Annotated in this window: 425 protein-coding genes, 9 tRNA genes, 1 other RNA gene, 2 pseudogenes and 1 riboswitch (1 of these 438 only partly in view); of the genes and pseudogenes, 269 read left to right on the forward strand and 168 right to left on the reverse strand. The window is 71.2% G+C overall.

Annotation, left to right across the window (positions count from 1 at the left end; all coding sequences use genetic code 11):
- Together LL946_RS12530 and glpX are read right to left on the reverse strand one after the other, a co-directional pair.
- Positions 1 to 557 carry the 5' portion of a carbohydrate kinase gene (locus tag LL946_RS12530; RefSeq protein ID WP_404381110.1) on the reverse strand. 382 nt of this gene lie to the left of the window's left edge, so only the first 557 of its 939 coding nucleotides appear in the window; it begins with the start codon at positions 555 to 557; the stop codon falls past the left edge of the window.
- Between the two features lies 1 nt (position 558).
- The gene (gene glpX / locus LL946_RS12535; RefSeq protein WP_404381112.1) at positions 559 to 1557 is read right to left on the reverse strand and encodes a class II fructose-bisphosphatase; all 999 of its coding nucleotides are present in this window, start codon (positions 1555 to 1557) and stop codon (positions 559 to 561) included.
- 106 nt (positions 1558 to 1663) lie between these two features.
- Here glpX and LL946_RS12540 point away from each other — a divergent pair, with 106 nt between their 5' ends.
- Positions 1664 to 2215 carry a DUF4245 domain-containing protein gene (locus LL946_RS12540; RefSeq protein ID WP_404381114.1) on the forward strand — a complete coding sequence of 184 codons (552 nt, stop codon included), beginning with the start codon at positions 1664 to 1666 and terminating at the stop codon, positions 2213 to 2215.
- Between the two features lie 10 nt (positions 2216 to 2225).
- Here the strand turns inward: LL946_RS12540 and LL946_RS12545 are convergent, their stop codons facing one another.
- Positions 2226 to 2474, reverse strand: a complete 249-nt coding sequence (locus LL946_RS12545; protein ID WP_404381116.1) for an exodeoxyribonuclease VII small subunit — start codon at positions 2472 to 2474, stop codon at positions 2226 to 2228.
- Positions 2475 to 2484: 10 nt separating this feature from the next.
- Positions 2485 to 3708, reverse strand: coding sequence for an exodeoxyribonuclease VII large subunit (gene xseA, locus LL946_RS12550; protein ID WP_404381118.1), 1224 nt, complete (start codon positions 3706 to 3708; stop codon positions 2485 to 2487).
- Between the two features lie 255 nt (positions 3709 to 3963).
- On the opposite strand from xseA, the gene LL946_RS12555 reads away from it, so the two are divergent.
- On the forward strand, positions 3964 to 4989 hold the full coding sequence (locus LL946_RS12555) for a 4-hydroxy-3-methylbut-2-enyl diphosphate reductase (protein WP_404381120.1): 1026 nt from the start codon (positions 3964 to 3966) through the stop codon (positions 4987 to 4989).
- Positions 4990 to 5030: 41 nt separating this feature from the next.
- Here the strand turns inward: LL946_RS12555 and LL946_RS12560 are convergent, their stop codons facing one another.
- The gene (locus LL946_RS12560; protein WP_404381122.1) at positions 5031 to 6227 is read right to left on the reverse strand and encodes a DNA recombination protein RmuC; all 1197 of its coding nucleotides are present in this window, start codon (positions 6225 to 6227) and stop codon (positions 5031 to 5033) included.
- Between the two features lie 54 nt (positions 6228 to 6281).
- Here LL946_RS12560 and LL946_RS12565 point away from each other — a divergent pair, with 54 nt between their 5' ends.
- The 4 genes from LL946_RS12565 (at position 6282) to LL946_RS12580 (ending at position 8683) form a co-directional block, all read left to right on the forward strand.
- The gene (locus LL946_RS12565; protein ID WP_404381124.1) at positions 6282 to 6815 is read left to right on the forward strand and encodes an NUDIX domain-containing protein; all 534 of its coding nucleotides are present in this window, start codon (positions 6282 to 6284) and stop codon (positions 6813 to 6815) included.
- A complete protein-coding gene (locus LL946_RS12570) occupies positions 6812 to 7036 on the forward strand; it encodes a hypothetical protein (RefSeq protein ID WP_404381126.1) in 225 nt (74 codons plus the stop codon). The genes LL946_RS12565 and LL946_RS12570 overlap by 4 nt, the downstream gene beginning before the upstream one ends.
- 12 nt (positions 7037 to 7048) lie before the next feature.
- Positions 7049 to 8134: a redox-regulated ATPase YchF gene (gene ychF, locus LL946_RS12575; protein ID WP_404381128.1), complete on the forward strand. Its 1086-nt coding sequence runs from the start codon at positions 7049 to 7051 to the stop codon at positions 8132 to 8134.
- A gap of 102 nt (positions 8135 to 8236) precedes the next feature.
- Positions 8237 to 8683: a hypothetical protein gene (locus tag LL946_RS12580; protein WP_404381130.1), complete on the forward strand. Its 447-nt coding sequence runs from the start codon at positions 8237 to 8239 to the stop codon at positions 8681 to 8683.
- Between the two features lie 104 nt (positions 8684 to 8787).
- Here the strand turns inward: LL946_RS12580 and LL946_RS12585 are convergent, their stop codons facing one another.
- Positions 8788 to 9006, reverse strand: a complete 219-nt coding sequence (locus LL946_RS12585) for a hypothetical protein (protein WP_404381132.1) — start codon at positions 9004 to 9006, stop codon at positions 8788 to 8790.
- Between the two features lie 172 nt (positions 9007 to 9178).
- Here LL946_RS12585 and LL946_RS12590 point away from each other — a divergent pair, with 172 nt between their 5' ends.
- From LL946_RS12590 to malQ, 3 genes are all read left to right on the forward strand, one after another.
- Positions 9179 to 9562 carry a DUF3311 domain-containing protein gene (locus LL946_RS12590; RefSeq protein ID WP_404381134.1) on the forward strand — a complete coding sequence of 128 codons (384 nt, stop codon included), beginning with the start codon at positions 9179 to 9181 and terminating at the stop codon, positions 9560 to 9562.
- Positions 9559 to 11205 (forward strand): monocarboxylate uptake permease MctP, encoded by a 1647-nt coding sequence (gene mctP / locus LL946_RS12595; protein WP_404381136.1) that lies wholly within the window; start codon positions 9559 to 9561, stop codon positions 11203 to 11205. Before LL946_RS12590 ends, mctP begins: the two co-directional genes overlap by 4 nt.
- Positions 11206 to 11297: 92 nt before the next feature.
- The gene (malQ, locus tag LL946_RS12600) at positions 11298 to 13436 is read left to right on the forward strand and encodes a 4-alpha-glucanotransferase (protein WP_404381138.1); all 2139 of its coding nucleotides are present in this window, start codon (positions 11298 to 11300) and stop codon (positions 13434 to 13436) included.
- A gap of 160 nt (positions 13437 to 13596) precedes the next feature.
- On the opposite strand, the gene LL946_RS12605 is transcribed toward malQ, so the two are convergent.
- From LL946_RS12605 to LL946_RS12635, 7 genes are all read right to left on the reverse strand, one after another.
- Positions 13597 to 14319, reverse strand: coding sequence for a VIT family protein (locus LL946_RS12605; protein WP_404381140.1), 723 nt, complete (start codon positions 14317 to 14319; stop codon positions 13597 to 13599).
- Positions 14312 to 14620: a 4a-hydroxytetrahydrobiopterin dehydratase gene (locus LL946_RS12610; RefSeq protein ID WP_404381142.1), complete on the reverse strand. Its 309-nt coding sequence runs from the start codon at positions 14618 to 14620 to the stop codon at positions 14312 to 14314. Before LL946_RS12610 ends, LL946_RS12605 begins: the two co-directional genes overlap by 8 nt.
- Positions 14621 to 14762: 142 nt before the next feature.
- Positions 14763 to 15959: an ABC transporter ATP-binding protein gene (locus LL946_RS12615; RefSeq protein ID WP_404381144.1), complete on the reverse strand. Its 1197-nt coding sequence runs from the start codon at positions 15957 to 15959 to the stop codon at positions 14763 to 14765.
- Positions 15956 to 17020 carry an ABC transporter ATP-binding protein gene (locus LL946_RS12620; RefSeq protein ID WP_404381146.1) on the reverse strand — a complete coding sequence of 355 codons (1065 nt, stop codon included), beginning with the start codon at positions 17018 to 17020 and terminating at the stop codon, positions 15956 to 15958. Before LL946_RS12620 ends, LL946_RS12615 begins: the two co-directional genes overlap by 4 nt.
- A gap of 7 nt (positions 17021 to 17027) precedes the next feature.
- Positions 17028 to 18047 (reverse strand): ABC transporter permease, encoded by a 1020-nt coding sequence (locus tag LL946_RS12625; RefSeq protein ID WP_404381147.1) that lies wholly within the window; start codon positions 18045 to 18047, stop codon positions 17028 to 17030.
- A gap of 5 nt (positions 18048 to 18052) precedes the next feature.
- Complete coding sequence (locus LL946_RS12630; protein ID WP_404381149.1) at positions 18053 to 19063, reverse strand: ABC transporter permease; 1011 nt, start codon at positions 19061 to 19063, stop codon at positions 18053 to 18055.
- Positions 19064 to 19150: 87 nt separating this feature from the next.
- Positions 19151 to 20821, reverse strand: a complete 1671-nt coding sequence (locus tag LL946_RS12635) for an ABC transporter substrate-binding protein (protein WP_404381151.1) — start codon at positions 20819 to 20821, stop codon at positions 19151 to 19153.
- 193 nt (positions 20822 to 21014) lie between these two features.
- Between LL946_RS12635 and LL946_RS12640 the strand changes: the two genes are divergently transcribed.
- Genes LL946_RS12640 through LL946_RS12665 form a run of 6 tightly spaced genes read left to right on the forward strand, consistent with a single transcriptional unit; the run spans position 21015 to position 28387 of the window.
- Positions 21015 to 21470 carry a (deoxy)nucleoside triphosphate pyrophosphohydrolase gene (locus tag LL946_RS12640; RefSeq protein WP_404381153.1) on the forward strand — a complete coding sequence of 152 codons (456 nt, stop codon included), beginning with the start codon at positions 21015 to 21017 and terminating at the stop codon, positions 21468 to 21470.
- A gap of 25 nt (positions 21471 to 21495) precedes the next feature.
- Positions 21496 to 23397, forward strand: a complete 1902-nt coding sequence (gene typA / locus LL946_RS12645; protein WP_404381155.1) for a translational GTPase TypA — start codon at positions 21496 to 21498, stop codon at positions 23395 to 23397.
- A gap of 43 nt (positions 23398 to 23440) precedes the next feature.
- A complete protein-coding gene (locus tag LL946_RS12650) occupies positions 23441 to 25255 on the forward strand; it encodes an ABC transporter substrate-binding protein (protein WP_404381157.1) in 1815 nt (604 codons plus the stop codon).
- The gene (mshB, locus tag LL946_RS12655) at positions 25252 to 26127 is read left to right on the forward strand and encodes an N-acetyl-1-D-myo-inositol-2-amino-2-deoxy-alpha-D-glucopyranoside deacetylase (RefSeq protein WP_404381159.1); all 876 of its coding nucleotides are present in this window, start codon (positions 25252 to 25254) and stop codon (positions 26125 to 26127) included. Before LL946_RS12650 ends, mshB begins: the two co-directional genes overlap by 4 nt.
- The gene (locus tag LL946_RS12660) at positions 26124 to 26633 is read left to right on the forward strand and encodes a flavin reductase family protein (protein ID WP_404381161.1); all 510 of its coding nucleotides are present in this window, start codon (positions 26124 to 26126) and stop codon (positions 26631 to 26633) included. Before mshB ends, LL946_RS12660 begins: the two co-directional genes overlap by 4 nt.
- Positions 26634 to 26671: 38 nt before the next feature.
- On the forward strand, positions 26672 to 28387 hold the full coding sequence (locus tag LL946_RS12665) for a VanW family protein (RefSeq protein WP_404381163.1): 1716 nt from the start codon (positions 26672 to 26674) through the stop codon (positions 28385 to 28387).
- A gap of 6 nt (positions 28388 to 28393) precedes the next feature.
- On the opposite strand, the gene LL946_RS12670 is transcribed toward LL946_RS12665, so the two are convergent.
- Positions 28394 to 29449 carry a GNAT family N-acetyltransferase gene (locus LL946_RS12670; RefSeq protein WP_404381165.1) on the reverse strand — a complete coding sequence of 352 codons (1056 nt, stop codon included), beginning with the start codon at positions 29447 to 29449 and terminating at the stop codon, positions 28394 to 28396.
- Positions 29450 to 29469: 20 nt separating this feature from the next.
- On the opposite strand from LL946_RS12670, the gene fdxA reads away from it, so the two are divergent.
- From fdxA to LL946_RS12685, 3 genes are all read left to right on the forward strand, one after another.
- Positions 29470 to 29796: a ferredoxin gene (fdxA, locus tag LL946_RS12675; RefSeq protein WP_035947089.1), complete on the forward strand. Its 327-nt coding sequence runs from the start codon at positions 29470 to 29472 to the stop codon at positions 29794 to 29796.
- Positions 29793 to 30941 (forward strand): succinyldiaminopimelate transaminase, encoded by a 1149-nt coding sequence (dapC, locus tag LL946_RS12680; RefSeq protein ID WP_404381167.1) that lies wholly within the window; start codon positions 29793 to 29795, stop codon positions 30939 to 30941. The genes fdxA and dapC overlap by 4 nt, the downstream gene beginning before the upstream one ends.
- A 96-nt stretch (positions 30942 to 31037) precedes the next feature.
- Positions 31038 to 32336 carry a citrate synthase gene (locus LL946_RS12685; RefSeq protein WP_404381169.1) on the forward strand — a complete coding sequence of 433 codons (1299 nt, stop codon included), beginning with the start codon at positions 31038 to 31040 and terminating at the stop codon, positions 32334 to 32336.
- 268 nt (positions 32337 to 32604) lie between these two features.
- Here the strand turns inward: LL946_RS12685 and LL946_RS12690 are convergent, their stop codons facing one another.
- Both LL946_RS12690 and dapD read right to left on the reverse strand, forming a co-directional pair.
- Entirely contained in the window at positions 32605 to 33489 is an 885-nt protein-coding gene (locus LL946_RS12690) for a hypothetical protein (protein WP_404381171.1), read from the reverse strand.
- A complete protein-coding gene (gene dapD / locus LL946_RS12695; protein WP_404381173.1) occupies positions 33489 to 34412 on the reverse strand; it encodes a 2,3,4,5-tetrahydropyridine-2,6-dicarboxylate N-succinyltransferase in 924 nt (307 codons plus the stop codon). Before dapD ends, LL946_RS12690 begins: the two co-directional genes overlap by 1 nt.
- Before the next feature lie 130 nt (positions 34413 to 34542).
- On the opposite strand from dapD, the gene dapE reads away from it, so the two are divergent.
- The 9 genes from dapE to LL946_RS12740 all read left to right on the forward strand — a co-directional run bounded on the left by dapE (position 34543) and on the right by LL946_RS12740 (position 42917).
- Positions 34543 to 35625, forward strand: coding sequence for a succinyl-diaminopimelate desuccinylase (gene dapE / locus LL946_RS12700; protein ID WP_404381175.1), 1083 nt, complete (start codon positions 34543 to 34545; stop codon positions 35623 to 35625).
- A gap of 129 nt (positions 35626 to 35754) precedes the next feature.
- Positions 35755 to 36489: a TIGR00730 family Rossman fold protein gene (locus tag LL946_RS12705; RefSeq protein WP_404386889.1), complete on the forward strand. Its 735-nt coding sequence runs from the start codon at positions 35755 to 35757 to the stop codon at positions 36487 to 36489.
- Between the two features lie 21 nt (positions 36490 to 36510).
- Positions 36511 to 36825, forward strand: a complete 315-nt coding sequence (locus tag LL946_RS12710; protein ID WP_404381177.1) for a hypothetical protein — start codon at positions 36511 to 36513, stop codon at positions 36823 to 36825.
- The gene (locus LL946_RS12715; protein WP_404381179.1) at positions 36806 to 37228 is read left to right on the forward strand and encodes an SRPBCC family protein; all 423 of its coding nucleotides are present in this window, start codon (positions 36806 to 36808) and stop codon (positions 37226 to 37228) included. Before LL946_RS12710 ends, LL946_RS12715 begins: the two co-directional genes overlap by 20 nt.
- Positions 37225 to 39357, forward strand: coding sequence for a hypothetical protein (locus tag LL946_RS12720; protein WP_404381181.1), 2133 nt, complete (start codon positions 37225 to 37227; stop codon positions 39355 to 39357). The genes LL946_RS12715 and LL946_RS12720 overlap by 4 nt, the downstream gene beginning before the upstream one ends.
- Entirely contained in the window at positions 39354 to 40658 is a 1305-nt protein-coding gene (locus LL946_RS12725) for a hypothetical protein (RefSeq protein WP_404381183.1), read from the forward strand. Before LL946_RS12720 ends, LL946_RS12725 begins: the two co-directional genes overlap by 4 nt.
- Before the next feature lie 129 nt (positions 40659 to 40787).
- Entirely contained in the window at positions 40788 to 40964 is a 177-nt protein-coding gene (locus LL946_RS12730; RefSeq protein ID WP_082569572.1) for a DUF3117 domain-containing protein, read from the forward strand.
- A 76-nt stretch (positions 40965 to 41040) separates the two neighbouring features.
- Positions 41041 to 42555, forward strand: a complete 1515-nt coding sequence (locus LL946_RS12735) for a leucyl aminopeptidase family protein (protein WP_404381186.1) — start codon at positions 41041 to 41043, stop codon at positions 42553 to 42555.
- The gene (locus LL946_RS12740) at positions 42552 to 42917 is read left to right on the forward strand and encodes a hypothetical protein (protein WP_404381187.1); all 366 of its coding nucleotides are present in this window, start codon (positions 42552 to 42554) and stop codon (positions 42915 to 42917) included. Before LL946_RS12735 ends, LL946_RS12740 begins: the two co-directional genes overlap by 4 nt.
- 84 nt (positions 42918 to 43001) lie before the next feature.
- Here LL946_RS12740 and LL946_RS12745 read toward each other — a convergent pair whose 3' ends face one another.
- Positions 43002 to 43637 carry an O-methyltransferase gene (locus tag LL946_RS12745; RefSeq protein ID WP_404381189.1) on the reverse strand — a complete coding sequence of 212 codons (636 nt, stop codon included), beginning with the start codon at positions 43635 to 43637 and terminating at the stop codon, positions 43002 to 43004.
- Between the two features lie 137 nt (positions 43638 to 43774).
- Between LL946_RS12745 and sigE the strand changes: the two genes are divergently transcribed.
- The 4 genes from sigE to LL946_RS12765 are packed head-to-tail and all read left to right on the forward strand — an operon-like array spanning position 43775 to position 46844.
- Positions 43775 to 44389 carry an RNA polymerase sigma factor SigE gene (gene sigE, locus LL946_RS12750; RefSeq protein WP_404386891.1) on the forward strand — a complete coding sequence of 205 codons (615 nt, stop codon included), beginning with the start codon at positions 43775 to 43777 and terminating at the stop codon, positions 44387 to 44389.
- Positions 44386 to 44955 (forward strand): anti-sigma factor family protein, encoded by a 570-nt coding sequence (locus tag LL946_RS12755; RefSeq protein WP_404381191.1) that lies wholly within the window; start codon positions 44386 to 44388, stop codon positions 44953 to 44955. The genes sigE and LL946_RS12755 overlap by 4 nt, the downstream gene beginning before the upstream one ends.
- Complete coding sequence (locus LL946_RS12760; RefSeq protein ID WP_404381193.1) at positions 44952 to 46415, forward strand: S1C family serine protease; 1464 nt, start codon at positions 44952 to 44954, stop codon at positions 46413 to 46415. Before LL946_RS12755 ends, LL946_RS12760 begins: the two co-directional genes overlap by 4 nt.
- A 27-nt stretch (positions 46416 to 46442) precedes the next feature.
- Positions 46443 to 46844: a Sec-independent protein translocase subunit TatB gene (locus LL946_RS12765; protein ID WP_404381194.1), complete on the forward strand. Its 402-nt coding sequence runs from the start codon at positions 46443 to 46445 to the stop codon at positions 46842 to 46844.
- A 116-nt stretch (positions 46845 to 46960) separates the two neighbouring features.
- On the opposite strand, the gene LL946_RS12770 is transcribed toward LL946_RS12765, so the two are convergent.
- The 4 genes from LL946_RS12770 to LL946_RS12785 form a co-directional block, all read right to left on the reverse strand.
- The gene (locus tag LL946_RS12770) at positions 46961 to 48106 is read right to left on the reverse strand and encodes an Mrp/NBP35 family ATP-binding protein (protein ID WP_404381196.1); all 1146 of its coding nucleotides are present in this window, start codon (positions 48104 to 48106) and stop codon (positions 46961 to 46963) included.
- A gap of 9 nt (positions 48107 to 48115) precedes the next feature.
- Positions 48116 to 48697: a DUF1003 domain-containing protein gene (locus LL946_RS12775; RefSeq protein WP_404381198.1), complete on the reverse strand. Its 582-nt coding sequence runs from the start codon at positions 48695 to 48697 to the stop codon at positions 48116 to 48118.
- Positions 48690 to 49991 (reverse strand): magnesium transporter MgtE N-terminal domain-containing protein, encoded by a 1302-nt coding sequence (locus LL946_RS12780; RefSeq protein WP_404381200.1) that lies wholly within the window; start codon positions 49989 to 49991, stop codon positions 48690 to 48692. Before LL946_RS12780 ends, LL946_RS12775 begins: the two co-directional genes overlap by 8 nt.
- Positions 49992 to 50066: 75 nt before the next feature.
- On the reverse strand, positions 50067 to 50603 hold the full coding sequence (locus LL946_RS12785) for a hypothetical protein (RefSeq protein WP_404381202.1): 537 nt from the start codon (positions 50601 to 50603) through the stop codon (positions 50067 to 50069).
- Positions 50604 to 50657: 54 nt separating this feature from the next.
- Between LL946_RS12785 and LL946_RS12790 the strand changes: the two genes are divergently transcribed.
- The 3 genes from LL946_RS12790 to LL946_RS12800 all read left to right on the forward strand — a co-directional run bounded on the left by LL946_RS12790 (position 50658) and on the right by LL946_RS12800 (position 53433).
- Positions 50658 to 51758, forward strand: coding sequence for an HpcH/HpaI aldolase/citrate lyase family protein (locus tag LL946_RS12790; protein ID WP_404381204.1), 1101 nt, complete (start codon positions 50658 to 50660; stop codon positions 51756 to 51758).
- Positions 51758 to 52630: an HpcH/HpaI aldolase/citrate lyase family protein gene (locus LL946_RS12795; RefSeq protein ID WP_404381206.1), complete on the forward strand. Its 873-nt coding sequence runs from the start codon at positions 51758 to 51760 to the stop codon at positions 52628 to 52630. The genes LL946_RS12790 and LL946_RS12795 overlap by 1 nt, the downstream gene beginning before the upstream one ends.
- An 86-nt stretch (positions 52631 to 52716) precedes the next feature.
- On the forward strand, positions 52717 to 53433 hold the full coding sequence (locus tag LL946_RS12800) for a peptidoglycan-binding protein (RefSeq protein WP_404381208.1): 717 nt from the start codon (positions 52717 to 52719) through the stop codon (positions 53431 to 53433).
- Positions 53434 to 53533: 100 nt separating this feature from the next.
- Here LL946_RS12800 and LL946_RS12805 read toward each other — a convergent pair whose 3' ends face one another.
- On the reverse strand, positions 53534 to 54385 hold the full coding sequence (locus LL946_RS12805) for a serine protein kinase RIO (RefSeq protein ID WP_404381209.1): 852 nt from the start codon (positions 54383 to 54385) through the stop codon (positions 53534 to 53536).
- Positions 54386 to 54610: 225 nt separating this feature from the next.
- Between LL946_RS12805 and LL946_RS12810 the strand changes: the two genes are divergently transcribed.
- From LL946_RS12810 to LL946_RS12825, 4 genes are all read left to right on the forward strand, one after another.
- Positions 54611 to 55525 carry a hypothetical protein gene (locus tag LL946_RS12810; RefSeq protein WP_404381211.1) on the forward strand — a complete coding sequence of 305 codons (915 nt, stop codon included), beginning with the start codon at positions 54611 to 54613 and terminating at the stop codon, positions 55523 to 55525.
- 164 nt (positions 55526 to 55689) lie between these two features.
- Positions 55690 to 56904 carry an acyl-CoA dehydrogenase family protein gene (locus LL946_RS12815; RefSeq protein WP_404381213.1) on the forward strand — a complete coding sequence of 405 codons (1215 nt, stop codon included), beginning with the start codon at positions 55690 to 55692 and terminating at the stop codon, positions 56902 to 56904.
- Between the two features lie 194 nt (positions 56905 to 57098).
- A complete protein-coding gene (locus tag LL946_RS12820; RefSeq protein WP_404381215.1) occupies positions 57099 to 57680 on the forward strand; it encodes a general stress protein in 582 nt (193 codons plus the stop codon).
- Between the two features lie 36 nt (positions 57681 to 57716).
- Entirely contained in the window at positions 57717 to 58463 is a 747-nt protein-coding gene (locus LL946_RS12825; protein ID WP_404381217.1) for a PIG-L deacetylase family protein, read from the forward strand.
- A 30-nt stretch (positions 58464 to 58493) separates the two neighbouring features.
- Here the strand turns inward: LL946_RS12825 and LL946_RS12830 are convergent, their stop codons facing one another.
- Positions 58494 to 59987 carry an aminopeptidase P family protein gene (locus LL946_RS12830; RefSeq protein WP_404381219.1) on the reverse strand — a complete coding sequence of 498 codons (1494 nt, stop codon included), beginning with the start codon at positions 59985 to 59987 and terminating at the stop codon, positions 58494 to 58496.
- Positions 59988 to 60005: 18 nt separating this feature from the next.
- On the opposite strand from LL946_RS12830, the gene LL946_RS12835 reads away from it, so the two are divergent.
- Entirely contained in the window at positions 60006 to 61040 is a 1035-nt protein-coding gene (locus tag LL946_RS12835; RefSeq protein ID WP_404381221.1) for a DUF2332 domain-containing protein, read from the forward strand.
- A gap of 6 nt (positions 61041 to 61046) precedes the next feature.
- Here LL946_RS12835 and LL946_RS12840 read toward each other — a convergent pair whose 3' ends face one another.
- Entirely contained in the window at positions 61047 to 62765 is a 1719-nt protein-coding gene (locus LL946_RS12840) for a glycerol-3-phosphate dehydrogenase/oxidase (RefSeq protein ID WP_404381223.1), read from the reverse strand.
- 29 nt (positions 62766 to 62794) lie between these two features.
- On the opposite strand from LL946_RS12840, the gene LL946_RS12845 reads away from it, so the two are divergent.
- Positions 62795 to 63712 (forward strand): serine hydrolase, encoded by a 918-nt coding sequence (locus tag LL946_RS12845; RefSeq protein ID WP_404381225.1) that lies wholly within the window; start codon positions 62795 to 62797, stop codon positions 63710 to 63712.
- A gap of 9 nt (positions 63713 to 63721) precedes the next feature.
- Here LL946_RS12845 and glpK read toward each other — a convergent pair whose 3' ends face one another.
- From glpK to LL946_RS12865, 4 genes are all read right to left on the reverse strand, one after another.
- Positions 63722 to 65236: a glycerol kinase GlpK gene (glpK, locus tag LL946_RS12850; RefSeq protein ID WP_404381227.1), complete on the reverse strand. Its 1515-nt coding sequence runs from the start codon at positions 65234 to 65236 to the stop codon at positions 63722 to 63724.
- 150 nt (positions 65237 to 65386) lie between these two features.
- Positions 65387 to 65713 (reverse strand): hypothetical protein, encoded by a 327-nt coding sequence (locus tag LL946_RS12855; protein ID WP_404381229.1) that lies wholly within the window; start codon positions 65711 to 65713, stop codon positions 65387 to 65389.
- Positions 65706 to 66008 (reverse strand): hypothetical protein, encoded by a 303-nt coding sequence (locus LL946_RS12860; RefSeq protein WP_404381231.1) that lies wholly within the window; start codon positions 66006 to 66008, stop codon positions 65706 to 65708. Before LL946_RS12860 ends, LL946_RS12855 begins: the two co-directional genes overlap by 8 nt.
- A complete protein-coding gene (locus LL946_RS12865) occupies positions 65987 to 66352 on the reverse strand; it encodes a type IV toxin-antitoxin system AbiEi family antitoxin domain-containing protein (RefSeq protein WP_404381233.1) in 366 nt (121 codons plus the stop codon). The genes LL946_RS12860 and LL946_RS12865 overlap by 22 nt, the downstream gene beginning before the upstream one ends.
- 215 nt (positions 66353 to 66567) lie before the next feature.
- Between LL946_RS12865 and LL946_RS12870 the strand changes: the two genes are divergently transcribed.
- Complete coding sequence (locus tag LL946_RS12870) at positions 66568 to 67119, forward strand: MaoC family dehydratase (RefSeq protein ID WP_404381235.1); 552 nt, start codon at positions 66568 to 66570, stop codon at positions 67117 to 67119.
- 24 nt (positions 67120 to 67143) lie between these two features.
- Positions 67144 to 67563, forward strand: a complete 420-nt coding sequence (locus tag LL946_RS12875) for a VOC family protein (RefSeq protein ID WP_404381237.1) — start codon at positions 67144 to 67146, stop codon at positions 67561 to 67563.
- A gap of 17 nt (positions 67564 to 67580) precedes the next feature.
- Here the strand turns inward: LL946_RS12875 and LL946_RS12880 are convergent, their stop codons facing one another.
- Both LL946_RS12880 and LL946_RS12885 read right to left on the reverse strand, forming a co-directional pair.
- Positions 67581 to 68606 (reverse strand): hypothetical protein, encoded by a 1026-nt coding sequence (locus tag LL946_RS12880; RefSeq protein WP_404381239.1) that lies wholly within the window; start codon positions 68604 to 68606, stop codon positions 67581 to 67583.
- Complete coding sequence (locus LL946_RS12885; protein WP_404381240.1) at positions 68599 to 69096, reverse strand: SigE family RNA polymerase sigma factor; 498 nt, start codon at positions 69094 to 69096, stop codon at positions 68599 to 68601. Before LL946_RS12885 ends, LL946_RS12880 begins: the two co-directional genes overlap by 8 nt.
- A 142-nt stretch (positions 69097 to 69238) precedes the next feature.
- On the opposite strand from LL946_RS12885, the gene LL946_RS12890 reads away from it, so the two are divergent.
- The 7 genes from LL946_RS12890 to LL946_RS12920 all read left to right on the forward strand — a co-directional run bounded on the left by LL946_RS12890 (position 69239) and on the right by LL946_RS12920 (position 79007).
- The gene (locus tag LL946_RS12890; RefSeq protein WP_404381242.1) at positions 69239 to 70084 is read left to right on the forward strand and encodes a PHP domain-containing protein; all 846 of its coding nucleotides are present in this window, start codon (positions 69239 to 69241) and stop codon (positions 70082 to 70084) included.
- A complete protein-coding gene (purU, locus tag LL946_RS12895) occupies positions 70081 to 70992 on the forward strand; it encodes a formyltetrahydrofolate deformylase (protein WP_404381244.1) in 912 nt (303 codons plus the stop codon). Before LL946_RS12890 ends, purU begins: the two co-directional genes overlap by 4 nt.
- A gap of 51 nt (positions 70993 to 71043) precedes the next feature.
- Positions 71044 to 71925, forward strand: a complete 882-nt coding sequence (locus LL946_RS12900; protein ID WP_404381246.1) for a RecB family exonuclease — start codon at positions 71044 to 71046, stop codon at positions 71923 to 71925.
- 87 nt (positions 71926 to 72012) lie between these two features.
- Positions 72013 to 75423 carry a formate dehydrogenase gene (gene fdh, locus LL946_RS12905; RefSeq protein ID WP_404386893.1) on the forward strand — a complete coding sequence of 1137 codons (3411 nt, stop codon included), beginning with the start codon at positions 72013 to 72015 and terminating at the stop codon, positions 75421 to 75423.
- Complete coding sequence (locus tag LL946_RS12910; protein WP_404381248.1) at positions 75423 to 76532, forward strand: 4Fe-4S dicluster domain-containing protein; 1110 nt, start codon at positions 75423 to 75425, stop codon at positions 76530 to 76532. Before fdh ends, LL946_RS12910 begins: the two co-directional genes overlap by 1 nt.
- Entirely contained in the window at positions 76529 to 77671 is a 1143-nt protein-coding gene (gene nrfD, locus LL946_RS12915; protein WP_404381250.1) for an NrfD/PsrC family molybdoenzyme membrane anchor subunit, read from the forward strand. The genes LL946_RS12910 and nrfD overlap by 4 nt, the downstream gene beginning before the upstream one ends.
- Positions 77672 to 77699: 28 nt before the next feature.
- Positions 77700 to 79007, forward strand: coding sequence for an OFA family MFS transporter (locus tag LL946_RS12920; RefSeq protein ID WP_404381252.1), 1308 nt, complete (start codon positions 77700 to 77702; stop codon positions 79005 to 79007).
- A gap of 10 nt (positions 79008 to 79017) precedes the next feature.
- Here the strand turns inward: LL946_RS12920 and LL946_RS12925 are convergent, their stop codons facing one another.
- Together LL946_RS12925 and selD are read right to left on the reverse strand one after the other, a co-directional pair.
- Positions 79018 to 79431, reverse strand: coding sequence for a rhodanese-like domain-containing protein (locus tag LL946_RS12925; protein WP_404381254.1), 414 nt, complete (start codon positions 79429 to 79431; stop codon positions 79018 to 79020).
- Complete coding sequence (gene selD / locus LL946_RS12930; protein WP_404381256.1) at positions 79428 to 80444, reverse strand: selenide, water dikinase SelD; 1017 nt, start codon at positions 80442 to 80444, stop codon at positions 79428 to 79430. Before selD ends, LL946_RS12925 begins: the two co-directional genes overlap by 4 nt.
- Before the next feature lie 37 nt (positions 80445 to 80481).
- On the opposite strand from selD, the gene LL946_RS12935 reads away from it, so the two are divergent.
- The 6 genes from LL946_RS12935 (at position 80482) to LL946_RS12960 (ending at position 86369) form a co-directional block, all read left to right on the forward strand.
- Positions 80482 to 80577 (forward strand) — tRNA-Sec (locus tag LL946_RS12935).
- Between the two features lie 45 nt (positions 80578 to 80622).
- Positions 80623 to 81957, forward strand: coding sequence for an L-seryl-tRNA(Sec) selenium transferase (selA, locus tag LL946_RS12940; RefSeq protein ID WP_404381258.1), 1335 nt, complete (start codon positions 80623 to 80625; stop codon positions 81955 to 81957).
- Positions 81954 to 83816 carry a SelB C-terminal domain-containing protein gene (locus LL946_RS12945; RefSeq protein WP_404381260.1) on the forward strand — a complete coding sequence of 621 codons (1863 nt, stop codon included), beginning with the start codon at positions 81954 to 81956 and terminating at the stop codon, positions 83814 to 83816. The genes selA and LL946_RS12945 overlap by 4 nt, the downstream gene beginning before the upstream one ends.
- A 115-nt stretch (positions 83817 to 83931) precedes the next feature.
- Positions 83932 to 84366, forward strand: coding sequence for a VOC family protein (locus tag LL946_RS12950; RefSeq protein ID WP_404381262.1), 435 nt, complete (start codon positions 83932 to 83934; stop codon positions 84364 to 84366).
- Positions 84367 to 84463: 97 nt separating this feature from the next.
- Positions 84464 to 85246 (forward strand): ParA family protein, encoded by a 783-nt coding sequence (locus LL946_RS12955; RefSeq protein ID WP_404381264.1) that lies wholly within the window; start codon positions 84464 to 84466, stop codon positions 85244 to 85246.
- Positions 85247 to 85310: 64 nt separating this feature from the next.
- Positions 85311 to 86369, forward strand: a complete 1059-nt coding sequence (locus LL946_RS12960; RefSeq protein WP_404381266.1) for an NAD(P)-dependent alcohol dehydrogenase — start codon at positions 85311 to 85313, stop codon at positions 86367 to 86369.
- Between the two features lie 128 nt (positions 86370 to 86497).
- Here the strand turns inward: LL946_RS12960 and LL946_RS12965 are convergent, their stop codons facing one another.
- A complete protein-coding gene (locus tag LL946_RS12965; protein WP_404381268.1) occupies positions 86498 to 88192 on the reverse strand; it encodes a DEAD/DEAH box helicase in 1695 nt (564 codons plus the stop codon).
- A gap of 208 nt (positions 88193 to 88400) precedes the next feature.
- On the opposite strand from LL946_RS12965, the gene LL946_RS12970 reads away from it, so the two are divergent.
- On the forward strand, positions 88401 to 89078 hold the full coding sequence (locus LL946_RS12970; protein WP_404381270.1) for a ferritin-like fold-containing protein: 678 nt from the start codon (positions 88401 to 88403) through the stop codon (positions 89076 to 89078).
- An 82-nt stretch (positions 89079 to 89160) separates the two neighbouring features.
- Here LL946_RS12970 and LL946_RS12975 read toward each other — a convergent pair whose 3' ends face one another.
- The 3 genes from LL946_RS12975 to LL946_RS12985 form a co-directional block, all read right to left on the reverse strand.
- Positions 89161 to 89430: a GlsB/YeaQ/YmgE family stress response membrane protein gene (locus LL946_RS12975; protein WP_404381272.1), complete on the reverse strand. Its 270-nt coding sequence runs from the start codon at positions 89428 to 89430 to the stop codon at positions 89161 to 89163.
- Between the two features lie 172 nt (positions 89431 to 89602).
- Positions 89603 to 89845, reverse strand: a complete 243-nt coding sequence (locus tag LL946_RS12980) for a DUF3107 domain-containing protein (RefSeq protein ID WP_404381274.1) — start codon at positions 89843 to 89845, stop codon at positions 89603 to 89605.
- 63 nt (positions 89846 to 89908) lie between these two features.
- On the reverse strand, positions 89909 to 90520 hold the full coding sequence (locus LL946_RS12985) for a TetR/AcrR family transcriptional regulator (RefSeq protein WP_404381276.1): 612 nt from the start codon (positions 90518 to 90520) through the stop codon (positions 89909 to 89911).
- Positions 90521 to 90634: 114 nt separating this feature from the next.
- On the opposite strand from LL946_RS12985, the gene LL946_RS12990 reads away from it, so the two are divergent.
- Genes LL946_RS12990 through LL946_RS13000 form a run of 3 tightly spaced genes read left to right on the forward strand, consistent with a single transcriptional unit; the run spans position 90635 to position 98506 of the window.
- Entirely contained in the window at positions 90635 to 91867 is a 1233-nt protein-coding gene (locus LL946_RS12990; protein WP_404381278.1) for a ThiF family adenylyltransferase, read from the forward strand.
- A 49-nt stretch (positions 91868 to 91916) separates the two neighbouring features.
- On the forward strand, positions 91917 to 95063 hold the full coding sequence (locus LL946_RS12995) for an ATP-dependent helicase (RefSeq protein ID WP_404381280.1): 3147 nt from the start codon (positions 91917 to 91919) through the stop codon (positions 95061 to 95063).
- Positions 95060 to 98506 carry an ATP-dependent helicase gene (locus LL946_RS13000; RefSeq protein ID WP_404381282.1) on the forward strand — a complete coding sequence of 1149 codons (3447 nt, stop codon included), beginning with the start codon at positions 95060 to 95062 and terminating at the stop codon, positions 98504 to 98506. Before LL946_RS12995 ends, LL946_RS13000 begins: the two co-directional genes overlap by 4 nt.
- On the opposite strand, the gene LL946_RS13005 is transcribed toward LL946_RS13000, so the two are convergent.
- Positions 98472 to 100010 (reverse strand): phosphotransferase, encoded by a 1539-nt coding sequence (locus LL946_RS13005; protein WP_404381284.1) that lies wholly within the window; start codon positions 100008 to 100010, stop codon positions 98472 to 98474. The genes LL946_RS13000 and LL946_RS13005 overlap by 35 nt on opposite strands.
- 41 nt (positions 100011 to 100051) lie before the next feature.
- On the opposite strand from LL946_RS13005, the gene nudC reads away from it, so the two are divergent.
- Positions 100052 to 101005 (forward strand): NAD(+) diphosphatase, encoded by a 954-nt coding sequence (nudC, locus tag LL946_RS13010; protein ID WP_404381286.1) that lies wholly within the window; start codon positions 100052 to 100054, stop codon positions 101003 to 101005.
- Between the two features lie 27 nt (positions 101006 to 101032).
- On the opposite strand, the gene LL946_RS13015 is transcribed toward nudC, so the two are convergent.
- Positions 101033 to 101293, reverse strand: a complete 261-nt coding sequence (locus LL946_RS13015) for a mycoredoxin (RefSeq protein ID WP_404381288.1) — start codon at positions 101291 to 101293, stop codon at positions 101033 to 101035.
- A 57-nt stretch (positions 101294 to 101350) separates the two neighbouring features.
- On the opposite strand from LL946_RS13015, the gene LL946_RS13020 reads away from it, so the two are divergent.
- From LL946_RS13020 to LL946_RS13050, 7 genes are all read left to right on the forward strand, one after another.
- A complete protein-coding gene (locus LL946_RS13020) occupies positions 101351 to 103525 on the forward strand; it encodes an ATP-dependent DNA helicase UvrD2 (RefSeq protein WP_404381290.1) in 2175 nt (724 codons plus the stop codon).
- 141 nt (positions 103526 to 103666) lie between these two features.
- A complete protein-coding gene (locus tag LL946_RS13025) occupies positions 103667 to 103891 on the forward strand; it encodes a hypothetical protein (RefSeq protein WP_404381292.1) in 225 nt (74 codons plus the stop codon).
- Positions 103892 to 104034: 143 nt separating this feature from the next.
- The gene (locus LL946_RS13030; protein ID WP_404381294.1) at positions 104035 to 104322 is read left to right on the forward strand and encodes a WhiB family transcriptional regulator; all 288 of its coding nucleotides are present in this window, start codon (positions 104035 to 104037) and stop codon (positions 104320 to 104322) included.
- A gap of 520 nt (positions 104323 to 104842) precedes the next feature.
- Positions 104843 to 105340, forward strand: a complete 498-nt coding sequence (locus LL946_RS13035) for a cysteine dioxygenase (RefSeq protein WP_404381296.1) — start codon at positions 104843 to 104845, stop codon at positions 105338 to 105340.
- Positions 105337 to 105750 carry a rhodanese-like domain-containing protein gene (locus tag LL946_RS13040; protein ID WP_404381298.1) on the forward strand — a complete coding sequence of 138 codons (414 nt, stop codon included), beginning with the start codon at positions 105337 to 105339 and terminating at the stop codon, positions 105748 to 105750. The genes LL946_RS13035 and LL946_RS13040 overlap by 4 nt, the downstream gene beginning before the upstream one ends.
- 32 nt (positions 105751 to 105782) lie before the next feature.
- Positions 105783 to 106364: an HhH-GPD-type base excision DNA repair protein gene (locus tag LL946_RS13045; protein WP_404381300.1), complete on the forward strand. Its 582-nt coding sequence runs from the start codon at positions 105783 to 105785 to the stop codon at positions 106362 to 106364.
- Positions 106365 to 106405: 41 nt separating this feature from the next.
- On the forward strand, positions 106406 to 106828 hold the full coding sequence (locus LL946_RS13050) for an NUDIX domain-containing protein (protein WP_404381302.1): 423 nt from the start codon (positions 106406 to 106408) through the stop codon (positions 106826 to 106828).
- Between the two features lie 41 nt (positions 106829 to 106869).
- Here the strand turns inward: LL946_RS13050 and LL946_RS13055 are convergent, their stop codons facing one another.
- The 3 genes from LL946_RS13055 to LL946_RS13065 all read right to left on the reverse strand — a co-directional run bounded on the left by LL946_RS13055 (position 106870) and on the right by LL946_RS13065 (position 109109).
- A complete protein-coding gene (locus tag LL946_RS13055) occupies positions 106870 to 108204 on the reverse strand; it encodes an ABC1 kinase family protein (RefSeq protein ID WP_404381304.1) in 1335 nt (444 codons plus the stop codon).
- Positions 108201 to 108812: a hypothetical protein gene (locus tag LL946_RS13060; protein ID WP_404381306.1), complete on the reverse strand. Its 612-nt coding sequence runs from the start codon at positions 108810 to 108812 to the stop codon at positions 108201 to 108203. Before LL946_RS13060 ends, LL946_RS13055 begins: the two co-directional genes overlap by 4 nt.
- A 135-nt stretch (positions 108813 to 108947) precedes the next feature.
- Positions 108948 to 109109 (reverse strand): DUF5679 domain-containing protein, encoded by a 162-nt coding sequence (locus LL946_RS13065; protein WP_009775774.1) that lies wholly within the window; start codon positions 109107 to 109109, stop codon positions 108948 to 108950.
- 290 nt (positions 109110 to 109399) lie between these two features.
- Between LL946_RS13065 and LL946_RS13070 the strand changes: the two genes are divergently transcribed.
- Positions 109400 to 109942, forward strand: a complete 543-nt coding sequence (locus tag LL946_RS13070; protein ID WP_404381308.1) for a M48 family metallopeptidase — start codon at positions 109400 to 109402, stop codon at positions 109940 to 109942.
- Positions 109943 to 109949: 7 nt separating this feature from the next.
- Here the strand turns inward: LL946_RS13070 and LL946_RS13075 are convergent, their stop codons facing one another.
- Together LL946_RS13075 and LL946_RS13080 are read right to left on the reverse strand one after the other, a co-directional pair.
- A complete protein-coding gene (locus LL946_RS13075) occupies positions 109950 to 110564 on the reverse strand; it encodes an NUDIX hydrolase (protein ID WP_404381310.1) in 615 nt (204 codons plus the stop codon).
- Entirely contained in the window at positions 110561 to 112000 is a 1440-nt protein-coding gene (locus LL946_RS13080) for a zinc-dependent metalloprotease (RefSeq protein WP_404381312.1), read from the reverse strand. Before LL946_RS13080 ends, LL946_RS13075 begins: the two co-directional genes overlap by 4 nt.
- A gap of 88 nt (positions 112001 to 112088) precedes the next feature.
- Here LL946_RS13080 and LL946_RS13085 point away from each other — a divergent pair, with 88 nt between their 5' ends.
- Both LL946_RS13085 and LL946_RS13090 read left to right on the forward strand, forming a co-directional pair.
- Entirely contained in the window at positions 112089 to 112544 is a 456-nt protein-coding gene (locus tag LL946_RS13085) for a molybdenum cofactor biosynthesis protein MoaE (RefSeq protein ID WP_404381314.1), read from the forward strand.
- Entirely contained in the window at positions 112541 to 113704 is a 1164-nt protein-coding gene (locus LL946_RS13090; protein WP_404381316.1) for a PDZ domain-containing protein, read from the forward strand. The genes LL946_RS13085 and LL946_RS13090 overlap by 4 nt, the downstream gene beginning before the upstream one ends.
- A 62-nt stretch (positions 113705 to 113766) precedes the next feature.
- Here LL946_RS13090 and LL946_RS13095 read toward each other — a convergent pair whose 3' ends face one another.
- The gene (locus tag LL946_RS13095) at positions 113767 to 114303 is read right to left on the reverse strand and encodes a PPA1309 family protein (protein ID WP_404381318.1); all 537 of its coding nucleotides are present in this window, start codon (positions 114301 to 114303) and stop codon (positions 113767 to 113769) included.
- Positions 114304 to 114395: 92 nt separating this feature from the next.
- Between LL946_RS13095 and LL946_RS13100 the strand changes: the two genes are divergently transcribed.
- On the forward strand, positions 114396 to 117527 hold the full coding sequence (locus tag LL946_RS13100) for a UPF0182 family protein (RefSeq protein ID WP_404381320.1): 3132 nt from the start codon (positions 114396 to 114398) through the stop codon (positions 117525 to 117527).
- Between the two features lie 34 nt (positions 117528 to 117561).
- On the opposite strand, the gene LL946_RS13105 is transcribed toward LL946_RS13100, so the two are convergent.
- On the reverse strand, positions 117562 to 118611 hold the full coding sequence (locus LL946_RS13105) for an FUSC family protein (RefSeq protein ID WP_404381322.1): 1050 nt from the start codon (positions 118609 to 118611) through the stop codon (positions 117562 to 117564).
- A gap of 150 nt (positions 118612 to 118761) precedes the next feature.
- Here LL946_RS13105 and LL946_RS13110 point away from each other — a divergent pair.
- From LL946_RS13110 to LL946_RS13125, 4 genes are all read left to right on the forward strand, one after another.
- Positions 118762 to 118838 (forward strand) — tRNA-Met (locus LL946_RS13110).
- Positions 118839 to 118928: 90 nt separating this feature from the next.
- Positions 118929 to 120329 carry an NAD(P)/FAD-dependent oxidoreductase gene (locus LL946_RS13115; RefSeq protein ID WP_404381324.1) on the forward strand — a complete coding sequence of 467 codons (1401 nt, stop codon included), beginning with the start codon at positions 118929 to 118931 and terminating at the stop codon, positions 120327 to 120329.
- A gap of 58 nt (positions 120330 to 120387) precedes the next feature.
- Positions 120388 to 121674 carry a M16 family metallopeptidase gene (locus tag LL946_RS13120; RefSeq protein ID WP_404381326.1) on the forward strand — a complete coding sequence of 429 codons (1287 nt, stop codon included), beginning with the start codon at positions 120388 to 120390 and terminating at the stop codon, positions 121672 to 121674.
- Positions 121671 to 123029: a M16 family metallopeptidase gene (locus LL946_RS13125; RefSeq protein WP_404381327.1), complete on the forward strand. Its 1359-nt coding sequence runs from the start codon at positions 121671 to 121673 to the stop codon at positions 123027 to 123029. Before LL946_RS13120 ends, LL946_RS13125 begins: the two co-directional genes overlap by 4 nt.
- Before the next feature lie 10 nt (positions 123030 to 123039).
- Here LL946_RS13125 and hisN read toward each other — a convergent pair whose 3' ends face one another.
- The gene (gene hisN, locus LL946_RS13130) at positions 123040 to 123822 is read right to left on the reverse strand and encodes a histidinol-phosphatase (RefSeq protein ID WP_404381329.1); all 783 of its coding nucleotides are present in this window, start codon (positions 123820 to 123822) and stop codon (positions 123040 to 123042) included.
- A gap of 193 nt (positions 123823 to 124015) precedes the next feature.
- Here hisN and LL946_RS13135 point away from each other — a divergent pair, with 193 nt between their 5' ends.
- The 5 genes from LL946_RS13135 to LL946_RS13155 all read left to right on the forward strand — a co-directional run bounded on the left by LL946_RS13135 (position 124016) and on the right by LL946_RS13155 (position 130067).
- On the forward strand, positions 124016 to 125674 hold the full coding sequence (locus tag LL946_RS13135; protein ID WP_404381331.1) for an ABC transporter substrate-binding protein: 1659 nt from the start codon (positions 124016 to 124018) through the stop codon (positions 125672 to 125674).
- 277 nt (positions 125675 to 125951) lie between these two features.
- Positions 125952 to 126881, forward strand: a complete 930-nt coding sequence (locus LL946_RS13140; RefSeq protein ID WP_404381333.1) for an ABC transporter permease — start codon at positions 125952 to 125954, stop codon at positions 126879 to 126881.
- Positions 126874 to 127794 (forward strand): ABC transporter permease, encoded by a 921-nt coding sequence (locus tag LL946_RS13145; protein ID WP_404381335.1) that lies wholly within the window; start codon positions 126874 to 126876, stop codon positions 127792 to 127794. Before LL946_RS13140 ends, LL946_RS13145 begins: the two co-directional genes overlap by 8 nt.
- A 16-nt stretch (positions 127795 to 127810) precedes the next feature.
- The gene (locus LL946_RS13150) at positions 127811 to 128845 is read left to right on the forward strand and encodes an ABC transporter ATP-binding protein (RefSeq protein ID WP_404381337.1); all 1035 of its coding nucleotides are present in this window, start codon (positions 127811 to 127813) and stop codon (positions 128843 to 128845) included.
- Complete coding sequence (locus LL946_RS13155) at positions 128838 to 130067, forward strand: ABC transporter ATP-binding protein (protein ID WP_404381339.1); 1230 nt, start codon at positions 128838 to 128840, stop codon at positions 130065 to 130067. The genes LL946_RS13150 and LL946_RS13155 overlap by 8 nt, the downstream gene beginning before the upstream one ends.
- Before the next feature lie 99 nt (positions 130068 to 130166).
- Here the strand turns inward: LL946_RS13155 and rsgA are convergent, their stop codons facing one another.
- The 3 genes from rsgA to LL946_RS13170 are packed head-to-tail and all read right to left on the reverse strand — an operon-like array spanning position 130167 to position 133022.
- Positions 130167 to 131198, reverse strand: a complete 1032-nt coding sequence (gene rsgA, locus LL946_RS13160; RefSeq protein WP_404381341.1) for a ribosome small subunit-dependent GTPase A — start codon at positions 131196 to 131198, stop codon at positions 130167 to 130169.
- Positions 131198 to 132496, reverse strand: coding sequence for a 3-phosphoshikimate 1-carboxyvinyltransferase (gene aroA / locus LL946_RS13165; RefSeq protein WP_404381343.1), 1299 nt, complete (start codon positions 132494 to 132496; stop codon positions 131198 to 131200). Before aroA ends, rsgA begins: the two co-directional genes overlap by 1 nt.
- Complete coding sequence (locus LL946_RS13170) at positions 132483 to 133022, reverse strand: DoxX family protein (protein ID WP_404381345.1); 540 nt, start codon at positions 133020 to 133022, stop codon at positions 132483 to 132485. The genes aroA and LL946_RS13170 overlap by 14 nt, the downstream gene beginning before the upstream one ends.
- A 106-nt stretch (positions 133023 to 133128) precedes the next feature.
- On the opposite strand from LL946_RS13170, the gene LL946_RS13175 reads away from it, so the two are divergent.
- Both LL946_RS13175 and LL946_RS13180 read left to right on the forward strand, forming a co-directional pair.
- The gene (locus LL946_RS13175; protein WP_404381347.1) at positions 133129 to 133971 is read left to right on the forward strand and encodes an SOS response-associated peptidase; all 843 of its coding nucleotides are present in this window, start codon (positions 133129 to 133131) and stop codon (positions 133969 to 133971) included.
- Positions 133968 to 134603 (forward strand): alpha/beta family hydrolase, encoded by a 636-nt coding sequence (locus tag LL946_RS13180; RefSeq protein ID WP_404381349.1) that lies wholly within the window; start codon positions 133968 to 133970, stop codon positions 134601 to 134603. Before LL946_RS13175 ends, LL946_RS13180 begins: the two co-directional genes overlap by 4 nt.
- A 7-nt stretch (positions 134604 to 134610) precedes the next feature.
- On the opposite strand, the gene LL946_RS13185 is transcribed toward LL946_RS13180, so the two are convergent.
- On the reverse strand, positions 134611 to 135150 hold the full coding sequence (locus tag LL946_RS13185; protein ID WP_404381351.1) for a ferritin: 540 nt from the start codon (positions 135148 to 135150) through the stop codon (positions 134611 to 134613).
- 156 nt (positions 135151 to 135306) lie between these two features.
- On the opposite strand from LL946_RS13185, the gene LL946_RS13190 reads away from it, so the two are divergent.
- Both LL946_RS13190 and rsrA read left to right on the forward strand, forming a co-directional pair.
- A complete protein-coding gene (locus LL946_RS13190; protein WP_404381353.1) occupies positions 135307 to 135933 on the forward strand; it encodes a sigma-70 family RNA polymerase sigma factor in 627 nt (208 codons plus the stop codon).
- Positions 135930 to 136232 (forward strand): mycothiol system anti-sigma-R factor, encoded by a 303-nt coding sequence (gene rsrA, locus LL946_RS13195; protein WP_404381355.1) that lies wholly within the window; start codon positions 135930 to 135932, stop codon positions 136230 to 136232. Before LL946_RS13190 ends, rsrA begins: the two co-directional genes overlap by 4 nt.
- A gap of 94 nt (positions 136233 to 136326) precedes the next feature.
- Here the strand turns inward: rsrA and LL946_RS13200 are convergent, their stop codons facing one another.
- On the reverse strand, positions 136327 to 136401 hold the full coding sequence (locus LL946_RS13200; protein ID WP_009775747.1) for a 50S ribosomal protein bL37: 75 nt from the start codon (positions 136399 to 136401) through the stop codon (positions 136327 to 136329).
- A gap of 166 nt (positions 136402 to 136567) precedes the next feature.
- Here LL946_RS13200 and LL946_RS13205 point away from each other — a divergent pair, with 166 nt between their 5' ends.
- From LL946_RS13205 to LL946_RS13215, 3 genes are read left to right on the forward strand one after another with little or no spacing between them, the layout of a single operon-like run.
- Entirely contained in the window at positions 136568 to 136717 is a 150-nt protein-coding gene (locus tag LL946_RS13205; RefSeq protein WP_404381357.1) for a hypothetical protein, read from the forward strand.
- Positions 136718 to 136763: 46 nt separating this feature from the next.
- A complete protein-coding gene (locus LL946_RS13210; protein WP_404381359.1) occupies positions 136764 to 137984 on the forward strand; it encodes an HD-GYP domain-containing protein in 1221 nt (406 codons plus the stop codon).
- Positions 137981 to 139273, forward strand: a complete 1293-nt coding sequence (locus tag LL946_RS13215) for an HD-GYP domain-containing protein (protein ID WP_404381361.1) — start codon at positions 137981 to 137983, stop codon at positions 139271 to 139273. The genes LL946_RS13210 and LL946_RS13215 overlap by 4 nt, the downstream gene beginning before the upstream one ends.
- A gap of 66 nt (positions 139274 to 139339) precedes the next feature.
- Here the strand turns inward: LL946_RS13215 and sodN are convergent, their stop codons facing one another.
- Together sodN and LL946_RS13225 are read right to left on the reverse strand one after the other, a co-directional pair.
- Positions 139340 to 139741, reverse strand: coding sequence for a superoxide dismutase, Ni (gene sodN / locus LL946_RS13220; RefSeq protein WP_404381363.1), 402 nt, complete (start codon positions 139739 to 139741; stop codon positions 139340 to 139342).
- A gap of 56 nt (positions 139742 to 139797) precedes the next feature.
- Positions 139798 to 140166, reverse strand: coding sequence for a S24/S26 family peptidase (locus tag LL946_RS13225; RefSeq protein WP_404381365.1), 369 nt, complete (start codon positions 140164 to 140166; stop codon positions 139798 to 139800).
- Positions 140167 to 140339: 173 nt separating this feature from the next.
- On the opposite strand from LL946_RS13225, the gene LL946_RS13230 reads away from it, so the two are divergent.
- Positions 140340 to 141497, forward strand: coding sequence for an NADP-dependent malic enzyme (locus LL946_RS13230; RefSeq protein WP_404381367.1), 1158 nt, complete (start codon positions 140340 to 140342; stop codon positions 141495 to 141497).
- Positions 141498 to 141513: 16 nt separating this feature from the next.
- Here LL946_RS13230 and mmuM read toward each other — a convergent pair whose 3' ends face one another.
- Complete coding sequence (mmuM, locus tag LL946_RS13235; protein WP_404381369.1) at positions 141514 to 142398, reverse strand: homocysteine S-methyltransferase; 885 nt, start codon at positions 142396 to 142398, stop codon at positions 141514 to 141516.
- A gap of 49 nt (positions 142399 to 142447) precedes the next feature.
- On the opposite strand from mmuM, the gene LL946_RS13240 reads away from it, so the two are divergent.
- Complete coding sequence (locus LL946_RS13240) at positions 142448 to 143416, forward strand: zinc-binding dehydrogenase (protein WP_404381371.1); 969 nt, start codon at positions 142448 to 142450, stop codon at positions 143414 to 143416.
- A gap of 19 nt (positions 143417 to 143435) precedes the next feature.
- On the opposite strand, the gene LL946_RS13245 is transcribed toward LL946_RS13240, so the two are convergent.
- From LL946_RS13245 to LL946_RS13265, 5 genes are all read right to left on the reverse strand, one after another.
- Positions 143436 to 144131 (reverse strand): GDSL-type esterase/lipase family protein, encoded by a 696-nt coding sequence (locus LL946_RS13245; protein ID WP_404381373.1) that lies wholly within the window; start codon positions 144129 to 144131, stop codon positions 143436 to 143438.
- Positions 144132 to 144134: 3 nt separating this feature from the next.
- On the reverse strand, positions 144135 to 144311 hold the full coding sequence (locus tag LL946_RS13250) for a DUF6104 family protein (protein ID WP_353953047.1): 177 nt from the start codon (positions 144309 to 144311) through the stop codon (positions 144135 to 144137).
- 71 nt (positions 144312 to 144382) lie between these two features.
- Positions 144383 to 148249: a multifunctional oxoglutarate decarboxylase/oxoglutarate dehydrogenase thiamine pyrophosphate-binding subunit/dihydrolipoyllysine-residue succinyltransferase subunit gene (locus LL946_RS13255; protein ID WP_404381375.1), complete on the reverse strand. Its 3867-nt coding sequence runs from the start codon at positions 148247 to 148249 to the stop codon at positions 144383 to 144385.
- 260 nt (positions 148250 to 148509) lie between these two features.
- Entirely contained in the window at positions 148510 to 149316 is an 807-nt protein-coding gene (locus LL946_RS13260) for an ABC transporter permease subunit (protein ID WP_404381377.1), read from the reverse strand.
- Positions 149316 to 150293 (reverse strand): ABC transporter ATP-binding protein, encoded by a 978-nt coding sequence (locus LL946_RS13265; RefSeq protein WP_404381379.1) that lies wholly within the window; start codon positions 150291 to 150293, stop codon positions 149316 to 149318. Before LL946_RS13265 ends, LL946_RS13260 begins: the two co-directional genes overlap by 1 nt.
- 169 nt (positions 150294 to 150462) lie before the next feature.
- Here LL946_RS13265 and LL946_RS13270 point away from each other — a divergent pair, with 169 nt between their 5' ends.
- Together LL946_RS13270 and LL946_RS13275 are read left to right on the forward strand one after the other, a co-directional pair.
- Positions 150463 to 151812 (forward strand): hemolysin family protein, encoded by a 1350-nt coding sequence (locus tag LL946_RS13270; RefSeq protein ID WP_404381381.1) that lies wholly within the window; start codon positions 150463 to 150465, stop codon positions 151810 to 151812.
- Positions 151809 to 152846: a hemolysin family protein gene (locus LL946_RS13275; protein WP_404381383.1), complete on the forward strand. Its 1038-nt coding sequence runs from the start codon at positions 151809 to 151811 to the stop codon at positions 152844 to 152846. The genes LL946_RS13270 and LL946_RS13275 overlap by 4 nt, the downstream gene beginning before the upstream one ends.
- A gap of 100 nt (positions 152847 to 152946) precedes the next feature.
- Here the strand turns inward: LL946_RS13275 and LL946_RS13280 are convergent.
- Positions 152947 to 153018 (reverse strand) — tRNA-Arg (locus LL946_RS13280).
- Between the two features lie 74 nt (positions 153019 to 153092).
- Here LL946_RS13280 and LL946_RS13285 point away from each other — a divergent pair.
- The 7 genes from LL946_RS13285 to rho all read left to right on the forward strand — a co-directional run bounded on the left by LL946_RS13285 (position 153093) and on the right by rho (position 162353).
- On the forward strand, positions 153093 to 153527 hold the full coding sequence (locus LL946_RS13285; protein ID WP_404381385.1) for a response regulator: 435 nt from the start codon (positions 153093 to 153095) through the stop codon (positions 153525 to 153527).
- 9 nt (positions 153528 to 153536) lie between these two features.
- Positions 153537 to 155183, forward strand: coding sequence for an arginine--tRNA ligase (gene argS / locus LL946_RS13290; RefSeq protein WP_404381387.1), 1647 nt, complete (start codon positions 153537 to 153539; stop codon positions 155181 to 155183).
- A gap of 11 nt (positions 155184 to 155194) precedes the next feature.
- Complete coding sequence (gene lysA, locus LL946_RS13295) at positions 155195 to 156646, forward strand: diaminopimelate decarboxylase (protein ID WP_404381389.1); 1452 nt, start codon at positions 155195 to 155197, stop codon at positions 156644 to 156646.
- Between the two features lie 53 nt (positions 156647 to 156699).
- Positions 156700 to 158028 carry a homoserine dehydrogenase gene (locus LL946_RS13300; RefSeq protein WP_404386895.1) on the forward strand — a complete coding sequence of 443 codons (1329 nt, stop codon included), beginning with the start codon at positions 156700 to 156702 and terminating at the stop codon, positions 158026 to 158028.
- Position 158029: 1 nt separating this feature from the next.
- Positions 158030 to 159118, forward strand: a complete 1089-nt coding sequence (gene thrC / locus LL946_RS13305; protein ID WP_404381391.1) for a threonine synthase — start codon at positions 158030 to 158032, stop codon at positions 159116 to 159118.
- A gap of 2 nt (positions 159119 to 159120) precedes the next feature.
- Positions 159121 to 160053 carry a homoserine kinase gene (gene thrB, locus LL946_RS13310; RefSeq protein WP_404381393.1) on the forward strand — a complete coding sequence of 311 codons (933 nt, stop codon included), beginning with the start codon at positions 159121 to 159123 and terminating at the stop codon, positions 160051 to 160053.
- A gap of 326 nt (positions 160054 to 160379) precedes the next feature.
- The gene (rho, locus tag LL946_RS13315) at positions 160380 to 162353 is read left to right on the forward strand and encodes a transcription termination factor Rho (RefSeq protein ID WP_404381395.1); all 1974 of its coding nucleotides are present in this window, start codon (positions 160380 to 160382) and stop codon (positions 162351 to 162353) included.
- 136 nt (positions 162354 to 162489) lie between these two features.
- Here the strand turns inward: rho and LL946_RS13320 are convergent, their stop codons facing one another.
- Positions 162490 to 162993 (reverse strand): Lrp/AsnC family transcriptional regulator, encoded by a 504-nt coding sequence (locus tag LL946_RS13320; protein ID WP_404381397.1) that lies wholly within the window; start codon positions 162991 to 162993, stop codon positions 162490 to 162492.
- Between the two features lie 112 nt (positions 162994 to 163105).
- Between LL946_RS13320 and LL946_RS13325 the strand changes: the two genes are divergently transcribed.
- Complete coding sequence (locus LL946_RS13325) at positions 163106 to 164302, forward strand: trans-sulfuration enzyme family protein (RefSeq protein ID WP_404381399.1); 1197 nt, start codon at positions 163106 to 163108, stop codon at positions 164300 to 164302.
- A 70-nt stretch (positions 164303 to 164372) separates the two neighbouring features.
- Here LL946_RS13325 and LL946_RS13330 read toward each other — a convergent pair whose 3' ends face one another.
- Entirely contained in the window at positions 164373 to 164813 is a 441-nt protein-coding gene (locus LL946_RS13330) for a hypothetical protein (RefSeq protein ID WP_404381401.1), read from the reverse strand.
- 830 nt (positions 164814 to 165643) lie between these two features.
- Here LL946_RS13330 and rpmE point away from each other — a divergent pair.
- The 5 genes from rpmE (at position 165644) to glyA (ending at position 170290) form a co-directional block, all read left to right on the forward strand.
- Positions 165644 to 165859, forward strand: coding sequence for a 50S ribosomal protein L31 (rpmE, locus tag LL946_RS13335; RefSeq protein ID WP_404381403.1), 216 nt, complete (start codon positions 165644 to 165646; stop codon positions 165857 to 165859).
- Between the two features lie 110 nt (positions 165860 to 165969).
- Positions 165970 to 167052 carry a peptide chain release factor 1 gene (gene prfA / locus LL946_RS13340; protein WP_404381405.1) on the forward strand — a complete coding sequence of 361 codons (1083 nt, stop codon included), beginning with the start codon at positions 165970 to 165972 and terminating at the stop codon, positions 167050 to 167052.
- A complete protein-coding gene (gene prmC, locus LL946_RS13345) occupies positions 167049 to 167906 on the forward strand; it encodes a peptide chain release factor N(5)-glutamine methyltransferase (RefSeq protein WP_404381407.1) in 858 nt (285 codons plus the stop codon). The genes prfA and prmC overlap by 4 nt, the downstream gene beginning before the upstream one ends.
- 334 nt (positions 167907 to 168240) lie before the next feature.
- Positions 168241 to 169023 (forward strand): L-threonylcarbamoyladenylate synthase, encoded by a 783-nt coding sequence (locus LL946_RS13350; RefSeq protein ID WP_404381409.1) that lies wholly within the window; start codon positions 168241 to 168243, stop codon positions 169021 to 169023.
- A complete protein-coding gene (gene glyA, locus LL946_RS13355; protein WP_404381411.1) occupies positions 169016 to 170290 on the forward strand; it encodes a serine hydroxymethyltransferase in 1275 nt (424 codons plus the stop codon). The genes LL946_RS13350 and glyA overlap by 8 nt, the downstream gene beginning before the upstream one ends.
- Positions 170291 to 170402: 112 nt before the next feature.
- Here the strand turns inward: glyA and LL946_RS13360 are convergent, their stop codons facing one another.
- On the reverse strand, positions 170403 to 171797 hold the full coding sequence (locus LL946_RS13360) for a sugar transferase (RefSeq protein ID WP_404381413.1): 1395 nt from the start codon (positions 171795 to 171797) through the stop codon (positions 170403 to 170405).
- 125 nt (positions 171798 to 171922) lie between these two features.
- Between LL946_RS13360 and LL946_RS13365 the strand changes: the two genes are divergently transcribed.
- From LL946_RS13365 to LL946_RS13420, 12 genes are all read left to right on the forward strand, one after another.
- Positions 171923 to 172357: a hypothetical protein gene (locus LL946_RS13365; RefSeq protein WP_404381415.1), complete on the forward strand. Its 435-nt coding sequence runs from the start codon at positions 171923 to 171925 to the stop codon at positions 172355 to 172357.
- Positions 172354 to 172626, forward strand: a complete 273-nt coding sequence (locus LL946_RS13370) for a hypothetical protein (protein WP_404381417.1) — start codon at positions 172354 to 172356, stop codon at positions 172624 to 172626. The genes LL946_RS13365 and LL946_RS13370 overlap by 4 nt, the downstream gene beginning before the upstream one ends.
- Before the next feature lie 85 nt (positions 172627 to 172711).
- Positions 172712 to 173527 (forward strand): F0F1 ATP synthase subunit A, encoded by an 816-nt coding sequence (gene atpB, locus LL946_RS13375; protein ID WP_404381419.1) that lies wholly within the window; start codon positions 172712 to 172714, stop codon positions 173525 to 173527.
- Between the two features lie 125 nt (positions 173528 to 173652).
- On the forward strand, positions 173653 to 173862 hold the full coding sequence (locus tag LL946_RS13380; RefSeq protein WP_035950488.1) for an ATP synthase F0 subunit C: 210 nt from the start codon (positions 173653 to 173655) through the stop codon (positions 173860 to 173862).
- Between the two features lie 117 nt (positions 173863 to 173979).
- Positions 173980 to 174591 carry a F0F1 ATP synthase subunit B gene (locus LL946_RS13385; protein ID WP_404386897.1) on the forward strand — a complete coding sequence of 204 codons (612 nt, stop codon included), beginning with the start codon at positions 173980 to 173982 and terminating at the stop codon, positions 174589 to 174591.
- On the forward strand, positions 174591 to 175400 hold the full coding sequence (locus LL946_RS13390) for a F0F1 ATP synthase subunit delta (protein WP_404381420.1): 810 nt from the start codon (positions 174591 to 174593) through the stop codon (positions 175398 to 175400). The genes LL946_RS13385 and LL946_RS13390 overlap by 1 nt, the downstream gene beginning before the upstream one ends.
- Before the next feature lie 112 nt (positions 175401 to 175512).
- Entirely contained in the window at positions 175513 to 177150 is a 1638-nt protein-coding gene (gene atpA / locus LL946_RS13395) for a F0F1 ATP synthase subunit alpha (protein ID WP_404381421.1), read from the forward strand.
- A gap of 130 nt (positions 177151 to 177280) precedes the next feature.
- Positions 177281 to 178183: a F0F1 ATP synthase subunit gamma gene (locus LL946_RS13400; RefSeq protein ID WP_404381423.1), complete on the forward strand. Its 903-nt coding sequence runs from the start codon at positions 177281 to 177283 to the stop codon at positions 178181 to 178183.
- Between the two features lie 11 nt (positions 178184 to 178194).
- Positions 178195 to 179658 (forward strand): F0F1 ATP synthase subunit beta, encoded by a 1464-nt coding sequence (atpD, locus tag LL946_RS13405; RefSeq protein WP_404381425.1) that lies wholly within the window; start codon positions 178195 to 178197, stop codon positions 179656 to 179658.
- 17 nt (positions 179659 to 179675) lie between these two features.
- Positions 179676 to 181406 (forward strand): hypothetical protein, encoded by a 1731-nt coding sequence (locus LL946_RS13410; RefSeq protein ID WP_404381426.1) that lies wholly within the window; start codon positions 179676 to 179678, stop codon positions 181404 to 181406.
- Positions 181407 to 181509: 103 nt separating this feature from the next.
- Positions 181510 to 181779: a F0F1 ATP synthase subunit epsilon gene (locus LL946_RS13415; protein ID WP_404381428.1), complete on the forward strand. Its 270-nt coding sequence runs from the start codon at positions 181510 to 181512 to the stop codon at positions 181777 to 181779.
- A 19-nt stretch (positions 181780 to 181798) separates the two neighbouring features.
- Positions 181799 to 182230, forward strand: coding sequence for a DUF2550 domain-containing protein (locus LL946_RS13420; RefSeq protein ID WP_404381430.1), 432 nt, complete (start codon positions 181799 to 181801; stop codon positions 182228 to 182230).
- 47 nt (positions 182231 to 182277) lie between these two features.
- Here LL946_RS13420 and LL946_RS13425 read toward each other — a convergent pair whose 3' ends face one another.
- Positions 182278 to 182943 (reverse strand): cob(I)yrinic acid a,c-diamide adenosyltransferase, encoded by a 666-nt coding sequence (locus tag LL946_RS13425; RefSeq protein WP_404381434.1) that lies wholly within the window; start codon positions 182941 to 182943, stop codon positions 182278 to 182280.
- 113 nt (positions 182944 to 183056) lie between these two features.
- Between LL946_RS13425 and LL946_RS13430 the strand changes: the two genes are divergently transcribed.
- The 3 genes from LL946_RS13430 (at position 183057) to LL946_RS13440 (ending at position 186628) form a co-directional block, all read left to right on the forward strand.
- Entirely contained in the window at positions 183057 to 183416 is a 360-nt protein-coding gene (locus LL946_RS13430; protein WP_404381436.1) for an STAS domain-containing protein, read from the forward strand.
- Between the two features lie 20 nt (positions 183417 to 183436).
- Positions 183437 to 184474, forward strand: coding sequence for an acyltransferase family protein (locus LL946_RS13435; protein WP_404381438.1), 1038 nt, complete (start codon positions 183437 to 183439; stop codon positions 184472 to 184474).
- Positions 184475 to 184609: 135 nt separating this feature from the next.
- Entirely contained in the window at positions 184610 to 186628 is a 2019-nt protein-coding gene (locus LL946_RS13440; RefSeq protein ID WP_404386899.1) for a protein meaA, read from the forward strand.
- 19 nt (positions 186629 to 186647) lie between these two features.
- Here LL946_RS13440 and LL946_RS13445 read toward each other — a convergent pair whose 3' ends face one another.
- Positions 186648 to 187970, reverse strand: a complete 1323-nt coding sequence (locus tag LL946_RS13445) for a GNAT family N-acetyltransferase (protein ID WP_404381440.1) — start codon at positions 187968 to 187970, stop codon at positions 186648 to 186650.
- Between the two features lie 38 nt (positions 187971 to 188008).
- Between LL946_RS13445 and LL946_RS13450 the strand changes: the two genes are divergently transcribed.
- The gene (locus LL946_RS13450; protein ID WP_404381442.1) at positions 188009 to 188632 is read left to right on the forward strand and encodes a histidine phosphatase family protein; all 624 of its coding nucleotides are present in this window, start codon (positions 188009 to 188011) and stop codon (positions 188630 to 188632) included.
- Here the strand turns inward: LL946_RS13450 and nucS are convergent.
- The gene (gene nucS / locus LL946_RS13455; protein WP_404381444.1) at positions 188629 to 189324 is read right to left on the reverse strand and encodes an endonuclease NucS; all 696 of its coding nucleotides are present in this window, start codon (positions 189322 to 189324) and stop codon (positions 188629 to 188631) included. The two genes, LL946_RS13450 and nucS, sit on opposite strands and share 4 nt — an antisense overlap.
- Positions 189325 to 189395: 71 nt before the next feature.
- Between nucS and LL946_RS13460 the strand changes: the two genes are divergently transcribed.
- From LL946_RS13460 to LL946_RS13490, 7 genes are all read left to right on the forward strand, one after another.
- Positions 189396 to 189812, forward strand: coding sequence for a hypothetical protein (locus tag LL946_RS13460; RefSeq protein WP_404381446.1), 417 nt, complete (start codon positions 189396 to 189398; stop codon positions 189810 to 189812).
- A gap of 58 nt (positions 189813 to 189870) precedes the next feature.
- Complete coding sequence (locus LL946_RS13465; RefSeq protein ID WP_404381448.1) at positions 189871 to 191649, forward strand: 3-hydroxyacyl-CoA dehydrogenase family protein; 1779 nt, start codon at positions 189871 to 189873, stop codon at positions 191647 to 191649.
- A gap of 118 nt (positions 191650 to 191767) precedes the next feature.
- Complete coding sequence (locus LL946_RS13470; protein ID WP_404381450.1) at positions 191768 to 192772, forward strand: hypothetical protein; 1005 nt, start codon at positions 191768 to 191770, stop codon at positions 192770 to 192772.
- A gap of 179 nt (positions 192773 to 192951) precedes the next feature.
- Entirely contained in the window at positions 192952 to 195411 is a 2460-nt protein-coding gene (locus LL946_RS13475) for an FAD-dependent oxidoreductase (RefSeq protein ID WP_404381452.1), read from the forward strand.
- Positions 195412 to 195597: 186 nt separating this feature from the next.
- A complete protein-coding gene (locus tag LL946_RS13480) occupies positions 195598 to 196179 on the forward strand; it encodes a hypothetical protein (RefSeq protein ID WP_404381454.1) in 582 nt (193 codons plus the stop codon).
- Positions 196180 to 196285: 106 nt separating this feature from the next.
- The gene (locus LL946_RS13485; RefSeq protein WP_404381456.1) at positions 196286 to 196585 is read left to right on the forward strand and encodes a hypothetical protein; all 300 of its coding nucleotides are present in this window, start codon (positions 196286 to 196288) and stop codon (positions 196583 to 196585) included.
- Between the two features lie 42 nt (positions 196586 to 196627).
- Positions 196628 to 197938: an AI-2E family transporter gene (locus LL946_RS13490; RefSeq protein WP_404381458.1), complete on the forward strand. Its 1311-nt coding sequence runs from the start codon at positions 196628 to 196630 to the stop codon at positions 197936 to 197938.
- A 202-nt stretch (positions 197939 to 198140) separates the two neighbouring features.
- Here the strand turns inward: LL946_RS13490 and ccrA are convergent, their stop codons facing one another.
- Together ccrA and mce are read right to left on the reverse strand one after the other, a co-directional pair.
- The gene (ccrA, locus tag LL946_RS13495; RefSeq protein WP_404381460.1) at positions 198141 to 199481 is read right to left on the reverse strand and encodes a crotonyl-CoA carboxylase/reductase; all 1341 of its coding nucleotides are present in this window, start codon (positions 199479 to 199481) and stop codon (positions 198141 to 198143) included.
- A gap of 73 nt (positions 199482 to 199554) precedes the next feature.
- Positions 199555 to 200007: a methylmalonyl-CoA epimerase gene (mce, locus tag LL946_RS13500; protein ID WP_404381462.1), complete on the reverse strand. Its 453-nt coding sequence runs from the start codon at positions 200005 to 200007 to the stop codon at positions 199555 to 199557.
- A 232-nt stretch (positions 200008 to 200239) separates the two neighbouring features.
- Here mce and LL946_RS13505 point away from each other — a divergent pair, with 232 nt between their 5' ends.
- The 7 genes from LL946_RS13505 to LL946_RS13535 all read left to right on the forward strand — a co-directional run bounded on the left by LL946_RS13505 (position 200240) and on the right by LL946_RS13535 (position 209315).
- Entirely contained in the window at positions 200240 to 201394 is a 1155-nt protein-coding gene (locus tag LL946_RS13505) for an acetyl-CoA C-acetyltransferase (RefSeq protein WP_404386901.1), read from the forward strand.
- Between the two features lie 104 nt (positions 201395 to 201498).
- A complete protein-coding gene (gene meaB, locus LL946_RS13510) occupies positions 201499 to 202413 on the forward strand; it encodes a methylmalonyl Co-A mutase-associated GTPase MeaB (RefSeq protein WP_404381464.1) in 915 nt (304 codons plus the stop codon).
- Positions 202414 to 202423: 10 nt separating this feature from the next.
- A complete protein-coding gene (locus LL946_RS13515; protein ID WP_404381466.1) occupies positions 202424 to 204112 on the forward strand; it encodes an FAD-dependent oxidoreductase in 1689 nt (562 codons plus the stop codon).
- Positions 204113 to 204185: 73 nt separating this feature from the next.
- Positions 204186 to 204497 (forward strand): MTH1187 family thiamine-binding protein, encoded by a 312-nt coding sequence (locus tag LL946_RS13520; protein WP_404381468.1) that lies wholly within the window; start codon positions 204186 to 204188, stop codon positions 204495 to 204497.
- Between the two features lie 129 nt (positions 204498 to 204626).
- Positions 204627 to 207779, forward strand: a complete 3153-nt coding sequence (locus tag LL946_RS13525; RefSeq protein WP_404381470.1) for an FtsX-like permease family protein — start codon at positions 204627 to 204629, stop codon at positions 207777 to 207779.
- Positions 207776 to 208630, forward strand: coding sequence for an ABC transporter ATP-binding protein (locus LL946_RS13530; protein WP_404381472.1), 855 nt, complete (start codon positions 207776 to 207778; stop codon positions 208628 to 208630). The genes LL946_RS13525 and LL946_RS13530 overlap by 4 nt, the downstream gene beginning before the upstream one ends.
- On the forward strand, positions 208614 to 209315 hold the full coding sequence (locus LL946_RS13535) for an ABC transporter ATP-binding protein (protein ID WP_404381474.1): 702 nt from the start codon (positions 208614 to 208616) through the stop codon (positions 209313 to 209315). Before LL946_RS13530 ends, LL946_RS13535 begins: the two co-directional genes overlap by 17 nt.
- An 18-nt stretch (positions 209316 to 209333) precedes the next feature.
- On the opposite strand, the gene LL946_RS13540 is transcribed toward LL946_RS13535, so the two are convergent.
- A complete protein-coding gene (locus LL946_RS13540; protein WP_404381476.1) occupies positions 209334 to 210677 on the reverse strand; it encodes a 6-phospho-beta-glucosidase in 1344 nt (447 codons plus the stop codon).
- Positions 210674 to 211432 carry a DeoR/GlpR family DNA-binding transcription regulator gene (locus tag LL946_RS13545; RefSeq protein WP_404386903.1) on the reverse strand — a complete coding sequence of 253 codons (759 nt, stop codon included), beginning with the start codon at positions 211430 to 211432 and terminating at the stop codon, positions 210674 to 210676. Before LL946_RS13545 ends, LL946_RS13540 begins: the two co-directional genes overlap by 4 nt.
- 143 nt (positions 211433 to 211575) lie before the next feature.
- Between LL946_RS13545 and LL946_RS13550 the strand changes: the two genes are divergently transcribed.
- The 14 genes from LL946_RS13550 (at position 211576) to LL946_RS13615 (ending at position 225829) form a co-directional block, all read left to right on the forward strand.
- Positions 211576 to 212763 (forward strand): PfkB family carbohydrate kinase, encoded by a 1188-nt coding sequence (locus LL946_RS13550; RefSeq protein ID WP_404381478.1) that lies wholly within the window; start codon positions 211576 to 211578, stop codon positions 212761 to 212763.
- Positions 212760 to 214121, forward strand: a complete 1362-nt coding sequence (locus LL946_RS13555) for an extracellular solute-binding protein (RefSeq protein ID WP_404381480.1) — start codon at positions 212760 to 212762, stop codon at positions 214119 to 214121. The genes LL946_RS13550 and LL946_RS13555 overlap by 4 nt, the downstream gene beginning before the upstream one ends.
- Positions 214121 to 215017: a carbohydrate ABC transporter permease gene (locus tag LL946_RS13560; protein ID WP_404381482.1), complete on the forward strand. Its 897-nt coding sequence runs from the start codon at positions 214121 to 214123 to the stop codon at positions 215015 to 215017. Before LL946_RS13555 ends, LL946_RS13560 begins: the two co-directional genes overlap by 1 nt.
- Entirely contained in the window at positions 215017 to 215820 is an 804-nt protein-coding gene (locus LL946_RS13565) for a carbohydrate ABC transporter permease (RefSeq protein WP_404381484.1), read from the forward strand. Before LL946_RS13560 ends, LL946_RS13565 begins: the two co-directional genes overlap by 1 nt.
- Positions 215821 to 215901: 81 nt before the next feature.
- The gene (locus tag LL946_RS13570) at positions 215902 to 218658 is read left to right on the forward strand and encodes a sugar-binding protein (protein ID WP_404381486.1); all 2757 of its coding nucleotides are present in this window, start codon (positions 215902 to 215904) and stop codon (positions 218656 to 218658) included.
- A 25-nt stretch (positions 218659 to 218683) separates the two neighbouring features.
- Positions 218684 to 219220, forward strand: a complete 537-nt coding sequence (locus LL946_RS13575; RefSeq protein WP_404381488.1) for a MarR family winged helix-turn-helix transcriptional regulator — start codon at positions 218684 to 218686, stop codon at positions 219218 to 219220.
- Between the two features lie 151 nt (positions 219221 to 219371).
- On the forward strand, positions 219372 to 220091 hold the full coding sequence (locus LL946_RS13580; protein WP_404381490.1) for a hypothetical protein: 720 nt from the start codon (positions 219372 to 219374) through the stop codon (positions 220089 to 220091).
- A complete protein-coding gene (locus LL946_RS13585) occupies positions 220088 to 221080 on the forward strand; it encodes a hypothetical protein (RefSeq protein ID WP_404381492.1) in 993 nt (330 codons plus the stop codon). Before LL946_RS13580 ends, LL946_RS13585 begins: the two co-directional genes overlap by 4 nt.
- 50 nt (positions 221081 to 221130) lie before the next feature.
- Positions 221131 to 222168 (forward strand): tetratricopeptide repeat protein, encoded by a 1038-nt coding sequence (locus tag LL946_RS13590; protein ID WP_404381494.1) that lies wholly within the window; start codon positions 221131 to 221133, stop codon positions 222166 to 222168.
- A gap of 1 nt (position 222169) precedes the next feature.
- Positions 222170 to 223222, forward strand: a complete 1053-nt coding sequence (locus LL946_RS13595) for an alpha/beta hydrolase (RefSeq protein ID WP_404381496.1) — start codon at positions 222170 to 222172, stop codon at positions 223220 to 223222.
- Between the two features lie 5 nt (positions 223223 to 223227).
- A complete protein-coding gene (locus LL946_RS13600) occupies positions 223228 to 223974 on the forward strand; it encodes an esterase family protein (RefSeq protein WP_404381498.1) in 747 nt (248 codons plus the stop codon).
- Between the two features lie 48 nt (positions 223975 to 224022).
- Entirely contained in the window at positions 224023 to 225279 is a 1257-nt protein-coding gene (locus tag LL946_RS13605) for a RimK family alpha-L-glutamate ligase (protein ID WP_404381500.1), read from the forward strand.
- Positions 225276 to 225521 carry a hypothetical protein gene (locus LL946_RS13610; protein WP_404381502.1) on the forward strand — a complete coding sequence of 82 codons (246 nt, stop codon included), beginning with the start codon at positions 225276 to 225278 and terminating at the stop codon, positions 225519 to 225521. The genes LL946_RS13605 and LL946_RS13610 overlap by 4 nt, the downstream gene beginning before the upstream one ends.
- Positions 225521 to 225829: a hypothetical protein gene (locus LL946_RS13615; protein WP_404381504.1), complete on the forward strand. Its 309-nt coding sequence runs from the start codon at positions 225521 to 225523 to the stop codon at positions 225827 to 225829. The genes LL946_RS13610 and LL946_RS13615 overlap by 1 nt, the downstream gene beginning before the upstream one ends.
- Before the next feature lie 21 nt (positions 225830 to 225850).
- Here the strand turns inward: LL946_RS13615 and pgm are convergent, their stop codons facing one another.
- From pgm to LL946_RS13640, 5 genes are read right to left on the reverse strand one after another with little or no spacing between them, the layout of a single operon-like run.
- On the reverse strand, positions 225851 to 227515 hold the full coding sequence (pgm, locus tag LL946_RS13620; protein ID WP_404381506.1) for a phosphoglucomutase (alpha-D-glucose-1,6-bisphosphate-dependent): 1665 nt from the start codon (positions 227513 to 227515) through the stop codon (positions 225851 to 225853).
- Positions 227512 to 229920 (reverse strand): 1,4-alpha-glucan branching protein GlgB, encoded by a 2409-nt coding sequence (gene glgB / locus LL946_RS13625; protein ID WP_404381508.1) that lies wholly within the window; start codon positions 229918 to 229920, stop codon positions 227512 to 227514. Before glgB ends, pgm begins: the two co-directional genes overlap by 4 nt.
- Positions 229917 to 231404, reverse strand: coding sequence for a phosphotransferase (locus LL946_RS13630; RefSeq protein WP_404381510.1), 1488 nt, complete (start codon positions 231402 to 231404; stop codon positions 229917 to 229919). Before LL946_RS13630 ends, glgB begins: the two co-directional genes overlap by 4 nt.
- Positions 231397 to 233109, reverse strand: coding sequence for a maltose alpha-D-glucosyltransferase (treS, locus tag LL946_RS13635; protein ID WP_404381512.1), 1713 nt, complete (start codon positions 233107 to 233109; stop codon positions 231397 to 231399). Before treS ends, LL946_RS13630 begins: the two co-directional genes overlap by 8 nt.
- A gap of 3 nt (positions 233110 to 233112) precedes the next feature.
- Positions 233113 to 235158 (reverse strand): alpha-1,4-glucan--maltose-1-phosphate maltosyltransferase, encoded by a 2046-nt coding sequence (locus tag LL946_RS13640; RefSeq protein ID WP_404381514.1) that lies wholly within the window; start codon positions 235156 to 235158, stop codon positions 233113 to 233115.
- Positions 235159 to 235269: 111 nt separating this feature from the next.
- On the opposite strand from LL946_RS13640, the gene glgP reads away from it, so the two are divergent.
- A complete protein-coding gene (glgP, locus tag LL946_RS13645) occupies positions 235270 to 237870 on the forward strand; it encodes an alpha-glucan family phosphorylase (RefSeq protein ID WP_404381516.1) in 2601 nt (866 codons plus the stop codon).
- 142 nt (positions 237871 to 238012) lie between these two features.
- Here glgP and LL946_RS13650 read toward each other — a convergent pair whose 3' ends face one another.
- The 3 genes from LL946_RS13650 to LL946_RS13660 are packed head-to-tail and all read right to left on the reverse strand — an operon-like array spanning position 238013 to position 241891.
- Complete coding sequence (locus tag LL946_RS13650) at positions 238013 to 238606, reverse strand: hypothetical protein (RefSeq protein ID WP_404381518.1); 594 nt, start codon at positions 238604 to 238606, stop codon at positions 238013 to 238015.
- 10 nt (positions 238607 to 238616) lie between these two features.
- On the reverse strand, positions 238617 to 239630 hold the full coding sequence (locus tag LL946_RS13655; protein ID WP_404381520.1) for a TAXI family TRAP transporter solute-binding subunit: 1014 nt from the start codon (positions 239628 to 239630) through the stop codon (positions 238617 to 238619).
- Positions 239627 to 241891: a TRAP transporter permease gene (locus LL946_RS13660; protein ID WP_404381522.1), complete on the reverse strand. Its 2265-nt coding sequence runs from the start codon at positions 241889 to 241891 to the stop codon at positions 239627 to 239629. The genes LL946_RS13655 and LL946_RS13660 overlap by 4 nt, the downstream gene beginning before the upstream one ends.
- Before the next feature lie 258 nt (positions 241892 to 242149).
- Between LL946_RS13660 and LL946_RS13665 the strand changes: the two genes are divergently transcribed.
- From LL946_RS13665 to LL946_RS13750, 18 genes are all read left to right on the forward strand, one after another.
- Positions 242150 to 243379 (forward strand): CpaF family protein, encoded by a 1230-nt coding sequence (locus LL946_RS13665; RefSeq protein ID WP_404381524.1) that lies wholly within the window; start codon positions 242150 to 242152, stop codon positions 243377 to 243379.
- The gene (locus LL946_RS13670) at positions 243376 to 244245 is read left to right on the forward strand and encodes a type II secretion system F family protein (RefSeq protein WP_404381526.1); all 870 of its coding nucleotides are present in this window, start codon (positions 243376 to 243378) and stop codon (positions 244243 to 244245) included. Before LL946_RS13665 ends, LL946_RS13670 begins: the two co-directional genes overlap by 4 nt.
- Positions 244242 to 245174: a type II secretion system F family protein gene (locus LL946_RS13675; RefSeq protein ID WP_404381528.1), complete on the forward strand. Its 933-nt coding sequence runs from the start codon at positions 244242 to 244244 to the stop codon at positions 245172 to 245174. Before LL946_RS13670 ends, LL946_RS13675 begins: the two co-directional genes overlap by 4 nt.
- A 21-nt stretch (positions 245175 to 245195) precedes the next feature.
- Entirely contained in the window at positions 245196 to 245405 is a 210-nt protein-coding gene (locus tag LL946_RS13680; RefSeq protein ID WP_404381530.1) for a hypothetical protein, read from the forward strand.
- A gap of 1 nt (position 245406) precedes the next feature.
- Entirely contained in the window at positions 245407 to 245796 is a 390-nt protein-coding gene (locus LL946_RS13685; protein ID WP_404381532.1) for a TadE family protein, read from the forward strand.
- Between the two features lie 23 nt (positions 245797 to 245819).
- A complete protein-coding gene (locus LL946_RS13690; RefSeq protein ID WP_404381534.1) occupies positions 245820 to 246245 on the forward strand; it encodes a TadE family protein in 426 nt (141 codons plus the stop codon).
- A 71-nt stretch (positions 246246 to 246316) separates the two neighbouring features.
- Positions 246317 to 246721: a pilus assembly protein TadG-related protein gene (locus LL946_RS13695; protein WP_404381536.1), complete on the forward strand. Its 405-nt coding sequence runs from the start codon at positions 246317 to 246319 to the stop codon at positions 246719 to 246721.
- 67 nt (positions 246722 to 246788) lie between these two features.
- Positions 246789 to 247436 (forward strand): Pr6Pr family membrane protein, encoded by a 648-nt coding sequence (locus LL946_RS13700; RefSeq protein ID WP_404381538.1) that lies wholly within the window; start codon positions 246789 to 246791, stop codon positions 247434 to 247436.
- Positions 247437 to 247598: 162 nt separating this feature from the next.
- Entirely contained in the window at positions 247599 to 248012 is a 414-nt protein-coding gene (locus tag LL946_RS13705; RefSeq protein ID WP_404381540.1) for a hypothetical protein, read from the forward strand.
- Between the two features lie 132 nt (positions 248013 to 248144).
- Positions 248145 to 249257, forward strand: a complete 1113-nt coding sequence (prfB, locus tag LL946_RS13710; RefSeq protein ID WP_404381542.1) for a peptide chain release factor 2 — start codon at positions 248145 to 248147, stop codon at positions 249255 to 249257.
- Positions 249258 to 249295: 38 nt separating this feature from the next.
- A complete protein-coding gene (locus LL946_RS13715) occupies positions 249296 to 249772 on the forward strand; it encodes a TY-Chap domain-containing protein (RefSeq protein WP_404381544.1) in 477 nt (158 codons plus the stop codon).
- Positions 249773 to 249856: 84 nt separating this feature from the next.
- Entirely contained in the window at positions 249857 to 251260 is a 1404-nt protein-coding gene (locus tag LL946_RS13720) for a 3-hydroxybutyrate oligomer hydrolase family protein (RefSeq protein WP_404381546.1), read from the forward strand.
- Between the two features lie 534 nt (positions 251261 to 251794).
- Entirely contained in the window at positions 251795 to 252592 is a 798-nt protein-coding gene (gene ftsE / locus LL946_RS13725; RefSeq protein ID WP_404381548.1) for a cell division ATP-binding protein FtsE, read from the forward strand.
- Positions 252589 to 253494 (forward strand): permease-like cell division protein FtsX, encoded by a 906-nt coding sequence (gene ftsX, locus LL946_RS13730; RefSeq protein ID WP_404381550.1) that lies wholly within the window; start codon positions 252589 to 252591, stop codon positions 253492 to 253494. The genes ftsE and ftsX overlap by 4 nt, the downstream gene beginning before the upstream one ends.
- Positions 253495 to 253661: 167 nt before the next feature.
- On the forward strand, positions 253662 to 255038 hold the full coding sequence (locus LL946_RS13735) for a peptidoglycan DD-metalloendopeptidase family protein (RefSeq protein ID WP_404381552.1): 1377 nt from the start codon (positions 253662 to 253664) through the stop codon (positions 255036 to 255038).
- Positions 255039 to 255115: 77 nt separating this feature from the next.
- Positions 255116 to 255610 (forward strand): SsrA-binding protein SmpB, encoded by a 495-nt coding sequence (gene smpB / locus LL946_RS13740; RefSeq protein ID WP_404381554.1) that lies wholly within the window; start codon positions 255116 to 255118, stop codon positions 255608 to 255610.
- A 132-nt stretch (positions 255611 to 255742) separates the two neighbouring features.
- A complete protein-coding gene (locus LL946_RS13745; protein ID WP_404381556.1) occupies positions 255743 to 257581 on the forward strand; it encodes a DUF2207 domain-containing protein in 1839 nt (612 codons plus the stop codon).
- A gap of 306 nt (positions 257582 to 257887) precedes the next feature.
- Positions 257888 to 258415, forward strand: coding sequence for a type 1 glutamine amidotransferase domain-containing protein (locus LL946_RS13750; protein ID WP_404381558.1), 528 nt, complete (start codon positions 257888 to 257890; stop codon positions 258413 to 258415).
- A gap of 80 nt (positions 258416 to 258495) precedes the next feature.
- Here the strand turns inward: LL946_RS13750 and LL946_RS13755 are convergent, their stop codons facing one another.
- Entirely contained in the window at positions 258496 to 258669 is a 174-nt protein-coding gene (locus LL946_RS13755; protein WP_404381560.1) for a CsbD family protein, read from the reverse strand.
- Positions 258670 to 258748: 79 nt separating this feature from the next.
- Entirely contained in the window at positions 258749 to 262138 is a 3390-nt protein-coding gene (locus tag LL946_RS13760; RefSeq protein WP_404381562.1) for a pyruvate carboxylase, read from the reverse strand.
- A 139-nt stretch (positions 262139 to 262277) separates the two neighbouring features.
- On the opposite strand from LL946_RS13760, the gene LL946_RS13765 reads away from it, so the two are divergent.
- Positions 262278 to 263204 (forward strand): phosphatidylinositol-specific phospholipase C/glycerophosphodiester phosphodiesterase family protein, encoded by a 927-nt coding sequence (locus tag LL946_RS13765; protein WP_404381564.1) that lies wholly within the window; start codon positions 262278 to 262280, stop codon positions 263202 to 263204.
- 16 nt (positions 263205 to 263220) lie between these two features.
- On the opposite strand, the gene LL946_RS13770 is transcribed toward LL946_RS13765, so the two are convergent.
- From LL946_RS13770 to LL946_RS13780, 3 genes and pseudogenes are all read right to left on the reverse strand, one after another.
- Positions 263221 to 263535, reverse strand: a complete 315-nt coding sequence (locus LL946_RS13770) for a response regulator transcription factor (RefSeq protein ID WP_404381566.1) — start codon at positions 263533 to 263535, stop codon at positions 263221 to 263223.
- Between the two features lie 131 nt (positions 263536 to 263666).
- Positions 263667 to 263831 (reverse strand): annotated as a pseudogene (locus LL946_RS13775) (response regulator transcription factor); the annotation flags it as partial.
- A 204-nt stretch (positions 263832 to 264035) separates the two neighbouring features.
- Entirely contained in the window at positions 264036 to 264965 is a 930-nt protein-coding gene (locus LL946_RS13780; protein WP_404381568.1) for a histidine kinase, read from the reverse strand.
- A gap of 153 nt (positions 264966 to 265118) precedes the next feature.
- Between LL946_RS13780 and LL946_RS13785 the strand changes: the two genes are divergently transcribed.
- Positions 265119 to 265544, forward strand: coding sequence for a hypothetical protein (locus LL946_RS13785; protein WP_404381570.1), 426 nt, complete (start codon positions 265119 to 265121; stop codon positions 265542 to 265544).
- 93 nt (positions 265545 to 265637) lie between these two features.
- On the opposite strand, the gene LL946_RS13790 is transcribed toward LL946_RS13785, so the two are convergent.
- The gene (locus tag LL946_RS13790) at positions 265638 to 266015 is read right to left on the reverse strand and encodes a winged helix-turn-helix transcriptional regulator (RefSeq protein WP_404381572.1); all 378 of its coding nucleotides are present in this window, start codon (positions 266013 to 266015) and stop codon (positions 265638 to 265640) included.
- Between the two features lie 108 nt (positions 266016 to 266123).
- Here LL946_RS13790 and LL946_RS13795 point away from each other — a divergent pair, with 108 nt between their 5' ends.
- Positions 266124 to 266984 (forward strand): SDR family oxidoreductase, encoded by an 861-nt coding sequence (locus tag LL946_RS13795; RefSeq protein WP_404381574.1) that lies wholly within the window; start codon positions 266124 to 266126, stop codon positions 266982 to 266984.
- 75 nt (positions 266985 to 267059) lie between these two features.
- On the opposite strand, the gene LL946_RS13800 is transcribed toward LL946_RS13795, so the two are convergent.
- Complete coding sequence (locus LL946_RS13800; protein ID WP_404381576.1) at positions 267060 to 268154, reverse strand: M14 family zinc carboxypeptidase; 1095 nt, start codon at positions 268152 to 268154, stop codon at positions 267060 to 267062.
- A 338-nt stretch (positions 268155 to 268492) separates the two neighbouring features.
- Here LL946_RS13800 and ssrA point away from each other — a divergent pair.
- Positions 268493 to 268859: a transfer-messenger RNA gene (ssrA, locus tag LL946_RS13805) on the forward strand.
- 87 nt (positions 268860 to 268946) lie between these two features.
- Positions 268947 to 269783: a phosphatase PAP2 family protein gene (locus tag LL946_RS13810; RefSeq protein ID WP_404381578.1), complete on the forward strand. Its 837-nt coding sequence runs from the start codon at positions 268947 to 268949 to the stop codon at positions 269781 to 269783.
- Here LL946_RS13810 and LL946_RS13815 read toward each other — a convergent pair.
- Together LL946_RS13815 and LL946_RS13820 are read right to left on the reverse strand one after the other, a co-directional pair.
- On the reverse strand, positions 269761 to 270402 hold the full coding sequence (locus LL946_RS13815; protein ID WP_404381580.1) for a hypothetical protein: 642 nt from the start codon (positions 270400 to 270402) through the stop codon (positions 269761 to 269763). The two genes, LL946_RS13810 and LL946_RS13815, sit on opposite strands and share 23 nt — an antisense overlap.
- Positions 270399 to 271119: pseudogene (locus LL946_RS13820) on the reverse strand (SIMPL domain-containing protein). The gene LL946_RS13815 and the pseudogene LL946_RS13820 overlap by 4 nt, the downstream one beginning before the upstream one ends.
- On the opposite strand from LL946_RS13820, the gene LL946_RS13825 reads away from it, so the two are divergent.
- From LL946_RS13825 to LL946_RS13845, 5 genes are all read left to right on the forward strand, one after another.
- Positions 271118 to 272524 (forward strand): NAD-dependent malic enzyme, encoded by a 1407-nt coding sequence (locus LL946_RS13825; protein ID WP_404381582.1) that lies wholly within the window; start codon positions 271118 to 271120, stop codon positions 272522 to 272524. The pseudogene LL946_RS13820 and the gene LL946_RS13825 overlap by 2 nt on opposite strands.
- Positions 272521 to 272886 (forward strand): VanZ family protein, encoded by a 366-nt coding sequence (locus LL946_RS13830; protein ID WP_404381584.1) that lies wholly within the window; start codon positions 272521 to 272523, stop codon positions 272884 to 272886. Before LL946_RS13825 ends, LL946_RS13830 begins: the two co-directional genes overlap by 4 nt.
- A gap of 206 nt (positions 272887 to 273092) precedes the next feature.
- Positions 273093 to 275390: a DEAD/DEAH box helicase gene (locus LL946_RS13835; protein ID WP_404381586.1), complete on the forward strand. Its 2298-nt coding sequence runs from the start codon at positions 273093 to 273095 to the stop codon at positions 275388 to 275390.
- A complete protein-coding gene (locus LL946_RS13840) occupies positions 275380 to 275940 on the forward strand; it encodes a YqgE/AlgH family protein (protein ID WP_404381588.1) in 561 nt (186 codons plus the stop codon). Before LL946_RS13835 ends, LL946_RS13840 begins: the two co-directional genes overlap by 11 nt.
- 34 nt (positions 275941 to 275974) lie before the next feature.
- Positions 275975 to 276271 (forward strand): DUF3039 domain-containing protein, encoded by a 297-nt coding sequence (locus LL946_RS13845; RefSeq protein WP_404386905.1) that lies wholly within the window; start codon positions 275975 to 275977, stop codon positions 276269 to 276271.
- A 48-nt stretch (positions 276272 to 276319) separates the two neighbouring features.
- Here LL946_RS13845 and LL946_RS13850 read toward each other — a convergent pair whose 3' ends face one another.
- Positions 276320 to 277489 carry a hypothetical protein gene (locus LL946_RS13850; RefSeq protein WP_404381590.1) on the reverse strand — a complete coding sequence of 390 codons (1170 nt, stop codon included), beginning with the start codon at positions 277487 to 277489 and terminating at the stop codon, positions 276320 to 276322.
- A 168-nt stretch (positions 277490 to 277657) separates the two neighbouring features.
- Here LL946_RS13850 and LL946_RS13855 point away from each other — a divergent pair, with 168 nt between their 5' ends.
- A complete protein-coding gene (locus LL946_RS13855; protein ID WP_404381592.1) occupies positions 277658 to 278626 on the forward strand; it encodes a zinc metalloprotease in 969 nt (322 codons plus the stop codon).
- A gap of 197 nt (positions 278627 to 278823) precedes the next feature.
- Positions 278824 to 280584: a DEAD/DEAH box helicase gene (locus LL946_RS13860; RefSeq protein ID WP_404381594.1), complete on the forward strand. Its 1761-nt coding sequence runs from the start codon at positions 278824 to 278826 to the stop codon at positions 280582 to 280584.
- 114 nt (positions 280585 to 280698) lie between these two features.
- On the opposite strand, the gene LL946_RS13865 is transcribed toward LL946_RS13860, so the two are convergent.
- Positions 280699 to 281193 (reverse strand): Lrp/AsnC family transcriptional regulator, encoded by a 495-nt coding sequence (locus tag LL946_RS13865; protein WP_404381596.1) that lies wholly within the window; start codon positions 281191 to 281193, stop codon positions 280699 to 280701.
- Positions 281194 to 281300: 107 nt separating this feature from the next.
- On the opposite strand from LL946_RS13865, the gene hppD reads away from it, so the two are divergent.
- The 8 genes from hppD (at position 281301) to LL946_RS13905 (ending at position 287441) form a co-directional block, all read left to right on the forward strand.
- The gene (gene hppD / locus LL946_RS13870; RefSeq protein ID WP_404381598.1) at positions 281301 to 282545 is read left to right on the forward strand and encodes a 4-hydroxyphenylpyruvate dioxygenase; all 1245 of its coding nucleotides are present in this window, start codon (positions 281301 to 281303) and stop codon (positions 282543 to 282545) included.
- Positions 282546 to 282774: 229 nt separating this feature from the next.
- The gene (locus tag LL946_RS13875) at positions 282775 to 283302 is read left to right on the forward strand and encodes a histidine kinase (protein ID WP_404381600.1); all 528 of its coding nucleotides are present in this window, start codon (positions 282775 to 282777) and stop codon (positions 283300 to 283302) included.
- A gap of 38 nt (positions 283303 to 283340) precedes the next feature.
- Complete coding sequence (locus LL946_RS13880; protein WP_404381602.1) at positions 283341 to 284141, forward strand: DUF4097 family beta strand repeat-containing protein; 801 nt, start codon at positions 283341 to 283343, stop codon at positions 284139 to 284141.
- Positions 284138 to 284905 (forward strand): ABC transporter ATP-binding protein, encoded by a 768-nt coding sequence (locus LL946_RS13885; RefSeq protein WP_404381604.1) that lies wholly within the window; start codon positions 284138 to 284140, stop codon positions 284903 to 284905. The genes LL946_RS13880 and LL946_RS13885 overlap by 4 nt, the downstream gene beginning before the upstream one ends.
- Entirely contained in the window at positions 284905 to 285672 is a 768-nt protein-coding gene (locus tag LL946_RS13890) for an ABC transporter permease (protein WP_404381605.1), read from the forward strand. The genes LL946_RS13885 and LL946_RS13890 overlap by 1 nt, the downstream gene beginning before the upstream one ends.
- 59 nt (positions 285673 to 285731) lie before the next feature.
- Positions 285732 to 285935, forward strand: coding sequence for a DUF4177 domain-containing protein (locus LL946_RS13895; protein ID WP_404381607.1), 204 nt, complete (start codon positions 285732 to 285734; stop codon positions 285933 to 285935).
- Between the two features lie 11 nt (positions 285936 to 285946).
- Positions 285947 to 286642, forward strand: coding sequence for a hypothetical protein (locus tag LL946_RS13900; RefSeq protein WP_404381608.1), 696 nt, complete (start codon positions 285947 to 285949; stop codon positions 286640 to 286642).
- A gap of 13 nt (positions 286643 to 286655) precedes the next feature.
- A complete protein-coding gene (locus LL946_RS13905; protein ID WP_404381610.1) occupies positions 286656 to 287441 on the forward strand; it encodes an RDD family protein in 786 nt (261 codons plus the stop codon).
- Positions 287442 to 287456: 15 nt separating this feature from the next.
- Here the strand turns inward: LL946_RS13905 and fahA are convergent, their stop codons facing one another.
- The gene (fahA, locus tag LL946_RS13910) at positions 287457 to 288686 is read right to left on the reverse strand and encodes a fumarylacetoacetase (RefSeq protein ID WP_404381612.1); all 1230 of its coding nucleotides are present in this window, start codon (positions 288684 to 288686) and stop codon (positions 287457 to 287459) included.
- Positions 288686 to 289558 carry a hypothetical protein gene (locus LL946_RS13915; RefSeq protein ID WP_404381614.1) on the reverse strand — a complete coding sequence of 291 codons (873 nt, stop codon included), beginning with the start codon at positions 289556 to 289558 and terminating at the stop codon, positions 288686 to 288688. Before LL946_RS13915 ends, fahA begins: the two co-directional genes overlap by 1 nt.
- A gap of 93 nt (positions 289559 to 289651) precedes the next feature.
- Here LL946_RS13915 and LL946_RS13920 point away from each other — a divergent pair, with 93 nt between their 5' ends.
- Entirely contained in the window at positions 289652 to 290902 is a 1251-nt protein-coding gene (locus tag LL946_RS13920; RefSeq protein ID WP_404381616.1) for a homogentisate 1,2-dioxygenase, read from the forward strand.
- On the opposite strand, the gene LL946_RS13925 is transcribed toward LL946_RS13920, so the two are convergent.
- The 9 genes from LL946_RS13925 to LL946_RS13965 form a co-directional block, all read right to left on the reverse strand.
- Entirely contained in the window at positions 290877 to 291272 is a 396-nt protein-coding gene (locus tag LL946_RS13925; RefSeq protein WP_404381618.1) for a bifunctional precorrin-2 dehydrogenase/sirohydrochlorin ferrochelatase, read from the reverse strand. The two genes, LL946_RS13920 and LL946_RS13925, sit on opposite strands and share 26 nt — an antisense overlap.
- A 171-nt stretch (positions 291273 to 291443) precedes the next feature.
- Positions 291444 to 292532 (reverse strand): uroporphyrinogen-III synthase, encoded by a 1089-nt coding sequence (locus LL946_RS13930; protein WP_404386907.1) that lies wholly within the window; start codon positions 292530 to 292532, stop codon positions 291444 to 291446.
- Positions 292533 to 292567: 35 nt separating this feature from the next.
- A complete protein-coding gene (cobA, locus tag LL946_RS13935) occupies positions 292568 to 293791 on the reverse strand; it encodes a uroporphyrinogen-III C-methyltransferase (protein WP_404381620.1) in 1224 nt (407 codons plus the stop codon).
- On the reverse strand, positions 293788 to 294186 hold the full coding sequence (gene nirD / locus LL946_RS13940) for a nitrite reductase small subunit NirD (protein ID WP_404381622.1): 399 nt from the start codon (positions 294184 to 294186) through the stop codon (positions 293788 to 293790). Before nirD ends, cobA begins: the two co-directional genes overlap by 4 nt.
- Complete coding sequence (nirB, locus tag LL946_RS13945) at positions 294183 to 296759, reverse strand: nitrite reductase large subunit NirB (RefSeq protein WP_404381624.1); 2577 nt, start codon at positions 296757 to 296759, stop codon at positions 294183 to 294185. The genes nirD and nirB overlap by 4 nt, the downstream gene beginning before the upstream one ends.
- A gap of 82 nt (positions 296760 to 296841) precedes the next feature.
- Entirely contained in the window at positions 296842 to 298311 is a 1470-nt protein-coding gene (locus LL946_RS13950) for an FAD-dependent oxidoreductase (RefSeq protein ID WP_404381626.1), read from the reverse strand.
- The gene (locus LL946_RS13955) at positions 298308 to 300509 is read right to left on the reverse strand and encodes a molybdopterin oxidoreductase family protein (protein ID WP_404381628.1); all 2202 of its coding nucleotides are present in this window, start codon (positions 300507 to 300509) and stop codon (positions 298308 to 298310) included. The genes LL946_RS13950 and LL946_RS13955 overlap by 4 nt, the downstream gene beginning before the upstream one ends.
- Positions 300510 to 300517: 8 nt before the next feature.
- A complete protein-coding gene (locus tag LL946_RS13960; RefSeq protein ID WP_404381630.1) occupies positions 300518 to 301891 on the reverse strand; it encodes an MFS transporter in 1374 nt (457 codons plus the stop codon).
- 104 nt (positions 301892 to 301995) lie between these two features.
- The gene (locus LL946_RS13965; protein WP_404386909.1) at positions 301996 to 303246 is read right to left on the reverse strand and encodes a nicotinate phosphoribosyltransferase; all 1251 of its coding nucleotides are present in this window, start codon (positions 303244 to 303246) and stop codon (positions 301996 to 301998) included.
- Between the two features lie 108 nt (positions 303247 to 303354).
- On the opposite strand from LL946_RS13965, the gene clpS reads away from it, so the two are divergent.
- The 9 genes from clpS to LL946_RS14010 all read left to right on the forward strand — a co-directional run bounded on the left by clpS (position 303355) and on the right by LL946_RS14010 (position 308482).
- Positions 303355 to 303645, forward strand: a complete 291-nt coding sequence (clpS, locus tag LL946_RS13970; protein ID WP_404381631.1) for an ATP-dependent Clp protease adapter ClpS — start codon at positions 303355 to 303357, stop codon at positions 303643 to 303645.
- 58 nt (positions 303646 to 303703) lie between these two features.
- Positions 303704 to 304375, forward strand: coding sequence for a DUF2017 family protein (locus tag LL946_RS13975; protein WP_404381633.1), 672 nt, complete (start codon positions 303704 to 303706; stop codon positions 304373 to 304375).
- Between the two features lie 9 nt (positions 304376 to 304384).
- Complete coding sequence (murI, locus tag LL946_RS13980; protein WP_404381635.1) at positions 304385 to 305242, forward strand: glutamate racemase; 858 nt, start codon at positions 304385 to 304387, stop codon at positions 305240 to 305242.
- Positions 305239 to 306030 carry an MBL fold metallo-hydrolase gene (locus LL946_RS13985; RefSeq protein ID WP_404381637.1) on the forward strand — a complete coding sequence of 264 codons (792 nt, stop codon included), beginning with the start codon at positions 305239 to 305241 and terminating at the stop codon, positions 306028 to 306030. The genes murI and LL946_RS13985 overlap by 4 nt, the downstream gene beginning before the upstream one ends.
- 10 nt (positions 306031 to 306040) lie before the next feature.
- Positions 306041 to 306805 carry a ribonuclease PH gene (gene rph, locus LL946_RS13990; RefSeq protein WP_404381639.1) on the forward strand — a complete coding sequence of 255 codons (765 nt, stop codon included), beginning with the start codon at positions 306041 to 306043 and terminating at the stop codon, positions 306803 to 306805.
- Positions 306802 to 307434: an RdgB/HAM1 family non-canonical purine NTP pyrophosphatase gene (gene rdgB, locus LL946_RS13995; RefSeq protein ID WP_404381641.1), complete on the forward strand. Its 633-nt coding sequence runs from the start codon at positions 306802 to 306804 to the stop codon at positions 307432 to 307434. Before rph ends, rdgB begins: the two co-directional genes overlap by 4 nt.
- A 176-nt stretch (positions 307435 to 307610) precedes the next feature.
- Positions 307611 to 307692: transfer RNA gene (locus LL946_RS14000), tRNA-Leu, on the forward strand.
- A gap of 57 nt (positions 307693 to 307749) precedes the next feature.
- Entirely contained in the window at positions 307750 to 308226 is a 477-nt protein-coding gene (bcp, locus tag LL946_RS14005) for a thioredoxin-dependent thiol peroxidase (RefSeq protein WP_404381643.1), read from the forward strand.
- A gap of 4 nt (positions 308227 to 308230) precedes the next feature.
- A complete protein-coding gene (locus LL946_RS14010; protein WP_404381645.1) occupies positions 308231 to 308482 on the forward strand; it encodes a DUF3618 domain-containing protein in 252 nt (83 codons plus the stop codon).
- Between the two features lie 12 nt (positions 308483 to 308494).
- Here the strand turns inward: LL946_RS14010 and LL946_RS14015 are convergent, their stop codons facing one another.
- The 5 genes from LL946_RS14015 to orn form a co-directional block, all read right to left on the reverse strand.
- Positions 308495 to 309097, reverse strand: a complete 603-nt coding sequence (locus LL946_RS14015; protein ID WP_404381647.1) for a DUF305 domain-containing protein — start codon at positions 309095 to 309097, stop codon at positions 308495 to 308497.
- 118 nt (positions 309098 to 309215) lie between these two features.
- Positions 309216 to 309291: transfer RNA gene (locus LL946_RS14020), tRNA-Lys, on the reverse strand.
- 72 nt (positions 309292 to 309363) lie between these two features.
- Positions 309364 to 309966 carry a copper resistance protein CopC gene (locus LL946_RS14025; RefSeq protein WP_404381649.1) on the reverse strand — a complete coding sequence of 201 codons (603 nt, stop codon included), beginning with the start codon at positions 309964 to 309966 and terminating at the stop codon, positions 309364 to 309366.
- Between the two features lie 64 nt (positions 309967 to 310030).
- Positions 310031 to 310106: transfer RNA gene (locus tag LL946_RS14030), tRNA-His, on the reverse strand.
- Between the two features lie 49 nt (positions 310107 to 310155).
- A complete protein-coding gene (gene orn, locus LL946_RS14035) occupies positions 310156 to 310842 on the reverse strand; it encodes an oligoribonuclease (RefSeq protein ID WP_404381651.1) in 687 nt (228 codons plus the stop codon).
- A 38-nt stretch (positions 310843 to 310880) separates the two neighbouring features.
- Here orn and LL946_RS14040 point away from each other — a divergent pair, with 38 nt between their 5' ends.
- A complete protein-coding gene (locus tag LL946_RS14040) occupies positions 310881 to 312065 on the forward strand; it encodes a PrsW family intramembrane metalloprotease (protein ID WP_404381653.1) in 1185 nt (394 codons plus the stop codon).
- Positions 312065 to 313312, forward strand: coding sequence for a M20 family metallopeptidase (locus LL946_RS14045; RefSeq protein ID WP_404381655.1), 1248 nt, complete (start codon positions 312065 to 312067; stop codon positions 313310 to 313312). The genes LL946_RS14040 and LL946_RS14045 overlap by 1 nt, the downstream gene beginning before the upstream one ends.
- 11 nt (positions 313313 to 313323) lie before the next feature.
- On the opposite strand, the gene LL946_RS14050 is transcribed toward LL946_RS14045, so the two are convergent.
- Entirely contained in the window at positions 313324 to 314001 is a 678-nt protein-coding gene (locus tag LL946_RS14050) for a 4'-phosphopantetheinyl transferase family protein (protein ID WP_404381657.1), read from the reverse strand.
- A 319-nt stretch (positions 314002 to 314320) separates the two neighbouring features.
- Between LL946_RS14050 and LL946_RS14055 the strand changes: the two genes are divergently transcribed.
- Positions 314321 to 315070, forward strand: coding sequence for an alpha/beta fold hydrolase (locus tag LL946_RS14055; RefSeq protein ID WP_404386911.1), 750 nt, complete (start codon positions 314321 to 314323; stop codon positions 315068 to 315070).
- Here LL946_RS14055 and LL946_RS14060 read toward each other — a convergent pair.
- Positions 315032 to 315104 (reverse strand) — tRNA-Arg (locus tag LL946_RS14060). The two genes, LL946_RS14055 and LL946_RS14060, sit on opposite strands and share 39 nt — an antisense overlap.
- A 60-nt stretch (positions 315105 to 315164) precedes the next feature.
- On the opposite strand from LL946_RS14060, the gene LL946_RS14065 reads away from it, so the two are divergent.
- From LL946_RS14065 to ettA, 5 genes are all read left to right on the forward strand, one after another.
- Complete coding sequence (locus tag LL946_RS14065) at positions 315165 to 315584, forward strand: group I intron-associated PD-(D/E)XK endonuclease (protein ID WP_404381659.1); 420 nt, start codon at positions 315165 to 315167, stop codon at positions 315582 to 315584.
- A gap of 87 nt (positions 315585 to 315671) precedes the next feature.
- Positions 315672 to 317387, forward strand: coding sequence for a dynamin family protein (locus LL946_RS14070; protein ID WP_404381661.1), 1716 nt, complete (start codon positions 315672 to 315674; stop codon positions 317385 to 317387).
- Positions 317388 to 317422: 35 nt separating this feature from the next.
- On the forward strand, positions 317423 to 319051 hold the full coding sequence (locus LL946_RS14075; RefSeq protein WP_404381663.1) for a YfjP family GTPase: 1629 nt from the start codon (positions 317423 to 317425) through the stop codon (positions 319049 to 319051).
- Positions 319052 to 319213: 162 nt separating this feature from the next.
- Positions 319214 to 319771: a single-stranded DNA-binding protein gene (locus LL946_RS14080; RefSeq protein ID WP_404381665.1), complete on the forward strand. Its 558-nt coding sequence runs from the start codon at positions 319214 to 319216 to the stop codon at positions 319769 to 319771.
- Positions 319772 to 319818: 47 nt separating this feature from the next.
- Positions 319819 to 321501 carry an energy-dependent translational throttle protein EttA gene (ettA, locus tag LL946_RS14085; protein ID WP_404381667.1) on the forward strand — a complete coding sequence of 561 codons (1683 nt, stop codon included), beginning with the start codon at positions 319819 to 319821 and terminating at the stop codon, positions 321499 to 321501.
- Here the strand turns inward: ettA and thpR are convergent.
- The 3 genes from thpR to LL946_RS14100 all read right to left on the reverse strand — a co-directional run bounded on the left by thpR (position 321488) and on the right by LL946_RS14100 (position 323553).
- Complete coding sequence (gene thpR / locus LL946_RS14090) at positions 321488 to 322072, reverse strand: RNA 2',3'-cyclic phosphodiesterase (RefSeq protein WP_404381669.1); 585 nt, start codon at positions 322070 to 322072, stop codon at positions 321488 to 321490. The two genes, ettA and thpR, sit on opposite strands and share 14 nt — an antisense overlap.
- 90 nt (positions 322073 to 322162) lie before the next feature.
- Positions 322163 to 322900, reverse strand: a complete 738-nt coding sequence (locus LL946_RS14095) for a class I SAM-dependent methyltransferase (RefSeq protein WP_404381671.1) — start codon at positions 322898 to 322900, stop codon at positions 322163 to 322165.
- 11 nt (positions 322901 to 322911) lie between these two features.
- Entirely contained in the window at positions 322912 to 323553 is a 642-nt protein-coding gene (locus LL946_RS14100) for a TetR/AcrR family transcriptional regulator (protein WP_404381673.1), read from the reverse strand.
- Positions 323554 to 323624: 71 nt separating this feature from the next.
- Here LL946_RS14100 and LL946_RS14105 point away from each other — a divergent pair, with 71 nt between their 5' ends.
- Positions 323625 to 324779 (forward strand): acyl-CoA dehydrogenase family protein, encoded by a 1155-nt coding sequence (locus LL946_RS14105; RefSeq protein WP_404381675.1) that lies wholly within the window; start codon positions 323625 to 323627, stop codon positions 324777 to 324779.
- A 184-nt stretch (positions 324780 to 324963) separates the two neighbouring features.
- Here the strand turns inward: LL946_RS14105 and LL946_RS14110 are convergent, their stop codons facing one another.
- The 5 genes from LL946_RS14110 to fabG all read right to left on the reverse strand — a co-directional run bounded on the left by LL946_RS14110 (position 324964) and on the right by fabG (position 328891).
- Positions 324964 to 325164 (reverse strand): hypothetical protein, encoded by a 201-nt coding sequence (locus LL946_RS14110; RefSeq protein WP_404381677.1) that lies wholly within the window; start codon positions 325162 to 325164, stop codon positions 324964 to 324966.
- 905 nt (positions 325165 to 326069) lie between these two features.
- Complete coding sequence (locus tag LL946_RS14115) at positions 326070 to 326591, reverse strand: SRPBCC family protein (RefSeq protein WP_404381679.1); 522 nt, start codon at positions 326589 to 326591, stop codon at positions 326070 to 326072.
- The gene (locus LL946_RS14120; RefSeq protein ID WP_404381681.1) at positions 326588 to 326944 is read right to left on the reverse strand and encodes an ArsR/SmtB family transcription factor; all 357 of its coding nucleotides are present in this window, start codon (positions 326942 to 326944) and stop codon (positions 326588 to 326590) included. The genes LL946_RS14115 and LL946_RS14120 overlap by 4 nt, the downstream gene beginning before the upstream one ends.
- A 32-nt stretch (positions 326945 to 326976) precedes the next feature.
- The gene (locus LL946_RS14125; RefSeq protein WP_404381683.1) at positions 326977 to 328134 is read right to left on the reverse strand and encodes an acyltransferase family protein; all 1158 of its coding nucleotides are present in this window, start codon (positions 328132 to 328134) and stop codon (positions 326977 to 326979) included.
- Between the two features lies 1 nt (position 328135).
- Complete coding sequence (gene fabG / locus LL946_RS14130) at positions 328136 to 328891, reverse strand: 3-oxoacyl-ACP reductase FabG (RefSeq protein ID WP_404381685.1); 756 nt, start codon at positions 328889 to 328891, stop codon at positions 328136 to 328138.
- A 157-nt stretch (positions 328892 to 329048) separates the two neighbouring features.
- On the opposite strand from fabG, the gene glgX reads away from it, so the two are divergent.
- From glgX to LL946_RS14150, 4 genes are all read left to right on the forward strand, one after another.
- A complete protein-coding gene (gene glgX, locus LL946_RS14135; RefSeq protein ID WP_404381687.1) occupies positions 329049 to 331199 on the forward strand; it encodes a glycogen debranching protein GlgX in 2151 nt (716 codons plus the stop codon).
- 5 nt (positions 331200 to 331204) lie between these two features.
- A complete protein-coding gene (treY, locus tag LL946_RS14140) occupies positions 331205 to 333673 on the forward strand; it encodes a malto-oligosyltrehalose synthase (protein WP_404381689.1) in 2469 nt (822 codons plus the stop codon).
- Positions 333670 to 335388, forward strand: coding sequence for a malto-oligosyltrehalose trehalohydrolase (gene treZ, locus LL946_RS14145; protein ID WP_404381691.1), 1719 nt, complete (start codon positions 333670 to 333672; stop codon positions 335386 to 335388). The genes treY and treZ overlap by 4 nt, the downstream gene beginning before the upstream one ends.
- A gap of 379 nt (positions 335389 to 335767) precedes the next feature.
- Positions 335768 to 336616: a hypothetical protein gene (locus tag LL946_RS14150; RefSeq protein WP_404381693.1), complete on the forward strand. Its 849-nt coding sequence runs from the start codon at positions 335768 to 335770 to the stop codon at positions 336614 to 336616.
- 93 nt (positions 336617 to 336709) lie between these two features.
- On the opposite strand, the gene LL946_RS14155 is transcribed toward LL946_RS14150, so the two are convergent.
- Positions 336710 to 337696 carry an acyl-CoA thioesterase gene (locus LL946_RS14155; protein ID WP_404381695.1) on the reverse strand — a complete coding sequence of 329 codons (987 nt, stop codon included), beginning with the start codon at positions 337694 to 337696 and terminating at the stop codon, positions 336710 to 336712.
- Between the two features lie 78 nt (positions 337697 to 337774).
- The gene (locus LL946_RS14160) at positions 337775 to 339232 is read right to left on the reverse strand and encodes a PLP-dependent aminotransferase family protein (RefSeq protein ID WP_404381697.1); all 1458 of its coding nucleotides are present in this window, start codon (positions 339230 to 339232) and stop codon (positions 337775 to 337777) included.
- Positions 339233 to 339294: 62 nt separating this feature from the next.
- Here LL946_RS14160 and LL946_RS14165 point away from each other — a divergent pair, with 62 nt between their 5' ends.
- Entirely contained in the window at positions 339295 to 340098 is an 804-nt protein-coding gene (locus LL946_RS14165; protein ID WP_404381699.1) for a YitT family protein, read from the forward strand.
- Here the strand turns inward: LL946_RS14165 and LL946_RS14170 are convergent.
- The 3 genes from LL946_RS14170 to LL946_RS14180 all read right to left on the reverse strand — a co-directional run bounded on the left by LL946_RS14170 (position 340009) and on the right by LL946_RS14180 (position 345371).
- On the reverse strand, positions 340009 to 342126 hold the full coding sequence (locus tag LL946_RS14170) for a RecQ family ATP-dependent DNA helicase (protein WP_404381701.1): 2118 nt from the start codon (positions 342124 to 342126) through the stop codon (positions 340009 to 340011). The two genes, LL946_RS14165 and LL946_RS14170, sit on opposite strands and share 90 nt — an antisense overlap.
- A gap of 117 nt (positions 342127 to 342243) precedes the next feature.
- Positions 342244 to 343914, reverse strand: coding sequence for a long-chain-fatty-acid--CoA ligase (locus LL946_RS14175; RefSeq protein ID WP_404381703.1), 1671 nt, complete (start codon positions 343912 to 343914; stop codon positions 342244 to 342246).
- Between the two features lie 71 nt (positions 343915 to 343985).
- Positions 343986 to 345371, reverse strand: a complete 1386-nt coding sequence (locus LL946_RS14180; RefSeq protein ID WP_404381705.1) for a serine hydrolase domain-containing protein — start codon at positions 345369 to 345371, stop codon at positions 343986 to 343988.
- 58 nt (positions 345372 to 345429) lie between these two features.
- Here LL946_RS14180 and LL946_RS14185 point away from each other — a divergent pair, with 58 nt between their 5' ends.
- Positions 345430 to 345906 (forward strand): acyl-CoA thioesterase, encoded by a 477-nt coding sequence (locus LL946_RS14185; protein WP_404381707.1) that lies wholly within the window; start codon positions 345430 to 345432, stop codon positions 345904 to 345906.
- The gene (locus tag LL946_RS14190; protein ID WP_404381709.1) at positions 345903 to 346616 is read left to right on the forward strand and encodes a hypothetical protein; all 714 of its coding nucleotides are present in this window, start codon (positions 345903 to 345905) and stop codon (positions 346614 to 346616) included. The genes LL946_RS14185 and LL946_RS14190 overlap by 4 nt, the downstream gene beginning before the upstream one ends.
- Before the next feature lie 35 nt (positions 346617 to 346651).
- On the opposite strand, the gene LL946_RS14195 is transcribed toward LL946_RS14190, so the two are convergent.
- The 6 genes from LL946_RS14195 to pepN form a co-directional block, all read right to left on the reverse strand.
- Positions 346652 to 348061 (reverse strand): MFS transporter, encoded by a 1410-nt coding sequence (locus LL946_RS14195; protein WP_404381711.1) that lies wholly within the window; start codon positions 348059 to 348061, stop codon positions 346652 to 346654.
- Between the two features lie 30 nt (positions 348062 to 348091).
- On the reverse strand, positions 348092 to 348907 hold the full coding sequence (locus LL946_RS14200) for a glycerophosphodiester phosphodiesterase family protein (protein ID WP_404381713.1): 816 nt from the start codon (positions 348905 to 348907) through the stop codon (positions 348092 to 348094).
- A gap of 3 nt (positions 348908 to 348910) precedes the next feature.
- Complete coding sequence (locus LL946_RS14205; RefSeq protein ID WP_404386913.1) at positions 348911 to 350686, reverse strand: glycoside hydrolase family 13 protein; 1776 nt, start codon at positions 350684 to 350686, stop codon at positions 348911 to 348913.
- 115 nt (positions 350687 to 350801) lie between these two features.
- Positions 350802 to 351209, reverse strand: coding sequence for a globin (locus LL946_RS14210; protein ID WP_404381715.1), 408 nt, complete (start codon positions 351207 to 351209; stop codon positions 350802 to 350804).
- Entirely contained in the window at positions 351206 to 352156 is a 951-nt protein-coding gene (locus LL946_RS14215; protein WP_404381717.1) for a mechanosensitive ion channel family protein, read from the reverse strand. Before LL946_RS14215 ends, LL946_RS14210 begins: the two co-directional genes overlap by 4 nt.
- Positions 352153 to 354711 (reverse strand): aminopeptidase N, encoded by a 2559-nt coding sequence (pepN, locus tag LL946_RS14220; protein WP_404381719.1) that lies wholly within the window; start codon positions 354709 to 354711, stop codon positions 352153 to 352155. The genes LL946_RS14215 and pepN overlap by 4 nt, the downstream gene beginning before the upstream one ends.
- Positions 354712 to 354820: 109 nt before the next feature.
- On the opposite strand from pepN, the gene LL946_RS14225 reads away from it, so the two are divergent.
- The 3 genes from LL946_RS14225 (at position 354821) to LL946_RS14235 (ending at position 357175) form a co-directional block, all read left to right on the forward strand.
- Positions 354821 to 355435, forward strand: a complete 615-nt coding sequence (locus tag LL946_RS14225; RefSeq protein WP_404381721.1) for a DsbA family protein — start codon at positions 354821 to 354823, stop codon at positions 355433 to 355435.
- Positions 355436 to 355507: 72 nt separating this feature from the next.
- A complete protein-coding gene (locus LL946_RS14230) occupies positions 355508 to 355975 on the forward strand; it encodes a ribose-5-phosphate isomerase (RefSeq protein ID WP_404381723.1) in 468 nt (155 codons plus the stop codon).
- Between the two features lie 93 nt (positions 355976 to 356068).
- On the forward strand, positions 356069 to 357175 hold the full coding sequence (locus LL946_RS14235) for a PP2C family protein-serine/threonine phosphatase (protein ID WP_404381725.1): 1107 nt from the start codon (positions 356069 to 356071) through the stop codon (positions 357173 to 357175).
- Between the two features lie 29 nt (positions 357176 to 357204).
- Here LL946_RS14235 and LL946_RS14240 read toward each other — a convergent pair whose 3' ends face one another.
- Genes LL946_RS14240 through LL946_RS14255 form a run of 4 tightly spaced genes read right to left on the reverse strand, consistent with a single transcriptional unit; the run spans position 357205 to position 361499 of the window.
- Positions 357205 to 357804: a GTP-binding protein gene (locus LL946_RS14240; RefSeq protein WP_404381727.1), complete on the reverse strand. Its 600-nt coding sequence runs from the start codon at positions 357802 to 357804 to the stop codon at positions 357205 to 357207.
- Positions 357785 to 358165: a DUF742 domain-containing protein gene (locus tag LL946_RS14245; protein ID WP_404381729.1), complete on the reverse strand. Its 381-nt coding sequence runs from the start codon at positions 358163 to 358165 to the stop codon at positions 357785 to 357787. The genes LL946_RS14240 and LL946_RS14245 overlap by 20 nt, the downstream gene beginning before the upstream one ends.
- 14 nt (positions 358166 to 358179) lie before the next feature.
- Positions 358180 to 358590, reverse strand: coding sequence for a roadblock/LC7 domain-containing protein (locus tag LL946_RS14250; protein WP_404381730.1), 411 nt, complete (start codon positions 358588 to 358590; stop codon positions 358180 to 358182).
- A 2-nt stretch (positions 358591 to 358592) separates the two neighbouring features.
- Positions 358593 to 361499 carry a sensor histidine kinase gene (locus LL946_RS14255; protein ID WP_404381732.1) on the reverse strand — a complete coding sequence of 969 codons (2907 nt, stop codon included), beginning with the start codon at positions 361497 to 361499 and terminating at the stop codon, positions 358593 to 358595.
- A gap of 217 nt (positions 361500 to 361716) precedes the next feature.
- On the opposite strand from LL946_RS14255, the gene trmB reads away from it, so the two are divergent.
- Positions 361717 to 362400 (forward strand): tRNA (guanosine(46)-N7)-methyltransferase TrmB, encoded by a 684-nt coding sequence (gene trmB, locus LL946_RS14260; protein ID WP_404381734.1) that lies wholly within the window; start codon positions 361717 to 361719, stop codon positions 362398 to 362400.
- Between the two features lie 135 nt (positions 362401 to 362535).
- On the opposite strand, the gene LL946_RS14265 is transcribed toward trmB, so the two are convergent.
- Positions 362536 to 362609, reverse strand: a tRNA-Pro gene (locus LL946_RS14265).
- Between the two features lie 124 nt (positions 362610 to 362733).
- On the opposite strand from LL946_RS14265, the gene LL946_RS14270 reads away from it, so the two are divergent.
- From LL946_RS14270 to LL946_RS14285, 4 genes are all read left to right on the forward strand, one after another.
- Positions 362734 to 362804: transfer RNA gene (locus LL946_RS14270), tRNA-Gly, on the forward strand.
- A 174-nt stretch (positions 362805 to 362978) separates the two neighbouring features.
- Positions 362979 to 364844 (forward strand): PA domain-containing protein, encoded by a 1866-nt coding sequence (locus LL946_RS14275; RefSeq protein WP_404381736.1) that lies wholly within the window; start codon positions 362979 to 362981, stop codon positions 364842 to 364844.
- A gap of 323 nt (positions 364845 to 365167) precedes the next feature.
- Positions 365168 to 366532, forward strand: coding sequence for a trigger factor (gene tig, locus LL946_RS14280; RefSeq protein WP_404381738.1), 1365 nt, complete (start codon positions 365168 to 365170; stop codon positions 366530 to 366532).
- A 230-nt stretch (positions 366533 to 366762) separates the two neighbouring features.
- Positions 366763 to 367230: an SRPBCC family protein gene (locus LL946_RS14285; RefSeq protein ID WP_404381740.1), complete on the forward strand. Its 468-nt coding sequence runs from the start codon at positions 366763 to 366765 to the stop codon at positions 367228 to 367230.
- Positions 367231 to 367311: 81 nt separating this feature from the next.
- On the opposite strand, the gene LL946_RS14290 is transcribed toward LL946_RS14285, so the two are convergent.
- Positions 367312 to 368385, reverse strand: coding sequence for a LacI family DNA-binding transcriptional regulator (locus LL946_RS14290; protein WP_404381742.1), 1074 nt, complete (start codon positions 368383 to 368385; stop codon positions 367312 to 367314).
- Between the two features lie 94 nt (positions 368386 to 368479).
- Between LL946_RS14290 and LL946_RS14295 the strand changes: the two genes are divergently transcribed.
- From LL946_RS14295 to LL946_RS14305, 3 genes are all read left to right on the forward strand, one after another.
- Positions 368480 to 369730 (forward strand): MFS transporter, encoded by a 1251-nt coding sequence (locus LL946_RS14295; RefSeq protein ID WP_404381744.1) that lies wholly within the window; start codon positions 368480 to 368482, stop codon positions 369728 to 369730.
- A 110-nt stretch (positions 369731 to 369840) separates the two neighbouring features.
- Positions 369841 to 370485, forward strand: coding sequence for an ATP-dependent Clp protease proteolytic subunit (locus LL946_RS14300; protein WP_404381746.1), 645 nt, complete (start codon positions 369841 to 369843; stop codon positions 370483 to 370485).
- A gap of 26 nt (positions 370486 to 370511) precedes the next feature.
- The gene (locus tag LL946_RS14305) at positions 370512 to 371171 is read left to right on the forward strand and encodes an ATP-dependent Clp protease proteolytic subunit (RefSeq protein ID WP_404381748.1); all 660 of its coding nucleotides are present in this window, start codon (positions 370512 to 370514) and stop codon (positions 371169 to 371171) included.
- Positions 371172 to 371343: 172 nt separating this feature from the next.
- Here the strand turns inward: LL946_RS14305 and LL946_RS14310 are convergent, their stop codons facing one another.
- A complete protein-coding gene (locus LL946_RS14310; protein WP_404381750.1) occupies positions 371344 to 372288 on the reverse strand; it encodes a hypothetical protein in 945 nt (314 codons plus the stop codon).
- A 317-nt stretch (positions 372289 to 372605) separates the two neighbouring features.
- On the opposite strand from LL946_RS14310, the gene clpX reads away from it, so the two are divergent.
- Positions 372606 to 373883, forward strand: a complete 1278-nt coding sequence (gene clpX, locus LL946_RS14315; RefSeq protein WP_404381752.1) for an ATP-dependent Clp protease ATP-binding subunit ClpX — start codon at positions 372606 to 372608, stop codon at positions 373881 to 373883.
- A gap of 202 nt (positions 373884 to 374085) precedes the next feature.
- Here the strand turns inward: clpX and LL946_RS14320 are convergent, their stop codons facing one another.
- The 5 genes from LL946_RS14320 to LL946_RS14340 are packed head-to-tail and all read right to left on the reverse strand — an operon-like array spanning position 374086 to position 378285.
- Entirely contained in the window at positions 374086 to 374619 is a 534-nt protein-coding gene (locus LL946_RS14320) for a hypothetical protein (protein WP_404381754.1), read from the reverse strand.
- Positions 374616 to 376094: a DUF58 domain-containing protein gene (locus LL946_RS14325; protein ID WP_404381756.1), complete on the reverse strand. Its 1479-nt coding sequence runs from the start codon at positions 376092 to 376094 to the stop codon at positions 374616 to 374618. The genes LL946_RS14320 and LL946_RS14325 overlap by 4 nt, the downstream gene beginning before the upstream one ends.
- Positions 376091 to 377086: an AAA family ATPase gene (locus tag LL946_RS14330; RefSeq protein WP_404381758.1), complete on the reverse strand. Its 996-nt coding sequence runs from the start codon at positions 377084 to 377086 to the stop codon at positions 376091 to 376093. The genes LL946_RS14325 and LL946_RS14330 overlap by 4 nt, the downstream gene beginning before the upstream one ends.
- Positions 377087 to 377584 (reverse strand): hypothetical protein, encoded by a 498-nt coding sequence (locus LL946_RS14335; protein ID WP_404381760.1) that lies wholly within the window; start codon positions 377582 to 377584, stop codon positions 377087 to 377089.
- Positions 377581 to 378285, reverse strand: a complete 705-nt coding sequence (locus tag LL946_RS14340; protein WP_404381762.1) for a DUF4129 domain-containing protein — start codon at positions 378283 to 378285, stop codon at positions 377581 to 377583. Before LL946_RS14340 ends, LL946_RS14335 begins: the two co-directional genes overlap by 4 nt.
- Before the next feature lie 110 nt (positions 378286 to 378395).
- Between LL946_RS14340 and LL946_RS14345 the strand changes: the two genes are divergently transcribed.
- The gene (locus LL946_RS14345; RefSeq protein ID WP_404381764.1) at positions 378396 to 379085 is read left to right on the forward strand and encodes a hypothetical protein; all 690 of its coding nucleotides are present in this window, start codon (positions 378396 to 378398) and stop codon (positions 379083 to 379085) included.
- Between the two features lie 144 nt (positions 379086 to 379229).
- On the opposite strand, the gene valS is transcribed toward LL946_RS14345, so the two are convergent.
- From valS to eccD, 4 genes are all read right to left on the reverse strand, one after another.
- Positions 379230 to 381887, reverse strand: a complete 2658-nt coding sequence (gene valS / locus LL946_RS14350) for a valine--tRNA ligase (RefSeq protein WP_404381766.1) — start codon at positions 381885 to 381887, stop codon at positions 379230 to 379232.
- A gap of 134 nt (positions 381888 to 382021) precedes the next feature.
- Entirely contained in the window at positions 382022 to 383230 is a 1209-nt protein-coding gene (locus LL946_RS14355; RefSeq protein ID WP_404386915.1) for a S8 family serine peptidase, read from the reverse strand.
- Complete coding sequence (gene eccB, locus LL946_RS14360) at positions 383230 to 384570, reverse strand: type VII secretion protein EccB (RefSeq protein ID WP_404381768.1); 1341 nt, start codon at positions 384568 to 384570, stop codon at positions 383230 to 383232. The genes LL946_RS14355 and eccB overlap by 1 nt, the downstream gene beginning before the upstream one ends.
- Positions 384571 to 384579: 9 nt before the next feature.
- Positions 384580 to 385911 (reverse strand): type VII secretion integral membrane protein EccD, encoded by a 1332-nt coding sequence (gene eccD, locus LL946_RS14365; protein ID WP_404381770.1) that lies wholly within the window; start codon positions 385909 to 385911, stop codon positions 384580 to 384582.
- Between the two features lie 222 nt (positions 385912 to 386133).
- Here eccD and LL946_RS14370 point away from each other — a divergent pair, with 222 nt between their 5' ends.
- The 5 genes from LL946_RS14370 (at position 386134) to LL946_RS14390 (ending at position 390576) form a co-directional block, all read left to right on the forward strand.
- Positions 386134 to 386454, forward strand: a complete 321-nt coding sequence (locus tag LL946_RS14370; protein ID WP_404381772.1) for a WXG100 family type VII secretion target — start codon at positions 386134 to 386136, stop codon at positions 386452 to 386454.
- Positions 386454 to 386747: a WXG100 family type VII secretion target gene (locus LL946_RS14375; protein WP_404381774.1), complete on the forward strand. Its 294-nt coding sequence runs from the start codon at positions 386454 to 386456 to the stop codon at positions 386745 to 386747. The genes LL946_RS14370 and LL946_RS14375 overlap by 1 nt, the downstream gene beginning before the upstream one ends.
- Before the next feature lie 175 nt (positions 386748 to 386922).
- A complete protein-coding gene (locus LL946_RS14380) occupies positions 386923 to 387528 on the forward strand; it encodes a hypothetical protein (protein WP_404381776.1) in 606 nt (201 codons plus the stop codon).
- Between the two features lie 2 nt (positions 387529 to 387530).
- Complete coding sequence (locus LL946_RS14385; protein WP_404381778.1) at positions 387531 to 389066, forward strand: S8 family peptidase; 1536 nt, start codon at positions 387531 to 387533, stop codon at positions 389064 to 389066.
- Positions 389053 to 390576 carry a hypothetical protein gene (locus LL946_RS14390; RefSeq protein ID WP_404381780.1) on the forward strand — a complete coding sequence of 508 codons (1524 nt, stop codon included), beginning with the start codon at positions 389053 to 389055 and terminating at the stop codon, positions 390574 to 390576. The genes LL946_RS14385 and LL946_RS14390 overlap by 14 nt, the downstream gene beginning before the upstream one ends.
- 81 nt (positions 390577 to 390657) lie before the next feature.
- Here LL946_RS14390 and LL946_RS14395 read toward each other — a convergent pair whose 3' ends face one another.
- Positions 390658 to 392259: a hypothetical protein gene (locus tag LL946_RS14395; protein WP_404381782.1), complete on the reverse strand. Its 1602-nt coding sequence runs from the start codon at positions 392257 to 392259 to the stop codon at positions 390658 to 390660.
- Between the two features lie 139 nt (positions 392260 to 392398).
- On the opposite strand from LL946_RS14395, the gene eccCa reads away from it, so the two are divergent.
- From eccCa to LL946_RS14415, 4 genes are all read left to right on the forward strand, one after another.
- Entirely contained in the window at positions 392399 to 396367 is a 3969-nt protein-coding gene (gene eccCa, locus LL946_RS14400; protein WP_404381784.1) for a type VII secretion protein EccCa, read from the forward strand.
- 99 nt (positions 396368 to 396466) lie between these two features.
- Entirely contained in the window at positions 396467 to 397546 is a 1080-nt protein-coding gene (locus tag LL946_RS14405) for a hypothetical protein (protein ID WP_404381786.1), read from the forward strand.
- Positions 397543 to 398307, forward strand: a complete 765-nt coding sequence (locus LL946_RS14410) for a hypothetical protein (protein ID WP_404381788.1) — start codon at positions 397543 to 397545, stop codon at positions 398305 to 398307. The genes LL946_RS14405 and LL946_RS14410 overlap by 4 nt, the downstream gene beginning before the upstream one ends.
- Positions 398304 to 398765, forward strand: a complete 462-nt coding sequence (locus LL946_RS14415; protein WP_404381790.1) for a hypothetical protein — start codon at positions 398304 to 398306, stop codon at positions 398763 to 398765. The genes LL946_RS14410 and LL946_RS14415 overlap by 4 nt, the downstream gene beginning before the upstream one ends.
- Here LL946_RS14415 and LL946_RS14420 read toward each other — a convergent pair.
- Positions 398734 to 399276, reverse strand: a complete 543-nt coding sequence (locus LL946_RS14420; protein WP_404381792.1) for a hypothetical protein — start codon at positions 399274 to 399276, stop codon at positions 398734 to 398736. The genes LL946_RS14415 and LL946_RS14420 overlap by 32 nt on opposite strands.
- Positions 399277 to 399354: 78 nt before the next feature.
- A complete protein-coding gene (locus tag LL946_RS14425) occupies positions 399355 to 399480 on the reverse strand; it encodes a hypothetical protein (protein WP_404381794.1) in 126 nt (41 codons plus the stop codon).
- Between the two features lie 71 nt (positions 399481 to 399551).
- Between LL946_RS14425 and LL946_RS14430 the strand changes: the two genes are divergently transcribed.
- On the forward strand, positions 399552 to 400322 hold the full coding sequence (locus LL946_RS14430) for a lysophospholipid acyltransferase family protein (RefSeq protein ID WP_404381796.1): 771 nt from the start codon (positions 399552 to 399554) through the stop codon (positions 400320 to 400322).
- A 182-nt stretch (positions 400323 to 400504) separates the two neighbouring features.
- Here LL946_RS14430 and LL946_RS14435 read toward each other — a convergent pair whose 3' ends face one another.
- From LL946_RS14435 to LL946_RS14460, 6 genes are read right to left on the reverse strand one after another with little or no spacing between them, the layout of a single operon-like run.
- Positions 400505 to 401044 (reverse strand): NUDIX hydrolase family protein, encoded by a 540-nt coding sequence (locus LL946_RS14435; RefSeq protein ID WP_404381798.1) that lies wholly within the window; start codon positions 401042 to 401044, stop codon positions 400505 to 400507.
- Positions 401045 to 401073: 29 nt separating this feature from the next.
- On the reverse strand, positions 401074 to 401913 hold the full coding sequence (locus tag LL946_RS14440) for an ECF transporter S component (RefSeq protein WP_404381800.1): 840 nt from the start codon (positions 401911 to 401913) through the stop codon (positions 401074 to 401076).
- Positions 401910 to 403541: an ABC transporter ATP-binding protein gene (locus LL946_RS14445; protein WP_404381802.1), complete on the reverse strand. Its 1632-nt coding sequence runs from the start codon at positions 403539 to 403541 to the stop codon at positions 401910 to 401912. The genes LL946_RS14440 and LL946_RS14445 overlap by 4 nt, the downstream gene beginning before the upstream one ends.
- The gene (locus tag LL946_RS14450) at positions 403538 to 404668 is read right to left on the reverse strand and encodes an energy-coupling factor transporter transmembrane component T (protein ID WP_404381804.1); all 1131 of its coding nucleotides are present in this window, start codon (positions 404666 to 404668) and stop codon (positions 403538 to 403540) included. Before LL946_RS14450 ends, LL946_RS14445 begins: the two co-directional genes overlap by 4 nt.
- 22 nt (positions 404669 to 404690) lie before the next feature.
- Positions 404691 to 405569 (reverse strand): hypothetical protein, encoded by an 879-nt coding sequence (locus tag LL946_RS14455; RefSeq protein WP_404381806.1) that lies wholly within the window; start codon positions 405567 to 405569, stop codon positions 404691 to 404693.
- On the reverse strand, positions 405566 to 407155 hold the full coding sequence (locus tag LL946_RS14460) for a prenyltransferase/squalene oxidase repeat-containing protein (RefSeq protein WP_404381808.1): 1590 nt from the start codon (positions 407153 to 407155) through the stop codon (positions 405566 to 405568). The genes LL946_RS14455 and LL946_RS14460 overlap by 4 nt, the downstream gene beginning before the upstream one ends.
- A 114-nt stretch (positions 407156 to 407269) precedes the next feature.
- Positions 407270 to 407342: riboswitch (cobalamin riboswitch) on the reverse strand.
- A gap of 345 nt (positions 407343 to 407687) precedes the next feature.
- On the opposite strand from LL946_RS14460, the gene ileS reads away from it, so the two are divergent.
- The 5 genes from ileS to LL946_RS14485 all read left to right on the forward strand — a co-directional run bounded on the left by ileS (position 407688) and on the right by LL946_RS14485 (position 414532).
- Positions 407688 to 411029, forward strand: coding sequence for an isoleucine--tRNA ligase (gene ileS, locus LL946_RS14465; RefSeq protein WP_404386917.1), 3342 nt, complete (start codon positions 407688 to 407690; stop codon positions 411027 to 411029).
- Positions 411030 to 411178: 149 nt separating this feature from the next.
- The gene (locus LL946_RS14470) at positions 411179 to 412081 is read left to right on the forward strand and encodes a sterol desaturase family protein (protein ID WP_404381810.1); all 903 of its coding nucleotides are present in this window, start codon (positions 411179 to 411181) and stop codon (positions 412079 to 412081) included.
- Between the two features lie 15 nt (positions 412082 to 412096).
- On the forward strand, positions 412097 to 412528 hold the full coding sequence (locus tag LL946_RS14475) for a helix-turn-helix domain-containing protein (RefSeq protein WP_404381812.1): 432 nt from the start codon (positions 412097 to 412099) through the stop codon (positions 412526 to 412528).
- Positions 412529 to 412658: 130 nt separating this feature from the next.
- On the forward strand, positions 412659 to 413102 hold the full coding sequence (locus LL946_RS14480) for a VOC family protein (RefSeq protein ID WP_404381814.1): 444 nt from the start codon (positions 412659 to 412661) through the stop codon (positions 413100 to 413102).
- A 38-nt stretch (positions 413103 to 413140) separates the two neighbouring features.
- Positions 413141 to 414532 (forward strand): bifunctional folylpolyglutamate synthase/dihydrofolate synthase, encoded by a 1392-nt coding sequence (locus LL946_RS14485; RefSeq protein WP_404381816.1) that lies wholly within the window; start codon positions 413141 to 413143, stop codon positions 414530 to 414532.
- Positions 414533 to 414539: 7 nt separating this feature from the next.
- Here the strand turns inward: LL946_RS14485 and LL946_RS14490 are convergent, their stop codons facing one another.
- Positions 414540 to 415229, reverse strand: a complete 690-nt coding sequence (locus LL946_RS14490; RefSeq protein WP_404381818.1) for a cation transporter — start codon at positions 415227 to 415229, stop codon at positions 414540 to 414542.
- 39 nt (positions 415230 to 415268) lie between these two features.
- On the opposite strand from LL946_RS14490, the gene LL946_RS14495 reads away from it, so the two are divergent.
- The 9 genes from LL946_RS14495 to lpdA all read left to right on the forward strand — a co-directional run bounded on the left by LL946_RS14495 (position 415269) and on the right by lpdA (position 424623).
- Positions 415269 to 415535, forward strand: a complete 267-nt coding sequence (locus LL946_RS14495) for a hypothetical protein (RefSeq protein ID WP_404381820.1) — start codon at positions 415269 to 415271, stop codon at positions 415533 to 415535.
- The gene (locus LL946_RS14500) at positions 415532 to 415936 is read left to right on the forward strand and encodes a DUF4233 domain-containing protein (protein ID WP_404381822.1); all 405 of its coding nucleotides are present in this window, start codon (positions 415532 to 415534) and stop codon (positions 415934 to 415936) included. Before LL946_RS14495 ends, LL946_RS14500 begins: the two co-directional genes overlap by 4 nt.
- A 9-nt stretch (positions 415937 to 415945) precedes the next feature.
- Positions 415946 to 416368 (forward strand): nucleoside-diphosphate kinase, encoded by a 423-nt coding sequence (ndk, locus tag LL946_RS14505; protein ID WP_404381824.1) that lies wholly within the window; start codon positions 415946 to 415948, stop codon positions 416366 to 416368.
- 182 nt (positions 416369 to 416550) lie between these two features.
- Positions 416551 to 418650, forward strand: coding sequence for a M14 family zinc carboxypeptidase (locus LL946_RS14510; protein WP_404381826.1), 2100 nt, complete (start codon positions 416551 to 416553; stop codon positions 418648 to 418650).
- 184 nt (positions 418651 to 418834) lie between these two features.
- On the forward strand, positions 418835 to 419866 hold the full coding sequence (locus tag LL946_RS14515) for a rod shape-determining protein (protein ID WP_404381828.1): 1032 nt from the start codon (positions 418835 to 418837) through the stop codon (positions 419864 to 419866).
- Positions 419863 to 420702, forward strand: a complete 840-nt coding sequence (gene mreC / locus LL946_RS14520; RefSeq protein WP_404381830.1) for a rod shape-determining protein MreC — start codon at positions 419863 to 419865, stop codon at positions 420700 to 420702. The genes LL946_RS14515 and mreC overlap by 4 nt, the downstream gene beginning before the upstream one ends.
- Positions 420699 to 421187: a rod shape-determining protein MreD gene (gene mreD / locus LL946_RS14525; protein ID WP_404381832.1), complete on the forward strand. Its 489-nt coding sequence runs from the start codon at positions 420699 to 420701 to the stop codon at positions 421185 to 421187. Before mreC ends, mreD begins: the two co-directional genes overlap by 4 nt.
- A complete protein-coding gene (gene mrdA, locus LL946_RS14530; protein WP_404381834.1) occupies positions 421184 to 423199 on the forward strand; it encodes a penicillin-binding protein 2 in 2016 nt (671 codons plus the stop codon). The genes mreD and mrdA overlap by 4 nt, the downstream gene beginning before the upstream one ends.
- A gap of 26 nt (positions 423200 to 423225) precedes the next feature.
- Positions 423226 to 424623: a dihydrolipoyl dehydrogenase gene (gene lpdA / locus LL946_RS14535; RefSeq protein WP_404381836.1), complete on the forward strand. Its 1398-nt coding sequence runs from the start codon at positions 423226 to 423228 to the stop codon at positions 424621 to 424623.
- Positions 424624 to 424694: 71 nt separating this feature from the next.
- On the opposite strand, the gene LL946_RS14540 is transcribed toward lpdA, so the two are convergent.
- From LL946_RS14540 to LL946_RS14560, 5 genes are all read right to left on the reverse strand, one after another.
- On the reverse strand, positions 424695 to 425090 hold the full coding sequence (locus LL946_RS14540; RefSeq protein WP_404381838.1) for a VOC family protein: 396 nt from the start codon (positions 425088 to 425090) through the stop codon (positions 424695 to 424697).
- Positions 425091 to 425231: 141 nt separating this feature from the next.
- Positions 425232 to 425693, reverse strand: a complete 462-nt coding sequence (locus tag LL946_RS14545; RefSeq protein WP_404381840.1) for an SRPBCC family protein — start codon at positions 425691 to 425693, stop codon at positions 425232 to 425234.
- Positions 425690 to 426028: an ArsR/SmtB family transcription factor gene (locus LL946_RS14550; protein ID WP_404381842.1), complete on the reverse strand. Its 339-nt coding sequence runs from the start codon at positions 426026 to 426028 to the stop codon at positions 425690 to 425692. The genes LL946_RS14545 and LL946_RS14550 overlap by 4 nt, the downstream gene beginning before the upstream one ends.
- 31 nt (positions 426029 to 426059) lie before the next feature.
- Positions 426060 to 427484 carry a pyridoxal phosphate-dependent decarboxylase family protein gene (locus tag LL946_RS14555; RefSeq protein ID WP_404381844.1) on the reverse strand — a complete coding sequence of 475 codons (1425 nt, stop codon included), beginning with the start codon at positions 427482 to 427484 and terminating at the stop codon, positions 426060 to 426062.
- A 140-nt stretch (positions 427485 to 427624) separates the two neighbouring features.
- Positions 427625 to 428212: a CGNR zinc finger domain-containing protein gene (locus LL946_RS14560; RefSeq protein WP_404381846.1), complete on the reverse strand. Its 588-nt coding sequence runs from the start codon at positions 428210 to 428212 to the stop codon at positions 427625 to 427627.
- Between the two features lie 73 nt (positions 428213 to 428285).
- Between LL946_RS14560 and LL946_RS14565 the strand changes: the two genes are divergently transcribed.
- On the forward strand, positions 428286 to 429542 hold the full coding sequence (locus LL946_RS14565; protein ID WP_404381848.1) for an MFS transporter: 1257 nt from the start codon (positions 428286 to 428288) through the stop codon (positions 429540 to 429542).
- Between the two features lie 54 nt (positions 429543 to 429596).
- Here LL946_RS14565 and LL946_RS14570 read toward each other — a convergent pair whose 3' ends face one another.
- A complete protein-coding gene (locus LL946_RS14570) occupies positions 429597 to 430475 on the reverse strand; it encodes an alpha/beta fold hydrolase (protein WP_404381850.1) in 879 nt (292 codons plus the stop codon).
- Between the two features lie 111 nt (positions 430476 to 430586).
- Between LL946_RS14570 and LL946_RS14575 the strand changes: the two genes are divergently transcribed.
- From LL946_RS14575 to LL946_RS14595, 5 genes are all read left to right on the forward strand, one after another.
- A complete protein-coding gene (locus LL946_RS14575) occupies positions 430587 to 432101 on the forward strand; it encodes an amidohydrolase (RefSeq protein WP_404381852.1) in 1515 nt (504 codons plus the stop codon).
- Positions 432102 to 432256: 155 nt separating this feature from the next.
- Positions 432257 to 434080, forward strand: coding sequence for a polysaccharide biosynthesis protein (locus tag LL946_RS14580; RefSeq protein WP_404381853.1), 1824 nt, complete (start codon positions 432257 to 432259; stop codon positions 434078 to 434080).
- Complete coding sequence (tviB, locus tag LL946_RS14585; RefSeq protein WP_404381855.1) at positions 434077 to 435393, forward strand: Vi polysaccharide biosynthesis UDP-N-acetylglucosamine C-6 dehydrogenase TviB; 1317 nt, start codon at positions 434077 to 434079, stop codon at positions 435391 to 435393. Before LL946_RS14580 ends, tviB begins: the two co-directional genes overlap by 4 nt.
- A 181-nt stretch (positions 435394 to 435574) precedes the next feature.
- Positions 435575 to 436597, forward strand: a complete 1023-nt coding sequence (locus tag LL946_RS14590; protein ID WP_404381857.1) for a hypothetical protein — start codon at positions 435575 to 435577, stop codon at positions 436595 to 436597.
- Positions 436594 to 437607, forward strand: coding sequence for a glycosyltransferase (locus LL946_RS14595; RefSeq protein ID WP_404381859.1), 1014 nt, complete (start codon positions 436594 to 436596; stop codon positions 437605 to 437607). Before LL946_RS14590 ends, LL946_RS14595 begins: the two co-directional genes overlap by 4 nt.
- On the opposite strand, the gene LL946_RS14600 is transcribed toward LL946_RS14595, so the two are convergent.
- Complete coding sequence (locus LL946_RS14600) at positions 437567 to 438607, reverse strand: glycosyltransferase family 2 protein (protein ID WP_404381861.1); 1041 nt, start codon at positions 438605 to 438607, stop codon at positions 437567 to 437569. The two genes, LL946_RS14595 and LL946_RS14600, sit on opposite strands and share 41 nt — an antisense overlap.
- A gap of 53 nt (positions 438608 to 438660) precedes the next feature.
- Here LL946_RS14600 and LL946_RS14605 point away from each other — a divergent pair, with 53 nt between their 5' ends.
- Together LL946_RS14605 and LL946_RS14610 are read left to right on the forward strand one after the other, a co-directional pair.
- Positions 438661 to 439758 carry a glycosyltransferase family 4 protein gene (locus LL946_RS14605; RefSeq protein WP_404381863.1) on the forward strand — a complete coding sequence of 366 codons (1098 nt, stop codon included), beginning with the start codon at positions 438661 to 438663 and terminating at the stop codon, positions 439756 to 439758.
- 36 nt (positions 439759 to 439794) lie between these two features.
- The gene (locus tag LL946_RS14610) at positions 439795 to 440676 is read left to right on the forward strand and encodes a class I SAM-dependent methyltransferase (RefSeq protein WP_404381865.1); all 882 of its coding nucleotides are present in this window, start codon (positions 439795 to 439797) and stop codon (positions 440674 to 440676) included.
- Here LL946_RS14610 and LL946_RS14615 read toward each other — a convergent pair.
- Both LL946_RS14615 and LL946_RS14620 read right to left on the reverse strand, forming a co-directional pair.
- Complete coding sequence (locus LL946_RS14615; RefSeq protein ID WP_404381867.1) at positions 440643 to 442451, reverse strand: ABC transporter ATP-binding protein; 1809 nt, start codon at positions 442449 to 442451, stop codon at positions 440643 to 440645. The two genes, LL946_RS14610 and LL946_RS14615, sit on opposite strands and share 34 nt — an antisense overlap.
- Positions 442448 to 443668 carry a glycosyltransferase family 4 protein gene (locus tag LL946_RS14620; protein ID WP_404381869.1) on the reverse strand — a complete coding sequence of 407 codons (1221 nt, stop codon included), beginning with the start codon at positions 443666 to 443668 and terminating at the stop codon, positions 442448 to 442450. Before LL946_RS14620 ends, LL946_RS14615 begins: the two co-directional genes overlap by 4 nt.
- Before the next feature lie 203 nt (positions 443669 to 443871).
- Between LL946_RS14620 and LL946_RS14625 the strand changes: the two genes are divergently transcribed.
- Genes LL946_RS14625 through LL946_RS14635 form a run of 3 tightly spaced genes read left to right on the forward strand, consistent with a single transcriptional unit; the run spans position 443872 to position 447692 of the window.
- Entirely contained in the window at positions 443872 to 445539 is a 1668-nt protein-coding gene (locus LL946_RS14625; RefSeq protein WP_404381871.1) for an AAA family ATPase, read from the forward strand.
- Positions 445540 to 445546: 7 nt separating this feature from the next.
- Positions 445547 to 446893: a hypothetical protein gene (locus LL946_RS14630; RefSeq protein WP_404381873.1), complete on the forward strand. Its 1347-nt coding sequence runs from the start codon at positions 445547 to 445549 to the stop codon at positions 446891 to 446893.
- The gene (locus LL946_RS14635; protein ID WP_404381875.1) at positions 446880 to 447692 is read left to right on the forward strand and encodes a polysaccharide deacetylase family protein; all 813 of its coding nucleotides are present in this window, start codon (positions 446880 to 446882) and stop codon (positions 447690 to 447692) included. Before LL946_RS14630 ends, LL946_RS14635 begins: the two co-directional genes overlap by 14 nt.
- On the opposite strand, the gene LL946_RS14640 is transcribed toward LL946_RS14635, so the two are convergent.
- A complete protein-coding gene (locus tag LL946_RS14640; protein WP_404381877.1) occupies positions 447689 to 448834 on the reverse strand; it encodes a glycosyltransferase in 1146 nt (381 codons plus the stop codon). The two genes, LL946_RS14635 and LL946_RS14640, sit on opposite strands and share 4 nt — an antisense overlap.
- A gap of 95 nt (positions 448835 to 448929) precedes the next feature.
- Between LL946_RS14640 and LL946_RS14645 the strand changes: the two genes are divergently transcribed.
- Positions 448930 to 449910, forward strand: a complete 981-nt coding sequence (locus LL946_RS14645; RefSeq protein ID WP_404381879.1) for a GNAT family N-acetyltransferase — start codon at positions 448930 to 448932, stop codon at positions 449908 to 449910.
- Here LL946_RS14645 and LL946_RS14650 read toward each other — a convergent pair.
- A complete protein-coding gene (locus tag LL946_RS14650) occupies positions 449863 to 450894 on the reverse strand; it encodes an O-antigen ligase family protein (RefSeq protein WP_404381881.1) in 1032 nt (343 codons plus the stop codon). The two genes, LL946_RS14645 and LL946_RS14650, sit on opposite strands and share 48 nt — an antisense overlap.
- 12 nt (positions 450895 to 450906) lie before the next feature.
- The gene (locus tag LL946_RS14655) at positions 450907 to 451851 is read right to left on the reverse strand and encodes an NAD-dependent epimerase/dehydratase family protein (RefSeq protein WP_404381883.1); all 945 of its coding nucleotides are present in this window, start codon (positions 451849 to 451851) and stop codon (positions 450907 to 450909) included.
- A gap of 104 nt (positions 451852 to 451955) precedes the next feature.
- Here LL946_RS14655 and LL946_RS14660 point away from each other — a divergent pair, with 104 nt between their 5' ends.
- From LL946_RS14660 to LL946_RS14670, 3 genes are all read left to right on the forward strand, one after another.
- Positions 451956 to 452831 (forward strand): nucleotidyltransferase family protein, encoded by an 876-nt coding sequence (locus tag LL946_RS14660; RefSeq protein WP_404381885.1) that lies wholly within the window; start codon positions 451956 to 451958, stop codon positions 452829 to 452831.
- Positions 452828 to 453103, forward strand: coding sequence for a PqqD family protein (locus LL946_RS14665; RefSeq protein ID WP_404381887.1), 276 nt, complete (start codon positions 452828 to 452830; stop codon positions 453101 to 453103). The genes LL946_RS14660 and LL946_RS14665 overlap by 4 nt, the downstream gene beginning before the upstream one ends.
- A gap of 131 nt (positions 453104 to 453234) precedes the next feature.
- The gene (locus LL946_RS14670; RefSeq protein ID WP_404381889.1) at positions 453235 to 453828 is read left to right on the forward strand and encodes a hypothetical protein; all 594 of its coding nucleotides are present in this window, start codon (positions 453235 to 453237) and stop codon (positions 453826 to 453828) included.
- Between the two features lie 3 nt (positions 453829 to 453831).
- On the opposite strand, the gene LL946_RS14675 is transcribed toward LL946_RS14670, so the two are convergent.
- Positions 453832 to 454098 (reverse strand): hypothetical protein, encoded by a 267-nt coding sequence (locus tag LL946_RS14675; protein ID WP_404381891.1) that lies wholly within the window; start codon positions 454096 to 454098, stop codon positions 453832 to 453834.
- Positions 454095 to 454859, reverse strand: coding sequence for a hypothetical protein (locus LL946_RS14680; protein WP_404381893.1), 765 nt, complete (start codon positions 454857 to 454859; stop codon positions 454095 to 454097). The genes LL946_RS14675 and LL946_RS14680 overlap by 4 nt, the downstream gene beginning before the upstream one ends.
- Positions 454860 to 454966: 107 nt before the next feature.
- Between LL946_RS14680 and LL946_RS14685 the strand changes: the two genes are divergently transcribed.
- The 4 genes from LL946_RS14685 to LL946_RS14700 all read left to right on the forward strand — a co-directional run bounded on the left by LL946_RS14685 (position 454967) and on the right by LL946_RS14700 (position 459510).
- The gene (locus tag LL946_RS14685) at positions 454967 to 455545 is read left to right on the forward strand and encodes a low molecular weight phosphatase family protein (RefSeq protein ID WP_404381895.1); all 579 of its coding nucleotides are present in this window, start codon (positions 454967 to 454969) and stop codon (positions 455543 to 455545) included.
- Between the two features lie 119 nt (positions 455546 to 455664).
- Entirely contained in the window at positions 455665 to 455934 is a 270-nt protein-coding gene (gene rpsO / locus LL946_RS14690; protein ID WP_404381897.1) for a 30S ribosomal protein S15, read from the forward strand.
- A 149-nt stretch (positions 455935 to 456083) separates the two neighbouring features.
- Entirely contained in the window at positions 456084 to 458528 is a 2445-nt protein-coding gene (locus tag LL946_RS14695) for a polyribonucleotide nucleotidyltransferase (RefSeq protein ID WP_404381899.1), read from the forward strand.
- 109 nt (positions 458529 to 458637) lie between these two features.
- Entirely contained in the window at positions 458638 to 459510 is an 873-nt protein-coding gene (locus LL946_RS14700; RefSeq protein WP_404381901.1) for a glycosyltransferase family 2 protein, read from the forward strand.
- 7 nt (positions 459511 to 459517) lie between these two features.
- Here the strand turns inward: LL946_RS14700 and LL946_RS14705 are convergent, their stop codons facing one another.
- Together LL946_RS14705 and LL946_RS14710 are read right to left on the reverse strand one after the other, a co-directional pair.
- Positions 459518 to 460783 (reverse strand): MFS transporter, encoded by a 1266-nt coding sequence (locus LL946_RS14705; RefSeq protein ID WP_404381903.1) that lies wholly within the window; start codon positions 460781 to 460783, stop codon positions 459518 to 459520.
- 262 nt (positions 460784 to 461045) lie between these two features.
- Positions 461046 to 461186, reverse strand: coding sequence for a hypothetical protein (locus LL946_RS14710; protein ID WP_404381905.1), 141 nt, complete (start codon positions 461184 to 461186; stop codon positions 461046 to 461048).
- Between the last annotated feature and the right edge of the window lie 187 nt (positions 461187 to 461373).

A 461373-nucleotide genomic window follows, 5' to 3' on the forward strand; every position in this document is an offset into this window, starting at 1 on the left:
CTGGCCTTGACGACGTCGCTCAGGGTGATGAGCTCCTCGACCCGGACCCTGACCTCGTCGACCGTGCCCATGATCGAGGGGCGCACGTTGGGGTCGTAGGAGATCGTCGCATGCTCGCGCGCCTCGGTGAGGGTCTGCGTGATGCCCTCGGCGCCGGGCAGGAGCGTCGCCGCGATCGAGCCCGTGTGCACGTGGCCGAAGCGGTCGAGTCGCTCGATCGGGCGCAGCTCCCAGTGCAGGTCGAAGACGTACTCGGCCGCACCGGACTCGTCGAGGGTCGCGACCGCGGTCGAGGTGCCGTGGGCGCCGGCGTCGAGGTTCTCGATGCTCACGCCGTGGTCGCTGATCTGCTCGCGGCAGCGCCGGCCGTGGTCGTCGTCGCCGAGCGTCGTCGCGAGCACGGTGGTGTGACCGAGCCGGGCGATGCCCATCGCCACGTTGGCCGGGGACCCGCCGACGTGCTCCGCGACGGACCCATCCGGCGTGTGCACGATGTCGACGAGGGTCTCGCCGACGACGAGGACCTCCGTCGCGGGGGTCGTGGCTGCGCTGCTCATCTCAGGCTCCGCTCTGCGGGAGTCCCGCCGTCCGGTCGAGCACGTGGTGGCTCTCGATGACCCGCACCGTCCCCGACTTGCTGCGCATGACGATCGAGTTCGTCGTCGCGCGCCCCCGGGAGTAGCGCACACCCCGGAGCAGCTCACCGTCGGTGATGCCGGTGCCGACGAAGAAGCAGTTGTCCGAGGTCACGAGGTCGTCGGTGGTGAGGACCTTGTCGAGGTCGTGACCGGCGTCGATGGCCTTCTGGCGCTCGTCGTCGTCCTGCGGCCACAGCCGGCCCTGGATGACGCCGCCGAGACACTTGATGGCGCAGGCCGTGATGATGCCCTCGGGAGTGCCGCCGACGCCGAGGAGCAGGTCGATGCCCGTGGTCTCGCGGGCCGCCGAGATGGCGCCGGCGACGTCGCCGTCCGAGATGAGCTTGATCCGCGCTCCGCTGTCACGGACCTCCTGGGCGAGCGCCTCGTGGCGCGGCCGGTCGAGCATGACGACGGTGACGTCCTCGGGCTGCTGCTTCTTGGCCCTGGCGATGCGCCGGACGTTCTCGGCGGCGGGGAGGCGGATGTCGACGACGTCGGCGACCTCGGGTCCGGCGACGAGCTTGTCCATGTAGAAGACCGCGCTCGGGTCGTACATCGAGCCGCGGTCGCTCACCGCCATGACCGCGATCGCGTTGGGCATGCCCTTGGCCGTGAGGGTCGTGCCGTCGATCGGGTCGACGGCGACGTCCACCTCGGGGCCCGTGCCGTCGCCGACCTTCTCGCCGTTGAAGAGCATCGGGGCGTTGTCCTTCTCGCCCTCGCCGATGACGACGGTGCCACGCATCTCGACGGTGGAGATGAGGGCGCGCATGGCCTCGACGGCGGCGCCGTCGGCCCGGTTCTTGTCGCCCCTGCCGACCCAGCGGCCCCCGGCCATGGCGGCGGCCTCGGTGACCCGGACGAGCTCGAGCGCGAGGTTGCGGTCGGGGACGTTCGCGGACGGGGCATCGGGCATGAGGAACCCTTCTTCCATGACGTGGCGCGGCAGCCGGTGAGCGGTCGCCCGACTCTATCGCCGACCCGATATGGGGAAACCGACGGTCATCAGCGACCATGGAGGGGTGAGCCAGACGCCGACGAAGAGCCGCTACTCCATGGGTTCGACCCCCAACATGGTGCGTTCCCTCGCCGTCATCGGCGCCCTCATGGCGCTCATCTGGTTCATGACACCCCGGGTCAACACCCTCGGCGGCCCGGTGGTCGACGTCCACGGGACCGCGCTCGGCGTGGTCGAGCAGAGCGGGTGGCCCATCTCGGAGGCCGTCGACCTGCCGCAGGACTGGAAGACGACCAGCGCTCGCTACGTCAAGGGCACCGACGGGCTCATGACCTGGCACGCCGGCTACCAGGCGCCCTCGGGCAACTACGTCGCCGTGGAGCAGACGCGCGACGCCACCCGCGGATGGGTCGAGGCCCAGACCAACCGGGCTCGCCGGATCGGTGAGTTGCAGGCGGCCGGGACCACGTGGGTCAAGTACGAACGCGGCGCCAAGGTCCAGAACAGCCTCGTCGACCGGCGCACCGGCGCCGGGGAGCTCACCACGCTGCTCACCGGGACGGGGACGTTCGAGGAGCTGGTGTTCGTCGCCGAGCACCTCGGGCCGGTCAAGTAGCTGGCGTACGTCAGTCGCTGAGCTTGGCCTCGGCCTCGTCCAGCCACTGCGCACAGTGCGCGGCCAGCGCCTCACCGCGCTGCCACAGTCCCATGCTGTCCTCGAGGCCGACCTGACCGTTCTCGAGGCGCGCCACGATGTCGACGAGCTCGTCGCGGGCGGCCTCGTAGCTCATCTGGGCCACGTCGGCGTTGGCGTCGTCGGCGGGTGCGGCGCTCTCGGCGTCGGCCGGCTCGGGCTGCGGGATGTCCTTGGCCATGGCGAGCACCCTAACCCTCGGTGCGGACGCCGAAGTCCCCGCGAGCGACCGTGACGTGGAGCAGCTCCGCGACGTCGAGCACGCCGGGGTCGTGGACCACGCTCCCGTCGACCCGCTGGACGATGGCGTAGCCGCGGTCCAGCGTCGACTGCGGAGACAGCGTGCGGACCTGAGCGCGCAGGTGGCCGATCCCGTCCTGATGACGGTGGACCTGGGCCTCGAAGCGGTGGCGGGCTCGCGACCGCAGCGCCGTGACCACCTCGCGCTGGACGCGCAGGAACGCTCCCGGGTCGGCGAGCACGGGGCGTGACCGGAGCTCGACGAGTCGACGTCGCTCGTGGTGCAGCCGCGCCTCGACGGCCCGTCGTGACCGTGCCCGTGCCGTGTCCACGGCTCGGTGCTCCATCTCGGCGTCGGGCACGATCGCCTTGGCTGCGTCGGTGGGGGTCGACGCGCGGTGGTCGGCGACGAGGTCGAGCAGCGGCGTGTCGACGTCGTGGCCGATGGCGCTGACGACCGGGGTTCGAGCGGCGGCCACCGCGCGCAGCATCGCCTCGTTGCTGAAGGGGAGCAGGTCCTCGACGTTGCCGCCGCCGCGCGCGATGACGATGACGTCGACGTCAGGTATGCCGTCCAGCTCGGTCAGTGCCTCGGTCACCTCGGTGACGGCCGTGGCTCCTTGCACGGCGACCTGGCGGATCTCGAAGCGCGCCGTCGGCCAGCGGCGGCGCGTGTTCTCGACGACGTCCTTCTCGGCGGCGCTGGCCCGGCCGCAGATGAGGCCGATCGTCCGGGGGAGGAACGGCAGGGCCTGTTTGCGGTCGGCGTCGAACAGTCCTTCGCTCGCGAGGTTGCGCTTGAGGTACTCGATCCGCGCGAGCAGCTCGCCCACGCCGACGGGGCGGATCTGGCGGCCGTCCATGGTCAACGTGCCGCGCTGGGTCCAGAAGGACGGCTTGGCCTGGACGACGACGCGTGCACCCTCGGTGACTGGCGCCGCCATGGCGTCGAGGGCGTTGACGTGGATCGAGACCGAGAGGGACATGTCGACGTCGGCGTCGCGCAGGGTGAGGTAGGCCGTGCGGGCACCGGGTCGGCGGTTGAGCTGGACGACCTGTCCCTCGACCCAGACCACGGACATCTTCTCGACGTAGTCGGCGATCTTCATCGAGAGCAGCCGCACCGGCCACGGCGACTCGGCCGTCGTGTCGGCGGCGCGCTCCGGGAGGGACATGCGGGCCAGTCAACACTGCCGAGGCGACACGCTTGTCGAGAACGCGCCACCCTTGCGTCCGGCAGGGTGACGTCCTGACCCCCAGAGTTGCGGACGCAAGGGGTGCGGACGGCATGCGGACGTGGTGGCGTCCGGCAGGGTGACGCCCTGACCCCCAGAGTTGCGGACGCAAGGGGTGCGGACGGCAGACAGCGCGGGAGGTGGGCGAGGGACGGCATACAGGGGGTGTTCAGGTGCGCCCGTACGATGGGAGGCATGACCGCCACCACTGACCAGGCCACCAAGCGCGTCCTCCTGGCCGCGCCCCGCGGCTACTGCGCCGGCGTCGACCGGGCCGTCGTCACGGTGGAGAAGGCGCTCGACCTCTACGGCGCGCCGGTCTACGTCCGCAAGGAGATCGTCCACAACAAGCACGTCGTGACGACGCTCGAGAAGCGTGGTGCGATCTTCGTCGAGGAGACCGACGAGGTGCCCGAGGGTGCGACGGTGATCTTCTCGGCACACGGCGTCGCTCCCGTGGTCCACGAGGAGGCCAAGGCGCTCGGGCTCAAGACGATCGACGCGACGTGCCCGCTCGTCACCAAGGTGCACCGCGAGGCCGTCCGCTTCGCCAGCGACGACTACGACATCCTGCTCATCGGCCACGAGGGCCACGAGGAGGTCGTCGGCACCGCCGGTGAGGCGCCCGAGCACATCACCCTCGTCGACGGGCCCGACGACGTCGACAACGTCGAGGTCCGTGACCCCGACAAGGTCGTGTGGCTCTCGCAGACCACACTCTCCGTCGACGAGACGATGGAGACGGTTCGCCGGCTGCGCGAGAAGTTCCCCCAGCTGCAGGACCCGCCCAGCGACGACATCTGCTACGCCACCCAGAACCGCCAGCTCGCGGTCAAGCACATGGCGCCCGACTGCGACCTCATGATCGTCGTCGGCTCCCGCAACTCCTCGAACTCGGTGCGCCTCGTCGAGGTCGCCATCGAGCACGGGTCGCGTGCCGGTCACCTCGTCGACTACGCCGAGGAGATCGACGAGACCTGGCTCGACGGGGTCGGCACGGTCGGCGTCACCTCGGGCGCCTCGGTCCCCGAGATCCTCGTGCGCGGCGTCCTGGACTACCTCGCCGAGCGCGGCTACGAGGACGTGCGCCCCGTCGTGGCCGCCGAGGAGTCGCTCATGTTCTCGCTGCCCAACGAGATCCGGCGCGACCTCAAGGCCGCGGGCATGTCCGACAAGATGCGCCACGACGGCTCGTTCGCCGAGGCCGGCTCGCTGCACTGAGCCGGTGGGTCGGTCGGCCATCCGGCAGCGGGTCGGTGGGGTCAGCCGACCTGGTCGCGGCCTCGGTCCCGATCTCGCTCGACGGTGAGGTCGAGGAGCAGCTCGGCGCGCTCGTCCTCGGCGCCGACGACCTCGAGCAGCTCGACGGCGGTGAGGACCCGCGGGCCGGTCTCGACCGGACCGAGGTCGGGCAGGTCGTCCGAGACCAGCTCGAGCTCCTGCATGCGGCGGGCGGTGACGAACACGCGCGACTCGAGCGCACCGACGAACTGGTTGTAGCTCTCGACGGTGGCGTGCAGCGAGCGCCCCATCTTGGCCGCGTGCGTCCCGAGGGTGGCGAGCCGCCGGTAGAGCTCCTGGCCCAGAGCCAGCAGCTCACGCGCGCTGCTCGACAGCGAGTCCTGCTGCCACCCGAAGGCGACCGTGCGCAGCAACGCCAGCAGAGCACCCGGGCCGACGAGGACCACCCGCTCGGCCATCGCCCGCTCGTGCAGGCCGGGATCGGCGGCGAGCGCGGCGGCGAGCATCGCATCGCTGGGGACGAAGCAGACCACCATCTCGGGGGTCGCGTCGAACGCCGACCAGTAGTCCTTGGCCGCGAGCCCGTGCACGTGCTGGCGCAGGGCGCGGGCGTGGTCGCGGAGGAGCTCGGTGCGCTCGTCGTCGGGCAGGTCCTCGGTCTGGGCGTCGAGGAACGCCGCCATCGGTGCCTTGGCGTCGATGACGAGCGAACGCTCACCGGGCAGCCGCACGACGACGTCGGGCCGCACCTCGCGGTCGTGCCGGCTCCGCGCCCGCACCTGCTCCTCGAAGTCGCAGCGGGCGAGCATGCCCGACGCCTCGAGGACGCGGCGCAGCTGCACCTCGCCCCAGGAGCCGCGCACGGAGGACGAGCGCAACGACCCGGCCAGCGACTGCGTCTGGCGGCCGAGGTGCTGGGCCTCGGACTCGACGCGCCCCATGACCGCCCGGATGGCCCCGAACTGTTCGACCCGGTCGCGCTCGAGCACGCCGACCTGCCGCTCGACCCGGCCCAGCGCGTCACGCAGGGGAGCGAGCAGCGAGGCGGTCTCGAGGTCCTCGGCCAGCGAGGCCTCGAGGTCGACGACCCGCTCGCGCAGCAGGTCGCGCTCGGTGGACACGGACGCCGCGCGGACGGCATACGCCTGCCTGAGAAGCAGGTATGCCGTCAACGCACCGATGACGATGCCGCCCACCAACGCGATCCACGGGTTCATGGGCCACACCGTGCCACGAGGTGCCGACAGGGTGTCGCAGGTTAGCCTCGGGACATGGCTGACAGCGGGCGACCCGACACCTCGACCGACGCGGGCCGCCGCACCGCCATCAACATCCTCAACGCCCGCCTCCCGCGCAAGCGCAACATCGCCCAGGGCCTGCTGCGCAACGAGGACGGCGAGGTGCTGCTCTGCGAGCTCGCCTACAAGGCCGAGTGGGACCTGCCCGGAGGGGTCGTCGACCCCAAGGAGTCGCCGGCGGCCTGCGTCGTCCGTGAGATCAGCGAGGAGCTCGGGGTCGCCGTCGGCGTCGACGGGCTCGCCGCGGTCAACTGGCTGCCGCCGTGGCGCGGGTGGGACGACGCCGTCCTCCTCCTCTTCGACCTGGGCCGGGTGGAGCGCAGCTTCTCCGAAGGGCTGACCCTGCTGCGCCGCGAGATCAAGGCCGTGCACTGGGTGGCGCCGGAGGACCTGGCCGACCACGTCGCGCCCCACACCGCGCGCATGCTGGAGCAGGTCCTCGACGGCGACGGCACGGCATACCCGAGGTACCTCGAGAACAGCGAGATCCCCGGCGGGCTGACGTGAGCGCCACGAAGTTCTTCGGCGTGCTCCTCGCGATGCTCGCCGGCGCGGTGCTGCTCGTGTGGGTCTGCGTGACCGCGGCTGCGCTCGTCTTCGCGCTCGCGGAGGGGGACTGGCCGGCGGCCGGGACCTACGCCCTGCTCCTCGTGGTCGGGGTCGCGGCGTGCGTCCTCGTCGGCTGGGTGTCCCGTCGCATGGCAAGGGCACGGGTCCAGCGCCACTAGACTCTTGTCCCCGTGGCACTCACCATCGGAATCGTCGGGCTCCCCAACGTCGGCAAGTCGACGATGTTCAACGCCCTGACCAAGAACAACGTCCTCGCCGCGAACTACCCGTTCGCGACCATCGAGCCCAACGTCGGCGTGGTCCCGCTGCCCGACTCGCGGCTCGAGCGGCTCGCCGAGATCCACGGCTCCGAGAAGATCCTGCCGGCGACGGTCTCGTTCGTCGACATCGCCGGCATCGTGCGCGGCGCCTCGGAGGGTGAGGGCCTGGGCAACAAGTTCCTCGCCAACATCCGTGAGGCCGACGCGATCTGCCAGGTGGTGCGGGCCTTCGAGGACGGCGACGTCGTCCACGTCGACGGCAAGGTCTCGCCCGAGTCCGACATCGAGACGATCCACACCGAACTCATCCTCGCCGACCTCCAGACCCTCGAGAAGGCCGTCGTGCGCCTCGAGAAGGAGGCCCGGATCAAGAAGGAGTCCAAGCCGCTGCTCGACAACGCGCTGGCGGCCCAGAAGGTGCTCGAGGAGGGCAAGACCCTGTATGCCGCGGGCGCGGCTGCCGGTGTGGACCTCGCCGAGGCGCGGTCGCTGGGGCTGCTCACGACCAAGCCGTTCATCTACGTGTTCAACCTCGACGAGGACCAGCTCACCGACGCCGCGCTGCAGTCGTCGCTGCGCGAGCTCGTGGCCCCCGCCGACGCGGTGTTCCTCAACGCCAAGCTCGAGATGGACCTCATGGACATGTCGCCGGAGGACGCCCAGGAGATGCTCGAGGGGTTCGGCGCGACCGAGTCCGGACTCGACCAGCTGGCGCGGACGGGGTTCCACACGCTGGGGCTCCAGACCTACCTCACCGCCGGTCCCAAGGAGTCGCGGGCGTGGACGATCGGCCAGGGCTGGACCGCGCCTCAGGCTGCCGGTGTCATCCACACCGACTTCCAGCGCGGGTTCATCAAGGCCGAGATCGTGTCGTTCGCCGACCTGGACTCCGCCGGGACGATGGCCACTGCCAAGGCTGCCGGCAAGGTCCGCATGGAGGGCAAGGACTACGTCATGCAGGACGGCGACGTCGTGGAGTTCCGCTTCAACGTCTGAGGTTTTCGGCGTCCGGCCACAAGGTCCCACGAAGCGCGGCATAGAGGTCGCGTTCTGTGGGACCTTGTCGTCAGCGACGGCCCCCACCTCGAAGGAACCGCCATGACCGACTCACCAGACGGCTCGTTCGACGCGGACACCTTGCGCCTCGCCTACCAGCTGTCGATGCATCGGCTGGTGGAGGCTGACTCGAAGCTGTGGCAGGTCCCGGGGCTCTCCCTCACCGCGCAGGCCTTCCTCCTGACCATCGCGCTGGGTAGCCGGTCCTACTCCGCGAACGAGCGCTTGGTGGCAGCCGCCCTGGGCCTCGTCGTCGCTCTGGCGTCCGTGCAGCTCATGCGGAGACACCGGTACCACGCCTCCTGCGACGTCGCATTCCTCCAGCACGTGGAGGTGGCGGGTGCGATGCCACGCCTCGTCGACCGCGCAGCACTTCCCGGGGCTCCCACACCACGCGGCCTGGCGAGGCTGACCAGTGCGGCGGTGTGGGAAGGGGCGATGTGGTTGTTCGCACTGGCGAACGTCGTCGTCGGGGTGCGCGCGCTCTGATCGACGTCGCGAACGGCGCTTCCGCGGTGCCTGCGTCCTCACGAACGGGGCCCATCTGCCCCGTTCGTGAGGACCGGGGACCCGACGGGCCCCACCGACGAACCTCAGCGGTTGCGGGGGTGGTGACGCGCCGTCCGCTCGTTGCCGTGCTTGTAGTTGCCCGTGACGCGGGCCATGAGCTCCTGGTCGTCGCCGGACTCCGCGTCCTCGACGAAGTCCTGGGCCCGCCGCCCGCGCAGCACCGTCGCCACCGCACCGTGGTGCGTGATGACGACACTGCCGTCGGAGCGCTGCGTGAAGTCGAAGCCGGAGGGGGTGCCCACGGGCGCAAGGCTGGCAGGACGGCATACGGGTCCGCAACGACATATCGACGCCTCTCGCCGCAGTCGGGAGAAATCGGCGGCGCGTCACCGTGGTCTGGGGCACGTCGACGCCCTAGGGTGTCGCGGTGGTGCGCTCAACGGTGCCCGCATCCCAGACGAAAGAGGTGTTCTCGTGGACGAACACGAGGTCGTGGACCATGACACGGTCCCACCCGCGAACAAGGGGCTGTTGGCTGCGGCCGGAGTCCTGCTGCTCATCCCGATCGTGGCGCTGATGTGGGTGAGCTCCTACAGCAAGGTCGAGCCCAAGCTCTGGGGCTTCCCGTTCTTCATCTGGTACCAGTTCCTCTGGGTGTTCCTGTGCTCGGCGATGACGTGGACGGCCTACAAGCTCGTGCTCCGGGCACGCCCGCACCGCCCGATGGGGGAGGCCCAGCGCCGTCCGCACCGCAAGTTCGGGCGCCACGGCCGGCACGGGCGAGGGACGATCGGTGACGGCACCGACGCCGACCTGCACGACGGCCAGCCCTTCGACACAGATGGAGGCCAGCGATGAGCGGCGTCAACTGGACCGCCCTGATCATCCTCGTCGTCCTCTTCGGCGCGGTGACGATCATGGGCTTCATGGCCACGCGCTGGCGCCGCCCCACGAGCATGGAGTCCCTCGACGAGTGGGGTCTCGGTGGTCGCTCGTTCGGCACGTGGATCACCTGGTTCCTCCTCGGCGGTGACCTCTACACGGCATACACGTTCGTCGCGGTCCCGGCCGCGATGTTCGCGACGGGCGCCGTGGCGGGCTTCTTCGCCGTGCCCTACACGATCGTGCTCTACCCGATCATCTTCGTCTTCATGGCGCGGCTGTGGTCGGTGAGCCACCGGCACGGCTACGTCACCCCGGCCGACTTCGTCAAGGGGCGTTACGGCAGCCGCCACCTCTCCCTGGCGGTCGCCGTCACCGGGTTCCTCGCGACGATGCCCTACATCGCCCTCCAGCTCGTCGGCATCCAGGCCGTCCTCGAGGTCGTCGGGCTCGGCGGAGGCGACAACATCATCGCCAAGGACGCGCCGCTGTTCATCGCCTTCGCGCTGCTCGCGGCCTACACCTACAGCAGTGGCCTGCGGGCTCCGGCGGTCATCGCGTTCGTCAAGGACACCCTGATCTACCTCGTCATCATCGTCGCGATCGTCTACCTGCCCACCAAGGTCGGCGGCTGGGACGCGATCTTCGGTGCGGCCGAGGAGAAGATGGCGACGACCAACCCCGCGACGCAGAAGCCGACCGGCGCCTTCATCCCCGGCAGCACGCAGATGTGGGCCTACGCCACGCTCGGCCTCGGGTCGGCGCTCGCGCTGTTCATGTACCCGCACTCGATCACGGCGACCCTCTCGTCGAGCAGCCGCAACACGATCCGCCGCAACGCGGCGATCCTGCCGGCGTACTCGTTCGTGCTCGGCCTCCTCGCCCTGCTCGGATGGGTGGCCATCGCGGCCGGGACCAAGCCGATCGGCCTCGACGGCAAGCCCAACCCCCAGCTCGTCATCCCTCAGCTGTTCGAGGACATGTTCCCGGGCTGGTTCGCCGGCATCGCCTTCGCCGCCATCGCCATCGGTGCCCTCGTGCCCGCGGCGATCATGTCGATCGCGGCGGCCAACACGTTCACCCGCAACATCTACAAGGAGTTCGTCAAGCCGAACGCCACGCCGCAGCAGGAGGCCAAGGTCTCGAAGCTGGCGTCGCTCGTCGTCAAGGCTTTCGCGCTCGTCTTCGTGCTCCTGCTCGACAAGCAGAACGCGATCAACTTCCAGCTCCTCGGTGGCATCTGGATCCTCCAGACGTTCCCGGCGATCGTGTTCGGCCTCTACACCCGCTGGTTCCACCGCTGGGCGCTGCTCGCCGGCTGGGCCGTCGGCATGGTCTACGGCACCTACGCGGCCTACAACGTCGTCAACCCGGTCACCGGCGCCCACTTCGGCGGCTCGCTCGCCAACATCCCGGGCATCGCGCAGATGGGCTACATCGCCCTGACGGCGTTCGTCATCAACCTCGTCGTCGCCGGGCTCCTCAGCCTGGCGCTCAACGCGGCGAAGGTGTCGAACGGCCTCGACGAGACCATCAAGGGCGACTACTTCGCAGACGCCGGGGACCCGCGCGTCGAGAAGCTCGACGTGGGGATCCACGAGAGCACGCCCAGCCCGTGACCTGACGGAGCCGGTCCGACTCGAAGGGCGTCACCGCACTCGCGGTGGCGCCCTTCGCAGGTCCGGACGCGTGGGACGTGCAGGATGGGGACGTGACCCCTCTCGCACCGTCCGCCGCCCTCGTCGAGCTCGCCCACGCCCACGGCGTCGCGACCGACTTCCACGACTGGCTGGGTGCCCACACGGTCATCTCCGACACGACGCTGCGCACGATCCTCGGCGCGCTCGGGGTCGACGCCGGCTCGGAGGAGTCCGTCGCGGCTTCCCTCGCGGACGCCGAGAACCGTCCGTGGCGGCGCACCCTGCCCGCAACCGTCGTATGCCGTGAGGGCTGGACCCCGTGGGTCCACGCGCACGTGCCTCACGGGGGAGCGGTCCGCCTCACCGTGGAGCTCGAGGACGGCGGCACCCGGGAGGTCTCGCCGGTCGAGCGCTGGGTCCACCCGAGGGTCGTCGACGGGCGAGAGATCGGCGAGGCGACGTTCGAGCTGCCCGGCGACCTCCCCACCGGCTGGCACCGGATCGTGGCGCACCTCGATCAGGCCCCCGTCGCCGAGGGCACCGAGACCGCCACCCTCGTCGTCACGCCCCAGCGGCTCGAGCTGCCCGAGGCCGTGCGCCACGGCGGAGTGACCGGCCTGATGACGCAGATCTACCAGGTGCGGTCCGCCGACTCCTGGGGGGTCGGCGACCTCGGCGACCTTGGTGAGCTGGCCTCGTGGGCGGCGACCGACCTCGGCGCCGAGTTCGTCCTCATCAACCCTCTCCACGCAGCCGAGCCGGTCGCGCCGATGGAGGCGTCGCCCTACCTGCCGACGACCCGCCGCTTCGTCAACCCGCTCTACCTGCGCATCGCCGACATCCCCGAGGCCATGCGCCTCGACGCGGACGGCCGGGCACGGGTCGAGGAGCTCGCCGCGTCGACCCGCGCTCTCAACACCGCGGACACGATCGACCGCGACGCGGCATGGAGCGCCAAGCGCGAAGCCCTCGGGCTCATCCACGACCTCGGCCTCGAGGGTCGCCGGGCCCGGGACTTCGAGCGGTTCCGCGAGCGTGAGGGCGAGGGGCTGACGACGTTCGCCACGTGGTGCGCGCTCGCGGAGCGGCACGGGCTCCCGTGGCGGCAGTGGCCTGCCGAGCTGCATGACCCCAGCTCGCTCGCGGTCGCCGAGTTCGCGCAGGCGCAGGAGGACCTCGTCCGGTTCCACATGTGGTTGCAGTGGCTCCTCGACCGCCAGCTCGGAGAGGTCCAGCGCGAGGCCAAGGACGCCGGCATGTCGCTCGGCGTCGTCCACGACCTCGCAGTGGGCGTCCACCCGCACGGCGCCGACTCGTGGGGGCTCGCGGGCGCCCTGGCGACCGGCGTCACCGTCGGTGCGCCGCCGGACCAGTTCAACCAGCTCGGGCAGAACTGGTCGCAGCCGCCGTGGCACCCCGAGAGGCTCGCCGAGCTCGGCTACGCACCGTTCCGCGACATGGTCCGCACCGTGCTGCGCGACTCCGGTGGGATCCGGGTCGACCACGTCATCGGGCTGTTCCGCCTCTGGTGGATCCCGCAGGGTGACGGGCTCACCCCCGCCGACGGCACCTACGTCGCCTACGACCACGAGGCGCTCATCGGCATCCTCTGCCTCGAGGCCCAGCGTGCCGGCGCCCTCGTCATCGGCGAGGACCTCGGGGTCGTGCCGGCCAACGCCCGCGACTACCTCGACGAGCGTGGGGTGCTCGGCACGAGCATCATGTGGTTCGAGAACACCGACGGCGCACCCACCCCGCCCGAGAGCTATCGCGAGCTCTGCCTTTCATCGGTGACCACGCACGACCTCCCGCCCACCGCGGGCTTCCTCGGCCTCGAGCACGTCGCGATCCGTGAGCGGCTCGGCCTGCTCACGCGACCGGTCGAGGAGGAGCGGGCCCACGAGGAGCAGTCGATCGCCACGGTGCGTGACGCCCTGGTCGCACGCGGCTGGCTCGAGCCCGGTGCAGGCATCCCGTCCGTCATCGAGGCGATGCACCGGTGGGTCGGCCACACGCCGAGCGTCCTGCGCGCCGTGTCGCTCTCCGACGTCGTCGGCGACCGCCGGGCGATCAACCAGCCGGGGACCGAGGACGAGTACCCCAACTGGCGGCTCCCGCTCGCCGGCCCCGACGGACGGCCCCTCTCCCTCGAGCAGGCGACGGAGTCATCTCTGGCCGTGCCGCTGTTCCGCGCGACCGCCGGCGACTGAGCCGGCGGAGGCGATCTCCACCGCCCCAGCGTCATGTGGTTGCTGCAGGTCGATAGCTCATAGGTGCGTATGAACACCTATAGGTCATCGAGCCCGAACGCATACCTCGAGCGGGTCGTCGCGACGAGGGCGCGCAAGCGAGGTCAGTGGCCCGTGGCGCTCAGACCTGGGTCCCGACGAGGTAGCCGATGAGGTAGGTGACGCACATGGCGAGCAGCCCGCCGGCGACGTTGCGCCACATCGCCCGACCGACTGCGGCGGAGCTGAGCCGCGCGCTCGACCAGCCGGTGATGAGCAGTGCGACGACGACGGCCACGACGGTGACCGGCACCCGTGCGCTGGGCGCCACGACGAGGATGGCCACGAGGGGGATGAGGGCCCCGATCGTGAACGCGATGAAGGACGCCCAGGCCGCGTGCCACGGCTTCGTCAGGGCCTCGGGGTCGATGCCGAGCTCGGTCTCGGCATGTGCCCCCAGCGCGTCGTGAGCGGTGAGCTGGACGGCGACGTCGTGCGCGAGCTCAGCGCTCAGTCCCTTGGCCTGATAGAGCTCGGCGAGCTCCTGGAGCTCGGCCTCCGGCTCTTCGCGCAGCTCGCGGCGCTCCTTGGCGAGCAGGGCCATCTCGGCGTCGCGCTGGGTGCTCACCGAGACGTACTCGCCGACCGCCATGCTCATCGCGCCGGCGACCAGCCCTGCCAGACCGGCGGTGAAGATCGTCTCGCGGTCGGTCGTCGCGGCGGCGACACCGATGACGAGGCCGGCCGTCGAGACGATGCCGTCGCCGGCTCCCAGCACACCGGCTCGCAGCCAGTTGAGGCGCGCCCCGAAGCTCTGGTCGTGCGGTTCGTCGTGCTCCTCGAGCACGCTCGCGTTCTCAGCCACCGACGACGACCCCGTGACGCCGGGCGATCTCGGTGATCCGGTGCGCCTGTTCGATGTCGAGCTGGGTGAGCCCACCGGCGTCATGCGTCGTGAGCAGCCACCTGGTGGTGCGCCACCGGATGTCGATGTCCGGGTGGTGGTTCATCTCCTCGGCGACCTCGGCGGCGTCGGCGACGATGCGGATCGCGGCCGGGAAGTCCGGTGCCTCGATCGTCGCGACGATGGCGTCGCCCTCACGGGTCCACAGGGGCAGGTCGGCGAGCTGGCGCCCGACCTCCTCGTCAGTCAGCTGGCGGCTCATGAGCCCAAGCCTGTCCCTCGTCGCGCCAGCCGTCCAGCAAGGCGCGCCTATCCGCGAAGCGAGCGAGACGGCATACGGGCCTGTATGCCGTGAGGCCGGCTCCGCTGAGCGGAACCGGCCTCGGCGTCGCGCGGCGACCGCCTCAGAGGGCTTCGGAGATCGATGCCGGACCCATGAGGGACTCGTCGCCCTCGAAGAGGTCGCTGAGGTCGGTCACCTGCGGCGCCACCTCGTGTGGCTTGAGCTCGCCGGACTCGATCTGCTCTGTCCAGTGGCAGGCGACCCGGTGGCCCGAGCCGACGCCCGGGATCTCCGGGACGCGCAGCACCGGGCGCTCGGTGTCGCACTTGGTCTCCTGGCGCCACGGGCAGCGCGTGTGGAAGCGGCACCCCGTCGGCGGACGCGAGGGTGAGGGCAGGTCGCCGGTGAGCAGGATCTGCTCGCGACGGTCCTCGATGACGGGGTCCGGCACCGGCACCGCTGACATGAGGGCCCGGGTGTAGGGGTGCAGGGGAGTGGCGTAGAGGTCGTCGGCGTCCGCCTCCTCGGCGAGCGCGCCGAGGTACATGACCCCGATCCGGTCGCTGATGTGGCGGACGACCGCGAGGTCGTGGGCGACGACGAGGTAGGTCAGGCCAAACTCCTCCTGCAGGTCCTCGAGGAGGTTGATGACCTGGGCCTGGACCGACACGTCGAGGGCCGACACCGGCTCGTCCGCGACGATGAGCTTGGGGTTGACCGACAGGGCGCGGGCGATGCCGATGCGCTGGCGCTGGCCACCCGAGAACTCGTGCGGGTACTTCGCCAGGGCCGCCTCGGGCAGGCCGACCGCGTTGAGCAGCTCGACGAGCCGCGGCCGCGCCTCCTTGGCGTTCTTGGCGATGCCGTGGGCCTTCATGCCCTCGAAGAGGAGGGACTCGACCGACTGGCGGGGGTCGAGGCTGGACAGCGGGTCCTGGAACACCATCTGGATGTCCTGGCGCTTCCTGCGCAGCTCCTCGCCCTTGAGCGAGGCGATGTCGACCCCGTCGAAGGTCACCGACCCCTCGGTCGGCGGCTCGAGGTTGAGGATCGCGCGCCCGAGCGTGGACTTGCCGCACCCGGACTCGCCGACGAGGCCGTAGGTCTCGCCGTGGCGGATCTGGAGGTCGACGCCGTCGACGGCGTAGACGTGGCCGATCGTCTTGTCGAAGATCACGCCCCGCTTGATCGGGAAGTGCACCTTGATGCCCTTGGCGTCCACGAGGACGTCACCGCCGGCGTAGGCCCTCCGCCCACCATCGGCGGGGTGCGTCACGGGCTCGTCGGGCTGGGTCGGGTCGGTGGTCGGGTCGGTCATCGGGACACCTCCACGGGGTTGTGGCAGCGCAGGGCACGCTGGTGCTGCTCCACGAGCTCGGGCATGACCTGCGTGCAGACCTCGATCGGCTGCGAGCACCGGGGCGCGAACGCGCATGCGCTCGTCCACGGCAGGTTGTCGGACACCGAGCCGGGGATCGGCTGGAGACGCTGACCGCGAGGGGCATCCATGCGGGGGATCGAGGCGAGCAGGCCGTGCGTGTAGGGGTGGCGCGGCTGGGCGAAGAGCTCGTGCCGCTCGCCGCGCTCGACGATGCGCCCGCCGTAGAGGACGTTGACCTCGTCGCACAGCCCTGCGACGACGCCGAGGTCGTGCGTGATCATCACCAGCGCTGTGCCGGACTCCTCGACGAGCTCCTTGAGGAGGGCGAGGATCTGGGCCTGGATCGTCACGTCGAGGGCGGTGGTGGGCTCGTCGGCGATGAGCAGCCTCGGCTGGCAGGCGAGCGCGATCGCGATGAGGGCCCGCTGTCGCATGCCGCCCGAGAGCTGGTGCGGGTAGTCCTTGAGCCGCCGGTCCGGGTCGGGGATGCCGACCCGGTCGAGGAGCTCGCGGGCGACGGGTGTCGCCGCCTTGCGGGACATGCCGCGGTGCCGCTCGAGCACCTCGGTGACCTGGAGGCCGATGGGGATGACCGGGTTGAGCGAGGACAGCGGGTCCTGGAAGACCATCGCGATGTCCTTGCCCCGCTTGTCCCGCATCTGCTGGTCCGACAGGTCGAGGAGGTTGGTGCCCTCGTAGTCGACGCTGCCGCTGACCTTGTTGCCACGTTCGGGCAGCAGGCCCATGATCGCGAGCGAGGTCACCGACTTGCCGCAACCGGACTCGCCGACGAGGCCGACGGTCTGGCCAGGGTGGACGTCGAAGGAGACGCCCTGGACGGCTTCGAAGGGCTCCTGGTCCTGCCGCTGGAACGTGACGCGCAGGTCACGCACCCTGAGCAGCGGCTCGCTGCCGCCTTCGCGCCAGCGGCGGGTCTTGTCGCGGTCGGCGGCGTTGGTCTGGTCGGTGGGGGTCGTGGCCGCGGTGGTGGGGCTCATGCGCGGGTCACCTCCGGCTCTTGGGGTCGAGGGCCTCGCGCAGCGACTCACCCATGAGGGTGAAGCCGAGCGCGACGATGATGATGCACGTCGCGGGGTAGAACGCGAGGTGCGGGTAGTCCTGGATGAGCCGCTGGGCCTCGCCGAGCATCTGGCCCCACTCGGGCTGGCGGTCGTCGGAGTTGCCGAGACCCAGGAAGGAGAGGCCGGCTGCGTCGATGATCGACGTGGCGAGGACGAGGGTCGACTGCACGATGACCGGGCCCAGCGAGTTCGGCAGCATGTGTCGGAAGACGATCGAGCCCCGCTTGACGCCGAGGGCTCGCGCGGCGAGCACGTGGTCGCTGCTGCGCTGGGCGAGCATCGACCCCCGCAGGAGGCGGGCGAAGATCGGCACCTGCACGGTCGCGATGGCGATGATGAGGGTCCACTGCGACGGCCTCGGGGCCAGGGCAGCGATCGAGACGGCGAGCAGCAGCGAGGGGATCGACAGCATGACGTCGACGACGCGCATGACGACGGAGTCGACCCAGCCGCCGAAGGCGCCCGCGAGGGTGCCGAGGGCGATGCCGCCCGCGAGCCCGAAGAGGGTGGCGAAGACACCGACGATGAGGGTCTGCCGCGCACCGACGAGCAGGCGCGACAGGAGGTCGCGCCCGAACTCGTCGGACCCGAGGGGGAAGCCGGGCATGGGCCCGGGGATGTTGCCGGGGCTGAGGTTCTCCTTGAGCTCGGGCAACCGCTCGGACGCGTCGTGGGGTGCGATCCACGGGGAGATGAGCGCGAGCACGACGAAGAGGACCGTGATGGCGGCTCCGAGGAGGAAGACCGGGTTGCGCCGGAGGCGCGACCACGCGCTCGCGATGAGCGAGACGCCTCCGGTGTCCCGGACCGCGCCGGCCGCGCTCACGTGGACTTCTGCGACGTTCGTCGCACTGCCTCCGGTCGTCCTGCCGGCGGTGGCGGCGAGCGAGTCGATCCGGTCCTTCTTCGCGCTGGGGCGCGGGTCCATGGGGGAGGGGGTCATGGCGGTCACCTCGTCCGGACTCGGGGGTCGATGACGGCGTACATGATGTCGACCATCAGGTTGACCATGACGTAGACGGCGGCGGCGGCGAGGATGATGACCTGCAGCACGGGATAGTCACGCCGGCTGAAGGACAGCGCCAGGGCCTCGCCGATGCCACCCCAGGAGAAGACGGCCTCGGTGAGGACGGCGCCGCCGAGGAGGGCGCCGATCTGGAGCCCGATCGTCGTCGTCACGGGCAGCATGGCGTTGCGCAGGATGTGGCGGCTCCGGATGACCCGGTTGGTCAGTCCCTTGGACTCGGCCGTGCGGATGTAGTCCTCGTCGAGCACCTCGAGCACCGCGGCGCGGGTGATCCGGAAGATCACCGCGAAGGGGATGCTCGACAGTGCCACCGCCGGCAGCACGAGGTGCTTGAGCGCGTCCCACGAGGCGTCGAACTCGCGGGTGAGCAGACCGTCGAGGACGAAGAACCCGGTGACCCGGGTGGCCTCGAGGCTGCCGTCCTGACGGCCCGACACGGGCAGCCAGCCGAGCTTGATCGCGAAGACGTACTTGAGCAGGAAGGCGAGGAAGAAGACGGGGATCGCGACGCCGACGAGGGAGAAGATCACCGACGTGTTGTCGAAGAACGTCGCACGGCGCCGGGCGGCGAAGTAGCCGAGCGGGATTCCGAGCGCGATGGCGAGGAGCATCGCGAAGAAGCTCAGCTCGATCGTCGCGGGGAAGCGCTGGAGGAAGATGTCCAGCGCGTCGGTGCCGGGGAGCACGCTCGTCGACGGGCCGAAGTTGCCCTGGACGACGCGGCCGACGAACTTGAAGTACTGCACCCAGATCGGCTGGTCGAGGCCGAACTGGGCCTCCATGGCGGCGCGGGTCTGCGGGGTGGCGCGCTCACCGAGGATCGCCGAGACGGTCCCTCCGGGGAGAGAACGCAGCCACAGGAACAACAACAACGACAACACGACGAGCACGCCGACCATCTGGATCAGGCGCCTGACGATGAACCTCAGCACAGGTATCTCCTTGTGTCATGGCGGTGGCCGCCCCGGCGATCCTTCGCCGGGACGGCCACCTCCGTCAACGGTTGCGAGCGGTGAGGCTCACTTGCCGCCGACGGTCACACCACTGAACTCCTCCGCGGTGAGCGGCGAGGCGACGACGCCCTCGACGCCCTCGCCGACGACGAGCGCCGGCGGGGAGTGGCTGATCGCGAGAGCCGGGAGGTACTCCTCCTGGATCTGCTGGTTCAGCTTCTCGTAGGCCGCGGTGCGCTCGGCCTCGTCGACCATCGTGTCGGCCTTGGCGAGGTCGGCGGCCAGGGTCGCGCCGAACGACTGCTTCGCCAGACCGAAGTTGTTGGCGTCGAGGCTGCCGAAGAAGGTGCCGATGAAGTTGTGCGCCGCGTCGTAGTCGCCCGTCCATCCGAGGAGGAACGCGTCGAACGCGTTGGCGTCGACACCGTCGAGGTAGCCACCGTTCCACGGCTTCGTGACCGTGTTGACCTTGATGCCGGCGGCCTCGAGGTCACCCGCCATCGCCTGGTAGAGCTTCTGCGGGTTCGGCATGTACGGACGCGACACCTCGGACGGGTACGCGAACGTGAGCGTCAGGCCGCCTGCTGCCGAGATGGCCGCCTTGGCCGCTGCGGGGTCGTAGGCGACCGGCTGGAGCGACTTGTTGTAGCCGCTCACGGTGTCGGGCATCATCTGCGTCGCGACCTTGGCGCCCTCGGGGAGCTGGGTCTTGACGAGCTCCTCGCGGTTGATGGCCTGGTAGATGGCCTTGCGGACCTTGAGGTCGGTGAGCTTCGGGTTCTTCGTGGGGTTGAGGCCCAGGTAGAAGACGTTGAACGCCGGGCGGATCTCGACCTTGTTGCCGGCGGACTCGAGGCCCTTCCAGTCAGCGGGGTTCGGGAGGTCGTAGCCGTTGATGCTCTTGGCCTCGAGCTCCTGTCGACGGGTGCTCTCGTCGGGGATGATCTTGAAGACGACCTTGGCGTTCTTGGCCTTCTCGCCCCAGTAGTCGTCGTTGCGCACGAGCGTGACCGTCTTGTTGGCCTCGTCGTACTTCTCGAGCTTGTAGGGGCCCGTGCCGACGCCGGCCTTGGAGTAGGCGGGGTAGATGAAGCCCTCACCCTGGGCGACGACCTCGTTGGCCTTGCCCGCGTCCATCGCCTTGGGCGACTGCATGGAGAGCGAGTCCAGCGACAGGAAGGTCGGGAAGCCGGAGGTCGGACGGGTCACGGAGAGGATGACGGTCTTCTCGTCCTTGGCCTCGCAGCCCTTGTAGAGCGACTCCGCGGCCTTGGCCTTGAAGGCGCCGAACGTGCCGGACCAGTACTCGGCGGCGACCTGGCCAGCGGGGTTCTGGTCGAACATGCGCTCGAAGTTGGCGCAGACGGCCTCGGCGTTGAAGGGCTCGCCGTCGTGGAACTTCACACCCGTGCGGAGGGTGAACGTCCAGTTGGTGCCGGACGCGTCCGGCTCCCACTTCTCGGCGAGCTCGGGCTCGATCTCGGCGCTGCCGGCCTTGATGCCGACGAGACCCTCGAACATCTGGCGGGTCACGCGGAAGGTCTCGCCGTCGGTGGCGTAGAAGGGGTCCATCACCTTGGGGGCGCCGGCCGCGCCGAAGGTGAACGTGGACGTGCCGGCACTCGAGCCGGTGTCCGACCCAGTGTCCTCGTTGCGGTCGGACTGGGCGCAGGCCGTCAGGGCCAACGCTGCAACCGTCAGCACGGCGAACGGCGTCGCCTTGCGCTTGAACGTCATCGATACCTCGCTTGGATGTGCGAACCTTCGGGGCCACGTTGGCCTCGGAGGGGTGATGCGACCATGCAGTCGGGCACGTGGTGTCGTGCGTCGCTGCAGCGGACGGGTTGACCCTAGCGACATTCATCCGTGCCACAACCGCACAATGAATTTGTTTATCGGAGTGAGACCCGGAGCCGGGAAGGAGTGTCGCGTGCGCGTCGAGGAGCCCGAGAACGCCGTCGAGGTGGTCGCCGCGGCCATCGTCGACGACCTCGCCGCACCGAGCCGGCTCCTCGCCGCGCGGCGCACCGAACCGCCCGCCCTGGCCGGGGGCTGGGAGTTCCCCGGCGGCAAGGTCGATCCGGGGGAGGAGGCCGTCGCAGCGCTGCACCGCGAGCTGCGCGAGGAGCTCGGCGTCGAGGTCCTCCTCGGAGACCGTCTCGACGGCCCCCTGGCGCGCGGTCGCTGGCCGCTGGGGACGGCATACGCCATGACGGTGCACCTCGCAGAGGTGACGGAGGGGGTCCCGGAGCCGATCGAGGACCACGACGAGCTGCGCTGGCTCACCGGCGAGGACCTGTATGCCGTGCCCTGGCTTCCGGGGGACCTCCCGATCGTCCGGGTGATCGGCGCGCTGCTCGGCGAGTCCGGCCGTTTTCGTCCCTGAGCGAAACCCTGAGAGAATGGGCATCATGCCCATCACTACACGCGACGACATCCGTAACGTCGCCATCGTCGCGCACGTCGACCACGGAAAGACCACTCTGGTCGACAAGATGCTCTGGGAGTCCGGTGCCTTCGAGGCCCGGGCCACCGTCGAGTCCACTGGCGAGCGCGTCATGGACTCCGGTGACCTCGAGCGCGAGAAGGGGATCACGATCCTCGCCAAGAACACCGCGGTCCACTACGCCGGCAAGGCCGCCCTCGACGCGGGGCTGCCCGACGGCCTGACGATCAACATCATCGACACCCCGGGGCACGCCGACTTCGGTGGCGAGGTCGAGCGCGGCCTCTCCATGGTCGACGGCGTCGTCCTCCTCGTCGACGCGTCCGAGGGCCCGCTGCCGCAGACGCGCTTCGTCCTGCGCAAGGCGCTCGCGGCCAAGATGCCGGTCATCCTCTGCATCAACAAGGTCGACCGTCCCGACTCCCGCATCCAGGAGGTCGTCGACGAGGTCTACGAGCTCTTCATCGACCTCGACGCCTCCGAGGACCAGATCGAGTTCCCCATCGTCTACGCCTCGGCCAAGAACGGCCGCGCGGCGCTCGAGCGTCCCGAGAACGGCGGCCTGCCCGAGGGCGAAGACCTCACCGCGCTCTTCGAGACGATCATCTCGACGATCCCGGCGCCGACCTACGACACCGAGGCGCCCCTCCAGGCCCACGTCACCAACCTCGACGCCTCCAACTTCCTCGGTCGCCTCGCGCTTCTGCGCGTCTTCAACGGCGAGATCAAGAAGGGCCAGCAGGTCTCGTGGTGCAAGCACGACGGCACCATCGAGCGGGTCAAGATCACCGAGCTGCTCATGACCGAGGCCCTCGAGCGCAAGCCGCTCGAGGAGGGCAAGTCCGCCCGCCCCGGCGACATCATCGCCATCGCGGGCATCCCCGACATCATGATCGGCGACACCATCGCCGACGCCGAGAACCCCGTCGCTCTCCCGATCATCACGGTCGACGAGCCCGCGATCTCCATGACGATCGGGACCAACACCAGCCCGATGGTCGGCCGGGTCCGTGGCTCCAAGGTCACGGCGCGCATGGTCAAGGACCGTCTCGACAAGGAGCTGGTCGGCAACGTCTCGCTCCGCGTCCTGCCCACCGAGCGTCCGGACGCCTGGGAGGTCCAGGGCCGTGGCGAGCTCGCCCTGGCCATCCTCGTCGAGCAGATGAAGCGCGAGGGCTTCGAGCTCACCGTCGGCAAGCCGCAGGTGGTCACGCAGCAGATCGACGGCAAGCTCCACGAGCCGGTCGAGCGCCTCACCATCGACACCCCCGACGAGTACCTCGGCGCCATCACCCAGCTCCTGGCCGCCCGCAAGGGCCGCATGGAGCAGATGACCAACCACGGCACCGGCTGGGTCCGCATGGAGTTCCTCGTGCCGTCCCGTGGCCTCATCGGCTTCCGCACCGAGTTCCTCACCGAGACCCGCGGCGCCGGCATCGCGCACCACGTGTTCGAGGACTACGAGCCCTGGTTCGGCACGATCACGACCCGGACCTCCGGCTCGCTCGTCGCGGACCGCACCGGCCCGGTGACCGCCTACGCGATGGTCAACCTGCAGGAGCGCGGCACGCTCTTCGTCGAGCCCGCCACCGAGGTCTACGAGGGCATGATCGTCGGCGAGAACTCGCGCGCCGACGACATGGACGTCAACATCACCAAGGAGAAGAAGCTCACCAACGTGCGCGCCTCGTCGGCCGACAACTTCGAGAAGGTCGTCCCCCCGCGCCGGCTCACCCTCGAGCAGGCCCTCGAGTTCTGCCGCGAGGATGAGTGCGTCGAGGTGACCCCCGAGGCAGTCCGCATCCGCAAGGTCGAGCTCGACCAGACCGTGCGTGGCCGGTCGGCCTCGCGGGCCCGCAAGAACTGAGGCGCGCCCAGCGTCGCCCCGATCACCAGGACGTACCCCGCACGTGACCTCCCGCAGCAGCCGGCACCGCCCACGACGACAGCGCAGCAACCGCGTCTGGGCGATGCTGGCTGCTGTCGTGGTCGTGCTGGTGTCCGGCATGGCCGGCTGCAGCCTCATCGGGGGTGACGGGGGCGCCGAGTCCGACACGCCCCAGGTCGCCGCGCCGGCCGACCGCATCGACGAGCGCGGCGGCACGCTCAAGGCGCTCTCGCTCGGTCCGGTGCTCAGCTGGGACCCCCAGCGGATCAGCGCCCGGGACGACGCGGCCTTCGCCGGGCGGGTCTTCCTGAGGACACTGACGGCCTACCAGCCGAGCACGGAGCCACGCAACCAGTCCCGCCTCGTCGGTGACCTCGCCACCGACACGGGCACGCCCAACAAGACCCTCACGTCCTGGACGTTCACCCTGCGCGAGGGGGTCGCCTGGCAGGACGGCTCGCCGGTGACGTGCGAGGACGTCAAGTACGGCATCGCTCGCACGTTCGCGACCACGGTCATCACCGGCGGCGCCACCGACGCTCTCGCCGTACTCGCCGTCCCCAAGAGGCCGAACGGCCTCTCGATCTACGCCGGCCCCTACGCCAGGACCGCACCGGGCAACCCGGGCGCCGCGGCATTCGACAAGGCCGTGGCCTGCCGCGGCTCCAAGATCACGTTCACGCTGAGCGCTCCCGTGAGCGACTTCAACGAGATGCTCACCCAGCCGGCCTTCGCGCCGGTCAAGAAGTCCGCCGACAAGGGCAAGGACGGCACCTACGAGGTGTTCTCCAACGGTCCCTACAAGCTCGCGTCGCCGTGGCGCGCGGCGACCGGCGGCTCGTGGGAGCGCAACGCGCACTGGCAGGCCTCGACCGACGAGGTGCGCCGGGCCTACCCGGACCGCATCGAGTACCAGGAGGGCATCGAGACCCAGACGGTCGCCCAGCAGCTCATGGCCGACGGTGAGAACTCGCGCGCCGCCGTCTCACTCGGCTCCGCGCCCCCGGCGATCCAGCAGCACATCGTCACCGTCGACGCCCTCAAGGAGCGGTCGGTGACGGCCGGCACCGGTCTCGTCGACTACCTCGTCCCCAACGTGCGCAGCCCGATCTTTGCCAAGGCGGAGGCGCGGCAGGCGCTTGCGGTGGCGACCAACCGCGAGGCCTACGTCACCGCCCTCGGCGGCGCGACGACCGGGCGCCCTGCGACGACGATCATCCCCGAGTCGCTCCCGGCCCACCACGACGAGGATCCGCTCGCGGCGGGCAACCGCGGCGACGCCGACCGGGCCAAGATGCTGCTGGGCAAGGCGGGGCTCACCCTGCCCGTCCCGCTGCGGGTCGTCTACCGCTCGAGCTCCGTGGCAGACAAGGCCATGGCCGCCCTCGTCGCCGGGTGGACCGAGGCGGGGTTCGAGCCGAAGCTCACCCCGCTGAAGGACGACTACTTCGCGACCATCGGACAGCCCGCGTCCGCCAAGAGCTACGACCTCTTCTGGTCGAACTGGGCGCCCGCGTGGGCGTCGGCCAGCACGATCCTTCCGGCCCTGTTCGACAGCTCGATCAACGTCTCGGCTGCCGGCCCCGGCCGCGACTACGGCTACTTCGCCGACCCCGCCACGAACTCCACGATCCAGGTGATCGGCGCGATGGCCGACCGCACCAAGCGGGAGGAGGCGTGGGCCGCCCTCGACGTCAAGCTGCAGACCCAGGGTGCCTACGTCGCCCTGGCCGAGCGGCGCGCGCTCTACATCGCCGGCAGCGACGTGCGCAACCTCTCCGCCAACGAGGTCATCGGCGGCGTCGTCGAGCTCGCCGACATCGCGGTCAACCAGTGACCCGGCTCCTCTTCGTGCACGCCCACCCCGACGACGAGACGTTGGCGACCGGTGTCGCCATCCTCCACCACGTCGAGCGTGGTGACGACGTCCACGTGCTGACGTGCACCCTCGGTGAGGAGGGTGAGGTCATCCCGGCCGAGCACGCCCACCTCGAGGGTGCCGAGGGTGACCCACTGGCGGAGCACCGTCACGGCGAGCTGGCCGGCGCCGTGGCGACGCTCGGGGTGACCTCCCACCTCCTCGGCGTACCGGAGGCCGGGGAGCGGCCGGCATACCGGGACTCGGGCATGGTCGGCTCCGCCGCGTTCTCGCACCCGCGCTCGTTCGCCGGCTCGGACTTCGCGGAGGTGGTGGCGATGATGCGGTCGACGATCGAGCGGATCGACCCCGACGTCGTCGTGACCTACGACCCGGAGGGCGGCTACGGCCACCCCGACCACATCCGCGTCCACGACGCCGTGCGGGCAGCGCTCGCCGAGATGCCTTCTGCGCCAACGCTCTTCGTGACGCTCACACCCCGCTCGTGGGTGGTCGAGGACCGCGAGTGGCTCGCCTCCCACGTGCCGCAGGAGACCGGGTATGCCGCCCCGTCACCCACCGAGGCCTTCGCGCCGTCGGTGGTCGACGACGACCTGGTGACGCACGCGGTCATCGATCCGGGGGTGGTCGCGCGCCAGCAGGAGGCCCTGCGCTCGCACGCCACCCAGGTCGTCGTCGGCGACGGCTGGTTCGCGCTGTCCAACGACGTCGCCTCCCGGCTGGCCGGCCGTGAGGGCTACGCCCTGATGGACCCGTCCACGGGGGAGGTCGTCGCCACGGACGACCAGGCGGGCACCGAGCGCCCCGGCCTCGTGGAGGGAGCCCGATGACGACGGGGGACTGGGGGGCCGGGGAGGTCGACACCGACACCTACCGGCACGTCGTGGGCCGGCTCGCCAAGGGGGTCGCCGTCGTGACGACGACCGCGTCCGGGCACCACCACGCGCTCACCGCCGACTCCGTCACGAGCGTGTCGCTCGAGCCGGTGCTCCTGCTCGTCTGCGTCGAGACCGATGCCCGCTTCCACGACGCGGTCCTCGAGAGCGGCCGCTTCGGGGTCAGCGTCCTCGCGGCCGACCAGCGGGCCACGGCCGTGTGGTTCTCGACGCCCGGTCGACCGTTGCCCGGCCAGATGGACCTGGCGCCGCACACCCTCGGTGAGTCCGGCGTGCCACTGCTCGACGGAGCCCTCTCGACGCTCGAGTGCGCGGTGCGCGACGTGCACCCCGCGGGCGACCACAGCATCATCGTCGGCGAGGTCCGGGCGGCTCGCCTGTCCGGTGATCCCAAGGCCGCACTCGTACACTTCCGCGGACAGTACTCCGCGCTCCCGTGACCGACGGACCAGCACATCCACATCCACCGAGGACCTTCATGACCACCGATTTCGACCCGGACACGGGCCAGGCGCGACGCAAGAGAGTCGCCGTCGCCTCACTCATCGGTGCCCTGACGCTGCTCATCGTGGGCTACGTCGGAGCAGCAGCCTGGGCCAGCGGTCGCGTCCCGAGTGACACCACCGTGGGCGGGGTGCAGGTCGGTGGTCTCAAGCCCGCCGCCGCGCGGGCCGCGCTCGCGAAGGGGATCGCCGAGCGCTCGGCCGCTCCGGTCACCCTCACGGCGGGCGGCAAGACCGCGACGATCGACCCGGCGCAGGCCGGACTCGAGGTCGACCTCGACGAGTCGATCGCCGACCTCACCGGCTTCAGCCTCAACCCGATCAACGTCCTCGGCCACCTCACCGGCGGGGTGAGCCGCAGCCTCGAGACGAGGGTCGACGAGGACAAGCTCAGGGCAGCGGTGACCAAGGCCGCCACCTCCTTGGCCATCGCGCCCAAGGAGGGGTCGATCGCGGTCACCGGTGGCAAGGTCACGGTCGTCCAGCCGGTCAAGGGCCAGGACCTCGAGGTGGATCCCACCGTCGAGCTCGTCGCGTCGGCGTGGCCGCGCAACGCCCCCTTCGTCGCCCCGGTCACGGAGTCGACGCCCAAGGTGTCGGGCGAGGAGCTCCAGCGGGTCAAGACCGAGTTCGCCGACAAGGCGATGTCGGGCCCGATCGGGATCAAGGCCGGTGACAAGACCTTCGAGCTGCCGGCCGCGGCTCTCGCCCCCGCGATCACCTTCCCCGCGGACAGCGAGGGCAGGATCACGCCGACGTTCGACGACAAGCGCATCGTCGCCACGGTCACGGCGGCTGCCGAGAAGGCCGGCGCCACGGTCGAGGCCAAGGACGCCACCGTCTCCTTCGCCGGGGCCAGGCCGTCGGTCATCCCCTCCCGGACCGGTGTCGCGCTCGACCCGACCAAGATCGTCGGCCCCGTGACGGAGGCCCTCACCTCGGACGACCGTGCGGCGAACCTCGCGGTGACCGTGTCGCAGCCCGAGTTCACGACCGAGCGCGCCAAGGCCACCCTGCCCAAGGGGCTGATCTCGACCTTCACGACGTACTTCAACGCCAACGGGGGTGGCCGCGTCAGCAACATCCGGCTGGCCGCACGCACCCTCAACGGCACCTACGTCCCGCCGGGCGGCACCTTCAGCCTCAACGAGGTCCTGGGACGTCGTACACCGGAGAAGGGCTACGTCAAGGGAGGCGTGATCTCCGAGGGTCGGCTCAGCGAGAACTACGGCGGCGGCATCTCCCAGGTCTCGACGACGCTCTTCAACGCCGCCTTCTTCGCCGGAGTGGAGTTCAAGCAGTACATGGCGCACGGGTTCTACATCTCGCGCTACCCGGAGGGCCGGGAGGCGACGATCTCCTACCCGTACCCGGACAACAGGTGGGTCAACACGACCGACGGCGGCATCCACATCCGGGCGAACTCCACCGGCGGGCAGGTCACCGTGGCGTTCTACGGTACCAAGAAGTGGGACGTCACCTCGACCAAGAGCCCTCGGCGCAACATCGTCCAGCCCAAGAAGATCACCGACCCGTCACCGGAGTGCATCACCCAGGCGCCGACGCCCGGCTTCGACGTCACGGTGACGCGCATCTTCAAGCAGCGCGGCGCCGTGGTGAGGACCCAGGCGTTCAACACGCACTACAACCCGGAGGACGACGTCACCTGCACGCATCCCGACGCGAAGTGAGCCGGGTCAGCTCGTCGGGGCGGTGAGGTAGACGTAGGCCGAGTGCCGCTCGAAGCCCAGCCGCTCGTAGAGCCGGATGGCGGGCTCGTTGTCGCTCTCCACCTGCAGGTGGAGCAGGTGTGTGCCGTCCGCCCTCGCGGCGGACGCGAGCGTCCTCGTGACCCGGGTCGCCAGGCCACGCCCGCGAAACGCGGGGTCGGTCCACACGGCGGCGACACCGGCCCATCCGTGTGCGAGCGCGAGGCGGCCGATCGCCACGGTGCGCGGCGCGCGTGAGCCGGGCGTGCTCAGCCCGAGGCCCTGCGCCAGCCCGCCACCAAGGGCGATGGAGGCGAACAGCTGGTCGGGGCTGCCGGTGAGCACCTGGGCGGCGACGTCCCGGTCCAGCGGGCGGCTCTGCGCGTAGGCGTCGAGCCAGGGTTCGTCGAGGTGCCGGCTCAGGTGGACGTCCGGACTCCCGGCGTCGGTGAGGGCTTCGCCGGCGATGGCCGCGGTCGAGGCGGTGAGGTTGAGGGTGCGGTCACCGGCGGTCCACCCCCGCGCCACCAGCTCGGCGCCCAGTGGGTCGTCACCGGGCTCGAAGCCGACCGGACCGGCGAGGGAGACCCGGGCTGGTAGGCCGCGGACGGCATACCACTGCTCGATCCGGTCGACGGCCTCAGCGAGCGTCATCCCCGGCTCGCCGACCGGGAGGACGGAGTTGCCCCGCTGGGTGAAGCCTCGGGAGGCGCGCAGCTCCCAGTCGCCGAGCCGCTCGCGCTCGATCGCACCCCAGGCGGCGCCCATGACCCGCTGCAGGTCGGCCACGGACAGGGCCAGGTGCGGCGCGCCCCGGCGGCTGGGACGCGGCGGGATCTCCTTGGCCGCGACGATCCGGTCGCGTCGGATCGTCACCTCGCCGCGACGCGTGGCGACGACCACCTCCGCGTCGGTGCGTGAGACGAGGACCCCGACGGCGTCGGTCATCGACGGGCCCCCGGAAGGGGCGCCGGGGTGGGGTTCGAGGAGCGATCGGACCACGACGCGCGCGCCGAGGTGGACGGCGTCGAGAGGGGCGGCCACGACCGGCATACTATGGCCGCATGACGTACGTGATCGCGCAGCCTTGTGTCGACCTCAAGGACAAGGCCTGCATCGAGGAATGCCCCGTCGACTGCATCTACGAGGGTGAGCGGTCGCTCTACATCCACCCCGACGAGTGCGTCGACTGCGGTGCCTGCGAGCCGGTGTGCCCCGTGGAGGCGATCTACTACGAGGACGACACCCCCGAGCAGTGGGCCGATTACTACAAGGCCAACGTCGAGTTCTTCGACGACCTCGGCAGCCCCGGCGGCGCGGCCAAGATGGGGCTCATCCCCAAGGACCACCCGCTCATCGCGGCACTGCCGCCGCAGGAACATGACGAGTGAGCTTCACGCTCCCTGACTTTCCCTGGGACTCGCTCGCTCCGGTCAAGGAGCGGGCGAGTTCTGTTGCCACGCCGGACGGTCTCGGGCTCGTCGACCTCTCGGTCGGCACGCCGGTCGACCCGACCCCCGAGGTCGTCCAGGCAGCCCTGCGCTCGGCGTCCGACGCGCACGGCTACCCGCAGACGTGGGGGACCCCCGCCCTGCGCGAGGCCGTGGCGCAGTGGTTCGCGACGCGGCGCGGGGTGCCCGACCTCGACCCGGACGGCGTCCTGCCGACGATCGGGAGCAAGGAGCTCGTGGCGTGGCTGCCGACCCTGCTGGGCCTGGGCGCCGGTGACATCGTCGGCTTCCCCTCCGCGGCCTACCCGACCTACGACGTCGGCGCCCGGCTCGCCGGGGCGACGCCCAAGGTCGTCGACGGCCTCGCCGCGCTGGGTCCGCTGACGCCGTCCACGACGCCAAAGCTGCTGTGGCTCAACAGTCCTGGCAACCCGACGGGTCAGGTGCTCGGCATCGAGCACCTCGCCAAGGTCGTGGCGTGGGCACGCCGCAACGGCGTCGTCGTCGCGAGCGACGAGTGCTACGCCGAGCTCGACTGGCGCACCGACCGCGGCTCCGAGACCGCCCCGACGACGCCCTCGATCCTCGACCCGCGGGTGACGGGTGGCTCCCACGAGGGCCTGCTCTGCGTCTACTCGCTGTCCAAGCAGTCCAACCTCGCCGGCTACCGCGCGGCCTTCGTCGCCGGCGACCCGGCGCTCGTCGGCAAGCTGCTCGAGGTGCGCAAGCACGCCGGGATGATCGTCCCGTGGCCGGTGCAGGTCGCGCTCACGGCAGCCCTGGGCGACACCGCCCACGTCGAGGCGCAGAAGGCCGTCTACGCCGCCCGCCGGGCGACCCTGCTCGAGGGCGTGCGTGCCTTCGGCCTCGACGTCACCCACAGCGACGCCGGGCTCTACCTGTGGGCCACCGCCGGTGAGGACGCCTGGGTGACCCTCGACCGCTTGGCCGCGCTCGGCATCCTCGCCGCCCCCGGCACGTTCTACGGCCCCGGCGGTCGCGAGCACGTCCGCATCGCCCTCACGGCCTCGGACGAGCGCGTCGCCGCCGCTTCCGAGCGGCTGCGGTCCGCGACCTCATCCTGAACGCGCTTTTCGTCGTCGTCGACCTCTGGGGTAGCGTCACTGAGCGCGAGCGGCGCCCACTGCGAGCTCGCCCGAGACGTGAGGATTGAACAGACGATGAGCACCGACGCAGCCGCGCCCGCGACCTTCCAGGTCCGCGACAAGGAACTGAGCTTCCCCCTCATCAAGGCCACCGAGGGCAACAACGGGTACGACATCTCGGCCCTGCTCAAGGAGACCGGCGACACCACCCTCGACATCGGGTTCGTCAACACCGCGTCGTGCAACAGCGCCATCACCTACATCGACGGTGACGCGGGCATCCTGCGCTACCGCGGCTACCCGATCGAGCAGCTCGCCGAGAAGTCGAGCTTCCTCGAGGTCTCCTACCTCCTCGTCTACGGAGAGCTGCCCACGCAGTCCGAGCTGGACGACTTCACCGAGCGGGTGCGCCAGCACACGATGCTCCACGAGGACCTCAAGGCGTTCTTCAACGGCTTCCCGCGCGATGCGCACCCGATGCCGGTCCTCTCGTCGGCGGTGTCCGCTCTGGGCACCTTCTACCAGGACAGCCTCGACCCCTTCGACAAGGAGCACGTCGAGATCTCGACGATCCGCCTCCTCGCCAAGCTGCCGACGATCGCGGCCTACGCCTACAAGAAGAGCATCGGCCAGCCGTTCCTCTACCCCGACAACGAGCTGTCGCTCCAGGAGAACTTCCTCCGGATGACGTTCGGTGTCCCGGCGACGGACTACGACATCGACCCGGACATGGTCAAGGCCCTCGACCAGCTCCTCATCCTGCACGCCGACCACGAGCAGAACTGCTCGACGTCGACGGTGCGGCTCGTCGGCTCGGCCCACGCCAACCTCTTCAACTCGGTCTCCGCCGGCATCCACGCCCTCTCCGGTCCCCTGCACGGTGGCGCGAACTCGGCAGTCCTCGAGATGCTCGACGCCATCCTCAAGGACGGCGGCGACGTCGACACCTTCGTCAAGAAGGTCAAGAACAAGGAGGACGGGGTCAAGCTCATGGGCTTCGGCCACCGCGTCTACAAGAACTACGACCCGCGTGCCGCGATCATCAAGAAGACGACCGACACGATCCTGCACAAGGACGGTGTCCGCGACCCGCTGCTCGACATCGCCCTGCAGCTCGAGCAGCGAGCCCTCGAGGACGACTACTTCATCGAGCGCAAGCTCTACCCGAACGTCGACTTCTACACCGGCCTCATCTACAAGGCGATGGGCTTCCCGACCAAGATGTTCACCGTCCTCTTCGCCTTGGGCCGCCTCCCCGGCTGGATCGCCCAGTGGCGCGAGATGATCGAGGACCCGGCGACCAAGATCGGCCGCCCGCGCCAGATCTACACCGGTGCCACCGAGCGCGAGTACCACGCGATCTCCGGCCGCTGAGCCAGAGCCTGCGCTGAGCCGCACCCGGCCGCCCGCTCGGGCGGACGGCATACGAGAGCCCCGACCTGCATCGCGCAGGCCGGGGCTCTCGTGCGTTCGCCGTCGGGTCAGCTCCCGCGGTGACCGGCGCCCACGAGCTCGCGCTCGTCGGCGTCGGGGTCCTCGCCGTGGGGAAGGTCTCCCGCGCGGGGGACTGCCCCGGGCCGCCGAGCTTCTCACCCTCGACGTCGACGTCGGGGAGGATGTGTCGTCCGTCTCCCGCGGGCCCTCAGGTCAGGTGGAGCACGACCTCGCGTGCGCCCGACGGCGTCTGCGCCTGCCGCCACTCCCAGGCGGAGGACTCGCGGCTCCTTGTCCAGGAGCGGTCGCCGATCGTCACGCCGGTGATGCCGGTGTCGACGGCCTTGGCAACCGACCAGGCCGCGATGGACCAGGCCACCTGGTCGCTCGGTGCCGCCACCGTGAGCACCCCGTCACCACCGCTGGCCGCGAGGCCGTACTCGGCCTCGAGCAGGCGGCCGACGAGGGCGACGTCGGCCTCACCCTCGGGGTCGTCGAGCCGGCAGCCGACCCCGCGAGGCGAGTGCCCGGCGAGGCTGGAGGCGAGAATCCGCCCCTCCTGCTCGTGGTCGGCGTACGCCTCGGGATAGGCGCTGCGCTGCACCTTCTGAGCGACGACGGTGATGGTCCCGTTCTCCCAGTCGTCCACCTTGACGAGTGCGTCGTAGAACTTGTTCGTCGAGTACTCCGGGTCGAGGATCTGCTCGACCGTGCCCCATCCCTGGGACGGACGCTGCTGGAAGAGCCCGACCGAGTCGCGGTCGCCGTAGCGGATGTTGCGCAGCTTCGACTCCTGGATCGCCGTCGCGAGGGCGATGGTCGCGGCCCTCGCCGGCAGGCCGCGGCGCAGGGCGATGGCCGTGATCGTCGCGGCGTTGCTCATCTGATCGGGGTCGAAGTCGACCGAGCTCCCCGCTGCGGTGGCCTGGCAGCGCGCCCCGAGAACGCTCTGGAACAGGGTGCGGCCGCCGAACCAGGCGCCCAGCGCGACGAACGCGACGAGGGCGAGGACGAGCCCACGGGCCACCCACCGTGCAGGACCGCGACGCGGACGCTCCTCGGCGAGTGTGAAGGCGCGGCGGTTCGATGCCATCAGTCGTTGGCGTGCAGCACGGAGTTGAGGACGATCCCATGGCCGTCGCGCGGACGCGTCTCGACCGTGCCCGTGACCGAGTTGCGCAGGAACAGCAGGTTGGACTGGCCCGAGAGCTCGCTCGCCTTGGTGACGGTGCCGTCGGGCAGCGTCACCTTGGTGCCGGCCGTGACGTAGAGCCCGGCCTCGACGACGCAGTCGTCCCCGAGCGCGATGCCCAGGCCCGACTCCGCGCCGAGGAGGCAGCGCTCACCGATCGACACCCGCTCGGTGCCACCGCCGGACAGGGTGCCCATCGTCGAGGCGCCGCCTCCGATGTCGGAGCCGTCGCCGACGACGACACCCTGCGAGATCCGGCCCTCGACCATCGAGCTGCCCAGGGTCCCGGCGTTGAAGTTGACGAAGCCCTCGTGCATGACCGTGGTGCCGCTGGCGAGGTGCGCACCCAGACGCACCCGGTCGGCGTCGGCGATGCGCACCCCGGAGGGCACGACGTAGTCGGTCATGCGGGGGAACTTGTCGATCCCGTGGACCTGCACCGGACCGCGGGCGAGCAGGGCGAGACGGGTGGTCTCGAACCCCTCGACGGCACAGGGTCCGTGGTTGGTCCACACGACGTTGGTGAGAGTGCCGAAGAGGCCCTCGAGCGAGATCGAGTTCGGGGCGACGAGGCGGTGCGACAGCAGGTGCAACCGCAGCCAGGCGTCGGCGGCGTCGGCCGGTGCCGCGTCGAGGTCGACCTCGACGAGCCGCACCTCGCGCGTGACGCCGCGGGGCTCGTCGGGCACGGCCAAGGCCGACAGGCCCTGCGGCTCCGACGCGGATCCGGCGTCGCCGAGGGCCGGTGCCGGGAACCAGGCGTCGAGGACGGCCTCGCCGTGGAGGGTGATCAGTCCGTAGCCGTGGGCCGCGCGCGAAGTCATGGCCGCAAGCCTAGATGCCGCGGCCGGGCGCCGATCACGTCCTCACCGCCGCGCGGGTGAGGGGAGCACTCGGACCGCCTGACGAGGGAGGCCCAGGAGCGTCGACCGGCCCGTCGGTAGGGTCTGGCGTATGCCGCTCGACCTCACGACAGACGTCGTCACCCTCACCGCTGCCCTCTGCGACATCGATTCGGTGAGCCGGGACGAATCCGCGATCGCCGACGCCATCGAGGAGGCGCTCACGCCGCTCGGGCACCTCACCGTGACGCGGATCGGCAACACCGTGGTCGCCCGCACCGAGCAGGGTCACGCGGAGCGGGTCGTCCTCGCCGGGCACATCGACACCGTTCCCCTCACCGACCCGCCGAACCTCCCGACCCGCCGGCTGCCCGGCGGCGACGGTGAGGGCGAGGTGCTCTGGGGCCGCGGCACCGTCGACATGAAGGGCGGGGTCGCGGTCCAGCTGCGCCTCGCTGCCAGCGTGCCCGCCCCCAGCCGCGACGTCACCTACGTCTTCTACGAGGGCGAGGAGATCGAGAGCGAGTTCAACGGACTGCTGCACGTGCAGGAGCAGGCGCCCGAGCTCATCGAGGACGCCGACTTCGCCGTGCTTCTCGAGCCCACCGGCGCCATCGTCGAGGGCGGGTGCAAGGGCACGATGCGCATCGACATCACGACCAAGGGGTCGGCCGCCCACTCCGCCCGGCCCTGGAACGGTCACAACGCCATCCACGACGCAGCCGAGATCCTCAGCCGGCTCACGGCATACGAGACAAGGACGGTCGTGGTCGACGGCCTCGAGTACCGCGAAGCCCTCAACGCCGTGAGCATCACCGGTGGCATCGCCGGCAACGTCATCCCGGACCGCTGCACGGTGAGCGTCAACTACCGCTACGCGCCCGACCGCGACGAGGAGCAGGCCGTCGCGCACATGCACGAGGTCTTCGACGGGATGGCCTTCGAGGTCACCGACAACGCCGGGGGCGCACGTCCCGGGCTCGACCTGCCGGCCGCCCAGGCGTTCGTCGACGCGCTCGGGGTCGAGGTCGTCGCCAAGCAGGGCTGGACCGACGTCGCCCGCTTCCAGGCGATGGGTGTCCCGGCCGTGAACTTCGGCCCCGGTGACCCCAACCTCGCCCACCACGACGAGGAGCGCTGCCCGGTCGACCAGCTCGTGTCCGCCGAGGCCGCGATGCTCCGGTGGCTCGCCTAGGTTGGTGCCGTGACCGACTCACGACGTGACCCACAGGCCGACCCGCAGGCCCCACCGCAGCCCGATCCGGAGGCCATCGCCCAGGAGCCCTGGGACGCCACGCACGACTACGTCCAGGGGCCGGTCGTCATGCGGCGTTCGCGGGTGCCGCACGAGACGACCGACCAACGACTGCTCGACAGCCGCGGGCCGGCCGACTGGCTCCACGCCGACCCGTGGCGGGTCATGCGCATCACGTCCGAGTTCGTCGAGGGCTTCGGGGCCCTCGCCGAGCTCGGCCCGGCCGTCAGCGTCTTCGGCTCCGCGCGCACGCCGGCGGACGACCCGACCTACGCCCTCGGGGAGGCTGTGGGAGCCGGGCTCGTGCGCGCCGGATACGCGGTGATCACCGGCGGCGGTCCTGGGGCGATGGAGGCCGCGAACAAGGGGGCCTGCCAGGCGGGTGGCACGTCGGTCGGCCTCGGCATCGAGCTCCCCTTCGAGACCGGGCTCAACGAGTACGTCGACCTCGGGGTGAACTTCCGCTACTTCTTCGCGCGCAAGACGATGTTCGTCAAGTACGCCCAGGGCTTCATCGTCCTGCCCGGTGGTTTCGGCACCCTCGACGAGGTGTTCGAGGCGATCACTCTGGTGCAGACCCAGAAGGTCACGTCGTTCCCGATCGTCCTCGTGGGCACGAGCTACTGGCAGGGGCTCCTCGACTGGCTGCACCAGTCCGCACTCGCCTCGGGCACGATCAGCCACAAGGACCTCGACCTCGTCACCCTCACTGACGACGTCGACGAGGCCATCGCCATCATCGTGCGCTCGGACCGGGCACGGGCGGGCGACCAGCCCGAGGGGACCGGCACCCACGCCGAGTGAGGCCCGCCTAGGATCGGCGACGTGGAATGGCTCGCCCTCGCCCTGCTCACCGTCGCCGTCATCGCGGTCACGACGCTCGTCGCCACGGGCCGGCTCGTGCCGGAGCCGCTCAGCGAGCCGACGAGCACGGTTCCCCCGCTCGAGCTCCCCGGCGAGCCGACGAGCGTCGACGTCGACCGGCTTCGTCTGGGCACCTCGGTCTACGGCTACGCGGTGGGTGACGTCGACGCCGCACTCGACGCGAGGCGCGATCGCCTTGCCGACCAGGAGCGGGCGATCGCCGACCGGTCGCCGTCGCCCGAGGATCGGAATGGTCATGTTCACCCTCACGCGTGAGAGCCCGCTGACGCCGGAGGAGCTCTGGGCCCGTGTCGCGGCCTTGGCCGACCACGCCGAGACGGTGCCGCTGACGACGACCCTGGCCGACCCGGGGGAGCCCGGGGTGGGGTGGCGCTTCACCGTCCGCACCGCGCTCGGCCCTCTCCGCTTCGACGACTCGATGGTCGTCGAGGAGTGGGACGCCCCCCGACGGTGGCGGATCCGCAAGACCGGTCGCCTCCGCGGGTGGGCCGAGGTCTCCGTCTCCCCGTATGCCGGTGGGTCCCGGCTGTCGTGGACCGAGGAGCTGTGGTTCGAGGGTCTCCCCGGGCTGCGCCGGGTGACGCGTCCGGTGGCCGACGTCCTCGGACGGGTCGTCTTCGGCCGCGTCGTGGACCGCCTCGTCGCGGGCGCACCGTGATCTGGGCGTTTCTCCTCAGCCTGCCCGTCATCGCCTGCGCCGTCGCGATCGCGGCGGTGGTCTCGCGGCGGGAGGAGCGAGGGCGCTCCGGTGTGCCCGACACCTTCCGGATGCAGCTCGTCGGCTACCCGCCGCACCGGGTGCACGAGGTGCTGGCCCGGCTCGACGCCCAGATCGCCGCCAACGACGTCCTGCTGACGGGTGAGGTGCCTCCACCAGTGGAGGGCTCGGCGCCCGTCGCGGGGTCGTCGCCTGCGCGGCTGGCCGCGCCCACGACGCATGACTCGGACGCACGCCAGCGCGCTGAGGCAACGTCCGCGCGATTGGCTGCTCCCTCCGCCACGGACGCAGACGCGGACGCCGGCTCGACGGTGACCTCGGCCCACGGCGGCTGGGGGATGGTCGACCTCGTCGTCGTCGCGGTCTACCTCGGCACCGCCCTGCACGTCCTGTCCAACCTCGTCGGCAGGGTCTCGTCCGGCCACCTCTCACAGGGAGTGCAGGACCACCAGGCCTTCGAGTGGTACTTCGGGGCGTCGGCGCACAACGTCGCCACCCTCTCCAACCCGCTCTTCAGCGACCGCCAGAACTTCCCCGACGGCGTCAACCTCATGGCCAACGCGGCCGTGACCGGACTGGGTGTCCCTCTTGCGCCGCTGACGCTCCTGCTGGGTGCCCACGTGACGTTCTTCGTCGTCGAGCTGCTCGGGCTCGCCGGGACGGCTGCCGTCTGGTACTGGTTCCTCCGGCGCCGAGGACTCGTCCGGCCCGCGGCGGAGGTCGGCGGCTGGCTCACCGGCTTCGCCCCGGCGATGGTCTCGCACGCCAACGGCCACCCCAACTTCGTCGCGCTCTTCCTCATCCCCGTGATCCTCGACCGCCTCCTCCGGCTCGCCGAGGGCGACCGCCGGGTGGGTGACGGCGTCGTGCTCGGGCTGCTCGTCACGTGGCAGATCTTCATCGGCGAGGAGCCGCTGCTGCTCGCAGCCCTCGGGATGCTCGTCGTCGGGCTCGTGCTCCTCGTGCACCGCCGGCTGGACGTCGCCCGGATGCTGCCCGGCGTCGCCATCGGCGCGGGCCTGTCGCTGCTCCTCGTCGCCGTGCCGCTGTGGTGGCAGTTCGCCGGACGTCAGAGCTACACCTCGATCTACCACCCTCCCGGCGGCAACGACCTCGCCGCGCTGTGGAGCCGGGCCACCCGGACGTTCGGCACGGACCCGTGGGCATCAGCGGCGCTGTCGATGAACCGCACGGAGGAGAACGCCTTCTTCGGGCTCCCGCTCTGGATCCTCGTCGGCGTCATCGCTCTGGTGCTCTTCCGGCGCCCGGTCGTGCAGGCGCTCGCCGTCCTCGCCGTGGTCGCCTGCTGGCTCTCGCTGGGTGAGGAGGTGCTCCTGCGGGGCCAGCCGACCGGCATACCCGCTCTGTGGTCCCTCTTCGACGAGCTGCCGGTGCTCGAGAACGTCCTGCCGACCCGCTTCGCGATGATCGCGATCCCCGCGCTGGCAGGGCTGGTCGCGATCGGCATCGACGCGGCCTTCCGCTCCTCGCCCCTCGCGGCCGACGACGCCGAGGAGGCCGAGCTCCCGGAGTGGCACCACCGCGTCGGCGGGTGGGTGGTCACCGCCGCAGCCGCCCTCGCGCTGCTCCCGGTACTGCCGACCCCGCTCCAGGTCGACCCTCGACCGCCGGTGCCGGCCTTCTTCACCGGTGACGCGTGGCGCGACTGGAGCCACGGTGGCTCGATCCTCGCGGTCCCACCGACCGACATCGTCGACGCGAGGGCCTTCGACTGGCAGCTGGCCGCGGACACCCTGGCCTTCCCGATCGTCGAGGGTTACTTCGTCGGTCCCAACGGCCAGCCCGACCGCGGTGGTCAGTACGGCGCCACCCGGCGGCCGTTGTCGCTCTGGCTCTACGACGTCAACGCCGCCAACGTCGTGACGCCCGCGACCGAGGGGCAGCGGCAGCAGTTCATCGAGGACCTGGGCGCCTGGCGCACCGACTCGGTCGTCCTGCCGATGCGGGAGCAGACGAACGCGCTGCGGGACTCCCTCGTCACGGTCCTCGGCGAGCCCGAGCAGGTCGAGGACGTCTACGTCTGGGACGTCCGAGGGCTGCGCTCGTGACCGCCACGGCGGAGCAGGCCGAGCCCGGGGCGACGCGGCCCTCGAGGTCGCCCCTCACCGTCGCCGGCCGCCGCCACCTCGGTGGGGTCGCGCTGGCCCACCCGGTGCTGGCGATCGTGCTCGTCTACGCGGTGTCGCGGGTCGTCGCCGTGGCGGCGATGTGGGTCGCCGCCACCTGGTTCCAGAACCCGGCCGGCGTGGGCCACCTCGACCCCAACGTCGGCGACCTCATCTCCCTCTGGGACGCCGAGTGGTACGAAACCATTGCGAGAGAGGGCTATCCGGTCCCGCTCCCCGCCGACCCGGAGTCGGGCAAGCTCACCTACAGCGCCTGGGCGTTCTATCCACTCTTCCCGTTCCTCGTGAAGGGGCTCATGGTCCTCGGGCTGCCGTTCACGGTCGCCGCCGTCGGCCTCAACGTCGTCCTCGGCGGGCTCGGGGCAGTCCTCATCTGGGCGATCTTCCGGCACGGCCTCCACGCGCAGCCGCAGCCGGGACGCGACCGGCTCGCCCTGGTGGCCGCCTGCCTCTGGTGCTTCTACCCGGCGACGGGCGTCATGCTCAAGCCCTACACCGAGCCCCTCGCGGTCGTCCTCGTGGCAGCCTCGCTGCTCTTCCTCATGAGACGCCGGTATGCCGTCGTCGCAGCTCTCGCGGTCCCGCTCGGCTTCACCCGCGGTGTGGCCGCCGCCATCGGGTGTGCCGCCCTGGTCCACCTCGTCGTCCGGATCCGGGAGGAGCGGGAGGCCGGTGTCGCGCCGCTGCGGGGTGCTCGTGTCGGCGCGGCCCTGATGCTCGTGGTGACAGGGCTGTCCGGCATCGCCTGGCCGGTCGTCGCCGGCGTCGTGAGTGGTATCCCCACGGCGTTCTTCGACGTCCAGGAGGCCTGGGGCCAGAAGCCCGCCTCGGGCCCGTTCGTCCTCTGGTTCCAGTGGGCGTGGGACTCGCGCGGGCTCGCCGGTGTCGTCGTCCTCGTGGCGCTCTCCGGCACCTACATCGCGCTCATCCTCGGGCGGCACGGACGGTGGCTCCCCGTCGAGGTGCGCGCGTGGGCGGTGGCCTACCCGCTCTACCTCTTCGCCGTGGTCCGGCCCATCACGAGCATGTGGCGCTTCCTGCTCCTCGACTTCCCGATCGCCGCGCTCCTCGCCAGTGTCGCGATGCGGACGTCGACGGGTGAACGGATCGTCACGCACTGGCGGCGCCGGGTGGCCGTGCTCCTGGTCCCCGTGGTCCTCGGCCTGGTGTGGTGGACCTGTGCCCTGCTCACCTACACGCCATGGGGGTCGCGGCCTCCGTGATGGCATGCAGGGGGCCCGATTTCGTCACGCCTGCACCACAAGGGATAATGGCTGGGAGACCGGTGCGCCAACGCCGGGACGTGAACACGTGACGCATGACCGTGCGCTACGCCAACGAAGGGAACACCCATGGCGGCAATGAAGCCCAGGACGGGCGACGGCCCTCTCGAGGTCACCAAGGAGGGTCGCGGCATCGTGCTCCGCATGCCCCTGGAGGGTGGTGGCCGCCTCGTCGTCGAGATGACTCCGGACGAGGTGCGAGCGCTGGGTCAGGCGATCGATGACTGTGAAGCGCTGAAGAAGTGACCGTCCGCCGTTGACGTGACGAGAGGGCCCCCACCGACGTGGTGGGGGCCCTCTCGCCGTCGGTAGGGTCGGGGCCGTGCCTGCCGAAGACCTCCTCGCCCCGTCCGTCGCCACCTGGTCCGCGAGCGACGGACCCCTCGTCGACGTCCTCGCCGACCGGGACCCGGCCGACCTCGCGCTGGTCGTCGGGCTGCTCGAGGGGGAGGAGCCGTGGGAGGCCCGGACGCGCGAAGCCCTCGAGAGTGCCGGCTTCGACCCCGTCGAGCTCCTCGAGACCCACGAGCCCGCCACGTCCGCCGGGGCGACAACGCTCGTCCGTATGCCGCGTGGCGAGCAGGCCGCCCGCGTCCTCGTCCTCGTCGGGCTCGGCTCGGGCTCGCCCGCGGACCTGCGTGCCGCCGGTGCAGCTGCAGGCCGCGTTGTCCGGGGCCGCGCCCAGGTCGTCGTCCTCGCCCCGTCGTCGGACGAGACCGGACACGCCGCCCTCGTCGAGGGCGCGGTTCTCGGCGGCTGGGCGCCGTCGCGCTGGACGGACGGCGCGTGGGCGGCCGGGGCCGAGGTCGCCGGCGAGGTCGTGCTCGTGGGCGCCGAGGCCGACGTCGTCGAGCGCGCCGTGCGCCGTGCGGTGGCGACGCTCGTGGCCCGCAACCTCGCCAACACCCCCTCGAACATCAAGAACCCTTCATGGATGGCCCGGCAGGCCCGCACCGTCGCCACCCGCTCCGACCTCGACGTCCGGGTCTGGGACGACGGGGCCCTGCGCAAGGGCGGCTTCGGCGGGCTGCTCGCCGTCGGCGGCGGGTCGGCCACGCCTCCGCGGCTGGTCCAGCTCGGCTACACGCCAGCGGGCGCCGACGACAGCACGCCGCACGTCGTCCTCGTGGGCAAGGGCATCACCTTCGACTCCGGTGGCCTTCAGGTCAAGCCACCGGAGGGCATGCTCGCCATGAAGACGGACATGTCGGGTTCGGCGATCGTCCTCGCGGTCCTCGCCGCCTGCCGTGACCTCGAGGTGCCGGTGCGGGTGACCGGGCTCCTGGCCCTCGCCGAGAACATGGTCGACGGAGCGGCATACCGTCCCGGTGACGTCGTCACGCACTTCGGCGGACGGACGGCCGAGATCGGCAACACCGACGCCGAGGGCCGCATCGTCCTCGCGGACGCGCTCGCCTACGCCGACGCCGAGCTCGATCCCGACGTCGTCGTCGACATCGCGACCCTCACGGGTGCCGCGCGGGTGGCCCTGGCGCGCACCATGGCCCCGGTCTATGCCACGGACGACGATCTGGCGTCCCAGCTCGGCGCGGCCGGCGAGACAGCAGGTGAGACGCTGTGGCCCTTCCCGCTCGTGGCGGCCTACCGTCGGGCACTGGAGAGCGACGTGGCCGACATCAGCCACATCGGCCCCTCCGTCGGAGGTGGGTCCATCACTGCGGCACTGTTCCTGCGCGAGTTCGTCGGGGAGCGTCGCTGGGCACACCTCGACATCGCCGGCCCCGGCCGCTCCGATGTCGACTCCGGAGTCCACGGCAAGGGTGGGACGGGGTTCGGCGCCCGCCTGCTGCTGCGATGGTTGGAAGGTCTGCGATGAACGCCGGATACGGACTGGCTGTGCGCTGGTCCCTCGAGAACGCCCCCGAGGATGCCCCCGACCGTCTGCGCGAGTACGTCGTGGGCACGTCGATCGCAAAGTTCATGTTCCTCGACGGCCTCGCCTTCAAGGTGTGGCGGATGCGCGAGGGCGAGTGGTTCGAGGGCACCTACGTCTTCGACAGCGAGCAGGAGCGCAAGGTCTTCCGCGAGGAGTTCGAGGCCACGGCCGCCGATTCCAAGGGCTCGGAGCTCATCGGGTCGCCGCCGCTGAGCATCGAGGAGTTCGAGGTCGTCGCGATCGCCGAGGGCCCGGCGGGCTTCCGCCGCGGCGCCGGCCCGCGCGTCGACGCCCACGCCTGACACCGACTGATTGCCAGTTTCAGCACCGGTCCACGGTGGCAGGCCGCCGCTGGGAGGCGCTGGAACTGGCAATCAGTCGCGGTCTCAGCGCTTGACGGCGACGAAGAGGCCGTCGCTGACGGGCAGCAGGCTCGGGACGAGGTCCTCGTTGTCCCGCAGGGCCTTGCCCAGGTCGCGCAGCGTCGTCGTGTCGGCGTCCCGCGCGGCGGGGTCGGCCACCTTGTCGTGCCAGAGCATGTTGTCGAGGGCGAGGACGCCGCCGCTGCGCAGGAGCCGGATCCCGTGCTCGACGTATGCCGGGTAGCTCGCCTTGTCGGCGTCGATGACCACCATGTCGTAGGCTCCGTCGGTCATCCGCGGCAGCACGTCGGTCGCCCGGCCGGTGATGACCCGGGTGCGCTGCGTCGGGTAGCCGGCCGCGGCATACGCCTCTCGGGCGGCGCGCTGGTGCTCCGGCGAGATGTCGATCGTCGTGAGCACGCCGTCCTCGGGCATCCCCGCCAGCACCCACAGGCCCGACGTGCCCGCACCGGTGCCGACCTCGATGACGTGCTTGGCGCGGATGGCCGCGGCGAGCACGCGCAGGGTCGCCCCGGCGCCGGTCCCGACGGGCGTGGCCGCGTCGAAGGCCAGACCGCGGGCTCGGGCCTGCTCCATGGCCTCGGGCTCGGGGACGAAGTCCTCGGCATAGGTCCAGCTCGCCGGCTTGAGGGTGCTCATGGACGGGAACCCTACTCGGGGAGGAGTCCGATGACGGACTCACAGCCGCCGTACAGGATCCTCAGGAACATTTCCCGGCTCCGACACGTAGACATCGGTGTATGGACAGCCACGCGGCCACCGACCAGGGGACAACGATGACGAGCGAAGCAGGTGCGGCCACGGTGGAGTGGACGCCGCCGACGTGGGAGCAGATCGTCGAGGAGCACTCCGCCCGCGTCTACCGCCTGGCCTACCGCCTGACCGGCAACGTCCATGACGCCGAGGACCTGACACAGGACGTCTTCATCCGCGTCTTCCGGTCGCTGCACACCTTCCGCCCCGGCACCTTCGAGGGCTGGCTGCACCGCATCACGACCAACGTCTTCCTCGACAAGATGCGCCGCAAGCAGCGGATCCGCTTCGACGCCCTCTCCGACGAGTCGGCCGCCCGTCTCCCCAGCCGTGAGCTCGGACCGGAGCAGAGCTACGCCGACACACACTTCGACGACGACGTTCAGCGTGCCCTCGACTCCCTCGCCCCCGACTTCCGCGCGGCCGTCGTGCTGTGCGACATCGAGGGACTCTCCTACGAGGAGATTGCCGCGACCCTCGACATCAAGCTGGGCACGGTTCGCTCGCGCATCCACCGCGGGCGCGCGCAGCTGCGCGAGGCACTGGCGCACCGCGCCCCCGAGGTGCGCCACGCTCCGGCCGCCAGCTCGTCCTCCCTGCGCCCCGGCCTCCTCACCCCTGCCCGAGGTGCTGTGTGATCACCCTGTCGCGTCCCGTGCGCTGTCGTCTCGACGAGATCCCCGACTACGTGTCGGGGCAGCTCTCGGCGCAGCGCACCGACGCGTGGGACCGTCACCTCATCTCGTGCGTGGGCTGCCAGCACGCCGTCGCGGGCGAGCGGCGGCTGCAGTCGCTCCTCGCGTCAGGGTGCCCCTCGATGCCCGGCAGCCTTCACGCCCAGCTCGTCGCGCTCGCCTCGTCGATGACCGGACCGGCCATGGCCCAGACGAGCGAGCGCGCACCACTTGAGATGGTGCCGCCGTCGGCACCGCCTGCGCACCGCAGCCCCTTGCGCTCTGCTGCCCTGGCCACGGCGGCCGCGGGCGCCACGGCTGCCGTCGCCTGGTCGCTGACCGTCACCGGTTCCGGTGCGCTCACGACGACGGTGACCTCGGTCGGCGGGTCCACACCATCGGTCCGCCCTGCCGTGGGGACTCCGAGCACTCCGACGGGGACCACCGGCGTGCGCACCGTGTCGACCGGCTGGACGAGCAGCACCTCCGTTCGGAACCTCGAGCTCTGCGAGGCAGAATCTCGGACATGACCGAGGACAGCCCGCACCGCCCCGACGGCGAGACGCCAGGCGTCGACCCGCAGCACACGACCGAGGTCGACCTCAACCGGACCCAGGCGTTCGGTCCTCCGCCCGGACAGCCTCCTCTGCTCCCGCCGCAGGACGAGCCCGAGCCCGCCACATGGTGGTCCGACTCCGGTGCGGAGCCGTCGCGGACCTCGCGCGGTGGGCACACGGCATACGACCCCTATGCCTCGACCTCCACGGATCACTCGCGGGCCTCGCAGGGTGGGCACACGGCCTACGACCCGTATGCCGCGACGTCCCTTCCGCGCCCGTATGCCGCGACGTCGCCTCCCGCTCCGTCGACCCCGCGTGGCGGTCCGGGGTGGCTGGGGGTCTTCCTCATCGCCGGCCTCGCTGCGCTGCTCGCCGGACTCGGCGGCGGCCTCCTCGGCGGATGGATCGGTGCCACCGACCGCTTCGACGGGCTCGACCTGGGCGGCGACTCGGCGAACGGGTCGGCTCCGCAGCCCGGCGCCGGCGCGACGACGCGACCCGAGGGCAGCGTCGCCAACATCGCGGCGGGAGCGACCCCCAGCGTCGTGACCATCAGGGTCGAGGCGACCGGTGGCGACGGCACCGGCTCCGGCTGGGTCCTCGACGACAAGGGTCACGTCGTCACCAACAACCACGTCGTCTCGTCGGCCGCCGAGGGTGGCGAGATCACGGTCGTGCTCTCCAACGGCAAGCAGTCGCCGGCCACGATCGTCGGGCGAGACGTGTCCTACGACCTCGCGGTCCTCAGGGTCGAGCGCACCGACCTCAAGCCGCTCCCGCTCGGCGACTCCAACAAGGTCGTCGTCGGCGACCCCGTCATCGCCGTCGGCGCCCCGCTCGGCCTCGAGTCGACCGTGACGACGGGCATCGTCTCCGCGCTCAACCGTCCGGTGACGCCCGGCGAGGCCGACGACCAGTCGTTCATCAACGCCATCCAGACCGACGCCGCCATCAACCCCGGCAACTCCGGTGGTCCGCTGCTCGACATGGAAGGCCGTGTCATCGGCATCAACACGGCCATCGCGCGAGTCGCAGGCTCGAGCATCGGCGGCCAGAGCGGCAACATCGGAGTCGGCTTCGCGATCCCGAGCGCCCAGGTCAAGATCACCGTGGACCAGCTCATCCGCACCGGCAAGGCGGAGCACCCGGTCATCGGCGTCATCCTCGACCGCACCTACCAGGGCGAGGGCGTCAGGATCAGCGAGGACACCGAGCAGGCCCCGGCGGTGACGCCCAACGGCCCCGCCGACAAGGCCGGCCTCGAGGCGGGTGACGTCATCACCACCTTCGAGGGACGGCCCGTGACCGACCCCGACACCCTGGTGGTCGCCATCCGGTCCAAGCCCGTCGGGTCGACCGTCTCCCTGACCGTGGTGCGGGACGGCAAGCCGAGGGATGTCAAGATGGTCCTCCAGGGCAGGAGCGACTGACGCGCCGCGGCGCGCACAGGAGGACGCGTGTTCGGCATCAACGGCTGGGAGATCGTGCTCCTCGCCCTCATCGCTGTCTTCGTCCTCGGGCCGGAGCGGCTGCCCGAGTACGCCCAGAAGCTCGCCCAGATGATCAAGAAGGCGCGGGTCATGGCCGAGGGCGCCAAGGGGCAGCTCAAGGACCAGCTCGGGCCCGACTACCAGGACATCAACTGGCGCCAGTACGACCCGCGCCAGTACGACCCGCGCCGGATCGTGCGCGAGGCGCTCATCGAGCCGCTCGAGGATGCTGCGTCCACCCTCAAGACGGGGGGCACGAACCCCGACGTGACCGAGGCGTCGCCCGACGGCGGCGAGCCCTGGATCCAGACCGAGCCGCGCGGGTGGGACCCGCTGCGACCGACGCCCTACGACGTCGACGCCACCTGACCGCTCACCTCAGCCGGACTTCTTGCCCCGGGACCACCGGAAGCAGCCGATGTCGCGGCTGAGGTGGTGGGTGTGGGGCAAGACGTCGCGACCGGGTGAGGCGCGACGAGGCTGGGTCAGCGGCCGGCGGGGGAGAGGCCGAGCGAGCGGCCGGCGAGACCGCGCGAACGCGTGCCGAGCTCACGGGCGATGCCGCGCAGCGCGACAGCAGCCGGTGAGGTCGGGTCGGTGAGGACGACCGGGCTGCCCTGGTCGGCGCCGATGCGCAGGGCGGTGTCGAGAGGGATCTGACCCAGCAGTGGCACCGGGGCACCGATGCTGCGGGTGAGCGAGTCGGCGACGACCTGCCCGCCCCCGGTGCCGAAGATGTCCTGACGGGTGCCGTCGGGCAGCTCGAGCCACGACATGTTCTCGATGACACCGGCGACGCGCTGGTGCGTCTGGATGGCGATGGCTCCCGCGCGCTCGGCCACCTCGGCGGCCGCCTGCTGCGGCGTGGTGACGACGAGGATCTCGGCGCCGGGGATGAGCTGGGCGACCGAGATGGCGATGTCGCCCGTGCCCGGGGGCAGGTCGAGCAGGAGGATGTCGAGGTCGCCCCAGAACACGTCGGCGAGGAACTGCTGGAGGGCTCGGTGGAGCATCGGGCCACGCCACACGACCGGCTGGTTGCCGGGCACGAACATGCCGATGGAGATGACCTTCACGTCGTAGGCGATCGGCGGCAGGATCATGTCGTCGACCTGCGTCGGGCGCTGCTCGACCCCGAGCATGCGGGGGATCGAGAAGCCGTAGATGTCGGCGTCGACGACGCCGACCTTGAGGCCCTGCTCGGCGAGCGCGGCCGCGAGGTTGGCGGTGACGGAGGACTTGCCCACGCCGCCCTTGCCGGAGGCGACGGCATAGACCCGGGTGAGGCTGCCCGCCTTGGCGAAGGGGATCTCCTTCTCGGCTGCCCCGCCGCGCAGGTTGGTGCGCAGCTCGGCGCGCTGCTCCTCGGACATCACCCCGAGGGTGACCTCGACCGAGGTGACGCCGGGGACCTTCATGAGGGCTGCGGTCGTCTCCCTGGTCAACGTCTCCTTGAGCGGGCAGCCGGCGATGGTCAGCAGCACGGTGACGGCGACCCGGCCCGCGTCGTCGCACTCGACGGACTCCACCATGCCGAGCTCGGTGATCGGCTTGCGGATCTCGGGGTCGTTGACGGTGGCGAGAGCGGCGCGCAGGGCCTCGTCGCTCACGGGTGCAGCAGTGTCAGGCATTGCTCCATGCTAGGTCGCGCCGGGCGATCCACCCTCATCGGTCCGGGCCTTGGGGCTGTCTGACGCGTCACGCTCCTCGGTAGCGAGGCGGCCGATGACCAGGCCCCGCTCCTCCATCTCCTCGAGCAGGTCGCGCAGCTCGCCCCGGACGAAGTCACGGGTGGCGTTGTCACGCATCGCGATCCGCAGTGCCGCGACCTCACGGGTGAGGAACTCGGTGTCGGCGAGGTTGCGCTCGTCGCGAGTGCGGTCCTGCTCGAGCATGACCCGGTCGCGGTCGGCCTGGCGGTTCTGCGCGAGAAGGATGAGCGGGGCGGCATACGAGGCCTGGAGGCTGAGCATGAGCGTGAGGAAGATGAAGGGGTACTCGTCGAAGCGCCAGTCGACGGGCGCCACGAGGTTCCACACGACCCAGGCGAGCACGAAGAACGTCATGCCGATGAGGAAGTAGGCCGTCCCCATGTAGCGCGCGAACTTCTCCGAGAGGACGCCGAAAGCCTCCTCGGTCAGCGCCTCCGGACGGGTGATGAACTGGCGCCTCGCCTCACGCGGCTGGTCGAGGCGGGGCGCGCGGTCGCGGCGCTCAGCCATGCGGGATCACCTCGTGCGATGAGGTCGTGACCTCGTGACGGTCCTCGCGCCAGTCGTCGGGCAGGAGGTGGTCGAGGACGTCGTCGACGGTGACCGCTCCGACGAGCAGGCCGTTCTCGTCGACGACGGGGAGGGCGACGAGGTCGTAGGTGGCGAGCAGCCGCGTTACCTGGCCGGTCGTGGCGTCGGTCGTGACCGGCTCGACGTCCTTGTCGAGGATGGTGCCGATCGACGCGTGCGGGGGCTCGCGCAGCAGCCGCTGGATGTGGACCATGCCGAGGAACTTGCCGGTCGGGGTCTCGAGCGGCGGTCTGCAGACGAAGACGGTGCACGCCATGGTCGTCGACAGCTCCTGGCGACGCACCACGGCGAGCGCCTCGGCGATCGAGGCGTCGGGGCCCAGGATGACCGGCTCGGTCGTCATGAGGCCGCCGGCGGTGTTCTCGTCGTAGGTGAGCAGCCGCCGCAGGTCAGCGGCCTCGTCGGGCTCCATGAGCTCGAGGAGCTCCTCCTGGCGCGCCGTCGGCAGCTCGGCGAGGAGGTCGGCCGCGTCGTCGGGCTCCATCGCCTGGAGGACGTCGGCGATGCGGTCGTTGCCGAGACCGGCGATGATCGCGACCTGCTCGTCCTCGGGGAGCTCCTCGAGGACGTCGGCGAGCTGGTCGTCGGCGAGGGCCGCGGCGACCTCGGCACGGCGCTTGGCAGGGAGGTCGTGGATCGCCTCGGCGAGGTCGGCCGGCTTGAGGTCCTCGTAGTGCTCCAGGAGCCGGGCCGCACTCTGCACGTCGGCGGAGTCCCGCAGGCCGGTCACGTCCTCGACCGGCACGACGAAGGTCTCGCCCCGGCGGCGACCGAGCCGGGTGAGCGAGCTGCGCGCGGAGGCGCGACGGACGAAGACGCGGGTGACCGACCAGCTGCGGGCGTGGTTCTGCTCGAGGCCGATGTCCTCGACGGTGGCCTCGACGACCTCGCCGCTCTCGTCGCGCGCGGTGACCCGGCGCTCGATGAGCTCGGCGAGGACGAGGGTCTCGTTGGGGCGCTGCTCGAAGCGGCGCATGTTGACCAGGCCGGTCGTGATGACCTGCCCGCCGTCGACCGACGTCACGCGGGTCATGGGCACGAAGACCCGTCGGCGGCCGGGCACCTCGACGACGAGACCGATGACGCGCGGCCGGGTCCGTTGGGCGCTGAAGGTGATGACGACGTCGCGGACCCGGCCGACCGGGTCGCCCAAGGGGTCGAAGACGGCGAGCTCGGCCAGTCTGCCGACGAAGACGCGGGTGCTCGTGCTCACACGGACAGGCTAGTCGGGTCGGCTCGCGAGCCCGCCGCCCCCGCCGCGTGTCACGCTCCCACGTGCCCGGCCCGGCTACTTCCGGCCGCGTCCGCGCCAGTGCCACGGGCGCCAGCGCGCGGTCGTGCCGCGCGACGGGGTGACCGTGACCCGGCCCGCGTCGCCGGCATACGAGCCGGGTGACTCGTCGGGGCGGCCGCGCGGGGTGATGACGTGGATCGTGGCGCCCTCGCGCCAGCGGGCGAGCACGTCGCCGGTGGCGTTGAGCCGTTCGGCGCGCAGCAGCTCGGCGGCTCGCTCCCACTCCGGCGTCGTCGGGTCGAGCTCTCGCGCGGTCGCGCTGAGGGTGAGCAGCCGGGCGCCGGTGTCCTTGCTTCGGAAGACGACACCGACGTCGGCCGGCAGGTGCGGCAGGGTCTGCTCCCCGATGCCGGAGACGACGTATGCCGCCGGGCCGGCACCCCGCGGATCCTCGTCGTCGTGCCACACGAACCAGACGGCGTGGGTGCTCCTGCCGGGCACCTCGACCCACATCACGCCGGACTTGCTCGCCGCCTCGGCGAGGAGGCGCGTGACGTTGACGGGGGAGGGTGTCTCCGGGGAGCCGCTCACGGCGTGAACTGTCTCATAACGCCGCCGGTGCGCGCACTGCTAGCGTCCGGCACCATGCGCTCACCCAAGGACTTCTTCGGCCCCCTCGCGGTCGGTGCCCCGGCGCCGGTGCGCGAGGTGCCGGCCCGCCCCAGCCGGATGATCCACTTCTTCGACCCGAGCAACGAGAAGATGGCCGCCAAGGTCCCCGGCATGGTGGGCACCGTCGACGTCCTCCTCGGCAACCTCGAGGACGCCGTCAAGGCCGACCGCAAGGAAGCCGCCCGCGAGGGGCTCGTCGACATCGCGAAGGCGACCGACTTCGGTGACAGCACCCAGCTCTGGACGAGGGTCAACAGCCTCGACAGCCCGTGGGTCCTCGACGACCTCGTCACTCTCGTCACCGAGATCGGGGACAAGCTCGACGTCATCATGGTGCCCAAGGTCCAGGGGCCCGAGGACATCCACTACGTCGACCGCCTCCTCGCCCAGCTCGAGGCACGCGCCGGGCTCACCCGACCGATCCTCGTGCACGCGATCCTCGAGACGGCGCGCGGGATGGCCAACGTCGAGGCGATCGCCGGCGCGTCGCCGCGCATGCAGGGCATCAGCCTCGGGCCGGCCGACCTCGCCGCCGACCGCCGGATGAAGACCACGCGGGTGGGTGGCGGCCACCCGGGCTACCTCGTGCGCCAGGACCCGGCGACCGACCTCGGTGAGGGCGTCGACCCGATCACTGCGGAGCGCACGACCTACCAGCAGGATCTCTGGCACTACACGATCGCGCGGATGGTCGACGCCTGCGCGATGCACGGGATCTTCCCGTACTACGGGCCGTTCGGGGACATCAAGGACGTCGTCGCCTGCGAGGACCAGTTCCGCAACGCCTTTCTCCTCGGCTGCGTCGGCACGTGGTCGCTGCACCCGGTGCAGATCGACATCGCCAAGCGCGTCTTCAGCCCGTCCGCCGCCGACGTCGCCCACGCCCGTAGGGTCAAGGAGGCCATGGGCGACGGGACCGGCGCCGTCATGCTCGACGGCAAGATGGAGGACGACGCCTCGCTCAAGCAGTGCCTCGTCATCCTCGAGCTCGCCGAGCGACTCAGCGCGAGCGACCCGGAGCTCGCGGCCCTGTATGCCGTGGACGCACCTTCCACGGAAGGTGAGGCGTCCTGATGGGGGAGCACACGGCATACACGCCTCGTCGTTCGGTGCTCTACATGCCGAGCTCGAACGAGCGTGCCCTCGAGAAGGCCAAGGCCCTCGCCGTCGACGCGCTCATCCTCGACCTCGAGGACGCGGTGGCGCCCGACGCCAAGGAGTCGGCTCGCGAGAACGCCTGTGCCGCAGCGGCATCGGGTGACTACGGCAAACGCGAGGTGACGATCCGGGTCAACGGCATCGGCACCCAGTGGCACGACGCCGACCTCGCCGCGGCCGCCGCCGCGGGACCGGACGGCATCGTCGTCCCCAAGGTCGGCTCCGCGGACGAGGTCCGCTCGCTCGTCGCGGCGCTGGAGTCCTCCGGGGCGCCCGAGCGCACGAAGCTCTGGGCGATGATCGAGACGCCTGAGGCGATCTTCAACGTCCGCGAGATCGCCGCCGCCTCGCCCCGGCTGGCCGTCCTCGTCATGGGCACCAACGACCTCGTCAAGGAGCTGCGGGCCGACCACGTCCCCGGGCGCGGTCCGCTCGTCACGGCCCTCCAGCTCTCCCTGCTCGCAGCGCGCGAGTCGGGCATCGCGATCCTCGACGGGGTCTACAACGACGTCAAGGACGCCGAGGGCTTCGCGGCCGAGTGCGTCCAGGGCCGTGACTTCGGCTTCGACGGCAAGACCCTCATCCACCCCGGCCAGGTCGAGGTGTGCAACGCGACCTTCGCGCCGAGCGACGAGGCGGTGGCCGAGGCGCGGGGCATCCTCGAGGCCTGGGAGGCGGGTGCCGGCAGCGGCGTCGTCACCCACAACGGGCGGATGATCGAGAACCTCCACGTCGAGATCGCCGAGCGGGTGCTCGCGACCCACGACGTCATCGTCGCCCGGCGGTAGGATCCCCCCATCTCCCCGCGAAGCAACCCTCGGGTCCCCTCGCGCGTCTGTGGAGGTACGCGAGCATCGTGAAGGGCAGGGGAACCATGAAGTCGACGCGTCGAGAGGTCACGCGCCGGTCCGCGGTCACGGCGGGTCTGGGTGCCGGGGTGCTGGGCGCCAGTGCGCTCGCCATGACCGAGGCCATGGCGATGCCGGTGCCGGAGCGCACGGTCCAGTACGGCTCGACGGGTCCTGCGGTTGAGAACCTGCAGCACCGCCTCAACTATCTCGGCTACTGGTGCGGCAAGCCCGACGGTCGCTACGGCCACGTCACCCAGCAGGCCGTGTGGGCCGTGCAGAAGACGGCGGGCCTGCGGCGCGACAGCGTCGTCGACCCGGCCACCTGGAACGCGCTGCGCGCCGGCATCAAGCCCCGCCCGAAGACCACCTCGGGCACGGCCATCGAGGTCAACATCGGCAAGCAGATCCTCATGGTGGTCAGCAACGGCGCGCTCCTCTACACCCTCAACACGAGCACCGGCAGCGGCGGGCGCTACTACTCCGGCGGCGCCTGGAAGACGGCCCGCACACCCACCGGCAGCTACTCGATCTACTACCGTTGGTCCAACGGGTGGCAGACCGGCTCGCTCGGGTCGATGTGGCGGCCGACCTACTGGCGCGGCGACTTCGCCATCCACGGCTCGCAGTCCATCCCGCCGTACCCCGCGTCGCACGGCTGCTGCCGGGTGAGCACCGCCGCCCAGGACATGCTCTGGGCCGGTGGCTGGGTCAACATGGGCCGCAAGGTCTGGCTCTACTGAGCTGCCGCTGACCCGCGCCGAGCTGCCGCGCCACGAGGGCGCCGACCACCTGGTCGGCGCCCTCTCTGCGCGTCCGGGCCTGCCAGCCGGGCGGCCGTCGTCACCAGGTCGAGCCGGCCGCCGTCGCCGCGACGTCCCCGAACACCAGGTCCGCGTCGACGTCGAGCCCGCGACGGGCGAACCAGTCGCACATGACCCGCACGTCGCGCTCGAGGAACTCGAACCCGTGCGGGTTGCCGACGACGTCGACGATCTGCGGCCAGTCGATGACGACGAGCCGGTCCTCGTGGACGAGGGCGTTGTAGGGCGACAGGTCGCCGTGCGCCCAGCCCTCCTGCGCGAGGGTCAGCACGACGTGCCGGAACTGCTCGAACAGCTCGGCGAGGAGGTCCGGCTCCGGTCGGGTCTGGACGAGCCGGGGTGCGGCTGCCCGCCCGTCGCCGAAGAACTCCATGAGCATCTCGGCCTCGTCGAGCTGGACCGGGTAGGGGACGGGCAGGCCCATCTCCCACAGCGTCCCGAGCGCCTCGAACTCGGCGAAGGCCCACTGGCCGGCGATGAGCGCCCGCCCGTACTCCGTGCGCCGCTGCATGGCCCTCATGTCGCGGGTCTTGCGCACCCTGCGACCGTCGAGGTAGCCGCTGTCGCGGTGGAAGAGGCGGTTCTCGGCGCCGCGGTAGCGCTTGGCCGCGAGGAGTGACTCGACGGCCGGCGAGTCGGTCCCGTCCGGCAGCCACCGTCGCAGCAGGTGGACGTCGGCCTCCTTGCCCGTCTTGAGGACGCCGAGGTCCTCCTCGACGGCGCCGAGGGCGGTGATGACCCAGTCGGGGCGGGGTTTGGGCCCGTGAATGGCGCCGTCCCAGGAGGACCAGCGCTCGCCTTCGGGCGGGGTGTCAGGGCAGGTGTTGCTGGCGAAGAGAGGCGACTCCGTCGCGGTCTCGTGAAAAGTCATGCGAAAGCTCCGAGGTGTGAAGGGGGTGGGCACGTGCTCGGCCCAGGACAGTCGTGGACATGTCACGCCTCCCTTTCTCTCGGTCTCTCGTGGCGCGCAGACGGGGTATGCCGTGCGGCTCGGTCCCAGCGTGGCACCCCGAAGGGGGTGACGCCAGCGAATTTTCGTGTCTAACCTCAACCCTGACGACACCACGTCGCCGTCCCCCTGTGGAAGGAACTGCCCATGCGTCGCACCCTCGTCGCCGCGCTCGCCGCCGGCGTGCTCGCCCTCCTCACCGCCGCGCCCTCGTCGGCGATCAACACCTACAACTCGGCCCCCGCTCCTGAGCGGACCGAGGTCGGCGCCTTCGTCGGTCTCTACGACCGCGACGGAGACGGCTACCTGGACCGATTCCGGTGGTACTGCAGCGGGACGATGATCGACGACGACACCTATCTGACGGCAGCGCACTGCACGACCGGCGGGCTTCCCGACGACCGCTACTTCGTCAGCCTGGAGCAGGACGTCCAGGGACTGCTTGACGACTACGACGCCGTCAACGGCCCGGCACCGACCGAGCCGGCGGCCCTCCAGGCCTACCTGGAGACCAAGACCCAGTACTTCCTCGACCAGGGATGGATCGTCGAGGGCACGCCGTACCAGGACTCGGCCTACCCGGGGACCAGCGCCGACAGCCACGACATCGGTGTCGTCGACTTCGCGGACTGGGAGACGAACCCGCAGGACGTGTGGGACTTCACGCCGGCCTCGCTGCCCACGGCGGGCCAGCTCGACGAGCTGGGTTCTCGCGCGCTGGACGCCGCCGAGTGGTGGACGGTCGGCTACGGCACCAGCGAGGCCCTGCGTGGGCCGGGCGGCCACACCCACCCCGGTGGTGGTGAGCGGCTCAAGGCGCTCGTCGACTTCAACGCGATCAACCCGACGTGGGTCCGGCTGGCGATGAACGCCTCGCGCGGTCTCGGCGGCGCCTGCTACGGAGACTCGGGCGGCCCGAACTTCGTCGAGCTCGACGGCGAGCTCGTCCTGGCCGCGACGACGATCACGGGTGACGCGCCCTGCTACGCGACCAACGTCGCCTACCGGCTCGACACCGAGAGCGCCCGGGAGTTCCTCGAGCCCTTCGTCGACCTGCCCTGAGTCGAGCCCGGCGCGGAGCCGGCAGGTCGGGTGCACCCCACCCGACCTGCCGGCTCCTTTCGTCTCGGGTGGGGGGACTCACATCCCGGATCGGTGGGCGCGGTGGTGGGCGGACGGCATACTTCGAAAGGTCTTCCCGTCCCCATCACAGAGGTGGCTCACACATGTCCCGGCTCCAGCGCACCGACGGTCTCACCGACGAGCAGAGCGAGCTCATCAAGCTCGTGCGGCAGTTCGTCGAGGAGCAGATCATCCCGGTGGCGCAGGACCTCGAGCACGCGGACGAGTACCCGACGGAGATCGTCGAGGGCATGAAGGAGATGGGGATCTTCGGGCTGATGATCCCCGAGGAGTACGGCGGTCTGGGGGAGTCGCTGCTGACCTATGCGCTGTGCGTCGAGGAGATCGCGCGCGGCTGGATGTCGGTGAGCGGCATCATCAACACGCACTTCATCGTCGCGTACATGCTGCTGCAGCACGGCACCGAGGAGCAGAAGCAGCGCTACCTGCCGCGGATGGCGACCGGTGAGGTCCGGGGTGCGTTCTCGATGTCGGAGCCGGGGCTGGGCTCGGACGTCGCCGCGATCAAGTCCAAGGCCGTGGCCGGTGAGGGCGAGGGCGAGGACCAGAAGTGGACCGTCAACGCGCAGAAGATGTGGCTGACCAACGGTGGGAGCGCCAACCTCGTCGCGGTCCTCGTCAAGACCGACCTCGGTGAGTCGGACTCGCCCTACAAGAACATGACCACCTTCCTCGTCGAGAAGGAGCCCGGCTTCGGTCAGACCGCGCAGGGCGTCACCGTGCCCGGCAAGATCGAGAAGATGGGCTACAAGGGCGTCGACACGACCGAGCTCGTGCTCGAGGGCCACGAGACGACCTCCGCCCAGATCCTCGGCGGCGTGCCCGGCAAGGGCTTCTACCAGATGATGGACGGTGTCGAGGTCGGCCGCGTCAACGTCGCCGCGCGGGCCTGTGGGCTGTCGCGTCGGGCGTTCGAGCTGGGCATCACCTACGCCCAGCAGCGTGAGACGTTCGGCAAGCAGATCGCCCAGCACCAGGCGATCATGTTCCGCCTCGCCGACATGGCGACCAAGGTCGAGGCCGCGCACCAGATGATGGTCAAGGCCGCGCGGATCAAGGACTCGGGCCAGCGCAACGACCTCGAGGCCGGGATGGCGAAGTACCTCGCGGCCGAGTACTGCGCCGACGTCGTCGAGCAGTCGTTCCGGATCCACGGTGGCTACGGCTACTCCAAGGAGTACGAGATCGAGCGCCTCTACCGCGAGGCGCCGATGCTGCTCATCGGTGAGGGCACCGCCGAGATCCAGAAGATGATCATCGGGCGCCGCCTCCTCGAGGAGTACGCGCTCAAGCGCTGAGCCACCGCTCTCGTATGCCGGCCAGCGGGCTCGACGTGCGTACCTCGTCGCACCTGCGGCCCGTGACGCGGAAGTCGTCACGTGACGCGGAGATATCCACGTCGTGCGCCGATTTCCGCGTCATCGGCGTCGCCTTGGTATGCCGGTCAGCGGGCTGTCAACCCGCGTCCAGTCCGGGGTGCGAAACTGGGGGCATGAGCACCCAACCGACTCGCGGCCTCGGGGCTGCTGCGGCGAGCATGATGTCCCTCGACTACCCGATGTCCCTCGGGGTCCACGACAGCTACGCCTCGGCCCAGAAGGTCGTCGACTACCTGTCCGACCATGAGTTCCCCGTCGAGAGCGTCCTCATCGTCGGCACCGACCTCAAGCAGCTCGAGCGGGTCACCGGTCGACTGACGCGTGGCCGCATCCTCCTCGGCGGCCTGCTCTCCGGCGCGTGGCTTGGTCTGCTCATCGGGCTGATCTTCGCGCTGTTCGACACCAGCGGCTTCTCGTGGACGTCGGTGCTCGCGACCGTCGTCTTCGGTTCGGTGTTCGGCGCGATCTGGGCGTTCGTCGGCTATTCCTTCACCGGCGGCCAGCGCGACTTCACCTCGGTCACCCAGGTCGTCGCGACCAAGTACGAGGTGCTCACCGAGCACAAGAACGCCGCTCGCGGCCGGGAGCTCATCGCCAAGATGGACCCGATGGCGGCGATGCAGGCCGAGGCCCAGCGCCTCCAGGACGCGGCCCGTCGGACCGCCTCCACCGAGGGGCCGGCTTCGCCGAACTGAGTCCTGCGGCGTGGAGCCGGGTCTAGCGTGAGCGACATGGACGCACCTTTCGGCCCCCCGCTCGAAGCGCTCCCGGAGGACTTCTCCTCCGTGCTCTGCGTCGTCGCGCACCCCGACGACATCGAGTACGGCACGGCCGCCGCAGTGGCCCGCTGGACCGACGCCGGCAAGACCGTGACCTACTTCCTCCTCACCCGTGGGGAGGCCGGCATCGACACGATGTCGCCCGGCGAGGCCGGACCGGTTCGCGAGGCCGAGGAGCGGGCCAGCGCTGCGGTCGTCGGCGTGACGGAGGTCGACTTCGGCACGCACCGCGACGGCATCGTCGAGTACGGCCTGGACCTGCGACGCGACATCGCGCGCGAGATCCGTCGACGTCGCCCCGACCTCGTCGTCACCGGCGACTACGGCGACCGGTTCGTCGCCGGCATGCTCAACCAGGCTGACCACCGGGCCGTGGGCCTCGCCACGGTCGACGCTGTCGCCGACGCCGGCAACCGGTGGATCTTCCCCGAGCTCGTCGACGAGGGCTTCGACCCGTGGAGCGTCAAGGTCCTCGCGTTCGCGGGCAGCTCACGCCCGACGCACTACGTCGACGTCTCCGACCGGGTCGCGGTGGCGGTCGAGTCGCTCGAGGCGCACACGGCATACAACTCGGCACTGCCGGACGACTTCCCCAAGCCGGACCAGCTCGTGCCGATGATCCTCGAGATGGGTGCCAAGGCGGCCCAGGCGGAGGGCGTGACACACGCCCTCGCGCTGGACGTCGTCAACCGGCGCTGACCCATCGGGCCAGCGCCGGCGACCAGTCGCTCAGGCGTTCTCCTCGCGGATGTCCGCGATCCAGGCCTCGACGTCGGCGCTGCTGCGCGGCATCGCGGCCGAGAGGTTCTCGTTGCCGTCGGCGGTGATGACGATGTCGTCCTCGATGCGCACGCCGATGCCGCGGAAGCGCTCGGGCACCTTGAGGTCGTCGGCCTTGAAGTAGAGGCCGGGCTCGACCGTGAGGACCATGCCCGGCTGGAGCTCGGCGTCCATGTACTCGGCGCGGGTCGCGAGGGCGCAGTCGTGGACGTCGAGACCGAGGTGGTGCGAGGTGCCGTGGACCATCCAACGCCGGTGGTACTGGCCGTGCTCGGTGTCGAGGGTGTCCTCGACGCTCACGCCCTCGGGCAGGAGACCCCAGGCGTGCAGGTGCTCGGCGATGACCCGGATGGCGGCGGCGTGGATGTCGGAGAACTTGGCACCCGGCTTCGCGGCGGCGATGCCCGCCTCCTGCGCGGCATACACGGCGTCGTAGATCTCGCGCTGCGCGTCCGTGAACGTCCCGCCCACGGGCAGGGTCCGCGTGATGTCGGCGGTGAAGAGCGAGTCGACCTCGACTCCGGCGTCGAGCAGGACGAGGTCACCGTCCGCGACGTCACCGGTGTTCTTGATCCAGTGCAGCGTGTTGGCGTGGTCGCCGGACGCGGCGATGGAGTCGTAGCCGACGCCGTTGCCCTGGTGGCGGGCGTGCAGCCCGAAGACCCCCTCGATCCAGCGCTCACCACGCCCGACCTCGACAGCGGTCTCGAGCTCGGCGATGACGGCCTCGAAGCCGACGTGGGTGGCGGCGACCGCCTCGCGCATCTGCTCGATCTCGTAGTCGTCCTTGATGAGGCGCAGGGTGGACAGGGCGTGGGCGAGGGCGTCATCCTGCTCGGTGAGCGACTCGCGCTCGGCGCCGTTCTCGACGCGGGCAGCGTCGAGGGCGGCCGAGAGCTCGCGGTCGGCGTCGCGCACGAGGCGCACCGTGACCTCACCGGCGTCCTTGGCGACAGCCGCCTCGAACTCGTCGATGTGACGTGCTGTGAGGCCGAGCTCGAGCTCGATGTCTGCCAGGCTGGGCCGGGCACCGACCCAGAACTCGCCGTAGCGGGCGTCGGCGAAGAACTCGTCGCTGTCGCGCTCGCCGAGGGGGCGGAAGTAGAGGACCGTGTCGTGGCCGTCGGCGGTCGGCTCGAGGACGAGGACGGCGTCGGGCTCACGGTCTGCGCCGAGACCGGTGAGGTGGGCGAACGCGCTGTGCGGGCGGAAGACGTAGTCGGTGTCGTTGCTGCGGACCTTGAGCCCACCGGCCGGAACGACGAGCCGGTCACCCGGGAAGGCGGCGCTGACCGCCTCGCGGCGCGCCGCGGCATACGGGGCCGCAGGAGACTGTGCGTCGGCCTGCGGGCGGCGCTCCGCCCAGTCCTCACGGACGAAGCCGCGGAACTCCTCGGTGGTCGGACGGGCCCGGTTCTCTGCCTGCTTCTGCTCTTCGCTCACCGCTCTATCGTGTCACGCGTGAGTGCCTACGACGGAGCCACCGTGGTCGAGCGGATGCGCAGCCACTTCGACGGGAGCACCGACCACCTCTACGGCGTGCTCGTGCGCGCGCTGGCCGACGACTGGGACTCCGGTGGCGTCGTCCGCGACATCCTCGCGGGGCGCGAGGACGCGCCGGCCGGCGACATGGTGCAGCTGCGGCTGCTCGCCGGCATCCACCGGATCGTGCTGCGTGGCGACGCGCCGGAGCTGGCGCGCTTCTATCCGTCCGTCGGTGGGACGGCGGATCCGTATGCCGTGTGGCCGGCTCTCGAGCCCGTCCTGCGTGCGCACGTGGCGGAGCTGCGGACCTCCCTCGACGTCGCCCCACAGACCAACGAGGTGGGACGCTCGCTGGCGCTGCTCGCCGGCCTGTCGGAAGCGGTGCGGCGCAGCGGTCTTCGCCGAGTGCGGTTGCTGGAGCCGGGCGCATCTGCGGGCCTCAACCTTCTCGTGGACCGGTTCCGGTTCGTCGGGGACGGGTGGAGTGCTGGACCTGCCGACGCGCACTTGGTCCTCGACGGTTGTGGCGCACCGGAATTCGCTCCGGTCGAGTTCGAGGTGGTCGAGCGGCGCGGGTGCGACCTCGACCCGTTCGATGCGACGGGCGCGGAGGGCGAGGCGTACCTGCGGTCGTTCGTCTGGCCGCACATGCCCGAGCGCGACGGTCGTCTCGTCGCGGCGCTCGCGACGCTTCGGGAGACCCAGGTCGCCGTCGACCGTGGTGGTGCGGCCGAGTGGGTCCGGGCGCAGCTCGCGGAGCCCGTGGGCGACGACGTGCTCACTGTGGTGTGGCACTCGATCACCCGGATGTACTGGCCGCCGCAGGAGTACACCGCGATGCTGGCCACCGTCGAGGAGGCGCGACCGCGGATGCCGCTCGTGCGGGTCGCGCTCGAGGACCCGGACCCGCTGCCGACGACCGGTTCGTGGCGGCCGCAGGTGGAGGTCGACGACGACGTCATCGGCTGGTGCACCCACCACGGCCCGCCGCTGGAGCTCGCGGGTCGCTGACCTCGGTCAGAGGGCGGCGTCGGGGGCGAGCCGGCGTGCCTGGTCGGCGCTCTCGTCGTCGGGCATCATCTGGCTCGACATCTCGGCCTCGACCCGGCGGTGGTAGATGTCGATCTCCTGCGCGACCCGGGCGTCGTCCCAGCCGAGGATCGGCGCGGCGAGGGCGGCCGCGTAGGGCGCCGCGGTGAGGCCACGGTCGCGTGCCTCGATCGAGATGCGGGTGCGCCGGGTGAGGATGTCGGTGAGGTGCATCGCGCCCTCGCAGGCGGCGGCGTAGACGATCTCGGCGCGCAGGTGGGTCTCGCCACCGGGGAGGAGCTCGCCGAGGTCGGGCTGGGCGTTGATGAGCGCGATGATCTCCTTGGTCAGCGTGCCGTAGCGCTCGAGGAGGGTCTCGACGTGCTCCTGCTCGACCCCGGCCGAACGGGCGAGGATCTGCGGGCGCTCGCTGAGCCACTCCCAGCCGACGGCGCCTGCCAGCGGCACCTTGTCCGTGGACGAGGGCGCCACCTCGACGCCGAGGTCCTTGACGGCCTCGTCGACCGCGTCCTTGGCCATGATCCGGTAGGTCGTGTACTTGCCGCCGGCGATGAGGGTGAGGCCCGGGACCGGTGTAGCCACGACGTGCTCACGCGAGAGCTTGGTCGTCTCGTCCGACTCGTCGCCGGAGATCAGGGGGCGCAGGCCGGCATACACGCCGTCGATGTCGTCGCGCGAGAGCGGGGTGACGAGGACCGAGTTGACCGTCTCGAGGAGGTAGTCGATGTCGGCGGAGGTGGCGGCGGGATGCGCCTTGTCGAGGGTCCAGTCGGTGTCGGTCGTGCCGATGATCCAGTGCTCGTCCCACGGGATGATGAAGAGGACGGACTTGTCGGTGCGCAGGATCACGCCCGTCTCGGAGGTGATGCGGTCACGCGGGACGACGAGGTGGATGCCCTTGCTCGAGCGCACCTTGAGCGGTCCGTCCGCGCCGACCATCGCCTGGATCTCGTCGGTCCAGACGCCGGCGGCGGCGATGACCCGGCGGGCCCGGATGTCGAACTCCTCGCCGGTGTGGTTGTCGCGGGCGCGGACGCCGACGACGTCCTCACCGTCGTCCGCTCGGAGCAGGCCGATGGCGGCCACCCGGTTGACGACGTGCGCGCCGTGCATCGCGGCGGTCCGCGCCAGCTCGAGGACGAAGCGGGCGTCGTCGACCTGTGCGTCGTGGTACTGGATCGCGCCGGTGAGGGCATCGGGCCGCAGGCTCGGCATGAGCCGCAGGGCGGCCTTCTTGCCGAGGTGTCGGTGGCGGGGCAGGCCGGCCGTCTGTCGCACCCCGAACGCGAGCCCGTCGTAGAGCGCGATGCCCGACCCGACGTAGAAGCGTTCCCACGCGGGCTTGCTCAGCGGGTACATGAACGGCACGGGGCGCACGAGGTGTGGGGCGATGGTGGTCAGCAGCAGGCGTCGCTCCTGAAGGGCCTCGTGGACCAGCCCGAAGTCGAGCATCTCGAGGTAGCGCAGGCCGCCGTGGATGAGCTTGCTCGAGCGCGAGCTCGTGCCGCTGGCGTAGTCGCGCGCCTCGATGAGTCCGGTCGAGAGGCCGCGGGTGACAGCGTCCAGGGCGGCGCCGCAGCCGACGACACCGCCGCCCACGACGAGGACGTCGAGCTCCTCGCCGGAGCGGAGCCGCTCGAGGGTGGATGCACGTGCCGCGGGGGAGAGGGTCACGGAAATGAGCATAGGTGGCGGCCTCCGCCTACTCTCTGTTCATGCCCGCCTCCCGCGCGATGACCCGTCGGCTCCTCGTCGAGTCGGCCCTCGCCGGTGCCGCGGTGGGGGTGCCGGCGTGGTTCGCGTCAGGACTGTCCGGCCGCGGCTTGGCGACGCTCGGGGCTCCGGGTGTGTCCCCCGCGCCTGTCCTCGCCGCCCAGGCCCTCCCCACGCTCGACCGCGCAGCGCTCGCGGCCAGGCTGGACGCGCACCGTGCGGACCGGGGCGGGACGATGGGGCTCGTCGTCCACGACCTGCGCACCGGTGGGCGCTTTGCCTGGCGCGAGTTCGAGAACGAGTCGCTGAGCACGATCAAGGTCCTCATCCTCGTGGCCTGCCTCAAGCACAGCCAGGACACCGGTGAGCCGTTCACCGAGACCCAGCACTCCCAGGCCCGCCGGATGATCCAGTCGAGCGACAATGCGGCCACCGACGCCCTGCTCTCGTGGGTCGACACCGCCAACGTCCAGCGAGCCGCCGAGCTCCTCGGGCTCAAGGCCACGACGGTCCGTGGCGGGGGCCCGGCCGGCTCCGACACGTGGTGGGGCTACAGCACGACGACACCCTCCGACCTCGTGACCGTCGTCGACGCCGTCGTCACCGGCACGCCGGTCATCCACGCGGGCCACCGGGCCTACATCCGCCACCTCATGTCGGGTGTCGTCCCCGGCCAGAGGTGGGGTGTCGCCGACCCGCCGCTGCCGTCGAGCGCCTACACCGAGACCAAGAACGGGTGGGGGCCACTGCCCGACGGCTACCGGCTCAACTCGATCGGGCGGGTCCTCGGCAACGGCCGCAGTCACACGATGGCCATCCTCACCCGCAGCCCCGAGGGCTTCCGCTACGGCAAGGAGACGATCAACGGCCTGTCGCGGATCGTCTACGACGCCCTGGCCCAGCCCCTCGCACCGGAGTAGCCGGCCGGCTCAGTCGACGTCGACCCAGTCGAGGGTGCGCTCGACCGCTTTGCGCCACCCGGCATACCCGTCGCGTCGCTGCTCGTCGGACCACTGCGGCTCCCACCGCTCGGCCTCGGCCCATTTGCTCCGGAGCTCCTCGGTACCGGACCAGAAGCCGGTCGCCAGCCCCGCGGCATACGCCGCTCCGAGTGCCGTCGTCTCGGCGACCACCGGCTTGCTCACGGGCACGCCGAGGATGTCGGCCTGGAGCTGCATGCAGAGGCGGTTGGCGGTGACCCCGCCGTCGACCTTGAGCGTGGTCAGGGTGACGCCCGAGTCGGCGGCCATGGCGTCGACGACGTCGCGCGACTGGTAGCAGATGGCTTCGAGGGTCGCCCGCGCCAGGTGGGCGTTGGTGTTGAACCGGGACAGCCCGACGATCGCGCCGCGGGCGTCGCTGCGCCAGTACGGCGCGAAGAGCCCGCTGAACGCCGGCACGAAGTAGACCCCGCCGGTGTCGTCGACCTGCGCCGCCAGCCCTTCGATCTCGGACGCGCCCGAGATGATGCCGAGCTGGTCACGCAGCCACTGGACCGCACTGCCGGTCACGGCGATGGAGCCCTCGAGTGCGTACACCGGTGCGGCAGAACCGAACTGGTAGGCGACCGTGGTGAGCAGGCCGTTCTCGCTGCGGACGAGCTCGGTGCCGGTGTTGAGCAGGAGGAAGTTGCCGGTGCCGTAGGTGTTCTTGGCCTCGCCGGGCTCGAAGCAGACCTGCCCGACGGTCGCGGCCTGCTGGTCGCCCAGGACGCCGGTGATCGGCACCTTCGAGCTGCCCCGCTCCCCGGACGTCGTCCCGTATGCCGTGTCGTCACTGCTCGCGTGGATCTCCGGCAGCATCGCGCGCGGGATCCCGAAGAAGCCGAGGAGCTCGTCGTCCCAGTCGAGGGTCGTGAGGTCCATGAGCATCGTGCGGCTGGCATTGGTGACGTCGGTGGCGTGGATGCCGCCGCGCGGTCCGCCGGTGAGGTTCCAGACGAGCCACGTGTCGAGGGTGCCGAAGAGCGCGTCTCCGCGCTCGGCGGCCTCACGCACGCCGTCGACGTTCTCGAGGATCCACTGGACCTTGCCCGCCGAGAAGTAGGTCGCCGGAGGCAGGCCGGCCTTGTGCCGGATCGTCCGCCCGCGCTCGTCGGCGTCGAGGGCCTTGGCGATCGAGTCGGTTCGGGTGTCCTGCCAGACGATGGCGTTGTGAAACGGGCGGCCGGTGCGGCGGTCCCAGACGATGGCCGTCTCGCGCTGGTTCGTGATGCCGATGGCGGCGAGGTCGCTGCTCGCGAGTCCGGCGGCGGTGAGGGCGCTGCCGATGACCGTCTGGGTGCGGTCCCAGATCTCCAGCGGGTTGTGCTCGACCCAGCCCGCGCGGGGGAGGATCTGCTGGTGCTCGAGCTGGTGGCGCGCCACCTCGGCGCCGTCGTGGTCGAAGACCATGAACCTCGTGCTCGTCGTGCCCTGGTCGACTGCTCCGATGAAGTCCGCCATGGCGGCCACCCTATGACGCGGGAAATCTGGGGATCGCCCGCCGCATGACGCGGACGTTGGCTGCCCGCGCACCGTCCGCCGCATGACGCGGAAGTCGTGAGGTGATGCCGATATTGCCGCGTCACCTCACGGGTTCCGCGCCACCGTGTGTCAGCCGACGTTGGCCCGTGCCTGCGCCATGGCTCGCTGCATCATGCGGGCCACGTGATCCGGCCGGTCGAGGTCGGCCCACGTCAGCCGGACGAGCACGTAGCCCAGCGCCCGCAGCCGGTCCTCGCGACGCTTCTCGCGAACGAGGGCGGCCCTCCCGTCAGCTCCGTCGTGCTTCAGCAGCCCGTCGAACTCGACCACCACCCGCCGGCCGACGAGGAAGTCCACCTTGGCGACGAAGGTGTCGTGCTCGTCATGAATGGAGATCTGGCTGAGGGCGGAGTAGCCGAGGTCGTGAAGGAGCAGACGCGTGCGGGTCTCACCCACGGAGTCGCACCTCGGGTCCGCGAGCTCGAGCAAGCCTCTTTGCCGACGAAGAGTTCTCACCGACGATGTCGCGAAGGGCGGACCCCACCTGCTCGAGCGTGCAACGCTTCCTGCGCAGGGCCGCGTCCAGGGGGACGAGGGCAGCCACCAGCCCGCAGCGCTGCAGCACCTGGGCGATGGCGACGGGAATCGTCACGGAGCTGACACCTCGCACGGTGACCCGCGGGTGAGCACCGGGCTGGGTGCGCAGCCCGGACGACAGACGGACCCGGCTCACGGAGGACAGGACGTCCACGATGTCGAGACGAACCCCGTGGAGAGGGAGGTCGTCAGCGCCAGGGCGGCTTGGTGAGACGCGGCGTCGGGAGTCGCGGCGTCGGGAGCCGGGACGTGGTCCTTCGCGGTCAGCGCTGCCGGGCGTGTGCGCAGCACGGCGATGGTCCGCAGGGCCAGACGGCCCTCGGGCGTTGCGGACGCCCACACGTCGGCGAGCACATAGGCGCCTCGCCGCACGTGGACGACTTCACCACGTCGCGTGAGGTGGCGCAGTGCCGACTCACCCACGTCCACGCGGGCGGCGTCCGACGAGGTGAAGGCGCCGCCCTGATGCTCGGCGACGGCGCGGAGTCGTGGATCCATCGCGCCATGCTGGCCGAGATCGGCCTCGGAGCCGTGAGGTCATCCACAGGCCCGAGCCAAGTCGCGGAAGTCGTGGGGTGACGCGGATATTGCCGCGTCCTTCGACGGCTTCCGCGTCATCGGTGGTCGAGATCGACGAGCGACCCGGGGGCTGTGAGGGAACGCACGCGGCATACGGGAGGTGTCGTGGCGCGCGGCAGGCAAGGATGGGCGGCATGCAGTTCGGACGCAGCTACGAAGAGTTCGAGGTCGGAGCGACCTACAAGCACTGGCCCGGGAAGACGGTCACCGAGTTCGACGACCACATGTTCTGCCTGTTGACCATGAACCACCACCCGCTCCACCTCGACACCAACTACGCCGAGGAGACGACGCAGTTCGGCAAGAACGTCGTCGTGGGCAACTACGTCTACTCGATCCTGCTCGGGATGAGCGTCCCCGACGTCAGCGGCAAGGCGATCGCCAACCTCGAGATCGAGAGCCTGCGCCACGTCGCGCCGACGTTCCACGGCGACACCCTCTACGGCGAGACCCGCGTCCTCGACAAGTGGGAGTCCAGCTCCAAGGACGACCGTGGCGTCGTGCACGTCGAGACCATCGGCTACAACCAGGACGGCAAGGTCGTCTGCATCTTCCGCCGCAAGGTCATGGTGCCGAAGGACAGCTACCTGCAGGCGCGCGGCGGCGAGCAGCCGGGGCGCCCCACGCCGCAGCCGGACAAGAACTGGCCCGGCGCCGACGCACCGCAATCCGCTGGCACCGACTGAGCCACGCCTGACAGGGTGGCGTCCATGACGTCACGCATCTCGCACACCTCCGTCGACTCCCGCAACGCGCACGACCAGTCCCACTGGTGGTCCGAGGTGCTCGGCTGGTCGCAGGACCCGAAGGACCCGAACCTCCCCGGTCACGACGAGTGCATGATCTTCAGCCCGGACGGTCGCCAGCGGGTGCTCTTCATCGAGGTCCCGGAGGGCAAGTCGGTCAAGAACCGCCTGCACTTCGACCTCACGCCGACCGACCGCACCCGCGACGAGGAGGTCGAGCGGCTCCTCGCCCACGGCGCGACGCTGCACCAGGACCTGCGCGACCTCCCGGGTCGCCCGGCCGGGTCGGGCTGGGTGACGCTGCTCGACCCCGAGGGCAACGAGTTCTGCATCCTGCGCAGCGAGTCCGAGCGTCCCGACCCCTACGCGCACCTCGTCGTTTGAGTCCCGTCAGGCAGACCTCACTTCACGGCGTCCGTATGCCGGGTGCCCGCCTCGTCGGTCCAGCTCACCTTCGTCACGCGTGGTCCTGGCCCGTTGCCGGGGGACGACATGTCGGACCACGTCACCACCTCACCGGTTGCCTTGAGAGTCAGGGTGGTGCCAGCAACCACTGTCATCGCGTCCGAAGTGAAGCTGACGTCCGTCGCCCCCCTGGGGAGCAGGGTGATCGATCTCCACGTCCAGTCGCCCCCGTCGGGCTTCTCGCCGTAACCCATCGTCGTGGTGGCCTCCTTGCTCAGCGGACGTGTCGAGCCGCCGCTGCCGTCGGCCATGAAGACGCCCATGACGTTCGCGTCGCGGGCGACGAAGAACCGGTCCCCGGTGGCGCTGATCGGGACACTCGGCAGGAGCGATCCCGTGGCGGTGCGGACCTCGCCGTCGGCGTTGGTCCACACCGTGTCGACGTAGGAGTCGACGTCCTTCGGGTCGTCGAACCGCAGGGCCACGGCCTGGTAGCCGGTGCCGGGCAGCGGCTGGTCGTCCCACTGTTGCCCGCCCGAACCGCTGCCATCCCGCACGATGGTGAGGAAGGCGGTGGCGTCGGCGGGCGCGGTGCCGAGCATGACGCCGTCGGCGCCCGAACCCGTACCCATCGAGACGACGTCCGGGCTGGCGTCCGAGCCGGCGAGCTGCTGACGCTCACCGTTCGTCACCGAGTGGAAGATGACGTTCGGCTGACCGGACGGTGCGTCCGGGACGACCTCGACGGCATACCGGCCCCCGAGGAGCTCTGCGGACGCTCGGAAACCGGTTGACGCGGTGATGGGTGAAGGGCCGGCCGGGAGGGCTTCGCCCCCCACTCCCGACCCCAGCGTGCTGAAGGCGATGGCCGCGGCACCGACGACCCCCACGAGACCGATACCGGTGCGGCGCAACGTCCGTCGTCGCAGACGGCGCCGACCGCCGGCGTGCACCGCGTCCTCGTCGACGGACATGGACGGGTTCGGCGGAGCGGCGAGGAGCTCGAGGATCGGGTCAGACATGACGGTCTCCTTCGGGGACGAGCAGCGTGCGCAGGCGGGCGAGGCCGCGGGACGTCGAGGACTTCACGGTCCCGGTGCTGACGTTGAGGGTGTCGGCGACCTCGCGCTCGGAGAGGTCGACGTGGTGGCGCAGGACGACGCACTGTCGTTCCCGCACGGGCAGCTGGGCGAGCGCGGCGGTGAGCTGGTCGGCGAGCACCACCTGCTCGGAGCGGTCGGCGCGCCCGCACTCCGGGACCTCGGAGGTGAGGTCCTCGCGCCAGCGGCGACGGTGCGAGTCCGTGTGGAGGTTGACGAGGACGCGACGCGCGTAGTTGTGGGTGCCCCCGGACTCGATCCGCGGCCAGGCCAGGTAGACGCGCTCCAAGGTCTCCTGGACGAGGTCCTCGGCGCTCGAGGCGCCGCCCGTGAGCAGCCACGCCAGCCGCAGCAGCCGCGGGGAGCTCGACCGCATGAACTCGTCGAACGACCCGTCGTCACGCCTGCCCACGACACCACCTCGTCTCTCCACCATCGAACCGGACGCCCTTGGTACGGGCGTCCGGTCCGAAAGGTTGTCACGTTGCCGGGACACGCTCGGCCCAAGCTCGAGGCGGCCCGATCCGTGGAGCGTCGCGCTTAGGGTACGGAGCGTGAGGATCGACCTGCACACGCACTCGACCGCGAGCGACGGCACCCAGTCTCCGGCCGACGTCATCGCGGCGTCCAAGAAGGCGAAGCTGGGGATGGTCGCCCTGACCGACCACGACACGACCGCCGGCTGGGAAGAGGCTGTCGGTGCCGCCGTCCGTGAGGGGATCCGGCTCGTGCGCGGCATCGAGATCTCGTGCAGCCGGGCCCACCGGAGCATCCACCTGCTGGGCTACCTGCCGAACCCGGACGACCCCCGACTCGTCATCGAGCTCGCCCGGGCCCGGGACAGCCGGGTGTCGCGCATGGACCGGATGGTCGAGCGGATGGCTGCGGACGGCATACCGGTGTCCGTCGAGGGGGTCCGAGCGCAGCTGGCCCCGGGAGCGACCCTCGGCCGACCCCACCTCGCGGATGCCCTCGCGGCGGCCGGTGTCGTCGCGGACCGGGACGAGGCGTTCCGGGACCTGCTGCACGACGGGAGCAAGTACTACGTCGGGCACTACGCGCCCGACCCCGTCGCGGCGATCAGGCTGGTGCGCGGGGCGGGTGGAGTGCCCGTCCTCGCCCACCCGTTCGCGACGCGGGGCGCGACCGTCACCGACGAGCTCGTCGAGGAGCTGGCGGCGGCGGGTCTGGCCGGGCTCGAGGTGCACCACCGCGACCACACCAAGGCCGACGTGGAGCGGGCGCTGCGCCTGGCGCGCCGCCACGGTCTCGTGGTCACAGGCAGCAGCGACTACCACGGGACCGGCAAGCTCAACCGTCTCGGCGAGCGCACGACCGAGCCGCGCCAGTGGTCACGTATCGTCGAGCAGTCCTCAGGCGTGAAGGTGGTGGAGCCATGACCGACGGCAGCCAGGGCCGCGAGCACTCGCAGTCCCCGGAGCCCGCGAAGGACGAGGTCGGCGACCTCGTCCTCACCCTGTCGTGCCCCGACCGGCCGGGGATCGTGGCCGCGGTGTCGCAGCGGCTCTTCGAGCACCGCGCCAACATCGAGGAGAGCCAGCAGTTCTCCGACCACCGCACCGGGCGCTACTTCATGCGGGTGCGGTTCGCCACCCCCGCCGACGGACTCGACCTCGAGGGGTGGCAGGCCGAGGTCGGTTCTGTCGCAGCCGACTTCGACATGACGTGGGAGCTGCGCCCGGCGACCTCGGCCTACCGGACCCTCGTCATGGTGAGCCGCTTCGGCCACGTCCTCAACGACCTCCTCTTCCGCTGGAAGTCCGGCCAGGTCAACGCCGACATCGTCGGCATCGTGAGCAACCACACCGACCTCGAGCCGATGGCCCGCTCGTACGGCATCCCCTTCCACCACATCCCGGTGACCAAGGAGACCAAGGCCGAGGCGGAGGCGCAGCTGCGCGAGCTCGTCGCTGAGCACGACGTCGAGCTCATCACCCTCGCCCGCTACATGCAGGTCCTCAGCGACGACCTGTGCCGCGACCTCGGCGGGCGCGTCATCAACATCCACCACTCGTTCCTGCCGAGCTTCAAGGGCGCCAAGCCCTACCACCAGGCGTTCGCGCGGGGCGTCAAGGTCATCGGGGCGACGGCGCACTACGTCACGGCCGACCTCGACGAGGGCCCGATCATCGAGCAGGACATCCACCGCGTCGACCACCGCATGGACGCCGACGACCTCGTCGCGGCCGGCGAGGAGGTCGAGTCGCGCGTCTTCGCGCGGGCCGTGCGCTGGCACTGCGAGAGCCGGGTCATCCTCAACGGGGACCGCACGGTCGTCTTCAGCTGACCCTGTGGACGACGTGACCGAGGTGTCGGTGCTCGTGGCTAGGTTGGTCGCGTGACCCAGGTGGGTGCCGGTCGACCGGTCCAGGACGAGTTCGCGGGCATGCCTCCGAAGCTGTATGCCGCGAGCCCCTCCCGTCTGCTCGCCCTCGTCGACTGCCCCCGCCGCTACCGGATGCAGTACCTCGACCGACCCCGGCCCGAGCAGCGCGCCCAGCGGGCCCACACCTCGTTCGGACTCGCGGTGCACAACGCCCTGCGCGACTGGTGGGACCTGCCACGGGAGCGCCGCACCGCGTCCGCGGGGCGTGAGCTCGTGCGCGAGTCGTGGATCGACGTCGGCTTCCGCGACCCGGACCAGTCGATGCGGTGGCGCCGACGTGCCCAGGAGCACGTGGTCGACTACCTCTCCCGCGTCGACCCGGACGACCACCCGACCGGCATCGAGCGGACCGTGTCGTTCGTCAGCGGCGCCCTGCGCGTCACCGGACGGATCGACCGTCTCGACGACCGTGACGGCGAGCTTGTCGTCGTCGACTACAAGACGAGCCAGAAGCCACTCACCGAGGCCGATGCGCGCACCTCCCTGCCGATGGCCCTGTATGCCGCCGCCGTGTGGAAGATGTTCCGCCGCCCCTGCCTGCGGGTCGAGCTCCACCACGTCCCGTCCGGGGAGGTCATCGAGCACACCCACACGCCAGAGTCGCTGACCCGCAAGGTCGACGAGGCCAAGTCCATCGCCCGCGACGCGCAGCGAGCCGACGCCGACTTCACCGAGCGGGGCATCGAGTCGACCCTCTTCCCGCCCGTCGTCGGGCCGCTCTGCACGTGGTGCGACTTCCGCGCGCACTGCCCCGAGGGCCAGGCTGCCGGACCCGAGAAGTCCGGATGGGCGGCGCTCGAGGATGCCCTTGCGCCGGGACCGACCAAGGTCTGACAGCGCCCGCCGCCTTGTCCCCCGTGACGGTCCTCGAGCCGCTACGGTGGCCTGACCAGCGCAGACGTCGAGTCGAGAGGCATGGCGATGGTCCCGAAGGACACGACCTTCCTTGGCTGGCCCGTGCTGCGCCAGCTGGCCAGCGGTGACTTCTTGGGGCGGGGGGCGTCGGTGACGTCGCGCCGCACCCGCGAGATCCAGCCGCGGACGAGCACCGCCGACCGGGTCGTCCAGAGCGTCTGTCCCTACTGCGCCGTCGGGTGCGGTCAGCGCGTCTTCGTCAAGGACGAGAAGGTCGTGCAGATCGAGGGTGATCCGGACTCGCCGGTCAGCCGGGGGCGACTGTGCCCCAAGGGCGCGGCGAGCGAGCAGCTCGTCAACTCACCATCGCGCCAGACGCACGTTCTCTACCGCGCACCGCGCGCCACCGACTTCACGCGCATCGAGCTCGACGAGGCCATCGACATGGTCGCGGATCGGTTCCTCGAGGCGCGCCGCAACGGCTGGCAGGAGCTCGACGACAAGGGCCGCCGCCTGCGCCGCACCATGGGCATCGCCTCGCTCGGAGGAGCCACCCTCGACAACGAGGAGAACTACCTCATCAAGAAGCTCTTCACCGCCGCGGGTGCGATACAGATCGAGAACCAGGCGCGTATTTGACACTCCTCAACGGTTCCCAGTCTGGGGGCCTCGTTCGGCCGCGGTGGCGCCACGCAGTCCTTGCAGGACATGGCGAACGCGGACTGCATCATCATCCAGGGCTCCAACATGGCCGAGTGCCACCCGGTGGGGTTCCAGTGGGTCTCCGAGGCGAAGGCACGCGGCGCCCGGGTCATCCACATCGACCCGCGGTTCACGCGGACGTCGGCGATCGCCGACACCCATGTGCCGATCCGCGCAGGTTCGGACGTCGTGCTGCTCGGCGCCCTCATCAACCACGTGCTGTCGAACGACCTCTACTTCCGCGACTACGTCGTCGCCTACACCAACGCGGCGACCCTGGTCAGTGAGAACTTCGTCGACACCGAGGACCTCGACGGGGTGTTCTCGGGGTTCGACCCTGCGACCGGCAAGTACGACATGACGTCGTGGGGGTACGCCGAGCGGGAGGACGCCGCAGACGGGCCGGGGGCCACGGGCCGGGACGGGGACGGGGGCCAGATCGACGACCCCGGTGGCGACGACGGCGCCAAGGACTCGGCTCGGGCGGCCCCGCATGCCCTGGGTGCCGCCGGAGCGGCGATGGAGCACGCCAGGGTCGTTCGTGACGAGACGCTCGAGCACCCGCGCACGGTGTTCCAGGTGCTCAAGCGGCACTACTCGCGCTACACCCCCGAGTTGGTGCGGGAGATGTGCGGGATCCCTGTCGACCAGTTCCACGAGGTCGCCCGGGCACTGACCGACAACTCGGGGCGCGAGCGCACCACCTGCTTCGCCTACGCGCTCGGGTGGACCCAGCACAGCCTCGGCGCCCAGTTCATCCGCACCGCGGCCATCCTCCAGCTGCTCATGGGCAACATGGGCCGGCCCGGCGGCGGGATCATGGCCCTGCGCGGCCATGCGAGCATCCAGGGGTCGACCGACATCCCGACCCTGTTCAACCTGCTGCCGGGCTACCTGCCGATGCCGATGGTGGGGCTGCACGACAGCCTCGAGGAGTACCTCGGGTCGATCTCGTCACCGAAGCAGAAGGGGTTCTGGACCGAGGCGGACGCCTACACGGCCAGCCTGCTCAAGGCCTGGTGGGGCGACGCCGCGACGCCGGAGAACGACTTCTGCTTCGACTACCTGCCGCGCCTGACCGGGGCCCACGGGACCTACCAGACGGCGATGGCGATGATCGACGACGAAGTCGACGGCTACTTCGTCCTCGGCCAGAACCCGGCGGTGGGGTCGGCGCACGGGAAGATGCAGCGCGAGGCGCTCTCGCACCTCAAGTGGATGGTGGTGCGGGACTTCCAGCTCATCGAGACCGCGACGTTCTGGAGGGACGGAGCGGAGGTCGCCTCCGGGGAGACCACCCCCGAGGACATCGAGACGGAGGTCTTCTTCTTCCCGGCCGCCAACCACGTCGAGAAGTCCGGGACCTTCACCCAGACGCAGCGGATGCTCCAGTGGCACCACCAGGCCGTGCGGCCGGCGCACGACATCCAGAGCGAGCTGGACTTTTTCCACGAGCTCGGGGTGCGGATCCGCGAGCGCCTGCGCGGGTCCACCGACGAGCGGGACCGGCCCCTGCTCGACCTGACCTGGGACTACCCCCGCGACGAGCACGGTGAGGTCGACGCCGAGGCGGTACTCCGCGAGATCAACGGCCACCACGTCACCGGTGACCGCGCCGGCCAGCTGCTCGACAAGTTCGCCGACATGCGGGCGGACGGGTCCACGGCGGGCGGCTGCTGGATCTACACCGGTGTCTTCGCCGGCGGGGTCAACCGGTCCGCGAACCGGGTGCCCGGCCGGCAGCAGGACGAGGTGGCGCCGGAGTGGGGATGGGCATGGCCGATGAACCGCCGCATCCTCTACAACCGTGCCTCTGCCGACCCGCAGGGCCGACCCTGGAGCGAGCGCAAGAAGTACGTCTGGTGGGATGAGACCGAAAGGAAGTGGGTGGGCAAGGACGTCCCCGACTTCCCGGTCGACCGCGACCCGTCGTTCCGCCCCGACCCGGACGTGGGCGGGCCCGCGGCCATCGCCGGTGACGATCCCTTCATCATGCAGGCCGACGGCAAGGGCTGGCTCTTCGCGCCGAAGGGCATGGTCGACGGGCCGCTGCCCACGCACTACGAGGCGCAGGAGTCACCGGTCACCAACGTCCTGTACGCCCAGCAGAGCAACCCGAGCCGGCTGGTCTTCCCGCGCAAGGACAACCTGTGGAGCCCGTCGGGCGAGGGTCCTGGCACGGACGTCTACCCCTACGTCTTCACGACGTACCGGCTGACCGAGCACCACACGGCGGGTGGGATGAGCCGCTGGCTGCCCTACCTGTCCGAGCTCCAGCCGGAGATGTTCTGCGAGGTCTCCCCGGAGCTCGCGGGTGAACGCGGCCTCGCCAACGGCGAGTGGGCGACGCTGGTCTCGGCCCGCAGCGCCATCGAGGCGCGGGTGCTCGTCACCGACCGGATGAAGCCCTTGACGATCAACGGCCACACCGTCCACCAGATCGGGCTGCCCTACCACTGGGGCGTCGGCAAGGACGCCGTCGTCGAGGGCGACGGGGCCAACGACCTACTCGGAGTCGTCCTCGACCCCAACGTGCAGATCCAGGAGTCCAAGGTCGGCTCCTGTGACATCCGACCCGGACGACGGCCTCACGGGCAGGAGCTGCTGCGCCTGGTCGCCGAGTACCAGTCGAGGGCGGGCACCACGGTCGAGACCGGCTCGGAGCACGCCGACCCGGTGCCCGCCGAGACGGCGCGGCGTCGTGCGGCCACCCGGGAGGCCGGGGGCGGCGACGACACCGACGATCCCGCGGACGACAGCCGAGGAGGGCACTGATGCGGTACCTCGAACGACAGCTCAGCGGGCCGACGGACCCGGCCCCGGACGCCGGGTGGAGCGACGCACCCAGCCGCAAGGGGTTCTTCACCGACACCTCGATCTGCATCGGCTGCAAGGCCTGCGAGGTGGCGTGCAAGGAGTGGAACGCCGTGCCGCTCGACGGGCTGGCGCTTTCGGCCAACTCATACGACAACACCGGCGGCCTCGGAGCGAGTACCTGGCGGCACGTCGCGTTCGTCGAGCAGACCGCCGACCGGATCAGCGCGGCCCGGGAGTCGGGCCGGCGCCTGGTCGAGCTGGGGATGCCGGGAGTCGGCGCGCCTGCCGAGCCGGCGCCCCCGACGGCGGCGGCCCCGGCGGGGTACGGGACGCTGCCCGCACCCGTCGACGGGCACGGGCCCGACCTGCGCGACATGCTCAGCGAGACCGTGGCGGTCGAGGACGGGGCCTCACCGCACGGAACGACCGTCGACGGCACCCCGATGGTCGGCGCCCTTCCGGAGTTCCGGTGGCTCATGGCCTCGGACGTGTGCAAGCACTGCACGCACGCCGGGTGTCTCGACGTGTGTCCCACGGGTGCGCTGTTCCGCAGCGAGCACGGCACGGTGGTGGTGCAGCCGGACGTCTGCAACGGGTGCGGCTACTGCGTCGGCGCCTGCCCGTTCGGCGTCATCGAGCGGCGCTCCGACAGCAGCACCACCGTCCGGGGCGACGGCCACGTGCCCAACATGGGCGTCGCCCAGAAGTGCACCCTGTGCTACGACCGGCTCGAGCACGACCAGATGCCCGCGTGCGCGCAGACCTGCCCCACGACCTCGATCAAGTTCGGCGACCACGACGACATGGTCACCGCGGCGAGGGAACGGGTGGCCCAGCTCCACGAACAGGGGTTCCCCGAGGCACGGCTCTACGGCGCCAACGAGCACGACGGCGTCGGGGGCACCGGATCGGTCTTCCTGCTGCTCGACGAGCCCGAGGTCTACGGACTCCCGCCCGACCCCGTGTGTGCCACCTCGCGCCTGCCCGAGATGTTCCGCGCGGCAGGGTATGCCGGCCTCGGCATGCTGGGAGCAGCCGCGGTCGCCTTCGTCGGGAGGCGCGGATGACGACGTCGGCCTTCGACAGCTACCGCCCCCCGGACGAGGGCGGCCGGCGCCGCCGGCGGACGACGCTGCGCGACTCCGTGACCGGCGCGGCCCGCAGCGTCGCCCGTGGCGGGAGCGGCTGGCTCACCGGCGACGGGGGCGGTCGCCGCGAGGCGCCGGCCGTGCCGGACGTCGAGTTCTCGAGCTACTACGGCCGCTCGGTGGTCAAGCCGATGCCGTGGAAGCACGAGATCCCCGCCTACCTCTTCCTCGGCGGGGTGGCAGCGGGCTCGGGCCTCCTCGGGTCCGGCGGGGCGTTCACGGGACGCGACGTCCTGCGTCGCCGGAGTCGGCTGACGGCGATGACCGCTGTGGGGCTCAGCGGGGTCGCGCTCGTCGCCGACCTCGGCCGGCCCGAGCGCTTCCTCAACATGTTGCGCACCGTGAAGCTCACCTCACCGATGTCGGTCGGCACCTGGATCTTCTCCGGGTATGCCGCGTTCGCCAGCGTGACGACGGCCGCGGAGGTCGGCCGGATGCTTCCGGGCCCGGCCGGGGGAGCAGCGGGCGTGCTGCTCCGGCTCCTCCATGCCGTCGAGGCACCGGCAAGCGTCGGGCAGGCGCTGTTCGCACCGCCGCTCGCCGCCTACACGGCCGTTCTGCTGTCCGACTCCTCGACCCCGGTGTGGCACGAGAGCCGCCGGCAGCTGCCCTTCGTCTTCGTCGGGTCGGCCGCAATGGCGTCGGCCGGCATACAGATGATCCTGTCTCCGGTGCACGAAGCCGGACCTGCACGACGCCTTGCGCTGATCGGTGCGGCCAGCGACCTCGTCGCCATGCGCCGCCTCGAGCAGCACCTCGAGACGCTCGGCATCGACGAGCCCCTCGTCTCGGGAGAGGGTGGCCCCCGGCTCCGCCTCGCGCAGGTCCTCACCGTCGCCGGGGCGCTCGGCACCCTCCTCGCCGGCCGGAACCGCCTGGTGGCGGTCGCCGCCGGCGCGGCCTTGGCGAGCGCCTCGGCCCTGACCCGGTTCGGGGTCGTCGACGCCGGCATGGAGTCGGCCCGGGACCCGAAGTACACCGTCGACCTGCAGAAGGCGCGACTCGAGGAGCGCCGGGCGCAGGGCACCGTCCACGACAGCATCGTCACCGCGCGGTGAGCACCCACCCACCAGGCAAGGAGGCCGCATGAGCACCACACGCACGCGCGAGCACGAGGGGGAGGGGCTGGCCACCGGCACCGGGAACCGCTGGCTCGTCCTCGCCGGAGGCGTCCTCGTCCAGCTCGCCATCGGCGCGGTCTACGCGTGGAGCACCTTCAGCAAGGCGATCCAGGCCGAACCGTCGGCCCTCGAGCTGAGCAAGGTGCAGTCCACCATCCCGTTCACGGTCGCCATCGGCATGATCTTCATCGGAGCCTTCCTGGGTGGCCGCATCCAGGACCGGCGTGGTCCACGCGTCGTGGCCCTCGTGGGCGTGACGATCTACTCGATCGGGATCATGCTCGCCAGCCTCGCCCGCGACGCCGGCGACCTGTGGCTGCTCACCCTCGGCTACGGCATCCTCGGAGGGTTCGGGCTGGGCCTCGCCTACATCGTGCCGATCGCGATGCTGCAGAAGTGGTTTCCTGACAAGCGCGGGCTGATCACCGGCATCGCCGTGGGCGGCTTCGGGTTCGGCGCGGTCATCACCTCACCGGTGGCACAGGGGATGATCGCGGGCAGCGCCGACTACCAGCGCTACCCCACGAAGGTGTTCCTCTGGCTCGGGATGGCCTACCTCGTCGCCGGGCTCCTCGGTGCCTCGGTGTTCCGGAACCCGCCGGAGGGGTACACCGTGGCCGCGAAGGCAGGCCTCGACGCGGCCGCGTCCACGAAAAAGGCCAACGCCGCGGGCCGCGACTTCACCCCGCAGGAGGCGTTGCGCACGCCGCAGTGGTACATCCTCATGTTCATCCTCACCATCTCGGTCACCGCGGGGATCTCCCTCATCTCGGTCGCGGCGGGGACGGCGACCGATGTCGCGGGCTTCAGTGCCGCCGGCGCGGCCACGCTCGTGGGGATCATGGGCCTGTTCAACGGTGGCGGTCGCATCCTGTGGGCGGCCGTCTCCGACAGGATCGGTCGCCGGCCCGCCTTCGTCGGAATTCTCGCGCTCCAGGGCCTCGCCCTGCTGGCCATCCCGCACGCAGGCAGCGCCGTGGCGTTCTACGTCCTGTGCGCCCTCGTCTACACCTGCTACGGCGGGGGCTTCGGAACCATGCCGTCCACCGCGGGCGACTTCTTCGGGGTGAAGCACGCGGGCGCGATCTACGGCCTCATGCTCGTGGGCTGGTCCATCGGTGGCATCGTCGGCCCTCTCCTCATCTCGGGCCTCATCGGCGAGGACGAGGCGTACACCCGCGGCTTCACGGTCGTGGGCCTCATTGCCCTCATCGGCGCCGCGCTCCCACTCATCGCGCGACCGCCCAAGAAGGAGGAAGCCGCTCGCGCCTGAGTGGGACACCTCACTCGCGCACGTCGGCCGGGCCGTCACCGACCGGCAGCCCGGCCGACAGCCACGCCTCGACCCCGCCCACGACGTCGCTCGCCTCCACCCCGAGACGGCGGAGGGACTCGGCGGCGAACGACGAGCTGTAGCCCTGACGGCATACGAGAATCACGGGTGTCCCGGGACCCGCCTCCGGGATGCGGTGCGGCGATGTCGGGTCGAGGCGCCACTCGAGGACGGTGCGGTCGATGACGACCGCACCGGGCAGCTCCCCTTGGCATCGGCGCTGTACGGCCGTGCGGGTGTCGACGAGCAGCGCTCCTCGCCGCTGCGCCTCGACCGCCTCGGCCGGGCTGAGCCGGCCGAGGTCCCGCCGGGCCTGCTCGAGGGCGGCGGACACCCGGGACGTCGGTGCAGTCGGGTCGCTCATGCCACCGCGACCACGACACCCTCGCCGAGCGAGCCCGACGGCACGGTCTCGCCGACGACCGGGAACCCGGGAACCTCACCCACGACGAGCAGCCCACCCGACGTCTGCGCGTCCGCCAGCAGGACCAGCTCGTCCTCGTCCACCTCGCGAGCGGCGGTCAGGTGCGGCCGCACCCAGTCGAGGTTGCGGCGTGAGCCGCCGGGGACGTGGCCGTCCGCCAACGCCGAGCGGGCCCCCTCGACGTAGGGCACCGAGCGGGCGTCGATGCGAGCGGCGACCCCGGACGCACGACCCATCTTGAACAGGTGCCCGAGCAGCCCGAAGCCCGTGACGTCGGTCGCGGCCCGGGCGCCGGCCTCGAGGGCGGCTCGCGAGGCGTCGCGGTTGAGCGTCGTCATCACGGCGACGGCCTCCTCGCTTCGCTGCCCGGTGGCCTTGTGACGGTTGTTGAGCACCCCCAGCCCGAGCGGCTTGGTGAGGGTGATCGGGAGCCCGGCCTCGGCGGCGTCGTTGCGCATCAGCCGCTCCGGGTCGGCCGTCCCTGTCACCGCCATGCCGTAGACGGGCTCCGGGCCGTCGATGCTGTGACCCCCGATCACCGGGCAGCCGGCCGCGCTCGCCACCTCCAGCCCGCCCCGGAGCACCTCGCGCAGCAGCTCCATCGGCATCAGCTCGCGCGGCCACGCCACCAGGTTGATCGCCATGACCGGCGACCCGCCCATGGCATAGACGTCGGAGAGGGCGTTCGCCGCCGCGATCCGGCCCCAGTCGTACGCGTCGTCGACCACCGGGGTGAAGAAGTCCGCGGTAGAGAGGATCGCCAGCCCGTCCCGAACCTGAACCACGGCGGCGTCGTCGCCGTCGTCCAGCCCGACCAGCACCTCAGCAGCGACCCGGGACGGCGCGCTCCGCCCGAGGTGCAGGCCGGCGACCAGCTGCTCGAGCTCGCCGGCCGGGATCTTGCACGCGCAGCCGCCACCGCGCGCGAACTGGGTCAGGCGTCGGGGCTCCATACGCACCGAGCCTAGCCACGTGTCTAGGCTGTGGGGCGGAGGCGTCTGGGTTCCTGGTGGGCCCCCCGGTCTTCAACACCGGTGAGACCGAGTACCTCGGTCTGGCGGGTTCGATTCCCGTCCGTCTCCGCCACACGTGGGGGGATCCGTCCCCCTTGCCGGACGAAGGGAGGCTGCGGTGAGCGATGTCGATCCGCGCCGCGCCATCCCCCGCACCGACGTCCTCCTCGCCGACCCACGGCTGGTGGCTGCCGGTGAGCGCCTCGGCAGCGGCGCCGTGCGAGGGGCGGTCAGCTCGGCCCTGGCCCGTGCTCGACGCGGAGAGATCATGCCCAGCGAGGTGCTCAGCGAGGCGGTTGCCGCGCTGCCCGGGCGTGCGTCCTCGCTCACCCCGGTGCTCAACGGGACCGGGGTGGTCGTGCACACGAACATCGGCAGGGCCCCCCTGTCCGCCGCGGCGCTCGAGGCCGTCGTCGACGCAGCCGGCTACGTCGACGTTGAGCTGGACCTGCGGACGGGTGAGCGCGGTCGCCGGGGAGCGGGGGCGGTGGCTGCCCTCCGCGAGGCGGTCCCCGAGGCGGAGGCCGCCCTGGTCGTCAACAACGGCGCCGCCGCCCTCGTCCTTGCCACCACCGCTCTGGCGTCCGGGCGCGAGGTGGTCGTCTCCCGGGGCGAGATGGTCGAGATCGGCGACGGCTTCCGCCTGCCCGACCTCATCGCCTCCACCGGAGCCCGGCTGCGCGAGGTGGGGACCACGAACCGCACCCACCTCGAGGACTACCTCGACGCGGTCGGCCCCGACACCGGCTGCATCCTCAAGGTGCACCCCAGCAACTTCCGGGTCGATGGCTTCGTCGCCTCCGTCGGCCTGGAGGAGCTGCGTGACGCTCGACGGCCCGACGGGTCGGTCGTGCCCCTGGTCGCCGACATCGGCTCGGGTCTGCTCACCCACGACCCCGTGCTGCCCCATGAGCCGGACGCCACGACGTCGCTACGGGCCGGCGCGACTCTCGTCACCGCCAGCGGCGACAAGCTGCTGGGTGGACCGCAGGCGGGTCTCCTCCTCGGCCGAGCGGAGGCGGTCGAGCGGCTCCGGCGGCACCCGCTCGCCAGGGCCCTCCGGGTCGACAAGCTGACGCTCGCCGCACTGGAGGCGACGCTGCGCGGGCCCGTGACGCCGGTGACCTCCGCGCTCCATCTGACCGCGGACGACCTCCGTCCCCGCACGGACCGTCTCGCGGCGGCGCTCGGCCGTGAGGTCGTGGCAGTGGTGGGGCGCGTCGGAGGCGGGGGAGCCCCCGGGGTCCCCCTGCCCGGGTGGGCGGTGGAGGTGCCTGTCGCCGTGGTCGCACGGTTGCGGACGCCGATGGAGGACGTGCCCGTCGTGCTGGCCCGGGTCGAGGACGGTCGCGGTCTGGTCGACCTGCGCTGCGTCCCGCCGGACCGTGACGTCGACGTCGAACGGGCCGTGCGGGCGGCGCTCGCCGCGACGAGCGGGTCCTCGTCACCATGAGGTGGGTGCTCGCCACCGCCGGCCACGTCGACCACGGCAAGTCCACCCTCGTGCGCGCCCTGACCGGGCGCGACCCGGACCGGCTGGGCGAGGAGAAGGCGCGGGGGCTGACGATCGAGCTGGGCTTCGCCTGGACCACCCTCCCCGGGGGCAGCGAGGTGGCGTTCGTGGACGTGCCCGGCCACCAGCGTTTCGTCGGCACGATGCTCGCAGGGCTCGGTCCTTCCCCGGCCGTCGTCTTCGTCGTCGCCGCCGACCAGGGCTGGCAGGCCCAGAGCACCGAGCACCTCGCCGCCGTGCGTGCCTTGGGGATCCGCGACGGACTCCTCGTGCTCACGCGGTGCGACCTCGCCGATGAGTGCCGTCAGCAGGAGGTGGCAGCGGTGGCCTCGCGACGGCTGGCCGATGCCGGACTGGCCGCGGACACCGTGCGGGTGTCGGCCGTGACGGGGTGGGGCCTGGACGTCCTCGTCGGGGCCCTGGGCGAGCTCACCCAGCGCCTGCCGGCACCCGACGACGAGGGTCCGGTGCGGCTGTGGACCGATCGGTCGTTCTCGATCGCCGGTGCGGGGACAGTCGTCACCGGGACCCTCGGCTCCGGCAGCCTGCGGGTCGGCGACCGGCTCACCCTGCTCGACCGCGGTCAGGTCCGCGATGTCGTCGTTCGCGGGCTGCACAGCCAGGACCAGCCGCACGAGACCGTCCGGCCGGTCTCACGGGTCGCGGTCAACCTGCGCCGGGTCGAGGTGGCCGCGGCGACCCGGTCCGCAGTCCTGCTCACGCCCGGGTCCTTCGCTCTCGGTGCCGTGGTGGATGTCGAGCTGGTCGAGGTCGGCCCCTACGTGGACGCCCCGTGGCCGGCCGGCCGGCCGGCCACGGGGCCCCCGCGCGCGGCGGTCCTCCACGTGGGTTCGTCCGACGCCGCCGTGACCGTGCGTCCCCTCGGCGCCCTCCACGCGCGCCTCACGGCCGAGCACGCGCTGCCGTGGCGGGTCGGCGACAGGGCGATCCTGCGCGACCCCGGCAGCCGACGGCTGTGGGCGGCCCGGGTCGCCGACGTCGAGCCGCTGCCGCTGCGCCGTCGCGGAGCCGCCGTGCAGCGGGGCCGCGAGCTCCAGACCGACCGGCCGTGTGCGGACGTGCGGCTGGTCGCACGCAGCGGCGACCACCCGGTGCTGCTGCGCGGCCTGGGCCTCCCGGATCCCGAGGAGGGGGCGCGGGTGGGGGACTGGTGGTTCGACCGGTCGGCGCTGGCGCAGTGGGCCGGTCGCCTGCGGGCGGGCGTGGAGGCGCATGTCGCCGCCCACCCGCTGACAGGCGGACTCACGTCGGCCGAGGCGCTGCACCTGCTCCGGCTGCCAGACCACCTGCGAGCACTCGAGCACGGGGGCACGTTGGCGGCCGGGCTCCCCGAGCCCGGGGCAGAGCTCGTCCGGCAGGTGGCCTCCCTCGCGGGTCTGGACGTGAGGGAAGGGCGGGTCCACCACCCGAACGCCCCCGACCTCGGCCTCGGCCCCGCGGAGCACGCCGTCGTGGAGGTCGAGAGGGCGTTGCGGGAGTTCCCCTTCGGCTCGCCGGACCGTGACCGCCTCTCCGAGCTCGGACTCGGCCCGCGCGAGCTGGCCGCGGCGCAGCGCACCGGCCGGCTGCTCCGGCTGGACGACGACGTCGTCCTGCTGCCGGACGGGCCAGCGAGGGCGATGCGCGTCCTCTCTGCGCTCGGGCAGCCGTTCACCCTGAGTGCCGCGCGGCAGGCCTTGGGGACGACCCGTCGGGTGGCCGTCCCGCTGCTGGAGCACCTCGACGCCCGGGGGTGGACCCGACGACTCGACGGGCAGCTGCGCACCGTCGTCCGCTGAACCGCCGGCGTCGTCGTGGAAGGCGGCCGGCCAGCCGTCCCTGTCGGGCATCGGTGCCACGATGAGGTCATGACCACCGACGATGCCGCCACACCTCGAGCGGACTGAGCCCGCGATGGAGCAGCGCATCTCCTTCGTCACCCTCGGCGTGCGCGACCTCGTCGCCAGCCGGCGCTTCTACGTAGACGGCCTGCGGTGGGTGCCGGAGCTCGAGGTCGAGGGCGAGGTCCTGATGTTCCGCGCCGGCCCGCTGCTGGTTCTCTCCCTCTGGGACCGCGGTCACTTCGAGCGCGAGGTCGGCACGCTGGCCGACACCACGGGCATCCTGCCGATCACCCTCGCCCACAACGTCTCCACACCCGAGCTCGTCGACGCCGTCCTTGCCGAGGCCCGCGCCGCCGGAGCCAGCGAGGTGGCTGAGGGGGTGCAGCGCGAGTGGGGCGGTTACACCGGCTACTTCGCCGACCCCGACGGGTTCCGCTGGGAGGTCGCGTGGAACCCGGGCCCGGTCGGACAGCTGGTGTTCCCTCCCGTGGCCGACACCACCTGAGTGGTGGCGGCAGGCGGGCAGATGGGCTGAGAGACTGGGGCGCGGGTCCCACGCTCTGCGTGGGCCGGCATACCGACTCTTCCCGCAAGGACCCCACGTGCCCCCTCGCAAGCGCGCCCCCGGTGCCACGATCCTCGCCGTCGCCAACCAGAAGGGTGGCGTCGCGAAAACCACGTCGGTCGCCTCGCTCGGCGCCGCGTTAGCCGAGCTCGGCAAGCGCGTCCTGCTCATCGACCTCGACGCCCAGGCCTGCCTGACGTTCAGCCTCGGTGTCGACCCCGACGAGGTCGAGGAGTCGATCCACCATGTGCTGCTCGGCCAGGCCGAGATCGGGGATGTCATCGTCGAGTGCGAGGACGGCGTCCACCTCGTCCCCAGCTCGATCGACCTCGCCGGCACCGAGGCCGTACTCCTCGGCCGACCCGCGCGCGAGTACGTCCTGCAGACCGCGCTCGAGCCGGTCCTGCGCGACTACGACGTCATCCTGATCGACTGCTCGCCGAGCCTGGGCGTCCTCACCCTCAACGCGCTCACCGCGGCCGGCGGCCTCATCATCCCGATGCCCTGCGAGATGCTCAGCCACCGTGGGGTCGGCCAGCTGCTCGACACCGTCGCCGACGTCACGAAGTTCCTCAACAAGAAGCTCAAGGTCGTCGGCATCCTGCCGACGCTCTTCGACGGCCGCAGCAACCACGCGCAGGAGGTGCTCGCTGACGTCGGCGAGCGCTACGGGCTGCCGGTGCTGTCCCCGCCGATCCCGCGGACCGTGAGGTTCGCCGAGGCCCCCGCCGTCGGGCGCTCGATCCTCGCGACGTCGCGCTCGTCCAAGGGTGCCCGCGCCTACCGTGAGGTCGCCAAGGCCCTGCTGCCGCAGCTGTAGCCGACCCGCGACCCCGCCCCGGCCGAATGTCGGGCGGCGTCGCGAGCGGGGTTACGGTGGAGGCATGCCCACCACCACACGAGCACTGTCCGTCCCGTCTGCCGGCGCTCCCTTCGAGGCCGTGGACCTCGAGCGCCGCGACCTGCGCGACGACGACGTCCGGATCGACGTCGCCTTCGCCGGCATCTGCCACAGCGACATCCACACCGTCCGCGACGAGTGGGGCGCTGCGCACTACCCGATCGTCACCGGCCACGAGATCGCCGGCACCGTGAGCGCCGTCGGCGACGCGGTCACCAAGTACAAGGTCGGCGACCGGGTCGGCGTCGGCTGCCTCGTCGACTCCTGCACCGAGTGCGAGAACTGCAAGAACGGGCAGGAGATGTTCTGCTCCAACGGCTCGGTCGGCACCTACAACAGCCAGAACTACGACGGCGAGTGGGCGGCCGGCGGCTACAGCCAACAGATCGTCGTCACCGAGCGCATGGTCCTGCGCATCCCCGAGGGCATCGAGCTCGACGAGGCCGCGCCGCTGCTCTGCGCCGGCATCACGACCTACTCGCCACTCAAGCGCTGGGGAGCCGGACCGGGCAAGAAGGTCGCGGTCGTCGGCGTGGGCGGGCTCGGCCACATGGCGGTCAAGCTCGCCGCCGCGATGGGCGCCGAGGTCTCGACCCTCTCGCGCTCCTCGGCCAAGGCCGACGACGCCAAGGCCCTCGGCTCGAGCAACCACATCGCCACGAGCGACGACGACGCCATGAAGGCCGCCCGCGGGAGCTTCGACCTCATCATCAACACGGTGAGCGCCGACCTCGACATGGAGACCTACGTCCGGCTGCTCCGCCCCAACGGCGCGCTGGTCAACGTCGGCCTCCCGCCGAGCAAGCTGTCGGTCAACCCGGGCAGCCTGATCGGGGGCAACAAGGTCCTCACCGGCAGCAACATCGGTGGCATGGCCGAGACCCAGGAGATGCTCGACTTCTGTGCCGAGCACGGCCTGGGCGCGACGATCGAGAAGCTCGACGCGAGTGACACGACGAACGTCGACACGGCATACGACGAGGTCGTCGCCGGCACGGTGCGCTACCGCTACGTAATCGACACCTCGACGATCCCCGCCTGACCTGACACACCGTTCCCGCCCGTGGCGGGAAGAGGCCCGGGCCACGAGAACAGCTCTCGTGGCCCGGGCCTCTTGCGTCGTCCACGACCGGTCGTATGCCGGCCGCGCACGTCAGTCGGTGGCCTGCCTCAGTCGGTCGCGCCGGCGGGCTTGCCGCCGCGGGTGCGGCGACGGCTGCGGTTGCGACGGGGGGCCTCGCCCGCCTCGCCCTCCCCGCGCTCGCCGCCGGTGCTGCGGGCCTCGGTGCTCCGGTTCTCGGTGCTGCGGGCCTCGGTGCTCCGGGTCTCGGTGCTGCGGCCCTCGCCGCCACGTCCGCGGTCGCCGTCGCGCCCGCGGTCGCCGTCACGCCCGCCGCGGCCACGGCCGCCATCGCGGGAGCCGCCGTCACGCGAGCCACCGCCGTGCGAGCCGCCACGACCACCGGACGGGCGACGACCGCCGGACTTGCCGGTCTCGCCGAGGTCCTCGAGCGTCTCGGCGTCGAGGCCGGCTCGGGTCTGCGCCGACTTGGGCAGGCGTCCCTTGGCCTCGCGCGGGATGTCCATCTGCTCGTAGAAGTGGTCCGACGACGAGTAGGTCTCCTCGGGCTCGGGGATCCCGAGGTCGAGGGCCTTGTTGATCATCGTCCAGCGGTGCAGGTCGTCCCAGTCGACGAAGGTCACCGCGATGCCGGTCTGGCCCGCGCGGCCGGTGCGACCGATGCGGTGGATGTAGGTCTTCTCGTCCTCGGGGCACTGGTAGTTGATGACGTGGGTGACGTTCTCGACGTCGATGCCGCGGGCGGCGACGTCCGTGGCGACGAGGACGTCGACCTTCCCGGATCGGAACGCCCGCAACGCCTGTTCACGCGCGCCCTGACCGAGGTCGCCGTGGATGGACGCGGCGGCGAAGCCACGCTCGACGAGGTCGTCGGCCACCTTGGCGGCGGTGCGCTTGGTACGGCTGAAGACGATCGTCAGGCCGCGGCCGTTGGCCTGGAGCATGCGGGCGAGCATCTCGACCTTGTCCATGGCGTGGGCCCGGAAGACGTGCTGCGTGACGGCCTTGACGGTCTGCGAGGTGTCGCCCTCGCCCTCCTGCATCGCGCGGATGTGGGTCGGCTGGGTCATGTAGCGCCGGGCCAGCGCGACGACGGCACCCGGCATGGTCGCCGAGAAGAGCATCGTCTGGCGGGCGGGGGACGTCATCGCGAGGAGCTTCTCGACGTCGGGCAGGAAGCCGAGGTCGAGCATCTCGTCGGCCTCGTCGAGGACGACGGTCTTGCAGCGCGAGAGGTCGAGGTGGCCCTGCTTGGCGAGGTCGATGAGGCGACCCGGCGTGCCGACGACGACCTCGACGCCCTTCTGGAGGGCCTCGATCTGCGGCTCGTAGGCGCGCCCGCCGTAGACGGTGAGGACGCGGATGCCGCGGGTCTTGCCCGCGCGCTCGAGGTCGGCGGCGACCTGCACAGCGAGCTCGCGTGTCGGGGCGACGGCCAGGGCCTGCGGCTTGCCTTGGTGGGGGAAGCCCTCCCAGGCGTCGTCGCCACGGGCGATGGCCTTGTTGAGCAGCGGGATGCCGAAGCCGAGGGTCTTGCCCGTGCCGGTCTTGGCCTGGCCGATGATGTCGTGGCCCGAGAGCGCGACCGGGAGGGTCATGGCCTGGATCGGGAACGGCGTCGTGATGCCGTGGGCGGCAAGGGCCGAGACGATGTCGGGGTGGACCGGGAAGTCGGCGAAGGTCTGCTCGACGGCGGTGGCCTGCTTGGTCGCCTCGATGGCGGCCTCGTCGGGGATGGCCTCTGCGGAGGCAGGGTCGGCAGGGATGGCCTGGCTGTCAGTCATGAGGACTCTCTGATCGGCGGCGTCACGCGCGTGAGGCTCGTCGCCGCTGTGGCGGGCCGATCGGAGGTCTTCGGGTGGGCTCCTAGTGAACGGGCCCTGACAGACAGTGTCGTCGTGCTCATCGTGCCGACCGGGCACCGTGGACCCGACCAGCCTACCGTGCGTATGCCGTCCGTCCCGCCACGCGTGGCTCGCTAGGCTGCCCGGCATGGAGACGAACGCGCCCGAGGGACTGGACGACCCGGCATACCGCGCTGCGGTCGTGGACCTGCTCGGGGTCCTCGCCTACGGCGAGCTCACGGCCTGCATCCGGATGGCGACCGACTCCGACCTCGCTCCCTCACTGCGGATCAAGGCGCAGATGGCCGGTTTCGCGGCGACCGAGTACCGCCAGTACGAGCTGCTCGTCGACCGTCTGACCGAGATCGGCGTCGACGCGGAGACGGCGATGCAGCCCTTCGTGGTGCCGTTCTCGGCCTTCCACGACCGCACGAAGCCCAAGAGCTGGGTCGAGGGGCTCGTCAAGGCCTACGTCGGCGACGGTATCGCCAAGGACTTCTACCGTGAGATGGGCTCGTTCGTCGACGAGCGGACCCGCGACGTCATGGACCACGCGCTCGACGACGCCGGGACGGGGGAGTTCGTCGTCGGGGTCGTGCGCGACACCCTCAAGACCGAGCCGACCGCCAAGGGGCGGCTCAGCCTGTGGGGCCGCCGCCTGCTCGGCGAGGCGCTGAGCCAGGGGCAGTCGGTCGCCGTCGAGCGCGACGCCCTCACGGGCCTGCTCGTCGGGGGCGGCGCCGACCTCACCGAGATCGGGCAGATGTTCACTCGCCTCACCGACCGGCACAGCGAGCGGATGGCGCGCCTCGGCCTCACGGCCTGACCCCCCTGACGCAGGGCGAAGGCCCCGCTCCTCGGCTGAGGTGCGGGGCCTTCGTCGTGTGCCGCGGGTGTGCGCCGGAGCGTCAGACCTGCTTCCTGCCGGTCGCCATGCCGTAACCCACGATGAGGAGGGCAGCGACGACCACACCGGCGAGGAACGGGATGAACTGGAACCCGCCGTTCTCGTTGCTGTAGCCCAGCTGGTAGACGAGCCAGGACGCGATGAGCGAGCCGAGGATTCCGAGGATCACGGTCACCACGGTCGAGATGCTCTGACGTCCCGGGAGGACGAGGCGAGCCAACGCTCCGATGATGGCACCGACGATGATGGCGCCAATGATGGTTCCGATCACGGGAACCGCTCCTTTCTGGCCCTGTCGGGCACGAGGTTGGTCATCCGAATGATGACCTTTGACGTCTCGACCATATGCCACAAAAGGTCGTGAGAACGCACAGCGCGCAGCGTCATTTTCGGGCTGGCCGACGCCATATCACGGCAGGTCAGAGCGGGTTTCGCCGCCTCTGTCAGTCGTTGTGGTCGGGACGGATCTGGCCGAAGCCGACCCGGCTCTTCTCGGACTCGCCGACCTGCACCCAGCCCAGGGCACGGCCCGGGACGAGGATCTGGCGACCCTTGGAGTCGGTGAGGCGGAGCACGCCGCCGTCGACGAGCGCGGCGTCGATGGCCTGCGCGACCTCGTCGGCGGACGCGTCGGTCTCGAGTGCGATCTCGCGTGCCACGTTCTGCACGCCGATGTTGACCTCCACGGTCTGGTCACCTTTCGTTCGTGGGGGTCACGCGGCAAGGGCCGCGGACCTGTTCACGAGAGGCTAACCGTGCGCGGCCTCCGAACGTTCCCCACCCGTCCGCGGCAGCGACCCGATGCCGCGCCAGGCCAGGGCGCTGACCAGCGCGCTCGCGGCGTCGCGCTCGAGGTCGGACTCCGCCGCGAGCCAGTGGCGCGCGGTGATCTGGGCCATGCCGGCGAGCCCGACGCCGAGAAGCATCGCCTGGTCGTCCGGGATGCCGGAGTCCTCGGCGATGACGTCGGCGATCGCCTCGGCGCACGACAGCTCGACACCGTCGAGGCGGGCCCGGACCTGCGGGACGCTGGTGAGGTCGGACTCGAAGACCATCCGGAAGGCCGCCCCCTCGCGGGAGACGAAGTCGTAGTAGGCGCTGATGGTGGCCGCGACCCGGTCCTTGTTGTCCTCGGTCGGCCGCGCCAGGGCCTCCCGGACGAGGCGCTCGAGGGTGTCGCAGTGCTGGTCGAGGAGGGCGAGGTAGAGCTCGAGCTTGCCCGGGAAGTGCTGGTAGAGGACCGGCTTGGAGACCCCGGCATGCTCGGCGATGTCGTCCATCGCCGCCGCGTGGTAGCCACGCTCGACGAAGACCGCCTGAGCCGCGTCGAGCAGCTGGGCGCGGCGCTCTGATCTGGGCATTCGCTGGCCGCGGGGAGTGCTCGGGTCCATGACATTCCTGTCTGCGGTGTCGTTCTCCTGTGGTCCGCGTCATAGTACGGAACGCAGCGGCTCCCGAGTGCTCATCGACGTATCGTGACCTTCGTGGACGCCCTTGGCGGGCCAAGTGCCCGTATGCCGCTCGCTCCCGTCGGCGAGGAGCTCTCACCTGCCGACCGGACGCGGTTCGCGCGCCACGTCATCCTCCCCGGGGTGGGGGAGCAGGGCCAGCGCCGGCTGCGGTCCGCCCGGGTCCTCGTGGTGGGGGCGGGTGGGCTCGGGTCACCCGTGCTCCTCTACCTCGCCGCGGCCGGGGTCGGCCACCTCACGGTCGTGGACGACGACGTCGTCGACAGCACCAACCTCCAGCGCCAGGTGGTTCACGGCGTCGCCGACGTCGGTCGCCCCAAGGTCGAGTCGGCCGTCGAGGCACTCCGGTTGCTGGCACCCCACGTCGAGGTGCGGCCGTTCTCGCAACGACTCGTGGCCGACAACGTCCTCGACCTCGTCGCCGAGGCCGACGTCGTCGTGGACGGGGCCGACAACTTCCCCACGCGCTACCTCGTCGGTGACGCGTGCGCGCGGCTCGCGGTGCCGCACGTGTGGGGCTCGGTCTACCAGCACGACGCTCAGGTGAGTGTGTGGTGGGCGGGCGTCGGGCCGTGCTACCGCTGCGTCTTCCCGACGCCGCCCCCGCCGGGAGCCGTGCCGTCGTGCTCCACCGGTGGCGTCCTCGGGGCGAGCGTCGGTGCCGTCGGCTCGGTCATGGCCGAGGAGGTCGTCAAGCTGCTCGTCGGCGGTGGCGAGCCGCTCGTCGGTCGGCTCCTGCTCCACGACGCCTGGCGACAGGAGTGGAGCACCCTTCCCGTGGCGGCGGACCCGGACTGCGTGGTGTGCGGCGCCGACGCCGACCCGAGCCGCCCCCTGGGTCTCGGCAACGACGAGTCCGCCGGTGACGTGGGCGGTGGCTCGCGGCCGCGCGGCGGCGCTCCGCCGTCGATCACGGCCGAGGAGCTCTCCGCCCGGCTGCAGGCACGCGAGTCGGGTACCGACTCCTTCGTCCTCGTCGACGTCCGCGAGCCGGCGGAGCGCGACGTCGTCGTCATCCCCGGCGCCGTCGCGGTGCCCCTCGCCGAGGTGAGGGCCCGCGGTGGCGAGGCTCTCGCGGACGTCGCGGACGGCGTACCGGTGCTCGTCCACTGCAAGACCGGCGCACGCTCCGCGGAGGCCGTGGAGCGGTTGCGGGCGGACGGGTTCGACGCGGTCGATGTCACCGGTGGGGTCCTCGCCTGGGTGCGCGACGTCGACCCCAGCCAACCGACCTACTGAGAGCGGTCGAGGGCGGGGCTGGGATGTCGGTCGGGCGTGATGTGATCTCGTGGTGCTGACCCTGCGACGTGCCACGAGGACCCAGACCACCGTCCCGGTCCTCGATCCGGTGCAGCAGTCGGTCGCCGACTGGCGGGGGACCGGCGTGCTGCGCGTGCTCGGCGCCCCCGGCACCGGCAAGTCGACCGTGGCGGTCGAGCTCGTGGCAGCCCACGTGGCCGACGGGCTGAGGCCCGAGCAGTGCCTCGTGCTCGCCGCCTCGAGGCGGGGGGCGGCGCGGCTGCGTGACCGGGTGACCGCACGGGTCGGGGGCACCTCCACCGAGCCGCTCGCCCGGACCTTCCCGTCGTTCGGGTTCGGGGTGCTGCGCGCTGCCGCTGCGCTCGCGGGCGACCCCGCTCCCCGCCTGCTCAGCGGCCCGGAGCAGGACGTGGTCCTGCGCGAGCTCCTCGCGGGGCACGCCTCGGGGGAGACCCCGGGGCCCTCCTGGCCCGAACGGGTCCGCCTGGCTCTTCCCACGCGGGCGTTCCGCGCCGAGCTGCGTGACCTGCTCATGCGCACGGTGGAGCTGGGCCTCGACGCCGACGACCTCGAGCGGTTGGGCCGCGAGCACGGCCGCGACGAGTGGGTCGCCGGGGCCGGTCTGCTGCGCGAGTACGACGAGGTGACGGCGCTGCTGACCCCCGGTGCGTTCGACCCCGCCCTCATCCTCGGAGCGGCGGCCGGAGCGCTGCTCGGCGACGACGGTCTCGCCGATGCCGTGACCTCCTCCCTGCGGCTCGTCGTCGTCGACGACGCGCAGGAGATGACACCGGCGGCACTGCGGCTCCTCGAGGTCCTGCGCGAGGTGGCACCGGCGGCCGGCATCGTCCTGCTCGGCGACCCCGACAGTGCGACCCAGACCTTCCGGGGTGGTGACCCTGCGCTCCTCGCCCGCGAGTGGGCGGTGCTCGGCGACGGCCCGACGGTCGTCCTGCCCAGCAGCCACAGGCTCCCCGACCGGCTGCTCGAGGTGGCCGGCGCCGTCGCCGGCCACATCGGGGTCCTCGCAGATGCCTCGCACCGACGGGTCGACCCCGCGGGTGCCGGGGGAGTGGCCGAGGTCCACCTCCTCCGCTCCGCGAGCCAGGAGGCCGGCTTCGTGGCCTCGCGGTTGCGGGCAGCCCACCTCCTCGACGGGGTGTCGTGGGCGGACATGGCGGTCGTCGTGCGCGGGCAGGCGCGCAGCGCCGCGCTGAGGCGGGCGCTGCAGTCGGCTGGTGTCCCGGTGAGCGCGGCCGAGGCCGAGCTCCCGGTCCGGGACGAGCCTGCGGTCCGTCCGCTCCTGGCCCTCCTGCGCGTCGTCATCGACCTCGGGCTGCGCCGCACCGACGAGGCGCCGGTCGACGTGGCCCTCGACGTCCTCGTCTCGCCGCTGGGGGCCGCCGACCCGGTCGAGCTGCGCCGGCTGCGGCGGGCACTGCGGCGCGACGAGCTCGACGCCGGTGGGTCGCGCACGAGCGACGAGCTGCTCGCCGAGGTGCTGCTGCGTCCCGCCGTCCACGACCGGCTCGGGGTCGAGGGACGTGCCATCCAGCGAGTGGGCCGGATGATCCTCGCGGGCGTCGAGGCGTGCGCCGCGCCGGACGGGACCTGGGCATCCGGCACGAGCGCCGAGTCCATCCTCTGGGCCATGTGGGACGCGTCGCGCCTCGCCGGCTCCTGGCGTGAGTCCGCGCTGGCCGGTGGAGCCGCCGGCGCGCGCGCCGACCGAGACCTGGACGCCGTCCTCGCGGTCCTGCGTGCGGCGGCGACCTTCGGCGAGCGGCTGCCCGGCTCGTCGCCAGAGGCCTTCCTCGAGCACGTCCTGGGCCAGGACGTCCCGGGTGACACGCTCGCGGCCCGCGCTCCCGCCGGTGACACCGTCTCGCTCCTCACGCCACAGGCGGCGGCCGGTCGCGAGTGGCCCTTCGTCGTCGTCGCCGGCGTCCAGGAGGGGAGCTGGCCGGACCTCCGGCTGCGCGGCTCGCTGCTGGGCTCGCAGGACCTCGTCGACGTCGTGGGTGGTCGAGCCGGTGGTCACCGCGCGGCGCTCGCGGCGGTGCGCCACGACGAGACCCGCCTGTTCCACGTGGCGGTGTCCCGCGCGACGCGTCACCTGCTCGTCACGGCCGTCCGCAGCGAGGACGAGCAGCCCTCGCCCTACCTCGACGTCGTCTCACCTCTCCCCGAGGACACCGAGCGTCGCGACCTCAGCGACTGGTCGCGCCCGATGACCCTGCCGTCGCTGGTCGGGGCCCTGCGTCGCGACGTCGTCTCCGCCGACCCTCGTCGTCGGGGTGGGGCGATCACCGGGCTCGCCCGGCTCGCGCGCGCAGAGGTCCCGGGCGCCGACCCCGGCTCGTGGTGGGTTCTGCACGGTCTGTCGGATGACCGACCCCGCCGAGGACCGGACGACCCCGTGAGGGTGGGCCCCTCCGCCATCGACGGGTTCGCGTCCTGCCAGCTCAAGTGGGCACTCACCAAGGTCGGTGGGGACGGTCCGATGATCGGTCAACGCGACATCGGCACCCTCGTCCACGAGATCGCTGCGGAGGGCGACGCCGACGCCGCCACGATGCGTGCTGCCCTGGACGAGCGGTGGGGTCGGCTCGGGCTGCCGGCCGGCTGGTCCACGGACCTCAAGCACCGAGAGGCCGGCCGGATGCTGGACCGGCTCGCCCGCTTCTTCGACGAGACCACCGCCTCGGGGTGGCGTCGTCTCGCCGCCGAGGAGGCCATGCGGGTGGAGCTGGGCCGGGTCGTCCTCGGTGGGACGGTCGACCGGCTCGACGTGTCACCGGGCGGGGCCGTGCGCGTCATCGACTACAAGACGGGGTCGAGCAAACCGTCGAAGGTCGACCTCGTGCGCCACGGGCAGCTGGGTGCCTACCAGCTCGCCGTCGAGAGGGGGGCGTTCGGGCACCTCGGCGTCGCTCCGGAGTCCGCCGGTGCTGCGCTCCTGCAGCTGGGCAAGGCCGCCACGACCAAGACCACCCTCCAGGACCAGCAGCCCCTGTCCGACGACGATGACCCGCAGTGGGCCGAGGACCTGGTGCTCGCGACCGGTGAGGGCATGGCGGGGGCGTCGTTCGTGGCCACACCGAGCGACGACGTCTGCCGCACCTGCCCGGTCCGCAGCTCGTGCCCGGCGCAGCCCGAGGGCAGGGCCCTGTGAGCGCCGACGTCGCGACTCAGGTGCGCTGGTCGGCGGCCGCCGTGGCCGAGGCGATCGGGCTGCCGCACCTGCCGACCGCCGAGCAGACCAAGGTCATCGAGGCCCCGCTCGAGCCGCTGCTCGTCATCGCCGGCGCGGGCTCGGGCAAGACCGAGACGATGGCGGCTCGCGTCGTGTGGCTCGCGGCCAACGGTCTCGTGCGCCCGGACGAGGTCCTCGGCCTCACCTTCACCCGCAAGGCGGCGACCGAGCTCGCCGACCGGATCGGCAGCCGACTCGCCCAGCTGCGCCGGGTCGGTCTCTGGACCCCTGCCGAGCAGGACGGCGCGCTCTCGCTCGGCGAGGCGGTGAGCGTCTCGACCTACCACTCGTATGCCGGACGGCTCGTCCGCGAGCACGGCCTGCGGTTGGGCTTCGAGACCGACACCAGGCTCCTCTCCGAGGCCGCAGCGTGGCAGACCGCGCACGAGGCGGTCGTCCGCTATGACGGGCCGATGGACGAGGTCGAGAAGGCCGAGTCCACGGTGACCGCAGCGGTGGTCGACCTCGCCGGTGAGATGGCCGAGCACCTGCAGACCCCCGACTCCGTTGCGGCACACCTCGATCGCGTCATCGAGCACCTCGACACCTTCGAGCGCGGGGAGACCAGGAGGAGGAACAACCCGGCCAAGGACGAGATCGCCAACCTCCGCCTTCGGCGAGCAGTCCTGCCGATCGTCGAGAAGTACGCCCAGCTCAAGCGGAGCCGCGACGCCATGGACTTCGCCGACCAGATGGCGCTCGCCGCGCGACTCGCGATGACGTTCGACGACATCGGGGCGATCGAGCGCGCGCGCCACCGGGTCGTCCTGCTCGACGAGTTCCAGGACACCTCCGAGGCGCAGCTCGCCCTTCTCAAGGCGCTCTATGTCGCACCGGGGGAGACGTCCGCGGTGACGGCCGTGGGTGACCCGCACCAGTCCATCTACGGCTGGCGTGGCGCGAGTGCGACGACGCTGACGAGGTTCGCCGAGGAGTTCGCCGACCCCGAGCCGGCCGAGAAGCTCGACCTGTCGACGAGCTGGCGCAACGACTCGGTCATCCTCGACGTGGCCAACCACCTCGCCCATCCGCTGCGGTCCACCTCAAGGGTGCCGGTCGAGCCCCTGGCCGCGCGGCCCGGCGCTGGCCACGGCTCGGTGGAGGTCGCCCGACTGCTCACCGCGGCCGACGAGGCCGACCACATCGCCCGGTGGCTCGCGGGCCATCGCGCGAGGGGCCCGGTGAGCGCTGCCGTCCTGTGCCGCAAGCGTGCCGAGTTCGCCACCGTGACGGCGGCGCTCGAGGAGCACGACATCCCGCACGAGGTCGTCGGGCTCGGAGGGCTGCTCCTGACGCCCGAGGTCGAGGACGTCGTCGCCCTATTGCACGTCGTGCAGGACCCCTCCCGAGGGGACCACCTCCTGCGCCTGCTGTCCGGGCCGATGATGCGTCTGGGCATCGCCGACCTCGATGCCCTCGCGGCGTGGTCACGCGTCCAGCAGCGCCAGCGTGGCGGCACGCAGGCGCGGCACGCGCGGGACCTGGCTCCCGATGCGGCCGACACCCCCAGCATCGTCGAGGCCCTCGACTCGCTCCCGCCGCAAGGGTGGGTCGGCGACGAGGGCGAGCACCTCTCGGACGTGGCGCGCGGTCGACTGGTCGGGCTGGCTGCGACCGTCCAGCGGATGCGCGGCCTGACCTTCCTCCCCCTCGCCGACCTCGTCCTCGAGGCCGAGAAGGCCCTGGGTCTCGACATCGAGGTGCTGAGCCGTCCCGAGTACACGCCGGCCGCAGCGCGTGCCCACCTCGACGCGTTCGGCGACGTCGCTGCGCAGTTCTCGATGAGCGCCGACCGCCCGACGCTCGGCGGGTTCCTCGACTGGGTCAGGGCGGCGATCGACGAGGAGCGCGGACTCGACCGCGGCTACGCCGAGGCCACACCGGACGCCGTGCAGGTCATGACGGTGCACGCCGCCAAGGGCCTCGAGTGGGACGTCGTGGCGGTGCCTGCCCTCGTCGAGAGCACCTTCCCGGCCCACAACCTCCACAGCCCGAGCTTCAAGGACGGCGAGTGGCGCATCCCGGAGCCCAAGGACAAGGGATGGCTCGCCGGGCTCAAGGACGGTGGTCTGCCCTACGAGCTGCGCGGTGACCGCGACGGGCTGCCCGAGCTCGGGTGGCACAGCGCCGCCGGGTGGGACGACCTCGCCGGGCGGATCGAGAACTTCTTCGTGGCAGGCGGCACGCACGGCGTCGCCGAGGAGCGTCGCCTCGCCTACGTCGCGGCGACACGCGCTCGGCACGCCCTGCTGCTCACCGCCAGCGTGTGGAGCCGCCCCCGGACACCGCGCGTGACCTCACGCTTCCTCGACGAGGTGCTCGCGCTCGTTCCCGCCGAGGGCGACCAGCCCACGGGTGTCCGTCTGGGTCCTTGGGAGCCCCTCCCGGTGCCACCGGAGGACGGCCCTCCACTGGTCAAGCCCGGCACCGAGGACGGGGTGGAGTTCTCCTGGCCGGTGGACCACCTGGCGCACCGGCGGGTTCGGGCCCAGGCGGCTGCTCGCGCCGTCGCGGATCGGGCCGGTTCCACCTCGCCTGGAACTGTTGGGTCCGATCCCGGCTCCGGTGACGGCGCGGGTGCCACTCCGGGTCCTGCCCTCGACGGGGGCGACGCTGGTGCCCTCGCCGGGGGCGACGCTGGTGCCCTCGGTGCCGGCGCTGGCGAATTGGACGGCGGTGACGCTGGCGACCCCTGGGCCCACGAGCTCCGGGTCCTGCTGGCCGAGCGGGAGGCGCGTGCCTCCCGCCACTCCGAGGTCGTCGAGCTGCCCTCGCACCTGTCGACGTCGTCGCTCGTGGCGTTCGCCGCCGACCCCGAACGTTTTGCCGCAGAGCTGCGTCGGCCCATGCCGAGCGCCCCTGCGGGAGCGGCGCGACGTGGCACGGCGTTCCACGCGTGGGTCGAGGAGCACTACGCCCGCGCGGCGATCGTCGACATCTTCGAGCTGCCGGGAAGCGCCGACGAGGACCCGTTGTCCGACGACGAGCTGCCGGACATGCGCGAGCGCTTCCTCGCGAGCCCCTGGGCCGACCGGGAGCCGGCGGAGATCGAGACCTCCCTCGAGACGGTCATCGACGGGGTGGCCATCCGCGGCCGCGTGGACGCGGTGTTCCGCGACGTCGAGGGCGCCGACTGGGTCATCGTGGACTGGAAGACGGGGAGCCGTCCCACCGGCGAGGTGGCGCGGGTGCGCGCGCTGCAGCTCGCGGCATACCGGATCGCCTGGGCGCGCCTGCGCGGGGTCGACGCCGAACGGGTGCGCGGAGCCTTCTACTACGCGGGCACGGGCGAGACGGTGTGGCCCGAGCTCGCCGACGAGGCCGAGCTCAGCGCACTGCTGGCGGAGGTTCCTGGGCACTGACGACGGTGACCGGGTCGTCGGTGTCGGCGTCGGCGTCGGTGCTGCTCTGGGTCCCGGACTCGTCCGAGGGTGACGGCGACCGGAGTGAGCGTGGCTCCCAGGCCACCTCGTCGTCGTCCTCCTCGTGCCACCGTGCCACCACCCGCGGTGCGTGGTCATCGGCCTCCGCTGCCGGTGCCTCGCCCTCCGAGGGGGTGTCAGGCGTGTCGGGGTGGGGGTCGGCGGAACCGGTCGACGGCGCCTCCTCGGGAGCCTCCCCGGGCGCGGGGTCCCCAGCGACATCGACCTCACGCACATCGTCGGCCGGAGCGTCCCCGTCGGCAGGAGCGTCCTCGTCGTCACCGGTGAGCTGCTCGTCCTCGGTGTCGTGCTGCCCCGCGGAGCGGTGCGCGTCAAGGTCGACCACGTCGGTGTCGGTCGATCGACGCTCGTGGTGCCCGTCGGTGGGGGCCGTGGGCGAGAACGTGACGTCGTCCTCGCCCTCGTCGTCCTCCTCGGCCACCACCGGCGGCGGCGTGGCGCGCGCCCGCAGGGCCACCGGCGTCAGGGAGCCGCGCCGGTAGTCGTCCGAGGGATCCTCGGCGTGGACCTCGTCGTCGAGCCGGCGCAGCCTGCTCGAGAAGCCCTCGACGGCGGCCTGGTCACCGCGGGCGTCGGCGCGCATGAGGTCGGCCAGGATGCCGAGCTCGGCCGCGAGCCGGGCACGGACGATGAGGTTGGGGTCGGGACGCTCGACGCGGGCGTGCGCGTAGGCCTCGAGGACGGTCTCGACGGTTGCGGGGTCGGCCTCGTCGACGAGCGAGGCGAAGTCGTCGGCCGGGTCGGCGACCTTGGCGTCCTCCCACCCCGTGAGTCCGCGGATCCGCCCGGTCGAGGCGTCGGCGTCGTCCTCGAACACGGCGAGCACCTGGTCGCCGGTGAGGTCGCCGTGGATGCAGGTCGGGGCGAAGCGCCACAGTGCGACGTCCTCGAGGGCGTGCTCCCACCGGGCGAGCAGTGCGGTGGGCACGCGGCCCGACTCGGCCGCCCGGTCGAGCTCGGTGAGGCGGCGGCGGCGGTAGGAGTCGGTGTCGTAGGTCGGCATGCCGGCCTCGTCGAACAGCCGTACGTCGGTGTTGTGCAGTGCGGCGATCGCGCGACCGAGCTCAGCGGCCGGGCCCGGTCCAGCCGGCATCTCGTCGAACGCGAGGTTGTGGCCCGGCAGGAACGGGTAGATCATCGCCCGACCGCCGCCCTTGAGCTCGACGAAGCCCCTCGGTGACGGGATGGTGAAGGGGAGCCGTCGCGCCAACATCTGCAGGAGCGTGACGGTGAGGTCCATCCGGGCGCCCGCGGCCTCGCTGCGCGGCGCCCGCACGACCCAGCGGCGGTGCTCGCTGTCCTGCACGAACGCGACGTCGTAGTCCTGCGCGGGGACGCTCGGCAGGGCCTCGACGCTCACCGGGTCCAGGCCCGGGACGCCGGCGCTGGCGAGGGCTGCAAGGAAGGTCGGTGTGCGTTCCACCTGTTCACCGTATGCCGTGAGCGCACCCTAGGGTGGTCAACGTGGCCCGAGCAGCAGCGAGTCTTCCGTCCCTGGCGCTTTCCAGAGGAGGTCTCGACCGGCACAGCGAGCTCCGTGCCGAGCCCGGCCTCCTCGACGACCTCCTCGACGACCCGACCACGCGGGTGCTCGAGCTCGTCGACGGTCGCGCCGTGGTCGACGAGGGCTCCGACGATCTCGTGACCCTGGCCTACCGCGCACCCGAGCCCGAGGACCGTGACCGGTTCGTCGCCTACCTGGGCCACGACGCACCGGTGGGCGGGACGGCATACGTGCTCTCGGTCGCCGACAGGGACGACGGGACCGACGCGAGTGGCGAGGACCCCGGGCGGCAGGGCCTGCGCAGCATCGGTGCCCTGCTCAGCGACCTCGACGCGGGTGTCCTCACCACGGCCACGGGTCTGGCCAACTGGCACTCGCGCCACGGCTTCTGCCCCCTGTGCGGCACGCCCACCGCGCCGGCGCAGTCGGGATGGATCCGGGTCTGCCCGGCGGACCAGAGCGAGCACTACCCCCGGACGGACCCGGCCGTGATCATGTCCGTCATCGACGACCAGGACCGGCTGCTCCTCGCCCGCGGGGCCGGGTTCGCGCCCTCGGGGATGTCGGTGCTCGCGGGGTTCGTCGAGCCCGGCGAGAGCCTGTCGGCCGCGGTCGCACGCGAGGTCCACGAGGAGGTCGGCCTCCGCGTCACGGATGTCACCTACCTCGGCGACCAGCCGTGGCCGTTCCCCTCGTCGCTGATGATCGGCTTCACCGCCCGGGCGGTGTCGACGGACCTCACACTTCAGGAGAGCGAGATCGAGGAGGCGCGCTGGTTCACCCGTGAGGAGCTCGGGCGTGCCGTGGTCGACGGGTCGGTGCGCATCTCGCGCCGCATCTCGATCGCGCGGCGGCTCATCGAGCACTGGTACGGCGAGGAGATCGACGCCCCGGAGGTCACGCTCCGAGGTTGAGCCGTGCGTGCGCGCCCAGGCGCGCGCTCAGGCGCTCAGACGCTGGCGCACCTCGGCGATGGACGGGTTCGTCGCCGCAGAGCCGTCCGGGAAGACGACGGTCGGGACGGTCTGGTTGCCCCCGTTGACCTGCATGACGTAGACGGCGGCGTCCTCGTCCCGCTCGATGTCGACGACGTCGTAGGCGATTCCCTCGCGGTCCATCTGCGACGAGAGGCGGCGGCAGTAGCCGCACCACGTCGTCGAGTACATCGTGACGGATCCGGCAGCGGGGGTCGGGGTGCTCATGGCGCTCCTGTGGAAGGCGAGGTCGGACGGTGTTTCCCGACACCTAGGATCGCATCGATGTCCCCACTGCCTGCACACCCGTCCGCCGACGCCGTCCTCGACGGCCTCGACCCCGAGCAGCGCGAGGTCGCGGCCAACCCCTCCGGCCCGATGGTCGTGCTCGCCGGCGCCGGCACGGGCAAGACCCGGGCGATCACCCACCGCATCGCGTATGCCGTCCTCTCGGGTGCGCAGCAGCCGCAGCGCACGCTCGCGGTCACCTTCACCGCGAGGGCCGCGGGGGAGATGCGGACGAGGCTGCGCGACCTCGGGGTCGGCGGGGTGCAGGCGCGCACCTTCCACGCCGCGGCGCTGCGCCAGCTCCACTACTTCTGGCCGCAGGCGATCGGGGGCGCCGCACCGGAGGTCATGCCCCACAAGGCCGGCGCCGTCGCCGAGGCCGCCGGCCGGCTCCGGATGCGCTTCGACCGCACCGGCATCCGCGACCTTGCGGCCGAGGTCGAGTGGGCCAAGGTCGGCATGCTCACGTCCGAGACCTACGCCGCAGCGGCCCGTGCGGCCGACCGTGAGGCGCCGGGCCTCGACCTCACCGCGATGGCGCGTGTCCTCGCCGCCTACGAGGAGGTCAAGGCCGAGCGGGGAGTCATCGACTTCGAGGACGTCCTGCTCGTCCTCGTCGGCATCCTCGAGGAGAACGACACCGTCGCCCGGGCGGTGCGCGAGCAGTACCGCAGCTTCGTCGTCGACGAGTACCAGGACGTCAACGCCCTGCAGCAGCGGCTGCTCGACCTGTGGCTGGCCGACCGCAAGGACATCTGCGTCGTCGGGGACCCGGCGCAGACGATCTACTCGTTCACGGGCGCCTCACCCACGCACCTCCTCGGTTTCCGCACCCGCCATCCGCAGGCGCGCCAGGTCGAGCTCGTCCGCAACTACCGCTCGACGCCCGAGATCGTCGGCCTCGCCAACCTCGTGCTGCGCTCTCCGAGTGGCGGTCGCCGCAGCGGCTCGGTCGTCCTCGAGGCCCAGCGCGCCTCCGGACCGTCCCCGACGCTCGTCAACCACGACGACGACCCTGCCGAGGCGGCCGCGGTCGCGGCGCAGATCGCCGGCCTCGTGGAGGCCGGCACCGCTCCTGCCGACATCGCCGTGCTCTTCCGCACGAACGGGCAGTCCGAGGTCGTGGAGTCGGCGCTCGCCGACCGGGGGATCCCCTACCTCGTCCGTGGTGGCGAGCGGTTCTTCCAGCGCAAGGAGGTCCGCGACGCCGTCGTCCTCATGCGCGGCGCCGCGCGCTCCGACGACGGCTCCGTCCCCCTGCCCGAGCTCGTGCGCGACGTGCTGCTCGGGGCCGGGTGGTCCCGCGAGGCACCGACGGTCGGTGGCGCCTCCCGCGAGCGCTGGGAGTCGCTGGCCGCGCTGGCCGCCCTCGCCGACGACCTCTTCGCGGCCGATGGCGAGGCGCGCATGCCGGCGTTCGTGCGCGAGCTGGACGAGCGCATGGCCGCCCAGCACGCGCCCTCGGTGCAGGGAGTGACGCTCGCATCGCTGCACGCCGCCAAGGGTCTGGAGTGGGGGACGGTCTTCCTCATCGGCTGCTCCGACGGCTACCTCCCGATCACCATGGCCGACACCCCGGAGGCGATCGAGGAGGAGCGGCGGCTGCTCTACGTCGGCGTCACCCGCGCCCGCGACCGGCTGGTGATCTCGTGGTCCGGAGCCCGGACCCCGGGTGCGCGCGCGACGCGGCGCCCCTCACGCTTCCTCGACGGGACGGCGAGCATCCTCGGCGAGGGCGCCCGCTCCCAGCCCAAGCGCTCGTCGCGTGTCGGCGGCTCCGGTGGCAAGACGCCCAAGGTCCCTCGCCGGACCACCTGCCGCACCTGCGGCAAGGACCTCGGCACCGCGGGGGAGCGCACGGTCGGCCGCTGTTCGACGTGCCCGGCCACCTACGACGAGGCCGTGTTCGAGAGCCTGCGCGAGTGGCGCCTGGCGACCGCGCGGGCGGCGAGCGTGCCGGCATACGTCGTCTTCACCGATGCGACGCTCACGGCCATCGCGGAGCAGGCGCCGGCGGACCTCGCGGCACTGTCGGCGATCAGCGGCGTGGGACAGCGCAAGCTCGACCTCTACGCGACCCAGGTGCTCGCCATCCTCTCCGGAGAGACGCCGTCCTCAACAGGCGATTCGGAGACAATTTTTCCGGACGAATCCGGTTCTGCCGCAACGTAGTTCGGCCTCGGGCCCCTTCTCGCGAGAAATCAACTCATTAATTCCGTTGCACGCCCTCGCGGCGGTCCCCTAGCCTGATTCCACACAGCACGGCAACTGCCGTGCCACGGAGCACCATTTCAGTGAAGGAGGGTTGGCCGCATGGAGACCACGAAGAGCATCGCGACGGACTACACCGTCCCGTTCCGCACGCGTGAGCGCCAGGGCGCACTGCCGACCCTCGCACCCGTCGACGTGACGGCCCAGGGGACAAGTGTGCCCGCTGCCGGCATGGGCGCCCCGTTCGGCGCCGGTGTCCGCGCCGATGGCGCCTTCGATCTCACCACGGGTGATCTTTCCGCCTCCTGTCAGGCGTCGCCGCTGTAGTCCACAGCAGCGATCGGCCTCCAGGCCGCGGAACCCACCCGGGATCCGCGGCCTTTTTCGTTGTCCGTCGATCCGCAGACCACCACACAACCGACGCAACACAACCCCCGCCCCGACCGGGCGGGAGAAGGAGGTGACACCCCGTGCAGCTGACCGACCTCATCGACGCACAGGAGTGCACTGCAGACTTCGGTGACTCCGTGCCCTGTCGCGAGAACGACGCGGAGATCTGGTTCGCCGACACCCCCGCCGGAGTCGAGTTCGCCAAGACCCTCTGCGGCACCTGCCCGATCAGGACCGCCTGCCTCGCGGGTGCCCTCGACCGGCAGGAGCCCTGGGGCGTCTGGGGCGGCGAGCTCTTCGAGCAGGGAGTCGTCATCCCCCGCAAGCGGCCCCGCGGCCGCCCGCGCAAGGAGACCGTCGCCGCATGACCGGCATCCACGACGCGATCAGCTCGACCGATCGCCACCCGACCTCATGACCACCCACCTGGATCCTTGGAGGAACCATGTACCGCAGGCGAATGCAGCAGGTTCGTCGCACCCTGCACGAGCGGAACGTGCACGAAGCACACCGCCGCGCGCAGGCGCACCTCGAGCGAGAGCGCATGCTCGCCGAGGTCCGCATGATCGTGCGATGACCGACCAGGATCGGCGCCGCTCCCACGCCGGGGGCGGCGTCGTTCCATGTCCGGGGGCGCCGTGGTCCGGGTGCGCGACGCCGGTATGCCGGCCGCTGACCAGGTCCTGAGACGGGCACCGAGCGCGGTGGACCGGTCGGGGCCACCGTGGTTCGCTCTTCCCATGCCGTCGACCGCAGCCGCCCGGATCCTCCCGGTCATGCCCGCTGCCGTCATCTGCTGTCGCTGTTGCCGCTGACCCCGAGTCGCCCGCACGCACAGCCCCGGTCGCCCTCTGCGCGACCCCATCGACGACACCTTCGGAGAGAACCATGACCCTCGTACGGCCTGTATCGACCATCCCCGGCGTCAACACCTTCACGCCCGTCCAGCTGCTGCGGGTGGCGCGGCTGTTCGCCGCCGACCCCGAGCTGCCCGACCTCCTTCCGACCCGCGTGGAGGACCCGGGCGGCCGCCGCTGGCACCAGCTCGCCGAGACCCACCACCTCCAGCTCTGGGTCATCGAGTGGCCTCCCGGCGCCGGCACCGGCTTCCACGACCACAGTGGTTCGCGCGGTGCCTTCACCGTCGTCCGCGGCGCACTCACCGAGCGTCAGGTGGTCCACCAGGACCTCCACTCGCGAGTGCTCGGCGAGGGGGAGGGGCGGGCCTTCGGCGCCAACCACCTGCACGACGTCGTCAACGAGGGCGATGCCAGTGCCCTGAGCGTCCACGCGTACTCCCCGCGCCCGGACCAGATGACCCACTACGACCTCGTGGACGGCGCGCTGGTCGCGTCGGGCGTCGAGCAGAGGGGCGTGGGCTGGTGAGCGGCCTCGGCATCGAGGAGCAGCTGGCGCGTGCGCGCTCTCGTCTGGACCGCCTCACGGCGCGTGAGGCCTGGCGGGAGGTCCGCTCCGGCGTGGCGTGGCTCGTCGACATCCGGCCGGTCGCCCAACGAGACGAGGAGGGCGAGGTCGCGCCCGGCCTCGCGCCGCTCGCCGTCGAGCGCAACGTGCTCGAGTGGCGCTTCGACCCGCGTCAGGAGGCCGCCCTGACCGGTGTCGACTTCGACACGCGCGTCATCGTCCTCTGCCAGGAGGGCTACACCTCGAGCCTGGCTGCCGACGCACTGCGCTCGCTCGGGCTGTCGCGGGCGACGGACGTCGTCGGCGGCTTCGCTGCCTGGCGCGGTCAGGGCCTGCCGGTCGCGCGGTCGTCGGCGCTGCTCCGGGCCTGACCCGGCCATGGCGTGGTCCTAGTCTTGGCCTCATGCCCACGCTGACGATCGCCCAGGACCCGGCCGCCGACAAGGTGCTCAGTGAGGACCCGTTCGCGCTGCTCACCGGCATGCTGCTCGACCAGCAGTTCCCGATGGAGCGCGCGTTCGCCGGGCCGGCCAAGGTGCTCGAGCGCTTCGGCACCCTCGACGTGTCCGAGATCGCCGCGGCGGAGCCGGAGGCGTTCGCCGACCTCTGCGCGACTCCTCCGGCGGTGCACCGCTACGGCCGGTCGATGGCCGCACGCATCCAGGCGGTCGCGACCGTGGTCCGTGACGAGTACGCCGGCGACGCGAGCCGGATCTGGTCGGACGCCGCGACGGGCGCCGAGCTGCTCGCGCGCGTCAAGAAGCTCCCGGGCTTCGGCGAGCAGAAGGCCAAGATCTTCGTCGCCCTCCTCGCCAAGCAGCTCGGGGTGCGTCCCGACGGCTGGGAGCAGGCGGCCGGCGCCTACTCCGAGACCGGGAGCTTCCGCTCGGTCGCCGACGTCGTCGACGCCGAGTCGCTCCAGAAGGTGCGCGACTTCAAGAAGTCGGCCAAGGCTGCGGCCAAGGCCACCGCAGTCAAGGGCTGAGTCCCGTCGCCGCCGACCGTCGGGTCATCCGGGTCACGGCGATGGTCGTCCTGCCCGACCTGGGTCGCGGCGTCCATGCCGTCTCGCGCATGGAGCCGACCCTCGAGAACCCCGAGGGCTTCCACCGGCTCATCGGCGGTGGGGTCGAGCACGGCGAGACCGCCCTCGACGCGGTGCTGCGCGAGGTCTGCGAGGAGCTCGGGGCGACCTTGCTCGAGCCGGAGCTGCTCGGGGTCCTGGAGAACATCTTCGAGCTCGACGGTGAGCCCGGACACGAGGTGGTCTTCGTCCACACGGGACGGCTCGACCCGGCGGACACGGTGCCTGCCGAGGGTGGGATGTTCGAGGACGGCGGCCGCCCGATGCCGGTCGAGTGGAGGCCCGTCGACGACGCCATCCTCTCGCTCCCGCTGCACCCGACAGGCGCCGCTGCGCTCGTCCGGCGAGCCGCGCAGCACGACTGAGCGGGACGGCATACGGGCTTGGTTGTCGTATGCCGTGAGCCTCACCTTGGCGGGGGTAGCGCGTCCTCGTCGATCCCGGGCACGTGGGCGATGATGAGGTCGCGGATGGGCACGGTGCCGCCCACCTGGCAGAGCACGCCGATGCAGCCCAGCCACACCCGGTGGATGAGGAGGTACTCGGGCGGGAGGTTGAACCGGAGGCCGACGAGGAACTCCTCGCGGCGCGGGTCCTGGATCGTCGCCGACACCGAGCGGAGCCAGCTGCGGCTGAAGGTGAACGTCTCGTGCTCGAGCGGCTCGACGAACGTCTGCAGGTAGTGCATGAGCGCGGCGTCGGACACGTCGACCTTGGGTCGGATGAAGCCCGCCCGCCTGAGGACCTCGCCCAGGCCCGGCTCATCGCCGGCGAGGGTGCGGGTGATGATCTCGCCCATGGTCGGCGGCATGCCGTCGGGGAGGCGGTTGACCGCACCGAAGTCGAGGACACCCAGGCGACCGTCGGGCGTGATGCGGAAGTTGCCGGGGTGCGGGTCGGCGTGCAGCAGGCGGGCGCGGTTGGGCCCACGCAGGAGGAACTCGAGGTAGAGGCTCGACGCCTCGTCGCGCTCGGCCGGGCTGCCGTTCGAGATGACCTGGGAGAGCGGGCGACCCTCCACCCACTCCGAGACGATCACCTGGTGCGAGTGCGCCAGGACGTCGGGCACGAACACCTCGTCGTCACCGCGGAACGCCCTCGCGAACGCCTTCTGGTGGGTGGCCTCCAGGTCGTAGTCGAGCTCCTCGCTCATCCGCGCCTTGACCTCGTCGAGGATGGGGCCCATCGCGATCCCCGGGATCCACGCGCCGGCGAGGCGGGCGACGCGGGAGAGCTGGTTGATGTCGGAGAGCAGCGCCTCGCCGGCGCCGGGGTACTGGACCTTGACGGCGACGGTGCGCCCGTCGCGCCAGACCGCGCGGTGCACCTGCCCGATGGAGGCGGCCGCGACCGGGCGGTCCTCGAAGGACTGGAACTTCGCCGTGCGCCACCGCGGTCCGAGCTGCTCGGCGAGGATGGCGTGGACGCGCTCGACGGGCATGGGGGGAGCGGCGTCCTGGAGCTTGGTGAGCGTGGCGCGGTAGGGACCGGCGAGCTCCTCGGGCATCGCGGCCTCCATGACCGAGAGCGCCTGCCCGAACTTCATCGCACCGCCCTTGAGCTCGCCGAGCACGGCGAAGAGCTGCTCGGCCGTGCGCGCCTGGAGCTCGGCGGCAATCGCCTCCGCGGGTGCACCGCCGACGCGGCGGCCGAGGCCCACGGCGGCCCGCCCGGCATGGCCCAGCGGCAGGCCCACGAGCTTGGCCGTGCGCGACAGCGATCGTCGGGGGATGTCACTCACCCGGCCATTGTGTCCTGACCTCCTGTGGCCGGTGCCGGCACCACAAAAGGTGGGCACCCCGTGCAGAGCGGGTGGCGCTCCCAGTGCCGATGGGTGACCGTCGGCCCGTCGACCTCGATCTCGGTCGAGACGCCTGCGAGCCGGCTGGCGCCGGCGACCCCGGCGAGGACCACGGTGGCCGTGACGGCGGCCGTGAGCACGCCGAGCCCACCGGCCGGGAGGGCGACGGGGTCGAGGGTGAGCCGGCTGCTCGGCAGGGCTCCGACGGCGTCGAGGTCGTGGGCGGTGAGGGCATGGCACCGCCAGCAGGCGCCGCGGCCGGGTGCCACGAGGGGACCGATCGTGCTGGCCCGCCCGTCGCAGGTCACCGGGAGGTGCAGCACCCCGGCTCGCTGCCAGGGTGCGGTCGCCTCGACCGTCACCGTGTATCCGGCGACGAGGACGACCGCGTCCGGACGCTCACCGTCATCGACCGTGAGCAGCGCCTCGGCGGCGTCGGCGGCGAACGGACCCGCGTGGACGCGGGCGGCACCCCCGAGCCGGAGCTGACGGCTGATCTCGTCGGGGAGGCCGCCTCGGCCGTCCACGACGATGAGCGGCTGTGGCATCGACGCCTCCGAGGTCGTGTGGTGCCGTCAATCTGGCACAACCCGGCCGACCCGGAACGGCGTCATCCACAGGCCCCGGACGCGCTGCGGCCCCCGGGGGAACCGGGGGCCGCGTGAACGAGAGGGCTGGGGCGCTCAGGCCTTGCCGAGGATGCGGTTGAGGTTGGTGCCGCACACGGGGCACTTGCCCTTGGCCATGCGACGGCCGTTGTCGGAGACGACGACGTTGCCCTCTGCCTCGCGCTTCTCCTTGCACTTCACGCAGTAGAACTCGCCCTTGTAGGTCTCGTCAGCCATTGCAACTCCTTGGTCGTGGTGCCGCGGGTAGCGGCGATGACGGTTTCACCCTAGACCGCACGAGCACGAGTTCGTGCTCAGCCACGCTCGCGCCGGGCCTGCGGCGCGGGGGGTTTCGGGGGGTCGCACCGCCCCATTGACCACAGGCATCCCACCAGCCCCAGGAGCCCCAGGCGCCCCGCCACGTCGGTCGGGACCACCCTCTCATTCGTCCCGTATGCCGTCCGGTCCCGGGTGCCCCCACCGCGCGCCAGCGACGTGATGTCGGGCCGCTGGCCTACCGTTGGGGCGTGAGCACCGAGGACGTCGAGGTCCGCCGCAGCACGCGACGCCGTCGCACCGTGAGCGCGCGCCGTGAGGGCGACCGCGTCGTCGTGCTCATCCCGGCCTCAATGTCGCGGGCCGAGGAGCGAGTATGGGTGGCTCGCATGGTGGACCGGCTCAAGGCGGGGGAGCGCAGACGGCGCCCGAGCGACGACGACCTCATGGCCCGCGCCACCGACCTGTCCGAGCGCTACCTCGGCGGCCACGCCCGTCCGCGCAGCATCCGGTGGGTGGGCAACCAGCGGACGCGGTGGGGCAGCTGCACGCCGTCGGACGGTTCGATCCGGCTCTCGGACAGGCTCCAGGGGATGCCCACCTACGTCGTCGACTACGTCATCCTCCACGAGCTGGCGCACCTGCTCGTGGCGGGCCACAACCGTGACTTCTGGACCCTGCTGCGTTCCTACCCTCGGCTCGAGCGCGCGCGCGGCTTCCTCGACGGGGTGGCGCTGGCCAAGGGCCTCGACGTCGCCGACGCCGACGACGACGTCGAGGACGCCACCGCCTGAGCCGGGGTCAGATCCCCAGCGCCCGTCGGGTGGCTTCCACGAGGGCCGAGAGCTCGGTCCGCGAACCCGGCGGGAGGTCGTCGACCGGCCACCACGCGACGTCCAGCGACTCCTCGCTGGCCACGGGTGCGACGTCGCGGTCGACGACGGCGGCGTAGCGCACGTCGAGGTGCGCACGGCATCGGCCGAAGTCGCCGCTCAGGGTGTGGCGGTCGAGCTGGATGACGACCGGAGCCGGTGACACCGAGTCGAGGCCGGACTCCTCGCGCCCCTCCCGCGTCGCCGCAGCATGCAGGGAGGCGTCGGTGGTCTCGAGGTGCCCTCCGAACTGGAACCACTCGCGGGCACGACGGTGATGGGTGAGCATCACGTGGCCGCCGTCGGGTGAGATGACCAGGCAGCTGGCAGTGAGGTGTTCGGGTGGACCCGCCTTGGCGACGCCGTCCGGATGGCGCTCGAGGTGGGCGAGGTAGGCCGTCCGCAACCGGTCCTGGTCGGCGTCCGGCGCCGCCCACGTGGAGAGCACCTGGAGCGCGTCGGCGTGCAGGTGGGCGACGCCGCGGGCGACGTCGAGGCCCTGCTCGGGAGAGGAACACCGGGCCGTCGGGGCGGGCCCGTTCACGAGGTGCGGGGACCCTCGTCCGCGGGCCCGGTCGTGCCCTCGCCCGAGTCGCCGCGCAGGAACGCATCGAGCTCGGCGTCGAAGTCGTCGCCGCCGGTGGGGGTGCGCTGCCGCTCGACGTAGCCCAGCGGGTCGTCGAGGTCGGCGGCCTGGGGCGCCACGTCCGGGTGCGCCCACGCGGCATCGCGGGCGTCAGCGCCGCCGGAGGCCTCGAGGGCGGCGAAGAGGTTGGCTGCGTCGCGCAGCCGGCGGGGGCGCAGCTCGAGGCCGACGAGTGCGGCGAAGGTCTTCTCGGCGGGACCTCCGCTCGCGCGACGACGCCGGACGGCCTCGCCGAGGGCCTCGGCCTGGGGGAGGTGTGGCGCGACGGCGGCCGCCGTGACGACGTCGACCCAGCCCTCGACGAGGGCGAGCAGGGTCTCGAGGCGTGAGAGCGCCGCCTTCTGCGCCGGGGACTGCTGCGGTGCGAAGAGCCGTCCCGCGAGGGCCTGCTGCATCGCCTCGGCGTCGGTCGGGTCGATCGAGCGCAGGCCCTCCTCGATGGCGTCGGTGTCGATCGTCGTGTCGCGCGCGTAGTCACGGACGGCGGCGAGGACCTGGGACGCGAGCCAGGGGACCGCGTGGAAGAGGCGGGTGCGGGCACTCTCGCGGACGGCCAGGTGGAGCCGCGCCTGGGGCTCGTCGATCTCGAGACCGGCGGCGAAGGCGGCGACCGCCTGGGGCATGAGGACGACGTCGGGGGCGGGCACGAGGGGGATCGAGACCTCGCTTCCGGTGAGGACCTCGCCGGCGAGCGCCCCGACGGCCTGGCCCAGCTGGACCGAGAACATCGACCCCTGCATCCGGCGGAGCATGGGGGCCATCTGCCCCATCATCGCGGCCGGGTTGGTCCCGGGCGGGACCATGCCCTCGGGCAGGCCGGACTCGCCCATCTCCCCGAGCTGCTTCGTCATCGCGGCCCCCATCGCGTCCCCCACGCCGACGGCAATGGGGTCGACGAGCTCACGCCAGACCGGCATCGTCGCCTCGACCCACTCGGCCCTGCTCCACGCCCGGCCGACGAGGCCGGAGTGGTCGAGGTCGGTGACGGCGTCGAGCCAGAGGTTGGCGACGTCGACGGCCTGTCGGGCGTCCGCGGACGCGGCAGCCGCGATGGACGGGTCGCCCTCTGCCGCAACGGTCTTGCGGGCGATGTCGGTGGCGACGGTGACGTCGACCGACCCGCTGTCGTCAGCTCCCGCGAACATGGCCTGCACCTGGCCGGCCACCATCTGCAGCATCTGAGGGTCGACGTCGGCCAGGCCCATGCCCTTCATCATCTCGACCATCTGCGGGTCGAGCTCGGCACCACCGGTGAGGCCACGCAGGACCTGCTCCAGCTCCGGCGGGAGGCCCGGCTCCTCGGGCTCGTCGGGGCGGTCGTGCGACTCGGTCACTGGCGGGCTCCTGGGGTGGCGGTGAGAAGATGTGGTCTCATCAGTACCCAACCACGGATGGCCCGGGGATAGTTCCGAGGAGGACCGCGTGCAGCACGACGTCAGAAGCGGCTCCGCCGTCCCCGCCACCGTCTCCCTCGCCGAGATCCGTGAGTCGCCGCTGTCGGTCGACGAGGTCCTCGCCGCGGTGCAGGACCCGACGTGTGGCGGCATCACGCTCTTCGTCGGGGTCGTGCGTGACCACGACCGTGGCCAGGAGGTGTCCTCCCTCGACTACTCCGTGCACCCGACCGCGGCCGAGCGTCTCGCGGAGGTGACCGCGGTCGTCGCGGCCCGCTCGGGCGCCGTCCGCCTCGCCGCGCTGCACCGCAGTGGTCACCTCGACATCGGTGACGTCGCCGTGGTCGTGGCCGCCTCCGCCGCCCACCGGGACGCCGCCTTCGCCGCCTGCCGCGACCTCATCGACACCCTCAAGGCCGAGGTCCCGATCTGGAAGCACCAGCACCTGGGTGACGGCGCGACCGAGTGGGTCGGCCTGCCGTGACCACCCACGAACCCGCTGCCCCCGGGGGCAGCGAGCAGCCGGACGTGCCCGAGCAGGGCTCGGCCGACCCGTCCCGCTCCGAGCGGCTCGCGCACGCAGTGCGCGGCACCGACCCGTATGCCGTGAGCCGCCGCAGCGGCGGCCTGCTCTCCTCGTTGTTCCTCGTCATCGTCCTCGCGGCGGGACTCTCGTTCATCCCGCTGCCCTACGTCGTCTTCGAGCCGGGCCCGGTCGCCAACACCCTCGGCCAGCTCGACGGCAAGGCGATCGTGGAGATCAGGGGAGCCACGGCATACCCCGCCAAGGGTTCGCTCGACTTCACCACGGTGCGGGTGCTCGGCGGACCGGGGGACCGGATCAACCTGTTCGACCTCGCGCAGGCCGCCCTGCGCAAGGACTATGAGGTCTACAAGCGCGAGGAGATCTATCCCGAGGACGCCACCCGCGAGGAGATCCAGCAGGAGAACACCGCCGAGATGGTCGACTCCCAGGAGGTCGCGGCGGCGATCGCGCTGCGCGAGACCGGTCGCGTCGTCCCCGAGCGGGTCCTCGTGTCGCAGGTCCCGGACGGGTCACCCGCCAAGGGTGTGCTCGAGGCGGGTGATGAGTTCGTCTCCGTCGCCGGCAGCCCGACCCCGGACGCGTCGGCGGTCCAGGCGGCCGTCCGGGCTCAGAAGGCCGGGCAACCAGTGTCCATGGTCGTCCGCCGGGACGGCACCGAGAAGACGCTCTCCGTCCCCACCCGCGACAACCAGGGCGTGACGATCGTCGGCGTGCTGCTCGGTCGCGACTACGAGCTCCCCGTCGACGTGAGGATCACCGCCGGCGACGTCGGCGGTCCGTCCGCCGGGACGATGTTCACCCTCGCCGTCTACGACCTGCTCACGCCCGGCGACCTCACCGCCGGCAAGAACATCGCGGGCACGGGGACGATGGAGCCCGACGAGTCGGTCGGCCCCATCGGAGGCATCCGCCAGAAGCTGTCGGGCGCACGCAGCGGGGGCGCCGACTACTTCCTCGCCCCTGCCGACAACTGTGACGAGGTCGTCGGTCACGTCCCCGACGGGCTCGAGGTCGTCAAGGTGGGCTCCTTCGACGATGCCCTCGGCGCCGTCAAGGCGATTGCCGCCGACGAGGTGGACTCGCTCCCGCGCTGTTGATGCTCAACCGGGTCGCTGCGCTCGCCGGTCGGCGTGCGAGTCGGTCGGAGTGCCGGTTCCGGTCAGTCGGTGAAGGTGGACCGCAGCGCAGAGACGAGACCGGGCGCGATGTCGCTCCCGGTCGCGACCCGGTCGTCGCTGTCGTGCTCGCGCTGGCGCAGCAGGCAGATGCTGCGACCGTCACGGGTCACCGCAGCGAGGAGGCGCACGTCGCGCCGGTCGGGGTGCTCCGCCAGGGCGGCGACGGCGGCGTCGCGGTCCGCGGGCAGGTCACGCTCTGCCTCCGGGGGGACGACGAGTCGCTCGACGACGATGGCGCACCCGAGCACCGTGTCGGGCCAGGCGATCTGACCCAGGAGTGACTCGATCGACTCGTTGTCCGGGAGGTCCTCCTGCTCGATGGCCGTGAGCGCACCGGCCACCTGGTCGGAGACCGTGAGGCCCGCGGCGAGCTGCGGCTCCCGGGTGACGAGGTCGGCGGTCGACACGAGGGCGAACAGCCTCGGCGGCTGGTCCCAGCCGGCCGAGGCGACGTGGCGCTCGGTGTCGAGGGCCGCGAGGGACAGTGGGTCGGTCACGGGCTGCGAGGGGCGAGTCACGAACCCATCGTGCCGCACTCAGATTCGGGAGATAGGTTGGCCCTTCAGCCCGGGCCCTCCCGGGGAGCTTCACGACCTGGAGTCAGCGAGCAGTGAGTCGGTCAGAGTGGTTCGACGGCATCGACCCCGAGGATGCGGACAAGCAGTCGGGTGGGTCCGGTCCGCGTGACCCGGGTGGGCCGGCCCGCGGCCCCGGCCCCGGGGGAGCAGGTTCAGGTCCAGGTGTGCCGGGCCGTCGCCCCGGCCGCCCGGGTGGTCCCGGGGTCCCGCCCAAGAGGGGCCCGCTCGGCACCACGCTCGTCATCCTCGCGGTGCTCGCGATCCTCGCGCTCATGGCGGCCGGCGTCCTCACCGACGTCTGGTGGTACGACTCGGTCGGTTTCCGTGACGTCTTCCTGACCCAGCTGGGCACGCGTGTCCTGCTCTTCGTCGCCGCCTTCGTGCTCACGGCCGGCGCGGTCGCTGCGAGCCTCGTCGTGGCCTACCGCTCCCGCCCGCTGCGCATCCTCCCGTCGCCGTCGGCACAGGTGCTCGACCAGTACCGCCAGGTCCTCGACCCGTTGGGCCGGCTCGCGACGGTCGTCGTGCCGTCCGTCCTCGGCCTGCTCGCCGGCGCCGCTGCCATGGGTGCCTGGCGCACCTTCCTCCTCTGGCGCAACGCGGAGCCGTTCGGCACCAAGGACCCCCAGTTCGGGCTCGACGTGGGCTTCTTCGTGTTCACGCTCCCGTGGCTGCGGTTCCTCGTCAGCTTCTTCACCGTGGTGCTGCTGCTGGCGCTGCTCGCTGCCGCCTTCACCCACTACGTCTACGGCGGGCTCCAGCTGCCCGGACGCGGCGAGACGACGCGCGCCGCCTTCATCCAGATCGCCACCCTCGCCTCGCTGCTGGCCCTCGTGCGCGCGGCTGCCTACTGGCTCGACCGCTACAGCCTCACGACGCACGAGTCACGGCTCATCACCGGCATCACCTACACCGACGCCAACGCCGTGCTGCCGATCAAGGCCATCCTCGCCGTCGCGACGGTGATGTGCGCCGGCTTCTTCATCGCCTCGATCTGGACGCGCAGCTGGCGCCTGCCGCTCATCGGCGTCGGACTCCTCACGGTGATCTCCGTCGTCGCCGGCGGGCTCTACCCGGCCGCGGTCCAGTCGCTCAAGGTGCGCCCCTCCGAGAAGTCGCTCGAGGCGCAGTACATCCAGCGCAACATCGACGCCACGCGCGCCGCCTTCGGCATCGACGGGATCAAGAAGACGCCCTACTCGGCCACGACCGACGCCGAGCCCGGGCAGCTGCGCGAGGACGCCGAGACCATCCCCGGCATCAGGCTCGTCGACCCCAACGTCGTCTCGCCGACCTTCCGCCAGTTCGAGGGACTGCGCCAGTACTACGCCTTCCCGGACATCCTCGACGTCGACCGCTACGCCATCGACGGCAAGAAGAGCGACTCGGTCGTCGCCGTCCGCGAGCTCAACCTCGCCGGTGTCCCCGAGGGGCAGCGCAACTGGCTCAACGACCACACCGTCTACACCCACGGCTTCGGCTTCATCGGCGCGTACGGCAACAAGAGGACGAGCGAGGGCGACCCGCAGTTCTTCTCGAGCGGGTTCTCCACCAAGGGCCCGATGGGTGCCGACTATGAGCCCCGCATCTACTTCGGCGAGGAGTCCCCGGAGTACTCCATCGTCGGTGCGCCCGACGGCGCCAAGCCGCGTGAGTTCGACTTCCCGGACGACAGGGGAGAGGGCGGCCAGGCCAACAACACCTACGAGGGCAGCGGAGGGGTCGGCCTCGGCTCGTTCTTCCGCAAGGTCGCGTATGCCGTGAAGTACCGCGAGCCGAAGTTCCTGCTGTCCGACGCGGTCAACTCCGACTCCCGACTCCTCGACCACCGGGGCCCGCGTGAGCGCGTCGAGCGGGTCGCTCCCTGGCTCACCGTCGACGGCAACGCCTACCCGGCCGTCGTCGACGGACGGGTCAAGTGGATCGTCGACGGCTACACGACGACGGCTCGCTACCCCAACAGCCGCCTCACCGACCTCGAGGAGGCGACCTCCGACTCGGTGAGCGAGCGGTCCAGCGTCGTCGTGGCCGGCGCTGGCCAGGTCAACTACATCCGCAACGCGGTCAAGGCCACCGTCGACGCCTACGACGGCCAAGTCAAGCTCTACGGCTGGGACACCACTGACCCGATCCTCAAGGCCTGGAGCAAGGCTTTCCCCGGCGCGGTCTCACCGATGTCAGAGATGTCGGGGCAGCTCATGAGCCACGTCCGCTACCCGCAGGACCTCTTCAAGGTCCAGCGCCAGCTGCTGGCGAGCTACCACGTCGCCGACGCCAACTCGTTCTACGGCGGTGGCGACTTCTGGCAGGTCCCGAAGGACCCGACGCATGCGACCCAGGACCAGCCGGTCTACTACCAGTCGCTCGCCATGCCCGACCAGGCCGCACCCGCCTTCTCGCTGACGACGACGTTCATCCCCCGGGGCAGCGGTCGCGAGATCCTGCGCGGCTTCCTCGCCGTCGACTCCGACGCCGGCGCGGCGGCGGGCAAGCCGGCGGAGGGCTACGGCTCGATGCGACTGCTCGAGCTGCCACGCAACTCGGCCGTGGACGGGCCCGGCCAGGTGCAGAACCAGATCGAGGTCTCCACGGCGAGGTCGCAGAGCCCCAGCGAGCCGCTCAACCTCAGCCAGTTCATCGCGCAGAACCGCCAGTCCGGCAAGCAGCTGACCTACGGCAACCTCCTCACGCTCCCCGTGGGCGAGGGACTGCTCTACGTCCAGCCGATGTACGTGCAGGCCTCGCGTGAGGGTGGCTCGTTCCCGCAGAACAAGGCAACGGTTGCCGTCTTCGGCAAGCGCATCGCCTGGGGCGAGACCCTCGACCAGGCCCTCGACGCCCTGTTCGGTGGCAACTCCGGGGCGAGCGCCGGGGACAGCGGGTCCGAGCCCGGGACGCCGACGACCCCGGGTGGTCCGACGCCACCGGACCAGACTCCGAGCGCCCAGCTGGCCCAGATCATCAAGGACATCGAGGCAGCCAACCTCGCGGGTCAGGCGGCCCTCAAGAAGGGTGACTTCGCGGCATACGGCGAAGCGCAGAAGGACCTCCAGGACGCGATCGCGCGGGCCAGCGCCCTCAGTCCGCAGCTCATCGCACCGACTCCTACTGCGAGCGGGTCGGGAACGCCGACACCGACGCCGACCCCCTCGCCCTCTCCCTGAGGAGACCGGGTCCGACGTCCCGGAGCTGCCGCGCTCACCACTGGTGGGCGCGGCGGTTCTCGACCGCGAGCAGCAGCACCGCCGCGGCGGCACCGATGAGCGTCTCGACCCCCCGGTCGAGGAGGAGGTCCGGCGAGGAATGCGCGGTGCCGAGCTGCCCCATGAGCAGCGCCATGGGAGTGATGAACAGCAGTGCCAGGCCGTAGTTGCGGCCGACGAGGAGCTCGGTGACGACCTGGAGCACCACGACGACGAGGACGAGGGGCACCGGGTCGAGCTCGAGCAGCAGCAGCGGGATGCTCGTGAGCAGCCCGAGCAGGGTGCCCGCGATGCGGTGTCCCGCACGCAACGCCTGGTGGGACCGCCCCCGGACGCTGAGAGGGGCCGCAGCAGCGACCATGGCCCACCAGGGGTGACCCAGGCCGGCGGCCGTGGCGACGGCGCCTGCCACCGCGACGGCGAGCATGTAGCGGAGGGGGTCCGGGCTCCTCGGGGAGGCCAGCCTCGGTCGCGGCCGAGAGGGGGTCCGTGCCACCACGGCGCCGATGCTGCCCACGGCGAGCGCGAATGCGGCGCTCGCCGCACTCACGAAGATGGCGACCGGGACGTCCGACCACGCGGCGTCCGTCGCCGACACCGTTCCCAGCGCGAAGATGAGGAACAGCGGTCCTGAGGGGTGCCAGTCGAGCACCGTCGACGCGACGGACCCCAGCCCTGCGACCCCGACGGCCGCCAGCACGAGGACCCAGGGACCGGCCGACCCAGCCGCCAGCAGCGCTCCCAGAGCGACGCAGGTGACCAGCCCGACGGCGGCGGTGGCCTGCATCACCGCCCGTGGGAGGTGGACGTGGTTGCGACCGTAGAGCGAGGTGAACGCGCCGAAGGCGGCGTACACCGCCCACGGGGTGCGACCGAGCGCGACCACGGTGAGCAGCGGGACCGCGACACTGATCCCGGCCCTGAGGGCGATGCGGTGCGATCCCGGCGGCACCGGGTTGAGCCGCAGCAGGTCCCGGACGCCGAAGTCGAGCGTGGGTGGGCGCGCGGTCGGGCCTGTCCGGCGTCGCCCGGCGAGTCTCCACATGCGGGCCATCGTCGCACCGCCGAAGGCTGCCGAGGGCGGCCCGGCAGGCCTCACCGGACACCCCGAGAGTGTGTGTGGCACCGGATTTGGTCCTCGCGACGGAGTCCCGTAACCTAGGGATCACCGAGCGGCCGCAAGGTCCTCACTCGACGCGGGGTGGAGCAGCTCGGTAGCTCGCCGGGCTCATAACCCGGAGGTCGCAGGTTCAAATCCTGCCCCCGCTACCAACCGACAACGGCGGGTCGTCCCAGACGGCCCGCCGTTTGTCAGTTTCCGACCGGGTGGTGGTCACCCGGCCTGTCTCCAGGAGGCACAGCATGGCAGCGCACCGCGTCGTCGTCATCGGCTCGGGGTTCGGTGGCCTTTTCGGCACGCAGGCGCTGCGTCGCCGCAAGGACGTCGAGATCACGCTCGTGGCCAAGACGACCCACCACCTCTTCCAGCCGCTGCTCTACCAGGTGGCAACGGGCATCCTCTCCGAGGGCGGCATCTCGCCGAGCACCCGTGAGATCCTCGCGGGCCAGAAGAACGCCCGCGTCATCCTCGGGACGGTCATCGGCATCGACCTCACGGCCAAGACGGTGACGAGCGAGGTGCTCGGACGCCAGACCGTCACGCCCTTCGACACCCTGCTCGTCGCGGCGGGAGCCGGCCAGTCCTACTTCGGCAACGACCACTTCGCCGAGTACGCCCCGGGCATGAAGAGCATCGACGACGCCCTCGAGCTGCGCGGGCGCATCTTCGGTTCGTTCGAGTGGGCCGAGCTCGCCACCGCGCCGGCCGAGCGCGACCGCTACCTCACCTTCGTCGTCGTCGGTGCCGGTCCCACCGGCGTCGAGATGGCCGGGCAGATCGCCGAGCTGGCCCACCGCACCCTCAAGAGGGACTTCCGTGCGATCGACACCCGTCAGGCCAGGATCGTGCTGCTCGACGCCGCGCCCAAGGTGCTGCCCTCCTTCGGCGAGCGGCTCGGTGGAGCCGCCAAGGACCGGCTCACCAAGATGGGCGTCGAGGTCGAGCTCGGCACCAAGGTCGTCGGCGTGGACTCGACGGGCATCGACATCGAGAAGGCCGACGGCACCCGCGACCGGATCGAAGCGGCCACCAAGGTGTGGGCCGCCGGCGTCCAGGGCTCCGAGCTGGGTGCGATGCTCGCCGCCCAGTCCGATGCCGAGCTCGACCGCGCCGGCCGCGTCAAGGTCAACCCCGACCTCACCCTGCCGGGCCGCCCCGACGTCTACGTCGTCGGCGACATGGCGGCGCTCGACAACCTCCCGGGGGTCGCCCAGGTCGCCATCCAGGGTGCGCGCTACGCCGCCAAGCACCTCAAGGCCCGGCTGGACGGCAAGCCCGCGCCCGAGAAGTTCGCGTACTTCGACAAGGGGTCGATGGCCACGATCTCGCGGTTCAGCGCCGTGGCGAGCGTCGGCAAGCTCCGGTTCTCCGGCTTCCTCGCGTGGGTGCTGTGGCTGGCCATCCACATCGTCTACCTCATCGGCTTCAAGCAGCGGATCACGACCCTCCTGCACTGGATGGTGAGCTTCATCGGCCGCGGCCGCTCCGAGCGGACGGTGACGGCGCAGCAGATCCTCGCCCGCAACATCATCCGCAAGCTCGACCCCGAGGACCTGCCGAAGCTCCCCGTCGTGGACTCCGACCACGCCCCTGCCCCTGCGGTCCGGACCGACGACGCCGCGGAGGCCGAGCGCGCCGTCTGATCCCGCACGCCCCCTCCGACCGACGGCCGGTCACGACGCGGGCACGTAGGGTGGCGGCATGCCGCTCGACTACCCGGTCCACGAGCGCACCCTGGACAACGGGCTGCGTGTCGTCGTCTCACCGGACCCCAGCGTCCCCAACGTCACCGTCAACATCTGGGTGGGTGTCGGCAGCCGCCACGAGGCGCCGGGGCGGACGGGGTTCGCGCACCTCTTCGAGCACCTCATGTTCCAGGGGTCGCGCAACGTCGCCAGCGGTGAGCACTTCGAGGCGCTCATGGGGCAGGGCGGGCGGCTCAATGCCACGACGTGGTTCGACCGCACGAACTACTTCGAGACCGTGCCCAAGGGCGCCCTCGAGCTGGCGCTGTGGCTGGAGGCCGACCGCCACGGCCACCTCCTCGACGCAGTGAGCCAGGCCAACCTCGACAACCAGCGGGACGTCGTCAAGGAGGAGAAGCGCCAGCGCTACGACAACCAGCCCTACGGCAACGCGCTCATCGACGTCTACGCGGCCACGTTCCCCGAGGGGCACCCCTACCACCACCCCACGATCGGCTCGATGGAGGACCTCGACGCCGCGAGCCTCGACGACGTCCATGCGTTCTTCCGGCGCCACTACGCCCCGGACAACACCGTCCTCACGCTCTGCGGTGACGTCACGCCGGAGGACGGATTCGCCCTCCTGGAGCGCTATTTCGGCTCGATCGAGTCCAACGCGGAGCCGCGACGCGGTCCGGTCGACGCACTCCCGCCCCTGTCGGAGCCGGTGCGCGTCGAGCGCCGCGAGGACGTCCCCAACGACCGGCTGCACGTCGCGTTCCGGCTGCCCGTCGACGAGACCGAGGAGTTCAACGCCGCGAGCCTGGCCCTCGACGCTCTCGGTGGCCTGGCGTCCTCGCGTCTGGTCCGCCGTCTCGTCCGCAAGGAGCAGACGGCGCTCGGGGCCCACGCCACGTCGTGGGGCTTCGTGGACGGCGTCTCGCTCGGCTTCTTCGTCCTCGACATCGGCGACGAGGCCGACACGGATGCCGTCGAGACGGCCCTCGTCGAGGAGCTCGAGCGGTTCGCGGTCGAGGGCCCGACGGAGGCCGAGATGGATGCAGCCCTCGCCCAGGCCGAGCGGGCCTGGCTCTCGATGCTCGCGAGCCAGGAGGAGCGCGCCGACGCGCTCTCGCACTACGCCGCGCTCCACGGCGACCCGAACCTCGTCAACACCCACCTCGACCGGCTGCGGGCCGTCACGCCCGAGCAGGTCCGGGTGGCCGCGGCCACCTGGTTGCGCCCCGAGAGCCGGGCCGTCGTCGCCTACCGCTCCGAGATCGAGACCGAGGAGGTCGCATGAGCACCGTGGCCGTGCCCCGACCCGAGGTCGCCCCACCGGAGCCGTGGGCCTTCCCCCTGCCCGACGAGTCGGTGACCACCAACGGCATACGCCTTCTCTCGTATGCCGTCCCCGGCCAGTACGTCATCTCGCTGCGCCTCGTCGTCCCGCTCTCGCTCACCGACGAGCCGCCGGAGCTGGAAGGCGTGGCGGCGATGACCGCGCGCCTGCTCGACGAGGGCACGCTCCACCACTCGAGCGAGGAGTTCGCCGAGCTGATGGAACGCACCGGCATGGCGCTCGGGGCCTCGGTGACCGACGGCGCGCTCAGCGTCGACGTCGACGTGCCGCAGCGGTTCGTGCCCCAGGCCCTCGCGCTGCTCCGTCAGGCGCTGGCCGAGCCGGCCTTCCCCGAGGACGAGGTCCGCCGGATCCTGCGCAGCCGCCTCGCCGAGATCGAGCAGGAGAGGGCGTCGGCCCCGCACCGCGCGGCGCGCGAGCTCACCGCCACTCTATGGGCCCCGACCGAACGCGCCTCGAGGCCGGCGGCCGGCACCCCGGCGACCGTAGCCGCCATGACTCGCGCCGACATCGTGGCGTTCCATCGGGCTCACGTCGGTCCTCGCGGTGCGACGCTCGTCGTCGCGGGCGACCTCGGTGACGTCGACGTGGCTGCCGTGGTCGAGGCGGGTCTGGGGGAGTGGGTCAACCCGGACCACGAGCCCGCGACGCCGGCGCGACCGCCGGTGCCTGCCGGTGGAGGGGCTCGAGTCGTCCTCGTCGACCGGCCGGGGTCGGTCCAGAGCGAGCTGTCGGTCGCGGTGCCGGGCCCCGACCGGTCGGTCGAGACGGGCTGGGCGCCCTACCCGGTCCTCAGCTTCATCATCGGAGGGTCGCCGAGTGCCCGCGTCGACGCCGTCCTGCGTGAGGACAAGGGCTACACCTACGGCATCCGGGCAGCCTTCCGTCCCCGGGCCAGGGGCGGCTCGTTCATCACGGCCGGCTCGGTCCGGGCCGACGCCACCGTTGACGCCCTGAGGCTCCTCGTCGACATCCTCGACAAGGCACGAGAAGGGTTCTCCGACAGCGAGATCCGCGCCGGGGTCGACTACGTCGTCCAGACCGCTCCGGGGCGCTACGCGACCGCCGACGCGGTCGCGGACGAGGCGTCCGCACTGGCGATCGAGGGCCTGCCGCTCGACTTCCAGACGACCACGCTCGCTGCCATGCGCGAGCTCGACGACGCTCGTCTCAGCGCGGCATACGCGCACGTCGCCACGGGGGAGTGGGTCATCGTCGTCGTCGGCGACGCCACGAGCCTGCGCGAGGGCATCGAGGCACTGGGCCTGGGTCCGGTCACGGTCGTCGCGAGCTGAGCGCGGTTCGTCAGAGGCCGATTCGCGCGAGCACGTCGTCGTGCAGGTGGCCGTTGGTGGCCACGGCGTTGCCGCCGAAGGGACCCTCCTCGCCCTTGAGTGAGGTGAACCGTCCACCGGCCTCGGTGACGATCGGCGCGAGCGCCACCATGTCGTGCAGGTTGAGCTCCGGCTCGGCCGCGATGTCGACGGCGCCCTCGGCCAGGAGCATGTACGACCAGAAGTCGCCGTAGGCCCGTTCGCGCCAGCAGTCGCGGGCCAGGTCGATCATGGCCTCCTGCCGGCCGACCGACTCCCACGACGTCATCGAGCTGTAGGAGAGGGAGGCGTCGCCGATCCGGGAGACGTTCGAGACCGAGATGCGGCGCGCCGAGGTCAGGCTGCGCCCGGCCCAGGCGCCGCTGCCCACCGCGGCCCACCACCGCCGGTTCAGCGCGGGAGCCGCCACCAGGCCCAGCACGGGCCGGCCCGCGTCGATGAGCCCGATGAGGGTGGCCCACACCGGGACGCCGCGCACGAAGTTGTGGGTGCCGTCGATCGGGTCGATGACCCACTGACGTGGCCCGTGGCCCGTGGGGTCCATCTCCTCACCGATCACCGCGTCGCGCGGGCGGGTGCGCTTGAGCTGTGAGCGCACGAGCTCCTCGGCGCTCCGGTCGGCGTCACTGACGAGGGTGAGGTCGGGCTTGGACTCCACGTGGAGGTCCTCGGCGCGGAAGCGGGAGACCGTCACTCGCTCCACGGCGTCCGCGAGGACGTGGGCAAGTCGCAGGTCGTCGTCGTAGGTCGGCACGCCCGTCACCGTAGCCCCTCACAACGGTCACAATCGGGTCTCGTGTCGGTCACGCCTCTCCCGCGCGTCGCCGATCTGGTCTTACATGGGGACCGCGCGCCTTCAGGGCACGCTGGGGCCACCCGACCGGGTTCGGCTCTCACTGATGTCCGTTCACTTTCCCTGGGACGGATCGACACGTAGGAGGACATCCATGCGAGGAACCACTCGCACGGTGGCCGTTGCCGGTATCTCGGCGGCAGCACTGCTGCTCGCAGGTTGTGGCGGCGGCAGCGAAGAGGGCGGCGACACGACCGACACCGCGGCCAAGACCGGCGGCGCCATCATGGTCCGTGGCTGCAACCCCGAGAACCCCCTGATCGCGGGCAACACGTCCGAGACCTGTGGTGGCAACGTTCTCGACGTCGTGACGGCCAAGCTCGTCAAGTACAACGTCGACACGGCTGCCCCCGAGAACGACATCGCTGAGTCGATCGAGACCTCGGACAACCAGAACTTCACGGTCAAGCTCAAGGCCGACTACAAGTTCCACGACGGCACCGTCGTCAAGGCGAAGAACTTCGTCGACGCCTGGAACTACACCGCTTACGGCCCCAACGCCCAGCTCGGCTCCTACTTCTTCGAGCCGATCGAGGGCTACGGCGACCTGCAGTCCGAGGACCCGGACGGCGAGGAGGGCCCCCAGAAGGCTCCCGAGCCCAAGGCCAAGGAGATGACCGGTCTCAAGGTCGTCGACGACACCACGTTCACGATCAAGACGACCGAGAAGGTCTCGAACCTCCCCGTCCGTCTCGGCTACACCGCCTTCGCGCCGCAGCCCGACGCTTTCTTCGCTGACCCGAAGACCTTCGGCGACAAGCCGATCGCTGCCGGCCCCTACAAGGTCGACGCCTGGACCAAGAACGCCGAGATCAAGCTCTCCAAGTTCGCCGACTACAGCGGCGCCAAGAAGGGCAACCTCGACAACATCACGTTCAAGATCTACCAGGACAGCAACGCGGCCTACGCCGACGTCCAGGCGAACCAGCTCGACGTGACCGACGAGGTCCCGGCCAGCGCCCAGATCGACGACAAGTACAAGACCGACCTTCCGGACCGCAACCTCCAGAAGCCGGTCGGCGTCATCCAGACGATCACCACGGCCCCGGCCAAGGTGGACCCGAACTACGGTCCCGAGGTCCGCAAGGCCATCTCGATGGCGATCAACCGTGAGGCCATCATCAAGGCCATCTTCAACGGCACGCGTGAGCCCGCCACCGGCTGGGTCTCCCCGGTCGTCGACGGCTACAAGGCCGACGTCTGTGGCGAGTTCTGCAAGTACGACCCGGCGAAGGCCAAGGAGCAGCTCGCCAAGGCGGGTGGCTTCAAGGGCGGCAAGATCACCCTCTCCTACAACGCGGACGGATCGCACAAGGAGTGGACCGAGGCCACCTGCAACAGCATCAAGCAGGCTCTCAGCGTCGACTGTGTCGCCACCCCGGTGGTCGACTTCTCCACCTTCCGGACCCAGATCCACGACCGGAAGATGAAGGGCATGTTCCGCACCGGTTGGCAGATGGACTACCCGTCGATCGAGAACTTCCTCGCGCCGCTCTACGGCACGGGCGCCTCGTCCAACGACGGTGACTACTCCCGCCCGGAGTTCGACGCCAAGCTCAAGGAGGCCGCTGCGGCCACCGACGCTGCCGAGTCGAACAAGCTCTACCAGGAGGCCGAGGCGTTCCTCGCCGAGGACATGGCGACCATCCCGCTGTGGTACTCCACGACCACCATGGGTTGGTCGGACAAGGTCACCAACGTCAAGGTCACGCCGTTCGGTGTGCCGGACTACGCGAGCATCTCGCTGAAGTGACCCCAGCGCGTCGGGTGAGCACCTGACCCGACATCAGCAGGCTGTCGGCCTGCCGGCACTCGCCGGCAGGCCGACAGCATGCCGGGGGTACATTCCCCCCATGGGGCCACCGCGCCCCCACCAGAGCTGCGCCCGACCTTTGCGCCACGGTGCGTCAGGTATGTTGCAGTCCTGGCTGGCTCACAAGGCCATACCAAACTTCTTGAGATGAGCGCACGCCGTCTCGCCGTGCCCCTCCGCCACCGCGGACTGGGCCGACTGTGACCCAGGAGGTGACATGGGCAAGTACATCGTCAGGCGACTGCTGCAGATGATCCCGGTGGTTCTGGGAGCAACCTTCATCATCTTCGCCATGGTCTTCGCCCTGCCCGGAGACCCGACCGCCGGCAAGTGTGGCGAGCGCCCCTGCTCGCCCGAGTACGTCGCGAAGTTCCGCGAGGAGCACAACCTCAACGACCCGCTGCCCGTGCAGTACGGCAAGTACCTCGGCAAGTTCGTCCAGGGCGACCTCGGGACGAACTACTACGGGATCCCCGTCAAGGAGGACCTCGCCAAGCGCTACACGATCACCGGACGCCTCGCCCTGATGGCGATCGGCTTCGAGATCGTCATCGGCATCCTCGCCGGCACCCTCGCAGGGGTGCGCAAGGGTAAGTTCATCGACAACCTCGTGACGGTGAGCACGCTGTTCGTCATCTCGATCCCGGTCTTCGTCATCGGTGTCCTCCTCCAGTACCAGTTCGGCATCAAGTGGGGGCTCTTCCCTGCCACGGTCCCGAGCCTCGAGGCCTCGACCTGGTCGCTCGTGCTGCCGGCGTTCGTGCTCGGCTCGCTCTCCATCGCCTACGTCGCGCGGCTCACGAGGACCAACCTTGTCGAGAACCTCCGGGCTGACTACGTGCGGACTGCGGTGGCCAAGGGCCTGACCAAGCGCCGCGCCGTGGGTGTGCACACGCTGCGCAACTCGCTCATCCCCGTGGTGACCTACATCGGTGCCGACTTCGGCAGCCTCCTCGGGGGGGCCATCGTGACCGAGCGCATCTTCAACATCCAGGGTGTCGGCGGCTACATCTGGAAGGGCATCAACTCCCGTGACGGCGTGGCCGTCGTGTCCACGGTGACGGTGCTCGTCGTCGTCTACCTGCTCGTCAACCTGCTCGTCGACCTGCTCTACGGCGTGCTCGACCCGAGGATCAGCCATGACTGAGTCCCTCGCTGCCGGTCTCACTCCCGCAGCCACCGACGACATCGGCGAGGCCCGCTCGCTGGGTCAGGACGCGTGGCGATCGCTGCGCAAGAACGCCATGTTCTGGATCTCGGTCACCCTCATCGCGCTCTTCGTGCTCATGGCGATCTGGCCCTCGTTGTTCACACAGACCGACCCCGCCTTCGGCGACATCAACAACGTCCGTGCGAAGCCCAGCGCAGACGCCTTTTTCGGAACCGACACCCAGGGCTACGACATCTTCGCCCGCACGATCTACGGAGCCCGCGCGTCGGTCATCGTGGGCATCTGCGCGTCCGCTGCGACACTGCTCGTGGGTGGCGTCATCGGTGTCGTCGCCGGCTTCTACGGCGGGTGGCTCGACGCAGTGGTGTCGCGCATCACCGACATCTTCTTCGCCATCCCACTGCTCCTCGGCGGCATCCTCTTCATGGCGAGCTTCCCCAACGGTGCTGACACGCCCTATCTCGTCATCGTCGGCAAGGTCGTGCTCACCCTGACGATCTTCGGATGGCCCTCGATCGCGCGGCTCATGCGGTCGAGCGTCCTGCAGGTCATGCCGAACGAGTACGTCCTCGCCGCGCGCGCCCTGGGCGCCAGCCCGTGGCGGATCATCCGGTCGCACATCCTGCCCAACGCCCTGGCCCCGGCGATCGTCGTGTCCACGATCAACCTCGGCGCGTTCATCGTGGCGGAGGCGACCCTGTCCTTCCTCGGCATCGGCCTGACCCCGCCGGCGATCTCGTGGGGTGTCGCGATCAGCGACGCCCTCGTGGCCGTCCGCACGTACCCGCACATCCTTCTCTTCCCCAGTCTGTTCCTCAGCCTCGCGGTCCTGGCGTTCATCCTGCTCGGCGATGCCGTGCGTGACGCCTTCGACCCGAAGTCTCGATGAGCAGGAGGAGCCACACGTGACCACCACCACCACCAAGTCAGTGGCGCCTGCGTCGGACTACAAGCCCGACGCCGACGGCACCCTGCTCGAGGTCGACGACCTCTACGTCGAGTTCCACACCGCCGAGGGCATCGCCAAGGCGATCAACGGCGTGTCCTTCAACCTGCACCAGGGCGAGACCCTCGCGATCCTGGGTGAGTCGGGTTCCGGCAAGTCGGTGACCGCGCAGGCGATCATGGGCATCCTCGACATGCCGCCCGCGGTCATCCCGTCGGGGGCCATCCGCTACTGCGGCCAGGACCTCCTCACCATGCCCGAGGAGCAGCGGCGCAAGGCGCGGGGCCCGGAGATCTCGATGATCTTCCAGGACGCGCTGAGCTCGCTCAACCCGACCTTCCCGGTCGGCTGGCAGATCGGTGAGATGTTCCGGCAGCACCGGGGCATGAACAAGTCCGACGCCTACGCCCAGGCCGTTCGCCTCATGGAGCGCGTCGCCATTCCCGGAGCCAAGGAGCGGGTGAAGAACTACCCGCACCAGTTCTCCGGCGGTATGCGCCAGCGCATCATGATCGCCATGGCGATCGCGCTCGACCCGGCGGTCCTCATCGCCGACGAGCCGACCACCGCCCTCGACGTCACCGTCCAGGCACAGATCATGGCCCTGCTCGCTGAGCTCCAGGAGGAGCGTCAGATGGGCCTCATCCTCATCACCCACGACCTCGGGGTCGTCGCGGACGTCGCCGACCGGGCGTCGGTGATGTATGCCGGCCGCATCGTCGCGCAGGCGGGGATCGAGGACCTCTACGCCCGTCCCGCGCACCCCTACACCCGCGGTCTGCTGGAGTCGATCCCGCGGCTCGACCAGAAGGGCCAGACGCTGGCCGCCATCGGCGGACTGCCGCCGAACCTCACCCGGATCCCGCCGGGCTGCGCCTTCAACCCGCGCTGCCGGATGGCCCAGGACATCTGCCGTACCGACGAGCCCGCCCTGCGGCACGTCGCCAACCAGGACTCTGCCTGCCACTTCGCCGAGGAGGTCCTCAATGGCTGACGTCATTCTCAAGGCCGACAACCTCTACAAGCACTACCCCATCAAGGGTGGGGTGCTGCGCACCACGACCGGTCACGTCAAGGCCGTCGACGGGGTCTCGTTCGAGCTCCAGCGGGGTGAGACCCTCGGCATCGTCGGTGAGTCCGGCTGTGGCAAGTCGACCCTCGGACGCGTGCTCATGCGCCTCGAGGAGCCGACCTCCGGCACGGTGAACTTCGACGGAGTCGACATGTTCTCGCAGGGCGGGTCGGCGATGCGCAAGCTGCGTCGCGACATCCAGATCGTGTTCCAGGACCCCTACACCTCGCTCAACCCGCGCAAGACGGTCGGCGACATCATCGGGGAGCCCTTCGAGATCCACTCCGACGTGGTGCCCAGGGGTGGTCGCAAGAAGGCGGTCCAGGAGCTCCTCGAGCTGGTGGGCCTCAACCCGGAGCACATCAACCGCTACCCGCACCAGTTCTCCGGTGGCCAGCGCCAGCGCATCGGCATCGCCCGCGGCATCGCCCTGCGGCCCAAGGTGCTCATCTGCGACGAGCCGGTCTCGGCACTGGACGTCTCGGTGCAGGCTCAGGTCATCAATCTCATGGAGAAGCTGCAGGACGAGCTCGGACTCTCCTACATCTTCATCGCCCACGACCTCTCGGTCGTCCGGCACATCTCCGACCGCGTCGGAGTCATGTACCTCGGGCGCATGGTCGAGCTCGGCACCGAGGAGGAGATCTACCAGCGGCCGACGCACCCCTACACGCAGGCGCTGCTGTCCGCGGTCCCCGTCCCGGACCCGCTCATGCGTGGCAAGCGTGAGCAGATCGTCCTCAGCGGCGACGTGCCGTCACCGGCCAACCCGCCGTCGGGCTGCCGCTTCCACACGCGGTGCTTCAAGGCCCAGGACCGCTGCAGTGTCGACGACCCCGAGCTCATCGACCGCCCCGACGGTGTCTCGCAGCATCGCTCGGCCTGCCTCTTCGCCGAGCCCCGCGTCATCGTCGAGACGGTCGACGTGAGCGACGTCCAGCCCGACGAGCGGTTCGCCAGCACCGACGTCGTCGACCTCGACGCGTTCGCCGAGGGCGAGGACAGCCTCCTGCCGGCGGATGCCTCCAGTGTGGCCAACCGCTCGCACGTCGTGGGCGAGACCGAGGGTCCGCTGGACCGTCCGGCCGACATCCACCGCCTCATCGACGACGAGCCGACCGAGAAGCGGGACCCGCGGGTCTGACCCGCACGGTCGCTCGCTCGACTGCGCGAACGACGAGGGCCCGGACGGAGCAATCCGTCCGGGCCCTCGCGTCGTCCTGCGGGCTGCTGCGCGCCGGCCTCAGTCGCCCTTCTCGGGCGTGCGCGCGCGCAGCAGCCGCCGAAGGGACTCCAGGCGTGAGGCCCCTGCGGGACCGGCGTGCCCGCCCGCGACCCAGGCGTCCAGGGCGCACTCCTCCTCGTCGTGGGTGCACCCGCGCGGGCAGTCGTCGGTCCCCGCCTCGAGGTCGGGGAAGTGCGTGATGATCCGCTGGGGTTCGACGTGGGCGAGCCCGAACGACCGGATCCCGGGGGTGTCGATGACCCAGCCGTCGCCGTCCGGGAGCCTCAGCGCCACCGCCGACGTGCTCGTATGCCGTCCGCGCCCGGTCACGACGTTGACGACGCCGATCGCTCGGTAGGCGTCCGGCACCAAGGCGTTGACGAGGGTGGACTTGCCCACCCCTGAGTGCCCGACGAGCACACTGACCCGGCCCCGGAGGGCGTCACGCACGGCGTCGAGGCCGTCGGTGCCGTCGGTCCCCGCGGTGGCGGTGACGACGGCCGGAACCTCGAGGGGCGCGTAGTTCTCGAGGAACGGCGCCGGGTCCGCGAGGTCGGCCTTGGTGAGGGCAAGGAGCGGTGACATCCCGGCGTCGTAGGCAGCGACGAGACAGCGGTCGATGAGTCGCGGACGGGGCTCGGGATTGGCCAGCGCCGAGACGACCACGAGCTGGTCGGCGTTGGCGACGATGACACGCTCGACCGGGTCGGTGTCGTCAGCGGTACGGCGCAGCAACGTTCGACGGGGCTCGACCCGCACGATCCGGGCGAGGGCGTCGGGGCTGCCCGAGACGTCCCCCACGAGCGCGACGTCATCACCGACGACGATGCCCTTGCGTCCGAGCTCGCGGGCGCGCATCGCGATGACGACCCGCTCCTCGGCGAGTCCGTCCGCGACGAGGACGTGGTAGCGGCCACGGTCGACACCCGTCACCATCGCGGGGATGGCGTCGAGGTGGGCGGGGCGGTCCTTGGACCGCGGGCGGCTGTTTCGCTTGTTCGGCCGGATCCGGACGTCGGACTCGTCGTAGTCGCTGCTCGAGCGGGCCATCAGGCGGTGCGCCCCTGGGCTGCGGGCTCGCCGAGCATGGCCGACCACAGGTGGGTGAAGGTCGGCAGGGTCTTGCCCACGGTGCCGGGATCCTCGAGCACGAGTCCGGGGACGGCGAGGCCGAGGAGGGCGCCGGCCATGACCATCCGGTGGTCGCCGTAGGTGTGGAAACGACTGGGGGAGAGGGGTCTTGGGACGATGTGGAGACCGTCGTCGGTCTCGGTGACCTCGGTGCCGAGGGCACCGAGCTCTCGAGCGAGGGCAGCCAGGCGGTCTGTCTCGTGTCCCCGGATGTGGGCGACACCGCGGATCATCGTGGGTCCGTCCGCGAGGGCTGCGAGGGCTGCGACGACCGGCGTCAGCTCGCTGGCGTCGTGGAGGTCGAGGTCCACCCCGGTGAAGCCGTCGGGCGCGCTCACGGTGAGGCCGTCGCGGGCCAGCACGACGTCGGCGCCCATCTCGTCGAGGATGTCGCGGATGTCGTCACCGGCCTGGGTGGTGTGCTGCGGCCAGCCGGGGACGCGGACTCGGCCCCGGGTCACGAGGGCGGCGGCGAGGAACGGCGCGGCGTTGGAGAGGTCGGGCTCGACCTGGACGTCCAGCGGGTTGAGCGGCCCCGGCTCGACACGCCAGGTGTCGGGCTCACCGTCGTCGACGTCGGCGCCGGCGTCACGCAGGGCCTCGACGGTCATCTCGATGTGCGGCTGGCTCGGGACCGGCGGCCCGTCGTGCGAGATCGTCACACCCTGCTCGTAGTGCGCCCCCGACAGCAGAAGTGCCGAGATGAACTGCGAGGAGGCGGATGCGTCGAGGGTCACCGACCCGCCGCGGACCGAGCCGTCACCACGGACGGTGAACGGCAGCGTGCCCCGCCCGTCGTCGTCCACGCCGACGCCGAGTGCCCGAAGGGCCCCGAGGGCCGGGCCCATCGGACGGGTGCGGGCGTGCGGGTCGCCGTCGAAGTGCACGGCTCCGTCGGTGAGGGCGGCGAGCGGAGGCACGAAGCGCATCACCGTCCCGGCGAGGCCGCAGTCGATGGCGGTGTCACCCGTCGCCGCACCGGGCGTCACGAGCCAGTCGTCCCCGTCCACGTCCTCGACCCCGACACCGAGGGCCCGGAGGGCATCGGCCATGAGGAGGGTGTCGCGCGAGCGCAGCGGAGCCCGCAGGCGTGAGACCCCGCTCGCGCGGGCCGCGAGGACGAGGAAGCGGTTGGTCAGGGACTTGCTGCCGGGGAGCTCGACGGTGGCGTCGACCGGTCCCTCGGCCGTGGGGGAGGTCCAGTCAGGTGAGGGCATTCTGTGCCTGGGCCGCCTTCAGTCGTGCCTCGCGACGGGCCGCCCTGGCGGCGTGCCGTGCCTCTCGCTTGGTCGTGTGCACCGTGCGCTGGGCGCTCGCACCGGCGCGCCGGGCGCGGTAGGCCAGGCTCGGCCTGCCGTCGGTGTCGACAGCAGCGAGCAGGAGCCCGCCGAGCAGGCCGAGGTTCTTGAGGAACTGCACCTTCTGCTGGGCCCGCTTCTGGGGGTCGGACTCGTTCCAGAACGGGTGTGCCGCAAGGGTGGTGGGCACCAAGGTGCCGGCCAGGACCGTCGACGCGATGCGGGGGAGGTGCCCGGTGGCGAGCAGCGCGCCGCCGCCGACCATCGCGACTCCGTTGGCGCGGACGAGCATCTCGGGGTCGTCCGGCAGGCCGGCCTTCGTGGCCTGGTCGAGCACGGGACGGGCCGCCTTGGCCTTGGCTCCGGGGTGCTTGAGCTGGTCGAGCCCACCCACGACGAACATGGCAGCGAGCATGGGACGGGCAACACGACGCACGAGCGACATGGGTCCTCCTCAGGGGTCGGAACGGATCGTGGACCTGCTCCCTACCGTAGTTGGTGAGCTCTCCTCCGTGTCATTGCGTGTCAGCGTCGCTGCGTAGATTGAGGGCATGTGCGGGCGCTACGCGGCCACGGCCAACCCTGACGAGCTGAGCCTCGAGTTCGAGGTCGACGACGACCTCACCCGCGAGCCGACGCGCAGCGTCCTCGTCAACCCGCAGACGCCCCCGCCCGGGACGCCCGACCACAACATGGCACCGACCAAGCAGGCACCCGTCGTCCTGACCCGCGCCCCGCGCGGAGCCGACGACGTGCCGCCGACCCGTCAGCTCAGGCTCCTCACCTGGGGTCTCGTCCCGAGCTGGTCCAAGGACCCCAAGGCCGGCGTGCGGATGATCAACGCGCGGGCCGAGTCGGTGCTCGACAAACCGGCCTACGCCAAGGCGGCGGCGCGCCGACGCTGCCTCGTCCCGGCCCGCGGCTGGTACGAGTGGCAGGCCTCCCCGACCGCGACCGATGCCAAGGGCAAGCCGCTGAAGCAGCCCTTCTTCACGAGCCGAGACGACGGCGCCAGCTGCGCCTTCGCCGGCCTCTACGAGTTCTGGCGCGACCCCGCGGTGGCCGACAACGACGACCCTGCCGCCTGGCTCACGACCTTCACCATCCTCACCACTGAGGCCGAGCCCGGACTCGACCGGATCCACGACCGCCAGCCGCTGGTCCTCGACCCCGAGCAGTGGGTGGACTGGCTCGACCCCGAGCTGACCGACCCCGGCCACGTCGCGCAGCTGCTGGCGCCACGCCCGCCCGGGCGCTTCACGGCATACCCGGTCTCGCGGGCGGTGAGCAGCAACCGCTCCAACGGGCCCCAGCTGCTCGACCCGCTTCCGGAGTCCGAGCTGCGAGGTGTCGTCGACCCCATGACGGGCGAGATCCTCGGCGGCACCCCATGACGGCGAGGTCGGGGCTGGTCGAGGTCGAGACACCGCTCGGCCCCGCCCACGCCCACGTCAGCCGGCCAGCCAGGGCCCGCGGCACTGTTGTGCTGACGCACGGTGCCAGCGGTCGCCTCACCGGCGCCGACCTGCTCGCGGTGCGTGACGGCCTCGTCGAGGCCGGCTGGGCGGTCGCGTTCGTCCAGCAGGCCTGGGGTGTCGCAGGGCGTCGTATGCCGCCGCGCCCGGTCCCGCAGGACGAGGCGTGGCTGCCCGTGGTCCGGGCGCTGCGTTCGGGGCGCGGCAGCCTTCCGGGCCCTCTCGTCCTCTCGGGCAAGAGCAACGGTGCCCGGGTGGCCTGCCGGACCGCGGCGGTCCTCGAGGCCGACGGCGTGCTCTGCCTGTCGTTCCCCCTCCATCCGCCCGGGAAGCCTGCGGTTTCACGGGCCGACGAGCTGCGGCTCCCGGTCGCGTCCGCAATCCCGCTGCACGTCGTCCAGGGCGAGCGTGACCCGTTCGGCACCCCCGGCGAGGTGCGTGCGGAGCTGGACGACCCGGCATACGTCACCGCGGTCAAGGGTGAGCACACGATCAGGGTCACCGGTCCGCTCGTGGACGCGGCCCGCGCGTTCGTCGAGTCCCTCCGTTAGCGAGCGCTCAGAGTGCCCCGCCGGCGGCCACCGGTGCCGCGGTGTCGTCGGGCTCGGCCTGCGGCTCGCGGGCGAGGTGCTCCTCCACCTGGAACCAGTCGTCGCCGGCGCGCTCGGTGATCGTGAGGAGCGTCTTCATCGACGAGACCTCCTCGACCTGCTCCTTGAGGAACCAGAGCATGAACTGCTCGCTGAGGACGTCGCCCTCGGCCCGGGCCGCGCGGAAGAGGGCCTCGCACTGCTCGGTCACCCCCTGCTCCTGGGCGTAGGCGAGCGCGATCGGCTCGGCGGGCCTGGCGAACGTGTTGCGGACGGGGTCCACACCCGGGATCTCGACGCTCCAGTCGCGGTCGAGCATGTAGCGGACCATCATCATCGCGTGGTTGCGCTCCTCGACGCTCTGGGCGTAGAAGCGCTCGGCGAGCCGAGGCAGGTCGAGGTCGTCGAACCAGACCGCGATCGCGATGTACTGCTGGCTCGCGGTGAACTCGTGACGCACCTGCTCCTCGAGGAGGGCGACGAAGGAGGACCGGGGCGTCGTGGGCATGCGCAAACGCTACAGGTGGGGAATGGCGACGCAGCCACGCCTGTTGACCACAGCGTCCGGGTGCCACCTCAGTGGCGCTTCCTCACGTCAGAGAGGTCTGCCGTGCTCGTGCTGCACACGACGTCCCCCGCGGAGACGGGTCTAGGGTGGAGTGCGATGACGACACCACAGACGACCTCCGATGAGACGACGGTCGACGTCGCGACCGAGACCCCAGCCGAGCGGCAGGCGCGCTTCGAGACCGAGGCGCTGCCCCTGCTCGACCAGCTGTATGCCGCGGCGCTGCGGACGACGCGCAACCCCGCGGACGCCGAGGACCTCCTCCAGGAGACCTACGCGAAGGCGTTCGCGGCCTTCCACCAGTACAAGCCGGGCACCAACCTGCGTGCCTGGATGTACCGCATCCTCACCAACACCTACATCAACACCTACCGCAAGAAGCAGCGCGAGCCCCAGCAGTCCGATGCCGCGGACGTCGAGGACTACCAGCTCGTGCGGGCCGAGTCGCACACGAGCTCGGGCCTGAAGTCCGCCGAGGCGGAGGCGCTGGACCACCTGCCCGACTCCGAGATCAAGCGGGCCCTGCAGGACCTGCCCGAGGACTTCCGGATGGCGGTCTACCTCGCCGATGTCGAGGGCTTCGCCTACAAGGAGATCGCCGAGATCATGGGGACGCCGATCGGCACCGTGATGTCCCGGCTCCACCGCGGCCGGCGCCAGCTCCGCGAGATGTTGACCGAGTACGCCGCTGAGCGCGGCTTCGGCAAGGAGGCCTCGTCATGACCGACATGCACCAGCAGACCGGTTCCGGTGCGAACTCGCACGGGGAGTCGCATGCGGAGTGCTCGGAGGTGCTTCACCGGATCTACGAGTACCTCGACGGCGAGATGCAGCCGTCGGACGTGGCCCGGGTCGCCGAGCACCTCGAGGCCTGCGGCCCGTGCCTGAACGAGCACGACCTCGACCGGGCGGTCAAGGATGCGGTGCGCCGGTCCAACGCGCACGAGCAGGGCTGCCCGGACTCGCTGAGGTTCCAGATCGTCCAGCGGATCACGATGGTCCGGCTCGAGCTCGACGGCTGACCCCCACCGGTCCCGCGCGACGAGCGGGCCCGGGGACGACGAAGGGGCGACCACCTCACTGGTGGTCGCCCCTTCGGCATCTGCTGCGCAGTGCTCAGGCGTTGGGCTTGCGGCCGTGGTTGGCCTTGTTGCCCTTGCGCGAGCGGCGCTTGCGGGCGCGCTTGCTCATGGGAGCTCCTCGATCTCGGGGGATGAACAGTGACCCGGGGCCATGAGGTGGCGCTCCGGCCGACAGATCAATTGTCGGTTTCATTGTCGCACAACTTCAAACCATGCGAGACTGAGCACGATTTCACTTCCGGCTTCCCTGGTCGGATCAACGAAAGGTCATGCCCATGCGCACTCTTCGCATCGTCGTCTCCGCGGTCCTGCTCGCGGCAGTCGCATCCATCGGCGCCAGCGCCGCCCAGGCCGAGGCCGCCGAGGCCAAGAGCGTCTCCAAGGCTGCCGGCTGGCAGTGGCAGCTCGACGGCTGGCAGTGGTGATCGAGCGCCCTCTCGGGTGATGCCGGAGTCCTCGACTCCGACTCTGGTGCGTTACGGCACACCGATCTACATCGGTGTGACGGTGCTTCTTGCCGGGGGGTTTGCGCTTACGTGCCACCAGCTCTACGGGTGGCCGGGGGACTGGGTCGCGCTCGGCCTGCTGGCGTTCATCGGGGCTCTGACCTGGTGGCTGCCCTCGACGTCGAGCGACGGCCTGAGTCACTTCACTGCTGACAACGTCGTCGTCCTCGCGGCGATCCCGATCGTGGGACCGGTGGGGGCGGGCGTGGTCGGTCTGGTCATGGCGGCGCTGACCCGTCGGCGGATCGCTCTGCACCGCAGGGTGTTCAACATGGCCATGGCGTCGGCGTCGGCCATGGTCGGGGGGATCTTCTACGACCTCGCCGGCGGGTCCTTCGCCGTGGACGACCTCCAGGGGGTGGGTCCCCTGATCCTCCACGTCGGCCTGCCGATCGTGGTCGCCGACGCGGCCAACCTCTTCGCGAACGCCGTGCTCGTCGCCGGTGTCATCCGCCTCTCGGCGGGCGTGCCGCTGCGGCTCCAGCTGGTCGACATGCTCACCAGCTCGGGGTTCACCCAGTTCGCCTACGGCATCGTCGCGTTCGTCGTCGTGGTGATGTGGCTGCCTGGCAACCTCGGCCCCGTTGCCGTCCTCGTCGGTCTCGCCCCCCTCGCGGGTGCTCGCTGGGCCCTGCTCCAGTACGGCGAGGAGCGCGAGGCGCGCGAACGGGCGCTGGGTGCGCTGGTGGCGGCCATCGAGACCCGTGCCCCCGAGCTCGAGGGCCACAGCGCCCGGGTCTCGTCGCTGGCCGCTGTCATGGCCCGCGATCTCGGGCTGCGACCCAAGGAGGTTGCCGACGTCCGTACCGCCGGGCTCCTGCACGACCTCGGCACGGTCGTGGTGGCCCCCGGACAGGAGGGGCTGGACCACCGGCGCAGTGCCGTGCTCCGGGGCGCCGCGATGCTCCAGGACCTTCCGTTCCTCGAGGGTGCCTCCGCGGTGATGGAACAGGTGGCCTACGCCGGACCCGATGTGCCGGCTCCGACGCTCGCTGCGGAGGTGGTGCGCGTCGCCGACGACTACGACCTGCTCCTGCACGGTGAGGGCATCGGCCCGTCAGAGGCCCTCGAGCGGTTGCGCACCCGCACCTTCGGCAGCGACGGCGACCGGGTGGTGGCCGCACTCGTGCGCGCCGTGCGAGCTCGCGACGATGCCTCTGCCGGCGGGTCGACGGTGGGCGCGTGAACAGCCGGCGCAGGACCGAGTTCCTCGTCTTGGGCCTCGCCGCGGCGACCCTGCTCTGGTCGATCTTCCAGGCCGGCGACCAGCTCCTCGAGGCCGTCGAACGGCACCCGAGTATCATCGGCGCCTTCCTCGTCGTCATCACCCTCGGCGAGCTCTTCCGCGTCGGCATGCCGAGCGGGCGGATCGCCGCGCCGCTCGCCACGGGATCCGGGATCGCGCTCTCGTTGCTCGGGCCGGTCTACGGACTGGCGGTGTTCGACGTGCCCGCCGGCGTGGTCACCCTGGTCGTGGCCACGGCGCTGTTGCTGGCGCTGGGCCTGCGGTCCCTCCTGGGGTGGCCGGCCCAGTGGTACCTCGTGGCGGCGCGCACCGTCGGTGTGGCGATCACCGCGACCCTCATGCGCGTCGGTGTCGTGGACGGTCAGGGTGTCTGGGCCTGGCAGCTCGACACCACCCACCAGGCCTGGCTCGTGGCGCTGGTGATGATGGCGGCTGCGGCCGCCGGACTCTTCGCCGACCTCGTCCTCACCGGGTTGGTCCAGGCCGAACGCTGGGAGCTGCCGGCGTCCACCACCCTGCGCGACGAGCTCGGTGAGGCCCAGGCCCTCACCTTCGGTGTCATCGCCGCCGGCCCGCTCGTGGCTTTCCTCGCGCCTGTGATGGGCCTGCTGGCGCTCCCGCTCGGGCTGCTTCCGATGGTGCTCACCTACGTCGCGGTCCGCCGCTTCGCCGCGAACCGGGCGACCTACCGCCAGACCATCGCCGCGCTGTCCCGGCTCACCGAGGCTGCGGGCTACACACCGGTCGGGCACGCGTCGCGGGTGGCGGTCCGGTCGGTGGCCATCGCCCGCTCGATGGGGCTGCACGCCGACCAGATCCAGGAGCTCGAGTACGCCGCCCTCCTCCACGACCTCGGGCAGGTCGGCCTGCGCTCGCCCATCCCCGACGGCGCCACCGTCCTCGCGGCTCCGGACGACCAGCGTCGGATCGCCTCCGAAGGGGCGCGCATCGTGCGCCGCACGGAGGTCCTCGACGACGTGGCCGACCTCATGGAGCGGCAGACGACTCCGTTCCGGCACGTGCGCGAGTGGGGTGAGGAGGTGCCGCTGGCGAGCCGGATCATCAAGGTCGCCAACGCCTTCGACGACTTCTCCCACGGTCGCCTCGACTCGACCTCCGTCGACACGGCGCTGGAGCGGCTCCACCTGGGCCTCGGCTACGAGTACGACCCCGAGGTGGTCGAGGCCCTCATCCGCACCATCCCGGCCCCGACCGACACCTCGCGCTGACTCGGCGCCGGACACAGAACGGCCCCGGCACTCGCGTGCCGGGGCCGTCCTCGTCGACGCAGGGCGTCAAGCCTTCTTGGTCTGCTTGAAGATCGCGTCGATCTCGTCGATCTTGGCGAGGAGCTCGTCGGCCTTGGCGGCGTCGAGCTCGCCCTTGGTGCCCGAGGCGCCGGCCAGCTTGGTGGCCTCGTTGAAGAGCGTGTGCAGCTGCGGGTACTTCTCGAAGTGCGGCGGCTTGAAGTAGTCGGTCCAGAGCACCCAGAGGTGGTGCTTGACGAGCTCCGAGCGCTGCTCCTTGATGAGCACCGCACGCGTACGGAAGTCGGGGTCGTCGTTGTCGGCCACCTTGGCGATGATCGCCTTGATCGACTCCGCCTCGATGCGTGCCTGGGCGGGGTCGTAGACGCCGCAGGGCAGGTCGCAGTGGGCGCTGACATCGGTGACGCGGAACAGGGCGGGGAGGCGCATGAACGTCCCTTTCGTTGGGCGGATGATCGGCCACTTCCCAACCTACAACGCGTGCGTCACGAACGATCGGGCGTATGCCGTCCGCGCAGCCAGCGTGGCCGGGGGTGCAGCCGGCCGACGACGACACCGACCACGTCGGCATCCGTGATCGAGCCGACCTCGAAGGACGTCACGCCCTCGCGCGGGTTGTCGGAGTCGAGCCACCACCGCTCACCAGCGTCGGGGTCGGGGCCGCTGACCCGCTTGACCGACAGGGGGCGTGGGCGTCCGTCGGAGTCGTCGGGAAGCCGGACCACGGCCACATCGCCGGCCCGCACCCGGGCGCCCCAGAGCGTGACGAGGAGGTCGCCCTCGTGCAGCGTCGGCTCCATCGAACGCCCGTTGACCCGCACGAGGCGCGGACGGGGGACGAGGGAGCGGGGCACGGGCCGATTGTGGCATTGCGCACGCAGCGAGCCGCAGACGCGACCTCACGCCGCGTGCGAGGATGGCCGAGCGCGGCACACCTCCCGCCCCTCGCCGTCCCGCACCAGGGACGTGGTTCGACCCGCCGGCCCGCGCCGGTCGTGGCACCTGTCCTTTCGTTGGGAGTCCTTTCATGTCTGCGTCCCCGCTGTACCGGAGCTTCGACTTCGAGGGGCCGGTCTTCCGCGCCCACGAGGGCGGCAAGCTCGGCGTACACGCCACGCAGCCGCTCAGGGACAGGAACGACCTCGCCCTGCTCTACACCCCCGGCGTCGCGGATGTGTGCCGCGCCATCGCCGCGGACCCCAGCCTCTCGGCCCGCTACACGGCGCGACGCAACACGGTGGCCGTCATCACCGACGGAACCGCGGTCCTGGGCCTCGGCGACATCGGTCCGCTCGCCGCCATGCCGGTCATGGAGGGCAAGGCGATCCTCTTCAAGCACTTCGGCGGCATCGACGCCGTGCCGGTGTGCATGGAGACGGGCAGCGTCGACGAGCTGGTCGAGGCGATCGCCCGGATCGCGCCGTCCTACGGCGGCATCAACCTCGAGGACATCTCGGCGCCGCGGTGCTTCGAGATCGAGACGCGGCTCAAGGAGCGTCTCGACATCCCGGTGTTCCACGACGACCAGCACGGCACCGCGATCGTCGTCCTCGCCGGGCTGCTCAACGCGGCCAAGGTCGTGGGGCGCTCGCTCGCGGACCTCCGCGTCGTGGTCGCCGGGGCGGGTGCGGCCGGGGTCGCGGTCACCGGCCTGCTCCAGCGCGCCGGGGTGCGGGACGTGGTCGTCTGCGACTCGCGAGGGATCATCTCCCCCTCGAGGGCGGACCTCACGGGACACAAGCACCGCATCGCCGCGTCGACCAACCCTCGCGGGCTCACCGGCCAGCTCTCCACGGCGCTCGTCGACGCCGACGTCTACATCGGCGTCTCGGGAGGCACCGTCCCCGAGGCCGACATCGCCCGCATGGCGTCGGGCTCGATCATCTTCGCGCTCGCCAACCCCGACCCGGAGGTCCACCCCGACGTCGCCCACCGCCACGCCGCGGTGGTGGCCACGGGGCGTTCGGACTTTCCCAACCAGATCAACAACGTCCTCGCCTTCCCCGGCATCTTCCGCGGGGCGCTGGACTCCGGCGCGAGCCAGATCAGCGAGGCGATGAAGATCGCCGCCGCCGAGGCCATCGCCGCCATGGTGCCCGAGCCGAGTGCCGAGGAGATCGTGCCGAGCGTCTTCGCGCCGGGCGTCGCCGACACCGTCGCGGCGGCCGTGGCCGGCCTCGCCTGAGGGTTGCCGCCTGGACTCAGACGCTGACGGCGTCCGCGATGCTGCGGACGCCGTCGGCGTCGATGCCGCAGCAGCCGCCGATGAGCGAGGCCCCGAGCCCGGCCCAGCGCTGCACGGTCGCGGGCTCGAAGCGCGAGGACCCGCCGTCGGTCCACGTCTTCGTCGCCGCGTCGTAGACGGCACCGGCGTTGGGGTAGACGACGAACGGCACGCGCGGCCGCGCGGAGGCCAGGAGCTCGTCGACGTACCGAGGCGCCGTGCAGTTGACGCCCACTGCGACCGCGGCGTCGCCCACGACGTCTGCGGCCTCGGCGAAGGGCGCGCCCCCGGTCACCCGGGCGTCCTGGGTCGCCGAGAAGGACACCCAGTAGGGCAGCTCGGGGGCGAGCTCCTCGAGCAGCTCGACGACCACCTCGGCCTCGAGCAGCTCGGGAAGGGTCTCGACGGCCACGAGGTCCGGTCCGGCGGCCACGAGGAGCTCGAGCCGTCGGGCGTGGAAGTCGCGCAGCGCGCCCCGTCCCACCCCGGGGTAGCCGGTGTACTCGGAGCCGTCGGCGAGGTGGGCACCCCACGGACCGACCGAGGCCGCGACGAGGGCGCGGTCGCCGGCGGCTTCTCGCGCCAGGTGCACCGAGGCGGTGAGGTCGGCGTCGCACTGCTCGTCGGTCAGCCCCGCGGCGCGGTACCCCGCGTGGCTCGCCTGGTAGGACGCGGTGATGACGACCTCGGCGCCGGCGTCGACGAACCCGCGGTGGGCGGCGACGAGCTCGTCCGGTGCCTCCCGCAGGAGGCGCGCCGACCACAGGAGCCCCGACAGGTCGTGGCCGCGGGACTCGAGGGCGGTGGACAGCCCGCCGTCGACGACGACGGTGCCGCGGAGGAGCCGCTCGCGAATGGTCATGCCCACATCGTCGCACCGGAGCCAGAGCCGGCTGGATAGGGTCGAGCCCATGCTTGCCGCCTACGCCGTGTCGCAGTCCGCAGACGACCCGCTGTCGGGTCTCGAGGTCGGGGAGCGTCCCGATCCCGAACCCCGTGACGGGTGGGCCGTCGTCGACCTGAGGACCTGCGCCCTCAACCACCACGACGTCTGGTCGCTGCGTGGCGTGGGCCTGCCTGCCGACCGGCTGCCGATGGTGCTCGGCTGCGACGGCGCCGGCGTGGACCCCGACGGCAACGAGGTGCTCGTCCACGCGGTCATCCCCTCCGACGGCTGGCAGGGCGACGAGACCCTCGACCCGCGGCGCACCCTGCTCTCCGAGCTCCACGACGGCACGCTCGCGACGAAGGTGGCCGTCCCGCGCGCCAACCTCGTCCCCAAGCCGGCCGAGCTGAGCTGGGAGCAGGCCGCCTGCCTCCCGACCGCATGGCTCACGGCATACCGGATGCTCTTCACCAACGCGGGAGTCAAGCCCGGAGGCACGGTCCTCGTCCAGGGAGCGGCCGGAGGTGTGGCGACGGCGCTCGTCCAGCTCGGCAGCGCCGCCGGCCTGCGGGTCTGGGTGACCAGCCGTGACGAGGCCAAGGGGGAGCAGGCCGTCGCGCTCGGCGCGGAGCGTGCGTTCGCGTCGGGGGAGCGGCTGCCCGACCGCGTCGACGCCGTCATGGAGACCGTGGGAGCGGCGACCTGGTCGCACTCGGTCAACTCGCTGCGGCCCGGCGGCACGATCGTCATCTCCGGTGCGACGTCGGGTGACGCGCCGGCCAAGGCCGAGCTCACCAAGATCTTCTTCAAGCAGCTGCGCGTCGTCGGCTCGACCATGGGCACCCGCGACGAGCTCGCCCGGCTCGCGTCCTTCGTCGTGGCGAGCGGCATCGAGCCGCTCGTCGACTCGGTCGTCCCCCTCGCCGACGCGCGTGAGGGGTTCGCCCGGATGGTGCAGGGTCAGGTGGCCGGCAAGGTCGTCTTCACGACCTGACCTGTCGCGGCGGCACCGCTCAGATCTGGAGCCACTCGTTCCAGCCGTTGTGCAGCACGAGCCACGCCATGAGGCCGTAGCCCGCCTGGCCGGGGTGGTGCCCGTCGCGGCTCGAGGCCAGCTCCGAGCGCCACTGGTCGTGGCCGAGGAGCGGGCGGTAGCAGTCGACGAAGGGGACCGAGCGGCGTGAGCACACGTCGGCCTGGGCCTCGACGAGGACGGCGAGCTTCTCGTTGAACGCCGCGTCGCTGCTGGGGGGCGGGCTCACGACGAACGCGGAGACGCCGTTGCTGGCCGCCTCGTCGAGGATGTTGGCGAGGTTGAGGCGGTGGCGGGCGAGGGTCACGCCGGCAGCGATGTCGTTGGCACCGACCTGGACGACGAGCCGCCTCTCGCCGCGGTCCTTCCAGCGCGGGGGGCACTCCGTGTGCCAGCGGGCGAGCACGTCGCCACTCGTCTGGCCCCGGACCCCGAGGTTGTATGCCGTGAGCTCGAGATCCGGGTGGGACGTGCGGCCGACGACGCGGGTCACCCAGCCCTGGCCCTTGGGGTCGCCGACACCGGCGACCATCGATGCGCCCATGAAGACGATCGCGACGTCGCGGGGGCCCTCGGCCGGCACGGCGAAGGCCGCGCTCGGACGGAACTCGAGGTCGCTGGTCTCGCTCTCCTCGGCGTCGGCGGGTGCGCCGGGAAGGGTCTGGTCGGTGCTCATCGGTCAGTCGTCCTCGTCGTCGAGCCGGGCCAGCCAGGTGGCGAGCCGCTCGACGGGGGTCTCGAAGTCAGGGTTGAGGTCCACGAAGGTGCGCAGCTGTTCGGCGAGCCAGGCGAGGGTGACCTCTTCGTCCCCGCGACGCGTCTCGAGCTCCTCGATCCCTCGGTCGGTGAAGTACACGTCGAAACCCTAACGCGCAGAGGCGGCCCCGTCCGTGAGGACGGGGCCGCCGGGCGCTGATGTGCGTCGCGTCAGCGCGTGAACGCCGCCGCGACGAGCTCGGCCTGCTCGGCCTGGTGCTTCTTGGTCGACCCCGTGGCGGGCGAGGCCGAGGCCTTGCGGGACAGGACCCGCAGCGGGCGCTGCACGCCCACCTCGGCGAGGGCCGACGGGAGGTTGAGCGCGAGGAAGGGCCAGGCGCCCTGGTTCTGCGGCTCGTCCTGGACGACGACGAGCTCGGCCTCGGGGTACTTCGCCAGCTCGTCGGCAAGCTCACGCGTCGGCAGCGGGTAGTACTGCTCCAGTCGCAGGATCGCGGTGCTCGTGTCGCCGCGCTTGGTGCGCTCGGCCTCGAGCTCGTGGACGGCCTTGCCGGCGGCGAGGAGGACCCGGTCGACGGTGCCACTCGTGGCGCCCTCGCGGTCGGGCAGGATCGGGCGGAACGTCCCGGTCGTGAAGTCCTCGGGCATGCTCGACGCCGCCTTGAGCCGCAGCATCGACTTCGGCGTGAAGACGATGAGCGGACGCCGCGGACGGGCGTAGGCCTGGCGGCGCAGCAGGTGGAAGTAGGACGCCGGCGTCGACGGGTAGGCGACCGTCATGTTGTCCTCGGCGCACATCTGCAGGAAGCGCTCGATGCGGGCAGAGGAGTGGTCCGGGCCCTGGCCCTCGTAGCCGTGGGGGAGGAGGAGCACGACGGACGAGCGCTGGCCCCACTTCTGCTCCGAGCTGCTGATGAACTCGTCGATGATCGTCTGGGCGCCGTTGAAGAAGTCGCCGAACTGCGCCTCCCACAGGACGAGGGCGTCCGGGCGCTCGACCGAGTAGCCGTACTCGAAGCCCATGGCGGCGAACTCGGACAGCAGCGAGTCGTAGACCCAGAAGCGGCCCTGGCCCTCGCCGAGGTAGAGCAGCGGCGTCCACTCGAGGGCAGTCGTCTTGTCGATGAGGACGGCGTGGCGCTGCACGAACGTGCCGCGCCGGCTGTCCTGGCCCGCGAGGCGGACCGGCGTGCCGTCCTTGAGGAGGGAGCCGAAGGCGAGGAGCTCGCCGGTGGCCCAGTCGATGCCGCCCTGGCTGATGCTTGCGACCCGCTTCTCCAGCATCTGCTGGAGCTTGGGGTGGACGGTGAAGCCCTGCGGTGGGTTGGCGAAGACCTCACCGATGGCCTTGAGCTCCTCCGGCGAGATCGCCGTCTCGGTCGCGGAGCGGTTCGTGGCGTCGGTCGTCTGCGCCGTGGGCGGCTCGAGGCCGGTGTGGCCCTCCACGTCGGTGCCGGTGTAGTTGTCGTCGGCGGCCTTGGCGGCCTCCGCGTCGTTGGCCTTGAGGGCTTCCTTGGTCTCGACGAAGACCCGCTCCAGCTGCTGCTGGTAGTCGCGCAGGGCGGCCTCGGCGTCCTCGACGGTGATGTCGCCACGGCCGATGAGCGACTCGGTGTAGAGCTTGCGGACGCTGCGCTTGGCCTCGATGAGGTTGTACATGAGCGGCTGCGTCATCGAGGGGTCGTCGCCCTCGTTGTGGCCACGGCGGCGGTAGCAGACCATGTCGACGACGACGTCCTTGGCGAACTCCTTGCGGAACTCGTAGGCGAGCTCGGCCACGCGCACGCACGCCTCGGGGTCGTCACCGTTGACGTGGAAGATCGGCGCCTGGATCATCCGGGCGACGTCGGTGGAGTAGGTCGACGAGCGCGACGAGCTCGGCGAGGTCGTGAAGCCGACCTGGTTGTTGATGACGACGTGCACGGTGCCACCGGTGCGGTAGCCGCGCAGCTGCGAGAGGTTGAGCGTCTCGGCCACGACGCCCTGGCCGGCGAAGGCCGCGTCGCCGTGGAGGAGGACGGGCAGGACCGTGAAGTCCTCGCCGGCGAGGTTGAGGCGGTCCTGCTTGGCGCGCACGATGCCCTCGAGCACCGGGTTGACCGCCTCGAGGTGTGAGGGGTTGGCGGCGAGGTAGACCTTGGTCGTCGCGCCGCCCTCGGCGGTGAAGGTGCCCTCGGTGCCGAGGTGGTACTTGACGTCACCGGAGCCCTGGACGGACTTGGGGTCCTGCTTGCCCTCGAACTCGCGGAAGATCTGGCCGTAGGACTTGCCCGCGATGTTGGCGAGCACGTTGAGGCGGCCACGGTGCGGCATGCCGATGCAGACCTCGTCGAGCTCGTCCTCGGCGGCGCGCGACAGGACGCGGTCGAGCAGGGCGATGACGGACTCGCCACCCTCGAGCGAGAAGCGCTTCTGGCCGACGAACTTCGTCTGGAGGAAGGTCTCGAACGCCTCGGCCGCGTTGAGCTTGCGCAGGATCCGCAGCTGCTCCTCGCGGGTCGTCTTGGCGTAGCCGACCTCGATCTTGGACTGGATCCACTCGCGCTGCTCGGGGTCCTGGATGTGCATGTACTCGACGCCGATGCTGCGGCAGTAGCTGTCGCGCAGGATGCCCAGGATCTTGCGGAGCTTGAGGAACGGCTCGCCCCCGAAGCCACCCGTGGCGAAGAAGCGGTCGAGGTCCCAGAGCGTCAGCCCGTGGCTCGTGACGTCGAGGTCCTGGTGGCGACGCTGCTTGTACTCGAGCGGGTCGGTGTCGGCCATGAGGTGGCCGCGCACGCGGTAGGCGTGGATGAGCTCCTGCACGCGCGAGACCTTGTTGATGTCGTCGTCGTGCGAGGCGGAGATGTCCTGGACCCAGCGCACCGGCTCGTAGGGGATGCGCAGGCTCTCGAAGATCTCGTCGTAGAAGCCGTTCTCGCCGAGCAGCAGCTGGTGGACCACACGGAGGAACTCACCGGACTGCGCGCCCTGGATGATGCGGTGGTCGTAGGTGCTCGTGAGCGTGAGGATCTTGGAGACGGCGTTGCGGTTGAGCGTCTCGTCGCTGGCGCCCTGCCACTCGGCGGGGTAGTCCATCGCACCGACACCGATGATCGCGCCCTGGCCGGCCATGAGGCGCGGCACCGAGTGGACGGTGCCGATGCCGCCGGGGTTGGTCAGCGAGATCGAGGTGCCCTGGAAGTCCTCGACGGTGAGCTTGCCTCCGCGGGCCTTCTTGACCATCTCCTCGTATGCCGTCCAGAAGTGCGCGAAGTCCATTGTCTCCGCGGCCTTGATGGAGGGAACGAGGAGCTGGCGGCTGCCGTCGGGCTTCTCGAGGTCGATCGCGAGGCCGAAGTTCACGTGCGCCGGGGTGATGAGGACCGGCTTGCCCTTGTCGTCGGTGCCGAAGCCGGCGTTCATGGCCGGCATGACGCCCAAGGCCTTGACGATGGCGAAACCGATGAGGTGGGTGAAGCTCACCTTGCCGCCCCGCGAACGGGCGAGGTGGTTGTTGATGACGATCCGGTTGTCGACGAGGAGCTTGGCGGGGACGGCGCGCACCGAGGTCGCCGTGGGGACCGCGAGCGAGGCCTCCATGTTGGTGACGACGCGGGCGCTGGCTCCGCGGATCGGTGCCGTCTCCGGAGCGTTCACGGCGCCCTCGCTCTTGGTGGGCTTGGCGTCGCGCGGCTTGGGCACTTCGGCCTTGGCTCCCTCGGTCCTGGGCGCTTCGGTCCTGGGTGCCGCGGGTGCTTCGGTCTTCGGTGCCTCGGTCTTGGGAGCCGCCTGCGCGGCCTGGGGCGCCGCGGTCTTGGGAGACGCCGGCGCAGCCTGGGGCGCGTCTGCCTTGGGAGCCGCCTGCGCAGCCTGGGGCGCGTCTGCCTTGGGGGCCTCCGCCTTCGGCGACTCGGTGGCCGTGCCGTTGCCCTTGCCGGACTGTCCGGTCGCCGGGTCGTAGTCCGCGAAGAACTCCCACCACGCCTTGTCGACCGAGTTCTTGTCCTTCTGGTACTGCTCGAAGAGCTCGTCCACCAGCCATTCGTTGGGTCCGAATGCGGTCAGGGGGTCGCTCGAAGCGGGCTGGTCAGGCACGGCGGATACGCCTCTTTCTGCGTGTCGACATCGACGTTCACGTGTCTGACCAGCCTATCTCTCCCACGCGCGGGCGCGAGCGTGGGTCCAGCGTGCGGCGTGCCCGCATCCGGGACCCGGGACGACGACAGCGCCGGTATGCCGTGTGGCGCGCACCCGGCATACCGGCTCCCTGGTTCCCGGCCCCGGCGTGGGGCCTGCACCCACCGCGGGGGACGCCGGCCCCTGAACCCGGCGCCCACTCCCGCGGTGGGGAGGTGCTAGGTGATGTCCTGGCGGACGGTGCGCCACGTCCCGATCGCGCTGAGGACGGCCGCATAGGCGGCGAGGACGAGGGCGGCAGTCCACCAGGAGAGGGGCTGCACGGCGTTGTCCCCGCCCTGCGTCACGCCCTCGACCATCGCGTTCGTCGCCTGGCTCGGCATGAACTTGGCCACGTGCTCCTGGCCGAAGTCCCAGAACGTCAGCGCGAAGCCGGCGAGCGGCTCGACGATCTGGGCGACGCCGATCGCGATGAGCAGGGCCGCGACCTGGTTGGGGATGAGGATGCCCACCCCGAGGCCGATGAGGGCCCACAGGCCGAGGACGAGCAGGCTCAGCGCCAAGGAGCGCAGCACCTGCGTGCTCGGGAAGGCGTCGAAGCCGCGCGCCTGCAGGACGATGGCTCCGGCGACGACCGAGCCGACGAGCGAGATGAGCCCGTAGACCGCACCGATGCCGAGCAGCGCGACGATCTTGGCGGCCATGACGCGTGCGCGCCGGGGCGTGCTCAGGAACGTGCTCGTGATCGTCTTGTGGCGGTACTCGGAGCCGATCTGCATGATGCCCATGACGAGCGTGAGGGTGTAGCCGATGGTGAGACCCGACGTGTAGACGCTGTTGGCGATCTGGAGCGGGGTGCCGGTCGGCTGGCCGGCGTCGATCGACTCCTGGGTCGGCGGGATCGTGAGGAGGAAGCCGAAGAGCACGGCGAAGAGCGCTGCCGCGACGACGATGGCGATGGCCATCCCCCACCAGAGGCGGGTGGTGAAGAACTTGAGGAACTCGGACGTGATGGCAGCGACCATCACTCGTTCGCCCCTTCCTGGCCGGTGACGGCATCGGCCTCGACCGGCACGGCGCCATCCCCGAGGTTGCGGTTGGTGCCCTCGGTGAGCTCGAAGTAGAGCGCCTCGAGGTCGGGACGTCGGTCGCGCAGCTCCCACACCGGCAGGCCGGCCCGCAGGGCCACGTCACCGACGAGCCGCTTGTCGGTGGTCTCGACGACGAGCTCGCCGTCGCTGCCGGGAGCGCTCATGACGTCGGCGACCCGCAGGGCCCCGGCGAGCTGCTCGCGGTCGGAGGTGCGCACCACCGTGGACGGCGCGCCGCGCAGCTCGGACATGGCCCCCGAGCGCACGAGGCGACCGTTGGCGATGATGACGACGTCGTCGACGGTCTGCTCGACCTCCTGCAGCAGGTGGCTGGACACGAGGATCGTCTTGCCCTCGTGGCTCAGGTGCCGCAGGAAACCCCGCAGCCAGCGGATGCCCTCGGGGTCGAGCCCGTTGGACGGCTCGTCGAGGAGGAGGACGCGGGGGTCCCCGAGCAGGGCTGCAGCGAGGCCGAGCCGTTGGCGCATGCCCATGGAGTACTCACCGGCGCGCTTGCGCGCGGCAGCCGGTATGCCGGTCAGCTCGAGGAGCTCGTCGACCCGGCTCTCGGGCAGCCCGCCAGCCGCGGCGAGGACCCGCAGGTGGTCACGTCCGCTGCGGCCCGGGTGGAAGTTCGTCGCCTCGAGGGCGGAACCGACCATCGCCTGCGGACGGTCGAGGTCGCGGTAGTCGCGCCCGTCGATGGTCGCGGTGCCGCTGGTGGGGTGCACGAGGCCGAGCAGCATGCGCAGCGTGGTCGTCTTGCCGGCGCCGTTGGGGCCGAGGAAGCCGGTGATCCGGCCCGGCTCGACCGTGAACGACAGCCGGTCGACGGCGGTGAACGAGCCGAAGGTCTTGGTGAGGTCGTGCACCTCGATGAGGGCGCCGGTCGTGGCCGGGGCCGTGCTCATCGTGATCCACCCCCCGCGATCAGGTGTGAGGCCATGACCCGAGTCTTGCAGCCTGCCCTGACGTCAGGGTCAACCGCGTGGTGGAGTGGGCTTCTCGCGAGGATGATGCGGTGCCGGACGGGTGCGCACCCGCCTCGCTTCCGGCCGCTTCCCTAGGATGGCTCCCACTATGACCGAGTGGTTACTCGTCCTCGCCGGCATCGCGCTCACGCTGGGGACCGCCCTGTTCGTCGCTGCCGAGTTCGCCCTCGTGGCCCTGGACCGTCCCTCGGTCGAGAAGGCGGTCGAGCGCGGTGACGCCAGGGCCCGCACGGTCCTGTCGTCGTTGCGCCGCCTGTCCACCCAGCTGTCCGCCTCGCAGGTCGGCATCACCCTCACCACCCTGGTGCTGGGCTTCCTCGCGAACCCTTCGATCGGTGCGCTGCTCCGTGGTCCGCTGGAGTCCGCCGGGTTGTCGAAGTCGCTCGCGGCGCAGGTCGCCTCGGTCCTCGCCATGGTCGTCGCCACTGTCTTCTCGATGATCGTCGGCGAGATGGTGCCCAAGACCCTCGCGATCTCGACGCCCCTCGCGACGGCCAAGGTCGTCGCCGCTCCGGTGCGGTGGTTCGCCCTCGCGTTCCGCCCGCTCATCGTCGTCCTCAACGGCACCGCGAACTCCGCGCTCCGGGCCCTCGGGGTCGAGCCCCAGGAGGAGCTGTCCGCCGCCCGCAGCCCGGCCGAGCTCGCGTCGCTGGTCCGCACCTCGGCCGAGGCGGGGACGCTCGACCTCGGCACCGCCCGTCTCGTCACGGCGTCGCTGGGGTTCGGAGCCCAGACCGCGGCCGACGTCATGACGCCGCGATCGCGAGCGACCGCGATCGACCGCTCGGCCTCGGCCCGCGACTGCGTCGAGCTCGCGAGGCAGACCGGGCATTCACGCTTCCCCGTCATCGACGACGACTGGGACGACGTCGACGGTGTCGTCCACGTCAAGAAGGCCATCGCGGTCCCGCACGACCGACGTGACGACGTGCCCGTGTCGGCCCTCATGACCGCGCCACTGGTCGTCCCCGAGACGATCCGGCTCGACCCGCTCCTCATCCACCTGCGCGACAGCGGCCAGCAGTTCGCCATCGTCGTGGACGAGTACGGCGGCACGTCCGGCGTCGTCACGCTCGAGGACCTCGTCGAGGAGATCGTCGGCGAGGTGTCCGACGAGCACGACCGCAGCCAGACGACCGGTCGCCAGATGCCCGACGGCACGTGGACCGTCCCCGGTCTCTGGAGACCCGACGAGGTCAAGAGGCGCACCGGCATCGACATCCCCGAGGGGCCGGCATACGAGACCGTCGCCGGCTTCGTCATGTCCGAGCTCGGTCGCGTGCCTGCCGTCGGTGAGGTCGTGGAGCTCCCCGGCTGGACGATCACCGTCGTCGACATGGAGGCCCGCCGGGTCGACCGGTTGCGGTTCACCCCCGTGCCGGACGAGGACCACCAGCCTGCGCGGACCGGCCACGAGGGAGAGGGGGAGGAGGAATGAGCTTCGGCACCGTCCTCATCACGATCGTCCTGCTCCTCGCCAACGCCTTCTTCGTCGGGGCGGAGTTCGCCGCGATGTCGGCCCGGCGCAGCCAGCTCGAACCCCTCGCCGAGGAGGGCAACAGGGGAGCCCGCACGGCGCTGGACGCCATGTCGCGCACCGGGATCCTGCTCGCGACCGCCCAGCTCGGCATCACCGTCTGCTCGGTGCTCCTCGGCGCCGTGTCCGAGTCGGCCCTCCACCACGCGCTGGTCGGACCGGTCGAGTCACTGGGTGCGCCCGAGACCGTCGCCGACGTGCTGGCGCTCGTCCTCGCGCTGCTCGTCGTCGTGTTCCTCCACGTCGTCGTCGGCGAGATGATCCCCAAGAACCTCTCCATCGCGACACCCGAGCGGGCGGCCATCGCGCTCGTTCCCGCGCTCGTCATGGTGTCCAGGGTCGTCAAGCCCGTCATCGCCGCGATGGACTGGGTGTCCAAGCTGCTCGTGCGCGCCCTCGGTGTCGACCCCAAGGACGAGCTCGCCTCGGCCTTCACCGCAGAGGAGGTCGCCCAGATTCTCTCCGAGTCCCACCGGGAGGGACTGGTCGAGTCCGAGCAGTACGGACTGCTCGGTGCCGCCCTCGAGTTCAGCGACAAGGACGCCAAGGACGTGGGTGTGCCGGTCGACGAGCTGGTCACGGTCGGGCTCGAGACGACGCCCGACGAGATCGAGCGTCTCGTCGCCCGGCACGGTTTCTCCCGCTACCCGATCGCCGACCGCGACGGGACGCTCACCGGCTACCTGCACCTCAAGGATGTCCTCTTCGCCAGCGAGGAGGAGAGGCTCCAGCCGGTGCCGGCGAAGCGGATCAGGCGCATGGCCAACGTCCGCCGCGACGACGAGGTCGAGTCCGTGCTCGCGACGATGCAGCGCACCGGGTCCCACCTGGCGCGGGTCGTCGCGGACGACGGCGAGGTGCTGGGCGTCGTCTTCCTCGAGGACGTCATCGAGGAGCTCGTCGGCGAGGTCACCGACTCCAGCCAGAGGGGCTGACCCGGCGCCTCTCGGGCCGCTCGACCGCCGCGGAACCGTGCCCGAGACGCGCGAAGGCCGATGGAACGACGCTGGGCGTCATTCACCGGCCTTCTTCGCGTGCCCCCGGCAGGATTCGAACCTGCGCTCCCGCCTCCGGAGGGCGGTGCTCTATCCCCTGAGCTACGGGGGCTCGTGGTGTCCGAATGGTGAAGATTCGGGCCGTTCAGGGATGCTCAGGGAGGGTAGCAGCCTAGAGTTCCGTTCATGGAATCAGGGCCCGCAGCGACGGCGGTGACGTCCCGCCCCCTGGTTCTCGTGTGCGACGACATCGTGTCCATCCGAGACATCATCCGGATCAACCTCGAGCTCGAGGGTTTCGACGTCCTGGAGGCCGCCGACGGCCACGAAGCCATGAGCCACCTCATCGACCCCTCGGCGAGGGTGCCCGACGTCATCCTCCTCGACGCCCAGACCCCCCGTCGGGACGGCTGGTGGGCGATCGCCGCCATCCGCTCGCACCCGCGCCTCGCGGACGTCCCCACCGTGCTCGTCACCGCGTCGACCACCGCGCACGACCGCAGCGAGGCTGCGCTGGCAGGTTTCGACGCGTTCGTCGCCAAACCGTTCGACCCGGCCGACCTCGTCGACGTCGTCTCACGCCTCGCGGCCGACGGACGACCCCAGGTGCCCGGCCAATAGACTCCCGGGGTGACTCCCGAAGAACTCTCGTCCGCGATCCGGGCTGCCCTGCTCGAGGCCACCGCCGCCGGTGACTTCACCGCCGACGTCCCCGCCGAGGTGCGCGTGGAGCGTCCCAGGAACCGCGACCACGGTGACTGGTCGACCAACATCGCCCTGCAGCTCGCCAAGCCCGCCGGCGTCCCGCCGCGCGACCTCGCCACCGGCCTGGCCACGCGACTGGCGGCCATCGACGGGATCGCTGCAGTGGACGTCGCCGGCCCGGGCTTCCTCAACATCACGCTCGACGCCGCGAGCGCCGGCGAGCTGGCCCGGAGCATCGTCGAGAGCGGGACGGCATACGGACGCAACGACTCCGAGGCCGGGCACACCATCAACCTCGAGTTCATCTCCGCCAACCCCACGGGCCCGCTCCACATCGGGCACACCCGGTGGGCCGCCCTCGGCGACTCCATGCGACGCCTCCTCACCGCGTCGGGTGCCGACGTCACGGCCGAGTACTACATCAACGACGCGGGCGCCCAGATGGACAAGTTCGCGCTGAGCGTCCTGGCGAGCGCCAAGGGCGAGCCGACCCCCGAGGGTGGCTACCCGGGCGCCTACATCGGCGAGCTCGCGGCAGCCGTCCTGGAGCAGCGTCCCGACCTGCTCGAGCTGCCCGAGGACGAGGCCGTCGCCGTCGCGCGGCCGCTGGCCTACCGGGCGCAGCTCGCCGAGATCCAGCAGACGCTCGAGCGCTTCGGCGTCTTCTTCGACGTGTGGTTCTCCGAGAACGAGCTGCACGACGGTGGCGCCGTCGAGCAGGCCGTGGACCGCCTGCGCGAGCAGGGGCACGTCTACGACAAGGACGGTGCGGTGTGGCTGCGCACCACCGACTTCACCGACGACAAGGACCGCGTGCTCATCCGGGCCGACGGAGTCCCGACCTACTTCGCCGCCGACGCCGCCTACTACCTGAGCAAGAAGGACCGTGGCTTCACCGAGAAGATCTACCTCCTCGGCGCCGACCACCACGGCTACATCGGTCGCCTCAAGGCGATCTCGTCCGCGGCCGGTGACGACGCCGACGTCAACATCGACGTCCGCATCGGCCAGCTCGTCAACCTCAACGGCGCCAAGCTGTCCAAGCGCGCCGGCAACATCATCGAGCTCAACGACCTCCTCAACTGGATCGGTACCGACGCGGTCCGCTACAGCCTCGCCCGCTACCCGGCGGACAGCCCGCTGAGCCTGGACGGCGAGGAGCTGCGCAAGCAGACCAACGACAACCCGGTCTTCTACGTCCAGTACGCCCACGCCCGCACCGCCAACGTGTCGCGGCTCGCGGGGGAGGACGGCGTGCGTCGCGAGGACGGGTTCGACCCGTCGCTGCTCGCGGACCCGACCGAGGCCACGCTGCTGGCGACGCTCGGCGACTTCCCCCGGGTCGTGGCCCAGGCGGCACACCTGCGCGAGCCGCACCGCGTCGCCCGCTACCTCGAGGACCTCGCCGGTCGCTACCACAAGTGGTACGACACCTGCCGGGTCCGGCCGATGAACGCCGACGAGGAGGTCACCGACCTCCACCGCACCCGCCTGTGGCTCAACGACGCCACGCGGCAGGTGCTCGCCAACGGCCTCGACCTGCTCGGCGTCAGCGCGCCCGAGCGCATGTGAGGGCCTGACCGATGCGTTCGCACGAGGCCGGGGCACTCCACGCCGAGGGCTACGGCGGCCCCCCGCTCTACCTGCCCTACCCCGACGACGTCATGGCGCTGCTCCCGCAGCTCTGGCCCGACTCCGTGGCGCGTGACGACGACGGCCGGCTGACCGTGGCCGGGCTCGACGTGGTGAGCCTCGCGCGCGAGTTCGGCACGCCGGCATACGTGCTCGACGAGGGGGACTTCCGCGCGCGGGCGCGGGCGTTCCGCGACGACTTCGCGGCGCCCTTCGAGACGGTGTGCGGCGGGGCGGACGTCTACTACGCGGGCAAGGCCTTCCTCTGCACCTCGGTGGCGACCTGGGTCGCGGAGGAGGGGCTCTCGCTCGACGTCTGCAGCGGCGGCGAGCTCGCCGTCGCACGTCGGGCGGGCTTCCCCGCGGAGCGGATCGGCTTCCACGGCAACAACAAGTCGCTCGACGAGATCCGCGCTGCCCTCGACTACGGCGTCGGGCGGATCGTCGTCGACTCCTTCGTCGAGATCGAGCGTGTGGCCGAGATGGCCGCCGAGCTCGGCGTCGTCGCGCCGGTGATGATCCGGGTGACCGTGGGTGTCGAGGCGCACACGCACGAGTTCATCGCCACGGGCCACGAGGACCAGAAGTTCGGGTTCAGCCTCACCGGTGGACAGGCACTCTCCGCGGCCAGGGCGGTGCTCGCCCACGACAGCCTCGACCTGCGTGGCCTGCACTCGCACATCGGCAGCCAGATCTTCGACACCGGCGGCTTCGAGATGAGCGCGCGCCGCCTCGTGGGCCTGCACGCCCTCATCGCCGAGGAGCTCGGGCACCACAGCCCCGAGATCGACCTCGGCGGCGGCTTCGGCATGGCCTACACCTCGCAGCACACGCCCATGTCGCCCGCCGAGCTCGGCGAGCAGCTGGCCGACATCGTCGGCCGCGAGTTCAAGGCACTTCAGCAGCGGACGACCTCACCTGAGCCCTCCTTGGTCCCCAGGGTCTCGATCGAGCCCGGCCGCGCCATCGTCGGCCCCTCGACGTTCACCCTCTACGAGGTGGGGACGGTCAAGCCGGTCGAGCTGGGCGACCACCACTCCCGGGCCTACGTCTCGGTCGACGGCGGTATGAGCGACAACGTCCGCCCCGCTCTCTACGAGGCCGACTACTCGTGCACGCTCGCCAACCGCAGCTCCGAGGCCGCACCGATGCTCTCCCGGGTCGTGGGCAAGCACTGCGAGAGCGGTGACATCGTCGTCCAGGACGAGTGGCTCCCCGAGGACACCGGCCCCGGCGACCTCATCGCCGTTCCCGGCACCGGCGCCTACTGCCGGGCGCTGTCGAGCCAGTACAACCACACCCCCCGTCCTCCGGTGCTCGCGGTCCGAGACGGCGAGGCACGCGTCATCGTGCGTCGTGAGACCATCGACGACCTGCTCGCCCTCGATGTCGGGGGCTCATGATGTCGCGGCGTCGTGATGTCGAGCCCGTGACGTCCGAGGAGGACAGCACCGAGATGGCAGCCACCAGCGCCGAGACACCTACCCTCAAGGTCGCCCTGCTGGGCTGCGGGGTCGTGGGCTCGGCCGTGGCGAGGATGCTCGTCACCAACGGTGAGGACCTGGCGGCTCGCGTCGGTGCGCGGCTCGAGCTCATCGGGATCGCCGTGCGTCGCCCCGACAGGGCGCGTCCGGACGTGCCCGTCGACCCCGCCCTCTTCACCGCCGACGCCGACACCCTCGTGCGCAGCGCCGACATCGTCATCGAGGTCATCGGCGGCATCGACCCGGCGCGTGGTCTCATCCTCACCGCGATGGAGCACGGCGCCTCGGTCGTCACCGCCAACAAGGCGCTGCTCGCCGAGGACGGACCGACCCTGTATGCCGCGGCGGCCGATCACGGTGTCGACCTCTACTACGAGGCCGCGGTCGCCGGGGCCATCCCGATCGTCCGCCCCATGCGTGAGTCGCTGGTCGGCGACGACGTCGTGCGGGTGCTCGGCATCGTCAACGGCACGACCAACTTCGTCCTCGACAAGATGGACTCGACCGGGGCGGGCTTCGCCGAGACGGTCGAGCAGGCGCAGGCCCTGGGCTACGCCGAGGCCGACCCGACCGCCGACGTCGAGGGCTTCGACGCGGCGGCGAAGGCCGCGATCCTCGCCTCGCTCGCGTTCCACACGCGCGTCTCCATCGCCGACGTCCACCGTGAGGGGATCACCGAGGTCACCGCGGCCGACGTCCAGGCGGCCCGGGAGATGGACGCCGTCGTCAAGCTGCTCGCGATCTGCGAGCTGCAGCGCGACGAGTCCGGCGTGCCGAGCGGGGTCACCGTGCGGGTCCACCCGGCGATGATCCACCGCAGCCACCCGCTCGCCTCGGTGCGAGACGCCTACAACGCGGTCTTCGTCGAGGCTTCTGCTGCGGGCGAGCTCATGTTCTACGGCAGGGGTGCCGGCGGTGAGCCCACCTCGTCGGCTGTTCTCGGTGACGTCGTCGCCGTCGCGCGCCACCGCCTCGCCGGAGGGCACGGTCCGACCGAGTCGGCCTACGCCGACCTGCCCGTCGTCCCGATGGGCCACGCCCTGACGAGGTACCACATCAGCCTCGCCGTGGCCGACCGTCCCGGCGTCCTGGCCCAGGTCGCCTCGGCCTTCGCCGACCACGACGTGTCGATCGAGACGGTGCGCCAGCGCGTCCTCGGCGAGGGCGACGACTCGCGCGCCTCGCTCGTCATCGTGACCCACCGCGCCCCGGACTCCGCGCTCGCCGCGACCGTCGAGGCGCTCGCGGGACTCGAGACCGTCGACGAAGTCGTCTCCTGGATGCGTGTGGAAGGGGCCTGACGTGGCACACCAGTGGCGCGGAGTGATCCGTGAGTATGCCGACCGCCTGCCGATGCTGGCCGGCGCACCTGTCGTGACCCTCCACGAGGGTGGGACCCCCCTCATCCAGGCCGAGCACCTGTCCGAGCTCGTCGGGGCCAACGTCCTCGTCAAGTACGAAGGCCTCAACCCGACGGGGTCCTTCAAGGACCGCGGCATGACGACCGCCATCTCCCACGCCAAGGGCCGGGGTGCCAAGGCGGTCATCTGCGCGAGCACCGGCAACACGAGCGCGTCGGCCGCGGCCTACGCCACCAAGGCCGGCATGACCTGCGCCGTCCTCGTCCCCGAGGGCAAGATCGCGATGGGCAAGCTCAGCCAGGCGATCGCGCACGGTGCAACCCTCATCCAGGTCGATGGCAACTTCGACGTCTGCCTCACCGTCGCCCGCAAGCTCGCGGAGGTCCACCCCGTGGAGCTCGTGAACTCGGTCAACCCCGCGCGCATCGAGGGGCAGAAGACGGCGGCCTTCGAGGTGGTCGACGCCCTCGGTGACGCACCGGACATCCACGTCCTCCCTGTGGGCAACGCCGGCAACATCACCGCCTACTGGCGCGGCTACACCGAGTACGCGACGGATGCCGAGGGCCTGCCGGCCGTGTCGACCCGCACGCCGCAGATGTGGGGTTTCCAGGCCGCCGGAGCGGCGCCCATCGTCCTCGGTCACCCGGTCGACGACCCCGAGACGATCGCCACGGCCATCCGCATCGGCAATCCGGCGTCGTGGCGCCAGGCCGAGGAGGCCCGGGACCAGTCCGGCGGGCGCATCGAGTCCGTCACCGACGAGCAGATCCTCGCCGCGCACCGCCTCCTGTCCTCCACCGAGGGGATCTTCGTCGAGCCCGGTTCGGCGGCCAGCATCGCCGGTCTGCTGCAGGCGAGCGAGCGCGGCCAGGTCCCGCGGGACGTGACGATCGTCTGCACCGTCACCGGACACGGCCTCAAGGACCCGCAGTGGGCGCTGCGCACCGCCGACGGGTCCGACATCGAGCCGGTCCGCGTGAGCGCCGAGGCTCGGGCGGTCGCCGAGGTCCTCGGCTTCGAGGGCTGACCGTGGACGAGTGGCGCCCGGGCCAGTCGGTCACCCTCCGGGTCCCGGCGAGCAGTGCCAACCTCGGGCCGGGGTTCGACTCCGTGGGTCTGGCTCTCGGCGTCTGGGACCGTTGTCGCGCAACGGTCCTCGGGTCACATGGTCTCGAGATCACGGTGGCGGGTGAGGGTGCCGGTGCGGTGCCGACCGACTCCACCCACCTCGTGTACCGCAGCCTCGTCCATGCCTTCGAGGACCTGGGTGAGGAGGCCCCGACCGGGCTGCGGTTCGAGTGCGAGAACGCCGTGCCCCACGGCCGGGGTCTGGGTTCGTCGGCGACCGCCATCGTCACCGGCATCGCCGTCGCCCACGCGCTGCGTGCCGTCCGGGACGGTCGAGCAGCCGGCGACATCGACCTCGACGCCGTCAACAACCTCGCGGCCCGGCTCGAAGGGCACCCCGACAACTCCTCCGCGAGCGTCTACGGGGGAGTGACCCTGTCGTGGTCCGACGACCCCGCTGCGGGCACCACGACGTTGCGGCTGGCGCCGCACGACGACCTCGTGCCGGTGGTGTTCACACCATCGACTCAGCTGTCGACGGCCACGGCCCGTTCGGTCCTGCCCGCGCAGGTGCGGCTGGCCGACGCGGCCGCGAACTCGGCGCGAGCGGCCCTGCTCGTCCACGCCCTTACGTGCGCACCCGAACACCTGCTCGACGGCACCCGCGAGTGGCTCCACCAGGAGCCGCGGCGACCGTCTTACCCCGCGAGCATGGCCCTGGTCGACACCCTTCGCGCGGCCGGCCACGCAGCAGTGGTCTCGGGCGCCGGGCCGAGCGTCCTCGTGCTTGCCACGACGGCGACGGCCGGCGAGGTGAGCGGCAGCGCAGGTGACGAGTGGCGGGTCCTGCTGCCCGGCATACCGGAGCACGGAGTGCACGCCGAGGCGACCTGACCGGCAGCGTCGTCCTGCCGCTCCACGCGGGGGCGTGGTGTTACTGTGGTGCCGCGGTCGCAGTTGATGCCGGAGGGGTTCTGACCTCCCCGATGCCTACCACGACCCGCATCCTCCACCTTGGGCCGGTCGTGCCGCGCCACGCGCCGTTGTCGGCAGGCCCCGTGGATCAGTCCGCCAGGTCCCTGGCACCCACTTTCGGCCCCTCGCCACCCGTGGCACGGGCCCACTGACGAGGGGAAGGATCCTTCGTGACAGACACCACCACTCTTGAGGCGTCTTCGGCATCCGGGCAGGGCCCGCGCCGATCAGGTTCGCTGACGGCCATGCGCCTCGCGGAGCTGCAGGGGCTCGCCTCGAGCATGGGCATCTCCGGCACCGCGAAGATGCGCAAGGGCGACCTCGTCGCCGCCATCAAGTCGCGCCAGAACGGCGACAGCGGCCCGGTGGCCACCGAGACCGCCGAGCCGGTCCGCCGCACCCGACGCGCCTCCTCCTCGGGACAGACCACGCCGAAGGCCGAGACGCCCGCCGCCGAGACGCCCGCCGCCGAGGCGGCCGCCCGCGACGAGCGCCGCGAGCGGCCCGACCGCAGCCCGGGCTCGGACGCCTCCACCCGGACCGACGAGACCGCCCGCAGCCCGCGCCAGTCGCGTGAGTCCCGGGACGGCGATCGCGACGAGCGCGAGCAGCGCGACGGCACCCGCGGCGGGCGGGAGCGCAGCAACGACCGTGTCGTGGACCGGGACCAGCCCGATCGCGCCGACCGCACGGACCGCGCCGATCGCGCGGACCGGAACGACCGCACCGACCGCGCGGACCGGAACGACCGCACCGATCGCGCGGACCGGAACGACCGCGCCGACCGCACCGACGACCGCGACCGTTCCGAGGACCGCGACCGCGGCGACCGGAGCTCCGACCAGCGCGATGGCGGCGAGCGCAACGACCGCAACGACGGTCAGCGCAACGACCAGAACGCCGGCGACGACGACGACGAGGGCGGCCGCAGTGGTCGTCGCCGCCGCAACCGCAACCGCAACCGCGACAAGCGTCGTGCCCCGGTCCAGGGTGGCAGCGAGACGGTGACCGAGAACGAGCCGCAGATCCACGACGACGACGTGCTTGTCCCCGTGGCCGGCATCCTCGACATCCTCGACAACTACGCCTTCGTGCGCACGTCCGGCTACCTGCCCGGCAACAACGACGTCTACGTCCCGCTCGGGATGGTCAAGCGCAACGGCCTGCGCAAGGGCGACGCCGTCGTCGGCGCCACCAAGGCCCCGCGCGAGGGCGAGGACCTGCAGCAGCAGAGCGTCGGCTCGCGCAACAACCGCCAGAAGTTCACCCCGCTGGCGCGGCTCGACACGATCAACGGCATGGGCTCGGACGACGCCCGCAAGCGCGCCGAGTTCGGCAAGCTCACCCCGCTGTACCCGCAGGACCGGCTGCGCCTCGAGACCGAGGCCGGCGTGCTCACCACCCGGATCATCGACCTCGTCGCCCCCATCGGCAAGGGCCAGCGCGGGCTCATCGTCGCCCCGGCCAAGGCCGGCAAGACGATGGTCATGCAGGCGATCGCCAACGCGATCACGACCAACAACCCCGAGGTCCACCTCATGGTCGTGCTCGTCGACGAGCGCCCCGAGGAGGTCACCGACATGCAGCGTGCGGTCAAGGGTGAGGTCATCGCCTCGACCTTCGACCGCCCCGCCGAGGACCACACGACCGTCGCCGAGCTGTCCATCGAGCGCGCCAAGCGTCTCGTCGAGATGGGTCACGACGTCGTCGTGCTCCTCGACTCGATCACCAAGCTGGGCCGGGCCTACAACCTGTCCGCCCCGGCGAGCGGCCGGATCCTCTCCGGCGGTGTCGACTCGGCTGCGCTCTACCCGCCGAAGAAGTTCTTCGGAGCGGCGCGCAACATCGAGAACGGCGGCTCGCTCACCATCCTCGCAACGGCTCTCGTCGAGACCGGCTCGCGGATGGACGAGGTGATCTTCGAGGAGTTCAAGGGCACCGGCAACATGGAGCTCAAGCTCGACCGTGGCCTGTCGAACCGGCGCATCTTCCCGGCCGTCGACATCAACAACTCGGGCACCCGTCGCGAGGAGATCCTCCTCGCGCCGGAGGAGCTCAAGATCATGTGGAAGCTCCGCCGCGTCCTGGCCGCGCTCGACAGCCAGCAGGGCATCGAGCTCCTCCTCGACCGGCTGCGCAAGACCAAGACGAACTACGAGTTCCTCAAGCAGGTCCAGCAGACCAGCTCCAACAAGCTCGACGGCGACGACGAGGACTGACCTCGAACGTCACCACTGCGAGGCGGTCTCCCGATCCGGGGAGGCCGCCTCGCGGCATACGGAGACAAAGCTCTGTATGCCGTCCGCTCACCCTCGGGGGTCCCAGAAGGGGCGAGGCCGGGCGACTCGGTGCGGCTCAGGGCAGGGCGGGGCTGGCGTGGCTGCGGAAGATCAGCGAGGTGTGCACGTGCGAGACACCGGGCCTGCTCGAGATGTTGTCGAGGACGAAGTCGCGCAGCTGGTCGGGCGACTCGGCACAGAGGTGGACGAGGAAGTCGTCGGCACCGCTGATGTTGAGGGCGGACAGCACGCCCGGCAGGGCGGCCATCTCCTCGCCGAAGGCGTCGACCTGGCCGCGGTCGTGGCCGCCGAGTCGGATGGCGACGACGGCCTGGAGTGGGCGTCCGACCCGGGCGAGGTCGATCGCCGCGTGGAAGCCGGTGATGACCCCGCGCTCACGCAGGGACCGGACCCGACCCACACACGTGGACTCCGCGATCCCCACTTGGCGGGCCAGCGCGGCGTTGGAGATCCGGCCGTCGGCCACGAGCCCCGCGATGATCGCGCGGTCGACGTCGTCGAGCACCGGCGGGGCGGTCGGGGCGGGACCGGGGGTGAGGGGATGCGGATTCTTCGGCACGGGCCCACCGTAGCCCGTCCACGTCGGTGGATTGCGTGGATCCTCCGGCGTCCAAGGCCGTGATCCACGGGACTCTTGGCCACTCTCGTGGATCCTGCGGAGAATGACGTATATGACGACGTCAACGACGACCTCGGCCGAGTCCCCTGACCCGGCGACCACCGCCGTCCACGCCGGCCGGGAGGACCTCACCGCCCTCGGGCTCCACGTGCCGCTCATCGACCTGGCCACGACGTACCCGATGCCGACGATCGAGGCGGGCGGGACGGCATACGACACGATCGGCGCGGGGGAGCGGCCGGACGGCCACGCGACCCTGGTCTACCAGCGCCTGTGGAACCCGGGGGTCGACCGCTTCGAGCGCGCCGTCGCCGCCCTCGAGGCCACCGAGTCGGCCGTGGCGTTCGCGTCCGGGATGGCGGCGCTCACCGCCACCCTGCTCGCCGCCGTGTCCGCGGGGACGCCCCACGTCGTCGCCGTCCGCCCGCTCTACGGCGGCTCCGACCACCTGCTGGCCACCGGGCTGCTCGGCACGGAGGTCACGTGGGCCACGCCGTCGACCGTTGCGCAGTCGCTGCGCCCCGACACCGGTCTCGTCCTTCTGGAGACGCCGGCCAACCCCTCGCTCGACCTCGTCGACATCGCGGCCGTGGTCGCTCAGGCGCAGGGCGTGCCCGTCGTCGTCGACAACACGTTCGCCACGCCGGTCCTCCAGCAGCCGGCCCGCCACGGCGCGACCCTCGTCCTGCACTCGGCCACGAAGTTCATGGGCGGCCACGGCGACGTCATGGGCGGCGTCGTCGCCACCGACCACGACTGGACGGCACGGCTTCGCCAGGTCCGGGCCATCACCGGCGCGGTGCTCCATCCGCTCGCGGCCTACGAGCTGCACCGCGGTCTCCAGACCCTGCCGGTGCGCGTCCGCGCGCAGCAGGAGTCCGCCGGCGTCGTCGCCCAGTGGCTCGCGCAGCGGTGCGAGGTCTCGCAGGTGCACTACTCGGGGCTCGAGGGCTGCGACCCCGCCGGTCTCGTCGGCACGCAGATGTCCGGACCCGGCGCGGTTCTCGCCTTCCGCCTCGACGGCGGGTATGCCGTCGCGTCGGCCCTGCTCGAACGCCTCGACCTGCTCACCCATGCCGTCTCTCTCGGAGGCGTCGACAGCCTCATCCAGCACCCGGCCAGCCTGACCCACCGGTTCGTCGTCGCCGACGCCCGGCCCGACGCCGACCTGCTCCGGCTCTCCGTCGGGCTCGAGGCCGTCGACGACATCATCGCCGACCTCGACAAGGCCTTCGCCAACCTTCCCTGACGACACCGGCACGCGTCGGTGCTGCAGGAGGCGCGCCATGTCGCGCCATGTGCAGCACCGAGGAGACGTGTCAGGCTGCGCGAGCGGTGAGGAGCCGGTGCGCCCGGACCACCTGGTCCATGAAGGCGTCCGGCGTGAGGCGTATGCCGAGCACAGGGACGCGCAGCACCACCTTGTCCGACAGCGTGACCTCGTTCTGACGCAACGCGTCGTCCACCGGTGCGAGCGCCAGCGCATGGTGGCCGCCGTCCACCTCGACGACCAGGCCGATGTCCTCCCAAAGGGCATCGAGATAGATGCGTCCGGCGTGACCTCGCCGGACCGCCTGGCGGGTCGGCTCCGGCAGGCCTCGTCGACGGCAGAGCCCACCGAAGTCGAGCTCACCCAGCGAATGGGCTCCGTCGCAGATGTCCGGCACGACGCGTGCCAGAAGCGCCGTGCGCGGCCCTCGACCGATGGCCTCCCACGTCGTCAGGAGGCGGTGGGTGCTGACCAGGCGTTGCTGAACCACCAGGCAGGATGAGGACTGCGGCGCGATCCGTACGTGCCCACCGCGCCGCCCGGATGGCGGCCCACTCCGGCGTCGCTCGTGGCAGCCCGGCTCCTCGAGTGGGTCCGATCTCGCGCCGGCGATGCACGGTGACACCATCGACGGCGCGAGCCCGGTGGTTGGCCGGGACGGACACGTCGAGCGAGTCAGGCGTGAAGCCGGTGAGGCCGCCGGCGACCAGCGCGGCCACGCCATCGAGCACCGCACCGGAGCCGCTCTCCCAGACCGCGCGCCAGCGCATGGCCTCACCCCGAAGCGGCGGTCGAGTCGTGACGAGGACTGTGTGACGACCATCCGAGAGCCACCGTCCGGCGGCGACCTCGGTGCGGACGTCGGCACGTGTCACCCCGACCGCCCGAAGGTCGTGTCGATGAGCCACGCCGGCGTGCAGCGCGGCGACGCCCTCCGCCCGCTGGGCGCGTTCGGGCCGCGGCAGCCGTCGACGGGGTGGGGTGGTCATCACGGCATGGTGCACGCACGTGCTCGGCCCGCCGGGGAGATATCCACAGGTGCCGACAGGTGCGCCGACCGGTGCGTCGACCGGTGCTGCAGGACGCGCGCCAGGGCGCGCGCTGTGCAGCACGCAACTGCACCGACCCGGGGAATGCGGGGGAGGTCGGCTCCGTTTAGGGGAACGTGTGCCTGCTCTGGCACACTTGTTCGCTGGACCGGTTCACGGCATGAACGCGTTTCCTGAGCATCACCCTCACGAGTGGATGCAGGCGGGGCGCTACAGGGCTTGCATCAACGTGATGGGCTCGCCGACCCGGAGACATCCAAGGGAGAAAATCGTGAAGAAGGACATCCACCCCAACTACGCGGAGACGACCGTCACCTGCACCTGTGGCGCGACGTTCACCACGCGCAGCACTGCGGCCAGCGGCCAGATCCACGCCGAGGTCTGCAGCCAGTGCCACCCGTTCTACACGGGCAAGCAGAAGATCCTCGACACCGGTGGCCGCGTCGCGCGCTTCCAGGCCCGCTACGGCAAGAGGGCCGACGCGTAGCACCCCCGATGCGCCGACCCGTCGATCCAGCACTGGATCCGGGTCGGCGCATTCGTGTCTGCACCTGTGGCCCCGTCCCCTGACCTGCTGACCGTCCCGAGAGGACCCCGATGTTCGAGTCCGCCGCCGCCCTCGCGCAGGAGCACGCCCAGCTCGAGCGCGAGATGGGGGACCCTGCCGTGGCCTCGGACCCGGACCGCCTGCGCGAGATCAACAAGAGGTATGCCGCGCTGGGACCGACGGTGACGGCATACGGGCAGTGGTTGACCGCGACCGACGACCTCGAGGCGGCACGCGAGCTCGCCACCGAGGACGAGGGCTTCGCGGCCGAGGTGCCCGGTCTCGAGGCCGCGGCCGGCGAGGCGGCCGACCGCCTGCGCCGCCTGCTCGTCCCGCGCGACCCCGAGGACGACCGCGACGTCATCCTCGAGGTCAAGGCGGGGGAGGGTGGCGACGAGTCGGCCCTCTTCGCCGGCGACCTGCTGCGCATGTACCTCCGCTACGCCGAGCAGCGGGGGTGGCGCACCGAGGTCCTCGACGCGACCGAGACCGACCTCGGCGGCTACAAGGACGTCCAGGTCAGCGTCAAGGCCAAGGGCACGCCGCAGCCCGGCGAGGGGCCCTGGGCGCGGCTCAAGTACGAAGGCGGCGTCCACCGCGTCCAGCGCGTCCCCGTCACCGAGACGCAGGGCCGCATCCACACGAGCGCCGCGGGCGTCTGGGTCATGCCCGAGGCCGAGGAGGTCGAGGTCGAGATCCACGCCAACGACCTGAGGATCGACGTCTTTCGCTCCTCCGGACCCGGCGGCCAGAGCGTCAACACGACCGACTCCGCGGTGCGGCTCACCCACCTCCCGACCGGGACCGTCGTCATCTGCCAGAACGAGAAGTCGCAGCTGCAGAACCGCGAGGCGGCGATGCGCGTGCTGCGCGCCCGGCTGCACCAGATGGCGGTCGACGAGGCCAACGCGGCGAGCGCCGACATCCGCGCGAGCCAGGTGCGCACCGTCGACCGGAGCGAGCGCATCCGCACCTACAACTTCGCCGAGAACAGGGTGAGCGACCACCGCACCGGCTTCAAGGCGTACAACCTCGACACCGTCCTCGGCGGCGAGCTCGACGCGGTCGTCGAGTCGGCGATGGCGGCCGACGAGGCGGCGAAGCTCGAGGCGCTCGGGGAGGGCACGGCGTGAGCGAGCTGCGGGACGCGGTCCGCGCGGCCACGCGCACCCTGGCCGACGCCGGCGTGGGCTCGCCCGAGCACGACGCGGTCGCGCTCGCGGCGCACGCCCTCGGCGTGGACGCCGGTGAGGTGAGGCGGCGCATGATCCTCGGCGGTCCCGTCCCCACGTCGTATGCCGGCCTCGTCGCGGAGCGCGCCGCTCGCGTCCCGCTACAGCACCTCACCGGCCGCGCCTGGTTCCGCGGACTCGAGCTCGAGGTGGGCCCGGGCGTGTTCGTGCCGCGGCCCGAGACCGAGGTCGTGGCCAGCTGGGCCATCGAGGCGGCGCAGGCGTGCGTCGACGACGGCATCGCGGCCCCGGTCGTCGTCGACCTCTGCACCGGGTCCGGAGCGATCGCCCTCTCGCTCAAGGCGGAGGTCCCGCAGGCGCAGGTCCACGCGGTCGAGGTGAGCGACCTCGCCGTGGCCTGGGCGATGCGCAACCGCGACCGGCTCGGGCTCGACGTCGAGATCGTCCACGCCGATGCGGTCACCGCGCTCGGCGACCTCGACGACGTCGACGTCGTCGTGTCGAACCCGCCCTACATCCCCACCACTGCGGAGCCCGTCGACCCCGAGGTGCGCGACCACGACCCGCACGTCGCGCTCTACGGCGGCAGCGAGGACGGGCTGGCGATCCCCAGGCTGGTCGCCGCCCGGGCCGCGGGCCTGCTGCGCAGCGGGGGAGTGCTCGTCATGGAGCACGCCGACAGCCAGGGGGAGTCGCTTCCTGCCGCCCTGCGCGCGAGCGGCTCGTGGCGTCTGGTCGAGGACCGGCCCGACCTCACCGGTCGGCCACGCGCGGCCGTCGCCATCCGGGCCTGAGCCGGCTCGACACGCACGCCGCCGTCCGGCCCGGACAGGACTGTGGCCCCCACCCGAGCACGGGTAGGGGCCACAGCAGAGTTCGGCCTCGTCAGAGGATGTACATCAGCAGAACGATGATCAGAAGAACACCGACGATCGTCCAGATGAGTCCGGAACCACGCATGCGTTGCACCTCACTTCAGGTAGACAGGGACGAAACGGTCCGACCCTACGCAGCGAACGGCTCCGCGTGAGGGATTGACGCTGACCAATTTCGAGGTGTCACAGCAGGTCAGGCCACCGCATGGTCCCCGCGGTCGGCATCGGGCGGGGTCGGTCCTAGGCTGCTCCCATGAGTCCGGTCTTCGACTGCACCACGCCCGAGGGTCGTCAGGACGGCATCGCCAAGGCGACCGCCGGCGTGCGCCACGGTGACCTCGTGGTCCTGCCCACCGACACGCTCTACGGGATCGGCGCCGACGCCTTCTCGCCGGACGCCGTCCAGCGCCTCCTCGACGCCAAGGGCCGGGGTCGCGAGATGCCGCCGCCGGTGCTCGTCGCCGACATCCGGACGATCGACGGCCTGGCCACGGACGTGCCCGCCTACGCGCGAGCCCTCATCGAGCGCTACTGGCCGGGGCCGCTCACGCTCGTCCTCAAGGCCCAGCCCTCGCTCATGTGGGACCTCGGCGACACCGGCGGCACCGTCGCCGTGCGGATGCCCGACCACGAGGTGGCCCTCGAGCTGCTCTCCGAGGTGGGACCCATGGCCGTGAGCAGCGCCAACCGCACCGGCCACCCCGCCTCACGCACCGTCATCGACGCGGCCACCCAGCTCGGCGCGTCCGTGCAGTTCTACCTCGACGGCGGGCCCGTGACCGGTGGGCTCCCCTCGACGATCGTCGACTGCACGCGCGCCGAACCGACCATCCTGCGCCGCGGCGCCATCGACGCGGACGAGATCCTGGCCCTCGCCGCCGAGCACCTAGAGTTGCCGACAGACCAGACGGACCCGCCAGACCAGACGGACCCGACAGACCAGACGGACCCGACAGACCAGACAGCGCCCTCCGCGGAGCCGGCCCCGTCGGCCGAGCGGGCGCCAGACCCCCTCGAGGAGAAGCACGATGAGTGAGACCTTCTACGGCTCGGACTTCGCGGCACTGGAGTCCTTCGACCCCGAGATCGCGGGAGTGCTCGTCTCCGAGCTCGACCGGCTCCGAGGGGGGCTCCAGCTCATCGCCAGCGAGAACATGTCCTCGCCGGCGGTCCTCACCTCGCTGGGTTCGACCCTGTCGAACAAGTACGCCGAGGGCTACCCCGGCCGTCGCTACTACGGCGGCTGCTCCGAGGTCGACAAGGCCGAGTCGCTGGCCATCGAGCGCGCCAAGGCGCTCTTCGAGGCCGACCACGCCAACGTCCAGCCGCACTCGGGCGCCAGCGCCAACCAGGCCGTCTACGGCGCGTTCATGTCGCCGGGCGACACGATCCTCGCGATGAGCCTGCCCCACGGCGGTCACCTCACCCACGGCACGAAGATGTCGTTCTCCGGCAAGTGGTTCAACGCCGTCCACTACGGCGTCGACAAGGACACCGAGAACATCGACTACGCCGAGGTCGAGCGCCTCGCCAAGGAGCACCGCCCGAAGGTGATCCTGGCCGGCGGGTCGGCGATCCCGCGCCTCATCGACTTCGAGTTCTTCCGCCGGGTCGCCGACGATGTCGGCGCCATCTTCTGGGTCGATGCCGCGCACTTCATCGGGCTCGTCGCCGGCAAGGCCGTCCCCAGCCCGGTGCCGTACGCGGACGTCGTGAGCTTCACGACCCACAAGGTGCTGCGCGGGCCGCGCTCCGGTGCGATCGTCTGCAAGGAGGAGCACCGCGCGGCGATCGACAAGGCGGTCTTCCCGATGATGCAGGGCGGTCCCCAGATGCACTCCATCGCGGCCAAGGCGACGAACTTCAAGGAGTGCTCCACGCCGGAGTACCAGGCCTACGCCACCCAGGTCATCGCCAACGCCCGCGTGCTCGCCGAGACGCTCGGCGAGAAGGGCATCCGCCCCACGACCGGCGGCACTGACACGCACCTGTCGCTGCACGACCTCCAGCCGGTGCTCGTCACCGGTGTCGACGCCGAGGCCCGCTGCGACGCGGCCGGGATCACCCTCAACAAGAACGCCATCCCGTTCGACCCGCAGAAGCCCAACATCGCCAGCGGCATCCGGGTCGGCACCCCCTGCGTCACGACCCAGGGCATGGGCGAGGACGAGATGCGCACCATCGCCGGTCTCATCGCGCGCGCCGTCGTCGACGGTGACGCGGACCCCGAGCACCCCGTCTCGAAGGAGGTGCGCGCCGAGGTGACCGACCTCGTGACGCGCTTCCCGGCATACCCCCGCTGACCCGCCCCCGGGACCGTTTCCCGCCGCCCCCGGAAAACGGTCCCGGAGCAAGGGAACAGTTCCGTTGTTCGGGACCGGTTTCCCGCCGTCCCCGCAAAACGGTTCCCCGGCGTCAGCTGGCTGAGCGCCCGCGACGGGTGCGGCGGTCGTCGGCCGCCTGCTCGGCGGCCTCCTGCTCGAGCGCGGCGGCCTCCTCGGCCGACGGCCGCGCCTTGGGCTTGGTCCCGGAGGCCGACAGCACGGTCCACACGCTGCGCCCGAGGACCTCGAGGTCGAGCAGTGGCGACATGTGCTTGAGGTAGTAGAAGTCGAAGGAGAGCTTCTCGATCGTCTCCTCCTCCGATGCCGCGTAGCCGTGGCGGACCTGCGCCCAGCCCGTGATGCCGGGGCGCACGAGGTGGCGCTGGTCGTAGAAGGGGATCGCGTCGCGGTACTTCTCGACGAAGCTCACCTGCTCGGGCCGGGGCCCGATGAGGGACAGCTCACCACGCAGCACGTTGAAGAACTGGGGCAGCTCGTCGAGGCGCACGCTGCGCAGGAAGTGGCCCAGGGGAGTGATGCGGGGGTCGTCGCCGGTGGCCTGCCGGGCGCCGTGCGCCTCGGCGTCGGCGCGCATCGTGCGGAACTTGAAGAGCTCGACCATCTGGCCGCGCCGGCCCACCCGCACCTGACGGAAGATCACCGGCGTCCCGTCGACGACCCGCACGAGCACCGCCACGAGGGCGACGACCGGCATCCACAACGGCATCGTGAGGACGACGAGGACGAGGTCGACCGCGTGCTTGAACGGCAGGAACGGCAGCTTGCGCAGCAGCGAGGTCTCGATCTCCCACCCCTCGGAGAGGTGGCCCAGCGGCACCCGCCCGGTGTGCTCCTCGTAGACCTCGTTGAGGGGTCGGACCTCGCGCCCGGCCACCGAGGTGGCGGAGACGTAGGCGGTGACCTCGCGGGACCACCGAGCGCTGAGGTCCACGGTGAGCACGGTGTCCGGGGGCGGCGCCGGCAGCGGACCGGTGGCCTCGGGGTCGATGACGCCGACGACGCTGATGTGCGGGGTCTCGTCCAGCTCTCGCACGATCGACTCCGCGGAGGTGACGATGACGAGGCGCTCGGTCCACGGACGCAGCCGGAGGACGAGGCGGGCGACCAGCACGAGCACCACCCAGATGCCGAGCGTCGTGAAGAGGTGGGGGCGCGAGTAGTACGGCCGCAGCAGGACGATCATCGCGGTGAGCGCGAGGAACGCGAAGAGGGCACCGATGGCGCCGCGCGCGTAGGTCGGCCGCGGCGGCCCCTGGGGCATGACGGCTGCGACGAGCGCGTCGCCCAGAACCGCGCTGACGATGGAGATGAGGAAGATCTGGGTGAGGCCGCGTCCCTGCGTCTGCGCCAGGACGGAGGCGGCGAAGGGGTGGTCGCCGAAGCGCATCACCGCGGCGATGACGAAGGCGATGGCGAGGAGTGCGGCGTCGGCGCAGACCATGCCGACCAGAAGCCGCTGTCTCATGGCGGGAAGTGTATTCGGCGCCGGTCATGGACGACGGGACGCCCGGCGGGTCGGCCAGTTGGTTCTGCCACAACGCTTGTGATAGTTTTCACAAGCCCCGGAACGACCTCGATGGAGAGCTCCCAGTGACCACCAACCCCGCGCCACGGACCCCGGTCCGGATGATGCTGCGAGGTGCTCTCGTCCCCGGAATGGTCGCCCTTCCCGTCCTGGCCACGGCCTTCTGGGCGTATGCCGGCGAGCAGGCCGCGCTGTCGGCTCTCGCCGGTGCCACGCTCGTCTTCGTCGTGCTCACCGTGGGCCTGCTCGGCATCACCGCTGTCGTCATGGGCCCGGCCGCGACCTCCATGGCCGGCGCCGGCGTCGTCTACCTCGGGCAGCTCATCCTCGTCGTCGCCGCCGTCCTCGCCCTGCGCGGCGTGGACTGGCTCGACGGGCGCCCCTTCGCCCTCTCGGCCATCGCGCAGACGGTCGTCATGCAGGTCGGCCAGATCGCCGGATACGTCCGCGCCCGGCACGAGATCGCCCCCGGATCGCTCGACCGGGGAGCCGCCTCATGACCGACGACCGCAAGCTCCCCAAGGGCGTCGAGGGCCACGAGCCGTTCGCGAAGTGGCACGACGATCCCGAGCTCCCCAGCGCCACCGCACGGGCCGACGCGCTCGGTGCCACCGTCATCGCCTACCTGCTCACCGGACCCGCCGTCTTCGGCGCGATCGGCTGGGGTCTGGACCACCTGTTGGGCACCGGATTCATCGTCGTGCTGGGCATCCTGGCCGGGATGGCCCTGTCGCTCTACACCATCTGGCTCCGGTACGGTACGACGTGACGCCCCTGACCATCGACTGCAAGCGACTCGCGTTCGAGCCGCGATTGCAGGGTGCCGCCACCACCATGAACGAGGAGAACCACCTGTGATCCTGACTGCGCTTGCTGCAGGGACCACGACCGCCGTCGTCGCCGCTGAGGGTGGCGAGGGGTTCGAGACCCCCACTCCCGAGATCTTCTGGCTCCCGCTGGTCGGTGAGGGCAACTGGGCGATCACCGAGCAGATGGTGTGGGGCGGGATCTCGGTCGTCCTGCTGAGCGTCGTCATGGTGGCGCTGTCCAAGAACGCCGCGATCGTGCCGTCCAAGGGCCAGTGGTTCATGGAGGGCTTCTACAACTTCGCGCGCAACGGGGTCGCCCGCGACATGATCGGGACCAAGCACTTCCTCAAGTACGTCCCGCTCCTGTTCAGCCTCTTCTCGCTCATCCTCATCAACAACTGGTTCGGGATCATCCCGCCGGTCATGAACCCGACGATGGGTCGCATCGGCTTCCCGATCGCGCTCGTCCTCGTGGTCTACGTGGTCTACCACTGGATCGGCATCAAGAAGATGGGTCTGGGCGGCTACTTCAAGCACCTCGTCCCGCCGGGCCTGCCGGGCTGGATCAAGCCGGCGATCTTCGTGCTCGAGTTCATCACCTACTTCATCACCCGCCCGCTGACGCTCGCCCTGCGACTCTTCGGCAACATGTTCGCCGGGCACATGCTCATCGTGCTCTTCGTGAGCGCGGGCGCGTTCTTCCTCACCCAGGGCGTCGTGTTCAAGCTGCTCTCGGTCCCGACGTTCATCATGGCCGCCGCCATGTTCGTCTTCGAGGCGCTGGTCCAGTTTCTGCAGGCCTACGTCTTCACCCTGCTCTCGGCGAGCTACATCGCCGGGGCGCTCGCCGACGACCACTGAGTCCCAGCCCCGTCGGCCCCTGACTGCTCCACCCACAACTCAATAGCACCACCGCACATCACCCATGAACGTCCACCCGGCACACCGCCGGATGGGACCCCCAGAAACACGAAAGAGGAATCATCGTGGAAGGCAACCTCTCGCTCGTCGGTTACGGCCTCGCGACCATCGGCCCGGCCATCGCCGTGGGCCTGATCTTCGCCGCCTACATCAACGGTGTGGCTCGTCAGCCCGAGGCACGCAACCTCCTGCAGCCGATCGCCATCCTCGGCTTCGCGCTCGCCGAGGCGCTCGCGATCTTCGGCCTGGTGCTCTACTTCGTCCCCGGCGCCTGACCGACGCCCTAGCGGCGCAACCATCCTGAGATCCGGCACGAAGCACTAGGAGTACCCGTGCAGTTCACCGCCACCGCATCGTCGGTTGTTTCCTTGGCCACGGCCGAGGGCGCCAAGATGCCGCTCATCCCGCACATCCCCGAGCTGATCTTCGGCCTCGTGATGATCGGGATCCTCTACTGGGTGGTGTCGACCAAGGTCGTCCCCAACCTGGAGAAGGCATACGAAGAGCGCCGTGCAGCCATCGAGGGCGGCATGGAGCAGGCCGAGGAGGCCCAGGCCCAGGCCCAGGCCGCCAAGCAGCAGTACGAAGCCCAGCTGCACGAGGCCCGCACCGAGGCCAACGCCATCCGTGAGGAGGCGCGCGCCGAGGGCGCCTCGATCGTCACCGAGATGCGCGACAGGGCCCAGGCGGAGGCGAGCCGGATCACCGAGTCGGCCAAGCGTCAGATCGAGGCCGAGCGTCAGCAGGCCGTGGTCTCGCTCCGCTCCGAGGTCGGCACCCTCTCGACGACCCTCGCCAGCCGCATCGTCGGCGAGTCCCTCGAGGACGAGGTCCGTCAGAAGGGCATGATCGACCGCTTCCTCGCGGAGCTCGAGAGCGGCTCGGTCCGCCCCGAGAAGGTCGGCGCGACCACCGCTGCGGCGGCCGACTCCTCGGCTGCCGACCAGCCCGCACAGGGTCAGCTCGACCTCGGCCCCGACGGCTCCGCAGGACGGGACGCCTGATGGCTGGCTCGTCCCGCGCGGCACGGGCGGCGGCCGACAAGGCCCTCGCCGCCGCCCTCGACGGCGTCGACCGCGCCGCGCTGTCCGAGGAGCTGTTCTCGATCGCCACGGCGATCGAGGGCAACAGCGGGCTGCGCCGGGCGTTCGCCGACCCGTCGAGGGAGGGGTCGGCCAAGCGTGACCTGGCCGACCGCATCTTCGGCGGCAAGGTCAGCGAGGCCGCCAACACCGTGACCGGTGAGGTCGTCGCGCAGCGCTGGTCCTCCGAGGGCGACCTCAGCGACACCCTCGAGGCGCTCGCCGTCCGAGCACTGCTCGCCAGCGCCGAGAAGGCCGGTCGGATCGACACCGTCGAGAACGAGCTGTTCCGGTTCGAGCGCATCGTCGCGGGCGACACCGGCCTGCGCGACACGCTCTCGAGCCGCAACACCGACTCCGAGGGCAAGGCCGGAGTGGTGCGCAGCCTGCTCCAGGGCAAGGCCGCGCCCGAGACCATCCGTCTCGCCGAGCAGGCCGTGCGCGTCGGCCGGGGCCGGCGCCTCGACCGGGTGCTCGAGGCCTACCTCAAGCTGGCCTCCGAGCGTCGGGACGAGCTCAGCGCCCTCGTGACGGTGGCCGTCCCGCTCGACGAGCGTCAGGAGTCGCGGCTCAAGAGTGCCCTGCGCTCGATCTACGGCAAGCCGGTCACGCTCCAGAACGTGCTCGACCCGAGCGTCGTCGGAGGCATCCGGGTCCAGATCGGCGACGAGGTCGTCGACGGCACCGTCGTGCGCCGTCTCGACGCGGTCCGTCGCGACCTGTCCGGCTGACCGGACCACACGGCATACGCAGCACCGCTCGACCACATCTCAAACAGCCCACAAGACACACCACACAGCTTCGGCCCCCACCGGGGGCTGGTAACCGAGGAGAAGAGATCACATGACGGAGCTCTCGATCCGTCCGGAGGAGATCCGGGACGCGCTGGACACCTACGTCCAGTCCTACGAGCCCGGCGCGGCCTCCCGCGAAGAGGTCGGCCGCGTCAGCGACGCCGGTGACGGCATCGCCCACGTCGAGGGTCTGCCCTCGGCCATGACCAACGAGCTCCTCGAGTTCGAGGACGGCACGCTGGGCCTGGCGCTCAACCTCGACGTCCACAACATCGGTGTCGTCATCCTCGGTGACTTCTCCAAGATCGAGGAGGGCCAGCAGGTCAAGCGCACCGGCGAGGTCCTCTCCGTGCCGGTCGGCGACGGGTACCTCGGCCGCGTCGTCAACCCCCTCGGCAACCCGATCGACGGCCTCGGCGACATCCAGAGCGACGAGCGCCGCGCGCTCGAGCTCCAGGCGCCCTCGGTCGTCCAGCGCAAGTCGGTGCACGAGCCGCTGCAGACCGGCCTCAAGTCGGTCGACGCCATGACCCCGATCGGTCGCGGCCAGCGCCAGCTCATCATCGGTGACCGCCAGACCGGCAAGACCACGGTCGCGGTCGACACGATCATCAACCAGAAGGAGTTCTGGGAGACCGGCGACCCGGAGAAGCAGGTCCGCTGCATCTACGTCGGCATCGGCCAGAAGGGCTCGACGATCGCGTCGGTCCGCGCCACCCTCGAGGACGCCGGAGCGATGGAGTACACCACCATCGTCGCCGCCCCCGCCTCCGACAGCGCCGGCTTCAAGTACCTCGCCCCCTACACCGGCTCGGCCATCGGCCAGCACTGGATGTACCAGGGCAAGCACGTCCTCATCGTCTTCGACGACCTGTCCAAGCAGGCCGAGGCCTACCGCGCCGTGTCGCTCCTCCTGCGGCGCCCGCCGGGCCGCGAGGCCTACCCGGGTGACGTCTTCTACCTGCACTCCCGCCTGCTCGAGCGTTGCGCGAAGCTCAACGACGAGCTGGGCGCGGGCTCGATGACCGGCCTGCCCATCATCGAGACCAAGGCCGGTGACGTGTCGGCCTACATCCCGACCAACGTCATCTCCATCACCGATGGCCAGATCTACCTCCAGGCAGACCTGTTCAACTCCAACGTCCGCCCCGCGGTCGACGTGGGTGTCTCGGTCTCCCGAGTCGGTGGTGCTGCGCAGACCAAGGCCATGAAGTCGGTCTCGGGTCGACTCAAGCTCGACCTCGCCCAGTTCCGTGCGCTCGAGGCCTTCGCGATGTTCGCGTCCGACCTCGACCCGGCCTCCAAGGCCCAGCTCGCCAAGGGTGCTCGCCTCGTCGAGCTGCTCAAGCAGTCCCAGTCGGCGCCGTTCCCGATGGAGGAGCAGGTCGTCTCCGTGTGGGCCGGCACCACGGGCCAGCTCGACGACGTGGCCGTCGAGGACATCCGCCGGTTCGAGGGCGAGTTCCTCGACCACCTGCGTCGCAGCAAGGGCGACCTCCTCTCGGCGATCCGCGAGACGGGCAAGTTCGAGCAGTCGACCGAGGAGGCCCTCAAGGCCGAGATCGACTCCTTCAAGAAGGGCTTCGAGCCCTCCAACAAGGAGGCGGTCCCGATCGGTGACGAGGCCGAGAGCGGCGACGACGCCCTCGACTCCGCCCAGGAGCAGATCGTCAAGCAGAAGCGCTGACCCTATGCCGGGTGGTCACCCTCGGTGCCCACCCGGCGGCCGGTCGCCCGAGGCGACGGCACGGCATACGCCACGACGATCCAGACCACAGACTTCACGCAGCACCAGAAACCACGAAAGGCGGAAACCTATGGGAGCGCAGATCCGGGAGTACCGGCAGCGCATCCGCTCCGTCAGCGCGACGAAGAAGATCACGCGTGCCATGGAGCTCATGGCCGCTGCTCGCGTCGTCAGGGCCCAGCAGGCCGTGCGCGAGTCGACCCCCTACGCCCGGGCGATCACCCGTGCGGTGTCGGCGGTCGCGACCTTCTCCAACGAGGAGCACGTCCTCACGACCGAGAAGGAGAAGGTGACCCGCGCGGCGGTCGTCATCATCACCTCGGACCGCGGACTCGCCGGCGCCTACAGCTCGTCGGTCCTCAAGGAGTCCGAGCGCCTCCTCGCTCGCCTGCGCGACGAGGGCAAGGAGCCCGTCCCGTACCTCCTCGGCCGCAAGGCCGTCGGCTACTACTCCTTCCGGGGACGCGAGTTCGCCGCCGACTGGACCGGTGACTCCGAGAAGCCCGCCTTCGAGCGAGCCCGTGAGATCGGGATCCGGCTCGTCGACGACTTCCTCAAGGACACCGAGACCGAGGGTGGCGTCGACGAGGTGCACATCGTCTACTCGCGCTTCGTGTCGATGGTGACCCAGGAGCCCGAGGTCATCCGCCTGCTGCCCCTCGAGATCGTCGAGGGCACCGAGCCTCCCGCCGAGGGGGAGCTCTTCCCGCTCTACGAGTTCGAGCCCAACGTCGAGGAGGTCCTCGACGCCCTGCTCCCCAAGTACGTCAACTCGCGCCTGTTCAACGCGATGCTGCAGGCGGCGGCCTCCGAGCTCGCCGCCCGCCAGCGTGCGATGAAGTCCGCGACGGACAACGCCGAGGAGCTCGTCAAGAAGTACACCCGGCTGGCCAACCAGGCCCGTCAGGCGGAGATCACCCAAGAGATCAGCGAAATCGTCGGTGGCGCCAGCGCCCTGGCCGAGAGCAAGTGAGAGAGAAACCCATGACTGCCACTGTCAGTGACAACACTGCGTACGTCGCACCGGAGCCCGGCGGCATCGGCCGGGTCTCGCGCATCATCGGCCCGGTCGTCGACATCGAGTTCCCCGCGGACGCCATGCCCGAGCAGTACAACCTGCTCACGACCTCGGTCGCGCTCGGCGGCGAGGACAAGAACCTCAACCTCGAGGTCGCCCAGCACATCGGCGACAACATGGTCCGCGCCATCTCGCTGCAGCCGACCGACGGCCTCGTCCGCGGCGCCAAGGTGCAGGACACCGGCGGCCCGATCACCGTTCCCGTCGGTGACGCCACCCTCGGCAAGGTCTTCAACGCCACCGGTGAGGTGCTCAACCTCGAGGAGGGCGAGACCTTCGAGGTGACCGAGCGCTGGGGCATCCACCGCAAGGCGCCCGACTTCGACCAGCTCGAGCCGAAGACGCAGATGTTCGAGACGGGCATCAAGATCATCGACCTCATGACCCCCTACGTCCAGGGCGGCAAGATCGGCCTGTTCGGTGGTGCCGGTGTCGGCAAGACCGTCCTCATCCAGGAGATGATCGCCCGCGTTGCTCGCAACCACGGTGGTGTCTCGGTGTTCGCCGGTGTCGGTGAGCGCACCCGTGAGGGCAACGACCTCATGGTCGAGATGGAGGAGGCCGGCGTCCTCGGCCAGACCGCCCTCGTGTTCGGCCAGATGGACGAGCCGCCGGGCACGCGTCTGCGCGTCGCCCTCTCGGCCCTGACCATGGCCGAGTACTTCCGCGACGTCCAGAACCAGGACGTGCTGCTCTTCATCGACAACATCTTCCGCTTCACCCAGGCGGGTTCCGAGGTCTCCACCCTCCTCGGCCGTATGCCGTCCGCCGTGGGTTACCAGCCCACCCTGGCCGACGAGATGGGCACCCTCCAGGAGCGCATCACCTCGACCCGAGGCAACTCGATCACCTCGATGCAGGCGATCTACGTGCCGGCCGACGACTACACCGACCCGGCCCCGGCGACGACCTTCGCCCACCTCGACGCGACGACCGAGCTCTCCCGAGAGATCGCCTCGCTCGGCATCTACCCGGCCGTGGACCCGCTGACCTCGACGTCACGCATCCTCGACCGCCGCTACATCGCCGAGGACCACTACAGCACCGCGGTCCGGATCAAGCAGATCCTCCAGCGCAACAAGGAGCTGCAGGACATCATCGCGATCCTCGGTATCGACGAGCTCTCCGAGGAGGACAAGATCCTCGTCAACCGGGCGCGGCGCATCCAGCGCTTCCTCGGCCAGAACACCTACGTCGCCAAGCAGTTCACCGGCATCGAGGGTTCGACGGTTCCGCTGGCCGACACGATCGAGGCCTTCACCAAGATCGCGGACGGCGACTTCGACCACTTCCCCGAGCAGGCGTTCTTCATGTGCGGTGGCCTCGACGACGTCGAGCGTCAGGCCGCGGAGATCCAGAAGAACCTCTGACCGGACCCGAGGTCCGCGTGACCACCCTGGCGCGACCGCCGAGCACCCCACGTGCTCGGCGGTCGCGTCTTCTCTGGTCGCTCGTCCTGGTGGCGGCCTGCCTGCGTGCGGCGGTCGGCTTCGACCTGGCCGACGGCGCGCACCACGTCGAGCTGGCGCAGCGCATCGCCCACGGCGACGTCCCCTTCAGGGACGAGATGAACGTGCAGGTGCTCGGTGCGCTCCCGGCGGCCCCGTTCGTGTGGCTCTGGGAGCACGCGGTCGGCACCACCGGAATCGTCCTCGCGTCCCGGATCTGGTTCGTCCTCCTCGCGGCTGCGGTGGGGGCCGTCGTCCACCGGCTCGTGCGTGACCACGTCTCCGTCGGGCTCGCCGCCGTGGCGGTCCTGTGTGCGCTCGTCCCGCAGCCCTACAACCTCGTGTCGGTGTCCTACAACACGGCGCCCGGCCTGCTGCTCCTCGTGGGGTGCGCGGCGGGGGCGTCGACCGCGGTCCGCCCGAGGCGGCGGCGCAGCCTGCTGTGCGGTGCCGCCGCGGCCGGGTGTGCTCTGCTCAACCCGCTGATGATCTTGGCCTCGGTGCTGACCCTCGTCGTCGTCGTCATCGTGGGCCGGCGGTGGGCGACCGTGGGCTGGGTCGCCGTCGGGGCCGGTGCCGTGTCCGTTTCCGGGCTGGTCGTGCTCGCCGGCTTCGGGTTCGGCGCGATCGGCGACAGCATCGACTACACGCGGAAGTACCAGGCGTTGCGGATCCCGCCGGGGGAGCGGCTCGACTTCGCCCTGAGCTACTACGAGGGCCTGCTCGCGAACCCCTGGGTCCTGGCCGCGGCCGGCTGCGGCCTGCTGGCGCTCGTTCCGTGGCCGCGGCGGTGGGTGCTCCCGCTCGTGGGACGGTGGGTCCGCCCGCTCCTGGCGACCTCCCCGCTGCTGCTGGTGGCCGCGGTCGCCATCCGGGTGCACGACCCGGCCGACGGCCTGCCGGACTCCGGGATGACCTCCGGCGTGCTGGGCCTCGTCCTCGTCGTGCTGGCCACCGTGCCGGCCGCCGTCGTCGCCGCGGTGCGACGCGACCGGTTCGCGGGCACCCTGCTCGCCGTCTCCGTGGTCCCCCTCGTGGCCCAGGCTCCGGTCCTTGCGGCGGTGACGTCGTCGTCGCCGATCTGGGGTGCCCCGGCGGCGGCCGTGGGTCCGGCGGTGCTCGCCGTCGCCGTGACCCTGGGCCGCTCACTCGGGGCCTTCGGACCGGTGTGGGTCGGGCTGGCAGCCCTCCTGCTCGCCAGCGCCCATGCTGTCCAGCCGTACCGGGACGTGCCTCCCTGGGAGGCGCGGCTGCGCACCAGCGGCCCTCTGGCGGGGTTGCTCACCGGGGACTCGGTGGCGGCGGAGGCCGGCGTCGTCCGGGGCGCCATCGAGGCCTGCCAGCAACCGGGGGAGGGCCTGCTCACCTACGGCGCGCCCGGCGCCTACCTCTTCGCGGACGGTCCGGCGGACACCAACATCCTGTGGCTCGCGCCCTTCGGCCCGACCAACGAGGCGACGGTGTCCTGGCTCGAGCGGAACGACCGTGAGCCGGTGTGCGTGCTCGTCCACCGTGGCATCGCCACGCGTGCGCCCTCGGGTCAGTGGTCGACGAGGGTGGGAGGTCCGGACCCCGTCCTGGACTGGGTGGCTCCCCGCTACACCGTGCTCGACGCCGAGCACGGCCGCTACGTCGTGCTCCGGCGCAACCCGCCCCTGGACCTGTCGTGAGCCGACCGGTGCGGCGAACGGCCGGGTCGGCGGAGGCGTGTACTGGCGGGTTCCCCGCGGCAGATAAACTAGGCGGACCACCCACCCACTTAAGGACGTCATCGTGAGCACCCTGCAGGTTGAACTCGTCGCTGCGGACCGCAAGGTCTGGGAGGGCGAGGCGAGCCAGGTGAGCGCTCGCTCCATCGAGGGCGAGCTCGGCATCATGCCCGGCCACACCCCCATCCTCGGCGTCCTCGTCCAGGGTGAGGTCCGTATCCACGGTGAGGGTGGCGTTCGTACCGCCACCATCGACGGCGGCTTCCTCTCGGTCGACCACGACCGCGTGACCATCCTCGCCGAGGCCGTGGACGCCTCGGGCCTGACGAACTGACTCAGGGTCTGGTCGCGCCATGACGCCGATCGTCGCCGCCGAGCTGGTGCTCGCGGTGACGCTCGCCCTCGTCGTGGCGTTCATCGTCTACGTCTGGCTCCGCCGGCGCTGGATCGCCGGTGGCAAGCCGCTCATGCTGTGCGCGATCAGCGCCGGAGAGCACAGCCGGTGGCGGCTCGGCCTCGCGCGGATCTCGGGGGAGCGGCTCGACTGGTTCTCCGTCGTCGGCCCGTCGCCGCGCCCGGCCCACTCGTGGGTGCGGCACGACCTCGACCTCGGCGCCCCGCAGCGTCTCGGCGACGCCGTCCCCGGGCTTCCGCCCGACGCGGTCTGCGTCACCGGGCACTCCAGGTCCCTCGACTACGAGCTGGCGATGAGCCCCGCGGCCTACACCGCGGTGCGGGCCTGGCTCGAGAGCTCACCCCCGGGCTACAACGTCAACGTCGCCTGAGCCTGAGCGGGGCTTCGGGCTGGTGCCGCCCGGGGTCGGGCCCGACGTCAGTCGTCGTCGGTGGTCGGGTCGTCGTCGACCAGCGCGTCGCGACCCTTGGTCGGCGCCTCGGCCCGCCCGCCGCCCGGCCGCCACAGCACGTCGCCCCCGGCGTCGAGGTTGGCCACCCGGGCCAGGATGAACAGCAGGTCCGAGAGCCGGTTGAGGTATGCCGCGGTCGTCGGGTTGACCCCGCCCTCACCCTTGGCGGTCCCCACCTCCGTGCCGTGCTCGTCGATGGCGGCCCACGTCGCGCGCTCGGCGCGGCGCACGACGGTCGTCGCCTGGTGGAGGTGGGCGGCCGCCACCGTGCCGCCGGGCAGGATGAAGGAGCGGAGCTTGTCGAGCTTGGCGTTCTGGGCGTCGCAGTCGGCCTCGAGCTCGTCGATCCACTCGACCTGCACGCGCAGCGGCGGGTACTCCGGGTTCTCCAGGAGCGGGGTGCAGAGGTCGGCACCGACGTCGAAGAGGTCGTTCTGGACGCGCGTGAGGACGGCTCGGACGTCGTCGCCGAGGGCCCCCGTGGCCAGGACCACGCCGATGACGGCATTGGCCTCGTTGACGTCGGCATAGGCCGCCAGGCGGGGGTCGGTCTTGCTCGTGCGGCTGAAGTCGCCGAGCGAGGTCGTGCCGTCGTCGCCGGTCCGGGTGTAGATGCGCGTGAGGTTGACCATGGGTCGAGCCTGCCAGATGTATCTGGGACGCCTTTGCCGAGTCTTTACCGGTGGCTTGCCCGACCCGGAGCGAGTCTCACGTTCAATGGACGACAACGGAAGGGAGGCGATTCGTGGATCACCGTCGACACACGATCGTCACACTCGATGAGCACCACGACTCGTCGGGGCACCACGTCTCGCTGCGCGGGCGGCTCGACTTCCACACCGTCCCGGACCTGCGGATGGTCCTGCACCGCGTCGTCGACGACGGTGACGACGACCTCCTCCTCGACCTCGCCGAGTGCGAGATCGGCGACGCGACCGGCTTCGGCGTCATCGTCGAGTGCCTGCGCCGAGCGCGCCGCGGGTCGCGGTCGTTCTGCATCGTCGACGCCGACGAGCGCACCCACCGCCTCCTCCGGCGGGCGCGCATGAGCCACGTCGTCGCGCCCCTCGATCCGGCCGGCCCGTCGGTCGCGGCGGCCGGCTGACCGTCTGACACCCTGTCGGTGTGACCTCCGCACCCTCGCGAGCCCCTCGGGTCCTCGGCCTCGATGCCGCACGCGGGCTCGCCGTGGTCGCGATGGTCGTCGCGCACGCGCTGCCGTTCATCAGCGAGCGGGTCTCGTCGGGGGTGACGTTCCTGCTGCTCCAGGTCAACGACCTCGCCTCGCCGCTGTTCGCACTCGTCATGGGGGTGGCCGCGGGTCTCGTCTTCCCCGGCCCGTCGACGTCGCGCGGGCTCGCGCGTGCGGGCGTCCGTGGGGTGGCGCTCATCCTCCTCGGTGTCGGCCTCGAGCAGCTCGACCACTGGGTGGCGGTCATCCTGCACGTCCTCGGGCTGCTCGTCATCGTGGGCACCCCGCTGGTCCTGCTGGGCTCGCGGTGGCTGCTCGGCATCGCGGCGGCGCTCGTGCTCGTCGGGCCAACCGTGATCGAGGCCGTCACGCGTGCCGCCGGCGGCGAGGCGGGCGGTGCCGCCCCGACCGCCGGCTGGGCGGGCAACCCGGTCGTCGAGTGGCTCGTGCTCAACACCCACTACCGCGTGCTCACCCTGCTGCCGCTCTTCCTCATCGGTGCCGTGCTCGCCCGCCGCGGTCTCGACGACGAGCGCGCGTCGTGGTGGTGCCTCATGGGCGGCATGGCCATGCTCTGGGCGAGCTTCGCGGTCGAGCTCCTCGGCTGGCCGGTCGTCTTCTCCGGTGACCACACGGACCAGCTCCAGGAGAACGGACTGGCGCTCGCGGCATACGGGCTCGTCATGGCGACCGCGATCGCGGGGGCGAGACGGGGGGTCCGACACGTCGTGCTCGGCCCGCTGGCCCTCATCGGCACGGTCGCGCTCTCGCTCTACGTCGCGCACGTCGCCCTGCTCGTGCCGGTGATCCCGGCCTTCCCCGACGGTGGCTGGCTGCCGTTCGCGCTCTTCGTCGGCGTGAGCGTGCTGGCTGCGTGGGGCTGGGCTCGCTTCGTCGGACGAGGCCCGCTCGAGGTGCTCCTCGACCGGATGTCGCCGCCGAGGCGCCCGCCGGTGCGGGTCCCGGCGTGAGGACTCTCACCGCCTGAGACCCTGTCTCGACTGGTGACCCGCGGGTAGCGTCGAACCATGCCCGAAGACCCCTCTGCCGAGGCGGCGCCCGCCGCTGCTGCCCCCGCGCGTCCCGAGCGAGACCGACCCTGGGTGATGCGCACGTATGCCGGCCACTCCAGTGCCGCTGCCTCGAACGCGCTCTACCGGCGCAACCTCGAGAAGGGCCAGACCGGGCTCTCCGTCGCCTTCGACCTGCCGACGCAGACCGGCTACGACCCCGACCACGTGCTCGCCCGCGGAGAGGTCGGCAAGGTGGGGGTGCCGATCTCGCACATCGGTGACATGCGGGCCCTGTTCGACGAGATCCCGCTCGGTCAGATGAACACGTCGATGACGATCAACGCCACGGCGATGTGGCTGCTCGCGATGTACCAGGTGGCGGCCGAGGACCAGGCCACGGCTGCCGGCGAGGACCCGTCCGAGGTCGTGCGATCGCTCGCGGGCACGACCCAGAACGACATCATCAAGGAGTACCTGTCGCGCGGGACCTACGTCTTCGCGCCGGCGCCGTCGCTGCGGCTCATCACCGACATGGTGAGCTACACCGTCGCCGAGATCCCGAAGTGGAACCCGATCAACATCTGCAGCTACCACCTGCAGGAGGCCGGCGCGACGCCCGTGCAGGAGATCGCCTACGCGATGTCGACGGCCATCGCCGTGCTCGACGCCGTCCGCGATGCGGGGCAGGTGCCGCAGGAACGTTTCGGCGAGGTCGTCGCCCGGATCTCCTTCTTCGTCAACGCGGGGGTCCGGTTCGTCGAGGAGATGTGCAAGATGCGCGCCTTCGTCGAGCTGTGGGACGAGCTGACGCGTGAGCGCTACGGCGTCACCGACGCCAAGCAGCGGCGCTTCCGCTACGGCGTCCAGGTGAACTCGCTCGGCCTCACCGAGGCCCAGCCCGAGAACAACGTCCAGCGCATCGTCCTCGAGATGCTTGCGGTGACGCTGTCCAAGGGCGCGCGCGCACGCGCCGTCCAGCTCCCGGCGTGGAACGAGGCGCTCGGGCTGCCGCGTCCGTGGGACCAGCAGTGGTCGCTGCGTATGCAGCAGGTGCTGGCCTTCGAGTCCGACCTGCTCGAGTACGACGACCTCTTCGAGGGGTCGACGGTCGTCGACGCCAAGGTCGCCGAGCTCGTCGCCGGCGCGAAGGCCGAGATCGCCCGCGTGCAGGAGATGGGCGGGGCCGTGGCGGCCGTCGAGAGCGGCTACATGAAGTCCGCCCTCGTCGCCTCGCACGCCCTGCGGCGTCAGCGCATCGAGGCCGGTGAGGACGTCATCGTCGGGGTCAACAGGTTCGAGACCACCGAGCCCAACCCGCTCACCGCCGACCTCGACACGGCCATCCAGACGGTCGACGCCGGCGTCGAGGCCGCGGCTGCGGCAGCGGTCCGGCAGTGGCGTGAGCAGCGTGATGCCGACCCGGCTCGACAGGACCGTGCGGCCGCCGCTCTCGCTCGCCTGCGCGAGGTCGCCCAGACAGACGAGAACCTCATGGAGGCCTCGATCGAGTGCGCCCGCGCCGAGGTGACGACGGGGGAGTGGGCCCAGGCGCTGCGTGACGTCTTCGGCGAGTTCCGGGCGCCGACCGGTGTCACGGGGTCGGTCGGTCTCACCGGTGGCGCTGCCGGGGCGGAGCTCACGGCGGTGCGGGAGCGGGTCGGTGCTCTGCGGGAGGAGCTGGGCGAGAGCCTGCGCGTCCTCGTCGGCAAGCCCGGTCTCGATGGCCACTCCAACGGCGCCGAGCAGATCGCGGTCCGCGCTCGCGACGCCGGCTTCGAGGTCATCTACCAGGGGATCAGGCTGACACCCGAGCAGATCGTCGCGGCGGCCGTCTCCGAGGACGTGCACCTCGTCGGCATCTCGATCCTCTCGGGCTCGCACATGGAGCTCGTGCCCGAAGTGCTCGACCGGCTCCGGGAGGCCGGCGCGGGCGACATCCCGGTCATCGTCGGCGGGATCATCCCCGAGTCCGACGCGGCCCGGCTCAAGGCCCTCGGTGTCGCCGAGGTCTTCACGCCGAAGGACTTCGGCCTCAACGACATCATGTCGAGGTTCGTCGACGTCATCCGCGAGTCACGGCAGACGGAGTCCGCGCAGCCGACGCACGCCTGACCGCTTGGGTGACGGCGCCTCAGAAGTGGGTGTTGCAGTGCGGTGACGGGCTGCCGTCGGCCAGCGCAGCGAACCGGCCCAGCGACTCGTCGTTGCCGGTCACGCGACCGGCGCGAGCCATCGCGTCCACCGTGACGTCCCCGAGGTAGAGCGTCCCCAGCGTCTCGACGTCGAGCGTGACGTCGGGCTCGTCGGTCGTCGCGGTGACCGAGGCTCGCCCGTCGCGCGCGGTGACCCGGACCACGCCGTCCGCGTGGTCCAGCGGGTCCTCCACGCGCAGCGTGAGCGACCCGTCGGCGAACCACGGCCGAGCCTCGAGGGCCGCCGGTGCGTCGAGGATGCGGACCCACAGGTGGTCGGGCATCGAGGTGACCCTGCGGACACGGTGGTCGACCAGGGCGAGGGCGAGTGGGTCCACGGCGGGGGCAGGACCCACGACGACCCGGGCGAGGTCGATGTCGGCGAGGAACTGCCACAGGGAGAGGTATGCCGTGGGCGTCGCCGAGACGAGGTCGTGCACCTTGACCTCCACCTCGTCGCCGCTCTTGATCTCGTAGACGACGTAGCCGTCGGCCCGGCCGTCGGGACCGATCCGCACGGCGACCCGCTGCTTGCGGCTCTCGCTCTGCTCGTCCCAGTCGTAGCCCCTGAGCCAGTCCTCGTAGTAGGCGGGCCGACCGAGAGCCCCGCGAGTCACGTCGTGGTGGCGGTCGAAGACGCCCGACAGCGCCGGCCAGGACTCGACCGGGTCAGCCATGACGACGCGGCCACCGTCGTCGGGGACGGACCGGAGCCGGAACCTGGACGAGGTGTCGACCCGCAGACGAGCCTCCCGCGTCGCCGGGCCGAAGCCGAACCGCTGGTAGATGGACCCCTCCGAGGCGGTGAGGACGGCGACGGGCACGCCCGCGGCCACCGCCGCGTCGAGGTTCTCGGTCATGAGACGGCGCATGAGGCCACGGCGGCGGTGCGTCGGCGCCACGGTGACGTCGGTGATCATCCACGCCTCGACCTGGGCCGCGCCGGCGTTGAGGGTCTTGGTGAGGTGGGCGAACGTCGCCACGGGCACGTCGTTCGAGAGTCCGAGCGGGTTGGTGTCCCAGACCCCGCGGTTGACGGCACCGTCGGCCCGGGCCACCCTCAGCCACTTGGCGCGGAACTCGTCGGTCGGACGGCCCTGGTGGAAGCCGCGGAGGATCGCGTCGAGCCAGCCGTCGAGGCGAGCAGTGTTGGCCGGGCTCTCGTCGTGGAGGTCAAGGGTGGCGAAGGAGAGGTCGTCGGTCACCTCGTCAGCCAACCAGCCGCGAATGCCGCTGTCGACCGGATTCGGGGCGGACGGCATACGGGCTCGTGTCCGGGAGGACGTGGCAAGGTGGGGGCGTGAGCGACCTGCAGTGTGCCGCAACCGTGCTCGTGGCCCGGCACGGCGACGCCGACTACCCGCACCCCAAGGTGCTGTCGGACGACGGCGGCTGGCTCACCGACAAGGGCCGGGACCAGGTGCGCGAGCTTGCCGAGTCGCTGTCGGGGCGCAAGGTCGCGGCGGTCTACACGAGCGGTCTCCAGCGCGCCGTCGAGTCGGGCGTCGTCGCCGCGGAGGTGCTCGCAGTCGCGACGCGGGTCGTGCCGGGTCTCGAGGAGTTCTCGGTCGGCGCGCTCGCCGGTCGGGAGCACGACGACCCGGAGCTGCTCGGGGTGTTCGAGGCGTGGAAGGCGGGCCACCTGGGCACGTTCATCCCCGGCGGCGAGGACGGGCAGTCGGTGCTCGACCGCTATCGCAGCGCCCTCGAGGAGATCGCCGACCTGCACCGGGGCGAGACGGTGCTCGCCTTCAGCCACGGCGGGGTGATGTCGTTCGCGCTCCCGCGCATGTCTCGCAACGTGCGCAGCGACCTCGCGGGCCTGCACTTCCTCCCGACCTGCGCGGTCGCCGAGATCTCCGTCGACGCCGACGACGTCGTCGTGCGGTCCTGGCCGGGGAGCGCGGACCGCTCGGTGGTCTAGAAGAGCCGGTGCTCGCTGTTGTCGATGCCCTTCAGGTCGTCGTAGTCGAGGACGACGCAGCGTATGCCGCGGTCCTCGGCCAGCGTGCGGGCCTGCGGCTTGATCTGCTGCGCGGCGAAGACGCCCGCGACGGGGGCGAGGTGCGGGTCGCGGTTCATGAGCTCGAGGTAGCGGGTGAGCTGCTCGACACCGTCGATGTCGCCGCGGCGTTTGATCTCGACGGCGACGGTCGCCCCGGTGGCGTCCTTGCAGAGGATGTCGACCGGCCCGATGGGGGTCATGTACTCGCGCCGCGTCAGGGTGAAGCCGTCACCCAGGGTCGTGATGTGCTCGGCGAGGAGCCGCTGCAGGTGGGCCTCGACGCCGTCCTTGACGAGCCCGGGGTCGACGCCGAGCTCGTGGCTCGTGTCGCTGTGGACCTCGTGCAGGCGCACCCGGAGGCGGTCCTCGGACTTGGCGTGCTGGACGGCCCAGACCGCGGTCACGCCGTCGGCGACCTCGGCCTCGTCGGGGTCGACCTCGGCCATCGCGCACGGCGGTGACATCCAGTTGAGGGGCTTGTAGGAGCCGCCGTCGGAGTGGATGAGCACCGAGCCGTCGGCCTTGACCATGAGCAACCGGGTCGCGAGGGGGAGGTGGGCCGTCAGCCGCCCGTCGTAGTCGACACTGCAGGTCGCAATCACCACTCGCACCGGGTCACCCTAACGGGCAGGGTTGCCGTCGTCACACCACCGGCGCAGACTCGAGGCAGAGGTGACTGCCTGTGAGCTACCTGCCCGCCTATGCCGCCGTGACCGCCGGGGTCGTCGTCGCGCTCGACGCCGCCTGGGCGGTGCTGAGGTACGCCACCACCGGCCACGCGCCCCGCCCCTACGACGCGGTGACCGACCGCTGGGAGGCCTGGCGCGACGCCCAGCGGCCGGGCCCGGAGCCGGTGCCCAGCGCGGTCCTCGCCGCCCAGCTGCGACGCCTCTCGGACCAGGTCCAGCGGATCGGAGACAGCGACCGGCCGGCCAAGGCCCTGCACCTGAGGGCGGCCCTGCTGGCCTACGACGACGGGCTGCTGCGGGCGTGCAGCGAGCTGGGAGTGCCGCCGCCGGAGGGCGCGAGGAGCGGGATGAGCCGGGAGCAGCGCTTCCAGGTGGAGTCGGCGCTGCTCGCCTCGGGCTTCTCCTGGTGAGGACTCTCACCCCCGGGAGCGCTCCACACGGCATACGCGCTCTGACAGACTCGCGACCATGTCACGCGAGTTCACCAAGGTAGGCGTCATCGGACTGGGCACCATGGGTGCCGGCATCGTGGAGGTGTTCGCGCGCAACGGGATCGACGTCGTCGCCGTCGACGCCAACGACGAGGCGGTCGAGCGTGGGCGCTCCTTCCTCGCGAAGTCGACCGGTCGTGCGCTCGACCGCGGCAAGATCGACCAGGCGGCCCACGACGCCCTCCACGGGCACGTCACCTACGCGACCGGGTTCGACTCGCTCGCCGACTGCCAGCTCGTCGTCGAGGCCGTACCGGAGCACCTGGACCTCAAGAAGGAGATCTTCGCCGAGCTCGACGCGATCGTCGCGCCCGACGCCATCCTCGCGACGAACACCTCGTCGCTGCCGGTGACCGAGATCGCCGCGTCGACGAGCACGCCGAAGCGCGTCGTCGGCATGCACTTCTTCAACCCCGCGCCGGTCCTGCAGTTCGTCGAGGTCATCCGCACCGTCATCACCGCCGACGACGTCTTCGAGGACGTCAAGGCCCTGGCCGAGCGGCTGGGCAAGAAGCCGGTCATCGTCGGGGACAAGGCCGGGTTCATCGCCAACGCCCTGCTCTTCGGCTACCTCAACCACGCGGTCGCGATGTTCGAGAGCCGCTACGCCACGCGCGAGGACATCGACGCCGCGATGAAGCTCGGCTGCGGCTACCCCATGGGTCCGCTCGCGCTGCTCGACCTCATCGGTCTCGACACGGCATACGAGATCCTCGACACGATGTACAAGCAGGGGCGCGACCGGCTCCACGCACCGAGCCCGATCATCAAGCAGATGGTGTCCGCGGGGCTCAAGGGCCGCAAGACCGGACGGGGCTTCTACACGTATGCCGGCCCCGGCTCTCCCGAGGTCGTCGCCGACTCGCACACGCCGAGCGAGGGCGTCGCGGACGGGGTGACGCTGCGCGAGGTCAGCTCGGTCGGCGTCGTGGGCTCGGGGACGATGGCCACCGGCATCATCGAGGTCTTCGCCAAGGCGGGCAAGCAGGTCACCTACGTCGCGCGGACCGAGGAGCGGCTCGCCGGTGTCCGCGCGGCCATCGAGAAGTCGCAGGCGCGGGCGGTCGAGAAGGGGCGCGCGACCCAGGAGGAGGCCGACGCGCTGCTGGCCCGCCTGCACCCCACGACGTCGCGCGCCGACCTCGCCGAGGTGGACCTCGTCGTCGAGGCGATCGCCGAGGACCTCGACATCAAGCAGGAGCTCTTCCGCGACCTCGACAAGATCTGCAAGCCCGGGGCGATCCTCGCGACGACGACCTCGTCGCTGCCGATCATCGACTGCGCCAAGGTCACGTCGCGTCCCGAGGACGTCGTCGGCATGCACTTCTTCAACCCGGCGCAGGTCATGAAGCTCGTCGAGGTGGTGCACACCGTCTCGACAGGCGACGACGTGGTCGCCACCGTGCAGCAGCTGTGCCGCGAGATCGGCAAGAGCCCGGTGACGTGCGGGGACCGCTCCGGCTTCATCGTCAACGCGCTGCTCTTCCCCTACCTCAACGACGCCATCAAGATGCTGTCGGCCAACTACGCCAGCGCCGACGACATCGACACCGCCATGAAGACCGGCTGTGGCCTGCCGATGGGACCGTTCGAGCTGCTCGACGTCGTCGGGCTCGACGTGTCGCTGGCCATCGAGCGGGAGCTCTACATCGAGTTCCGCGAGCCGGGCTACGCACCCGCGCCGCTGCTCGAGCACCTCGTGACGGCGGGCTACCTCGGCCGCAAGAGCGGGCGCGGCTTCCGCACCTACGCCTGACGCGTCGAGATCGGGCAGACGGCAGGTTCGGCGGCCTATTTTCGGCCGTCTGCCCGATCTCGAGGCTGCCTGTGGATGGCGTCAGCGGTGGTGTCGCGGCTCGGGCCACGCTGGAGGCATGCCGCCCAGAGATCCGGTTCTGTCCTCGCCCACGTCGCTGGCCGCAGCCCGTGCCTCCGGGCTGAGCCTCTCCCAGTGGCGTCGCCCGCACCTGGTGCGCGTCACCCAGGAAGTGCGGTCGCCGGTGGCGCCCGCCGACCTCACCGAACGCTGCCGGGCCTTCGCCCTCGCGCTTCCCGACGACGTCGTGTTCAGCCACCTCACGGCGGCGGGTCTGCTGGGGCTGCCGCTCCCTCGATGGGCGGCGAGCGGTGACCTACTCGACGTGATGAGGGAGTCCTCGCGGCCGCCGGTCGAGAGAGGTGGATGCCGCGGCCACCGCGGACTGGAGAGGCGCCGGGTGACACACGTAGCAGGTCTTCCCGTCACCGGTCCGGTCGACACGTGGGTCGACCTCGCCGAGATCTGCTCGCCGCAGACGCTCTCGGTCGATGATCTGGTCGTCGTGGCCGACGCCGTCCTCATGGCACTCGCCGAGCGCATCGTCGTCCAGCCGGGGGAGGAGGAGTGGGAGGCGGTGCTGCGTCACCAGATGGCCGCTGATGCCGGTGGTGGATCGCGGACGGACCGGCGCGACGATTTCGTTGAAGCGATGTCCCGCCGCACCCGTCCTCGAGGTGCCCGCCGACTGCGCGACGCGCTCCATCTCGCCCGGGTCGGCGTGAGGTCGCCCATGGAGACACTGACCCGACTACTCGTCGTGCGCAGCGGTCTGCCCGAGCCGGAGCTCAACGCTGCCGTGGTCGGTGACGCAGGCTGGATCCTCGAGGGCGACCTCGTCTGGCGTGAGCAACGGGTCATCGGGGAGTACCAGGGCGATCACCACGGTGGCCGCCGTCAACGGAGCGTCGACGTGGCACGCCGCAACCTCGCCGAGGACGACGGGTGGCGCGTCGTCGAGATCTGGGCCGAGGACCTGTTCCAGCGCTCCCGCCGCATCGCCCTGCTGCGCCGACTCGCGCACCTGTTGGGCGTGGACCCGCACCGCCTGGACCTCGGCTGAGCGCTTCGGTGGGGATACGGCTCCCCACCCTCGCTGCGGCTGTCGAGATCGGGGAGACTGCACGATCCGCCGCCCCGATCGTGCAGTCTCCCCGATCTCGAGACGCCGGGGCCGGATCTCGAGTCGCGTCGACGCCGTATGCCGTCCGCCTGCCCGCCGTCGGTGGGTAGCCTCCGCGTGTGAGTGCAGCCCCGAACCTCCCCAGCCGCGCCCGGGTCGTCATCATCGGCGGCGGCGTCATCGGCACCTCCATCGCCTACCACCTCGCGCACGAGGGCGTCACCGACGTCGTCCTCGTCGAGCGTGACCGCCTCACCAGCGGCACGACGTGGCACGCCGCCGGGCTCATGACCTGCTTCGGGTCGACGAGCGAGACCCTGACGAACATCCGGCTGTACTCACGCGACCTCTTCGCGCGCCTCGAGGCCGAGACCGGGCTGTCCACGGGCTTCCGCCCGGTCGGCGTCATCGAGGCCGTGGGTGACACCGACCGCCTCGAGGAGTACCGGCGCGTCGCCACCTTCCAGCGCAGGCTCGGGCTCGAGGTCGACGAGATCGCCCCCGGCGAGATGGCCGAGCTCTTCCCGCATGCCGTCATGGACGGCCTCATCGCCGGCTTCCATGTCCCCGGTGACGGCCGCGTCAACCCGGTCGACCTCACGATGTCGCTGGCCCGCGGCGCGAGGAACCTCGGCGTGCGCATCGTCGAAGGTGTGAGCGTGGGCGACGTCATCACCCGTCAGGACGGTGCGCTCCCGCGTGTCACCGGCGTCCGCACCAGTGCAGGCGACATCGAGTGTGAGACGGTCGTCAACTGCGCCGGCATGTGGGCCCGCCAGCTGGGGGAGCGGCACGGTGTCGTCATCCCGAACCAGGCGGCCGAGCACTACTACCTCATCACCGACACCATCCCCGGGCTCGACCCGAACGGGCCGATCTTCGAGGACCCGGCGCGCTACGGCTACTACCGCGAGGAGGGCGGCGGCATGATGGTCGGGCTCTTCGAGCCGGAGGCCGCCGCGTGGAACCTCGACGGCATACCCGAGGACTTCTCGTTCGGCACGCTGCCTCCCGACTGGGAGCGCATGGCACCGGCCCTCGAGATCGCCATGTCCCGCGTGCCGGTGACGCTCGACGCCGGCGTCCGCACCTTCTTCTGCGGCCCGGAGTCGTTCACGCCCGACCGGCTCCCGGCCGTCGGCGAGGCACCCGGTCTGCAGGGCTACTTCGTCGCCGCTGGCCTCAACTCCGTCGGCATCCTCAGCAGCGGTGGGCTTGGACGCGTTGTCGCACAGTGGATCTCGAGCGGTCGCCCGGACGTCGACGTCACCGCGATCGACGTCGCGCGCTTCATGCCGCACCAGCTCCACCGCGACTACCGGCGGGACCGCGTCACCGAGGTCCTCGGCAGGACGTACGCCGCCCACACCCCGGGCGTCGAGCTCCTCACCGGTCGCGGCACGTTCGTCTCGCCGGTCCACGACGAGATGGTCGCCGCGGGCGCGAAGCTCAAGGACGTCTCCGGCTGGGAGAGCGCGGACTGGTATGCCGGCGACGGACAGACCCCGCACGTCACCCCCTCGTGGGGTCGCCAGCCCTGGTTCGAGCAGTGGGAGGCCGAGCACCGGGCGGTGCGGGAGGCGGTGGGCCTCATCGACATGTCCTTCATGGCGACCTTCGCCGTGACGGGTCCGGACGCCGGAGCCGTGCTCGAGCGGGTCAGCGCGGGGCACGTCGACGGGGACGTCGACCGGATCACCTACACCCAGTGGCTCGGCCCGGACGGCGGCATCGAGGCCGACCTCACCGTGACCAAGCGGGGGGAGGGCGACTTCCTCGTCGTCGCCTCGGACACCGCGCACGGGCACACCCTCGCGTGGTTGCGACGCCAGGTCGGCGACGCCGAGGTCGTCGTCGAGGACGTCACCGAGGCCACCGGACAGCTCAACGTCCAGGGGCCGCTCTCTCGGGACCTGCTCGCGGCCCTCACCGACGCGGACCTGTCGAACGAGGCGTTCCCGTTCCGGGCCGCGCGCAGCATCACGGTGGCCGGGATCGAGCTGCTCTGCGTCCGCATCACCTACGTCGGCGAGCTCGGCTACGAGCTGTACGTCCCTCGGGAGCACGCGGCCACGCTCTGGAGGGTGCTGCGCGCGGAGGGCACGGCATACGGGCTCAGGCCTGTCGGACTGCGTGCGCTCGGTTCCCTGCGGCTCGAGAAGGCCTACCGCGACTACGGGCACGACATCGACAACACCGACACGGTCCAGATGGCGGGGCTCGGGTTCGCGGTCGACCTCGACACGGAGTTCATCGGGCGTGAGGCAGTCGTCGCCGAACGCGAGAACCCGCGCCACGACCGGCTCGTCCAGGTGCTGCTCACCGACCCCGCGCCGCTGATGTTCGGGGCCGAGGTCGTGCTGCGTGACGGTGTCGCGGTCGGGGACGTGCGGTCGGCGTCCTACGGCTGGACGCTCGGGGGAGCGGTGGGCATCGCCTCGGTCACCGCCGGCAGACCGGTGACGAAGGCGTGGCTCGACGACGGGACGTGGGAGGTCCATGTGGCGGGCACCCGCGTCCCGGCGACGGTCTCGCTGCGTCCGCTCCACGACCCGACGAGCGCCCGGGTCCGCGCCTGACGAGCGGTCTGACGACGGCTCGGAACACCCGCAACCCTCTTCGGGCGGTGTGAGCCACATCTCGTTGAAAGGTACCGGACCCGGGACCATCGTCCCTGATCCGCGACCCCGGTCAGGCGCGAGAGTTGGTCCTGCCAGCAAGGCACACCAACAACGGGCCACAGCCCAGACGAGGAAAGAACCATCATGCGACGTCGCACCTTGGATGCACTGCTCACGACGGGCGGCCTCATCGTCGCCACAGTCCTCCTGGTCGCAGGCGGACTCCTCTCCTGGGCCAACACCTTCGTGGACGACAACGTCCGCACCCAGCTCGCTGCGCAGAACATCTACTTCCCCGAGGCAGGCAGCGAGCAGCTCGAGGACCCGGCGGTCAAGCCCTACCTCGAGCAGTACGCCGGCCAGCAGCTCCTCACCGGCGAGCAGGCCAAGGCCTACGCGGACCACTACATCAAGGTCCACCTCGACGCCTCGACCGGTGGCAAGACCTACTCGGAGCTGAGCACCCTCTCGCGGGCCAACCCGGACGACGAGAAGGCTGCCGGACTCGTCCAGCTCGCCTTCCGCGGTGAGACGCTGCGAGGCCTCCTCCTCAACGCCTACGCCTTCGGGACCATGGGCAAGATCGCGATGTACGCCGCCTGGGCCAGCTTCGCCGGCGCCCTCGGGATGTTCGTCCTGAGCTTCCTCGGCTTCCGCCACCTGCGCCGGGTCCCGGTCGAGCAGGAGGTCGGCATCCCCGCCCGCGCGGTGCCCGCCACCGCCTGACCGCCACACCGACCGGGACGGTCCCGCAGCCCCTGAGGCTGCGGGACCGTCTCTCGTGTGGGGGCCGCCGCTTCGCGCCGCGTGCACCGCGCGGGACACTGGACCCATGCCCCGCGCCAACCGCCGCCGCCGCGACGACGTGCCCCTCGCCCTGGGTCGCCTCGGGCGCGGGATGACGACGACCGAGTCGTATGCCGGCCAGCGCTGGGCCGTGCGTCGCCTCACCGGCGAGTCCTCGGACCGCACCTACCTGTGCCCCGGCTGCGAGCAGTCCATCCATCCCGGCACGCCGCACGTCGTGGCGTGGCCAGAGGAGGGCGTCGGCGGGGTCGGCGACCGGCGGCACTGGCACACGGCGTGCTGGGCGGCCCGTGAGCGGCGGCATCCGCCGGGCGCGTTCCGCTGAACGCTCCTCCGCGCCGTCTAGGCTGCCGGACGTGGAGGCGACGTGAACCTGAGCTGGGGCAAGAACTCCGTACGCAGCTGGCGCGAGTACCGGACGCGTCAGCGGGCCGCCCTGCGCGAGAGCAACCGCATCCGCCACGAGGACGAGCACCTCGAGCGGAGCCTGCTCGCCGACCTCCTCGATGGCGACGGCGACACCGACGGGCGTCCGGGCGAGACCGCTGAGGGCCAGCCGGGTGAGGGCCGGGCGACCGCCGCCGCGGGTGCCGCGTCCGGGTCGGAGGGGACGACGCAGTTCGGCGAGATGGGCCGGCCCATCAACCGTCACTCGCCGTTCTACCTCGGGTTCGTCGGGGCGCTCGGCGCGCTCATCGCGATCGGGCTCTGGCACTCGCTCGGGCGGCTCGCGACCACCCTGACGATCCTCGTCGTCGCCCTCTTCCTCACCCTCGCGCTCAACCCGATCGTCGAGTGGCTGGGGCGCCGGGGCCTCAAGCGCTCGCTGTCGGTCGGCATCGTCTTCTTCGGCGTCATCGTCGTCTTCACCCTGCTCGGACTGCTCGTCTTCCCGCCGGTCATCACCCAGGGGACCGACCTCGTCCAGGAGGCGCCGAGCTACGTCGACCGGATCCTCAACGCGAGCTGGGTGCAGGAGCTCGACAAGAACTACGACGTCGTCGACAAGATCAGCGAGGAGTTCAACAAGCGGCTCACCGACGAGACCTTCATCAGCTCGGTGCTGGGCGGAGTGCTCGGCGCCGGCCGGGCTGTCGCCAACGGCGTCTTCCAGACGTTCACGATCCTCATCCTCACGCTCTACTTCCTCGCCTCCTTGCCGAAGATGAAGCGCGTCGCCTACTCGATGGTCCCGGCGAGCCGGCGCAACCGGGTCGCGCAGCTGAGTGAGGAGATCATGCGGCGCACCGGCTCCTACGCCATCGGCCAGGTCGCCATCGCGACGGTCAACGCGATCCTCAGCTACGTCATGATGAGCGTGCTCGGGATCCCGTATGCCGCGGTGCTGGCCGTGCTCGTCGGCTTCCTCGGGCTCATCCCGATGGTCGGTGCCACGCTCGGCGCGGTGCTCGTCTGCATGGTCGCGTTCTTCGACGACCCGCGCAGTGCCCTCATCGCCGGGATCTACTACCTCATCTACCAACAGATCGAGAACTACGTCATCGCGCCGCGGATCATGCAGCGCACGGTGTCGGTGCCGGGTGCGGTGACCGTGGTTGCCGCGCTGGCCGGCGGCACTCTGCTCGGTGTGCTCGGTGCGCTGCTCGCCATCCCGGTTGCCGCGGCTGCCCTGCTGCTCGTCGACGAGGTGCTCGTTCCGCGGCAGCGGCACCAGTAGCGCTCGCTCGCGGCCCCTGTCCTCGCCCGCTGCGCTCGCGCCCCTCGGGGCGCGCTCAGCGAGACGCCGGCCCGCCGCGCTCGCGCCCTTCAGTGCGCGCTAGCGGCACGCCGGCCCGCGACTCGACGCGACCTCCTGTCGCGTCGTCAGGCCGGCGTACCGACGCACGCCCCGACGGGCGCCATGCTTCGCTCGGGCTTGGTCAGGCGTCGCGGAAGCGGTTGATCTCGGTCTCGTAGCGGGAGCGCTTCTCGGCGTCGGTGATGCCCAGGCCCGGCTCGGGGGACAGGGTGAGGACGCCGACCTTGCCCTGGTGGAGGTTGTGGTGGACGTCGAGGGCGGCCTGTCCGACCTCGTCCATCGTGTAGGTCTTGGAGAGGGTCGGGTGAATGAGGCCGCGGTCGATGAGCGCGTTGGCCTCCCAAGCTTCGCGGTAGTTCGCGAAGTGCGAGGACTTGATGTTCTTGAGGTTCATCCAGAGGTAGCGGTTGTCGTACTCGTGCATGTAGCCCGAGGTCGAGGCGCAGGTGACGATGGTGCCGCCCTTGCGCGCGACGTAGACGCTCGCGCCGAAGGTCTCGCGGCCCGGGTGCTCGAAGACGATGTCGACGTCGTGGCCGCCGGTGAGCTCGCGGATCCTCTTGCCGAGGCGCTGCCACTCCTTGGGGTCCTGGACGGTGTTCTCGTCGTTCCAGAACCGGTAGCCCTCGGCGTTGCGGTCGATGATGAGCTCGGCGCCCATGGCGCGGCAGATCTCGGCCTTCTCGGGCGAGGAGACGACGCAGATCGGGGTGGCGCCGGCGGCCAGCGCCATCTGGGTCGCGTAGGAGCCGAGACCGCCGGAGGCGCCCCAGATGAGGACGCGGTCGCCGAGCTTGAGGGCGGCACCGTTCTTGGAGATGAGCTGCCGGTATGCCGTGCTGTTCACCAGGCCGGGGGACGCGGCCTCCTCCCAGGAGAGGTGGGTGGGCTTGGGCATGAGCTGGTTGGCCTTGACGATGGCGAGCTCGGCGAGACCGCCGAAGTTCGTCTCGAAGCCCCAGATGCGCTGCTGCGGGTCGAGCATCGTGTCGTTGTGGCCGTCGGCGTCCTCGAGCTCGACGCTGAGGCAGTGGGCGACGACCTCCTGTCCGGGCTTCCACTTGCCGACGCCCGGGCCGGTGCGGAGCACGACGCCGGCGAGGTCGGAGCCGACGATGTGGTACGGCAGGTCGTGCCGCTTCGCGTACTCGGAGGTGCGGCCGTAGCGCTCGAGGAAGCCGAACGTCGAGACCGGCTCGAAGATCGAGGTCCAGACGGTGTTGTAGTTGATCGCGCTGGCCATGACCGCGACGAGCGCCTCACCCGGGGCGAGCTCGGGCACGGGGACGTCGTCGACGTGAAGCGACTTGCGAGGGTCCTTGTCGCGCGAGGCGAGGCCCTCGAACATGTCGACCTCGTCCTTGTGGACGGTGACGGCCCGGTAGGTCTGCGGGATGGAGAGGTTCGCGTAGGTCTCCTCGGTGCGGTCACCGCTGAGGATGGCGTCGCGGATCTGGTCCATGGGGTGGGGCTCCTTGGTGAGTCGGCTGTGCGAGGGGGCAGTCGGTCGGGGGTGCGGCGGTGCGAACGGGCAGTCAGTGGGGGGTGCGGCTGGGCTCGACGAGCTCGACGAGGATGCCGCCGGCGTCCTTGGGGTGGATGAAGTTGACCCGGCTGTCCGAGGTGCCCCGCTTCGGCTCGTCGTACAGAAGGTGGAGCCCGCGCTCGCGCAGGGTGGCGCTCACGGTGTCGATGTCCTCGACGCGGTAGGCCACCTGCTGGACGCCCGGGCCGGAACGGTCGAGGAACTTGGCGATGGTGGACGCGGGGGAGAGCGGAGCCAGGAGCTGGATGTGGGAGCCGGACCCGCCGACGGCCATCATCGCCTCGCGGACGCCCTGCTCCTCGTTGACCTCCTCGTGCGCGAGCTCCATCCCGTAGGTGTCGCGGTAGAACGCGATCGCCTCGTCGAGGTCGCTCACGGCCACGCCGACGTGGTCGATCGCCGTGAACAAGGCAAGGGGGGACTCACCGGGGGCACGATTCATGGGCCTGAGCCTAGGGACGGGAGCGCACGGCATACAGGTGTTGCGGGTGTGGTGATGGACACCTACGGGACATCGGTCACAGCGGGGGTGGGCCCCTCGCGCGGCAGTGACTAGCATCGTGACGAGACCCTGGGCGTCACGCCCGACATCGACGTTGGAGGACCTTGCAGTGAGCACCGCCTCGACCCAGCACACCGACCCCACTGTCATCGTCGCCGGGGCCCGGACCCCGATGGGACGGATGAGCGGCAGCCTCAAGGGCTTCAGCGGCTCCGACCTCGGCGGGCTCGCCATCAAGGGCGCCCTCGAGAAGTCGGGCGTCAAGCCCGAGGACGTCGACTACGTCATCATGGGCCAGGTCCTCACGGCGGGCGAGGGACAGATCCCCGCACGCCAGGCCGCCGTCAAGGCCGGCATCCCGATGGACGTCCCCGCCCTCACCGTCAACAAGGTCTGTCTCTCCGGCCTCGACGCGATCGCGCTGGCCGACCAGCTCGTCCGCGCCGGTGAGTTCGACGTCGTCGTCGCCGGCGGCCAGGAGTCGATGACCAACGCCCCCCACCTGCTGCCCAAGAGCCGCGACGGCTACAAGTACGGCGACGTGACCCTGCAGGACTCGATGGCCTACGACGGCCTCTACGACGTGCTCACCAACCAGGCGATGGGCTCGCTCACCGAGTCGCGCAACGTCGACGCGAGCGCCTTCACCCGCGAGGAGCAGGACGCCTTCGCGGCCCGCAGCCACCAGCTCGCAGCCAAGGCCTGGAAGGACGGCTACTTCGACGACGAGGTCGTCGCCGTCTCGATCCCGCAGCGCAAGGGCGACCCGGTCGAGTTCAAGGAGGACGAGGGCATCCGCGCCGACACGACCACCGAGTCGCTGTCCCGGCTCCGTCCCGCCTTCGCCAAGGACGGCACCATCACGGCTGGCTCGGCCTCCCAGATCTCCGACGGCGCCTGCGCGGTCGTCGTCATGAAGAAGTCGAAGGCCGAGGAGCTCGGCCTGTCGTGGCTTGCCGAGATCGGCGCCCACGGCGTCGTCGCCGGCCCCGACTCGAGCCTGCAGTCGCAGCCGGCCAACGCGATCAAGAAGGCCTGCGACCGCGCCGGCATCGCTCCCGCCGACCTCGACCTCGTCGAGATCAACGAGGCGTTCGCCGCCGTGGGTCTGGCGTCGACCAAGGAGCTCGGCATCGACGCCGACAAGGTCAACCCCAACGGTGGCGCCATCGCCGTCGGTCACCCGCTCGGCATGTCCGGCGCCCGCGTCGTCCTCACGCTGGCTCTCGAGCTGCAGCGTCGTGGCGGGGGCACCGGCGCCGCCGCCCTGTGCGGCGGTGGCGGCCAGGGCGACGCACTCATCCTCACCGTCCCCTCGTCGAGCTGACGACCCGGCCACCCCGCACCCGGGTCCGCACCATCGCGACGACACCGCGATCCGTCGACGTCCCCTCTCTCGTCGCCCAGGCGAGGGAGGGGCGTCCGCGTGCGGTGGCCCGGCTCATCTCGCTCGTCGAGGACGCCCACCCCGCCCTGCCCGAGGTCATGGCAGCGCTGGCACCACACGGTGGCCACGCCCACGTCATCGGCCTCACCGGGTCTCCCGGGGTTGGCAAGTCCACGACGACCGCTGCCCTGATCAGCGCCCTGCGCGCCCAGGGCAAGCGCATCGCGGTCCTCGCGGTCGACCCGTCGTCGCCCTTCTCGGGCGGTGCGCTGCTGGGTGACCGCATCCGGATGGAGCACCACGCGACCGACCCCGACGTCTTCATCCGCTCGGTCGCCTCTCGCGGTCACCTCGGCGGGCTGTCGTTCGCGACGCCCCAGGCGCTGCGCGTCCTCGACGCCGCCGGCTTCGACGTCGTCCTCCTCGAGACGGTGGGAGTCGGCCAGTCGGAGGTGGAGGTCGCGGGACGTGCCGACACGGTCGTCGTCATCGTCGCGCCCGGCATGGGCGACGGGATCCAGGCGGCCAAGGCGGGCATCCTCGAGATCGGCGACGTCTTCGTGGTCAACAAGGCCGACCGTGACGGCGCCGACGACACCGTCCGCGACCTGCGGCACATGATCCAGCTCGGCAACCGCGAGCGCTCGGTGGACTGGCGGACTCCGGTGGTGAGGACGGTCGCGAGTCGTGGGGACGGCATACGGGAGCTCGTGGAGTCCCTTGCGGCACACCGCCGCTGGCTCGAGGAGTCCGGCACCCTCGACGCGCGGCGGAGCCGGCGCGCGCGGTCCGAGATCGAGGCGATCGCGCTGGCCGAGCTGCGCCGACGCATGGGTGGCGAGGACGGTGGTCTCGTCCCCGACGACGTCGCCTCGGCAGTCGCCTCCGGCACGACCGACGTGTATGCCGCCGCGAGCCTGGTGGTCGAGCGGCTCACGCAGGAGCCGGGTCGCCAGTAGCGTGATCCGGGTGACTCCTCCCGACACGCGTCCGACCCCGGTCATCGTCGTTCTCGGCGCCGAGTACCGGCAGGCGATGGTGGATGTCCTGAGCCAGCGCTACGCGTCGGAGTACGAGATCATCGCCCCGACGACCATGGAGGAGACGATCGAGGTCCTCACCGACCTCAAGACCGGCCGGCGTCCGGTGGCCCTCGCGGCGTGCGAGTTCTTCGCCGGCGGGGAGAAGGCCACCCACCTGCTGGCCAAGTTCCAGAAGTTCATGCCGAGCGCGAGACGGCTCGTCTACGTGCCGGTCGAACGGTTCCGGGGGTCGGTGGCCCAGCTGCGCGAGAGCCTCGCCGAGGGCCGGCTCGACCTCTACCTCATGCTGCCGCAGGGGGCTCGGGACGAGGAGTTCCACACCGCGATCTCCGAGACGCTGTCGGACTGGGCGCAGTCGGTGAGCTACTCGGAGATCGACGGGACCCGGATCATCGCGGATGGGCCCTCTCCGGACCTGAGCCGGATCCGTGACTTCCTCGACCGGATGGGCCTGCCCAACACGGTGCACTCGCCCGACAGCCCCGCCGGGGTGGCGGCGCTCGCCGCTGCGGGCCCGGAGGCGACCCTGCCCCTGCTCCAGGCGCCGAACGACGACTACCTGCTGTCCAACCCGTCCAACGCCGACCTCGGGGCCGTCCTCTACGGGCGGCCGACGGACATCAGCGAGGACGCGATCTGCGACCTCGTCGTCGTCGGCGCCGGTCCCGCTGGGCTGGGTGCAGCCGTGTACGCGGCGTCCGAGGGGCTCGACACGCTCGTCATCGACCAGGGGCCGATCGGCGGGCAGGCCGGGACGAGCTCGATGATCCGCAACTACCTCGGCTTCCCGCGAGGCATCTCCGGGATGCGGCTGGCGCAGCGGGCGCGGTCGCAGGCCGTGCGGTTCGGTGCGCGCTTCCTCGCCGGACAGGAGGTGACCGGCCTGAGGATCGGTGACGGTCCGGACGGCTGCCACGTCGTGGAGCTCGGCGCGGCCAGCGTGCGCGGCCGAACGGTGCTCATCGCCACGGGGGTCGACTACCGACGGCTCGGCGTCGAGGCACTCGAGGGTCTCGTCGGGCGGGGCGTCAACTACGGAGCCGCGGCGAGCACCTCTCGCGAGGTGAAGCACAAGGACGTGTTCGTCGTCGGTGGCGGCAACAGTGCAGGCCAGGCGGCCGTGCACCTCTCGCGCTTCGCCCAGAGCGTGACGATCCTCGTGCGTCGCGAGGGCCTCGCCGCGACGATGTCGAGCTACCTCATCCGCGAGCTCGAGGGGAACCCGCGCATCTCGGTCCGGCCGCGCACCGTCGTCACCGACGGCGGCGGCGAGGGTCGTCTCGAGTGGCTCACCCTCCGCGACGTCGACGCGGGCACGGACGAGCGCGTCGAGGCTGCCGGGCTCTACCTCCTGCTCGGCGCCGAGCCGACCTGTCACTGGCTGCCGCGCGAGGTGGGCCGTGACGACCTCGGCTTCGTCCTGTCCGGCGCCGACACCCCGTGGCAGTCGTGGCAGGGCGGTCGCCCGCCGGAGCCCTACGCGACGACCGTGCCCGGGGTCTTCGTCGCCGGTGACATCCGGTGCGGCTCGATGAAGCGCGTCGCCTCGGCGAGTGGTGAGGGCGCCGGGGTCGTGCCGCTCGTCCACGCGTTCCTCGCGCCAGAGGCACTCTGACGCGGGCCGAGGCGGGCCGAGCCGCTCCGAGGCGGGCCGAACCGGGCTGAGCCGGACGGCATACGGTAGGGCCATGCTCGTCGCCTTCTCCGTGTCCCCGTCCGCCTCCGACGACCAGGGCGGGGTGACCGGACCGGTCGCCGAGGCCGTGCGCATCGTCCGCGAGAGCGGCCTGCCCCACCGCACCGACGCGATGTTCACCACCATCGAGGGGGAGTGGGACGAGTGCATGGCCGTCGTCAAGGCCTGCGTCGACGCCCTGTCCGCCCACGGCCCCCGCGTGGGTCTCGTCCTCAAGGCCGACATCCGGCCCGGGCGGACGGGCGAGCTGGAGGGGAAGCTCGAGCGGCTCGAGGCGACGATCGCCCAGCAGTCCGGCACGTGAGCCGGCTCGTCCGGGACGACGTTTCGAAATCGTCACGGTTGGCGCGAGTGACGCAGCGGGGTCGACGGCGCGGTTAGCGTGACCGGGACTGCCATTCGTCGCAACGCCTGACACCGGGGGGCCCTCAGCATGTGGAAGGCGATCCGCTACCGCGGTGGTCAGTCCTTCGTGCTGGTCCTCATCTCGGCGCTGGTCGCGACCTGCGCCGCCTTCGCGCCGCTGTTCTCGCGGTCGATCGACCAGGCCCTGCTCCGCGCGACCCTCGGCCGGCTCGAGGCGGCCGACCTCAAGCTGGGCGTGCTCGCCACCCGCACGCAGAACCCGGAGCTCAGCGCCAACGCGGTCGAGGACGAGATGCCGCCCTCCTTGGACCAGTGGTACGAGCCGGGCATCTCGATGACGACGGCCAACACGGACGTCGTGCCCGAGGCGGGCAAGAAGCCCTCGCCGGTCCGGCTCGTCGCCCGCGACGAGGTCTGTGAGCACCTCAGCCTGAGTGACGGCGCCTGCCCGGCCGACGGTGACGACCTCCTCGTCTCCGACCCCGACGCCAAGGCCTGGGGGTGGACCCTCGGGACACGGCTCGTCGTCCCCACCGACGACGGAGCCCCCACCCCCTACACGGTCACGGGGATCTACACCGCCAGGGCGGACCCCGACTACTGGCTGCGCACAGAGCTCCAGGGCAAGTCGGGCAAGGTGGTTGACTACGGCGACCTCGTGGCCGGCATCGACGACTTCGTCGTGGCGCCCGCCGGCCTCGAGCAGGGATGGCGGGACGCGCAGCTCTCGGTCGACTACCGGCTGCGCACCTCGACCATCACGCTCGACTCGCTGGGAGCGGCGGGCACGGCGGTCGGCGAGCTGCGCCCGGCGAGCCTCGCGACCGTCGACAGCCCGCTGCCCGAGATCGCGCGCCAGGTCGACGACGGCAAGGGCCTCGTCCGCCAGCTCGTGCCCCTGCTCATCGCCCAGCTCGTCGCGGTGGCGCTGGCCGTCCTCGTCCTCGTCGCGGGGGCGGCCGTGGCGCAGCGCCGCCCCGAGATCGCTGTCGCGCGCCTGCGAGGACGCAGCCGGGACGCGAGCCGCCGGCTCGTCATCGCCGAGCTCGGCCTCACCGTCCTTCTGGGCCTGCCGATGGGCGTGCTGATCGCCATCGGCCTCGGCGAGCTCGTGCGCCGCGTGGTCCTGCCGCCCGGTGTGCCGTTCGAGCTGGGCTGGCAGGTGCCGGTCGCCGCAGCCGCTGCCGGCCTCGCCTCGCTCGCGGTCGTGTATGCCGCCGCGCGGCCCGTCCTGCGCGAACCGATCGCCTCGCTGCTGCGCAGCGTCCCACCTGCGCCGACGTCGCGGGGACTCCGGGTGGGCGACACCGTCCTCGTCGTGCTCGCCGCGGTCGGCATCGTCGGGATCCTCACCGGGCAGGTGACGGGGCCGATGGCGATCCTCACCCCGACCCTGCTGGCCCTCGCTGCAGGAGCGCTGCTCGGTGTCGTCGTCGTCGTGCTCGCGACGCGGCTGGGCCGGCGTGCCCTCGATGCCGGTGCCCTCGGCTCGGGGCTGGCCGGCCTGGCGATCGGCCGCAGACCCACGACCCGGCACGTCCTGCTCGTCGTGACCGCTGTGTCGGCCCTCGTCGTCTTCGCGGCGAACGCCGTCGCCGTGGCGGACCGGAACCGCGAGAACCGGGCGAAGGTCACCGTCGGCGCGTTCGCCGCCCTGCGCACGGGATCGAAGGACCCGACGGCGGTCGCGCGGGCCGTCGCCCAGCTGCCGGCCGGTCAGCGCGAGCACGCGATGCCCGTGGGCTTCGTCGCGCAGCGCGACCCGGACTCGACGACGACGATCGCGGCCCGGCCCGAGGAACTGCGCCGCATCGCCTGGGCGCCGCCGGCGCAGGTGGGGCTGGACCTCGAGGCGCTCGAGCTGCCGGACCAGGACCCGGTGATGCTCGAGGGGGACCGCCTCACGGCGAAGGTGGCGTTCGACCTCTCGCCCGTGGGTTTCGGCTTCGGTCCGGTTCCTCAGGGCGTCTCGCCGGCGGAGTGGCGGCCGGGCCAGGTCGACGCGCAGCCGCTCCGGGTCGGCATCACCGTGACGACCCCGGAGGGTGAGGTCCTCACCCGCGACCTCGGCGCGCTGCCCCACACCGGCACGGGGACGCGCACCGTCGACGCACCACTCCTCTGTCCGGCCGGCTGCCGGCTCCAGTCGGTCTGGGTCCAGCTCGCGCAGGCCCAGCAGCTCGACGCCGTGCGTGGGACGGTCGACCTGTCCGGCTTTGCGCTCGACGGCAGGCACCTCGGCATCGACGACGTGTCCGGCTGGATCGAACCCCGCGGTGGCATCCGGGCACCGAGCGGCGGGGAGGGTGTCGTCATCGACCCCGCGACGGGGATGCCGATCCAGGTCGACGGCCCGCAGGAGGACACGATCACGCTGGCGGCCGCACCCGGAGGCGGCCTTCGGCTCACCGTCTCCAACACCGGTCGCAACGCCGCCGTGAGCCGGGCCGACGCACCCGAGGTCGTCCCCGCGCTGCTGTCGGGACGCATCCCGTCGGGCGGCACCGCCGAGCGGTTCGACATCCAGAGCCTCGCCGGTCGGACCACCGCGGCCACGGCTGCCCAGCGCGTCCCTGCGCTGCCCTTCGTCGGCAACCGGGGCGCCCTGGTCAACCTCGACCTCATGCTGCGCCTCGGTGGTCGCCTGCCCGCCACGGGCTCGATGGAGGTCTGGATCGACCAGGGCTTCCCCGGCGGCGTGGCCGGCGCCGAGCGAGCGTTGGCCGACAAGGGCCTCGAGGTCCTCTCGACCCGGTCGCTGCCGGAGAGCAAGCGCCTGCTCGACGAGTCCGCGACAGGGTGGGGTCTGCTGCTCGGGCTCTTCACGGCGCTGCTGTCCCTGCTGCTCGCCGCGGTCATGCTCGTCGTCGTGGCGATGACGACGGGACGGGTCGTGACCCGGGACCTGGCCGCCCTGCGGGTCGCCGGCGTGTCCGCTCGCGACCTGCGCCGGGCCACCGTCCGTGAGGCCGTCTTGCCGGTGGTCCTCGGGGCCGTCGTCGGTGCCGGCTGTGGTGTGGCCGGTGCCGTCATCGCGATGCCGCTCATCCCGCTGTTCGACACCCCGGCACCGGTGCCCGCGCTGGACCTCGCTCCGGCGTGGCCTGTCATGGCGGGTGCGTGGGTCGCCACAGCGCTCGTGCTCGGGCTCGTGGCCTCCGTGCTGGCGTTGCGGTCCTCGAGCCGGGGCGACATCGAGCGGCTGCGGGAGGCGTGGTGAACGGACTGCCCGTGCTCACCGCCGGCCTCGTGCACATCTACCGGGCCGAGCACCACGACGTCGCCGCGCTCGCCGGCGTCGACCTCTCGGTGCAGGCGGGCGAGATGCTCGCCCTCCTCGGCCCGTCGGGGGCCGGCAAGTCGACCCTCCTCACGCTCTTCGGCGGGCTGCTGCGCCCCAGTGCGGGACGCATCCGGATCGGTGACCACGAGCTGTCGCGGATGTCCGAGTCCGCGCTCGACGCGCTGCGGGGACGTGAGGTCGGCATCGTGCTCCAGGGTGCGTCGCGCAACCTCATCCCGCACAAGACGATGCGCGAGAACATCGCCTTCGTGCAGGGCTCTCGGCGGAGGAGGAGGACCGACTCCGTACCCGTCGACGAGGTCCTCGACCTCGTCGGCCTGCGAGAGCGCGCCGACCTGCCCCTCTCGTCCCTGACGCCGGGCGAGCTCCAGCGCGGCGCGCTCGCGGTGGCGGTGTCGACCCGTCCGGGCCTGCTGCTCGGCGACGAGCCGACCAGCCAGCTCGACCACGAGGCACGCGACCAGGTGCTCCGGGCGCTGAGCGACATCAACTCGACCTGGGGCACGACGGTCATCGTCGTCACCCACGACCCCGAGGTGGCGGCCCGTATGCCGCGCACGGTCACGATCCGGGACGGCCGGGTCGGCGCCGAGGGGCGTCAGGGCGAGGAGTTCGCCGTGGTCTCGGCCGACGGCTCGGTGCCGCTGCCGCCGCACGTGCTCGAGAGCCTGGCGCCGGGCACCCTCGTGCGGCTCGTCGAGTCGGACCAGGGCTGGACGCTCGTCAGGGACGAGATCGAGGAGGGACCCGATGGGGAGGCACTCTGAGCCGCGGCACGGCACGCCGGACCGTGGCCAGCCGTCCGAGAACGGACACGGACGGGTGGTCGAGGTCCGCGGGGTCGGCGTCACCTACGGCGACGTCACGGCGCTGCGTGGGGTCTCGCTCACGGCGCGGCCCGGGGACTTCGTCGCGGTCACCGGTCACTCCGGCGCCGGCAAGACCACGCTCATCAACGCGATCGCCGGCATCGTCCCGCTCGCCGCGGGTGAGGTCGACCTCGGTCGCGGGGGCTCGGTGCAGAGGGACCCGAGTGCGGTCGCGATCATCCCGCAGGGCAACGGGCTCGCGAGCGTGCTCACGGCATACGAGAACGTCCTGGCGCCGCTCCGTGCGCGCGGTCACGCGCCGGCGGACGCCGCCGAGCGCGCGGCCGCGGCACTGGCCGCGGTCGGCCTCGGGGAGTCCGGGACCCACCTCGTCGAGGAGCTCAGTGGCGGTCAGCAGCAGCGCGCGGCAGTGGCTCGCGGGCTCGCGATCGGCGCCGGCGTGCTCCTCGCGGACGAGCCCACGAGCGAGCTCGACCATGACAACCGTGAGCGCGTCCTCGACCTCATGAGGGCTCAGGCGGACGCCGGTGCGATCGTCATCATGGCGACGCACGACCCGGAGGCCGCGGCCCGCGCCGACCACGTCATCGAGCTCGACGACGGCGAGATCGTCCGCCATTGACGCTCCTGCCGGACCCGCTCAGGAGCGACCGAGCAGCTCGTCGATGGCGGGGTGGGCACGCCGGTAGCCCTGGAGCAGGGCGCGGGCGGTCGAGACGGAGTCGACGAGCGGGTGCAGCGCGAAGGCCTTGAGGGCGGCCGCCTCCGAGCCGGTCGTGGCGGCCTCGATGACGAGCCGCTCGACGGCCTTGACCTGTTGCATGAGGCCGAGCATGTGTCCCTCGACCGGCGGCAGCGGCAGGGCCGTGGGTCCGTCGCGGTCGACGGTGCACGGGATCTCGACGACGGCGCCCTGCGGCAGGCCGGTGACGGCATCGTCGCCACGGATGTTGAGGATCATCGACGAGCGCTCACCTCGGCTGATGGCACCCATGATGGCGAGCGCCACGCCTTCGTAGCCGCCGCCGGAGACGTCGGCCTCGTCGCGCTGCTCGTCCTCCGCGCGGGCCTCCTGCATGTAGGTGGCATCGCGCTGCTCGCGCACACGGTGCCACTCGGCTGCGGCCCCCCCGGGCTCCCTGGCCACCGTCGCGTAGAAGGCGTCCTGCTGCTCGCGCAGGAACTCGCCACGAGTCCGGGGTGCCGCCAGGATCGAGGCCCGGGCCTCTCGCGAGAAGTAGTAGTAGTAGAGGTACTCGTTGGGGATGGCCCCGAGTGCGGCGAGCCACTCGGCTCCGAAGAGCCGTCCCTCCTCGAGCGTCTCGAGCGCTGCTGGGTCGGCCAGCAGCCGTGGGAGGTGGTCGACCCCGTCGGTGCGCAGGGCCCGGAGCCAGCCGAGGTGGTTGAGGCCGACGTAGTCGATCTCGGTCGTCCCCGGGTCGAGGCCCAGTGCTCCGATCGCCCTGCGCGCCAACGCGATCGGCGAGTCGCAGATGCCGATGACCCGGTCGCCGAGCACCGACTGCATTGCCTCGGTGACGATGCCGGCCGGGTTGGTGAAGTTGATGAACCACGCGCCGGGGGCCACCTCGCGGGTCCGGCGCGCGATGTCGAGGGCGACCGGGACGGTGCGCAGGGCGTAGGCGAGGCCACCGGGGCCGGTGGTCTCCTGGCCGAGCACGCCGAGGTCGAGGGCGACGCGCTCGTCGAGGGTGCGCCCGACGAGGCCACCGACGCGGATCGCCGAGAAGACGAAGTCGGCGCCCCGGAGCGCATCGTCGAGGTCGGTGGTCGTCGTCACCGCTGGGGCTCCGTCGTGCCCTGCGCCGAGCTGCTCGAGGACGAGCGCCATGGCGGTGAGCCGCTGCTCGTCGCGGTCGTGCAGCACGACCTCGGTCACCCGCTGGTCCGAGTCGTCGCGCAGCAGGGCACCGTGCACGAGGGGCACCCGGAACCCACCACCGCCGAGAATCGTCAGCTTCATGCGATCTCCACCTCCACGCCGCGCTCGCGACACTCCTCGAGGATGAGCTCATCGGCACCTTCGGTGGTGACGAGCACGCCGACCTGGTCGACGCGGCACACCCGAAGGGTCCCCGACCCCGGGATCTTGTGGCCGTCGGCCACGACGACCACCTGGCGGGCCGCGGCGATGAGGGCCCGCTTGACCGGGACCTCGACGAACGTCGAGTCCATGACCTGGCCGCCGCTCGCGATGCCGCTCGTGCCGATGAAGGCGCGGTCGACCCCGATCTGGTGCACGGCGTCCTCGGTGAGCACGCCGACGAGCGAGTGGTAGGACCGGCGCACCATGCCGCCGAGGAGGATGAGCTCGACGGCCTCGTCGTCGCGCAGCGCGTCGAGGACGGCCAGGCTGTTGGTGACGACGGTGATCGACCGACCCCGCAGCTCCTGGGCGAGGCGGGCCGTCGTCGTGCCGATGTCGAGGGCGACGACCTCGCCGTCGCGGACCCGTCGGGCCGCGGCGACCGCCACCCGCGCCTTGGCCTCGGCATCGGCCCTGGCCACGGCGTCGAACGGCCGCAGCCGGTCAGGGTCCGAGGCGGTGACCGCGGCCCCCCCGTGCACCCGCGTGAGGACGCCCGCCCGGTCGAGCTGGTGGAGGTCGCGCCGGATCGTGGACGGACTGACGTCCAGCGCGCTCGACAGCTCGCTGACGGACACGGTGCCGCCCTCCCGCACCCGGGCGACGATCTCGCTGTGCCGCTGCACCTTCACGTCAGGCAAGGTACCAAGAGTGAGCATTTTCAGCCATGCCTGCGCAGCGACGAGACCCCTCCAGCACGCCCGCGCATCACAAAACGCGCAAGAACGCGCACCCAGGTCTTGCGAAGACGTCGTCGACGGGCCACGATGACGAAGTGCCGGTGGACCAGACGTACGACCCGCTCGCCTCACTTCGGCGTGCCGACGACCCCGAGGTCGACGTCTTCGTCCAGGGCACAGTCTTCCTGGACATCATCTTCACCGGCCTCGCCGCGATGCCCAAGAGCGGCACGGAGGTCTGGGCCGAGGGGATGGGATCGTGCCCCGGCGGCATCGCCAACCTCGGGGTGGCCGCGGCCCGGCTGGGGCTCAAGACCTCGATCGGCGCCGCCTTCGGCGACGACGACTACGGCGAGTTCTGCTGGCGCTCCCTCGAGCAGCAGGAGGGCATCGACCTCTCGCGGTCGCGTCGCTACCCCCACTGGCACACGCCGGTGACGGTCTCGGTGTCGGTGAACGGCGACCGCCGCATGATCACCCATGGCCACGCCGCCCCCGAGTCGGCCACCGACATGATCGGCGTCGTCCCGCGGGCACGCTCGGTCCTGCTCGACCTCGACGCCGAGCGTCCCCTCGGACAGGGGCACCCCGAACGCCAGTGGGCGGACCGGGCGGCGGCCGAGGGCGCTTTGCTCTTCGCGGACGTGGGCTGGGACCCCACGGGACTCTGGTCCCCGGACGTGCTGGCCCAGCTCGAGGAGTGCCACGCGTTCATGCCCAACGCGGTCGAGGCCATGGCCTACACCCGCACGGACTCGGCGCACGACGCGCTCTACGCCCTCGCCGACCTCGTGCCCCTGGCCGTCGTCACCAACGGTCGCGACGGCGCCGTGGCGATCGACTCCGGGACCGGCGAGGAGGCCGTCGTCCCCGCGCTGCGTGTCGACGCCATCGACCCGACGGGTGCCGGTGACGTGTTCGACGCCGGCATGCTCGTCGGCACCCTCGCCGGGTGGCCCCTGCTCGACCGGATGAACTTCGCCACCCTCTGCTCGAGCCTGGCGGTGCAGGAGTTCGGTGGCTCGCTCGCCGCACCGGGCTGGGGCGACATCGCCGACTGGTGGCAGCGCGTGCGCCGCCAGCCGACCTCGAACGCCGCCGCCCGGTCGGTCCAGCGCCGCTTCGCCTTCCTCGACGACCTCGTCGCGGACGTGCCGTCGGGTGCGGTGAGACGGGCGGCAGCCACGATCGCCAAACTGTCCGACGCCCAGGCCGCCAGCACCGACACTCCCGGCGCGCCCGACACTGCCGACACCACACCGCTCATCAAGGAGACTCCATGAACCGCACCCGCACCACGCTGGTCGCCCTCCTCGCCGGCGCAGGACTCGCCCTCGGGGCGTGCGCACCCGGTGGGTCCGACGGCGACTCGGACGGCTCCGCGTCCCCCACGCCCGGTGCCGTCAAGACCGACGCAGCCTCGCTCGGTGACGTCACCCTCACGGTCTGGGACCAGGAGGTGCGAGGGGGCCAGGAGAAGCAGATGTCCACCCTCAACGCCGAGTTCCAGAAGAAGTACCCCAACATCAAGATCAAGCGGGTCTCGCGCTCCTTCGACGACCTCGTCAAGACGCTGCGCCTGGCCCTCACCGGCGCCGACGCCCCCGACGTCGTGCAGGCCAACAACACGCGCTCGCAGATGGGGGAGTTCGTCAAGGCCAAGCAGCTGGTCAACCTCGACGCCTACGCCGCGGCATACGGGTGGGACAAGCGCTACGCGCAGTCGGTGCGCAACGTCGCGTCCTACTCGCCCGACGGCAAGACCTTCGGCTCCGGGTCGCTCTTCGGCATGCCGCAGGTCGGTGAGGTCGTCGGCATCTTCTACAACGACGCCAAGCTCAAGACGCTCGGGATCAACCCGCCGAAGACCTGGGCGGAGTTCGACGCGGCTCTCGCGACCGCGAAGACGAAGGGTGAGGTCCCGCTCGTCCTCGGCAACCTCGAGAAGTGGCCCGCCGGCCACGTGTTCGGCGTCGTGCAGGGCCGCTTCACCAAGGCCGAGGACATCCGCAAGCTCGGCTTCGGGCAGGCCGGAGGCAGCTGGACGTCGCCCGAGAACACGAAGGCAGCGCAGACCCTCGTGGACTGGGTCGACAAGGGCTACTTCAACGCCGGCTTCAACGGTCAGGACTACGACCCTGCGTGGCAGAACTTCACCAAGGGCCAGGGCCTCTTCCTCATCGCCGGCTCCTGGCTCCAGGCCGACCTCTCGTCGGCGATGAAGACCGACGTGAAGTTCATGCTGCCGCCGGCTCCCGAGGCGGGAGGCACGCCCGTGACGACCGGTGGGTCCGGCCTGCCCTTCGCGATCACGGAGAAGGCCAAGAACAAGGACGCCGCCGCGGCATACATCAACTTCATCACGAGCCCCGAGGCGATGAAGGTGCTCGCGGACAACGGCAACCTCCCCGTCGTCGAGACCGCCGAGCAGAAGGCGCCCGACGCCCTCGCCACCGACGTCTTCACGGCCTTCGGTGAGGTCTCCGAGAGCGACGGCCTCGTGCCCTACCTCGACTGGGCCACACCGACGATGGGCGACACCCTCGGCGCCACGCTCCAGGACCTCCTCGCCAAGAAGGCCGCTCCCGAGAAGGCCCTCGAGGCGCTGCAGAAGGACTACGGCGACTTCACCGCCCAGTGATGGCTGACCGCACCCGCTCGCTCGGCCCGCCGGGGGAGCCTCGCCGGATCGGCTACCTCTACGTCCTCCCGGCCTTCCTCGTGTATGCCGTGTTCGCCCTCTACCCGCTGCTGCGCGCCGTCCATCTCTCGCTCTTCGAGTGGGACGGCCTCACCGTCGGGACGTGGGCGGGCCTGTCGAACTACGAGGAGGTGCTCACCGACGAGCGGCTGCGTGCGTCGTTCGGCCACGCCCTCGTGCTCATGTTCTTCTTCGCCGTCGTGCCGCTCGTCGTCGGCCTCGTCCTGGCATCGGTCCTGCACCGGGCGAGCGTGCGAGGGCTGTCGTTCTTCCGGACCGTGGTGTTCCTGCCCCAGGTCGTGGCGATGGTCGTCATCGCCGTGGCCTGGCGGCGGATCTACGCACCGGACGGCACGATCAACTCGGTGCTCACGTCGGTCGGCCTCGAGTCGTGGACGCGGGGATGGTTGGGGGAGTACGCCTTCGCGCTGCCGGCGGTCGGGCTCATCGGGACGTGGTTCGAGAGCGGGCTGGTCACCGTGCTGCTGCTCGCCGGGATGGGTCGCATCCCCCGCGAGCTCTACGAGGCGGCCCGGCTCGACGGCGCCGGGGCCGTGCGCGAGTTCTTCGCGGTGACCCTGCCGTCGGTGCGCGGCGAGATCGCTGTCGCGCTGACCCTCACGGTGATCGCCGCCCTCAAGACCTTCGACCTCATCTACATGACGACGTCCGGAGGGCCCGGACACCAGACGACGGTGCCGAGCTACGAGGTCTACCGGCAGGCGTTCGAGATCGGTCAGGTCGGGCTGGCCTGCACCATCGGCGTCTGCCTCACCGCCATCATCTTCGCGATCAGCTTCGTCATCACCCGGGTCGGCGACAGGGTGGCCGACTGATGCGCGTCTCGACCTCCGAGCGGACGATGAACTACGTCATCCTCCTGGCGTTCGCCGTGTTCGCGATCTACCCGATCCTCAGCATCGTCGTCGCCGGGCTCCAACCCGACGCCGAGGCCCAGGGTGGGCTGGGCAACCTCGCCCAGGCGTGGGAGATCGGACGGTTCGGCTCCTACCTGCGGACCAGCCTGCTCGTGTCGACCTTCGTCGTCGCGGTGAGCACCGTGCTGTCGGTCCTCGCCGGCTTCGCCCTCGGGACGATGCGCTTCCGTGGTGCCGACGCGCTCTTCTACCTCATGCTCATCGGCATCATGATGCCGGCGGAGGCCATCGTCGTGCCGCTGTTCTTCGACCTGCGCTCGGTCGGGCTCACCGACACCTTCTGGGCGATCGCCCTGCCGCAGGTGGCCCAGTCGGTCGCGTTCGGCACCTTCTGGCTCCGTGCGGCGTTCCGGTCGAGCTCGCGCTCCATCGTCGAGGCCGCCCGGCTCGACGGGGCCTCGACCGGCCGCATCCTGTGGCAGGTCCTCGTGCCCCTGGCCCGCCCCGCCATCGTCACCCTCGTGGTCCTCACCTTCATGTGGACCTGGAACGAGTTCCTCATCCCGCTCGTCATGGTCCCGACCAACGAGGCCCTGCGCACCGCGCCGCTCGGGCTCGGCTTCTTCTCCGGCCAGTACACCCAGGGCTATGCCCTCCTCGCGGCCGGAGCGACGATCGTGGCGCTGCCCGTCGTCATCGTCTACCTCTTCCTCCAGCGGCACTTCATCGCCGGGATGCTCGAGGGGGCGGTCAAGGACTGAATCCTGCCGCCGTCCCCACAGCGCTCGCGAGGTCGACGGCTCCTGCTCGACCTGCGGGCGCACTCGATGGGGAGAACACACATGACACTCGTTCCACGCACTCGTGGCGGCACGGCACTCGCGGTCGCCCTCGCCCTCGCCCTGCCCACGGCGGTCGCTGTCGCGGCACCCGCCTCGACCGTGCCCACACCACCGGATGCCACGACGTCGGCCGGCCCACCGGCCGACCTCGACGCCATGTTCGTGGGGGCGCACCCCGACGACGAGGCAGGGACCCTGTCGACCTTCGGGCAGTGGGGCGCCGACCACGACGTGTCGACGGGCGTCATCACGATCACCCGCGGTGAGGGTGGCGGCAACGCCGTCGGCCCGGAGGAGGGGCCGGCGCTCGGCCTCATCCGCGAGCGCGAGGAGCGTGCCGCCGTCGCGAAGGCCGGCATCACCGACGTCTACAACCTCGACGAGGTCGACTTCTACTACACCGTGAGCCAGCCGCTCACCGCTCAGGTGTGGGACCACGACGAGACCCTCGCCAAGACGGTGCGCATCCTGCGGCAGACGCGGCCCGAGGTGCTCGTGACCATGAACCCCGCACCGTCGCCGGGCCAGCACGGCAACCACCAGGAGGCCGCGCGCATCGCGATCGAGGCCTACCGCGCGGCCGCGGACCCGTCGCGGTTCCCGGAGCAGATCACGAAGGAAGGGCTCCAGCCCTTCGCGGCCGACCGGATCTACCTGCGCACCGCGAACGGGACCAGCGCCAGTGGCCCCGAGTGCGCGCGCCGCTTCGTGCCGGCCGACCCGAGCCAGACGGTCCACGGCGTGTGGTCGGGCACGACCTCGCCGGACGGTCGCTCGTGGGCCGCCGTGGAGCGTGACGCCCAGCGCGTCTACGCCTCCCAGGGCTGGGCGGGCTTCCCCGACGTGTCCACCGACCCGGCGCAGCTCGGCTGCGACTACCTCACCCTCGTCGACTCGCGGACGCCGCTGCCCCAGTGGGGGACCGCCGCCGCGTGGACGAACCACGCCCCCCTCGACGGCTCGCTGCTCGCGATCCCGGGTGGGTTGCCCCTCGGGGCCGGCATGACCGTGGACTCCGACCGGTTCCGGGTGCAGCCCGGAGCGCCCTTCACCGTCACCGTCGGGGCCTCCGCCCCTGCGGGGACACCCCTCGGGACGAGCACGGCCCGTCTCGAGCTCCCCGACGGCTGGACCGCCACCGGTGACGGGGCACTCGGCTCCATCGCTGCCGGTGCGAGGGCCACGACGACGTTCACCGTCACCGCACCTGCCGACGCGGCAGCCGGCAGCAGGGTCCGGGTCAAGGCCTTCGTCGACGCCGCCGGTGGCACCGGCTACCAGGACGAGCCCGTCCTCGTCAGCGCGCCGGTCACCGCTACCCAGCAGCTCCTGCCCCAGGTCGAGCAGTTCCGCCGGTGGACCGGCGAGGTCGACGCCGAGGCGCTCGCGGACATCGTGCGTCCGGTCCTCACCCTGGCGTCCGGTGGCAGCCGGACGGTCGCCGTCGTCGTCACCAACCACAGCGCGGCCGTCCAGTCCGGCACGGTGACCCCACGCCCACCGGCCGGCTTCACGATGAGCCCGGCGTCAGCGGCATACGCCGGTCTGGCACCGGGAGCCTCGACGACCGTGACGTTCACCGCGACGAACACCGACACCTCGCTCAGGACCTCGGTCGAGGGCGGGGCCGCGGGTGACTACCTCTACACGATCGAGACGACGAGCAGCGGGGCCACCGGCACGACGCAGCAGGCGTTCGAGCTCGTGCCGACGGCCGTGGTCCCGCAGGCGTCGAACGCACCATCCGTGGACGGTGTCGTGAGCGCGGGCGAGTATGCCGGGCCGGTCCTCGACGTGTCCCGTCGCTGGGAGGGCCAGGCCTGCACGTCCACCGCCGACTGCTCGGCCACGGCGCAGGTCACGTGGCGCGACGACACCCTGTTCGTCGCCGTCACGGTCAACGACGACGTGCGCGGCACACCGCTGGCGGCCAGCGACTGCAAGCGGCACTGGCGCACCGACTCCGTCGAGATCGCGATCGACCCGCGCGGCACGTCCGAGAACACCTCGACGACGTTCAAGGCGGCGATCCTGCCCTGGACCGCCGAGGGCGGACCGTGCCACCTGCGAGACGCCGACGCCCACCAGGGTGACGGCCCGGCCACGGCTCCCGGCATGAAGGTCGCTTCGAAGGTCACCGAGCCCTACACCGGCTACGTCGTCGAGACCTCGATCCCGATGTCGCTGCTGCCGAGCGCGGTCGACCCGGCACATATGGGGCTCAACGTCCTGCCCTACGACTCCGACACCCAGGACAAGACGGGTCAGACCCGGATCGGCTGGTCGGTCTGGGGCGGCGTGCAGGGTGACCCCTACCGCTGGGGTGACGTGTCGCTCGAGGGCTACGTGCCGCCCGCGGGTCGTCCGACCACACCGGCCGACCCGGTGATCCCGACCGAGGCGCTGCAGTCGCTGGACTCGCCGCAGTCGGTCGAGCAGGCGGTGCGCACCAACGTCGCGCTCGCCGGGCGACCGTCGTCGTCGCCGGACGAGGCCGCCTGGGTCGAGAAGGCCAAGGTGCGGGGTGACGAGGTCGAGGTGAGGTTGCGCGTCGGTGACGCCGGCACGGCCCACGTCGTCGTCGAGGACGACGCGGGGATCGCCGGCCGTCTCGTCGTGCCCGTCTCGGGTTCCCGCACGGGTCTGGTCGTGCTGACCGTGCCACTGAGCCGGCCCCTCGGTGCCGGCGCATCGGTGCTGCTCGGGTGGGACGACGGTGCCGGCGGGACGTTCTCGTCCGTGGCGACGCCGAAGTGAGGTGACGGGCCGCTAGCGTGCAGCTGTGCCCAAGGACCTCAGGCTGCCCTTCGACCCCATCGCGCGTGCCGGTGAGCTCTGGCGCGCGCGATGGGGCGAGGCCAGCCGGTCCCGTCCCATGGTCACCGCCACGTCGATCATGCGGGTCCAGCAGCTGCTCATCACCGAGTTCGACGCGATCGCCGGCCGCCACGGTCTGACCTTCGCCCGCTACGAGGCGCTCGTGCTGCTCGCCTTCAGCCGCGAGGGGCGACTCTCGATGGGCCGCATCGGTGAGCGGCTCATGGTCCACCCCACGAGCGCGACCAACATCGTGCAGCGGCTCGTCGCCCAGGGCTACGTCGAACGCGTGCCGAACCCCGATGACCGCCGCGGGGCGATCGCTGTGATCACCGACACCGGTCGCGCTGCGATGGAGGCCACGACGGCCGACCTCGAGGCGGCGGAGTTCGGCCTCGGGATGCTGTCGGCGCAGGAGCAGGACCAGGTGTTCGCCCTGCTCAGGGGCGTGCGGGTGGCTGCTGGTGACTTCGTCGAGCCGCCCGAGCGGGACGGTCGCTGACCAGCTCGAGGCACGCCCCGGGGCGGTCGGTCCGGCTACTGGCGCCGCGTAGGCGATTTGGCTCCCGCGACCCTCCTTTGTCATGGTTGAGGGAAGTCCGTAACCGAAATGAGACATTTCGGCTCGCCCCTGACTCATCAAAGGACCTCGCATGCCCACGCTCGCCAAGCGGGCCGTCGGTGCCCTCCTCGCCCTCCTGGGCGTGGTGCTCACCGTCATCGGCCTCTGGTACGCCATCCACCTCGGTGGAGGCGGGACCGCGACCTTCAGCACGACGGCCTCCGGAGCCAACCCGGTGCTCGTGCCCCAGACCGTCCTCAACCGCATCGACGGCGTCGTCAAGGTCACGGCCACCCCCCGCAGCGGTGGCACGGTCTGGCTCGCCGCCGCCGCGCCCTCCGACGCCAAGGCCGTCCTCGGCAGGACCGCGCACACCACGGTCACCGGTGTGAGCACCCGCCCCTGGCAGCTCCAGAGCACGACGTCCGGCAGCGGCGCCGCTCCCGCGCTGTCCACCACCGACGTGTGGCGCAACACCGAGACCGGTGACGGTGCGGTGTCCATGACGATCGAGCAGGCCAACGCTCCCGAGAGCGTCATCGCCCAGGCCACCCGGGGGCAGCTCGAGCGAGTCGAGCTCACGTGGGAGCGCAAGTCCTGGTTCGTCCAGTCGGTCATCGCCGCCCTCGTCGGCCTCTTCCTGCTGCTCAGCGGGCTCAGCCTGCTGTGGAGCACCCGCCCGCGCCGTGCCGTGAAGGCCACCGCGACGGCCACCACGCTCGGGACCGCCACCACGACCGGGACCCCCACCACGCCCGGCACTCCCACCACCACGACGCTTCCGGCGACCCGCGAGGAGGAGAACGCATGAACCGCCGCTCGATCACCACGTCCCTCGTCGCCCTCGTCTCCGCGGCAGCCCTGACCGGCTGCGGCGTCGGGAACGCCGTCGTCGGCGTCCAGGACGCTCCCGCCGAGCGGACCGACGTGGCCCCGCTCAACGTCGACGGCGCCGAGAAGGTCGCCAGCCGTGTCCTCGACGCCGCCGTCGCCGCCCGCGCCGCCAAGGGCGCCGCGGCTGCGAAGGCGCAGGGCGCCGTGCTGGCCGATGCCGCACTGGCACAGGCCCAGGCAGCCACAAGGCTGGGCACCGTCGCCGCGTCCGACCCGCTCCAGCGGGCCAGCGACCCGCAGGTCGTCGCCGTCTCACGCGGCAAGGCGTGGCCGCGCGCCATCCTCGTCGGCACCCTCGACCAGGCCAGCAAGACGCAGACCCTGCACGTGCTCATGTCGAAGGCGGCGGCCGACCCGTTCAAGATCTACGCGTCGGTGGCCATGCTGCCCGGCACGAGCGTGCCGGCCATGGGCGACCTCGCCACCGGTGCCCCGCTCGTCGGGTCGGGTTCCAAGGGGGCCATGGTCGCGACGCCGGCGGAGGCCCTGACCGCCTACGGGGCGGCGCTGGGTCACCCGAAGCCGACGCCGAGCAAGGTCGTCTCGAACCGCGACGCCTTCGCCACCGCCCTGCGGACCTCCAACGCGGCCCAGTCCAAGTCCCTCGGCGCCCTGGCCACCCTCACCGCGAAGCACACGATCACGCCGCGGACGATCTCGTTCCAGCTCGCCGACGGTGGCGCGGTGGTCTTCGGACAGCTCAACCGTCAGGACGTCATCACGGCCAAGCCGACGGCCAAGGTCCTGGGCATCCCGGCGACCTACAACAAGCTCGTCGGCAAGAGCACCGCCAGCAAGAGCCTGACGATCAACAGCCTCGAGAGCCTCGTGATGATCGTGCCGACCCAGGGCGCGGCCACCGTGGTCGGGGCCGACGAGCAGCTCGTCTCCGCCTCGGCGAAGTGACTGGGGTCCCACCCGCACGCGTCCGGGTGGGCCTTGAGAGAATCGACGACATGAGCAGCACCCCCACCCCACCCTCGGGCGCGCGCGGCGCCATCGACCTCTCCGCTCTCGGCGGCGCCCGGAGCGGCACCCCGGCTCCCGGGGGGCAGGCCTCCGTGCCGTCGACGGGCCCGTCCGCCGGTGGACAGCTCGGCGGACCGGCCGCCGGGCAGACCACCAGTGCAGCCACCGGGCTGCCCGAGGGACTGCTCGTCGAGGTCAGTGACGCGACCTTCGCCGAGGTGATGAACCGGACCCTCACGGTCCCGGCCGTCCTCGTCCTGTGGTCCTCGGCCCACGAGCAGACCGTCGGCCTCGCCGAGCGCGTCGCCGCCGCCGCGGTGCGGCTCGAGGGTCGGCTCTTCGTCGTCTCGGCCGACGTGCAGACCTCACCCGGGATCCTCCAGGCGTTCCAGCAAGTCATCGTCCAGGCCTTCGGCCAGCTCACCGTGCCGGTGACCTTCGGCCTCCTCCAGGGCCAGCCGGTGCCGCTCTTCCCGGGCATCCCGAAGGACGAGGAGATCGGCCTCGTGCTCGACCAGCTCGTCCAGGCCGCCGTCCAGAACGGCGTCACCGGGCGCGTCGACCTCGGGCCGACCGCCGGCGGGGGAGCCGAGGACGACGAGATGCCGCCGCTGCCCCCGCTCATCCAGGAGGCCTACGACGCGATCGACCGCGGTGACCTCGAGGCGGCAGCCACGGCATACGAGAAGGCGCTCGCGGCCGACCCCAAGGACCACGAGGCCGAGCTGGGACTCGCGCAGGTCCGCCTCATGCAGCGCACCGACGGTCTCGACGTGCAGGCCGTGCGCGCCAAGGCGGCCGAGGCCCCCGAGGACATCGAGGCACAGATCGCGGTCGCCGACCTCGACGTGCTCGGCGGTCACGTCGCCGACGCGTTCACCCGGCTCATCGACACGGTTCGCGCGACAGAGGGCGACGAGCGCGACAGGGCCCGCACCCACCTGCTCGAGCTGTTCAACGTCGTCGGCAACCACGACGAGCGCGTGCGCAAGGGCCGCACCGCGCTGATGAACGCCCTCTTCTGAGGTGCCGCCCAAGCTGCTCGACGACCACGTCCGTTTCCGGTTCGCCGGCGGTGACGACGTTCGCTCGGTGCTGCTCGACTGCGACCCGGTCATCCCGGGGTCCCGTGAGCTGACCCTTGTCGACGACGTCTGGGAGCTCGCGCTGCCCCGCCCCGCGCTCCAGCGGATCGAGTACCGCTTCACCGTGACCCGCACCACTGCGGGCGGCGACGTCACCGAGACCATCCTCGACCCGGACAACCTCGTGACGGTCGCGACCGCGTTCGGCTCCCGCTCGGTGATGGAGATGCCGGGGTATGCCGTCCCGTCCTGGCTGTCGGCCGCTGCCGTCGCGGGTGGGTTCACCGCGCTGACCCTGGAGGGCGAGACCGAGGACGAGGTGCCGGTGACCGTGTGGGCGCCGGACGGGACCGAGGGGCAGGCGCTCCCGCTCCTGCTCGTGAACGACGGCCCGGAGTACGACCAGCTGGCCTCGATCACGCAGTTCTGCGGCGCCAAGATCGCGTCCGGTGACCTGCCTCCGCACCGCGTGGCCCTAGCTCACCCGGTGATGCGGGACGCCTGGTACTCCGGCTCGCCCAAGTACCTCAGGACCATTGCGCAACACGGCCTCTGGAGTCTGCACGAGTACGCGCCCATCTCCGGGCCCGTGGTCGTCATGGGCGCCAGCCTCGGCGGTCTCACCGCCCTCCTCGTGGGGATGCTCGACGCCGACGAGATCGGCGGCGTGTTCTCGCAGTCGGGGTCGTTCTTCCAGCATCGCCACGACGGGCAGGAGAGCTCCTACAAGTACTTCGACCGGATCTCTCGCCGCGTCCAGGAGATCATCGACACCCGCGAGGCCACCCGTCCGCTCCGCATCGGCCTCACCTGTGGGGCGCTCGAGGAGAACGCCGCCAACAACCGCGACATGGCGGCCGCTCTGACGCGCGCCGGGCACCACGTCACCCATGCCGAGGTCGCGGACCTGCACAACTACACCGCGTGGCGCGATGCCCTCGATCCGCATCTCACGGAGGTGTTGCGCGACCTGTGGGGGAACGCGCAAGGATAGGGCGCATGCCGCACGCAGAGGTGTCACTCCCGGTGCCCGGCCACGACGCCGAGCTGAGGGTGGTGCGCCACGGCCACTACGGCAGGCCGATGCTCGTCTTCCCCAGCGAGGGCGGCAGCGCGGTCGACTTCGAGGCCAACGGGATGCTCGACGCCGTCCGGGACCTCGTCGACGCCGGCCGGGTGAGCATCTTCGCCGTGGACGCCATGGACGGCTGGACGTGGTCGGCCAACGACGTCCCCACCGACGAGCGGGCCGCCCGTCACGGGACCTACCAGGCGTGGCTCGACCAGGCGGTCGTCCCGTGGATCGCCCGGGAGACGAGCGGCTCGCTCGACCTCATCACCTTCGGGGTCTCGCTGGGTGCCTACCACGCGGTGCAGTTCGCCCTTCAGCGCGCCGACGTCGCGACCCTGGCCATGGGCTTCTCGGGCAACTACGACCCGACCACGTGGAACTCGTGGGGCGACTTCGGTGACGCGACCTACTTCGCCAACCCTGCGGCATACGTGCCCAACCTGCACGGCGACCACCTCGAGTGGCTGCGTTCGCGGCTGTCGGTGCTCCTCGTCGTGGGAGAGGGCCCGTTCGAGGTCTCACCGACCCAGTCGCTGCCGTCGACGCGTGCCTTCGCGGAGGTGCTGGCGCACAAGGGGATCCGGCACGAGCTCGACGTGTGGGGCCACGACAGTGCGCACGACTGGCCCTGGTGGCGTCGCCAGCTCGCCCACCACCTCCCACGCTTCGTCTGACCCGCTCGATCGCACGGACCACCGCAGCACCCAACGAAGGGACCGCACATGGCACCGAAGACCGACCACCTCATCGGACTCCTCCTCGGCGCGGAGGACGACTGGCCGACGGCGTTCGAGGCGTTGGCGCGACGGGTGGGCGTGATCCGGACGGCGGACGGTGCCGACCACAAGGTGAGCTCCGAGCGGCTGTCCATCGAGCCGTTCAACCTGCGCGACCGGCCGCGGCACGACCTCGTCATCGACCGGCTCGCGCACTGGTACTACCACCCCCGTGAGTGGCTCAAGAAGGTCTCGCTCATGGACGACGTCTACCTGCTCAACAGCCCCTTCACGTTCCAGTCGATGGAGAAGCACTCCGCCTACTGCGCGCTCATGCGCCTCGGGATGCACGTGCCGGACACGGTGCTCGTGCCCTACAAGAACCCGGTCGACAATGCGCGCTGGGCCTACACCTCCAGCCGCTACAACAGGGGCTTCGACCTTGACGCCATCGCCGACGAGCTCGGCTACCCGATGTTCATGAAGCCGTTCGACGGTGGTGCGTGGCGCGGGGTGTCGATGATCAAGGACCGCGAGGCGCTGCACCACGCCTACGACGACTCCGGCGAGATGCTCATGCACCTCCAGAAGGCCGTCGACGGGTTCGAGGTCTTCGCCAGGGCACTCACCATCGGCCCCGAGACGATGACGATGAAGTTCCAGCCGGACGAGCCGATGCACAACCGGTATGCCGTGGAGCACGGCTTCCTCGCCGAGGAGACCGGGCGCGAGGCGGTCACCATCGCCCAGACCGTCAACGCGTTCTTCCGGTGGGAGTTCAACTCCTGCGAGATGCTCGTCAAGGACGGCGTCGTCTACCCGATCGACTACGCGAATGCCTGTCCCGACGTTGCGGTGACGTCGCTGCACTACTACTTCCCGTGGGCGATGAAGGCCCTGCTGCGGTGGTCGGTCTTCTGCACCGTCACCGGGCGCAAGGCGCGCACGCAGGTCGACACCGACCCGTGGTTCGCCATCGCCGATGACGAGGAGCTCGACTACGCGGCCAAGCTCGCGGCATACCAGGGGTTGGCGGACGACCACTTCGAGACCGAGCGCTACCAGGAGTTCTGCGCCACGTCGCTGCCGCACGTCGACGAGATGGTGCACGAGTGGGTCGGGTCCGAGGAGTTCCGCACGCTGCTCCAGACGACGATCCACCAGACCTACCCACCGCACGAGTGGGAGAAGTTCGAGGGCCACTTCGGCGGGCTGCTCGGCATGTGGCTGAGCGACGAGCAGCATCGGTTGTCGTCGCTGTGAGCCCGCAGCGAGGGCGCGACCACGACCGCGGCGACGGGCGCCGGCCCGAGGGCGAGGGCGAGGGCGAGGGCGAGGGCGAGCGCCAGGAGGAGCTGCCCGAGACCATCACCCTGCGCGTCGCCGGCGGGGCGAGCATCACCCTGGACGCCGACGGCATCACCCTCGACAACGGCAAGGGCGCCGTCGTGACGATGCGCGGGCCCGTGGTGGAGGTCAACAACGGCGCGCTCGAGGTGACCTGATGGCCGACGCCGTGGTCACCGGGGCGAGCGTCGTCACCTGCCCCCACGGCGGATGGGCGAGCCCGGTCGGCGGCGGTCCGTCCCGGGTCTCGTCGGGCGGGGTTGCCGTGCTGTCGGGCGACGTCACCTACACCGTCGTGGGCTGCCCGGCCTCTCCGCCGTGCGTGATGATTCGCGTCCTCGGTGGTGCCGGCCGGGTGACCATCTCGGGACGGGCGGTCCTGACGACGGCCGTCACCGCGACCGCCGAACCGTCGGGGGACCGGGTGCGCGTGACTGCAGCACAGGAGCGGGTCCGTGCCACGTGACCCGGCTCCGGCGCCGGGGAGTCAGCCGCCGAGGGCGGCGCCCACGACCTCCTTGGCCTCGGCCTGGACCTGCGCGAGGTGCTCCTCGCCCCTGAAGCTCTCGGCATAGATCTTGTAGACGTCCTCGGTGCCGCTCGGCCGGGCCGCGAACCACGCCGACTCGGTGACGACCTTGAGGCCGCCGATCGCCGCACCGTTGCCGGGTGCCTCGGTCAGCTTGGCCGTGATCGCCTCTCCCGCAAGGGTTTGCGCGCTGACGGCATCGGGGGTCAGTGCTCCCAGCCTGGCCTTCTGCTCGCGGTTCGCGGGGGCGTCGATGCGCGCGTATGCCGGCGTGCCGTGCTTCGCCGTCAGCTCGCCGTAGTGCTCGCTCGGGCTCTTGCCCGTCGCGGCGAGGATCTCGGAGGCGAGCAGGGCGAGGATGATGCCGTCCTTGTCGGTGGTCCACACCGAGCCGTCCATCCGCAGGAACGAGGCACCCGCCGACTCCTCGCCGCCGAACGGGCCGGAGCCGTCGAGCAACCCGGGCACGAACCACTTGAAGCCCACGGGCACCTCGACGAGCCGCCGCCCGAGGTCGGACGCCACGCGGTCGATCATCGAGCTCGACACCAGCGTCTTGCCGACGAACCCGTCGTCGCGCCACTGGGGTCGCGCGCCGCCGTAGAGGTACTGGATCGCCACCGACAGGTAGTGGTTGGGGTTCATCAGGCCGGCGTCCGGAGTGACGATGCCGTGCCTGTCTGAGTCGGCGTCGTTGCCGGTCGCGATGTCGTACTCGTCCTTGCGCTTGATGAGCGAGGCCATCGCGCTGGGGGAGGAGCAGTCCATCCGGATCTTGCCGTCCCAGTCGAGCGTCATGAAGCGCCACGTGGCGTCGACGAGCGGGTTGACGACGGTGAGGTCGAGACCGTGCCGGTCGGCGATCGCGCCCCAGTAGTCGACGGCCGCGCCGCCGAGCGGGTCGGCGCCGATCCGAATGCCGGCATCCTTGATCCTCGCGATGTCGATGACCGAGGGCAGGTCGTCGACGTAGGTCCCCATGAAGTCGTGTGCCGTCGCGCCGGCACGCGCTCGCGAGAACGGGATCCGCTTGACGTCCTTGAGCCCGCCCTTGATGAGCTCGTTGGCCCGCGCCGCAATGGTCTTCGTCGCGTCGGAGTCGGCCGGACCACCGTGGGGAGGGTTGTACTTGAAGCCGCCGTCGTAGGGCGGGTTGTGCGACGGGGTGACGACGATGCCGTCCGCGAGACCGGCACCGGACGGCATACCGTCGACTCCGGTGACCTTGCCCCGATTGGCGACCAGGATCGCGTGCGACACCGCAGGGGTGGGTGTGTAGCGGTCGGCCGAGTCGACGAGGACCGTGACGTCGTTGGCGCCGAGCACCTCCAGCGCCGAGACCCAGGCGGGCTCGGAGAGGCCGTGCGTGTCGCGCCCGAGGAAGAGCGGGCCGTCGAAGCCCTGGGCCCGGCGGTAGTCGACGATCGCCTGCGTCGTCGCGAGGATGTGGTCCTCGTTGAACGCCGTGTTGAGCGACGATCCCCGGTGGCCGGACGTGCCGAAGGCGACCTGCTGGTCGATGTCCTCGGGGTCCGGCTTCTGGGCGTAGTAGGCCGTGACGAGGTGGGGCAGGTCGACGAGGTCGGAGGGCTGGGCGGGCTGGCCCGCGCGGGACTCGGTCATCGTTCGTCCTCCTGCGAAGTGGAGCGGATGGCGCTGGTCGTGCCGGTCGTGGTGGTGCCGCTCGTGGTGCCGGCCACCGGCCGCGCGACCGCTGGGTCCACCGCGGGAGGCTCGGGAGCCGCCTCGACGGCGGGCGTGTCGACGACCGGAGGCGCGGTCTCGACCGGTCCGGTGTCCTCCTGGGCCTCCTCGGCCTGCGGGACCTCGCCGTCGACGACCGGCGCGAGGTAGACCGCGGTCAGCCCGGCGAGCCGGACGACGACGTGGAACGGCTGGTTGTTCCAGGGCTCCTCGACGGCGTCGAGCACGAGGTCGGCCTGGCTCGGCGTGCCGTGCTGGTCGTAGCCGCTGGTGTCGAGGACGACCCGCCACTGCCCGCCCGACGGCACGCCCACCCGCAGCCACTCCTTGGGTTCGCCGCCGAAGTTGACGACGCACGCGACGACGTCGCCGCCCTCGCGCGACGGCTCGGAGAAGCGCACGAACGAGTAGGTGTTGCCGGTGTTGTCATCGGCGTCGAGCCACTCGAACCCGGCGGGCTGGCTGTCGAGCGCCCAGAGCGCCGGGTGCTCGCGGTAGACGCGGTTGAGCTCCTTGACGAGGTTGTGCACGCGGTAGTGCGCCGGCTGGTCGAGCAGCCACCAGTCGAGGCTCTTGCCGTCGGCCCACTCGCTCGGCTGGGCGAACTCGTTGCCCATGAAGACGAGCTGCTTGCCGGGGTGCGCCCACATGTAGGCGAGGAACGCCCGCACGGTCGCGAGCTGGTCGGTCCGGTTGCCCGGCGCCTTGTTGACGAGCGAGCCCTTGCCGTGGACGACCTCGTCGTGGCTGATGGGCAGGACGTAGTTCTCGCTGAACGCGTACATGAGCGCGAAGGTCAGCAGGCCGTGGTGGTGCTGCCGGTTGTAGGGGTTCTCGCCGAGGTAGCGCAGCGAGTCGTTCATCCACCCCATGTTCCACTTCAGGCCGAACCCGAGCCCGCCCTCGCTCGTCGCCTTGGTGACGCCGGGCCACGAGGTCGACTCCTCGGCGATCGTCACGATGCCGGGGACGCGCTTGTATGCCGTGGCGTTGGTCTCCTGGAGCAGCCCGATGGCCTCGAGGTGCTCACGCCCGCCGTGGACGTTGGGCAGCCACTCGCCGTCCTTGCGCGAGTAGTCGAGGTAGAGCATCGAGGCGACCGCGTCGACACGCAGCCCGTCGATGTGGAACTCCTCGAGCCAATAGAGGGCGTTGGCAACGAGGAAGTTGCGCACCTCGAGCCGGCCGAAGTCGAAGATGTGGGTGCCCCAGTCGGGCTGGTCGCCGCGCCGCGGGTCCGGGTGCTCGTAGAGCGGCAGGCCGTCGAAGCGGGCCAGCGCCCACTCGTCACGCGGGAAGTGGCCCGGCACCCAGTCGAGGATGACGCCGATGCCGGCCTGGTGCAGCGCGTCGACGAGGTGCTTGAACTCGTCGGGGGTGCCGAACCGCGAGGTGGGCGCGTAGTAACCGGTGACCTGGTAGCCCCACGACGGGCCGTAGGGGTGCTCCATCACGGGCATGAGCTCGACGTGCGTGAAGCCCAGGTCGACGACGTAGTTGACGAGGTGCTCGGCCAGCTCGGTGTAGGACAGGCCCTGTCGCCACGACCCGAGGTGGACCTCGTAGACGCTCATCGGCCCGGTGTGCGGGTTGGTCTCGGCCCGCGCCTCCATCCACGACGTGTCGGCCCACTCGTGGTGGGCCTCGTCGACGACGGACCCGGTCCGCGGCGGCACCTCGGTGCGACGGGCCATCGGGTCGGCCTTGGTGCGCACGATGTCGTCGGCGCCGCGGATCTCGTACTTGTAGACGGCGCCGGCGCCGATGTCGGGGATGAAGAGCTCCCAGACACCGCTCGACCCGATGAGCCGCATCGGGTGGACCCGCCCGTCCCAGCCGTTGAAGTCGCCGACGACGCGGACCGCCTTGGCGCGGGGCGCCCACACGGCGAACGACGTGCCGCGCACGGTGCCCAGCGGGCCGGGGTACTCGTGCACCCGGGCGCCGAGGACGGTCCACAGCTGCTCGTGCCGGCCCTCGCCGACGAGGTGCAGGTCGACCTCACCGAGGGTCGGAGCGAAGCGGTAGGGGTCGTCCTGGACGTGCTCGAACCCGTCGCCCCAGTCGACGAGCAGGCGGTAGTCCATCGTCTCGGTCACGCCGGCGCGCACGGCCGACCACACTCCCTCGCCCTCGTGGTCGAGGGCGAGCTCCTCGCCGTCGGCGAAGCGCACCCGGACCGACGCGGCCAGGGGCCGCATCGCCCGGACACGGAGCCCGCCGTCCTCGAGGTGCTGGCCGAGGAGGTCGTGCGGCTGCTGGTGCCGCCCGTGGATGAGGGCGTTGATCGCACCGCTGACTTCATGGGCTGGGGTCGGGGTCACGGTGTGTCCTCCTGGGGTGCGGTGGCGGTGGTCGGCGTCGGGTCGAAGCCCGAGGCCAGTCGTTCGATGGCGGCGAGCGGGATGTCGACCCACGTCGGCCGGTTGCGGACCTCGTAGACGACCTCGTACATCGCCTTGTCGAGCTCGAACGCCGCGAGCAGCGCCGGGCGGTCACGCGGGTCCTCGTCGGCGACGGCGGCGTAGCCGTCGAGGAACGCCTGCTGCGCGCTCGCCACCCAGTCGCGGGCGGAGGCGTCGGTCGAGTGCTCGACGGCACCACCGGCGTAGTCGAAGCTGCGCAGCATCCCGGCGATGTCGCGGATCCACTGGTCGGGCTGGTTGCGCTCGGAGAGGGGCCGCAGCGGCTCGCCCTCGAAGTCGAGCAGGACCCACCCGCCGTCGCGTGTGTGCAGCACCTGTCCGAGGTGGTAGTCGCCGTGGATGCGTTGCAGCGCAGGCCAGCTCGCGCTCTCGGCGGCGTCGAGGATCGCCGAGACGGCGTCCTCGTGGTCATGGAGAGCGACCACCTCGGCCGCGGCGGCCGCGTAGCGCTGACGCATCTCGTCGAGGATCTCGCGGGCGAGCTCGGGGCTCGTCGGTGTCGTGCCGAGGGCGTCCGCGAGGGTCGCGTGGACCTCCGCCGTCGCCTCGCCGAGCGCGCGCGCCGGACCGCTGAAGTCCTCGCCTTCGCGCACCGCGGCCAGGGCCACGCGCCACGCGTCCTCGACGCCCGGCAGGAACTCCTGCGCGAAGGCAAAGTGTCCGTATGCCGTTCGCCCACCTTCCGCGGGCGCCTCACCCGAGGCGTCCGGCTCGGGCCACTGCCCGGCGACGGACCCGACGACGGCGGGCACCCGCACGCAGCCGGCCTCACGCAGCGCCGACTGGAGGACGACGTCGGGGTTCTCACCGGTCGACAGCATCCGGAAGACCTTGACGATGACCGGCACAGCCGAACCGTCGGCGGCGACGCACTCGAGGATGACCGAGGTGTTGGACTGCTCACCCGAGAGGACCTTGGAGGCCACGACGCGGACGTCGCGGTCCCAGGCCGCACCCGGCGTCGCCACGACGGTGTCGTCGAAGGCGTCGTTCGCGGCCGTGGACTCGGCCCGCACCCGACCCTGGACGAGCTCGAGCAGCTGGGCGGCATACACGGGGTCGTGCGGTGCGTCGTAGACCCAGCGGGGGCCGAGGACCGAGTGCTCCATGGTCCCGACGAGCGCCTGCTCGGCGCCCTCGAGGGGGGCACCGCGGTAGGTGAGCGGCACCTGGTAGACGACCGGTGCGGGTCCGGAGGTGTCCGCGACGACGAGCACCTCGACGCCGACCTCACCGGCGGGGTCGCCGAGTCTCCACGACGCGAGGCGCGTCACCGAGGGAGAGGTGCCCTTGGCGGCATACCAGCGCTGGGAACCCATCCACGCCTGGACGAGCTCGACCTTGGTCGGCGTGATCGTTGCGCCCTTGTGCAGCTCAGCCACGGCTCTCCTGACCGACGCGCAGCCAGAAGAAGTCGCGGCTGCCCATCGTGATCGTGACCCGGCCGTCGGCGGCGATCCACGGGAAGTTGGCGCCACCGAAGAGGTCGAAGAGCTCGTTCTCGCCGAGCTCCTCGGGGACCTGGATGGTCGCGGCCTGTGGCTTGTCCGAGAGGTTGTTGATGCAGAGCACCGTCTCGCCCGGGTGGTCGCGGTCGCCGGTCCACGAGCGGGTGAAGGCGAGGATCGACTCGTTGTCGGTCGGGGCGATCGCGAAGTCGCCGAGGCCAAACGCGGGGTGCAGCCGGCGCACGCCGAGCATCCCCCGCAGCCAGTGCAGGAGCGAGTGGCCGGTCGCCATCTGCGCCTCGACGTTGACGCCGTTGTAGTGGTAGACGAGCGAGGAGATGACGGGCAGGTAGAGCTTGCCCGGGTCGGCGCCCGAGAAGCCGGCGTTGCGGTCTGGGGTCCACTGCATCGGGGTGCGGACCGCGTCACGGTCGTTGAGCCAGATGTTGTCGCCCATGCCGATCTCGTCGCCGTAATAGAGGCACGGCGAGCCCGGCAGCGAGAGGACGAGCGCGTGGATGAGCTCGATCTCGGCGCGGCTGTTGTCGAGCAGGGGAGCGAGGCGGCGGCGGATGCCGACGTTGGCGCGCATGCGCGGGTCGGGGGCGTACCAGCCGTACATCGCCGCCCGCTGCTCCGGAGTCACCATCTCGAGGGTGAGCTCGTCGTGGTTGCGCAGGAACGTGCCCCACTGCGTGCCCGCCGGGATGTCCGGCGTCTCGGCGAGGACGTCGATGATCGGCTGCGCCCGCTGGTCGCGCAGCGAGTAGTAGAGCATCGGCATGACCGGGAAGTGGAAGCACATCTGGCACTCGGGGGCGTCCTCGGTGCCGAAGTAGTCGACGACGTCGGCCGGCGGCTGGTTGGCCTCGGCGAGCAGGATGCGACCGGGGTACTCCTCGTCGACCATCGTGCGCAGCTTGGCGAGGAAGTCGTGGGTCTTGGGGTGGTTCTCGCCGTTGTGGCCCTCCTCCTCGTAAAGGTAGGGGACGGCGTCGAGCCGGAAGCCGTCGATGCCCATGTCCATCCAGAAGCGCACGACCTCGAACATCGCGTCGTGGACGGCCGGGTTCTCGAAGTTGAGGTCGGGCTGGTGGCCGAAGAAGCGGTGCCAGAAGAACTGGCGCCGGATCGGGTCGAAGGTCCAGTTCGACGTCTCGGTGTCGATGAAGATGATGCGGGCGTCGGTGTACTTGTCGTCGGTGTCGGACCACACGTAGAAGTCGCCGTAGGGGCCCTCGGGGTCGCTGCGCGAGGCCTGGAACCACGGGTGCTGGTCGCTCGTGTGGTTCATGACGAAGTCGGTGATGATCCGGATGCCACGCGCGTGGGCCTCGGTGATGAGCTGCTGGAACTCGGGCAGCGTGCCGAACTCGGGCAGCACCTGCGTGTAGTCGGCGATGTCGTAGCCGCCGTCACGCAGGGGGCTGGCGTAGAACGGTGGCAGCCAGAGGCAGTCGACGCCCAGCCACTGGAGGTAGTCCAGCCGGTTGATCACGCCCTGGAAGTCACCCGCGCCGGAGCCGTTCGAGTCCCCGAACGCGCGCACGAGGACCTCGTAGAACACGGCCGTCTTGAACCACTCGGGGTCGTGCTTGAGCCCCGGCTGGTGGAGTCCGAGTCCTTGCGTCGCCGTCACGTGTCAGTACCTCTTCAGCTCGATGATGTGGACCGGCTCGTGGTCCGGCCCGAGATGGACCATGTTCTCGCGCAGGAAGTCCCACCACTGGTCGGTGATGAGGTCGTGCGCGCGGAATCCCTCGTCCGGGTGGAGCCCGAGGGAGGGCATGTCGAAGACGACGCGGCTCCAGCGGGTGCTGTGCGGGTCGAGGTTGGCGATGACGATGACGACGTCCTCGCGCTCGGGGGCGCCCGTCGTCGGCTCGGCCGGGACCACTCGGCGCTTGCTGAACGCCATGATGTTCTCGTCGTCGACGTGGTGGAACGTGATGTTGCGCAGCCAGTGCAGCGCCGGGTGACCACGGCGGATCTCGTTGAGCCGACGGAGGTACCACGCCAGGGACTGGCCCTCGCGCGCGCCGCCGGGCTCGAAGTCCTCCCAGGGCCGGTTCTTGTACTGGTACTTCTCGTTGTCGATCTGCTCCTCGGCGCCGGGACGCGCCACGTGCTCCATGAGCTCGTAGCCGGCGTAGATGCCGTAGGTCGGGACGAGGGTGCCGGCCAGGGCGGCACGCAGCTTCCACGCCGCCGGCCCGCCGAACTGCATGTAGGGCGTGAGGATGTCGTGGGTGGTCGGCCAGAAGCTCGGTCGCATGTAGTGCGCCGTCTCGGTGGCCAGCTCCTCGACGTACTCCTGGAGCTCGGGCTTGGTGTTGCGCCACGCGTAGTAGGTGTAGCTCTGCTGGAACCCGACCTTGGCGAGCGAGCGCATCATCGCCGGCTTCGTGAACGCCTCGGACAGCCAGATGATCTCGGGGTGGTCGCGCGCGACGTCCTGGATGAGCCACTGCCAGAACTCGACCGGCTTGGTGTGCGGGTTGTCGACGCGGAAGAGCGTGACGCCGTGGTCGATCCAGACCTGGACCATCCGGCGCATCTCCGCGTAGGCGCCCGCTGGGTCGTTGTCGAAGTTGAGCGGGTAGATGTCCTGGTACTTCTTCGGCGGGTTCTCGGCGAAGGCGATCGTGCCGTCGGCGCGGGTCGTGAACCACTCGGGGTGCTCCTGGACCCACGGGTGGTCGGGGGAGCACTGCAGCGCGATGTCCATGGCGACCTCGAGCCCGAGCCGCCGCGCCTCGGCGACGAAGGCGTCGAAGTCCTCGAACGTGCCGAGGTCGGGGTGGATGGCGTCGTGCCCGCCGTCGGGGGAGCCGATGGCGTAGGGGCTGCCCGGGTCCTCGGGGCCGGCGTCGAGGGTGTTGTTCGGGCCCTTCTTGGCGGCCTGGCCGATCGGGTGGATCGGGGTGAGGTAGATGACGTCGAAGCCCATGCCGGCGACGGCGGTGAGCCGCTTGGCGGCCGTGCGCAGGGTGCCGGAGCGCCACGTGTGGGTCTCCTCGTCGTAGAGCGCACCCTCGCTCCGGGGGAAGAACTCGTACCAGGCGCCGGTCAGTGCGAGCTCACGCTCGACGAGCAGCGGGTATGCCGTGCTCGGGCTGACCATGTCGCGCACCGGGGTGCCGGCCAGCTCGTCGTGGACCGGCCCGTGCGTCACCGCCGACAGGCGGACCTGCGGGGGGCGGTCCTCGTCACGCAGTGCGGTGAGGCCGCCCTCGATGACGGCGCGTCCGGCGGCGGTGCGCCCCTCGGACCCGAGCGCGCGCGCCAGGAGCTGGGCGCCCTCGGCGAGCATGAGGTCGGTGTCGACGTCGGCCTGGATCTTGATCGTGGCGTCGTGCTCCCACGTGCCGAACGGGTCCGACCAGCCCTCGATCCGGAATGTCCACATGCCGGGACGATCGGCGGACACGACGGCCTCCCAGGCGTTGAGCCCGGGGTTGGTGCAGATCATCGGGGAGGGGTGGTCGACGCCGTCGGGGTCGGTGAGGACGACGGACGCACCGACGGCGTCGTGACCCTCGCGCACGACCGTCGCGGTGACGAGGAACTGCTCTCCCACCACGCATTTCGTGGGTCGCGCGCCTCCGTCGACGAGTGGCGTCACATCGAGAACGGGGATTCGGCCGATGGGGGACTGGGGAGGAGTGCTCAGCGGCGTTGCGGTCACAGGCCGACGCTATCGTCCCGCTGCCCTCGTGCACGAGTTGTCGGTCCCTGTCGTGGACTGGGCTGGGTAAACGTTTCCATCACGAGCCCTCGTGACTTAGGGTGACGCCTCGTGAAGGCCATCCGCCGCTTCAGCGTGCGCCCCGTCCTGCCCGCCCGCATCGCCGCGTTGGGCGACCTCGCGATGAACCTGCGCTGGAGCTGGCACCCGCCGCTGCGCGACCTCTTCGAGAGCATCAACCCCGAGCGGTGGGCCTCCGTCGGCGCCGACCCGGTGGCCATGCTCTCGGCGACGACTGTCGAGGAGCTCGACGCCCTCGCGGCCGACGACGGCTTCGTGGCGCGCGTCGACGAGGCCAAGCAGGCCCTCGACCGCTACCTCGGGGACGACCGCTGGTACCAGCAGTGGGCCGCCGAGCAGGGCGACGCCGGTGCACCGTCGGCCATAGCCTACTTCAGCCCCGAGTACGGCATCGCCGCGGCCCTGCCGCAGTACTCCGGTGGCCTCGGCATCCTCGCCGGCGACCACCTCAAGTCGGCCTCCGACATCGGCGTGCCGATCGTCGGCGTCGGCCTGTTCTACAAGACCGGCTACTTCCGCCAGAGCTTCAACCGCGACGGCTGGCAGCAGGAGGACTACCCGGTCCTCGACCCAGACGGCCTGCCGCTGTCGCTCCTGCGCGAGGAGGACGGCACCCCGAGCCACATCGTCCTCAACCTCCCGGGCGGCCGCGAGCTGCGGGCCCAGGTGTGGCGTGCTCAGGTCGGGCGGGTCCCGCTCCTGCTCCTCGACTCCGACGTCACCGGCAACGACGACGCGGCCCGCGCGGTCACCGAGCGCCTCTACGGCGGCGGCGGCGAGCAGCGGCTCCAGCAGGAGATGCTCCTCGGCATCGGCGGCGTTCGCGCCCTGCGCCTGTGGTCGCGGCTCAGCGGTGCGCCCACGCCGGACGTCTACCACTCCAACGAGGGCCACGCCGGCTTCCTCGCGGTTGAGCGGATCAGCGAGCTCGTGACCGACGAGGGCCTCGGCTTCGACGACGCGCTCGAGGCCGTCCGTGCCGCGACCGTCTTCACGACGCACACGCCCGTGCCCGCCGGCATCGACCGGTTCGAGCGCCGTCTCATCGAGATCTACTTCGGCGGCGACCTCGCACCCGCCGGTGTGCCGATCGACAGCCTGCTCGCGCTCGGTGCCGAGACCTACGAGGGCGGGGACCCCGCGGTCTTCAACATGGCCGTCCTCGGCCTGCGCATCGCCCAGCGAGCCAACGGCGTCTCGCAGCTCCACGGTGTCGTGAGCCGCGACATGTTCGACGGGCTGTGGCCGGGCTTCGACGCCGACGAGGTGCCGATCACGAGCATCACCAACGGTGTCCACGGTCCGACGTGGGTGGACCGCAAGGTCTACGAGCTGGCCGACCGCCACTCCGACACTGTCAACATCGACACGACCGTCCTCGACAGCACCGAGTCCTGGAACGCCATGGCCGACCTGCCGCGTGACGAGGTCTGGGCCACGAAGCGTGAGCTGCGCGAGCAGCTCGTGCGCGAGGCGCGGGCCCGGATGCGTGCGTCGTGGATCAAGCGGGGCGCGTCCTCGGCCGAGCTCGGCTGGACCGACTCGATCCTCGACCCCGACATCCTGACCATCGGCTTCGCCCGGCGTGTCCCGACCTACAAGCGCCTCACGCTCATGCTGCGCGACCCGGCCCGCCTCAAGAGGCTGCTGCTCGACCCCGAGCGCCCCATCCAGATCGTCATCGCGGGCAAGTCGCACCCGGCCGACGAGACCGGCAAGCAGCTCATCCAGCAGATGATCAAGTTCACGGACGACCCCGAGGTGCGCCACCGCATCGCGTTCCTCCCGAACTACGACATCGCGATGGCCCAGCACCTCTACCCGGGCTGCGACGTCTGGCTCAACAACCCGCTCCGTCCGTTCGAGGCGTCGGGCACGTCGGGCATGAAGGCCGCGCTCAACGGCGCCCTCAACCTCTCGATCCTCGACGGGTGGTGGGACGAGTGGTTCGACGGCAACAACGGCTGGGCGATCCCGACCGCCGACGGCGTCGAGGACCCCGACCGGCGTGACGACATCGAGGCGGCCGCGCTCTACGACCTCATCGAGAACCAGGTAGCACCGCGGTTCTACGACGTCGACGAGGACAAGCTCCCGCAGAACTGGCTCGCGATGGTCATGCACACCGTGTCGACCCTCGGGCCCAAGGTTCGTGCGAGCCGGATGGTGCGCGAGTACACCGAGCGCCTCTACGTCCCGGCGGCACGCTCCGGCTGGGCCCTGCGCGAGGGTGACTTCGCCGGTGCACGGGACCTCGCGGCATACAAGTCGAAGATCCGCGGGGGCTGGGACAAGGTCCACGTCGACCACGTCGAGTCCTCCGGGCTCGGTGACAGCCCGCAGATCGGCGAGACGCTGCACGTCGGTGCCTACGTGTCGCTCGGCGAGCTGTCGCCCGACGAGGTCGAGGTGCAGGTCGCGTACGGCCGCACCAACCACCGTGGCGACGAGCTGCACGACGTGACGACGATGCCGCTCCAGCACTCGGAGACCTACGAGCAGGGGCGCCACCAGTTCTCCGGTGAGCTCACCCTCAAGACGAGCGGCGCGTTCGGCTACACCGTGCGCGTGGTCCCGAAGCACCCCGGTCTGGCGTCACCGGCGAGCCTCGGCCTGGTCGCCACCGCCTGACCCCCACCGTCTTCCCCTCCTACCGGCCGCCGCATGATCGGGTGACCCGATAAAGGGGCGCTTCACCCGGATTGCCAACTCCGGTGAGGCGCCCCTTTGTCGGGTCGAGTCCGGCCTCGGTCGGGCCGGGCGGCCACCGTGCTCACCAGAGGAAGCGCGGCAGCATCCAGAGGACGAAGCCGACCACGACGGGCAGGGCCACGGCCACCGAGCCGTGCTTGCGCACCGGCTCGTGTCCCGACCAGCCGGTCGAGCGGCGCATCCGCAGGGCCACGACGACGAGCCCGGCGCCGAGGCCGAGAGCCATGAGCCCGAGCCCGACCCGCTGGAGCACTCCGTAGGTCCCGGTCCACGTCGTGGCGAGCCGCTCGCCCCCGGCCTCGAGCCCGACGACGTCGCCATCGGGCTGCGAGAGCATGACGCCCCGGGTGACCTCGGCGTCGCGGAGCCGGCTGGAGGCGCGGTCGGGCAGGGACACCTCGCGGGCGCGCCCTGACGCCGGTTCGAGCTCCCACTCGTCGCCGGCCTGGCGCCGTGAGTAGCGGGGCCCGTCGAAGGTCACGTCGGTGCGGACGACGCACATCCCACGGACCTCACCACCACACGCCCGGCCCTCTGCGACGACGCCTCCCCACCGAGCGGCGCCGACGGCGTTGAGGGCCGTCAGGAGACCGATGACGAGGAGGACGACGCCGAGCGGGAGCAGCACCAAGGGCCGGGCGAAGACCTTGCCCACGGAGCCGCGCTCAGCCGAGGGAGTCCAGAGCCTTCTGCGAGCCGGGGTGCAGCTCGACGGGTGCGGACTCCTTCGCCGTCGCCGGGTCGAGGTCCTTGGCTGCCGGGTGCACCTTCTCGAGGTCTGCCTTCTTGTCGAAGAGCACCTTGGTCAGGGCGCACGCGTTGGCGTCGGACATGTCCGAGCGGACGAGCAGAAGGTTGGGCACGACGATCGTCTTGGCGTCGGCCGCCGTCTTGTAGGTCGCGGCGGGGATGACGTCCTCGGCGTAGACCTCGTTGACCTCCTTGAGCTTCGGCAGCAGGGGGGTGATGTCGACGAACTGCACCTGATCCTTCATCGCCGTCATGAGGTCGGTGATGCCGCCCGTGGGCAGGCCGCCGGACCACACGAGCCCGTCGATGCTGCCGTCCTTCATGGCGTCGACCGTCTTGGTGAGGTCGAGCCGCTGCGCCTGCACGTCCTTGGCCGGGTCGAGCCCCGCAGCCTTAATGAGCCGGTTGGCCATGACCTCGGTGCCCGACTTCGGCGACCCTGTGGAGATACGCTTGCCCTTGAAGTCCTCGACCTTGGTGATGCCGGACTTCTTGGAGACGACGACCTGGGTGTAGTTCGAGTAGATCCGCGCGAGCGCCTTGACGTCGGCCTGCTTACCCTCGAACGCGCCCTTGCCGGTGACGGCGTCGGCGGCGGTGTCGGCGAGCGAGAACGCGATGTCGTACTTCTTGTCGACGAGCTGCTGGATGTTCTGCACCGACGCCCCGGTCTCGGCCGCGGTCGCCTTGAGCTCGGTGTTGGCGCTGATCACCTGGGCGAGTCCACCGCCGAGGGCGTAGTAGACGCCCGTGCTGTTGCCCGTCGCGATGGTGATCTGCCCGGCGCTCGCGGTGCAGCCGTCACCCCCCGCCGAGCCGCTCGCCGCGGTGTCGCTCGTGCGGTCCTGCTTGCCACCGCACCCCGCGAGGGCGAGCGCGGCCGTGGCGGCGACCGCGACGACGGATGTGCGAACTCTGTTGCGACTCATGCTTTTTCCTCCAGTGTTGTGGTGCGTGCGTCAGCTGTGGGCGTATGCCGTGGGCTCGCCTTCGTGAACCACGCGAGGGCCACGGCGGCGACGAGGAAGACGAGGCCGACCCCGATCGAGAACGGCTGCAGGTAGAGCAGGAGGCCGGCGGCAGGGATGCAGAGGGCCCGGACGACGGGCTTGACGGGACCGAAGAGCCAGCCACCGGTGACGAGCGCGAGGGCGGCGACGGCGAGCATCGACACGAGCGTCGTCCAGATGATCGACAGGACGTCGCCCTGCATGAGCAGGTGCGAGCCGTTGTCGGTGATGACGAACGCGAGCGGGGCGAGGAAGGCCGGGAGGGTGTACTTCCACGCGTGCCACATCGTCTTGATGGCGTCGCCGCCGGTGATGGCCGACGCGGCGACGGCGGCGAGGGCGGTCGGCGGGGACACCTCGGAGAGGACGGCGTAGTAGAAGATGAACATCGCCGTCTCGGGGGCGCTGACGCCGAGGGTCTGCAGTGCGGGGCCGATGACGACCCACGCAATGATGAACGACGCGGTGACCGGGACGGCGAGGCCGAGCACGGCGATGGCAACGGCTGCGAAGACGGCGGTGAGGACGAGGACCCCGGTCTCGTTGCTCGTGATCGCCTGCGCCGCCGAGACGAGCATCGAGGCCAGCGACTGCCCGATGCCGGTCTTGACGATGACCGAGGTGATGATGCCGGCCGCGGCGCAGACGGACGCGACGGGCAGGACCGAACGCACACCCATGGCGAGACCGCGATAGAGCTCCACGGCATACAGGCGCATGGCCTCGGGGAGCGGGCAGCGCTCGGCGTCGGGGTCGAGCGGGTCGCGACCGGAGACGAGGCGCTCGACGAGACCGAAGAGCGCGGCGACCGCGGTCGCGTAGACGACCGCCTTGAACGGCGGGATGCCCAGTGCGAGGAAGGCGACGATGACGAAGAGCGAGAGGAAGTGGTAGCCGAACCGCAGGAGCAGCTGGAGGGCGCTGCGGGTGGCGATGTGGACCTCGTGGGCGCCGAACTTCCGGGCGTCCATCTCCACGGCGAGGATGATCCCGAGGTAGTAGAGGAGCGTCGGGACAGTGGCCCAGAAGAGGACCTGGAGGTAGTTGACCCCGAGGTACTCGGCGATGATGAACGCCGCCGCGCCGAGGGTCGGGGGCGAGAGGATCGCGCCGATACCGGCCGCGGCGAGCATGCCGCCGGCGGCCTCGCGGGGGTAGCCGGCCTTCTTGAGGATCGGCCACGAGACCGACCCGAGGCTCACGGCGGTTGCGGTGCCCGAGCCGCTGACGGTGCCGAGGAGGAAGCCACTCAGGGCGACGGTGCGGCCCGGTGCCGACGAGCTCTTGCGGAACGCGGCGAACGAGATGTCGATGAAGAAGCGGCTTGCCCCGGTCGCCTCGAGGACGGCGCCGTAGATCGTGAAGAGGACGATGTACGTCGCGGCCACGTCGAGGGGGATGCCGAAGAAGCCGGACGCGTCGTTGTAGAAGCCGTTGATGATGTCGCCGAAGTTCATGCCCGCGTGGCTGAGGGTCCACGAGACAGGAAGGAAGCCGCCGTAGTAGGCGAAGGCGAAGAACACGGCGCAGACGATGGGCAGGACGAGGCCGGTGGTGCGCCGGCAGGCCTCGAGGATGAGGAGCATGAGGAGGGTGCCCATGGCGACGTCGACCGCGCCGAGCGAGCCCTGGCGGTCGAGGAAGGCGTTGAAGCCGCCACCGCCGTCGCCGATGGTGAACGGCTGCACGGGGTAGAGGCAGACGATGAGCGCGAGGGCTGCAAGGGCCCAGTCGAGGATGCCCGGGTTGTCGTCGCCCTGGCTGCCGTCGGGCTGGGTGGTGCGGGTGCGTGCTCCGCGGCGGCGGGTCGCGCGGTAGCAGACGAAGACCAGCGGCAGAACGGCCGCGAGGAAGAGGATGAGGTAGTACTGCCCGCCCTGCCGCAGCGGCGAGAACACCTGGTAGAGCACGAACATCGACACCGCGAAGCAGACTGCGGTGAGCACGTGGTCGAGCCGGGGGGAGAGGCGGCGGCCGGGGCGCTCCTCGTCGTACTCGCCGATGAGCTCGTCGACGTTGGCCGTGCGTTCGGTCGTGAGAGCCGGGTCGTCGGCGTCCTCGCGAGCGTTTGGGTCCTCGCGGTCCTCGCGGTCCTTGAGGTTTCTCGGGTCGCTGGGGTCCGGTGGCACGGTCCGTTCGACGCCGTCGCCGGACCGTGTGACCTCCGTTGGTCGACCCATGCCTTCAAACCCTAGTCATCTCGATCGCGCTTGGGTGGCGTGGCGACGGCTCGATGTGTCCAACGGTTCTCGAGTGGTGGGGGTTCACGCGGCTGGCTACCCTCTGTCTGGGATGCGCTCGGGGGAGCTGTGGAAAACTCTCCGGCCCTCGTGGCGGGTTCTGCTTCCATGGCTGCTGCCGAGGTCGTCGGCATCAGGTGGAGACCAGCGCGTGGGTCGGGGTGGCCGGCGCGTTTCAGAGGAGGAAGGGGGCCGGGGATGGATGCCGTGCGCACCGTCGAGGTGGAAGTTCGTGAGCTCATCCGGCGATCGGGGCTCGACCCCGCCCGCGACCCCAAGGCCGTCCAGCGACTCGTGCGCGACGCCGTCGCCGACTACGACCAGCGTTCGATGCACGGCGGCATGCCGGTCCTCAGCGACGTGAACAAGGCCGAGAAGTCGGTGTGGGACACCGTCGCCGGCTTCGGTCCGTTGCAGCAGTACTTCGACGACCCGACCGTCGAGGAGATCTGGATCAACGAGCCCACTCGGGTGTTCATCGCCCGCGGTGGCGTGCCGGAGCTGACGACCACGCTCCTGACGAGCGACGAGGTGCGCGACCTCGTCGAGCGGATGCTCAAGTCCTCCGGGCGGCGCGTCGACCTCTCCAGCCCGTTCGTCGACGCGGTGCTTCCCGACGGATCGCGCCTGCACGTCGTCATCCCCGACATCACCCGCGAGCACTGGCACGTCAACGTCCGCAAGTTCATCGTCAAGGCCGACAACCTCGACGACCTCGTCCGCCTCGGCACGATGACCCGCCAGGCGGCGACGTTCCTCGAGGCCGCGGTCGCCTCCGGTCTCAACGTGCTCGTGGCTGGCGGAACCCAAGCAGGCAAGACGACCATGCTCAACTGCCTGGCGGCGGCCATCCCGGCGCGTGAGCGGGTCGTCACCTGTGAAGAGGTCTTCGAGCTCAAGATCCCGCTGCGTGACGTCGCGTCGATGCAGTGCCGCCAGCCCTCGCTCGAGGGCACGGGCGAGGTGCCGTTGCGCCGACTCGTCAAGGAGGCGCTGCGCATGCGCCCCTCGAGGATCATCGTCGGTGAGGTGCGTCAGGCCGAGAGTCTCGACCTGCTCATCGCCCTCAACAGCGGACTACCCGGCATGTGCACGATCCATGCCAACAGCGCGCGTGAGGCGATCACCAAGATGTGCACCCTGCCCCTGCTCGCAGGTGAGAACGTCGGGTCCCGCTTCGTCGTGCCGACGGTCGCAGGCTCGATCGACATCGTCGTGCACGCGGCGTTGGAACGCGACGGGACGAGGCGCGTCCGCGAGATCGCCGCGGTGCCGGGCCGGGTCGAGGGCGACGTCGTCGAGATCGCCGACCTCTTCGTCCAGCGTGGTGGCGAGCTCGTGCGGGCCGACGGCTACCCGCCACACCGAGACCGCTTCGAGCGCGCCGGCTACGACCTGCCCGCTCTGCTCGCTCAGGCGCCGGCGTGACCGGGATCGCCCTTGGCCTCCTGTTCGGCACCGGGCTGTTCTGCATCTGGTGGAGCTTCTGGGTGCGCGAGGTGGACCCGGACCGGCAGCCGGAGCCGCCTGCGCTCATCCGCCGCCTGCGGGACGACCTCGTGCAAGCCGGCTACCCGACGATCACTCCGCGCACGCTCCTCGTCGGCTGCTCGGCAGCGCTCCTGCTCGTCTTCCTCTTCGTGTATGCCGTGGTCGGCGTTCCGGCGATCGCGTTCTGCTTCGCTCTCATGGCGGCGTGGGCGCCGTACGCGTTGGTGCGGATGCGCGCCCGCCAGCGACGCAACCGGCTCCGTGACCTGTGGCCCGACGCCGTCGACAACATCACCTCGGCGGTGCGGGCGGGCATGTCGCTCCCGGAGGCGGTGTCGCAGCTCGGGGTGCGCGGACCCGAGGAGCTGCGACCGGCATTCCAGGCGTTCGCGCAGGACTACCGCATCACGGGCCGGTTCCACGACTGCCTCGACCGGCTCAAGGAGCGCCTGAGCGACCCCGTCGGGGACCGGCTCATAGAGTCCCTGCGGATCGCCCGCGAGGTCGGCGGCAGCGACCTCGGTCGGCTGCTGCGAACCCTGTCGGTCTTCCTGCGTGAGGACTCACGCACTCGGTCCGAGCTCGAGACGCGCCAGTCGTGGACGGTCAGCGCCGCGCGCCTCGCGGTCGCCGCTCCCTGGATCGTCCTCGCGATGCTGTCCACGCGGCCCGAGTCGGTCCAGGCGTACTCCTCGGCGACAGGGGCGATGGTGCTCCTCGGCGGCGCGGTCGTCACCGGTGTCGCCTACTGGCTCATGCTGCGCATCGGCCGCCTGCCCGAGGACGAACGGGTGCTGCGATGACCGACCTCGCGCGCTCGGGTGCCGTGCTCGGCCTGCTGACGGGTCTCGGCCTGCTGCTGGTCTGGCGCGGCCTGCCGCGGCATCGACAGGCTGGACTCGCTGGCCGGGTTCTTCCCTACCTCAAGGACACGCCGCGGCCCTCGAACCTCCTCACGAACGACACGCCGGCCAAGGGGGTCGTCGCCACGCTCTTCGCGCCGCTCGTCGGTGAGCTCGGCGGGCACGTCGAGCGACTCATGGGCGGCGCCGCATCGGTGCGCCAGCGGCTGTTGCGGGCCGGTCTCGCGCCGGACGTCGAACGGTTCCGGGCCCAGCAGGTGATCTGGGGTGTCAGCGGCGGTTCACTGATGTTGGCGCTCGGGACGCTCTCGGCGCTGACTCGCGGGTCGAGCCCGGTCCTCGTCGTGCTGCTCACCGGCATCGGCGCCGTCTCCGGGTTTGCAGGAGCCGACTGGTTCCTCAGCCACCGTGCCACCAGGCGCGAGCAGCGGATGCTCGCTGAGTTCCCCACCGTGGCCGAGCTGCTCGCTCTGGCCGTCGGCGCGGGCGAGGGCGCAGTGGGTGCGCTCGAACGGGTCTGCCGCCTCTCACGCGGGGAGCTCTCCGACGAGCTGCGCCGGTGCCTCGCCGATGCGCGAGCCGGTGCCAGCCTGCCGGTCGCCCTGCAGGGGCTCGCCGACCGGACCGGCCTGATGAGCCTCACCCGGTTCGTCGACGGCATCGTCATCGCCGTTGAGCGCGGCACCCCGCTCGCCGACGTCCTGCGGGCCCAGGCCCAGGACGTGCGCGAGGAGGGACGACGCCTCGTCATGGAGGCCGGGGGCAAGAAGGAGATTCTCATGATGGTGCCCGTCGTCTTTCTCGTGCTCCCCGTGACAGTCCTGTTCGCCGTGTTCCCCGGCTTCTCGTTCCTCAACTTCACGATGTGACACCTTCCGAAAGGCATGGCCATGCACACGATCACTCGATCTCTCGTCCGGGCACAGCTGGCGGCCCAAGACCTTGTCGACGGGGCCGTTCGGCGCCGCGAACGCGGTGACGTCCCGGGCTGGGTCCTCATCACCCTGATGACGGCGGGGCTCGTGGCGGTCATCTGGACGGTCGCCGAGGACCAGCTCCAGGCGATGTTCCAGCGCGCGATGAGCAGCGTCGGACGGTGACGTGAGCCGGTTCGCCCGTCGCGGCGAGCGCGGGTCGGCCGTGGCGGAGTTCGTCATGGTCTCGGGGCTCGTCGTGTTCCTTTTCCTGGCGGTGTTCCAGCTCGGGCTCGTCCTGCACATCCGCAACACCCTCATCTCGTGCGCGAGCGAGGGCGCCCGACTGGGAGCCCGGGCGGACGCCGACCCGGGCCTGGGCGCCGGGCGGACCCGCGAGCTCATCGCGGCCTCGTTGTCCGACGCCTATGCCGAGGACGTCACGGTCGGCACCCACACGGTCGGGGGAGTGCAGGTCGTCGAGGTCCACGTGCGAGCACCGTTCCCGGTCATCGGGTTGCTCGGCCCGGATGGTCGGTTCGACGTCACCGGCCGTGCGTTCCTGGAGCGACAGTGAGCTGGCGGGCGCGGTGGACGCGCGTGCGAGGTGAGGAGGGGAGCGCGATCGTCGAGTTCGTCTTCCTCGGGGTCCTCATGATGGTGCCGTTGGTCTACCTCGTGATGTCGTTGGCTCGGGTCCAGGCGGGCTCGTATGCCGTGACCACGGCAGCGCGTGAGGCGGGCCGGGCCTTCGTCACCGCAGCGGCGGGCGAGGACGCCGCGGCTCGGGCCAGGGCAGCGTCGGAGGTCGCGTTCGGTGACCAAGGCTTCGGGGGGATGGGCTCGCTCGACATCACCTGCTCGACCTCGCCCTGCCTGACCCCCGACGCCCGCGTCGAGACCACGACCCGCGTCACCGTGCCGCTGCCGCTCATCCCGGCCTTCGCCCGTGACGTCGTGCCGCTGGAGATCCCGCTCACCGCGAGCCACCTCTCGACGGTCGACCGCTTCCGGGGCGCACCATGAGTACCCGGCTTGCTCCCGGACCGATCCCACTGCGGCACAGCGGGCCTCGGCGCGACGAGGAAGGCCGAGTCATGCTCCTCATCCTCGTCCTGACGATGGTCTGCACCCTGCTCGTCACCGGGGTCGTCGCCGTGACCTCGGTGCACCTGTCGCGGATGCAGCTGCTCGACGTGGCAGACGGCGCGGCGCTGGCGGCTGCGAACGCACTGGACGACACGGCATACCAAAGGGGTGTCGGCGACGCGGTCCCGCTGAGCGACACCACCGTCCGCGAGGCCGCGGCCGACTATGTCGCGAGGCGACCCGTGCCCCAGACCATGGTGACGTGGGGGCTCGGCGCCGACAGCGGCACGCCCGACGGCGAGCTCGCCGTCGTCCAGATGTCCTGCGTCGCGAAGGTCCCCCTGGTGGGGTGGCTGCTCGGTGACGGCGTCACGATCACCGTCGCGTCGAGAGCTCGGGCCGACCTCGACTGACTGGAGGGCTCGCTCACATTCGACGTGGTTGCGGGCTCCGGCGCCGGCAGGGGGCCATGATGAGCCGGTGGACACCGCGCGGCTGGCCCGCTCCTGGCACATCCTCACCGCCGTCGTTGCGTGGGCAGCGCTGCTGCTCCAGCTCGTCCTCGTGGTGCGTGGGGGAGTGGTCCTCGACGAGGTCACGCCGCCTGCGCTCGGCACCCGGCTCGTCCGGTTCATCTCCTACTTCACGGTGCTCACCAACCTGCTCGTGGCCCTCACCACGACCTCGTTGGCGCTCGGCCAGAACGCCTACCCGACGTGGTGGAAGGTGTTGCGGCTCAACGCGATCGTCGGCATCACCGTGACCGGACTCGTGCACTGGTTCCTGCTCCGGCCGCTGCTCGACCTGAGCGGCGCCGACTACGTCGCCGACAAGCTGCTTCACGTCGTCGTCCCGGTGCTCGCGGTGGTCGGCTGGCTCGCGTTCGGTCCGCGGGGCAGGGCGGAGAGCCGGCTGCTGCTGCCTTCGCTGGTCTACCCGGTCGCGTGGCTCGCCTACACGCTGGTCCGCGGCGCCTCGGCCGGCTGGTACCCGTACCCGTTCCTCGACGTCGGGCTCCACGGATACCCCCAGGCGCTGCTCGCCTGCGCGGGCGTGGCCGTCCTCCTTCTGGCGCTCACCCGGGGCGCCGTCGTCCTCGACCGGACGCTCCCTGGTCGAAAGCAATAGCCCGTCCGGGCGAGCGAAAGTTCATCCGCTCGTGTCACCGGATTCGGCACCATTCCCCGGACAGCCGGCAGGGCCGAGGAGAACACTCAGCCGACAGGAGCTCTGTCGGATACGCAGGTGGCGCTCCCGTCACCACGGCGGTGCTCCAGAAGGGGATCCGTCATGCATCACTTCGCCTCACGCCTGGTCAAGTCCGTCGCGCTGACCGCAGCCCTCGGCCTGGCCACCGCCACCACCGCCGCTGCCCACGAGTGCTTCAACGCGAACCGCTCCGAGCAGGGCAACACGATGGCCGGCTCGAAGTCCCAGGCCTGGTTCACCCTCGTGGTGGCCGACATCATCGCCGAGGAGGTGGCGGACGGCATGTACGACGCGGCAGCGGGCGAGTGTGTGCTCGCCGAGCTCGCGGAGAGCGGAGTCCCCGAGTCCTTCACGATCAAGATCCGCGCAGGCAAGGACGGGGTGATCGGTGGCGGCAACGTCGACGACGGCCGCGGCATCGACCACATCTTCCCGGCCTACGGCGGTGCCATCCTCGGTGCCTACGACACCTGCGGAGTCGAGTTCGAGATGTGACCAGCGGGGACGGTGCCGGGTGGCCGGAGCAGGGTCGGCCACCCGGGACCACCCCTCGGGCGCGGCCGGACGAGGGTGCCGACGGCTGCGCGCGGTGAGCGCACGGCATACGGGCACGTAGGCTTGGCTCTCGTGGCCACCGACTTCCAGCAAGAGATCAAGGACCTGCGCACGACGATGACGTCCGTGCGTGACGTCACCGACCTGACCGCGCTCCAGGCGCGCATCGACGACCTCGAGACGCAGGTCGCGGCCCCCGACCTCTGGGACGACCAGGAGAAGGCGCAGGCCGTCACCTCCGCGCTCTCCCGCGCCAAGTCCGAGTACGAGCGGGTCACCGGCATGGACACCCTCGTCGACGACCTCGAGGCCCTCGTCGAGATGGGCCAGGAGGAGAACGACGCCGAGACCCTCGCCGAGGCCGAGAAGGAGCTCGTCAAGGTCAAGAAGGCCGTCGGCGAGCTCGAGGTCCGCACCCTGCTCAGCGGTGAGTGGGACGAGCGCGAGGCCGTCGTGACGATCCGCTCCGGCGCCGGTGGCGTCGACGCCGCCGACTTCGCCGAGATGCTCATGCGCATGTACCTGCGCTGGGCCGAGCGCCACGGCTACCCGACCAAGGTCATGGACACGTCCTACGCCGAGGAGGCCGGCATCAAGTCCGCGACCTTCGAGGTCAACGTGCCGTACGCCTTCGGCAACCTCTCGGTCGAGGGCGGCACCCACCGCCTCGTCAGAATCAGCCCGTTCGACAACCAGGGCCGTCGCCAGACGAGCTTCGCCGCCGTCGAGGTCATCCCGCTCATCGAGGGGACCGACAGCATCGAGATCCCCGACAACGACCTCAAGATCGACGTGTTCCGCTCTTCCGGCCCCGGTGGCCAGTCGGTCAACACGACCGACTCGGCCGTGCGCATGACGCACATCCCGACCGGCACGGTCGTCTCGATGCAGAACGAGAAGTCCCAGATCCAGAACCGCGCCGCCGCCCTGCGCGTCATGCAGTCGAGGCTGCTCCTCCTCAAGCGCGCCGAGGAGGCCGCCGTCCGCAAGGACATGGCCGGTGACGTCAAGGCGTCGTGGGGCGACCAGATGCGGTCCTACGTCCTCAACCCGTACCAGATGGTCAAGGACCTCCGGACCGAGTTCGAGACGGGCAACCCGTCTGCGGTCTTCGACGGCGACATCGACGGCTTCATCGAGGCCGGTATCCGCTGGCAGATCGCCGAGCGCAAGGCCGAGGCCTGAGTTCCCCTGCGGGACAGCGCGATTCAGGACGAACAGACATGACGTATGCCGTGCAGCTCCCTTCCGAGGGGCCGGACGACTGGGCTGCCTGGTCGCGTGACCTCGCGGCCCGGATCCGCTCGCTCGACGACGGCGAGGACGTGACCATCACGGTCCCGGAGCTCGCCCGGCCGCACCAGGTGCGCAAGGCCCGGGCGTTCGGCCTCATCCCTGCCCGCTACGAGGACGTCGAGCCGTGGGTGCGGGTGCGCCGCGACGAGCACCACGCCGTGGTCGAGATGGTCGGCAGTGAGGACTTCGGTGGCCTGTTCTTCTTCACCGAGCCCGAGGACGCCGCCCTGGAGGCCCTCGGATGGCGCCGTCCCGGTCCGATCTCCATGGAGGAGAGGGTCTGGAACCGGTGGTACCCCGACGACGTGACCGACACGGCATACCTGCCGAAGGACGACGCGCTCGCCGCTGCCGACCTCGTGACCCGCACCCTGCGCGACATCCTCTACTCCGCCCAGCGCTGAGCGGGACGAGCGCACACGCGCCCGTCGGGGGAGTGGGTCCACGGCACATGGGAGCGGAGGCCCGCCGCGTGGATGCTGACCCCCATGCGCCCGACAACGACGTCTCCTCGCACAGTTCTGGCGGCCGTGGCCGCCCTCGCCGCGGCAGCCACCCTCACGGTCGCTGCCCCACAGGCCTCGGCCGACAAGCAGACCGACAAGCCCGGCGGTGGGCACTGCGCCCGCCAGTCCAAGATCGCGGTGCCCGGCGCCGAGATGCAGAAGGTCGCCTGCCTCGACGACCTCACCACGGCCGGTACCGTCGCCTCCGGGCACACCCGAGCGGCTGACTACGCCGGCCTGCACACGCCCGGCACGGTCAACCCGACCGGGGTCCCGGGCATCCAGGTCGACGGCTACTTCCCCGACACCTCGACGACGAACACCAACAACGGCTGGAACCACGACAGCCAGTTCGTCATCCGCATCCCGGACGACTGGAACGGCGGGCTCGTCGTCACCGGCGCGCCGGGCAACCGCACCCAGTACGCCAACGACTTCATCTGGTCCGACTGGGTGCTCGCCCAGGGCTACGCGTTCGCGAGCACCGACAAGGGCAACATCGGCCTCAACTTCTTCGACGACGGCTCCACTCCGGGCGGCAGTGTCCGAGAGTGGAACTCGCGCGTCACCGAGCTCACGCTCGCCACCAAGAAGGTGCTCAGGCAGGTGAGCGCCAAGGCCCCGCAGCGCACATGGATGGCCGGCATCTCCAACGGCGGCTACCTCGTCCGCTGGCAGCTCGAGAACCGTCCCGACCTCTACGACGGCGGTCTCGACTGGGAGGGCACGCTCTTCCGGGCCGACGGACCGAACCTGCTCACCTACCTCCCGACGGCGCTCAAGCACTACCCCTCGTATGCCGCGACCGGCAGTCCCGAGGCGCACGCCGCGATGATCGCGGCCGGCTTCGCCCCGGGCAGCGAGTTCCTGTGGCCGTTCCACCACCAGGTCTACTGGGACCTCACGCAGCGGATCTACCGCGAGGAGTTCGACCCGGAGTTCGACGGTGCCACGAAGGCGGGGACGCCCTACTGCGCCAGCGGCACGCCGCAGTGCGACGCCGACTACGACTACGCGAGTCGTCCGGCCGAGGTCAAGGAGGCGATGCGTTCCGTCGAGCTCACCGGCAGGATCGGCAAGCCGCTCATCACCGTCCACGGGACGATGGACACCCTGCTGCCGATCGGCACGGACTCGGACGTCTACGACGAGCTCGTCGAGGACGCGGGAGCCGGTGCGATGCACCGCTACTACCGCGTCGCCGACGGGACCCACACCGATGCGCTCGTTCCGGCGTTCCCGGACAGGCTGCGCCCGCTCCTGCCGTGCGCCCGCACCGGCTTCGACGCCCTGACGGCCTGGGTCGAGGACGGCACCGCGCCGCCCGCCGACGCGACCGTCCCGCGGCCGACCTCAGGGGACCTGCTCCACACCTGCGCCCTCTGACGTCGGAGCAACCAGTCGAGAGGGGACGACGTCCCGCTTCCACCGGAGGGGAGCGGGACGTCGTCTTCTCTCGATCGGCAACGAGCGGTGGCTGTGCTCGTTCAGTCGACGGGATGCTCGATCCCGAGGGGTCCTTCTCGTCGTGCATCGCGACGGTCGTGCGCAGGGGCGTGTGCGGCACGAACGCCACCGCACCAGGGTGACGACCGTGATGACCGCGGCGACGACGAAGATGTAGCCGGTGCTGTCGCCATAGGCATGACGCACGATCGTGAGGGCCGGCCCTTCAGCGCGCCGAGGTCGAGGCTCCCGCCTCCCTCACCCGCAGGAGCGGGGATGCGCGGGGCCCCAAGGCCTGTGCGATCCCGCTTGGCGGTGAGATCCCCATGTCGTACCGCTCGGCTGTCCCGGGGGACATGGTGCAATCCGGGCAGGGTCACACGCCGTCTCTGGCGGTGGTGCCACGCCGGCACAGGTGCGGAACCTATGCTCGACGTGGATCCTGCCCCCGAGCCGTGAGGCCTCCCCCCAGCGATGATTCGCTTCGACAACGTCACCAAGGTCTACCCGAGGTCGACCCGTCCAGCTCTCGACGACGTCAACGTCAACATCGAGCGCGGCGAGTTCGTCTTCGTCGTGGGGCCCTCGGGCTCCGGCAAGTCCACGATGCTGCGCCTCGCGCTGCGAGAAGAGCGGGCGACGTCCGGGACGGTGCTCGTGGCGGGCCAGGACCTCGGCTCGCTGTCCGCGCGCAAGGTCCCGCGCTTCCGCCGCGAGATCGGTGCGGTGTTCCAGGACTTCCGCCTGCTGCCGGGCAAGACCGTCGACCAGAACGTCGCCTTCGCCCTCCAGGTCATCGGCAAGCCCTCGTCGGCCATCCGCCAGCTCGTCCCCGAGACGCTCGAGATGGTCGGGCTCGAGGGCAAGGGCAAGCGCCTGCCGCACCAGCTGTCCGGAGGCGAGCAGCAGCGCGTGGCCATCGCGCGCGCCGTCGTCAACAAGCCGCAGATCCTGCTGTGTGACGAGCCCACGGGCAACCTCGACCCCAAGATCAGCCTCGACATCGTCCACCTGCTCGACCGCATCAACCGCACCGGGACGACGGTCGTCATGGCGACGCACGACGCCGACACCGTCAACCAGATGCGTCGTCGCGTCGTCCAGCTCGACGAGGGACACCTCGTGCGCGACGAGCAGCACGGCACCTACCTCGCTCCCGTCGCCGCCGAGGACACCTCGCCGGTGGTCGACCCGGATGCCGTCGAGGACGTCGAGGTGGCCGAGGAGATCGGTGACCTCGACCCGGAGCGGTTCGGGGGGGAGGAGCGATGAGGGCTGGCTTCATCGCCGGCGAGGTCTGGTCCGGCCTGCGCCGCAACCTGTCGATGGCCCTTTCGGTCATCCTCGTGACGATGGTGTCGATGTTCCTGCTCGGACTGGGCCTGCTGGCCCAGCGACAGGCCGACACCATGAAGGGCTACTGGTACGACCGCATCCAGGTCTCGATCTACCTCTGCACGGACAACTCGCTCCAGCCCAACTGCCAGGGCCAGGCCGCCACCGAGGCGCAGCAGCAGAGCATCGAGACCCAGCTGCGGGCCATGCCCGAGGTCAAGGAGGTCTTCCAGGAGTCCGAGGAGGAGGCCTTCGAGCGCTTCAAGGACCAGTTCCGCAACAGCCCGATCACGGGGAACGTCCAGCTCGGTGACATCCCGCAGAGCTTCCGCGTCCAGCTGTCCGACCCGACGAAGTATGCCGTCGTCACCAGCCAGTTCGAACGTGCGCCGGGGGTGGCGAGCGTCCAGGACCAGGAGAAGGTCCTCAAACGCTTCTTCCAGATCATCAACTGGATCACCGGCTTCTCCGTGTTCCTCGCCGGGCTGATGGTCATCTGTGCCGCCCTGCTCATGGCGACGACGATCCGGCAGGCGGCGTTCATCAGACGCCGCGAGATCGGCATCATGCGGCTCGTCGGAGCATCGAACTGGACGATCCGCATGCCGTTCATCATCGAGATGCTCGTCGTGGCCGCCGTCGGCGTCGCCCTCGCGGTCGGGATGCTGTGGGTCGGGTTGCGGTTGATCTTCAACGCCGGCTTCAACCAGGTGGTGCTCAACAAGGCGCTCATCGGGGCCGGGGACGTCTGGGCGCTGACGCCGTGGCTCTTCGGTGGGGTCATCCTCATCGCGGTGGTCACGAGCGTCATCACCCTGCGCCGCTACCTGCGCGTCTGACCCGCCCCAGAGTCCCGGAACCGCCGTTCTCCAGCGGAGCAGCACCTCCGTCCGCGACGATTGGGAGGTTCTCGGCGGCTCCTGAGCGAGCGTGCACGAGAAATCCACAGGACAACTGGGCGCGGGATGTTCCCAAACGGAGGTGACTCGTGTTACCAATGGTGACCATGTGGCGAACCCCTGCGCCCCGCACCACCCCCGCCCGCCGCGCCGCCGGCCTGTCGGTGGCGGTGCTGTGCTCGCTCGCCCTCGTGGCTCCGGTCTCGGCACATCCCGGCGCCGACCCGAACCCCAACAGCCAGAAGCGCAAGGTCGACGCGCAGATCGACCAGCTCCGCGAGGACCTGCACGAGACCAACGCCGATCTCGCCGAGGCCTACATCGCGCTGCGGACGACGCAGGGGCAGCTCCCGGGAGCGCAGGCCGCCCTGACCCAGGCGCAGGCGGCCGCGTCGCGTGCCGAGACGGCCAACGCGATCGCCGCGCAGGAGCTCGAGGTCGCGCAGGCCAACGAGACCAAGGCCCAGGACGAGCTCGCCGCGACGACCAAGGAGATCCGCGACAGCCGCGGCCAGGTCGCCCAGTTCGCCGCGCAGATCTACCAGGAGCAGGGCTTCGGCGAGCTGGACATGGCGATGACCTCGACCTCGCCGCAGCAGTTCGCCGACCGGATCGCGCTCATCGGCACCGTCATGGACCTCCAGGGCCAGTCCATGGTCAAGCTTGCCACCGCCAAGGCGAGCCAGACGGCGCAGGAGGACCACCTCTCCGCCCTGCGAGTCGACTCCGAGAAGGCCAAGCGCAAGGCCGAGGCCACCCTCGTCGCCGCCAACACGGCGCGCGACAGGGCCACCGCGGCCAAGGCCGCCCTCGACGCCCTCGCGGCCAAGCAGGCCCAGCAGGCGGCGTCGGTCAAGGCCAAGTCCGTCGCCGAGAACGCCCGCCTTGCCGCTGCCCACGCCGAGTCGGCCCGCCTCGGCGCCGTGATCCGGGCCCGGGCCGCGGCAGCCCTGCGGGCCGCCAAGATCCGCGCCGCCGCCAACCGCAAGGCCAAGGCCGAGGCGGCTGCCCGCGCCGCCCGCAACAAGGCCAACAAGCCCAGGAGCGGATCCAGCTCGGGCGGCTCCAGCGGGGGCAGCTCGTCGAGCAGTGGTCCCCTCAGCGCGCCGACGACCGAGGGCTGGATCAGCTCCGAGTACGGCATGCGCTTCCACCCGATCCAGCACGTCTGGCGCCTGCACAGCGGCCGTGACTACGCCGCGCCGTGCGGCACACCGATCAAGGCGGCGGCGGCCGGCACCATCATCGAGTCCGGCTACAACAGCGGCTACGGCAACCGCGTCATCGTCGACCACGGCGTCATCGGCGGCGTGCACCTCACGACCACCTACAACCACCTCGAGCGGATCCGCACCCACGGTGGGCGCGTGTCACGGGGCACGGTCGTCGGCTACGAGGGCAGCACCGGCAACTCCAACGGGTGCCACCTGCACTTCGAGGTCTACGAGGACGGGTCGTTCGTCGACCCCCGCAACTACCTCTGAGCCGCCCACGGCGGGCGGCGCAAAGGCAGGCGCGCGGACGGCATACGCTGAAGTAGCGTGTCGCACGACTCGAGGAGGTGAGCGCCGTGGCCAAGGGTGCCGCAAAGAAGCAGGATGACGGGCGCAAGCTCATCGCGAGCAACCGCAAGGCTCGCCACGACTACACCATCGAGGACACCTTCGAGGCCGGCCTCGTGCTCATGGGCACCGAGGTCAAGGCGCTGCGCATGGGGCGCGCGAGCCTCGTCGACGGCTGGGCGAGCTTCACCGGCGACGAGCTGTGGCTCGAGGGGGTCCACATCCCCGAGTACGTCTCGGGCACGTGGACCAACCACACACCGCGCCGCCGCCGCAAACTCTTGCTCAACCGCAAGGAGCTCGACCGCATCGCCCACAAGACGCGCGAGAGCGGCCACACGATCGTCCCGCTCCAGCTGTACTTCAAGGACGGGCGCGCAAAGGTCGAGATCGCGATCGCCAAGGGCAAGAAGGAGTACGACAAGCGGCACGCACTGCGTGAGCGCCAGGATCGTCGTGAGACCGAGCGTGCGCTCGGCGCCAACAGGGGGTAGTTCGTGACGGGTCGGCTTCGGAGCATGATGGCGGCCCTCGCCGCTTGCGCGTGCATCACCCTCCCGGCTGCGGCCCTCCTGGCGGCTCCCGCCTCGGCCTCCCCACCCTCCTCGGTCGTTGGGTTCCTCCCGATGGACGACGACGCCGCCTCCTTCAACGTCCGGTACGCCGTGCAGCCGGACGGGTCGATGCGCGTCACCCAGCGCATCCGCTGGGACTTCCCGGAGGGCGAGGAACGGCACGGGATTTACCGGACCATCCAGACCCGCGCGGGCTACCAGGACTCGACGACCCAGTACCGCCACTACGAGCTGTCCGACGTCGAGGTCAGCTCGCCGACGGGGGCACCGACCGACACCGACATCTCGGACTTCGGCGCCTACGAGCAGGTGCGGATCGGCAGCGCCGACGAGACGGTCGAGGGCGTCCACGAGTACGTCCTGTCCTACACCCTCGCCAACGTCGTCAACGACATCGGCGACGGCACCGCGGAGTTCTACTACAACCACATCGACCCCTCGAACGAGTACGTCTACCGCAACGTCACCGCCGACGTCACCGGACCGGTGCCCGCGACGCAGGTCGCCTGCTACTACGGCGCGCTCCAGGAGGACACGACCTGCACCGGCACCGCCGGGGCGACCTCGAGCTTCACGATCCCCGACATCGAGCCGGGCCAGGGCGCGACCATCGTGGTGTCCTGGCCACGGACCGCCTTCGGTGACCTCACCCCGGACCTGCGGGAGACGGGGGACGACGGGAGCTTCGGCGGCGGCTACGACCCCGGCCCGTCACTCACGGACTCGCAGTCGCGCTACCTCGGGGCGGCGTTGGCCGGAGGTGGGGTTCTCCTGCCGCTGCTCGCGGGCGGCCTCATGGGCCTGCTCGTCTGGACGCGGGGTCGCGACGAGGTCTACGCCGGCCTCACGCCCGGACTCTCACCGGGCGTGGGCGAGAGCGCGCCGGTGGTGCGGGGGAGCGCGCCGACGATTGCGGTCCAGTTCCACCCGCCGCCGGGCGTCCAGCCCGGGATGGTCGGCACGATCATGGACGAGAAGGCCGACGTCGTCGACGTCACCGCGACCCTCATCGACCTCGCCGTCCACGGCCACCTCACGATCACCAACGAGGAGCGTGGGCGCTTCCGCAGCGATGACTGGCTGCTGCGCCGCACGACCCCGCCGGCCGGCGCGCCGGCGCTGTCGCCCTACGAGCAGCGGCTGCTCGACGGCGTGTTCGCCGCGGGCGACGAGACCCGGCTGTCGGCGCTCAAGAACACCTTCGCCAGCACCCTCAAGCAGGTGCAGGGGATGATGTACACCGAGTCCGTGCAGCGCCACTGGTTCCGGCGCTCTCCGGACGCGCAGCGCGCGGGCTGGGTGGGGCTCGGCTTCCTGCTCATGGGTGTCGGCGTCGTCGCGCTCTTCTTCGGCACCGCCGGGCTGGGGTCCCTCGGCGGCGGCGCGCTCGTCGCGAAGGGCTGGATCTTCGGGATCGGGCTCGTCGTCACCGGACTCATCGTCCAGTTCCTCGGGCGGAGCATGGCCTCCCGCACGGCCGAGGGCAGTGCCGTCCTCGCCCAGGCCCAAGGCTTCGAGCGCTACATCGCGACGGCGGAGGCCAACCAGATCCGCTGGGAGGAGGCGCAGGACGTCTTCTCGACGTTCCTGCCCTACGCCATCGTCTTTGGGCTCGCCGACCGCTGGGCCTCGGTGTTCGAGGAGGTCGCCACCGCGGCTGCCGCGGCGGGACACGTCATCGCGGCGCCGACCTGGTATGCCGGCCCGATCACCGGCTGGAACTTCGGCCACGTGGCCTCGAGCATGGACTCGTTCTCGACCCAGGCCGCTGGCACGTTCGTCTCGACGCCGGGGTCGTCCGGCGGTTCCGGCCTCGGCGGTGGAGGGTTCTCGGGCGGTGGTGGGTTCTCCGGTGGTGGTGGCGGCGGGGGTGGCGGGGGCTCCTGGTAGCCGCTCGTCGCGCGAACTGCCGTGCGTCGCGCGAACTGCCGTCGCGCCGCTGTCCCATCCGCCGTTCGCGCGCTGAGCGCGCTCGCGCTCCCGCCAGGCCCAGCCGGCGGCGCGCCCGAAGGTTCTCGCTCCGCAGGATCGCCACTCCCGCTCCCGCCAGACCCAGCCGGGCGGCGCGCCCGCAGGTTCGCGCTCCGCCCCGCTACCCGGCGCGCTCGCAGGTTCGCACTCCGCCTTCCGCGAGCGGTCGTCCGCTTCATCCCAAGGGAGGTGGCGCGTCTGTGGCATCCGTGATGGCCTGAGGGTATGGCCAACAAGAAGATCGCGTTTCTGACTGCACCCGAAGGCATCGAACGGGTTGAGCTCACCGACCCCTGGGACTCCGTGACGGGGGAGGGGCACTCAGCCACCCTCCTGAGCACCGAGCCAGGGACGGTCCAGACGTTCGACCACCTCGACAAGGCCGAGACCCGCCCGGTCGATGGCCTCGTCAAGGACGCCTCGGTCGACGACTACGACGCACTCGTCCTGCCCGGTGGCGTCGCCAACCCCGACGCCCTGCGCATGGACGCCGACGCGGTGGCCTTCATCAAGGCCTTCGTCGAGTCCGGCAAGCCGGTCGCGGCCATCTGCCACGCGCCCTGGACCCTCGTCGAGGCGGGCGTCGTGGACGGGCGCACGCTCGCATCGTGGCCCAGCCTGCAGACCGACATCCGCAACGCCGGGGGCACGTGGCGCGACGAGGAGGTCGTCGTCGACGGCAACCTCATCACGAGCCGCAACCCCGACGACATCCCCGCGTTCACCAAGGCGCTGCTCGAGGCGGTCGGCTGAGCGACCCACGCTCGACGACCTCACGACGAAGGCCGGCCCTCCTTGTGGAGGACCGGCCTTCGCGTATGCCGCGGGGCGGCTCAGTTCTTGAACGCGTCCTTGATCTTCTCGCCGGCCTGCTTGATGTCGGCCTCCGACTGGTCCGCGCGGCCTTCGGCCTCGAGACGCTCGTCGTCCGTCGCCTTGCCGGTGGCCTCCTTGGCCTTGCCGGCGGCGTCGTCAGTCATGTTGTCGATCTTGTCTCCGATACCCATGGTTGTACTCCTTGGTTGTGCGGAAAGGGATCTGCATCCGTCAGGGCGCCGCGTCTTGACGCTTGGATGCCCCTTCACACTAACCCTTGAGGACCATCAAAAGGTCTCCGCCTTCGACCTGTTGATGGGCGCCGATGGCGAGCCGCTCGACCGTGCCGGAGGAGGGCGCGGTGATGCTGGCCTCCATCTTCATGGCCTCGATCGTCGCCACGACGGCCCCGGCCTCCACCGAGTCGCCCTCGGCCACCGCCGGCGTGACGACACCCGCGAACGGTGCGGGGACGTGGGCCGGGTTGCCGGGCTCGGCCTTCTCGGCGGCCTTGACGTCGACCTTGATCGCGTTGTCCCGCACGGTGATCGGACGGAACTGGCCGTTGAGGGTGCACATCACCGTGCGCATGCCCTTGGCGTCCGCGTCGCCGATCGAGGACACGCCGAGGAGCAGCCGCTTGCCGGCCTCGATCTCCACCTCGTACTCGCGCGCCTGGTCGAGCCCGTGGAGGAACTCGACGGTGCCGAGGACCGAGAGGTCGCCGAAGCGCTCCCTCGAGGAGAGGTAGTCCTTCGTGGGGCCGGGGAAGAGCAGCTCGTTGAGGGTGGCGCGAGGGTCGCTCGCGAGGGACTCCTCCTGCTCGGCGGTGAGCTCGGTGACCCGTGGCTTGGCGTGGCGGCCCTGGAGCGCCTTGGTGCGGAACGGCTCAGGCCAGCCGCCCGGCGGGTCTCCGAGCTCGCCCTCGAGGAAGCCGATGACGGAGTCCGGGATGTCGAACTTCGTCGGGTTCTCCTCGAAGTCGGCGGGGTCCGCACCAGCGCCGACGAGGGCGAGTGCGAGGTCGCCCACGACCTTGCTGCTCGGGGTCACCTTGACGATGTTGCCGAGGATCCGGTTCGCGGCGGCGTAGGTGTCCTCGATGTCCTCGAAGCGGTCGCCGAGACCGAGAGCGATCGCCTGCTGGCGCAGGTTCGACAGCTGGCCGCCGGGGATCTCGTGGAAGTAGACGCGGCCGGTGGGGGAGGGAAGGCCGGACTCGAAGGGGGCATAGAGCTGGCGCACCGCCTCCCAGTACGGCTCGAGCGCGAAGACGTTGTCGATGTCGAGGCCCGTCGCCCGCTCGGTGCCGTCGGTGGCAGCGACCAGTGCCGAGAGCGAAGGCTGGCTCGTCGTGCCCGCCATCGCCGAGCAGGCCGCGTCCACGGCGTCGACACCGGCGTCGATGGCGGCCAGAAGCGTGCCGATCTGTCCGCCGGCGGTGTCGTGGGTGTGCAGGTGGACGGGCAGGTCAAAGCGCTCGCGCAGCGCCGTCACAAGGGTGCGGGCCGCGGGGGCGCGCAGCAGGCCGGCCATGTCCTTGATCGCGAGCACGTGGGCACCGGTGTCGACGATCTGCTCGGCGAGGCGGAGGTAGTAGTCGAGCGTGTAGAGCCTCTCGCCGGGGTCGCTGAGGTTGCCGGTGTAGCAGAGCGCGACCTCGGCGACCGCGGTGTCGGTCGCCAGCACGGCCTCGACGGCCGGGCGCATCTGGCTCACGTCGTTGAGCGAGTCGAAGATCCGGAAGATGTCGAGACCGGAGCGGGCCGCCTCGTGGACGAAGGCGTCCGTCACCTTCGTCGGGTACGGCGTGTAGCCGACCGTGTTGCGTCCCCGCAGCAGCATCTGGAGGGGGATGTTGGGCATGGCGTCGCGAAGGAGGGCGAGGCGCTCCCAGGGGTCCTCGCTGAGGAAGCGCAGGGCGACGTCGTAGGTTGCGCCGCCCCATGCCTCCATCGAGAGCAGCTTGGGCGTGAGGCGCGAGACGTGGCCCGCGACATGGAGCAGGTCACGGGTACGCATGCGCGTGGCCAGCAGGGACTGGTGGGCATCGCGGAAGGTCGTGTCGGTGACGGCCACCTCGGTGCGGGCGCGCAGCTGGCGCGCGAACTCGGCCGGGCCGACCCGCTGGAGCAGGTCGCGCGAACCCGGTGGCACGGGCGCGTCCAGGTCGAGGACGGGCAGCTTGGCGCGGGGCCTGACCCGGGTGCGCGCGGGACCGTGCGGCTGGTTGACCGTGACGTCGGCGAGGTAGGTGAGCAGCTTGGTGCCGCGGTCGGCCGGGGTCCGTGCCGTGAGCAGTCCCGGGCGCTCGTCGATGAATGACGTCGTCGCCTGGCCGGCCTGGAAGACCGGGTCGGCCAGCACGCCCTCGAGGAAGCGAATGTTCGTCGAGACACCGCGGATCCGGAACTCGGCGAGGGCTCGGCGGGCCCGTCGCACCGCCATGGGGAAGTCGCGTCCGCGGCAGGTGAGCTTGACGAGCATCGAGTCGAAGTGGGCGGACACCCGCGCACCGACGAAGACAGTGCCGCCGTCGAGTCGCACCCCACCACCGCCGGCAGAGCGGTAGACCGTGATCGTGCCGGCGTCGGGCCGGAACCCGTTGGCGGGGTCCTCGGTGGTGATGCGGCACTGGAGCGCGAAGCCGCGCACGACGATGTCCTCCTGCCGGAGGTCGAGTCCCTCGAAGGTCTCCCCGGACGCGATGCGCATCTGCGAGACGACGAGGTCGATGTCGGTGACCTCCTCGGTCACCGTGTGCTCGACCTGGATCCGCGGGTTCATCTCGATGAAGACGTAGCGACCGTCCTTGCCGAGGAGGAACTCGACGGTGCCCGCGTTGACGTAGCCGATCTCGCGCGCGAACCGCACCGCGTCGGCGCACATCTGCTCGCGTGTCGCCTTGTCCAGGTTGGGCGCCGGGGCGATCTCGACGACCTTCTGGTGGCGACGCTGGACCGAGCAGTCGCGCTCGAAGAGGTGCAGCACCCCGTGCTCGCCGCCGGTGCCGTCGCTGAGGACCTGCACCTCGATGTGGCGCGGGTCGACGACGGCCTCCTCGATGTAGAGCGTCGGGTCACCGAACGCGGCGTCGGCCTCGCGCTGGGCCGCCTCGAGCGCGTCCCGCAGGGTCGTCGGGTCGTCGACACGACGCATGCCGCGCCCACCTCCACCGGACACGGCCTTGACGAAGCAGGGGAAGCCGATGTCGGCGGCAGCCGCCTCGAGCGCATCGAGGTCGGTGCCGGCCTCGGACCCGCGCAGGGTCGGCAGCCCGGCGGCGCGGGCCGCAGCAATCGCCTTGGCCTTGTTGCCGGTGAGGTGGAGGACGTCCGCCGGAGGACCGATGAACGTGATGCCATGTGCGGCGCACTCCTCGGCCAGCAGCGGGTTCTCGGAGAGGAAGCCGTAGCCCGGGTAGATCGCGTCGGCGCCGCACTCGACCGCGACCCGGACGATGTTCTCATGGTCGAGGTAGGCGCGGACCGGATGGCCCTCCTCGCCGATCTGGTAGGACTCGTCGGCCTTGAGGCGGTGCTCGGAGTTGCGGTCCTCGTGGGGGAAGACCGCGACGGTCTTGGCGCCGAGCTCGGTGGCGGCGCGGAACGCCCGGACGGCGATCTCGCCTCTGTTGGCGACGAGGACCTTGCGGAACACGGCATACCTCCGGGACGAACGGCGGATGGTCTCGGGAAAGCCTAGTGATCGCCCAGTGAGTGAGACCGTTCGCCCACAGTCCGGACGCGTTCACCTTCTCGACGCGCGGGATCCACCCGGGAGCGGAAAGGTGAAGGGCATGACTCGTATGCCGTTCGCCCGCCTTCTCGTCGCCAGCTCCGCCGCGCTCGGTGCGGCCCTCATCGGCCCGTCGGCCGTGCCCGCCGCCGCCACCCCCGTGAGCTCGTTCGTCGCCGCGCCGACCACGCAGGCGGCCGACCCCACCCGGGCCACCGTCCAGCCGCTGGAGCGAGCGCACGCCCACAACGACTACGAGCACGAGCGTCCGCTGCTCGACGCGCTCGACCACGGCTTCACCTCGGCGGAGGCGGACGTCTGGCTCGTCGACGGCGAGCTCTACATCGGGCACGACGGACCGGACCTCACCCGCACGCTGCGCAGCACCTACCTCGAGCCGCTGGCCGAGCGCTTCCGGGAGAACGGCGGCGCCATCCACCGGCAGTGGCGCGACACGTTCCGGCTGCTCGTCGACGTCAAGAGCGAGGGGACTGCCGCCTGGCCCGTGATCGAGCGCCAGCTCGCCGACTACCCGCAGCTGTTCACGGCATACCGGGAGGGGAGGGTGCACGAGCGCGCGGTGACGGCGGTCATCTCCGGCAACCGCGACCTCGCGTCGATGCAGGCCGCGAGCACCCGCCTCTCGTTCTACGACGGCAGGATGGGCGACCTCGGGGGACCGCTGGGTGCCGAGCTCGTGCCGCTCATCAGCGACAACTGGACCAAGCACTTCACCTGGCTGGGAGTCGGCACCATGCCCGAGGCCGAGCGCGCCAAGCTGCGCACGATCGTCGCGACGGCGCACGCGCGCGGCCAGGAGGTTCGCTTCTGGGCGACCCCCGACGCCGCGCTCCCGAACCGCGAGGCGGTGTGGCGTGAGCTCGTCGCCGCCGATGTGGACGTCCTCAACACCGACGACCTCGCCGGGCTCCAGCAGTTCCTGCTCGCCGAGGACCCCCAGGAGCAGGGCCTCGACACGGCTGCCTGACCACCGCCGCCGTGCGTCACTCGGTGAGGCCGTGGCTGTGCGCCCAGAGCACGGCGTGGATGCGGTCGCGCAGGTCCAGCTTGGCGAGGATGTGCCGGACGTGGGACTTGACCGTGGCCGGGGAGAGCTGGAGTCGTGCAGCGATCTCCCCGTTGTCGAGCCCGGCACCGACGAGCCCGAGCACCTCCCGCTCTCTGGCGCTGAGCAGGCGAGCGGCGTCGTCCGGCACCTCGGGAGGGGGAGCGCCGGCAAGGTAGCGCGTGACGATACGGTCGAGGATCCCCGGGGCGAAGACCGACTCCCCGTCGGCAGTGCGTTCGACGGACGACACGAGCTCCGCCGCGGTCGCGTCCTTGAGGACGAACCCCGAGGCCCCGGCGGACAGGTGTCGTGGACATGACGGTCCAGGTCGAACGTCGTGAGGACGAGCACGCGGCTGCGGACCTCGGCCTCGGTGAGGCGCCGGGTGGCCTCGACCCCGTCGACGTGAGGCATGCGCAGGTCCATGAGCACGACATCCGGGAGGTGGGCCAACACTGCGGCGACGGCCTCCTCCCCGTCGGACGCCTCCGCGACCACCTCGATGCCGGCGAGCTCCAGGATGAGCCGAAGTCCCGAGCGGACCATGACCTGGTCGTCCGCGATGACGACGCGTGTCACCGTCGCTCCTGGCGTGGCAGCGTGGCGTGTACCTCGAACAGTCCGCCGTCGACCGGTCCGGCCCGGAAGGTCCCACCCAGGAGTCGGCAGCGCTCGGCCATCCCGTGGATGCCCCTGCCGGCGGGGGCGGCAGCACCACGTGCTGCGTTGAGTGCGGAGACCTCGACTCGGTCAGGCGTCCACGTCAGGCTCAGCGCGACGGGGCTGCCGGGCGAATGCTTGCCCGCGTTCGTGAGCGACTCGGTGACGATCCGTTGGATCGCCAGCCAGATGCGCGCCGCGTCGGGCCAGGGGCTTCCCTGCTGGGTCACCGTGTTCTCGATGCCTGCCGCACGCGCCCGGGCCGCGACCTGCTCGATGCCCTCCGGACCGACGTGGTCCACGGACGACTCGCCCAGCAGGCCGATGATCCCCCGCAGCTCGAGGCTGGGTTCGGTGCGCGGTCTCGCGAACGGCTTCGAGCGGGCCGACGGCGAGGGCAGGGTCGCGGGCGAGGGCAGCGGAAGCGGCCTCCGACTGGAGCGCGATGAGGGTGACCTCGTGCCCCACGACGTCGTGCAGCTCCTGAGCGATCCGGGTCCGCTCGTCGGCAGCGGCGACGTCGCGAGTGATCGCCCTCTCCACGAGCAGCTGCTCGGTGAGGGTCTGGAGCCGGTGGTTCTGGGTGCGGTGCTCGAGGATCACGCGGGCCACGGTGTAGGTGCCGATGACGAGCAACCAGGTGGTGAGCAGTGCGACCGGCTCCTCCGGTCCGCGCACGGTGGAGACCGTCCCGGTGAGGAGGGTCCACGCCAGGACGGCCCAGCCGAGCCGTGTCGGCGGACGCGACCCGAGGAGGGCGAGGAGGGCGAGGACGACGTAGCCGAGCAGGAGGAAGCCCCCCGGCGTGGGGATCAGCATCGCCGTTGCGGAGACCGCGGTGGCGGGCACCGGCGCGGTGCGCCACCAGGCGACCGGGACGACGAAGAGCAGTGTGTAGAGGACGGCCACCGGGCGAGCGGCGATCGGGTCAGCCAGCACCTGGGCGATGCTGAGCGCGAGCATGGCCGAGGCCGACGCGACGTCCAGCCGCGGCGGCCACGCGCGGGCACTCCACTCCACGAGACGAATGTAGGGCCGGGAACCGGTCCTGTCGTCAGCCCCGGGGCGGAAGGCGACTTCCGCCCGTGAGGCGATGCGCGGCCGGTCGCGGACTTCGTAGCGTCGACCCACGGCGCCCGGCCGTCGGGCGCACCAGTCGAGAGCGAGCTGCCCATGTCCACCTTCTTGACCCGGGCGAGTGTCGACGAGGCTCCCGTGGAGGGGCGGGCGCCGTCGACGCGGCTGGCGCTCGGCGCGGCTCGGGGGGTTGGCGTCGTCCACGCGCTCCTCGGGCTGGCCGGCGTCGTGCTCTTCACCGTGGTGATGCCGGAGGAGGCCTTGTGGGTCCACCCCGTGGTCGACACCGGCGTCGTCGTCCTCAAGGTCGCCGTGAGCGCCCTCCTGCTCGTGGGTGCCCTGTGGCCCGGCCTGGCCCCGGACCGTCGGCACCGGCTTCTCGGCTTCGCGGTGCTCGGAAGCGTGGTCTTCGGTCTCGTCAAGCTCACCGTCTATGACGAGCAGGAGGCGCTCGCGTTCTTCGTCATCGATGCTCTGCTCGTGGTGCTGCTGGTGCTGGCGCGACCCCGGGCCCGGACGTGACCGACGTCCTCATCACGGCGGTGGACATCGCAGTGAACGGCGACGTGCGGGACCGCGTCCACGCCGCCGGCTGATCGCCGCGGCGTCGCCGTCTCAGTCGGCCGCAGCGTCCTCGAGGATGTCGGGCGCGTTCTCGACGACCCACTCCATGAGTGGCTGGAGGTGGGCGGCGAGCTCGAGCCCGCGTGGGGTGAGCGAGTATTCGACGTGGGGCGGCACGACCGGCCTGGCGTCGCGCAGGACGAGGCCGTCGGCGACGAGCGTGCGCAGCGTCTGCGCAAGCATCTTCTCGCTCACTCCCTCGGCACGGCGGCGGAGCTCGCTCCACCGCAGCGGCTCACCGTCGCCCAGCGACAGCAGGACGAGCAGCCCCCACTTGCTCATGACGTGGTCGAGGACGGTCCGGCTCGGGCAGCCGGTGGCGAACACGGCATCGGGGAAGTGCCGGCGCAGGGGGTTGCTCACCTTCATGTAGGTACCTTACTTCAAAGTGGGTACTAACTTCAGGGAAGTATGCCGCCGTGCCGGTCGTTGCCCGGGTGTCAGCGTTTGCCGCCACCCCTTCGAAAGGCTCGACCCATGACCTCCATCCTCGTCACCGGCGCCACCGGACAGCTCGGCCGCCTCGCCATCGACGCGCTCCTCGCTCGCGGTGTCGCACCCCGGGACATCGCCGCGTTCGTGCGCGACAAGGCGAAGGCGAGCGACCTCGCCGAGCGCGGCGTCCACGTGCGCGTCGGCAGCTACGAGGAGGCGGCGTCCCTCGACGCTGCGCTGCTCGGCATCGACCGGGTCCTGCTCGTCTCCGGCTCCGAGGTCGGCCAGCGGGTCGCGCAGCACCAGAACGTCATCGACGCTGCGGTCCGCGCCGACGTCGAGCTGGTGGCCTACACGAGCATCGTCCGTGCGGACAGCTCGCCGCTCGCCCTCGCGGTCGAGCACCGCGCCACCGAGGAGGCGCTCGCAGCCTCGGGCCTTCCGCACGTCCTGCTGCGCAACTCCTGGTACGTCGAGAACTACACCGCCCAGGCCGCCCAGCACGTCGAGCACGGGGTCGTCCTCGGTGCCGCCGGTGAGGGCCGGGTCAGCGCCGCGACGCGTGCCGACTTCGCCGAGGCTGCGGCCGCCGTCATCACGGCGGACGGGCAGGCCGGCCAGGTCTACGAGCTCGGTGGAGACGCGGCGTTCACCCTCGACGAGTACGCCGCTGCCCTGTCCGAGCAGTCCGGGACGGCCGTGGCCTACCGCGACCTCACCGTCGAAGACTACGCCGCGGCCCTCGTCCAGGCAGGGCTGCCGGAGGGCTACGCCCAGGTGCTGGCCGCGAGCGACGACGGCCTCAAGCATGGCGCGCTCCTCGTCGAGACGGGTGACCTGTCCCGCCTGCTCGGTCGCCCGACGACCCCGTTGGCCCAGGCCATCGCGGCCGCCGTCGCCTGACCTCGGTACGGACGGCCCACGGTCCAGTCAGACGCGGGGTGACACACGCGTCTGACTGGACATCGTGGGCGGAGGTCAGCCGTGCTGGTGCTCCGGTGCCTCCACGCTCTCGCCCCGCTCGGGCAGGTTCTCCACCGGCGCGAGGTCGGTGGTGAGCCAGGTGCCGTCAGCCACCGCCTCGAGGATCGAGAAGCCCGTCGTCTCGGCGGTCTTGGCGATGTAGCCGGCCGACTTCTGCCCGATCCCACCGCGCAGCTCGAAGAGCACCGAGGCCGAGCCGAGGAGGGCGTAGGCGTTGCGCGCGATGCCCGGCGTGGTCGTGCTGGGGTAGCGCGTGATGTTGGCGTAGCCCTTGCTCTCGACGGAGTTGAGCATCACCGCCACGGCCCGCTGCGAGTCCTCGACGGTGGCCGTCCACGCGTCACCGAGCCCGAGTCGCTCGGCCTCCTCGTCGGCGTTGGGCCACATGATCGAGCCGGTGATCATCCGGCCGTCGTCGTCGACGTAGGTCCCCTGGTGGTGGAAGTCCACGACGAGCTCCGGCTGGCGCTCGTCCCAGAGCAGGCGCATGGCGATCGCCTCCGGCACCGGGTTGAGGTCGTCCATCCCGGGCAGGTACGGGTGGTCGGTCGCCGAGGCGGAGTACGAGTGGTAGCGGTTGATGTCGTAGCCGCGGCCCACCTGGTAGAAGGGGTCGCACGGTGCCACGGTGCAGCTCGGGTCGTAGTTCTGCCGCCACGGCGTCGTCCGGCCCGCGGCGTCGGTGACGTCGGCGTCGAAGCCGTCGACGTTGACGCGCGGCACGATCGTCACGGTCAGCGCCTCCCGCATCTGCTCGGAGCTGCTCGACCCGTTGGCCAGGGTGCGGATGATCGCGAGCATGCCCTCGCTGACGACGAACTCGTCGCCGTGCTGGTTCGCGATGAACATGACGTCGGTGGGGCCGTCGCCGATCGTGACGACGGGGATGTCGCGGCCGGTGTTGCTCTGGCGCGGGGCAGCGGTGAGGTCGAAGCTGCCCGTGGCCGAGGCGTCGACCTGTCGCAGGGTCGACCACAGCTGCTCGTAGGAGTGGATGCCGTTGAGGTTGCCCTCGCCCCACGGCCCTCCGGGCGTCGTCGGCGGCGGGTCGGCCACCGAGGTCGTCGCGGGCAGAGCCGCCAACCCCATGGCGCAGGCTCCGGCGACGAGGGCGGTTCTCAGGTGTCGGATGGGTCGAGGTGACATGCAGGTCCTCCGGGTCGGTCGATGCCTGACGCGGTGCGGACCTCGCCGCAGATCGGTCACGTGGTGCGCTCCCGCCCTGCCTGGTCCTTCGACGCTAACGAGTTACCCATGGGTCGGCATGTCGAGCAGCCGCCGGTGCCAGCGGCTCACCGCGAGGGCTCTCCGCGCCCCACCTTCGGGCAATGCGGTTGGTCGCTGTCGGGACGACCCGGCATACTGGGGTCTCGTCCGGTGTTGCACCGGTCGAAGACAACTGAACAGCGTGGGATGAGCCCCCTCAGGGGGGTGATCGGTTTCGACATTGGTCGGCGGATCAAGGGAAGCGGGTCGAGGATGCACGGTCATCTCGTCAACGCTCCGTGCAAACCAATAGGTGCCAACTCCAAGCGCACCGACTTCGCCCTCGCCGCCTGAGCGAGCTCCGAAGTCCGTCAGCCTGAGCTAGATCTCGACTCAGTGCCTGGCGCCATCTAGAGAACTGGCTGCGTCACCCTTGTCGGGGGGTGGCGTGGGACTCAATCCGACTGGGCCTGTCAGGGAACGTGTGCGCGCGAGCCCTGGGGCCGAGAAAATCCACAGCGCACTGCACCCGGAGAAGCCTTGGTTTCCCGTCAGTGGACGCGGGTTCGATTCCCGCCACCTCCACCACCGTGGTCATCCCACCGCCCGAACACCCGGTCGGTCAGCCTCGCTGACCGCCGGGTGTTCGTGTGTCCGGATGTGTGACCATCTCGTATGCCGTCCGCCCACCTGCAGCCCGAGCCGCCTCGCGACGAGGGCAGGGTCGGCACCCGCGACCTCGCGGACTGGCGATCGGCCACCGGTCGACTGCTGGTCCGCCTCGTCACGCGTGCGGCCAGGGTGCTGGCCCGGGTGCTCCGGTGGTCGGTCTCGAACATCGCGCTCGTGCTCACCGCGGGCGTCGGGCTCGCCCTCGTCTGGGGCTTCTCCGCCGTCACGGCGGAGGTCTACGAGAACGTCGTGGACCGTGACGGCATCTCGGTCATCGACCAGCCGGTGCTGGAAGCCGCGGTCGCGGCCCGCACGCCACTGCGCTCCGAGATCGCCACCGACTTCACCGACATCGGTGGGCCGGTGGTCATGCCGATCATCACGGTCGTCGTCGCGGTGGGTCTCGCCCTGGCGTGGCGGCGATGGACCCCGGTCATCCTCATGGGGATCGCCAGCCTGGGGTCGCTCGCCATGACGGTGACCGGCAAGCAGCTCACGGCGAGGGCGCGTCCGCCGGAGTCGCTGGCCGTGCCGCCGTTCGAGACCTCGGCGAGCTTCCCGTCGGGGCACACGCTCAACGCGACCGTGGTCCTGGGGCTCACGGCATACCTGCTCGTCATTTGGCTCAACGGCAAGCGGTGGCGCGCGGTGGTGCTCCTCGTGCTGGGGCTGCTCGTCCTGGGCATGGGGCTGTCAAGGGTGTTCCTCGGCCACCACTGGCTCACCGACGTCGTCGCCGGGTGGGCGGTCGGCCTGGGCTGGCTCGCCAGCGTGGTCACCGGTCACCGGGTCAAGATCACCCTCGACCGGCGACGGGCTACGCGTTCCCCGGCCGCGTGACCCCGGCGATGTCGAGGGCCCACGTCCCCCCGTCACGGTGGAAGCCGAGCTTCTCGTAGTAGGCGCCGACCATGGCATCAGGGGTGCGGATGGTCCGCCAGCCGTGGCCGGCGAAGAGCCCGCTGCGCCGCCACACGAACTCACCCGGCGTGAAGTCCCGGTAGCGCTCGGTGACGTAGTCGAGCTCGACCTGTCCGACCCCGTCCCCAGCGTCACGCACGACGACCACGCCGACGGTCTCGTGGCCGTGCAGGACGAGGTAGGCGAAGCGTGAGGCCGACTCGGTCACGCCGCTGAAGCCCGGGTTGAACTTCGCGATGTCGGCGCGCTGCACCTCGACGAAGTGCTGGAAGTAGGCGTCGGCCTCCTTGACCTCGATGACCCGGAAGGCGTCGGCATCGTCCTTCTCGCGCAGCATCTTGGCGATGAACCAGAGGTTGATCGCGGCGAGCACGACGTTCATCGCCACCATGGGCCAGACGCCGATGAGCGCGTTGAAGACCGTGAGGATGACGCAGGCGATGGTGTTGAGCAGGCGCAGCCGCAGGATGCGCGCCTGGAGCAGCGAGAAGACGAGGAGGGCGGAGCCGAACCAGCCGAGGGCGTCGAGCCAGCTCATGACAGGGCCCAGCGGACGGTGACCGTGCTCGTGATCGCATGGGTGCCACCCTCGATCGGTATGGCCCCGGCGAAGGCGTCGGCCGAGCGAGCCATCATCGGACGGGGCGCCGGGTCGGGCCCGCCCTCGCGGATGGAGATGACCGCGCCGAGGTCGACCCCGGCGAGCCGGGCGTACTGGGTCGCGCGGGCGCGAGCGTCCTCGAACGCGGCCGCGCGGGCCGCCTCGAGCGCCACCGTGGTCTGCTCTGCGGTCATCTCGATGCCGTCGACGGCCACCGCGTCGCCGGCGGCGCCCGCGAGGGCCTGGAGGACGTCACCGACCCGGGACGTGTCGCGGATCGTGAGCCGGAACGCCTGGTATGCCGTGTAGCCGACGACCTTGCGGCCGTTCTGGTCGTGGCGCGGGTGGATGCCGACGTCCTCGGTGCGACGCCTCGACGCCGTGGTCGGCCGCGGCCTGGAGCGCGGCCGCGGTGCGGTTCGACGACTCGGTGAGGGCAGCGGCGACGTCGCGAGCCTCGGACTGCACCCGCGCCCGGAGGATGACGAGGTCGGGCACGACGTGGTGCGCCCCCTGGCCGGTGACTTCGACGTGCTCGCTCATGCGGCAACTGTAGGTCCGTGGCGAGCGGGCCGATGTCGATGGCGTGGTGCGGGTCCCGCGTGGCGAGCCGATTGTCGTGAACTCGTCGGTAGCAGGTTGAATCATGCCCATGGCCCTTCCCTCCGCCGCCAACTCCGTCACCGTCCGGCTCGTCGTCCCGGCCCGAGCCACCGCAGTCAGCGAGCTCACCGGGGTCGTGGAGAAGGCGGGTGGAGTCGTCACCGGGCTCGACGTCACCGCCTCGGGCCACGACTCGGTCCGCATCGACGTGACCCTCATGACGCGCGACCCCGAGCACGCCGACGAGATCGTGGCCCGGATGCGCGCCGTGCCCGGCGTCGAGATCGGCAGGGTCTCTGACCGGACGTTCCTCATGCACCTCGGCGGCAAGCTGAGCATCGAGTCCAAGGTCCCGATCCGCAACCGTGACGACCTGTCGCTCATCTACACCCCCGGCGTGGCCCGGGTCTGCATGGCGATCTACGAGAACCCCGAGGACGCCCGTCGCCTGACGATCAAGCGCAACACCGTGGCGGTCGTCACCGACGGGACGGCGGTCCTCGGGCTGGGCAACATCGGTCCGCTCGCCGCCATGCCGGTCATGGAGGGCAAGGCCGCGCTCTTCAAGCGTTTCGCCGACATCGACGCCTTCCCGATCTGCCTGGACACGACCGACACCGAGGAGATCATCACCGCCGTCAAGGCGATCTCACCGGTCTTCGCCGGCATCAACCTCGAGGACATCTCCGCGCCCCGCTGCTTCGAGATCGAGGCGCGTCTGCGCGCCGAGCTCGACATCCCGGTCTTCCACGACGACCAGCACGGCACCGCCATCGTCGCGCTCGCCGCGATGCGCAACGCGCTCGCCGTCGTCGGCAAGAAGCTCGAGGACGTCAAGCTCGTCATGAGCGGCGCCGGTGCGGCCGGGACCGCCATCCTCAAGCTCCTGCTCTTCGCGGGTGCGCGTCACGTCGTCGTCGCGGACATGCACGGGGTCATCCACTCCCAGCGCGAGGACGTGCTGTCGGGGGAGCACCCCAACCACGAGTGGATCGCCGAGCACACCAACTCGGAGAACTTCTCCGGGACGCTCGCGGAGGCCCTCGCCGGCGCCGACGTCTTCCTCGGCGTCTCCGCCCCGAACATCCTCACCGGCGACGACATCGCGACGATGGCCGACGACGCGGTGGTCTTCGCCATGGCGAACCCCACGCCCGAGGTCGACCCGGTGGAGGCGGCCAAATACGCGACGGTCGTCGCGACCGGTCGCTCCGACTTCGCCAACCAGATCAACAACGTGCTCGTCTTCCCGGGCGTCTTCCGCGGTCTGCTCGACTCGGGGTCCAAGGTGCTCACACCCGCCGTGCTGCTCGCCGCCGCCGAGGCGCTCGCCGGCGTCGTCAAGGAGGATGAGCGCAACGCGACCTACATCATCCCGAGCGTCTTCCACCCCGACGTCGCCGAGGTCGTCGCAGCGGCTGTCGCCAAGGCGGCGACGGCCGACACCTCCGCGTGACGGGTGCGTGGTCGCACCGCCGGTCGCTGCTGCCGGCAGCGGTCGCGGTGCTCCTCCAGCTCGTCGTCGTCTACGCCCCGTCCGGTGGGGGAGCCGCACCGTTCCCGTACTTCGACAAGCTGGTGCACGCCGGCGTGTTCGCCCTGCCGGTGTTCCTCGGGCTGCTGGCCCGGCTGCCGCTCCTGCCGGTCGCCGCAGTCATGGCGGCGCACGCCCCCGTGAGCGAACTCGTCCAGGCGATGCTGCTGCCGCAGCGGTCCGGGGACCCGTGGGACGTCGTGGCGGACCTCGTCGGCGTGGGGCTCGGAGTGCTCGCGGCGACGCTCGCGCTGCACCGCGTCCAGGTCGACGTCAGGCGCTGACGCTGGAGCCGTGAGCACCTTTCACCGGCCCTCCGACGGCACGTGCACCACCTGACGGATGGTCTGGTCGGGGATGGATCGCTGATAGCATTGATCTCTTGCGCCACGTCCGGCGCCGCGTTCCAGCCCGTGAAATCTCGTTGACACAGAAGTCGTCGTGGAGGGCCGTAGACGCCACCACCACGACTCGGATCGAGTGATTTCCCATGCCCAAGAACCTTTCCTCCGGCGGCAAGAAGCCGCGCTGGACCTCCTCGCAGAAGGCGAGTGCGAAGGCCAAGGGACCCAAGAAGTCCCACCGCGGCCAGCCCGACGGACCCGCCCGCACCAAGGCCCCGCGCTCCGAGCGCAGCCCGCGCTGGGACCGCGAGGAGCGCGCCGAGCGTGCCCCCCGCGCCGACCGTGGCGAGTCGCGCGGCGGCTACCAGGGCCGTCCCGACCGTGGTGAGCGGCCGGCATCCGGCCAGCCTCGCGACGACCGTGGCGAGAGCCGCGGTGGGTTCCAGCGCCGCGACGACCGTGGCGACTCTCGTGGTGGCTACCAGGGTCGTCCCGACCGTGGTGAGCGTCCGGCATACGGGCAGCGTCGTGATGACCGCGGTGAGAGCCGCGGTGGCTACCAGGGTCGTCCCGACCGTGGTGAGCGTCCGGCATACGGGCAGCGTCGTGACGACCGTGGCGAGAGCCGCGGTGGCTTCCAGGGCCGTCCTGACCGGGGTGAGCGTCCGGCATACGGGCAGCGTCGTGACGACCGTGGCGACTCGCGTGGTGGCTACCAAGGTCGTCCCGACCGGGGCGAGCGGCCGGCATACGGGCAGCGCCGCGACGACCGTGGTGGTTACCAGTCCCGCCCCGACCGCGGTGAGCGACCGGCATACGGGCAGCGTCGTGACGACCGCGGTAGCCGACCGGCCTACGGCGAGCGCCGCGACGGCCGTCCGCCGTTCCGCCGCGACAGCGATACCCCGTCACGTCGGGTCGCCGACCCCGTGCGTCGCGACCGCCACGAGGGCCGTCACTTCGACGAGCACCGCCACGACCTGGCCGAGCAGCCGCGCACGTTCGAGGAGGCCGAGGCCGAGCGCGCCCAAGCCGACACCTGGGTGAAGTACGAGTCCAAGAAGGGGACCGGTCCCGCGATCGTCACCGAGGACAACGGCTTCGCCAAGCTCGGTGTCGACGCCCGCCTCGTCGAGCGGCTCGCCCGCGACGGCATCACCGAGCCCTTCCCGATCCAGGAGGCGACGATCCCCGACGCCCTCGCGGGTCGTGACGTCCTCGGCCGCGGCCAGACCGGCTCGGGCAAGACCCTCGCCTTCGGCCTGCCGACGATCACCCGCCTCGCCGACGGCACCAAGCCGGCGAGCAAGCGTCCCCGCTCGCTCATCCTCGTGCCGACCCGCGAGCTCGCGATGCAGGTGAGCGACGCCCTCGAGCCGCTCGTCCACGTCACCGGCCTGCGGCACAAGCTCGTCGCCGGCGGCCTGTCCTACGAGCCGCAGATCAAGGCGCTCGCCAAGGGCATCGACATCCTCGTCGCCACGCCCGGACGCCTCGCCGACCTCATCGAGCGCGGCGCCGTCGAGCTCGACGACGTCCAGGTCGCGATCCTCGACGAGGCCGACCACATGGCCGACATGGGCTTCATGCCCGAGGTCACCGCCATCCTCGACACGATGCCGGCCGGCGGCCAGCGGCTGCTCTTCTCGGCGACGCTCGACAAGGGCATCGACAAGCTCGTCGAGCGCTACCTCGTCGACCCGGTCACCCACTCGACCGAGGACGTGACGGCCAGCGTCACGACGATGAGCCACCACATCATGCTCATCGACCCCAACAACAAGAAGCAGCTCACGGCCGAGCTCGCCGCCCGCGACGGCCGCACCGTGGTCTTCGTGCGCACCCAGCTCGGTGCCGACCGCATCGCCCGCGAGCTGCGCGAGAAGGGCGTCCTCGCGGCGGCCATCCACGGCGGCCTGTCGCAGAACCTGCGCAACCGCGCGCTCGGCGCCTTCCGTGACGGGTCGCTGCCGGTGCTCGTCGCCACCGACGTCGCCGCCCGCGGCATCCACGTCGACGACATCGGCCTCGTGCTCCAGGCGGACCCGCCCGCCGACCACAAGGACTACCTGCACCGCGCCGGCCGCACCGCCCGCGCGGGGGAGAAGGGCACGGTCGTGACCTTCGCCCTGCCACACCAGAAGCGGACCATGGCCCGGCTCGCCGAGGCCGCCGGTCTCGACGTCGAGCCGATCCGCGTCCGCCCCGGTGACGAGCACGTCGAGGCGGCCGGTGGCCGCGCGCCGTCCGGCGTCCCGGTCGCTGACGAGGTGTGGAAGCCGCTGCTCGAGGCGAAGGCGCAGTCGCGTGGCCGGCGTCCCGGTGGCCCGCCGCGCCGTTTCCAGGGGGCCTCTCGTGGCCACCAGGGTGGCGCACGCGGTGGCGCACGTGGTGGCGAGCGACGTGGCCAGGGTGGCCGTGCAGAATGGAAGCGTGACCGCTGATCGCACGACGGGCCGCCTGCTCGTCTCGACGCCGCAGCTCGACGACGGGCTGTTCCACCGCAGTGTGATCCTCATGCTCCAGCACGACGACAACGGCGCCCAGGGTGTGGTGCTCAACAAGCCACTGGGCGCCGAGGTCGACTCGGTCCTGCCCGGGTGGGGTGAGCACATCGCCTCGCCGCAGACGCTGTTCCAGGGCGGACCGGTCCAGCTCGACTCCGCCCTGGGGCTCGTGACCGTGCAGGACGACGACGACCTCCCGCCGGGCAGCCAGCGCCTGTTCGGGTCGGTCGCCATCATCGACCTCGACACCCCGCCGCTGCTCGTCATGCCCGAGGTGGGCGGGCTGCGGATCTTCGCGGGGTATGCCGGGTGGTCCAGCGGGCAGCTCGAGGACGAGCTCCGTCGTGGCTCGTGGTTCGTCGTGGACTCGCTTCCCGGTGATCTGCTCACCGCCGACCCCGACCGGCTCTGGGAGCAGGTGCTCCGCCGGCAGGGTGACGAGCTCGCGTTCGTCGCCTACTACCCGTCCGACCCCGAGCTCAACTGAGGGGTCGTAGTCTGGGCGGGTGAGCGACCCGCAGATGCCCAGTGACCCGAACGCACCGCAGCCCGAGCCCTCGGGTCCCTCGACGCGCACGGCCGTCCTCGAGCGTGAGGAGACCGTCCCCCAGGTCCAGGAGCCGGGCGACCACGAGCGCTTCTCGCACTACGTGCGCAAGGAGAAGATCCTCGAGTCCGCGCTGTCGGGCGAGCCGGTGACGGCGCTCTGCGGCAAGGTGTGGATCCCCGGGCGTGACCCCAAGAAGTTCCCGGTCTGCCCCACGTGCAAGGAGATCTACCAGGGCCTGCGGGCACCGCAGGACGGCGGCGACGACTGACCTCACGCTCCGGCGGGAGCGGCGCGAGGGCAGGCGGGTGCCCTTGGGTCACCCGACCCAGAGCAGGACCTCGAGGGCCGCGACGAGCCTGGCGCGCAGCGGTGCGTCGTCCGACACGAGCTCGAGGAGCTGCTCGTTGCTCCGCGAGAGCCGCACGAGCAGCGTTGCGGCGGCGTCCTCGTCGCGAACCATCGCCAGGGCCAGCCGGCTGGCGTCGTCTGTCAGCTCCTCCGCGCCGGCGGGAGCGGACGTGGACCCGGCCAGGGCGGCGAGGAGCAGGAGGAGTCGGCGTTCCGGACGGGACACCGTCGGCCACAGCCCCACGAGGTCCGGAGTCGCCTCCGCCACCGCGCGGCGGGTGGGCTCGTCGTGCGGGCCGGGACGTGAGCCGCGCGCGGTCGCCAGGTCGGCGCAGACGCCTGCGAGGAACAGCTTGTGGAAGAGGTCGAGCCGGCGGCGCGGCGAGAGCGCACGTGCCGCTGCGAGGCCCGCGATCGCCCCCATCGCGGGTGCCGTCGAGGAGTAGGTGCTGCCCTGGTGGTTCACCGACCCGACGAGGGTGTCGAGGTGCTCGGACCATCGTTCGTCGTTGGCCGCGAGCCCGGCAAGGACGTCCGGCACGTCCGACGCGCTGCCGTAGGCGTGATCGAGCGTCGTCCAGTCCAGGCCCGGTGCCAGGTCGAGGCGCACGGGCTCGCCCGGGGCGTTGGACAGGTCGTCCTCGGTTGTCCCGTCGTCGGGAGCTCCAGTGCCGGACGTGCCCGTGTCAGCCGCCGAGGCATCACGGGGCGTGGTGCCGTCGAAGGCCGCCCCTCGCCGCTCCCGCACCGTCGCCTCGTCGAGCTCGTGGACGAGTCCGACGCGGGTGAAGGTCCGCAGGACGGTGGCCGTGTCACCGCCACCGCTGCCAGCGCTGTGGCCGCCGTGCGTGCGGGCGATCCGGCGTACGGCCACGTCCTCCTGCGCGTGCCACCACCGCTCGTCGTCGTCCGGCAGGGGACCCGTCGCCACCGAGCTGACGTCCCAGTGGCCTTGCTCGGCCGGCCGGATCGGCGGTCTGCCGAACCACCCGCTCTTCGGGTCCTTCTGGGCCCAGTCCACCTCGCGCACCGCCACCAGCGCGTGGCCCCGTTCGGCGAGGGCGTCGGCGACGCGATCCGCCGACTCGCGGTCGGGGAGCGTCACCTGGTGGGTCTGCGCCCACGAGCCTGTCGCCACGAGCTGACCTCCTCCTCGACCGCCCGACGGGTGCGGACGGCATACGGCACTTTGCCAAACCTTGACCCAGTTCGGGGAGAGCGCTGGTGTCCCGGATCGTTCGCTGCTCGCTAGGTTCGGAGGAACGCGAACCTCACAGGGGTTTGTGCAAACCGGAAGGACACCCGCATGTCTGTTCGCCCTGCGCGCCCCGTCGCGCTCCTCGCGGCCTCGATCCTCGCCGCAGCCGGCATCGGCTTCGGTGCCAGCAGCGCCTCCGCCGTCACCACTGCAGGTGAGCGCAGCGTCGCCGCCGAGTGCGCCACCGACGTCCACGCCGACGAGGCCACCGCCGGCCGCAGCCCGAACGCGAAGGACCCGCACGACGTCAGCCCGGCCCAGGCCAAGGCGATGGAGGCCCAGCTGTCCAAGGCCCTCGCGGCCAAGGGCCTGACGCGCGGTCCCTCGGGCGAGGCCAGGAAGCCCGGCGGTGGCGGCGCCTTCACGCCGACGGCGATCAAGGTCCACTGGCACACGATCACCGACGGGTCCAAGGGTGTCCTGAGCTCCAGCGAGATCAGCAGCCAGATCAACGTCCTCAACAGTGCCTACTCCGGCTCCGGTTTCTCGTTCACCCTCGCCACCACCACCACGACCAACAACGCCAGCTGGTACAACGGGCTCGACTACGGCAGCAGCGCCGAGCGGGCGATGAAGAGCGCCCTGCACACCGGCACCAACGCCGACCTCAACATCTACAGTGCCGACCTCGCTGGTGGGCTCCTCGGCTGGGCGACCTTCCCCAAGGCACGCGTCAGCGACATGGACGGCGTCGTCATCCTCGACGAGAGCCTGCCCGGCGGCTCGGCCTCGCCCTACAACAAGGGCGACACCGCGACGCACGAGGTCGGCCACTGGCTGAACCTCTACCACACCTTCCAGGGTGGCTGCTCCGACACGGCGGGCGACTACGTCTCCGACACCCCGGCCGAGGCCAGCCCCGCCTCCGGCTGCCCGACTGGTCGCGACACCTGCACCCTGCCCGGCCTCGACCCGATCCGGAACTTCATGGACTACACGACCGACGACTGCATGGACCACTTCTCGACGGGCCAGAAGTCGCGGATGCAGGCCGCCTGGGTCGCCTACCGCGCCTGACCCAGCGGCGCTTCTGCGCCGATCCACCGCCAGGGCTCGCCACGCACGTGGCGGGCCCTGGCGTTCGTGCCGACGCGGATCACCGCCCTGACGGCCCCGATCCGGATCGGCTTCGGCACAGCACACTTCGGGGTCGGATCGGGTGAGGTGGACCCCCGGCATGTCGTCCCGCGAACCTCGTTAACCTTGCGGAGCCGATGAGTACCTCTGCTGCCAGCCACCTCAGTCCCGCCTTCCCGGAGCGGGCCGCGTGGGGTACCGCCGCGAAGCTGCGCGCCTGGCAGCAGGAGGCGCTCACGGCATACCTCGAGTCCGACAGCAAGGACTTCCTGGCGGTCGCGACGCCCGGCGCCGGCAAGACGACCTACGCGCTGCGCATCGCCGCCGAGCTGCTCGAGAGCGGCGAGGTCAGGGCGATCACCGTCATCGCGCCGACCGAGCACCTCAAGACCCAGTGGTCCGAGGCGGCCGCGCGCGTCGGCATCCAGCTCGACCCGAAGTTCTCCAACTCGACCGCCGTGCACTCGCACGAGTACGACGGGGTGGCCCTGACCTACGCCCAGGTCGCCTCGCGCCCCGACCTGCACCGCCGGCGGACCGAGTCGACGCCCACCCTCGTCATCCTCGACGAGATCCACCACGGTGGGGACTCCCGCAGCTGGGGCGACGCCATCCGCGACGCGTTCACGCCCGCCGTGCGCCGGCTCGCGCTCACCGGGACGCCGTTCCGCTCGGACACCAGCCCGATCCCGTTCGTGCGCTACGAGATGGACGAGGCCGGGATCCTGCGTTCGGCCGCGGACTACACCTACGGGTATGCCGCGGCGCTGCGGGACGCCGTCGTCCGCCCGGTGCTCTTCCTCGCCTACGGCGGGGCGATGCGCTGGCGCACCAAGGCCGGCGACGAGATCGCCGCGCGCCTGGGTGAGCCGATGACCAAGGACCAGACCGCGCACGCCTGGCGGACGGCACTCGACCCCAAGGGGGAGTGGGTGCCGTCGGTGCTGGCAGCGGCGGACAAGCGGCTCACCGAGGTGCGCCGCCACGTCCCCGACGCCGGGGGGCTGGTCATCGCCACCAACCAGACGACTGCACGCGCCTACGCCCGCATCCTCGAGTCGCTCACCGGTCAGAAGACGACGGTCGTGCTCTCCGACGACGCCGGGTCGAGCGCCCGGATCGAGGAGTTCTCGGCGGGTGACGCGCGGTGGATGGTCGCGGTGCGCATGGTCTCCGAGGGCGTCGACGTGCCGCGCCTGTGCGTCGGCGTCTATGCGACCTCGACGTCGACCCCGCTCTTCTTCGCCCAGGCCGTCGGCCGCTTCGTGCGCGCCCGCAAGCGCGGCGAGACCGCCTCGGTATTCCTCCCGTCGGTGCCGGTGATCCTCGAGCACGCCGCGACGATGGAGGTCGAGCGCGACCACGCCCTCAACCGCAAGAGCGACCCCGAGGCCGAGGCGTCGATGTGGGCCGAGGAAGAGGGGCTCATCGCCGCGGCGAACCGCACCGAGAAGACGATGGGGCTCGAGGAGGAGAGCTTCGAGGCGCTGGAGTCGGACGCCCACTTCGACCACGTCCTCTTCGACGCGCAGCAGTTCGGCCTGCACGCCGACGTCGGTTCGGACGAGGAGCAGGACTACCTCGGCCTCCCCGGGCTGCTCGAGCCGGACCAGGTGTCGGCGCTGCTCCACGAGCGCCAGGCCAAGCAGTCCGCGGTGCCCGGTCGCAAGCAGCGCACCGCCGAGGCCCCGCTGTCGGCCCACCGCGCGCTCGCCGCCCAGCGCAAGGAGCTCAACAAGCTCGTGGCGGCCTATGCCAAGAAGACCGGTGCCCCGCACGCGAACGTGCACATGGAGCTGCGCCGTGCCTGCGGCGGGCCCGAGCTCGCTGCTGCGTCGTCGGACCAGGTGTCGATGCGCATCGACAAGGTGCGGCTCTGGTTCGTCGGGCGCCGCTGACCGGTCCGACCGCGCGTCGAGAGAAGAGGACACGCCGCATCGAAGGTGTGGTCGGCGGCGTGTTGTCTCCTCTCGACTGCTGTGGAGGGCGGGGTCAGGAGGGGCAAGGCGGGGTCATGAGCCGTCGCCGCGCTCGGCGGCCGCCTCGACGAGCGGGCCGGTGCGGTGGTCGAGGTGGGTCACGAGGCACATCGAGGTGTTGGCCCGCAGCACGTGGACGTCGTCGATGATCTCGTCGATGACCCGGCCGAGGTCGGCGTTGTCGCGGGCGACGATGCGCACGATGAGGTCGCCGACACCGGTGGTCGAGTGGATCTCGAGGACCTCGGGGATGGCGGCGAGGTGGGCCACGACGGGGGCGTGGCCCTGCCGCTGGCGGATCTCGAGGGTGCAGAACGCCGTCACCGGGTAGCCCAGAGCGGCCGGGTCGACCTGCGGACCCATCGAGGAGATGATCCCGCGCCCCTGGAGGCGGTCCAGCCGGGCCTGCACGGTGCCGCGCGCCACGCCCAGGCGGCGTGAGGCGCCGAGCACGCCGACGGACGGGTTGTCGGTGAAGAGCGCGATGAGGCGCGCGTCCAGGGCGTCGATGCCGTCAGGTCGGATCATGGGCACAGTGTCGACCCGAACCCCCTTTGCAGGCAACATCGTGCGCAGACTGTGCAGCGCGGCGGCATACCGTTGCACATCGTGAGCAGATCCGCGACCCTGCACGCATGACCGACACGACGACTGCGACGACGCAGGACACCCACATCGACCTCACCGAGCAGGAGCGCGCGGCGGACCTCAACATCCACGAGCTCAAGCGGCTCGTGGGGCTCGTCGAGTACGACGAGACCAAGGACCCGTTCCCCGTGACGGGCTGGGACGCGATCGTCTTCGTCGTCGGCAACGCGACGCAGACCGCGCACTACTACCAGTCGGCGTGGGGCATGGAGCTCGTCGGCTACTCCGGCCCCGAGTTCGGCAACCGCGACCACAAGGCGTTCGTCCTCAAGTCCGGGTCGATCCGCTTCGTCGTCAAGGGTGCCGTCCAGCCGGACAGCCCGCTCATCGCGCACCACGCCAAGCACGGCGACGGCGTCGTCGACATCTCGCTCGAGGTGCCCGACGTCGACAAGTGCATCGCGCAGGCCAAGGCCGCCGGCGCCCGCGTCGTGCAGGAGCCCGAGACCATCTCCGACGAGCACGGCTCGGTGCGCATCGGTGCCATCGCGACCTACGGCGAGACGCGGCACACCCTCGTGCAGCGGACCGTCGACGGCCAGACCTACTCCGGTCCCTACCTCCCCGGCTACGTCGCCCGGACGTCAGACTTCGTCAAGCGCGACGGCGCCCCCAAGCGGCTCTTCCAGGCGCTCGACCACATCGTCGGCAACGTCGAGCTCGGCAAGATGGACGAGTGGGTCTCGTTCTACAACCGGGTCATGGGCTTCGTGAACATGGCCGAGTTCATCGGTGACGACATCGCCACCGACTACTCCGCGCTCATGTCCAAGGTTGTCGCCAACGGCAACCACCGCGTGAAGTTCCCGCTCAACGAGCCGGCCATCGCGAAGAAGAAGTCGCAGATCGACGAGTACCTCGAGTTCTACAACGGACCCGGTGCCCAGCACCTCGCTCTCGCAACGAACGACATCCTGCGCACCGTCGACGAGCTGCGCAAGGAGGGCGTCGAGTTCCTCGACACCCCCGACGCCTACTACGACGACCCCGAGATGCGCGCCCGCATCGGCGAGGTCCGCGTCCCGATCGAGGAGCTCAAGGCCCGCAAGATCCTCGTGGACCGCGACGAGGACGGCTACCTCCTCCAGATCTTCACCAAGCCGCTCGGCGACCGCCCCACGGTCTTCTTCGAGATCATCGAGCGCCACGGCTCCCTCGGCTTCGGCAAGGGCAACTTCAAGGCGCTCTTCGAGTCCATCGAGCGCGAGCAGGACAAGCGCGGCAACCTCTGACGCTGCCGCTCCGCGAAGGCGGGGTATGCCGGGTGCTCACCTCCCGGCATACCCCGCCTTCGTCGTCTTGCCCCCTGCCGCTTTATCGGGTCACCCGATAAAGGGGCGCTCGACCCCGGTTGGCAACTCGGGCGAAGCAGCGCATTATCGGGTCGCCCGATACTGTGCCGCGGCGTGGTGGTGCCACAAGGCGTTGACTTTGACGTCAAAGTGATGTCATCATGACGTCATGGAACTCACTCCGTACGTCGACTCACTCCAGCGGGAGCTCGCCGTCGTCGCCGCAGCAGGTGGCCCCGAGGCCGAGGCGCTCGCCGAGCGGCTCACGGCTCCGCTGGACTCGGCCGTGCGACTGACGCTGCAGGAAGCCGTCGTCGACGCAGCCGCCGAGATCACCATGGCGCTCACCCCCGGCTCGGTGGACGTGAGACTCGCCGGGCGAGGGCTGGCCTTCGTCGTCACCCCCGCCGCCGCACCCGCGGACCTGGTGACGCCACCGGTGACGTCACCGACGGGCAGCGGCGATGACGGCACGGAGGGCGGCACCTCCCGGATCACCTTCCGCCCCTCCGACCGGCTCAAGGCCGGCATCGAGGCAGCCGCGGAGCGCGAGGGGCTGTCGGTCAACGCCTACCTCGTCCGCGTGCTCACCCTCGCCGTGCGTCGGGAGGGCGCCCCCGCAACGGTTCCGCTCCGCCCGCTCGACCAGGTCTCCACACCGCAGGGCGGCCAGCGACTGTCCGGCTGGGCGCGGTGACCTCCGCCATGACCACCACCAACCACCAGGAGAGCGCCGTGACCACCTTCGACACGCCCACCCCGATCCGCGCCAGGGTCCGGCTCCACGCCGGCGGGCTGCGCGTCATCGCGTCGGACACCGACCACACCGTCGTCACGGTGATCCCGTCCCGTCCCGACCGTGCAGGGGACATCGACGCCGCGGAGCGGACCAGCGTCACACTCGTCGATGGGGTGCTCGACGTCGCCGCCCCACGCGACCGGGGCATCAGCCTCGTCTGGCGGCCGGCCTCGGTCGAGGTGCTCATCGAGCTCCCGAGCGGTTCGGAGCTCGACGCCGAGACCAGCGCGGGCGACGTCGAGGCCACGGGCCGGCTGGGTGAGTGCACCCTCAAGACCTCGGCGGGCAACGTGCGCGCCGACGAGACGACTCGGGCCCACCTGCGGACCTCGGCGGGCAACGTCGAGGTGCGCCGGGCCACCGAGGTGGCCGACCTCAGCACGAGCGCCGGCAACGTCAGCCTCGGCGACACCGGTGGCCGTGCCATCCTGCGCGCCAGCACCGGCGACATCGCGGTGGGTCGCAGCGCGGGCCGTCTCGACGCGCGGACGTCGTACGGGCAGATGCGGGTCGACTCCGTCAGCGAGGGTGAGCTGACCCTGGCCACCGGCTACGGCTCGATCGACGTCGGGGTCGTCGACGGGACGGCGGCCAGGCTCGAGGTCTCCTCGGACCACGGCCACGTGCGCAGCGAGCTCGCTCCCCTCCCCGGACGCCCGGAGAGCTCCGGACCCACGGCGACGATCGCGGCCGTCACGAAGTACGGCAACGTCACGATTCGGAAGGCACTGTCATGACCACGGCCATCTCGGTCACCGGGCTGCACAAGTCCTTCGGTGACGTCGACGTCCTCAAGGGTGTCGACCTCGACGTCGCGCAGGGGAGCATCGTCGCCCTGCTCGGCAGCAACGGCGCCGGCAAGTCGACGCTCGTGCGCATCCTCTCAACGCTGCTGAGGGCGGACGGCGGGGAGGCGAGCATCCACGGCCTCGACGTCGGCGACGACGCAGCTCAGGTTCGCGCCACGATCAGCCTCACGGGACAGTTCGCCGCCGTCGACGAGGTGCTCACCGGCCGCGAGAACCTCGTCCTCGTCGCCCAGCTTCGTCACCTGCCCGACCCGGGACGGGTCGCCGACGAGGTGCTGGAACGGTTCTCGCTCACCGACGCCGGGAACCGGCGGGTGGCGACGTGGTCGGGTGGCATGCGTCGTCGCCTCGACATCGCGATGAGCCTCATCGGCGAGCCGCGGGTGATCTTCCTCGACGAGCCGACGACGGGCCTGGACCCCCAGGCCCGGATCGAGGTGTGGGGGGCGGTCAAGGAGGTCGCGACCCAGGGCACGACGGTGCTGCTCACGACCCAGTACCTCGACGAGGCCGAACAGCTCGCCGACCGGATCGCGATCCTGCACGAGGGGCGGATCATCGTCGACGGCACCCTCGCCGAGCTCAGGGACCTCCTGCCGCCGGCAGAGGTGGAGTACGTCAAGAAGCAGCCGAGCCTCGAGGAGGTCTTCCTCGCCGTCACCGGCGCCGACCACGATCGAGGAGCAGCCTGATGGCCACCCACTTCGTCTCCGACACCGCAGTCCTGCTGCACCGGTCACTGCGGCACATCGCCCGCAGCCCCGACACGATCATCTCGACGCTCGTCATGCCGATCGCGATGATGCTGCTGTTCGTCTACGTCTTCGGCGGGGCGATCCGCTCCGGGTCGGACTCGTACGTCAGCTACCTCCTGCCGGGCATCCTCGTCCTCACCATCGCGTCGGGGATCTCCTACACGGCGTTCCGACTCTTCCTCGACATCCAGGGCGGCATCGTCGAGCGGTTCCGGTCGATGCCGATCGCCCGCTCGTCGGTCCTGTGGGCGCACGTCCTCACCTCGCTCGTCGCCAACCTCGTCTCGCTCGGCGTCGTGCTGCTCGTCGGGCTGGCGATGGGATTCCGTTCCGGCGCAGGGCCGCTCGCGTGGCTGGCGGTCCTCGGGATCCTCGTGCTGCTCACCCTCGCCCTGACCTGGGTGGCGGTCATCCCGGGCCTCACGGCGAAGTCGGTCGACGGCGCGAGCGCGTTCGCCTACCCGCTGATCTTCCTGCCGTTCATCAGCTCGGCCTTCGTGCCGACCGACACGATGCCCGGGCCGGTGCGGGCGTTCGCCGAGCACCAGCCGGTGACGACCATCGTCGACGTCCTGCGTCGCCTGTTCACGGAGCAGCCCGTCGGCAGCGAGATCTGGACCGCCCTCGCGTGGTGCCTCGGCATCCTCGTCGTGGCCTACGGGGTGGCGGTCCGGACCTACCGGGGCAGCGTCACGTCCTCGTAGTCCGCGGCGAGAGCCCGAACGTCTGCCGTGCAGGTGGCTGCACGGCATACGCTCGCTTCATGGGATACGAGTACAAGGTCGTGCAGATCCGTGAAGGCCTCGTCGGCGGCAAGATGTCCGCCGGCAAGCTCGAGGGCGTGCTCAACGAGTGGGCCGCCAAGGGGTGGCAGCTCAAGGCCGTGACCGCCGTCGAGGTCAAGGGGCGGATCGGCCCGGGTGGCACCGAGGGCGTCCTCGTGACGTTCGAGCGTCAGGTCGGCTGACGACTCCGACGGTGGTCGCCTCGCTCCTCGTCCTCCCAAGTCCGCTCGTCGGGTCCGGGGCGTATGCCGTTCTCGCAGACGCGTTCCGGCAGCTCGGCGTCACCACAGAGGTGGCAGAGGTGCCGTCAGAGGTGACCACGGGCCGGGAGGTGCTGGAAGCCTTCCGGCAGGCCGTCGACGCCCTGCGCCCCGAGCTCGTCGTGGCCCACAGCAACGCGGGACTCGTGGCACCCGCGGTGGCGGACGGCATACCGACGGTCTTCGTCGACGCGGCCCTGCCGCCGCCGCACGGCGCGTGCGCCATGGCGCCTGCGGCCATGCTCGGCCACCTCGAGGAGCTGGCCGGTCCCCACGGGTTGCTGCCGCCCTGGACGCAGTGGTGGCCGGAGGACGACGTCGAGCCGCTGTTCCCGGACCGCAGTTCCAGGGCCTCCGCAGAGGCCGGGCTCCCGACACTGCCGCTGGCCTACTTCCGCTCGAAGGTCACGGCTCCGGCCGGGTGGGAGGACGGGCCGTGCGCCTACCTCGCCTTCGGGCAGACGTATGCCGCGGAGCTGGGCCGGGCGCGCCGGCTCGGCTGGCCGGCAGGCGAGGTCGCAGGCGCCCTGCACCTGCACTTCCTGCACGACCCGGCCCAGGTGGCCCGGGAGGTCCTCGATCTCGCCGGTCGCGTCAACGGCGGTGGGGGAGCGACCAGCCGGGTGTGACATCCTGCGCAGCATGAGCACGCCGAGCGGTCCCGGGTGGTACGAGAACCCCGACAACCCCGAGGAGCTGCGCTACTTCGACGGGATCCTCTGGACGTCGAACACGACGCCGCTGCGGACCCGCACGCCGCAACCGCCGGCACCCGCGCCGACTCCTCGCCCCGGTCACCCTCCCGTCCGACCCGAGGGCTGGGGGCCGCAGCCGCACCCGCAGGCGCACCACCAGGAGCCGTCGACCCCGCCCGCGCCGATCCAGGGGCTGCCCGAGCACACGGTGCTCGCCCCCTACGGGCTGCGGGTCGTCGCCTACCTCGTCGACACGCTCATCGTCAGCTTCGCCGCCCTCGTGGCCGGCGGCTGGTTCCTCTGGAAGGCCATCGAGCCGCTGGTCGACCGGCTCGACGCCGCCATGTCCTCCGGTGACGTGCAGGCCGTGAGCGCGGCGCTCGGCGAGGCCCGCTTCGGCTACCTCGCTGCGTTCCTCGGGATCCAGCTCGTGCTCTTCCTCGCCTACCACGTCTTCTGCCTGGTCCGCTGGGCCGCGACGCCCGGCAAGCTCCTCGTCGGCATCAGCGTTCGTCGGCTGGACCGACCCGGCCCTCTCGACACCGACACCGCGATCCGCCGCACCGGCTTCCAGGCGGTGGCCCAGGCCTTCGGCAACGTGCCCTACCTGTCGCTCTTCGGCACCGTCGCCCTCGTCATGGACCTCGTCTGGCCCATCGCGGACCCCCGGCGGCAGGCACTGCACGACAAGATCGCCAGGACCATCGTCGTCAAGGGGCGCACCCAGCGCTGACCACGCCGGGTGCGGTCAGCGCGCCGCCCGGATGGTGCCGGTGCACTCACCGAGCGAGATCGTCATGCCGCCCGGCCCGGGAGCCGTCGCACGCAGCACCACGGTGTCGCCGTCCTCGAGGAAGGTGCGCTCGGTCCCGTCGTCGAGGGTGACCGGCTCCTGACCGCTCCACGAGAGCTCGAGGAACGACCCGCGCTGGTCCTTCTCCGGACCGGAGATCGTGCCGGACCCGAAGAGGTCGCCGTTGCGCAGCGTCGCTCCGTTGACCGTCATGTGCGCGACCATCTGCGCGGGTGACCAGTACATCGTGCGGTACGGCGGGCGCGAGACGACGGTGCCGTTCCACTCGACCTCGTAGGAGATGTCGAGCCCGTATGCCGTGCCCGCACCGTCGTCGGTCGCCTCACCCTGCAGGTAGGGCAGGGGGGTGGGATCGCTCTGGCCGGGCAGGGGGACCCGGGCGGACCGCAGCGCATCGATCGTCACCACCCACGGCGAGATCGTCGTCGCGAACGACTTGCCGAGGAACGGTCCGAGCGGGACGTACTCCCAGGCCTGGAGATCGCGGGCGCTCCAGTCGTTGAGCAGGACGACACCGAAGAGGTGGTCGTCCGAGTCGGCCACGGAGACAGGCGAACCCAGCTCGGTCGCTCCGCCCACGACGAAGCCGAGCTCGGCCTCGATGTCGAGCCGGACGCTCGGGCCGAACACCGGCATGTCCTCGGTCGGGGGCTTGCGCTGGCCGCTGGGGCGGACGATGTCGGTGCCCGAGACGACGACGGTGCCGGAGCGCCCGTGGTAGCCGATCGGCAGGTGCTTCCAGTTCGGGGTGAGCGGCTCGGAGTCGGGGCGGAAGATCTTGCCCACGTTGGTCGCGTGGTGCTCGCTGGCGTAGAAGTCGACGTAGTCGGCCACCTCGACGGGCAGGTGCATCGTCACCGCGTCGACGGGGAGGAGGTGGGGCTCGACGCAGTCGCGACGCGCCGGGTTCGTCAGCACGTCGGTGACCCACTCCCGCGCCGCGGTCCACGCCGGACGGCCCTGAGCGAGGAAGGCGTTGAGCGACGGCTCGAGCCACACGGCATACGACTCCATGCCGGCCTGCTCGGCGCACGGACCGAGGTCGAGGACGTGGTCGCCGATCCGGGTCCCGACCCGTGGCGCGGCGCCCTCGGTCGAGAAGATGCCGTAGGGAAGGTTGGCGATGCCGAAGGGGTGGTCGGCGGGCACGTCGAGCCAGGTCATCAGAGGTTCTCCTCATCGGGGTCACGGTCGAGGTCGTCGAGATCCAGCAGGCCGAGAGCGTCGAGCTCACCGATCGGGTCGGTGACCTCGCAGCAGCCGTATGCCGTGAAGAGACCGCGGACGCGCGCGGCCGCGGGGTCGTCGAGGTCGAGCACGGCGTCGGTGAGGAGGTCGGAATCGCGCTGTGCGAGAAGCGACTCCACCGCGGTCAGATCTCCGTCGTGCGCGGCGGAATGGACCGCGAGGAGGACGTTGAGCAGGCCGTGCTGGGGTTCGCCGTCGTGCTCCGCGCGGACCGCGTGGTGCAGCCCGCCGGTGAGCTTGAACGGCACGCCGACCCGGGCGCAGTCGTGGAGGAAGGTGGCGAGCTCGGCCTCGTCCGGCCAATCCCACGTCTGGGTGGCGCCGGTGCGGAACTTCGCCTGCACGACCCGTCCGGACTCGTCCATACCCGCCCGGACGTCCTCGAGGGCCCGGTCGCGGTCGGCGCCACGGGGGATCTCGAGCGTCAGGGGCAGCCCGCCGACGGGCAGGTCGCGCCAGCCGGGGAACCACCCGAGCTCGGCCCCGACGGCCTCGACCGCGTCCGTGTCGGCCAGCAGGCCAAGGGCGCTCACGACGACCGACGGGTCGACGCCGGGGCGCGCGATGAGGCCGATCTCCAAGGGGCGTCCGGCCTCGGGCAGCTGCTGCGAGAGCAGGGCGCCCACGTCGGAAGCCGGCACGAGCAGCGGACCGACGAGGACGGCATACGGGGCCTGTCGATGGCCGGCGTGGCGCCGGACGGCCACGGTCAGGGGTGCGTTGCCGGGAGGGAAGACGGCGGCGTCGTCGATGAGTCCCGCGAGCAGGGCGGGGGGCGCCGTTGACATGCCGGACACGCTACTAGGCTGGTCGCAGCGACTTCTCGACGCGGCGACGGACACACGACGACGCGACGTATCGACACAGTGAGGTGGAGAGCAGTGGCGCACTACCAGTCGATGGGCAGCATCCCGCCCAAGCGGCACACGCAGCATCGCCGACCGGCTGCCCGTGGCAGGAAGGGCGAGCTCTACTACGAGGAGCTCATGGGCGAGGAGGGCTTCTCGTCCGACTCCTCACTGCTCTACCACCGCAACATCCCGTCAACGATCGTCGACGCCCGTGAGTGGGCGGTCGGTGACCTCTCGACGACGCCCAACCACCCGCTCAAGCCGCTGCACCTCCAACCGCACGCGCTCTTCGACAGTGCGAAGACGGTCAAGCAGACCGACGTCGTGACCGGGCGCCGGCTCCTGCTCGGCAACGGTGACGTCAGGATCTCGTATGCCGTGGCCGGCGCGACGAGCCCGTGGTACCGCAACGGCATCGGTGACGAGTGCGTCTACATCGAGCGCGGCGCGGCCCGGGTCGAGACGGTCTTCGGGGCGTTCGACGTCGCGCAGGGCGACTACATCATCATCCCGAGGGCGACGACCCACCGCTGGATCCCGGTGGTCTCGCGCAAGGAGCCGCTGCGCGCCTACGCGATCGAGGGCAACAGCCACATCGCGCCGCCCAAGCGCTACCTGAGCAAGTACGGCCAGCTCCTCGAGCACAGCCCCTACTGCGAGCGCGACCTGCGTGTGCCGCAGGGACCGCTCCTCGCCGAGGACATCGGTGAGAAGGCCGACGCCGAGACCGAGGTCTACATCAAGCACCGCGGCTCGGGCCCGGCCAGCAGCGGCGGCATCGTCGGGACGGTCCACACGCTGCCCTTCCACCCGCTCGACGTCGTGGGCTGGGACGGCTGCCTCTACCCCTACGTCTTCAACGTGCGCGACTACGAGCCCATCACGGGTCGCGTGCACCAGCCGCCGCCGGCGCACCAGGTCTTCGAGGGCTGGAACTTCGTCGTGTGCAACTTCGTGCCGCGCAAGGTCGACTACCACCCGCTGTCGATCCCGGTGCCCTACTACCACTCCAACGTCGACTCCGACGAGGTCATGTTCTACGTCGAGGGCGACTACGAGGCGCGCAAGGGGTCGGGCATCGGGCAGGGGTCGATCTCGCTGCACCCGGGCGGCCACGCGCACGGTCCGCAGCCGGGTGCGGCCGAGGCCTCGATCGGCGCCGAGTACTTCGACGAGCTCGCCGTCATGGTCGACACCTTCCGGCCGCTCGACCTCGGCGAGGGCGGGCTGGCCTGCGACGACGGCAGGTACCACCTCAGCTGGAGCGGCCGCCGCGGCTGACGCGTCGGGGGCGACGGCGTGACTCGACCCATCCGCAGACGAGGGCGTCGAGCGCGGCGTCCCCGCTTGCGGCATGGACCAACCACGCCCGGTCGAGGTCGCTCGGCCGTGGTGCCCTGTTCTCCCAGCTGATCCGGCGCTCGGCGAGCAGGTCGTACATGTCGTCGCACAAGTGCGTGGCGACCACGACGACGAGGTGGTTGCTCCGCGCCAGGGCGTCGACCCGGTGCGCCGCGACGCGTCCGCCGCCGATGACGAGCACGTGGCGGCCGTCGCGCGGGAAGCCGAGCAGCCGCACGGAGTCCCGATGCCCTGGCTGGGGCAGGTGGCCGTGCTGCGGCAGGCTCCCGTCCTGATGCACAGCGGTCATGGGTGCCTCCTCCGACTGCGGGTGACGTGGCGTGAAGCCATCGTGGTGCGACGTCGTTGCGGGGGAGGTGCTGCGGGGTTACGTCTGCGTTGCCGTGCTGGCTGACGACTGCCCCACCACCCACGAGCCGACTGGTGCCGTTGCGGAACACGCTGGGTCGCGCGAGCCGGGTCAGGCGAGGGCGAGGCGGTACCCGCGCTTGACCACGGTCTGCACCAGCCCTCGTCCGGCCACGTCCCGAACCCGTCCGACGGCGACCTCGGCCGCGTGCGGGTCCGTGGAGTCGCCGGGGAGCACCGCGAGGACGTCGGCGCGTGAGACGACCTCACCGGCGCTGTCCGCGAGCAGCCGGACCACGGCGAGCCCGCTCGGCGACAGGGGGAGGACGTGACCGTCGAGCAGGGCGACCGTCCGCCTGACCTGGAGCTGCCCGGCAACCGTGGCGACCGCCGAGGACTGCGCCATCTCGTAGTGGTGGACGAGCCTCCTGACGAGCGCGCCGAGACGCCCTCGGTCCGGCACGATCGGCTCGATGCCCCTGTCCTGCAGGGGTTGTGCGGTCACCGGTCCGACGGCAGCCGCGACGAGGCACCCCGAGGAGCACCGGGCGGCCACCTCGTCGGTGACGCCCTCGGCATCCGCCGCAGCCAGCCACGCGTGCGCGCCGGGTGCCGACGTGAAGACGACTGCGTCGATGTCGCCCGAAGCCGCATCGCGCACGGACTGAGCGAGCGCGGCCGGGTCGGGCGTCGGCCCCCACCGGTAGACGACGAGGCTGGCGACGTCGGCTCCCGCGGCCGCGAGCTCGGTGTCGAGCCCGTCGGCGCCGGCCCCGTGGTGCTGGACCGCCACCCTCAGCCCGGCCACCCCCTCGTCGAGCAGCAGCTCGAGGATCTCGGCGGAGGTCTCGGACTCGGCGACCCAGTCGGCGGTGAGGCCCGCGGCCTGGATCGCGCCACGCGCCTTGGGGCCGCGGGCGACGATCCGCGCGCGGCCGAGCACCTCGAGCAGCTCGTCGGCATGCCCCGCGGCGTCCGCGGCCTCGATCCACCCCCGCAGCCCGATGCCCGTGGTGACGACGACGATGTCCGGAGGGACGGCGATGAGGTCCTTCGTTGCGACGACGAGCTCCTCGTCGTGCTCGTGCGGGACGATCGTCAGGGCCGGGGCGTGGCGCACGGTCGCGCCGCGCCTGGCGAGTGCCGATGCGAGCTCGCCCGACCGGCGGTCGGCCGTCACGAGGACGACGCAGCCGGCCATGACCTGGCCGAGGGTGGGTGGGGTTCGGACGGCGCTCACGCCACTGCCTCGGGCGCCGCGAGGAGCAGGGGGTCCGCGACCCGACCCACGACGATCACTGCCGGGGCGCGCACGCCCACGCGGGCCGCAGCCTCGGTCACCTCGGCCAGGGGCGCGGTCGTCACGCGCTGCCGCTCGGTGGTCGCGTCCTCGACGATCGCGACGGGCAGGTCGGAGGCGGCCCCCGCCGCACGGAGGTCACGTACGTGCTCCGCGAGCATGCGCACACCCATGAGCACGACGAGGGTCGCGCCCTCGGCAGCCACCGCGGCCAGCGCGTGGCCGTCGATCCGTTCGTGGCCGTGGACGACGTGCACCGCACCGACCGTGCCCCGATGGGTGAGGGGTATGCCGGCCGCCCCCGGCGCGCTGAGGGCCGAGCTCACACCCGGGACGACCTCGATGTCGACCCCGGCCTCGCGGCAGGCGATCACCTCCTCGCCGCCTCGCCCGTAGACGAACGGGTCGCCACCCTTGAGCCGCACGACCGTACGACCACGCCGGGCCTGCTCGACGAGGATCCGGTTGATCTCGGACTGGGGCACGGTGTGGTGCCCCGCGGTCTTGCCGACGTCGATGACCTCGACGTCGAGCGGGAGCGTCCGCAGCAGCCCGGTCGGCCCGAGCCGGTCGGTGACGACGACGTCGGCCTGTGCCAGGGCTTGCCGGCCCCGCACCGTGATGAGGTCCTCCGCACCAGGGCCACCGCCGACGAGGACGACGCGGCCGGGCTGCGCGGACCCGCGACGGCGGGCCCGCAGGTCGAGCTGCGACGACGCCAGGTGGACGGCCAGCGCATTGCGGACCCCGACCGCCCGGGCGGGATCGGGCCGTCCGAGCGAGACCACGCCCACCCGCAGCCCCGCATGATCGGTGACCGCAGGGTTCCGGGCCGTGCCGTGCTTCGAGGCTCCGGCGCACACGCTGAACACCCGCTCCGTGGTCGCGCGGGCGCAGAGGTCGCGGTCGACGTCGAGGTCACCGGTGGCGGCGACGACGAACCACGTCCCGACGACGTCCTCGACATCGACCTCGCGCTGGCTCCACGTCACACCGGCACCGTCGACGAGATCGAGCATGGCCTCGCAGACGACCGGGGTCACGACGTGCACCAGGGCGCCGTCGGCCACGAGCGCGGCCGCCTTGGAGGCCGCGACGGGTCCGCCGCCGGCCACGAGCACGGGCCGGCCGGCGAGCTCGACCCCCACGAGGGTCGTCATGCCGGTGCCTGCCCGACCGGGTCGGGGCGTTCGACATGGACGATGCCGTCGCGCACGCGGACAGCCCACGTGCGCAGGGACCGGGGCTCCTTGCCGACCGGGTCGAGGCACTCCCCGGTGCGCAGGTCGAACACCTGCTTGTACATCGGTGAGGCGATCGTCGGTGTCTCTCCACGGGTCCCGACGATGCCGCGTGACATGACGTGGGCGCCGGAGTACGGGTCGAGCTGCTGCACGGCATACACGTCGTCGAGGTGGGTGCGGAAGAGCGCGACCTGCACGCCCCCGACGAGGGCGGCCGAGCCCCGCTCGCGGGCCAGGTCGTCGAGGCGGCATACCCCGATCCAGGTCGGCAGGGCGAGACCGTGCCGTGCGGTCGCGACGTCGGCGGTCATCGGCGCACCTCCAGGGTGGTGCCCGCGATGAGTACGTCGCGTCGGCGGTCGTCCTCGGTGGCGGGCCGGGGTTGACCGCGTTCGGAGACGTAGGCCAGCGAGTCGTCGACCTCGTCCGGGGCGTTGACGAACGACTCGAAGCGCCGGAGCTTCTCGGGGTCGGCCAGGGCCGCGGCCCACTCGTCCTCGTAGTCCTCGACATGGGTGGCCATCGCCGTGTCGAGGTCGGACGCGATGCCGAGCGAGTCGTCGATGACGACACCGCGGATCGCCCCGAGCCCGCCCTCGTGGTCCTCGACCCAGGTGGCGGTGCGCTGGAGCCGGTCGGCCGTGCGAACGTAGTACATGAGGAAGCGGTCGATGGTCCGGACCAGCGTGTCGGTGTCGAGGTCCTCGGCGAGCAGCTGCGCGTGCTTCGGTGTGAAGCCGCCGTTGCCCCCGACGTAGAGGTTCCAGCCGTTGTCGGTCGCGATGACGCCGACGTCCTTGCCGCGGGCCTCGGCGCACTCGCGCGCGCAGCCCGAGACGCCGAGCTTGATCTTGTGTGGTGAGCGCAGCCCGCGGTAGCGCAGCTCGAGGGCGATGGCCAGCCCGACCGAGTCCTGCACGCCGTAGCGGCACCACGTCGAGCCGACGCACGACTTCACCGTCCGCAGCGACTTGCCGTACGCGTGTCCGGACTCGAAACCGCTGTCCACCAACCGTTTCCAGATGGAGGGCAGCTGGTCGATGCGGGCGCCGAAGAGGTCGATCCGCTGGCCACCGGTGATCTTGGTGTAGAGGCCGAACTCCTGGGCGACCTCGCCGATGGCGATGAGCCCCTCCGGCGTGACCTCTCCACCGGGGATGCGGGGGACGACCGAGTAGGACCCGTCCTTCTGCAGGTTGGCCATGACGTGGTCGTTGGTGTCCTGCAGCGTCGCCCGCTCACCCTCGAGGATGTGGCCGGTGCCGAGGGAAGCGAGGATGGAGCCGACGACCGGCTTGCAGATGTCGCAGCCGCGTCCGCGACCGTGCGTGGCGATGATCTCGCTGAAGGTCGTGAGCTCCTGCACCCGCACGACGTCGAAGAGCTGCGCACGGGAGAGGTCGAAGTGCTCGCACAGCGCGTTGCTGACCTCGACGCCGGACCGCTCGAGCTCGGTGGTGACGAGCTTCTTGACCAGCGGCAGGCAGGAGCCGCAGCTCGTCCCTGCACGGGTGCACGCCTTGACGCCCGCCAGGTCGGTGCAGCCCTCCTCGCTCACCGAACAGCGCACCGCGCCGGCCGTGACGTTGTTGCACGAGCAGACCGTCGCCTCGTCGGGCAGCTCACCCACCGGTGCCGGTCCGGCGCCTTCGGGAAGCAGGTATGCCGCAGGGTCCCCTCCCAGCTCACGGCCCACCATGGGGCGCAGCGCCGCGTAGGCACTGGCGTCACCCACGAGGATCCCGCCGCGCAGGGTGCGGGCGTCGTCGCTCATCACGAGCTTCTTGTAGACACCGGCCACGGGGTCGGAGATGACCACCTCGAGGCCTCCGGGCTCCTGGGCGAAGGCGTCGCCGAAGCTCGCGACGTCGACCCCGAGGAGCTTGAGCTTGGTCGAGAGGTCGGCGCCGGGGAAGGTGCCCTGTCCGCCGAGCAGCCGGTCGGCCACGACCTCGGCCATCGTGTAGCCCGGGGCGACGAGTCCGAGGCAGCGTCCGCCGATGTTGGCGACCTCACCGATGGCCCAGACGACGGGATCCGCTGTGGCACAGGCATCGTCGACGATGACACCCCCGCGCTCACCCACGTCGAGACCCGCTGCGCGGGCGAGCTCGTCACGCGGCCGGACACCGACGGCGAAGATCACGACGTCGACGTCGAGGGCGGGCCCCTCGGTGAACTCCATGCGCGAGACCGTCCCGCGGTCGCCCACGATCCGTGAGGTCGCGGTCGAGGTGCGCACCCGCACGCCGAGTCCTTCGATGAGCCGCTTGAGCCCCTCGCCACCGCCGTCGTCCACCTGGAGGGGCATGAGGCGTGGGGCGAACTCCACGACGGTCGACTCCACGTCGAGCGCCTGCAGCGCGCCGGCTGCCTCGAGTCCGAGCAGCCCACCGCCGACGACGGCGCCTCGCACCGGCCGGTCGAGCTCACCGCGGCGCTTCTCGACCCAGGCGCGCAGGTCCGCGACGTCGTCGATGGTGCGGTAGACGAACGCCCCGCGGAGGTCCTTGCCGGGAACGGGGGGCACGGCGGCATACGAGCCGGTGGCCAGGACGAGCGCGTCGTAGCTGAGGACGGCTCCGCCGTTGGTGGTCACGGTCCTCGCCTCGCGGTCGATGCTGTCCGCCCTGACCCCGCGCTTCAGGGTGACGAGTGGGTCGTCCCAGAGATCCTGGCTCCCGAGGGCGAGGTCCTCGGGGTGGCGGCCGGTGAAGTACGACGTGAGGGCGACACGGTCGTAGGGCGCCCGCGGCTCCTCGCAGAGCAGCGTCACCGACCACGTCCCTGCCTCGTCTCGGGAGCGGAGGGCGTCGATGAGGCGGCGGGCGACCATGCCGCCGCCGACGACGACGAGGTGCTGGGTGGGTTGTCCCTTGAGCATGTCGAGGACGCTACGGACGGGCCGTTTCGGGACTGTGGTTCGACTGTTTCACCTGCGTAAAACGGTTCTCACACCGTCGAGCTCACCGCGGTGAGGTCGCAGCGCCGGCGCGCGTCCCGAGCCAGTCGACGAGTCTGCACACGTCCTGCGCGCAGCCACCGCAGCCTGTCGTCGCCCGCGTGGCGGCGGCGACGTCCTCGACGGTCCTCGCCCCACAGGCGTGGGCCTGCGCGATCTCCGCCTTCGTGACGCCGTTGCAGCGACAGACGGTCGCGTCGTCCGGCAGGGAGTCCGGCGAGGTCACCGGCGCGGTCGCGGGCGAGAGGGCGGTGAGCAGGAGGTGGGCGGGGTCCCTCGGCACCGGGGTGCGGCGTGTGTAGGCCGCGACGAGGTCGGAGGCGACCTGACCCGCACCGATGCACGTCGCGCCGACGAGCCGGTCACCCGAGACGACCACCTCGACGTGACGGCCGGCACCGGGGTCGGAGAGGCTGAGCGTGCGCTGCGTGGGGTCGTCGCGCCGGTCGCCGCCGCACACACCCATCGTCACGACGTCGAGCCCGTGGGCCTTGACCCGGACGACGTCGCTCCCGCCCGCGCCGACGCGGGAGGCTCGGCCGGGGACCGTCGTGCCCGTGAGCCGCTCGGCGAGGGCTCGGGCCTGGTCCCATCCCTGAGCGACCAGTCCCATCGCGCCCGAGGGCGGTTGGGCGCAGTCGCCGATGGCGAAGATGCGGCCGTCGGCGGTGGCCGACGCCTCGTCGACGACGATCCCGCGCCCGCAGGCGAGCCCGGCATCCTGGGCGAGGGCCGCGTTCGCGACGGTGCCGGTGGCGACGACGAGGAGGTCGGACTCGACGACGTCTCCGTCGGTGAGCCGTATGCCGGTGAGACGTCCGTTCGCGACGATCGCGGCCTCCGCCCCGACTCCGATGCGCGGGTGGATGCCGACGTCGGGCATGGCGCCGGCGAGCACGCTGCTGGCCGGCCCGTCGAGCTGTCGCTCCATGAGAGCTGCGGCCGGGTGCACGATCGTCACGGCGCACCCGCGTTGCGCCAGCCCGCTGGCCGCCTCGATCCCGAGCACCCCTGCGCCGAGCACGACGGCCCGACGGGAGTTGAGCGTCGCCGCGATGATCTCGCGGGCGTCGTCGATGCTGCGCAGTGCGTGCACCCCGCGGGGGAGCTGCCCGTCACCGACGTCGAGACCGGGCAGTGGCGGGATCCTCGCCTCGGCCCCGGTGGCGAGGACGAGCTGGTCGTAGCGGTGCCGGCTCCCGTCGGTCGTGGTGACGACACGGTCCTCGCGGTCGATGGAAGCAGCCGCAGTCCCGCGCAGCACAGTGAGGCGCGGGTGCTCGGGGGTCGGCAGGGTGAGGGAGGTGAGGTCGTGGCGGCCGGCGACGACCTCGCTGAGGAGGACGCGGTTGTAGGGCTCGCACCCCTCGGCGCCGACGACCGTGACGTCGTACTTCCCGTCGTGGTCCCGCGCGAGGAGGTCCTCGACGAAGCGCGCGCCCACCATGCCGTTGCCGATGACGACGAGTCTCATGTCCGTACCTCCGTGGCGGCCGCCGCCGGTGTGGGTGCCGGTGCCGTTCGTGACCAGTCGGTCGAGGGTTGTCCGGCGGGAGTGGGCGCCGACGACGTGTCGGCGCGGGCCACGCTCACCGCGCAGACCTTGAACTCCGGCATCCCCGACACCGGGTCGGTCGCGTCGTTGGTGACCCTGTTGACGCTGCCGTCACTGCCCCAGTGGAAGGGCATGAACACGGTGTCGGGGCGCACGGTCTCGGTGACCCGGGCCGGTGCCGTGACGGCCCCCCGCGCACTTGTCAGGGTGACCCGGTCTCCCGTGACGATGCCGTGGCGGTCGGCGAGGACGGGGTGCATCTCGACGAAGGGCTCGGGGGCTGCGGCGACGAGCGACTCGACGCGCCGGGTCTGTGCGCCGGACTGGTAGTGCTGGAGAACCCGACCGGTCACGAGGTGGATCGGGGCGCCCGCGTGCACGTCGTCGGCCGGACCCCGGTCGTCGACGGCGACGAACCTCGCCCGCCCGTCAGCGGTGGGGAAGGCGTCGAGGAACAGCCGGGGTGTCCCCGGGTGCGGGTCGCCAGCGCTCGTCGGGCAGGGCCAGTACAGGTCGGGCTCGGCATCGAGGCGGGCGTGGCTCAGGCCGCCGTAATCGGCGCGCCCCCCGGAGCTGGCGCGGGCCAGCTCGTCGAAGACCAGCGACGCCTCCGTGTCCCACGTGCCGGGGGCGCCGAGTCGGCCAGCGAGCTCGCGCCACACCCAGAGCTCCGATCGGGCACCCTTGGGTGCGTCGAGGGCCTTGCGCCGGCGCAGGACCCGACCCTCGAGGGAGGTCATGGTTCCCTCCTCCTCGGCCCACTGGAGCACCGGCAGCACGACGTCGGCGCGCTGCGCGGTCTCGGACGGGACGACGTCACACACGACGAGAAGGTCCAGTGCGTCGAGCCGAGCCTCCACCTGGCCCGAGTTGGGCGCCGACACGCGCAGGTTGGCCCCGTGGACGAGCATCGCCCGCGGACCGTCGTCGCGTCCGAGCGAGGCGAGCAGCTCCACGGCCGGCTTGCCCTTGCCCGGGATGAGCGCAGGGTCCACGCCCCAGACGGAGGCCACGTGGGCACGCGCCGCCGGGTCGTCGATCATCCGGTAGCCGGGGAGCTGGTCGGACTTCTGCCCGTGCTCGCGCCCTCCCTGGCCGTTGCCCTGTCCGGTGACCGCGCCGTAGCCGGAGCCGACACGTCCGGGCAGGCCGAGCGCGAGCGCCAGGTTGATCGCCGCGTTCACCGTGGCCGTCCCCTGGGTGGACTGCTCTACCCCGCGGCCGGTGAGCACGTACGCGCCGCGACCGCCGCGCGACGGGCTGGCGGCAGCGAGCCGGCGCGCGGTCTCACGCAGGCGGGCGGCCGGGACGCCCGCAACCTGCTCGACGCGCTCGGGCCACCAGGTCGCGGCCAGCCGGCGCGCGTCCTCGACTCCGGTCGTGCGCGAGTCGATGTATGCCGTGTCGGCCAAGCCCTCCGCGAAGACCACGTGGAGCAGCCCGAGGAGCACGACGAGGTCGGTGCCCGGCACCGGCTGTAGGTGCAGCCCCGCACCGTCGTCGGTGAGCGCGGCGGTGGCACTCACCCGGGGGTCGACCACCACGAGGCCGCCGGCTGCCCTGGCGCCCGACAGGTGCGCGACCGCGGGCGGCATCGTCTCGGCCAGGTTGCTCCCGAGCAGGAGCACCGCTTGGGCTCCGCCGAGGTCGGTGAGGGGGAAGGGCAGCCCGCGGTCGATGCCGAGTGAGCGGTTGGCGGCGGCGGCCGCACTGCTCATGCAGAAGCGGCCGTTGTAGTCGACGTTGGCCGTGCCGAGCGCGATGCGGGCGAACTTGCCCAGCTGATAGGCCTTCTCGTTCGTCAGCCCGCCTCCTCCGAAGACCGCCACCGCATTCGGACCGTGCACCGCGCGAATCTCCCTGAGCCGCAGCGCAACCGCGTCCAGCGCGGATTCCCACGACGTGGGCTCCAGCTCGCCGCCCTCGCCTCGCACCAAGGGAGTGGTGAGCCGGTCGGCTGCGGTGAGCACCGACGCGCTCGTCCAGCCCTTCTGGCACAGGCCACCACGGTTGGTGGGGAAGTCGCGCCCGGAGACGCTCACGCCGGCGGGACCCGGCGTGAGCGTCTGGGCGCACTGCAGCGCGCAGTAGGGGCAGTGCGTGGCGACGGTGGTCATCGAGGGACTCAGATCGTCTCCGAGGCGAGCGCCGACCCGCGGCGCTGGTACACGGCATACGTCGTCAGGGCCATGAGCACGTAGGCCGCGACGAAGACGTACAGCGCCGGGACGAGTGATCCGTAGGTGTCCTTGGCCATCGCGAAGCCGCGCGGGATGAAGAAGCCGCCGTAGGCGCCGACCGCCCCGGCGATGCCGATGCACCCCGCCGCGGCCTTGCGCGCGGTCGGCAGCGCGTCCGCTGACACCCCGGCGCGGAAGACCGCCGGGATCATCCGGTAGGTGGCGCCATTGCCGATGCCCGCGGCGGTGAAGAGCACGAGGAAGGCGGCGAAGAACAGCGGGAAACTCTTGGCCTGCAGGCCCTCGACCGCCGCGAGGGCTCCCACGACGAGCAGGCCGAACGACGCGATGGTGACGCGTGCGCCGCCGAGCCGGTCCGCGATGATGCCACCGAGCGGGCGCGACAGGGCGCCGAGGAGCGCACCCATGAACGCCAGCCCGAGCGGTGCCGTCGGGAACTGGGTCTTGAGCAGGGTCGGGAACGCGCCGGCATACCCGATGAAGGAACCGAAGGTGCCGATGTAGAGGAACGAGATGACCCACGTGTGCGGGCTCCGCGTCGCGAGGGCGAACGACCGGAAGTCCGCCTTGATCCCCGAGAGGTTGTCCATCCACCGCCACGCGGCGAACGCGGCCAGCAGCGCCAACGGGATGAACACGAGTCCGGCCCGCTCGAGGTGCACGCCGGCGCCGATCGCGATGATCGCGGGGACCACCATCTGCACGATGCCGGTGCCGAGGTTGCCGCCAGCAGCGTTGAGGCCCAACGCCTTTCCCTTCTCGGCCTCGGGGAAGAAGAACGAGATGTTCGTCATCGACGAGGCGAAGTTCCCACCGCCGAAGCCGGCCAGGGCCGCGCACAGCAGCAGCACGCCGAACGGCGTCTCCGGCCGGGTGACCACCCAGGCGAGCGCGGATGCGGGCAGCAGGAGGAGCAGGGACGAGATGACCGTCCAGTTGCGACCGCCGAACGCCGGCACCGCGAAGGTGTAGGGGATGCGGATCGTCGCGCCGACCAGGCTCGGCACGGCGATGAGCCAGAACTGCTGGTCGAGGGTGAGGTCGAACCCGGCGGCCGGCAGCAGCGGCACGACCACCGACCAGAGGGCCCAGACGCAGAAGCCGAGGAACTCGGCGAGGATCGAGAACGTGAGGTTGCGGCGCGCGACGGGGCGGCCGGTGGACTGCCAGAAGCTGGCGTCTTCGGGGTCCCAGTGCTCGATCCAGCGGCCCGGACGGGTCGGGGCGGCGGTCGTGGCGGCGGGCGGGACGAGGGCGGTGTCCGGTGCCGAGAGGTCCGGCGGCGTCGTGGTCTCCATGGCACGAGACCCTGTCGGTGCGGTGTTTCAGGTCCGGACGGCGCGAGTAAACCGTCCGTAACACTCACCGCACAGAGCGGCCGGAGGGGCTGTGAGAACTCCGCTCAGGCGTAGGTCGTGGGGATCGCCGGCTCGCCGCGGCTCAGCTGGTGCGCCGAGCGGGGCAGCTCGGCCATCGACGCCTCGTGCCGCTCGCGCGCCGCCTCGAGCGAGGCGTTTTCGGCGCCGACGGGCTCGCCGCCCCGGACGTAGTCGACGAGGAGCGGACGGTCGTCGCCGTCGTCGGACGGGGGCTCACCGATGCCGATGACCTCGGCCTCGGCGGTGCCGCGCTCGTTGCGGCGACGCAGCGCGAACTTACGACCACCGACGGACGTCTTGTCCTTGCTCGCCTTGGCCACGCCGACCATCTCACCGGAGTCGTCGGTCCGTGCGACGAGCTTGTAGACCATGCCGGCCGTCGGTGCGCCCGAGCCGGTGACGAGCTGCGTCCCGACCCCGTAGGCGTCGACGGGTCCGGCCGCGAGCCCGGCGATGGCGAACTCGTCGAGGTCCGAGGTGACGACGATCCGCGTGCGCGTCGCCCCGAGCGAGTCGAGCTGGTCACGCACCTCTCTCGCCTGGACGAGCAGGTCACCGCTGTCCAGCCGCACCGCACCCAGCTCCGGGCCGGCGACGTCGACGGCGATCTCGACGGCTCGCTGGACGTCGTACGTGTCGACGAGCAGCGTCGTCCCGACCCCGAGCGCCTCGACCTGGGCGGTGAACGCCTCCCGCTCGTCGTCGTGCAGCAGCGTGAACGCGTGGGCAGCAGTCCCGGCCGTGGGCACGCCCCAGCGGCGCCCCGCCTCGAGGTTCGAGGTCGTCGCGAACCCCGCGATGTATGCCGCCCGCGCAGCCGCCACGGCGGCCTCCTCGTGCGTCCGGCGCGAGCCCATCTCGATGCAGGGACGCGTGCCCGCTGCCCCCGTCATGCGCGACGCGGCACTCGCGATCGCGCTGTCGTGGTTGAGGATCGAGAGCACGAGTGTCTCGAGGACGACGCCGTGGGCGAAGTCCGCCTCGACCACGAGCACCGGTGAGCCGGGGAAGTAGGCCTCGCCCTCGGCATACCCCCTGATGTCTCCCTCGAAGCGGTAGCCGGCGAGGAAGTCCAGCGTCTCGTCGTCGACGACCCGACCGTCGCGCAGGGCCGCGATCTCCGCGTCCCCGAAGCGGAAGCGCTCGACGGCGTCGAGGAGACGGCCGGTCCCCGCCACGACGCCGTAGCGCCTGCCGTCGGGCAGGCGGCGGGCGAACGTCTCGAACACGCAGCGTCGAGAGGCTGCTCCCGAGCGCAGGGCGGCCTGCACCATGGTCAGCTCGTAGTGGTCGGTGAGGAGGGCCGCCGACGGTGACGACGAGCCGTCCGGGGTGGGAGCGGGGGAGTGAGGGCTCACCCTCGGCACCCTATTGTGGGAGCCGTGTCCATCGCGCCCGTGCAGGAGGAGGTCGTCTCCTCCGACTCCGTGGTCGAGCCCGACATCCCGTGGATCACGCTCGTCTGGAACGACCCGGTCAACCTCATGTCCTACGTCACCTTCGTGTTCCAGACCTACTTCGGCTACGACCGGGCCAAGGCCGAGAAGCTCATGATGGACGTCCACACCAAGGGTCGGGCGGTCGTCTCCCACGGACCGCGCGAGAAGATGGAGATCGACACCGAGGCCCTGCAGGGGTATGGCCTGTGGGCCACCTTTCAAAAGGACGACTGATGGTCGGCACGACAGCCCGCACGAGCAAGGGCGAGACGACCAGGCAGAAGGACGACTGATGGCGCGTGCGTTCATCCGGCGCGGACGTGGCAGGACGATCCGGTATGCCGCGAAGCTCGATGCCGTGGAGCGCACGGTCGTCGCGGGTCTCATGGAGCAGGTGCGTGACCTCGTGGAACCCGACGCAGGCACGCCGCCCACGAGCGGTGAGGGCGACGACTTCGAGTCGATCGTGTCGGGGCTGGGCGGCCTGGGCATGGGAGTGTCCCTGTCCGCCGAGGACCAGACGCCCGACGACAGGCCCGTCCCCGCCGACGCCCGGTCCTTCGGCGACCGCGACCCGGCCCTCGAGCGACTCCTCCCCGCCGGCAACCGCACGGACGACCAGGCCTCTGCCGAGTTCCGCCGGCTGACCGAGCACGGACTGCGCCAGCGCAAGGCGCGCCACCTCACGTCCGCGATCGCCGCCCTGCGCGCACCGGGGTCCGGTGTCGAGCTGGACGAGCGGACCGCGATCGACTTCGTCATCGCCCTCACCGATGTCCGGCTCGTGCTCGGCGAGCGGCTCGGGCTGCGCGAGGACGCCGACGTCGACCGGCTCGAGGAGGAGCTGGCGGAGATGGACGAGGACGATCCGCGCCTGCACGCCATGTCGGTCTACGACTTCCTGACCTGGCTGCAGGAGACGCTCGCCACGGCGATGCTCCCGGGTGACCCCACCAACGCATAACCTTGCACGGTGGCTGACTCACCCATCGGGATCTTCGACTCCGGGTACGGCGGTCTCACCGTCGCCCGCGCCGTGATCGACCAGCTCCCGCACGAGTCGGTGGCCTACCTCGGTGACACCGCCCGCACCCCCTACGGCCCGCGGCCGATCGCCGAGACGCGCGCGTTCGCCCTCGAGTGCCTCGACCGCCTCGTCGACCACGGCGTCAAGGCCCTCGTCATCGCCTGCAACACCGCCAGCGCCGCAGTCCTCCACGACGCGCGGGAGCGCTACGACGTGCCGGTCGTCGAGGTCATCCGGCCCGCGGTGCGCCGCGCGGTCGGGGCGACCCGCACCGGTCGCATCGGCGTCATCTCGACCGTGGGCACCCACCAGTCGCGGGCCTACCTCGACGCGTTCGCGGCGGCTCCCCATCTGCGCGTGACGAGTGGCCCCGCGCCCCGGTTCGTCGACTTCGTCGAGTCGGGCGTCACCGGTGGCGAGGAGCTGCGCTCGGTCGCCCGCGACTACCTGGCGCCCTTCCAGGAGCAGGACGTCGACACCCTCATCCTCGGCTGCACCCACTACCCGCTGCTCGCGGGCGTCATCTCCTACGTCATGGGTCCGGACGTCACGCTCGTGTCCTCGGCCGAGGAGACGGCCAAGGAGCTCTACCGCGTGCTCGCCGACGCCGACCTGCTTCGGCCCGACGACGCGCCGCCTCCCCAGCACGGCTTCACGACCACCGGTGACCCGGAGGAGTTCCGCCGTCTCGCCCTGCGCTTCCTCGGGCTCGGACCTGATTTTGGGCACGTCTTCACCTCGCCGGTGGCCCTGGCGTCGGCGGCACCTGCCCCTGCCCAGGTGGCGCCCGGGGTGGTCGCGTGAAGGTCACCGTGGTCGGCTGCAGCGGCTCCTTCGCGGGCCCGACGTCGGCGGCGTCCTGCTACCTCGTGACGGTCGAGGGCGACGGTCGCAGCTGGAACGTCCTGCTCGACCTCGGCTCGGGGGCGCTGGGCCCGCTGCAGCGCCACGTCGACCCCACCGACCTCGACGCCGTCTTCCTCAGCCACCTGCACCCCGACCACTGCGCCGACCTGTGCGGGCTCTACGTCGTCAACCACTACGCGCCCGAGGGCGCTTCGATGCGGCGGATACCGGTCTACGGGCCGCGCGACACGGCCACGAGGCTCTCGCTCATGTACCACGGGATCGAGGACGGCGGCATGGACAAGGTCTTCTCGTTCGGCCGGCTCGAGGACCGGGTCGCCGTCGAGGTCGGTCCCGTCACGGTCATCCCGTATGCCGTGCGCCACCCCGTCGAGGCGTTCGGCTTCCGGGTCGAGGCCGACGGCGCCGTCCTCGCCTACACCGGAGACACCGACACGTGCGACAACCTCGGCCCGCTCATGGCGGGCGCTGACCTCGTGCTCGCCGACTCGGCCTTCGTCGACGGCCGCGACGACTTCCGCGGCATCCACCTCACCGGCAGTCGGGCGGCCCGAGCCGCCGTGGAGGCCGGGGGAGTGAAGCGACTCGTCCTCACGCACATGCCGGCGTGGAACGACCGTGACGTGTGCCGGGCCCAGGCCGAGCCCTTCTGGCCCGGTGTCGAGGTGGCCGAGCCCGACGGGGTCTACCACCTCGGCGCACGCCCGGTCGCCGTGGACGTCTAGCCTGCTCCGTGTGACTTCTTCGCAGACCCGCCACGACGGCCGCAGCCCCGAGGACCTCCGAGAGGTCCGCTTCACCCGCAACTGGCTCGACCACGCCGAGGGCAGCGTGCTCATCGAGTTCGGCAAGACCCGCGTGCTCTGCGCGGCCTCGTTCACCGAGGGCGTCCCACGCTGGCTCAAGGGCAAGGGCACCGGCTGGGTCACCTCCGAGTACGAGATGCTGCCCCGCTCGACCAACACCCGCTCCGACCGCGAGTCGCGCAAGGGCAGAGTCGGCGGGCGCACGCACGAGATCTCGCGGCTCATCGGCCGCGCACTCCGGGCAGTCATCGACACCAAGGCCTTGGGCGAGAACACGATCGTCATCGACTGCGACGTCCTCCAGGCGGACGGCGGAACCCGCACGGCGTCGATCACCGGCGCCTACGTCGCCCTCGTCGACGCCATCGAGGACGCCCGCGCCAAGGGGCTCATCGCCAAGAACGCGCAGCCCCTGGTCGACTCGATCGCCGCCGTGAGCGTCGGCGTCGTCGGCGGGCAGCCGGTCCTCGACCTCGACTACCCCGAGGACTCGACGGCCGACACCGACATGAACGTCGTCATGACCGGCTCGGGCCGCTACGTGGAGGTGCAGGGGACCGCGGAGGGCGCCGACGCCGCCTTCGACCGCGACCGGCTCAACGCGCTTCTCGATCTTGCCGCCCTCGGCTGTGCCAGCCTCACCGAGGCCCAGCAGCGGGCCCTCGACGAGACGCCGAGGGAGCGCCAGCGGTGACCCGCCTCGTCCTCGCGACCCAGAACGAGCACAAGGTCCACGAGCTGCGCCAGATCCTGGCCGACCTCGTCGACGAGATCGGGCTGGAGGTCGTCGGCGCCTCCGACTTCCCCGACGCTCCCGACGTCGTCGAGAGCGAGGTGACCTTCGAGGGCAACGCCCGGCTCAAGGCGGTCGCGGTGGCGCGCGCCACCGGTCTCCCCAGCGTCGCCGACGACTCGGGCCTGGCCGTCGACGTCCTCGGCGGGTCACCCGGAGTCTTCTCGGCCCGCTGGTCGGGCTCCCACTCCGGTCCCTACGCTCCTCGCGCCGTGCGCGACCGTGCCAACCTCGACCTGCTCCTCGAGCAGATCGGGGACGTCCCGGACGAGCACCGCACGGCAGCGTTCGTCTGCGCAGCCGTGCTCGCGATGCCGGACGGGTCGGTCGAGGCCGTCGAGGGCCGCGTGACCGGGATGATCCGTCGCGACGCGGTGGGGGAGAACGGTTTCGGCTACGACCCGGTCTTCGTGCCGGACGGCGACACCCGTTCGATGGCTGAGTACACCGACCTCGAGAAGAACGCGATCTCGCACCGTGGGCGGGCCTTCCGCGCCATGGTGCCCATCCTGCGCGAACGCCTCACCTGACCCCCTCCCGTTGCGTCCGCCACTGTGGTGGCCATGTCGCCAGGTTGGCGGACGTTGCCGTATGCCGTCGGCGCACCTCCCGTTGCGTCCGCCACTGTGGGGGTTATGTCGCCACCTTGGCGGACGCAAGGCGGGGTGGCGGGACGAGGTGAGTGGACGGCATACAGTGTCTGCGCGCGCGAGTGGCGGAACTGGCAGACGCGCCAGCCTTAGGAGCTGGTGCCTTCGGGTGTGCGGGTTCGAGTCCCGCCTCGCGCACGGGCTGTCGGAGCCGCGCTGATAGTTTGACGAGAGCCGACCACCGAGGAGACCTGCGTGACTGAGCGACTTGCTCCGGGCGACACCGCACCGGACTTCACCCTGGCCACCGACACCGGCGAGAGCGTGACGCTCTCCGAGCTGCGCGGCGACAAGGTCATCGTCTACTTCTACCCCGCGGCGATGACGCCCGGTTGCACCAAGCAGGCGTGCGACTTCAGCGACTCGCTCGAGTCCCTCAAGAGCGACGGCTACACCGTGCTCGGCATCTCCCCGGACAAGCCCGAGAAGCTCTCGAAGTTCCGCGACCAGGAGCACCTCTCCCTGACGCTGCTCTCGGATGCGGACAAATCCGTGATGACGGCGTGGGGCGCCTTCGGTGAGAAGAAGCTCTATGGCAAGGTCGTCCAGGGCGTGATCCGGTCCACCGTCGTCGTCGACGAGGACGGCAAGGTCGAGCACGCCTTCTACAACGTCAAGGCCACCGGACACGTCGCCAAGCTGCGACGCGACCTCGGACTGAGTGAGGACTGATTCGATGAGCTCCATCTCCGCCCTCGAGGCCGACATCGCCCAGCGACGGGCGCGCCTCGCGCGCACCCTCGACGAGATCACCGCCAAGGCCACACCCTCGGCGATCGCCAAGCGCGAGGTCGAGAAGGCCAAGGCACGCTTCGCCGACGCGACGACCACACCGGAGGGCGACCTGCGCGTCGAGCGCGTGGCGGCCGCCGTGGCCGTCGTCGCCGTCGTCGTCGCGATCAAGCTGCTGCGTCGCCGTCGGCGCTGACCTGCGGCGCCGTCAGCGGCCCCACATCATCCCGGGGGCCCGCTGGCCGAACCACGCCCGGAGCCAGCTGCTCATCTGACGGATCTCCGCGCGCTGCTCGGCGCTGATCTGGCGAGCGAGGTCGGCGACCTCGTCGTGCGTGGTCGAGCGGCCGCTGAGCAGGTGCTGCGACATCATCACGGCCATCATGTGGTGACCGATCATGTCGTCGAGGAACGCGCGGTCGAGGGCGTCACCCTCGAGACCCGACAGGTCGCGCATCATCGGCCGGTATGCCGTGACCTCCGGCTCGTCGGGGTACCACCGGTCCAGCCAGGCCCGCATCTGCGCGATCTGTGCCGTCTGGCTGCTCACGATGGCGGCGCCGAGATCGCGCATCTCCGGGCGTGACGAGCGGGCCAGCTCCTCGGCAGCCCGGACGGCCTCCTCGTGGTGCGGGATCATCTCGGCCAACCAGGTCGGCTCGGAGAGGTTCATCGACATCATCGGCATCATCGGCATCTCCGAGCGGCCACGGTCCCAGTCCCTCGAGGAGTCGGGACGCTGGATGACGCAGCCCGACAGGCTCGCTGCCAGGGCGAGGACGACCACCGTGACGATCACGCGAAGCCTCATGGCGCACCTCCCGGGGTGGGCTCGTGCCTCCACCCTCCGCCCCGTCCTGGACGGCTGGCAGGGCCCTTGGTCCCGGGACACGGAAGAGCCCCGCACGGAGGGCCGTGCGGGGCTCTGGTGGTGCGCCATCAGGGACTCGAACCCCGAACCCGCTGATTAAGAGTCAGCTGCTCTGCCAATTGAGCTAATGGCGCGCGAGGAGAGAGATTAGCAGCGGTGGTGCCCAGTTGCGAAATCGGGCTCGTCGCTCCCATCCAGGGCCCTGTTCAGCCTGTCGTGTGGTCCTTGCGGACGGCGTAGAGCGTCGCTGCGACAGCGCCCACGAGGGCTGCGAACACCGCGATCCAGACCGCGACGGGAGTGCCTGCCGACGCGGGCTCGTCACCTCCGGTGCTCCCGTCCGGGAGAGCCGTCGACGAGGGGCTGCCCGACGCGCTGGGGGCGGCCGACGAGGCGGAAGGGCTCGCGCCCGTGGCCGTGGAGGAGGACTCAGGGTTGCCCTCGACCGTGAACGACGTCGACCCGGAGATCGGGTGCGCGTCGGCGCTGACGACGCGGTAGGCCACCTTGTAGGAGCCGGCCGGGATCGGGTCCGTCACAGGGACCTTCACGACCGCGCCCTCGGCGGTCGCGTCGTCACCCGCGACGGCCGTGCCCTCGCCGTCGGTCACCCGGACGGTGACGAACTCCGGGTTCACCTCCTCGTTGAAGGTGAGGACGACCTCGGCCGGGGAGCCCGGCACCGAAGCACCGTCCGCCGGCGAGATCGAGAGCAGGCGAGAGTGCGCACTCGCGGGGACGACACCGGCGAGCAGCCCGAGGAGGGTGGTGAGGACGAGCAGGGAGAGTCCACGAATCGGGAGGCGCATGCCACCAGTCTCACAAACGCCGCCGAGCATGGCGAAAGCCCCTGCTCTGCAGGGGCTTTCGACTTGGGGTGAGTGACGGGGCTTGAACCCGCGACCCCCGCGACCACAACGCGGTGCTCTACCAGCTGAGCTACACCCACCAAGGTGACTGTCACGGCATACGAACAGGTCCGGCCGAGGCAGCGCGGACTATCGTACCTGCTCCGACGGGGTGCCCTTGACCACGCCCGTGAGCGGCCCGGAAGCGGGCGTCGAGTGGTCCACGACGTGCTCGGTCGCGAGGGTGCGCAGCTCGTCGGTGCCGCGCCCGGGAGGGTCGACGAAGACGGCGGCGCGGTAGTAGCGGAGCTCGGCGATGGACTCGCGGATGTCGGCCAGGGCGCGGTGCCCGCCCGACTTCGCCGGCGCCGCGAAGTAGGCGCGGGGGTACCAGCGCCGGGACAGCTCCTTGATCGACGAGACGTCGATGACGCGGTAGTGGAGGTGCTCCTCGAGCTCGGGCATGTCGCGGGCGAGGAAGCCGCGGTCGGTCCCCACCGTGTTGCCGCCCAGCGGCGCCTTGCGCGGCTCGGGGACCCACGCGCGGACGTAGTCGAGGACACGCTGCTGCGCCTCCTCCATGGTGACGCCGGCGGCGAGCTCGTCGATGAGACCGGACGACGTGTGCATCTCGCGGACGAAGTCGCCCATCTGCTCGAGCGCCTCGTCGGTCGGCTTGATGACGACGTCGACGCCCTCACCCAGCACGTTGAGCTCGAAGTCGGTGACGAGGGCCGCGACCTCGACGAGGGCGTCGTTCTCGAGGGAGAGCCCGGTCATCTCGCAGTCGATCCAGACGATGCGGTCGGTGAGGGCTCGGTCAGGCGTCGCAGACATGGGTCCCAGACTAGGGCGAAGGACTAGGCTCGTCGTCCATGAGTGGGGAGCAGGCAGTCGACGCAAGCACACCGGTCCCGCCGCCCCCTGCGGCCGCCCGGACGACTGGTGTCCACCGCGGGCGCTCCGTCATCCGGCGCTGGATCCTCCTCGGTATCGGAACGGTCGGCTTCGGCCTCGCGGCGCTGGTCGTCGCCACTGCCATCGGGACAGCAGCCGGGCTGAGCGCGACCCTGCTGGGTCTCGTCGTGGCGACGATCCCGCTCGGCATCGTCGTGCCGACGTTCATGTGGCTCGACCGGTTCGAGGCCGAGCCGACCCGCTACCTCGTGCGCGCCTTCCTCTGGGGCGCGCTCATCGCGGTGCTCATCGCCATGACCCTCAACACCGCCGGACAGCTCGTGCTGTGGGGGTCCATCCCGGACGACGAGTCGCTCGCGCTCACCGCCGTGTTCGTCGCACCGTTCGTCGAGGAGGCCGCCAAGGGAGCGTTCGTGCTCCTCGTGTGGCGCCTGGCCAAGCGCGAGTTCGACGGCGTCACCGACGGCATGGTCTACGCCGGTGTCACCGCGGCCGGCTTCGCGTTCACCGAGAACATCCAGTACCTCGCGATCGCCTGGGTCGAGCACGGTCAGGACGGGCTCACCGCCACCTTCGTCGGACGCTGCCTGCTCTCACCGTTCGCGCACCCGATGTTCACCATCTGCACCGGCATCGGGATCGGTGTGGCCGCGACGTCCCGTCGGGGGCCGGTCCGCGTCCTCGCGCCGCTCGGTGGCTTCCTCATCGCCGTCATCGCACACGCGGTGTGGAACCTCGCCGCCGTGAGCGGGGGCGAGGGGCTCTTCGCCGTCTACCTGCTCGTCGAGATCCCGCTCTTCCTCGCCTTCCTCGGGTTCGTCGTGTGGGCCCGTCGCCGCGAGGGCCGGCTCATCGGTCAGTTCCTCCACGCCTACGCGGATGCCGGCTGGCTCTCCTCTGCGGAGGTCTCGATGCTCGCCTCGATGCCCAAGCGCCGCGAGGCCCGGCACTGGGCTCGCCTCAACGGTGGGCGCGCCGCGCTGCGGTCGATGGAGGACTTCCAGGACGCCGCGAGCGAGCTCGCCCTGCTCCGCCGCCGCATGCACCACTCGGCAGCGGACGCGCACGCCCTCGCAGAGGAACGGGAGCTGCTCGACATCCTCGCCCGCCGACGCCGTGAGTTCGCCGGGCAGGTCCTCTGATGCAGCCGTCGGCGACGACCAGGGCCACATCGGCAGTGGCGCTGGCGCAGTCGATGGCGCCCGAGCTCGTCGCCCTCCGGCGCGACCTGCACCGCCACCCCGAGCTGGGCCTGCACCTGCCCCGCACGCAGCAGGCCGTGCTTGCCGCGCTCGACGGCCTCGACCTCGAGATCACCCTCGGCCAGGGACTGAGCAGCGTGGTCGCAGTGCTCCGCGGACGAGGCGCGAGCGAGCCCGGAACCGACCGCCCGGTCGTCCTGCTCCGCGGTGACATGGACGGGCTGCCCGTCACCGAGGCCACCGGTCTGGACTTCGCGTCGCAGGAGCCGGGACGCATGCATGCGTGCGGGCACGACCTGCACACCGCCGGCCTCGTCGGAGCCGCCCGGATCCTCCACGAGCTGCGCGACGACCTGGCCGGCGACGTCGTCCTCATGTTCCAGCCGGGCGAGGAGGGCCCCGGAGGGGCCGAACCCATGCTGCGCGAAGGGCTCCTGGACGCGGCCGGCCGACGGGTCGACGCGGCATACGCCGTCCATGTGTATGCCGCCGAACGTCCCCGAGGCGTGTGGTTCGGTCGCCCCGGGCCGCAGATGGCTGCGGCCGACGAGGTGGTCATCACCGTGCAGGGCAGGGGCGGACACGGCTCGCAGCCGCAGTACGCCCTCGACCCCGTGCCGGTCGCCTGCGAGCTGGTCCTCGCGCTGCAGACGATGGTGACGCGACGCTTCGACGCCTTCGACCCGGTCGTCGTCACCGTCGGGAGGATCGCGTCCGGCACCGTCAACAACGTCATCCCGGACACCGCCGAGATCCAGGCGACCCTGCGAACCTTCTCGGTGGAGCACCGGGAGCGGGCGCACGCCGAGATCCGTCGGGTCGCCGAGCACGTCGCCGCGGCGCACGGCCTCACCTCGACGGTCGACATCGGTGGGGGATACCCCGTCACGGTCAACGACGCCGACGAGTTCGCGTTGGCTCAGCGGGCCGTCGTCGACCTCTTCGGCGAGGAGCGCTGGTCCGACATGGCCAACCCCGAGGCGGGGGCCGAGGACATGGCCTTCGTCCTCGAGGAGGTCCCGGGGGCCTACCTCAACATCGGGGCCTGCGTCGTCGACGACCACACGACCGCCGAGGACAACCACTCGCCGCGTGCGCTCTACGACGACTCGGTCGTCCCGGACATCGCCGCCCTCCTGGCAGAGCTGGCCCTGCGGCGCACCGCGGCGGGTGCCCGAACCCGCTGACGGCAGGCGCGTCAGCCGCGCTGCACCCGCACCGTGATCGGCCGGCTCGTGAGGACGGCCACCGCGGCGCGGTGGTCCTCGCGCCCGAGGTCGATGTCACCCACCTGGGTGGGTCCCGGTGGGTGCTCGCGCGCCTTCCACTCGACGAGGGCCGCCGGAGCATCGGGCGCGGACACGACGACCTGGCTCGGGTCGACGACGAGCCCGTGGCCCGTCGCCTTGAGGATCGCCTCCTTGCGGGCCCACAGGAGGGCGCGAGCGCCGAGGAGCGCGTCACCGTCGAGGCCGTCGAGGTGGGCCGCCTCGCTCGCGTCCAGGGTCACCGAGGCGAAACCGTCGAAGTCGGCCGACTCGAGATCCTCCACGTCGACCCCCACCTCACCGATGTTGGTGACCACCGCGACGGCCATGTGCTCGCCGTAGGAGACCGACACGTGGATGTCCCTCATCCCGGCGACGTGCGGCTTCCCGTGGCGGTCGGTCCCGCAGGTCGCGCACCGCTTCTCGAACTCGAGCTGTCGTGGGTCGACCCCGGTCTCATCGGCGACGAGCCGACGCAGGAGGGCATGGGCCGTGATGAACGGGTGGGGGTTCTCCCGTCGCTGCACCCGCTCGAGCTCACCGGCGTCGAGCAGGTCGCGCAGACGGGGGTCGTCGGTCACCTCTGTGGTGCGGATCACGACGGCCATGAGCCGATCATGTCACCCCGAGCGGCAGGCCCGTCGTGCCCGTGTTCATCGGACACGGTGTCGTGTCGGACCGACGGTGGGACAGTGGGTGGGTGGCCGTCGGCCGCACCGAGGCGGCGCATGGGCCGTGGCCGTGGCGCCGCGGTAGCGATCAGATGCCGACGCCATCGCGGCGCGGCCACACCCACCGCCGCGCCCCTGTCGGCGTTCGCGATCGGGGTAGGTTCGATCCGTGGAGCGGGTCGAGGTCAACGGGCTGGAGGTCGCCTTCGAGCGCACCGGCTCAGGAGCGCCCATCGTGTTCGCTCACGGGGCCGCGATGGACTGGCGCAGCTGGGGTCCACAGCTGGCCGGCCTCGGTGACGAGCTCACCGTGGTGGCCTGGGACGAACCCGGCGTGGGCCGGTCGTCCGCGGTCCCGGCCGGCTTCGACCTCGCCGACTTCGCCGATGCGCTCGCGGCGGTCATCGTCCACCTCGGGCTCGGGCCGGTCCACCTGGCCGGGCTGTCGTGGGGCGGGACCGTGGTGCTCGAGTGTTGGCGTCGCCATCCCGACCTCGTCGCGACGCTCGTCCTCATGGACACGTATGCCGGGTGGAAGGGCTCGCTCTCGGCCGACGAGGTCGACCGTCGGGTCGAGGGAGTGCGCGCCATGCTCGCAGCGCCAGCAGAGGACTTCGACCCGACCCTGCCCGGCCTCTTCGCGAGCGACCCGACGGAGGACGTCGTCGACCTCATGTCGACCGTCGCGGGCGAGGTGCGGCCCGAGACGCTGGCCCTCGAGCTCGGAATCATGGCCGAGACCGACCTCAGCGAGCTGCTGCCCCGGATCACCGTTCCGACCCTGCTGGTCTGGGGTGAGGCCGACGCCCGCTCGCCCCTCGAGGTGGCGCACCGTTTCGCCGAGGAGATCCCCGCCGCCGAGCTGGTCGTCGTCGAGGGCGCCGGGCACCTGAGCAACCTCGAGCAGCCCGACCGTGTCAACGAGGCGATCCGCGACTTCTGCCGGCGCCACCCACCTGCTCCACTGCGCCCCCGGCAGGACTCGAACCTGCGACCCAGTCATTAGAAGTGACTCGCTCTATCCGCTGAGCTACGGGGGCTCGTGGGAGGAAGATTAGCGGTTGGCGGCCGATGACAGACCTCACCCATAGCGTCGGCACATGGGGGCTCATCACACGAAGGACAAGGGCGACCTCGGCACCGCGAAGGCGCACGCTGACCTGGCAGCCCAAGGGTTCATGATTCTCTTCCCGGCGACCGAGCATGCCGAGTTCGACCTCGTCGCCTACAGGCGCTCAGCCTTCCACCGGGTCCAGGTGAAGTACCGATCGACGAGACTCGGGGCGATCTCGGTGCAGTTCCGCTCGGTGTGGGCCGACCGACATGGAACGCACATGAAGCCGTCGGACAAGTCCGAGGTGGACGTCCTGTGCATCTACTGCCCGGACACGGATGAGTGCTACTACGTCAGACCGTCGAACCACAGGCAGTCGGTGACGCTGCGGGTGCATCCGACGAGGAACGGCCAGCGTCGCCGGATCCTGCCCGCCGAGGCCTTCCGCCAGTTCCCGGAGATCTGAGCCGCAACTCGTCCGCGTGGTGGAACTGCAGGTCAGCGCCTCGGCACGTCGGCGCGCGAGGCCTCACCATTTCGTTAGGCTGAGGCAGTGACGACATCCGAGGCGACCCAGACGAGCGAGCTCGTCGAGGCCGTGACCGGCCTCCGGGACCTCGTCGCAGCCACCGTGCTCCCGTTGAGCACCCCGGGCCAGCCGCACGGCGAGTCGGTGCGGCGCGAGCTCCTCCAGCAGCTCGACGACTACGTCCTCCCGCGGCTGCGCTCCATCGACGCGCCCCTTCTCGCGGTGGTGGGCGGCTCGACCGGCGCTGGCAAGTCGACCCTGGTGAACTCGATCGTCGGTGCCGTCGTGAGCCGCTCCGGCGTCCTGCGACCGACGACGACGAGCCCCGTGCTCGTCCACCACCCCGATGACAAGCGGTGGTTCGCCGACCAGCGCATCCTGCCGAGCCTCGCGCGCGTCACCGGCGGCGCCGGTGAGGAGTCCCAGCCGGGCACGGTCCGGCTCGTCGAGTCCGCGAGCCTGCCGCCGGGCATGGCGCTGCTCGACGCCCCTGACATCGACTCCGTCGTCCAGGCGAACCGTGAGCTCGCAACCCAGCTCCTCGCGGCGGCGGACCTGTGGCTCTTCGTGACGACGGCGGCGCGCTACGCCGACGCCGTGCCGTGGGACCTCCTGCGCACCGCAGCCGAGCGCGGGACGGCCGTCGCGATCGTGCTCGACCGCATCGCGCCGGAGTCGGTCGACGAGATCCGCCCGCACCTCGCGGGCATGCTCCGCGAGCAGGGCCTGCCCACCGCCCCGATCTTCACCGTCCCCGAGTCGACCCTCACCGACGACGGCTTCCTCAAGCCGGAGTCCATGGGTCGCCTCCGCGCCTGGCTCGACGCGCTTGCGAGCGACGCACGGGCCCGTGCGGTCGTGGTCAACCAGACCCTCAAGGGTGCGATGGGCTCGCTCTCCGGTCGCACGACCTCGCTCGTCGAGGCCTCGGCCGAGCAGGACCGCGCAGCAGAGGCGCTGGTTGCGGCCGCCGAGGGCAACTACGACCACGCGACCCAGGGAGTCAGGGACGGCATGACGGACGGCACTCTTCTGCGCGGTGAGGTCCTCGCCCGCTGGCAGGAGTTCGTCGGCACGGGCGAGTTCTTCCGTCAGGTCGAGTCGACCCTGTCGAAGTGGCGCGACCGCGTCACGGCGGCGATCAAGGGCCAGCCTGCGCCGTCGGAGGACCTCGGGGAGGCGCTCCAGTCCGGTGTCGCCAACCTCCTCGTGTCCCACGCCTCCGCGGCCGCGGCCGACACGGCGCGCGAGTGGCGTCGGCTGCCCGGCGGCCAGGCCATCGTCACGGCACACCCCGAGCTGGCCAAGCCGTCTGCCGACCTCACCCCGCGAGTGGAGGCTCTCGTCCGCGAGTGGCAGGGCGAGGTCTTCGACATCGTCCGCAGTGAGGGAGGCAACCGGCGGACCAACGCGAGGATCGCGGCATACGGCGTCAACGCCATCGGACTCTTCCTCATGCTCGTGTCGTTCGCGGCCACCGGAGGCCTCACCGGCGCCGAGTTCGGTATCGCGGGCGGCACCTCGGTGCTGGCGCAGCGCGTGCTCGAGGCGATCTTCGGCGACCAGGCCGTCCGCGAGATGGCCGCGAAGGCGCGTCAGAGCCTGCTCACCCGCGTCACCGACCTGTATGCCGTGGAGCAGGGCCGGTATGCCGCAGCCGTCGCGTCCCTGGGGGACACGGCCGGCCAGTCGGCCGCTCTCGACTCCGCGGCAGCCCGCGTCCGCGAGGGGGCTGCATGAGTCCGTTGCGGATGGGGGGCGCGAAGGTTCGCAGCGTGACCGCCGAGGCGCTCACCGCTGCCTCCGGCTCGCTCGACGCTGCCCTGACCAGCGGCGGCGACGAGCTGCCCGAGGCACCGGCCACCAGGGCCCGGTCCGTCGTGACCAAGGTGGGGGAGCGGACCTCCCTCGTCGGCGGGCACACGGTGGTGGCCCTCGCGGGAGCCACCGGAAGCGGCAAGTCGTCGCTGTTCAACGCGCTCGTCGGGAGCGACGTGGCCCAGGTGGGCGCGCGCCGGCCGACGACGTCCAGGCCCACTGCAGCCATCTGGGGTGACGAGCCGGCCGGCCCGCTCCTCGACTGGCTCGACGTCGCCACCCGCCACCACGTGGCGGGGGACTCCGCGGTCGAGGGCACGGTGGGGTCGCTCGACGGGCTGGTCCTGCTCGACCTGCCCGACTTCGACTCGCGCGAGACCTCGCACCGCGCCGAGGCCGAGCGCGTCCTCGAGCTCGTCGACGTGTTCGTCTGGGTCACCGACCCGCAGAAGTACGCCGACGCTCGCCTGCACGACGACTACGTCTCGGCGCTCGCGACCCACGACGCCGTGACGGTGGTCGTGCTCAACCAGGTCGACCGCCTCGGCGACGCCGACGTCGCCAAGTGCGTCACCGACCTCAAGCGGCTCATGGGCCGCGACGGCATGCCCGACGCGCCCGTGATCCCCACGTCGGCGCGCACCGGACGCGGTATCGACGTCCTGGGGCAGCGGCTGAGCAACGCCGTGTCCGGGTCGAACGCCGCTCGCACCCGCCTCGCCGCCGACATCCGGCAGGCCACCGGCGCCCTGCGTCCGGCAGTCTCCGACACCGAGCCGGCCATCAAGGCCAAGGGCGAGGGCGAGCTCGTCGACGCGCTGGCCCGTGCAGCCGGCGTCCCCACCGTCGTGGCCGCCGTCGAGCGTGACTACAGGATGCAGGCGGCCAGCCACACCGGGTGGCCGTTCACCCGCTGGGTTCAGCGGTTCAAGCCACGTCCGCTTCGTCGTCTCCGGCTCGACGACGGTCGCGGCGCGATCAGCGTCACCGACGCCGACGTGCGCTCGGTGCTCGGTCGCTCGTCCCTGCCACCGCCCACCCCGGCAGCCCGGGCCGCGGTCGACCTCGCCACCCGTCGCCTGGCTGAGCGAGCGGGTGCGGAGCTGCCCACCCGGTGGGGCGATGCCGTCGACGCGGCCGCGGCTCCTCCCGGACATGCCATGGCCGACGCTCTCGACCAGGCCGTGATCTCCACGTCGCTGCGCTCGCGCACGCCCGTGTGGTGGCGGGTCGTGGGCATCGTCCAGCTGCTGCTGGCCCTCGTGGCCGTCGCCGGCCTGGTGTGGGTGCTCGTCCTCATGCTTCTCGGCTGGCTCCAGTTCCCGAGCATCGAGACCCCGATGTGGGGCCCGCTGCCGTGGCCGTTCGTGCTGCTCGTCGGGGGCCTCCTGGCCGGGCTCCTGCTCGCCATCGTCTCGAGGTTCCTCGCGGGCATCGGGGCTCGTCGCCGGGGATCGGTCATCGACGGCCGCCTGCGCGACTCGATCTCGACGGTCGCGGACGAGCAGATCCTCGCGCCGGTCTCGCGGATCCTCGAGCGCCACCGCGAGACGCGAGAGCACCTCGACGCTGCAGCGAAGGTCTGACCCCGAGGCCGTCCTTCCGAGGATGCGTGACCGTCCACAGCGCCGCGAGCCGGGACCCGTCGTCCACAGATCGGCCTCACCACCGTTGCCGCCCGGCCGGGCGCTCCGGACTCTGGTGGCAGTGCTCCGCACGAGTGGAGCCCGACCAGAGAGGTTTCAGTCATGCAGGACAGCACCATCACGGTCCAGGGGCGGGTCGCCAGCGTCCCGGAGATGAAGGTCTCGAAGAACAACAACCCGTTCGCCAGCTTCCGCGTCGCCTCGACGCCACGGCGGCAGGTGAGCGGGGCGCCGGGCACCTACGAGGACGGCGAGACGTCCTGGTTCACCGTCTTCGCCTGGGGCAACCTCGGCGCCAACGTCCTGCGGTCGATCGAGAAGGGGCAGCCGGTCGTCGTCCACGGGCGGCTCTCCGCCCGCGAGTTCAAGCGCGACGACGGCAGCCTGGGGACGTCGGTGAGCATCGTGGCCAACGGGGTCGGGCACGACCTCACCTGGGGGCAGACGGTCTACGAGAAGGTGTCCAAGCCCTCCTACGGCTCCGGTGACAAGCACGACGAGGCCCTCCGGACGATCCAGGCCGAGTCCGAGGGATATGGCGACCCGCAGCGCGACGAGTACCTCCTCGCCGAGCGACCGGGCGAGCGACGGGCCGAGGGCGCCGGCGACGAGGGAGGCGAGGCCGTGACCGGTCCTCTCGTCGAGGAGCCGGCCGCCTGACGGCAAACCGATTCGGGGATGGGGCGGGCAGTCGTTAGCCTTGCCCCATGCCCGAGTTCATCTATGTCATGTCGCGCGCCCGCAAGGCCCACGGCGACAAGGTCATCCTCGACGAGGTCACCCTGTCATTCCTCCCCGGCGCCAAGATCGGCGTGGTCGGCCCCAACGGTGCCGGCAAGTCGTCGGTGCTCAAGATCATGGCCGGCCTCGACCAGCCGTCCAACGGTGAGGCGCGGCTGACCCCGGGCTACAGCGTGGGCATCCTCATGCAGGAGCCCGAGCTCAACGAGTCCAAGACCGTCCTCGGCAACGTCGAGGAGGGCGCTGGCGAGATCAAGGCCAAGCTCGACCGCTACAACGCGATCTCCGAGGAGATGGGCGAGCCCGACGCCGACTTCGACGCGCTCATGACCGAGATGGGCAAGCTCCAGGAGGAGATCGACGCCGCTGACGCCTGGGACCTCGACTCGCAGCTCGAGCAGGCGATGGACGCCCTGCGCTGCCCGCCGCCGGACGCCGATGTCACCGTCCTCTCCGGTGGTGAGCGCCGCCGCGTCGCCCTCTGCAAGCTCCTGCTCCAGAAGCCGGACCTCCTCCTCCTCGACGAGCCCACCAACCACCTCGACGCCGAGTCGGTGCTCTGGCTCGAGCAGCACCTCGCGGGCTACCACGGCGCCGTCGTCGCCGTGACGCACGACCGCTACTTCATGGACAACGTGGCGCAGTGGATCCTCGAGCTCGACCGCGGTCGCGCCTACCCCTACGAGGGCAACTACTCGACCTACCTCGAGAAGAAGCAGGCTCGCCTCGAGGTCCAGGGCAAGAAGGACGCCAAGCTCAGCAAGCGCCTCAAGGAGGAGCTCGAGTGGGTCCGCTCCAACGCCAAGGCCCGCCAGACCAAGTCCAAGGCTCGACTGGCCCGCTACGAGGAGATGGCGGCTGAGGCCGACCGCACCCGCAAGCTGGACTTCGAGGAGATCCAGATCCCGCCGGGCCCGCGCCTGGGCAGCAAGGTCATCGAGGTCAAGGACCTCAAGAAGGGCTTCGGCGACCGGGTCCTCATCGACGGCCTGTCGTTCTCGCTGCCCCGCAACGGCATCGTCGGTGTCATCGGCGCCAACGGTGTCGGCAAGACGACGCTCTTCAAGACCATCGTCGGGCTCGAGCCGGCCGACGACGGTGTCGTCGACATCGGTGAGACCGTGAAGATCTCCTACGTCGACCAGAGCCGTGGAGGCCTGGACCCCAACAAGAACCTCTGGGAGACCGTCTCCGGCGGCCACGACTACATCCAGGTCGGCCACGTCGAGATCCCCTCCCGCGCCTACGTCTCGCAGTTCGGCTTCAAGGGCCCGGACCAGCAGAAGAAGGCCGGTGTCCTCTCCGGTGGTGAGCGCAACCGCCTCAACCTCGCGCTCACGCTCAAGGAGGGTGGCAACCTGCTCCTCCTCGACGAGCCCACCAACGACCTCGACGTCGAGACCCTCGGCTCCCTCGAGAACGCCCTGCTGGAGTTCCCCGGTTGCGCCGTGGTCATCAGCCACGACCGGTGGTTCCTCGACCGGGTCGCGACGCACATCCTCGCGTACGAGGGCACGGAGGAGAACCCGGCCAGCTGGTACTGGTTCGAGGGCAACTTCGAGGCCTACGAGGCCAACAAGATCGAGCGACTCGGTGAGGAAGCGGCACGCCCGCACCGCGTCACCTACCGCAAGCTCACCCGCGACTGACGCTCGCACCGAGGGGGCAGACCGCTACGGCTTCGTAGTGCGGTCTGCCCCTTCCGTCTCCCCGGTGGGAGGCGAAGACGGTGACCTCGTCCGCGCTCCATGACGGGCCGGCATACGCGTCCATGACGCGGAGCCACTGCGTCGCCTCGAAGGGCCGACGCACCCTGGCCAGGGTGAGGTGTGGTCGGTACGCGCCGCCCGCGGGTGAGGCTCCCGCCCGGCCGCAGGCACGGCGGACGCCGAGGGCCAAGGACTCGAGGTCCGGGAGGCCGGTGGGGGAGTCGGACCTGACGTCGATCCAGACGACCCGCGCCTCCGCCGGGTTGGGGAAGGTGCCGGCACCGCTGAGCCGCAGCGGGATCGGCGTGTGCGTGGCCGCGGCTGCGGCCACCGCGTCGACGACGTCGTCGAGCAGGCCGGCGGGCACGTCACCCATGAAGGCCAGTGTCACGTGCCACAGGTGCGAGGGCGTCCACCGCAGGTCCGAGTGGACGTCCCGGCGTGGCTCGACGAACTCCTCGAGGTCGGCGTAGGCCTCGGGTGGCGGCACGACCGCGGCAAAGATGCGCACCGCGCCATTGTGCGTGCAGATCACCGCGAGCAGGTGAGAAGGGCCCTGCGGTGCGTCGACCGCTCACGGCCGCCGTCGAGAGACGGCGGTTCAGCCGGCGTCGCGGACCTTCGTCGCGGCGAGGAAGACCGAGCTGCCGAACGGCAGGTCCGCGTGGCGCAGGATGGCGTGGTCGACCTTGGTGAGGCCCATGAGCACGTGGTGCAGGGCTCGGGGAACGGCGGGCACGTCGACCACGTCGGCCGGCCGGGTGTGCTTCCGGTCGCGCAGCCTGCGGGCGACGCGCTCGGCGACGAACCCGGGGAACACCGACGCGAAGGCGTAGGTCGCCCGCTCGACCCGGAACCCGGCCCGCTCGACGGCGTCGACCGCGCGCCGCTTCGTGTAGCGACGGAAGTGGCCGTTGGCGACGTCGAAGTCGGTCCACGCCCACTGGTAGGCCGGCACCGCCATGAGGAAGGTCCCTCCCGGCTGGAGCACCCGGTTGACCTCGGCCAGCGCCTCGGCCTCGGGGTCGCAGTGCTCGATGACGTCGAACGCCGACACCATGTCGAAGCTCGCGTCCGCGAACGGCAGCGACAGGGCCGAGCCGCACACGCCGTTGCTCCCCAGGCCGCGCGGGTCGATGTCGAGGGAGGCGAGGTGGCGTGTGCCGTCATGGAGCCACCCGGCGCTCGGACCGTCGGCACTGCCGATGTCGAGCACGGTGGTGCGGTCGGCGGCGTGGTCGCTCAGCGCGGCGTGCAGCAGATCGGTGCGCGCGAGGTACCACCAGTAGTCGGGCTGCTCGATCGACGGGGAGCCCCCGTGTCCTCCGGCGTCGGTCATGATGCGCAAGCCTAACGGCGTGCGACGAGCCTCACCGCGAGGTCCCCGTTCGTGGCGGCGATGTCGTCCGGCGTGCGCCGGATCTCGGGGGAGTACCAGCGCGCGACGTCGACCGCCATCGAGAGCAGCGCCAGCGCCGTGCTGGGGATGTCGTCAACCTCGAAGTCCCCGGACTCGACCCCGTCGGTGAGCACCCCGCGCACGACCTTGTCGATCTCGCGGCGCAGCGAGAGGACGGCCTCACGGTGCTCGGGACTGAGGTGGCGGAACTCGTACTGGACGATCCGCCCGAGCTGGTGGTGCTCGGCGTGCCACTTCGAGAAGCCGCCGATAATCGAGCGGAGCGCGTCGGTGGGCGAGGCGGAGGCCCGGGCTGCGGCGACGAGCTGGTCTCGCGCGGTCTGGTGCCCACGGCGGCTCAGCTCGAAGAGCAGGTCCTCCTTGGAGGTGAAGTGCACGTACACACCGGCGGGGGAGAGGCCGGCCCGTGACGCGATGTCACGGGTCGTCGTGGCGTGGAATCCCTTGTCGGCGAAGGCGTCGGCGGCGGCCATCATGAGCCGCACGGCAGTGGCGCCGGCGGGGTCACCGGAGTCCTCGAGGGTGGCGAGGATGCTCTGCTGCGAGCGGGGCGCCCCTGTGGTGGCCGACATGTTGACAGCATGCCTGACCCGCGTGAGACTAAGCAAGCGCTTAGTCAATCGTGTTTCTGTCGAGGAGAGCCATGCCCCGCAACCTGTACGACGATGACCACCTCGCGTTCCGCGACTCGGTCCAGGAGTTCGTCGACCGCACCCTCAAGCCGCGTGCCGAGCAGATGCTCGAGGCCAAGAGCATCGACCGCGACATCTGGCGCGAGGCCGGCAAGCAGGGCCTTCTCGGCCTCGACATCCCCGAGGAGTTCGGCGGTGCCGGGGCCGGTGACTACCGCTTCAACGCGATCTCGGCCGAGGTGATCTCCGGCTTCAACGCGGCGACCTCGTCCTGCTTCGGCATCCACAGCGACGTCTGCCCGCCCTACATCGTCGACCTCGGCACCGAGGAGCAGAAGCAGCGCTGGCTCCCGCCCATGGCTGCCGGCGAGAAGATCTGCGCCATCGCGATGACCGAGCCCGGCGGCGGCTCCGACCTCGCCGCACTCAAGACCACGGCCGTGCGTGCCGACGACGACTCCGACGGCTGGGTCCTCAACGGGTCCAAGACCTTCATCACCAACGGCTACCAGGCCGACCTCGTCATCGTCGCCGCCCGCACCGACCCCAGCAAGGGCGCCAAGGGCATCTCGCTGCTCATGGTCGAGGAGGGCATGGAGGGCTTCAGCCGTGGCCGCAAGCTCGACAAGGTGGGCCAGGAGGAGTCCGACACCGCCGAGCTGTTCTTCGAGAACGTCCGCATCCCCGCCGAGAACCTCATCGGCGAGGAGGGCATGGGCTTCATCTCGATGATGCAGCGCCTCCCGCAGGAGCGCGTCGGGGCGGCCGTCTCCAACGTGGCCCACGCCAAGGCGATCCTCGAGGAGACCATCGCCTACGCCAAGGAGCGCAAGGCGTTCGGTCAGCCCATCGGCTCGTTCCAGCACAACAAGTTCAAGATCGCCGAGCTCGTCACGGCGATCGAGGTGGCCGAGGCCTACGTCGACGACTGCGTCGCGGCCCACGCCGAGCGCAAGCTGTCGGCCGTCGATGCCGCCAAGGCCAAGTGGTGGAGCGCGCAGGTCCAGAACGACGTGCTCGACGAGTGCGTCCAGCTGCACGGTGGCTACGGCTTCATGAACGAGTACCGCGTGGCCCGCGCCTGGCGCGACGCCCGCGTCACGAAGATCTGGGCCGGCTCGAACGAGATCATGAAGGAGCTCATCGGCCGCGACCTCGGCCTCTGACGAAGGCGCAGCGCAGGTTGAGGGCGACGAAGGAGCCCTCGGCCGCAGCGGAGGTGAGGAAGAGGCCGCATCGGCTCGGCCTCTGAGCCTTAGGGGCGCGCCCCGAACCTCCCGTCGAGAGGAGAGAACACGCCGCGTATGCCGTCCGGCATCCGGCGTGTTCTCTCCTCTCGACTGCGTCTGGTCACGTGATCGTCAGGGTTGACGGGTCGAGGCCGAGCAGCACGGCCACCGCCTCGAGCGTGTCGATCCGGCGGGGACGCCGGTGCACGTCGGCGGCGAAGAGCTCTCGGACCGCCCACCCGTGCCGTTCGAGCAGGTGTCGGCGGCCGGCATCGATGCTGCGGCGACCGATGTCCCGCGTGGTGCGCCCCCTGGTACTCACCGATGACCCGCTCGGCTCGCCACACGAGATCACCCTCGGCAAGGAACTCGCCCGCCTCGTCGGTGATCACCCCTCCGGCCTCCGGCTCGGGGAAGCCTGCGTGGACGAACATCAGCCGGGCCCTTGTCTCCATCGGGGAGCGGACCCGCGGGCGGACCAGGTCGAGGGCCGAGGCGAGCAGCACTTTGCCGCGCGGCCGGACCCGCTGGTGGAGCGCCGCGTGCAGGGCTTGCACGCCCGGTGAGGATCGCGATCCGGAGCGCACCGACTGGCCACCAGCCCGGTCGAGCCGGTCGATCCGGGCGACAGTCGCATCGCCGAGCACGACGAGGTCGTCGAGGCTCAGCCGCCCGCGACGGAGCTCTCCCAGGTCGACCCACGTGTTCGCGGCGTCGACCACTCGCACCCCGTCGACGACGACGGTGGTGCGGAGCTCCAGCCCGCGATGGCCCGTGCACCCCTCGCGCCTCGCCTGCCCGTCCCGAGTGGGCGCCATGATGTGGAGGCTGCCGGTGTCCGCCTCGTCAGCGAGCGCGGCAGGAAGTGGGAGACCCAGCAGCCTCGCCGCGGTGAGGTGCGAGAACGCGCGGGCGGACGGCATACCCACGCCGAAGGCGGTAGCGCGCTCTGCCAGGGTCGTCGGGGACTCAACGACGTGAGTGCCACGCGTGGGATGGGCCAGTCCTGCTCGACGCAGGCGCGTGGGACCCACTCCGAGCTCACGAGCACGGCCGTGGTGAACGGTCCGGAGCCGAGCTCGTCGGGGAGTGGCTGTGCCTGCATCCCACGAGGATGGCTGGATCGGCGAATCGCGCCGCGCCGTCATCCACAGGCCACGTCGAGAGGAGAGAACACGCCGCGTATGCCGTCCGGCAGCCGGCGTGTTCTCTCCTCTCGACTGCTGCTCAGCGGGCTTCGCCCGTGAGTTCGAGCAGGACGTCGTCGATGGCGTCGTAGGAGGACTGGAGGCCGTGCTCCATGCCGGAGTCGATGACGGCCTGGACGGTCTCGGGGGAGTGGTAGGCGATGACGGCACGCAGCGTCGTCCTGCCGCCCTCCTCCGTGTAGGTCGTGTCGATGACCGAGTAGGGGCTGTCGATGTTGTCGAAGCGCTCGGTGTGCACGAGACGCACGGGGCGCTCGATCGACTTGTAGTGGCCCGAGAACGAGACCTCGTCACCCGTGGAGTCGGCGCGCTGGGCGAAGTGCCATGCGCCGCCCTCGCGCAGGTCGACCTCGCAGACGGTCATCGTGCCGTGGCCCGCGCCCCACCACTTGCGGATGTGCTCGGGGTTGGTCATGGCCTCGAAGACGAGGTCGGCGGGGGCGGGGAAGGTGCGGGTGATGACCATCTCCGAACCGTCGGTGGTGATGGTGGCGCGCTCGTGGGCGCTCGTGCTCGGGGTGGCGTTGGTGGTGGAGCTCATGACGGGTTCTCCTCGGTGTTGCCCTCGGCGGAGGGCCGGTGGATGGTCGCGAGGTAGTCGCCGAGGTTGCCGAGCTGCTGCTCCCAGTGCTTGCGGTAGAGCTCGAGCCACGACGTCGCGTCCTGGAGTGGTGCGACCGAGATGCGGCAGTGGCGCCTCTGCCCATCCCGGCTCTTGGTGATGAGTCCGGCGCGCTCGAGGACCGTGAGGTGCTTCGAGATCGCCGGGAGCGACATGGCGAACGGCTCGGCGAGCTCACCGACGGTGGCGTCGCCCGACGAGAGACGCTGGAGGATCTCGCGCCTCGTCGGGTCGGCCAGGGCGGCGAACGTGGTGCTGAGCGGATCGGCCATGCACTTAACGTAGCGGTTAATTAACCGGTGGGTCAAGAACTTTTCTCGAGGACCGTATGCCGTCCGCCCTCGTCCCCGGCGCGGCGCCGGCGGAGGTGGGGGCGCTGGAACAGCCACGGCGCGTGGGCGCGTCGCCCCAGCCACCAGAGCGCGAGTGGACCGAGGACGCCCGCGATGGACCCGACGACGACGTGGGTGGTGATGTCGGTGACGTCGGCGACGGTGAGGGCGTGCCGGGCGATGTCGGTGAGGACGATGTGGGCCAGGAAGATCTCGAGCGAGCGCTCGCCGAGGAACGCCAGTGGCCGGGCTGTGCGGCGTCGCGCGAGGATGCCCGACAGGGCGAACGTCCCGAGACACAGGGCGACCGAGGTCGGGACTCCCCAGGCGACAGCGTTGAGCGTGCGAGGGCCCAACCACGACGTCGGCGGCATCGGGTCGGTGAACCACAGCGCGGCCGCGCCGGCTCCCAGGCCCACGAGTGCGATCCAGCTGGCCCGCGAGGGTCGGGTGACGGCCGTGAGGCGCTCGCGACCCACGAGGATTCCGCCCCACGCGAACGCCAGCAGGGCCAGCCCCTCGAGGAAGACCCACGGTCCCGTCCAGCCCCAGACCAGCAGGGACCCCGTGACGACGACGACCGAGGACGCGACCGCCCGTGTCCGGCTCGTCCACGGGCGGACGACCGCGCCGGCCACCGTGACGAGCACGAGGAAGCCCAGCCACCACAGCGGCCCGTCGGCGAGGAGCAGCGCGTGCAGGCGGTCGCCGACGAACCCGTCCCAGCGGCCGGCCACCGCGCCCGCCACCGCTTCCGGGTCGACGGCGTCGACGCCCTGCTCCACACCCTGCTCCGCGGTCTCGGCGGCCACGTCCGTCACGCGACGGGTCGCGCCGAAGAGGACGGTCCACACGGCATACAGGTAGGCGAAGAGGGCCACCCGCGACCGGACGTAGGCGCCGGGCCCGTGCTTCTCGACGCCTGGCCGGAGGAACACCCCGAGGAGCACGGCGAAGATCGTCAGGTGGAAGGAGTAGAAGGCGTCGTCGACCTCGAGGACGAGGGGGGAGGTGCGGGGCACGAGGTCGTCCGCGGCCAACCCGCGGACGACGTGCCCGACGACGATGGCGAGGATCGCGATGCCCCGGGCGACATCGAAGGAGCGGTCGCGGCGTGGAGTGTCACCCACGTCAGTCGAGGGGTCCGCCGGCCACGTAGATCACCTGGCCCGAGACGAAGCCGGCCTCCTCGGAGCACAGGAACGAGATCGTGGCCGCGACGTCCTCGGGCTGCCCGACGCGCTGCACCGGGGTCTGGGAGGCGGCGTGGGCGAGGAAGTCCTCGAAGGAGACGCCCATGCGCTCGGCCGTGGCGGCGGTCATGTCGGTCTGGATGAACCCGGGCGCCACCGCGTTGGCGGTGACACCGAACTTGCCGAGCTCGATGGCGAGGGTCTTGGTGAAGCCCTGGAGGCCCGCCTTGGCGGCCGAGTAGTTGGCCTGCCCACGGTTGCCCTGCGCCGACGACGACGAGAGGTTGACGATGCGACCGAACTTCCGGGTCGTCATGTGCGCCTGGCAGGCCCGGGTCATGAGGAAGGCGCCGCGCAGGTGGACGTTCATCACCGAGTCCCAGTCGGACTCGGTCATCCTGAAGATGAGGTTGTCGCGGATGATGCCGGCATTGTTGACGAGGACCACTGGCGGGCCGAGCTCGTCGGCGATCCGCGCCACGCCGGACTCGACCTGCTCGGCGTCCGACACGTCGATGCCGACGCCGATGGCCGAGCCCCCCGCCTCACGGATCGAGGCCGCGACCACCTCGCACGCCGCCTCGTCGAGGTCGACGACCGCGACGGCATACCCGTCCTTCGACAGGCGGCGCGCAGTGGCGGCGCCGATCCCGCGCGCGGCTCCAGTGACGACGGCGGTACGGGTCTGGGTCACGGGTGTGTCCTTCGGAGGTCCGGGAGTTGGGTAAGTTGGCGTACTGCGCGAACGATACCCAGCCAGCTCGACCGGCCCGTTCCTCGCGCGACGCGGGCCGTCGTCGTCCCGCGAGGAGTGCACACGTTTGACCCAGAACACGACGAAAGAGGCGGCCATGGAGATCTGGCCCGGATCGGCATACCCACTCGGAGCGACCTTCGACGGCAGCGGGGTGAACTTCGCGCTGTTCAGCGAGGTGGCCGAGGAGGTCGAGCTGTGCCTCATCGACGATGACGGCACCGAGACCCGGATCGAGATGCCCGAGGTCGACCACTTCGTCTGGCACGCCTACCTCCCCGGCCTCCAGCCCGGGCAGCGCTACGGCTACCGCGTGCACGGGCCCTACGAGCCCGAGTCCGGGCACCGGTGCGACCCGTCCAAGCTCCTGCTCGACCCCTACGCCAAGGCGATCGAGGGGCAGGTCAGCAACGACCAGGCCCTCTTCTCCTACGACTTCCTCGAGCCGGAGCAGCGCAACACCGACGACTCGCTCGGCAAGACGATGCTCAGCGTCGTCATCAACCCCTACTTCGACTGGGGGCACGACCGGCCCCCGCGCCACGAGTACCACGACACCGTGATCTACGAGGCGCACGTCAAGGGCCTGACGATGACGCACCCCGACCTGCCCGAGGAGATCCGCGGCACCTACGCCGCCATCGGGCACCCGGTGATCATCGACCACCTCAAGGAGCTCGGCATCAACGCCATCGAGCTCATGCCGGTGCACCAGTTCGTCCAGGACACCTCACTGCAGGCCAAGGGGCTCACGAACTACTGGGGCTACAACACCATCGGCTTCCTCGCCCCGCACAACTCCTACGCCCAGGGCCAGCGCGGCCAGCAGGTGACCGAGTTCAAGGCCATGGTCAAGGCGCTGCACGAGGCCGACATCGAGGTCATCCTCGACGTCGTCTACAACCACACCGCCGAGGGCAACGAGTTCGGCCCGACGATCTGCTTCCGCGGCATCGACAACGCCAGCTACTACCGCCTCGTCGACACGGCCAAGCAGCACTACTACGACACGACCGGCACGGGCAACAGCCTGCTCATGCGCAACCCGCACGTGCTCCAGCTGATCATGGACTCGCTGCGCTACTGGGTCACCGAGATGCACGTCGACGGCTTCCGCTTCGACCTCGCGGCCACCCTGGCCCGCCAGTTCCACGAGGTCGACAAGCTCTCGGCCTTCTTCGACATCATCCAGCAGGACCCGGTCATCTCCCAGGTCAAGCTCATCGCCGAGCCGTGGGACGTCGGCGACGGCGGCTACCAGGTCGGCAACTTCCCGCCGCTGTGGACCGAGTGGAACGGCAAGTACCGCGACACCGTGCGCGACTTCTGGCGCGGTGTCCCGGCGACGCTGGGGGAGTTCGCCTCCCGCATCACCGGGTCCAGCGACCTCTACGAGCACAGCGGTCGCAAGCCGATCGCGTCGATCAACTTCATCACCGCCCACGACGGCTTCACGCTGCGCGACCTCGTCTCCTACGACGACAAGCACAACGACGACAACGGCGAGGACGGCAACGACGGCGAGGGCCACAACCGCTCGTGGAACCACGGCGTCGAGGGGCCGACCGACGACCCCGAGATCCGCGCGCTCCGGCTGCGCCAGCTGCGCAACTTCCTCACCACCCTGCTGCTCTCGCAGGGCGTACCGATGATCAGCCACGGCGACGAGATCGGCCGCACCCAGGACGGCAACAACAACGTCTACTGCCAGGACAACGAGCTGGCCTGGGTCGACTGGGAGCTCGGCGAGGAGCAGCTCCAGCTGCTCGAGTTCACCAAGGCGGTCGTGCGGCTGCGCCAGAGCCACCCGGTCTTCAGGCGCCGTCGCTTCTTCGCCGGCTCGGCGGAGCACGGCGGCCAGTCGACCCTCGGTGACATCTACTGGCTGCAGCCGTCGGGTGAGCCCATGGACGACGGCGGCTGGGACGGCGAGAGCCTCCAGGTCGCGATGTGGCTCAACGGTGGCGCCATCCACGAGCCGGACAGCCGCGGCCAGATGATCACCGACGACGACTTCCTCGTCCTCTTCAACGCCGACGCCGAGGACGGTCAGTTCACCATCCCCTCGTCGAAGTGGGGGGAGCGCTGGCTCACCGTCATCGACACCTGCGCGGACGTCGTCGACCCCGGGTGGCGTGACGCCGGGTCTGCGGTCACCGTCGCCGCCCGGTCGGTCGTGGTGCTCCGCTGCCCGCGCGAGGACGTGACCACGACGGTCGGTGCCGCGTCCTCCGAGCGAATGGGCTGATCCGTATGCCGCCCGCTCCCGTCGTCCTCGGCGACTCCGGTCGCGCCGTGCCCACCTCGACCTACCGGCTGCAGGTGCACGGCGGGTTCGGGTTCGACGCGGCGGCGGAGCAGACGGCATACATCGCGTCGTTGGGGGTCTCGCACCTCTACCTGTCACCGATCCTCCAGCCCGCGCCGGGGTCGACGCACGGCTACGACGTCGTCGACCACACGCGGTTGAACGCGGAGGCGGGCGGACGCGAGGCGTTCGACCGGCTGGTGGCTGCGGCGCACGCGGCCGGTGTGGGGATCATCGTCGATGTCGTGCCGAACCACATGACGGTTCCGGACACGACCTGGCGCAACTCCACGCTATGGTCCTTGCTGCGCGACGGGCGGGGCTCGCAGGCGGCGCGGTGGTTCGACGTCGACTGGGACGCCGAGGACGACCGCGTGCTCATGCCGGTGCTCGGTTCGTCGCTGGACGAGGTGCTGGCCGCCGGGGAGCTGTCGGTCGCGTCGGACGGCGGTGCCGCCGGTGACGAGACGGTCCTGCGCTACTTCGACCACGAGTACCCGGTCGCCGCGGGGACCGAAGGGCTGCCCTTGGCGGATCTCGTTGCGGCGCAGCCCTACCGGCTCACGTTCTGGCGCGACGGCGCGACCGAGCTCAACTACCGCCGGTTCTTCGACGTCACGTCGCTCAAGGCCGTCCGCGTCGAGGACCCCGAGGTCTTCGACGCGACCCACGACCTCCTGCTCTCCCTGTACCGGGACGGCGCCATCGACGGGTTCCGGATCGACCACCCGGACGGCCTCGCCGACCCCGGTGGATACCTCGCCCGACTCGCCGACGAGACCGGCGACGCCTGGGTCGTGGCCGAGAAGATCCTCGAGGGCGACGAACAGCTGCCGGAGTCGTGGCGGTGCGCCGGGACGACGGGCTACGACACGCTCCTGCGGGTCCAGCAGGTGCTGACGTCCGGAGGCGGCGACAAGGTGCTGGACCGGTTGTGGGCCGAGCACGCGCCCGCCGGACGCCGGTCGATCGACGACGTCGTGCTCGAGTCCAAGCAGCTCGTCGTGGAGTCGGTGCAGGCCGCCGAGGTCAACCGGCTCATGCGGCTCGTCGCGCGCGTGCTGACGGGCGAGGACCTCGAAGCGCTGCGCCGTGCGCTCTCGGCCCTCCTGGTCTCGATGGATCGCTACCGCGCCTACCTCGTGCCCGGAGAGCCGGCCGATCCCGGCCAGCTGGAGGTGCTCGACCAGGCGCAGGCACGGGCCGCAGCACTGCTCGACCCCTCGGACCACGATGCCCTGGCGGTCATGGGTCGGCTCCTTCGCGGAGGCCACCTGCCGCAGGCACAGGTCGGTTCCGAGGCGGCGCGCACCGAGATCATGGTGCGCTTCCAGCAGACGTGCGGCCCGGTCATGGCCAAGGGGATCGAGGACACCGCCTTCTACCGGTGGTCGCGGCTCACGGGCGCCAACGAGGTGGGGGGCCACCCGGCTCACCTGTCGATCGGCGCCGACGAGTTCCATGCCTTCGAGACCCGGCAGCTCGCGACCTGGCCGACCACCATGACCACGCTGACGACCCACGACACCAAGCGCTCCGAGGACGTCCGCGCCCGACTCATGACCCTGGCCGAGTCGACCGACGACTGGGCGACGTGGGTGCACGAGGCGTCCGACCTGGGTGCGCCACACCGCCATGAGCTCGTGGACGCCGCCACCGAGTACCTCGTGTGGCAGACCGTGCTCGGCGCCTGGCCGATCACGCCCGACCGGCTCGAGACCTACGTCCTCAAGGCCGTGCGCGAGGCCAAGGACCACACCGCGTGGGTCGACGGTGACCCGGACTACGAGCAGGCCGTCGTGGGCTTCGCGAGGGCTGTCGTGGCCGAGGCCGCGATCGCCCGGCACGTCGAGGCGTGGCTCACGCTCCACGGTGCGTCGGTGCGTGCGAACGTCCTCGGCCAGAAGCTCCTCCAGCTCGTCGCGGTGGGCGTCCCGGACGTCTACCAGGGTGCCGAGCTCCAGACCCTCACGCTCGTCGACCCCGACAACCGCGGCGCCGTCGACTACGACGAGCGCGTCGACCGGCTGGCCCGCCTCGACGCTGGCCAGGAGTCCCGGGACCTCGACGACGAGAAGCTGCTCGTCACGGCTTCCGGGTTGCGTCTGCGCCGCGAGCTCGCCGGGTGCTTCGTCGGCCCCGAGTCGACCTATGCGGGACTGGCCACGCCGTCTCCGCATGCGCTCGCCCTGACCCGCGGTGACGAGTCGGGTCCTCGAGTCGTCGCCGTCGTCACCCGTGAGGCCGACCGGCTCGCCGCGGCGGGTGGCTTCGCCGACGAGGTGCTCCCCCTTCCCGAGGGCGCATGGCGAAACATCCTGTCCGACAACGGAACTGACGTTCTCGATGGTGATGTGCGGCTGGCAGACCTGGTGGCCGACCTGCCCGTTGCGCTCCTGGTGAGGTCGGCATGATCGAGGTCTGGGCACCCAAGGCGACGCAGGTCGAGCTCGAGCTCGGCGCCCCCGACACGGCCAAGCAGCGTGTGCCGATGCTGCGCGACGACCGCGGTTGGTGGCGCTGGGACGGTGAGCACACGGCATACGAGGTCGTCGACTATGCGTTCGTGCTCGATGGCGACGAGCCCGCGCTCCCGGACCCGCGCAGTGCCTGGCAGCCGTACGGCGTCGACGGGCCGAGCCGGGTGTTCGACACGATCGCCCATGAGTGGCGCGACGCCGTCTGGCGCGGACCGCGCGACGGTGCGGGCACGCTCGGTGGGGTCGTCTACGAGCTGCACATCGGGACGTTCACGCCGGAGGGCACGTTCGACGCCGCTGTCGAGCGCCTCGGCCACCTCGTCGACCTCGGCGTCGACGTCGTCGAGATCCTGCCCGTCGCGGCGATCCCGGGGCGGTGGGGCTGGGGATACGACGGTGTCGACCTGTATGCCGTCCACGACGCGCTCGGGGGCCCCGCAGCCTTCCAGCGGTTCGTCGATGCCTGCCACGAGCGCGGTCTCGGGGTCTGCCTCGATGTCGTCTACAACCACCTCGGGCCGAGCGGGAACTACCTCGGGCGGTTCGGGCCGTACTTCACCGACTCCCACATGACGCCCTGGGGCCCGGCGGTCAACCTCGACGCGCCCGGGTCTGGCGAGGTGCGCTCCTTCATCATCGAGAACGCGCTGCGCTGGATGCGCGACTTCCACGTCGACGCCCTGCGGCTGGACGCCGTCCACGCCCTCGTCGACGAGGGCGAGCGCCACCTGCTCGTCGAGCTGTCCGATGCGGTCGGCGACCTGTCGCGTGAGCTCGGGCGACCGCTCGACCTCATCGCCGAGAGCGACCTCAACGACACGACAATGGTCACCCCGACGGCCGGCGGTGGCTTCGGGATGACGGCTCAGTGGGCCGACGACGTCCACCACGGGCTGCACGTTGCGCTCACCGGTGAGACGCAGGGCTACTACGAGGACTTCGGTGGCGGCACGCGCACGCTGCCTGATGGTCGTCCGCTCGACGTGCTGGCCAAGGTCCTCACCCGCGGCTTCCTGCACGACGGCACGTGGTCGACCTTCCGGGGCCGGGAGTGGGGGCGCCCCGTCGACGTCGACGCGTTCGACGGACGGCGGCTCGTGACCTACCTCCAGACGCACGACCAGGTTGGCAACCGGGCCACCGGCGACCGGATCAGCGCGACTCTCACGCCCGGCCGGGTGGCGATCGGGGCCGCGCTCTACCTGCTCGGGCCGGGCACGCCCATGGTGTTCATGGGTGAGGAGTTCGCGGCATCGACCCCGTGGCAGTTCTTCACCGACTTCACCGACGAGGGCATGGCCGAGGCGGTGCGGGCGGGTCGGAGGGCCGAGTTCGCGGCCCACGGCTGGTCAGCGGCCGAGGTGCCCGACCCGCAGTCGCGGGCGACCCGGGACGCGAGCGTGCTTCGCTGGGACGAGCTGTCGTCCGAGCCGCACGCATCCCTGCTCGAGTGGTACCGGCGCCTCATCGCGCTGCGCCGCGAGGTGCTCGGGTCGGGTGAGACGCGCTTCGCCGACGTCACCTGCTCGGTGGAGGACGGCGGCGACACCTTCGTCATGACCCACCGACGCATCACGGTGCGGGCCGACCTCAGTCGGGACTCGGTCACGGTGTCCGCGGACGGCATACGGGACCTCACCTTCCCCTGACCACCAGAGGGGGCCGCAGCCCTGTCCGGGCTGCGACATCCGGCGGTAGCCTTGTCCACGTCATCGCGAGCAGGGGCGGTGCATCATGGCGCAGCTGCGTCGGCGGGCGCGCATCGCCCACCGGGAGACCGAAGCGGTGCACGGTTGCGCGCCGCCCGTCAGTCTCTGGCTGAGGGCAGTCTGGGTGTGCGCCGTGGTGCTGTCCGGCTCGGCAGCCTGTACGACCGGGCCGGGGGACGGCTCACCCCCCACCGACACCTCACCGCCCATCGCCACCTCGAGCACCACGGTGCGCCCGACTGCCACCGTCCGCCCGACTGCCACGAGGCCCAGAGCCTCGGACGGTGGCACACCCAGGCCCTCGGACAGCGGCCCTCGGGTGACGCCGTCACCCCCCGAACCCACGGTGTCGCCGGGGCCGACCCGCACCACCGGCGGAGGCCCGTCACCGACCGGGAGCGACGCCCTGGCTCGTTTCCGGGAGCGATGCCTGCAGGAGACCCGCGCACTCGACGAGGCGGAGATCCGCTTCGACAAGGTCGTGCGGCTCGATGACGGTGAGCGTACGCGGTTCGAGGTCATCCTGGTGCAGCCCGGGGTTCTTCCCTCGGCGTCCGTGCCGCTGGCTCAGGGTCGGGTGCAGCTGGCCTGCACCGTCGAGGCCCGGCTGACGAGCCCCGGTGGGGGCATCGAGATCCGTCCCGACGAGTGGGTGAGTGACCAGTACCTTCCACCCGATCCGACCTCGTGGACGTGGCTGGTCACGGGGACCGACCCCGGCGAGGCTGACGCCCTGCTCCAGCTCCGCCCCGCGGTCCTCGTGGGTGCGGGCGCGAACGCGCCGGCGCCGGCAGCGCTCGGCACCGTCGACTTCACGGTCACCTTCGACGTGGAGCGAACCATCACGGACACGGCTGGCAAAGCGTGGACCTGGATCGTGGGTCTGGTGGGCTTCGTCGCGGTCGCGCTGGGGATCCCCATCACCTACCGCGCCCTGCGGGGGACGGGGACCCCGACGCCGACGACGGGGACCGAGGGGCGTCCGGGGGCGAGCTTCGTCTCGCGGATGTCACACCCGTCCTCGACGCGCAGGAGCGCCAAGGCACCCAAGGCACCCAAGACACCCAAGCCGCAAAAGGCACCCCGGACGACCCCGACACCGCAGGCACCCCAGAGGAACAACCGGCCCTCGGGTGGCGAGGAGTCGCCGCCCCGCCCCGGCCCCTGACGCACCCGACTTCTTGCGAAAAGGGGACGGTTCCACCCCGGATCTCCGGTCCGGAACGTCCCCTTTTCGCAAGAAGTCTGCGGCGCGGGCGGGTCAGTCGCGGGGGCGGTCGTCCGTGACGCGGAGCATGCCCTCCTGGGCGACGGACGCGACGAGGGTGCCGTCGGCGGTGAACATCCGCCCGATGCCGAGTCCACGACCACCTTGGGCCGAGGGCGACTGCTGTGCGTAGAGGAGCCAGTCGTCGGCGCGGGCCGGGCGGTGGAACCACATGGCGTGGTCGAGGCTCGCGACGTTGAGGCCACCCCCGACCCACTGCCGCCCGTGCCGACGCAACACCGGCTCGAGCAGGGCGTAGTCGGAGGCGTACGCGAGGACCGCCGAGTGCAGCAGCGGGTCGTCGGGCAGCCGGCCGACGGCCCGCGTCCACACACCCTGCTGGGCGACCCGCTCCTCACCGGGGGCGAGGAAGAGCTGGCCCTCGACGTGGCGTTGCTCGATGGCGCGGTCGGCGACGTGCTTGGCTCCCGGGTGGTCGATCCCTCCGAAGACGTCGCTGAGCGACTGCAGCCCTTCGGGTCCGGGCACGTCGGGCATCTCGTCCTGGTGGTCGAGGCCGCCGGCGGGCTCCTGGAACGAGCAGCTCATCGACAGGATCGGCTTGCCGTTCTGGATCGCGTGGGCGCGACGGGTCGAGAACGAGCGACCGTCGCGCATGCGCTCGACGGCGAAGGTGATCGGCTGCGTGTCGTCGCCCGGACGCATGAAGTAGGCGTGCAGCGAGTGGATGGGCCGCGGTGTGCCGTCGTCGCCGGGTTGGATGGTGCGTCCACAGGCCACCACTCCCTGAGCGAGCACCTGCCCACCGAAGACGCGGCCGTGCGGCATCTTCTGGCTCTGGCCGCGGAAGAGCGTCATCTCCTCCGCAAACGTCATCGGCGCCGCGGCGGCACCCGAAGCGCCGTCCTCGCCGATGGATGCGGTGACGTTGATGTCCGCCCTGCCGACCTCCTCGAGGTCGAGGACCGCCAGCAGGTCGGCCAGAGCACGCGAGGTCGGGGCAGCAGCGTCATCGTTCACACGCGTCACCCTAACGACGCAGGGTCGCGTTCCCGTCGTCCGCCCGCTCCGCCAACGGCATGCCGGTGGCTCGTGGAGTCAGGCGACGAGCGGTCCGCGCGGCTGGGCGCTCCGGCCGCGTCCACCGATGGGCTTGCCGTCGGCGACCCGGGCCAAGGCGCGGGCCAGCCGCTCGACGGCCTCGGTGAGCTCGTCCGGCCGCAGGACGTAGGGGAGGCGGATCCACCGGTCGAGCCCGCCGGCCGCGGCGAACCGCGGGCCGCTGGCGAAGAGCAGGCCCTCGTCCTCCGCCGCGAGTGTCACCTGCAGCGCGACCGGCTTCGGGAGCTCGACCCAGAGCGACAGGCCACCTCGAGGCGTGACGAACCGCAGCTCGGGGCACCGGGTCCGGAGGGCCTGCGCGAGGGCGTCACGCGACTCGACGAGGCTCCTCCGGCGCTCCTCGGTGATGCCGGGGGAGGTGCGCATGAGGTGCAGCAGGACGAGCTGGTCGATGACGGGTGCGCCGATGTCGAGCGGCACCCGCGCAGCATGGAGGGCCTCGTGGAGGTGCTCGGGCGCGCGGAGCCAGCCGATGCGCAGACCTCCCCAGTGCGACTTCGAGGCGCTGCCGACCGAGACCGTGTCGGCGTGGTGTGCTCCGAAGGGCAACGGCATCGGGCCCTCGTGGTCGAGACCGAGCTCGACGACCGTCTCGTCGACGATGGCCGTGGTTCGCCTCTGCCGCAACGCTTTTGCCACCGAGGCACGCTGGTCGTCGGACATGAGGTTGCCGGTCGGGTTGTGGAAGTCGGGCAGCAGGAAGGCCGCGCGCGCGCCGGACGCGCGGATCGTCGACGTCATGGTCGGGACGTCCCAGCCGGTCGGCTCCACCGGCACCGCGGCCACCCGTGCGCGCAGCTGCTTGAGCGTCGGGAAGATGTTCGGGTAGGTCGGGGTCTCCATGAGCACCGTGTCGCCGGGGGAGAGCAGGGCGCGCGCCGCGATGGCCGTCCCGACGACCGCGCCGGTCGTCACGAACACCTCGTCGGCGGTCGTGGGCAGTCCGCGCTCGGTGTAGTGGGCGGCGATGACCTGCCGCAACTCGGGAACGCCGTCGACCAGGTAGCCGCTCCCGCAGAGGTAGTCCGGCGACGCCGCAATCGCCGCCTCCGCCGCCTGCGTCATGCCGGCAGGCGCCCGCTGTGCCGCGCAGGTCAGGTCGATGGTGCCCTCGGGGACGTGCGCCGACAGGTGGAGTCCCGTGTCCCGTCGCACGACCCCCTTCGGCAGGCTCGCGACGCTCCCGGACCCGCGGCGGGAGGTGAGGTAGCCACGGTCGCGGAGCACGGCATACGCACTGCTCACCGTCGTCCGGCTCAGTCCGAGGGCGCCGGTGAGGTCTCGCTCGCTCGGCAGTCGGGTCCCGACGGCGATCCGGCCGTCGGCGATGAGGAGGCGGAGCGCGTCTGCGACGACCTGGTATGCCGGCCCGTCACCGTCCGTGGACCCGATGAGGTCCGCGGTGCGGGCGGCCGAGAGCGTGGGAGCAGCCATGGGTCCACTGTTGCACGATTGGCCATGTATCTCAGGGCCAATCCTCCGGGAGGATGGTCCGCATGAGCCCGATCCAGACCCTTCGCACCGGCGTCAGCAGGGGAGCCTCCCGACGCGTGGACCTGGTCCCGATGACCCCGATGGAGCAGCTGCGCGCCGGCCACACGGGGCGACGGGTCGCCCAGCTGGTCGTGGGGCTGTGGCTCTACGGCACGGCGATGGCGATGTTCATCCGGGCCGAGCTCGGCCTGGACCCGTGGGACGTCTTCCACTACGGGGTGCAGCAGCACGTCGGCTGGAGCTTCGGCACGATCGTCATCGTCGTGGGCGGGCTCGTCCTGCTCCTGTGGATCCCGCTGCGCCAGTGGCCCGCTCTCGGCACGGTGATGAACGTCTTCGTGATCGGCATCGCCACCGACGTCATGCTCGCCGTGCTCGAGACGCCCACGGCGCCCTGGCTGCGGTGGGCGTTCCTGCTGGGTGGCATCGTGGTCAACGGGATCGGTGGCGCGATGTACATCGGCAGCCAGTACGGCCCCGGCCCGCGCGACGGGCTCATGACCGGGCTCGCGCGCCGCACGGGCCTGTCGATCCGCCTCATCCGCACGGCGCTCGAGGTGTCGGTGCTCGTCGCCGGCTGGCTGCTCGGCGGCGTGGTCGGCGTCGGGACCGTGCTCTACGCCCTGCTGATCGGCCCGGCGGTCCAGGCCTTCCTCCCGCTGGTCACGGTGCGGGTCGAGCGCCCGGCGCGACCGGCCCACCAGGCAGGGGACGGCTCAGCCGTCGATGGCCAGGGCGAACGGGAGCACGCCCTCGACCCCCGCTCGGCGGAGCTCGCGACCTGCGACGGTGAGCGTCCAGCGTGAGCTGACGAGGTCGTCGACGAGCAGCACCGGCCCGCGGACACCGCCCAACGACGCCGCCAGCTCGGGGCCGACGACGATCCGCTCCCAGACCCCCGCCAGCCGGAACGCGCTGTTGCCGCCCGGTTCACCCGTGGGGCCGCCGTGCTCGAGGTCGAGGGTGCCGAGGAAGGGCAGCCGCCCGATCTCGGCGAGGCCGTGCGCGAGGGACTGCACGAGCTGAGGATGGGAGCGTGACGGCACGGCGACGATGCCGGCGGGGCGCTGGCTCCAGCCCCACCCGGCGAGCACGCCGACGCAGCCGCGGAGCAGCTCGGGCGACGCGGGGGCGTCCTCACGGAGCACCTCGCGCAGGCGCTGGCCCCAGCCGAGGTCGCTGAGCCTGGCGAGCGCCCGTCCCGGCGACAGCGCCTCGTCGGGCGAGATCTTGCCCTTGACGGGCACGCCGAGCCGGTCCATCCCGGTGGGCCACTGCGCGCGGGAGTCGATGTCGACACCGACCCGGGCCAGACGCTCACGCGCGGCGCCGATGACCGTGTCGGGGATGTCGGTCGCGAACCACGGGCCGGCGCAGGTGTCACAACGACCGCAGGGGTGAGCCGTCGCGTCGTCGAGCGTGCGCTGGAGGAAGGCCATCCGGCATTCGGTGGTCCGCTCGTAGTCGAGCATGAGCTGCTGCTCGTCGGTGCGTGACTGAGCCACCCGCGCATAGCGCTCGGCGTCGTAGGTCCACGGCTGCCCGGTCGAGGTCCACCCGCCTTGGACGCGAGCGACCGCACCATCGACGTCGAGCACCTTGAGCAGCAGCTCGAGACGGGTGCGCCGCACGTCGACGATCGTCTCGATCGCCGCCGTCGAGAGCGGCCGTCCGGCCTCGGCGAGCGCACGCAGGACGGCGTCGGCCTGCTCCTGGCGCGGCATCGAGACCGACGCGAAGTAGAGCCAGATGTCCTTGTCCTCGGGGCCGGGCAGGAGCAGCACGTCGGCGCGCTCGGTGGCGCGACCAGCACGGCCGACCTGCTGGTAGTAGGCCACGGGCGACGACGGCGCACCGAGGTGCACGACGAAGCCGAGGTCCGGCTTGTCGAATCCCATCCCCAGCGCCGAGGTTGCCACGAGCGCCTTGACCTCGTTGTCGCGCAGGGCGGCCTCGAGGCGCTCGCGGTCGGCGGGGTCGGTGCGACCGGTGTAGGACGCGACGCGGTGCCCGGCGTCGGACAGCGCCGACGCGACCTCCTCGGCCGCGGCGACGGTGAGCGTGTAGATGATGCCGCTGCCGGGCAGCTCGTCGACATGGGCGAGCAGCCAGCCCAGCCGCTGCTCCGGCGACATCGAGCTGAGCACGCCGAGCCGGAGCGAGTCACGGGCGAGCCCTCCACGCACCGTGAGCACGTCTCGACCGCCGACGCCAAGCTGCTCGACGACGTCGGTGACGACGCGCTGGTTGGCGGTCGCCGTGGTCGCGAGGACCGGGACGTCCTGCGGCAGCTCGGTGAGGAGGTCGCGGATCCGGCGGTAGTCCGGCCGGAAGTCATGGCCCCAGTCGGAGACGCAGTGCGCCTCGTCGACGACGAGCAGGCCGCAGCGACGGGCGAGGTCGGGCAGCTGCTCGTCCCGGAAGCGCGGGTTGTTGAGCCGCTCCGGGCTCACGAGGAGCACGTCCACGGAGTCGTCGGCGAGGGCCTGTCTGACCTGGTCCCAGTCCTGGGCGTTGGCCGAGTTCATGGTCACGGCGTGTATGCCGGCCCGCTCGGCTGCCGCGATCTGGTCGCGCATGAGCGCGAGCAGCGGGGAGATGATGACCGTCGGCCCGGCGCCCTGAGCCCGCCGCAGGGCGGTGGCGACGAAGTAGACCGCCGACTTGCCCCACCCGGTCCGCTGGACGACGAGGACGCGCGACCGGTCGGCGACGAGCGCGGTGATCGCCTCGAGCTGTCCGTCCCGGAAGCCGACGTCGTCGCGCCCGACCAGGCGGCGCAGGGCCGTGGTGGCGTCGGTGGCGAGCGTGGTGGTCTCAGCGGCGTTCGTCATGGTCACCCCACCGTAGGCGGACTGGCCGACATCCCCGGACCTGGCCCGGTGTCGCCGGTCGTGATCCGGAACCGGCGGCGGAACGACGGCCGCGACGGGACGGCATACGGGAGGGACTCAGTCGGCGAGGAGCCGGTCCCGGACCTGTCGGCGCAGGACCTTGCCGATCTGCGAGCGCGGAAGGTCGTCCATGACCACGATCCGTCGGGGGACCTTGTAGGCGGTGAGCATCGAGCGGCAGAACTCCCTGGCGGCGTCGGTGTCGAGGTCCGCGGCGTCCGTGGTGACCACGCCGACGACCTCCTCGCTGCCGTCGTCGCGCGGAAGGCCGACCACGGCGGCATCGGTCACGCCTGGGTACTGCCTGAGGGCGGCCTCCACCTCCGAGGGCATGACGTTGAAGCCTCCCGTGATGATGAGCTCCTTGATGCGGTCGACGATCGAGACGAAGCCGTCGTCATCGACCTCGACGATGTCGCCGGTGCGCAGCCACCCACCCTCGAGAAGGGTCGCGGCGGTCTCCTCGGGCTTGCCCCAGTAGCCACCGAACACCTGTGGTCCCCGCAGGAGCAGCTCGCCACGCTCACCGGGTGCTCGGTCCTGCGTCGGGTGAGCGGGGTCGACGACGCGGATCTCGGTGTTGGGGAAGGGGATCCCGACCGCGCCAGGACGTCGGGCGAGACCGATCGGGTTGCCGACCGCGACCGGTGACGTCTCGGTCATGCCGTAGCCCTCGACGAGCAGGCCGCCGGTGGTGGACTCCCAGAGCTCGAGGGTCTGGGCGGTGAGCGGCATCGCGCCGGAGATCGCGAAGCGGATCGACGAGAGGTCGACTCCCCGCTCCTTCGCCACCTGGGCGAGGCGCTCGTAGACCGGAGGCACCGCGGGCAGGAACGTCGGAGGGTGCTTCCTGGCGGCGGCGAGGACGAGGTCGACGTCGAACTTCGGGAAGAGGACGAGCCTCGCGCCGATGCTCATGGCGAAGGTCAGGCAGAGCGTGAGCCCGTAGGCGTGGAACATCGGCAGCACGGCGTAGACGACCTCCTCACCGTCGACGAGGCCCGGCACCCAGGCCCGACCCTGGGCCGCGTTGGTGCCCAGGTTGAGGTGGGTGAGCATGGCGCCCTTGGGGGTTCCGGTGGTGCCGCTCGTGTACTGGATGACCGCGAGGTCACCCACCGTCGGGCGGGGGTGCGCCTCGGGCAGCGGACCGTCGCCCAGCAGTCGTGGCCACGGGATCGCGCCGGGGGCAGGGCCGGTCATGGCCTCGCGCGCCGTCCTACCCTTCTTCAGCGGGAGCCGCAACGCGAGCCGTTTCGCCAGGGGCATCGAGGCGGTGATGTCGACGGCGACGACGTGCTCGACCGCGGTCAGGCCCTGCACGAGCGGCGCGACCTTGTCCCAGACCACGGCCACGGTCGCACCGTGGTCCGCGAACTGGTGGGCCAGCTCGGACTGCGTGTAGAGCGGGTTGTGCTCGACGACCACGCCGCCGAGCCGGAGGACCGCGTAGAACGCGACGATGTGCTCCGGGCAGTTGGGCAGCACGAGGCCCACGCGGTCGCCGGCAGCGACACCCAGGCGGCGCAGGCCCTCGGCAGCCCGGGCGACCCGGCGCCCGAGCTCGGCATAGGTGACCTCGGCGCCGAAGAACTCGAGGGCCACCGTGTCGCCGAAGCGGGCGACCGCGGTGTCGAGGAGGTCGACCAGCGAGCCCTCGGGCAGATCGATGTCCGGAGCCACGCCCTCCGCGTAGTGCTGGAGCCAAGGACGCTCAACTGTCGGCATCAGCCAACCACCTTTCCGATGACCTCAGCGTAGGCCCGAGGATGCGCCAACCGGGACCGGGTCCGGCAGGGTCAGGACCACCCCTGCGCGTCGACGCCCCCGGGAACGTCGGCCTCGGGGTCGTAGGGCGTGCGGGTGAAGCGGAAGGTCGCGACGTCGAGGTGCGACACCGTGCCGTCCCCACGGCGCAGCACCCGCAGCGGCTCGCCGGTGTAGTAGCCGTCGAGACCGACCCACTCGTCGCGAGCCACCTGCCGGAAGCGCGACCCTCGACCGGCCCCGGGCTCCCCGAGCACCAGGTGGTCGCCGACGAAGCGCGCGATCTCGACCGCGGGCCCCCAGTGCCACGTCCCGGCGAGCTCCAGCACGTCGGCCGAGCCCGAGGCGACCCATGGCGTGACAGCCGCCGGCTCGAGCTCGCGCATCGTCCGGAGGAGGTCCTTGGGCAGGTCCTTGAGCGCCTTGCTCGCGGTCGTGTTGGTGAAGAGCACGACGCCGTCACCGGCAGCGCCGGCCGGACCGTCGCCGCCGTCGGCGTCGAGGTGCACGCGCTGCATCGCGAGGAAGCCCGGCATCGACCCTCCGTGCCCGGCGGAGCGGGCGCCCTCGACGTTCCACACCTGCCACCCGAGGCCGTGCGATCCGGTCCACGGCTGCCCGGGCTCGTCGACGACGTGGTGGGGCTCGAGCATCTCGGCGAGGGTCTCGGGCGCGAGGACGTCGGCGACCTGCCCACCGAGGAGGGCGGCCCACCTCGAGAGGTCGCCGACGGTCGTCCAGAGCTGTCCTGCGGACGCCATGGCACCGGCGTCGTGCTCGGGCTCGCGCAGCAGCACGTCGGCGAACGGGTGCACGGCAAACCCCTGTGCCGCAGCGCCATCGGGCCGCAGCGTCGTCCGCGTCATGCCCAGCGGGTCGAGGAGCTCGCCGCGCACGACGTCGAACCAGGGGCGGTCCCGGACCACCTCGAGGAGGCGACCCAGGGCGGCATACCCGGTGTTGGAGTAGTGGAACCGCCGGCCGGGACGGAACCGTGACCCGACCCCGGACCCGACGAGGGCGTCCCAGTCGCCGCCCGGGGTTCGCTCCCACCAGTCGTCCTCGGTCTCGGCCTGCACCCCGCCGGAGTGGGTGAGGAGCTGCTCGATGGTCACGTCGTCGAGGGCGCTGCCGGGCACGTGCGTGCCAAGACGGTCGGTGAGGTCGATGAGGCCCTCGTCGCGCAGCCGCATCACCGCGACCGCGACGAACGTCTTGGTGATCGACCCCATCCGGAACTGGGTGTCCGCGTCGACCGGAACGCCACCCTCGCGACCGTCGACCGTGCCCACCGCACCCGACCACACGAGCTCGCCGCCGCGGACGAGCCCGGCCGCGACCGAGGGCAGTCGGTGGTCTCGCTGGCCGGTCGCGAGGACGTGGTCGAGGCGGGCATGGGTCGTGGCGGAGAGCGGCATCCGTCCACCCTAGGTCCGTGTCCGCGCCGCGTTCGTCGGGGCTGAGAGACTGTCCCCCATGACCCCGGTCGACCCTGCACCCGAGCCCACCGCTCGCCCGTACCGCACCGAGGTGCCGTTGCGCTGGTCCGACATGGACGCCTACGGCCACGTCAACAACGTGCAGTACCTCCGCCTCCTCGAGGACGCCCGCGTCATCGGCTTCCGCGAGTGGTTCGGCGAGGAGCGCTCGCTGCTCGACACCGGGGTCATCGTGTCGCGGCACGAGATCGAGTACGTCGCGCCGCTGACCCACCGTCCCGAGCCGATCGAGGTCGACATGTGGGTCACGGGGGTCCACGGGGCGGGCTTCAACCTGGGCTATGTGGTCCGGGATCCGGAGTCCCTCGGCGAGCGGGTGTATGCCGTCGCCGAGACCGGGCTGGTCCTCTACGACTTCACGACGTCGCGGCCCCGCCGGCTCAGTGCGGAGGAGCGCGAGGTGCTCAGCCAGCACGTCGGCGGACCGGTCGCCTTCCGGTGGTCGCGCCGGTGAGCGGCGTGGTCGTCTCCGAGCTCGTGCTCGCCGATGCCGAGTCCCTCCAGGACCTCGGCCGGTATGCCGCCCGCGCCCGTGCGCTCGATGCCGACGGTGCCGTCCGGCTCCAGGCCGTCGGAGCCGTCCTCGCGTCGTGGGTCGGGGTGCTTCCGGGCACTGGGCTCATGGGTACCGGAACGACGATCGGGCTGCGGACGACGGCGCTCGCGCTGCCGGCGGAGCTCGACGTCGTCGTGCCGCTCGCGGCGGTCAGTGACCGGGTGGCGCGGCCGGGGGAGAGGGCGGTGCTGCCCGTCCCGCCCATGACGGTGTCGGCGGCGTGGGCGGCGGTCTCACCGCCACGGTCTGGATGGCAGGTGATCGGGACCGTGAGTGCGGAGGCGTTGCAGCGCACGGCTTCTGAGGGCATTGCCGAGGTGGCCGACGGCACTCCAGAGGGTGCCGGTTCGCACGCGGTGACCGCACTGCGTGAGCGCGTATGGGGACGTGTCGTGTCGGCTCGTGAGGGTGTGGGTGCTGTGGTCGAGTCAGAGACACCGGGGACTGGAAACTCGACAGGCGAGCCCGGGCCGGAGTACCCGGCTGCGCTGGCGTTCGCGGCCTACGCACTCGGCTTCCTCACTCCGGGCACGGAGTCGACACTTGCGACGAACGGCCGCTGGACCCGTCTCACGACCCCGGCCGGCCACGCCCTGACCCGCCGCTGACCTGCGCGGACCCACTCCCGATCCGTCCGGCCAGATCAGGTGCGGATCCGGCGGCCGGCGACGACGACGAGGGTGGCGACGGCAGCAGTCCCGACCCACATCGCGACGAACGCCGGCACGTCCTCGCCGGCTCGTGTGTGCAGCGCGGCGAACACCGCACCCGTCGCCGCGATGCCGATGACCGACCCGAGGACGTCGGCGAGCTGGAGTGACGACGACGCCGACCCATGGTCGGCCGGGGGAGTGAGCGACAGTGCGAGCACCGAGAGGCTCGCCGTGGCGAGCCCCATGCCCAGCCCGGCCACCGCCAAGGGCGCGGCGACGAGCCACGGCCACCAGCCGGCCCACGTCACGAGCACCACGCCCGCCAGCCCGCTCGCCAGTGTCGCGCCGCCGATGCTCACCAGCCGGTCCCGTCGCCCGGAGAACGAGTCGCGTCCCTGCACCCACGACCCCAGTGACCACCCGATCGAGCCGATCGCGAGCAGCGACCCGGCCTGCGCCAGGCTCAGCCCACGCTCGCCGGTGAGCATGAGCGGGACGTAGGTGATCGTCCCGAAGAACGCGCACGGAAGGAAGAACCGGCTGAGCATCACCGACGGCAGGCCGCGGCGCATCGTGAACGTCCCAGCGGGCAACAACCGTGGCGCACAGACCGCCACGCCGAGCAGCCCGAGCAACCCCGCCACGACCTGCGGAGACCACGCCAGCTCGAGCTCGTGCGTGCCCCACTGCATGACGCCGGCCGACACCGCGATGCCCAGCCCGAGCCACGCGGCCCGCACGTGCGCGCGGTGGTCGCGACTCGAGCCCAACACACCCGCGTCGGCCGCACGGATCTGCCCGCGTCGCACGAGCAGCACGACCAGCGCGAGCACTACCGGAGCGATGACGATCCAGAACACCCAGCGCCACGACCACGTGGTCGTCACCCACCCCGCGAGCACCGGACCGATGAGCGAGGGGAGCACCCAGGCGGCGCTGAGGACGCTGAACACCTTGGGCCGCAGCGCCTCCGGATACGCGCGACCGATGACGACGAACCCGGCGACGAAGGTCAGCCCCGCACCCAGACCGGCGACGGCCCTGCCGCCCAGGAACCACGAGAACTCCGTCGACGCCCCGCAGAGGCCGCAGCCGGCGGCGAAGAGGACCTGCCCCGCGAGCAGCGACGGCAGCGCACCTGACCGGTCGCACCACACCCCGGCGAGCACGATCCCCAGCAGCTGCGTCGTGAGCATGACCGAGAACGCGAGCCCGTAGGAGCGCACCGCGTCCAGCTCGACCGCGACCTCGGGCATGGCGGTCGACACGGCCATCGACTCGAAGGCGATGACGCTGATGAGCGCCACGATCGCCAGGGTCAGCGCGGCGAAGTCGGCACCGAACACCCCTCCGGCGCTGCGCTGCTCGACCCCTGCCTCCGCCGTACCCCGTGAGCTCACCTCGCCACGCTACGCGAGGCCCAGCCTGCGTCAGGCTGCGGGCTGGAGCGGGTACCCGCGCTCGGCGAGCACGTCCCGCAGCACGTCGATGTGGTCGGTGACGATGCCGTCGACGCCCAGGTCGAGCAGCCGGTGCATCTCGGGTGCGTCCTCGTCGCTCCACGGGTGGAACCACACGTGCACCTGCTTGCCCAGCCGGTGCGCCACCCGCACGAGACCCGGTGTCACGAGCGTCAGCTCGCGCCCGCGGGTCCGGTGCGACACGGGGATCTGCAGCACCGGTGCCGAGGTGTGCAACCACCGCGACAGCAGACCGGGCGCGTAGCGCAGCAGCCCCGTCCCGACCTGCCCCGCGGCCGTCGCCAGCCCGGGCCCCAACGCACGACGCGCGGCACGGACCCGACGCTCGCTGAACGACCCGATGCACACGCGGTCGACCGCGTCGTGCCGCCGGATGGTGTCGACCGTCGGGGCCAGCGCCGTGTCGGCCTTGATGTCGATGTTGAGCCGCGTCGTCGGGAACTCCTCGAGCAGCTCGGTGAGCAGCGGCACCGCATCGGTCCCGTTGATCCGCGCCTCGCGCACCGCGGCATACGGCAGCTCGACGATGGCTCCCTCGACGTCGGTGACCCGGTCGAGGTGCGTGTCGTGGAAGGCGACGAGCTCACCGTCCGAGGTGGCGTGCACGTCGGTCTCGAGGTACTCGTAACCCATGGCGACCGCCTCGCGGAACGCCCGGACCGTGTTCTCGAGACCGACGTTCGGTCCGTATGCCGCACCGCCCCGGTGTGCCATCGCGATCGGTCCGCGGTGGTCGAAGTAGGCGAAGTCGCCTGCGCGCGACATGGTTCAGAGCACCGCCCACACGGCCACGTCGGTCGGCACCAGCCCGTCCGGGGTGAGCTCGCCCGACAGGTGGGTGACCTGCGCACCCTCGGGCAGGGACACCGGGTCCGCGCCGAGGTTGGCCAGGGCCAGCGTGCGGCGCGAGCCGTCACCGGCACTGTTGACCAGGGCGACGACCTCGTCGCCGGACAGCTCGTGCCAGGCGGCCGACCCGAGCCCGAGCCGTCCCTCGCGCCGGGCCGCGAGAAGCGAGCGGTAGAGCTCGAGCGTGGAGCCCTCGACGCCCGCCTGCTGGTCCACGGCATACGCGCCGTAGGAGTCCGGCTGCGGGAGCCAAGTCGCGTCGGACGGACCGAAGCCGAGGCTCGGTGCGTCGCGCACCCACGGCATCGGCACGCGGCACCCGTCGCGCCCGATCTCCTTGCCCTCGGTGCGGTGGAAGGTCGGGTCCTGGCGGAACTCGTGCGGCATCTCCGTCGACTCGGGCAGACCGAGCTCCTCGCCCTGGTAGACGTACGCGCTGCCGGGCAGGGCGAGCATCAGCATCGTCGCGGCGCGGGCGCGGCGCAGGCCGAGCTCGGCGTCCGGCTGTGCGCGCTCGGCGGAGATGCCGTTCGGCCGGGGGAGCGACTGGTCCAGGCCGAGGCGCGAGGCGTGCCGGACGACGTCGTGGTTGGAGAGCACCCACGTGGTCGGCGCACCGACGGCATCGTTGTCCCGGTAGGAGTGCTCGATGACGGCCCGCAGGCTCGTGGCCTGCCAGTGGGTGTCGAGGAAGTCGAAGTTGAAGGCCTGGTGCATCTCGTCCGAGCGGACGTAGCGAGCGAGGCGGTGGCCGGGCTTGACCCACGCCTCGGCACAGAGGATCCGCTCCGGGGAGGGCTGCTCCTCGAGGACGGTGCGCCAGCGACGGTAGATCTCGTGGACGCCCTCCTGGTCCCACATCGGCGCCCGCGGCTGCTCGTCGTCGGCGTCCGTCTCGTCGCCGGGCGCGGGCGGCAGTGCCGCCTCCGGGTTGTGGTCGGTGGCGTCGAACGCCTGCAGCGGCCCGTCGAAGTCGGGCAGCCCGTCCTCCTTGACGAGCGCGTTGGCGACGTCGACGCGGAAGCCGTCGACCCCTCGGTCGCACCAGAACTGCAGGATCGAGACGAACTCGTCGCCGATCTCCGGGTTGGTCCACTCGTAGTCGGGCTGGGTGCTGTCGAAGAGGTGGAGGTACCACTGGCCCGGCGAGCCGTCCGCCTCGGTGACGCGGCTCCAGCCGTCACCGCCGAAGACCGACGGCCAGTTGTTGGGCGGCTCGTCGCCGCCGGGGCCCTTGCCCTCGCGGAAGATGTAGCGGCCGCGCTCGGGGCTGCCGAGCGGGCTGGCGAGCGCCGCCTTGAACCACTCGTGCTCGCTCGAGGAGTGGTTGGGCACGAGGTCGACAAGAACCTTGAGGCCGAGGTCGTGCGCCCCGGCGATGAGCGCGTCGGCGTCCGCGAGCGACCCGAAGAGCGGGTCGATGTCGCGGTAGTCCGCCACGTCGTAGCCGGCGTCGTTCATCGGGGAGACGTAGAACGGCGACAGCCACACCGCGTCGACGCCGAGGTCGCGCAGGTAGGGCAGGCGGGCCGTGATGCCCGGCAGGTCGCCGATGCCGTCACCGTCGGAGTCCGCCCACGACCGTGGGTAGATCTGGTAGATGACGGCGTCACGCCACCAGGGGGCGTCGGCCGGGTCGGCGGGGTGGATGGTGTCGCTTCGGACGTCAGGTGTGGTCTGGGTCACCCACCCCATGCTTCCGTATGCCGGCCCGCCCACCAACTCGAAGCCCTCACCCTTCCAGCCGCTTGCGTCCGCCACTTCGGCGACAGGGCCACCAGAGTGGCGGACGCAAGGGAGCCGGGCTCGGTCAGAGGGTGGTGCGGCCACCCGGCGCCGGCGCCTGGGCCTCGTCGGTGTTGACGAGCATGTGCGCCGCGCGCATGAAGTAGTCGCGCATCGCCTCGGCGTGGGTGTCGTCGAGCTCGAGGGTGTCCATCGCCGCGAGCATGTGGCGCATCCACCGGTCCCTCATGTCGAGGGTCACCGGGAACGGCGCGTGCCGCATCCGCAGACGCGGGTGCCCGCGCTCCTGGCTGTAGGCCGTCGGCCCGCCGAAGTACTGCTCGAGGAACATCCGCAGGCGGCGCTCGGCCGGGCCGAGGTCCTCCTCGGGGTAGAGCGCCCGCAGCTCGGGGTCGGCGGCGACACCGACGTAGAACTCGTGGACGAGGCGCTCGAACGTCGCCGCGCCACCGATCTCGTCGTAGAAGCTCACGGCTTGGCTCCCGTCCCTGTGCCGAACCCGCCGTAGGCGCCGAACGGGCCCACCGGCGGTGCCTTGATCCCGGCCCCGTCGGTCGCGGACTTGAGCCGCTGCCGCAGCTCGCGCTGCACGTCGATCTTGTCGCCGGGTGAGGTCTCGGCGAGGACGCGGATGGTCAGCGTCTGACCGGTGATGGACTCGACGCCGGCGACGGTCGGGGCGTCGAGCAGACGGCCCTCCCATGCCGGATCGGCCGCCATCCGCTCGCCCGCCTCGCGCAGCACCGCCGTCACCTTGGCGACGTCCTCGTCGTAGGCGACGGGCACGTCGACGACCGCGGTCGCCCGGTGCTGGCTGAGGTTGCCGATGCGGATGATCTCGCCGTTGCGGACGTACCAGGTGACGCCGTCGGCGTCGCGCAGCCGGGTCACGCGCAGCGACACCTCCTCGACCGTTCCTGTGGCCTCGCCCGTGTTGATGACGTCACCCACGCCGTACTGGTCCTCGAGGATCATGAAGACGCCGGAGAGGAAGTCCTTGACGAGGCTCTGCGCGCCGAAGCCCAGCGCCACACCACCGACACCCGCCGAGGCGAGCAGGGGGCCGAGCGGGATGCCGATGAGGTCCATCACGGTGAGCCCGGCGATGAGCCCCACGACGAACGTCACGACGCTGCGCAGCAGCGACCCGAGGGTCGCCGTGCGCTGCTGGTGCCGGGCCCGGGCCTGACCGTTGGCCTGCGCCCAGACCCGACCGGCGCGCGAGCCGTCCGAGTCCTCGTGGCGCGTGCTCGTGCGCTCGGTCATCGTGCGCACGGCACGGGTGATGAGTCGGTGCAGCAGCCACCTGACGACGACCGCGAAGACGATCGTCAGGAGGATGCGGAGTCCGTCGGTGAGCAGCCAGTCCTGGAACCGCTGGGCGGTCAGCCAGGTGGTCGCGAAGTCGAGATCGGTCATCCTGCTGCGTCACGCTCCTGGGCGGCGAGGGCGCGCGTGACCGGGTCGCGGTTCTCGGACACGAGCCGGCGCAGCGCATCGGGGGCATCGGTGTGGGTGTCGAGCCAGGTCTGGGTCGCGTCGCGCAGCTCGACCGAGGCGAGACCGCGGGGATAGAACCCGTGGACGATCGCCTCGACGAGGGCCATCGACCCCTTGTCCTCCAGCGAGTCGAGCACCTCGTGGTATCGGCCGACGAACGGCTCCAGCGCCGAGACGTCGCCGAGGCGACCGAAGCCGAGGCCGTACGCGTCGACGAGCGAGTTCGAGAGGCCGTCGTCGGTGACGGCTGCCTTCCACGCGGCCTCCTTGGCCTCGAGGGTGGGCACCGAAGCACGTGCCCGGGCGGCCCGCTCCTGGCCGGTGGCGGTGGGGTCGCGGTCGAGCTCGGCCTCGACCTCACCGTCGCGGAGGGCGTTGGCCCCCGCGAGGCCGGTGAGGAGGGTCCAGCGCATGTCGGTGTCGAGGGCGAGCCCGTCGAGGGTCTCGGTTCCGTCGAGCAGCCCACGCAGGTATGCCGTGTCGTCACCGGTCGTGGTCATGCCGGCCGCCGCCGTGACGAGCTGGAGCTGGGCGTCGCTCCCGGGCTCGGCGACCCTGGCCGCCTCCCAGAGGCGCGCGAGGGTGGAGCGGCGGGTCTCGTCGCGGTTGTCGGGATGGGTGTAGAGGTGGACCGCGGTCGTGAGCTGGGCCATGAGCGTGCGCACCAGCGTGGAGTCGGTCTCGCCCGGCAGCACCTCGAGGACGAGCTCGGCGAAGGTTCGCGGGCTCATCTCCGCGTCGCGGGTCATGTCCCACGCCGAGGCGAGGACGAGCGACTTCGGCAGCGAGCTCTCGAACCCGCGGATGTGCTCGAGCGCGGTCGCGAGGGACCGCTCGTCGAGCCGCAGCTTGGCGTAGGTGAGGTCGTCGTCGTTGACGAGGACGAGGTCCGGCTGGACCCGGCCGACGAGCTCGGGCACCTCGGTGCGCTCACCGATGAGGTCGATCTCGAGACGGCCGGTGCGCACGAGGCGGCTGCCGGACGCGCCACCCAGCTCCACGGCATACAGGCCGATCGCGAGGCGGTGCGGGCGGATCGTCTCGAAGCCCTCGGCGTAGGTCTGCTCGATGACGGCGCTCGCGATGCGGCCGCGGTCGTCGACCTCGAGGACCGGGCGCAGCGTGTTGACGCCGGCGGTCTCGAGCCACGTCTTGCTCCACACGTGGAGGTCGCGACCCGACGTCGCCTCGAGCTCGCGCAGGAGGTCGTCGAGGGTCGTGTTGCTCCACTGGTGCTTGGCGAAGTAGGCGCGCAGCCCGTCGCGGAACGGCTCGCGCCCGACGTAGGCGACGAGCTGCTTGAGGACGGAGGCGCCCTTGGCGTAGGTGATGCCGTCGAAGTTGACCTCGACGTCCTCGAGGTCGCGGATCGGCGCGACGATCGGGTGGGTCGAGGAGAGCTGGTCCTGGCGGTAGGCCCAGTCCTTCTCGTGCGTGCCGAACGTCGTCCACGCCTCGGTCCACTGCGTCGCCTCGGCCTGGCAGGTCGTCGACGCCCACTCGGCGAAGGACTCGTTGAGCCAGAGGTCGTTCCACCACTTCATCGTCACGAGGTTGCCGAACCACATGTGGGCCAGCTCGTGCAGCACTGTGAGGGCACGGCGTTCGACGATCGACTCGGTGACCCTGGAGCGGAAGACGTACATCTCGTTGAACGTCACGCAGCCGGCGTTCTCCATCGCACCCATGTTGTATTCGGGCGTGAAGATCTGGTCGTACTTCTCGAACGGGTAGGGCTGGTCGAACTCGGCCTCGAAGAACGCGAAGCCCTTCTTGGTGAGGTCGAAGAGGTTGTCCGCGTCGAGGAACTGCGTGAGCGACTTGCGGCAGAAGATGCCGAGGGGGATCTCGCCCTTGCGGCTCGTGAGGCTGTCGCGCACGACGTCGTAGGGCCCGGCGACGAGCGCCGTGATGTAGCTCGAGATCGGCTGGGTGGCGGCGAACTCCCATGTGGCGACGCCGTCGCGGTCGGTCGCGGTCGGCTCCGGTGTGGGGGAGTTGGACAGGACCTGCCAGTGGCTCGGCGCCGTCACCGTGAAGCTGAACCGCGCCTTGAGGTCGGGCTGCTCGAACACGGGGTACATGCGGCGGCTGTCGGGCACCTCGAACTGGCTGTAGAGGTAGACCTCGCCGTCGACCGGGTCGACGAAGCGGTGCAGGCCCTCACCGGTGTTCATGTAGCGGCCCGTGGCCTCGATCCGGAGCTCGTTCTCGGCCGCCAGACCGGTGACCGCGAGACGCGCCCCGTCGTATGCCGTCTCGACCACCTCACCGTTGAGCGTCACCTTCTCGACCGACGCACCGAGGAAGTCGACGAAGGTCGAGCCACCCTCGGTCGCGGTGAAGGTGATGGTGCTCGTCGTCGAGAACGTCGACTCGGACGTCGTGAGGTCGAGCTCGACGGCATACGCGTCGACCGAGACGAGCGCAGCGCGCTCCTCGGCCTCGACGCGGGTGAGGTTCTTGCCGGGCACGGGGGATCCTCCTGGATCTGCAGGGAAGAGGGTGGTGTTTCGTCGGTGCTTCCATCCTCGCACGGGGGCTCGGGGCCAGCGTGCGGGCGGCGGATGGCACGATGAACGCATGAGCGACGAGCAGCGCCACACCGCCGAGTTCTGGTTCGACCCACTGTGCCCGTGGGCCTGGATGACGTCCAGGTGGATGGGCGAGGTCGAGCAGATCCGCCCCGTCGACGTCACCTGGAACGTGTTCAGCCTCGCCGTCCTCAACGAGGGCCGCGACCTTCCCGAGAGCTACCGCGAGCTCATGGAGCGCGGCTGGGGTCCGGCCCGGGTCGTCACGGCCGCCCGCGAGCTGCACGGACAGGAGGTCGTCAAGCCGCTCTACGACGCCATCGGCACGGCCATCCACCCCGGCGGCACCGAGGACTTCGACGAGGCCATCGCCATCGGGCTCGACAAGGCAGGGCTTCCCGCCGACCTCGCCGGCTTCGCGCACTCCGACGAGTACGACGCACACATGCGCGACTCGACGAAGCGTGCCCTCGACCTCGTCGGCGACGACGTCGGCACTCCCGTCATCTCGGTCGACGGTGTCTCGTTCTTCGGGCCCGTCGTCACCCCGGCACCCAAGGGCCAGGCCGCCGGACGGCTCTGGGACGGCTGCGTCCTCGTGGCCAACACCCCGGGCTTCTTCGAGCTCAAGCGCAGCCGCACGGCCGGCCCGCAGTTCGACTGACCCGCGGCCTCCGCGACCCGCACCACCCACCTTCTCGACCAGCGACGTTCGACCCAGGGAGCATCACCAGACATGCGCGTTCACATCGGCGGCGACCACGCGGCATACGACCTCCAGCAGGACCTCATCACCTTCCTCGAGGCCGAGGGTCACGAGGTGACGAACCACGGGCCGTTCGAGCTCGACCCGCAGGACGACTACCCGGTCTTTGTGCTGCGCGCCGCGGAGGCGACGGCGGCCGACGCGGACTCGCTCGGCATCGTGCTCGGCGGCTCCGGCAACGGTGAGCAGATGGCCGCCAACAAGGTCGCGGGGGTGCGCGCGGCGCTCTGCTACAACGACGAGCTGGCCCAGCTCGCTCGCGAGCACAACGACGCCCGCGTCATCTCGATCGGCGGCAGGTTCTGCTCCGCGGTCGAGGCCCGTTCGATGGTGCGGACCTTCCTCCAGACGCCGTTCTCGGGCGAGCCTCGCCACCAGCGCCGGATCGACATGGTCTCGAAGTACGAAAGCACCAAACAGCTGCCTGACCTGCAGTGACGCCGCCCGGGAATGATCCCGAAGGGCCTGTCGCCTGTCCTACCGGTCGGTTAGTCTTGGGGCCGATCGGAACCCAGGACAGGAGAAGCACTGGTGGCTACGGACGTCACCGTCCTCGTTCGCCGGCGACCATGGACGGTCGCTCGGCGCTTCCAGGCATACGTCCTCATCGGCCCCAAGCGCGACTGGATCGTCTTCGCAGCCTTCCTGCTCCTGTCGATGGCGTTCATCGCCGCGGTCCTCACGTTCCCGGGGCGCTTCCCCACGGTCGTGGTGGCGCCGATCATCGTGCTCAGCGGTCTCTACCTGCCCAACCGGCACCTCGTCGCGCTCTTCATCATCGTGGCGATCGGCCTCAGCCTGGCCGTCCCCAAGCTGCCTACGCCGCCCATCACCAAGGCCGTCATGCTCACCGCCATCTCGGCCCTCATGGTCATGATGGTCATCGTCTCGGCCTCGCGGGTGCGGGTCGGGTCGGTCGGCTTCCACGGTGAGGACCTCCTCGTCGAGCTGCGCGACCGCCTCGCGCGCGCGGCACGGCTGCCGGCGCTGCCGCAGGGGTGGACGGCTGAGTCGAGTGTCCTGTCGGCCCACGGCGAGGGCTTCTCCGGCGACTTCATGGTCGTCGACACGACCCACGGCGGACACCACCTCGAGGTCGCCCTGGTCGACGTCAGCGGCAAGGGCCGTGAGGCCGGCACCCGGTCGCTGCTCCTCTCCGGAGCACTGGGCGCCCTGATCGGCGCCCTCACGCCGAGTGCCTTCCTCGGGGCCGCCAACGGCTACCTCGTGCGCCAGGGGTGGGACGAGGGCTTCGCCACTGCGGTCCACGTCGACATCGACCTCGACACGGGCGACTACACCATCGGCAACGCCGGCCACCCCGCACCCGTGCGCTACTCCAACGGCACCGGCACCTGGCAGGTGCTCGAGGGCGGGCGCGGACCCGTGCTGGGGCTCATGCAGGGTGCCAGCTTCCCGCGCACCCACGGCGTGCTCGCCATGGGTGACGCCCTGATGATCTACTCCGACGGCATCATCGAGTCGCGTCGCCACGACCTCACCGAAGGCACCGACCGCATGCTCGGTGCCGCATCGGAGGCGATGGTCCGGCGCTCCTCGATCGTCGAAGCCGTTGTCTCACAGGCTCGTTCGGGTGAAGCCGACGACCGCGCGGTCTTCGCCATCACCCGACGCTGACCCGGCCCTGAGTCGGGCCACCGGAGTGCTCAGTGCTGCGGAACCGAGGCGTGCCTGCCCGTCACACGCTCGAGCGCGTACTCGGTGACACGGACAAGGGCAGCCTTGGCCGACCCGCGGTCGCGGGCGTCGATAGTCATGACCGGGGTGTCGAGCGGGAGCGCCAGCGCCTCCCGGACCTCCTCGACGGGGAACCGGCGGGCACCGTCGAACTCGTTGACCGCGACGATGAACGGCAGGCCCTTCGCCTCGAAGTAGTCGATCGCCGCGAACGCTTCGTCGAGGCGCTCGGTGTCGACGATGACGACGGCGCCGATGGCTCCGCGGATGAGGTCGTCCCACATGAACCAGAAGCGGCGCTGACCCGGGGTGCCGAAGAGGTAGAGGACGAGGTCGTCCCCGAGCGTGATGCGCCCGAAGTCCATCGCCACGGTGGTCGTCGACTTCAGGGGCGTGGCCGCGAGGTCGTCCACGCCGCTCGACTCGTTGGTGACCAACGCCTCCGTGCGCAGGGGCACGATCTCCGAGACGGCACCCACGAGCGTGGTCTTGCCCACGCCGAAGCCACCGGCGACGACGATCTTGGTCGACGCGGCGCCCGGGGACGGGCTAGATGGCGCGAAGTCCACGAAGGGTCCTTTCGATGAGGTCCTGACGCACGTCACGGCTGGAGGCGTCGGTGAGGGTCGTTGCTGCCACTCGGAGGTATCCCTGCTCCACGAGGTCTCCGAGGAGGACCCGCACGACGCCCAGGGGCAGGCTCACGGCGGCGGAGATCTCGGCGACCGAGGTGCGTTCGGCGCACGCCGCGACGATCCGACCGACCTGGTCGTGCTCGGACCACTCGCGCTCCGTCGCGCGCGGCAGCCACTCGATGATCGCCTCGACCGGCAGGTCGATCGATGCACGCGTCCGCCCCGCGGTGAGGGTGTAGGGACGCACGATGCGAGCAGTGTGGACGTGCTCCTCGTCGTCGTGGTGCGGTGACATCGGTGTCCTCGTCCTCAGTAGGTGCGCGTGCCGCGCGCCTCGGCCTCGATCATCGGGCCGACGCGCTGCACGAGCAGGGCCATCTCGTAGCCGACCTGGCCGATGTCGGCGGTGCCCGAGGTGAGCACGGCGAGGTGCGAGCCGTTGCCCACGCTCATGAGGAGCAGGTAGCCCTGCTCCATCTCGATGACCGTCTGGAGCACCATGCCGCCGTCGAAGAGCTGGGCGGCACCGGTGGCCAGGCTGGCCAGGCCGGACGAGACGGCCGCCATCTGCTCGGCCCGGTCGCCCGGCAGGCGTGCGCTCCCGGCCACGAGGAGCCCGTCGGCCGAGACGAGGATGGCGTGCGTCGCGCCCGCCACGTCGTCGACGAACCTCGAGACGACCCAGTCGAGGTTGCGAGAACCCGGGGTGGCGGCAGTCATGGTCAGTTCTTCTCCTCGTCGAGCAGGGTGGACCCGCCGAAGCGGGAGTCGTTCTGGGTCGGGCCCTCACGGCGACCGCGCTGCACGCCGGCACGGTGGCGGTTGAGGTGGCGTCGGATCGCCTCGGGGTCGCGGGCGATCGTGCCGGGACCGCTGGTGCCGACCTGACCCGGGACGAGCGTCGACCCGGGACGGCGCACGGGCAGGCCACTCGGTGCGACCTCCGCCGGCTCAGTGGAGGTCGCGCGCTCGGCAGCGCGCCAGCCCTCGTCGATCTCGCTGGATGCCCAGGGCAGGTCGCCGGACTCGCTCTCGGAGAGCCAGCTCGAGCTGACCTCACTGAAGATCGGCGTCCCGGAGACGGGCGTCGGCTCCAGGTCGCGGATCGAGAGGAAGTCCCGGGATGCGGTGGGGAACGTCGGGGCCGCGTATGCCGCGGGAGCCTGCGTCGCCGGGGTGGGAGCCTCGGCGGTCGGCTCGGGCGAGTCCGTCGCCGGGGCGGCTGCCTCGTGGACAGGCGCCGGGACGTCGTGCGCAGGCGCCGGGACGTCTTGGGCTCGCTCCGTGTCGTCGGCGGCTGCCGGAGCCGGCGTCGCCCACGCGGGCCGGGGCGGCAGCGCCGCGGGGGCGGGCGGTGGGGACGATGCCTGGACGGGCGGTGTGGCGGCCGTGGTGGCGGGGCTCGTGGCCGGCGGCGCGCCGAACCCACCCGAGGCGCCAGCGCCGGTTGCGCCAGGTCGGCGACGGGGAAGGCCGCTCCCACCCAGCCCGGAGACGGACGCTTCGCGGGGGGCGGCGGCCGGGGCGGCTGCAGCGGCGTTGCCCTCGGAGCTGGACTCGGCACCCGCGGTCAGCGCAGGCAGGGGGCCGGTGTCACCGACCTGGGGGAGTGCCGTGGGGCTGGCCGTCGAGCGGGCCGCGGTGAGGCCGCCTTCGCCCGAGCGCGCGGCGTCCGGCAGGTCGGGCACGGCGGACAGCGTCGTGACCCGCATCCCCCGTCCCAGCACGCCGGCCGCGGCCGGAGCGGTGGCCACGGCAGCGAGAGGAGCCGAGACCTGGCTCGGGACGTCGCGGTCGCGGCCCGAGGACAGCAGCGAGGCCGGCAGGAAGACCGAGACGATGGTGCCTGTGGACTCGGGGTTGGGTCGGATCCGCACCGTGACCTGGTGCCGGATGGCCAGCTGGCCGACGACGTACAGGCCCATGCGGCGAGCGGTGTCGGTCGTGACCTCGCCGCCGTCGATGAGCGCGTCGTTGGCAGCCTCCATCGCGTCGATGGCCATGCCCAGCCCGTCGTCGACGATCTCCACGAGGGTGCCGCCGTCGATGCCGCGAGCGATGTCGACGACGACCGTGCTGTCCGGCGGGGAGTAGGAGAGGGCGTTGTCGATGAGCTCGGCGAAGAGGTGCACGAGGTTGGGTGCGGCGCCCGCCTGGATGACGAGGTCGCTCGAGGCGAGCCGGACGCGCTGGTAGTCCTGGACCTCGGACACGGCGGCCCGCAGGACGTCACCGAGCGGCAGGTCCTGACCCGCGACGCTGCGGGGTGCGGCGCCGGCGAGGACGAGCAGGCTCTCGCCGTTCCGACGGATCCGGGCAGCCAGGTGGTCGAGGCGGAACAGGCTCTCGAGCCGGCGCGGGTCGTCCTCGTCGCGCTCGAGGTTCTCGATGAGGCCGAGCTGCTGGTTGATGAGCGAGGTGCTGCGACGCGACAGCGTCTCGAACATGGCGCTGACCTGCCCACGCAGGCGGGCCTGCTCGGTCGCGAGCTGGATCGCCTCCGCGTGCAGCACGTCGACGGCCCGGGCGAGCTGACCGACCTCCTCGCCGGTGTGGACCGGCAGCGGCTCGACCGGCGGGGGCTCCTCTCCGGCGCGGATCCTCTCGAGTGCCGACGGGAGGCGCTCGTTGGCGACGTCGAGGGCGCCGAGCCGGACCCGCTTGATCGGCTCGAGGAGCATGCGGGCGACTGCGAGGGCGAGGGCGACGGCTGCGGCGAGCAGGCCGATCGTGGCGATCGAGTCGCGGATGGCGGTGCCACGGGAGTCGCTCGCCCGGCCGCGCATCGTCTCGACCACCTGGTCGTTGATCTGGTTGGCGAGCGTCGTGTAGACGCTGCCCGCGTCCGCGGCCCGCGGCAGGCCGGCGGTGCCCTCGGCCACCGCCTGGGCGGAGGAGAGGCGCAGCTCGTTGCCCGAGGCGAGGGTGTCGACGAACGTGTCGGTGTCTCCGAGGCTGCTCGAGAGGGCGGCGATGGCGGTCGCCTCCTCGCCGATCGCGTTGCCCAGAGCAAGGGGGTCGACCTTGGTGCCGGCCGCTGCCGATGTCGTGAGCAGGCGCTGCTCGGTCAGGGCGACCTGACCGGCGAGCACGTCCCGTACGGTCGTGAGACGGGGGTCCGAGGTGTCCGCGGCGAGGTCCCGGAGCACGACGGTGACATGGCCGACGGCGTCGGTGAGCTGGCCGGAGACGGTCTCGACCGGTGTGTCGGCGGTCGAGTCCCGCAAGGGCTGGGCCGAGGCCAGAGCGCGGTCCAGGGCCGTCACCTGGTCGTCGGTGAGGTTCGCGGTGCGCATCTCGCTGCGCAGGTCGGTGACGTTGGCGTCGAACGCCGTGCGGGCCCGCTCGGCGGCGGCGGTGTCGCTCCCGCGACCGGCGATGGCGACGGCGGCGGCGCTGTCGACCATTCGCACCGCGGGCGTGACGACGGCCACCCGGGACTCGAGGCGGGAGAAGTTCTGCGCGTCCTGGGTCGCCTGGATGACGCGCAGCCCGCCGAAGGTGGCGGCCAGCAGCATGGGGATGGCCAGGGCGAGGGCGAGCTTGCGCCGGAGCGACCACTCGTCGATGGCGTACCAGGGAATCTCGTCCTGTCGCCCGGTCTCCTCGACCGTCAACGGCTCGCTCACGGGGCTTCCCTTCTCAGGCTCCTGGCCCACGCCCGTGCGGACGGCCACTACGAGGTGCGAACATCCGCAGGTGCGGGGTGCACTGCGTGCGGGCATGGCGAAGTGCTGGCTCGTACCACACCCATCCGGGGACGGTAGCAGCACGACATACGCGATCTGTACCACTTCCCGTCAATCCGTGATGGGACGTACCTCACGTCGGCGTTAGCCTCGACCCGTGTCCTCGTCCCGCTCCGCCCTCGACCACGCCCCGCGACACGGGGTGCGGACCTTCACGCCCCGCTGGCGCACGTCGCCGCTCACGGCCGAACGCATGGAACGGCTGCTGCCGCGGCACTCCATCCCCGAGACCGGTGGGCTCGACCCGCAGGCGTGGTTCGGCCGGTCCGCGCCGGTGGTCCTCGAGATCGGCTCCGGTCACGGTGCCGCCGCCGTCGCCTACGCCGCGGCCCACCCGGAGCACGACCTGCTGGCCGTGGAGGTGCACGTGCCGGGCGTGGCGCGCATGCTGGCCGCGGCCGAGCCCCAGGGCCTGGGCAACCTGTGGGTCGAGCGCGGGGACGCCATGCCCCTGCTCACCGAGCGCATCCCCAGCGGGTCTCTGGCGGCCGTGCACCTGTTCTTCCCCGACCCCTGGCCGAAGGCCAAGCACGCCAAGCGCCGCTTCGTGCAGCAGCACACCCTGAGCCTGTTGGCCGACCGACTCGCGGCCGGCGGAGTGCTTCGCATCGCCACCGACCATGCCGTGTATGCCGCCCACGTCCGTGAGCAGGTCGCCCACCACGGTGGGTGGCACGTGGTGGAGGGGCAACGGCCGGGGTGGCGCCCGCAGGACGGCTTCGAGGCCAAGGGCCTGGTCGCAGGCCGCAGCATCGCGGAGTTCTCCCTGACCCGCGGATGACCAACCCCCTGGTGGTGCGCGGTTCACGCTCACAACGTTGTTGCGTCGCGGTGCGTGCAATCACTGATGGTGTGTGGCGCGCGCGTTCGCGACGAAAGAGAACCGAGCGCGCACCACACACCAACAGCGATTGTGTCGGGGTAGCCAGATTCGAACTGGCGACCTTCCGCTCCCAAAGCGGACGCGCTACCAAGCTGCGCCATACCCCGCACGCCACCGCGTCGGCCCATGACGACACCGGGAGGTGCCGGCCGATTTCGGTTCCCGCGGAGGCGGCCACTAGGCTAACCCCTGCTCCGAGGAAGTCGTCCCAGGCCGACCACGACGAGCACTGCGGGTGTAGCTCAATGGTAGAGCCCTAGTCTTCCAAACTAGCTACGCGAGTTCGATTCTCGTCACCCGCTCCGTATATGGGTATGCCGCCCACGCAGCGCGCGGGCGGCATTCCTGCGCCTCGGTTCGGCCTCCGCGGTCGCGCACTCCGAAGCCTTCACAAGCGCACAAGCAGGGTCTAGGCTCGCCGCGGGCAGACGGCGTCGAAGGCGATCCCTCGCCACGCCGGCTGAGTTGGAGGAAGGATGTCCACAACAGTACGGCGGGGTCTCGCCGGCGTCGCTCTGGCAGCCGCTCTGGTCACGGTGGTCGGCAGCACGGCCGTCGCGCACCCTGAACCGGAGTCCGACGGTGGCCTGCATACGTCCGACGGACCGCGAGATGCGCACCAGCACGGCGAGAACAGCGGTCACCTCCCGGCGAGCAACAGCGGCAACATCGATGTCGTGAGCAAGCTCAAGCTCAAGAACGTCGTCCCCGAGAAGATCGCGGACGTCGGAGTCCATGAGAACTATGCCTATCTCGCGGCCTGGGGTGTTGTCACCTGCAAGTACAACGGCGTCCACGTCGTCGACATCTCCGATGTGGACAACCCCGAGGAGGTGGCGTTCATCGGCGCCAAGCACGGGAGCTACCCGGGCGAAGGCATCCAGGCGCTGGCGATCGACACTCCCAAGTTCGATGGCGACATCCTCGTGTCGAACAACGAGAAGTGCGACGAGAACGCCGGCTTCGGTGGCATGAACATCTACGACGTGACGAACCCGGCGGCTCCGACTCCGCTCTTCGAGGGAGTCGGCGACTTCACCGTCAACGGCCAGGGAAAGAAGGCCGCCAACGAGATCCACAGCGTCTTCGCCTGGGATGCCGGCAACAAGGCCTACGCCGTCATCGTGGACAACGAAGAGGGCAAGGACGTCGACATCATCGACATCACCGACCCCAAGAAGCCGTTCCTGACGGCCGAGTACGACCTGGACGAGACCTTCCCGCAGATCAAGCAGGCGGCTCCGAGCAACCTCACCGAGATCTTCCTCCACGACATGGTGGTCAAGGAGATCAACGGCCGCCAGGTCATGCTGCTGTCCTACTGGGACGCCGGTTACGTCAAGGTGGACTTCACCGACGTGAAGAACCCCGTCTACCTCGCGGACACCGACTTCACCAACCCGGACCCAGAGGCTGCCGAGAGCGGACTCACCGTGCCGCCGGAGGGCAACGGGCACCAGGCGGAGTTCACCGCAGACAACGAGTACGTCGTCGGAGCCGACGAGGACTTCGCGCCGTTCGCACTGCTGGCCAAGAACGTCGATGACGGAACCGACATCGACGCGAGCCAAGGCAGCGGCACCACGAAGCTGGAAGAGGGTCAGACGATCACGGGAGAGTCCGTGTTCGTCGGCCGAGCGTGCCCGGGCGACACGGCCGTGCCTGCCGGAGACGGCACCCAGGTCGCGGTGGTCGAGCGTGGCGTCTGCGCCTTCACCGACAAGGTGAACAGCGTGCTGGCCGCCGGTGGCTACACCGCAGTGCTGATCTTCAACCGGACCGCTTCGGATGCCTGCAACCAGACGCTCGGCATGAGTGTCGAAGGCGACATCCCCACGTTCGGGGTCGCCCCGCGCCAGGAGGGCTACGCCATCTTCGATGCCGAGGGACAGTATGACGACGCGGCCTGCCTCGCCGGCGACGGCAGCCAGCTCGCGCCAATCGCAGTCGGAACCGAGGGTGACACGCTCACCTTCTCGTCGTACTTCGACGGCTGGGGCTACGTCCACCTGTTCCGCAACGAGGACGGCAAGATGACCGAGCTCGACACCTACGCCATCCCCGAGGCGCACGACCCGGCCTTCGCCAGCGGCTTCGGTGACCTCTCGGTGCACGAGGTCGCCACCTCTCAGCAGGCAGCCGACCGCCTCTACTTCTCCTACTACTCGGGTGGCTTCCGGGTCGCGGAGATCGAGAACGACCAGATCGTGGAGAAGGGCCACTACATCGACGCGTCCGGAAACAACTTCTGGGGTGTCCAGGTCTTCCAGCAGGGCGGGACCGAGTACGTCGCCGCCAGCGACCGTGACCACGGTCTCTGGATCTTCAAGTACAACGGCTGATCACCCAAGGGTGCCCGGACCCGAGCCGGTCCGGGCACCCTTGGCGTTCGTCCTTCGACTCGCCAGGCCACTCCTCGTCGGGCGCCCGGGCCTCGGCGTCCGCAGGGATCCACGATGTGGGGCGGTGGGCTGCGGCGGGGACGATTCGGCGCCGGTGCCCCGGCCCGTTAGCATGGTCCGGAGTTTGATCTCCTTCGGTATGCCGTGTGCTGACGCCCACGCCCGCGCCACCAGCTCGCGGGACGCAGACCGACCCGGAAGTCGCATCCGCGGGCCACGGCCCGCACCCAACCACTGACCCCAACACGTGTGGAGTGCCTGAAGTGAAGAGTGCCGTCGAGACCCTCAGCCCGACCCGGGTCAAGCTCATCGTGGAGGTGCCCTTCGACGAGCTGAAGCCCGACCTCGACAAGGCGTACCAGACGATCGGCAGCCAGATCCAGATCCCCGGCTTCCGCAAGGGCAAGGTCCCCGCTCGCATCATCGACCAGCGGGTCGGCCGTGGCGCCGTCGTGCAGGAGGCCGTCAACGAGGCCCTCCCGCGCTTCTTCGCCGAGGCCGTCGACGCCGAGGGCGTCAAGGCGATCGGCCAGCCCGAGGTCGACGTCACCGCCGTGCCCCTCGAGGACGGCCAGGACTTCGAGTTCACCGTCGAGACCGACGTCCGCCCCGAGATCGAGCTCCCCGAGCTCGAGGGCATCGCCGTCGAGGTCGACGAGGTCAAGGCCTCCGACGAGGACGTCGAGGAGCGGCTGACCGAGCTGCGCCAGCGCTTCGGCACCCTGTCCGCCGTCGAGCGCGCCGTCGAGAGCGGCGACGTCCTCTCCATCGACCTCTCGGCCGTCATCGACGGCGAGGAGATCGACAGCGTCGAGGGCGTCACCTACGAGGTCGGCTCCGGCAACATGCTCGAGGGCCTTGACGAGGCCGTCACCGGCGCCAAGGCCGGCGACACCGTCACCTTCACCGCCCCGCTCGCCGGTGGTGACAAGGAGGGCCAGGACGCCGAGTGCACCGTCACCATCCAGTCCGTCAAGGTCCGTGAGCTCCCCGAGCTCGACGACGACTTCGCCCAGCTCGCCTCGCAGTTCGACACCCTGGACGAGCTGCGCGCCGACGTGGTCAAGCAGGCCGAGCAGGCCAAGAAGTTCGAGCAGGGCGTCCAGGCCCGCGACAAGGTCCTCGAGCACCTCCTCGACTCGGTCGAGGTCCCGGTGCCGGACGGCATCGTCGAGGCCGAGGTCAACAGCCACCTCGAGGGCGAGGACCGCCTCGAGGACGACACCCACCGCGCCGAGGTCGACGAGAGCACCCGCAAGGCGCTCAAGGGCCAGTTCCTCCTCGACGCCCTCGCCGAGAAGCTCGAGATCTCGGTCGAGCAGCCCGAGCTCATCGAGTACCTCATCATGAGCGCGCAGCAGTACGGCATGGACCCCAACCAGTTCGCCCAGGCGATCGACCAGCAGGGCCAGGTGCCCGCCATGGTCCAGGAGGTCGCCCGTCGCAAGGCGCTCGCGGCCGTCCTCGAGAAGGCCGTCGTCACCGATACCGCCGGCAACTCGATCGACCTCAACGAGCTCGTTCCCCAGGCCGAGACCGTCGACCCGGAGCTCGAGGACGACGTCGAGGCCGAGGTCGCCGAGGGTGACGTCGCCCAGGACGAGACCGAGGAGCCGGCCAAGGCCTGAGCCTCCCGGCCTTCCCGCACATGACGTATGCCGTGTGCTCACCACCGAGGTGAGCGCACGGCACACGTGTTTCCGGCCGGGTCGTCGGGTCCTTCCCGCGGGGGGGGATCTGCTCCGCAGCGGCCTCTGCACAGCCATGGGGGCGAGAACGCCATGGACGGCGGTGGATGGACCCCGACCCGCGAGGGCCGGGTTTGCACCTGGGCGCGATCCGTGATGAGGGTGGAGGCATGACCCACGACAAGCAGATCACCGTTTCGCGCACCATCGACGCGCCCGCCCAGGCGATCTTCGAGGTCCTCAGCAACCCCGAGCGCCACCAGCAGCTCGACGGTTCCGGGTTCGTCCGGTCGGACGAGAAGTCCGACCGCATCCAGCAGGTCGGCGACGTGTTCACGATGAACATGTCCGGCGACCACATGGGTGGCGACTACCAGACCGACAACCACGTCATCGGCTACTCCGAGAACTCCCTGCTCGCGTGGCAGACCGCGCCCGCCGGCACCACGCCGCCCGGGTGGGAGTGGGTCTGGCGCCTCGAGACCCAGGGTCCCGGCCAGACGCTCGTGACGCACACCTACGACTGGAGCAAGGTCACCGACGAGGACCTCCTCCAGAAGGTCTCGTTCCCGCTCGTCAAGGAGAGCGACCTCGAGGACACCCTCGCCAAGCTCGCCGAGGCCTCGTCGGGTTCCTGACCCGTCGCGGCCCGGCGGCCGCACGCTGACCACCGCGTATGCCGTGTGCCCACCTCGGTGGGGGCGCGGCACACGTGCGTCTCAGGGTGCGGGCGCGGTGGTGTCGCCGACGCGGAGGGAGACGGGGAACGCCTGGCTCGCTGGTGGCCCACCGGCGAGCCGGCGACGGGTGAGCTCGCCGAGCAGCCGCCCCTTGGCCTCGCCGGGCTGCTCGATGGTCGTGAGCCGGCGGTCGAGCCAGGGGAGGTCGACCGCGTCGAAGCCGGTCACCGACAGTTCCTGCGGCACCCGCAGTCCGAGCGACTCGGCGGCCCGGATGACGCCGGACGCGAGCAGGTCCGACTGCGCGACGACGGCGGTGGGGCGTCCGCAGGCAGGGACGTCGAGGAGCAGTCGGCCCGCGACCTCTCCCTGTGCGACGTCCGCGCGCTCGGTCTCCACGAGGGGGCTGCCCGGCGGCGCCGTGTCGACGAACCCCCGGGCCCGCTCGCGGGCATCCGGGTAGGTCGCCCGGTCGAGGTCGGCGACCTCGATCCGGTGCGTGGGGCGGGCCCGGCCCAGCGGCATCGTGACGTGGGCGAGCCGGCGGTGGCCGAGGTCGAGCAGGTGTCGGGTCGCCTCCGCGGTGGCGCCGTGCTCGTCGACCACGACGTGGCCCACGGCGTCGTGCACCGGCGCCCCGGAGCCGATGATCGGGATGCGCCGCGCGAGGAGGTGCTCGACGAGCGGGCTGTCCGTGCGCCCGCAGAGGGGGAAGACGGCCGCGTCGACCGCGTGTCCGGCGACGGGGTTGGCACCCTCCCCGCCTTCGTCCCGACCGTGGTCGGCGACGAGCAGCATGCTCGTGCCCATGGCGTCGAGCTCCTGCGCGAGGCCGTCGAGCACGGCGAGCGCGAAAGGGTCTCGGAAGGCGTCGCGCAGCCGCTCCTCGACGATCACGGCCACAGCGCCGGCGCGCCCCTGGCGCAGTGAGCTCGCGAGCGGGTCGGGGCCGGCATACCCCAGGTCGGTGGCGGCGGCGCGCACCCGGGCCGCCGTGCGGTCGGCCACCGGGCCACGACCGCTGAAGACGAGCGAGGCGGTGCTGATCGAGACGTCGGCGCGCTCGGCGACGTCACGCAGCGTCACCTTGCGCGTTTGACGTGGAGGGGCCATGGGGGAGAGACTATCGAATCGATTCGACCGCCGCCAGCGGCGACGGACTCGGCTCGCCGCCCGACCCGTTCGCTCCGACCCGAGAGACCGCTCCATGACCACCACCCCCAGCCTGCCGCTTGACCGCGTGGTCTCGGCCCGCACCGCTGTCTTCGTCGTCTTCGCGCTCGCCGGTGTCGCCTTCGCGACGTGGGCCTCGCGGATCGCCGACGCCAAGGCCGGCCTCGACCTCTCGGCGGGGCAGCTCGGTGCCACGCTCTTCGCGATGTCGGCGGGCTCGATGCTCGCGATGCCGTCGACGGGACGCCTCGCCGACCGGTTCGGCGTCGTGCCGACGATCCGCGTCGGGATGGTCATCGGTGTGGTCGGGTTCGCCATCGTCGGTGCCGGTGTCGACCTCGCCGAGTCGCGGCTCGTGGTCGGGCTCGGCCTGTTCCTCATCGGGTCCGGTGTCGGCGTGTGGGACGTCGCGATGAACCTCGAGGGAGCCTCGGTCGAGCGCCTGCTCGGCACGACGGTGATGCCTCAGTTCCACGCCGCCTTCAGTGGCGGCACCGTGGTCTCGGCGCTCATCGGCTCCGGCATGTCCTGGGCCTCGGTGCCTCTCCTCCCGCATCTCCTCGGCTCGGCGCTCCTCGTCACCGCCGGTGGATTCTGGGCGATGCGCTCGTTCCTGCCCCGTGAGGTCGAGCACGAGCCGACCTCCACTGCCGACGCTCCCGTGAGCGGGGTCAGGGCCCCGGCCACGAGGTCGGCCTGGCTCGAACCGCGCACCCTGCTCATCGGGCTCGTCACGCTCGTCGCCGCCTTCACCGAGGGCACCGCCAACGACTGGCTCGCGGTGGCCTTCGTCGAGGGCCACGAGCTCCCCGCCTGGGCCGGCGTCCTCGCGTTCGCGACGTTCCTCTCCTTCATGACGATCGGACGACTGCTCGGCACGCGCTGGCTCGACACCTACGGCCGCGTCCCCGTCCTTCGGCTCACCTTCGCGCTCGCCGTGCTCGGCTCGGTGCTCGTGATCTTCGGCAACGCGTGGCTGGCCTTCCTCGGCGCGGCCGTCTGGGGCGTGGGCGTCTCGCTCGGCTTCCCCGTCGGGATGAGCGCCAGCGCCGACGACCCCGCCCGCGCGGGCGCACGGATGTCGGTCGTCGCCACGATCGGCTACCTCGCCTTCATCGCCGGCCCGCCGGCTCTGGGCTTCCTCGGCGACCACGTCGGGGTGCTGCGCAGCCTGCTCGCCGTGGGCACGATGGCCCTGCTCGTCCAGCTCATCCTCGAGAGCGTTCGCGAGCCCGCGCGAGCGGTGACGACCGCGGAGGCCGAGCCTGCACAGCGACGGGGCTGACCGGCATACGGGGGCTGTGTGCGGCATTGTGCTCAGGGCGAACATCGCCCGGGGGCGGGAGTGTCCGGCCGGACCCGCGCGTTAGGGTCAGCGAAAGGCACGACCCCCACATGACGGCAGGAGCGACCAGCGTGAGCAGCAACGAGATCGTCGCAGCCGGTCCGGGCGACAAGCTCGGCCTCGACGACAGCATCTACAACCGCCTCCTCAAGGAGCGGATCATCTTCCTCGGCTCCGAGGTCCGCGACGAGAACGCCAACGCGATCTGCGCGCAGATGCTCCTGCTCGCCGCGGAGGACTCCGAGAAGGACATCTGGCTCTACATCAACAGCCCCGGTGGGTCGGTGACCGCGGGCATGGCCATCTTCGACACGATGCAGTGGGTGCCCAACGACGTCGCCACGGTCGCGATGGGCATGGCCGCGTCGATGGGGCAGTTCCTGCTCTCCGCGGGCACCCCGGGCAAGCGCTACGCCACGCCGCACGCCCGCGTCATGATGCACCAGCCGTCCGGTGGCATCGGTGGCACGGCGTCCGACATCAAGATCCAGGCCGAGCAGCTGCTCCACATCAAGAAGCAGATGGCCGACCTCATCGCCGAGCACACCGGCCAGACGCCCGAGCAGATCGAGGCCGACTCCGACCGTGACCGCTGGTTCACCGCGGCGGAGGCCAAGGAGTACGGCTTCGTCGACCACGTGTTCTCACGCGCCGACCAGGCCGGCAACTCGTCCGACAACCCGGTCACCGACTGACCCGGCGACCAGGAGAGACAACAGACATGAACGCGAACTATCCGACCCGTCCGAGCGGCCTCAGTGTCCCGGCCCCGTCGAGCCGCTACATTCTGCCGCAGTTCGAGGAGCGCACCTCCTACGGCATGAAGCGGACCGACCCCTACACCAAGCTCTTCGAGGACCGCATCATCTTCCTCGGCGTGCAGGTCGACGACGCCTCGGCCGACGACGTCATCGCCCAGCTCATCGTGCTGGAGTCCCAGGACCCCGACCGCGACATCCTCATGTACATCAACAGCCCCGGTGGCTCGTTCACGGCGATGACCGCGATCTACGACACGATGCAGTACATCCGGCCCGACGTGCAGACGTTCGTCGTCGGCCAGGCGGCCTCGGCCGCGGCGGTGCTGCTCGGTGCCGGCGCCAAGGGCAAGCGCTACGCCCTGCCCAACGCCCGCGTACTCATCCACCAGCCGGCGATCGAGGGCACGGGCGGCATGGCCTCCGACCTCGAGATCCAGGCCAACGAGGTGCTCCGGATGCGCGGCTGGCTCGAGGACACCATCGCGCTGCACGCCGAGCGCGACGTCGAGCTCGTCCGCAAGGACATCGAGCGTGACAAGATCCTCTCGGCCGCGCAGGCCAAGGAGTACGGCCTCATCGACGAGGTCCTCGTCTCCCGCAAGGCCGCCCTCGAGACCTGACCTCTGCGAGGTCCCACGAACCACAGGTATGCCGTCCGCATCAGGGAGCGGACGGCATACCTGCGTCTGGGGGCAGGATGCGGCGACCGCGGTTGTCGGGGGCTCTTCGCGTTGTCGCCCCTGAAGATCGCGGCGACGGCGCAGGATGCCGGCGACAGCGTGGCCCGTGTGCTCAGGCACCCAGGTCGAACCACGCGCTGCGCCGCTCGGGTGTGATGCCCACCTGGGCGAGGATTGCGGCGAGCCGATACTTCTGCACCGCCTCGGCCCAGACCCACCGGGCCACGCCGGTCTGACGACGCAGCCGGTCCTCACGGCGCTTCTCCGCCCAGATGACCCGGTGCACGTCCTGCGTGCTGCCACCGGGCGGCACGCGGTACTTGAGGCGGCCGTCGAACTCTCCGACGGCACCCTCCCATCCGAAGTCGACATCGCCGATGAGCCCTTGGTCGTCGTGGTAGCGGACCTGGAGCTGGGGCCGGGGCAGGCGCAGGACGAACATCTGGACACGGGACAGGCTCTCCCCGGGTGACATGCTCAGCCCGTCGGCGAGCTCGGCCACTAGCACGGCTGCACCGCGGCCGTGCGCTCGTGGAGCCACCGCTGCGGCCTCGGCAGCCAGCTCGGCCGGTGTGCACAGGCGATGGTGCAGGGCGTAGTCGGCCGCGGCCACGGCGTCATGAACGGTCCCGGTGCGCGCGAGATCGATCACGGTGCGCGCCACGGACGTGACCTGGAGCCCTTCGGCCGTGACGGGTTCGGCCTCCGCGCCGAGGAAGGGGCGCAGGATGCGGCTGCCGCTCACGCCCCGCCTCGTCACGAGATGGTGGACGGTCGTCGGCCACGCGGTGATGCGGGGCAGGCCCCACACCGCCGCGGCGGCCTCCCGCGCCAGGGTCAACTCCGTCGGCCCTCGGTGCGTCAGGACCGAGGCGTGGACGAGGGCGGCGTGCCGGTCGAGGGCATCCATCCCCGCGAACGCCTCGGCCCGAACCCAGACCCCGTGACGCACCTGGTGCCACTGGCCACGGGTCGGCTCGATGCCGAGTCGGCGCAGGTCCGCGGCGTGGTGCAGGCAGCTGCGGTCGAAGGCTGGATGGGGAGGCGGCCCGAGCATCGCTCCAGCGTGGCAGGACGGGCGGACGCGGCGGTCCCGTCATCCACAGGCACGGTTGTCGGGGTGACCTTGCGACGTCGTGCCCAGATGCTGCGGCGACAACGCGAGATGGCTCCGACGACCGCGACAGCCCCGGCGGGGCCGTGTGCGTGAGCGGGGTTCTGCCGAGAGCGGACAAGCGCGACTCACCCCGTGTCGGGGGCGTTGAATGGGTTGCGTCGACGCCCTCCCGGGGTAGCGTCGGTGACGTCGCAGCAGCCCTCCGGATGAGGGCAGGGCAGCGGCACCCGTCGTCGAAGTGAAGGGACCGGACCGAAGTGGCACGAGTCGGAGAGACCAGCGACCTGCTGAAGTGCTCCTTCTGCGGCAAGTCCCAGAAGCAGGTCAAGAAGCTCATCGCCGGACCGGCGGTCTACATCTGTGACGAGTGCATCGAGCTCTGCAACGAGATCATCGAGGAGGAGCTGGCGGAGTCCTCCGACCTCGGCGGCCTCGACGAGCTCCCCAAGCCGCGCGAGATCTTCGACTTCCTCGAGCAGTACGTCATCGGCCAGGACGTCGCCAAGCGCTCCCTCGCCGTGGCCGTCTACAACCACTACAAGCGGATCCAGTCCGGTGAGGCCAGTGGCGGCAAGAAGGACGCCGACCACGTCGACATCTCCAAGTCCAACATCCTGCTCATCGGGCCGACCGGCTGTGGCAAGACCTACCTCGCCCAGACGCTGGCCAAGATGCTCAACGTCCCCTTCGCCATCGCCGACGCGACGGCCCTGACCGAGGCCGGCTACGTCGGCGAGGACGTCGAGAACATCCTCCTCAAGCTCATCCAGGCCGCCGACTACGACGTCAAGAAGGCCGAGACGGGCATCATCTACATCGACGAGGTCGACAAGATCGCCCGCAAGAGCGAGAACCCGTCGATCACGCGCGACGTCTCCGGTGAGGGCGTGCAGCAGGCCCTGCTCAAGATCCTCGAGGGCACGACGGCCAGCGTCCCGCCGCAGGGTGGGCGCAAGCACCCGCACCAGGAGTTCATCCAGATCGACACGACCAACGTGCTCTTCATCGTCGGTGGCGCGTTCGCCGGCCTCGAGAAGCTCATCGAGTCGCGCAACGGCAAGAAGGGCCTGGGCTTCGGCTCCGAGCTGCACACGCCCAAGGACCTCGCCGAGTCGATCCACGAGGTCATGCCCGAGGACCTCATGAAGTTCGGGCTCATCCCCGAGTTCATCGGCCGGCTGCCCGTCATCACGACGGTCTCGCCGCTCGACATCAGCGCCCTCGTCCAGATCCTCACCGAGCCGCGCAACGCCCTCATCAAGCAGTACCAGAAGATGTTCCGCATCGACGGCGTCGAGCTCGAGTTCACCGACGAGGCCGTCGAGGCCGTCGCCGAGCAGGCCCTGGCGCGCGGCACCGGCGCCCGCGGGCTGCGCGCGATCATGGAGGAGGTCCTCCTCCCCGTGATGTTCGACGTGCCGAGCGACGACGAGATCACCAAGGTCGTCGTCACCGACGAGGTCGTCCGCAAGAACGTCCTGCCGACCGTCGTGCGCCGCGACGCCGGCCCGAAGCGCCGCAAGCGCACCGCCTGACCCCCACCTCGACGGGCTCCGCCCTGATGAAGAGCCACGTCGGCCACGAGGGGCGTGCTCTGCTCGGGGCGCTCGACGGCATACGGCTCACGCTCGACCGGCACGGGGCCGTCGGCGCGATCGCCGCCGAGGCTCCCAGCCCGTATGCCGTCCGCCCACAGGCCCCCGCCCGTATGCCGTCCGCCCACCCCGCGCGCCCGGGTCACCGGTCCTTGCGCTGCCCCGAGGGCTCAACGAGGGAGAGCCACAGGGCCAGGCCCAGCGCCGCCAGGGCCGCGAGGGCCGCAAAGGTGACGACCGGATCGCCCTCCGGGCGGGACACCGTCTGGGAGGCGAGCAGTGCCCACACCGGCACGGAGAGGCCGATGACGGCCGCACCTCGGCGCAGCCAGCGCCGCACGCTGGCACGCGGCACGGGTGCCGCTGCGGGCAGCGCCGTCGACAGCGCAGCAGCGAGGTGGATCGTCAGGAGGCCCACCGCCACGAGGAACGTCAGCGCCCAGTCGCGCCAGCCGTCGGGGACGGAGTTGCTCATGAGCCAGTGCACTCCATGCAGCGCGATGAGCAGCGCGGTGAGGCGAGAGGCGGGGTCGATTACGACGAACGGCGTGAGGACGATGAGGACGAAGGCGGCGGCGATCGACCCGAGTGGGCCGACGAGCACGGTGAGCAGGGCGAGCCCGACGGACACGCCTCCGATGAGCGCTCGTAGGACGTTCTGCGAGGGTGACCTCATCGGGTCACGACCCTGGGGGAGCGGCGCTGGCGCGCGATGTCGCGCATGACGAGGTCGAGGGTTCCCGGCCCCACCCACGGCACGATCGGCACGCCGCTGAGCCTGGTCCGGGCCACCTCGCGGGAGCGCTCGAGCAGGCGGAGGCGCCACGCGAGGCGGGCCGAGGGCGAGACCGACTGCTCCGGAACGAGACCGGCGAGCTGCTCGTCGGTGAGGTCGCCCGTGGTCATGGCGCGGGGCAGCGTGTCGACGACGATCGTCGAGGTTCCGCGACGAGCCAGCTGGGCGGCGTGGGCGAGCACCTGCACGGAGACCGCCGGGGTGAGGAAGACGACGAGCGTGCCGGCCGAGACGGGATGCAGCAGCTGCCCGCGCAGCCGCTTCTCGTCGACGACGCCACCGTCGGCGACCCGCACGCGGGCCAGGAGGTCGAGGATGCGGCGGAGCTGGTTGGTGCCCAGTCCGGGTGCGAGCCGTGGGCTCTGGTGCGCGCCGAGGACCTGGAGGCCCACGCGGTCGCCGGCCCGCAGGTAGTGCTCGGCGACGGCTGCGGCGGCTCGCACGCCGTTGTCGAGGCTGCTGCCCTCGCCCTCGAAGCCGGTGCTGCGGCCGAGGTCCTGCATGGCGTCGACGAGGAGCAGGATCTCGCTGTCCTCGTCGGCGTAGGTCGTCGTGACGTGCAGCTCGCCGGTGCGTACCGACACGGGCCAGTGGATCCGCCGGAGCCGGTCACCGAACCGGAAGGCACGGACGTCGGCGAGCTCGCTGCCGTCGCCGTGGTGCCGGGAGCGGCTGCGTCCGACGAGGCCGTCGGGGTCGGGCGCGGGGCTGCGAGCGGAGAACGCCTCGGGAAGCGGAACCGTGGGCACGGGTGGGGCATCCACGGGTCCCGGCTGCCACACGTGGGCACCGAAGGGACCGCTCACGGCACACGTGGCCGGGCCGAGCCGCCGCAGGCCCCAGCGGGTGCTCTGGCACGCGATGTCGAGCTGCCGATCGGCACCGCCCACACCGCCGCCGCCGTCGGCCCCGCTGCCACCACCCACCTCGCCGGCGCCGGCGCCGGTGCTGGCGCCCGCACCGGCACCGGCGACGCCGCCCACGGCCACCGACTGGCTCGCCGGGGTGTAGCGCGTGAAGTCGGTCTCGGTGACCACCATCCCGACGTCCTCGACGCCCGGGCCGGGCTCGATCGTCGCCGTCCACGCGGTCGTCTGTCCCTCACGCAGGACCGAGTGGCGCAGCCAGGCGTGCATCACCGGCGACGCGGTGGGCCGGCGCAGCTGCGACCAGACGGCGACGACGGCGAGCGGGGTCCCGAGAGCGACCGCGTCGGGACGGCGCATGATCGCTCCCACCCCGAGGAGCAGGAGACCCACGACGATCGCGCGGGCGTGCGCCGGCGTGGGTCGCCACCGGGCCGAGAGTGCAGAGCCCTCGGGCGCCTCCGGGACGGCGAGGGGTGTCTGGCTCACGGTCCCTCGAACCCGGTGCGCCTCTCGCCCTCGGTCGGGGAGGGCGTCGGCACCGACGAGAGGATCGAGCTCACGACGCTCTCGGCCGTGACGTCGTTGATCCACAGCTCGGGCCGGACGGTGACACGGTGGTCCAGCGCGGCGTGGGCCACCGCCTTGACGTCCTCGGGGGTGACGTAGTCGCGACCGCGGATCACGGCATACGCGCGGCTTGCGAGCATGAGCGCGAGTGAGCCGCGGGGAGAAGCGCCGAGGACGAGACTCGCGTGCGAGCGGGTCGCGGCGGCGAGGCGCACGCAGTAGCGACCCACGCTCTCGTCGATGGTGACGGTCTCGACGGTGCGTTGCATCTCGACGAACCCGGCGGCGTCGGTGACGGCGGTGACCGTCTGCGCCTCCTGGCGGCGGTCGATCCGGCGGCGGAGGACCTCCCACTCGTCGCCCGAGCCGGGGTAGCCGAACGAGACCCGGAGGAGGAACCGGTCGAGCTGGGCCTCGGGCAGGGGGTAGGTGCCTTCGTACTCGACCGGGTTCGCGGTCGCGAGCACGTGGAAGGGCCGGTCGAGCGCGAACGTCTCGCCCTCGACGGTGATCTGCCCCTCCTGCATCGCCTCGAGCAGCGCGGCCTGCGTCTTGGGCGGGGTGCGGTTGATCTCGTCGGCGAGGAGCAGCTGGGTGAACAGCGGCCCCCGCCGGAAGACGAACTCGTGCGTCCGCTGGTCGTAGATGAACGCGCCGGTGAGGTCGCTGGGCAGCAGGTCGGGCGTGAACTGCGCACGGGCGAAGTCGATCCCGAGCGCCTGCGCGAACGACCGCGCCGCCAGGGTCTTGCCGAGGCCGGGGAAGTCCTCCATGAGCACGTGGCCGCCCGAGAGCAGGCCCGCGAGGACGATCTCGAGGCTCTCGCGCTTGCCCACGACGGCCTGCTCGACCGCCGAGAGGATCCGGGCGCAGTGGTCACTGACCTCGCGCAGGGTGGGGTTGTCGGTCACTCAGTGCTCCTCGAGGGTGGTGATGAACGATGCGAGCTCGCCGGTGGTCACCGGGCGCGGGTTCGCAGAGGTCACGTATGCCGTCAGCTCCGGTCCCAGCGCGGCTCTTGCCGTGTCGTCGGCCGGGTCGGGCGGGAGCCCTCGGCGGGTCAGCTGCGCCTCGGCCGCGGACCGGAGGAGCCGATGCACGTCCGCGCGCGCGACGGCGTCGCCGGCCACTGCAGCGTCGAGGGTCCGGGTCAGAGCGGTGACCCGCCGGTCGCTGCCCCGCACCCGCTCGGGCGTGCCGGCACTCGTCGTCCACTCGACCTCTCGGTGGGCGCGGACGAGCCAGATGGCCAGGGCGGACACGGCCAGCAGCAGCGCCGTGGACGCGGCGAGCAGGAGGACGCGGTCGAGGACGGGGACGAGCGACACGAGCACACCGAGCAGCGCCGCCGCGCCGACGGCGGCCGCGACCTCGTTCCCACGCACCAGCGCGACGAGCCGCTGCCTCACCGTGGCGCGCTCCCACCCATGGCGCGCAGGGGCCGCATGAGGTCCTCGCGCACCGACCGCAGCGCCTCGCGGGCGGCCTCGCGCTGCCCCTCGCCGATCTCGTGGGCCGAGAAGCGCGCCTCACGGTAGAGGTTGGCCAACCGTTGGATGGCGGGACGGTCGACGTCGTAGTCGGCGAGCACCGCGGCGACGAGCTCGGTCGGCGTGCGCGAGAGGTCGTCGTCGATGCCGACCTCCCCGGCCGTGCGTTCGAGCGTGAGCCAGGCGTTGATCACCGCCTCGCTCGAGGTCCCTCGGTCGAGGTGCGCCTCGCTCTCGCGGACGCCGGCGAGGAGGACGTCGGGCAGGACGGGGGCGGCGACCTCGTCCTTGGGCGTGACGGGGTCGCGGCGCAGCTGTCGCAGGACCGCTCGGACGACGAGGGCGACGATGACGACGACGATGGCGACGAGGACCACCCGCAACGTCCAGGCGACGACGTTCGCGATGAGCTCGTTGTCCTCGACCCGCCTCACCCGCTCGTTGCCGGTGGTGCGGCGGTCACCGGTTCCGGGTTCCACGAGCTCGCCGAACTCCTCGTCGGTGGGGGGACTGAGCCCGGGTGTGGTGAAGGCCGCGATGGGCCCGGCGCCAGAGACCCAGGCGGCGAGCAGGAGGGTGGTGGCGGCACCTGCCGCCCACGCCCATGTCCGTCGCCCCATGGGACGTGACCCTATGCCTCGCGGGTCGGCCGTGGACGGAGAACCGACCCGTGAGGACACGTTCGAGAGGGGGGTGGCGGAGCGGAGGAGGAACCGGCAAGGTGGGCCACGTGGCCACCCCCTTCCGACTTCGTGCCGGCGACACCGGACCGGTCCAGCAGTCGCCGGTGACGTGCGGGTCGGCGTGCCTCACCGTCGCGCGGATGCTCGTCGACCCGGTCTTCGCCAGCTGGGTGCGCACCGGCACTCCCAACCCGCCGGGCTCCCCGGCGGGCGACACGGAGGCGGAGCGCTTCGCGGCATACGAGCGGGTCGTCATGCGCCGCACCAACGGGATGTTCACCGGTCCGGGAAGGGTGGGTGTGCCGTGGCCCCGCGCGCTGGGGACGCCACCGTGGGGAGCCAAGCGCGAGCTCGAGTACGGCGCCGCCACCACCGGGACGCTCTACGACGTGGACGCGGTGCGCGCGCTGTCGGGGTCCGGGCTGCGCAGCGCCTTCGAGCGTCTCGTCGACGTCGTCGCCGAGGGTGAGCCGGGGCTCCTCTACGTCGGCAACGCCCGGCTGCCGCGCCACGTCGTGCTCGTCCTGCCCGGCGACGGCGACCGGGTCCTCGACGTCTACGACCCCGGCACGGGCAGGGTCGGTCACCTCCGGCGCGACACCGTGGTCGAGCACCGCATGGGGCTCAGCGGCTGGGACGTGCCGTGGTTCGTCGTGCAGCCCACCGGGCACCGGAGGATCCGTGCCTGGGCGGCGAAGCGGTCGATGAGCGGCGTACGGGCACCCTCGAACGCCTGACGCGTCCTTGCGCAGCACGCCCAGCGTGATGAGGGCCAGCCCCGACGAGGTGGGCGACACCGACGACCCCGTATGTCGCGAATGCGGCTGCCGCTGCCGGCTCGAGTCGCCGGCGGCTCGTGGGCGTCGTCGGTGTCGCCGTGGTCACTGCTGGGGCTTCGGCTTCTCCACCGGGATGAGCTCGACGTCCCGGGCTCCCCACGCGTCGCCGGCGACGAGGTCGAGGGGGCCGGTGATCTTACCGGCCGAGCGCAGGTCGCCCTCGCCCGCGCGGACGTGGTCGAGCAGGGCCTCGGGACCGGTGAGCGTGATCCGCGCGACCTCAGCCCGCATCGACAGCTTGGCCTCGGACTTGCTCTTGCGCACGGTCGCCAGTGCCGCGCCCACCGCGGCGAGCATGCCCGGGTCGACGTCGTCGTCGGCGACCGCGACCTCGTCGACGGTCGGCCAGGTGGTGAGGTGCACCGAGCCGTCGTGCCACCACGACCACGCCTCCTCGGTGGCGTAGGGGAGGAACGGCGCGAGCAGCCGGAGGACGACGTCGAGGGCGATCCGCAGGGTCGCCCGGGCCGACGCGGCCTCCGCGTCACCCTGGGAGCCGTAGGCACGGTCCTTGACGAGCTCGAGGTAGTCGTCGCAGAAGGTCCAGAAGAAGGTCTCGGTGGCCTCGAGCGAGCGGGTGTAGTCCCACGACTCGAAGCCGGCCGTGGCCTTCTCGACGACCTCGCGCAGCCCGGCGAGCAGCGCCCGGTCGAGCGGGTTGGTCACCTGCGCCGCAAGGTCGCCGTCGCCGTCCACCTCACCGAACGAGAGCGCGAACTTCGAGGCGTTGAGGACCTTGATCGCCAGGCGGCGGCCAACCTTCATCTGGCCGACGTCGTAGGCGGCGTCGGTGCCGAGGCGACCCGAGGCGGCCCAGTATCGGACGGCGTCGGCGGAGTGCTCGCGCAGGACGTCCTCGGGGGTGACGACGTTGCCCTTGGACTTGCTCATCTTCTTGCGGTCGGGGTCGAGGATCCAGCCGCTGATCGCGGCGTGGGTCCACGGCACCGTGCCGTGCTCGAAGAAGGCGCGCACGACGGTCGCGAACAGCCAGGTGCGGATGATGTCGTGGCCCTGGGGGCGCACGTCCATCGGGAAGACCTTGGCGAACACCGGGTCCGTCGTCACGGCACCGGACTCGTCGACGCTTCGCCAGCCACCGGCGATCTGCGGCGAGAGGGACGACGTCGCCCAGGTGTCGAGCACGTCGGGGTCACCGATGAAGCCACCGGCCTGGCCGCGCTGGGACTCGTCGTAGCCCTCGGGCGCCTGCGACACGGGGTCGATCGGCAGCGACTCCTCGGTCGGCACGATGGGGGAGTCCCACACCGGCTCGCCCTCGGCGTCGAGGGGGTACCAGACCGGGATCGGCACACCGAAGAACCGCTGACGCGAGACGAGCCAGTCGCCGTTGAGGCCCGCGACCCAGTTGGCGTAGCGGGACCGCATGAACGTCGGGTGGAAGTCGATCGACTGGCCCTGCCCGATGAGCTTCTCGTTGAGGTCGGCGTCGCGACCGCCGTTGCGGATGTACCACTGGCGCGAGGTGACGATCTCGAGCGGCTTCTCGCCGCGCTCGTAGAAGTTGGCCTTGCGCTGGGTCGCCTTGGGCTCGCCGTCGAGGTCGCCCGACGCGCGCAGGGCGGCGACGACGAGCTCGCGGGCGGAGTGCACGGTCTTGCCGGCGAGCTCGCCGAAGAGCTCGGCGCCCGGCCCGCCGGCGATCCACTCCGGCGTCTCGGTCTGCACGCGTCCCTGGCGGGTGATCACTGACCGGGTGGGCAGCTGCAGCTCGCGCCACCAGATGACGTCGGTGAGGTCACCGAAGGTGCAGCACATGAGGATCCCGGAGCCCTTGTCGATCTCGGCCAGGGGGTGCGCCACCACGGGGACCTCGACGCCGAACAACGGTGAGCGGACCGTGGAACCGAACAGGCCGGCATACCGCTCGTCGTCGGGGTGGGCGATGAGCGCGACGACCGAGGGAATGAGCTCGGGACGGGTGGTCTCGATGTGGATCGGACCTTGGGGTCCGTGGAAGGCGACCCGGTGGAACGCGCCCGGGTAGTCACGCGCCTCGAGCTCGGCCTGCGCGACCGCCGTCTGGAAGGTGACGTCCCAGAGGCCAGGGGCCTCGGCCTGGTACGCCTCGCCGCGAGCGAGGTTGCGCAGGAACGCCTGCTGGGCCGTCGCCCGCGAGTGGTCGTCGATCGTGCGGTAGGAGATCCCCCAGTCGAACGACTGCCCCAGGCGCCGGAAGAGCGACTCGAACGCCTTCTCGTCCTCGACGGTCAGCTCGTCGCAGAGCTCGATGAAGTTCTGGCGCGAGATCGGCATCGCGTCGCCGGCGCGCAGGCTCTTGGCGTCGCCGCGGTGGGGCGGCACGAACGACGGGTCGTGGGGCAGCGAGGCGTCGCCGCGCACGCCGTAGTAGTTCTGCACGCGCTTCTCTGTCGGCAGGCCGTTGTCGTCCCAGCCGATCGGGTAGAAGACGTTGAAGCCGGCCATCCGCTTGTAGCGGGCCATGCAGTCGGTGTGCGTGTAGGAGAACACGTGGCCCATGTGCAGGCTGCCCGACGCGGTCGGAGGGGGAGTGTCGATCGAGAACACCTGCGAGCGGGGGCCGGCCAGCGCGGCCTCACGGTCGAAGGCGTAGGTCTGCTGCTCCGCCCATACCTGTCCCCACTTGTCCTCGAGGCCGTCCAGCGAGGGGCGCTCCGGAATCGTGGCAGCGCGAGATGGCGTGAGGTCAGCAGACATGCGCGCGATTCTCCCAGAACCTCACCCGCCGTCCCAATTGGGTTCCCCGCTGCCGTATGCCGGCCCACGCAGAGCGTGGGACCCGCGCCCACCGGGGCGATGCGTCCTCGCGTCGCGCGCCGAGGGCCGTTGCCTCAGGACCGGGGAGCCGTGCGCAGCATCCGTGCCATGCCGAGCGCGAGCACCGCGCCCCCGACCCCGAGGAGGAGCCAGAGGACCGCGCTGCGGTCCGGTGCCCGAGGATCCGATGCGGGGGTGAGGTCGATGGCGGAGACCTGCGGCGGTGGGGTGGGCCGGGCGACCCCACCCGGCGCGACCGGGCCCGAGACCGTCTCGTCGAGCACCGCGGTCATGGCCTCGTAGGGCTGGACGACTCCCCAACCGGCCGCGTCGTTGCGGACCGTGCGGGAGCCGCGGGAGGCGGTGGCCTCGAGCCGGTGGGCGATGACCGCGGGGGAGGCGGCCGGGAGCTCCTGCCGCAACAGGGCGGCGGCGCCCGCGACGTAGGCGGTCGCGTAGCTGCTCGACTGCTGCTCCTGGGAGAACACGCAGTCACCCCAGGACCGGTAGGTGGAGATGATGGTGTCGCCGGGTGCGGCCAGGTCGACCTGCGGACCGCGGATGGAGTTGGCGGTGACGACGTCGGCGGCGTTGGTCGCGGAGACCCCGATGACGCCGGGGTAGGCGGCCGGGTAGCGCAGGCCGTCCTTGGCGTCGGCGGCCTGCTCGCGGTTGCCGGCGGAGGCGACGACGACGACCCCGGCGCGCACCGCGGCGGCCACGGCCGACCGGATGTCGGCGCGGTCCGCGGTCGTCGACAGCGACAGGTTGATGACGTCGGCACCGGCCGACACCGCGTAGGAGATGCCCTTGGCCAGGTTGGCCGACCGCTGCTCCTCCTCGTCGCCCCCGTCCTCGCCGCCGGTGATCTTGACCGGGAGGATGCTGGCGCCGGGGGCGATGCCCACGACTCCGGACCTCTCGCCGATGTCACGCGCGGCGATGATGCCGGCGATGGCCGTCCCGTGACCGGACTCGTCGGTCGTGGCGGGGCCGCCGACAAAGCTCCTGCCGGGCAGGACCGTGCCCCGGGGGAAGTGGACGTTGTCGGCGGCGACGCCGGAGTCGACGACGGCGACGACCACACCGGTGCCGGTGGCGACCGACCAGGCCGTCCGTGCCCCGAGCCGGGCGATCGCCGGTGGCTCCTGTGGCACGTAGCGGGTGACGCCCTCGGTGCACTCCCGCACCTCGGCCTGCGCGGGCGGCGTCGCCGCCGGCACGACGAGGCTGCTCACGACGAGGCCGAGCGCCCCGGCGGCAGTCGTGACGCGGCGGCGCATCACGACGCGGCGGCCACGGTGGTCTGCGCGGCCTCGACGCTGAGCTCGGGCCCGGTGCGGAAGAGCTCGGACCAGGCCTGGGGGACCGGCGCGACGTCCTCGGGCTGGTAGCCCAACCGCTGGAGGAGGTCGGGGGTCGAGCCGTCGATGGCGTACGAGGTGCCGGTCTGGTCGATGGCGAGCAGCGGTCCGGCACTGGGGGACCCGGCCCCGACGGCGCGCACGAGGGCACCGGTGCCGAGGTCCACGGTGGCCTTGGTGACGCCGGCCTCCGGGCGGACCGAGGTCGAGGTCGAGAGGTCGACCCTGGGCTCGCTGCCGCGTGAGGTGGTGAGGGTCGCGCACGGTGCCTCGGTGACGGGGGTGGGCAGCGCCGTGGGCCAGGCAGGGGGAGCAACCCGCTGGGGGCGGACCCGCAGCTGGGTGACCTGTGCCGGGGTCACCGACAGGTCCTCCGTCGTGCTGCCGGAGCCGATCCGGTAGAGCGCATGGGCGACGTCGGGCAGCGGCTCGAGCTCGCCGGCCGCATTGACGAGGTAGCGACGCGCCTGCTGGCCGGCGTTGGCGACGGCGAGGACGCTGCCGACTGTCGCACCCGGCGGTAGCCCCGGCGAGGGCTTGCCGAACTCGTCGAGGCGCAGCGGACCGAGGGCGGGACCGAGCGCGAAGAGGTTGGTCCACACCGCCGGCGCGGCCTGAGGGGGCTGGCCGTCGAGTCCGAGCGCGAGCATGACCGCGGAGAGGTTGGCCGCGGCCACGGGGTAGCGCATCCCGCCGGCGACAACGAACGTCTGCTTGCCCGTCGTCACGATGGTGGCGCCGGCCACGGCGGGGGTGCTCCTGGCCGAGGCGCCCACGGCCGTGGCCACGCCGCCCTCGGGGGCGAGGCAGGACACCCAGCCGCTGTTGGTCAGGGCGTCGGGCGGGGTGAGCGAGTCGGGAGCGCCGAGGATGCCGATCGTGGACCCGCGCTTCTGCTTGGCGAGCTTGTCGTCCGCGACGGTGATGACCTCGAAGCCGCCCGCCGGGATGAGCAGCCGGGCGCTCGTGGTGTTGAGCACAGGGTGGAGCGTCTCCTTGATGGAGATGTAGCGCGCGCCGCTGGTCTTGGCGATGACGAGCTTGTTGTCGCCCCAGTCCTGGGGGAGCGATCCCTTGAGCCAGCCGAAGGCCATGCTCCCGAGCACGAGGACGACAGTCAGCGCGAGCCCACCGATGACGGCCTTCATCGGGCGGTGCGGCTCGACCTCGCGGCCGCCCGGACTGCCGCTGACGAAGGCGGTGGTGAGCCGCCGCTTGCTGAACGACTGGGCCTCGACGAGGTCCTTCTTGGTGGCCACCGACGAGCCTCAGAGGAGGCCGACGGCGAAGGCCGCGAGCGGGAAGAGGGAGACCAGGGCCACGCCCTCGACGGCGTCGGCGATCCGGCCGAGCTGGACCCTCGTGCGCGGAAGCACGAGAGCCAGGGCCACGACGACGGCCGCCGCACCGGCCAGCCCGAGCGCCAGCAGCGGGCGCCAGTCCGGGTGGTTGTGCGCCGCCGAGACGGACGCGACGGCCAGGCCGGTGATGCCTCCGATCATCGCGATGAGCACGGTGGTGCGGGTCCGGCTGTGCCGCGTCCGCAGGAGCGTGGCGACGAAGCCCACGAAGGCCAGCAGGGCGCCCGACGCGCCGGCGGCGACGAGCTGGGGCGTGCACAGGATCATCACCGCGGAGCTGGCCACGCCCAGAGCGACCATGAGCTCGTGGCCGGCGGCGACCTGACGGCGCACCTCCTCGCGCTCGACCTCCGGGACGTCCTCGAAGATCTCCAGGTCCGACTTCGGCGGGTGCGTGGTGAGACGGCTCGTGGAGAGGCCCACCCAGGGCAGGACGTTGCCGACGAGGGCAGCGACGAGGAACGTCGCGGCGGCGACCGTCGTGAGGCTCCACCCGACGAAGTGGCTCAGGCCGCCGAGGGCCACCATCGCCAGGCCCACCGCCGCCGTCGCCCCGACGAGCAGGTGGTGGCGCGTCACGGCCACCGCGTCGAGGACGCCGACCGCCGCGGCACCGGCACCGGCATACAGCAGGCCCTCGCCCCAGAGCGGTGCGTCGGGCACGGCCGCGAAACCGGCGACCCCGGCATACACGACCCCGGTGAGGGCGAGCGCGACCGCAGCGGACGGCTGCTTGCGGACGTGACCGAGGACGGCGGCGGCGCCGACGAGGAGCAGGGCGCACACGCCGGCGAGCGCGGCGATGAGGACGCCGCTGTCTCGGGCGGTGAAGAGCGCGTAGGCCGCGGCGAGGAAGAGGACGACCGACGCGCCGACCGCGGTGCCGGCGCTGTTGGCTGCGGTCCACGGGGTGAACTGCGTCTCGACGAGGTCGGCCACGGCCTCGACGACGTCGTCGTAGACCTTGTCGCCGTCAGGGCGGTTGGGCTCGAGTGCGAGCACGGAGCCGTCCTCGATGCCCTGTGCCGCAAGGCTTCTGTCGCTGTCGACGAGGGAACCGTCTGCGCGCAGCAGCCGGTAGCCGAGGCTCGCAGAGTGCGGTTCGAGCACGCCGAGCTCGCGCGCGAGGTCCGGGATGATCTCCGCCACCGGGATCGACGCGGGGATGCCGAGGTCCGCGCGCCTGGTCCCCGACGACACGGACAGCCGGACGAGCGACGCCGCCGTGCTCTGGCTCACGAGTGTTCCTCCCCGAACGTGCATGACCTCTGGCTCCTCCACCCAGGCGGAGAACGCACCCGAGCATAGACGGGGAGTTCTCCCCATTGGCGACCGGCAAGTGCCCCCGTATGGTCATCCCTGTCAGGACTTCGGGGGACGCGAAAGCCGGGGTCCAACCACCATGAGTGGTCGGGAGGACCTACCGCTCGGTCCTTGGGACCAGGAGAGAAGGGAAGTGACATGGGAAGCCAGAACATCAAGGTCGGCGCCGGCGCCATCGGCAAGAGCGCCCAGATCGTCGACCAGGCGCGCTCGGACCTCAAGCAGAGGCTCAGCACGCTGCAGGGGCAGATGGAGCAGGTGAAGGCTCACTGGGAGGGTGCCGGTGCCGGCGCCTTCCAGAACGTCCAGGTGGCCTGGACGACGCAGGCTCAGGACCTGGTCGACATCCTCGACCACTTCCGCGAGAACCTCGTCAGCAATGACAAGCAGTACACGTCCGACGACCAGATGTCGTCCGACCTGCTCAGCAAGTACAGCTCGCAGATGGGGGGCAAGTGATGGGTGGCCAGAACATCAAGGTCGGCAGCGGCGGTCTCGACACGCTGATCGGCGACATGGTCAAGGGCGTCAACGACCTCAAGACCAAGGTTTCGGACATGGAGAGCGACCTGCGTCCGCACATGGGCGAGTGGGAAGCCGGCGCCAAGGGTGCGTTCGAGGACGTCAAGCGCAAGTGGGGCACCGAGGTCCAGGACCTCAACGAGCTGCTTCTCGACATCAAGAAGGCCGTCGAGCAGTCCAAGGAGGCCTACCTCGCCGGTGAGCTCCGCAACAAGAACAGCTGGTCCTGACCTCCAGGTCATGACGTGACAGGTCGTGCCGGCACCCCGACACCGGGGTGCCGGCACGGGTCGCGTTGCGACGAGGTCGTGGTGAGACGTCGTCGTGGTGAGACGTCGTCGTGGCGCGGCGACCGGGTGACGCAGCATCAGAAGTGACGCAGAACGTTCAGGGGAGGAAGCAGCCGTGGCAGGCGAGAACGAGGTCGAGTACCCGACCGAGACGATGACCACCTTGGCCAACACCAGGCAGACCAAGTGGGACACCGACGCCACCGAGGGCGTCAAGAAGATCCGCGACGCGCTCGCGGACAAGAGCTCCTTCGGTGACCTCCCCGTGCTCGCCTCGTACGGCTCGGTGTTCGAGGAGGTCCGCACGATCTACCTCGAGACCATGCGAGGGGCCAAGGCCGACCTCGAGGCCGTCGCCCAGGGCATCCGCACGTCGGCGCAGCAGATGAAGGGCCGGGACGACCAGGCGGGGGCCGCGTTCGTCGAGCTGTGGCAGCGCTGGGAGAACGGCCCGCTCGAGAGCACGCGCAACCACGAGCAGGCCTCGTCCACCGAGTCCGCCCAGACCGCCGCCGAGACGGCGGACGCCGCCGAGACCTCGACGCCCGGCGAGCCCGGGCAGCCCGGCAGCGACGGCGGCGAGATCCCGACCGGCGAGAACCCCGACACCGAGGCCGAGGGCCAGATGCCCACGAGCGACACCCCGCCGGCCTCGGGGGACGACGACACCAGCACCTACGACGCCACCGCCGGTCAGCCGCAGTCGCCCTACGCCCGCTGACCATGCCTGCCATCCGCTCGCTCCACCTCCGTCGCGTGCTCGGCGCGGCCGCAGCCGGCGCTGTCGTCGCCGTGCCGCTCGTCGGCGTGCCCGCCGCCACGGCTGACCCGCTCGACGACGGCCAGTGGTGGCGGACCGCGATGGGGGTCGACGAGCTCAACCGGGCAGGCGCCGGGCAGGGCGTCACGGTCGCCGTCATCGACGGGCCGATCGACCCCAGCGTCCCCGAGCTCGACGGTCGGGTGGCGTCCTCGAGCACCGAGTGCCTGACGAAGACCGGCGGCCGCCAGTCCTCGACGGCGAAGGGAGCCGCAGCGGACCACGCGACGAGCATGGCCTCCCTCATCGTCGGCAGCGGCAAGGGCACGGCTGCGGGCGGTCGCGGCATGGCGGGGATCGCGCCGCGAGCGACGCTGCGCCACTACGCCGTGCTCTACGCCGGCACCACCGACGGCGACCGGGACGGTTGCCGCCTCGACGACACGGGACTCGACCAGTCGGGCGAGGCGACGGCCCGGGCCATCCGCCAGGCCGTCAAGGACGGCGCCAAGGTGCTGAGCATCAGCCTCTCGGTGGACTACGACGCGGAGCTCGTGGCAGCGCTGCTCGATGCCTACAGGGCTGGCGCGATCGTCGTCGGGTCCACCAACAACGACGCCCGCAACGTCTTCTGGCCCGGGATCGGCAACGGGGTCGTCACGGTGACCCACGTCGACTCCGAGGGCAACCTCGACTCCAGCGCCCTGCGCAAGAGCCCGCTGCTCGACTTCGCAGCACCCGGGAGCAAGGTGGTCTCCGGTGCGTCGGGCTCGTCCGGTTGGCGCAGTGACGTCCTCGGGGACGGTGCGTCACAGGCCACGGCCATCACCTCCGGCGGTCTGGCCGCGATCTGGTCGGCACACCCCGACGCCACCGGCAACCAGGTGCTCCAGGCGGCCCGTCAGGCCGTGGGTATGCGGGCCAAGGACGGCAAGTACTTCACGTGGTTCCGACGGGTCGGCAGCAACCTCCCGGCCGCGACGGGCAAGACCGAGTCCTACGGGTTCGGCATCTTCGCCCCGGCGGATGCGGTCAAGCTCGATGTGGCCACCCTCCCTGACACCAACCCGATGGTCGTCGACAAGGGGGTCGTCCAGCCGACGGCCGAGGAGATCGCGGCGGCAACGGCGGGGTCGGCGGACGCCTCGCCCAGCACCTCGTCGAGCGGCTCGCCGGCACCGTCGGAGTCCGCCACCTCCGGTGCCACGGGCTCGCCCACGGCGGACACCGGCGAGGACGACGCTACCTCCGGTGAGGGCTCCACCCTCCCGTGGCTGGTCGGCGGGCTCGCCGTCGTGGCCGTCCTGGCCGCGCTGTTCCTCGTGCTGCGGCGCAGGGGCGGCGGACCGGACGGGTCCGCTCGCGCGACACCGTCCCCAGATCCTCGTGACACGCACGACACGCACGACACGCACGAGACGCAGGACACGCACGACACGACGGCAGCGACGGATGGGGTCGCTGCCACGACGAAGGAGCACAGTCATGGCGCTAGTTGACGGTGGCGGGGGCGGACCCACGCTCAACCCCAAGGCCAAGCACTTCGAGCGAGAGCTGTTCAAGGTCTTCTCGACGAGCACGTCGACCATCTGGTTGACGCAGGAGGACTGGCGCGGGGCCAAGACGAAGCTCGAGGACCTCGCCAAGGACGTCCGTCAGGTGCGGACCGAGCTCCAGGCGCCGTCCGACGGGGGTCGGGGCTGGCAGGGTCCTGCCGCCGAGGCCGCGCTGTCCAGCCTCGAGAAGCTCGGCTCCACGCTCGACGGTCACGCGGGCAAGATCGGGGACGTCGACACGAGCCTGGGTCAGGTCTACAAGGCCATCGGTGACGCCAGGTCCGCGTGGTACTCCGACGTGGCCAGCATCTCGACCTACGTCGACCCGGCCGACCACACGAGGCTTCCGGCGCCCTACCTTCCGACGGCCGAGAACCGCGCCAAGTACAGCGTCCCCGACGCCGAGGCGGCCGCTGCGGCGGAGGACGCCCTGTGGGAGCAGCGCAACCAGGCGGCCAAGCGTGTCCTCGACCAGCTCGGGGCCGACACCCAGACGGCCACCGGCACGATGCCGATCGAGACCAAAACCAGGTCCGAGACGCCCTACAGCAGCAACGGTCCCGGCCCGAGCACGAACTACTCGTCCGGGACGGCCACGCAGTCCGGTGGCCCCAGCTACCAGATCGGTTCGCCGGTCGGACCCGGCCTCCAGGTGCACCCCACCGACCCCGACCGGGACCCGGACGTCGAGCAGATCCCGATCCCCAACCCCGAGGAGCCGACACCCATCTCGATCGGCTGCCCCGGCCCGCAGACCGAGGTCGTCGACCCGATCAGCTCCGACGGCGACGTCACCGGCTCGACAGGTGTGAGCACCGGCCCGGCCGGCACCACGTCGGCCTCCCACGCGGTCGGCGGCGGCGGCGGGGGCCTCGGTGTCGCAGCCGGTGGCATCGGCACGGGCGCAGCGGGCCTCGGCGGCCTGCTCGGTGCCCGTGGGGGTGGCATGTTCGGCACCCGTGGTGGCGGAGTGGTTCCCGCAGGCGGCGCACAGGGCCGGTCGACGGGCGCCGGCGGCCGCGGCGCCAACGGCTCCGGCAGCTCGGCCGGACGCTCCGGCGGGGCGGCCGGACGCTCCGGACAGGTCATCCCGGGTGGTGGGCAGGGCCGGGCGGCCTCAGCCTCGCGCACCAGCGCGGTCAAGGGCGCGAGCGGCTCGGGACGCTACGGCGTGCCCAAGCTCGACGGCAGCAAGGGCACCGTCGTCCCGGGTTCGGGCAAGGCCGCCAAGGGTGGTGCCCGGAGCGGAACCAGCAGTCGTGGACCCGCTGCGCGCGGCGCGGCGGCCCCCGGTCGCGGCGGCACGGGCGCAGGCGCGGCGGGCGTGGCCGGTGGCGGGGGCTCGCGCAAGGGAGACCGCGAGACCTCCCAGGACGTCGATCACCTCACGCACGAGAACGAGGAGACCTGGTACGACGGCACCGAGGACGCCAGCCCCCAGGTCTGGCAGTAGCCGCCCTCGGGGCGGCATCAGCCGGCACGACTTCAGCCGGCACGGCATCAGCCGGCACCACACCGGCCGCGGCGGGTGACCTCAGCCCGAGGTCATCCGCCGCACGGCTTCGACACCACCCGCGGCCACGATCCCCAGGGGCAGCGACAGGGCCACGGTCGCCGTCTCGAGGGCGTCGGCGAACCGCGACATGCGGGTCGACCGGTAGCCGCGCACGATCGCGGTCGCGCTGAGCACACTGACCCACGCCACGGCCGTTGCGACGAGGAAGAGAACCAGCGTGGCGCCGGACCAGCCGGTCGCCAGCAGGGCGTGGGCCGCCGCGAGGAGCAGGGACGCACAGGCGGCGAGCATGCTGTAGCGGGGCAGACGGTCGCGCACCGACCGCGACTGGTAGCCGCACGCGAGCGCGGCCACGACGAGGACGGCCACGGCACCCCAGCGCGTCACGGCGTCACCGGGTGTCGAGCTCACGAGGAGCCACCCGCCGACGGCCGTGGTGAGGGACAGGTATGCCGTGCCGATCGCGACGATCTCGCGAGCGGCGTCGAACCGCTGCCGCATGTCGCCACGGGTGACGCGCTTGCGCCGCCCGAGCCCTCGTTCGCGCACCGACCAGATCGTCGTCGACAGTCGCTCGGTGTCGACGAGCTGGTTGGCGTCGACCGTGAGGCTGCTCGTGGGCAGCAGGCGCATGAGCAGGGGGCCGAGACCGGTGACGACGGCGGCGATCGAGGGCCCCGGCCAGTCGAGGACGGTCCCGAGGCCGACGAGCAGCCCCAGCCCGCCGATCGCGGACATGACGGTCCGGTCACCCGGTGAGTCGACCTCGACCCGCGACCGCGTGATCGCCAGGGCGAGCACGGCGACGGCACAGCCGACGACCACGGCGACCGACTCGCGCCCGGGGGAGTCGGGGAGGGGGAAGGTGAGGCCTGCGGCGAGGCCGAGGGCCGGCGCGGTCGCCGCGGCGGTGAAGCGGTGGACCCGGTCGCTGCCCAACGCCGCGAGCCCGATGGCGCCGGCCGCGAGGAGGCCGGCGGCCACGGTCGGCATCCAGGCCGAGGCGGCGCCCCACGTCGTGAGCCGCTCGCCCTGTGGACCGCCTGCGCGAGCCAGGCTCCAGCCGGCGACGAGGCTGACGACCGCGCCGAACGCGGCAGAGAGCCAGATGAGCTGCGACGCGGTGGTGGGCAGCGGTGACCCGACCGGCCCGCGACGGACCTCGCGGACCCGGGTGAGCTCGGACCGGGGGCCGGTGACCTCCGGCAGGTCCTGGGGCGAGGGCTCGCCACGGCGTCGGGTCGACTCGTCGACCTCCCGGCTCAGCGGCGCCGCGGGCTCGTCACGGTGTCGTCCGCCGGAGCCAGCGGGCGCACTCGAGCGTGCTCCTCCCGCGCTTCGGCCCCGGTCCAGGTTGAGGATGTCGCGCGTCACGGCGTGCGTCGTCACGGGGACGACGCTGAGGATCGAGCCGGTCGGCACGGAGTCGTCGAACGCGTCGTGCGGACCGAGCACGCGACCGCTGGGTGTGGCGATGGCGTGGGGGTTGGCACGTGAGGCGATGCCGAGGACCGAGAGGACGTCGGTGACCCGGGCGCCGTAGGGCACGACGAGGTCGTAGCGACGGTCGCCAGCGTTGAGGCTGATCTGGAGCCCCGCGGACGTGTCCGTACCCGGCATACCGTCCCCTCCCTCTCCCACGACACGGTCACCACGAAGAATAGGCCGCGCCCCCACGTGCGTGGTGCGCCACCTCCACGTCGGCTGCGGCCACGGGATAAGTTGACCCAGGCATGCAGCACATTCGGGGAGGGAACTCGTGACCGCGACAGTCGGAGGCACGCGCCAGGAGGCGCCGGCCGTCCCGTCGGGACGCATCGTCCTGCAGCCGCCGCCGGAGATCACCCCGGCCGAGGGGCTGAGCAACCTCCTCATGCAGGCCGTCCCCATGCTCGGCAGCGTCGGGTCGATGGGGTTCGTGGCGCTGTCGCAGCCGGGTCCGCGAGGCATCATCGGCGCGGGCATGTTCCTCGTGGCGTCGCTGGGCTTCGTCTTCGCCAGCGGTGTCCGCCAACGTCAGCAGCACACGACCGAGGTCATCTCCAACCGCCGCGAGTACCTCGCCTACCTCGCCGAGGTCCGCGGCACCGTCCGCGACGCGGCCGCGAAGCAGCGGGAGGCGGGCCTGTGGAACTACCCGGCGCCCGCGTCGCTCCCGCTGCTGGCCGAGGAGAAGAGCCGGGTGTGGGAGCGGCTCCCCAAGGACGACGACTTCCTCCACGTCCGCATGGGCACGACCACCCAGCCGCTCTGCCTCACGCTCGAGCCGGCCGAGACTCCGCCGCTCGCCCAGCTCGACCCGGTCGCCGCCTCCGGGCTGCACCGTCTCCTCACGACCCACCGCGTGCAGCACGGACTGCCCGCCTCGGTCTCGCTGTCAGCGTGGGCGCGGGTCCAGGTCACCGGTGAGGCCGCGCCGTCGCGGGCGCTCGCGCGCGCCCTCGTCGTCAACGCGGCGGTGATGCACTCGCCCGAGTCCCTCGTCGTCGCCGCGCTCGTCGGCCCCGACGCCCGGGACGAGTGGGACTGGCTCAAGTGGCTGCCGCACGCCCTGAGCCCGCGTGAGCGCGACGCGATCGGACCGATGCGTCTCGTCGCCGAGTCGATCGACGAGCTCCTCGAGCTGCTCCCGGACGACATCACCGACCGGCCCCGGTTCGGCCCGAGCGCGCAGCCCTCCGCGCCGCACGTCCTCGTCGTCGTCGACGGTGCCCGGCTGCCGCGGCACAACCCGCTCGTCACCGAGGACGGCGTCCTCGGAGTGACCGTCCTCGACCTCCCGGAGCAGTGGGGTGAGCTCGACTCGACGACGACGCTGCGCCTCGCGGTCGACGCTGCGCGGCAGGGTATGCCGTCCAGCCAGGTTCCCTTCGAGATCCTCAGCCTGAGCCGTGGCGGGGCCAAGGGCCTCGCCGACCAGATGAGCGTCACCGAGGCCGAGGCGGCTGCGCGCCGGCTCGCCCCGATGTTCGTCAGTGGCGAGGTCGAGGTGCGTGACGCGCTCACCAGCAGCACCGAGCTCGTGGACCTGCTCGGCCTCGGCGACGTGCGCGACTTCGACCCGGCCACCTCGTGGCGTCCCCGCCTCCAGCGTGACCGGCTGCGGGTGCCGATCGGCGTCGGTGGCAGCGGCCAGGTCGTCGCGCTCGACATCAAGGAGTCCGCCCAGCAGGGCATGGGCCCACACGGGCTCGTCATCGGTGCCACCGGCTCGGGCAAGTCCGAGCTGCTGCGCACGCTGGTCCTCGCGCTCGCGATGACGCACTCGTCCGAGCAGCTCAACTTCGTCCTCGTCGACTTCAAGGGTGGCGCGACGTTCGCGGGCATGGCCGACATGCCCCACGTCTCGGCCGTCATCACCAACCTCGGTCAGGAGCTCACGCTCGTGGAGCGCATGCAGGACGCGCTCCAGGGTGAGATGACCCGCCGTCAGGAGCTCCTGCGCTCGGCCGGCAACTACTCCAACGTCACCGACTACGAGAAGGCCCGAGCAGGAGGCGCCGACCTCGAGCCGCTGCCGGCACTGCTCATCGTCGCCGACGAGTTCTCCGAGCTGCTCTCTGCCAAGCCGGAGTTCGCGGACCTCTTCGTGGCCATCGGCCGGCTCGGTCGGTCGCTGTCGATGCACCTCCTGCTCTCGTCGCAGCGACTCGAGGAGGGCAGGCTGCGCGGCCTCGAGTCGCATCTGTCCTACCGGATCGGCCTGCGCACGTTCTCCGCGGGCGAGTCGCGCACCGTCATCGGTGTGCCCGACGCCTACGAGCTGCCGCCCGTGCCCGGCCTGGGCTACCTCAAGCCGGACCAGACGACGCTGCTCAAGTTCAAGGCCGCCTACGTCTCGGGCCCGCCGAAGGGACGTCGCCGACAGTCGACCGCGGGCACCGGGGGCACGGCCATGCAGGTGCTGCCGTTCACGTCCACCAAGGCCGTCTCCGCCGTGCAGCGCGTCGAGGAGGCGCCGGTCGCCGCCAACGAGCCCGACGAGACCAGGGCCGTGTTCGACATCGCGGTCGCCCGCATGAAGGGCAAGGGTCGACCGGCCCACCAGGTCTGGCTGCCGCCGCTCGACATCCCCAACTCCCTCGACCAGCTCCTCGGTGACCTCGCGCCGGACCCGCAGCTCGGGCTCGTCAGCCGCCGGTGGCGCGACCGCGGCAGCTACGTCTTCCCGATGGGCATCGTCGACCGCCCGCTCGAGCAGCGGCGTGAGATGTTCGTGCTCAACCTCGGTGGTGCGGCGGGCCACGTGGCCGTCGTCGGTGGGCCGCGCACCGGTCGCAGCACCTTCGCGCGCACGCTGGTCAGCTCGATCTCGCTGACGACGACCCCGCTCGAGACGCAGTTCTACATCCTCGACTTCGGTGGCGGCACCTTCACGCCGTTCGCGGCGCTGCCGCACGTCGCCGGCGTTGCGAACCGCAACGAGCCCGAGATCGTGCGCCGCACCGTCGCCGAGATCAGCGGGATCATCGACAAGCGCGAGGCCTACTTCCGCGCCCAGGGCATCGACTCGATCGAGACCTACCGCCGCCGCCGTGCGGAGGGTCGGGCCGACGACGGCTACGGCGACGTCTTCCTCGTCGTCGACGGCTGGCCGACGATCCGGGCCGAGTTCGACGAGCTCGAGCAGTCGATCAGCGGGATCGCCGGTCGCGGCCTCACCTTCGGCATCCACGTCGTCATCACGACGTCACGCTGGATGGACTTCCGGATGCAGATCCGCGACGTCCTCGGCACCCGGGTCGAGCTCGGCCTCGGTGACCCCGGCGACTCCGAGATCGACCGCCGGGTCGCGGCCAACGTGCCCAAGGGTCGGCCGGGTCGAGGCATCACCACCACCAAGCACCACTTCCTCGCCGGCGTCCCTCGCGTCGACGGCTCGGGGCGGGTCGACGACCTCGGCGAAGCCGTCGACGACATGGTCGCCAAGGTCTCCGCCGCGTGGCAGGGTCCGCGCGGTCCCAAGCTCCGGTTGCTGCCCGAGCGCATCACCCTCGAGGCGATCCGCACGCAGGCCGGCCCGGACGACCGCCGGGTGCTTCTCGGCATCGACGAGAACAACCTCGAGCCGGTCGGCGTCGACGTCGCGGACGAGTCCCACCTCTACCTCTTCGGCGACTCCGACTCGGGCAAGTCCGCGATGCTGCGCGGCTACGCCAGCGAGATCGCTCGCCTCTACACCCCCGACCAGGCCAAGCTCTTCGTCGTCGACTACCGGCGGGCCCTGCTCGGCGAGCTGCCGCCGGACCACGTCGCCGAGTACATGACGACCGAGGAGCAGGTCACCGCCGAGATGGAGGGGCTCACGGCCTTCCTGCGCACCCGTCTCCCCGGACCGGACGTCACTCCCGAGCAGCTGCGGTCCCGGTCGTGGTGGTCGGGCTCCGAGGCGTTCATCCTCGTCGACGACTACGACCTCGTCGTCACCTCGGCCGGCTCGCCCCTGCGCCCGCTCGTGCCCCTGCTCGCGCAGGCCACGGACGTGGGCCTGCACCTCGTGCTGACGCGTCGCTCCGGTGGTGCCTCGCGCGCGAGCTACGAGCCGGTGCTCCAGGCCCTGCGCGACCTCGCCAGCCCGGGCATCCAGCTGAGCACCCCGCCGGACGAGGGCGCGCTCGTGGGCAACGTTCGCGGTTCGCTCCAGCCGCCCGGCCGCGGCCGCCTCGTGACTCGCGACAACGGCAACCAGGTCGTCCAGCTCGCCTGGCACCCCGCCACGCACAGCTGACTCGCGCCGTCGCGGTGGGGAGTGCTCCCCATCGCCGTGACGGCGAAGCCTCACTACGTTGGGCCCCGTTGGGGATGACGACATGGTGAGGAGGGCTCCATGAACGACTTCAGGGTCGAGATCAGCCAGCTCGACACGGTGGGCGGTGTGTTCAGGCTGCAGACGGGGCACCTGGGCAAGGTGCAGAGCTATGTGCAGGCCAACTGCAACGCCGGCAGCGGCTTCACCGGCCTGGCCGTGGCACCGCTCCAGGGTCACTACGACCGCGCCTTCCAGATCGCCGACACCGGCACGGGTCAGGGCAGGGCGATCTCGCAGAGCTGCACGTCGACCCTCAACGGCACCAAGACCGAGTACCTCGCACAGGACCGCGCGGCATACGACCGCTTGGCAGCCCGGATGCGACGCGCTGGTGAGACCCCGCCGCCCTACCGCGCTCCCGGACAGGGGCCGCCACCGCAGCCGGGCGCCTCTGCCGCGAACGTCCCGTCGGGCGACAACAGCTGGTGGAAGTACACCAAGCAGGGGCTGTCGCAGACGACGAACGCGCTCAGCTACGCGGACAGGGTGCGGAGCATGGGCCCGTTCGGGCCCGGCCTGGAAGCGCCGAAGCCGCCCGAGTACCCCGACAGCCTCAACCCCTCGAAGTGGCGCGAGTACGCCATGCAGAAGCGCCTCTACGACTCCGTGACGAACCGCTGGGACACGCGAGCGGCTGCCGAGCACAACGCCCGCAACACCGGTGGCAACGACTCGTGGACCGAGGAGGACGCCCGCCGCTCGCGCGAGGAGGGCTACGCCCGCGACCGCCAGAGCGCCTGCGACGACTTCTGGGAGCGCGTCGACGGGGCCGAGGCCGACCGCCGCAACGGCGCCGACACCACCGGCAACAGCCAGGTCACGGCCGACGACATGCGTGCCGAGCGGGAGAGCACCTACCGCAACCCAGCGCCCACCGACAGCAGCGGCACGACGTGGGATGCCAACCAGACGTTCGGCGCGGCACAGCGAGCAGTGGGCCTGCCCGGTGCGCTCATCAGCACCGCCGAGGGGCTGGTGAGCACGTGGCAGCACGGCCAGGAGGCCGCCGACCTGCGGCAGGACGTCAACGACTCCGCAGACGGACCATCCAACGACGACTCGATCAGCTGGGCGAACAGGAACGGAGGCCAGTGGTGAGCACCATCGCAGAGCAGGTGGACGCGTCGAGCGCACTCGTCCCACCGGCGAGCACCGAGGGCAACTTCGTCGAGGACCTCGAGGCCAGCTCGGGGCTCGTGCTCCGCCCGATCCTGTGGTTCATCCGCAAGGCCTTCGGGGTCAGCCCGATCGAGGAGCTCGTCAAGCCGATCGCCGGTGACTGGAACCAGCTGAGCAGAGCCCAGGACGCGTGGGGCCGCACCGAGATCGCGTGCAACGGCGTCGGCAGGAACTTCGGCGCTCTCAAGACCTCCACGACGCAGTGGAGCGGCCCGTCATCGGTCGCCTTCCGCGACCGGATGAGCCAGCTCGAGGAGAACTACACCAGGTACGGCACGGGCTGCGACCAGATCGGTCGCCTCGTGGGCGCGCTCATCGACATCACCAAGTCGGTCGCCAGCACGATCGCGACGATCATCGGGTTCATCGCCGACGAGATCACGTTCCTCGCGGCCTGCGCCTCGATCCCGGGGCCGGGCTGGCTCGTCGGTGGGGCCAAGATCGCGACAAGCATCCGCAAGTACTGGAACCTCATCCAGCGCGGCTACAACGCGATCCGCCGGGTGCTCATGGCGATCAGCAGCCTCGTCAAGGGCTGCTACGCCGTCGTCAACGTGCTGCGTGTGCTCACCGTCCTGTCCAACACCCTCATCGCGCTGCAGAACTACGGCACCGGCTCCGACATCGACGACGCCCAGGCCAACAACTTCGGCGTCCCTCCGGGTGCGGTGACGGCATGAGCCGGGCGTCGTTCGAGGAGTCGAGCCGCGAGGTCGAGGCGATCCTCGCCGAGCTGCTCGAGCTGCGCCACGAGATCGACGCCGAGCGCGAGGAGCTCGTCGACCAGTTCGTCTCCAACCCGACGACCGACCACCGTCGCGACTACGAGGAGATGAGCGACAGGGCCCGCGCCGGTGAGCTCGGCCCCGAGTGGCAGAGACTCCAGCGCCGGGTCGACCTCGAGGAGACCTCGCTCGATCGCGTGTTCGCGGGCGACGACACGAGCGCCGACGCCGAGTTCGTCCGCGGGGTCGCCGAGGAGAAGGCCGGAAGGCTCCTGGAGATGCAGGTGGAGCCGGAGGTGGAGGAGGACCTCGAGCTCAACGTCTCGACGTTCGCCGCCGTCCGCGCCGAGCAGGCCGAGATCATGAGGATGCTGGCCGAGATCAGGGACCTGCCGCTGCCGCCCCTGGACTGACCGCGTCGGCGGTCGCCGGACGCCCGGCGACCATGATGAAGCTCTCGCGTCGGGTCAGCGCCGAGACTGATGCCGCGGTGAGCGCAGCGACGCCCAGGAGGCCGGGGAGAGCGAGCAGCAGGGCGCCGCCCACGCCTGCCGACAGTCCCTCGCGCCCGCCGACGGTGCGCGGTGGCAGCCAGCCCGTGGGGTCGCGCAGCACGTCGAGGCGCGTCCCGACCCGTGGGGCGACGTACTCGTTCCTCGACCCGAAGCGCTGGCTCAGCACGGAGATGCCCCGCTCGGCCGTGCCGTCGTCGAAGGTGAAGGTCACGGCCGCCGGTCCACCCTCGCGTGGTGCGTCGGCAGCGCTCACCGTGGCGGTGGTGCGCTCCATGACGAACTGCCCGTGCAGGGCCATCGTCGCCATCGACGCATAGACCGGTGTCGGCCAGAAGAGCAGGAAGGCGATCCCGATCGCGAACGCCCGCACCCGCGAGCTCACCTGCAGCAGCAGGGCGACGAAGAGCACGAACCAGACGAGAGCAGGGACGGGGTTGGGCAGGCCGATCGCCAGCCAGCCGTCGTCGAGGTCGGGCCGCAGAGACGTTCACAGGGCAGCAAGGAAGGCGAGCCCCGTGAGGGCCACGAGGACCACCCGGCGCGAGCGGCGCATGCCCGCGTCCACGGGTCGATCCGCGGTGGCCACGTCGGGTGCGGGGGTCGGCTGGCTCACCGGCACGACGATAACCAAAGTCACCCGGGCTCGCGCTTCCGGCGAACCTACGGACCCGTAGGCTGGCGCCCATGGAACCCGTGTACAGCCCCGTCATCACCTTCGCCAGGGGCGTGTTCGCCGCCCAGGGCATCGACTTCCGGATCGAGGGCGAGGACAACGTCCCACGCGTCGGAGGGGCGGTCATGGCGATCAACCACACGGGCTACTTCGACTTCACGTATGCCGGCCTCGCAGCTCGGCGCTCCGGTCGCCTCGTGCGCTTCATGGCGAAGAAGTCGATCTTCTCCCACCGGGTCGCCGGTCCCCTCATGCGCGGCATGAAGCACATCCCCGTCGACCGCCGCGACGGCAGGGCCTCGTTCATGCGGGCGGTCCAGGCGGTCAAGGACGGTGAGATCGTCGGCGTCTTCCCCGAGGCCACGATGTCGCGCTCGTTCGAGCTCAAGGAGTTCAAGCCCGGTGCGGTCCGGATGGCCCAGGAGGCCGGCGTGCCGATCCTCCCGACGACCATCTGGGGCTCCCAGCGCGTGTGGAGCAAGAACCTGCCCAAGCACCTCGGCCGCAACCGCATCCCGATCTCGATCGTCGTCGGCGAGCCCTTCCACGTCGGCCCGGACGAGAACCGGAACGAGGCGACCGTCCGGCTCCAGGCCGTCATGGAGGAGCAGCTTCACACCCAGCAGGCCGCCTACCCGCCCCTCACCGGAGACGACCTCGTCTACCTCCCGGCCCGGCTCGGCGGCAAGGCCCCGACGCCCGAGGAGGCCGCAGCCCTCGACGCCCACGACATGAACCGCACCGTCGACAAGTTCAACAAGGGTCGCAAGTCGCGCAGCTAGTCGCTCGGCGCGAGTCAGCTGTTGGCCGCGCGCATGGAACCGGTTCGCCGCAGTCCCATCCGCACTGCGCGCGCTGAGCGCGCTCCGTGCTCCCGCCAGGCCCAGCCAGCGGCGAACCGGTTCCATGCGCGCTCCCCGGGGCGTGCCGCGCGGCGGGCTGCTTCGTCGGCGCTCCCGCGTGTCTAGACCGGGTGACCGAGGTGGCTCAGGGCCTGGCGGAGGAGGACACCGTGGCCGCGTTCCATCTCGGCGACCACGCCCGGGTCGAGGGCCTCGTCGGGCGTGAGCCAGGCGAGGTCCAGGGCGTCCTGCTGGGGTGCGCAGTCGCCGGAGACGGGCACGACGAACGCCAGTGACACCGCGTGCTGGCGCGGGTCGTGGAACGGCGTGACGCCGGGGGTGGGGAAGTACTCGGCGACGGTGAAGGGCACGGGCGAGGTGGGCACGAGCGGCAGCGCCATCGGCCCGAGGTCCTTCTCGAGGTGCCGGATCAGGGCGTCGCGCACCCGCTCGTGGTAGAGCACCCGACCGGAGACCAGCTCGCGCCGGATCTGGCCGTCCTCGGAGGCGCGCAGGAGCAGGCCGACGGCGGTCACGGCGCCACGCTCGTCGACCCGGACCGGCACGGCGTCGACGTAGAGGATCGGCAGGCGCTCACGGGCGCTGTCGAGCTCCTCGCGGCTCAGCCAGGCGGGCGTGTTGTCGAGTTCGAGGGGACCCATGGCCGCGATTGTGCCAAAGGGCCGGCAGGTCAGGTCGGCGGGCTCGCAGGCGTGAACTCGACCGGCGCCTCGAACGCCGCCTTGCGTGCGGCCCTGCGCAGAGTGCGGAGGACGACATCACCGGTGAGGGTGATGAGGACGATGTTGGTCAGCGCCCGCCCGAGGTCCCAGCCGAGCGACGTCGCGAGCGAGAAGACGCCGAAGCGGTGCAGGTTCTCGAGCAGTGGCGCTCCGGCGACGAACGAGAGGTCGCCGGCCATCCCGGTCGTGAACGGCCAGAACATGAGGTTGAGGGCGACTCCGTAGAGCAGCCCGGCCACGGCACCGTAGGCCGCGAGCAGCACGATCTCCGCCTTCCCGCGCAATCGGGGCAGCAGGCCGGCGCCCAGGCCGACCCAGGCGGCACCGAGCATCTGGAAGGGCAGCCACGGCCCGACCCCGCCGGTGATGAGCGCGGACGCGAAGAGGGTGCTCGCACCGAGGACGAAGCCGAAACCGGCGCCGAAGACCCGTCCGCCGAGCACGAGCAGGAAGAAGACCGTCTCGAGCCCGGCGGTCCCGGCACCGACCGGTCGCAGGGCGGCGCCGACGGCGGAGAGCACCCCGAGCATCGCGATGGCCTTGACGTCGAGTCCACCCTCGGAGATCTCGGCCAGGACGACGGCGAGCAGCAACGGCATGAGCAGCGAGAAGAGCAGCGGCGCGTCGGTGGAGTGCGCGAAGGTCGTCCCCGGGTCCACGATGAGCGGCCATCCGAAGGCCACGACACCCGCGAGGCTCACGGCGACGATCGCCGCCGCCGACCGGGGCCGCAGGCGGATGGCCCGGGTCCGTCCCGCCGGGGTCGACGCGGGGGCGAGCGTGCTCACGAGGGCTCCCGGACGGCATACCGGACGTCGTCGACGGTGAGCCACGGCTGAGGTGAGGTGATCTTGGAGACCTGGGGCGCGAAGGCGGGACTCGAGACGACGACGTCCGCGGTGGGGCCGTCGGCGACGACCTCGCCGGCGGCCAGGACGACGACCCGGTCCGCGGTCTGGGCGACGAACTCGACGTCGTGGGTCGACACGACGACGCTGCGGCCGCGCGCGGTGAGGTCGCGCAGGGCGAGTCGCAGGGCGGCCTTGCCGGCGTAGTCGAGGCCGCGGGTGGGCTCGTCGAGCAGGAGCACCGGCGGGTCGGCGGTCAGCTGGACGGCGAGGACGACGGCGAGCCGCTGCCCCTCGGACAGGTCTCGTGGGTGCCGGTCGTCCGGTATGCCGGGTGCGAGCCTCTCGAGGAGCGCGCGGCACGTGCCGGGCTCACGATCGCTCTCGTGGTCGGACTGGCTGCACTCGGCGCCCACGGTGTCGAGGTAGAGCAGGTCCGCGGCGGACTGGGGGACGAGGCCGACGTGCTGTCGTCGCTGGGCCGCGTCGAGGTCGTGCACGGTGACGTCCGGACCGCCCGGGACCTCGCGCCGGACGACCGAGCCCGACCGCACGGGCCCGGAGCCCTGCATCGCCCAGAGCAGCGAGGACTTGCCCGCGCCGTTGCGGCCCATGAGAGCAGTGACCTCGCCGGCCCGGAGCGCCAGGTCCACCCCGGCGACGGCGACCACGGCGTCGTGGGTCACGACGACGTCGCGGGCCTCGAGGAGGACGGGCCCGGAGGTGCGCGACTCGGGGCGGGGCGAGGCAGGAAGGGCGCGCCACACCGATGCGCGGCGTCGCGCGTCGCGGACGGAGAGGGGCAGGGGCGACCAGCCGGCCCAGCGCCCGAGCTCGACGACGGGGGGAGCGACGTCGGCCGTGCGCATGACGTCGGCAGGGTCCCCGTGCGTGACGACTCCTCCTGCACCGACGTGGACGATGGTGTCGGCGTACTGGAGGACGCGCTCGATGCGGTGCTCGGCGACGACGACCGTGACCGCGAGGTCGTGCACGAGGCGCGTGATGGTCGCGAGCACGTCCTCGGCGCCGGTCGGGTCCAGGGCCGAGGTCGGCTCGTCGAGCACGATGACCTTGGGGTGCGTGGTGAGCACCGAGCCGATCGCGACGCGCTGCTGCTGACCACCGGACAGCTCGTGCAGGGCGGCGCCACGCAGGTCGGCGATGCCGAGGACGTCGAGGGTCTCCTCGACCCGCTTGCGCATGGTCGAGGTGCTCAGGCCGAGCTGCTCCATGCCGTAGGCGAGCTCCTCCTCGACGGTGTCCGTGACGAAGCCCGCGAGCGGGTCCTGGCCCACGACCCCGACGAGGTCGGCGAGGTCGCGGGGACGGTGCTCCCGGGTGTCGCGGCCGTGGACGCGGACGTGCCCGGAGAGGGTGCCGCCGGTGAAGTGGGGGACGTGCCCCGTGACCGTGCCCAGGAGGGTGGACTTGCCCGACCCGGTGCGACCGACGACGAGCACGAGCTCGCCCTCGTCGATCCGCAGCGTCACGTCACGCAGCACGGGCGCCTCCGCGTCCGCGAACCTCACGGACATGTGGTCCAGCTCGACGGCGGGGCCGGTCATGACGGGCCCCCCACGACTGCGACACGGCGCTGGACGGACGGTCCACGGGTGGCCGGTGGCGGTGGCGGCGGTGTGAGGAACGCGGGGAGCGCGCCCACGAGCAGCCCGGCGACCGCCACGAGGGGGAGCGCCGGCACGGCGAGCGGCTCGACCGGCATACCGAGGGAGGCCGCGTCGGAGCGCATGACGACCTGCACGGCGAGCGCAGCGACTGCTCCCGAGGCGAGGGTGAGCCACTCCGGCCAGCGCCACGGGTCGGGCCGGTAGGTCGAGCGGGCGTTGGCGTGACCTCCGAGCCAGATCCCGGTGAGGGAGAGGGCGACCCCGACGAGCAGGGCGGGACCACCCAGCCAGCCCGGGGTGGTGGCGTCGAGGATGCCGTAGATCCCGACCGCGCTCGCGAGCAGCCCGCCCAGGGTGCAGAACGCGGTGAGGACACGCGTCGTCGGGGGGACCACGCGCCGCCGGCCGTAGCCTCGTGAGTCCATCGCGGACGCGAGCATGAGCGAGCGGTCGAGGGTGTCCTCGAGGACCGGCAGGGCCACGCGGGGCAGCGCCCGGATGCCCCTGGCGGTGTCGCCGCGCAGGGCACGGGCGCGCATCACCCGTTGCACGCTCTCGGCGAGCTGGGGTGCCACGGTGATCGTCACGACGACGGCGGAGCCGATCTCGCTCAGCGCGCCGGGCAGGCTGCGCAGCAGTCGCTTGGGGTTGGCCAGGGCGTTGGCCGCACCGATGCAGGCGATCATGACCGCGAGCCGTAGTCCCTCGCTCACCGCGCGTACGAGCCCCTCGAGGCGGAGGTCACCGAGGACGTCGATGCCGGCCGCCCAGCTCGGGAGGGTGACCTCGGGCAGGGGGAGCACCACGGTGTCGCCGAACTTGAGGCCGACGAGCACGTGGAGCACCGTGCGGACGACGACGATGAAGAGGCCGAGCCAGAGGTAGAGCCGGAAGGAGCGGGCCCAGGGCGAGCTGCCACGGCGCGAGGTCACGACGAGGGCGGCGACCGCCAGTGCCGTCAGGAGCAGGAAGGGGTTGGCCGTGCTGCTCACGGCCACGGCGAGGCCGATGGCCCACCCCCACCACGCCGCCGGGTGGACGGCGCGGGGGAGGGGGGTTCTCATCGCTCCATCATCCAGCGACGGGTCACGCCATGCCGCGACGGCGGAGGGCGACCGCAGCGACCGCGGAGGCCAGCCCGAGCAGCAGCACGCCGCCACCGACGAGGCGACCGGTGCTGTTCGACCCGGAGCTCGGCTGCTCCTGTGCGGTGACGATGCCGTCCTGCAGGTCACTCGTCGCGGACGCCGAGCCGCTGGCCGAGGCCGACGGGGAGGCGCTCGGTGAGCCGGACGGGATGCTGCTCGCCGAACCTGCGGGGCCGGGAGCGGCGGTGGCCGGGCGCACCGCGGGGGAGGATCCGGCCTGCGGGGCGGTGGTGGAGCCCGTCCCGGTGCGAGGGGCCGAGGACGTGGTGCCCGACGTCGTGCGAGGTGCGCTCGTGGTACGCGGCCTGGGCGCGGCCGTCGTGGGCTTGGGGGCCGCGGTCGTCGGCTCGGCGGCGGGCTTCGGAGCCGGGGCCGCCGGGGCGACCGACGGTGCCGCGCCCGAACCGAACCGGAAACCGATCGAGCTCCCCGGTGTCGGGTTCCAGCTCGCCACACCCGACTGGCTGTAGGTCCACGAGCCACCCGAGGACGCGTGGAAGAAGGCCCAGTAGGCGTCGGCCGGCGGCATGTTGATGCACGGGTCGGACGCCGGGTAGCCGTCGATGCGGCACACGACCGTGCCCGGGTAGCGGTTGGGGGACACGACACCGTGGGTCGCCTTGAGCGCCGCCATCGCCGAGGACGGGTCACCGCTCGCGCAGCGCGTAGAGGTACCGGCCGAGCTCTGCACGACGACGGTCACCCCGGACGTGCCCGAGCAGGCTGCGGCGTGGGCGGGGGCGGCCGCACCGGCCAGGCCCGCGAGGGCCAGGCCGGTGGCGGCACCGACGGAGAGGAGCCGGGTGCGCACCGTCACGCGTGGAGCCCCCGACGGCGAGCGGCGAGCACGGTCGCGCCACCCACGAGCAGCAGCAGGAGCGCGATCGCGATGGGAAGGGCGACCGTGGCGCCGGTGTAGGCGAGGCCGGAGGCGGTCGAGCCGCCCGACGTGCCCGACCCGTCCGAGCCGCCGGACCCGGCCGCGGGTGCGTCCGTGGCCGAGCCGGAGCTCGACCCGGACCCGGCCGGGGTGGTCGGGGTGGTCGTGCCGGTCGGGGTGCTCGTGCCCGTGCCCGGGGTGGTCGGCGCCGCGCACGCGAGGTCAGGTGCCGTCGAGTCGGCGCCGGTCGCCGAGACCGCGAAGAGCGGCGTCCCGGCGAGGGCGAGGATGGCCTGCGCGGTCGCGCGGCGCTCCTGGTCACCCGGAGCCGTCGCGGCGGCCTTGCTCTCCGCGTTGTAGGCGATGGCGCCACGGAGGGCAACCGGTGCGGCACAACCGAACTGGAGCGAGCGGATGTAGTTCTGCGCGCTGCGGGCCTGGGCGATGCGTCCACCTGCGACGAAGGCCTGTCCGGCGAGGCCGGTCGAGTTGCTGTTGGTCGCCGCAGTCGGTCCGGCGCCGCCGATGCCACCGTCAGCCTGCTGGCGGTCGGCGAGGTAGTCCAGGCCCTCCTGCGCGGCGGCCTCGGACGTGCCGCCGACGGCGATGAGCGCCTGGACGGCGTAGGCCGTGGCGTCGGGGTCGCTGGAGCAGGGGGCCGCGAAAGTCAGCGCGAAGCCGCCGTCGTCGCACTGCCAGGTCCGGATGAACTGCGAGGCCGCAGCCGACACCGGCTCCCCAGCGCGGTCGAGCGCGAGCACCGCGAGGGACTGGCCGATCATGTTGGAGTAGTCGGTCCAGTCCGTGCTGTCGGTGAAGCGGCCGTTGGTCTGCTCGCGACCCTTGAGGCTGGCCACGAGGTCGACACCACCGACCTCGGTGGGGTCCGCCCCCTGCGCGACGGCGGTGAGGAGAGTCTTGGCGGTCGCGCCGGCATACAGCTCGTTCGGGCCCCACGCGAAGCCGAGGTACTCGCCGATGTGGTCGGCGACGTAGGTCATCGCAGCGGTGGCCTCGGCCTGGCCGGCGCCGGCCGCGTCGAGCGCGAGGATCGCGTCGAGAGTCAGGCCGTAATCGGGGTAGCCGGAGTTCTTCAGGTGGTGACCGTCCGCGATGAGCTCGCGCTCGAGGAACCCGGCGGCGATGAGCGTCGGGTCGGTCGACGTCGCGGGACCCGCGGCGGCGCGCAGGCCGAGGCGGGCCGAGTCGCCGCCCTCGACGACACCGCCGGGGGCGGCGCTCGAGGGAGTCGTGGAGGGCATCGCCGGCGGCTCGGTGGCCGTGGGCTCGGGCGTGCCCGTCGCGGGTGACGAGGGAGAGGTGGTGCTCGACGACGAGGCGCTCGGGGAGGGAGTGGCGGTGCTCGTCGGCGAGGGGGCCGGGGGAGCCGGGGTGCTGCTCGCGGAGGCGGTCGGGCCGGGAGCCGGCACGGTCTCGGCGACGGCAGCGGTCGGCATACCCAGGGTGAGGGCGGCCAGCGCGAACGGCGCGAGGACGCGCACGCGGCGTGGGGTGCGGTGCATGTGGGGGACAGCCTTCCTGAGCGGTTCGTGACGAACGCCCGAACCCGGCCACAGGGGCTGTCCGGGCTCCGTCCCGTGACCTCGACGGGTGATGTGGAGCCGCTCGCGCCTGCGGGGCATTCCGGCTCGCCGCCCTCTCGGGAGGCCTACGGTTGCGGGTCAGCGCCGGATTCGGACCGGCTTCCCCCCGCGGACGCGGTTGGTGTCACCGATGCTCGGTGACCGGCCCACTGTAGCGCCATCCGCGCAGCCCTCCGGCAGCCGGTAGACTCACCTCACAGGCGTTCGAGCCGTCATCAGCGGCGAGCCTCCGGAAGAACGGCGTGACCCTCGTGAGAGGGCCGCGCCCACTAGAACCGGACGCGTGGGTCACGTCACGACCTGGAACAAGAGCGGTCGTATGCCGTGGGCCCAGTGGGTGCGCGACGTGCGGCAAGCGAGGTGGCACCGCGGAGGTGACCGTCCGGCAGACGCCGGAGGGCCTTTCGTCCTCGTCCAGACGACGACGCGACGACCCGCAGGAGCCCCCGACATGACCTACCCCAAGGTCTCGAACAGCCAGCCCGGCGCAGCCTTCGGCGTGCCCTCGAGCCCGCGGTTCCCCGAGATCGAGGAGTCGGTGCTCGCCTACTGGGACGCCGACGACACGTTCCGCGCCTCGGTGGAGCAGCGCGAGGCCGGCGAGGACGGTGACAACGAGTTCGTCTTCTACGACGGGCCCCCGTTCGCCAACGGCCTGCCGCACTACGGCCACCTGCTCACCGGCTACGTCAAGGACCTCGTGCCGCGCTACCAGACGATGCGCGGGCGCCGGGTCGAGCGCCGCTTCGGCTGGGACACCCACGGCCTGCCCGCCGAGCTCGAGGCGATGAGCCAGCTCGGCATCAAGACCAAGGACGAGATCGTCGAGCTCGGCATCGAGAAGTTCAACGACGCCTGCCGCTCCTCGGTGCTCAAGTACACCGACGACTGGCGTGAGTACGTCACCCGCCAGGCACGCTGGGTCGACTTCGACAACGACTACAAGACGCTCAACGCGCCCTACATGGAGTCGGTCATCTGGGCGTTCAAGTCGCTGTACGACAAGGGCCTGGTCTACGAGGGCTTCCGGGTCCTGCCCTACTGCTGGAACGACCAGACGCCGCTGTCCAACCACGAGCTGCGGATGGACGACGAGGTCTACCAGATGCGCCAGGACCCGGCGGTCACCGTCGGCTACCTGCTCGACTCCACGGGTTCGGATCCGGTGCTGGACGGCGCGCACCTGCTCGTCTGGACGACGACGCCGTGGACCCTGCCCAGCAACCTCGCGGCGATGGTCGGCTCCGACATCGACTACGTCGTTGTCGAGGCGCCCGTGCCCGACGCCGGCACGACCGCGCGCTACGTCCTCGCGGAGGCGCGGCTGTCCCACTACGCCCGCGAGCTGGGTGAGGACGCGGCCGTGCTCGGTCGCTACAAGGGCTCCGACCTCGTCGGGCGCTCCTACGCGCCGCCGTTCGGCTACTACGCCGGTCACGAGAACGCGTTCAGGATCGTCGCGGCCGACGACGCCGTGACGACCACCGACGGCACCGGCGTCGTCCACACGGCCGGCGCCTTCGGTGAGGTCGACAAGGAGGTCATCGACCGCGAGGGCATCGAGCCGGTCATGCCGGTCGGGGCCGACGGCGCGTTCACGTTCCCGGTCTCGGAGTACGAAGGGATGCTCGTCTTCGACGCCAACGCGCCGATCATCGAGCACCTCAAGGCGGCGACGCGCGGCTCCGGGGAGACCGGTGCGGTCACACCCGGGACCGTGCTGCTGCGCCGCGAGACCTACGACCACTCCTACCCGCACTGCTGGCGCTGCCGTGAGCCCCTCATCTACAAGGGCGTCTCCTCGTGGTTCGTCGAGGTGACGAAGTTCCGGGACCGCATGGTCGAGCTCAACCAGCAGATCCAGTGGGTGCCCGAGCACGTCAAGGACGGGCAGTTCGGACGCTGGCTCGAGAACGCCCGTGACTGGTCCATCACGCGAAACCGGTTCTGGGGCAGCCCTGTTCCCGTGTGGCGCTCGGACGACCCCGAGTACCCGCGGATCGACGTCTACGGCTCCTTCGAGGAGATCGAGCGCGACTTCGGGACGCTGCCGCGCAACGCGCAGGGCGAGCCCGACCTGCACCGGCCCTTCGTCGACGAGCTGACGCGTCCGAACCCGGACGACCCCACCGGACGCTCGACCATGCGCCGGGTCGAGGACGTCATGGACGTCTGGTTCGACTCGGGCTCGATGTCGTTCGCGCAGGTGCACTACCCGTTCGAGAACGCCGAGTGGTTCGAGCACCACTTTCCGGGCGACTTCATCGTCGAGTACATCGGGCAGACCCGCGGCTGGTTCTACACCCTCCACGTCCTCGCGACGGCGCTCTTCGACCGGCCCGCGTTCACGTCGGTGATTTGCCACGGCATCGTCCTCGGCAACGACGGCCAGAAGATGAGCAAGTCGCTGCGCAACTACCCCGACGTGCGCGAGGTCTTCGACCGCGACGGTGCCGACGCGATGCGCTGGTTCCTCATGTCGTCGCCGATCCTGCGCGGTGGCAACCTCATCGTCACCGAGGAGGCCATCCGCGAAGGAGTGCGCCAGGTCCAGATCCCGCTGTGGAACAGCTGGTACTTCTTCACCCTCTACGCCAACGCCTTCGGCGGCGGCGGCGGGGAGGACGACGCCGGCACGAGTGGGTATGCCGCGTCGCGGTCGACCGCGTCCACCGCACCGCTGGACCGCTACCTGCTCGCGAAGCTGCGCCAGCTCGTCGAGACGACGACCGAGCAGCTCGACGGTCTCGACGTCGCCGGTGCGTGCGACTCGATCCGCGGCTTCGTCGACGTGCTCACCAACTGGTACATCCGCCGGTCACGGGAACGCTTCTGGGACACCGGTTCTGACGAGGGCGCAGCTGACACCAGGGCCGCGTTCGACACGCTCTGGACGACCCTCGAGGTGCTCACCCGCGTCACCGCTCCGCTGCTGCCGCTGGTCTCGGAGGAGATCTGGCGCGGGCTCACCGGTGAGCGCTCGGTGCACCTCGCCGACTGGCCCTCCGCTGACGAGCTGCCGTCGGACGACGAGCTCGTCGCCCGGATGGACCAGGCCCGCGCGATCTGCTCGGTCGCGTCGTCGCTGCGCAAGTCCGAGAAGCTCCGTGTGCGCCTGCCGCTGCGCGACCTCACCGTCGTCGTGCCGGACGCCGCCGCCCTCACCGACTTCGCCGGGATCATTTCCGACGAGGTCAACGTCCGCCAGGTCTCGCTGCTCGACCTCGACGCGGCGGGGGAGAGCGACTTCGGCGTGACCCAGAAGCTCACCGTCAACGCCCGTGCGGCGGGCCCGCGTCTCGGCCGCGAGGTGCAGACGGCGATCAAGGGCTCGAAGTCCGGCGACTGGTCGGTGACCGAGGACGGCACCGTCGTCAGCGGCGGCCTCGAGCTCGTCGAGGGCGAGTACTCGCTCGAGACCGTCGTCGAGGGTGGCGGCGAGACCACACGTGCCACCGCGGTGCTGCCCGGCGGTGGGTTCGTCGTGCTGGACACCGAGGTCACGCCGGAGCTCGCCGCCGAGGGCCTGGCCCGCGACGTCATCCGCGCCGTCCAGCAGGCCCGCCGCGAGGCCGGTCTCGACGTCAGCGACCGGATCTCGCTCACCGTCACCGGCTCGCAGGCGGTCTGGGAGGCGACGGTCGCCCACCAGGCGCTCATCGTCGAGGAGACGCTGGCCACCCAGTTCGGCTCCGCGCCCCAGCTCGACGCCCTGCCCCTGCGTGACGGCGTGAGCGTCGCCGAGCTCAGTGACGGCGAGCAGGCCCGGATCCTCGTCACGAAGCTCGGCTGACCGGCATACCCCTCGACTGATTGCCCGTTCCGGCGGATTCCAGCACCGCCAGCCGCCCTCGGTCGGCGCCGGAACGGGCAATCAGTCGCACGGCGGGGTGTGGCGGGGGTTACGGCGGCGAAGGCTACGCGTGAGTAGGGTGCGGCGCCATGGACGGCCCGTGGGAGATCATCAGCGACCCGCTGCACGACCCGGTGGTCTTCGCGCTGCCGTTCTTCGCGCTGTTCATCGTGCTCGAGCTGCTCGCCATCCGGTACCTCGACGACGACGAGGCGCCGAAGCAGGGCTACTCCGCACCTGACACGGCCGCCAACCTCGCGAGCGGGGTCGGATCGGTCGTCATCAACCTCGGTGCCCGCTTCGCCGCGCTCGTCCTCTACTTCGCGCTCTGGTCGGTCGCGCCGTGGCAGCTGGACGCCGGCAACCCGTGGACGTGGGTGTTCACGATCCTCGCCGTCGACCTGCTCTGGTACGCCTACCACCGCGCCAGCCACCGGGTCCGCATCCTCTGGGCCGCGCACCAGGCCCACCACTCGTCGGTCTACTTCAACTACTCCGTGGCCCTGCGCCAGAAGTGGAACCCATGGGGCGAGCTGCTCTTCTGGACGCCGCTGCCGCTGCTCGGCGTGCCGCCGTGGATGATCTTCTTCGCGTTCTCGCTCAACCTCATCTACCAGTTCTGGGTGCACACGGAGACGATCCCCAAGCTGTGGGCGCCGGTCGAGTACGTCCTCAACACCCCGAGCCACCACCGCGTGCACCACGCCAGCCAGAAGAAGTACCTCGACCGCAACTACGGCGGCATCCTCATCGTCTGGGACCGCCTCTTCGGGACCTACGCCGAGGAGGAGGACGTCCCGACCTACGGGCTCACGGTCCCGGTGACGACCCGCAACCCGCTCCGGCTCCAGTACGGCGAGTTCCTCGCGGCCTTCCGTGACGTGCGCGGCGCCCGGTCGTGGCGCGAGCGCGCCGGCTACCTCTTCGCCCCTCCGGGCTGGCGGCCGGGGGAGCCGAACCTGCCGCCGGAGTCAGAGGTCGTCACCCGCTGAACCTAGGCTGGTCGCGTGCCCGAGCCCGTGCGTCGCGTCCCCGGTGACGTCCTCGTCCACCTGCGCCGCGCGCGGGACCACATCGACCGGCACTTCGCCGAGGAGCTCGACCTCGACGAGCTCGCCGCCACGGCGCGGCTGAGCAAGTTCCACTTCCTGCGCTCGTTCGCCACGGTCTACGGCATCACGCCGCTCGCCTACCTCGGCGAGCGCCGGGTGGAGCGCGCCCAGGACCTCCTGCGGACGACGAACCTCACCGTCACCGAGGTCTGCCACGCCGTCGGCTACTCCAGCCTCGGCTCGTTCAGCAGCCGCTTCCGCGACATCGTCGGCGAGACCCCCAGTGCCTTCCAGAGCCGGTATGCCGTCCAGGGCGCGCCCCGGATCCCGGGCTGCTGGGTCTTCATGTCGGGTCTCGTCGAGCGGCGGGCCGACCCGACGACCTGACCACGTCGGGTCGTGTGCCCCAGCGGGACCCCGGGCCCCCGCTGGGACACACATGGCCAACGTGGGCGGACGGCATACGGAGCAATCCGGAAGAAGCACGTCACCGACCCGGCGACCTACCGTCGACCCCATGATCACCAACGTGTCCCTCGTGTCCGTCTGGGTGAAGGATCTCGACGAGTCCCTCGCCTTCTACACCGACGTCCTCGGCTTCGCCGCCGGCGACGACATCGTCCTCGGGGAGGACTTCCGGTGGGTCACCGTGACCCACCCGGCGCAGCCCGAGCTGTCCCTGCACCTCACGACACCGAGCAAGCCGCTCTCCGACGACCTCATCGCGGCGATGCAGCGGGCGCAGCTCGAGGGCGGGCTCCCGGGCGTCGGGCTGCACGTCGACGACTGCCGGCGCACGGTCGCGGAGCTCAAGGCCAAGGGCGTCGAGTTCCTCCAGGAGCCCGAGGACCGGCCCTACGGAGTCGAGGCGCTCATGCGTGACAACTCGGGCAACTGGATGGTCCTCGTCGAGCCGAGGGAGTACACCCCGGAGGACTTCGACGGCGTCTCGTTCGACTGACGGACGAGCCGTTGGCGTGCGGCTGAGAGAATGGCCGCATGTCACCGGCTCCCGACTCGTCCCAGCGCGAGGCTGCGCGCACCCTCGAGATCACCAAGCGCCTCCGCGAGGTCGAGGAGTCGATCCTCGCGAGGACACCCGAGCACGACCTCGAACCCTCGCTCGACCGCATCCGGGCCGTCATGGAGCTGGCCGGAGACCCCCAGCACACCTATCCGGTCATCCACCTCACCGGCACCAACGGCAAGACGACGACGGCGCGGGTCGTCGAGTCGCTGCTGCGCGAGATGGGGCTCAAGACAGGGCGGTTCACGTCGCCGCACCTCCACACGATGCTCGAGCGCATCGCCATCGGCGGGCGAAACATCGAGGCAGAGAAGTTCCTGCGCGCCTACGACGAGGTCATCGGCCTGATCGACCTCGTCGACGCGAAGTCGGTCGCCGAGGGTGAGCCCCGGATGACCTACTTCGAGGTGCTCGTGGCGGTGGCCTACGTCGCGTTCGCCGACGCCCCCGTCGACGTCGCCATCGTCGAGGTCGGCATGGGCGGGAGCTGGGACGCCACCAACGTCGCCGACGGCGTGGTCTCGGTCATCACCCCGATCGCGCTCGACCACCAGCACTTCCTCGGGAGCACCGAGACCGACATCGCGCTGGAGAAGTCCGGGATCATCAAGGCCGGCAGCATCGCGGTCTCCGCAGAGCAGGCCGACCCTGCGGTCGCGGCGATCCTGCTCGAGCGGGCGCAGGAGGTCGACGCCCAGCTCGCGGTCGAGGGGGAGCAGTTCGGCATCGAGGCCGGCGACGTCGCCGTCGGAGGCCAGGCGCTGTCGGTTCGCGGGCTCGCGGCGACCTACGAGGACCTCTTCCTGCCCTTCCACGGCACCCACATGGCGCAGAACGCCGCGGTCGCCATCGCCGCCGTCGAGGCCTTCCTCGGTGGCGGGGAGCAGCCGCTCGACATCGACGTCCTCAAGGCAGGGCTGGCGGCGGCGACGTCGCCCGGTCGCCTCGAGGTCGTGCGTCGCAGCCCCACCGTCCTCGTCGACGCTGCCCACAACCCGGCCGGTGCCCGCGCCCTGCGCGACGGGCTGGAGGAGGCGTTCACGTTCACCAGGCTCGTCGGCGTCGTCTCGATCCTCAAGGACAAGGACGCCACCGAGATGCTCGAGATCCTCGAGCCGGTCCTCGACGAGGTCATCGTCTCGCGCACGACCTCCCCGCGCGCCATGCGACCGAACGACCTCGGCGAGATCGCCAAGGGCGTCTTCGGCGAGTCGCGGGTCACGGTGGTCGACGACCTGCCGGACGCCCTCGACCGTGCCGCGGGCATCGCCGACCAAGCCGGTGTCGGCGGGGGTGTCCTCGCGACCGGCTCGGTCATCACCGCGGCCGAGGTGAGGATGCTCCTCGGCGTCACCGACGTCTGACGGCCCCTCAGTCGAACTCGTCGCCGGCGAGCGCCTTCGCGGCGAGGTGCTCCTCGCTCGCCACCTCCCACACCTCGGCGGCCGCATGGACCCCGAGCGCCACGATGCCGAGGCCGAGCAGCAGGTCCGGCCAGCCCGATCCGGTGAGTGCGGTCACCGCGCCCATCGCGATGATCGCGAGGTTGACCAGCACGTCGTTACGGGCCGACAGGTACGCCGCCCGCGACAGGCTCCCGCCGGCGTGCCGCACGCGGGCGAGCAACCACGCGCAGAGCCCGTTGACCAGAGCGGCCGACCCCGCCGTCACGACGAGCCAGCCGACGTCCGGGGGCGTCGGGTCGCCCCACTTCGTCACCGCCTGCCAGACCGCCGCGGCGGCCGGCACGAGCAGGATCCCGGCCATGGTCTTGCCGGCGATCGCACGGTGCCGGGCCCCCCATCCCAGGGCGAGCGCGATGAGCAGGTTGACCGCCGTGTCCTCGAGGAAGTCGACGCTGTCGGCGAAGAGCGAGACCGACCCGATCCCCAGGGCCACTGCGACCTCGACCCAGAACCAGGCGAAGTTGAGCCCGGCGACGGTGAGCACGACCCGGCGCAGCGAACTCGGCAGAAGGCGCGGCCCCTCGGGCCGTGAGCGCGGCCCCTCGGGCCGTGAGGGCGAGGGCGACGTCGGACCGGAGTCGGGTGGGAGGGGCACCGGTCCATCCAACCAGCGCGTCCGGCATACCCTCGTGCCATGACCCCGTTCAGCCGGCTGCTCCTCGTCGTCGTCATCGCGGTGGTGGTGTTCTGGCTCGTCATGCGGTTGCGTGACAGCACGCGGCGCGACCGGGTGAGCTTCCGTCCCGTCGAGGACCTGCCCCTCGAGGTGCAGCAGTCCATCGACCACGCGCTCGCCCACGACAAGAAGGTGACCGCGATCAAGCTCTACCGCGAGGCGACCAAGGCGCCGCTCGACGCCGCCAAGGCAGCCATCGACGTGCGCGAGTGGAAGCGCGGATGAGCCGCCTTCCGCTCACCGGCAGGCTCGGTACGTTCACCTGGCGGATGCTCGCGATGGTGCTCGGCAGCCAGGGTGTCGTCATTCTCCTCGGCGCCCTCGTCGCCCGCGGCACGGCTCTGGCCGAGGGGGCCGGCAACGCCCGGACGCTGCTCTGGCTCGGGGTGGGACTCGCCGTGCTCGCCTTCGTCGGAGCGGGTCTCATGCGCGGCCCGCTGGGTCTGCCGGTCGGCTGGCTCGTCCAGGTCCTCACCTGGGCCAGCGCCGTCGTCGTGCCCCCGATGATCGGCGTCGGCCTCGTCTTCACCGGCCTCTGGGTCCTGTGCCTCGTCAAGGGCCGCCAGATCGACGCCATGATGGCGGCCCGGGAGTCCGGCGCCTCCGACGCCGAGGCCGCTCGCTAGGCTGCCCGCGTGACCATCGAACGCTCGCTCGTCCTCGTCAAGCCTGACGGCTACGCCCGCGGTCTCTCCGGGGAGGTGCTGCGCCGCATCGAGGCCAAGGGCTACACCCTGGCCGCGCTCGCGGTGACCACGCCGACCCGCGAGATGCTCGCCCAGCACTACGCCGAGCACGAGGGCAAGCCGTTCTACGAGCCGCTGCTCGAGTTCATGTCCTCCGGCCCCGTCACGGCGGCCGTCATCGAGGGCCACGGCTGCATCCCCGGCTTCCGGGCGCTCGCCGGCGCGACCAACCCGACGGAGGCCGCCCCGGGCAGCATCCGCGGCGACCTGGGCCGCGACTGGGGCGAGAAGGTCCAGAAGAACATCGTCCACGGCTCGGACTCCCCGGAGTCGGCCGAGCGCGAGATCGGCATCTGGTTCCCCTCTCTCTGACGCCGCCCGCACCCACTTCTCGGTATGCCGGCCCACGCTGAGCGTGGGACCCGCGCGCACCAGCGCGCGTGGCACACCTGTGTCGCGGCCCCGAACGCTCGACGAGCGGACTCGCGGGTAGCGCCCTAGGTTGAGGCGCGGTGGCCCGACAGGGTCCGCCTCCCTCCACCGAAGGAGCCAGCATGAGGATCACTCGAGTCGGGCCGGGGGTGGTGTCAGCGGTCGCGCTGGTGGCCGCCGGCCTTGCCGGTGCCGGCGTCGCCACCGCGGCGCCACAACCCAGTGCCCAGGACGACAAGGTGCAGATCGTCACCGTCCAGGCGTCCACGCAGAAGGAACGGTCCGCGGTCGACGCCCTGGGCCTCGACACCACCGAGCACGCCGACGAGCACGGCGTCGACGTCGTCCTGCACGGAGCGGCGGACGTGGCGCGCCTGCGGGCCTCCGGCAAGAAGTGGACCGTCAAGGTCGCCGATCTCGCCGCCGTCGAGCGCGCCAACGCCAAGAAGGACAAGGCCTACGCCGCGCGCGTCGCCGAGTCCGAGCTGCCGAGCGGCCGCACGAGCTACCGGACCCTGGCCGACTACAACGCCGAGATGACGGCCCTCGCCGCGAAGTACCCCACCCGGGTCAAGCCGCTCACGCTGCCCAACACCTCGGTCCTCGGCAAGCCGGTCCACGGCATCGAGATCACCGACGACGCGGCCAACACCAAGGACGGCAAGCCCGTCTTCCTCATCATGGGGGCCCACCACGCCCGCGAGTGGCCCTCCTCCGAGCACGCGATGGAGTTCGCCTACGACCTGCTCGAGAGCGGCGACGCCCGCAACGCCGGGCTGCTCCAGGGCATGCGCACGATCGTCGTGCCCGTGGTCAACGTCGACGGCTTCGAGATCTCGCGCTCGGCGGCACCGCTGGGCGACTTCTCCACCTTCGACTACGAGATGAAGCGCAAGAACTGCTCGATCAGCCTCCGGACGCCGGACGCGGACCGGACCGGGCCGTGCGACGCCAACCCGGCCGGCCGCCTGCGCGGCACCGACCCAAACCGCAACTACCCGGGTTTCTGGGGTGGGCCCGGCGCCTCGACCTACTGGAAGAGCGACACCTACCGGGGCGACGCCCCCGGCAGTGAGCCCGAGGTCGACAACATCCGCGAGCTCGTGAGCAGCCGCCAGGTGACGACCCTCATCACCAACCACACCTACAGCAACCTCGTCCTGCGTCCGCCGTCGCTGGCCTCGACCGGCTTCAGCCCCGATGAGATCCAGTACCGCGCGCTCGGTGCCGACTTCGCCGCCCACAACGGCTACGCCAACATCCCCTCCTTCGGCCTCTACGACACCTCCGGCTCGACCGAGGACTGGAGCTACTGGAACACCGGTGGCTACGGGTTCACCTTCGAGATCGGCACCGAGGGCTTCCACCCGGCCTTCGAGACCGGCGTCGTCGCCGAGTACGCCGGTCTGGCACCCGCTGCGGGAGCCGGGCTGGGAGGGAACCGGGAGGCCTACTACCGGGCCGCCGCTGCCGCCATGGACCCGACGATGCACTCGACGATCACGGGCAAGGCCCCGGCCAACACCACGTTGACCGTGAGCAAGTCCTACGTCGGCACGACCTCCCCGGTCATCCAGCCCGACGGCACCGTGGGCGACCCGATCCCGTACACGGACACGCTGACCTCGTCCCTCGCAGGCAAGGGCGGTGCCTTCTCGTGGGCGGTCAACCCGTCGACGCGTCCCCTCGTCGTCGGCCGCTACGGCCGCGACGCCCAGGGCCCGCCGCAGCCGAGCTCGGCGATCACCAACCCGGCAGGGGTCCCCGCACCGGGCTCCTCGGAGTCCTCCGAGGTCACCATCACCGGCATGCCGACGTACGACAACGGCAAGGTCGTCTTCACCTTCGGCTGGGAGGGCCCCAACCCCGACCCGAACGTCGACTGGGACTTCTACGTCTACGACGCTGCCGGCAACCAGGTGGCCTCGGCGGCGACGTTGGCCAACCCCGAGGTCGCGGCGGCGCTCGACCCGGTGCCCGGCACCTACACGGTCGAGGCGGTGAACTACGGCGGCGGGTCCGACGCCGACTGGAGCGGCACGATGTCGTTCGAGTCCCCGGTCCCGGCCTACGAGTCCGGCGACAAGGAGACGTGGAACCTCACCTGCACCACCAAGCAGGGCAAGGTGCTCGGCTCCCGCAGCATCGTCGTCGACCGCGGCCAGGCCGTGGACGTCGGCAACCCGTGCAACCGGGCGAAGGTGACCTCGAGCAACGAGTGAGCTCGCCCTGACCGACAGCACGACCAGGTATGCCGTCCGCCCACCCGAGCGGACGGCATACCTGCGTCTGGGGTCCCGTTGCGACGGCAACTCCGGTGGCCCTGCCGTCGGACTGCCGGACGCAAGGCGTGGGAGCGCGTGTTGGGCCGAGGACGCGAGCGCTGTCGCGCGTAGCATCGCGAGCGTGGCTGGACTGAACCGGTGGACGGGTGGGCGAGACCTCGCCATCGACCTCGGGACGGCCAACACGGTGATCTACGAGCGCGGCCGCGGGGTCGTCCTCGACGAGCCCTCCGTCGTCGCGATGCGGGCCGGAACCAGCGAGCTCCTCGCGGCCGGGCACCGTGCCAAGGAGATGCTCGGCCGGACGCCTGACTCGGTCACCGCCGTCCGGCCGCTGCGCGACGGGGTCATCTCCGACGCCGACGTCACCGAGCGGATGCTGCGCTGGTTCGTCGACCAGGTGGCGCCCTCGCGGATCTTCCGTCCACGGATGGTGGTCTGCGTCCCGAGCGACATCACGAGCGTCGAGCGACGTGCCCTCGAGGACTCGACGCTGCGCTCCGGCGCCCGCCGGGTCCACGTCATCGAGGAGCCGATGGCTGCGGCCATCGGGGCCGGGCTGCCGGTCGAGGAGACGATGGCCTCGATGGTCGTCGACCTCGGTGGCGGCACGACCAACGTGGCCGTCATCAGCCTCGGCGGCATCGTCACGAGCCGCTCGATCCGCACGGGCGGGGACGAGGTCGACGAGGCGATCATCGCCCACGTGAAGTCCGAGTACTCGCTCCTCCTGGGGGAGCGCAGCGCCGAGCAGATCAAGGTGGCCGTCGGGTCGGCCTTCCCGCTGCGCGAGGAGCTCAGCGAGCGCGTGCGTGGTCGCGACCTCGTCACCGGGCTGCCCCGGACCGTCGCGATCTCGTCGGCGGAGGTCCGTCGGGCGATCGAGGCGCCGGTCCTGCAGATGGTCGAACTCGCGCGGGCCGTGCTCGACGTCTGCCCGCCCGAGCTGGCCGGCGACGTCCTCGAGCGCGGGGTGACGCTCACCGGCGGGGGAGCCCTGCTCCGGGGGCTCGCCGAGCGGATGCACCACGAGCTCGGCGTGCCCGTGATGGTCGCCGACGACCCACTGCGCGCCGTGGCTCGCGGCGCGGGTCGGTGCGTCGAGGAGTTCGACACCCTGCACCGCGTCCTCGTCGACAACCGCCGGCTGTGAGGGGCGACGCGCGGGACCGCCGCCGGCGTCGCCTCCTCGCGCTCGCCGTGGTCGTCACCTGTGCGCTGCTGCTCGTGGACCTCGTGGGGGGACCCGGGTCCGGCCTGCTCCGCCGGGGAGCCGCCACCGTGCTCGGTCCGCTCGAGCGCGTCCTCGCACCCGCAGGCCGCGCGAGCGAGGACGAGCTCCGCCGCGACAACGAGGACCTGCACAGCGCGCTGCGGGAGGCAGAGGTGACCGCCCGGGGGGCCGCCGAGCTGTCAGCACTCCTGTCCTCGCCGTCGACGACTGGGGCGCGGGTCGTGCCCGCCCGGGTCGTGGGCGTGGGGGCGCCGGGTCCGCAGGGGGTCGTCCGCGTGACCATCGACGTCGGCAGCCGCGACGGGGTCGACGTGGACCGCACCGTCGTCGCCTCGGGCGGCCTCGTCGGCCGCGTGGCGTCGGTTGCTCCGTGGACGAGCGACGTGCTCGTCGTCGGAGGTCCCGACGTCGTCGTCGGAGCGCGGGTCGGCGCGGGTGGCGCGCTCGCGACCGTGGGTGGCTCGGCCGCGCCGGTCGCCGGCCGCGACGCGGGCGAGCTCGGGCTCGCGCTGGTCGAGACCGGTTCCCTCGCAGTCGGTGACGAGGTCCGGACCCTCGGGAGCATCGACGGACGACCGTTCGTGCCGGGCGTCCTCGTGGGCACGGTGACCGAGGTCGAGCCGCAGCGGGGCCGGCTGGCACCGTCGGGCGTCGTCCGCCCGGCGGTCGACGTCGGGACGCTGTCCGTGGTCGGTGTGTTGCTCTCCGAGCCTCGGTCCACCCCGCGTGCGGCCGCCACCGGGGGAGCACCGTGACGCCGTCCGGAGCGGTGGCCAGGGCTGCGCTCCTCCTCCTGGGTGCGGTCCTCGGCGTCACCCTCGCGGCACGCCACCTCGCCCCGCTGCCCGATCTCGTGCTCGTCGTCGTCGTGTCGGCCGCGCTGCGGGCGGGTCCTCGCGTGGGCCTGCTGTCGGGCCTGGTGGGCGGATGGCTCCTCGACCTGCTCCCGCCGGGTTCCGCCGTCCTCGGGACCCAGGCCCTCCTGTATGCCGTCTGCGGCCTCGCCGTGGGGGCGTTGCGCCGTCCCGGCCCGGTCTCGGTGGTGTGGGTCGCCGTCGTCATCGCGGGAGCGGCCGGTGGGCTGGAGGTCGTGCGAGCCCTGCTCGCCCTGGCCCAGGGCGTCCCCGTCGACGCCGTGTCGTCGCTGCTGCGCGTCGTCGCCACGGCGACGGTGGGGATGGTCGTCGTGCCGTTCGTCGGCGCGATCGAGCGCCGGTCCGAGCGACGGCGGTTCGCGTGACCGAGGTGGGGCTGAGGCCACGGGACGGGTCCGGGCACCTCGGCCGTTTCGTCGCCGTGGCCGCCGTCGTCGGGCTCCTGTTCGTCGTCCTCTTCGGCCGCCTGGCGCAGGTGCAGCTGACGGAGCACTCGGACTACACCGCCGCGGCTGCCCGGCTCAACACCCGCGAGGTCGTCGTGCCGGCGGTGCGTGGCCGGATCCTCGACCGCACCGGCAAGGCCCTCGCCGACAACACCTCGGTCACCGTCGTCACCCTCGAACGCCGCGTGGTCGCCGAGAGCGAGGACGGCGCCCGAGCGCTCCTGGCACGGGTGGCTCGAGCGGTCGACCGGCCGCTCGACGAGCTGCTGGCCCGCACACACCTGTGCGGTGAGGAGGGCGCTCCACCGGCACCGGCGTGCTGGGCCGGCTCTCCCCAGGTCCCGATCCCCGTCGCCGCAGGGGTCGACCCCCAGCGGGCCCTCAGCCTGGTCGAGCGCCCGGACGAGTTCCCGGGCATCGCGGTGGAGGCGGTGCCGGTGCGCCGCTACCCGGCGCCCTTGGGGGTCAACGCGGCGCACGTCCTCGGCTACCTCGGACGGGCGACGCAGGAGGAGGTCACCGGCTCGTCGGGTGCCGTCACCGCGGACGATCTCGTCGGCCGGGCAGGCCTAGAGCAGCAGTACGACACGCTCCTGCGAGGCACCCCGGGCGGGACGGTCGTGTCCGTCGACCCACGTGGCCTGGTGACCGGCGTCGTGTCGCGCGTCGACCCGATCCCGGGTCGCGACCTCGTCACCAGCATCGATGCGGGCGTGCAGGCGGCGACCGAGAGGGCTCTGGCGCGCGAGATGGCGGCGGCCCGCAAGCGGGGGCAACCCGCGGACTCCGGCGGCGCCGTGGTGCTCGACGTGGCCACCGGCCAGGTGGTGGCGTCGGCGAGCGCACCCACCTACGACCCCAACGTGTGGACCGGGGGCATCTCGGCCAAGCAGTACGCCGCGCTCACCGGACCCACCGCCGGCACGCCGCTGCTCTCGCGGGTCACCGGCTCCGCCATGGCGCCGGCCTCCACGCTCAAGGCCCTGAGCGTCCCGGCGGCCGTGGCGGCCGGCAACTCGCTCGAGCGGACCTACGAGTGCGGGTCGAGCTACCGGATCGGCAACCGGTCGTTCCGCAACTTCGAGTCGCGCGGCTACGGGCCCATCACCTTCCACAGGGCGCTCGAGGTGTCGTGCGACACCGTGTTCTACGACGTCGCCTACCGCTCGTGGCTGGCGCTCGGCGGGCTCGAGGGCAAGGACGCGAAGGACCCGTTCATCGCGACCGTCCGGGACTTCGGGCTCGGCGCCCGCACCGGCATCGATCTCCCGGACGAGAGCGCCGGGCGCATCCCCGACCGCACCTGGAAGCGGCAGGTCTGGGAGGACACCAGGGACGAGACGTGCGCGAGGGCGAAGTCCGGCTACCCGGAGGTCGCGCGCGACGACCCGACCCGGGCGGCATACCTCACCTCGCTCGCGCGCGAGAACTGCGAGAGCGGCGCGCAGTTCCGCGCGGGCGACGCGGCGAACTTCTCGATCGGTCAGGGCGACGTCGCCACGACCCCGCTCCAGATGGGCGTCGCCTACGCCGCCATCGCCAACGGGGGAGTGGTGCGGGCACCTCGGGTGGGCGTGCGGGTCGTGGACCCGGTCTCGGGTGCGGAGGAGGCCATCGAGGCGGGGGCCTCGCGCCGGGTCGCCGTGCGCAGCGACGTCATGGCCTACGTGCGCGCGGCCCTGCGGGCGGTGGTCGTCAGCGGCACCGGTGCGCAGGCGTTCGCCGGCCTGCCCGCCGACTGGCCGGTGTCGGGCAAGACCGGGACGGCCGAGGTGTTCGACCGGTCCGACACGTCGTGGTTCCTCTCGTGGGCGCCGAGCACCAGACCGCGGTATGCCGTGTCCGTCGCCGTGAGCCAGGGAGGCCACGGCAGCACGACGGCAGCGCCGGTCGCGCGCTCGATCCACGAGGCACTCCGCGTCATGCGGTGATCGGGCCGCCCACTAGGCTTTGGACCATGGCTGACTTCGATCTCGTTGTTCTCGGTGCCGGTCCCGGTGGCTACGTCGCGGCGATCCGCGCCTCGCAGCTGGGTCTCAAGGCTGCCGTCGTGGAGTCCAAGTACTGGGGCGGCGTCTGCCTCAACGTGGGCTGCATCCCGTCCAAGGCGCTCATCAAGAACGCCGAGCTCGCGTACGTGCTGCAGCACGACAAGGCGAAGTTCGGCATCGAGGGTGACGCGACGATGTCCTACGCCCCGACCCACAAGCGCTCGCGCCAGGTGTCGGACGGCATCGTCAAGGGCGTCCACTACCTCATGAAGAAGAACAAGATCGAGGAGATCGACGGGTGGGGCACGCTCACCAGCCCGAGCTCGATGGACGTCGCGCTCAACTCGGGGGACAAGCGCACCATCACCTTCGACAAGCTCATCATCGCCACCGGCGCCGTGACCCGCATGCTCCCCGGCATGCAGGTCTCGAAGAACGTCGTCACCTACGAGGAGCAGATCCTCACCGACGAGCTCCCGGGCTCGATCGTCATCGCGGGCTCGGGCGCCATCGGCGTCGAGTTCGCCTACGTCATGAAGAACTTCGGTGTCGACGTGACGATCGTCGAGTTCCTCGACCGCATGGTGCCCACCGAGGACGCCGACGTGTCCAAGGAGCTCCTCAAGCACTACAAGAAGCTCGGCGTCAAGGTCCTCCTGTCGACCAAGGTCGACGGCGTCGAGGACACCGGCTCCGCCGTCAGGGTCACGGTCTCCCCGGCCGCCGGCGGTGACTCCCAGATCCTCGAGGCCGACAAGTTCCTCTCCGCCATCGGCTTCGCCCCCCGGCTCGAGGGCTACGGCCTCGAGTCGACCGGCGTCAAGGTCAGCGAGCGGGGCGCGATCGAGATCGACGACCACTGCCGCACCAACGTCGAGAACGTCTACGCGATCGGCGACTGCACCGGCAAGCTCATGCTCGCGCACGTCGCCGAGGCGCAGGGCGTCGTCGCCGCCGAGACGATGGCCGGGGCCGAGACCATGCCGGTCGAGTACGACTTCGTCCCGCGGGCGACCTACTGCCACCCGCAGATCGGCTCGTTCGGCTACTCCGAGGCGCAGGCCAGGGAGAAGGGCTACGACGTCAAGACCGCGATGTTCCCCTTCAGCGCCAACGGCAAGGCCATGGGCCTGGGCGACGCGGTCGGCTTCGTCAAGATCGTCGCCGACGCCAAGCACAACGAGATCCTCGGCGCCCACATGATCGGCCCGGACGTCACCGAGCTCCTCCCGGTCCTCACCCTCGCGCAGAAGTGGGACCTCACCGCCGACGAGGTGTCGCGCAACGTCTTCGCGCACCCGACGCTGTCCGAGTCGGTCAAGGAGGCCATCGAGGGCATCGCCGGGCACATGATCAACCTCTGAGCGAGCGGCCTTGTGCCGCAAGCTTGCTCGTATGCCGTCCGCGCACGTCGCGCGGACGGCATACGGCGTTCTCAGCCCATCCCGGTCCCGAGGTTGAGGATATTGCCGTCGGGGTCGCGGAACCAGACGCTGCGGAACGAGGTGTCGCCCATCGACATCGTCGCGACCCCGTCCTCCCACTCCGTCTCGGGCATGTCGTAGGTCTCGAAGGTCACGCCCTTGCCGCGCAGGTCGGAGATCTGCTGGTCGAACGCGCCCTCGGGCACCTCCATCATCATCGCGGTCGCCTGGTTGGTGCCGGCGAACTCGGACTCGTAGACGAACAGCCCTCCGGAGCCAGCCTTGTAGGCGACGCCACCGGGCATGTCGGGTCCGGGCGCGAGGCCGAGGACGCCCTCGTAGAACTCACGGGCCTGCCCGAGGTCCTTGACGGCCAGCGTGGGGACAGGCGTGTGGTCACCGATCATGGTTGCTCCACGGGCGGACCGGGCGCCCTTCGCACGGTTGGCCCACCGTCGAGCGTAGGAGTGCGTGGCCCTCGCCGCCATGAGTCGAACTGGTCCCTGCCCTGGTCACGCCGGGCCACCCCGTCATGACGTCGGCTCCCCTCAGGCGTTCTCGGGCATGAGGTCCGCCCGGGGCAGCGGAGCGCCGGTCTCGAGGAGGGTCTTGAGCGAGTCGAGGATCCAGACCCAGCCGTCCCTGACGTTCTCGGAGGTCAGGGGGGACTGCTCGAGAGCGCTGTGGGTGAGCCGCAGGTGGGTGAGCCGGTCGCCGGCGCGGGTCAGCTCCCAGGCGACTCGGCTGGGCGGCTCCGCGGCGAGCTCGACGTCGTACACGGGGTGCCACGTGTGGACGAGCCGGTGTGGCGGGTCGACAACCTCCACGACGCCGTCGACCGCGGTGCGTCCATCGGGGAGGCTCGTGTGGAAGGGCTCGCCGGCGACGGGCGGGGTCTCCCAGTGGGTGGCGTGGAAGTACTGACGGGTCGACTCGGGGTCGGTGAGGGCTCGCCACACCTCCTCGACCTCGGCGCGGATGTAGACCTGGTAGACGTGCTGGGCGGTCATGGCTGCTCCTTGGCGGTGGTGCTCTCCGCGGCGCTCTTGAGGTCGAGCATGGCGCGGGTGAAGGGTTGCGCGTACTTGCTGACCCAGCGGTCGGCGATCTGCGCGATGGGGACCGGGTTGAGGTGGTGGTGCTTCTCCCGGCCGGTCCACTCGGTCGTGACGAGGCCGGCGTCGGTGAGCACGGTGAGGTGCTTCGTCACCGCGAACCGGGTCACGTGGGGGAAGAGGGCGACGAGCTCGCCGACGGTCTGCCCGTCGGTCTCGAAGAGCGCGTCGAGGAGCGCGCGGCGCGTGGGGTCCGCGAGCGCCCGGAAGACGACCTGCTCCTCATCCACCCGACCATTATGTGACCATATGGTCACATGATCAAGACCTGCCTCGGACTGCTCGGTATGCCGTGAGGACGGCGTCCGCACTCCGGTCCGCCTCCTCCTCGTCGGTCTCGAAGCCGATGATGGAGAACCGCATGGCTTCGAGACCCTGCCAGGACGTGCCGCCGGTGAAGCACACCCCGTCGGCGCGAATCTGCGCGATCGTCTCGCGCGTCACGCGGTCACCTTCGTTGTCTGTGAGGTCTGCGCCGAAGCGGAGGAGGACCTGGTTGAGCCCGACGTCGTTGAGCACCTCGACGCCGGGTTCGGCGCGGAGCCGGTCCGCCACGAGGCGGGCGCAGGCGCAGTGGCGGTCCACCATCTCCTCGATCCCGTCCCGGCCGAGGGTGCGGATCATCGCCCAGGTCGCGAACCCTCGGGCGCGGCGGGACAGCTCGGGCACGAAGTGCGACGGGTCGCGGTCGCCGGTGTCCGTCGTGGGCAGGTAGCTCGCCGCGATCGTCATGGCGCGTTGGTGGGCCTCGGAGTCGCGGACGACGACGAAGCCGCAGTCGTAGGGGGTCTGCAGCCACTTGTGGCCGTCGACCGCCCAGGAGTCGGCGCGGTCGACCCCCTCGGTGAGTCCTCGGGTGCGTTGCGACGTACGGGCCCACAGCCCGAAGGCCCCGTCGACGTGGACCCACGCGCCCGCCTCCTTGGCGGCGGGTACGAGCGCGGCGAAGGCGTCGAAGGCCCCGGTGTTGATCTGCCCTGCCTGGAGGATGACGATGGCCGGACGGGCTACCCGTCCCAGCTCGGCCAGGGCGTCCGCCACGAGGATCCGGCCCTGGCCATCGACCGGCAGCCGCACGACGCGGTCGCGACCGAGACCGAGAAGCTGGAGCGCGGCATACACCGTCGCATGGGCCTCCCCGCCGATGAGCGCCGTGACGGGTGGTGCACCGAAGAGGCCGTCGGCCTCGACGTCCCAGCCGGCCTCTCGCAGGACGGCAGTGCGCGCAGCGCCGAGGGCGGTGAAGTTCGCCATGGTCGCGCCGGTGACGAAGCCGACCGACGCCTCGCGCGGGAGGTCGAGCAGCTCGAGCAGCCAGCCGGCGGCCACGCTCTCGGCGGCTGACGCCGCTGGTGACGCCTGGTGGTTCCCGGCGTTCTGCCCCCAGGCGCTGGTGAGCCAGTCGGCCGCGACACCGGCGGGGTGCGACCCGCCGATGACCCAGCCGAAGAACCGGGGCCCGGTCGGCGTCATGAGGCCCGGGTCGGCGAGCCGCACGAGGTCCCCGAGGACCTCGCCCGGGTCGCTGCCGGTCTCGGGCAGTGGTGCAGTGAAGCCACGCAGGGAGGTGGCGTAGTCCTCCTGCGGAGCCGCGGCGCGATGGGGTATGTCGTGCCGGAACGCGATGGCTGCCTCGCACGCGCGTCGCCACAGCGGCGCGATGCTCTCGGGTGGGGTCCTCGACATGCAGCGCAGTGTCCTCCCGGTCGGGCGAGCGCGCCAGCAGTCGCGCGTCGCGGTGCGGGCGAATCACGTCGGCCGCGCCCACGGCGTCGGCCGCGCCAACGACGTCGACCGCCCGAACGACGTCGGCCGCGCGAGCAGCGTCAGCCGGAGGCGCGCGAGCGGTAGGCGGCGGTCTTGGTCCGGTTCTGGCAGGAGGTGGAGCAGAACCGCCGGCTGCCGTTGCGAGAGGTGTCGATGAACACCAGGTCGCAGCGGTCGGCGGCGCAGGTCCCGAGCCGGCCGGCCCAGCTGCTGCCCACGGCGAGTGCCAGGCCGGTCGCGCAGCCCGCGGCCCAACCGACGGCGAGGCTGTCGTCGGTCCCGTGGAAGTGGACCTGCCAGGTCCCGTCCGGACCGACGTCGAGCTGTGGTCGGGCGCCCGTGGCGCGGAGCATCGGGTTGAGCAGCCCGGCGGCATCGGTCACGTCGCCGGAGTCGACTGCGTCGAAGACCCGGCGCAGGTCCTGAGCGTGCGCTGCGAGTGCGTCGGCGTCCGCTCTCGTCACCCGCGGCTCGCGGCCGCTGTCGCCAGCGAGCGCCACCGCCGTCGCGCGGACCCGGGCGGCGGGTGACGTCGGGGGAGTGTGCTCGGCTCCTCGGGCGTGGCTGCCAGTGTGGGTGTTGACGAGGCGGGTGGCGACGTCGACCAGCGCCACGATGTGACTGTCGAAGTCCATTTGACCAGTCACCTCCCTTCTCCTAGGTTGGCGGTGCCGGTGTGACTGGCAAACCGTGATGACCAGTGACAGGACGATAGCCCACGTGCCGAGCGCCCCCAGCCGCCCCGACCAGCGACGCACGGCCCACGGTGCTCGCTCCGTCCCCCCGCGCCCTCCTCTTCCGCGCACCGTGTGGGTCCTCGTCGCCGCGCGGGCGGTCAACCGTCTTGGGGCCTTCACGCTCCCGTTCCTCACGGTCACCCTCGTCCACGAGCTCGAGGCGTCGGTGGTCCAGGCGGGGTGGGTGCTCGCCGGGTTCGGCCTGGCCACGATCCCGTCGCGCCTCGTCGGTGGGCGCCTGGCCGACCGCTGGGGCGCGAGGTCCACGATCGCCCTCGGCCTCGTGGCCACGGCCATGGCCCAGCTCGCGGTGGCCGCCTCGCACTCGCTCGTCCACGCGGTCGTCGCGGTGATCGCGCTCGGCCTCGTCTTCGAGGTCTATGAACCCGCGAGCCAGTCCTTGGTCGCCGACGTGACTCCGCCCGGCCAGCGACCCGCGGCATACGGGCTGTTGGCCGCTGCGATGGCGGCGGCAGGGATGGGCGCCGGCCTGTTGGCCACCCTGCTCGCCAGCGTCGACCTGCGCTGGCTGTTCGTCGTCGACGCCCTCACCTGCCTGGCCTGCGCGGTCGTGGTCCTCGCGCTGCTGCCGAGGAGGGGACCGAACATCGAGGTGGCGTCCCGCGAGGCACCTGGGGCCGACGCGGGATGCGACGCCGGCCCGTGGCGCGATCGTGGGCTGCTCGCGATGCTCTGCGCCGGCACGGTCTTCGCGGCGATCTACCTCCAGATCACGATCGCCCTGCCCCTGGCGCTCGGCGCTCGGGGCCTGGATCCCGCCACGCTGGGCCTGCTCCTCACCGTCTCGGCAGCCACGCTCACGGCCGGACAGCCGCTCCTGCGGCGCAGCGGGCTCGCCCGTGACTCCTTCGCGGCCATGACCGTCGGCTACGTCGTGCTGGCGGTCGGGCTCCTGCTCTACGGTCTGGCCTCCAGTCCGTGGCAGTTCGTCGGTGCCACGGTGGTGTGGAGCCTGGGGGATGTCCTTCTCCTCGGCCACGCCTACAGCATCGTGGCCGCCCTCGCCGGCGACGGTTCGCGCGGGCGCTACCTCGCGGCCTACGGGCTGAGCTGGGGGTTCGCCGGGGTGGCTGCACCCCTGGTCGGGACCCAGCTGTTCGAGCGGTTCGGCCCGACGGGGACCTGGGCCACGACCGCCGTCGTCGCACTGGTGCTGGCGGCGGCCCAGCCGGTGCTCCGCGGGCGACTCGGTCCGGACGCCACCGCCCGACGCGCCTGACGCGGGAGCACGCGTCCGGTCACGCCGGCCGAGGTGGGCATGTGGGCGCGAGCCTCACGCGCCTGCCGCCGAGGGAGGTTCCTCGACGTCGGCGCCCGAGACGAACTCGCGGACCACGCGCGCGAACCGGTCCGGGTCGTCGAGGTGGGGGAAGTGCCCGGCGCCCTCGAACAGCTCGACCCGGCACTGCGGCACGGCGCGTTGCGCAGTGAGCGCGTGCCACGCGGGGATCATGTGGTCCCTGGACCCCCACACGACGAGCGTCGGGATCGGCTCGACGCCGGCGAGGTGGTCGTGGGCGCTGATGCTCTGACCACCGAGGTCGATGACGGCGCGGGTGGTCGCGAGGAAGGCGCGTCGGCTCGCCCGGTCACCGAGCGAGGTGAAGCCGTGCCAGATCGCGGTGAGGTCCGACCCCGGCTTCCAGCCGAGCCTGGCCGCGAACCCGCCGACCGCCTCGACCTTGCCGAGCACCGGTGCCGAGGCGACGACACCGAGAACCTGCTCGGCGAGGGGCAGGGTGGCCGACCGGAGGATGAAGTTGACCTCGCGCCCGAGCCCGCCGCTCGCGACGAGCACCAGCCGGTCCACACGGTCGGGGAAGAGGTAGTAGAACTGCATCGCGATGCCGCCGCCGAGGGAGTGCCCCACCAGCGTCACCCGGTCGATGCCGAGGTGGTCGAGGAGGTCGCGGAGCGTCGCGGCGTGCGCGCTGAGGGAGTAGTCGCCCAATGGCTTGGCCGAGTCGCCGTGGCCGAACAGGTCGGGGACGAGCACGCGGTGCTCGTCGTCCAGGCGGTCGACAAGGCGCGACCACTGTCGACGCGAACCGAGGATGCCGTGGATGAAGAGCAGTGCCGGACCGGAGCCGCTGTCGACGTAGGAGAGCTCGTGGCCGTGCAGGGTGACGGTGTGGGGCCTCATGCGCACCATGTCGTCCTCCTGACGTGAACCCGACGCAACTACTCCACGGTAACCCCACCCACCTCGGTCAGTGCCCGATCGGGTGGATCGTGGACGTGACGTGCGACCTAGGATCGCCGGGTGAGCTCGCTGCTGATCCGTCAGGCCCGCATCGTTCCCGTCGCCGGGGCGGCGGCACCGCCCGGAGCCGTGGACCTCCGCATCGTCGGCGACCGGGTGGTCGAGGTCGCCCCGGCGCTGCGTCCCGCTGCGTCCGAAGAGGTCCTCGAGGCCGAGGGCCGCTGGCTCCTTCCCGGTCTCTGGGACCAGCACGTCCACCTCGGTCAGTGGGCCGCCAACGCCTCTCGCCTCGACCTGTCCTCGACCTCGAGCCCCGAGGACGCGGTGCGGCTCGTGGCCGCCGAGGTCGGCGCGCGGGTCGGGGGAGCACCGGACACGGTCATCCAGGGCTTCGGCCACCGCACGGCCGGCTGGGACCGTCAGCCCACCGTCGCCGAGCTCGACGCCGTGAGCGGCGACCTACCGGTCGTCCTCATCAGCGGGGACGCCCACCACGGGTGGCTCAACTCAGCCGCCCTCCGGCTCCTCGGCGTGCCCCCGCGCGACGGCGTCGTCGAGGAGAACGAGTGGTTCCCCGTCTTCGCCCGTCTCGACGAGGTGACCCAGACCGCGGAGGGCAAGCGGACGGCATACGCCAAGGTCCTCGGCGCGGCCGTGCGTCGCGGCGTCGTCGGCGTGCGCGAGATGGAGTGGGCCGACAACGCAACCGAGTGGGCCGAGCGCTCGAACTCCGGTCTCGCTGTGCTCCGCGTGCGCACGGCGACGTATGCCGGCGGGCTCGCCGAGACCATCGCCGCCGGACGGCGCAGTGGCGACGTCCTCGACGAGGCGGGTCTCGTGACCATGGGTCCCCTCAAGATCATCAGCGACGGCTCGCTCAACACGCGCACTGCGTTCTGCCACGACCCCTACGTCGGGACGGACGTCCTCGAGCACCCGAGGGGGAGGCCCAACAACTCGCCGGAGGAGCTGGCCGAGCTGCTCGCCACCGCAACGGCCCACGAGCTCGACGTCGCCGTGCACGCCATCGGCGACGCAGCCGTCGGCATCGCGCTGGATGCTTTCTCGCACACCGGTGCCCACGGCTCGATCGAGCACGCCCAGCTCGTCGCGAGCGACGACGTCGAGCGGATGGCACGCCTCCGCGTCGTCGCGAGCGTCCAGCCCGCGCACCTCCTCGACGACCGCGACGTCACCCACCAGTGCTGGCCGGACCGGGCCGACCGGTGCTTCCCGCTGCGCTCGATGCTCGACGCCGGCGTGCAGCTCGCCCTGGGGTCGGACGCTCCCGTCGCTGCCCTCGACCCGTGGGAGGCGATGGCCGCCGCCGTGCACCGTACGGCTGACGACCGCGAGGAGTGGAACGCCGCGGAGACCCTCACGGTGGCGCAGGCCCTCGCCGCGAGCGTCGACGGAGCAACGACCGTGGGCGCAGGCAGCCTGGCCGACCTCGTGCTCATCGACAGTGACCCGCTCGCCGGGGCAGACAGTGGAGCCGAGGCCGCGCAGCGGCTCCGATCCACGGTCGTGCACGCCACCGTTGTGGCCGGAGTGGCGACCGGAGCGACTCTCTGACCTGTCCTGACTAGTCCCCCGCTAGTCAGGACAGGCACCCCACTGACCAGTTGGGTTCACTTCCTCCGGTTTGCCGTTCGCACCTGAGAGCCCCGCCCTAGCGTGATTTACGTCGTCAGGTTCTGACGAAGCGGCAGGTCATCAGGGGTGTAGGTATGTCGAGATCGCAGATACTCGCTCGGCGAACGGTCATGGTCGGCTGGGACGCCATCGCGTGGGTGCTCGCACTGGGGGGCTTCCTCCTCGTGCGCCACGAGCTCACCCTCAGCGAGCGCATGTGGGCGATCGCCGTTGCCTACGTCGCCGCAGCGGTCGTGCTCCAGGCGGTCGGCGGCTTCGTGACCCACCTCTACCTCGGGCGCAGCAAGGTCGGCAGCTTCGACGAGGTCACCTCGCTGGGCCGGCTCGTCATCGCCATCAGTGTCGTGCTCGGTGCAGCCTTCTTCATCGCGGCCCCGCTCTTCTCACGAGGGCTCGCGTTCATCATGCCGATGCTGGCCTTCCTCATCATGGCGGCCGGCCGGTGGATCTTCCGGGTTGCCCGGGGGCAGGACCGCCGGAGGAACGCCGAGGCGCCGGGCATGCCCGCCCTCGTCTACGGAGCAGGTGACGCGGGTCAGCAGCTGGCCCGACTCGTCGACTCCTCGGACGACCCGCCCTACTCGATCGTCGGGTTCGTCGACGACGACCCGGCCCTGCGCTTCCTGCGGGTGCGCGGCTACCGCGTCCTCGGCCTCGGCTCGGACCTCGTGTCCGTGGCGCGGGCCAAGGGTGCCGAGGCCATCGTGCTCGCGATCACCGAGGCGTCGCCGCAGCTCCTCCAGGAGGTCAACGACCGCTGCAAGGAGGCCGGGCTCGAGCTCGTCGTCGTGCCTCCGGTGCGCGAGATGATCTCGGGTCGCATCGAGCTCGACACCCTGCGCGCCTTCAACGTCGCCGACCTCCTCGGACGCCGCCCGATCGAGACCGACCTCTCCGAGATCGCCGACCGGATCACCGGCAAGGTCGTCCTCGTCACCGGCGCCGGTGGCTCCATCGGCTCCGAGCTGGCCCGGCAGGTGCGGGCGCTCGACCCGGCCCGGCTGGTGCTGCTGGACCGCGACGAGTCCGCGCTGCACGCGACTGCGCTCTCCCTCGACGGCAACGGGCTGCTCGACAGCGACGACATCGTGCTCTGCGACATCCGCGACCGCGACGCCGTCTGCGCTGTGTTCGCGCGTTTGGCGCCCGAGGTCGTCTTCCACGCCGCCGCGCTCAAGCACCTCCCGATGCTGGAGCGCTTCCCCGAGGAGGGCTGGAAGACCAACGTGATCGGCACGCGCAACGTGCTCGAGTGCGCTGCCACCAACGGGGTCCAGCACTTCGTCAACATCTCGACCGACAAGGCCGCCGACGCGACCAGCGTGCTCGGACAGACCAAGCGGATCGCCGAGCGCCTCACGGCCTGGTATGCCGGGCAGACCGGCATGCGCTACCTCTCGGTCCGCTTCGGGAACGTTCTCGGCTCGCGGGGCTCGGTGCTCGACACCTTCCGTGCGCAGATCGACAGAGGCGGCCCGGTCACCGTCACCGACCCCGAGGTGAGCCGGTTCTTCATGACGATCCCGGAGGCGTGCGAGCTCGTCCTCCAGGCCGCCGCGATCGGCCGGCCCGGCGACGTCCTCGTCCTCGACATGGGGGAGCCGGTGCAGATCGTCGCCGTCGCCCGGCGGCTCATCGAGGAGTCCGGCAAGGACATCTCGATCACCTACACCGGCCTGCGCAGCGGGGAGAAGCTCCACGAGGTGCTGCTCAGCACCGAGGAGCGCGGTCAGCCCACCGCCCACTCACTCATCACGCAGGTGTCCGTGCCCCAGCTCGAGCCGCACGACCTGCGCCCGGAGCACGTCGACGTGCGTCCGGAGCACATCGACCTCGAACAGCTCGACCACCCACAGCCCCTTCACGACAGCACCACTGCAGGAAAGGGAAACCGATGACCACCTCCTTCCACCCCGGCACCTCCACCTTCCCGGCACTGCCCGGAGGCGTGCGGCTCGCCGTCGTCGGTCTCGGGTACGTCGGGCTTCCTCTCGCCGTCGAGTTCGGCAGGACGATGGATGTCGTCGGCTTCGACATCAACGGGGCGCGCGTCAAGGAGCTGAGCACGGGCACCGACTTCACCCTCGAGGTCGAGGACGACGACCTGGCCTCCTCGACCGGTCTCCGGTTCACCGAGGACCCGGACGACATCGCGGACTGCAACGTCTACATCGTCACGACGCCGACCCCCATCGACGCGGCCAAGCAGCCCGACCTCACGCCGGTCCTGTCCGCCACCGAGACGATCGCGAAGGTCCTGCGGCCCGGCGACACCGTGATCTACGAGTCGACGGTCTACCCGGGCGCGACCGAGGAGCAGTGCGTGCCGGTCCTCGAGGACCTGTCCCACCTCCTCGTCAACGTCGACTTCTTCGTCGGCTACAGCCCCGAGCGGATCAACCCCGGCGACAAGGAGCACCGTCTCCCGACCATCGTCAAGGTGACGTCCGGCTCGACGCCCGAGGCCGCCGACTTCGTCGACGCGCTGTACTCGTCGATCATCACGGCCGGGACGCACCGGGCCTCGTCGATCCGGGTTGCGGAGGCCGCCAAGGTCATCGAGAACACCCAGCGTGACGTCAACATCGCGCTCATCAACGAGCTCGCCATCCTCTTCAACCGTCTCGACATCGACACCGAGGAGGTGCTCCAGGCCGCCGGCTCGAAGTGGAACTTCCTCGGCTTCCGCCCGGGCCTCGTCGGGGGTCACTGCATCGGCGTCGACCCGTACTACCTCACCCACAAGGCCCAGGCCGTCGGCTACCACCCGGAGATCATCCTCGCCGGGCGTCGGCTCAACGACTCGATGGGCTCGTACGTGGCCTCGCAGCTCGTCAAGCGGATGACGAAGGAGAGCATCCCGGTGCGCGGGGCCCGCGTCCTCATGCTCGGGCTCACGTTCAAGGAGAACACCCCGGACCTGCGCAACTCGCACGTCGTCGACATCCTGACCGAGCTGGCCGAGTACGAGATCGACGTCGACGTCCACGACCCGTGGGCCCGGGCGGAGGAGGCGCAGCGGCACTACGGCATCCACCTCGTCGAAGAGCCCGAGCAGGGTGCGTACGCCGCGGTGATCGTGGCGGTGGCGCACCAGGAGTTCGTCGAGATGGGGGCGGAGCGGATGCACGCGTTCGGTGACCCGAACGGGCACATCATCTACGACCTCAAGTACGTCCTCGACAAGGCACAGTCGGACCTGCGTCTGTGACCCAGCAGGTCCAGTCGTTCGTCCGTCCGCCGGCCACGCCGGAGCCCGCCGAGGCGGTACCGGGTACGGCTCGGCGGCTGGACGTCCAAGGGCTGCGCGCGATCGCCGTGCTGGCCGTTGGCACATCCTGTGTTCGTTGACACCACCGTGGCAGCGCGTGCGCGTTGGTAGTGTCCAGCGCGTGGGGTACACCGGGACAGGGCGGCTTCGCGTGCTCGTCAGTGCCGGGACCGTGGGTGGACCGGGCGGGGCCCAGCGTGCGTTGTCGTCGATCCTGCGGGCCTGCGCCGAGGACGACGTCGACGTGGTCGCGCGCAAGGTCGTCGGTCCCACGCCCGACGGACCCGCTGCGCCCCGGCACCTGTGGGACCGACGGCACTGGAGGTGGGTCGGCTCGAAGAGCACGGTGGGGCGCAACGGCAGGATCGCCGCCGTCCTCAACCCACTGCGCGCGAGACTCTTCCCGGGCTACGACGTCCACATCCGCCTCTACCAGGGTGTGGAGCTCAACGCCGCCGTGCGTGCGCGGCTGAGGCTTCTCGTGCCGTCCGGCAACGCCATCGACGTGGCCATGGCCATGCCGTTCGACTACGTCGCCATGCAGGCTCCCGACAACGCAGCCTTCGTCCCCGACGGCGTGGCCTCGACGCTGCTGCCTCCGCCCCTGTACCCGCTGAGCGCCCAGTCGCGACAGCCCTCGGTGCCGCTGCCACCGGAGTTCTACCTCACCGCGTTCAACCCCTACGGCCCGATCAAGGGCACCGACGACCTCGAGCGCGCGGTCGAGGAGACGAGGTTGCCCATCGTCTGGTGCCACAGCGACAAGGGGGTGGTCAACCACGTTCCGGAGAGGTTGCGCGACCATCCGCGAGTCGTCCACGTCCCGGACCCGAGCGAGGCGGAGATGCGGTGGCTCTACGAGCACTGCGCGGCATACCTCTGCTTCTCCAAGACCGAAGGTTTCGGCTGGAGCATCGCCGACGGGCTCAGGCACTCCCCGGTCGTCGTCTCGCGTGACATCGGTATCCTCACCCACCCTGCGGCTCGAGGACTGCCCGGCGTCGTACGGGTGGACGCCGACTGGCGGGTCGACTGGACGGCGCTGCCCCTCGAGCGTGGCGTGCTCCCGGACCGCGACCTGTCCTTCCAGTCACCGGAGACCTTCCGGCAGTCCTTGGTCGAGCTGGTGAGCAGCGCCTCGTGACAGCTCCGCTGGTGACGGTGGTGGTTCCCGTCCACGACGTCGCGCCCTACCTCGACGCGTGCGTGGCGAGCATCGCCGCGCAGTCCCACGTCAACCTCGACATCGTCCTGGTCGACGACGGTTCGCGCGACGGGAGCGAAGTCATCTGCGAGCAGTGGGCTGCGAGAGACAACCGGGTCCGCGTCATCCACCAGGAGACGCAGGGCTCGTCGGTCGCGCGGAACGTGGGCATCGAGGCGGCACGTGGTGCGTACCTCACGTTCGTCGACTCGGACGACCTGCTCTCACCGGACCTCGTTGGCACGCTGCTGTCGGCGGCGGAGGCGACGGGTGCGCAGATCGCCCTCGGTGAGCTGGTCGAGTTCAGTGACGGCGAGACCGTTCCGTTCACCCGCGGGAGCGTGCCCAGCACCTCGACTGCCGAGGAGGAGCTGTTCCGCGTCATCTGCGTGCGTCCCCAGTGGGGTCCAGTGGTCAAGCTCTTCCGTCGTGACCTCTTCGAGGACGGGCCTCGATTTCCCGAAGGGCTGCTGCACCAGGACCTTGCGTTCACACCCCGGATCTTCGAGCGGGCCAGTCGCACCGCGCGGACGGACGCCGTCCTGTACGGCCACCGCCAGCGCTCCGGGAGCGTCACCGACACGGTTCAACGCAAGGCGCTCTCGCCCGACCTCATCACGATCCTGCGCGGCAACATCGAGTTCGCCAGAGCGACCCGGCCGCCCGACGAGTTCCAGGCCTACCTCGCTGCCTACCTGCGCCACGCGACCCGCCAGCTCGAGCGGATCCGCGGCGCCGGTGCCTGGAGGCGCAACCAGCCCTTCCTCCACGCCTACCGCGAGCTCTTGGGGTCCTACCTCCCTGAGGTGTCCCCTGCATCGCGGAAGACCGCCCTGCGCAGGTCTTCGTGGTGGGTCGCGGGGCACGCGCCGAGGCCGTATGCCGTGACGATGCGGACCGCGCGATCGGTCAGGTCCTGGCTGTCCCCGGTGATCCGGCGCGGGCGATGAGTGCGCGCGATCGGGTGGCGAGGTCGAATCCGACCGCGGCCGCCCGCGGCGACATCCTTGCCATCTGACGCAGCGCCCTCACGGCCAAGGAGTGGGGCAGCTCGCCGTCGGTCCGCACCGCCGCCGTGAGCGCCGTCTCCTGCTGCCGCGCCTCGGTGGTTCGACCTGCTGAGGCCAGAAGCCTGATGAGGCGGAGGCGCTTGCGCAGTGCCTGGTCGCCCGCCCACGCGGCCGCGGCAGGATGGCCCCACGCCCGGAAGTCACGCTCCTGCTGCTCGGCGGCCTCGACGGCATCGAGGAGCCGGTCAGGCGTGAGGGTCTGGGAGGCGATTCCACCCGGGCGCTGTCGATAGAGGTAGAGGTGCTTCGGGACCAGGACGGCGGGGGCCCTTGCGAGGAAGCGGTAGGTCGTGAACTCATCCTCGTGAAGCCTGCCCTCGGGGAAACGGACGTCGTGGATCACCTCGCGCCGGAAGAGCTTCGCGCAGGAGATGGTCAGCAGCGTGTGGTGCTGACCGGCAAAGAGCCCCAGGGACTCGTCAACCGAGTAGAGCCGGAGCGTTCGCGTCGGCATGCTCGAGGCTTCACCCGGCATCCGCACGAACCCGGAGACGGCGGTGCCGGCTTCGGGGTGCCCGGACAGTGCCTCCACCAGGGTGGCCACGAACGTGGGGTCCCACCAGTCGTCCGAGTCCAGAAACGTCACGAGGTCGCCGTCGGCCAAGGACAGACCCGCGTTGCGTGCGGCGCTCAGCCCGCGGTTCTCCTGGTGCACGACGCGCACTCGCGGGTCCCGGTGTGCGAGGTCGTCGCACAGGGCGCCGCTGCCGTCGGTGGACCCGTCGTCGATGAGGACGATGTCGAGGTGCTCGTGGGTCTGGTCGAGTGCGGAGGTGACGCACTGCTCGAGGTACTCCTCGACGTTGTACACCGGCACGACGACGGACACCCGGACGTTGCCCTGGCCTGCCGCCGTTCCGCTCTCGGGTTCCCCCCTCACGCGTCGGACGCTAGCAGGGCATCTGCGCGGTGTCCGCGTGATAGCAATGGCCCGTGCGATACCACTGGTACTGGCCGTTCGCGCGACCTGAGGAGCTGGGCTGGGCTGCAGCGACCGCGAGGCCCGGGGACTCCGTCGTCGTGCAGGTGATCGACCGACCCCACGCACCCCCGGCGGGCCGGCTCGGTCAGGTCACCGTCGTGCGTGACCTGCCCGACGTCCAACGAGACGTGCACCCACTGCTCTGGGCTCCCTCTCGCGCTCGGACCTATTGGGGACGTGCTGCTGCGCGTCGCGAGGCGTGGCGAACGGGCGACTTCGACCTCGTTCATCTGCACTACCTCAACCGGTTCACCGACTCTGTCGTCCCGCTGCCCACCCCAGTCGTCCTGAGCGTGCACGACGTCGTCCCGCACCAGCCGCGGCTGGGCCGCGTGGAGCACCAGGTTCTTCGGCGCCTCTACCAGCGTGGTGACGGTCTCGTCGTGCACCACGAAGACCTCGCAGCTCGGCTGGTCGCTGAATTCGACGTCGACCCCGACCGCGTCCACGTCGTCCAGCACCAGGTCTTTCCCGCGCCTCCGGCCGGGGCGCCTCCGGCAGACGAGCCCCCGACGATCCTCTTCTTCGGCGCCATGCGGCGCAACAAAGGCCTGCCGGTGCTCGTGGAGGCGTTCTCCCGCCTCAGCGGCCTGGATGCACGACTGGTCATCGCCGGCCGCGGCGACCGCGATGTCGAGCAGGTCGCCGAGGAGGCCGCCGCGCGCGACCCGCGGGTGATCGCCGAGATCGGTTTCGTGACCCTGCAGCGAAAGCAGGAGCTGTTCGCCCACGCTTCGTTGGTGGCCCTGCCCTACACGGAGTTCGCGTCGCAGTCGGGGGTGCTCCACGATGCCTACGGGCACGGCCGACCTGTCGTCGTCACCGAAGTGGGAGCGCTCGGCCGCTCGGTGCGTGAGGATGGGACCGGGCTCGTCGCCGCTCCCGCGGACCCGGCGAGCCTGGCCGACCAGATCACCGCCGCACTGGAACCCACCACGTGGCGTGGGCTGGCGGCCGCAACCGAACGCGTGCGCGCCGACAGGTCACCCGAGCGCACGGGGGAGCGACTGCGTGAGGTCTACGACACGGTGCTCGCCGCCACCACGTGACCAGGGCCCGACAATCGGGGACGGACAAGGAGCATCGTGAGGCACAACAGGTCACAGGCCTACGACCGGGCCCTCGCGGCGCCGGTCGCCGGAGCCCGCTGGAGCGACGTCGCCGACGACCCCAACGACCCGATGGCACTCGCTCGACGCGCCCGCACTCTGCGGGCGGCGTGGCGCGCTCCGATCGAGGACCGCGTCAGCTTCATCGTCGAACGTTGCCGGGGCCAGCGGGTGCTCGACATCGGGTGCGTGGCGCACGACGTCGAGCGCATGGCGTCCCCGGACTGGCTCCACGGTCGGCTGGCCGGGTCCGCGGCCAGCTGCCTCGGTGTCGACGTGCTTCCCGACGGGGTCGAGGCCATGCGACGCGCCGGCTTCGACGCCGTCTGCCATGACCTCTCGCAGGGACCCGGCCCAGTGGGGGACGCGGGGCCTTTCGACGTCATCGTCGCCGGTGAGCTCATCGAGCACGTCCCGTCGCTCGACATGCTCTTCACGGCTGCCGGGGACATGCTCACCGAGGACGGTCAGCTCATCATCACCACTCCCAACCCGTGGGCGCCACACCGGGTCGCGGCTGGTCAGCGGGGCGACTGCTGGGAGAACACCGACCACATCCTCTTCGCCTTCCCCAGCGGTGTCGCGGAGCTCGCCGAGCGCCACGGCCTTGTCCTTTCCGAGGCGATGACGACAACGCCGGACAAGCCGGGTCGAGGACCTCGTGAGGTGGCCCGTCGACTCCGCCGTCGCATGCGTGGCACCGGCTGGGTGCGCGTGGGCTTCGCGACGCGCGGGCCCGAGTCCGTCGTGCGGGTCGCAGCGTCACCGGCGCAGCCGCGCAGTGCCGGTGTGCGTGGCGCGGTGTTCGTCGGTGAGACGTTCGTCTACGTGGTGCGGCGGCCGACTGCAGCGGCCTGACCGTCGCCGGCGTCGTCGACCAGGCCCGCCGTCGAGAGCGCGCGGCGGTAGAAGGCGCTCGACGACTTGAGCGCGGCGGGGGTGTCCAGAGCCGTCACCCGGCCACCCTCGACGACCATGATCCGGTCACACATGTCGATCGTCGACATGCGATGGGCGATGACCACGACCGTCACCCGGCCGCGCAGCCCGACGATCGTCTCGCGGATGAGCTGCTCACTGTGACCGTCGAGCGCCGAGGTCGGCTCGTCGAGGATGAGGAGTGAGGGTGATCCAGCGAGCGCGCGGGCGATCGAGAGCCGCTGGCGCTGGCCGCCGGACAGCCCGCTGCCGCGTTCGCCGAGATGCGTGTCGAAGCCCTGGGGGAGGGCCTCGACATCGACGCGGACGTTGGCCTGCTCGGCCGCTCGACGCAGGTCGTGGTCGTCGATCCCCTCGCGGAAGAACCTGATGTTCTCGGCGACGGTGCCCGTGAACAGGGCGGGGTCCTGGGGCACGAACGACACGTGCGCGGTCCACCAGTCGCGGTCCATCTCGGACAGGGGCGCGCCACCCACGGAGATCGTTCCCGTGTCGGGCTCACGCAGCCCCAGCAGCAGCTGCGCCACGGTGGACTTGCCCGCACCCGATGGGCCGATGATGCCGAGGATCTCGCCGTGGCCGAGGGTGAAGCGCACGTCCTCGAGGGTCGGTCGGGCGCCGTCGTACGAGAAGCTCGCGGAGTCCACGACCATCGGCAGCACGTCATCAGGACGCCTGGTGCCGCTCGCGGCCGGCAGTGACTCGTAGCGCCGCGCCGTCTCCTCGACCTCCTCGAGGGCGGGGAGGGACGAGACCACCGTCCCGTGCACGGAGACGAGCTGTTGTCCGTAGGTGAGTGAGCGCAGCATCAGCAGCGTCACGGCGCCGACGGTCGTGAGATCACGGGCGTCGACGAGGGACAGGCCCGTGATGGCCGCCAGGACGGCGGCGTAGGCGAAGAGGGTGTACGTGGGGGCGAGCGAGCCGTAGAGGACCTGCACCCGGCGCTGTCGCTCGGTCGCGACGGCCGTGAGGTGGTCGACGCGCTCGAGGAAGGCCCGGCGCGCGCCGAACACCTGCATCTCGCGACCAAGTGCACCCAGCTCGGCCACCGATGTGGCGAAGTCGAGATCCGCCTCGCTGGACCTCAGGGCGGCTCGTCGGATGGCGCGGCGCAGAGGGCCCAGCAGTGCCGCCAGGACACCGAGGAAGACGAGCACCGCGAGGGTGGCCAGCGGCTGGATCACCAGGCCGGCACCCAGGAAGGCGACGACGCTGAGGGCGGCGGTGAGGCCCTGGATCGCTGCGGTGACCGCGACCAGCACCCGCGCGATGAACGAGGTGAGCAGTTCTTGGAGTCGACCGGACGGTTCGCGCTGGTGCACGGACCAGGCGGCGCCGAGGTAGGCGTGCGCCAGCCGCTGTCGCTGGCTCGTGCGCACCACTGCGCTCAGGGCCGCCGACTGCCGCAGCGCCAACATGTTGAGGACGAACCGGAGGACGAGCCCGACGGCGGCTGCGACCAGCGCCAGCTCGATGTCGAGCTCGCGACCTGCGACCGGGCCGATGACGTCACGACCGCCGGTGAGCGCGAGCAGGAGGCCGGTGACGAGGACGAGGAAGGCGGCCTCGACCATCGCCGCGCCGAACGAGGCGACGGCGAGCAGGGCGATGCGCCCGCGGTGACCGGCTCCGAGACGCCACAGGGCCGACCACCCGCCGGCGGACGGTCGACTCGTCCCGTTCCTCGTCATCGGTGGGAGTCCTTCGTCGCGGTCCCTGGTGCGCCTGCCGCACCCAGTCGTGCCACTCCGAGCGTACGTCCAGAGCCCTCGTCGGGACCGGCAGAGCCGCGGCGCCGGAACCGTCGTCGGGAGGCCAGCACCGACGCGTAGGTCTCGAGCGACCGCCGGGCCACGGCGCGCTGGTCGAAGGCCTCCCGCGCCCGGCCGGTCGCCGCCCGGGCCAGTCGGTCACGCAGGTGGGTGTCGTCGAGAAGTCGCGACACGGCATACGTCAGGGCCTTCGCGTCCTCGGTCGGCGTGAGGAGGAGGTGCTTCTCGTGGGTTCCGATCTCGCGGCAGCCGCGGATGTCGGTGAGCACCATCGCCGTCCCGCAGGCGGCGGCCTCCATGGACGCGCGCGAGAAACCCTCGCGGTGAGAGGCGAGGACGAAGACGTCGAGTGCCGAGTAGATCGCGGGCATGTCGGTGCGCTCACCCAGGAAGCGGATCGACTCCTGAAGTGGCACGGCGGCGTCGGCGTCCGTGGTGTCCTCCGGCCCCACCCACACGAACGTCGCACGGTCGCCGAGCTCCGTGGCCGCGGCGGCATACTCCGCCAGCCCCTTCTCACGGACCCGCCGACCGATCGTCCCCACGAGCAGCTCGTCGTCGGCGACCCCCAGCTCGGCGCGCACCCGCCGACGGCCCTCCGGGTCGAACGTGAACCGGTCGAGATCCACACCGTTGCCCACGACCTCGTGCCGCCCATGCCTGAGGAACCGCCGCATCGTGTGGTGGTCGGCCTCGTTCTGGAACAGCTCGTAGTCCGAGAACCGGATGGCCAGGGCCTCAGCGCCGTAGACGAAGGCCCGTTTGCGCAGCCGGTCCTCCGGCCTCGCCCAGAGCCCGTGGCACGTGTTGACCACGACAGGTATGCCGGCCAGTCGCCCCGCGATGCGCCCCATCACCCCGGTCTTGGGGTTGTGGGTGTGCAGGACGTCCAGGTCGAGGGCGCGCAGGGTCCGCACCAGCTCGCGAAAGGCGCGGGCATCACGACGGACGTCCCAGGCACGGGTGAGGTCCGTCAGCGGTACGTGGGTCACGCCGAGGGCCGTGACACGCGGGACGTAGCGGCCCGGAGCACTGATGCCGAAGACGTCGTGCCCCGCCTCGACGTCGACCTCGAGCTCGGTCGGCAGGAGCAGGGCCAGGCTCATGTCGACCGTGGTGAGGTGGGCGACGCGCATGGCTGGTGCACCCCCTTGCTCCGGTTCGACGGTGACGACCCACCCATCCTGACAAAGGTTGTCGTGCGCGTCTGCGGGTTCGGGCAAAGCACCGGTGGATCGCTGACCCGCCGGTTAAACTCGGCGGACTGTCCCACTGGCCCGAAAGTGTCGAACACGGTGGCGCGGGGGACGGCCGACAGGCCACGACAGGGAGTGACGCAGTGACGCTTCAGGACTACATCAAGGTCTTCCGGCACCGGTGGGTCGTCATCGTCCTGTGCGCCCTGGTCGCTGGTGCCGTGACCTGGTTCATCACGCCAGCGAGTGCCGACACCACCAAGAAGATCGGGTCGTACTCGGCCACGGCGACGATCCTCGTCGGCTCGACCGACGTCGAGAACCCCACGGCCAACATGGGTCGCATCCCCCTCTACATGACGACGGGTGAGATCCCCAGACGGGCTGCTGCGGCCGTCGACTACGACGGCGACCCGGCCCTGCTCGCCGGAGGGCTGACCGTCACGCCGGACAACGCCGCACAGGCCATCACGGTCGGCGCCACGGCATCGGACGGCGCGCAGGCCGCGGCCGTCGCCAACGCCTTCGCCACCGAGACGGTGAAGTTCTTCAGGGAGGCGCCGCGGCCCGGCGCCGAGAACGTCGTGCTGTCCATCCTCCAGACCGCGACCCCCATCCCCGTGGCCAACTCCGACGGCGGGTTCGTCGTCCCACCGGGCCGCGGCCCACGGACCGCCATCGCGACCGTGCTCGGGCTGCTCGCCGGACTCGCCCTGGCCCTGGTGCTCGACCGCCTGGACTCCCGTCTGCGCACCCGCGGCGAGATCCACGACGCCCTGCGGATGCCGATCATCGCCGAGATTCCACGCCTCAAGCGGTCCCAGCGCACCCGCGGCAGCATCGCCGTGGCCGAGGACCCGCTGAGCATCTACAGCGACGGCTACCGAGCCGCGCGCACCGCGCTCGTCCACACGACCGGGCAGATCATGCCCGGCGACTACACGCCTCGACGCTCTGCGGCCGGCGTGCGCCCGAGCGTCGACGGGGCACGGCTCGTCCTCGTGACGTCGGCCCACGCCGCCGAGGGCAAGACGACCTCGGTCGCCAACCTCGCGGCGAGCTTCGCCGAGACCGGGCAGAGCGTCCTCGTCCTCGACGCCGACCTGCGCTCGCCCGATGCACACAACATCTTCGATGTGCCCCAGGGCGCCGGGATCTCCGACTTCCTCAGCGACCCGAGCGACGACGCGTCGCTCCAGGCCGTGGTGCGCCCCACGAGCGTCCCGGGCGTCCGGATCATCACGGCAGGCACGAGTCTGGCCCACCCGGCGTCGCTCGCCAGCCGGATGGGGCATCTCCTCGAGGAGGCCCGAGGGATGGCCGACGTCGTGCTCATCGACACCGCGCCCCTTCTCGAGGCCAGTGACGTCTTCGACATCCTCCCGATGGTCGACACCCTCCTGCTCGTCGTCCGCAGCGGGCGGCTCACCGAGCCCGCCGGAAGCCGGGTGGCCGAGCTCGTCGGCCGCTTCCAGGTGCCCGTGAGCGGCGTCATCCTCCTCGGAGCACCGGCCAAGCGCGCCGATGCCTACGGCTACGGCTACGGCGAGAACCGCCAGTCCAAGAAGAAGGCGAAGCGGGCGCGCCGACGCGCCGAGAACCGGCCGCGCGCTGTTGCGAGCGAGCCGCGTCTCATCGACGACCTGACCGGCGGGGACCACTCGGCGCCCAGCGAGCCGGCCCAGCAGCCCGACGAGGCGTTCCCGGTCGACCAACCTGTGGCCGACGACCAGCCGACGGCGGAGTCCGACGACGCGGGCCGCGGCAGGCGCGAGAGCCGTCGCACGCGCCGCACCTCGTCCTCGGCCTGAGGCCGGCATGAGCACGACGACCAGGCGCGGAGTGATCGCTGCGGGCCTCGCGGTTCTCGTCGGGGTCGTCGTGGCCACGGTCTTCCACGCCGCAGTCGGCACCAGGTCATACAACTTCTGGGGTGCCGCGATGGTCATCCCCCTGGTCCTGCTGGTCAACGCCCTCCTCATCCGGCACGTGTCCAGAAAGCACGATGAACCGTGGTTCGCCGGCCTGCTCGCCGCGGGCTTCGCCCTCAAGATGGGCGGGGCCCTGAGCCGCTACTACGTCGCGTACATCGTGTACGGCGGAGCAGCCGACGCCCAGCGCTACAACCTCTACGCGGCCGTCCAGTACGAGCAGTGGCGCAACGGCGTCATCACGTTCGAGCTCGGCGGCAAGCAGGGCACGCAGTGGATGGAGGTCATCACGACCGCCCTCTACACCGTGATCGGCCCGTCCCCGCTCGGTGCCTTCGTCGTCTTCGCCGCGTTCGCCTTCTGGGGCCAGTACTTCCTCTACCGCGCCTTCTGCATCGCCCTCCCCGACGGCAACCAGAAGCGGTATGCCGTGTTCATGTTCGTGCTCCCGTCGCTGATCTTCTGGCCGTCGAGCATCGGCAAGGAGGCGTGGCTGATGTTCTTCGTCGGCGTCACGGCGCTCGGGGCGGCGAAGCTCTTCGCCCGCCAGCACGGAGCCCTTCTCCTGCTCCTCTCCGGTGCTGCGGGCACTGCCCTGCTGCGGCCGCACCTGTCGGTCCTGCTCTTCGCGGCCCTGTTCGTCGCCCAGCTGTTCCGGCCGACGGCCGAGCGGAGCACCGCCATCATCAGCAAGGCCGTGGGGGTCGTCGTCCTCGGGGCCTCCGCGCTCATTCTCACGAGCCAGTCCGCGAGCTTCCTCGGGATCGACGACCTCTCGGTGCAGGCGGTGTCCGACACGGTGAACTCCGCCTCGGAACAGGCGAGCGAGGGGGGCACCTCGGCGTTCGACTCCAGCCCGGTGAGCTCACCGGTCGACATTCCCGGCGCGATCGTCACCGTCCTCTTCCGCCCGTTCCCGGTCGAGGCTCACAACATCCAGATGTTCGTGCAGAGCCTCGAGGGCCTGCTGCTCATCTACCTCACCGTCAGGGCCTGGCCGCAGCTGCGTCGGCTCCCGAGGGTGCTGCGGCGCACGCCGTACGTCACCTTCTCGTTCGTCTACACGTCGGCGTTCATCTGGGCCTTCTCCGGGTTCGGCAACTTCGGCATCCTCGCCCGCCAGCGCGTGCTCATGATCCCGTTCTTCCTCGTCCTGCTCGCGCTCCCGAGCATCGACAAGCTGCAGGAGCAGTTCACCCCGAGGGTGAGGGAGCCGGCTCGTGCCCGCAGATGACGACGGAGGTGCACGCCGCCGGGTCAAGCGGGTCCTCGCGCGCACCTCGGGTCGCGCTCCTGCCGAGGGAGCCAGCCTCCTCATCTACCACCGCGTGGGGGGCGGCACCCCGGACGAGCTCGACCTCGGGACGGCCGACTTCGAGAGGCAGCTCGACGAGCTCGAGGGGCACGAGGTCGTGCACCTCGACGAGGCACTCGACCGGCTCGACGCCGGCGACCCGAGTCCGTCGGTGGTCCTCACCTTCGACGACGGGTTCGACGACGTCCATGCGAACGCCTGGCCACTCCTGAGGGACCGGGGTCTGCCCTTCACGGTCTACCTCGCCTCCGGATATGTCGGCGACACCATGGTCTGGGAGGGCTCGACCGCGAAGGGCCGGGCCGGCCGTGGCATGACGTGGGACCAGCTCGGCGAGCTCGTCGCGTCAGGACTCTGCACCGTCGGCAACCACACGCACGGCCACGTCCGACCGGACGTCCTGAGCGAGCCCGACCTCGACCGCTGCACGGAGCTCGTCGAGGAGCGGCTCGGTGTGACCCCGCGGCACTTCACCTACCCGTGGGGGATCCCGGTGCCGGCGATGGAGGACGCCCTGCGCGCGCGGTTCCGCAGCGCGTCGACGGGTGAGCTCGGCCGCAACGGTCCGGACACCGACCGCATGAGGCTCCGCCGGGTGCCGGTGCGCCAGAGCGACCCGCCGGAGTTCTTCGCCGCGAAGCTCTCCGGCGCCCTCGGTCCCGAGAGGGCGTATGCCGCGGCGGTCCGTCTCGGGAAGGCCGTGGGGCTGCGCGGCTAGGCAGGGCCGGCCGGACGGCCGGCCAGGACGGCATACAGGCGTTCCTGCTCGGTGACGGCGTGACGGATGTCGTATGCCGTCGACCGCTCACGCGCTGCCTGACCCATCCGTCGGCGCAGCTCGGCATCTCCGGCGACGGTCGTCAGCGCGGCCGCGAGGGCCTCGGCATCACCGGGCGGGACGAGAAGTCCCTGGACGCCGTCCTCGACCTGCTGCGGCAGGCCGCCCACCGATGTGGCGACGACCGGGAGACCGTTCGCGAAGGCCTCCATCACCGCGACCGGGAGGCCCTCGTGGGCAGAGGAGAGGGTGAAGACGTCGGAAGCCGCCATGAGGTCGTGGACGTCGCGCCGGAAGCCGAGGAGCAGGAAGCGGTCGCCGAGGCCGAGCGACTCGTGCATCTCCGCGACCTCGCTCACGAGCGGTCCCTGCCCGACGGCGGCGAAACGCAGGCGTGGGTCCCGGTCGAGGGCCAGGCGTGCGGCGCGCAGCAGGTTCGGGTAGTCCTTGTTGCGGCGGAGGTTGGCGACGGTGAGCGAGAGCACGTCGTCGTCCGCGACGCCGAGCTCGCGTCGAACTCGCTCTCGCGCGTCCTCCGACGGCCGCACGGCCTCGGGGTCGATGCCGTGGATGAGGACCTCGAAGCCGTCCCGGCGCGAGGGCCAGACGGTCTCGCGTACCTGTTCGGAGACGGCCCAGTGGTGGGCGTCCAGCGGGGCCGTCGCGGCGTTGAGCAGCCGGGTCGGCCGGCGGTGGCTGGTCCACTCGTTGTGCTCGGTCGTCACCACCGCGGGCCGGCGCGAGGCCGGCATGGTGCGAGCGAGCAGCCGCGCGGCGGAGGCGAGGACGGGGGAGTGCGCGTGGACGACGTCGACCTCGCCCATGACGCACCTGAGGTCCGTGACCCACCCGCCGGGGCCGGTGGAGCGTGCGCCCAGTCGCTCGGGCGTCAGGCCGAGGGACTCGAGCTCGGGGACGAGGTGGGTCTTGTCGGGACGCACGTAGGCGATCCGGTAGTCGAAGCGCGACCGGTCGGCGACGCCTGCGGCGAGGAGGAGGAGCTGCTCGGCACCGCCCGGGCCGAGGCCCTTGACCAGCCACAGGACGCGCACCCTGTCGGTGGGCGCAGGCGCAGGACCCACTTCTGCCCTCCCGTGCTCGTGTCGCCGAAGACCGAGCAGGCGCTGGTGCGCCGCCCTAGACTCGCTGAGGTTACCAACGAGGCAGGGGGGCAGCGATGACTTCGGTGAACGCGCAGGACCTCGTCATCAGGGCGGCCGAGCCCTCCGACGACGCGAGCGCCCTGCCCATGCTGCGGGCCTCGCTGGGCAAGGTCGACGACCCGCACTACGAGGCGTTCCTGTCGTGGAAGCACCGGGAGAACGCCTTCGGCACCTCGCCCGCCTGGGTGGCCCTGCACGACGGGGTCGTCGTGGGCTACCGCACGTTCCTGCGCTGGGAGTTCCTCCGGGACGACGGCAAGATCCTTCGGGCCGTGCGCGCGGTCGACACGGCGACCGACCCGGCCTACCGGGGGCTGGGCATCTTCCGCACCCTGACCCTCCAGGGCGTCGCCGAGCTGACCCTGTCCGGCGTCGGCATCATCTTCAACACGCCCAACGACCAGAGCCGGCCGGGCTACCTCAAGATGGGGTGGACCGTGGCCCGCCGGCTGCCGGTCGGTGTGATGCCCCGCAGCCCGGGAGCGCTCGTGTCGATGGCCACCTCGAAGGTGCCGGCCACACTGTGGTCCGAGCCCACCGAGGTCGGTCTGGATGCCGCGGTCGCGCTGGCCGACGACGCCGTGGCCGCGGAGCTGCTCCGGCACGCCCCGTCCGCCGGCGTCCGGACGAACCGCACGCCGGCCTACCTCGTCTGGCGAACGGCCTTCGGGCCACTGCGCTACCGGCTGCTGCTCGCGTCCGAGGGGGACCCGGCTGCCGGCGGGGTCGTCTTCCGGCTGCGACGTCGCGGTGACGCGCTCGAGGCGGCGATCCTCGAGCAGCTCGTGCCCGACTCCTTGACCGGTGCTCGGCTCGTGCGGCGGGTGCTGAACGAGACGGGCGCCGACTATGCCATCGGTCTGAGGACAGGTCGTTCGGCAGGCATGGTGCCGTTACCTCGACAGGGACCACTGCTCACCACCCGGCCGCTGGCGGCCTCGCCGCCGTCACCGCGCGAGTGGGCCCTCACCCTGGGCGACGTCGAGCTGTTCTGAGGTCCGGCTGGCGCCTGCCCACCCGAGCACCGCGCCGGCGAGGACGACGACCGTGCCGAACTCGATGAGGTGGTCGGCGGTGGAGTGCACGAGCAGCGCCGTCCACGCGGCGCAAGCGATGACCGCCTCGGCGGCGCGGCCACGAGCGGCCCAGAGCAGCCCGGCCAGGCCGACGAGGGCCAGGAGAGCGACCCCGACCCACCCTGTCTCCGCCCCCACCTGCAGGACCGACGAGTGCGCGGACATCGTGTCCGGATCGGGGGACAGTGCCGTCGCGTCACTGAACGCACCGGGTCCCGAGCCGGCGACCGGATGCACCCGCCACAGCGACACCGCGTCGTGCCACAGCTGCTCGCGCACCGGGTCGAACGCCGTCTCCGCCCAGTCCGGGAAGGTGGTCGCCTGCGCAGCGCGGACGATGAGAACAGCCGCCATCACCGCCGTGCTCGCCCCGACGACGACGGCCAGTGCGGACCAGCCGCGATGCCACGGCCGACGCCACACGGCAACCGCCACCACGAGGCAGACGGGCACCGCCACGACGACCCCCGCCGCCGACCGGTTGAGGGCGATCGCGGCGAGGCAGAGCGTTCCTGTGGCGACGAGCGCACGTCGCCGGCCCGTGGGCGTGGACAACAGGGCCAGGCCGGCAAGGGCCAGCACCTGGACCGCGGCCGCGGCATTGGCGTTGGGGTAGCCGAGCGGTGCCTTGCCGGGCTCACGCACGAGCGCCACGCCGAGCACGAGCGCGGCTCCGACCACCAGCAGTGCGATCCGGAGCGCGGGCGAGTCAGCGCGGGCGCGGAGTGCCACACCGGCTGCCACACCGGCAGCCAGCGCGACCGGGCAGAGGACGTAGGGGAGGGCGGGGCCCCAGCCCCAGTCGGAGCGAACCGCGGTGGACACCGACCACGCGACCCACAGCGCGAGCAACGCCATCGTCACGGCCTCGGGCCACCCCACGAGGCTGCGGACCGGGCGCACGTCGCCGCCGGCTCAGCCGGTGTAGTCGGGCAGCGTCCGGAACCAGTCGACGGTCGCCCGCAGGCCTTCGCGCAGAGGGACGGGTGCGACGTCGGGGAAGTGCCCCCGCAGCCGGGAGTTGTCGGCCTGCGAGTCCCGCACGTCTCCGGCTCGCGGCTCGACGTGCTCGACCTCCGGTCTTGCGCCGAGGATGTCGGCCAGCTCGTCGACCACGACGTTGAGGGAGGTCCGGCTCCCGAATGCGAGGTTGACCGGCTCGAGGTCGGTCACCTGACCGATGACGGCGTCGGCGATGACCCGCGTCACCGTGCCGACGTAGGTGAAGTCACGGGTTTGCTCACCGTCGCCGTGGATCGTCAGCGGGAGTCCGCGCAGCGCGGCGTCGATGAACGCGGGCAGCACCGCGGCGTACGCGTGTCCGGCCGCCTGGAGCGGGCCGTAGACGTTGAAGAAGCGGAAGGCGAGCGTCGGCAGGCCGTAGGTGTGACCGAAGGACAGGGTGTAGGCCTCAGTCGCCTGCTTGCTCACGGCATACGGGGAGATCGGTGCGGTGCGCATCGTCTCGCGCTTGGGCAGCTCGCGGTTCGCGCCGTAGACCGATGACGAGGACGCCGAGACGACGTGGAGGTCTCCGGCACGTCGCGCGGCCTGGAGCACCTCGAGGGTGCCGGTCGCGTTGGCGTGGTGCGATGCGAGGGGGTCGATGACCGAGCGCGGCACGGACGGCAGCGCCCCCAGGTGGACGATCGCGCTCGCGCCCTCGCAGGCCTTGTCGAGGGCGTCCGGATCGAGGATCGTGCCCTCGAGGAGGGTGACACCGGTGCCGTCGAGGTTGCCACGCGAGCCTGTGGACAGGTCGTCGAGCGCGACGACCTCGTCGACCTCGTCCCGCCGGAGCAGCTCCCGGCCGAGGTTGGAGCCGATGAACCCGGCCCCGCCGGTCACGACGACCTTCACGTGCCACCCCCAGGTCAAGCGAACACTGCACCCTCCACGGGCCCGACGTCGGCACGCTACCAGCGGGCGGACACCGGCACCGGGGACTCGGTAATGTCCGGGGTGTGGACGACGTGGTGATGCCCTGGTCGGTGGGCATCCGCTTCGCCCACGCGTCGCTCCAGACCCTCGCGGAGGACGCGGGGATCGACCTGCTCCACATCAAGGGACCCACGGTCGACGAGAGCCTGCTCGACGGTCCCCGCGAGAGCATCGACGCGGACGTCCTCGTCCGGCCCGAGCACGTGCAGCGGCTCCTCGACCTCATGCACGCCCACGGCTGGACCACCCAGTACCGCTTCGAGGACGGCTCGGCCTTCGAGCACGCCTCCACCCTCGTGCATCCCTTCCTGGCTCCGGTCGACGTCCACCGCCGCTTCCCGGGCTTCTCCGCCCGTGCCGAGACCGCCTTCGACCGGCTCTGGAAGGACCGGTATGCCGTCCCGCTGGCCGGCGTGAGCTGTCAGGTCCCGTCGGTGGCCGCCCAGCGGCTGCTGCTCATCGTGCACGCGGCGCGGGCCGGTGCACTCGCACACTCCGACATCCGTCGCTGCTGGTGGGACGCCACCGACGAGCAGCGAGGCGAGGTGGCGCAGCTCGCCGGGGACCTCTCCGCGGAGGTGGCCCTGGCCGCGGGCACCGGCAGGCTGGACGAGTTCGTCGGCCACCCCGGGTACGACCTCTGGAAGGCGCTGTCGGCCGGTGAGCGGTCACAGGCCCGGGTGTGGATGGCCCGGGTGAAGGCGGCGCCGACCCGACGTGCGGCCCTGCGAACCGCGCTGCGACTCCTCCTGCCCAACCGGCGCCGGATGGAGACTCGCCTGGGGCGTCCTCCGACCATGCGTGAGGTCGCTGCGGCATACTTCTCCCGTTCCCGAACGGGGACGCGTGAGTTGGTCGCACTGTTCCGGGCCTCGGCCCGTGAGAGGAGGGGTCGGTGACGGCCTACTCCGTCCCGGACAGGGTCGCCCACGTCCAGCGCGACGAGGACGGCCTGCCGCAGGTGTTCCTCATGCGCCTGCCCGATGGTCCTCCGGTCGCTCTCGAGGGCACGGCTGCCCTCATCTGGATGTTCGCCGTCGACGGGGTCGACGACGTGGCGGCTGCTGTCGCCGGCTGCGTGGGGGAGAAGCGTGAGGTCATCGCCGAGGACGTCGAGGCCTACCTCGTCAAGCTCGTCGAGACCGGCCTGCTCGCCGCGTCGCGTGACTAGTCAGTTGGGCCTATTCCCGCTGGTCAGAACGGTTTTCGTCTTTTCGGGTTTTCTCGAAACGCCCGAGACAGCATCGTCCGCGGTGCTACTTTGACGAGGTATTCCCAATGACCTGAGCAGGGGAGAAGCACATGTCCGAGCACCTCGAGGAACGACGGATCTCGCGTCGCACCATCGCCAAGGGAGCAGCGTGGGCGATCCCAGCCGTGCCGCTCGTCGTGGCCACACCCGCCTACGCCGCGTCCGGAGGTGGGCCGACGATCGTTCTCGGTGACGCCTGCAAGCTCCCGGGCAACTCGTGCGGCAACGTCTTCGTCAAGGGCTACATCTTCGACGTGACGATCACGAACAACACCGACAAGGACATCTACCTCTACAACGAGACCGGCTACCTCATCACGTTCGCCGAGGACGCGCCGGCCATCACCCTGTTCTTCCAGGCCGCGATCATCGCGACCGGCCCCAATGCCGGCGACGTGGTCACGTTCCCCTACCTCCTGGAGCCGGGTGAGTCGATCGCACTCATCTTCAACGCAGGCGAGAACGGGAACTCGCAGAACGTCCAGGACATCACGGTGACGATCAGCGTCCCCTGGGGCCACACCGAGGACCCGAACCTCGAGCCGGACAACCACCCGCCGGCGGTCGACACCGCGACCTACCCGTCGACCCCCCCGGAGCAGAACCCGAACTGCCAGGTCTTCCTGCCGCCGGACTGCGGCTGACCCTCAGCTCGACCGACGAAGGACGCCGAGACGGATCATCTCCGTCACGGCGTCCTTCGTGGCGTCCAGGGCCGACCGACCCTCGGGCGCGCCGAACCGCTCCTCCAGCTGCCGGGCCAGCTCGTCGTACTCGATCCGCTCCTCGGCCAGAGCGAGAATCATCGCGCTGAGAGGGCTGAGTCGCACGAGCTGGCCCCGAGCCATCACGACGGTCACACCGTCCCGGGTGAGCAGGTCGGTCACCTCGTCGGCGCGACGTTGGACCCTCACCGGGATGCCCCGACGAGCCGGACGAGGTCTTCGGCCGCTTGGCCCGCCTCGCCGTAGCGAAGGGTCGACAGGGGTCCGACCTCGTCGATGACCTCGGCCAGACGATGTAGGGGCCGGGGGAGGGCGGGCAGGGCCGAGGACTGCTCGGCGAGGCCGAAGAGCGCATCCATGAAGTCGAGCTCCTCGAGCGTCGCAGTGTCGGTGTCGGCGCTCCGTTCGAGAAGGACGATCCGACCGAGTCGGGCAGACGCCGGCGCCGGCAGCAGGCCCAGCTCGTCGGGGGAGAGCTCGTCCTTGAGGGTCGGCTCGTCGGCCCGCCTCACCGAGAGCGGTTTCGGGTAGGGATGGATCACTCCGGACGAGTCGATCCCCACCGTCTCGTCGGTGAGGTACCCCAGGCGCTGGCCGAGCAGCCGGCTCAGCGTCGTCTTGCCGGTGCCGCCGCGCGCGACGTAGACGACGCTGCGGCCGGTGGTCGGGTCACTCACCGCGCCCGCGTGGAACATGAGCAGCTCGCCGGCCCGGGCGCCGATGAGCGCGCGTGTCACGTCCTGGGTCGCGAGCATCAGGGTCTTCGTCAGCTGGGCCACGTCGTCGAGGCGCAGGACCAGGGGCGGGGCCCCGACCGGCGGCAGCGCCGGCTCGACGAGGCATCGCGACCACGGCCGCCGCATCGCCGCGAACAGCTCCGCTCCCGCGTCCCCCGTGCACGTCACCTCGACGACGGCCCCGAGGCCGTGCAGTCGAAGCACTTCGCCCACGGTGCGGCGCCTTCCTCTCCGGGCGGGCCGACCGGCCCGCGCGTCTGAGCGCACCCTATCCAGCCGTTCGCCGGAGAGGAGCAGGTCCGCGCGGATAGCCTGACCAGGTGAGAGTCCGGCCCGAGCGCCCGCAGGAGCCGTTGCGTGTCCTGTTCGTGTGCACGGCCAACATCAGCCGCTCGCCCTACGCAGAGAGGCGCGCGGCGCACTTGTCGGCGGCGGGGCCTCTGCACGGGCTGCACCTCTCGAGCGCGGGCGTCCCCGGCTTCCCGGGCAACCCGATGGACCCGGCGATGCTCCGCGAGCTCGAGGCCCGCGGCGGTGACGCCCGCGGCCACCTGAGCCGCTCCGTGAGTGCGGAGGTCCTCGACGCCGCCGACGTCGTCATCACGGTCGAGTTCGCGCACCGGATGCGGATCACCGAGCTGTGGCCCCATCACGCCCCGAAGGTCTTCGGCCTGCGCCAGCTCGCGGACGCCCTCGGGCGACGGGCCGGTGTGGCGCCCGGCCTCGCCGCACTCGACTCGGCGCTCGGCGTTGCCAGACCAGACAGTCTCACCTGGGACGTGGCCGACCCCTACAAGCGAGGTGCAGCGGCCGCCCGCCGGTGCGCCGACGAGATCGACGAGGCCCTCGCGGTCATCGTGCCGGGACTGACCGGCATACCCGTCCTTCGCGGCAATTAGGGGCCGGACACCCGCGCTGCTAACCTTGTGGCGCCGTGAGAATCGGCCGCGGACCCATAGAGCCCCGGTGAACCAGCCCGGGAGCGCCGCGCAACCGCACCAGAAGGAGTCAGTCGCCCATGCCTTTGGACGCAGACGTCAAGCAGAAGATCATGTCCGAGTACGCCACGACCGAGGGTGACACCGGCTCCCCCGAGGTCCAGATCGCGCTCCTCACCCAGCGCATCCTCGACCTCACCGAGCACTCCCGTGAGCACAAGCACGACCACCACAGCCGTCGTGGCCTGCTGCTCCTCGTCGGCAAGCGCCGCCGCCTCCTCCGCTACCTGGAGGACATCGACATCGAGCGCTACCGCTCGCTGATCAAGCGGCTCGGCCTGCGTCGCTGACGCCCCGGATTTCCGTCGGAGCGGCTCTCCTTCATGGAGGGCCGCTCTTTCGGATGTGTTGGACCACAACTTCATAGCGACACCAGCACCAGAAGAACGCCCGTGCACAACGACGATGCACGGACTGACACTCGAGAAAAGGAGGACCCATGGAGGGTCCTGAGATCACGTTCGCCGAAGCCACCATCGACAACGGCTCGTTCGGCACCCGCACCGTCCGGTTCGAGACCGGACGCCTGGCCAAGCAGGCCGGCGGCGCAGTCGCCGCATACCTGGACGAGGACACGATGCTCCTCTCCACCACCACCGCCGGGAAGTCCCCTCGCGAGGGTTTCGACTTCTTCCCCCTGACGGTCGACGTCGAAGAGCGCATGTATGCCGCGGGCAAGATCCCCGGTTCGTTCTTCCGTCGTGAGGGCCGCCCCTCCACCGAGGCGATCCTCACCTGCCGCCTCATCGACCGCCCGCTGCGCCCGACCTTCAAGAAGGGGCTGCGCAACGAGGTCCAGGTCGTCATCTCCGTGCTGGCGCTCAACCCCGATGCCCAGTACGACGTTCTGGCGATCAACGCCGCGTCCGCCTCGACGCAGATCTCCGGTCTGCCGTTCTCCGGCCCGATCGGCGCCACGCGCCTGTCGCTCATCGACGGCCAGTGGGTCGCCTTCCCGCAGTTCTCCGACGTCGAGCGCTCGACCTTCGACATGGTCGTCGCCGGCCGCGTCGCGGGCGACGACGTCGCCATCATGATGGTCGAGGCCGAGGCCACCGAGAACACCTGGAACCTCGTCAAGAACGAGGGCAAGACCGCTCCCACCGAGGACGTCGTCGCCGAGGGTCTCGAGGCCTCCAAGAAGTTCATCAAGGCGCTGTGCGAGGCCCAGGCCGAGCTCGCCGCCAAGGCTGCCAAGCCGATCCAGGAGTTCCCGGTCTTCCTCGACTACCAGGACGACGTGTATGCCGCGGTCGAGGCAGCAGTCTCCGACCAGGCCGATGCCGCGCTGCAGATCGCGGGCAAGCAGGAGCGCGAGGACCGTCTCGACGAGATCAAGTCCGGGCTCCACCTCAAGCTCGTGGGCGACTTCAACCCCGAGTCCGGCTCGGGCACGGCTGGTGACTTCGCCGGCCGCGAGAAGGAGGTCTCGGCGGCCTACCGCGCCGTGCAGAAGAAGCTCATCCGCCAGCGGATCATCAAGGACAAGGTCCGCATCGACGGCCGTGGCCTTGCCGACATCCGCGCCCTCAGCGCCGAGGTCGAGGTCCTGCCGCGCGTCCACGGCTCGGCGATCTTCGAGCGCGGCGAGACCCAGATCATGGGTGTCACCACGCTCAACATGCTCCGCATGGAGCAGCAGCTCGACACCCTGTCGCCGGTGACGCGCAAGCGCTACATGCACAACTACAACTTCCCGCCGTTCTCCACCGGTGAGACCGGTCGCGTCGGCTCGCCGAAGCGTCGCGAGATCGGCCACGGAGCGCTCGCCGAGCGCGCGCTCATGCCGGTCCTCCCGACCCGCGAGGAGTTCCCCTACGCGATCCGTCAGGTGTCCGAGGCCCTCGGCTCCAACGGCTCGACGTCGATGGGCTCGGTCTGCGCATCGACCCTGTCGCTCCTCAACGCCGGTGTGCCGCTGCGCGCCCCGGTCGCGGGCATCGCGATGGGCCTCGTCACCGCAGAGGTCGACGGTGAAACGCAGTACGCCGCGCTCACCGACATCCTCGGCGCCGAGGACGCGTTCGGCGACATGGACTTCAAGGTCGCCGGCACCCGCGAGTTCGTCACGGCCATCCAGCTCGACACCAAGCTCGACGGCATCCCCGCCGACGTGCTCGGTGGCGCGCTCACCCAGGCCCGAGAGGCCCGCCTCCACATCCTCGACGTCATGAACGAGGCCATCGACGCGCCCGACGAGATGAGCCCCTTCGCTCCTCGCGTCATCGCGGTGACGGTCCCCGTCGACAAGATCGGTGAGGTCATCGGCCCAAAGGGCAAGATGATCAACCAGATCCAGGACGACACCGGCGCCCAGATCTCGATCGAGGACGACGGCACGATCTACATCGGTGCCACCGACGGCCCGTCGGCCGAGGCGGCTCGCGCGGCGATCAACGCCATCGCCAACCCGCAGATGCCCGAGATCGGCGAGCGTTTCCTGGGCACCGTCGTCAAGACGACGACCTTCGGCGCGTTCATCTCCCTGCTCCCGGGCAAGGACGGTCTGCTCCACATCTCCGAGGTGCGCAAGCTCGTCGGTGGCAAGCGGATCGACGCTGTCGAGGACGTCCTCGCGGTCGGCCAGAAGGTCCAGGTCGAGCTCAAGGAGATCGACCCGCGCGGCAAGCTCTCGCTCGCCGCGGTGCTCGCCGAGGGCGAGAGCGACGCGTCGGCTCCGGCCGACGACGACGCTCCGGCCTCCGACGTGACCGCCGAGGTCGACGTCGACGCAGACGTCGACAACGACACCGACTCCGAGGAGTCGGGCGAGTCCACCGAGGGTGGCGAGGAGCGCGGCGAGCGTCGCCAGCGCAGCCGCCGTCGCGGTGGCCGTGGCCGTGGCCAGCGTTCGGACGCGGGAGACGCCTCCGGCGACGAGTGAGTCCACGTCCCCTTCGGGACACTGACGGGGCGGCATACCTTTTCGGTATGCCGCCCCGTCGGCCTTGTGGGGCGCGATCATGGGAGCGCACCGCACGAAGGGAGGGACCGTGGACACCCAGCGGCTCACACGCGCGATGCGTGGACGGTTCGGCGGACCCCTGCGCCTCGGCTACCGCCTGGCGGAGGCCACGCAGCTGGCGGTCGTGCGCCCCGTGGACCGCCTGCGCCACGGTCGGGCGACCGCCGAGGAACGGGCCGAGGTCGCACGGCGCGTCACGATGACGGTCAAGACCTTCGAGCGGCCCGCGGTGCTGCGACGGTGCCTGTCGAGCGCGCGCACCGTCTTCGACGGGCGGATCGTCGTCGCCGACGACTCGCGTACGCCGGTGCGAGACCTCGGGCGCGGTGTCGACGTCGTGGCCCTGCCCTTCAACAGTGGGGTGCCGGTGGGCCGCAACGCCGCGCTGGACGAAGTGCGCACCGAGTACGTCTTCGTCTCGGACGACGACATCGTCTTCACCGCGGCCAGCGACCTCGTCGCGGCCATGAACTACCTCGACGACAACGCCGGGGTCGACCTCGTCGCCCTGACCCGGGTCGACCTCCCGAGGTGGCGGGCCGTCGAGGCCCACGACGCCCGGGCGCTCTTCCCGGGCGCGGCCCCACCGCTCGTCGCCTACGGGACGCTCATCGACGGACTGCCCGTGGTCCCGAAGACGCCGCAGCTCTACCTGGCTCGGACGGATTCCATCCAGCGGGTGAGGTGGGACGAGCGGCTGCGGATGGTCGACCACCGCGACTTCTTCTCACGAGCCGCGGGGACCATCGTGTCGGTCCAGGCTCAGTCGGTGCAGGGCTATCACATGCGGACGCCCTTCGACCCCTTCTACACCGCCTACCGCGAGGACGTGGCCGCGGACCTGCGCACCCTGGGCGTGCTGTGGTCCGGCCGGCAGCCACGCGACCGCCCGGGCGCCTGACCCTCGGTCATCGGTCCCGGTGCTTCGTCGCGTCGTTGAAGGCGACGTCGACGGTCGAGGCGAGCGCCTGCCGCGGCCAGCGCGCGGCCAGGAGTGCGACGCCTGCGAGGCAGAGGACCGCGCAGATGGTCACCGCCGCTGGCGGTGAGAACGTCTCGGACAGCCACCCGGACAGGAGGAAGGCCAGCGCGGACAGGCTCATCGTCGCCGCTCCGGCCAGTCCGATGACGCGCCCTCGCAGCTCCGGCGCGACCACCAGGGCGAAGGTTGCCTGAAGGGGCAGCATGAACGCCTGGAGCACCCCGCTCGTGAACCAGAGCAACCAGGTCACCGGCAGCCACTGCGCAGTGACCGGGACCAGGCTCGTGACGAGGAGAGGGACCGGCATGAGCAGCGCCATCGAGATGATGCGTCCCGTGGCGACCTCGGGCTGCCACCTCCCCACGACGACGACGCCGGCGACGGCACCGACGACGGGTGCAGCCATGAGCACCCCGCCGAGCCACTCCGGCAGCTGGTGGTCGAGCACGTAGGGGATCGCGACCGCCTCGGGCGCGACGACGCCCAACATGGCGACCAGGCTCAGCGAGAGCAGGAAGGTGAGGACGCGGTGCCCGGCGAGGTAGCGCGCCCCGCCGACGACGTCACGGAAGAAGCCGGTGATACCCGGGCTGGGCTCACCGGAGACCGGGCGGACCCGGACTGCGACGGCGAACAGGACAGCCGACACGACGAAGGTCGCCAGGTCGGCCAGGAGCGCGCCGCGAGCGGAGAGGGCGGTCACGATGACGCCACCGACGCTGAGGCCGATCGCCTGGTTGACCTGTTCGGCCAGTGTGGAGATGCCCCGGGCTCGCATGAACGCGCGCCGGTCGGGGAAGAGGTCGGTCAGCAGGATCTGGTGTGCGGCGCCCGCCGGACCGCCGAACAGCTCGAGGCCGAAGAGCAGGGCGAGGAGCAGCGCGACGTGGCTGCCCTCGCCGACGGCCAGCATGATCGCGACGACGAAGAGACCCCGGACGACGTCGGACCCCACGAGCACGTGCTTGTAGGGGATGCGGTCGGCGAGCGGGCTGAGCAGGCTGCGTCCGAGGATGCTCGGCAGCAGGCTCACCGCGAACGTCGCTGCCATGGCGAGGTCCGAGCCGGTGCGCTCCCGGACGACGAAAGCCACCGAGATCCGGGCGATGTAGTCGCCCCACGTGGACAGGCTCAGGGCGATGAAGGCGGGGAGAAAGCCCTGGACACGGAAGACCTCGACGTAAGAAGGCATAGCTGTCCGATCGCCCACCGTCGACCCCTTCTCGTCCACCCCCGTGCCTTCCACCGGGGAGACGTTACTTGTCGTCAAGACCAAGTGCGGGCGTAGGTCGGTGAAACTTTGACGACGGAGCCCTGAGACGGGGGAAGGGGGCCACGACACGGGCTGGGAGCCGCTGTGCCCCTCAGCGAAAGGAAGGGCAGGCGTCGTCCACGGCCCTCGACATGTCGAGACCCCGCCGCAAGGGCGGGGTCGTCGCGGTTGGGCTGTCGGCTCAGGCGGTCCGGGGAACGCGAAGCACCGTCGCGGGGGCGCTCCAGCGCATCTCCAGCCGGGTGCGACCGTCCCTGGTCACCGGCACCCAGCGCATCATCAGGCAGGCCGGACCCGTGGTGGTCGTGGCGACCTTCTTCATGGGGTGTCTCCTCGTGCGTGGCCCGGATGGTGAGTCGATGTCCCGAGACGTCCCGGGGCCGTTCACCTGCTGTTCACCCAAGAGTACCCCCTAGATGAACACAAGGTGAACACGTCCGCCACATCGGGGCGTCGCGGAGAGTCGCGACCGACTGGATAGAGTTCAGGCGTGGCAGTCACCAAGGTCT

The sequence above is a fragment of the Knoellia locipacati genome (assembly GCF_044791685.1).
GTDB classification, from domain to species: Bacteria; Actinomycetota; Actinomycetes; order Actinomycetales; family Dermatophilaceae; genus Knoellia; species Knoellia locipacati_A.

Coding starts and splice junctions, on each gene's coding strand:
- glpX (WP_404381112.1), bottom strand. CDS start 1,557: ATGCCCGATGCCCCGTCCGCGAACGTCCCCGACCGCAACCTCGCGCTC.
- LL946_RS12545 (WP_404381116.1), bottom strand. CDS start 2,474: ATGGCCAAGGACATCCCGCAGCCCGAGCCGGCCGACGCCGAGAGCGCC.
- xseA (WP_404381118.1), bottom strand. CDS start 3,708: ATGTCCCTCCCGGAGCGCGCCGCCGACACGACGGCCGAGTCGCCGTGG.
- LL946_RS12555 (WP_404381120.1), top strand. CDS start 3,964: ATGACCGCCACCACTGACCAGGCCACCAAGCGCGTCCTCCTGGCCGCG.
- LL946_RS12560 (WP_404381122.1), bottom strand. CDS start 6,227: ATGAACCCGTGGATCGCGTTGGTGGGCGGCATCGTCATCGGTGCGTTG.
- LL946_RS12565 (WP_404381124.1), top strand. CDS start 6,282: ATGGCTGACAGCGGGCGACCCGACACCTCGACCGACGCGGGCCGCCGC.
- LL946_RS12580 (WP_404381130.1), top strand. CDS start 8,237: ATGACCGACTCACCAGACGGCTCGTTCGACGCGGACACCTTGCGCCTC.
- mctP (WP_404381136.1), top strand. CDS start 9,559: ATGAGCGGCGTCAACTGGACCGCCCTGATCATCCTCGTCGTCCTCTTC.
- LL946_RS12610 (WP_404381142.1), bottom strand. CDS start 14,620: ATGAGCCGCCAGCTGACTGACGAGGAGGTCGGGCGCCAGCTCGCCGAC.
- LL946_RS12615 (WP_404381144.1), bottom strand. CDS start 15,959: ATGACCGACCCGACCACCGACCCGACCCAGCCCGACGAGCCCGTGACG.
- LL946_RS12620 (WP_404381146.1), bottom strand. CDS start 17,020: ATGAGCCCCACCACCGCGGCCACGACCCCCACCGACCAGACCAACGCC.
- LL946_RS12625 (WP_404381147.1), bottom strand. CDS start 18,047: ATGACCCCCTCCCCCATGGACCCGCGCCCCAGCGCGAAGAAGGACCGG.
- LL946_RS12635 (WP_404381151.1), bottom strand. CDS start 20,821: ATGACGTTCAAGCGCAAGGCGACGCCGTTCGCCGTGCTGACGGTTGCA.
- typA (WP_404381155.1), top strand. CDS start 21,496: ATGCCCATCACTACACGCGACGACATCCGTAACGTCGCCATCGTCGCG.
- LL946_RS12660 (WP_404381161.1), top strand. CDS start 26,124: ATGACGACGGGGGACTGGGGGGCCGGGGAGGTCGACACCGACACCTAC.
- LL946_RS12665 (WP_404381163.1), top strand. CDS start 26,672: ATGACCACCGATTTCGACCCGGACACGGGCCAGGCGCGACGCAAGAGA.
- fdxA (WP_035947089.1), top strand. CDS start 29,470: ATGACGTACGTGATCGCGCAGCCTTGTGTCGACCTCAAGGACAAGGCC.
- LL946_RS12685 (WP_404381169.1), top strand. CDS start 31,038: ATGAGCACCGACGCAGCCGCGCCCGCGACCTTCCAGGTCCGCGACAAG.
- LL946_RS12690 (WP_404381171.1), bottom strand. CDS start 33,489: ATGGCATCGAACCGCCGCGCCTTCACACTCGCCGAGGAGCGTCCGCGT.
- dapD (WP_404381173.1), bottom strand. CDS start 34,412: ATGACTTCGCGCGCGGCCCACGGCTACGGACTGATCACCCTCCACGGC.
- dapE (WP_404381175.1), top strand. CDS start 34,543: ATGCCGCTCGACCTCACGACAGACGTCGTCACCCTCACCGCTGCCCTC.
- LL946_RS12705 (WP_404386889.1), top strand. CDS start 35,755: ATGCGGCGTTCGCGGGTGCCGCACGAGACGACCGACCAACGACTGCTC.
- LL946_RS12715 (WP_404381179.1), top strand. CDS start 36,806: ATGTTCACCCTCACGCGTGAGAGCCCGCTGACGCCGGAGGAGCTCTGG.
- LL946_RS12730 (WP_082569572.1), top strand. CDS start 40,788: ATGGCGGCAATGAAGCCCAGGACGGGCGACGGCCCTCTCGAGGTCACC.
- LL946_RS12740 (WP_404381187.1), top strand. CDS start 42,552: ATGAACGCCGGATACGGACTGGCTGTGCGCTGGTCCCTCGAGAACGCC.
- LL946_RS12745 (WP_404381189.1), bottom strand. CDS start 43,637: ATGAGCACCCTCAAGCCGGCGAGCTGGACCTATGCCGAGGACTTCGTC.
- sigE (WP_404386891.1), top strand. CDS start 43,775: ATGACGAGCGAAGCAGGTGCGGCCACGGTGGAGTGGACGCCGCCGACG.
- LL946_RS12760 (WP_404381193.1), top strand. CDS start 44,952: ATGACCGAGGACAGCCCGCACCGCCCCGACGGCGAGACGCCAGGCGTC.
- LL946_RS12770 (WP_404381196.1), bottom strand. CDS start 48,106: ATGCCTGACACTGCTGCACCCGTGAGCGACGAGGCCCTGCGCGCCGCT.
- LL946_RS12775 (WP_404381198.1), bottom strand. CDS start 48,697: ATGGCTGAGCGCCGCGACCGCGCGCCCCGCCTCGACCAGCCGCGTGAG.
- LL946_RS12790 (WP_404381204.1), top strand. CDS start 50,658: ATGCGCTCACCCAAGGACTTCTTCGGCCCCCTCGCGGTCGGTGCCCCG.
- LL946_RS12795 (WP_404381206.1), top strand. CDS start 51,758: ATGGGGGAGCACACGGCATACACGCCTCGTCGTTCGGTGCTCTACATG.
- LL946_RS12800 (WP_404381208.1), top strand. CDS start 52,717: ATGAAGTCGACGCGTCGAGAGGTCACGCGCCGGTCCGCGGTCACGGCG.
- LL946_RS12805 (WP_404381209.1), bottom strand. CDS start 54,385: ATGACTTTTCACGAGACCGCGACGGAGTCGCCTCTCTTCGCCAGCAAC.
- LL946_RS12810 (WP_404381211.1), top strand. CDS start 54,611: ATGCGTCGCACCCTCGTCGCCGCGCTCGCCGCCGGCGTGCTCGCCCTC.
- LL946_RS12815 (WP_404381213.1), top strand. CDS start 55,690: ATGTCCCGGCTCCAGCGCACCGACGGTCTCACCGACGAGCAGAGCGAG.
- LL946_RS12820 (WP_404381215.1), top strand. CDS start 57,099: ATGAGCACCCAACCGACTCGCGGCCTCGGGGCTGCTGCGGCGAGCATG.
- LL946_RS12825 (WP_404381217.1), top strand. CDS start 57,717: ATGGACGCACCTTTCGGCCCCCCGCTCGAAGCGCTCCCGGAGGACTTC.
- LL946_RS12840 (WP_404381223.1), bottom strand. CDS start 62,765: ATGCTCATTTCCGTGACCCTCTCCCCCGCGGCACGTGCATCCACCCTC.
- LL946_RS12845 (WP_404381225.1), top strand. CDS start 62,795: ATGCCCGCCTCCCGCGCGATGACCCGTCGGCTCCTCGTCGAGTCGGCC.
- glpK (WP_404381227.1), bottom strand. CDS start 65,236: ATGGCGGACTTCATCGGAGCAGTCGACCAGGGCACGACGAGCACGAGG.
- LL946_RS12865 (WP_404381233.1), bottom strand. CDS start 66,352: ATGGATCCACGACTCCGCGCCGTCGCCGAGCATCAGGGCGGCGCCTTC.
- LL946_RS12870 (WP_404381235.1), top strand. CDS start 66,568: ATGCAGTTCGGACGCAGCTACGAAGAGTTCGAGGTCGGAGCGACCTAC.
- LL946_RS12875 (WP_404381237.1), top strand. CDS start 67,144: ATGACGTCACGCATCTCGCACACCTCCGTCGACTCCCGCAACGCGCAC.
- LL946_RS12880 (WP_404381239.1), bottom strand. CDS start 68,606: ATGTCTGACCCGATCCTCGAGCTCCTCGCCGCTCCGCCGAACCCGTCC.
- purU (WP_404381244.1), top strand. CDS start 70,081: ATGACCGACGGCAGCCAGGGCCGCGAGCACTCGCAGTCCCCGGAGCCC.
- LL946_RS12910 (WP_404381248.1), top strand. CDS start 75,423: ATGCGGTACCTCGAACGACAGCTCAGCGGGCCGACGGACCCGGCCCCG.
- nrfD (WP_404381250.1), top strand. CDS start 76,529: ATGACGACGTCGGCCTTCGACAGCTACCGCCCCCCGGACGAGGGCGGC.
- LL946_RS12920 (WP_404381252.1), top strand. CDS start 77,700: ATGAGCACCACACGCACGCGCGAGCACGAGGGGGAGGGGCTGGCCACC.
- LL946_RS12925 (WP_404381254.1), bottom strand. CDS start 79,431: ATGAGCGACCCGACTGCACCGACGTCCCGGGTGTCCGCCGCCCTCGAG.
- selD (WP_404381256.1), bottom strand. CDS start 80,444: ATGGAGCCCCGACGCCTGACCCAGTTCGCGCGCGGTGGCGGCTGCGCG.
- LL946_RS12945 (WP_404381260.1), top strand. CDS start 81,954: ATGAGGTGGGTGCTCGCCACCGCCGGCCACGTCGACCACGGCAAGTCC.
- LL946_RS12950 (WP_404381262.1), top strand. CDS start 83,932: ATGGAGCAGCGCATCTCCTTCGTCACCCTCGGCGTGCGCGACCTCGTC.
- LL946_RS12960 (WP_404381266.1), top strand. CDS start 85,311: ATGCCCACCACCACACGAGCACTGTCCGTCCCGTCTGCCGGCGCTCCC.
- LL946_RS12965 (WP_404381268.1), bottom strand. CDS start 88,192: ATGACTGACAGCCAGGCCATCCCTGCCGACCCTGCCTCCGCAGAGGCC.
- LL946_RS12970 (WP_404381270.1), top strand. CDS start 88,401: ATGGAGACGAACGCGCCCGAGGGACTGGACGACCCGGCATACCGCGCT.
- LL946_RS12985 (WP_404381276.1), bottom strand. CDS start 90,520: ATGCCCAGATCAGAGCGCCGCGCCCAGCTGCTCGACGCGGCTCAGGCG.
- LL946_RS13015 (WP_404381288.1), bottom strand. CDS start 101,293: ATGAGCACCCCGACCCCCGCTGCCGGATCCGTCACGATGTACTCGACG.
- LL946_RS13020 (WP_404381290.1), top strand. CDS start 101,351: ATGTCCCCACTGCCTGCACACCCGTCCGCCGACGCCGTCCTCGACGGC.
- LL946_RS13025 (WP_404381292.1), top strand. CDS start 103,667: ATGGAGACCACGAAGAGCATCGCGACGGACTACACCGTCCCGTTCCGC.
- LL946_RS13035 (WP_404381296.1), top strand. CDS start 104,843: ATGACCCTCGTACGGCCTGTATCGACCATCCCCGGCGTCAACACCTTC.
- LL946_RS13045 (WP_404381300.1), top strand. CDS start 105,783: ATGCCCACGCTGACGATCGCCCAGGACCCGGCCGCCGACAAGGTGCTC.
- LL946_RS13050 (WP_404381302.1), top strand. CDS start 106,406: ATGGTCGTCCTGCCCGACCTGGGTCGCGGCGTCCATGCCGTCTCGCGC.
- LL946_RS13060 (WP_404381306.1), bottom strand. CDS start 108,812: ATGCCACAGCCGCTCATCGTCGTGGACGGCCGAGGCGGCCTCCCCGAC.
- LL946_RS13065 (WP_009775774.1), bottom strand. CDS start 109,109: ATGGCTGACGAGACCTACAAGGGCGAGTTCTACTGCGTGAAGTGCAAG.
- LL946_RS13105 (WP_404381322.1), bottom strand. CDS start 118,611: ATGTGGAGACTCGCCGGGCGACGCCGGACAGGCCCGACCGCGCGCCCA.
- LL946_RS13115 (WP_404381324.1), top strand. CDS start 118,929: ATGGCAGCGCACCGCGTCGTCGTCATCGGCTCGGGGTTCGGTGGCCTT.
- LL946_RS13120 (WP_404381326.1), top strand. CDS start 120,388: ATGCCGCTCGACTACCCGGTCCACGAGCGCACCCTGGACAACGGGCTG.
- LL946_RS13125 (WP_404381327.1), top strand. CDS start 121,671: ATGAGCACCGTGGCCGTGCCCCGACCCGAGGTCGCCCCACCGGAGCCG.
- LL946_RS13135 (WP_404381331.1), top strand. CDS start 124,016: ATGCGAGGAACCACTCGCACGGTGGCCGTTGCCGGTATCTCGGCGGCA.
- LL946_RS13140 (WP_404381333.1), top strand. CDS start 125,952: ATGGGCAAGTACATCGTCAGGCGACTGCTGCAGATGATCCCGGTGGTT.
- LL946_RS13145 (WP_404381335.1), top strand. CDS start 126,874: ATGACTGAGTCCCTCGCTGCCGGTCTCACTCCCGCAGCCACCGACGAC.
- LL946_RS13155 (WP_404381339.1), top strand. CDS start 128,838: ATGGCTGACGTCATTCTCAAGGCCGACAACCTCTACAAGCACTACCCC.
- rsgA (WP_404381341.1), bottom strand. CDS start 131,198: ATGGCCCGCTCGAGCAGCGACTACGACGAGTCCGACGTCCGGATCCGG.
- aroA (WP_404381343.1), bottom strand. CDS start 132,496: ATGCCCTCACCTGACTGGACCTCCCCCACGGCCGAGGGACCGGTCGAC.
- LL946_RS13170 (WP_404381345.1), bottom strand. CDS start 133,022: ATGTCGCTCGTGCGTCGTGTTGCCCGTCCCATGCTCGCTGCCATGTTC.
- LL946_RS13175 (WP_404381347.1), top strand. CDS start 133,129: ATGTGCGGGCGCTACGCGGCCACGGCCAACCCTGACGAGCTGAGCCTC.
- LL946_RS13180 (WP_404381349.1), top strand. CDS start 133,968: ATGACGGCGAGGTCGGGGCTGGTCGAGGTCGAGACACCGCTCGGCCCC.
- LL946_RS13185 (WP_404381351.1), bottom strand. CDS start 135,150: ATGCCCACGACGCCCCGGTCCTCCTTCGTCGCCCTCCTCGAGGAGCAG.
- LL946_RS13190 (WP_404381353.1), top strand. CDS start 135,307: ATGACGACACCACAGACGACCTCCGATGAGACGACGGTCGACGTCGCG.
- rsrA (WP_404381355.1), top strand. CDS start 135,930: ATGACCGACATGCACCAGCAGACCGGTTCCGGTGCGAACTCGCACGGG.
- LL946_RS13205 (WP_404381357.1), top strand. CDS start 136,568: ATGCGCACTCTTCGCATCGTCGTCTCCGCGGTCCTGCTCGCGGCAGTC.
- sodN (WP_404381363.1), bottom strand. CDS start 139,741: ATGCGCCTCCCCGCCCTGTTCCGCGTCACCGATGTCAGCGCCCACTGC.
- LL946_RS13230 (WP_404381367.1), top strand. CDS start 140,340: ATGTCTGCGTCCCCGCTGTACCGGAGCTTCGACTTCGAGGGGCCGGTC.
- mmuM (WP_404381369.1), bottom strand. CDS start 142,398: ATGACCATTCGCGAGCGGCTCCTCCGCGGCACCGTCGTCGTCGACGGC.
- LL946_RS13240 (WP_404381371.1), top strand. CDS start 142,448: ATGCTTGCCGCCTACGCCGTGTCGCAGTCCGCAGACGACCCGCTGTCG.
- LL946_RS13245 (WP_404381373.1), bottom strand. CDS start 144,131: ATGAGCACCGACCAGACCCTTCCCGGCGCACCCGCCGACGCCGAGGAG.
- LL946_RS13260 (WP_404381377.1), bottom strand. CDS start 149,316: ATGGTCGCTGCCATCACGTCCGAGTTCCTCAAGTTCTTCACCACCCGC.
- LL946_RS13265 (WP_404381379.1), bottom strand. CDS start 150,293: ATGAGCACGGCCCCGGCCACGACCGGCGCCCTCATCGAGGTGCACGAC.
- LL946_RS13270 (WP_404381381.1), top strand. CDS start 150,463: ATGACCGAGTGGTTACTCGTCCTCGCCGGCATCGCGCTCACGCTGGGG.
- LL946_RS13275 (WP_404381383.1), top strand. CDS start 151,809: ATGAGCTTCGGCACCGTCCTCATCACGATCGTCCTGCTCCTCGCCAAC.
- LL946_RS13285 (WP_404381385.1), top strand. CDS start 153,093: ATGGAATCAGGGCCCGCAGCGACGGCGGTGACGTCCCGCCCCCTGGTT.
- lysA (WP_404381389.1), top strand. CDS start 155,195: ATGCGTTCGCACGAGGCCGGGGCACTCCACGCCGAGGGCTACGGCGGC.
- LL946_RS13300 (WP_404386895.1), top strand. CDS start 156,700: ATGGCAGCCACCAGCGCCGAGACACCTACCCTCAAGGTCGCCCTGCTG.
- rho (WP_404381395.1), top strand. CDS start 160,380: ATGCGCCTCGCGGAGCTGCAGGGGCTCGCCTCGAGCATGGGCATCTCC.
- LL946_RS13325 (WP_404381399.1), top strand. CDS start 163,106: ATGACGACGTCAACGACGACCTCGGCCGAGTCCCCTGACCCGGCGACC.
- prfA (WP_404381405.1), top strand. CDS start 165,970: ATGTTCGAGTCCGCCGCCGCCCTCGCGCAGGAGCACGCCCAGCTCGAG.
- LL946_RS13350 (WP_404381409.1), top strand. CDS start 168,241: ATGAGTCCGGTCTTCGACTGCACCACGCCCGAGGGTCGTCAGGACGGC.
- glyA (WP_404381411.1), top strand. CDS start 169,016: ATGAGTGAGACCTTCTACGGCTCGGACTTCGCGGCACTGGAGTCCTTC.
- LL946_RS13360 (WP_404381413.1), bottom strand. CDS start 171,797: ATGAGACAGCGGCTTCTGGTCGGCATGGTCTGCGCCGACGCCGCACTC.
- LL946_RS13370 (WP_404381417.1), top strand. CDS start 172,354: ATGACCGACGACCGCAAGCTCCCCAAGGGCGTCGAGGGCCACGAGCCG.
- LL946_RS13385 (WP_404386897.1), top strand. CDS start 173,980: ATGCCGCTCATCCCGCACATCCCCGAGCTGATCTTCGGCCTCGTGATG.
- LL946_RS13390 (WP_404381420.1), top strand. CDS start 174,591: ATGGCTGGCTCGTCCCGCGCGGCACGGGCGGCGGCCGACAAGGCCCTC.
- atpA (WP_404381421.1), top strand. CDS start 175,513: ATGACGGAGCTCTCGATCCGTCCGGAGGAGATCCGGGACGCGCTGGAC.
- LL946_RS13400 (WP_404381423.1), top strand. CDS start 177,281: ATGGGAGCGCAGATCCGGGAGTACCGGCAGCGCATCCGCTCCGTCAGC.
- atpD (WP_404381425.1), top strand. CDS start 178,195: ATGACTGCCACTGTCAGTGACAACACTGCGTACGTCGCACCGGAGCCC.
- LL946_RS13420 (WP_404381430.1), top strand. CDS start 181,799: ATGACGCCGATCGTCGCCGCCGAGCTGGTGCTCGCGGTGACGCTCGCC.
- LL946_RS13425 (WP_404381434.1), bottom strand. CDS start 182,943: ATGGTCAACCTCACGCGCATCTACACCCGGACCGGCGACGACGGCACG.
- LL946_RS13440 (WP_404386899.1), top strand. CDS start 184,610: ATGCGCACGTATGCCGGCCACTCCAGTGCCGCTGCCTCGAACGCGCTC.
- LL946_RS13445 (WP_404381440.1), bottom strand. CDS start 187,970: ATGCCGTCCGCCCCGAATCCGGTCGACAGCGGCATTCGCGGCTGGTTG.
- LL946_RS13465 (WP_404381448.1), top strand. CDS start 189,871: ATGTCACGCGAGTTCACCAAGGTAGGCGTCATCGGACTGGGCACCATG.
- LL946_RS13470 (WP_404381450.1), top strand. CDS start 191,768: ATGCCGCCCAGAGATCCGGTTCTGTCCTCGCCCACGTCGCTGGCCGCA.
- LL946_RS13480 (WP_404381454.1), top strand. CDS start 195,598: ATGCGACGTCGCACCTTGGATGCACTGCTCACGACGGGCGGCCTCATC.
- LL946_RS13485 (WP_404381456.1), top strand. CDS start 196,286: ATGCCCCGCGCCAACCGCCGCCGCCGCGACGACGTGCCCCTCGCCCTG.
- ccrA (WP_404381460.1), bottom strand. CDS start 199,481: ATGGACCAGATCCGCGACGCCATCCTCAGCGGTGACCGCACCGAGGAG.
- mce (WP_404381462.1), bottom strand. CDS start 200,007: ATGAATCGTGCCCCCGGTGAGTCCCCCCTTGCCTTGTTCACGGCGATC.
- LL946_RS13505 (WP_404386901.1), top strand. CDS start 200,240: ATGGGACGGATGAGCGGCAGCCTCAAGGGCTTCAGCGGCTCCGACCTC.
- LL946_RS13520 (WP_404381468.1), top strand. CDS start 204,186: ATGCTCGTCGCCTTCTCCGTGTCCCCGTCCGCCTCCGACGACCAGGGC.
- LL946_RS13525 (WP_404381470.1), top strand. CDS start 204,627: ATGTGGAAGGCGATCCGCTACCGCGGTGGTCAGTCCTTCGTGCTGGTC.
- LL946_RS13535 (WP_404381474.1), top strand. CDS start 208,614: ATGGGGAGGCACTCTGAGCCGCGGCACGGCACGCCGGACCGTGGCCAG.
- LL946_RS13540 (WP_404381476.1), bottom strand. CDS start 210,677: ATGAAGCTGACGATTCTCGGCGGTGGTGGGTTCCGGGTGCCCCTCGTG.
- LL946_RS13555 (WP_404381480.1), top strand. CDS start 212,760: ATGAACCGCACCCGCACCACGCTGGTCGCCCTCCTCGCCGGCGCAGGA.
- LL946_RS13560 (WP_404381482.1), top strand. CDS start 214,121: ATGGCTGACCGCACCCGCTCGCTCGGCCCGCCGGGGGAGCCTCGCCGG.
- LL946_RS13565 (WP_404381484.1), top strand. CDS start 215,017: ATGCGCGTCTCGACCTCCGAGCGGACGATGAACTACGTCATCCTCCTG.
- LL946_RS13570 (WP_404381486.1), top strand. CDS start 215,902: ATGACACTCGTTCCACGCACTCGTGGCGGCACGGCACTCGCGGTCGCC.
- LL946_RS13580 (WP_404381490.1), top strand. CDS start 219,372: ATGCCCACGCTCGCCAAGCGGGCCGTCGGTGCCCTCCTCGCCCTCCTG.
- LL946_RS13585 (WP_404381492.1), top strand. CDS start 220,088: ATGAACCGCCGCTCGATCACCACGTCCCTCGTCGCCCTCGTCTCCGCG.
- LL946_RS13590 (WP_404381494.1), top strand. CDS start 221,131: ATGAGCAGCACCCCCACCCCACCCTCGGGCGCGCGCGGCGCCATCGAC.
- LL946_RS13600 (WP_404381498.1), top strand. CDS start 223,228: ATGCCGCACGCAGAGGTGTCACTCCCGGTGCCCGGCCACGACGCCGAG.
- LL946_RS13605 (WP_404381500.1), top strand. CDS start 224,023: ATGGCACCGAAGACCGACCACCTCATCGGACTCCTCCTCGGCGCGGAG.
- LL946_RS13615 (WP_404381504.1), top strand. CDS start 225,521: ATGGCCGACGCCGTGGTCACCGGGGCGAGCGTCGTCACCTGCCCCCAC.
- pgm (WP_404381506.1), bottom strand. CDS start 227,515: ATGACCGAGTCCCGCGCGGGCCAGCCCGCCCAGCCCTCCGACCTCGTC.
- LL946_RS13655 (WP_404381520.1), bottom strand. CDS start 239,630: ATGAGTCGCAACAGAGTTCGCACATCCGTCGTCGCGGTCGCCGCCACG.
- LL946_RS13660 (WP_404381522.1), bottom strand. CDS start 241,891: ATGGGTCGACCAACGGAGGTCACACGGTCCGGCGACGGCGTCGAACGG.
- LL946_RS13665 (WP_404381524.1), top strand. CDS start 242,150: ATGGATGCCGTGCGCACCGTCGAGGTGGAAGTTCGTGAGCTCATCCGG.
- LL946_RS13675 (WP_404381528.1), top strand. CDS start 244,242: ATGACCGACCTCGCGCGCTCGGGTGCCGTGCTCGGCCTGCTGACGGGT.
- LL946_RS13680 (WP_404381530.1), top strand. CDS start 245,196: ATGCACACGATCACTCGATCTCTCGTCCGGGCACAGCTGGCGGCCCAA.
- LL946_RS13695 (WP_404381536.1), top strand. CDS start 246,317: ATGCTCCTCATCCTCGTCCTGACGATGGTCTGCACCCTGCTCGTCACC.
- LL946_RS13705 (WP_404381540.1), top strand. CDS start 247,599: ATGCATCACTTCGCCTCACGCCTGGTCAAGTCCGTCGCGCTGACCGCA.
- LL946_RS13715 (WP_404381544.1), top strand. CDS start 249,296: ATGACGTATGCCGTGCAGCTCCCTTCCGAGGGGCCGGACGACTGGGCT.
- LL946_RS13720 (WP_404381546.1), top strand. CDS start 249,857: ATGCGCCCGACAACGACGTCTCCTCGCACAGTTCTGGCGGCCGTGGCC.
- ftsE (WP_404381548.1), top strand. CDS start 251,795: ATGATTCGCTTCGACAACGTCACCAAGGTCTACCCGAGGTCGACCCGT.
- ftsX (WP_404381550.1), top strand. CDS start 252,589: ATGAGGGCTGGCTTCATCGCCGGCGAGGTCTGGTCCGGCCTGCGCCGC.
- LL946_RS13735 (WP_404381552.1), top strand. CDS start 253,662: ATGTGGCGAACCCCTGCGCCCCGCACCACCCCCGCCCGCCGCGCCGCC.
- LL946_RS13745 (WP_404381556.1), top strand. CDS start 255,743: ATGGACGACGACGCCGCCTCCTTCAACGTCCGGTACGCCGTGCAGCCG.
- LL946_RS13750 (WP_404381558.1), top strand. CDS start 257,888: ATGGCCAACAAGAAGATCGCGTTTCTGACTGCACCCGAAGGCATCGAA.
- LL946_RS13755 (WP_404381560.1), bottom strand. CDS start 258,669: ATGGGTATCGGAGACAAGATCGACAACATGACTGACGACGCCGCCGGC.
- LL946_RS13765 (WP_404381564.1), top strand. CDS start 262,278: ATGACTCGTATGCCGTTCGCCCGCCTTCTCGTCGCCAGCTCCGCCGCG.
- LL946_RS13785 (WP_404381570.1), top strand. CDS start 265,119: ATGTCCACCTTCTTGACCCGGGCGAGTGTCGACGAGGCTCCCGTGGAG.
- LL946_RS13790 (WP_404381572.1), bottom strand. CDS start 266,015: ATGAAGGTGAGCAACCCCCTGCGCCGGCACTTCCCCGATGCCGTGTTC.
- LL946_RS13795 (WP_404381574.1), top strand. CDS start 266,124: ATGACCTCCATCCTCGTCACCGGCGCCACCGGACAGCTCGGCCGCCTC.
- LL946_RS13800 (WP_404381576.1), bottom strand. CDS start 268,154: ATGGGGTTGGCGGCTCTGCCCGCGACGACCTCGGTGGCCGACCCGCCG.
- LL946_RS13810 (WP_404381578.1), top strand. CDS start 268,947: ATGCCGTCCGCCCACCTGCAGCCCGAGCCGCCTCGCGACGAGGGCAGG.
- LL946_RS13815 (WP_404381580.1), bottom strand. CDS start 270,402: ATGAGCTGGCTCGACGCCCTCGGCTGGTTCGGCTCCGCCCTCCTCGTC.
- LL946_RS13825 (WP_404381582.1), top strand. CDS start 271,118: ATGGCCCTTCCCTCCGCCGCCAACTCCGTCACCGTCCGGCTCGTCGTC.
- LL946_RS13835 (WP_404381586.1), top strand. CDS start 273,093: ATGCCCAAGAACCTTTCCTCCGGCGGCAAGAAGCCGCGCTGGACCTCC.
- LL946_RS13845 (WP_404386905.1), top strand. CDS start 275,975: ATGCCCAGTGACCCGAACGCACCGCAGCCCGAGCCCTCGGGTCCCTCG.
- LL946_RS13855 (WP_404381592.1), top strand. CDS start 277,658: ATGTCTGTTCGCCCTGCGCGCCCCGTCGCGCTCCTCGCGGCCTCGATC.
- LL946_RS13860 (WP_404381594.1), top strand. CDS start 278,824: ATGAGTACCTCTGCTGCCAGCCACCTCAGTCCCGCCTTCCCGGAGCGG.
- LL946_RS13865 (WP_404381596.1), bottom strand. CDS start 281,193: ATGATCCGACCTGACGGCATCGACGCCCTGGACGCGCGCCTCATCGCG.
- hppD (WP_404381598.1), top strand. CDS start 281,301: ATGACCGACACGACGACTGCGACGACGCAGGACACCCACATCGACCTC.
- LL946_RS13875 (WP_404381600.1), top strand. CDS start 282,775: ATGGAACTCACTCCGTACGTCGACTCACTCCAGCGGGAGCTCGCCGTC.
- LL946_RS13885 (WP_404381604.1), top strand. CDS start 284,138: ATGACCACGGCCATCTCGGTCACCGGGCTGCACAAGTCCTTCGGTGAC.
- LL946_RS13890 (WP_404381605.1), top strand. CDS start 284,905: ATGGCCACCCACTTCGTCTCCGACACCGCAGTCCTGCTGCACCGGTCA.
- LL946_RS13895 (WP_404381607.1), top strand. CDS start 285,732: ATGGGATACGAGTACAAGGTCGTGCAGATCCGTGAAGGCCTCGTCGGC.
- LL946_RS13905 (WP_404381610.1), top strand. CDS start 286,656: ATGAGCACGCCGAGCGGTCCCGGGTGGTACGAGAACCCCGACAACCCC.
- fahA (WP_404381612.1), bottom strand. CDS start 288,686: ATGACCTGGCTCGACGTGCCCGCCGACCACCCCTTCGGCATCGCCAAC.
- LL946_RS13915 (WP_404381614.1), bottom strand. CDS start 289,558: ATGTCAACGGCGCCCCCCGCCCTGCTCGCGGGACTCATCGACGACGCC.
- LL946_RS13925 (WP_404381618.1), bottom strand. CDS start 291,272: ATGACCGCTGTGCATCAGGACGGGAGCCTGCCGCAGCACGGCCACCTG.
- LL946_RS13930 (WP_404386907.1), bottom strand. CDS start 292,532: ATGGCCGGCTGCGTCGTCCTCGTGACGGCCGACCGCCGGTCGGGCGAG.
- cobA (WP_404381620.1), bottom strand. CDS start 293,791: ATGACGACCCTCGTGGGGGTCGAGCTCGCCGGCCGGCCCGTGCTCGTG.
- nirD (WP_404381622.1), bottom strand. CDS start 294,186: ATGACCGCCGACGTCGCGACCGCACGGCACGGTCTCGCCCTGCCGACC.
- nirB (WP_404381624.1), bottom strand. CDS start 296,759: ATGCTCAAGGGACAACCCACCCAGCACCTCGTCGTCGTCGGCGGCGGC.
- LL946_RS13950 (WP_404381626.1), bottom strand. CDS start 298,311: ATGAGACTCGTCGTCATCGGCAACGGCATGGTGGGCGCGCGCTTCGTC.
- LL946_RS13955 (WP_404381628.1), bottom strand. CDS start 300,509: ATGACCACCGTCGCCACGCACTGCCCCTACTGCGCGCTGCAGTGCGCC.
- LL946_RS13960 (WP_404381630.1), bottom strand. CDS start 301,891: ATGGAGACCACGACGCCGCCGGACCTCTCGGCACCGGACACCGCCCTC.
- LL946_RS13965 (WP_404386909.1), bottom strand. CDS start 303,246: ATGGTGCAGGCCGCCCTGCGCTCGGGAGCAGCCTCTCGACGCTGCGTG.
- LL946_RS13975 (WP_404381633.1), top strand. CDS start 303,704: ATGGCGCGTGCGTTCATCCGGCGCGGACGTGGCAGGACGATCCGGTAT.
- LL946_RS14010 (WP_404381645.1), top strand. CDS start 308,231: ATGAGCTCCATCTCCGCCCTCGAGGCCGACATCGCCCAGCGACGGGCG.
- LL946_RS14015 (WP_404381647.1), bottom strand. CDS start 309,097: ATGAGGCTTCGCGTGATCGTCACGGTGGTCGTCCTCGCCCTGGCAGCG.
- LL946_RS14025 (WP_404381649.1), bottom strand. CDS start 309,966: ATGCGCCTCCCGATTCGTGGACTCTCCCTGCTCGTCCTCACCACCCTC.
- orn (WP_404381651.1), bottom strand. CDS start 310,842: ATGTCTGCGACGCCTGACCGAGCCCTCACCGACCGCATCGTCTGGATC.
- LL946_RS14040 (WP_404381653.1), top strand. CDS start 310,881: ATGAGTGGGGAGCAGGCAGTCGACGCAAGCACACCGGTCCCGCCGCCC.
- LL946_RS14045 (WP_404381655.1), top strand. CDS start 312,065: ATGCAGCCGTCGGCGACGACCAGGGCCACATCGGCAGTGGCGCTGGCG.
- LL946_RS14050 (WP_404381657.1), bottom strand. CDS start 314,001: ATGGCCGTCGTGATCCGCACCACAGAGGTGACCGACGACCCCCGTCTG.
- LL946_RS14055 (WP_404386911.1), top strand. CDS start 314,321: ATGGACTGGCGCAGCTGGGGTCCACAGCTGGCCGGCCTCGGTGACGAG.
- LL946_RS14065 (WP_404381659.1), top strand. CDS start 315,165: ATGGGGGCTCATCACACGAAGGACAAGGGCGACCTCGGCACCGCGAAG.
- LL946_RS14080 (WP_404381665.1), top strand. CDS start 319,214: ATGCAGGACAGCACCATCACGGTCCAGGGGCGGGTCGCCAGCGTCCCG.
- ettA (WP_404381667.1), top strand. CDS start 319,819: ATGCCCGAGTTCATCTATGTCATGTCGCGCGCCCGCAAGGCCCACGGC.
- LL946_RS14095 (WP_404381671.1), bottom strand. CDS start 322,900: ATGACCGACGCCGGAGGACACGGGGGCTCCCCGTCGATCGAGCAGCCC.
- LL946_RS14100 (WP_404381673.1), bottom strand. CDS start 323,553: ATGTCGGCCACCACAGGGGCGCCCCGCTCGCAGCAGAGCATCCTCGCC.
- LL946_RS14105 (WP_404381675.1), top strand. CDS start 323,625: ATGCCCCGCAACCTGTACGACGATGACCACCTCGCGTTCCGCGACTCG.
- LL946_RS14115 (WP_404381679.1), bottom strand. CDS start 326,591: ATGAGCTCCACCACCAACGCCACCCCGAGCACGAGCGCCCACGAGCGC.
- LL946_RS14120 (WP_404381681.1), bottom strand. CDS start 326,944: ATGGCCGATCCGCTCAGCACCACGTTCGCCGCCCTGGCCGACCCGACG.
- glgX (WP_404381687.1), top strand. CDS start 329,049: ATGGAGATCTGGCCCGGATCGGCATACCCACTCGGAGCGACCTTCGAC.
- treY (WP_404381689.1), top strand. CDS start 331,205: ATGCCGCCCGCTCCCGTCGTCCTCGGCGACTCCGGTCGCGCCGTGCCC.
- treZ (WP_404381691.1), top strand. CDS start 333,670: ATGATCGAGGTCTGGGCACCCAAGGCGACGCAGGTCGAGCTCGAGCTC.
- LL946_RS14160 (WP_404381697.1), bottom strand. CDS start 339,232: ATGGCTGCTCCCACGCTCTCGGCCGCCCGCACCGCGGACCTCATCGGG.
- LL946_RS14165 (WP_404381699.1), top strand. CDS start 339,295: ATGAGCCCGATCCAGACCCTTCGCACCGGCGTCAGCAGGGGAGCCTCC.
- LL946_RS14170 (WP_404381701.1), bottom strand. CDS start 342,126: ATGACGAACGCCGCTGAGACCACCACGCTCGCCACCGACGCCACCACG.
- LL946_RS14175 (WP_404381703.1), bottom strand. CDS start 343,914: ATGCCGACAGTTGAGCGTCCTTGGCTCCAGCACTACGCGGAGGGCGTG.
- LL946_RS14180 (WP_404381705.1), bottom strand. CDS start 345,371: ATGCCGCTCTCCGCCACGACCCATGCCCGCCTCGACCACGTCCTCGCG.
- LL946_RS14185 (WP_404381707.1), top strand. CDS start 345,430: ATGACCCCGGTCGACCCTGCACCCGAGCCCACCGCTCGCCCGTACCGC.
- LL946_RS14200 (WP_404381713.1), bottom strand. CDS start 348,907: ATGTCGCGCGCAGGCGACTTCGCCTACTTCGACCACCGCGGACCGATC.
- LL946_RS14205 (WP_404386913.1), bottom strand. CDS start 350,686: ATGGGGTGGGTGACCCAGACCACACCTGACGTCCGAAGCGACACCATC.
- LL946_RS14215 (WP_404381717.1), bottom strand. CDS start 352,156: ATGACCGATCTCGACTTCGCGACCACCTGGCTGACCGCCCAGCGGTTC.
- LL946_RS14225 (WP_404381721.1), top strand. CDS start 354,821: ATGAGCGACGAGCAGCGCCACACCGCCGAGTTCTGGTTCGACCCACTG.
- LL946_RS14230 (WP_404381723.1), top strand. CDS start 355,508: ATGCGCGTTCACATCGGCGGCGACCACGCGGCATACGACCTCCAGCAG.
- LL946_RS14245 (WP_404381729.1), bottom strand. CDS start 358,165: ATGTCACCGCACCACGACGACGAGGAGCACGTCCACACTGCTCGCATC.
- LL946_RS14250 (WP_404381730.1), bottom strand. CDS start 358,590: ATGACTGCCGCCACCCCGGGTTCTCGCAACCTCGACTGGGTCGTCTCG.
- LL946_RS14275 (WP_404381736.1), top strand. CDS start 362,979: ATGTCCACAACAGTACGGCGGGGTCTCGCCGGCGTCGCTCTGGCAGCC.
- LL946_RS14285 (WP_404381740.1), top strand. CDS start 366,763: ATGACCCACGACAAGCAGATCACCGTTTCGCGCACCATCGACGCGCCC.
- LL946_RS14290 (WP_404381742.1), bottom strand. CDS start 368,385: ATGGCCCCTCCACGTCAAACGCGCAAGGTGACGCTGCGTGACGTCGCC.
- LL946_RS14295 (WP_404381744.1), top strand. CDS start 368,480: ATGACCACCACCCCCAGCCTGCCGCTTGACCGCGTGGTCTCGGCCCGC.
- LL946_RS14300 (WP_404381746.1), top strand. CDS start 369,841: ATGACGGCAGGAGCGACCAGCGTGAGCAGCAACGAGATCGTCGCAGCC.
- LL946_RS14305 (WP_404381748.1), top strand. CDS start 370,512: ATGAACGCGAACTATCCGACCCGTCCGAGCGGCCTCAGTGTCCCGGCC.
- LL946_RS14310 (WP_404381750.1), bottom strand. CDS start 372,288: ATGCTCGGGCCGCCTCCCCATCCAGCCTTCGACCGCAGCTGCCTGCAC.
- LL946_RS14320 (WP_404381754.1), bottom strand. CDS start 374,619: ATGAGGTCACCCTCGCAGAACGTCCTACGAGCGCTCATCGGAGGCGTG.
- LL946_RS14340 (WP_404381762.1), bottom strand. CDS start 378,285: ATGGGGCGACGGACATGGGCGTGGGCGGCAGGTGCCGCCACCACCCTC.
- valS (WP_404381766.1), bottom strand. CDS start 381,887: ATGTCTGCTGACCTCACGCCATCTCGCGCTGCCACGATTCCGGAGCGC.
- LL946_RS14355 (WP_404386915.1), bottom strand. CDS start 383,230: ATGCGCCGCCGCGTCACGACTGCCGCCGGGGCGCTCGGCCTCGTCGTG.
- LL946_RS14370 (WP_404381772.1), top strand. CDS start 386,134: ATGGGAAGCCAGAACATCAAGGTCGGCGCCGGCGCCATCGGCAAGAGC.
- LL946_RS14375 (WP_404381774.1), top strand. CDS start 386,454: ATGGGTGGCCAGAACATCAAGGTCGGCAGCGGCGGTCTCGACACGCTG.
- LL946_RS14385 (WP_404381778.1), top strand. CDS start 387,531: ATGCCTGCCATCCGCTCGCTCCACCTCCGTCGCGTGCTCGGCGCGGCC.
- LL946_RS14390 (WP_404381780.1), top strand. CDS start 389,053: ATGGCGCTAGTTGACGGTGGCGGGGGCGGACCCACGCTCAACCCCAAG.
- LL946_RS14395 (WP_404381782.1), bottom strand. CDS start 392,259: ATGCCGGGTACGGACACGTCCGCGGGGCTCCAGATCAGCCTCAACGCT.
- LL946_RS14405 (WP_404381786.1), top strand. CDS start 396,467: ATGAACGACTTCAGGGTCGAGATCAGCCAGCTCGACACGGTGGGCGGT.
- LL946_RS14415 (WP_404381790.1), top strand. CDS start 398,304: ATGAGCCGGGCGTCGTTCGAGGAGTCGAGCCGCGAGGTCGAGGCGATC.
- LL946_RS14430 (WP_404381796.1), top strand. CDS start 399,552: ATGGAACCCGTGTACAGCCCCGTCATCACCTTCGCCAGGGGCGTGTTC.
- LL946_RS14435 (WP_404381798.1), bottom strand. CDS start 401,044: ATGGGTCCCCTCGAACTCGACAACACGCCCGCCTGGCTGAGCCGCGAG.
- LL946_RS14445 (WP_404381802.1), bottom strand. CDS start 403,541: ATGACCGGCCCCGCCGTCGAGCTGGACCACATGTCCGTGAGGTTCGCG.
- LL946_RS14450 (WP_404381804.1), bottom strand. CDS start 404,668: ATGAGAACCCCCCTCCCCCGCGCCGTCCACCCGGCGGCGTGGTGGGGG.
- LL946_RS14460 (WP_404381808.1), bottom strand. CDS start 407,155: ATGCACCGCACCCCACGCCGCGTGCGCGTCCTCGCGCCGTTCGCGCTG.
- ileS (WP_404386917.1), top strand. CDS start 407,688: ATGACCTACCCCAAGGTCTCGAACAGCCAGCCCGGCGCAGCCTTCGGC.
- LL946_RS14470 (WP_404381810.1), top strand. CDS start 411,179: ATGGACGGCCCGTGGGAGATCATCAGCGACCCGCTGCACGACCCGGTG.
- LL946_RS14480 (WP_404381814.1), top strand. CDS start 412,659: ATGATCACCAACGTGTCCCTCGTGTCCGTCTGGGTGAAGGATCTCGAC.
- LL946_RS14485 (WP_404381816.1), top strand. CDS start 413,141: ATGTCACCGGCTCCCGACTCGTCCCAGCGCGAGGCTGCGCGCACCCTC.
- LL946_RS14495 (WP_404381820.1), top strand. CDS start 415,269: ATGACCCCGTTCAGCCGGCTGCTCCTCGTCGTCGTCATCGCGGTGGTG.
- LL946_RS14500 (WP_404381822.1), top strand. CDS start 415,532: ATGAGCCGCCTTCCGCTCACCGGCAGGCTCGGTACGTTCACCTGGCGG.
- LL946_RS14510 (WP_404381826.1), top strand. CDS start 416,551: ATGAGGATCACTCGAGTCGGGCCGGGGGTGGTGTCAGCGGTCGCGCTG.
- lpdA (WP_404381836.1), top strand. CDS start 423,226: ATGGCTGACTTCGATCTCGTTGTTCTCGGTGCCGGTCCCGGTGGCTAC.
- LL946_RS14540 (WP_404381838.1), bottom strand. CDS start 425,090: ATGATCGGTGACCACACGCCTGTCCCCACGCTGGCCGTCAAGGACCTC.
- LL946_RS14545 (WP_404381840.1), bottom strand. CDS start 425,693: ATGACCGCCCAGCACGTCTACCAGGTCTACATCCGCGCCGAGGTCGAG.
- LL946_RS14555 (WP_404381844.1), bottom strand. CDS start 427,484: ATGTCGAGGACCCCACCCGAGAGCATCGCGCCGCTGTGGCGACGCGCG.
- LL946_RS14570 (WP_404381850.1), bottom strand. CDS start 430,475: ATGGTGCGCATGAGGCCCCACACCGTCACCCTGCACGGCCACGAGCTC.
- LL946_RS14580 (WP_404381853.1), top strand. CDS start 432,257: ATGTCGAGATCGCAGATACTCGCTCGGCGAACGGTCATGGTCGGCTGG.
- tviB (WP_404381855.1), top strand. CDS start 434,077: ATGACCACCTCCTTCCACCCCGGCACCTCCACCTTCCCGGCACTGCCC.
- LL946_RS14615 (WP_404381867.1), bottom strand. CDS start 442,451: ATGACGAGGAACGGGACGAGTCGACCGTCCGCCGGCGGGTGGTCGGCC.
- LL946_RS14620 (WP_404381869.1), bottom strand. CDS start 443,668: ATGCGCGTCGCCCACCTCACCACGGTCGACATGAGCCTGGCCCTGCTC.
- LL946_RS14630 (WP_404381873.1), top strand. CDS start 445,547: ATGAGCACGACGACCAGGCGCGGAGTGATCGCTGCGGGCCTCGCGGTT.
- LL946_RS14645 (WP_404381879.1), top strand. CDS start 448,930: ATGACTTCGGTGAACGCGCAGGACCTCGTCATCAGGGCGGCCGAGCCC.
- LL946_RS14670 (WP_404381889.1), top strand. CDS start 453,235: ATGTCCGAGCACCTCGAGGAACGACGGATCTCGCGTCGCACCATCGCC.
- rpsO (WP_404381897.1), top strand. CDS start 455,665: ATGCCTTTGGACGCAGACGTCAAGCAGAAGATCATGTCCGAGTACGCC.
- LL946_RS14695 (WP_404381899.1), top strand. CDS start 456,084: ATGGAGGGTCCTGAGATCACGTTCGCCGAAGCCACCATCGACAACGGC.
- LL946_RS14705 (WP_404381903.1), bottom strand. CDS start 460,783: ATGCCTTCTTACGTCGAGGTCTTCCGTGTCCAGGGCTTTCTCCCCGCC.
- LL946_RS14710 (WP_404381905.1), bottom strand. CDS start 461,186: ATGAAGAAGGTCGCCACGACCACCACGGGTCCGGCCTGCCTGATGATG.